This is a genomic window from Curtobacterium sp. MCLR17_034 (genome assembly GCF_003234485.1).
GTDB classification, from domain to species: domain Bacteria; phylum Actinomycetota; class Actinomycetes; order Actinomycetales; family Microbacteriaceae; genus Curtobacterium; species Curtobacterium flaccumfaciens.
The window spans coordinates 55,596-419,448 of record NZ_QKTH01000002.1 but is presented as its reverse complement, the minus strand read 5'-3'; the positions used below and the strand labels follow the sequence as shown (position 1 = coordinate 419,448).

The window sequence follows — 363,853 nt, the reverse complement described above, 5'->3', positions numbered from 1 at the left end:
CCAGCTCGAGGGCGACAACGCCATCCTCACCGGCACCACCGTCCACATCTCCGAAGACGCCGCCGGCCTGCTGAACAAGACCTTCGGCACCGACGCCGTCAAGCGCGGCCTCCTCGTCGGCACCGCCACCATCACCGCACAGATCAAGTAACACCTGCCGCAACACCACACCACGAGCACCACCGCACGACGCGAAGAGTCGCTCCGCCGATCAGGGCGGAGCGGCTCTTCGTCGTTCGCGGTCCCGGCGGCGGTACTGCTTCTCCCAGTGGCCGAGCCTACGATCGAGCGAATGCCCGCTCCTCGCTCGACCCAGACCGACGACCGACCCGGGCCGGACGACTTCATCCGCGTCCGTGGTGCCCGCGAGAACAACCTGCGCGACGTCGACGTGGACATCCCCCGCGACCGGATCGTCGCGTTCACCGGCGTCTCCGGCTCCGGCAAGTCCTCACTCGCCTTCGGCACCGTCTTCGCCGAGGCCCAGCGCCGGTTCCTCGAGTCCGTCGCCCCGTACGCGCGGCGGCTGATCGCGCAGGGTTCCACCCCACACGTCGACTCGATCACCGGACTGCCGCCCGCCGTCGCCCTGCAGCAGCGTCGCGGTGCCCCGAGCTCCCGTTCCACCGTCGGCACCATGACCACGCTGTCGAACTCGATGCGCATGCTCTACTCGCGTGCCGGCACGTACCCGTCCGGCGCCGACCGGCTCGAGTCGGACTCCTTCTCGCCGAACACCGTCGCCGGCGCCTGCCCCCGGTGCCACGGCATCGGGACCGCGCACGAGGTCACCGAGGCATCGGCCGTGCACGATCCGTCGCTGAGCATCCGCGACGGCGCGATCACCGCCTGGCCCGGGGCATGGCAGGGCAAGAACCTGCGGGACGTCACCGCCGTGCTCGGCTACGACATCGACCGCCCGTGGCGCGAGCTGTCGCGCGAGGACCGCGACTGGCTGCTCTTCACCGAGGAACAGCCCGTCGTGCAGGTGCAGCCGAAGCGCGATCGCGTGGCGAAGCCCTACAAGGGTCGGTTCTGGAGCGCCCGCCAGTTCGTGCTGCACACCCTCGCCGACTCGCAGAGCGAGACCCAGCGCAAGAAGGTGCTGCAGTTCGTCGAGTCCGGCCCGTGCGGGCTCTGCGGCGGCACGGGCCTGACCCGAGCCGCCCTCGCCGTGACGATCGGCGGCCACTCGATCGCCGAGCTGAACGCGCTGCCGCTGACCGGCCTGGCTGAAGTCCTGCGCCCGATCGCAGCGATCACCGACGCGGCAGCGGCGACGTCGCGGGCATCGTCCGGCGAACACACCGAGGTCGCCGTGGCGATTTCGCGCGACCTGCTCACCCGTGTCGAGGTCCTGGTCGGCCTGGGTCTCGGGTACCTCGCGCTCGACCGCGCCACCCCGACGCTCTCCCCCGGCGAGAGTCAGCGGCTGCGGATCGCGACGCAGCTGCGCTCCGGCCTGTTCGGCGTCGTCTACGTGCTCGACGAACCGAGCGCCGGGCTGCACCCCGCCGATGCCGAGTCCCTCGTCGACGTCCTCGACGACCTGCGTGCCGGCGGCAACAGCGTCTTCGTCGTCGAACACGACATGAGCATCGTGCGCCGAGCCGACTGGATCGTCGACGTCGGCCCCCGTGCGGGCACCGGTGGCGGCACCGTCCTGTACAGCGGCCCGGTCGCCGGACTGGCCGAGGTCGAGAAGTCGGTCACCCGGCGCTTCCTGGAGCCCCGGCAGCCGACCGCCGACCGTGCCGTCCGGACCCCGATCGGCACCCTCCAACTCCGCGACCTCACCCTGCACAACCTGCGTGGGCTCGACGTCGACCTGCCGCTCGGTGTCCTCACCGCGGTCACCGGGGTCAGCGGGTCCGGCAAGTCGTCACTCGTCGGTGGCGTGCTGCCCGGCGTCGCGACGTCGCACCCGCTCATCGACCGCGTCGTGCAGGTCGACCAGAAGCCGATCGGCCGGACGCCCCGCTCGAACCTCGCCACCTACACCGGCCTGTTCGACGCGGTCCGGGCAGCCTTCGCCCAGACCGACGAGGCCAAGGCCCGCGGTTGGGGCGCCGGGCGGTTCTCGTTCAACGTCGCCGGCGGCCGGTGCGAGGTCTGCCAGGGCGAGGGTTCGGTGTCCGTCGAACTCCTCTTCCTGCCCGGCAGCTGGGCCCCGTGCCCCGAGTGCCACGGCTCCCGCTACACCGCCGAGACGCTCGAGGTCCGGTGGAACGGGGCGTCCATCGCCGACGTCCTCGGCATGACCGTCGACGAAGCGGCGCCGTTCCTGGCGTCCCTGCCGGCAGCCGGACGCGGACTCGAGACCCTGCGCGAGGTCGGTCTCGGCTACCTGCGGCTCGGCCAGCCTGCTCCGGAGCTGTCCGGCGGCGAGGCGCAGCGCATCAAGCTCGCCACGGAACTGCAGCGCGCGCGGACCGGCCACACCCTGTACCTGCTCGACGAGCCCACCACCGGCCTGCACCCGGCCGACGTCGAGCTGCTCACCGCCCAGCTCGCCCGACTGACCGACGCGGGCAACACCGTCGTCGTTGTCGAGCACGCCATGGACGTCGTCGCGAGCGCCGACCACGTCATCGACATGGGCCCGTCCGGCGGTGTCGAGGGTGGCCAGGTGGTCGCCTCCGGCACGCCAGCCGAGGTCGCCGCCTCGACCACCAGCCGGACCGCCCCGTACCTGCGGGACCAGCTCGGTCGCTGACGCAGAAGTGCCCGCCAGGATCGCTCCTGACGGGCACTTCGTGGCTGCCGCTGGTTACCGCTGGACCGCTTCCGGGGCGTCGTCGCGGAAGAAGTCGCTACCACTGTGCGTGTAGCCGACCTCACCCGTCCGACGCCACTGCTTGCGGACGCGCTTGAAGGTGGTGATGCGTGCAGGTTCGACGTTCTCGTCGCTCGTGTAGGCGCTCATGGCTGATCTCCCTGTGTGATTGGCCGTGGTTCCTTGGCCCCCCGAAATGGAGGCTAGCGAGCGGTTTTCACACCGGTTCGTGATCCGTCCCGGAACGTCCGTGGAACGCAATTCCGCCCGTTGAATGGCCGCGGAGCGCAGCGCCCGCGACCAGGCGGGGTCGGACGGGAGGCCCGGATCACCGCCGCGGGACCGGCGGCGGCGAGTCGCGCCTCCAGGCCGGAGCACCGGGCGGGCTCAGGAACGCAGGCCGAGCACCAGGTCGTGGACCACGCGCGCTGCGCGTGCCGCGGCGTCGTCCAGGTGCTCACGGAACTCGGCGCCGTCTGGCGCGCAGAGGTCGCTGATGCACCGGACCGACACGAACGGCATGTCGTGCACGTGGGCGAACTGCGCGATCGCGGCCGACTCCATGTCGACCGCGGCCACCTCGGGGAACGCGACCCGGAGTGCGCGGGCACGACCCTCGGTCACGAAGACCTCGCTCGAGCCGATCGTCGCCGACCGCAGGGGCCACGCGATGTCGGCGCCCATAGCGAGCTCGACGAGCCGGGCGTCCGGCGCGTAGCCGGTCGGCATGCCGGGGACCTGGCCCAGTGCGTAGCCGAACGCGGTGGCGTCGGCGTTGAGGTTGACGTACCGGTCGCCGACCACGACGTCACCGACGGCGACACCGTGCATGAGCCCGCCGGCGGTCCCGACGCTGATCACCGGGATGCCCGGGCCGAAGTCGTGGAAGCCGTGGGCGACCGCGGCCGTGGCGTTCGTGAAACCGATGCCGCTGCGGCGCACGACGACCGTGGCGCCGCCGATGTCGAGCAGCTGGTGCGGGTCGTGGCCACCGACGGGGCCGTCGAGGACCGGGACACCGCCGAACAGGTCGGCGAAGGCCGAGACCTCTTCGCTCATGGCCGCGATGATGATCGCGACGGGTTGCTGCTGCACTGATCGATCCTCCCACGCCGGGCGCGCGCGGACGTGCAGGTCGGATCGTCGAAGGTGCTAGCGGCGGGGGTCCTGGCGGGCCAGCTCGTCGGCGACGAAGGCGGCGAGCGCGTCGGCGCCGAAGTGGTCGTCGGCGGTGATGGTGACGACGGTGCCGGGGTCGTTGCTCGCCTCGGTCTCGTCGAACAGCAGCATCTGACCGTACGCACCGTGCAGCCGCCAGAGTCGGCCGGGACCACCCCATCCGGCCATCGCGTACCGCTCGTAGCCGGGGCCGGTGCCCTCGCGCTCGACCCAGTCGGTGTGCATCGCGTCGCACCACCGCGCGCTGACGACCCGCTGTCCGTCGACGACCCCGCGGTCTCGGATCAGGCGTCCGATGCGGGCGAGCTCCTCGGTGCGGAGCGACAGTCCCTCGCCCGCTGCGACGAACCCGTTCGGGCAGCGTTGCCACTCGACGTCCTGGATGCCGAGCGGCGCGAACAGCCGCTCGGTGACGAACGCACCGACGTCCCCGACCCGGGTCTCGAGCACGCGCATCGCCGTGTAGGTGCTGGCGTTCGCGTACTGGAACACCCGGCCGCGGGACGGTCGCCGCAGGAACTCGGCCGCCAGGTCCGGCCAGTCCGTCAGCTCGGTCGCCGACCACGGCATGTCGATGCCGCTCGTCATGGTGAGCAGGTGCCGGAGGGTGACCCGGTCGACGCCGTCGCCGAGCGCGGGTCCGGTCTCCGTACCGAGGCCGGTGCCGACCAGGGACGTCGCGATCGGTTCGTCGAGGTCGAACAGGCCGTCGTCGGCGGCGATGCCGGCGGCCAGGACGCAGACGCCCTTCGCGGCGGAGTGGACCTCGCGTCGGACGTCGGGGGTCCAGTGGTGCTCGGCGACGTCGCCCGCGGTGCTCTCGGCGCCCGGAGCCGCAGTCCGCGTGCGCACGTGGATGCCGTGTGCGGCGAACCCGGTGGTGTCGATGTGCCGGACGACGGCGTCGAGGATGGTCGCGGCGGTGTGCACAACCCCATCCTCTCGTGGCCGCGCGGCTGCGGGCACGAGCAGGGGCCGTCGCGTACCGTCCGGCTCGTGTCCGACGAACAGCCCCGCCGCCCCGATCCCACCCGCGTCGGCGACCAGCCCGCACTCCGGACGGCGTCGGGCTCGAACTGGCTCCTGTGGGGAGCCGTCACGGCCGTGATCGTCGCCGCGGTGATGGTCCTCATGGCGATCCGAGCGCCGGCGATCGGCTGGCCGGCGCTGGTGCTCGTCATCGTGTTGTTCGTGACGATGGTCGTGGTGCGGGCCGCCGTCCGGCCGCAGCGCACCCGACTCGTCACCCTGGCCCTGCTCGACCTCGGCATCGTGGTCGTCGGACTGGTGGCGACCCTGGCGGTCCTGTACTCGACGCCGGTCGGTTGATGCCGCGATGGCATGTTGATAACGGTTCTCACTAAGATGGTGTGCAGCGACCACACCACGGTGGCCGTTCCATCGACGCAGCCGCAGCTGCTGGGAAGACCGACCCCATGCCAGCACCACACCCCACCGAGACCCTCGACGCCCTCGTGGTCGGAGCCGGACCGGCCGGCGTCGGCACCGGCCTGGCACTCCACGCCGTCGACGGCCTGCTGTTCGGCGTCGTCGAACGCGGCGTCGTCGGAGACACGTTCCGTCGGTGGCCGGAGCACCAGCGGTTCCTGACGCCGTCCTTCACCGGCAACGGGTTCGGGGCCACCGACCTCAACGCGGTCCACCCGCGCACCTCACCCGCCTACAGCCTGGGGACCGACTACCCCTCGGGGCCCGAGTACGCCCGGTACCTGCGGGGCGTCGTCGCGGCCTTCCACCTGCCGACCCTGCTCGACACCGAGGTCGAGCGCATCGAGCCGGACGACGACGGCTTCCGCGTGACCACGAGCCGCGGCCCCGTCATCACCCGGAACGTGGTCTGGGCCGGCGGCGAGTTCTCCGACCCGATCCTGCCCCGTTGCGCGGGCACCTCGCTCGGGGTGCACGCCTCCGCCGAGGCAGCCTGGGTGGCACGGCCCGGCCACGTGGTGGTCGTGGGTGGCTTCGAGTCCGGCATCGACCTGGCGTGCCACCACGTCGAACAGGGGACGACGGTGACGGTCGTCGACCCGTCCCACCCCTGGGACGCCGGCAGCGGCTCGGACCCGTCGTTCCGCCTCGCCCCGCGGACCCGTCAACGGCTCGCGGCCGCGCGGGCCAGCGGACGCCTCACCCTGGTCGACGACGGCCAGGTCACCGGCATCAAACGATCCGGAGACGGGTTCACCGTCGGGGTCGCCGGACGGACCGCCCTGGTCGCGGACGCGCCACCGATCCTCGCCACCGGGTACGGCCCGGGGCTCGGGCCGGCCGCGAGCCTGTTCGACACCCGCGCGGACGGCTGGCCGCTGCTCACCGAGGACGACGAGTCGACCACCACGCCCGGGCTGTTCCTGGCCGGCACCACGCTCCGGCACGGCGCGCTGCAGTTCTGCTTCGTGTACAAGTTCCGGCAGCGGTTCGCCCACGTCGCCCGTGTCATCGGCGAACGGGCCGGACGCGACTGCAGTGCCCTGCAGGAGTGGGACGACGCCGGGATGCTCACCGACGACCTGAGCTGCTGTGGTGTCGAATGCGCGTGCTGATGCCGGCACAGCGGCCTGCCCGCCCCGCCGGTGCACGACTCTGGGCCACCCCCGCGATCGTCGGCGGCGCCATCCTGGTCGGGTCGGTGATCGGCGGCGCCTCACCCTCGGCCGGCGACGCGATGGGCTCGGTGGTGGACGCGTTGGTGATCACCCTGGTCGTCACCCTGTTCGTCGACGTCCCCCTGCACCGCCTGCCACGGACGCCCGGCGCCTGGAAGGTCATCGGCATCGCCTGGAGCATGAACTTCCTGCTCGCCCCGCTCGTCGCGTTCCTGCTCACCCGCGTGGCCCTGCCCGGACACCCGGCCGTCCAGCTCGGCGTGATGCTGTACTTCCTGGCGCCCTGCACCGACTGGTTCCTGGCGTTCACCCGCCTGAGCGACGGGGACACCGCCGTCGGGGCGACCCTGCTGCCGATCAACATGGTCACCCAGCTGCTGCTGTTCCCGGTGTGGATCACGGTCCTGGGCGGCAACGCCGGCATCGATGCCGTGGGCACCATCGGCACCCTGCTGCAGTGGTTCGTCCTGCCCGCCGCGATCGCCGTGGCGATCCGCCTCGGGATCTCGCTCCTGCCGGACGGCGCTCGAGCCCGCGCCGCCGCCCTGCCCGGCCGCGCGGTCCCCTGGATCGTGGGCGCGATGGTCGCCGGGCTCTTCGCCTCGCACATCGCGCTGCTGCTGGCGAACCTGCCGGTGTTCGTCGCCGTGCTGGGGTGCGCGGTGGTCTTCTTCGCCGTGATGTTCATCGCAGCCGAGTGGGCGTCACGCCTCGCCGCCCTGTCGTACCCGCGGTCGGCGCTGCTCGCGATGACGACGGCGGCCCGCAACGCACCCCTGATGATCGGGCTGACGAGCGCCGCACTCCCCCACCAGCCGCTGGTCACCACGGCGATCGTCGTCGGCATGCTCGTCGAGTTCCCGCACCTGCTCGCGGTCCGCCACCTGCTGCTGCGTCGGCGACGTGGTCAGCACGCCGGGCGACGCCTGCGCGGCACCGCCGCGTGGGGGCACCCGTGACGCACCGGGTCCGACTCGTCGTCGTCCCGACCGAGCGACGGGTGATCGAGACCGAGCACGACGACCGGCGGACGGCGCTCCTGCTCGCGCTGGGCCAGGTGCCGCTCGGGTACACGGTCACCGACGTCGACGTGCTGCCGGAGCACGGGGACACCGAGTCCGACCCCGCGGAGCCGGGCCGACGCTGAGCCGGCCGTCAGCGGCGGACGAGCACCCCGGCGACGAGTCGGAGCAGCAGGGCGACCACGCCGACCACGGCGATGCCGACCGACACGACCGTCGCCATCAGCAGTCGAAGGCTGTCCGGCACGGCCGTCTCGTCGGACGTGGGGAGGAACGCCGTCGCGACGAACACGCAGCCCGCGGCGATCAGGAACAACACCCCGATGATCGTCACGGCCCGCAGCGCGGCCGGCGCCGGTTCGTGGTCACCCGGTCGAGCCGGACGAGCCCTGGCCCCCTCGGTCTCCCAGTCCGCCAGTTCCGTCATGGTGGTCCCCCTTCGTCGGGACGATCGTAGGGCCCGGACCGGCCCCGACGGCGCTGGTGCGGCCCGAGACGGTCGCGACGCCGGACGGGAGGCGCGTGACGGGCCCGCACCGCGCCTCCAGTCCGGTGCCGGTCGCGACCAGTGCGCGTGGCCGGCTACGCGCTGTCGGTCACCGTCGGCTGCGCCTGCCGCAGCCCGGTGACCAGGAGGGTCACGATCGTCCGGACGTCGTAGTCGGGGTCCTGGGGGCTCCACGCCACCAGGTCGCCGACGGCCCGGAGCAGCTGGTACGGCGGGGTCGGCGCGGCCACCTCGCCGGACGCCCGCGCGGCGTCGAGCAGCCGGCCGAGCACGGGCACGAGCTCGTCGACGAACATGGTGTGCAGCGCCGTGAAGCCGTCGGCGTCGCCCTCCCAGACGCGCGCCAGACCGTGCTTGGTGCCGAGGAAGTCGACGAACTGGTGCACCCAGCGCAGCAGGGCGGCGAACGGCGTCGGCTCCGAGCCGAGCAGCGCCGGCCCCGCGTCGACCAGGGCCTCGATCTGGTGCCGGTAGACGGCAACGACCAGGTCCGAACGGGTCGGGAAGTGCCGGTAGAGCGTGCCCACCCCGACACCGGCGGCGGCGGCGACCTCGCGCACCGGTGCGCCGACGCCCGAGGCCGTGAAGACCGCGGCAGCGGCGTCGAGGATCGTGCGCTCGTTGCGCTCGACGTCGCGACGGCGACGCGGCGCGGGGTCGGGCGACGGGGTGCTCATGCCTCGATCATCGCACGACACCGACGCGATGCGGAACAGTGCTCCGCTTCCTCTTGCAATCCGGATCGTTGTTCCATATCGTTCCGGAACGTCGCTCCGTTTCGGACGACGATCGCTCCGACACGGGCGACACCGCATCCCGGAAGGGCCCACATGGCACCCACAGCACCTCGACCGCAGGTCATCAGCGTGCGCCCCGTCACGCTTCCCGCACCCTCGCGCGGCCAGGACCTCGAGGTCCGGATCACCGCACCGACGACCGGCACCGACCTGCCCGTCATCGTCTTCGCCCACGGCTTCGGCCAGTCCATGACCGGCGGCGACCCCCTGGTCGACCACTGGACCGCGAACGGCTTCGTCGTCATCCAACCGACCTTCCTCGACGCGAAGGCCTACGGGCTGACGCTCGAGGACCCGCGCTACCCGACCATCTGGCGGACGCGCGTCGACGACCTCGAGCGGGTGCTCGACGACCTCGACCAGCTCATCGACGCGGTCCCCGGTCTGAGCGGGCGCGTCGACACCGCGCGCATCGCCGCGGTCGGACACTCGTGGGGCGGACAGTCCGTGGGCATGCTGCTCGGGGCACGCGTCCTGGACGCCGACGGGCGGCCGGGCGAGGACCGCACCGACCACCGCGTGCGCGCCGGGGTCCTGCTGTCCACCACCGGGATCGCGCGCGGCGACCTCGTACCGTTCGCGCAGGAGCACTTCGCGTTCATGAGCCCCGACTTCAGCCAGCTGCACACCCCGTCACTCGTCGTCGCCGGCGACCACGACCAGTCCCAGCTCTCGACACGTGGCCCGGACTGGTTCACCGACGTCTACCACCTGAGCCCCGGCGCCCGGCACCTGGTGACCGTCCACGGCGGGGAGCACCTGCTCGGCGGGATCCAGGACTACGAGTCGACCGCCACCACGGACGAGAGCCCCGAGCGTGTGGACCTCGTCCGCCACACCACGACGGCGTTCCTCCGGACCGAGCTCGGCCTCGACCCCGACGCGTGGTCGGCGGTCGCCGACGCCGTCGGCCCCGCCACCGCCGACGCGGCCAGCCCTGCTGCCGCCGTCGCGGCCAGCCCTGCTGCCGCCGTCGGCCACATCGAATCGAAGGAGTACCACTCGTGATCACCCACCAGCACCCCCTGCCCACTCCGTTCACCGCCGCGTCCACCGCCGCCGACGTCCTGGACGGCGTCGACCTGACCGGCCGGAACGTCGTCGTGACCGGCGGCCACAGCCGGCTCGGCCGCGAGACCAGCCGCGCCCTCGCGGCGGCCGGCGCCGACGTCACCGTCGCCTCCCGCGACGTCGACCGGGCATCCGCAGCCGTCGCCGGCATCCCCGGCGTCCACGTCGAGGCCCTCGACCTCACCGACCCGTCGTCGGTCGACGCCTTCGCCGCGCGCTGGTCGGCCTCCGGCCGCCCGCTGCACATGCTCGTGAACAGTGCCGCGATGCTCTTCACCCCGGACCGCCGGCTCGACGGCCGCGGCAACGAACTGGCGTTCTCGACGACGCACCTCGGGCACTTCCAGCTCACGCGGGCGCTCCTGCCCGCCCTCCTGGAGGCCCGTGGTGCGCGGGTCCTGACCGTCACCTCCGGTGCGGCGCGGTTCGGGCAGATCTGGTGGGACGACCTGACGTTCGCGCACGGGTACGACCCGGTCACCGCGTACGGGCAGTCGAAGCGGGCGAACGTCCTGTTCACGGTGGAGCTCGACCGCCGGTACGCCGATCAGGGCATCCGCGCCTTCGCCGCGCACCCGGGCGTCATCGTCGGACCCGGCCCGCACGACCCGACGGTGCTCGCGTCGTACCGGGAGCAGGGACTGGTCGACGACCACGGGGTGACCGTCATCGACCCCGAGGTCGGCAAGAAGACCGTCGAGCAGGGCGCAGCGACGCTCGTGTTCGGCGCCGCGAGCCCGCTGCTCGACGGCGTCGGCGGGGTCTACCTGAAGGACAGCGACGTCGCCGTGATCGACGACCGGGTCCTGCCCCTGACCGCGGACCGCATCCCGTCGGACGCGAACTCGGCGATGCTCGACGCCGACGATGCCCGGCGCCTGTGGGAGGTCAGCGAGGGACTCCTGGTTTGATCGCCGTCGGCCGGGGGCCTCGTCTGCCCACTGTTCTCGTCGTCCTCGTTACTGTGGGACGGTGCTGACCGTGCGGATCGAGAGCCCCCGGCAGGACGACGTCCTGCACCTGCTGCAGCAGGGCGACGACTACGGACTGAGCCTCTACCCGGCCGAGAACTACCACGCCCTCGACGTCGACGACCTGGACCAGCCCGACGTCACGTTCCTGGTGGCGCGCGAGGACGGCACCGCCCTCGGCACGGTGGCGCTCGTCGACGCCGGCGACGGCACCGGCGAGGTCAAGCGCATGTTCGTGAGCGACGCCGCGCGTGGGCTCGGCGTGGGGACGCGGTTGCTCGACGCCCTGCACGACCGGGCCCGCGCGGTCGGTATCGGGACCGTCCGGCTCGAGACCGGTCTGCCGCAGGCCGCGGCGATCGCGCTGTACCGGAAGGCCGGGTACGCGGACATCCCCCGGTTCGGCCCGTACGTCGACGACCCGACGAGCGTGTGCATGGAGCAGCAGCTCGTCTGACCGGCGCTCGGTCCCGACGTAGGATCGCGTGTGAGCTCCGAGCACCCCGAACCCAGCGGCATCGACCCCGACGACCTGACCGTCGCGCTCCGGGTGCTCGAGCAGCTGCCGTCGATCGACGAGACGCACCCGGACTTCATCCGGGTCCGCCAGGCCACGGCGAAGATGTTCAAGGCCGTCAAGCGTGCGCACCGTCTCGAGAAGCGCGGCGTCATCGCCGAGGCCGACCGCCGGGTGATCGCCGCCACCGCCACCGGGGCCGCCGACCGGATCGACGACGAGACCCGAGGCGTCCTGATCAGCGCTTCGACCGCCTCGACGACCGCGGGCACGCTGCTGAAGTCACGGCCCTGCTACATGTGCAAGCAGCACTACACGGTCGTCGATGCGTTCTACCACCAGCTCTGCCCGTCGTGCGCTCGTCTGAGCCACGCGAAGCGCGACGCCCGGACGGACCTGACCGGCAAGCGGGCGCTGCTCACCGGCGGCCGCGCGAAGATCGGCATGTACATCGCCCTCCGGCTGCTGCGCGACGGGGCCCACACCACCATCACCACGCGGTTCCCCCGCGATGCGGTGCGCCGGTTCGCGAGCCTGCCCGACTCCGCCGACTGGATGGACCGCCTGAAGGTCGTCGGCATCGACCTGCGTGACCCCGCCCAGGTGATCGGGCTCGCCGAGGACGTCGCCGCGTCCGGCCCCCTCGACATCCTGATCAACAACGCCACGCAGACCGTGCGCCGGTCGACCGGGGCCTACCAGCCGCTGGTCGACGCGGAACTCGCGCCCCTGCCCGACGGACCGCTGCCCGAACTCGTGACCTTCGGGCACACGAACGACCAGCACCCGCTGGCGCTCGCCCGCTCGGTGGCCGCGCACCCGATCCTCGCGGCCGCCGCAGCCCGAGCCGACGAGCTGACCGAACAGGCGATGGCGCCGGGATCGAGCTCGCTCGAGCGGCTCGCCCTGGGCACCGCGATCGACGCCGGTGGCCTGGTCCCCGACCTGCACGACGAGAACTCGTGGACCCAGCAGGTGGACGAGGTCGACCCGCTCGAGATGCTCGAGGTCCAGCTGGCCAACACCACGGCGCCGTTCATCCTGATCTCGAAGCTCCGCCCCGCGATGGCCGCGAGCACGGGACGCCGCACCTACGTGGTGAACGTCAGTGCCATGGAAGGGGTGTTCGGCCGCGCGTACAAGGGGCCGGGGCACCCGCACACGAACATGGCGAAGGCCGCCGTGAACATGCTCACCCGCACGAGCGCGCAGGAGATGTTCGAGACCGACCACATCCTGATGACGAGCGTCGACACCGGCTGGATCACCGACGAACGGCCGCACCCCACGAAGGTCCGGCTCGCCGAAGAGGGCTTCCACGCGCCGCTCGACCTGGTCGACGGGGCAGCCCGCGTCTACGACCCGATCGTCCGTGGCGAAGCCGGCGAGGACGTGTTCGGTGTCTTCCTGAAGGACTACGCGCCGAGTTCGTGGTGAGGAGCCGCTGACCGGCTCGGTTCCGTCAGCGCTTCGACGGAGCGGTGTCGTCCTGCGGCAGGACCGCGGCGAAGCGGAGCAGGAAGTCGCGCACGACCATCAACGTGTCGTCGTCGTACGAACCGATCGCCTCGTCGAGCTCCGCGGCACGTGACCCGAGGAACCCACTGCTGCGTTCCCGGGTGAGATCGGTGACGCGGAGGGTGACGACCCGACGGTCGGTGCTCTCGCGGCTGCGCACGATCAACCCGCGCTCCTCGAGCCGGTTGACCAACGCGTTCGCCGCACCCGAGGTCATCCCGATCCGCCGGGCGAGCCGCGTGCCCGTCATCGGCTCGCCCTCGGTCTCCGCCCAGAGGATCTCCCCCAGCGCGACGCCGTCCGAGGTCGGCAGCTCCATCCCTGCTGCGAAGTGGAGCGCCGACTCCTGGTACCGGACGGCGTAGTGGCGGAGCGCCTCGAGGGTCTGGGAGCGCAAGTCGGTCATGCGATCGATTCTGCCGCCTCCCGGGCCCCCTGCAGTGTCGGGTAGTGCGGCAGGACGGGGACGTGCTTCTCGCTCGTCAGCAGGTACTTCTGGGCGAAGCCGCGGACCGGACCGAGAGACGCCACCCGGAGCGCCGCCCGCACCGCGCGGACGCCCGCCTTCGACGACGGGTGCAGCAGGCGCGCACCGCCGCGCGGAAGCCCCTGGGCGCTGTCGGCGTACCCGCGGAGCATCTCCTCGTAGCGCGCGAATGCGTCCGGGATCGAGTACCCGTGATCAGCGCCGACGGCCGGCTCGATCGTCCGTGCGAGTTCCCCGGCCAGGATGTGCGCGCCGACCAGGGACAGCGTCGTGCCCATGCCGGTCGGCCCGGAGCCCCAGGCCGCGTCACCGAGCAGCGCGATCCGGCCCTTGCTCCATCGCGACACCACGACCTGTTCCATCCGCTGCGTGTAGAACTCGTCAGACCGCTCGCTGAACCCGTCGAGGATCCGCTCCGTCTGCCACCCTGCGCCCCGGAAGCGCTCGCGCAGGATCCGCAGCTGCACGTCGACGGGGAGCTGCTCGAAGCCCATCGGCTCCGACTCGAAGGACACACTGGCCCGGATCGTCCCCTCGTTGTCGGGCCGGATCGACGCGACACGTCCACGCGGCGCCGTGTACCAGTCCCAGTGGTCGGTGTCGCTGCCGATCCGGTCGAGCGTGCCGTAGGCGATGCTGACGCCGTGGTCGCGGTACTCCGTCTCGTCGGCGAACAGGATCCGACGGGTGCGCGAGCTGCGGCCCTCGGCGACGACAACCAGGTCGAACCGCTCCGGAGCGCCACTGTCGTAGCGGACGCTCACCCCGGTGCCGTCCTGCTCCGCCCCGGTGATGAAGTCGCCGTAGCGGCGGTCGATCGAGTCCGGCAGGGCGTCCACGAGGATCCCGGCGAACGTGCCCCGCAGGATCTCGATCTCGGCAGTCGGACCGTCCTGGCCCTCGGTCTTCGGAAACGTGGCGTACGGGGTGCCGTGCTCGTCCACGTACCGTGTGCCCGCTTCGCCGGTGAGGTGCTGCATCACCGTGTCGCGGAGGCCCATGCGCTCGAGGACCTCGCGCCCGAGTCCCCGGACGTCGATGTTCTGGCCGGTGGTCCGCTGCTCCGGCGACCGCTCGAGCAGCGTGACATCGAAGCCCGATCGGTCGAGTCCCCACGCCAGCGCGGGGCCCGCGATGCTCGCGCCGGTGATCAGGACGCGTGGGCGGTGGTGCGGCGTGGTCGCCATGGGTGGTCCTCTGCTCGTGGGGCGGCGAGTTGCCGCCTCACGAAGACTATACCTTCACAGCGATAACACTCCACAGAGAAGACGCTTTCGGGTCCGCGTCGATCGGTGAGCTGTCAGACCAGATCCTCCGCGACGGCAACGAGTGCGCGGGCGGCCGCACCGGCATTGTGGATGTCCGATGCGTCTACCGACCTCGCGCTGTAGGCCGCCTTGTTCTTGACCCGAACGAGCGTCTCGAGGTGCTTCGCAATCGGCCGGTCTGTCGCATCCTGCAGGATCGAGACGCCGTCGTTGTGGCTCGCCCCACTGCTGTACCTTCCGGTCTTGCCGATGCAGATGGCGTCTGCCGCGGCGATCCCTGCGTCGACGCACAGCTCGACGAAGGAGTCGGCATGAGGGGACGTCGGCACGAGGATCCCATCCTCGGCACCGAACTCGAACAGCGTCTCGGCTGACTCGAGGAAGCCCTTGGCCTTCTCGAGCCGACCGCGCATGAAAGCGTTGTCGCCGTCAGTGGTCGACGGCAGTTTCGGTGGAGTCAACGTGCGGCCTTCCTGAGGTGGGCTTGGAGCCATCGGCGGTCTTCCACGAGGGGAATACCCTCACTCGCGATGGAACCGATGAGCGGGTCATCGGGGCCGACCCCCGAGACGTCGTACACGATGGGGTTCACCTGGTTGCCGGTCCACCGGTGAACGGCAATGGTGAGGTCGTAGATGCGGTCCTCAGCATCCGTCCGCGAAACGGCGTCCACGGCGAAGAACAGATCGATGTCGCTGTCCGGTCGCATCGCACCTCGCGCGGCCGAGCCGAACAACGCTGCATAGCGGACCGGCATCGATGCGATCTCCCCGCGGACCCTGTCGAGGAAGCGGGTACGAGCTCCGGCGACCTCGAGGACCGCCGACGCGAGGAGATGGTCTCGGTTGAGCGCGTACGTGCTCACGCCGCCGATGTCGTCGAACACAACGATGCCCTGCTCCGTCAGACGGTCAAGCACCTTCTTCACGCCGTTTCGCGAACGGCCTCCGGGCACGAGCCGCTGGACCGCGGACACCGTGAAGGGTCGGTCCGACAGGCCGCTCAGCACCATCAGAACGTCACCATCGAGGCCGCTCGACAACGCCGCGAACGGGCTCTGCAGCTGCACGACACCCTCCTCACCTCGGTCATCCAACATCACTATAGTGACGCGTACATCACTATAGTGATGGGAAGTAACCAGAAGGAACCACTTCCGGGCAATCCCTGGACAGATGCAGTGCACTCGCCCCTGCGGTCGGGTCGCTCGAATTGAGCAGCGAAGATGCGACCGGTCAGCGCGGAGTTGCGAGGTGTTCGGTCTATTCGCGGATGCCAGCGGTGGCGCGGATCGCGGATCCCAGCAACGACGGGTGTTCCACGGGTTCCGGGATTCTGTTCCACGCCTCTGGGAGGCTGCGCCGTGATACGTCTCCGAGAGCGTTGCGGTCGGACGTGCGACAAGCTACCCCCTGCTCCGACCGTCGCACCAGCCACGACCGCGCTAGTCGCAACAGACAGCGATGCGTTACCACGCGTCGGGAGCCCTTCTACGGTCTTCTAGCTCCGACTAGGGCCCCGGAGCCTAGCCAGTTGGGTGGACGTTGAGAGTGGGACGGGGACGGCGGAACGGGACCCACAGGTCCAGGCTGGTCGGAGTCAGCGGCTCGAAGAGTCTGAGGACCAGTGGCTGCACTCACGTTCGTCCGTCGTCGAAGCCCTGCTGTCCAGGTGGGGATCATCCGATGCTCAGGACAGGAAGCCCCGCAAACTGCAGGAGTGACACCCGCGACCATCCTGCTGGAAAGAACTCTGCCGCGTTCAGCTTCCCTACGTCGAGCGTCTGGTACCTGAAGGACCCGAGTACGCGGGCTGTGAGCTGGTTGACTGCGTCGGGGTCGTCGAGTGCGCTCAGCACTGGCGACGGGTCCCAGCGACGTTCGCCCTCCGTTCGGCGACCTGCTGGCTCCCAGCCCCGAAGCCTGCCCGCGGCACCGTCAAACTGGATTCGGAGGCGAACACCGTCGACGACTGGCAGATGCAACGGGAATACCGTGATGTGCAAGTTCGCCTCTTCGGTGTCGGTTTCCGGAAGCTCGACCTGTGCCTGAAGCGAGTAGCCACCCAGAACACCGATCGCCAGTGGACCGACCGCGAACCGGAGGTAGCTGATGCGCGTCTTCACGACCCGGGCGAATGCAATGCGCCCAGACGGGTTGAGGATAAGCGGATACATCCGGTATCGAGTGAGCGACACCAGAGCGCCGGTGTCCCTACTGCCCTGAACGATCCAATTCGTGAAGTCCGCCTGCGGATCATCTGGTAGGAACGAGCTGTAGCCCATCCAGCCGCCGGTGTGCCGAACGGCTGCCCAGACGGACTGCTGCGCCTGACGCTGCTTAGCAACGGCCTGACCGAGCCGACGCCGAAACGCGTCCCGCGTTGCAGCCACGTCAGCGTGGTTGCCGCGGCTATCCACGTCCTCCGACGCTTGCGGACGTTGAGCGCGTTCCCGCTGCGCGGCCTCCAACTCCTGCTGGCGCTGCGCGCGCAGCCGATCCGCCTCGGCCGCCCCCTCGAGTGCGTGTACGTACACTTTCCAGCGCTCATCGAATGCGTCGACTAGCCGGCCATGGACTGCGGCAGCGGCACCCATCTCTTCATCAAGTTCCGTCAGGAGGCTCTCGATGAACTCCTCACTGACCGGAATTGCCGATTCAAGCCAAGCATCTAGCGTCAAGAGGAAGTCGCTTCTCCCGAGATGCTGCAGGCCGGCAACAGTGGTCTCGTGGCTTTCGGTTGCGTATCTGGTGAAGTTCTGCGAGCCGATTGTCGCTACTCGGTCGTCGGCGACGAGCACCTTCGCGTGTAAGCGGTCGAGCGAACGGACAGTAACGCCAATTCGAAGAAGAGCGCGGGTCGCGAGGAGCTGCGCACGGTACTGCTGGTTACCAGACCGGGGTGACAAGTCCGTGACGACGCAAATGGTGGAGGCCGGAAGATCAGCGCCCATTAAAAGGCGCACGAGGAGAAAATCGAAGTACGGGGTGTACACACGGACGTTCTCCACCGCATCGGCGACCAAGCTCCTCCAAGCCCACGAGGCGTCGGAAGCGAGGAGCTGCGCGTCGGCATCGAACTCCATAGGCCCACCATAGGGGCTTCTATCGGCAAGAGACGTAGCTGCCACACGGGCAGCGCCACCGGCAGGATCGGGTTTCCACGCGGCATCGACGCCCATCCCGTGTCTCAACTGCACTGACGGCTCGCGACATTTCGGGGAGTGGTCGAGCGGATGTGCGAGGGGCGGGATGCCGGTAGGTTGAGGGCCGTGAAGGCCGTCGATGCAAATCTCCTCGATCTGTTGAAAGTCACGAGTCAGTTCGAAGTCCCCATCTATCAGCGAGCGTACGCATGGGGTCGTGCCGAGTGTGAGCAGCTCTGGAAGGACGTCCTTCGGGCCGGCGGCAACGAAGAGCTCGGCGCTCACTTCACGGGATCCGTCGTGTACGTGGAGAAAGCCGCGGGCACGCAGACCAACCAGGCACCGAGCCTCATCATCGACGGTCAACAACGCGTCACAACCGTCAGCCTGATCCTCGCGGCACTAGCCGCCCACCTGGAGGGCCCAGCCGCTGAGGACCGCGAACCACTCGAAGGTTTCTCCGCTGAGGAGATCCGGGACTCCTACCTCACGAATCGGTTCAAGGCCGACGAACGGCGATACAAGCTCCTGCTCTCCCAGGACGATCGAGGCTCACTGAAATCGGTCATCGATGGCACCGAGCCTGCGGCAGGGTCGACTAGCCGCGTGTTCGACAACTTCGAGTTCTTCCGTGCCCAGATCGGGGCGTCGCCCACCGATCTGGCGACGGTGTGCCGCGGGTTGGCGAAGTTGCAGGTGGTCGACGTGCACCTGCAGCTCGGGATCGATCACCCGCAGCTCGTGTTCGAGGCGATGAACTCAACCGGCAAGCGGCTCTCGCAGGCGGATCTCATCCGCAACTTTGTGCTGATGGGGCTGACGACGGACGCGCAGGAACGGCTTTGGACGGGTTACTGGCGGCCAATGGAGCTCGACTTCACCGGCGCCGGTTCCGAGTCGGCGTTCGATGACTTCGTACGGCACTACCTTGCCGCCGTCACCGGCAGCATCCCGCGACTCGGGGACATCTACGACGCGTTCAAGGACTACGCAGCCGCTCGGATGCAGCGCGGCGAAGCGGTCGATGTCCTCGTCCATGAGCTGCGCGAGTACTCCCGCCGGTACAGCGCCATCGCGCTCGGCCGCGAACCCGACAAAGCACTACGGGCAGCGTTCGACGATCTCGTCCAGATCCGCGCGGACGTGGTCTACCCCTTCCTCCTCGAGGCATACACGGACTACGACTTCGAGGTGATCAACAAGGACGAGCTGCTCGAGATTGTCCACATGGTGACCTCGTACGTCGTGCGACGCGCCGTCACTGGCTGGGCCACGAACTCGCTGACCACCACGTTCCAGAGCCTGGCGCGCGCCCTCCGGAAGGACCGTTACGTCGAAAGCGTCAAAGCACACCTCCTGCGCCTGCAGGGATACCGGACGTTCCCGACCGACGCCGAGTTCGAGGAGAAGCTGCAGTCCTTCGACGCGTACCACTTCAAGCGGCGCTCATACTTCTTCCGGTCGTTGGAGAACCACGGCCGGAAGGAACTCGTCGCGACGGACGAGTACACGATCGAGCACATCCTTCCGCAGAACGAGTCACTCCGTCCGGAGTGGCGAGTCGACCTCGGCGAGAAATGGCAGGAGATCCAGTCGGCGTACCTGCACACCCTCGGCAATCTCACACTGACCGGATACAACTCCGAATACTCAGACCGGGCGTTCCGTGAGAAGCGGGACATGGAAGGTGGCTTCAGGGAGAGCCCGCTTCGCCTCAATCAAGGCATCGGGCAGCTCGACATCTGGGACGAGTCCGCCATCCGGACCCGCGCCGCGCGGCTGGCTCAGCAGGCGCTGCGAATCTGGCCTCGGCCCGCGCTTCCGCCCGAGGTGCTCGCGACGTATCAGGAGAGCCGGACAGAGTCGCAGTACACGATCGCTGACCACCCGAATCTGTTCCGGCCGGAGCGCCGTAGGGACTTCGAGCGGCTTCGCAACGAAGTCATGTCGTTCGAGCCCTCCGTCTCCCTTGATTTCCTGAAGGTGCGCGTGGCCTTCCGAACGGAGACGACGTTCCTCGACGTCGTCCCGCAGGCGTCGCGGCTCCTCCTCGTGCTGAACATCCCGATCACGGCGCTCCGCGACGAGCGCCGAGTCGCTCGCGATGTAAGCGGGATCGGCCACTGGGGAGTCGGTAACACACAGGTCGCTTTCGATGACACGACGGACTTCAGCTACGTACTCGGCCTCGTCCGGCAGGCCTACGAGTACCAAGTTCTGGCGTGAAGGATCGTTTGCGCCTGCTTGCTTCTCGGGCTAGGAGGCGGTGGCACCCAGAACGACGTTGACCGGGTCCTCAAGTGATCGGGTCTTTCGGTACAAGGGCATCAGCGAGGTCGGGCCATCGTGGGCTGCGTACAGGGTGGCGTTGTCAGCGAGCACCGCTGACGGCTGATCGCCACGACGGATCATCCAAAAGTGTCGTAACGGCAGGCCAGCTTCGTCCGGGCATGCCCGGACAGCCGATTCGAGGCCCTCGAACTCGCTGACCCACGCCGGCGTCGCCTCAGGAGTCAAGTACGACGCGCCATACCAGTGCGTGCCAACAGTGAGTCTGATTTGGTCGTTGATCGTGCGGCCCAGGATGGCGGCGATGATTCGATAGGTCAGAGATCGAGGTGTAGTGGGGTCGGCAGAGGCCGTCGTCCATCCCACCGCGGTTTCAATGAGCTTCACCACCTCGTGGGGATCCTCAGCCTCGAAGAATGCCTGCCAGCCGATGCCGTCGACGGCTTGTTCGTCCCCACGCATCAGGTGAATGCTGCCGTTCAGGTTCATGAACACCGAGCTACCTGAGCGCGGGTCGAAGGTTTCAAGACCATGGTAGAACCCTTCCATCGGCCACGTTTCAGCGATCTTGAAGTGGCTGTGCCGGCGAGTAAGCTCGCTGGACACCCACCACGCCTGGGCGAGCTTGAATCGTTCCGCGATCTGCATCGAGGCTCCATGGTGGAAGTCATTGTTGGGATTGCTTGACGGTGCCGCTTCAGACGTCCGGACCTCTTTTATAGGGGTTCGATTCACGGATTGCGTTGGAGACCCGACACAAAGGTCATTCTTCGTAGACAGGATCGTCTCCGGACTCGGACGACGTGTCGAGCGAACCCGGCCAGGTGGTGGGTGCCGGCCCGAAAGCGCGTCGAGCTGCGCGGACGGTCAACTCGGCCATGCCCAGGTTTGCGCCGCCCCCGATGACGGCTCCAATTCCGAACGGGACAACGTTGCCGAGGACGATGATGCCCTGCTTCGTTCCCCATTTCGTCACAAAGTTCTGGCCGAGGACCTTGTTGATCTGCTTGAGTTGCGACACGGGGATGGCGTTGACGATGGCTTTCGCCCAGTGCGGTCCGGTCCGTCCCGCGACCTTCTCGATCGTCTGTGAAGCCCCACCGCCAAGGAGGACACCTAAAACGAGGGTGCGACGGCGCTCAAGTTCGTCGACACGGACGCCGTGCACTTCCGCGACGGAGAGCGCAAACAACGCGCTCAGCTCGAGCGAAGATAGAATCTCCCCTCCTGCGAGAGCCAGTCCCGCAGCCGTACCGACTCCGGGGGCAGCCGCGACGGCGCCAACAGCGGCGCCGGTTCCAGCTAGGGCGGTGCGATACATGTTCTCGAGCGTGTGCACGACTTGCTGAGGAGTCGCTTCCGGGTTGCGTTGCCGCGCACGGGCAAGGTTTCCCGCGACCACGGCGCCCTGGACGCTGAGCGCTTTGTCCAGCGCAGTGGTGAGGAGGTTGCGTCGGTGTTCCGGCGTTGAGTCGTTCTCGCCGAGGGGCATGCTGGTCACCTGCACAGAATAGAGCGAGCCTTACTCGCTTCGCGACGGGACACCAACCCGACTGTCCGTTCGCGACAGCGGCAGCTGGCACGAGCGTGGGCAGTGGCCTCCACCCGAGTAACCGCTATCGTGAGACCGTGATAGCCGGGGAACTCAAGAGCAAGATCGATCGAGTCTGGGACGCGTTCTGGTCCGGTGGGATTTCGAATCCGCTCGAGGTGATCGAGCAGATCACCTACCTACTGTTCGTCCGCCGGCTCGACGACCTCCAGACACTCGCAGAGAAGAAGGCGCGCGTTACCGGCGGCAGCGTCGAGCGACAGATCTACGGGCCCGGCCAGGAGAAGTTGCGGTGGAGCCGGTTCAAGAACGATGAGCCCGAAACGATGTGGCGGATCGTTGGAGAGGGCGTGTTCCCGTTCCTCCGTGCTCTCGGCGGTGATGGATCGACGTATGGCGATCACATGCGCGACGCCCGGTTCACCATCCCGACGCCCGCGTTGCTATCGCGGGTCGTCGACATGCTCGACGAGATCCCCATGGCCGAGCGCGACACCAACGGCGATCTGTACGAGTACCTGCTGTCGAAGATCGCCTCCGCTGGAGTGAATGGTCAGTTCCGTACGCCCCGCCACATCATCGACCTCATGGTCGCCATGATGGCCCCGCAACCAGCAGACGAGATCTGTGATCCCGCAGCCGGTACCGCAGGGTTCCTCGTGGCTGCGTCGGAGTACGTGCGACGCGAGCACCCGGCCGTTCTGACCAACGCTGCACAGCGCTCGCACTTCCACACGAGCATGTTCCACGGGTTCGACTTCGATTCGACCATGCTCCGCATCGGCAGCATGAACATGCTCCTGCACGGCATCGAAGCACCCGACATCCGCTACCGCGACTCTCTCTCCGAAGGCGCCAGCGACGATGCCGAGCGGTACACGCTGATCCTTGCCAACCCGCCCTTTGCCGGCTCTCTCGACTACGAGTCGACGTCGAAGGACCTGCAGCGCGTCGTGAAGACCAAGAAGACCGAGCTTCTCTTTCTTGCCCTCTTCCTGAAGCTGCTGAAGCCCGGCGGCCGCGCGGCCGTCATCGTGCCCGACGGCGTGCTGTTCGGCTCGTCAAGCGCGCACAAGACACTGCGGCGCATGCTCGTGGAAGACCAGAAGCTCGACGCGGTCGTCAAGCTACCCTCCGGCGTCTTCCGACCGTACGCAGGAGTATCGACAGCGATCCTGTTCTTCACCAGAACGAACTCCGGCGGCACCGAAGACGTCTGGTTCTACGACGTGCATGCCGACGGCTTCTCCCTCGACGACAAGCGGAACCCGATCGAGGCAAGCGATCTCCCAGACGTCTTGGCCCGCTGGGCGAACCGCGGCACGAGCGAGCGAGCCCGGAGCCGAACCGACCAGTCCTTCACGGTGCCGAAGGCGGACATCGCCGCGCAGGGTTACGACCTCTCTCTGAACCGCTATAAGGAAATCGTCCATGACGAGGTCGAGCACCGATCGCCTCTCGACATCATTGCCGACATCGAGGTACTCGAGGCAGAATTGGCTGACGAGCTCGCGACCTTGAAGGCAATGCTCGCATGAGAATCGTACGTTTGTCTGACGTTGCCACGGTGAATCCGAGAGGAGATCGAGTTCGTCCAGAACAGAGCGTTTCGTTCGTCGGGATGGCTCAGCTCGATCAGGTGACGGCAGAAGCAACTCCGCTCGACTCGCGGAAATTCTCCGCCGTTTCCAAGGGGTACACGGTTTTCCGGAATAGGGATCTGCTCGTGGCGAAGATCACGCCCTGCTTTGAAAATGGGAAGATCGGCCGTGCCATTCTCGATGAAGAAATCGGGGTCGGTTCAACCGAATTTCATATTGTGCGCCCGGGACCCGACGTGGACGATGCATACCTTCTCCATTTCCTCCGTCGCCGAGAAGTTCGTCGATCAGGCGAGTTACGCATGACCGGAAGTGGAGGTCAGCGCCGCGTTCCGGCGGATTTCATGCGGATGCTTGAAGTTCCGCTCCCGCCGCTCGACGAGCAGCAGCGGATCGCCGCGATCCTCGACCAGGCCGACACTCTGCGCGCGAAGCGCCGCCGAATTCTCGACCACCTTGGATCGGTACGAAAGGCTCTATTGGACGAGCTCGTTGCGAGCAGAGAAGATGGGAAGTCCATACGTCTCGGAGACTTGGCGGAGGTGTCATCAGGGATCACGAAGGGGCGTGTCGCGAAAGCTCCCATTGCGGGATCGGTGCCCTACTTGGCGGTCGCCAACGTTCAGGACGGCCGGCTGGAGCTCGCTTCGGTGAAGAGCATTGATGTGACTGATGCTGAGATGCGGCGCTTTCGTGTCCTTAAAGGCGATTTGTTGCTAACAGAAGGCGGCGACCCGGACAAACTCGGACGTGGTGCTCTATGGAATGACGAACTCCCTCTCGCGTTACACCAGAACCACATCTTCCGTGTCCGGCTCGCGAACGAGTCTGTGGTTCTCCGCAAATACTTGAGCGCATACATCTCGTCAAACGCCGCCAGGGCGTACTTCTTACGCTCTGCAAAGCAAACAACCGGCATCGCGTCTATCAATATGACTCAATTACGTGACCTGCAGGTTTGGATTCCCTCCATGGAGCGCCAGCGCCAGTATGTTGCGCGCCTTGACGCACTTTCGAAAGTGGCGCAAGATACGGCGCTACGCTCGATGGATGAGTTGTTCGACTCACTAGTGTCTCGCGCGTTCCGAGGCGAACTGTGAGCTTCAACTTCAATTTCGTGCGGCACGCATGGCCGGATGTGTTCGAAGATGCGTCCCGGGCAGAGTCATACCTCTCAGGTGACCCGCGCTCCGCGTGCTTTTATAGCCGTCGGGCGGTGGAGCAGCTCGTCGGCCACCTCTACGATGTCCTCGCCCTGCCGGTCCCGTATCAGGACGACCTCGCGGCGCGCATCAATGACGTTGGTTTTGCGCGCGTCGCGGGGGTCGGGATCAGGCAGAAGCTGAACTTGATACGGAAGCTTGGCAATCAGGCGGTGCACGCGCAGCAGCCGGTGCGTCCTGATATCGCGTTGGCCGCGCTACGCGAGCTGCATCACGTGCTGGTGTGGGCGATGTTCCGGCATTCGGCGCATCCCGAGGGCGTGCCCACCGGTGCGACATTCGATCCCAAGCTCGCAGCCAGTGCTGCCCCACTCACACGGGAGGACGTGCAGCGGCTCGCGGCGAAGTTCGCCGCGCAGGACGAAGCCCACGCCAAAGCACTCGCGGACCGTGACGAGGTCGCGGCGGCGCAAGCTGCTGAGATCGGGCAGTTGCGCGCGCAGGTAGCTGCGGCTCAAGCTGCGAACCACACCTCCGATGACCACGACTACTCCGAAGCCCAGACACGCGACCTGTTCATCGACGTGCTTCTCGCCGAAGCCGGCTGGCCGCTCGCCGATCCGCGTGATCGCGAGTTCGAGGTCACCGGCATGCCGAACGCCGCTGGCGTCGGCTTCGTCGACTACGTGCTGTGGGGAGCGGACGGACTGCCGCTCGCCGTCGTCGAGGCCAAGCGCACGACGAAGAGTCCCCTCATCGGGCAGCAGCAGGCGAAGCTGTACGCCGACTGTCTCGAGGCGATGTTCGGACGTCGACCGGTCGTGTTCTACACCAACGGATACGAGCACTGGCTTTGGGACGACGCGGCCGGGTACCCGCCGCGGCAAGTCGCGGGGTTCTTCACCCGCAGCGAACTAGACCTCATGATCCAGCGTCGCACCTCCCGACAGCCGCTGGCCGACGCCCCCGTCAGCACAGACGTCGCCGGTCGGCACTACCAGGTACGGGCCATCAGGGCTGTCGGGGACACGTTCGATCGACGGCAACGGCAAGCACTCCTGGTGATGGCGACCGGCTCGGGAAAGACCCGCACCGTCATCGCGTTGGCCGATCAGTTGATGAAGGCGAACTGGGCGAAACGCATCCTGTTCCTCGCCGACCGCACCGCGCTCGTGAAGCAGGCAGCGAACGAGTTCAAGACGCATCTGCCGAGCGTCACCACAGTGAACCTGGTCACCGAACGCTCCGCCGAAGGACGCGTCTACGTCTCGACCTACCCAACGATGATGAACCTCATCAACCAGACCGACGACGGCGGCGACGGGCCGACGCGCCAGTTCGGGCCGGGATACTTCGACCTCATCGTGGTCGACGAAGCGCACCGGTCGATCTACCAAAAGTACGGGGCGATCTTCGACTGGTTCGACGCGATGCTCGTCGGCCTGACTGCCACGCCGAAGGACGAAGTCGACCACAACACCTACCGACGATTCCACCTCGAGGACGGCGTGCCCACCGACGCATACGGCTTGGACGAAGCCGTCGCCGAGGGATTCCTCGTCCCACCGTACGGCGTGTCGGTCGGCACCCGTTTCCTGCGTCAGGGCATCCGCTACGACGACCTCAGCGAGGCCGAGAAGGACGACTGGGACGCTCTCGACTGGGGCGAGGGCGGCACCCCCACCGCCATCGACGCCGAGGAATTGAACCGGTTCCTGTTCAACGAGGACACCGTCGACAAGGTGCTGGCGACCTTGATGACGGATGGGTACAAAGTCGCCGGCGGTGACCGCCTCGGCAAAACGATCGTGTTCGCGAAGAACAAGGACCACGCCGAGTTCATTCAGCGCCGTTTCGACGAGCAGTACCCCGAACACGCAGGACACTTCGCGCGCGTCATCACCCACGGCACCCCGTACGCGCAGAACCTCATCGATGAGTTCTCCATCGCCGACCACGCGCCGCACATCGCGATCTCCGTCGACATGCTCGACACCGGCATCGACGTCCCCGAAGTCGTCAACCTTGTGTTCTTCAAGACCGTTCGGTCGAAGTCGAAGTTCTGGCAGATGATCGGCCGCGGCACCCGCCTCAGCCCCGACCTGTTCGGAGAAGGGCGGTCGAAACAGGACTTCCTCGTCTTCGACTTCTGCGGCAACCTTGAATTCTTCAGCCAAGACCTTCCCGGCTCCGAGGGCTCGACGCAGAAGTCACTCACCCAACGGCTGTTTGAAGCCCGGCTCGGACTGATCACCGCCCTCGACCGAACGCAGATCGATGCTGACCTTCGCGCCTCTGCCGCAGGCACCCTGCACGAGGTCGTCGCAGGTATGAACCTCGACAACTTCCTCGTCCGGCCCCAACGACGCTGGGTCGAGCAATACGCCGACCAGGCAGCGTGGGACGCACTCACACCTCAAGATGCATCGGATGCGCTTGAGCACCTCGCCGGTCTTCCATCGAGCGTGGTGGACGATGACACCGACGCGAAGCGCTTCGACCTACTGATTCTGCGCCGACAGCTCGCGCAACTTGACGGCGACCTCACCGCAGCAGAACGGGTCCGTCAAACGGTGCAGGCCATCGCGACGGCGCTGCTGGCGAAGACCGCGATCCCGTCCGTCGCGGAACAGGTCGTGCTCCTTGAGGAGGTCGCCGGCGACGACTGGTGGATCGACGTGCCCCTGGGCATGCTCGAAGTCGCGCGCGTTCGCATTCGCGCGCTGGCACGGTTCGTACCGAACGTCACCCGCCCTCGCGTGTACACCGACTTCATCGACGAACTCGGCGACGCCACTGAAATTGTGCTGCAGCACACAACGCCGGGGACGGACCTTGAACGGTTCCGCGCGAAGGCGACCGCGTATCTGCGACAGCATGAGGACCACCTCGCGCTGCAGCGACTCCGTCGCAACCGTCAGCTCACGGCAGACGACCTGGAAGCCCTCGAGCAGATGCTGCTGGCGAGCGGGGCAGGGTCACAGGCCGACATTGAGTTGGCGGCCGAGCAGGCGCATGGGCTCGGATCGTTCATCCGGTCGCTCGTCGGCCTCGACCGAGATGCGGCTCTCGAGTCGTTCGCACGCTTCCTCGACGGCTCACGCTTCTCCGTCGACCAGATCCGATTCGTCCATCTCATCGTCGACGAACTCACCGCCAACGGTCTGATGGACGCTGGACGCCTGTACGAATCGCCGTACACAGACCGGGCCCCAAGCGGCGTCGACTACCTTTTCGACGACGACGACGTGGCAGCTATCGTGCAGATCCTTCGCGACGTGCGCGAACATGCCCGACCCGGAACCGTGGCCTGAGAGAGGCGCGCTGACGCGCGGTCGCGGCACGATCGAGCGCCCGGTAGGCAAGTCGAAATCGGCAATTTCTCGCCACGAGGGCACTTTGCCGATAACGCTCATTCTGTCCAAGCACGACTGGCTGGAAGCGGTCCCGGCGACGCTGACCGTTCTTGTCGTGCAACCGTCAAAGCCGCGAACATACGGTCGATGTGCGAGCCCCGGATCAGGACTGCACATCGTGATGAGGGGTTCAACTGGCGACCGCTACTCAGGCCCCATCCTGGTCATCACTCGGGAGCTCCACTCGCTCGGCACCGAAGTCGGCGGACGCAGAGACGCCTTCCCACGCCCTAGCCTCAGCGATCTGTTCCTGCGAGTACGCGATCGCCATGCGAGCCGCCCCGGCGCCGATGACGAGATGGGACGGCAGCCGGTCGCGTCCGACGGTCCGCACGAGGATCTCGGCGGCGCGGTCCGGGTCTCCCGCCGCCGGCGCTCCGCGGAGGTGATCAGCAAGCGCACCGACCGTGGTGCGGTACTCCTCCGGGATTCCGTGGACGTCCATCGACGCGCCCGCCCAGTCGGTGGCGAACCCGCCCGGCTCGACGACGAGGTACCGGATCCCGAACGGCGCCGTCTCGGTGGCGAGCACGCGCGTCAGCCCGTCGATGCCGAACTTCGCCGCCTGGTACGAGCCGAGGCCCGGGGTCCCACCGACTCGTCCTCCGACGGACGAGAACTGGACGATGGTCCCGCCGCCCTGCTGTCGCAGGATCGGGATGGCTGACTTCGAGACGTTGTAGACGCCCCAGAAGTTCGTCTCGAACTGCTGCCGGAAGTCGTTCTCCGACGCGGTCTCGACGGGTGCGAGGTTGGCGTACCCGGCGTTGTTGACGACCACGTCCACCGAGCCGAACGCGTCGCGGGTGGCGTCGAGTGCGTCCACGGCAGCGGCAGCGTCGGTGACGTCGAGTGCGAGTGGGAGCACCTGCGACCCGAACTCCTCGACGACGTCAGACAGCTGCTGCGGCTTCCGGGCTGTGGCTGCCACCCGGTCGCCGGCGCGGAGGGCGGCGAGGGTGAGCGAACGGCCGAAGCCGCGGGACGATCCGGTGATGAACCACGTGCGGGACATGGGTGCTCCTCTGCGAGATCGGATGATCGAACGATCTCCGACGCTACGAGCTACCCGGCAGGACAACCTGGCCCGGTTGGGGACACGCTCGCTCCGGCGGCCTTGCCTGAACCTGGGTGCATCGACCCAGGGAGGCCTCAGTGCCGCGTCACGTTCTCGTTCACCCAGTCCCGCAGGTGCGCCAGTGGTGCTGCTGCCCCCAGGCCGAGCGGCGTCAGCGCGTACTCGACCCGGGGTGGCACCTCGGCGAACACGGTCCGGGTCACGAGCCCGGCGTCCTCCATGCGCTTCAGCGACGCGGAGAGCACCTTCGGGCTCACGCCCTGCAGGTGACGTCGGAGTTCGCCGAACCGCTGCGGGCCGTCCTCGAGCACACCGATCGCGAGCGCCGTCCACTTGTTCGCGAGCAGGTCGAGCATCTCGCGGCACGGGCAGGCCGCGGCGTAGACGTCGTTCCGGTCGCAGGTGTCGAGCACGTGGGCGGCTTCGACGGGACGGCTCATCGACGTGGTCACAGCGGCACTGTAGCTGCGGCCACGTCGAGCCGCAACCGCTTGGTTCCCGTTGGGTACGGCTTCCGAACTGGGCTTTCTCGGTTACCCGACGGTAACCAGGGGGCCTTGCGGGTAACCACGGGAAAGGGTGCACGGTACTGACATGACCACGACGAACGAGGTCCGAGCGATCGGACAGACAGCCGCTCTCCCGGTCACCAGCGCCCGCAGCCTGGTGCCGACGACCATCCCCGAACCGGTCCCCGGCCCGCACGACCTGCTCGTCGAGGTCCGCGCGGTCTCGGTCAACCCCGTCGACGTCAAGCTCCGCGGCGGCTCGGAACCGGACGGCGGTGTGCGGGTGCTCGGCTTTGACGCCTCCGGTACCGTCCGTGCCGTCGGTGACGCCGTCACGCTCTTCGCCCCGGGCGACGAAGTGTTCTACGCCGGCGCCATCGACCGGCCCGGCAGCAACGCGGAACTCCAGCTCGTCGACGAGCGGATCGTCGGACGGAAGCCGTCGACGATGTCCCACACCGAGGCCGCCGCGCTCCCGCTCACCGCGATCACCGCGTGGGAGAGCCTGTTCGACAAGCTCCGGATCGCAACGGACGCGACGGGCACGCTGCTCGTCGTCGGGGGCGCAGGCGGTGTCGGTTCGATCGCGATCCAGCTCGTCCGGACGCTGCTGCCCGGCGTTCGGGTCATCGCCACCGCCTCCCGACCGGAGAGCGAGGCGTGGGTGCGCGACCTCGGCGCCCACGACGTCGTCGACCACCACGGCGACCTCGCCGCACAGGTCCTCACCCTCGCTCCGAACGGCATCGAGTGGATCCTGACCGCCAACTCGACCGGCCAGCTCCCCGTCTACGAGCGGGTGCTGCGCCCCTTCGGCCAGATCGTCGCGATCGACGACCCCGAGCAGGTCGACGTCGTCGCGCTGAAGTCGAAGGCGCTCACCTGGCACTGGGAGTTCATGTTCGCCCGCTCCCTGCACGGAGCCGCGGACCTGGCCGAACAGCACCGGATCCTCGACGAGGTCGCCGAGCTCGTCGACACCGGACGCATCCGCGGAACCGCGACGACGGTCCTCCAGCCGATCACCGCGGAGACCCTCCGAGAGGCCCACCGCCTCGTCGAGAGCGGCCGTGTCATCGGCAAGGTCGTCGTCTCCGACGAACCGGCCGCCTGAGCCGCGGACCCATCGAGACCACCACCACCACAGAAGGAGACAGCCATGTCCATCACCCTCACCCAGGCGCAGCGCATCATCGCCGCGGCCGACGCCAAGGCCGCCGAGCTCGGCGTGCCGTCGTCCATCACCGTCCTCGACGACGGCGCCCGAATGGTCGCCTCGGTCCGCCAGGACGGTGCCCCGCTCGTGTCGATCGACTCCAGCTTCGCGAAGGCACGCACCTCGGTGTACTTCGGGGGCGCGGCCACCGGCGACCTCGCGGCGGCGATCCAGCCCGGCGCTCCGCTGTACACGCTCGGTGCCGCGAGCAACGAGCCGCTCGCGTTCGTCGCCGGCGGCCTCCCGATCACCGACGAGTCCGGTGCTGTGATCGGCGCCGTCGGCTCCGGCGGCGGCACGCCGGACCAGGACGCCGTCATCGCGCAGGCCGGCATCGACGCGGCACGCTGATGAGCACCGGCCTCGCGGGCAGGACCGTCCTGGTCGTGGGCGCGGGATCCGGCATCGGGACGGCGGTCGCATCCGCGGCTGCCGTCGCCGGCGCCCGGGTCGTCGCCGCCAGTCGTCGGCAGGACACTGCCGAGCAGGTCGCCGAGATCGTCGGGCGCGGTACGTCCGCCGTCCGACTCGACCTGGGGGACGAGGACAGCATCCGCGCCGCCCGGGCGACGCTCGGGTCCGTCGACCACGTGGTGACCGTCGCCGCCGACCACGCGAACGGCCCGGTCAGCGCACTCGAACAGAGCGACGTGGAGGACGCCTTCCGTGCGAAGGTCGTCGGCCCGTTGGTGCTGGCGAAGCACCTCGCCCCGATCATGCCGCCCACCGGCGCGTTCGTGCTGTTCTCCGGGTACGTGTCCGCCCGGCCGCAGCCCGGACTCGCGGTGATGGCCACGACCAACGGTGCGGTGGACGCACTCGTCCCGGCACTGGCCGTGGACCTGGCACCGATCCGCGTCGTGGGGATCTCCCCCGGTGTCGTCGACTCCGGATCGTGGGACGGCATGGACGACAAGGCAGCGTTCTTCGCGCAGGTCGCCGGCTCGAACCCCGCCCGTCGCGTGGGGACCCCGGAGGACGTCGCCGACGCGGTCGTCTTCGCCCTCACCAATCCGTTCCTGACCGCGACCACCGTCCACCTCGACGGTGGTCAGCGTTTCGTCTGAGCAAGGGGTCACCATGAGCATCGTCATCATCGCGGAGATCGAACCGTCGCCGCGCGACGCAGCTACCGTCCGGGAGGCGCTCCTCACCGCCGTCACTCGGGTCCGCTCCGAGGACGACGGCTGCGAGCGCTACGAGTTGCACCGCGACCCGCGGACCGGTGGGTTCGTCATGGTCGAGCGTTGGCGCGACCAGGCGGCGCTGGACGCGCACGCCGCCGGGCCGGCCTTCGCTGCGCTGAGCGCAGCGCTCGAGGGCCGGCTGGCCGGCCCGATCGCGCTCCGGCCGTTGGAGCCCGTCGAGGTCTGAGCACGACGAACGCCCCCTGCTGCGGCTCGCGCCGTGGCAGGGGGCGTCTTGCGCGTCCGCACGCTGTCAGCGCCTGTGCGCCTCCTGCAGCGCGTCGTAGCGCTCGTGCACCGGCGCGGAGAGACCGGCTCGGGCAGCGCGTGTGAGCTCGTCGGCGAGGACCTCGTGTGCCCCGGCCTCCAGCCCGTCCAGGACGGCAGCCACCACGTCCGCCGGGTCGTTCTTCGGCATGTCCCCGGGCGTCATCGGGGTGTCGGTGAACGCCAGGTAGGCGCCGAGCACCTGTACGCCGTCCGCCGCGAACTCCAGCCGGAGGGAGTCGGTCGCCGACCACAGGGCGGCCTTCGACGCGCTGTACCCGTTGCCGATCGCGAACCAGCTGAGCGCCGATGCGACGTTGACGACCGCACCGTGCGAGCGGCGGAGCGCCGGTGCGAACGCCCGCGTGACCTGCAGGGGGCCGAAGAAGTTCGTCTCCATCTGCGCACGGACGTCGTCGAGCTCACCGTCCACGAGGGAGCCGCTGCGCAGCACACCCGCGTTGTTGATCACGACCGTCACGTCGTCGGCGCTGGCGGCGGCCTCCCGTACGGATGCGGCGTCGGTCACGTCGAGCCGGATCGGCACGACGCCCCCGTCGTCCCACGTCCGTGGGCTCCTCGCCGCCGCGTACACGCGTGTGGCGCCACGCTCGCGCAGCTGGAGCACGAACTCCTGTCCGAGTCCGCCGTTCGCTCCGGTCACCAGGACCACTGCTCCGTCGATGTTCGTCATGTCCGTCCTTCCCGTTCGTCCTGTTCGTCTGCTCGCGGTGTCACTGTTCCGGCACCATCGCCTGCGCCAACGCCGTGCGGAGCGGCTGGTGCCCGGTCGTGATCTCGAGCTGCAGCCGCCCGGGGTCGGGGCCGACCGCGACGTCCTGCAGCGCGGCAGCGACGTCCGCTCGGGCGATCCCCGTCCGCGTCACGTGCTGCCCCGCTGCGAACGACCGTGATCCGGGTCCGTCGTGGAGTGCGTCCGGTCGGAGGATCACCCAGTCGAGGTCGAGGGTGCGGACGGCGGCGTCCGCGTCGGACTTCGCCCGCAGGTACACCTGGAACGGGTCCGTGGAGCCGCGCTCGTACTCGTCGGCTCCCGCGCCGGAGAGCATCACGAAGCGTCGGACGCCCGCCCGAACCGCGGCCTGCGCGAAGAGGATCGCGCCGTCCCGGTCCATCGAGAGCGACCGTGCAACCGTGCTCGCTTCCCCCGACCCGGCGGCGAACACCGCCGCGTCCGCCCCGCGGAGCACTTCGGCGACGTCGTCGAGCGACGCGGACTCGAGGTCCAGCAGGACGGGGACCACCCCGGGGAGCGCGAGCTCCTTGAGGTGTTCGGCCCGCCGGATCAGTCCGATGACGGTGTGGCCGTCGGAACGAAGCCGCTCGCTGAGGAGACGCGCGACCTTGCCGTGCGCGCCGGCGATGGCGATGCGCATCGTCAGGAGACGAGGATGTCGTCAATGCGGATGGAGACGATGAGCGGCTCCGGCAGCGCGTGCCCGTCGCCGTCGCGGACGAAGATGTTGCGCTCGGTGGCGAGCAGCAGACCGTCCACCCAGGTCTGTCCGGTCATGTACTCGACGCTCGGGGAGGCACCGGCGATGTCGACCTCGTAGTCCCGTCGACGGAGCACACCGTCGGCGTCGGCGTAGAGCGTCTGCGTCGGGGTGTGCGTCGCGATGGAGTTGGGGTAGGTCACACGGAGGCGGTCCCAGGTCTGACCGCCCGGCTCCGTCCACGGGCCGGCTTCCTCGACCTGCACGCCGGGGAACGTGAACGACCAGGGTTCGGTGTTGTAGGTCCACATGGCGTAGCCCGTGAAGTACGCCAGCTGCAGGGACGTCCACGGGGTCTCCAGCACGTGGCCGGCGAACGACGCCCGCGGCTCGACGAGTTCTTCGACGAGCTCGTCGCCGTGGTCGGTCGCGCGGACGACGGCCACACGGTCGGCCGTGAACTCGGTCCGGAGGTCGGCGGCACCGAAGTGCTCGAGCGAAGCGCGCTGCTCGCGGAGGTCGACCGTGAAGCGGCCTTCCTCGGCGATGCCGGGCACCTGCTTGAGGCCCCAGAAGGCGCCACCGAAGTGCCGGTTCGCGGAGATGGTCGAGACGTCCGCCCAGCGTGCGCCACCGTGGGCGTCGATGATGCGGTCGAGCAGGGTCGTGGTGGTGGTCATGATGGCTCCGGGGTTCAGGCGGCGGTCGCCGCGGTCAGGAAGTCGGTGACGAGAGCTGCCGCCTCGGCGGGGTACTGGAAGATCGACGCGTGCGCCGCGTCCGGGAACACGTGCAGGCGCGCATCCGGGATCAGCCCGGCGAGCGTGTGACTACCGGGGGTGCGGATCATCAGGTCGTCGTCGCCCTGCAGGACCAGCGTCGGCTGGCGGATCGCGGTCAGACGTTCGAGCTTCGACATGTCCGGCACACCCCAGGCCAGCACGGCGTCGTACTGCGCGTCGCGGACGGCCGCGGTCGTCGGCTCGTCCCGGTCCTCGGTACGACCACCGAGCCGGCGGAGGAACTCGATGCCGAGCGTCCGGCTCGTCTCCGTGTGCGCGAAGAAGATGTAGAGGAGGTTCTCCGCCGACGGCACGTCCTGGCGCGACTCGCGCTCGATGTCCTCACGCCAACCGTGCATCGTCGGTGCGCCCGCGGGGCCGGTGCCGGCGAGCACCAAGTTGCGCACCGCCCAGGGCCGGAGCAGGGCGAGGTCCTGTGCGACGAACCCCCCGAGCGAGAACCCGAACACGTCGAACCGTCGGATCCCGAGCGCGTCGGTGAACGCCAGCAGGTCGACGGCCATCTGCGCGACCGTCGACGGCACGGTGCCGGTGGATCCACCGACACCGGCATTGTCGACGAGGATCACCTCGCGGTCGGCGGCGATCGGGTCGACGAGGGCCGGATCCCAGTTGTCGAGGTTGCCGCGGAAGTGCATCAGGAACACGAGCGGGACGCCGTCCGCGCTCGAGCCGAAGCGGCGGTAGGCGTAGCTGGTGCCGTTCGCAGCCGTCACGTGGCTCGTCCGGGCGGTGGTGGTCGTGGTGCCGGTGGTCGGGGCCGTGCTGGTCATTGCGGTGCTCCCTCGGGTCAGCCGACCCCGTCGGTCGGCGGCGGTGTCGACGCTAGGAGCGGGGCGGGCTTCGCAGCGTGCTCCCGTCGGGGACATGCTCCTGAGCGGGACACCCTCCCTGCGTCCTCAGTCGGTCCGCCCGGTGACGGTGGCGCGGACGGCGGCTTCCTCGATGTCGAGGACGGTCAGCACGGCACGTACCGCGGCCTCGGGGTAGCGCCCCTCGCGCCGGGCCCGGAGGACGGCTCGGCGTTCCTCGGCGATGGCGAGCATCCGGAGCTCTCCGTACGCGGCCGACCGGTCGGCCCGTACCCCGTCGTCGCCCACGAGCGTCTCGCCGAGCAGTGCGGCGTCGACGCGGACGCGCTCCACGACGCGGTCGTCGTACGCACCGTCCTCGAGCTCCTCGACCAGTCGGAGGCTCTCGGCCCGTGCCTCGGCGAGCAGGAGTTGCGTCTCCATCCGCTCCTGGTCGAGGTCGGGCGGCGGCAGCGCCACCTTCCGGATGACCCAGGGCAGCGTCAGCCCGATGAGGAGCGTCGCCAGGACCACGACGAAGGCGAGGAACTGCAGGAAAGCCCTGTGCGGGGTCTGCTCGGGCAGCAGGAACACGGCGGCCAGCGTGACGACCCCGCGGACGCCGGCGACGGTCACCGGCAGGTCGAGACGCCACTGCCAGCTCCGTCTCCGGAGTCGCCTCGGTCCCCACCGGTAGACGGCCGTCACGGCGAGGCTCCACCCGAGACGCGCGGCCACGAGGACCACGACCACCACCCCGATGACCACGGCCGCGCGGGCGACCCCGATGCCGGACGACAACGCGCCGCGGAGGATCGCCGGGAGGCTGAGCCCGATGAGGAGGAAGACCGCGTTCTCGAGCAGGAACTGGATGGTGCGCCAGTTCAGCGACTCAGCGAGGCGGGCCTCCGCCGACTGCAGCACCGGAGCGCGGAAGCCGAGGAACAGCCCGGCGACCACCACCGCGAGCGGGCCCGATGCACCGATGCCGTGCGCGAGCAGGAAGGCGACGTAGGGCGTGACGAGCGACAGGCTCGTGTCGAGGACGGCGACCGAGATCCGTCGCCGCACGGCTCCCATGACGAACGCGACCAGGAGTCCGACGCCCACGCCGCCGACCACCGCCAGCACGAACTCGCCCGCAGCACGGACGGGGTCGAAGACCGCGACGATCGCGACGACCGCGGTGTTGAGCGCGACGAGCGCGGTGGCGTCGTTGAGCAGGCTCTCCCCGTCCAGGATCGATGCCAGCAGTCGTGGGAGCGGCGCCCGGCGGGTCACCGCGGTCACCGCCACGGCGTCCGTCGGAGCGACGACCGCACCGAAGGCGAACGCGGCGGCGAGGGTGAGGGTCGGCACGACCGCCCAGGTGGCGAGGCCGACGACCACCGTCGTGAAGGCCACCAGGCCGACCGACAGCAGCAGGAGCGGTTCACGCCGCGCGCGGACGTCGGCCAGGGATGTCTGCAGCGCCGCGGCGAACAGCAGCGGTGGGAGGAGGACCGACAGCACGAAGTCCGGTTCGACGTCCACGCGGGGAACGCCGGGCACGTACGAGACGGCCACCCCGATGAGGACGAGCGCGAGGGGTGCCGACCACCCGACGCGTCGTGCCGCCGCGCTCACCGCGACGGTGACCACGAGGAACACGACGACCCACCCCAGGGTCACCTCGACGCTCATCGGGTCCGCCCGTGGGTGTCCGTGCCGCAGGCACGCATCGGGCGCCGACGGCTTCGTAGCCTGCTCGCATGCGTATCCACCGCTCCGGATCCACCGTCCCGGTCAGGTCGTCCACGCCGACCCTGGCCTCGATCGCACTCACGCGGATCCTCACCGACCCGGTGGACGTCGCCCCGTCGCCGACCGAGGAACGCCAGCCGGACGGCGACGCGTCGTTCGTGCGCTGATCCCGGACGGTCGGTACGCCGCGGGTCAGCTCGGTGTTCGACGGTGCACGTCGATTTCTGTGAGGACATGCGGTGACGCTAGGGCGGTCCGCAACCGACGCGCGTGTCCCCGCCCGGGCCAGGCAGCACGGGCGGGAACGGAGGGGGTCAGAGCGCTGCAACCGCCGCATTCGCGATCTCGAGGTCCTGGTCGGGCGATCCACCACTCGATCCGATCCCCCCGATGACGCGCCCGTCGGCGTCCCGCACAGGTACACCGCCGGCAACGAACGTGAGTGGCTCCTGGCTCGCTGCCCCGAGCGAGTACAACGGCGCTCCCGGCTGGACGGCACCGGACAGGTCGCCGGATGCGGCCCCGAACGACACCGCGGTCCGGGCCTTCGCGGCACTGGCGTCGACGGACACCAGCGGCGCACCGTCCTGTCGGGCGACGGCGACGAGCCGCGCGCCCCTGTCGAGCACGGTGATGGTCGAGGGGACGCCGAGTTCCTCGGCCTTCTCCTCGGCTGCGGTGATGGCGGCGTGCGCCTGGGTGATCGTGATGTCGGTCATGTCCGGTTCCTTCCGTTCGGTGGACGGCACCGACGCTAGGGATCGTCCTCGACGGGTTGCGTGCCCCTGCCCGGGTCACCCGCGTGGTGACGGAGCGCGGTGTGGGTGGTCCCCACGGGGACACGCCCCCGCGACGCGGCGCTCGTAGCGTCGCCATCGCCGACGACGATCGTTCGGCTTCAGACCACGACGCAAGGAGACAACCATGCCCACGTTCACCACGCCCGACGGCCTCGAGATGTACTACACCGAGCAGGGCGAGGGGCAGCCCATCGTCTTCGCGCACGGCTGGCCGCTCAGCTCGGACGCGTGGCAGCCGGAGCTGAAGTTCTTCAGCGAGAACGGCTACCGCACGATCGCGCACGACCGCCGCGGACACGGCCGTTCGGAGAAGACGGCCGTTGGCCACACCATCGACCAGTACGCCAAGGACCTCGCCGCCCTCATCGAGCACCTGGACCTCCACGACGTGATCGTCATGGGCCACTCCACCGGCGGCGGCGAGGTCGTTCGTTACGCCGCGCAGTATGCGAACGGCCGGGTCGCGAAGGTCATCACGGCCGGTGCGATCCCGCCGATCATGGTGAAGTCGGACAGCAACCCGGACGGCACCCCGATCGACGTCTTCGACGGCATCCGCTCCGGCGTCCTCGAGGACGCATCGCAGTTCTGGCTCGACCTGTCCGAGTCGTTCTTCGGGGCGAACCACGGCCGCGACGTCTCCTACGGCGCGAAGCTCGACTTCTGGCGGCAGGGCCAGAACGTGAACCTCGCCGCCGCGTACGACTGCGTCAAGGCGTTCTCCGAGACCGACCAGACCGAGGACCTCAAGGCGCTCACGGTCCCGATCCTCATCGCCCACGGCGAGGACGACCAGATCGTCCCGATCGACGACGCTGCACGCAAGTCGATCGAGCTCGTCGCCGACGGCACCCTCAAGACCTACCCCGGCGCTCCGCACGGCATCCACGGCGACTACCGCAAGGTGCTCCAGCAGGACGTCCTCGCCTGGATCAAGGCCTGACGCACCGATCGTCGGACGGGAGGCGCGGTGCGGGACCGCACCGCGCCTCCCGTCCGTCCGCACCCGGAATGCCGACCCACCCATGACGGTTACTTCCGCGCCCGCTCATAGGAGTTCAGAATGACCAACACGCTGCAGCCGCGACCGCGCCTTCCCCTCAACACGTTCGGCATAGCGTTCGGCACGGCCGGCATCGCCGGCACGTGGACCGCCGCCGGGATCGAGCTCGGGGCACCACCCGCCGTCGGCGAGGCGCTCTGGGCGGCCGCAGCGGTCGCCTGGGTGGTCACCATCGTGCGGTACCTGCGCCGCCCCGGCGGTGTCCGAGCGGTCCTGAGCGACCTCCGGCACCCCGTCCTCGGACCGTTCGCCGCGCTTGTACCGGCCGTCGGGTCCCTCCTCGCCGCGCACCTCGCCACGTGGCTCCCCGTCGCGGGTGCGACGGGCGTCTGGGTCATGCTCGTGCTGACGACGGCCTTCGGCGCCTGGTTCGTGACGACGCTCCTCACGGTTCCGCGCGACGCGGTCGCCGTGCACGGCGGCTACCTGCTGCCCACCGTGGCTGCGTCGTTGCTGAGCGCGCAGGCACTCGCCACGATCGGGCACCCGGAGCTGGCGACGGGGTACTTCGCCGCCGGCGTGCTGTTCTGGCTCCTGATCGGGGCCGTCCTCGTCGCGCGCTTCGCGACCGGCCCGGCCGTGCCGGTCGGGCTCCTGCCGACCCTCGCCATCCTGTCCGCACCACCCGCGGTCGCCGGGAACGCCTGGTGGACGATGACAGGAGGCACGGCATCCGTCGTGCACACCGCGCTCGCCGGGACGATGGTCGCCTTCCTGCTTCCGCACGTCTTCCTCCTGCGTCGGTACGTCACGAGCGGGTTCGCGATCGGGTTCTGGGCGATGACGTTCACCACCGCGGCGAGCGCGACGTACGGCATCCGCCTGCTCGCGCTCTCGGACCTCGGCACCACCGGGACCGTGCTCTCCTGGCTCGTCGTCGGCGTCGCCACCCTCGTCGTCGGCAGCATCGCCACCCGGTCGCTCGGCCTGCTACGCCGGTCGGAGCAAGCTGGACCGCGGCGCTCATCCGCGGGCTACCGCCGGGCCGCGCTGATCGGCGTCGTCTTCGCCTCGGTCGCCGTCGCGTTCGGCGCGGGTGCCGGGAGTCCGCTCTTCGTCGTCTACCAGGCGGCGTGGGGCTTCCCCGACTGGCAGCTCACCTCGGCGTTCACGGTCTACGCGGTGACGCTCCTCGGCACGCTCCTGGTCGCCGGGCGCCTGTCCGACCACATCGGCCGACGGCCCGTCCTCATCGCTGCCCTCGCGCTCATGCTGCTCGCGAGCGCGCTGTTCCTCGTCGCCGACGGCATCGCGTGGGTGATCGCCGCCCGCGCCGTCCAGGGTGTCGCGACCGGGGCGGCGACGAGCACGTTCACCGCGGCGATCATCGAACTGTCGAGTGAACGACACCGGCGCACGATGACGGTGCTCACCAGCGCCGCGCCGGTCGGGGGTCTCGCCCTCGGCGCCTTCGGCGGCGGCATCGCCGCGCAGGTCGCGCCCGACCCGACCTCCGCCGTGTTCCTGACACTCGGGGTCGTGCTGCTCGTCGGCATCGCCGCGGTGCTCGCCGCCGACGAGACGGCCGACCGGCACGCCGGAGCACTCGCATCGCTCCGACCGGTGCTCACCGTCCCCACTCGTGCCCGGGCGTGGTTCGTCGTGCTCGCTCCCCTGACGGCGGCCGGCTGGATGTTCTCCGGGCTGTTCCTCGGGCTCGGGCCGCGACTCGACGACGGCGTCTTCGCACTCGGCAGCGGCGCGGCGAGCGCGGTCGTGATCGCCCTGCAACCCGCCGCCGCGGCGATCGCCGGCATGCTGTTCGCCCGCGTCGCAGACCGGCGCGGAACGGCGATCGGTGCCGGCCTGCTGTTCGTCGGCGCGGTCGGCGCGGGCGTCGCCGTCCTCACGGCGGACCTCCCCCTGCTCGTCGTCGCGGCGGTCATCGGCGGCGCCGGTCAGGGAGCCGCATTCGGTTCCTCGTTGCGGATCCTCGGCCCGCTCGCGGACAACGCGACCCGCGGCGGCCTGTTCGCGGCCGTGTACCTGGTCGCGTACGCGGCCTACGGCGCCCCGGTGCTCGTCGCGGGCTTCCTCACGGACGGCCTCGGGCTCGCGCCCGTCGGAGCGGCGTACGCGGCACTCGTCGCCGTCGCCGCAGGGGTCGCCGCCGTGGGCCTGACGGCTCGCGCTCGTCGGGAGCGCACGATCGTGCCCGCCGTCTGAGCAGCTCCTCTCTCTTCACCCTCTCCTCCGCACCAGCTGACGAACAGGATCACCATGACCGACATCGATGCACGACTCCACACCGCCGCTGACGCGGGCACCTTCCTCATCGGCGGCGACCTCCCCGTCGCGCGCCTCGGCTTCGGCTCCATGCAGTTGCCCGGACGGAACGCCTTCGGACCCGCACGCGACCCGGAGGGCGCCAGAGCCGTCCTCCGTCGCGCCGTCGACCTCGGCGTGACCCTCATCGACACGGCGGACGCCTACGGACCTGAGGTCGCCGAGGAGCTGATCGGGCAGGCCCTGGCTCCGTACCGTGACGACGTCGTGATCGCCACGAAGGGCGGCTTCGTCCGCGGGCGGCGGGGCGAGTGGATCGTCGACGGACGGCCCGAGCACCTGCGCGCTGCCGTGCAGGGCAGCCTCCGCCGGCTCCGACTCGAGCGCATCGACCTGTACCAGCTGCACCGCATCGACCAGCGGGTACCGCTCGGCGAACAGCTCGGCGCGCTGGCGTCCCTGCGCGACGAAGGGCTCATCCGGCACGTCGGGCTCAGCGAGGTGAGCGTACCGGAACTCCGTGCGGCACAGCGGATCGTGCCGATCGCGACCGTGCAGAACCTCTACAACCTGGTCGAGCGTTCGTCCGAGGATCTCGTGCGCGTGACGGCGGAGCTCGGCATCGGCTTCATCCCGTGGTTCCCGCTCGCCACCGGAGGGCTGACACGGGGAGCCGGTGCACTCGGGGCGATGGCATCGCGCGCTGGTGTCTCACCGTCACAGATCGCGCTCGGGTGGCTGCTGCAGCATTCGTCGAACCTGCTGCCCATCCCGGGAACGTCGAGCCCGGCACACCTCGAGGAGAACGTCGCCGCCGCCGCGGTCCGGCTCTCCCCGGTGGACGTGGCGGCGCTCGACCGCGCAGCCTGACCCGACCGACGAGACGAACGGCCCGGTCCCCTGAGGGAACCGGGCCGTTCGTCGTCGGCGTCTCACCGCGACGGCACGAAGAAGTCACCGTATGCCGGATCTTCGGGCAGCGAGCGCTCCATCGCCATGACCGCGATCTCCCGAGGCGATCGGAGACCGCGCCGTCGCCACTGGTCCGGGTCCGCCCGGAGTACCTCGAGCACCGTGCGCATCGTTGTCACGAGTGGCCACCGAAGTGGCTCGAAGCCGTGGCGACGACGGGCAGCAGGAGCGTCTGGAGCACTGGCGGGGCGACGTCGACACCGACGTGCGACGTGGCGGGGACGGGCGGGTGCAGGATCCTCATCGGTTCTCCTCGGTCGTGGCCGCCGGACGGCGACGATCCTGACGCTACGGGCCGTTCCCACCCCGGCACGTGTCCCCGCGAGGAGCATCCCCTCCAGGGTCATGCACAACCGAGGATGTCCCCGACGGAGCCACGCTGCCCGGCGGTGCGAGGTCCTACCGTGCGTCGTGGAGGCGATCCGCGCCTCCACGGAGAGCACCTGTCGACCGCGTACCAACGGAGGAACCCATGACCGTCACCGACCCGAGCAACCGGAGTCACCGGACCGCACCGACCACGACCCGCGCGTTCCTCGCGCAGGCGGGCAGGTCCGTCCGCGACGACGATGCGTTCGTCACCCGCGAGGTGCCGCTCGCCCCGCTGCGTCCGCACGACCTCCTCGTCCGCGTCGAGGCCGTGTCCGTCAACCCGGTCGACACGAAGAGCCGCCACGGCCTCCGCTCGGGCACGAAGCAGCTCGGCTGGGACGCCTCCGGTGTCGTAGAGGCGGTCGGCCCCGCGGTGACCCGCTTCGCCGTCGGCGATGCCGTCTGGTACGCCGGAGCACTCGACCGCCCCGGGACCAACGCCGAACTCCACGTCGTCGACGCGCGGATCGTCGGGCGCCGACCCGCTTCGCTCGACCACGCCGAGGCCGCGGCACTTCCGCTCACCGGCATCACGGCATGGGAGACGCTGTTCGAGCGGTTCCGTCTGACGGAGCAGAGCACCGGCACGCTGCTCGTCGTCGGAGCCCCCGGAGGAGTCGGCTCGGTGCTCGTGCAGCTGGCGAAGGCGCGCACCGGACTGACGGTGGTCGGCACGGCCGGACGTCCTGAAAGCCGCGAGTGGGTGACCTCCATGGGCGCGGACCACGTGGTCGACCACCGGGACCTGGTGCGGAACGTCCGGGCGGTGGCGCCCGAGGGTGTGCAGTACGTCTTCACCGCGCACTCGGCCGGGAACGTGCAGGCCTTCGCGGACCTGGTGCAGCCGTTCGGTGAGATCACCGCGATCGACGACCCGCGCGGCCTCGACCTGTACCCGCTCAAGCGGAAGTCCATCGCCTGGCACTGGGAGCTCATGTTCACCCGGTCGTCGTTCGGCACGCCGGACATGGCCGAGCAGGGTCGCCTGCTCGACGCGCTCGCGGACCTCGTCGACGCCGGCCGCGTGCGATCCACCGTGACCTCGCTCGTGCAGGGGTTCGACGCCGCAGGCCTGCGCGAGGCGCACCGCCAGGTCGCCGACGGGACGGCCATCGGCAAGGTCGTGGTCGCGCGCTGACGACGGTCACCTCAGTCGGGCAGCGAGTCGGCGAGGTGCCCGAGACGCCCCGCCGACTCCTCGTCCGCACCGCGCCACAGCAGCAGGGTGTCACCGTCCGGACCGGGCACGGCGAAGCGGTGGTACGCGAGCACGAGGTGACCGACCAGGGGGTTGTCGAAGCCGACGACGCCGTTCGGTCCGGCGTCGCCCGGCTCGGCCCAGAGCCGGGCGAAGTCGGCGCTGCGTGCGGCGAGCTCACCGACCAGCTCGACGAAGCCCTGGTCCTCCTCGTGCTCGTCGAGCAGCCGTCGGAGCTCCGTTGCGAGCCTGGTCCCGACCGGTGTCGCGTCGGCTGGACCCGGCGCGGCCCGGAACAGCGGGGCACCGTCGGGTTGCAGGAAGGCCGCACGTGCCAGGTTGGCGCCGGGGCGGAACGACGGGTGGACGGCGTGCACCAGAGGGTTTGCGACACGGACGGTCAGGTGCCGGTCGTAGACGGCTGCCGGGACGGTCCGCCAGGGCAGGACCAGTCTGCCGAGCAGTGCCCGCCGGAAGTCGACCTCGTCGTCCGTGCTCACCTTCCGGAGCGTACGGGCGAGCCCGCACGGGGAACATGTCCCCGGCGGGGACACCATCCGATGGGGCAGGGATGTGGTCATTCGACGGATGCTGCGGACGTCGTGGGGACGCCATCGTGGAGACACGATCCCGGCACGTTCCCGGGACGGCCTGCTCCGACCCGGGAGGTACCGTGACCGCTCCGTCTGCACACCTCGGCGACTACCTCCGGGCCCGCCGCGCGCTCGTCCGGCCCACCGACGTCGCCATCATCTCCTCCCGGACCCGACGGGTACCGGGGCTCCGTCGCAACGAGGTCGCGCAGCTCGCGGGCATCAGCCAGGAGTACTACCTCCGCCTCGAACAGGGGCGCGACCGCCGACCGTCCCACCAGGTGCTCGCCGCGATCGGACGGGCCCTCCTGCTCGACCCCGTGGCCGTCGAGCACATGCACCGACTCGCGGAGTTCGACGAGCAGGACGCCCCGTACGCCGTGCCCGCGAAGGCCGCGGTGGTCGACGGGCTGACGGATCTGGTCGACGGGCTGACGGACCTGCCGGCGCTCGTCATCAGCGCCGACCAGGACGTCCTCGCAGCGAACCCGCTCGCACGGCTGGTCCGCCCCCGGCTCCAGCCCGGGAGCAACGTCCTGTTGGAGCTCTTCTCGTCGCACGGGCGCGCGGATGCCGTCGCCTGGGCAGACGACGCCCGCCGCGCGGTCGCCAACCTGCGCTTCCACGGCGACCCGAGGAGCACGCGCTACCAGGAGGTCGTCGGCACGCTCGCGATCCGCGACGACACGTTCCGCACCCTGTGGGCCCGCCACGACGTCGAGCGACAGGTCGTCTGGCCCGCGCAGATCCGGGTCGGCACAATCGGTCCCGTCGACTTCGTGTGCCACTCACTCGCCGTGCCGGGTCCCAGCGGGCAGTCGCTCGTCACGCTGACCGCGAAGGCCGGCAGCGCGGGCGCCCGACTCCTGCAGCACGCCCGGAGGCGCTCGGCGGCGGCGCCGAGCCCCGCCGCCGCCGTCGCGTGACCCGGCGGTGACCGGGCACGGGACTCAGTTCGGTGCGTCCGCGGGTGCGAGGACGCCGACGAGCTGGGAGCGGCGGCTGATCCCGAGTTTCGTGAACGCGCGGGACAGATGGGCGGCGACCGTCCGGTGGGACAGGTACACCTCGTCGGCGATCTGCTTGTTGGTCCGGCCGGTCGAGGCCATGCGGGAGACGAGGAGTTCCTGTGGCGTGAGCAGGTCGTCCGCCGTCTCTCGCGCCACATCGCGATCCGCGACCCCACCGGCCGCGCGGAGCTCGGTGCGCGCGCGTGCTGCCCATGAGCGGGCGCCGACACCGTCGAACAGCCGGACTGCCTGCGCGAGCTGCTCACGTGCGTCGACGATCCGCCGGATGCGTCGGAGCCGTTCGCCCAGGTGGAGCCGTGCCACGGCCAGGTCGAACGGCATCGTGCTCGGTGATCCGAGCTCGACCGCTGACGAGAGGTGCTCGAGCGCCTCGGCTTCGTCGACCACCAGCAATCCCCTGGAGCGCGCCACGAGCAGCCGCAGGTGCGAGGAACCGGTGACCTCCGCGACCTGTTCCGCCTCGTCGAGCCACTCGAGCACCGGTGATGCGTCCCCGCTGCGGATCGCTGCCTCGACGAGGTCCGCTCCGGACCACATCGCGACCGGCCGGTTGACGGAGGTCCGGGCGAGGTGCGCGAGTGCGTCGTCGTGGCGCCCCTCGTCCGCAGCGATCAGCGCCGCTGCCCACGCCGCAGTGGCGACGATGCGAGCGAACCCCTGCGCGACGGGGATGCGCGTCAATGCGTCCAGGCGCGCGTGAGCCGCCTTGCGGTCGCCCGCTCGGGCGAGAGCTCGAGCTGCCTCGGCGAGCGCCATCCCGGTGACCACGGGAAGCTCCAACTCCTCGCTCAGCCGTGCCGATCGGTCGGCATCGGCTAATCCGTCCCTCAGGTGTCCCGCTGTGATCCGCGGGCTCGCCCGGCCGCAGAGCGCGGTGGCCTCGTCGCTCGTCCGCTCGGCGTCGTGGAACAGGCGGGCGCCTGCTGTCCAGCACCGGTCCGAGAGCGCCATGTCGCCGGCTTCCTCGGCAGCGAAAGCGAGACAGTTGATGATGACGCCGTCGGTCGCCTGGGCGCGGTCCAGGAAGCGGTCGACGGTCGCGTCGTCCAGGGAACGCCCGGTGCGCACGAGCGCCAGGGTGACGTCGGCGAGGACCGCGGTGTCCCGGTCCTCGTGCTCCTGAGCAGCGCGTTCGACGGTCGAGGCGACCAGCTCCCGGACACCGTCCGGCTCCTGGTGGATGTAGCACTTGGCGGCTGCCCACAACAGGACCTCGGCACGCTCGCTGGCCTCGGACCGGGTGCCGGCGAAGGCCACCAGTTCGGCGGCCCCCCGACCTCGGTGGTCCGCGGTCATGCTCAGCATCCACTCGGCCCGCGCGAAGCGGTGTTGCGTCCGGGCATCTGAGAGCTCCGCGAGCGGCTCCGCGCGGCGCAGGAGCACGGACGCGTCATCGGAGGCGCCCGCACGCCGGGCCGCCTCCGCGGCCTCCACGAGTCGGTTTGCCTGGTGCGTGGGGTCAGGCGAGAGGTCCGCGGCGCGTTGCCACGCGGTCGCGGCTTCTGCCGGCGCACCATGCCGGAGGGCAGTCTCCGCGACGCGGTCGAGGTCCGCGGCGACGGATTCGTCGAGGCCGACGGTCGCTGCGGCGCGGTGGAGAGCGCGACGGTCCGGGGCACGGACCGCGGTGGCGAGGACGTCGTGGGCAGCGCGGCGTCGGAGGGGATCCGCCGCGTCGTAGTGTGCCGAGGCGACCAAGGGGTGTCGCGGGACGATGCGGTCCCCGTCACGCCGGACGAAGCCCTCTCGTTCCAGAGTCGCCAGGTCCGCGGCACCGAGGCCTGCCGCCGCCACGGCTTCCTCGAGTTCCCGGACCGTGGCGCCTTCTCCTGCTGCGACGAGGAGCAGCGCCTCCTGAGCGTCCTGCGGGAGGAGGCGGACGCCGTCGAGGAAGCTCCTCTCGAGACGTGCGGACATCCGGTCGGTGGTCCGTGATCGAGTCGCACCTGCGTCGGCGCCGGAGAACTCGAGCAGGGCCAGGGGGTTGCCGTAGGACTCCCGTCGGACCCGCGAACGTTCCCGGTCCGGCAGGTGCCCGGCCACGTCCGAAAGCAGCTGCGCAGCGGCGACGTCGTCGAGCGGTCCCAGACGGACCACGGTCGGGAACGCGTCTGCCGGATCGGACACCTGCCCACCTGTCCTGGAGGTGGCGACGAGCAGAACGCGGAGAGCCACCAGCCGTGGGGCTGCGAACAGCAGCGCGTGGACCGACGTCCGGTCCATCCAGTGCAGGTCGTCGAGGAGGAGCACCACCGTGCCTTGCGTGCACGCTTCCTCCAGGAGTCCGAGGACGGCGACGCCGAGCACGAGGCGGTCCGGCGTTGGGCCGGTCCGCCGACCGAAGGCGACGTCGAGGGCGGACGCCTGTCGTTCCGGCAGCGCGTCGATGTACGCCGTGAGGGGGTTGAGCAGCTCGTGCAGCGCCCCGAACGCCACGTCGGTCGCGCTCCGGACACCTCGCGCCCGCAGGACGAAGCGTGCATGGTCTCCGGTGACCGCGGCCGTGTCCGCCAGGAGCGCAGTCTTTCCGATGCCGGGCTCCCCCTCGATGAGGACCGCGCTGCCCAGACCGGCACGCGCCTTGTCGAACGCGTTCGCGATCAGCCGCGCCTCGGCGTTGCGGCCGACCAGTCGATGGATGTGTTCCGACACCTGCTGAGTTTACGTCGGGTCCGGCCGGATCGGGCGGGATGGCTCACGCCCGGACAGGAACGCGACGACGACGGGCGGGGAGCGCCGGCAGCACCGAGGAGACGACCACGAGCGCCGTCGAGAACACGCCCACGGCACCGAGCAGCGCCACGGGGAAGACCGGCCGCGCACCGGGGTACTCCCCGACGAGCACCGCCCACTCGGCAGTGACCGCGACGGCGACCACCGCCGCGGCGACCAACGTCCCCGTGACCCCGAGGACGAGTCCCTCGAGCGCCGCGACCCGGACCGGCAGGCCAGGCGAGGCGCCGACGGCCCTGAGTTGGTCGCGTTCCCGGGCACGGTCTCGCGCGGCCATCGCCACGGTGGCCGCCGCCCCGATGGCAGCCAGGAGCACCGGGCCGCTGAGGACGAGCACCGTCGCCCCCGCCCCGCCGTGCGAATCGGCACCGACGGCACTCGCAGCGGTCCGCTGCCCGCCGACCAGTGCAGCGGGCAGTCCGACCGCCATCAACAACGCGGCAAGCGTCGTGTCGCTCCGCGTCGACGACCACCGCACCGCTGAACGCGCCAGCCCGAAGGCCACGGAAGCCCCGGCGGGCACGATGGCGGTCCAGACCCGCACGGCGGGTGTGCCGACGGAGCGGCCCAGCACGGCGACCGCCGCGACCAGCACCGGGCCGATCAGGAGCGCCGGGGCTGCTCCGTCCGGGATCGACGCTGGCATCCCGGCAAGCATGCTCCCTGCGAGCGCCACGAGCAGGACGGCGACCGTGGCTCGGACGACGGCCGAGCGACGGCTCGCCGTCGGAGACCCGAGCCCCGTTGACGGCGAGGTGGCTGCCGCACGCCTGCTGCCCGACGCACCGGCGAGGATCGCGGCTCCAGCCGTGACCACGACGACCACGAACGCTTCACCCCAGGACGGCGCCACCCGGACGTCGGCAAGCCCGTTCGAGTCGAGGAGTGCCGCGGACACCGCTGGCGGAACGACACCCACGGCCGCGGCCGCACCGACGACCGCGCCGGCCGTCGACACCAGGGCCGTCTGCACGAGCATCGTCCATCGGACTCCGCGGGGCGTGACACCGGCGAGCTGCCAGAGCCCGTAGGTCCGGTCGAGGAGCGCCGCCGTGAGCCTGACGATCGCCGAGACGACCACCAGGACGGCGATGAGTGCGAACGCTGCCGTCGTGCCCGCGATGGACAACATCGCCAGCCCCCGAACGTCCGGGGTCTCCAGCCCGCCAACGACGAGCGTGCCGGGGACCGATCCAGCCATCGCGGCGACAGCACAGACCGCGAACAACCCGCACCAGACCCGCCACGACGACCGGAGGTCCGCGACGGCCAGCTGTGCGGTGATCATGCCGGGTCCGCCGCGTGCTCGACGGCGGCGAACAGGCCGTCCACGTCCGGACGGATCAGCTCTGCGTGCACGAGGCCGTCGCGCAGGACCAGGGCACGGTCCGCGCGGGCCGCTGCGGCGAGGTCGTGCGTCACCATCACGACCGACCGCTCGCCCGCTGCGGTCCGGCGGAGCAGGTCGAGCACCCGCGCGCCCGCGACGGTGTCGAGTGCGCCCGTGGGTTCGTCGGCGAAGACGACCTCAGGACGGGCGACGAGCGTGCGGGCGATGGCGACCCGCTGCTGCTGGCCGCCGGACATCGCGTCCGGCCGCTGGTCCGCCGCGTCGAGCAGTCCCACGGCGTCCAGCGCGGCGTCGACCGTCCGCCGGTCCGCCGGACGCTTCGCCAGGCGTGCCGGCAACGCGACGTTCTCCCGCGCGGTCAGGGCGGGGAGCAGGTTGTACGACTGGAAGACGAACCCGACCCGCCCGCGGCGGTACCGGGCCGAGCGTTGCCGCGAGAGACCGCGGAGGTCGACACCGTCGAGCTCGACCACACCCCGCAGCGGCGTCTCGAGCCCGGACAGGCAGGCGAGGAGCGTGCTCTTGCCGGAGCCGCTCGGCCCCACGATGGCGAGCATCTCCCCGCGGTCGACCTGCAGGGACACCCCGCGCAGGACGGGACGTCCCTGGCTGGCGGGCGTCGGGTAGGCGTGCTCGAGGTCGCGAGCGCGCACGATCGGTTGGTGGTCCGGGTGTGGCTGCACCGCGGCAGGCTAGTCGGCGACTGGCGTGCCCAGCCTGCCCCCGGTGGGGGCACCTTCCACGTCGGCGTCGCGCGTCGACGAGTCCGGTTCGGGCGCCATCGTCCGCCGAGCGCGGTCGACCAGCTCGGTGAGTTCGTCCAGCACGGCGAGCGCCTGCGCATCCGCGCGGTCCGGGTCGACGAGTGCGATCGCCCGCTCGGCGTCAGCCAGAGCGTCCTCCACCGCCCCCGTCCCGAGCAGCGCCTCGGCACGCTGCCGCAGGGCCCGGGCAGCACCGGTGTCCCACGACATCCCGGCAGCGATGCCGAGCCCGGTGTCCGCGGCGTCACGGGCCTCGTCCCACCGGCCGAGCGCGTTCGCCGACTTCGCGATCTCCTCGAGTGCCACCGCCCGGGTGAAGGCCACCCCGGCGTCGTCCTGGGGTGCCCGGTCCAGGTCGTCGAGCACCGCGCGGAAGGCGTCGATCGCCTCCTCGTGGCGCCCGAGCAGGTGGAGCGCCGCACCAGCCATCGACCGGCACTGCACGAGCGCGGCGTCGTCCCCGGCGCGCTCGTTCCCGTTGATTGCGGACTGGATGTGGGGCAGGGCGAGCACCGGCTGCCGGAGGGCGAGGTGCGCCCAGGCGACGTGGTACTCGGCGTTGGCGACGACCAGGTCGTCGTCGACGGTCTCCGCCGCGGCGAGCCCTGCGGTCGCCAGTTCGAGGGCTCCGTCCCGGTCACCCACCTCCATGAGCGCGGCCCAGGTCTGCAGCCCGAGGAGGCGGGACTCGGCCGCCCGGTCGCCGATCACACGAGCGGCGTCGACCGCCCGCCCGAAGAGCGCGTACCAGTGCCCCCACGCCGGCCAGAGGTTGGAGAACCACTGCAGCTCGCCGGCCACCCGGACGAGCGCCGCAGGGTCGGGACCGGCGGCGAGCGCGCGGAACGCGGGCCACCAGTGGTCGACCTCCCCGACGATCCAGCGCCTCGCCACCTCCGGCGTCGTGATGTCGGACGCGGGACCGGCGTCGGGGGCGAAGCAGCGTGCCGCGTCGGACAGCCTGCCGAGCACCGCGGCGTGGAGACGAGCCCGCCGCCCCGCACGTGCGTCTCCCCCGTCCTCCGCGTCGAGCTGCCCGCGGCCGAACGCCCGGAGGAGGTCGTGCACGCGGTACCGGTTCCCGCCGCGGGGCTCGACGAGACCGAGGTCGACGAGGTCCTCGAGCGCGTCCTCCGCCGTCGCTGTGTCGAGCCCGAGGGCAGCCCCGCCGGTCCAGGCGTCGAAGGTCGACCCGTCGATGACGGACAGAGACCGGAACACGCGGGCCGTCCGTTCCGGGAGCTGCCGGTAGGAGACGACGAAGGCGGCCTCGACAGAGCGGTCACCGTGGTGGAGGACCCCGAGCCGCGCGTCCTCCTCGGCCATCGCCCGGAGGAACCGGTCGAGGTCCGCTCCGGGAGCGACCACCCGACTGCCGGCGATCCGCAGTGCGAGCGGGACGCCGGCGCACCGGTCGGCCAGGGCGGACAGCGACGGGTTGCCTGCGGCGTCGGGGACGATGCGCTCGAGCAGGGACACGCCGTCCCGGTGTGCGAAGGGCCCGACCGTCACCCGGAGCCCCGCGTCCAGGCCGGCGAGCAACCGTCGCGCGGTGACGAGCACCGGGGCAGACGGGCCGCTCGCCTGCACCACCGGTCGCACCTGCGCCTCGTCCGCCGCGTCGTCGAGGAGCACTGCGTGACCGCGCTCGTCGCGGAGCGCCCGCCACCGTGCGGCGGCCGCGTCGAAGTCGGTCGGTGCGTCCTCCGCTCCGTCCGTGGCGATCGAGATGAGACGGCGCAGCACGTCGAGCGGGGACAGCGGCGACGTGGACTGCCCGCCGAGGTCCACGTGCAGCCAGGTGCCGCCACGCACGCGGAGCGCCTCCGCCGCCAGCGTGCTCTTGCCGACGCCGGGGCCGCCCGACACGACGACCACCGCCTGGTGGTCGTCGTCCAGTCGATCGAGGATCTGCCGGAGTTCGGACTCTCGGCCGGTGAAGTCGTCGACGGGGTCGGGCGCGGCCGTCGTCGTTGTCCGCCGCTGCCGGCCGATGCCGAGCAACGCGTCCCGGTCGGCGCGACCGACGTCGAGCGCCGACGCGATCGCCTCGAGCGTGGCACGCTGCGGGCGACGTGCGACCCCCCGCTCGATGTCCCCGATCGTGCGCACGCCCACCCCGGCCCGGTCGGCGAGGTCGGCGAGGGTCAGGCCTGCCTCTGCGCGCATGCGGCGGAGGACAGCTCCGGCGGTCGGTGCGGTCACGGTCTCCTCGATTCCTGCCTGCGTTCTGCATGGTGCGGACGCCGGCCGACTGGTGGGCTGTTGATCGTCATCTTGCAGCACCCGACACCGGGGCCGCACCGCCGACGAGAGGGAGCACCGCCATGCCGATCACCGCGACACCGCTGGGCGAGTACCTCCGGGCGCGCCGCGCCCTCGTGCAGCCGACGGACGTCGGGATCGTCTCGATGACCCCGCGCCGCGTCGCCGGACTCCGTCGCGACGAGGTGGCGCGGCGCGCCGGGATCAGCCAGGAGTACTACCTGCGCCTCGAACAGGGGCGCGACCGCCAACCGTCGGACCAGGTGCTGCTCGCGCTCGGTCGTGCACTGCGGTTGGACGCCGCTGCCGTCGACCACATGCGCCGCCTGGTGCGTATCCAGACGGGCGAGCTCACGCCGGACGCCCCCGCGCCTCCCGGCTCGGCGACGACGGCGCTGGCCGGCCTGCTCGACCAGTGGACCGGCACCCCCGCGTACGTCATGGACGGTAATCAGGACGTCCTCGTCGTGAACCCGCTCGCTCGGGCAATGACGGGCGGCGCCCTTCGCCCGGGCGTGAACCTGCCGTTCGCCGTCTTCTCCGCGGCCGCCCGGGCCGGGATGGAGGACTGGCCGGAGGCGGCCGAACGCACCGCGGCCACGCTGCGGTACGGGAGTGATCCGCGGGACCGCCGCCTGCAGGAGATCGTGGGCACGCTGTCGATCCGTGACGAGGACTTCCGGAGACTCTGGGCGCGACACGACGCCCGCCCCTACCTGAACGGCTCCATCGAGCAAGAGGTGCACGGGCACGGCCCCGTCACCCTCCGGTGTCAGACGCTCGAGGTCCCAGGCGCCCGACGACACGTGCTCACGGCCTTCCACGCTCCCGCCGGCTCGCACGCGGCCGAGGTGCTCGCCGCGCTGCGGAAGGAACTGACAGCGCAGCGGAGAGTGACCGTGTGAAGCCCCCGTCGGGAAGGGGTCAACCGGCGGAACCGGTGAGGTCGTCGCGCAGTGCGGCGAGCTCGCGCTGCAACGCGTCCAACCGCGCAGGACGCACCCGCGCCGGCAACGCCTCCAGAGCGCGTTCCACGTCACGGAGCGCCTCCTCCCGGCGTCCCAGTGACGTCAGGACGGCGGCCCGTGTGCGGAGCAACAGCCCGAGCGACGTCCCGGTGTCGAGCGGGACGGCGGCGAGACCGGCGTCGAGGACGTCGAGCGCGTCGTCCTCGACGCCGGCGGCGAGGAGCGACGTGGCCAGCTCGGCGCGCGCGAGGGCCTGCGCGTACCGGACGCGCTCGTCCACCGGGTCGAGGCCCGCGACGATGCCCGCGACGGTCGTCCGGAGCTCCGCAACCGACTCGGTGTGCCGCCCCTGCGCACGGAGGACGACCCCGAGCAGACCGCGGGCCTGGTGCAGGAAGACCGGATCGGGATCGGCCTCGAAGCCTGCCACCGCAGCGCGCACGTGCGCCTCGGCGGCCTCGGTCTCACCGAGCTCCAGCGCCGCCCAGGCGACGTGGTAGTTGCCCCACGACACGAGGTGCCCGACGCCCGACCGTTCAGCCGCGTCGAGGGCCTCCGCCGCGTGCCGTGCCGCGAGGAGGTGGTCCGCCCGCTCGATGTGCGCCGCCCAGGCGAGGTGGCCGCCAATGGCGGACGCAGCGGCGTCGTCACCGGTCGCGCTCGCGGCGTCCTGCGCGAGCAGGTCGAGTTCGTACCACCTGCCCCAGTCCGGCCAGAGGTTCGCGACCCACTGCAGCACGCTCGTCAGGGTCAGCACGGTCTCGTGGCGTCCGTCGGCCGCCGCGCGCTGGAACGCCGGCCACCAGTGGTCGACCTCGGCGACGACCCAGTCCCGTGCCGCCTGCTGGTCCGCGTCCGGCCGGGACACCGGGGCCCTGCCGGGGACGACGAACGCCGACCCCGCAGCGAGCAACCGGTCGAGCAGCCACCGGTCCAGGCGCGCGCGGACCGCTGCCTCGGCGGTCGGGTCCTCGCGGAGCCGGTCGGAGGCGAACAACCGGATGAGGTCGTGCACCCGGTAGCGGTCGGCACCCCGCTGTTCGACGAGCCCGAGGTCCACGAGCTGCTCGAGGCGTTCCTCGGTGTCGCGCGGGTCGTCGGCGAGTGCCGCCGCGACGACCTGCGCGTCGAAGGTGACCCCGTCGAGGGCTGCGGTCGTGCGGAACACGGCCGCCGTCGGCGGGTCGAGGTCGTCGTGGGAGACCGCGATCGCCGCCGCGACGGACACGTCCCCCGCGACGAGCAGCGCCAGACGACGATCGGCCGAGCGCAGCCGGACGACGAGGTCGGCGGCGCTGGTCGCCGGTCGGCTCGCGATCCGGTTCGCCGCGACGCGGAGCGCGAGCGGGAAGCCGTCGCACAGGGCGAGAAGCTCCGCGACCGAGCCGTCGTCGCGCTGCCGAGGCGGGATCACGTGTTCGAGGAGCAGTCGCGCGTCCTCCAGGGCGAGCACGTCGAGGACGACCCGTTCGGCGTCGAGTCCGGCGAGCGACCGGCGTGAGGTGGCGACGACCGTCGCCCGGCCCTCGACGAGGACGGGCCGCACCTGGTCCTCACCGGAGACGTTGTCGAGGTGGACGAGGACCCGCTCGCCCGCGGCGACCTCGGCCCACCGGGCACGGGCGGCCGCGAGCGTCCCCGGCGGGTCCCCGGGGTCGCACTGCCGGAGCACCCGCTGCAAGACCTCCAGCGACGTCGAAGCGGGACGGCCGTGCCCCGCGAGGTCGACGAAGACCCGCCGCCCCTGCCCGGCGGCACGCGCCAACGCCTCCGTGACGAACGCGGTCTTGCCGATCCCGGGTGGGCCGGACACGACGACGACGCGGACGGGGTCGGGCGCACCGGGCGCCTGGGGCCGGTCGAGGAGCCCGACGAGTCGGTGCAGCTCGGCACCGCGGCCGGTGAAGTCCGTGACCCGTGCGGGACGGAAGTCGGTGCGGCCGCCGTCGGTTCCGATGGACACCAGCGGAGCGCGGAGCCAGCGTCGTGCCGCGTCGTCGAGCCCCAGCCCGGCCACCAGGGCCTCGACGGTGCGCGGCTGCGGGTGCAGGCTCTTGCCGCGCTCGATGTCGCTGATCCCGCGGACGCTCACACCGGACCGCTCAGCGAGTGCCTCGAGCGTTATGCCGGCCGCCAGTCGCAGCGTGCGGAGCCGCGTTGCGAGTTCCGAACCGCCCACGACGTTCCTCCCGGTCACTGCCAGTTTAATGGGCGCGCCGGCTCAGTCGAGGGTGGTGCGGTGCGACTCCTCGTCCTCCCCGCCCCGGGGCAGCAGGTCGGGGAACTCCGAGGGTGCGTGCGCCCTGCCGGGCGTGCACAGCGCGACGGCCGACGCCTCCAGTGTCGAGCGGTTCCCGTGATTCGGCCACCGAGCGGCCATCTCGGCCACGAACGCGGACGGCTCCGTGCTCGTGGCGAGCACCGCCTCGACGTCCTCGAGGTAGCGCCGGAGGTCGTCGACCTGCGGTCCCGCCGCGTCGGACGCCGCGTCCGGGTGCCGGTGCCCCGCGACGACCCAGGCGGGGCGCAGTGCCTCCACGAGGTCGAGCGACCGCCACCACCGACGCCGGGACGCGCCGTCGGTGCCGATCAGCCACGGGTGCACGCGGTTGTACACCAGGTCACCGCCGACCAGCGCGTCGAGGTGCCGGACGGAGACCACGCTCGTGGGGCGCCCGCCGACCTCGCCGACGTCGAACAGCTGGAGCGTGTGCCCCTCCAGGTCGATCGCTCCGGCGGGGGCCGGGTTCGGGACCGTCACCGTCATCGGCAGACGCCCCGGGAAGAGCGTCTCCCACCGGGAGCGCAGCACGGGTCCGGTGTGCGCCCGCGCCTGCTCCGCCACGTCGGCGACCGCGGTGGCCACGGCGTCAGGGAACGCCCGGAGCACCTGCCCGAGTCCGAAGAAGTGGTCCGCCTGCCCCTGCGTCACCACGACCGCACGGAGCCGCTTCCCCGTGCCGCGGATCCACGCGACGAGGTCGTCGGCCTCGTCCACCGTCATGAGGGCGTCGACGAGGACGGCGTCGCGCTCGCCGGCGATGAGCGTCGCGGTCGTCGGCGACCATGTCGCGTTCCCGGCCCCGTCGAGACCGGTCCGCGCGATCGGCCGGTAGCCGCCCAGCCAGACGTCCATCGTGAGCGGCGGCAGGACGCGTCCACCGGCGGCACGCAAGCGTTCCGCGAGCCAGTTCCCCACTCGCTCCCGGTCGGCCGGGGAGCGACTCGCGAGCCCCTCGGTGCTCCAGGTGACGAGACTGCCCGCGCCGTCCTGCGACACCCGGACGACGGCGTCGAGATCGTCGATCGCCGACCCGCCGGGGACCCGTGCGCGGTACGCGACGATGCCGTCCGGACCACCGCTGGAACGTTCCTCGACGACGCCCAGGTCCGCTGACGACCGGCGGACCCAGCGGCTCTCGCCGGGCACGAGGACCTCGACCGATCCGCCGGCACCGACGTGCGCGTCGGCGAAGTCCACGAACCGGGACCACACCTCGGTCGGCGTCGACGCGAATCTGGCGGCGACCGTGACGTGCGCGCGTCGTACCGGTGTTCCCTGCACGGCTCTCCCTCCGGACTCGCCAGACGGTACGGGGCCGGGGAGCCCCGAGGGTGTCCCTGCCGGGGACAGTCGGCGCGCTCCGGCCCCGCGGATGCGCCAGGATCGACAGGGGCGCCCACGCCGGTGCCGACGAGGACGAGGAGAGGACCGGTCGTGAGCACAACTTCGCCGCTCGGCGACTACCTCCGCGCACGCCGCGCGGCGACCCGCCCCGAGGACGTCGACGTGCGGTCCTTGACGCGGCGCCGGGTCCCCGGCCTTCGCCGTGACGAGGTGGCCCGACTCGCCGGCATCAGCCAGGAGTACTACCTCCGCCTCGAGCAGGGCCGCGATCGCACGCCGTCCGACCAGGTCCTGCAGGCGCTCGCGCGCGCGTTCCGACTCGACGACGCGGCGGCGCAGCACATGGCGCGGATGAGCACGGCGCAGCCCTCCGACATCGCGGCGGCCGAGGCCGCTGTGTCGACCGAGGCGATGGCGGCGATCCTCGACTCGTGGGCGAACACGCCCGCCTACATCATCAACTCGCGGCACGAGGTGGTGCTGTCGAACGCCCTCGCCCGGTGGGTCGTGCCCCTCGGACTCGAGGTCGGGATGAGCATCCCGGAGGTGGTCTTCACCCGCCCCGAGGTACGCGCCCTGCCGACCTGGCCGGCGCTCGCCGACCGCACCGCCCGCCGCATGCGCTTCTACGGGGACCCGTACGACGAGCGTCTCCACGCGACCGCGGCCCGGCTCGCCGCGCTCGACCCGGTGTTCCGCGACCTGTGGGAGCGTCACGAGGTCGACCCCTACTACGACGGCGACGTCCGGCCCTTCGTCGACGGGTACGGCCAGGTCCCGCTGCGCCACCAGACGTTCGTCGTGCCGAACACCCCCGGCTACCTGCTCTGCGCCTACCACGCGGTCCCGGGATCGACGAGCGCCGAGGCGCTCGAGCATCTGTCGAGACGCATCGCCGGCGAGGCCGCGAGGGTCTGAGCGGCCGCACGTCGGACGGGAGGCGCGTGACGGTGCCGCCACGCGCCTCCCGTCCGTTCCTCATCCCTTGCCGAGGAGCCGCTCCAGCCAGCTGGTCCGTGCGGCCGTGGCCGCTCGGGAGACCGCAGCCGCCGGGACGATCTGGTCGAACCCGTGGAAGCCGCCCGACCAGACGTGCAGCTCGGCCGATCCGCCGGCGGCCCAGATGGCCGACGCGAAGGCGACGTCCTCATCGCGGAGGAGTTCCGCAGACCCGACGTCGATGAACGCGGGTGGGAGGTGCGACAGGTCGGTCGCCAGCGACGGGGACGCGTAAGTCGACGCGCTTCCCGTGCGACGGCGATCGCCCAGGTAGGCCTCCCACGCGGTCTCGGTGCTGGTCCGGTCCCAGGTGCCGGCGGAATCGTCCTGGTGGCTGGAGACGGTGTCGTTGCGCTCGTCCAGGAGGGGGTACATGAGGACCTGCCCGAGCACGTCCGGGCCGTTCCGGTCCCGCGCCAGCAGCGCCAGGCCGGCGGTGAGGCCGGCACCCGCGCTCTCGCCCGCGATGACGATCCGAGCGGGGTCGACCCGGAGTTCCGCCGCGTGGTCGGCGGTCCAGACGAGACCGGCGTACACGTCCTCGATCGGAGCCGGATCCGGGTGCTCCGGCGGCCGACGGTACTCGACCGACACGACGACCGCGTCGAACCGCTCGACCCAGTCGAGGTACACCCCGGCGCCGACGAAGCGGTCACCGCCGATCAGGCCACCGCCGTGGGTGTGGAAGATCCCGGGCCCGGGACGGGTGTGGTCCGTACGTTCGAACACCGAGACCGTCAGGTCGGGTGCGCCGACGGGTCCGGGGATCGTCCGTACGGTGTGGAGGATCGGCCGACCGGCGATCGTCTCCTCGATCGGCGGTGAGGTGGTCAGCGCCCGGAACGTGTCGACGTCGTCGAGCGTGACGTTCTTCGGAACGAGTCCGTCGAGCACGGGCAGGACGGCTTCGAGTTCGGGATCGAACGGTGGTCTGGGCTGCGATGTCATGTCCGTGCCGCCGTCAGATGATCCGCTCGAGCGGAGCGGTGCCCGCCGGGACGTTGAGCGTCTGCCAGAGCGGACTGGGCGAGCCGAGCGCGAAGGCCTGGAACTCCTCCCAGTAGTCCTCAATCCCGAGGAGGCGCTTCATGCGCGGGATGGCGAGCGCGTCCGGGCCGGCGTAGTAGTGCACCTTGTCGGTGCGTCCGTCGGTCGCCGCCGTGTACACGACGTCGCCGACGACGGACGGCTCGGAGCCGGACTCCGGGACGTGGTCGAAGAACGCCTGGATCTGAGCGGTGTACGCGTCCACCTCGATGTCGGGCCCGTCGATCTTGCTGAAGATGCGGGTCGCGTGCTGTCCCGGCAGCACCGCCTTCACCTGCACACCGAAGGGATGCATCTCGACGTTGAGGGCCTCGCTGATCGTCAGCACGGCGGCCTTCGACGCGGAGTACACCGAGGTGTAGGGGTACCCGCCCTCCGCACCGATCGACGCGATGTTGACGACGACGCCGGACTGCTGCGTTCGGAACACGGGCAGGAACGCCTGCGTCAGGGCCAGGAGCCCGAACACGTTCGTCTGGAACTGGCGGTGGATCTGCTCCATGCTCGACGCTTCGAGCGGGCCCATCTGGAAGTACCCGGCGTTGTTGACGAGGACGTCCACACCTCCGAACGCCGCCACGGCGTCGGCAGCGAACGTCGGCGCCGCCGCCTCGTCGTCGACGTCCAGCAGGAGCGTCCGCACGTTCTCGAGCTCGGCGTACAGGCCGAGCTGCTCGGGGTCGCGAACGGTGGCGAGCACGTTCCACCCCTCCCGCGCGAACTTCTCGACGGTGGCCTTGCCGAGGCCGGACGACGTGCCGGTGACGACTGCTGTCTTGGTCATGCTGCTGCTCCTAAGTAAGTGTTCACTTGCACTGCGGGACGACCCTACGGGGATGGAGCTGGAAACGCAAGCAACCACTTACTCGCTAGGATTGCCGCATGGTGCGCAGCAGCGAGCAGACGCGGCAGCAGATCCTCGACGCCGCGATCGAGGAGTTCTCGACGCACGGCATCGCCGGAGCGCGGGTGGACCGCATCGCCAAGGCCGCCGGAGCGAACATCTCCTCGCTCTTCCGCTACTACGGCAGCAAGGCGCAGCTGTTCGAGGCCGCCTTCGATGCGCTCGCGCTCGGCTCGATCGACGTCGTCCCCTTCGACGCCGACGACCTCCCCGGCTACACCGGGCGGCTCATGGACCACTACCACGCACACCCGGAGATCGTGCGGCTGTCCGCCTGGTACCAGCTCGAGCGGCCCGCGGAGGGCGTCCCGGCGCAGGTCGTCGTGTCCGAGCGGAGCAAGCTGGAGCAGATCGAACGCGCCCAGGCGGCCGGCACGATCACCCGGGAGCTGAGCGCCGTCGACCTGCTGAACGTCGTCCTCCACGTCAGCCTCGCCGCCACCGGCACCACGCCGATCCTCGCCGCGACGCCGATCGACCACGCCGCAGCGCGACGGGCGGCGATGACGACGGTGGAACGGCTCGTCAGACCGACCGACGGTCGAGCCTGAGGGGCCGCGCCGTCAGCCCAGCGACGACAGGAGCGCGAGCTCGTCGGCGTCGGTGCTCTCCGGATCGGCGTCGTACTCCACGACGACCAGGCCCTCGCTGGCGACAACGGCGAGCTTCTCCCGCCGCAGGGTGAGTCGCCGACGGCGCTGTCGTGCACGACGCAGGTCGGGCTCCCCACCCGGCTCACGTCGTGGCGATTCCACAGCTGACCGGGAGCGGGCCCGGGTCCGTGAAGCGGAAGGTGTGAGCTCGATCGGTCTGCGCTAGGAGTTCCTCGGTCACCGACTGACCGGCGCCTTGGAGGAACACCTCACGCGCTTCTCGGCGTGATGTGCCGCACCCGCTCCACTCCTGGCATCCACGAGATGTCGTCGAAGTTCCCGAGGCGCTTCCACACGGAGTCTGCTGTTTCGGGGGAAGCAGCCCTGCGCTCCACGTGCACCGTGGCGTCGGTCATCGCGTGTACTCGGTGTTGGTCGCCGCCGCAGCGCTGACAGCGCGCCGGCCGGCGATGAAGATCTCCGTCTGTCGAGCAACCTGTCGGCCGAGGTGCTCGGCGGTCTCGATGTCCGACGGGTGCATGGCGTCGGGGGCGAGGTCGTTGTGCGTCTGACCGGCGGCGCCCTGCCAGAACCCGAGGCGGTTCAGGTCGTCCTCGGACTTGTCCGCGAAGTTCCAGCCCGCGGGAAGCGCGAGATTGATCCAGATCATGTGGTGTTGGGCTGCGAGTGCTTGGAAGAACCCAAGCGTGTTCGACTTGTCGCCGCTCTTGGACCCGGAGTTGGTGAAGCCCGCGGCGAGCTTGTCGGCCCACGCGCTCCGGAAGAACCGTCCTCCTGTGAGTTCAGCGAACTTGTGGAATTCGGCCGACGCTCCACCCATGTAGGTGGGCGATCCGAAGACGATGGCGTCTGCCGCGTCGAGAACCTCCCAGTCATCGTCGCTCAGCCTGCTGACGTCGATGCGGGTGACGCTGGCGCTGCGATCTGCCGCGCCTCGGCCAATCGCTTCGGCGAGCACTGCAGTATGGCCGTAACCAGAGTGGTAGGCGACGACGATCGATCCCGAGGTATCGGACATGGCGTTCCATTTCAGAGAGGGAGCAAGGGCGCCCACGAGGCACACGCTGCGTTGATGATTCCGGCTACCTCACCGGTAGCACCCGAGCGAGTAATGATCTGCCCAGGCATCCCGAACGTACGACGAGGCGCGATCGACAGCCTGCTCCTGATGGGAACAGGTCAACCATCCGGACGCTCGTGGAAGTCAGCTGCTGTCGGCCATCTGCGCACCCTGGGCGACGGACGCACTACCGGCCGATGAAGTCGCGCACTTCGGCAATCGCTACGTCCAGTTCCTCGCCGATCCGGTCGAAACGTTCGCTGTGGAACGAGGACACGAGCGCGCGCTCCCAGGCGAGCATCATCACGCTTGCGTGCAGCCGGGCCGCCGTCGCGCGATTGCCCACACGGGCGCGTTCCTCACCGGCGGCGGCAAGCGCATCAACCCACATGTCCTGCTGCTGGAGGTGTCGGCGCCGTAGGGCGGGCTCCGACTGCCCCAGACCGATGACCGTCGCCCATCGGTCCGGAGCAGCGCGGACGGAATCGACCGCCACCTGGAACGCCGCACGGAACGCCTCCAGGTCGCTCTCCTCTGCCGGTCGATCGGCCAGGGCATCCGCCACGGCGGAGCTGAGTGACTCGGTTGCCTGCAGCACGGCATCTTCCTTGGTCGGGAAGTACCGGAAGAAGGTCCGCTCGGACACCCCGACGGCTGCGGCGATGGCACTCACCGTGGTGCCGTCGAAACCAACCTCACGGACGAGGCGAACTGCAGCGTCTGTCAGCTCACCCCTGATCGTCTCGCGCATCCGCTCCCGGACACCTTTGGGTCGGACTTCTCGCTGTTCCATGCCGCCATCGTACGGTACAGTCACTTCCTGCCCACATGACAGCCACTGTCACACAGTCAGTTCGAGCGAAGGAAGAGTGATGAGCGACACGATCACGATCGGCGAGTACACGATCACAGCACTGCGGGACGGCGACTCCCACCTACCTGCGTCCGCCTACCCCGGAGCAGACTTCTCCGAGCACCCAGACACTCTCGACGCGTCAGGCACCCATCGGATCCGGATCGGGGCACACCTCGTGCAAGGGCCCGCCGGAACGCTCCTCATCGACGCAGGCGCCGGCGAACTGTCCCTACCGTTCCCGGCCGAGCTGGCGGAGCTGAACGGCCTGACGGACCCGCCGAGCCACATGGCGGAAGCAGGCTCGCTCCCCGCCGCACTGGCTGCGGCAGGCGTGAGCCCCGACGACATCTCGAAGGTTCTCGTCACGCATCTGCACCTCGACCACGTCGGCTGGATCATGCACGACGGCAAGCCATTCTTCCCCAACGCCGAGGTGCACTACGGCGCGGCAGACTGGGCCCCGCTCGTGGAGGGTGCGCCGGATGGCGACCCGACCCGACCGCTGATGGAATCTGCTGCCGCCGCGGGAATCCTGCGGACCTTCGCGCCTGGGACGGCGGAAATCCTCCCAGGCATCACGGTTGCCCACGTTCCCGGGCACACGCCGGGTCACGTGACGATCGAGATCGAGTCCCAGGGACAGCGGATCCTCTTCGTCGGTGATCTCATCGAGCTTCCGGCCCAGCTCAACGACCGAGGCATCCACTTCATGACGGATCACGATCAGGACCAGGCAGCTGCCGCTCGCGCCGCGCTGTTCGCGCGCGCCAAGGCTGACGGTACCGTCATCGCTCCGGCGCACCTCACCAACCCGACCTTCGGGATCATCACGGCTGACGACACCTGGGCAGACGCATCCACCTCATGACTGAGTGAGGCCTGGGCGCGTCTGCTCGGCGCACCCAGGCCTCGCCGTTCGCCGAAGTGTTCTCAAACGCATGGGTCCTCGATCGTGCAGCCGCGCCCGCGGTCGCCGCAGGCACGAGCGGCGGGTTGCCGATATCACAAGCGATCCACTCGCCGAGGCTCAGCGCGTCAGCCGCATCCGAGTCGTCCTGGACGTCGATGAGGTGATCACCCTGCTCACGACGGTCGGCGGAGCAAGCGCCTTCGGGCCCGACGCCGGGGAACACCGTCACCTCCAGGGAGCGGTCGCCTTCATTCTCGACGCCATCAGCGTGAAGCAAGACACCAGGGCCTACCTCTGGGCAGGTGTCATAAACTGCCAGAAAGACAGTTAATGACTAGGAGGCCACGTCGTGGTGTGTTCGGGTCAGATCAGGATGAGTACGTCGGGCGACACTGGTCGGCTGGCTCGGGATGACCGCTCATGAGCGACGTTAGTCCGGGGGCACCGTCGGCCCGTCGCCGGACATTGCTCCTGCCCATGGTGGTCGGCTCGGTCCTGAATCCGATCAACACGTCGGTGATCGCTGTCGCACTCGTCCCCATCGGGGTCGCGTTCGGAGCGCCCGCCACTGAGACCGCTTGGCTGATCACCGCCCTCTTCTTGGCCACGACCGTTGGTCAGCCACTGGCAGGTCGACTGGTCGACACCTACGGCCCCCGTCGGCTGTTCCTGATCGGGGCTGGACTCACCGCGACGGCAGGCGTCGTCGGGATGACTGCACCGAACATCTGGGTTCTCGTATTCGCTCGCGTGATCCTCGGCCTCGGAACGAGCGCCGCCTATCCTGCGTCGATCGCGGTGCTCGCTGACGAAAGCCGTCGCACGGGCGTTCCGACCGCTGCTTCCGCGCTCACTGCCCTCGCTGTTGCAGGGCAGACTGTGGCGGTGATCGGGCCGACCTTCGGCGGCCTCCTCGTCGACCATGGTGGCTGGCAGGCAACTCTCGCTCTGAACGTTCCCCTCGGACTCGCGTGCCTGGTTCTGGGCTGGGTGTTCCTTCCGCGGGACACAGACTCTTCTGAGCGGCCGGGGCGCAGCCTTGACTTGACGGGCATCGCTCTCTTCGCCGTCACGATGGTCTCGCTGCTGCTGTTCGTGAACGCGATCGAAGCAAGCACGGTGTGGCTGTCGGTGCTCGCGATCGCTGCGGGAGTCGCGTTCGTCATCCGGGAACTCTGCGCCAAGGACGCCTTCATCGACCTGCGGGTGCTCTCGAGCAGCCGCCCGCTGGTACTCGTCTTCATTCGGGCGATCTTGGGCGCAACAGTCACGTACGGCTTCGTCTTCGGGTTTACGCAGTGGTTGGAAAGCGAGCGCGCTCTGAGCGCTTCCGTTGCCGGCCTGGTCCTGCTTCCGTCCTTCGCATCAGGTCTGGTCGCCTCGGTGATCACCGGACGGTCCCCGCAGTACGAGGCAAAGCTGCGAGTTGCGGGCGTGCTGCAGCTCTCGGGTGCGTGATGCTCATGTTCGTTGCTGCGGACACTCCCCTCTGGGTACTCATCGGGATCTCCGCATTCATGGGTGTCCCGCAGGGCCTGTCAAACCTCGGCTTGCAGAGTGCTCTGTACCTTCATGCTCCGCAAGCAGCCGTCGGGGCGTCTGCCGGTCTCCTTCGAGCCTTCTTGTACCTCGGAGCCATCGCGGCATCTACCGTCGGTGGCGCTGCGCTCGCGCCGAGCAACGGAGGCGCTGGTATCCGGATACTCGCGTCGGTGATGCTCGGCTCGGCGGTGCTCTTCGCAGCATCGCTGATGACCGAGCGCCGGTCAGGAGGACGCACCCCGTGAGAGTGAGGACGCAGGATGCTTGAGCAGCAGGGACTTCTCGGCGATCACCTCCGCGCGACTCGCAGGCTCGCTCGGCCGCCGCTCTCCGACGAGCGCGACGGCCGAAGGCTCGCGGGGCTTCGACGAGCCGAAGTTGCCCGTTCTCCCGGCACGACTGAGGCCTACTACGAACCATCTGAGCAAGGACGTGATCGTCATCCGTCCGAATCGGTGCTGCGAAATCTGGCAAACGCGCCACACCTCGATGGATTCGCACTGCAACACATGCGGCGGTTGGTGGGACTCGATGAATCTGTCTCGCCGACGCGATCGAACGTCCGCGAACGAGGTCGGTGGGGCAGCGCAAACAGGATCGGTGAGCGGCGAGGGAAGCTACGGTCGAAGCGAGGGTTGCGTTGATGCTCATGCGTTCCGCCCGGAAGTGACCGTGACGAGGCCACGCGTCGCAGTTTGCTGCGTTCTTGTGCTCTGCACAGGATCAACATCCGACGCAGATCACCCGGCCCGAACCAGCTGCTGAGAACCCGTCTGGCCTCGATCCCGCTCGTGTGGATCCTTGCCGATCCGGTCGCCGCAAGCGTCGAATCGAGCGTGGACGTGCGAGCAGATGACCTTCCCCGACCACATGGAACCTTCGACGGGTATCACAAACCTCCTAGAAGCTCAGGGACCGCAGCACCGGGCGTGATTGGCAGCTCCGCAGTCGTCGCCCGATGACCGCGGAACATCCCGGCCCACCAGCGAGGGAGACCAGCGTTCAGTCGGACAGGGCGTCAGCGAGCCGCCGGAGTGATCTCCTCGTATTCGACCACGCGTGAGGCGGCACCGGGGTCGCCATCTTCTGCGCCTTCGAGCTCCTGCAGCACCGCGCGGAATGGATTGCGTCGTCGTGCCTTCTGAGCAGATGAAGCGCTGCGCTCGCCGTCGATCAACATCACTGAGACGTGTCGCTTGGGTGCCGGGAAGCGCGATCTGCTCAGCCCCGCTATGTGCTGCGCCGCCGTGGGCGGCTCACCGCTGAAGATGTTCCCCCCGGGGACATGTGCCGAGCCGCCTTCTTTCGTAGGTTCGACAACAGCGCGTGGCGGCAGACGTCACTGCTCCTCAGGGAGGAGCAAGCGTCCGCGTCGACGCGTCCTGGTCGTGATCGATCCACGGCCTCAGTACCCGCAATCGTCGGAGACACTCATGCACGCTCTTCCACGTCCGCTCGGAGCTATCGAGCGGATGTACCACCGATTCTCCGAACTGCACCCGATGCAGTTCGTCGTCGCAGCTCACTTCAAGGGTGCTGTCGAATCCCCAACGCTGCGACACGCTCTCAGCGCCCTGCAGTCACATCATCCGGCCTTCGGAGCGCGAGTCGTCGAGACCGAAGCTGGACCTGAGATGCGGTCATCCGAAGACCCCATCCCGTTACGGAGCGCAGCAGCCGGCACTGCGTGGGAAGAAGAGGCAGCGAAGGAACTAGCGGACGCCTTCACGCTCGAACCCGACGACCCAACCGTACGAGCCGTGTTCATCGACGACGGCGTCGATGGTGAGCGAGGAGCCACGGTGTTGCTCACGATGGTGCACTCGCTTGCAGACGGCTTTTCAGGGGCATCACTCTTGATCGACTTGTCGCGCGCCCTTAACGGCGAAGACCTCGGACCCGAAACACCGTCTGAGTCCCGCGAACAGGCGCTCGCGCGAGTCCCCGAACTCGACGAGGTAGTACAGCTCGGCCCGCCTGCGGGTCCCCCGCCGCTCGCCCACGACGAGTTGCGCGCGCTGCCCACGTTCCGTCCGTTCGACGGCGCTGAGGCGAAGGTCTTCGCGCACACCCTCGATCAGGTCTTCACCACCGAGCTGCTGACGGCGGCGCGCAACGAGGGCACCACACTCCATGGCGCGCTGATCGCGGCGGCCGCGCGGGCATCGAAGGCAGCTCGGGGCACTGACTTCGTGCGGACGATGAGCCCGATCAGCCTGCTCCCGTTCATCGGCCCGAAGGATGGGCCCGGCGTGTTCATCGCCGTTGCCCGGACAGGCGGCCGCCCGAATGGGCGGGACACGTTCTGGGAAGAAGCTCGCGAGAGCATCACCGCCCTGGCCCCCGCTCGAAGCACGGTCGGCATCGGTCGCTCTGTAGCCGCCATCGGCGCCGCAATGGACCCGCACGTGACGGCGGAGCGTGCTGAGGCGTTCATGGCGCGCGGAGCACTCGGCCTGGACGTCGTTGTGAGCAACCTCGGCACCACCCGGTTCCCCGCCGGCGGTGCCGTGACGGTTGACGCTTTCTGGGGGCCCCTCGTCCTGACACAGGTTGACGGTGAGCAGATGCTCGGTGCAGCTACCACGAACGGCCGCCTCGCCCTCGTCGGAGTCGGTTACGGCATGACGGAGGAGTTCCTGGCCACCGTGATCGCTTCGCTCCGGGACGCAGTCATCGACGCACAGTGAGGCCTGGAAGGGTTGTTCAAGCCAGTGAGGCGAGCAGCCCGAGTTTCTCCGAGTCGGCGGTGCCGGGCTCCGCGTGGTACATCACCACAACGAGCCCGGGGCTGCCGATCACTGCGAACTTCTCACGACGCAAGAGCAGATCGCCGACCTGACGATTGTGTATGACACCCGTCGGTGATCCCACCAGGCTGACATCGTGTCGCGCCCACAGCTGACGGAATCGCTCGCTCTTCATGGATAGTTCCCCGATGAGCGCTTGGAACTGCGGGTCGTCCTCCTCAGCGCCGGTGTCGGCGCGGAGTTGCGCCACCACGCTCGCAGTGTTCTGATTCCAATCAGGATGCGACGCGCGCGTCTCTTCGTTGGTGAAGAGAGAGATCAGCCGGTTGGCCCCGACGATGAGTGCCGGCTCGAGCAGCGTCGCGAGGCGATTCACCACCAAGACGTCCCGGTACTGGTTCATGACGAATGCTGGCACGTTGACCGTGTCGATCAGCATTCGGACCCCATCAGGAACGCGTTGCGGCCGGCGGCGCTTCGCCGGTCCGCGGCCCGGCCGCGCTCGCGCCAACTCCGTCACGTGCGCACGGCTTTGTTCATCGAGCTGGAGTGCAGATGCGATTGCCTCGATGACCTGGTCCGATGGGTGCTGATCACGACCCTGCTCGAGCCGAAGGTAGTACTCACTGCTGATGCCCGCCAGCAGCGCCACCTCTTCACGGCGAAGGCCAGGCACACGGCGGCGCTCACCTCGTGCCAAACCGACGTCCTCGGGGCGCAGCAGCTCGCGACGGGCACGCAAGAAGTCTGCAAGGGGCTTATGGGTGTCCACGCCCCGAGCGTACGGAGCATCCGAGCGCACTGGGCCACTCAACCTGTCCCTCCGACTACTGGTATGCGCAAGGACTTCCCGCGGTATCGGCACCGACCGACGATGGTCTCCACGCCGGCCGGATCGGTCGGCGACATCCCGAAAGGAAAAAGCCATGCCTCAGCGCACCTGGTTCATCACCGGCTCGAACAGCGGTTTCGGACGGCTCATGACCGAGCAGCTCCTCGAGCGCGGCGACCGCGTTGCCGCTACCGCCCGCAACACCGAGTCACTCGACGACTTGGTTGAGCAGTACGGCGACCGCATCTGGGTCGCGCAGCTCGACGTCACGAACACCCCGCAGATCCGCGACGTCGTGGAGCGGGCCTTCAAAGACCTCGGCACCATCGACGTCATCGTCAACAACGCCGGGTACGGCCTGTTCGGGGCGGCCGAGGAACTCACCGACGAGCTCATCGAGCACCAGCTCGGCACCAACCTCGTCGGCCCGATCCAGATCCTCCGCGCCGCGGTGCCGCACCTGCGCGCGCAGGGCGGCGGCCGCATCATCCAGGTGTCCACCTACGGCGGCCAGGCCACGAACCCGGGCGCCTCGCTCTACCACGCCAGCAAGTGGGGCGTCGAGGGCTTCATGGAGGCCAACGCGAAGGACCTCGCACCGTTCGGCATCGGCGTCACGATCGTCGAGCCGGGCAGTGCCGCGACCGGCTTCCGGGTCGGCAGCTCGCGTCTCCCCGAGCCGATGTCGGCATACGACGGCACGCCCGCGGCGATGACCCGCGGCATCCAGAACCCCGCGCTGCCCTCGGTCAGCGACCCGGTGAAGGTCGCCGCGGCGATCATCGGCACCGTCGACCAGAACCCGGCGCCGCTGCGCCTGGTCACCGGGAGCGACTCCCAGAAGTACATCGCAGACGCGCTCCGCGATCGGCTCGCCGACATCGAGTCGCAGCACGACAGCGCCGCGCGGACCGACCTGCCGAAGGAAGCGTGAGCATGAGCGACGCGACCACCCGCGGCACTGCCGTCGTCACCGGCGGCACGCAGGGCATCGGCTTCGCCATCGCGCAGACCCTCGCCGACCAGGGGTGGCGCGTCGCGATCCTCGGACGGACCGACTCGACGGGCCGGGCTGCCGCCGCGCAGCTCGGCCCGGACCACCGGTTCGTCCGGTGCGACGTCGCCGACGAGGCGCGCATCCCCGAGGCGTTCGCTGAGGTCGAGCGTGAGCTGGGCCCCGTCGAGGTCCTCGTGAACAATGCCGGCGTCGGCCGCGCAGCCGGCCTGGACGACCTGGAGAGCGCCGAATGGGACGCGCTGATGGCCGTCGACCTCAAGGCAGCCTGGCTCTGCACGAAGGCCGCACTGCCCGGGATGCGCGCGAACGGTGGCGGGGCCGTGGTGAACATCGCCTCGATCCACGCGCACCTCACTCGCCGAGGACTCTTCCCGTACGCCGCCGCGAAGTCCGGCGTGCTCGGACTCACCCGCTCCATGGCGCTCGAGCTCGCCGACGACGCGATCCGAGTGAACGCCGTGTGCCCGGGCTACGTCGAGACCCCGCCGATGGTCGCGCAGTACCGCGCCATGGACGACCCGGACGCGGCCTGGGACCACCTGCAGCGCATCCACCCACTGGGCCGGATCGGCACGCCGCAGGAGATCGCGTCCGTCGTCGCATTCCTGGCATCCCCCGCCGCGTCCTACGTCACCGGAGCGTCGTGGGACGTCGACGGAGGTCTCGGTGCTCGGTTCGCCTCCTGAACGCAGGTCCTACCACGTCGTTCGGTACCGGTGGCCTGTCGGGCACGACGCGGCGGTGCGGAGCGCCTACGCGGAGCACCGCGCGGACCTCGACGGTCTCGGCGCCGACGGCGGTCTGTGGTTGATCGGGACCCTGCCGGAGGCTGACGGATTCGTGGACGCCATCGCCGTCTTCCGGTCCGAGCGGGCCGCGAGGGCGTTCAGCGACCGCGACCCCCTGTTCGTGCGAGGCATCGCCGAGGCTGGCCCCGTCGAGGGGTGGGATCCGCTTGCCTACGCCGGGTGAGCCCACCCCTCCTCCGCTGCGGGCTGATGCCGCGCTGAACCGGAGGCGGATCCTGACGGCCGCCCGCCAACAGTTCACCGAGCACGGTGCGGCGATGTCGCTCGACGGGGTCGCACGGGCGGCCGGCGTCGGCGTCGGCACGCTCTACCGACGCTTCGGTGGGCGGGACGCCCTCGTGAGCGCGCTCCGCGACGAGGCACTCGACGGTGTGTGCGCGGTCGCGGACCGGGCGGCGCGGGTCGACGATCCGCGCGACGCGCTCCGAACACTCCTCGTCGGGCTGTTCGAACTGCGGTCGACCGACCGGGCGGTCGACGACGTCCTCGCCGAGGCGGAGCGACCGGTTCGCGACCGACACGCCGCGCACCCGGACCGCAGGACGGACGTCCTGCGGGACACCATCGCCGGTCTGCTCGCGAGCGCTACCGTGTCAGGTGCCGCACGTCCCGGGTTCGTCGCGCGCGACGTCTCGTTGCTCGTCCGGATGGCCGGGGCCGTCGTGGACGTCCCGAGTGCACGGTCCCCGGAGCCGGGAGCTCGTCTGCGAGCGACCGGGTTCCTGCTCGACGGCGCGCTCCGGTGCAGACGATCGGCGGGTCCCTGAGGTCGCCGGACCGCGTGCCAACGCGGCCGGGACGCGGGCGACCTCAGCGCGCCGCGGCGTCCGCTCAACGGTCGTCGTCGGAGATGGTGCCGAACGTCGGATCGGTGAGGTGCGCCGGCGCGAAGACGATCCCCTCCGCCTTCGCCCTCGAGAAAAGGGCGGTACGCGCGCCTGCCGCCTGGTGCCGATGGTGGTCCGTCATGAAGTGCACGGTGCCGTCGCGGAGTTGCGCGGGGAGCTCGACGAGGTCGCCGACGAAGACGATCCGCTGCCCCCGGGACCGGAGCTCGACGGTCCGGTGGCCGGGAGTGTCGACGGGAGTGTGACCGGGCACGTGGGTCGTGGTGACGCCGGGGAGGACTTCCTCGCTGCCCGGCGCGGCCGGTCGAAGGATCCCGGCCGCGGCGGCGGACTTCATGAGCGGCCGCCGGGTCTCCTTCCGGCGCACGGTCGACCAGCGGCGCCCAGTCCTCGCCTCCGTACCGGACCCCGCGCTCGAGAAGAAGGGCGTGCCTTCGTGCATGATCCAGCTGACGTGGTCGAGGTGGAGGTGCGTCAGGAGGACCGTGCTCACGTCCTAGGGAGTGACGCCGGCGGCCGCCATCGCTGCGGGCAGCGCCCCGGACTCGGCCACGTGGCTCGGGGGGGGGCGTCAGTCCGTTGTCGCGCGCCAGTTCCGCCGGGAAGGGCATGGACAAGCGCCCGGCCTCCGCGTCGATGAGGAACGTGTCTGCCAGGCCCCGCACCAGGTGGGCGCCGATCCGGATGGCGTGGGTCCCCAACCGCACTACGAGCGCTCATCTTGCCGTCTCAGCTGGGGTAGCCCCAAACGACCAGGGCCGCCCGTGCCCGTGACGCGTCGCCGGTGTGACGAAGCGCCGCCCACCATTGGTGGGCGGCGCTTTGATGGCCCCGACGCGGCTGTCCGCAAGCGGCCACACGGCCACCGCAAGGGGACGTCGCTGTCGACGAGGTTCAGCCGAGGAGGTCTGGGTGGAGAAGGCTCGGCGCAGGCTCCGAGGCGTTGCGGTCCATGACGGTCAGCTCGATCCCCAGGGCGCGTGTCGGAACGCCGTCGACGGCTGCTTGTCGTACCAGCCGGGCTCGTAGTTCGACTCGCTCGAGTCGGTCGGGATGTCCGCGGCGTGCAGCAGGGTCGCGTCGAGCGCGACCCGCTGGCCGACACCCGGCAGGTACTCCCGCAGGCTCAACGTGGACGCGCCCGTGGCGCACGTGTCGACGTTCCGCTGCTCGGCGAGGCTCCGGTTGGAGTCCGGCTGGTCACCCTCGATGTGGTTGGACTTGCGGCGGGGCGGGAGCGTCGCGGCGGGGATACGGTGTGCGTACCCGAAGCAGTTCGGGTCGCTGGGTGCGGGCGTCGGGGCCGGCTGGTGTGCACGGCCGTTGAGGTCGGTTTCCCCCTCGGTGCGGGGCGTGGCGACGGGCCAGCCGTCGCAGTGCCAGCGGAGCAGGATGTTGCTGACCTGGATGTCGGCCTCCCGCACGCGGCTGCCGTGCGTCTTCGTCTCGTCCGTCTGCGACCCATCGGTCGGGGTGACCGTGGCGTCCACGCCGTAGGTGTCGTCGAACTGGCGGCGCCAGGCACGGATCATCGGGCAGGTGAAGTCCTGGCGACCTGGGATGCCATCCCGCAGGAGGGCGATGCGCAGCTGCTGCAGCTCCTCGATGCCGTGGGTGTGGGGCGCAGTCTGCGTGCAGCTCGCGATCGGGGCGGTGCTGAAGTTCGTGTTGCGGTCCATGATGCTGTCCTTCAAGTCGGTGGCGAGGCTGTTGCTTGCCGATGCCGTGACTATGCGGACCCGTGATGACGAGCTGTGCGGACACACTGCTCACGGACTCGCGTGAGGCCCGTTCGAGCTGATTTGTCCCTCATTCGTGGGTCGGTAGTGCGCCGTTTGAGTCACTTCTGGCCCCCGAAGTGGGGAGCTTCGGCCGAGTGCCCGCAATTGCCGAAGTGCATGGCGGCGGAGTCAGCTTTCCTGTTCGTGGACCCGGCCCCGCCAGATCGGCCCCGCCAGCGGAGCGGGCCTCGTAGCGTGCGCATCATGCACCGCTCCACGAGTTGCACTCCGTGTGCCGCCACCACTTCGATCGGACCTTCCGAGACGGCTGCAGCGGCCAGAATTGGGTCCGGTTCGTGAGTGGCGACCCCGACGAGACGGAGCTGACCGCGAAGCAGCGTCAGCAGCTCGCCGCGATTCGCGGCATGGCGCGCATCCCGTTATCGGACTTGCGCGACCAGAGTCCCCCGAACCTTCAGGCCCTCTACGCCGACGTTCGCGACAACGAGGCCCTCATCCCTGGCCTGAAGATGGGCCTCGGCGCCCTCACCGTGCAGCGGTGGGACCCGACCTACGCTGCCGCCGGCTGGAGGCTCGACGGCGCAGATCTGACTCTCGACATGGGTCACCCCTTCGGGTCGATGTTCTACCGCAACGATGCCGATGGCCGGGTGCTGCGGATCGGGGTGAAGTGGCATCCGCCGGTGCAGCGGCTCGAGTTCCCGGCCCTGCATCCGTCGAAGCCGGAGCTCACTTCCGATTGCACTGCTGAGGAGGTTGATGTGGTGGTGTTGGATGCGCGAAGTCGGATTGGGACTCTTGTCGCGGTGAACGCGCAAATCGGGTCGTTCGTCGCCACCGAGGAGTCCGAGAACGCGATCCTCGACGCGTCCGGCCTCGGGCTCGAGCGGCTCTCCGAACACGACCCGCGGCTGGCTGGCCGTGATGCGGCCCGGCCGTCAAAGCCAGCCGGAAGCGGCGCTGATGAGTGACCGGCAGTGGGTGCAGGACATACGGGACCAGCAGACAATTCTGTCGTTGCCGTTCGGGCTCGGGTGGACGATCGACATCACGCAGACGCTGGTGGCATTGGCGGCGGCGGGGATGCCCGCTCGTGTGGAGGCGTTCGATCGGCTCCGGTTCGAGGACGGCCGGTCCGGGTTTCTGTCCACCCCGAACCCGACCGCGACGATCAACGACGACGGCACACCAGCTGAACGGACCGAGGACCTCATCGTCATCCCCGGCGGGTCGGAAGGCGGCGTGCTCTCGCTCGCCCGCCGCTACCCGGACTTGGTGTTCGTGAACGGGAAACGGCAACGCGTCTGGGCGAACGGTCGGCAGGTGTACGGGTCGTCGATGGAGCGGGACGCGACACCGGGGTGGCGGACCGTGTTCGCGATCGCCCGCACCATCGCCCTGCACGGCGGCGGCACACGCGCTATCGCGGACCGAATCGGCATCCCCTTCGACGATGTCCGCGCAGTCATGCCGGCGCTCGGAACGAACGTCTTCCACACGCCGATCGGGTGGGAGGCAGCCGACCGGCCCACCTTCTGCGATTGGGCGTTGGCGGCGTATCCGGGTTACGGCGGGGTCCGGACCTGTTGGCGCCGTGACACCACCATCGACGAGCAAGCCGATCAGCTCATCAGTCTCGGTGGGGTGATGTCGGATCGGTGGGCGGCGCAGCAGGCCGGCGTCTTCGTCCAGCCGGACCGGCTGACGGCGTTCTTCGCCCAGCACCCTGACATGGCCGCGCTCGGCTACCAGCCCGCCACCGTGAACGAGGCGACGGTGAAGGTGGTCATCCCGCAGGACACCACGATCCTCAGCAGCGCTGAGGGGTGCTGCACGGACGACTTCATCACTGCGCACGTCCTCTATGAAGACAGCTGGGTGACCGCGAACACGGACGCCCTGAATGGGTTGCGGCAGCTGCTGCACTTCCAATCAAACCTCGCCCACGATCTCCGCTGGCACCCCAACAACGGCAGCGGTGAGGGCGGAGTGGGCTGATGCTGCAGCTGCTGTCACTGACGTTGGCGTACGACGACACCCGCTTCTTCGGCTCCGTCATGTTCACCGACCCCGACCAGCCGGACGACAAGCCGGCCACGGTCCTCATCGACCACGCCGACGAACCGCCCTGGTTCCGCCTCACCAACGTCGACCCGACTGCGCAGGACCCGACGGTGCCGGCGATGGTCGAAACGGACCGAATCATGCGGTTCCTCCTCCGCTACACACCCGACCGCATCGGCCGCACCACCGCCGACTTCCCGCAGTCCTGACCCGCCATGCTCACGCCCAACCCCTTGGAGGTAGTTGCAGATGATGCGTCTGGTGTCCATGCACCTGTCGAGCGACCGGATTCTCTGGGGGCATGTGCTCCTCGAGGACACGGAGAACCCGGACGCGCACCTGGCGCAGATCCTCGTCCGCCCCATCGATGTCGAGCCGGGCTACGAGCTCTACGACAGGACCAACACGGTCCTGTCGGACCTTTCGGTGCCGGCGGTGTGGGAGGCGAACCGCATCGTGCAGACCGTCCTCATCCCGGCCTCGGAGATCGCGAAGCGGGAGAAGGCCGTCCGGGCGGTGATCCACTCCGGTTACTTGGAAGGGTTCCCGGACGACATGCCGTGGCAGTCGCAGCTGTGGATGTACGCCCGCGGGGAAGTCACCCGCGAGCAGCTGTCCGCGTACGCCGACGAAGGACGACAGATCCCCCGCGCTCCCGGACACTCCGCCGTCGGCCCGGCGGACGTTCCCGAGGACTGGTGGCAGACCGCCCAAGCCCGCATTCGCCGGAACCTCCTTAACACCACCCTCACTGAGCCGGAAGTCGCCGCCGCGTTGCAGGTCAGCATCGACGAGGTCGGTGAGCTGTTCGAGTCGTGCCGGCTGCTCAGCTTCGACCTCGAGGGTGAGGAACGTATCCCCGACTGGCAGATCCTCCGACCTGCCCTGCCTGAGACCGGCGACCCGTCGTCTCTGCTGCCAGGCCTGGACGTCCTCTACGCGGCGGCACCACGCCCGCTCCTCGACGCAGCAGCGATGACCGAGTTCATGACCACACCCCGCGCCTTCCTCACCGTCGACGACGTGCCGCTGACACCGTTGACCTGGCTCCAGCAGGGCCGGCCGCTTGCGACGATCATCGCCCTTTTCCGCGGACGACGGTGGCGGCCATGACCTGCCGGCCGGACCCGTTCCTCCTCAACGTCGCCTTCGATACCGACGGTGTCCACGGGCACGTGTTCTTCCGCGATCCACCCAGCAGCGAGCTGCGGCAGGTCATCATCCGCAGCACCGACACTAGCAACATCTGCGAACCAGCCCACGGCGACGCCCGCGACGGGTGGGAACCGTTCCTCGAAGAGACCCGCTGGCTGATCGCCATCACCCGGCCCGACACTGCGGAGGAGCGCAGCTGATGGGGCCCGGGCTTGAATGGGTTGCTGCCGCGTACTCCGGCAGGCCGCAGATCACGATGCCGTACGGGCTCGGAGACACCACCGACCTCACCGACACCCTGTCTGTCCTGAAACTCGCCGGGCTTCGTGCGGTCGTGGAGGCGCACGACACGATCCGCCTCGCCGACGGCCGCCGCGCACGCTTCCCGACACTCACCCAACGCCCCGGCGACGACGACACGAACGACGCGGAACTGCTGCTCCTTGCGCCGAAGACCGTCACTGCCACGCAGATCGCGCTCGCGGAACAGACCGCGACAGTGCTGCTGGTCGACGTCGACCGACGCCGCGTCTGGATCGACGGCAGACAAGCCCTCGGAACGAAGGAGCGGTGGAAAGACGCCGCACCGATCTACGTCGCCTTCGCCGTCGCACGCATGCTCGCCGTCAACGGCGCCACCTTCGACGGACTGGTCCAGGCCGGACTGACTGCCGGACAGGTCGATGACGCGCTCGCTCGCCTTGGGAAACGCGTGCACCGCACTGACATCGGGTGGGAGTCACGGCAAGTCGGAGGGCTCGTGGACTTCGCCATCGCCTGCTACCCCGGACCAGGCGGCGTCAGGACCCGGTGGACGTCCGACCTGCCGCTGGTCGAGCAAGCGGAACGGCTCATCAGCGCCGGCTGCCGCATCTCCGGTCGTGCCATCTCCGACCGGCCCGGCTACCCGGCGATCAGCAAGCGCGAGATGCCGTACCGGCTGGTCGCGTTCACCGAGCAGGAGGTCAACATGGCCGCGCTTGGCTTTGAACCCGATACCGTCGGCTTTTCCGGCACCGAACTCATCCGCCCGGCGGACCCCACGATCTTCCTCACCGCAGCCGCCGCCAGCTACACGGACCGCACCGACGACATCATCACCGCGAACACGCTCCTCCGCGCCGACATACGCAAGGACGAGGACGCAGCGTCACTGCAAGAAGTCCGGAACCGGCTGCAGTTCCTCGCCGACACAGGCTACGACCTACGGCACAACTTGCCGAGCTGACGTTCTCAGCCTGAGGACTCGTCGGCGTCCGTTTGGGGCAGCACGGTGAGAATCAAATCGGACGGGGTATCTGCGACGCTACGATCCGCGAGCGACTGACAACGCGCCCGTTGGCCGATCAACGACCGGCTATCGCGACGGCCGGTGAAGTCGGAGTCGCGGCAGTAGGCTGCGCCAGCACTTGGCGGCGCTGAGATGCGTACATTCAGTCGTGGCTCAGCTACTGCGACGCGTGATGGGATGGCGGAGTGGATTGGATATCGAACGGCATCGCGTTTTTAGCGCTGGCCGTGGCAGCGAGCAGTGCCCTCTACACGTGGCGTGAGTCTCGCAGGCAGCGGAGAATGCGAGTCGAAGAGCAAGTGCGCGACATCGCGTTCGCAGCGCTTCGGCCTCTGGAGTATGCCGAGAGCTCGGCGCAGTTGGCGTATGAGTTCGAGAAGCCTCCGTCGATTTTCACGGAGTTCGAGACGAACGGACTGCATGCCCTGGCCCCGCGTCTTCGAGCGGCCGAAGATCGCAAGGCGGTCGGTGAACTAGCCACGTCGATCGACACCGTGGGCGCTCATTGGGTCGACACAATCAACGCATGGGAGTGGTGGGACGAGGCTCGACAAGATCCCGAGAACGAGGGCCTCTGGCGGAGCGGCGAAGACGTCGATGCAGCGTTTGCGCTCTTCGACGAACGTCGAGGAGGCTTGATCACCAGATCGCTGCAGCTCCGTAGGGAGCTGCAGGTGATCATTGACCGGATTGACGCACGCCACCGCTGACGGCGGCGCTTCGCTGGCCCTCAGTTCGTCAGCGGAGCAAGTAGGGCTGAGCGACGAGCCGCGGAGCGTCCGTTGAGCGACCGTCTACCCGAACACCCAAGACAGCGCTAGGCCGACGTACGCAGCCGCACGTGCTCTTTGGAAGCAGCGGCGTGCCGGCGTGTCCGGACAGCAGGTCAGTCGTCGTTTGGCAGATACCAGCCGTGCTCGCGATGCCGTGTCGCAGGTGGGTTCAGGTGCTCGCGGTCATAAGCCTCGTTCCAACGACGGGTCATCTCCGCGTCATAACGACGCAGGTCGTCGTACCGGTCGTTCCCGGCGATGTGGCGCACCCGTAACGCCTCTCGCCGAACCCTCTGACGCTGTCGATCCTCGGTCTGCAACGCGCGATCTGGGCCCACGGCGGCCCCACAGAACCCGCGTGGCCTGCGGAACACCTCGTCAGGCTCGGTATCGCGTTCCTGATCGGATGCGTGCTCCTTATCGCGGCGCAGCGAGTGTTCTCGCGACTGCAGGGCAACTTCGCACAAGAGCTCTGAAGCAGCGTTTGAGGGCTCGAACGTGCCTACGGCGTCCGGATGACCATCCTCTGCCGAAACGCCGAGCGCTCATCTCGGCCAGTTATCCGGTACCGTCCGGGACGTGGGTGTCCTCTTCCTTGCGGTCGGAGCGGTGATCAGTATCGCTTGGGGCTGTGCCCTCGTGCTTTTCCCGAACCCAATCGCCCGCTTTGCGAGGAAGGTCGAAGGCGAGTTTTGGGGACGCCAGATCACTCCGGAGCTGACGCGGTTCATCGGATTCGGATTCTTCCTCGGAGGCCTCGTTGCAGCAGTAACGCGGGTCATCGGACTCATCAGGTGCTGACGAGTCAGGTGCCCGCTCGAGGATCCCCGACCGTGCGCTCCACACGGGCCCGCTGCACCGTGAGAACGGACCGGAGGAGCATGCACTCAACTCCGGCCCGCACGGGAGCTGGTGAAACCCCCTGGCGCCGACGGTACCCCTGCGCTGGTCGGCGCCGGTCAGACCTTCGTGAGCTCGGCGGCCGTGGCGGATGCTGCGGCCCAGTCGATGTTCGCGTCCGGGGCAGCGGCGTGGAACTTCACCCGACCCCGTACCGCTGCTTCCGTCGCGGTGAACAAGGGACTGTTGAACCCGCCGATCAGCGCCGCGACGGCGTCCTGCAATCCGCGGTACGCCTCAACCTCGTGCACGTCGACCCCGGCAACGACCTTGCTTGCCGCGGAAGCCGCGGTCTTCCGCGCGTCGGCACTCGACTCGCCGGCGTGGCCGATCGCCCACGTCTGGAGCGCAGCGAGGAGCATCGCCGCTTCGTCGTGCGCAGGCCCGGAGAGGCTGGACACACGTGTGTACCGGTTCGCGGCCATCTCCACGAGCCCTTCGGACTCGAGGCGGGCGATTGCCTCCCGCACCGGGGTGCGCGAGACACCGAGCCAGCTCGTGAGCTCGTCATCGTTGAGACGCTCTCCCGCCTCGAGCGTGCCGTTCTCGATCGCTTCGAGCATCTGCTCGTAGACAACGTCACGGAGGAGACGGCGGGGACCCTGGCTGGTCGGAGACTTCGGTACAGGCATGCCAGCACTGTATCCCGCATATCAGTCCTTTGTTCGGTTGCCACTCCGCGTCGCGTTCAGACGCTCGAGCGGTCGGCGGCAGAGCGCGAGCCTCTGCAAACTCGAGCAATCACGCTCCGGCCCGAGCGCTAGGAGTTGAGCAGCCCGCTTAGTTTCGTCGTTTTAGCGCGCTCAGCTCGTGCTGTGGCCGGGTGGGGGGGTAGTCGATGGGGCACCGCCGGGGTGCAGAACAACGACCTGAGCGACGTACTCCACGGGTCTCTGCGTTCTAAACGTGACGCCACAGCTTTCAAGAGCTGGTCCGCGCTCAGGCTCAACACCAGGCTTCGACCCCTGTTGAGGAGTCACAGATCGCTAGGCTCGCGATGTGATGGTCGATGAGGTCTCTGTGAGGCAAACGGTCGTTGGTTGCGGCTGTGTCGCGAGCGCGATGGCGGAGCAATGAGGCGTGTACCAGTGCAGAGCGGCGAGCTTGTCTCGGTGGGCTATGACGAGACGGAGAGCGCGCTCGAGGTAGAGCTCATTGGCGGTACCGTGCGCCTCTACTTCGACGTGCCACAATCCGTGTTTGAAGGTCTCATCGTGACGCAGCAGGCTGGAGGGAACGTCGGCATGTACTTCGACGTGCGTGTCAATCAGGGCGGCTTCCGCTACCTCGAGATTTAGGACTGTCACTGCTCTTCACTGGGTTGCCGGTGGAACGACAAGGCAGGCAGTGAGGCCCCTGGGCGGGTCGGGATCGGGGTGGCGTGCTGGAACGTATGCGGTTTGCCGTATCTCCCCGTCTGGGGGGTGCGGTGAGGGTTTGAATGCCGCTAAGTTTCGAACAACCCTCATCTGAGCTGACATCGCTGTCGACGGGTGGTGCGGGCGTTTCACGCCGATCGAGTGGCCTTGGGGTGTCTGGGCCACGTTTCATCACCCGCGTCATCGTGCTCTTCCGCTAGGGGAACCCGTGCTTCCTGCTCCGCGCCGCAAGGCTGTCCATTCATCGTTCGGTTGGAAGATCGCGCTCGTCGGCGCGGTTAGCGTCGCCCTCGTGGGCGGTGTCACCCAAGTCGCCCATGCGGCGATCCCGACGGGTCCGACTACAACCGGATTGACTGGCGCGCGACCGTCGGCGACGACGCTGCCGTTCAGGGTTTCGGACCAGGTCGGGTTGAGCGTCGACGTCGCCACGGGCAACCTCGAGGTCACGACCGCCGGACTGTCGCTCCCGGGTGCGAGCGGGACGAACGCAATCACCCAGACGTATAACTCCCTGGGCTGGCAGGCCGCGAACGCAAACACGCACCAGGCGGTCCGCTGGACGACCGGGATCGCCGGCGCCGGTTCGTTCTCTGCCGGCGCGTCCGGAGCGGTCGTATACACGGCGCCCGACGGTGCGACGTGGAACTTCCCATCCGTGACGTCCACGACGTTCACCGCTCCGGCCGGGTTCCTCCGCAAGCTTGTCGCCTCTGGGACGACGAACCCGACCTACACCATGACGGACCCCGCGACGGGGCAGGTCATCACCTCGAACGTCAACGGGTTCCCGGTGTCGGTTGCTGACCGCAACGGCAACACGACGATGGAGACGAACACGGCGAGCGTGCCGGTGAAGATCATCAGCACCGCAGGCACCGACGCAGCAAAGACCGCGATCGGTGCCTACGACGCGACCACGCGCGCGTACACGGTGACGCAGGGATCCGGGTCTGCTGCACGGTCGGTGAAGTGGGTGAAGGACACCAACGGCAACCTCACCTCCTACGTCGACGGTGCCGGGAAGACGACGACGTTCGCCTACTCCGGCAACGACCTCACCAACATCACGGGCCCGACGGGCGCGACGACGACGATCAGCTACTCCGGGACCACCCACAAGGTGTCCCAGGTCGTGCAGTCCAACAGCACCGCCGGCGCAGCGGGCGCGTCGACCACTCGGCTCAACTACGCGTCGGCGACGTCGACGCTGGTCGCGAGCCCGAACACGGACACCGCGACCGCGGTGGCATCGGTGCCACACACCACGTACGCAATCAACTCGTCGCAGAAGCTCGTGAACCGGGCCACGGATGCAGCCGGACGCGTCCGCTCGACGACATACAACGCGAACGGGGCGCCGACCACGGCCACGGTCGGCGCAGGCACGACGCCCACGAGCACGTCAACGTATGGGGCGAACAGTGGACAGTCGCTGACCAAGGTTGCGTCGGTCGGTGGTGCGTCGCAGTCGATCGGCTACAACGCATCCCCCGCGGCAACGGCGTACTCGGCGGCATCGACCACCGACGACGCCGGTAACATGACGAATCTCACCTACGACGGTGTCGGCAACCAGCTGACCAGCAGCACCGGATCCGGTACCTCCGCCGTGACGGCGACGCTGACGTACACGGCTGGTCAGGTTGCAACGGCAACGGCGCCGGGCAACGGCACGAACAAGACCAACTACACGTACGAGAACAAGCAGCTCAAGACCGTCACGCCCGTCACCGGCACCAGCCTCGCCCCTCGCACGTACACGTACGACGCCCTCGGCCGGATCGCGTCGGCGTCGGATGGCGCTGGTCGGACGACGAACTACACCTATGACGGCGATGACCGGGTGCTCACGACGAGCTTCTCGGACGGCACCCCGACCGTGACGAACACGTACGACAGCGCCGGGCACCTGCTCACCCAGACCTCCGCCGGCGGGACGATCACGAACACGTACGACCAGCTCGGACACCTGCTCTCGACCGGCAACACCGCGACCGGCTCTGTCAGCTACACGTACGACAAGGTCGGCAACCAAACCTCCTACACCGACGCCGACGGCACCGTCACCTCCGCGTATGACAACTCGGGCGTGCTGACCACGACGACGACCCCGTCGACTTCAAGCAGCGGCACGGAAGACATCCACTTCATCACCGACGACAACGGCCGCCGGACCGACACCTACCTCGACGCCAACAGCGACAACAGCGACAACAGCACGTTCGCCAGCCACACTCACACCGACTACGACACCAACGGCCGGGTCCAGGAGACACAGGGCTGGGTTGGCCCGTCCTCGAGCGACAACCAACGCATCTACGACCTGTACTACTGCTACAACGCCAGCAGCACCGCACCCACCTGCGCCACGACTGCCGCGAACGACCGGTCCAAGGTGCAGTGGGTGATCGACAACGTCACCGGGCAGAGCACCGCGTACACGTACGACAGCCGCGGCCGTGTCACGAAGACCGTCACCACCGGCAGCGGCTCCGCAACAGCCGGGACGTGGGAGTTCGGCTACGACGTGCGCGGAAACCGGACCAGTGCGAAGTTCACCACCGCCGGCGGCACCGTCACCACCAACCAAGCCCTGACCTACAACGCGGCGAACCAGATCACTACCACCGGGTACACGTACGACGGCGCCGGGAACCTCACCGCAGCCCCCGAGTACACGTTCACCTACAACGCCGCCGAGCAGATGACGTCCGCGGTGCACAACGGGTCCCAGACCACGACGTACACGTACGCCGGCGCCGACCAGAAGTCGCTGCTCTCCCTCTCCACCACCAGCGGGGACACACGGACGTACACGTACGGGCGTGCGGACCAGACGGGTAACCCGACCCTGGTCACTTCCACCCGCAACGGCAATCGGGCAAACATCGTCAACGACGCCAAGACCGGGCAGCCCATCGCCCTGGCGACACCGTCCTCCGCGCTCGGTCTGTACGCCTACGACGGCATCGGGAACCCCTTCGCCCTCCTGGTCAACGACCCCGCCGCCTTCGTGCGCACCTATGACCCGTACGGCACCGAAACTGTCAGCTACGACGGCGGCGGTGATGGCCTCCCGTCCAACCCGTTCACGTTCAAGGCCGGCATCGACGACACCGCCACCGGGCTCGTGAAGTTCGGGCAGCGCTGGTACAACCCGCACACCGGAGCTTGGACACAGCAAGACACCCTCGATTTGCCGCTGAGCGCGGCCGACGCAAACCGATATGCGTTCGCCGGTGGTGATCCGATCAACAACGCTGATCCGCTCGGACGAAGTGTCTTCTCCGTCATCTCCGAGATCTTGGACGCTGTTGGGGATGGGCAGTCGATTGGTCAAGTAATCAATGGGATGACAAGTGCGGAACGGCTTTCCTTCCTTGCCGGTGGCGTATTCGAAGGGGGTTGCATTGCTGCAGCGATCTTAGCGGGCATTCTCACTGCCGAGGCGGGGGCCGCGGCAGGCATTGCTGTCGGACTCTTCTGCACATTAGTTGGCCAGACAGCTTCGGCGGCGTATGATCGAATTTATGGGTAATCGCATAGTGAGTGTCCTCATCCGTTTCATTGTGCCTCTTTTATTATTAACGATGTCCGTGTATTTCCTCGTTTCCGCCGTCATCAAGCTCCAATCCAATAATCCGGGATCTGGTGTCGATCAAGGGCTGGAAGTGCAGATTGTCGTGTATGCAATTGTCGGCATTTTGCTAGCCCTGGTGATTTTCATCGTGGCAGCAGTGAAGCATCGTCAACATCGGGGAGCTCGCGCTCCCGGATCTGCGAGCGGAGGCCAGGCATCAGGATGACATCGTCGGCGGAGGGCCTGTGGTTCGGTTCGGACCTACAAAGGCTTGTCACCGAACCAGTCCCGATTCACGTCGCGCGTTGGTTTCTCGGTGGAGCACCCCAGGACATGGGTGCGTTCGTCGGCTGGGACCTCGTTCCAACGGGCGAGAGCTTCGTCGGCCGCAACCTGGAGAGCGTCGCTGGCGCTAAGCCAACCTCGTTCGGTGGTCGCGTCTTGGGCTCGACACAGACCCATCCGATGAGCGTGGCTACCAGCGGGTTGTAGATCGGCTTTCGATGTACGACCCCATCGGACCAGCCCCAGGCTCCTGGGAGCGCGCTGTCCGTATGCAGCAGACGCTGCTGCAGGAGCATCCGACGGAACTGGTGCAGGCCCTCGCGGGGTTCCGCGCGCTCGTCGTCGGGACGGAGGCAGCGAAGGACCTCCCCGCCGTGCTCGCCGGTGCAACAGCGGGTCTCCGCGAGAGCGTCTTTCCTGACGCGGCGATGTATCTCGTCGAGTCCACCGAGCGTCTCGGCCGTCGCTACGGCGTTGCCCGAGCGATGCTCCACGTCGGTGAACGGCCACCGGAGCCGACTGCCGAAGGAGACACGTTCTCGTCCTCCCTCAAGCTGATGGAGGACATCAACGTCGGGCTCGGCGCTTACCTCGAGCCACTCGTGACCAGCCTCAGCCCGCACGTTTGGGCCGCTACCGCACCGAGGCTCGGCGGTGTGCTTGTCTTCACCTTCGGCAAGGCGGTCGAACCGCGCCCACTACTCGACCTCGACCCCCTCGCCCTCTCGGAACGGTCCGCACAAGTCGAGCCACTCACGGAAGCGTGGGACATCCGCGCGCCCGCGTTCCGAGCAGCGCTTCGTTGGTGGGTGGAGCGGTTGGACTTGGTCTTCTCTCACCTGACCCAGCCCGCGAACTACGTCGTCGACGGGCAGTACCACCCGCCCTCCGCCGTCGAGCGACTACTCACCTTCGAACAACTCTGCCGCTCCGTCCAAGTGATCGGCTCTTCCCGAGACGGCCACGCCCGCAGGCTCGCGCTGTTCCACGCTCTCGACTCACTCGCTGGCCTCAACCGGAAGCTCACGCGGGAACGAGCCACGACGCTCTCTGCGATGGAAGACGTCGTCACAGATCTCGAGGAGCACATCCCCGAGGAAGCGCAGCCCGTGCTCCTGCCGCGGGCAAGGGCGGCTGTCAGCGCCCTCCTCGGCGTCCAGGATGGCTTCTTCATCCCGTCACGCCTCCGCGACGGCGAGATCCTCTTGCCGGACAAGAACGGCATCGACGTCGCCGTACCACTCGCGACCGCAGCCCGCGAGTGGCTGACCGCCCTGCGCAACAGCCAACACGGCATGGACAAGACGCCAACTCCGCGCACGAGGGCGCTACTCGCCGCCCACACTGGCGCACTCGACCCACGGATCACCGACCTCGCATGGCTGGCGCTCCTCGAAGTGCTGGCCCACCCCGAACTTCTCGTCAGGCGTGCCCGGTGAACAGACAGTAGGAAAGCGCCATCTTCCTCGAACAGCCCGCAGCGCAAATAGTGGCAAAGCGCACGGCACACCTTGCAACAGCGACAACAAGCATGATCGCCGGCCACGGATCCCGTCGAGAAGTTTCCGCTGAGGCTCCCGGTGAGCATGCGCTTGCTCAGTCCCCTGAGGCAGTTTCGGGCGTATCCGTCAGCACGGACTCGAGGTCGTCAACGGGCACGAGGACACCCTTCCGCAGCGACCCCGGGTGACCAACAAGCCATCGTCGACTCTTGCTCGCAATAAGTGGGTTGAGGGCCACAGGTCGTTCGAACGGCTTTCCGATGAGGAGGAGCTGTGTCGGTGACAACGGGAACGCAACCGTGCACACGTCGGCACCTTCTGCTTCGCGAAAGAGCAGCACCGCACCGTCACCGGTCACGAACTCACCAGGGAGGATCTGCCAGTCCCACGATTCGAGGCCGAGTGCCTTCAAACGGACAACGTCTTTCATCGACTGAGAGAGCAGGAGGCGGTCAGCAACGTTGAACTCAACATCCTGGATCGTCCCATCCGTCTTCAACACGACGGCCGGCGTCCGCACTTCCGTCTGGTCGGCGTAGCGACCACGGTCGAGGTGCATGTCGAGAAACGAGATCAAGGCAGCCATGGCGTCATCGTCCAACGTCGGGTCTTCGCCCCGGAGCTTGGCGATGGCCTGCAAGCCTTGGCTCTCGACTACGGAGTAGTCCTGCTCGAGGTTATGGGAGAGCACGTTCGGCTCGTACGCATAGCTACGCACAGTCGCGTTGTTAACCGATGACGGATACCCGCGGTTGCGGCCGATGTCGATGACGTCCACCCGATTGCGCTCATCCGCCCACGCGAGAATGTAGGCCTTGGTCAACATGTGCGCGCGGCGAACAGGTTCTCGAGTCATGCTCGCACCCTATGGTGCCCAGCTGTTCATGGCTACGGGTTGAGAGGCCCCGATCCTGCCCGCCACCCGAGGACCAGGCCCCTTTTGGAGACCTGACCATCGGCGCCGTTAGGGATCAAGCGACCTCTGACGCCGTCCCGCACCGTCTCGATAGCCGATCGGCTACCGGTCGATCCGCGCGAGCCAGTCGCGGACCAGGGCGGCGGTGATCCCGGGCCGCTCGAGGTACACGTTGTGTCCAGCACCGTCGAGGACGACGAGGCTCCCTCGCGGGTAGTGGTCCCGGAGTGCGAGCCCGTCCTCGTACCCGACGACGTCGTCCTGCCGACCGAACAGGTGCAGGGCCGGAGCGGTGAACGGTTCCGGGTGGCGCTCCTCCGGCACGGCGTCCAATGCGTGGTCGGCGGCGATGCGGTCCATCACCGCAGGGTCGGCGCGACGGAGACCGGGCAACACGTACCGCTCGAACGCTGTGAACGCGGCGCCGTCCTGGATGACGCTGACCTCCTCGAACGCTTCTCGCGCGTCGCCGGCGGCTTCGAGGACGGACGGTTCGGTGTGCAGCACGGTGCGCTCGGGGACGACGCGGTCTGCGTGTGCCGGATGCACGACACCCGCCAGGGTCGCCACGCCGAGGACGTGGTCTCGCCGTTCGTGGGCGACATGTCGGGCGATCATGCCGCCGAAGGATTTCCCAATGACGGCGAAAGGCTCGTCGCCGAGGTGGTCGTCGATCTCGGCGAGTACCTCGTCGGCCACGTCAACCGCGCTCTTCGCGGTTGCGGTCACCGCGGCGGCTTCAGCCCACGGCAGGTCAAGGAACACCGTCCGCCAAGGCAGATCCTGCACCGCGTCCGCCAGTGGCAGCATGATGCGGTGGTCCACCCCGAAACCGTGGAGGGCGACAAGCGGACGACCAGAACCAACAACTCGCGCGATCACCCAGCAAGCCTATGAGCAGCCCGTACCGATAGCCGATCGGCTACAGGTACGGTACTTCGACGAACAGACTTTCCGCGGCGACGCAGTCCCATCATGAGGAAGGGACCCACCGGCATGCGCTGGCGGGCCCCTTCCTCATGATGTCGATCTGGCCGCGGAACTTGTCGCTGCTCGCGGGGATCTCAACCAGCAGCGTAGAGCTGAACGGTCAGGCCGTTACGGGCAGCTCCGGCGGCTGCGCTCGCCCGCGCCTTGGAGGGTGCGGTGCCCACAGCAATGGTCTCCGCCTGCTTTGTGGTGCCTACGAAGAACGAGTCGCTTACCTGTTGCAGGCCGGCGTTTCGGAATGCGTCGGTGGCCGTGCCGTCAGGCAGCAGCACTCCTTGAGCGGAGTGATCGGTGTCGTCTAGACGAAGCGTGAGGCCTGCCTGGTTGAAGTCGCTGGCGGTACGGACCGAAATGGTTACGTACTCACCGTCGACGGCGACAAGTGCCACTCCCCCGGTCGTAGTTGCAGCTCGCCAGAACTGTACTGATCCGTCGTCGCCGACATGCTGCAAGGTTGCCGGGTCGATGCCGGCGTCGACCAGCGACTCCTCGTGAATAGCCGTAGGCACCGCATCGGGTGCAACCAAGGCGTTACTTGGCGCGGTCGATGGTGCCGCGACTCGCATGCCCGTTGTCAGTCCGGTGACGGTGACACGCATCCGCAGCGTTCCAGGATCGTGTCCGTCCGCGATCGACAGCGCCCAACTCGCGTGCGTCTGCCGGTTATCCCGAGGGCCGGACAGGCTCCGGAGCGTGTCGCTGCCCTGCGTCACGTGCGTGCCCCACTGCAACCGCGCACTCATCAGCGCGCTCGAGTCCGCATAAACCTGCTGCGTCACGCCCGTGCGCGACAATGCTTGCGAGGTGGCTGGCTCACCGTAGCCCGTGTGCCCGCGCGTCTGCTTGTCCAGCCAGGTGTTCGACGCGGCTTGCGCAGCCCCACCAGTTCCCAGCGTGATGAGCAACGCGCCCGCAGTCACAAGGCCAAGCCCCCAGTACGTACGCTTCATGACATCCCCACTCCCGTCGACGCCTCCGCGCAGACGAACTCAGCGTCCCCAGACGAAGAACGCGATGACCCCGCCGACGACGATCCCGCCGATGGGCACCAGATAAATCCAGTCGTTCCGGATCGGACCCTTACCGGGCTCGTAGTCGCGTTGGAACGGCGCGACAGGATTACCGCTGACGCCCGGCAGGTAATCCACCGAATGCTGCCGGACCGGCTCCGGCCGATCTTGCTTGTCGTACGCCATGCTCAACGCTCCTCCGTGCTCGGTCGCGGCTCAGGCCGCGGGTGCGCCGAAGAGGCGCACGGTGATTCCAGTCGCACGACCAGCGACTCGCTGCTGACCGTTTACCGCAGTGAGGGGCACTGTTTCGTCCTGCGAGCCGGGAGCGCTCTGCACGAAAAACCCGTCGCTGGTGCTCACGAAACCTCGACTCGTCAACTGCGGAGCCGCGGCCGGTTCCGGCAGCAACACTGCCTGGCTCGCGTGCTCGGCTCCATCGGTTCGCAGCGTGATGCCACTCGTGGCGAAGTCAGCAGCAGCCACGTACGTGGACGCAGCGTAGTCGCCATCCACCGACACGAGAACAACATTGCCGTGCTGATCGTGAGTTGACCAGTACTGCACGCCGGCAGCGCCACCGAGAGCGGTTGCCTCGCGGGTCGCTACGCCTCCGTCGCCCAGCGCGCTGAGGTCGACACTGCTCGGGAGATCCTCCGTCGACGCGGCCGCGCGGCGCATTCCGCCCCCCGGGATACCGTGAATCGTCACGCGGAGATTGACCTTGCTCGTGTCGTTCGGATTGTTCAGGTACTTCCAGAACACTTTGGTCGGTTCGTTCGACAGTGGACCGCTGACGGATGCCGTGGTGTAGCCGTGTGCGCTGTACTTCCCAAACCACAACGTCGTGCTCCAGTAGGTGCCCGCAGCAGCGAGGTACGAGCTGACCGAGCTACGCGCGAACGACTTCGACTGCGCGGGCTCGTAGTACGTGTGATTACTCAACGTGGGCTTGTTGATCCACGTATTGTCCAGCGCCGATGCGGCCCCGGCCGGAGCGATCGCCAACCCGACCGCGACCAGCCCCACCGTGATGCCAAAAACCTTCTTGCGCATTTCCCCCCACCATCCCGTTTCGCGATGAATCTGCTAAGGATCAAGTTCCTCTCTCTCGGCAGTTCGCGCAGTCCACCTTTTAGGGGACATCCGCCTGAAAATCCCTTCATTAGTGCGGGAAGCGCGCGTAGCCGCTCTCACCCCGCCAAGCGGATACCGCCCGACGCGCCTGTCAGGAGCACTACTGCCCCGTCCGGTAGGCGATCGGCTATTGGTGCATGGGTCAGCCGACGGCTCGCTTGAACGCCCGAACGTGCCACACCAGAAGGACCGGGAGCGCTAGCAGCTCGATCGCGAGCGCCGCTGTGAACGGACCGGGCCAGCCCTCGACGAGCAACGACACCAGTCGTCCGACACCGCCACCGATCGCGGCGATCAGCACGACTCGCGTGACAGCCACCCGGCTCGCGGGCTGGACGAGCGACCACCAGAGCGCCAGGCCGAGTACCAGCCATACGCCGCTGAGGAACCGGTACTCGCTGCTCGTTGAGACCGCGACGTGCTGCTCTTCGGGCCCCGTGACGGCGCCCAGGACCATCCCGACGCCGCCGACGACGGCGATGGCCCCGACGACGGTCAGCAGGACGACGAGCACTGCCCGATACGGGGCCTCGCGTGCGGCGGGCGCCGGATGTTGCCTGTCAATCACTGCGTTCCTTCGATCCTGGGCAGCCGGCCCCCGCCGACGGTATCGGAGGGGGCCGGGCTGAGCGTCACCTACACGACCGGTGGGCACGCCCCCGTGTCGTTGTGGCCTCCGATTCAGAGGGAGCGGAGGACGCGGTACCGGTTCTCGAGCGAGCGCTGGGTGACTCCCGCGTTCTCGTCCAGCCACTCGTAAGCGTGCGGCGTTCCGGGGTGAACGTGGAGCTCGAGCGGGACATCTGCTGCCGACAACTTCAACGCGTAGGCGATGCTCTCGTTCCGCATGAGGTCGAGATCACCGACTTCGATGTACGCAGCAGCCAGGCCGCGAGCGTCGCTGAGACGCGCCGGCGAGGTCGTCTCCGACACAGGACCGTCAGAGCGGGCGTTCCAGGAGGTCGCGTTCATGGGCGCGGTCCACGCCAGGAACGGCGCGAGTGCTTCGCTGGCCGTGTTGACCGTGTCGTCGAGCATCGCGTAGATCAGGATCTGCTGTGCGATCGGGATGCCGCGATCCCTGCCCAGGACTGCGGCCGCCGCGGCGAGCCCGCCGCCGCCGCTGTCGCCCATCACCGCGATCCGTGCACGGTCGATCCCGAGCCGGTCAGCGTGCTCGTTCAGCCACAGCACTCCGGCGAAGACGTCTTCGCTCAGCTGCTGACCCTTCCCCTCTGGGGCGACACGGTAGCCGACCGACAGGATCGGCACGCTCGTCTCCGTGACGTAGACCCGCATGCGGCGGTCGTAGTGATCGAGAGTGCCCGCGACCTGACCGCCGCCGTGGCCGTAGACGACAGCAGATCCGGGGCGAACGTCTCCCTGGGTGTACCAGCGCGCTTCGAGCGTCACGCCGTCGCCGACCGGGATGGAGACGTCTTCCCGGTGCACGCCGTCCGGGGCGGGCGGTGCCAGCTTGCCCATCTCCGTGTACTGGAAGTTGATCACCTCGCGCAGCGCGTGCACGTCGTTCGCGGGGGGCTCAGCCATGTTCATGAACTCTGGTGGGAGCTGCGCGATCGCCTGCGCGAACTCCTCGTCGAGACGGTATTCGGTCATTGTGGTTTCTCCTCAAAGAGCGCGTTGCGAGCCGCGATGCGCTGGACGTCCTGGGTTGCGATGTCCCATGGGTTCGAACTGTTCAGACTTCGCCCCAGGTGCGTGGGGCGAGGCTGGAGCGGCAAACGAGGCGTCGCGCACCCCGCTTGCCGTCGCTGTGGCCTCAGTGCTTGCGGGCGAGGTTCGCGCGGAGGACTTCTTCGAGGTTGAGCTCGACTTCACGCGTATGTGCTCCAGCGGCGAGGGCTGCCTTGGCGAGCTCCCCGGAAGCGGGGGTGAAGGTCTCTCCGAGATAGCGGTCCTCGGCACGCAGTGCATCCTCGAGGGGGCCGTCGGCTGCGTCGATCGCCTTCGTGGCTGCGACGCGGACGCCGGCGGGCAGGTTGGCGATCGTCAGCGCGACCCAATCGACGTACGCGTCCAGCTCTGCGGCGGGCAGTGCACGGTTCACCCATCCCCAGCGCTCGGCGGTCGCAGCGTCGACGAGACCGCCCGTGAGGACGACCTCGAGCGCTCGAGCGCGTCCGAGCAGACGGGGCAGGTGCGCAGTTGCGCCGGCACCGGGGACGATGCCGGTGAGGGTCTCGAACTGGCCGAAGGCCGCGGTCTCGAGCGCCGCGAAGCGGAGGTCCAAGCCGGCGATCATCTCCGGACCACCACCGCGGGTCAGGCCCGCGACCTTCGCGATGGTGGTCTGGGGCAGGCGCCGCCAGCGCTCGTGGAGCCGCATCATCGGGCCGGCTCCGACGAGAGTGTCCTCCGCGATCGGAAGGGCGGCATACGACGCGGGGTCCTCGACAAACGTCAGGTCGCCGTGCGCCATGAAGAACTCGGGGTTGGCACTCTGGATGACGATGACGTGGAGGTCGGGGTCCTTCTCAGCCGATGCCGCGACAGCGTCGAAGTCGAGGAGCAGCTGAGCCGTCATGAGGTTGATCGGCGGGACGTCGATCGTGACCCATAGCACGCCGTCCTGGCGCTTGAGGTGGAGGGTGGTCAGGGACTGCTCGGTCATGATGTTCCTTTGGTCAAGACTAGGTATCTCTGGTATACCTGGTACATGACAGGTACTTCAACGAAACCTGGTACCCGCGAAGGCCAGACGATCCCGGGCCTCATAGTGGGGCCGCAGCGCGAACTCCTCGATCAGCTCCTCGACAAGTGGGGGCAGCTGATCCTGACGCTGCTGTGCCAGGAGTCGCGTCGGTTCAACGAACTCAAGCGCGACCTCGAAGGGGTCACGCAGAAGTCCCTGACACAGGCGCTCCGGCGTCTCGAGCGCAACGGGCTCGTCGAACGTCACGTACTCGAGCAACGCCCCATCGCCGTCGAGTACCGCATTACACCCCTCGGCCGCACGCTCGACAAACCATTCCTCGCACTGCTCTCCTGGACCGCCGAACACCTCGACGAGGTTGAGGAGCGCAGGCAGGCATACGACCAGAGCACACCTGGCCTGTCTCACTAGGCGATCCAGCACTGCTGTCGACCCAGCCACCTAGGCGGTTGTTTGGTCACCGCGCCGATGACGCCCAGAGTTCTTCTTCGAGCGGGGCAAGGAAGCGACGGGACAGTGCGGTGAGTGCTTCGCGGGCGCGTGGCGGTCGTAGGGCTGCGGCTTGAACCGTCCAGTCCTTTCGATCAGGAGAAGATGGCGAGGGGCATGACTCGCACAGATACTCCGGGCACGCGAGAGTCGAGCTTCAGATCCACGTACTCCGACGGAGCTTTGCCGTCCACTTCCGGGGCTTCATCGATGAGCTCGTAGAGCTTGCTGATGCCCTGATCGAGCGCGCTCGGCGCCAGGTTGCGAAGAAGCTTGTTCCGCGCAAACGTCGGTACGTTCTCCTCAGCTGGCGAGATGACCTTGCCGAGCACGGTGAAGGTGCCATCGAGAAGGCGATCGGGGTCGTCAACGATGAAGTGCACCAGGTCGCAGATTGTGATCGCGGTCAGCGAGGGCTCCTCGGCGATGCGCCCGTAATACTCGCGCGTAGTCTCCTGCCGAGTGTCCGCCTTGAACGCATTGGTGATCGCCCTGGCGAGCTCTCCCTTGGTGTCCGCTTCGAGCTGCATCTTCTCCGCGTGCTGCACACGCGCCTTGTGGCCGCCGTCCGTCGGAAAATTTTCGATGTAGTCGCGTTTGACTGTGAAGCGGGTGATCGCTTCGACCAGGTCCGGCGAGATAACGTCGAGTGCGAGTGTGAGCTCGACCGGATCGAAGATGGTCGTGTACTCGACGAAGGCGCCGGGTCGCAGCTCCGCTGCTTCCTCGCCCGATGTCAGATGTGTCAGTAGCGACCCCTGCTCGAGGAACTGACGTACGAGGTGCAGGTTGTAGGCCTGGGAGTATACGAACTGTTGACGCGATGCGGTTCCGGTGTTCTGCGTCCAGCTCGACGACAGGCTCGCCTGTGCTCCCACGCCCAGCTCGACTCCACCGACCATCGGGAGCTTCGCTTTCCCGCTGCCTTTACCCGTCGCGGATCCGCCAGCTGCGGTCTCGGTACCTCCCGCTGCGGTCGTCTCGCGAGATTCTTCTGTCAGGAGTGGTTGCCGCACGATCTGCTGCAGGATGCCCGCAACCTGGTCGGAGTTCTGGTAGATCGTCGCGATCGGAGCAGCGGCAGAGCCGCTAAAAGATGGTTGAACATCATCGGTCATGACATCATCTTGCCGCCAGCGTCCGACGTGCTGAACGTGTCGGACAGCGACAGCTCGCCTAGCGACGTACCCGCCGGCGCTAGAACTGGTCAGGGAAACGACTCTCAACCGCCTCGGCGAACGCAAGTGACATCGCCGAGATCCTCCAGTGCTCGTCAACACCGTCGGGACCAGCGTGTGGAGGGGCGCCCTCATATGCCTGCGCAAGGTCTCTTGCCTTTGTCGCTGCTTCACGCGGGGTCAAAGCTTCCCGCAGCTTCGCTTCGTCGAAGGGGTGCGGCAGAGAATCACCGCGACGGAGACGGATCTCCTCAAGGACAAGCGTCGTACCGGTGAGATGCACCTGATCACTCAGCGGCAGCTCTCTGATCCAAGGTGCGAGCCGTTCAGCGCGTCCGTCGTCAGCAGTGGTCATGAGACCTCCTCTTCCTGGTTCAACGGTAAGCCGAGCGACCGACAGGTCAGCAAAAACCTCTGCGCGGTAGCAGGTCCTCCAGTCGGCTGACGAGTGCCCGCAGACGACGCCGACTCCTACCGCCCTGCGTCGAGACCAACGCTGTCTCACATGGGTGGTCCGCGAACTTTCGCAAATCACCCCCGCATTACGGACGCCTCGGGACGAACGAAGGCTCAGTCGCCTTGCGGTCGGCTCAACCCGTTCGCGCTGCCAAACAACGTGTCCATCTTCGTATTTCAGACACGTTGAGTGGCAGTCGGACAAGTTAGCTGGCGGACGACACAACACATGCGACTACTGCGGCATGTTGACGAACCGCGAGAACATCCCGTGGAACGCCACCGTGATGGTGTTGAGCTCCACGAGCTCTCCCGTGCTCGCTCGAAGTGGAAGTGGCTCCGGCCGAGAACGGACTACTTCCGCTTCGTCCCCGGTCGGGTTGCCCTTCGGACCAGGCGACGGCAGTCTTTGCAGCCGACCGAGCCCTCCGCCACATGGTTATCGGGGCGTTCCTGGAAGTCCCCGTGGAGCGGGCAGATCACCGTGACGTAAGTCTTCTGGTCGATGAAGACGACCTTCGCGTAGTCGTACTTGTCGGCGTGCCGGTTGGTTGCACAATGGATGAAACGCTGCGTGCGCAACTCCTGGTTGGCGTTGCGGAAGCCCTTGCAGCTTCGGCATCCCTGGCCGCGCTGCGGGCCCCAGGGCGTTTCGCGGACTCGGCGGTGCTCGCGCGGGGTTTGCTCGAAGGGCCCGTGGTCGGGGCAGATGATGGTGACCTTGGTATCGCCGTTGACGTAGCCGCGTTGGACGTGCGCGTAGTCGTATCGGCTGTCGTGCAGCTTCGTCGCGAAGTTGATGAACTCGGCGGCTCGTTCTTCACGGGTAGCGGTGCGGTAGTCCAAGGGGTCCTCCAGGAGTCGTTGTCCTGGAGCTATGCCGGCACGCCCGAACCAGCTGGGAAAGTCGGCTAGGAGCGGTCCTTGAAGGCCGTGTCGGTCTACTTCTCGGCGTTCCTCACGTCAGGGTCCGACCGTCAGGCATAGCCGTGGCATGCCTTCGCTCCCTACCGCCGTTCGAGCGGCGCTCCGCTCACCGAGTTCAACCGAGCACCTCGTCGTGCCGAACCAGGAGACCGTCACGTCCGCGACCGCCCTGGGGCGGCCGATGGGCGCCGCCTTCGGCCGTCCGTTCCCACGTCAAGGTCCCGTCGAGCACTGCTCGCACGTCCAATGTTGGGAACCCGCGCCGCTCATCCTCGGGGACTCAACGCTCGGGGCCCGAAGCTCGAACGCGAACAAGCGGACTCTTGTCGCGCAGCTTCGCCCAGAGCCCCTCCACGCGATGCGGAAGTACCGGAACCAGTCGGTTCCCGCCGACCGGTGGGCCAACATCGAGCCGTTCGTGCTGGACGCTGTCGCGCTCGTCGCGCCCGCGTGTGCCTACCTTGCTGAGCGGCTGATGGTCGCGGTGACGCCGTACGTTGACTGGGTCGTCCACGTCAACGGGATGCAGAAGGTCGCGAACGTGTTCCACCCGGTGCTGATCCGCCGGTACATATCCCGCGACGACCTCCACCTCAAGGACAAGACGCTCCGCGACTACCGGTCCTTCCTGCTCCGGATCTCGGAGGTCGTCCTCCCCGACGAGGGTCCGATCGAGTTTGCGCCGTTGAACGGGCAGTCCGTCACTGCCCCGTACACCGACCTCGAACTGAACCTGCTCGAGTCCTGGGCGCGCGGGCAGTCAACGGCACTGCGACGTCGAGGTGCTGGCGCAGTCCTCGCCCTGGGAGCAGGTGCTGGGCTTGACCCGTGGGAGATGCAGCACCTCCGGCGCAGCGACGTGCGCGTTGACCGTGACGGAGCGCTCGTCGACGTACGGGCTGGGATACCGAGGTTGGTGCCCGTGCTCAAACGATGGGAGCAGCTCCTCATCGACTCCCTCGCGGACGTGCCCGACGACGCATGGGTGCTTGGCGGGGAGGACAGAAAGACGACCTACAACTTCGTCACGCCGTTCATCAACCACACCGACTTCGGCAACGAACCGAAGCCAGTCCCCACGCGAATGCGCGCTACGTGGATCACCACGCACCTCGCTGGCGGCACGCACGCCGGGGAGCTCATGGCTGCCGGCGGACTGCGCAAGCCCGAGCACTTGGTCACGTCCCTGCGGCACATTCCGACGATGGACGCTTCCGAGCACCGTCGACGGATCCTCGGCGAAGCACGCGAAGTTCGGTAACGCCATCAGAGGACACGGAACCGTGCTGCCCGGAGCTGCTGTTCGCGTTCGGGCAGCAGGCGGCCGCGGGCGTGCTGGGCTCGTTGCTGGGCAACCCACCGTCCGATCGTCACCTCGGCAGGGTCGGTCGCGCGACGACGCGGCGGTCGCTGATGATCGGCCCAGAACTGCTGGTGCGCGTCGAGCATCGACGACCACTGCGCGTCACGGGGGTTCCAGGCGAAGCCCGGCACCGCTTCAAGTCGTCGAACCTGGTACGAGCAGTAGCCACCCGCAGCGCCGATCTGCCGGAAGTACGTAAGCGTGTCAACGAGGGTCTGTTCGGCGGTCGCAGGGCGAGGACGGGTCGAGTCGGCGCGGGGCATCCGTCCGTGCTTGTCGACGAAGTCGTCGAGGTCGTGCACTCGGTCGGTCCAGCGTCGTACGAAGGATTCAACCTCGACGGCGTCATCGGTGTCGGCGAGGTAGAACGCGACGCCGCGTCGTTGGTCGAGGGTGAGCGTCAGGGCTGACTGCGTTGCGTGGTCGGAGTACTCGGCGTGGAGCGCTGCGAGCGCCGTGGTCGGGGCGGGCATGTGGTCCTCTCCGAGGCCGGCGGTCGGCCTCGGAGGGGGTATGCGCGGAACGGGCGTGATCTTGGAGGACGCGCGGGTCGCAGACGAGCGGGGTCCGCAAACAGGACCAATCCGGCCGCGAAGATCACTACGTTTTCTGAGTCCCCGAAGCAGAGAGCCGCCCGGATCGCATGCACATCGCGAGCGTCACGCGTACGACGCCGACGTCACCGTCGCGTGCGCAAGCAAGCGGCAACACGCCCGGCATCACGCGTCCGTTCGCATCGGCGGCGGTACCCACCGATCCGTGCGGGCATGCGGATCGGCAGGCAGCGAGATCAGAATCTGGAGCGCTTTCCCACGGCTCATCTCACTGCGCCTGCATAGGCCGGGCATGCCTAGCCAGATCCTCGGCTCGTTGCGTCAGTACATCGCCGCGATGCTGCACGCCCTCTTGTCGTTCCTCGCACGCGGAGAAACACCGGTGAAGTACGTCCCGACGTTCGCGGACGACCGATGGAGCGTTGTCCGGGACTTCGTAGTCAACGCAGTGGCCGACGCGGCAGCATCCATTGCTCAGCCCGCCGACCGGCTCATCGTCGTTGCGGCACCGTTCGTCGACTGGGTCATCAACGTCAACGGATACCCGGCGAAGACCGCCGTCGTGTTCCACCCCGTCATCATCCGGCGGTACATCACCCGGACCGACGTCACCTGGTCGGACACCACGCGTCGCACGTACCGGTCCGCTCTGATGCGCATGTCCGAGGTCCTCGTCGGCGAGGTGCCGCTGGAGTTCGCGCCGACGGCTCCGCAGAACACCGCAGCACCCTACGACGACCTCGACCTGCACCTCCTTGAGAGCTGGGCGACGGGCCAGTCGACCGCGGCACGACGGCGCAGCGCCGGCGTCGTCCTCGCGCTCTGCGCTGGAGCGGGGCTCAAAGCGAACGAGCTCCTCCAGGTCCGCCGCCGCGACATCGTCGCTGACGCCGAGGGTGTCCTCGTCACCGTCACGGCGGGAGCCCGGACCGTTCCGCTCCTGGCCCGATTTGAGAAGCTCCTGCTCAACTCCATTGCCGAGGTCGAGCCGGAGCACTGGGTATTCGGGTCGCCGAAGCGGGTCAAGCACGGCATCAGTACGCTCACCACGTTCCTCTACGACACCGACCGCGGCAACGAACCAGGTCCCGTCACCACCCGCATGCGGAACACCTGGCTCATCACCCACCTCATCGCCCGCACCGACATGCGCGCTCTCATGACCGCCGCCGGCGTCAGGAAGTTCGAACACCTCGACCAACTCGTCGCCCATGTCCCGGCACTGGACACCGACTCCTACCGCAGCCAGCTCCGCGCGGAGGTGGCACGATGACCGCGCCGCTTCCCAAGCACCACGACTACGAAGATGCTGAGCGATTCATGCTCGAAGCCTTCGGTGTGCCTATGGGGAAGTACATGCGCGTCGGCGAAGTGGTTCCACTCGAACTCGCTGTCCACGAGGCGGTTCTCCTGTTCAGCCGCGCACCGATTGAAGAACGAGTGATGGAGTGGCGGCGTGAGGAACGTCGCTCAAATCGAGGACGTCGCGCACTCTTCTCAGAAGCAAGCCTTCTGAAGTTGATGTTCGTGACGATGCGAGCTCGACGAAGCGTCAGCATCAAGAAGATGACCGAAGTCGCGATGTCCTTGACCGTTCGGCAACGCGAAGCCGTTGGCATCCTTCATTTCTCTCCGCACCAGGCTACGCAGTACCGCCGCCTCTGGGAGGCGATCCAGCGCCTGCGAACCCTCACTGACCGACACCCCGGCAAGCGGGGCGAGCGAATGCTGAAGAAGGACTACGACCTCCTCGTCGCGAGTCGAGAGCGTAAGCAGATGGCCAAGCGGCACGCGCGAATGCTCGAGCTCACGAACCTCCTCATTGACGGCTCGGTCAACTTCCTGCCGAGGGACGTCCGCCGACGGTTCAAGGGCGCTGTCGCCATCGACGCCACCTTTGCGGAGGTCTCCGGCAGCCAGAAGGGGGACAAGACAATCGGCCCGAACGATACGGTTTCGGTGAACTTCGACTGCGGGTGGTACACGCGCGATGGCGATCACGACGGGTCCGGAGTCAAGAAGAGCAAGCGCAAGTTTGGCTGGGAAGTCGAGTTCGCGGTCATGACTCGCGACCCTGCTGAAAGCGACTTCACATACCCGCTCCTGTTCCTCGCGACCAGCGGGCACAAGCCGGGCAAGACTCGCGGACACGGGCTGCATCTCTACAACTCGATGCGCTCGCGCGGAATCGACGTCAAGACACTCATCGGCGACCGCGCGTACTTCCCCGGCGCCCGAGTTCAGGACCTCCAAGGGCCGCTCGCGAAAGCTGGCGTCAAGGTCGTTATGGACTACAAGACGACCGAACTCGGCATCCAGGCGTCCTACAGCAGCAAAGACGGCCGTCACAAGCTCATCATGGTGGGCGGCAACTGGTACATGGCATGCATGCCCTCAACCCTCATCTTCCTCGAACAAACTCACCAGGCACGACTTGCCGCCATTGAAGAGTTACCGGAAGAAGCGCAAAGCGCCGCTCGCGCTGAGGCCGAGGCACTCGCGACGAAGCGTCGGAACTCGCGCAGCAAGTACCATCTGAAGCCGCGCAGCAACTTCGACCAGACGGGCGCCCGGCAGTACACCTATCCCACGTTCAAGAGCGATGAGGTCGAGTTCGATCCCGAATCCGGCGAAGTCGTGGAACTCAAAGTGCCTGGGAAGACCGTCAAGGTCCCGGGCAACCTCAGCAATCGCCCGGGTGTGTTGAATCAGCGCCACCTAAAGTACCACCAGGAGTTCGAGTACGGTTCCGACGAGCAGCGTGCCTGGTTCGGCCAGCGCAACAATGTCGAGAACGGCAACTCGCGCCTCAAAGACGCCGATCGCGAAGCCCTCGGAGTGGCTATGAAGCGTCGCGTCCGCGGACCCTGGTTCGTCGAGCTCGCTGCCGCATTCGCAGCTGCAAGCGCAAACCTCGCTCGCATCATCGAGTGGCTGAAGGAGCGACTGAGCCTCGCGCCCATCAACCGCATGAACAACACCAGCCCCGCCCTGTTCGAGGCCGGCCTGAGCACCCTGACCCTCGACGAGCACGACACTCGAAACGGCTTCAACGCAATCGCGCAGCTACCAGAGTTCCAACTACTGGACTGACGAGCCCGCGCCTCCAAACTTCATAGACCCTGAACTCCCCCTCGCCACGTCGGGCAGGGGGTATTCGTCGTTCCTCGAAGCGAACGCAGGCCAAGGCACGCGTCGCGGTACGCTCCCCAGCGGTCGTCGGGACAGGACGAGCGACCCTGGGAGCGGAGCTGAGCGCGGTTTTCCACCTCGGCCTGCTGTCACGCTCGAATATTCCGACTGAGATCGCCGAAAACTCCGAACACCCCGTTGCTCCGCCTCCAGGATTCGAACCCGGACCTAACGGCACCAAAGGCCGTCGTGCTGCCATTACACCAAGGCGGAACACACCCAGAGGTGCTCCTCCATCCTCCCACGACCGACGAGGCTGGCTGTCCGCTCCGGGTTCGGCCAAGATGGAGGGATGCCGCATGAGGACGAGGTCGATCGCATCGTCGCGGCGTGGGGTCGAGAGCGTGCCGACCTCGACTTCGGCCCGCTCGAGGTGCTGTCCCGCGTGGACCGGCTCGCCCGGCACCTGGACCGCGCCAGGCGGACGGCCTTCGACGCGAGCGACATGGAACCGTGGGAGTTCGACGTCCTGTCGGCCCTGCGGCGCGCAGGTGAGCCGTACGAGCTGAGCCCGAAGACCCTGCTGCAGCAGACCCTGGTGTCGAGCGGCACGATGACGAACCGGGTGGACCGTCTTGCGGCCCGCGGCTTCGTGGGGCGACGGACCGACCCGAAGGACGGCCGCGGCATCCTCGTCTCGCTGACGGGCAAGGGCCGGGTGGCGGTGGACGCGGCGATCGCGGACCTGCTGGCCGCCGAGCGCGACATCCTGTCCGGGGTCTCCGCCGACGAGCAGGGCCAGTTGGCCGGGCTGCTCCGCCGACTCATCCTGGGTCTCGGGGACTGACCGAAAGCGTGGCACGGGCCGAGCGGCCCCGGCGTAGCGTGCGGCGCATGCACGCCATCACCCTCGCCGTCGCCGACGTCGCTCGATCGGCCGAGTTCTACCGCGCCCTGCTCGGCATCGAGGGCAGCGGCGTCATCGGCACCGAGTACCCCGCCACCGAGACGCAGGCCGGCGGCACCACGGCGATGTTCACCCTCGACGACGGCCTGATCGTCAGCGTCTACGGCCGTGACGACATGGCGAAGGACTCCGGCGTGCAGTTGGCCGCGGCACCGAGCAGCACGATCGGGCACTTCACGAGCAGTCAGGCCGAGGCCGAGGCGTTCCTCGAGCGAGCGCAGGCAGCGGGCGCCACGATGCCCGAGCCCCCGTACACGCGCCCGTGGGGCATGTGGTCCGGCTTCTTCCAGGACCCGGACGGCCACCTGTGGGAGGTCGTGGCGAACCCCGGCGGTGGGGCCCCCGAGGACGCCACGCCGACGGACAGCGGCCAGGACGCGGTCGACCCCGCGTCCGTCGAGTAGTCCGCTCAGTCCGGCTCAGACCCCGAGCAGCTCCGCGACCTCGAGCCAGCGCTCCTCGAGCTGCTCGACCTCGGCCTCGAGCGCACCGAGCTTCGCCTGCAGTTCGCCGAGCCCGGCGTAGTCGGACTGGTCGTGCGTCGCGAACTGGTCGAGCAGCTTCTTGCGGTCCGCGCCGACCTTCGCGATCTTGCGGTCGAGCGCCGACATCTCCTTCTCGGCCGTGCGTCGGTCCGCACCCGACAAGGCGGACGCACCAGCGGCCGTGGACCCGGCCACGGCACCGGCCGAGCCGGTCCCGCCGACGGTGTCGGGCCTCCCGGCAGACGCGGCGGCAGCCGCAGAGGCGGTCCCGCCACCCGTGCCGGCCTCGCGCAGACGCATGTACTCGTCGACGCCGCCGGGCAGGTGCCGCAGGTGCCCGCCGAGCACGGCGTACTGCTGGTCGGTGACGCGCTCGAGCAGGTACCGGTCGTGGCTGACGACCAGCAGGGTGCCGGGCCAGGTGTCGAGCAGGTCCTCCATGGCGGCGAGCATGTCGGTGTCGAGGTCGTTGGTGGGCTCGTCGAGGATGAGCACGTTCGGCTCGTCGAGCAGGATGAGCATGAGCTGCAGGCGCCGCTTCTGCCCACCGGACAGGTCCTTGACCGGCGTGGAGAGCTGCTCCGAGGTGAAACCGAGCCGCTCGAGCAGCTGCGACGGCGTCATCTCCTTGCCGTCGGCGACGTAGCTCGTCTTCTTGCGGGCCACGACCTCGCGCACGCGGTCGTCTGCGAACTGCTGCAGGTCGGCGAGCTGCTGGTCGAGCACCGCGACCTGCACCGTCTTGCCGGTCTTCACCCGCCCGCTCGTCGGCTGCAGCCGGCCGGAGACCAGGTTGAGCAGCGTGGACTTGCCGGCGCCGTTCGGGCCGAGGATGCCGGTCCGCTCCCCCGGTGCGATGCGCCACTCGATGCGGTCGAGGATCTGCGTGCCGTCGAACGAGACGCTCACGTCGAGCAGGTCGACGACGTCCTTGCCGAGGCGCGCGGTCGCCGTCCGGGACAGCGCGACGGTGTCGCGGATCGGCGGGACGTCGTCGATCAGGGCGTTCGCCGCGTCGATGCGGAACTTCGGCTTGCTCGTGCGGGCCGGGGCACCGCGGCGGAGCCACGCGAGCTCCTTGCGGGCCAGGTTCTGCCGGCGCTGCTCGATCGTGGCGGCCTGCCGGTCACGCTCGACGCGCTGCAGGATGTACGCGGCGTAGCCACCTTCGAAGGGGTCGACGACGCCGTCGTGGACCTCCCACGTGTCGGTCGACACGGCGTCGAGGAACCACCGGTCGTGCGTCACGACGACCATGCCGCCCTGGTTCGACGACCAGCGGCGGTTGATGTGCCCGGCGAGCCACTCGATGCCCTCGACGTCCAGGTGGTTGGTCGGCTCGTCCAGGAACAGGACGTCCCAGTCGCCGACCAGCAGCCGCGCGAGGGCCACACGGCGACGCTGCCCACCGGACAGCTCGTCGACGCTGACGTCCCACGGGATGTCCGAGACCAGACCGCCGATGATGTCGCGGATCTTCGGGTCACCGGCCCACTCGTGCTCCTCGAGGTCGCCGACGACGGTGCTGCCGACGGTCGCGCCCTCGGGCAGGATGTCGCGCTGGTCCAGGTAGCCGATGGTCAGCCCGCGGCGGTGCGTGACGCGGCCGCCGTCCGGCTCGAGGCGCTGGGACAGCAGTGCGAGGAGGGTTGACTTGCCGTCGCCGTTCCGGCCGACGACGCCGATCCGGTCACCCTCGTCGATGCCGAGGGTGACGTTGTCGAAGACGACCTTGGTGGGGAACTCGAGATGCAGGTTCTCGGCGCCGAGGAGATGTGCCACGCGTCAAGGGTAGGTGGCGCGGCGGGGTGGTGGGTGCGGGTGGGTGGTTCGGGTGTTCGGCCGGCCGGCTCTGGTCGCACGGTGCGCGCTTGTTCGAGTGGTGCGAGGTTGCCCGCTCGGTGCGAGCCTGTAGCGGCACACGGAGCGCCCAACCTCGCACCAGCCGACGGACCGCGCACGGTGCGTCGGTTCGTCGGCGCGCTGGCGCTTCGGCCTGGAGGCCCGGGTCAGCTCGTCCGGGTCGGCTCGGCTCCGGCGCGGGGCTCGGTCTCCTGCAGGAACGCCCGCCACTGCTTCCGGTAGCGCAGCGTCAGGGCCAGGACCGTGACGAAGAACACCGCTGCGACGATCTGGAGCAGGGAGAACGGCGCCCACTCGTGGTCGAAGAGGTTCCCGGCCCAGAGCAGCACGAACCCCGGTGCGATCACCACGGTGAACGCCGACTGCCGCAGACGGTTGCTCGCGATCGACCGGAGCTCGTCGACGTGACCAGCCGGGAACGCCGCACGACCTCGGATCATCCTGTCGATCCGCTGCCGCTCGCTTCGCGGCACACCGCTGGTCGGGGTCGACCACGCCCGCGGTGCACCCTGCCGGAGGTACCGCACGAACCCGATGACCCAGGCGAGCAGCGCCCCGGCCAACAAGACCGATCCGACGGTCGACGGCCAGCCGGATCGCATCTCCCCCGTCAGATCGTCGATCTGTGCACCGGCGACGCGACCGAAGACGAAACCGAGCACCATGCAGAGAACGGCCCCGACGACCACGACCACGGCCCAGCGCTGCCGGTTCATCCGTACCTTCGGGCGCGGTCGACCAGCGATGTTGTCGGCGACGAGGGACCAGGTTTCCTCGGAGACCCTGAAGTCGGTCGCGTCCTGCGCAGCCGGAACGGACACGATCAGCTCGCGGGGGCGGTGTCACCCTCGCCCGCGGCCTCCTTGGCACGCTTCAGGCGGGCCTGCGCCTCCCAGTACTCGATCTCGCGCTCGAGCTCGGCGAGCTCCTGCTCGGTACCGGTGACGCGCTTGGCGCCGTGGGCACTGCGGGCGTCGCCGAGGGTCGCGTACCGGTCCTCGTGGCGGGTCGGCTCGATGTAGCGACCGTGGTTCCGTTCGCCCGGAGCCCAGTCGTGGCCGATGGCGAACCAGACGATGCTGCCGACGACGGGGACCAGGATCACGAGGATCACCCACGCGATCTTCGGCAGGCCGCGGATCTGGTCATCCGTCTTCGTCAGGATGTCGATCAGGGCGAAGACCAGCAGGATGACGGTGATCCCGGGCAGCAAGACGCTCATGTTCGCGATTCTATGGATCCGCTTGGAGTCTCACCATGCCCCGAACGAGCGTCCCGGTTGCGAAGGTGCACAGGGTGGGCGTCGAGGTACCGGCGGGCGAGCACCGCGGACCGTGCCGTCCATGCGAACTGCCCCGCCGTGGCGATGCCGCCCGCCACGGCGAAGGGCCAGAACGCACCACCGGCGAACGTGACCGCAGACCACACGATCACGAACCCAGCAAGACTGGGCAGTTCGCCGCCGTCGCCCAGTTCGACTGCCCTCGCCTGCACGACGATCCGACGGTCCTCCGGCGCGGCCCGCCGCCCGGTCGCCGCCGCCGTCACCGCGCGCTGTTCGCGTTGCTGCAGCGGCGCGAGCACCGGCGCACGGCGGGCTTCCTCGCCGTTCCGTCTCCGGCGGATCAGGACCCGAACGGCGTCGCCGAGACCGATGACGAAGCCCAGTGCGGTGACGACGCCGGCAACTGCGAAGCGAGCGTCCGATCCGGCGGGCACGGCGATCGCCGCGATGCACAGCGCCACCAGCACCAGCCCGATGACCACGACGAACCCGAGGACCGGCGGGCCGGGTGTCCGGGTCTGCGCGAGGAGCAGGTGTGCACGTTCGTCGGCTTCGGCCCAGCGTCGCCCCGCCGCCGCGCGCTCGGTGTCAGTCTGGGCGGCGGCGGTCACAGCGCCGCGACCCACTCGTCCGTCCCGTCGGTGAACCGCTGGTGCTTCCAGATCGGCACGCGCTCCTTCACCAGGTCGACCAGGGCACCGCACGCCGCGAACGCCTGCGCCCGGTGCGACGACGACACCGCTGCGGCGAGCGCGACGTCCCCGATGCCGAGCGCCCCGACCCGGTGCAGCACGGCGATCCGGACGTCGGGGTGGTCCTCGGCGATGGCCCGGGCGACCTCGGTGATGACGTCGCCGGCACTGGGGTGCTGCTCGTAGTCGAGCGCGGTGACGCCCTTGCCACCGTCGTGGTCACGGACGATGCCGGCGAAGGTCACCACGGCGCCGTCCTGTTCGGTGGCAACCACGGCCGCGACCTCGTCGACGCTGATGTCGCGGTCGACGACGTCGGCCAGCACGACCCGTGCGGCGGCCTCGGTGCTGCTCACGAGGCGCTCCGCGGGGCGTGGCCCTCGCCGTGCACCTGGGCGACCACGTGGTCGAGTACTCCGTCGAGCACGGCGAGCCCGTCGGACACCCCACCGCGCGATCCGGGCAGGGTGACGAGCAGACAGCCGGCGTTCGTGACCCCGGCGACGCCGCGGGTGAGCAGGGCGGTCGGGCCGGCACCCGCGAGTCCGCGTCGACGGATCTCCTCGGTGATGCCGGGCAGTTCGAGGTCGATCAGCCCCGCCACGGCCTCGGGGGTCCGGTCGGTCGGGGTGACCCCGGTGCCGCCGGTGGTGATGACGACCCGGGCGTCGGCCAGGAGCTCCGCGGTGACGGTCTCGGTGATCGCGCCGCCGTCGGGGACGATGATCGGGTCGCTCGTGGTGAACCCGTGGTCGCGCAGCCAGTCGGCGATGACGGGTCCGGTGCGGTCGAGTGCGGGGTCGGCGGCGGCCTGCGTGGACACCACGACGACGGCGGCCCGGCCCCTGGTCGGCTCGGCGGTCATCGGTTGCTCCAGTCCCCGGAGCGCCCGCCGTGCTTCTCGAGCACGCGCACGTCCGTGATCACGGCCGCCCGGTCGACGGCCTTCACCATGTCGTACACCGTCAGGGCGGCGACGCTCGCCCCGGTCAGGGCTTCCATCTCGACGCCGGTGCGCGAGGTCGTGCGGACCGACACCTCGATCAGCACGCGGTCGTCGGTGCCGGTGATGTCGACCTGCACGCCGGCGATCGGCAGCGGGTGGCACAGCGGGATCAGGTCGGAGGTCTTCTTCACCGCCATGATCGCGGCGATCCGGGCGGTGCCGACGACCTCACCCTTGGGCAGCGAGCCGTCGAGGATGCGTGCGACGACGTCGGGACGGGTGACGACGGTGGCGGTGGCGGTGGCCGACCGGTCGGTGACGTCCTTCGCGGAGACGTCGACCATGTGCGCGGTGCCGTCAGCGCGGACGTGCGACAACTCGTCGGTCGGCGTCGGTTCGGACCGCATCTGGTCAGCGGACGGGTCGGTCATCGGAGGCTCCAGACGGTCAGGGGGTCGCCGACCTCGACGGCGTCGACCCCCACGGGGACGTGCACCAGGTGGGTGGCGGCGGCGTAGTGGACGAGCAGGTGCGAGCTCGGGCCACCGACGAAGTGCACGGCACCGTCCTGCACCCGGCCGCGACGGACCTGGTGCTTGCCGACGGGTGAACCGGCAGCGGACGCCGCCGGCAGGACCTGCGTGGGCCGGTCCGGCACGAGCCCGACGGCGGCAGCGAGCAGCGGGCGCAGGAACACCTCGAACGAGACGAGCGCCGACACCGGGTTGCCGGGGAAGGACACGACCGGCACGGCGCGACCGGCACCGAACACGACGCTGCCGAACGCCTGCGGCCCACCCGGTTGCATCGCGACCGGCGTCACCGCGAGCCCCCGGGGTTCGAGCGCCTGTCGCACGACCTCGTACGCCCCGGCGCTGATGCCCCCGGTGGTCAGCACGAGGTCGGCCCAGTCCCCCACGGCTGCATCGAGCGCCCGGTCGAAGGCATCGACGTCGTCGGGCACCCGGACGGCCCGTGAGTCCGCACCGACCTGGGCGAGGGCTGCCCGCAGCGCGATGCCGTTCGCGTCGCCGATGGTCGCCGCATCCGTGTCGGCACCCTGCAGCTCGGACCCGGTCGACACGACGAGGACCCGCAGTGGTCGGCGCACCGACACGGTCGTCACCCCCGCAGCAGCCAGCGCGCCGAGCAGCGCCGGCGTGACGGCGGAACCGGCCGGAGCGAGCTCGGCACCGGCGGGCAGGTCGCTGCCGGTCACCCGCACGAAGGTGCCGGCGGTCAGGTCGGCGGGCACCGTCACCCGTGGCAGCTCGAGCGCCGCCGGGAACGCACCGGGCTCGGTCGCCTCGACCGGGAACACCGCGTCGGCGCCGGTCGGGATCCGTGCACCGGTCATGATCGGCGCGGCCGTGCCGGGCTCGAGCGGTTCGGGCACCACGCCGGCCGGGATGGGTGCGACGACCCGGACGGCCTGCCCCGCGTCCGCGGCCTGCACGGCGAACCCGTCCATCTGACTGTTGTCGAACGGCGGCAGCGGAACGGGCGACAGGACGGCCGCCGCGAGCACGCGGTGAGCGAACCCGGCACCGGCACCGGCGAGTTCGTCGAGCGGCAGTTCTTCTGCTCCGAGGCCCGCCACCACCGGCGCGAGCAACGCCGCCAGGTCGTCGCGGTGCTGACCGATCGTTCGCAAAGAGGCCTCCGAACAGGGGGTTGGTGGCGCCGCTCCCGGTTCGCCCGGTGGCGCCGTCAGTAGCGTATCCAGCGCGCAGCCCGCGCCGACGACCAACCGGAGGACCTGTGGAGAACGACGAAGCCGTGACGATCGGTGTCATCGGAGGCTCCGGCCTCTACCAGCTGTTCGAGGAGGGCACCGCCGACGAGCTCGACGTCCCGACCCCGTTCGGCCCGACGTCGAGCCCGATCAGCATCGGCACGATGGCCGGACGACGGGTCGCGTTCCTGACCCGCCACGGCCGTGAGCACTCCGTCGCCCCACACCGCATCAACCACCGTGCGAACGTCTGGGCGCTCCGTTCGCTCGGCGTCCGCGCGATCGTGTCCTCGAGCGCCGTCGGCGGCCTGCACCCCGACTACGCCCCGGGCACCTTCGTCGTGACCGACCAGCTCATCGACCGCACCTGGGGCCGCGCCGACACGTTCTTCGAGGACGACGTGCAGCACCTGTCCTTCGCCGACCCGTTCGACCCGACGCTCCGGCGCGCGGCGATCGACGCCGTCGCCGGACTCGACGTGCCGTTCCGTCCGACCGGCACCTGCGTCGTCATCCAGGGCCCCCGGTTCTCCACCCGCGCGGAGTCCGTCTGGCTCCGCCAGGCCGGCGGCCACACCGTCAACATGACGATGACGCCCGAGGTCCCGCTCGCCGCCGAACTCGGCATCGCCACCGTGAACCTGTCGTTCGTGACCGACGCCGACGCCGGCCTGGCCCCGACCGAGGACGAGGCCGCCGCCGCAGCCGCAGCCAGCGGCCCCGACGTCGACGACGCCGGAGCCGTCGTCACCCACGCGCTCGTCATGGAACGCCTCGCCCGCGCCAACGAGGTCATCGTCCGCGCCATCGGCCAGATCGTCGCCGCGATCCCCGCCGACTTCACCCCGCGCGAACTCGTCCCGACCAGCGCGAGCGCAAGCATCATGCAGGCCCAGCCGACCACGGGTGTCACCGCCACGAAGGCCCAGTCCGCCGCCACCGCCACCACGGGCGCCACCGCATGAGCCGCCTCCTCGTCACCGGCGGCGCCGGCTTCATCGGCTCCGCGATCGTCCGCCGCGCCCTGGCCGACGGCCACGAGGTCCGCGTCCTCGACTCCCTGCGCGACGACGTGCACGGCGACCCCGCCGAGGTCATCCGCGCCCACCAGCAGCAGGGCATCGCGTTCGTGCACGGCGACGTCCGCGACCGGGTCGCCCTCGACGCCGCCCTCGACGGCATCGACGTCGTGTGCCACCAGGCGGCCAAGGTCGGCCTCGGCGTGGACTTCCAAGACGCCCCCGACTACGTCTCGTCGAATGACGCCGGCACCGCCCACGTCCTCGCCGGCATGGACCGGCATGACATCGGCCGGCTCGTCGTCGCCAGTTCGATGGTCGTCTACGGCGAGGGCGCGTACACCACCGCCTCCGGCGAACCCACCCGTCCGCCGGCCCGCCGCCGCGAGGACCTCGACGCCGGCCGCTTCGACCCGATCGGCCCCGACGGTCAGCCCCTGCTGCCCGGCCTGATCGACGAGTCCGCCGCGCTCGACCCCCGCAACGTCTACGCGCAGACGAAGGTCGCGCAGGAGCACCTCGCCTCGAGCTGGGCCCGTGCCACGGGCGGCCGCGCGATCGCGCTCCGGTACCACAACGTCTACGGACCGGGCATGCCCGCGAACACCCCCTACGCCGGTGTCGCCTCCCTGTTCCGCTCGGCACTGGCCCGCGGCGAGGCACCCCGCGTCTTCGAGGACGGCGCCCAGCGACGCGACTTCGTGCACGTCGACGACGTCGCCGGCGCGAACGCTGCCTCCATCGCGGCGACCGCCGACCTGCCGTCGGACACGTTCCGCGCGTACAACGTCGGCTCCGGCACCGTGCACACCATCGGAGACATGGCCGCCGCGATCGCCGGACCCGACGGCCCGCAGCCGGTCGTCACCGGCGAGTACCGCCTGGGCGACGTCCGCCACGTCACCGCGAGTTCGGCACGCATCGCCGCCGAGCTCGGCTGGCACGCCGAGGTCGACTTCGAGGCCGGCATGCGCGACTTCGCGACGGCTCCGCTCCGCAGCGCCGTCCGCTAGCCGGAACGCGTGCGCGAGCGGCGCACCGCTGGCCGTGCCTGAGAGCGCGACCAGCCACCGGACGGGAGGCCCGTGACGGCGCCGCCCCGCGCCTCCCGTCCGCAGTCCCCGCCCCCAGGGCCACGCGAGACGCCGTCGTGACTGCACCACGCCTCCTGGTGCGTGAGACGCCGCCGCATCCGGCGGCGTCTCGACGACACGACGGCGTCTTGCGAGACCCGAAAGGCACGACACGCGCGCGCCCTGTCCCCCGTTCTGGGGACCGGCCGCGCGCCGAGCGCGCCGAGCGCGCCGAACGACCAGGACCCGGCAGTTTCCTGTACCCCGCAGCGCGTCGTCGTGTTGTGTCGAGTGCATGCCAGGACAGACCCGTCGATCCGACCGACCGCACCGAATGACGGACATGACTGTCGACGTGATCCTGCCGTGCCTCGACGAGGCGGACGCCCTGCCGAAGGTCATCGCGCGGCTCCCCACGGGCTACCGGGCCATCGTCGTCGACAACGGATCGACCGACGGATCGGCCGACGTCGCCCGCGCCCACGGCGCCCTCGTGGTGACGGAACCGGTCAAGGGATTCGGCTCGGCCTGCGTTGCCGGCGTCGCCGCGGCGACCGCCGACTTCGTCGCGTTCTGCGACGCAGACGCCTCGATGGACCCCGCCGAGCTCCCGCCCCTGGTCGACCGCGTGGCCAGCGGCCGCGTCGACCTCGCACTCGGCCGCCGCGTCCCGACCGGCCGCGGTGCGTGGGCTCCGCACGCACGCTTCGCGAACCGCGTCCTCGCCGTCCTCATGCACCGCGCGACCGGCTACCGCCTGCGCGACCTCGGCCCGATGCGCGTGATGCGCCGCGAGGACCTCGTGTCCCTCGACCTGCGCGACCGCCGCAGCGGCTACCCGCTCGAGATGGTCCTGGCCGCCCACGCCGCCGGCTGGCGCGTCGACGAGTCCGACATCGGGTACGCGCAGCGCATCGGCGACAGCAAGGTGACCGGCACGCTCCGCGGCACGATCAACGCGGTGCGGGACATGTCCCGTCTGCTCCGTGCGTACCGCCGGGAGGCCCGTGTCCGGGTCGTCGCGCCGGGACCGCTCCGCCAGGCGGCCGAGTCCACCCCCGTGGTCGAGGAGGCCCGCTCGTGACCGCCGACCCCACCCACGTCCACGCCGGCGACGCTGCGCGCACCGACGTCACCGTCGCCGTCGTGGCGAAGGAGTGCCTGCCCGGCAAGGTGAAGACCCGCCTGACGCCGGCGCTCTCCCCCGAGGGCGCCGCACGCGTCGCCTCCGCGAGCCTCGCCGACACCCTGGCGACCGTCCGCGCACTGCCCGCGGCCCGCCGGGTCCTGTTCTTCGACGGCAACGTCGTGCCGGCTTCGGCCGAGGGGTTCGACGTGCTGCACCAGCCCGGCGGGGGCCTCGACGAACGCCTCGGGTTCCTGTTCGACGCCGTCGACGGTCCGCTGCTGCTCGTCGGCATGGACACCCCGCAGGTGTCCACCGCGGACCTCGCCCCGGTGTTCGACGACGCCGCCCGCGATGCCTGGTTCGGCCCGGCCGAGGACGGCGGCTTCTGGTCGCTGTACCTGCGGCAGCCCACCGGCGACCTGCTGCGCGGCGTCCCGATGTCGCGTGACGACACCGGAGCCGTGCAGCTCGCACGCCTGACCGACGCCGGACTCGACGTGGGCGTGCTCGGCGAGCTGCTCGACGTCGACACCATGCCGGACGCCGAGCGGGTCGCCGACCTCGCACCCGAATCCGACTTCACCCGGGCACTCCGTGCCGAGACCGTGGGGAGCACCCGATGACCATGCACGCACCCGTCTCGTTCGGTGCCGGCGGCGGCGAGCCGTACGCCCGTGCGCTCCGCACCGACGGTCACCTGCGCCTGACCGACGCCGACCGTCCCGACGCCGTCACCACGATGGACGTCGGCCGCTGGAGCGCCGCCGCCGACCGTGTCGACCGCTCGCTGCTCGACGACGTCGACGGCGGGGTCATCGACATCGGCTGCGGCCCGGGCCGGATGCTCGTCGCCGCACGGTCCCGGGGCATCCCGGCGCTCGGCGTGGACGTCTCCGCCGAGGCCGTCGCCATCGCGCAGCGCTCCGGCGGCACCGCCCTGCAGGGTTCCGTGTTCGACGCCGTGCCCGACGAGGGCCACTGGGACACCGCGCTCGTGATCGACGGCAACATCGGCATCGGCGGCGACCCGACAGCCCTGCTCGCCCGCTGCCGCGAGATCGTACGAGCCGGCGGCCGGGTCATCGTGGAGACGAACCCCGAGGTCACGGCCGACCGCGTGTACACCGCCCGGGTGGTCGATGCCGACGGCAACGAGAGCGCCGGGTTCCCCTGGGCCGAGGTCGGCCTCGACGCCCTGCACCGGCACGCGGCGGAAGCCGGACTGGTCGCGCGGCAGAGCTGGACGGCCGAGGGCCGGAACTTCTGCGAGCTGCTCGCCTGAGCTGGCCGCGGCACGATCGACCATGACATCCGTCACGGTCGATCGTGACACCGGGGCACATCCGCGCGGCGCCCCGCGCCGTTTGACTGATCGGACCCGCCGCGCGCACCCTGCGCGGCCCGATCGAGACGAGCACCGTGCGGAAGTCCCTGCGCATCACCCTGATCACCCTCGGCGCACTGGTGGCGGTCCCGGTCCTCGCCCTGGCGACGACGATGGTCGTCAACGTCGTCGCGACCCACGTCGAAGCGTCCGAGATCGACGACTACGGCGAGCGTGTTCCCGTGGACGGCAAGCGGATGAACGTCGTCGTCCGCGGCACCGGCAACACGTCCGACACCGGCACGATCGTGCTCCTGCCCGGGCTCGGCACCGCCGCCCCCGGACTCGACTTCGGGCCGCTCATCGACCAGCTCGCCCGGACACACCGGGTCGTCGCCGTCGAACCGTTCGGCACCGGGCTGAGCGACCAGACCGACGTCCCGCGGACCGCCGCGAACATCACCCGCGAGGTCCACGAGGCCCTGCAGCACCTGCACGTCGACCGGTACGTGCTGATGGGCCACTCGGTCGCGGGCATCTACGCCCTGCCCTACACGACGGCGTACCGCGACGAGGTGACCGCTTTCGTCGGCATCGACAGCAGTGTGCCGCGGCAGTCGAGCTGGGACGAGCCGATCCCGACCGGCGCGATCGTCGCACTCGACCGGCTCGGTCTGCTGCGCGCGCTCGGCAGAGCGTCCTCGGACACGTACGGCGATGCCTACGACGACGCGACGAAGCGCCAGATGCAGCTGCTCTCGGCGAAGAACGGCGCCGCCCCGACGATCATCGACGAGATGCGACACGCGCCGGAGAACTTCCGGTCCGTCGAGGACTCGCGGTTCCCCGCCGACCTGCCCGTGCTGTTGTTCGTTCGGACGAACGACAACGACGTGCCGAACTGGGTCCGGCTGCACGAGCGCCAGGCTGCGACCGTGGACCACGGCCAGGTGATCGGACTGGTCGGCGACCACTACCTGCACCACACCCTGTCGGAACGGATCGCCAGGGACACCGACGCGACCCTCGCTACCCTGGGCGCGTGACGCATCCCGGGCAGGAGCGGCCCCGCGCCGACGCCGACGTCCGGGTGGTCCGCTGGTCCTCGGTCGCGTCGCTGTGGCTCGTGGTGCTGGTGGGCGGCGGCGCGCAGGTCCTGATCGGGACCGACGGTCCGCCGACAGCGCGCACCCCCGTGCTCGTCGTGCTCACCGTCGCCGCGATGGTGGCGGCGCTCGCATCGATCCCACTGCTGCTCCGTTCCGCCGGTGCGGCGTCGGCACGCCACCCGGCCGTGCTCGCTCTGCTGGTGCTCGCGGTCGCCACTTGGGTGGTCGCGCTGGTTCCGTCGGCGACCGGCTCCGCGTGGTCGTTCACCCTGGCGATCGCGGGCGGCACGGTCGGCTGCATGCTGCGCGGGTGGGCTCGGGTCACCGTGCTCGCCGGCACCGTCGTCCTGCTCGTCGGGGCGGCCGACGCCCGTGCCGAGCCAGCCGAACTGGTCCTGGTCGGGACCCTCGCGCTCTTCGCCCTGATGCCGCTGAGCGTCGTGTGGATCCACCGCGTCGTGCTCCGGCTCGAAGCCGCTCGTCGCACCGCGTCCGACCTCGCAGTCGCCGAGGAACGGCTCCGCTTCGCGACCGACCTGCACGACATCCAGGGCCACCACCTGCAGGTCATCGCCCTGAAGAGCGAGCTCGCCGAACGGCTGCTCGACGCCGACCCCGAGCGTGCCCGGAGTGAGCTGTCCGACATCCGGACCGTGGCACAGGAGGCACTCGAGGACACCCGCGCGCTCGTCGGCGGATACCGCACCGTGACGGTGGCGGTCGAGGCCCGGAACGCCGCAGCCGTCCTGCGGTCGGCGGGGGTCAGCTGCCGGGTGCAGCTCGAGACCGCCGGCATGCCCGACGCGGTCGGCGCACTGTTCGCCGTCGCGATCCGCGAGGCAGCGACGAACACCATCCGGCACAGCCACGCCAGCACCGCGTCGATCGAGCTGCTGCCCGACGGCGACGCCTGGCGACTCACGGTGGCGAACGACGCACCGCGGTCGTCCGGACGACACGGTACCGGCATCGACGGGCTCCGACAGCGGGTCGCGACGCACGGCGGGACGGTCGACGTCGACCGGAGCGAGGACCGGTTCGCCCTCCTCGTGCGCATCCCGGTACCTGCACGAGCGGCGGTGCGCCCGTGATCAGGATCGTCATCGCCGACGACGAGGAACTCATCCGTGGCGCGCTCGTCGCCCTGCTCGGCCTGGAACCCGACCTCGAGGTCGTCGCCGACGTCGCCGACGGTGCAGCAGCGGTCGCCGGGGCCCGGACGCACCGGCCGGACGTCGTCCTGCTCGACCTCGAGATGCCCGTCCTCGACGGCATCGAGGCCGCCCGTGCACTGTCGGACGCGATGCCCACCGTGATCGTCACCCGCCATGCGCGGCCGGGGACCCTCCGGCGTGCCCTGTCCGCCGGGGTCCGCGGCTTCGTCCCGAAGTCCACGCCGGCCGCCCGGCTGGCCGAGATCATCCGTGACGTGGCGGCGGGCGAGCGGTACATCGACGCCGGTCTCGCGGCGGCCGCGCTCACCGAGGACGAGAGCCCGCTCACCCCGCGCGAGGCCGACGTCCTGCGCTGCACCCGTGACGGGCTCGCGACGAAGCAGATCGCCCGGGAGCTCTCGCTCGCGCACGGCACGGTCCGGAACCACCTGTCGTCGGCGATCGCGAAGCTGCACGTCGACAACCGCGTCGCAGCCGCCGCCGTGGCCTGGGACCGAGGGTGGATCTGACCGCAGAACGCATCCTTGTTTTGCACGATGCAAGACAAGCGCGTAGAGTAGTGGTCATCCAGCCGACGGCGTCGCGGTCGCCGGCTCGGCGACCTGCGGACCTCGGCACGACGACGAGGAGCACCCATGCAGAACCGTCAGAACCCCCTGGGCGGCGCCTACGTGACCGGCCTCGAGTCCCGCGCCGAGATCGGCACCTTCACCGGCGACGCGACCCGCAGCCCGATCGGCAGCTACACCGGTACCGGCACCGGCCGTGCACTCGGCCGCTTCGTCGACACGCAGTTCCGCCGTCCCGGCACCGCGACGTCCTCGACGCGCACCGTGACCGGTTCGTTCCGCACGGCGACGGGTTCGTTCCGCACCGCCTGAGGCACCTGCCTCCACAGACCGCGAGCGGTCGTCCACCCCGGGGGTCCCCCCTCAACCCGGGTGGGGCGGCCGCTCGCTCGCGTTCCCGGCCTCTGGTGCACTTCCCCCGAACGCGCCAGGGCGGCCGATGCCAGGATGGACGCATGAACGACCGCGCCGGCACCCCAGCGACCGCAGACGACCTCGTCGACCTCGACGAGCTCCTCGCCGCCTACCACGACCGAGTGCCCGACGTCTCGGTCCCCGAGCAGAAGGTCGTGTTCGGCACGTCCGGACACCGCGGGTCGTCGCTCGACACCGCCTTCAACGACACCCACATCGCCGCCATCACGCAGGCGATCGTGGAGTACCGCCGCGACCAGGGCACCGACGGGCCGCTCTTCATCGGCCGCGACACCCACGCCCTCTCGGCCCCCGCCGAGCAGACCGCGCTGCAGGTCCTCGCCGCCAACGGCGTCCGCGTGCTCGCCGACAGCGAGGACGGCTTCGTGCCGACGCCCGCGCTGAGCCACGCGATCATCCGTTACAACCGCGCCGGCAACCCGGACACGGCCGACGGCATCGTCATCACGCCGAGCCACAACCCGCCCCGCGACGGCGGCTTCAAGTACAACCCGCCGCACGGTGGTCCCGCCGACAGCGACGCCACGAGCTGGATTGCGAACCGGGCGAACGCGATCATCGAGGGTGGCAACGCCGAGGTGCAGCGCACCGAGGACGCCGAACCCGAGCGCTACGACTTCCTGAACACGTACGTCGCCGACCTCGAGAACATCATCGACATCGCCGCGATCAAGCGTGCCGGCGTGAAGATCGGCGCCGACCCGCTCGGTGGCGCCTCGCTGCCGTACTGGAACGCCATCCGCGACCACTACGGCCTCGACCTGACCGTCGTGAACCCCGAGGTCGACCCCACGTGGGCCTTCATGACGCTCGACTGGGACGGCAAGATCCGGATGGACCCGTCGAGCCCCTCGGCGATGGCCTCGGTACTCGCCCGGAAGGACGACTTCGACGTCCTGACCGGCAACGACGCCGACTCCGACCGGCACGGCATCGTCACGCCCGACGGCGGACTGATGAACCCGAACCACTACCTCGCGGTCGCGATCGAGTACCTCTACGCGCACCGGCCCGAGTGGCGCGACGACGCCGCGATCGGCAAGACCCTGGTGTCGTCGAGCATCATCGACCGCGTCGCCGAGTCCCTGGGCCGTCGCCTGTGGGAGGTCCCGGTCGGCTTCAAGTGGTTCGTCCCCGGCCTGATCGACGGTTCCGTGGCCTTCGGCGGCGAAGAGTCCGCGGGTGCGTCGTTCCTGCGCACCGACGGCACCGCGTGGACCACAGACAAGGACGGCATCATCCTGGCGCTCCTGGCGTCCGAGATCGTCGCCGTCACCGGCAAGACCCCCTCGCAGCTCTACGCCGAGCTGACCGAGCGCTTCGGCGCGCCGGTCTACCAGCGCGTCGACGCCGCGGCCTCGAAGGAGCAGAAGGCCCGCCTCGGCAAGCTCGACGGCGACGCCATCACCGCGGACACCCTGGCCGGCGAGCCGATCACCGCGAAGCTGTCGAAGGCCCCGGGCAACGACGCAGCCGTCGGCGGCGTCAAGGTCGTCACCGACAAGGCGTGGTTCGCCGCGCGCCCGTCGGGCACCGAGGACGTCTACAAGATCTACGCGGAGAGCTTCGTCGGGCAGGAGCACCTCGAGCAGGTGCAGCGCGAGGCCAAGGAGATCGTCGACGCAGCACTGGGCGCGTAGCGCCCTCGTCGGACGGGCTGCGGGTCTCGGACACCGCAGCCCGTCCGCCGGAACCGAGCCGGGCCTCCAGGCCGTGTGCCACCGGGGTCCACTGGGCGTACCGTGACTGCCGATCCACTCAGGAAGCCGTCTCGGTGCGACCGAGCACTTGCGGCAGTTGTAACTTTGCAGGCAGCGCAAAAATCGTTCTGCCAGCGCATCGGTACCCGGGAGACCCTGCTCATGACCCAGACGGCGACCGCACCCGCGGCCCCCACCACGGCGTCCAACGTCGTGATGAACCACCGACAGATCCTGTTGGTGATCTACGGCCTGATGGCCGGCATGTTCCTCGGTGCCCTCGACCAGACGATCGTCGGCACCGCGATCCGCACCATCGGTGACGACCTGCACGGGCTCGACCAGCAGGCCTGGGTCACCACCGGGTACCTCATCGCGTCGACGGTCACGACCCCGATCTACGGCAAGCTCTCCGACATCTTCGGTCGCCGGCCGCTCTTCATCACCGCGATCGGCATCTTCATCGTCGGTTCGTTCGCGGCGTCGTTCTCCGACTCGATGCTCATGCTCGCCGGGTTCCGCGCGCTGCAGGGCCTGGGTGCCGGTGGTCTGATGTCCCTGCCGCTGGCGATCATGGGCGACATGCTCGCCCCACGCGAGCGGGCGAAGTACCAGGGCTACTTCCTGGCGGTCTTCGGCATCTCGTCCGTCATCGGGCCGCTCGTCGGTGGCGTCTTCGCCGGCGCGGACCAGCTGCTGTTCATCGCCGGCTGGCGCTGGGTGTTCCTGATCAACGTGCCGATCGGCATCATCGCCCTGTTCATGGTGCTGACGTTCCTGCACCTGCCGAAGTTCGGCGACCGGGGCAAGCCCCGCATCGACTGGTGGGGTGCCACGCTCGTCATCGTCACGCTCGTGCCGCTGCTGCTCATCGCCGAGCAGGGCCGTGAGTGGGGCTGGGACTCCCCCGCCGCCTTCGCCTGCTACGCCATCGGTGCCCTCGGCCTGATCGCGTTCATCATCGTCGAACGGGCCATGGGCGACGACGCGATCCTGCCGATGAAGCTGTTCGGGTCACGGGTGTTCTCGATGTCCGCGATCCTGTCCGTGCTCGTCGGCTTCGGCATGTTCGGCGCGATGCTGACGATCCCGCTCTACCTGCAGATCGTCAAGGGCGTGACCCCGACCGAGTCGGGCTTCGCCATGCTGCCGATGGTGCTCGGCCTGATGATCTCGTCGATCGCTTCCGGCCAGATCATCTCCCGGACCGGCAACTACCAGGTCTTCCCGATCACCGGAACGGCGTTCACGGCGATCGGCTTCACGGTCCTGACGTTCCTGACCGCCGACCGACCCCTGTGGTTCCTGATGCTCGGCATGTTCGGCATCGGGCTCGGACTCGGGCAGCTCATGCAGACGCTGACCCTGGCCGCGCAGAACTCGGTCTCGCCGCGGGACATCGGTGTCGCGACGAGCGCGGCGACGTTCTTCCGTCAGATCGGCGGCACCATGGGTACCGCCGTCCTGCTCTCCGTGCTGTTCACCCTGATGCCGACGAACATCAGCGCCGCGATGCAGAACGAGTCCGACCTGAAGAGCGCGCTCAACGCCGCGATGACGCCCTCGGTCGCGAACGCCTCGAAGAACCAGGGCGTGATGGACGAGATCTGGACGAAGATCGTCGACCCGGTGCAGAAGAACGTGCAGGACGGTCTCGACCAGGGCACCGCGCAGGCGAAGCAGGCCGCCGACGCCGCCGTGACCAAGCAGGTGACCGCAGCCGTGCAGCGGCAGGTCGCCGCGGGCACGGTCCCCGCCGCCGCAGCGGACACGATCATCGCCCAGCAGGTCGACGACGCGAAGCCAGCAGCCGAGCAGCAGGCGCTCGAGACGGCAGCCACGAAGGCGAACGCCTCGGTCGTCGACGGCACGCTGCAGATCGACTACTCGGACAAGGGGCAGCGGGAGAACGTCGTCGACCAGGTCGCCCCGACGCTCATCAAGCAGCTGAAGAGCGGCGACTCGGCCGCGAGCTCGTCCACCGATTCGGCGACGAGCGACACGTCGTTCCTGAACGGCGCGGACCCCCGGCTCAGCCGTCCGTTCCTGGTCGGGTTCAGCGACTCGGCAGTCCGCGTCTACTACGTCGGCCTCGCGGTGATCCTGATCGCGTTCGTGCTGACGTGGTTCTTCCGGGTGCCGCCGCTCCGCAAGACCTCGGCGCTGCAGGAGCAGGCCGATGCCGCACGCACCGCTGCCGGTGCGGGGTCGGACGGCAGCGCCGCCGCAGCCGCTGCCGCCGCCGCACCGGGTGCAGGTCCGGTGCCGACGGGGTCGTCCTCCGCCGAGGTCCCGACCTCGCCCGACGTGCCGACGTCGCCGGACGTGCAGCCGCGGTCCGCCCGGGCCGCCGGAGCGTCGGACGTCTCGGTGCTGCCGCACGGGGTCGACGACACCCGTGCGCCGCTGCCGAACGCCACGACGCACGGTGCGCACTCGGCGGCTGCGCCGGTCGACGAGCCCCCGACGCCGACCGGTGCCATCCGGACCCGGGCTGCCCACGCGGCTGCGGTCGTGGAGCCGGACGCCCCCGGGGCCGGATCCGACGCGGCGGAGGCGAGCCGGGCCTCCCGGCCGGACGCTGACGACGCGCACGCGCACGGGCGGCACTCGGCGGAGTAGTCGGTGCGGGCGCTCGCTTGCTGATGCCGAACGACGAGGTCGCTGTCGTACGACAGCGACCTCGTCGCATCTGCGCGTGTGCAACTGTTGCGGCCGCGCGGGAGCGACACCGCCGATGTTGTACGACGTCGACATCGTCGCTCGGGCGCGTGCGTGTTCCGACGATCCACGCGTCGAACGACTCGTGGATCGTCGCAGACCCCGCCAGCCTCAGACCGCCGGCGCCGCGTCCCCCGCCGCTGCCGCCGGTGCTCCGGCAACCTCGAACGACGCCCCCGGCAACCGCTTCCGCATCACGTCGATCGCCGCCGGGTTGTCGTCCACCAGCACGTACCGCCGCCCCAACGCCTGCGCCACCGCGCCCGTGGTCCCGCTGCCTGCGAAGAAGTCGAGCACCCAGTCCCCCTCGCGTGAGGACGCCTGCACGATCCGCCGCAGCACCCCCTCGGGCTTCTGCGTGGGGTAGCCGGTCTTCTCACGGCCGGTCGGCGACACGATCGTGTGCCACCAGACGTCGGTGGGCAGCTTGCCGCGCTCGCGCTTCTCGGGCGTGACGAGCCCCGGTGCCATGTACGGCTCGCGGTCGACGGCCTCGGAGTCGAACCAGTACCGCGACGGGTCCTTCACGTAGACCAGGATCGTGTCGTGTTTCGTGGGCCAGCGCGTCTTGGACTTGGCACCGAAGTCGTAGGCCCACACGATCTCGTTCAGGAACGACTCGCGGCCGAAGAGCGCGTCGAGCAGCACCTTGGCGTAGTGCGACTCGCGGTAGTCGAGGTGCAGGTACAGCGTGCCGTCGGCGGCGAGCAGCCGCCAGGCCTCGATGAGTCGGGGTTCGAGGAACGACCAGTAGTCCTCGAACCGGTCGTCGAAGCGCATCAGGTCGCCGCGCACCCGCTCGTAGGTCCGGCCGTGGAACCCCATCACGGGACCGTCGGCCTTCGGCACGGCGGACGTCGCGTGCCGCCGCTGGTACCGGCCGGTGTTGAACGGCGGGTCGAGGTACACCAGCGTGAAGGAGCCGTCCGGGTAGGCGGGGACCACGTCGAGGGCGTCGCCGAGGACGACGCGGTCCGGGCCTCGGTCGTCTCCCCTGCGCACGGACCCATTGTCGCGCACCGAGTGGACACGCAGCGCACGGAGCCAGCGCGCAGCCCAGAGCGCACGCCCAGGCCCCGGCGTACGGTCGAGTGCATGGCAGCAGCACCCGAGGTCCGCAACGACACCGACAAGCAGCAGTACTCCCTGATCGAGGACGGCGAGGTCATCGGCCTCGCGGCGTACGAGATCGACGGCGACGAGATCCGCTTCGTGCACACCGAGGTCGATCCCGAGCACCGCGGCGGTGGGCACGCGTCGATCCTGGTGCAGCACGCCCTCGACGACGTGCGTGCGAGTTCGTCACGCCGGGTCGTCGCGCAGTGCAGCTACGTGCACGCTTGGATCGAGCGGCACCCGGACTACCAGGAGCTCACGACGCGCTGAAGCGAGCGACGCACAGACGAGCGCGGCGCCCGTCGGCTCAGTACGACCGGTCGTGCGTCCCCGCGCGGGCCTCGTGCCGCCCGGCGCTCCGCACCGCCGGCACCCGGATGAGCACGCTGCCGCTGAGCAGATCGTGGTCGTGGTCCGCCGGAGACGGGGCCTGTTTCGGCAGGCGCGCCTGCCGTTCGTACTCGGCTTGCGTCTCGTGCCGGGTCGGTGCGAACACCTCGTCCAGCATCCCGCCCATGCCTCCGGATCCGCCGCTGCGCTGGGACTTGTTCGACAGGTCGATCCACCCCATGCGATCGGCGATCCACACCACGACGGCCACGGCGGCCACCGCCCCCAGGAAGATCAACCAGTTCACGGCAGCGACGCTACGTGGGCTGCGCGGCGAGCGGATCAGCCGCGCGGGGGATTCTCATCATCCACACGTCTGGTTCATGAGGTCGAGGCGCAGACTCGACAGCAGCGGCGGCCGGGACGTCCCCCCTCAGCTCCGGCCGTCGCGTCCACCGTCGACCGAGCAGGGCTCACGGCACCCGCTCGAGCCACTCCTTCGTCGCGAACTTCGTCCGCACCAGCTCCTGCGCCCGCTCGCGCTCGGCCTCGGTCACGTGCCCCTCGGTCGCCCCGTACAGGCGGGTGAAGGTGCCGATCAGCCGCTCGATGATCTCGGCGCGGGACAACCCCGTCTGCGAGCGGAGCGGGTCGACGCGCTTCGCGGCGCTCGTGGTGCCCTTGTCGCTCATCTTCTCGCGCCCGATGCGCAGCACCTGGACCATCTTCTCGCCGTCCATGTCGTAGCTCATGGTGGCGTGGTGCAGCAGGGACCCGGTGCCGAGGCGCTTCTGGGCGGCCCCGCCGATCTTGCCCTTGGTCGAGGTGATGTCGTTGAGGGGCTGGTAGTAGGCCTCGATGCCGAGCGACTTGAGCGCCTCGATCACCCACTCGTCGAGGAACGCGTACGAGTCGGCGAACGTCATGCCCTGCACCAGGTCGGACGGCACGTAGAGCGAGTAGGAGATGACGGCGCCGGCGTCCATGAACATCGCGCCACCGCCGGAGATGCGTCGGACCACCTGCACGCCGTACTTCTCGGCGCCGGCGGGGTCGACCTCGTTCTTGAGCGACTGGAACGACCCGATCACGACGGCCGGCTGGTCCCACTCCCAGATGCGCAGCGTGGGACCGCGACGGCCGGCACCGACCTCTTCGGTCAGCACCTGGTCGAGCGCGAGGTGCTCGTTCGGGCTGATCGGCCCCTCGTGCACGATCTGCCAGTCGTGGTCGCGCCAGGTCGAGGCCCGCGACAGCGCGCGGCGCACCGCGACGCCGACGGACTCGGGCGTGAAGCCGAGCAGCACCGCATCGGTCGGCAGGGCCGCCCGCACGGCTGCGGCGACGCCAGCAGCGTCGGTGGTGACGGGAAGCCCGTTCACGGCCGCGTCGATGAGCGGCAGCGCGTCGTCGGGTTCCAGGAAGAAGTCACCCGCCAGGCGGAACTGCTGGATCGTGCCGTCGACGACCTCGAGGTCGACGACGACCAGCTTGCCTCCGGGGACCTTGTACTCACCGTGCATGCCGCAACCCTATTCCGGACGGCCGACGGCCCGGCAGTGAGCCGGCCTGGTGACGGCCTGGAGGCGCGTGGCGGCGCCGCCACGGGCCTCCAGTCCGCCGCCGGTCGCGTCGCAGGACGCGGCGAGCGCCGTCAGCGCGCGGTCACCCGGTCGAGCCACGCGACCAGGTCGCCGATGACCTCGGCGCGGTTGGTCTCGTTGTAGACCTCGTGCCGCGCGCCCTCGTACACCTGCACGGTCACGTCGGACAGCCGGCCGCGTCGGCGGTACGCCTGCGCCAGACGCTCGATCGAGCGCGGACCCCCGAGGCTGTCGTCGGAGCCGACCTGCAGCAGCATCGGGAGGTCGTGCGGGATGCCCCGTCGCGGGACCCCGAGCAGCCGGAGCGTGTCGGCGAGCCCGAACAGCCCGATGACGTCGGCCTCGACCGCCAGGGGGTCGACCGCCATCGCGTCGATGATCTTCCGGTCGCGGGTGAGCCACTCGTACTTGGTGGGCCCCGACCCCGCGTGCCGGGCGTTGAGGTCGCCGCTGTTCATCCAGCCGGGCAGCCGGTAGGCACTCGCGGACAGGACGACGCCGTCGTAGCGGTCCGACGAGGTGTTCACGATCCGCTGCGCCATCAGCGACCCCCACGAGTGCCCGAGCAGCACGAGCGGCAGCCCCGGTTCGTCGGCCCGCGCGACCGCGCTCATCTGCTCCACCGCGGCGATCGCCGCGCGCAGGCCGCCGGGGCCAAGCCTGCCGAGCTTGGCGTGGTCGCCGTCCCACTGGGTCAGGCCGGTGCGTCCGTGCCCGCGGTGGTCGTTGGCGTGCACGGTGTAGCCGGCGCGCACCAGGTCCTGCGCGAGCGGTTCGTACCGGAGCCCGTGCTCCCCGACCCCGTGCGCGATCTGCACGACACCCTTCGGCCGCGCCGCACGCCAGGTCGAGTAGACGATCTCGACGCCGTGGGCGTCGGTGAACGAGGCGTCGCCGCGAGCGGCGGAGAAGGTGGGCACGTGAGCATCCTCGCAGACGCGCTCCATCACGGACCTGTTCACCCGGCGTTCACGCAGGGGGTTCCAGGCGGGCCTAGCGTCCTGCGCATGGACGTCATCGTCATCGTCACGCTGGTGATCGTCGTGGCCCTCGTGTTCGACTTCACGAACGGCTTCCACGACACCGCGAACGCCATGGCCACGTCGGTCGCCACGGGAGCGCTCAAGCCCCGGACCGCCGTGCTCATCTCCGCCGTGCTCAACGTGGTCGGCGCGTTCCTGTCCACCGAGGTCGCCAAGACCGTCTCGCAGGGCATCATCCGCGAGGGGCAGGACGGCATCCACATCTCGCCCACGATGATCTTCGCGGGGCTCGTCGGCGCGGTGCTCTGGAACCTGGCGACCTGGTACCTCGGGCTGCCGTCCTCGTCCACCCATGCGCTGTTCGGCGGGCTCATCGGCGCCTCGATCATCGGCGCGGGGCTGAACTCGATCAGCTGGGCGACGGTGGTGTCGAAAGTCGTGCTGCCGGCGCTGCTCTCCCCGGTCATCGCCGGGGTGATCGCCCTGGTCGCGACGTACCTGGCGTACGTGCTCACGAAGAACGCGACGACGCACGGTGCGGCGACCGGGTTCCGGCACGGGCAGACGATCTCGGCGTCGCTGGTGTCGCTCGCACACGGCACGAACGACGCGCAGAAGACGATGGGCGTCATCACGCTGACCCTCATCGCCGCGAACTACCAGGCCGCCGGCACCGGCCCGGCGCTCTGGGTGATCCTGGCCTGCGGGCTCGCGATCGGCCTCGGCACGTACATGGGCGGCTGGCGGATCATGCAGACCGTCGGCAAGAAGATCTCCGACGTGCAGTCGCCGCAGGGCTTCGCCGCCGAGACGAGCTCCGCCGCGACGATCCTCATCTCGTCGCACCTGGGCTTCGCGCTCTCGACGACCCACGTGACGAGCGGCGCGGTCGTCGGCTCGGGCCTCGGCAAGAAGCTCGCCGACGTGCACTGGTCGGTCGTCGGCCGCATCGTCATCGCATGGGTGATCACGCTGCCCGCCGCTGCGGTGGTCGGGGCGCTCGCGACCTGGCTCGCGTCGACCTCGGCCTTCGGGCTGGTGCTCGTCGCGGTCCTCGCCCTGGCCGGCGGGCTCACCTTCTCCGTCCTCGCGAAGCGCAAGCCGATCTCGCACGAGGACATCACCACCGAGTCCGGGCCGGCCGAGCAGGCCGAGCCGCAGCCGACCGGCGCAGCGAACTGAGGGGAACGACGATGGACATCGACTTCACCGCGATCGGCACGGTCGCCGGCGTCGGCTTCGTGGCCGCCGTGGGCCTGGTGCTCGTGTACACCCTCGGCCTCCGGCTGCTCGGGACGGGGCAGCCGGACGACGCGGGCGGCGAGCGCACGCAGTACTCCGAGGAGACCCCACGCTCCGGGCACACCCCGCCGGCGGCACTGGCGGGAGCCGTGCTGTGCTTCGCGCTGTGCATCGCCGCGGTGCTGGCGGGCATCTGGTTGACGATCCCCCAGTTCCACTGAGGACGTTCCTTCCCAGAACACCCGCGATGCCTGGTGGAATCGGGCGTACCTGGTCAGAACTTCCGACCAGGTACGCCCGTTCCGACCAGGTACGCCCGATCCGACAAGGTACGCCCGGAACCGCCCCGCACCCCACCCGCCTGGGATGATCGAACGGTGACCACCCACCACCTCGACGCCACGGTCGAATCCGCCGTCGACGTCTTCACCGCCGAACGCCAGCCGGTCCTGACCGTCGAACCGGGCGACACGGTGACCGTCCGTACCCTGAGCGCCGCGGGCTACACGGAACGCCAGCCGGGCCCGGGCGTCGACGCCCCGACCCTGATCGACCCGCGCCGGGGCCACTGCCTGGTCGGGCCGATCGCCGTCGCGGGAGCACGTCCGGGGATGGTCCTGGCGGTGCACTTCGACGACCTCGTGCCCGACGACTGGGGCTACACGGCCTCGGGCGGGGTCGACTCCCCGGTGAACCGCGCACTCGGCCTGACCGATCCGGCGTCGCGCGGACCGCTGCTCTGGGACATCGACGTGACTGCCCGGGTGGCTGTCAACCAGCTCGGCCTCGGGGTGCGGACGGCACCGTTCCTCGGCGTCGTCGGCGTCCCACCCGAGCCCACCGGGGAGCACTCCACGATCCCACCCCGCACGGTCGGCGGCGGCAACGTCGACTGCCGTGAGCTCGTCGCCGGCTCCACCCTGTACCTGCCGGTGACGGTGCCGGACGCCCTGCTCCACGTCGGCGACGGGCACGCGGCCCAGGGCGACGGCGAGGTCTCCGGCACGGCGGTCGAGTGCGGCATGACGACGACGATGACCCTGACGCTCCTCGATGCGGCCCCGGTCGAGGGCGTGCACGCCGACACCCCCGCCGGACGCATCACCTTCGGCTTCGACGCCGACCTCAACGTCGCGACGGCCACGGCGCTCGACCGGATGGTCGACTGGATCGCCGGGCTGCACGGGATCGGCCGCGCCGAGGCCCTCGCGATGGCGAGCGTGGCGGTGAGCATGCGCATCACGCAGGTCGCGAACCGCACGTGGGGCGTGCACGCACTGCTCCCGCACGACGCGATCCTGACGGACGCGCGGCTCTGAAGGCCGGGAGGCCCGCCCAGCGCGAGCCGACCGGCGCACGCTGGGCGGGCCTCCCGTCCGACGTTCCTTCCCATCGCACCCGCGCTGGAAAGCGGAAACGGGCGTACCTGGTCGGAAGAACCGACCAGGTACGCCCGTTTCGACCAGGTACGCCCGGAACGACCAGGAACGCCCGACCCGTCAGTGAGCGGAGTAGCCGCCGTCCACCAGGTGGTAGCTGCCCGTGATGAACGACGCCTTGTCGCTCAGCAGGAACAGCACGAGCGCGGCAACCTCGGCGACGGTGCCGAGCCGCTTCGTGGCGTGCTCGTCCTCGAGCGCCGCGACGGCCTCGGGCGAGAGCGACTTCCGGAGCAGCGGGGTGTCGATGAACCCGGGGCCCACGGCGTTCGTGCGGACGCCCTGCGACGAGTACTCGAGCGCCGCGACCTTGGTCAGCCCGGCGAGCGCGTGCTTCGAGGTGACGTACGCGGCGTTCTGCGCCATCCCGACCACGCCGAGCACCGACGCCATGTTCACGATCGCGCCACCGCCGGCGGCCACCATCGCGGGGATCTCGTAGCGCAGCCCGTAGAAGACGCCGTCCAGGTCGACCGCACGGACGCGGTCCCAGGCGGCGATGTCGTACTCGCCGATCGGCTGCGGTGCCGCAGCGATGCCGGCGTTGTTCACGGCGAGGTGCAGCGCGCCGAACGTGTCGACCGCGAACTGCACCATGCGCTCGTTGTCCGCGGCGACCGCGGAGTTCGCCTCGAACGCGCGAGCGGTGCCACCGGCCTCCACGATCGACGCGGCGACGCGCTCGGCGCCCGCCAGGTTGATGTCGGCGACGACCACCGTGGCGCCCGCCGCGGCGAGCTCCTTCGCGACGGACTCGCCGATGCCGCTGCCACCACCGGTGACGACGGCGACCTTGCCCTCGAACTCGGACATGTTCTCCTTCTCTCTCGGCAACACGTGTTGTCTAAGAGCACGGTACACCCGAAATGAAGTTCGTTCGCTGAACTAATGAGATAGGCTAACGACCGATGACCGACGCCACCGACCTCCGCATCGCGGTGAACCGGCTGTCCCGCACCCTGCGTGCGCAGAAGGCCGACTCGAGCGTCACGGACGCGCAGTTCTCCGCTCTCGCCCGACTGCACCGCGACGGCGCCATGACCCTGGCCGACCTGAGCCGACAGGACGGCGTCACCCCGCCCTCGATGACGAAGACCATCGCGGTGCTGGTCGAGCGGGGCCTGGTGTCGAAGTGCGGGCACGGCGACGACCGCCGCAAGGTGCTGCTCGGCGCGACGCCCGCCGGAGCCGCCTTCGTCGAGGAGACCCGACGCCGCCGCGACGGCTGGCTCTCCCCGCGGCTCGCAGCACTCACCGCCGACGAGCGGGGCACCCTCGCCGACGCCACCGAGATCATGAGGAGGCTGGCCCAGCAGTGACCGCCATGTTCCGCTCCCTCGCCGGACGCAACTACCGCATCTGGTTCGCCGGGGCCCTGGTGTCGAACGTCGGCACCTGGATGCAGCGCACCGCCCAGGACTGGATCGTGCTGACCCAGCTCTCCGACAACAACGCCGTCGCGGTGGGCATCACGATGGCCCTGCAGTTCGGCCCCCAGCTGCTGCTCCTGCCACTCACCGGGCTCGCCGCCGACCGGTTCGACCGCCGGAAGATGCTCATGCTCACCCAGGGCCTGATGGCACTGCTCGGGCTGGGGCTCGGCGTCATGGTCCTCACGCACACCGCCACCCTGCTCGCGCTGTACGGCTTCGCCCTGGCACTCGGCATCGTCGCCGCGTTCGACGCCCCGATCCGGCAGGCCTTCGTCTCCGACGTCGTGCAGGGCGAGGACGTCTCGAACGCCGTCGCCCTGAACTCCGCGTCGTTCAACGCCGCACGCCTGATCGGCCCCGCGGTCGCCGGTGTGCTCATCGCGGCGATCGGCTCCGGATGGGTGTTCGTCATCAACGCCGGGTCGTTCCTGGCCGTCCTGCTCGCACTCCGGTTCGTCGACCCCGCGCAGCTCGCCGAACGGGTCCGGGCGGGCCGCGGCAAGGGGCAGATCGTCGCCGGCTTCCGGTACGTCCGCACCCGGCCGGACATCGTCGTCGTGCTCTGCATGATCTTCGTCGTCGGGACGTTCGGCGTGAACTTCCCGATCTTCACCTCGACGATGGCGCGGGTCGAGTTCCACCAGGGCGCCGGCGAGTTCGGGCTGCTCAACTCGGTGATGGCGGTCGGCTCGGTGCTCGGTGCGCTGCTGTCCGCACGCCGGGACAAACCGCGGATGCGCACCCTCGTGCTCGCCGCCGGCGGGTTCGGGCTCGCGTGCACCGCCGCTGCCCTCGCCCCGACGTACTGGACCTTCGCGATCGTGCTGGTGTTCGTCGGGCTCGCGTCCCTGACCTTCATGACCACGGCGAACGCCCTGGTGCAGACCACGACGAAGCCCGCGATGCGCGGCCGCGTGATGGCGCTCTACATGGCGATCTTCGCGGGCGGCACCCCCATCGGCGCCCCGCTCGTCGGTGCCGTCGCCGACGCCTTCGGCCCACGCTGGGCGATCGTCGTCGGCGCGGCCTCGGGCTTCGTCGCACTCGGGATCGCGCTCGTCTGGCTCGTCCGGTACCAGCGGGTCCGGCTGCGCTACGACGCCGACTCGCGGCTGCACCTGGCGATCACGCACGCCGTGCCGGTGGTCGGCTCGCGCGCGGCGCTCCGCCGCGAGCTGGAACGCGACGAGACGCTCGCCGATCGCTCCAGCGCCGTCTGACGGACCGGCGGGTCGCCCTGCCCGTCGGCCGACGGCCCGTGACGCACCGACCGTCGGACGGGAGGCCCGCACCGGCGCCGCCACGGGCCTCCCGTCCGACGCCACCCGGGCCCACGGCGGCGGTCACGACGCGCGGACCAGCGGCGTTCCGCCACACGCGCCCGGTCGGCTCAGAGGACGGGTGCGGACGACGCGAAGACGCGCTCGTCGAGGGCCGCGGCGACGCGGTCGGCAGCCACGGCCAGCCGTTGCCCGACGTCACCCGCCACCGCGAGCGCCGACTCCTCGGGGATGCCGTCGAGCAGGGCGCGGACCTCGTCGAACCCGGCGACCTCGTCCGCGACGCAGGACGGGGCGACGTCGGCCAGGCACTCGGCCGCTCGGTGCACGGTGAACCGCAACGACCGCGGGCTGTGCGCGTCGAGGAGCAGGAAGGCGGCGGCATCGGACGGCACCGGGGCGTGGTCACGGCCGCGCAGGAAGGCCTCGCCCGCGCCGCACGCCCGGAGCGCCGCCGTCCACGAGGTGACCGCGTCCGGCTCGAGCAGCCGCGACGCGAGCAGCCGGGCGGTGGAGGCGCAGCGGGTGAGTGACCGCCCGAGGGTGAAGAACTCCCACACCTCGTCACGGCTGGCGTCACCCTCGACCACCCCGATGGCGAGGGCACTGCGCTCCCGCACCCAGCCGAGGAACTCGTGCGCCCGGTCGGGGGCGATCTTCCGGGGCATCCGCGACCGCGTGACGTCGAGGCAGTCCCAGAGCTCGCTCGAGACGACCTCGCGGGCACGGCGTGCGTGGTCGCGGGCGACGGCGACCGCGGCGGCGATGGACGCGGGTTCGTGCCGGTCGAGCGCGAGGGCGTCGACGGTAGCGGCACGGTCCGGGTCGTTCGCGGGGCCGGTGGTCCCGATGACGCTGCGGAGCTCGGTGGACACGAGCCGGTCGTCATCGAGGGTGCCTGGTTCTCGGCGGGCGACGTAGACGTCGAGCAAGCGTGCGACGACGTCGGTGCGCTCCACCGCGCTCCCCACGTGGAAGACGTTCCCCGCGAGGCGGCTCAGCACGGCTGCTCCTGCATGTCCAGAACCTAACGAGCCGGCGTTGCCGGGGTGTTACAGAACCGCGTCACGGGTGTTGCAGGTGTCCCGTCTCCGCGCTCGCTAGACAATCTAACTAGAGCGTCTAGCATTGGGGCATGACGTCCGAGGTGATGACCAGCACCGCCGGGTACTGGTACGAGGACTCCGCGGTCTCCGCCGTGGACGTCCTCAACGCCCTGCGGCGGTACCGGACGGCCGAGAGCGCCGCCCAGCGCCGAGCGCGCGAGGCACTGGGGATCGGCGAGAACGCCCTGCTGGCGCTCCGGTTCCTGATCGACGCCGAGCACGACGGCCGCACCGTCAACGCGAAGGACCTCGCCGAGCGGCTCGAGATCACCGCGGCGTCGACGTCGGCGCTCGTCGACCGGCTCGTCCGCAGCGGCCACGTCGAACGGCACGCCGACCCGAACGACCGCCGTGGCGTGATCCTCACCGCCACCGGCACCTCGATGCGCCACGCGCTCCGGGTCATCGAGGAACTCGACGCCCGCGCGCTCGAGGTCACCGAGCACCTGCCGAGCAACGAGATGGCCGTCGTCGTGGACTTCCTGGACGAGATGGTCCGTGTCGTGGACGAGCTCGACGCCGGGTCGGACCACCTCCGTCGCGCGTAGCCTGGACCGCATGGACCCTCGCGGCGAACACCACCCCGAGGACGACATGCCGTTCGCCGAGCTCGACTCGCGGGCCCGTGCCGACGCCGCGCTCCGACGGATCCAGGCCGGGTCAGATCCGGCTCGTGAGGCGTTCGACCTCGCCAACACCATGAACGACGAGGCCGTGGGGCGGCTCACGAAGCGCCTGCGGCGGCTGTTCCGTCGGGGCTGATCGGTCGGCCGGTCCGTGCCTGTGCGCGTGCGTCTGCCCGTGCGTCAGAACGTGGTGCCGACCGCGGCGATGTCGTCGCCCCCGTGGCCGGCTGCGCTGGCATCGGCGTAGACGCGACCGAGGGCCTCGAGCAGCGTGGTGGACACCCCGGCGGTCCGGGCGGCATCGGTGATGAGTCCGATGTCCTTCCGCAGCCCGTCGAGTGCGAACTGGGCGGGGAACTCGCGGGCGATCATCGCGGCGCCCTTGGTGTGGGCGTAGGCGGAGTCGCTCGCGCTGCCCTCGATCGCCTGCAGGAACAGCGCGGGGTCGAGCCCGAGTGCCGCCGCGAGGGCCAGGGACTGCCCGGTCGCCGCGGTGATCGAGGCGATCCAGGCGTTCGCGGCGAGCTTGAGAGCGGTGCCGTCGCCGACGTGGTCGCCGGCACGGACGGTCTTCGCGCCGATCGCGTCGAGCACGGGGTCGACACGGTCGAGCAGGTCCGCCGGGCCGGCCGCGAGCATCGTGAGCGTGCCCTGTTCGGCGGGGGCCTTCGTGCCGAGCATCATCGCCTCGACCAGGGTGATGCCGTACTTCTCGGCCAGCTGCACGACCGTCGCGGTGCCGTCGACCCCGATCGTCGAGGCCTGCACCCACACGGCGTCGGTCGGGGCGTCGCCGGCGGCCTGCTCGAGGACGTCGACGACCGCATCGGTGTCGAACAGGGTGAGCAGGACGACCTCGGCGTGCTCGACGGCAGTGCCCGAGTCGCTCGCCACCGTCGCGCCGCGGTCGCCCAGGGGCGAGGCCTTGTCGGCACTGCGGTTCCAGACCGTCACCTCGTGGCCGTCGCGGAGCAGTGATCCCGCCACGCCGGCACCCATCGCACCCGTCCCCAACACCGTCACTCGCACGTGCGTCTCCGTCCTGGCGCGACAGCGTGCCGCGACCGCTCCGACGCTACGCCCGACGCCGTCAGAGGACCCCGCGAGCCCTGAGCCAAGCAACCGGGTCGATCGGGGTGCCGGCCACGATGACCTCGAAGTGCAGGTGGGCGCCGGTCGAGACGCCCGTGTTGCCGACGGCCCCGAGCCGCTCCCCCGTGCCGAGGACCTGGCCGGGGCGGACGCCGATCGCCGACAGGTGCCCGTACCGGGTCGCCGTGCCGTCGGCGTGCTGCAGGAGGACCTGGTTGCCGTAGCCACCGAGCACACCCGCCGAGACGACCCGACCGGGCAGCGCGGCGACGACCGGGGTCCCGATGGCCGCGGCGAAGTCGACCCCCTGGTGGTTCGACGAGCAGGCCGCACAGCCGACGACCCAGCGGGAGCCGAAGCCACCGGCGTCCGGGATCGCACCGGCCGTGGGGCGGGCGGCGCCACCGGTCGGGCCCGAGCCACCGGGCACCCGGAGCGCTGCGGCAGCACGGCCGACCGAGAAGTCGTCGCGGCCGGCGGTCGGACCGGTCGAACCCTCGGCGACGAAGTGCTGCATGCCGGCCGACGCCGACGTGGAGTCCGGAGCGGCCGGAGCGGCGACGGCGGTCTGCGGGGAGCCGACCGCGACGAACAGGCACGTGACGGCGGTGACCGCCGCGGCGGCAAGGGTCCGCCGGGCGGGGATCCGGAAGGACGCGGGGCGGCGGCGTGTGGGAGCGGCCGGCTGCGTGGGAGCGGCCGGCTGCGTCGGCAGGGTGGGCTCTGGCGGCCGGAGGCGTCGTGAGGGTTGGGTGGAAGCCGGGGTGGCGGGAGGGGGCACCGCCACCCCGGCGGCTCGGAGCGGCCCCGGCTGTGCAGCGTGCCGTGCACGGCGCGGCCGGGGCGCGGTCGGTCGGTCGGCGGTGCGGCGCTCGGCACCGCGCGGGCGCCGGGGCAGACCGTCGTCGAGGGTCGTCATCGTGCGGTGACCGGCCCGGTCAGACGCGGACGACGCCGTCACGGGCGATCCGGTCCAGCTCGCACACGACGGCGTCGACGACCGCGCGGGTGATCGCGTCGGCGACGGTCTCGACCAGGACGAGGTGCTCGGGACGGATCGTGACCTCGGTCACCAGGGCCGATGCCACCCGGACCGGGATCTCGTCGATCGCGGCGACGAGGGCGGCCGGCACCAGCGTGGAGTCGCCCGGGCGGACGGGTGCGGACATCGGTGAGGTCGGTACCGGGGTCACGACGGCGATCGCCGGCGACGGGGTGGAGCGCACGGTGGAGTGCGGAGCGCCGGCCTGATCGCGACGCTGGGCGATGGAGTCGAAGAGCGGGGTGGAGGACATGCTGCGGACGGTCCGATCTGGATGTCGTGGCTGGTCGTTCTCGGGCGACCGGCGATGGCGGCGTGCCGAGTGGCACGTCCGCCATTCAACCATCGATATTTCAGATGTGCAATAGTGACCGGACAGTCACGGTGATCAGTCGGGGTCGACGGCGGCAGCGGTCGGGTCGTCCGGCTGCAGCGCACGCCGCACCCGTTCCACGATCGTCGCGGGCGGGTTGTTGTAGGCGTTCGCCGGCTCCTGGCCGCTGAGCTCCTGGATCGCTGCCATCACCGCATCGGTCGCGTGGCGCCGAGCACGACCGGACGACGCCTCGCCGAAGGACGACAGGTCGATCGGCTTCCCGAACTCGATCGTCACGCGGGCGAGCTTCGGCAGCCGGGACCCGACCGGCTGGACGTCCTCGGTGCCGGTGAGCGCGACGGGCACCACGGGGGCGCCACTCGTCAGCGCCAGCCACGCCACACCCGTGCGGCCCTTGTAGATCCGGCCGTCGAGCGAGCGTGTGCCCTCCGGGTAGATCGCGAACGCCTCGCCCTCCTGCAGGCGTGTCAGCCCGAGGTCGAGGGCCTGTTGCGCCGCCGCACCCGCGCCACGCTCGACCCCGATGGCGCCGATGCCCCCGAAGAACGCGCGCGAGACGGCTCCCTTGAGACCCGAACCCGTGAAGTACTCCTGCTTCGCCAGGAACGACACCTTGCGCGGTGCCATGAGCGTGATCGCGGGCGAGTCGATGAACGAGCGGTGGTTGCTCGCGAGGATCACCGCACCACGCTTCGGGACGTTCCGACGACCGATGATCTTCGGGCGCCACAGCAACCGGGCGAGCGGGGTCACAACCGCGCGACTGAGCACGGTGGCGAACTTCGTCGAACCGGACACCGGACCTCCTCGTGGTGACGAGCTACCGAGTGTAATGAGGCGCGCGGAGGGCACATGCCCGGAACGGCATGCAGTGCTGGTCGGGGATCAGTCGGCCGCGGCGACGACGTCGAGGACCGCGCGTCCGTACCGCTCGAGCTTCGCCGCGCCGACGCCGGAGATCTCGCCGAGCTGGTCGACGTCGGCAGGTCGGACGGCGGAGATCCCCCGGAGCGTCGCGTCGTTGAACACCACGTACGCGGGGACGCCCTGCTCGCGGGCTTCGGCGGCACGCCAGGCACGCAGGGCCTCGAACAGGCCGACGGCTTCCTGCGGCATGTCGGTGACGACCGTCCGTCGACTGCTGCGTCCGGCTCGCGGAGCCTTGACCGGGTCGCGACGCATCCGCACCTGCACCTTGCCGGTCAGGACCTCGGCGCTCGTGGGACTGAGGACGACCGTGCCGAAGCCGTCGCCCGACACCGCCGCGTAGCCCTGGGCCAGCACCTGTCGTGCGACCGCGCGCCACTCGCCCTCGGACAGGTCCGCGCCGATGCCGAAGGTCGCCAGGGTGTCGTGTTGGAGTTCCTGCACGCGGGGAGACCGCTTGCCGATCAGGATGTCGACGAGGTGCGAGACGCCGTACCGCTGGCGGCGCTCACGCTCGAGCCGCACGACGGTGGACAGCAGCTTCTGCGCGGGGACCGTGCCGTCCCACGACTCCGGCGGCGCGATGCACGTGTCGCAGTTGCCGCACGCCGTGCTCTCCTGCCCGAAGTACGCGAGCAGCCGCACCCGGCGGCACTCGATCGTCTCGCACAGGCTGAGCATGGCGTCGAGGTGGGCGCTGAGCTGCCGACGGTGTGCGGCGTCGCCCTCGGACTGGTCGATCATCCGCCGCTGCTGCACGACGTCGTTCAGGCCGTACGCGAGCCAGGCGGTGGCCGGCAGCCCGTCACGACCCGCACGGCCGGTCTCCTGGTAGTAGCCCTCGACCGACTTCGGCAGGTCGAGGTGCGCCACGAACCGGACGTCGGGCTTGTCGATGCCCATGCCGAACGCGATCGTCGCCACCATGACGACGCCGTCCTCGCGCAGGAACGTCGACTGGTTGCGGGCACGCACCCGGGCGTCGAGACCCGCGTGGTACGGCAGGGCGTTGATCCCCTGCTCGGCCAGGGCGGACGCGGTGCGCTCGACGGAGTTGCGGGACAAGCAGTACACGATGCCCGCGTCGCCGCTGTGCTCCGTGCGGATGAAGGTGAGCAGCTGCTGCAGCGCGCCGGTCTTCGGTTCGATGCGGTACTGGATGTTCGGCCGGTCGAAGTCGGCGACGAAGTGCGCGGCGTCGTCGAGGCCGAGCCGTGAGGAGATCTCGCGGTGGGTCTGCGGGGTCGCGGTGGCGGTGAGGGCGATGCGCGGCACCGTCGGCCACCGCTCGTGCAGGACGCTCAGCTCGAGGTAGTCCGGCCGGAAGTCGTGCCCCCACTGGGCGACGCAGTGCGCTTCGTCGATGGCGAACAGCGAGACGCGCGCCCGGTCGAGGAGCGCACGGGTGGACTCGAGCCGGAGCCGCTCGGGCGCGAGGTAGAGCATGTCGACCTCGCCCTGCACCACGGCACGCTCGACCCGGAACCGTTCGTCGGGGCCCTGCGTCGAGTTGAGGAACGCGGCGCGCACGCCGTTCGCGGCCAGGGCGTCGACCTGGTCCTGCATGAGGGCGATGAGCGGCGACACCACGACCCCGACGCCGTCGCGGACGAGCGATGGCACCTGGTAGCAGAGGGACTTGCCGCCACCGGTCGGCATGAGCACCAGGGCGTCACCACCGGCCACCACCTGGTCGATGATGGCCGCCTGCTCGCCGCGGAAGTCGTCGTAGCCCCACACGCGGTGCAGCACGTCGAGCGCAGCGGCACGGGGTGCGGACACGGCGGCGGGAGCAGGCACGGCAGCGGACGCGGGCGTGGTGCTCATGCCACGAGCCTACGGGCGACCGGCGACACCCACCGCACTGTCCACAGCACCGTCCGTGTCGGAGCCGGCACGGTGGTCGGAACCGGCCACGTCGCCGGCGCGGCCCGGCGTGGTCGCCCAGCCCGTGCCTCCCGGCCGGGTCCAGCGGACGCCGCCCGCCCAGGCCGGGGTCACACCGCGGAACCGGGGCGCCTCGTGCCCGGCGAACCGGCGGTCCAGCCCCCGCCACCACGCCAGGAACTCGACCATGCCCCAGAACGCGAGAGACGTGACGAGGGTGACGAGCGTCCCCTGCCAGGTGCCGTTCGCGTCCGACGAGGTCAGGTCGATCCCGGACCAGCCGGGCGCCTGCAGCACGAAGATCATGATGTTGTTGAACGCGTGCTGCAGGACCGTGGCCTCGAGCCCGCCGGTCCGGAGGACGATGATCGCCGCGATCAGACCGAACGAGCCGACGTCGAGGATGCCCCAGACGTTGTAGCCGTTCGGGATGTGCAGCACCGCGAAGACGACCGTCGAGACCGCCACGGCGATGATCGTGCCGACGCGACGCGGGATCCACGACGCGACGGTCTGCATGAGGAAACCGCGGAAGATGTACTCCTCGGCAGCGCCCTGGAACGGGACGAGCAGGACGACGAGGACGATCGTCAGGGTGAGGGTGCCGAGGGAGACCGTCGACTGGCCGATGGCGTCGTGGTTCCAGGCGAAGCCGCCGTCGGTCGTGATCATCCCGCCGCCGCTGAACAGACCGGTCTGCCAGACGAACATGAACGCCGCGATGACGAGCGTCGGCAGCAGGCACCAGGCAGTCCAGGCCCACCGGACCCGGAACCGCGTCGACGACAGGATGCCGGCCGGTCCGATCCGCGCGATCTTGACGGCGAGCAGGATGCCCGGCAGCAGGACCACGAGCGACACCAGCGACAGCGACAGGATCAGCGGGTCGGTGGGGTCGAGCGCGCCACCGGCCAGGTCGTTCTGCAGGTCGATCAGGGCTTGCGGCCCCTGCGTTGCGCCGATCGGCACGAAGTACGCGACCGCGATGACGATCTGCGACACGAGGTACCACCCCGCCAGGAACGCGAGGGCGACGAGCGGCCGCCACCACCTCCACCGTCCGTCGATCCGGGGCAGGCGCTGGTAGGGAACACTCACGCACCGCAGGGTACCGGGCCGGGCAGGATGGGAGCCGTGCTCACCGTCCTGTTCGGCCTGTCCGGCGCGATCGTCTACGGGTTCGCCGACTTCCTGGGCGGACTCGCCTCGCGCCGGGTCCGCCCGGTCGTCGTCACGGCGGTGGCCGCCGCGATCGGGATCCTGCCGCTGCTCGTCGGACTGGTGGTCCTCGGCGGCGTGTTCTCGTGGCCGGCCGCGGTCTGGGGTGCGGTCGCCGGCCTCTCCGGCGGTGTCGGGGTCCTGCTGCTCTACGCGGCGCTCGCGATCGGGCCGATGAGCGTGCTCTCCCCCGTCACCGCCGTCTTCGCGGCCGTCGTGCCGGTGCTCGTCGCGGTGTTCCGCGGCACGGTGCTGTCGCCCGTGGCGACCGGCGCGCTCGTCGTCGCGGTCGTCGCGGTGGTCCTGGTCGCGGTGGTCCGGGACGCCTCGGGCGCGCGGCTCACCACCCGGGGCGTGGTCGCCGCCGCCGTCGCCGGGTGCGGCTTCGGCGGGATCGTGCTGGCCTACGACTTGACGCCGTCCGACTCCGGCATCGCGCCCCTCGTGGTCGCGCGGGTGCTGCAGGCAGTGCTGCTGGGTGCGGCGGCGCTCGTCGTCGTGCTCCGGACGGGAGGCCCGGTGTCCGCCCCGACGTCGGCCCGCCCCGACGGGGCTCCCGCCGTCCGCGAGCCTCGGTCGACTCGCGCATGGGGTCCGCGGCTGCTGGCCGTCGTCGCCGTGTGCGGCGTCTTCGACGCGATGGCGAACGTGTTCATCCAGGCGGGGCTGCACAGCAGCGACGACCCGGCGACCCTGCCCGTCGTGAGCGTGCTCAACGCGCTCTACCCGATCGGCACGGTGGTGCTGGCCGGGGTCGTGCTGCGGGAACGCTTGACGGCGCAGCAGTGGGTCGGCATCGTGCTGGCGTTCGTCGCATCGGTGGCGCTGGCGTTGGCGTAGCGGGGCCGGGCGGGGCCGGGCGGGGCCGGCACGGTGCCGAGTCGTTCGAACCGTGCGAGGTTGACCGCTCGGTGCGGACTTGCGGCACCGCACCGAACCGCCAACGCCGCACCGGATGAGCGAACCCGCACGGTGCGACGGGCGGGCGCGGTCAGGCGTCGGGGATGAGGCGCTTGCCGAGCGAGACCGTGCGGTCGTCGGTGTAGCCGAGGGACGAGTAGAACCCGAGCACCTGCTCGTTGCCGGCACGCACCTGCAGGTTGAGCTTCGGGCAGCCGAGGTCGGTCAGGAGCCGCTCGAACTCGGCCATCAGGGTGCGACCGAGGCCGGAGCCCTGCAGGTCGGGGCGCACGGCGAGGTAGTTCACCCAGCCGCGGTGCCCGTCGAAGCCGGCCATGCCCGCGGCGACGACGCCGGTGTCGGTGTCGTCGGTACCGGTACCGGTGCCGGCGGCCTGGGGCTCGGCGACCAGGAAGAGCTCGGGCTGGACGGTCAGCTTGCGGGCGATGTCACGTCGGGGGTCGTTCCAGGGTCGGACGAGGCCGCACGATTCCCACAGGGCGACGACCGCGTCGGTGTCCTCGGTGCGGAAGGGGCGGATCCGGTACTCCATGCCCCCACGTTAACGGGGGTGGGGAGAACGTCGTCACCGGCCTGTCGCCGTGATCTGATAGACCTGTCCGACCACCCAGCCGATCAGGAGCCCCGTGACCGCACACGACACCCTCCCGTCGCGCCGCAGCGCACGGGACGACGAAGCCGGTTCGCGGTCCCGGCGTTCCCCGCGCAGACGGCAGACGGTCGCCGGCGCGATCGTGTCGCTCGTCGCCGAGTTGCTCATCATCGCGGGCGCCGGCACCGGCCTGTACGTCGTGTGGACGGCGTGGTGGACCGACGTGGTCGCCGTGAACGAGCAGACGAAGCTCGTGCAGGGCCTCGACCAGGTCAAGACCCCGAAGGTCGAGGGCACCGAGCACCGCGGCACCGCACCCGTGCTGGACGAACCGCCGGGGTTGTCGGACGTCTTCGGCACGATGCAGATCCCCCGGTTCGGCAAGGACTACAACCGGCCGATCGGCGAGGGCACGGATCGTGAGAAGGTCCTCAACACCATCGGGCTCGGCCACTACCAGGACACCGCGATGCCCGGCGCACCCGGCAACTTCGCCGTCGCCGGACACCGGGTCACCTACGGCAAGCCCCTCAACCAGATCGCGGAGCTCAAGAAGGGCGACTCGGTCGTGGTCCGGGTCACCGACGCGAAGACGAAGTTCGACGTCTGGTACGTCTACAAGGTCACCGACAGCCAGATCGTGACGCCCGACAAGATCGAGACGATCGCGCCGGTGCCGAACAAGCCCGGTGTGGAACCGACCCCCCAGGACCGATGGCTCACGCTGACTGCCTGCCACCCGATGTGGTCGGCGGCGGAGCGGTTCGTGACGCACGCGAAGCTCGACTACTGGATGCCCGCGTCCGAGGGCACCCCGAAGGAACTCTCGGAGACCGCCAAGTGATCTTCCCCCTGGTCTGGCGGCTGCTGCCCGGCCCCACCGCCCTGAAGGTGCTCGAGCTGCTCGTGCTCCTCGTCGCCATCGTGTTCGTGCTGTTCCAGTGGGTGTTCCCGTGGATCGCGGCGGACATCCTGCCGCCGCCGGACGGCACGGTGGAGTCGACGCCGACCCCGTAGGTCAGGTCGGGTCGGGTCAGGTCAGACCGTGGTCGTCACCTGCGACCCACCGGCCGGGGTGCGTCGCACCGCGATCCGCTCCGGGATCCGCTGCTTGAGTTCCTCGACGTGGCTGACGATCCCGACCTGTCGCCCGCCCGCGGTCAGTCGCGACAGCTGCCCGATGACGTCGTCGAGGGTCTCGGGGTCGAGCGTGCCGAACCCCTCGTCGACGAACAGCGTGCCGAGCGAGACCCCGCCGGCCTCGGCCTGCACGACGTCGGCCAGGCCGAGCGCCAGGCACAGCGACACGGTGAACGTCTCGCCGCCGGACAGGCTGCGGGGATCACGGACGGTGTCGGTCGTGTGGTCGTGCACGGCGAGGGCGAGCCCCGTCCGTCGCGCCCGTGACCCGGATTCCCGTTCATCGGAGGTCTCGAGGGTGAACCGCCCGGCGAGCATGCCGCGCAACCGGTCGTTCGCCGCCGCCACGACGTCCTCGAAGCGCCGCATGAGCACGTAGGTGCCGAGCGTGATGCCGGTCGGGTTGACCGATGCCACCCCGTTCGCGACGTCGGCGAGCCGGACGACCGCGCGGCTGCGGGCCGAGGTCTCCTGTCGCGCACGGACGGTGCGGTCGACCTCGGTCGCACACTGCTCGACGGCTTCGGCACGGTGGGCAGCGGTGACCGCGAGCCGGGTGGCCTCGTCGAGTTCGGCCGTTGCGCGGACCCGTTCGGCCTGGGCCGCCGGTACGTCGAGCTGCCCCGGATCGTCGTCGGCGGCCTGCACCACCGCGGGGTCGTCGAGCCCTGCCCGCACGACGGCGCGTTCGGCCTCGGCTCCGCTGATGCTGCTGCGGAACCGTGCGACGGTGTCGGGGTCGAGCAGGCCGGCTCGTGCGGCGTCGACGTCGGGGAACCCCTGCTCGTCGAGGACCCGGGCGACCTCGGCGCTGCGCTCGTCGCGGGCGCGGGCTGCGGCAGCCGCGCGGTCGTCGGCCTCGGCGACGGCGCGGAGCACCGTCAGCCGTCCGTCGAGCCCGTCGACCACGGCGTGGAGCGTCACCGGCGAGCTGTCGCTGTCGCTGTCGAGCAGTGCTGCGAGCCGGTCGATCGCCTCGTGCACGGATCGCAGGTCGGCCTCGAGCCGCTCGGCATCGGAGGCCGCGGTCGACGCGAGCACCGTGCGCCGGGCGTCGAGGTCGTTCCGCTCACGCTCGAGCGCCCGCGTCGCGGTGTCGTGCGCCGTCCGCTCGCGCTCGTGCTCCAGCACCAGCGCCGCGGCGTCGTGCGCCGCTCGGACCCGCTCGTCGGCGGCCACCGCCATGGTGTCGAGGGCGACCGTGTCGACGGCGCCGACGACGTCGGTCAGTCGGAGGTGCTCGGCGCGCTCGACGGCCAGGTCGGCCGCGGCGTCGGCGAGCTGCTGGTCGGCCAGACGCGTGGCGTCGCCCGCGGACTCCACCGCCTGGATCGTCGGGTGGTCGTCCTGTGGCGCGGCCACCGACGGGTGCGCCGTCGATCCGCACACCGGGCAGGGGTCGCCGGGGGTCAGCGCGGCACCGAGCTCTCCGGCGAGTCCGGCGATCCGCCGCTCGCGCAGGGAGCGTTCGGCGTCGAGCGCCTCGGTGGCCCGACGGCGGGCATCGGCCACGATGCGTTCGGCACCGGCGACCCGCTGTTCGGCGCGGTCGCGGGCGGCCAGGTCGGCGCGGAGCGACTGCACCCGGGTGACCTCGTGCGCGGCGGCGTCGGCGCCGGCAGCGGTCGTCGAGGCGGTCCGGGCGGCCTCGACGATCCGGGCTCGTTCCGTCGGCCGGGCCTCGAGCGCGGTGTCGAGGGCGGCGAGGTCGTCGGTGAGGCGCGATGCGGTCGCGGTGGCCTCGGCGATGGCGGTGCGCCTGGTGTCTGCCTCGGCCTCGACCGCGACGAGGTGCCGGACGTCGGACAGGGCGTCGGTCAGCGAGTCGCGGCGCCGGGCGACCTGCTGTGCGTCGACGGCGCCGAGTGCGTGCTGCTCGCGCAACCGGGCGGCTGCCGCGGCGGTGTCGTCCGCCCGGACGGTTGCGGCGTCGAGGCCGTCGGCCACCGCGGCGACCCGGGCGGCGCGCTCGGCCGTCGCGACCGCGGCCCGTGCCTGCTCGATCGCCGGGGCGTCGTCGTCGAGGAGCGCCTGTCGCCGCAGCAGCCCCGCTCGCCGCTCCAGGGCGGCCGCACGGGCCGTCACCGATCGTTCGTGTTCGGTCGCCGCCGTCGCAGCGGCAGCCGCAGCCGTCCGGGCCGCCCCGGCGGCGTCGGCCGTCGCGCGGAGGGACGCCACCGTGCCGGGGACGACGGACTCGTCGGCGTCGGCGAGGTCGGCCGCCTGCGCGAACCGGGCCAGGGCCTCGCGGACGCGGTCGTCGGCCCCCTCGACCTCGGCCTGCACTGCCCGGCGGCGAGCGGCGAGCTCGTCGGCGGTGCGGTCGTAGACCTGGGTGCCGAACAGCGACTGCAGGAGCTTCCGGCGGTCTTCCCCCGGGGAGCGGAGGAACCGTGCGAACTCGCCCTGCGGCAGCACCACGGTCTGCAGGAACTGCGCGCGGTCGAGCCCGACGATCCGGGCGATCTCGACCCCGACCTCGGGGATGCGGGACGACATGGGTTCGCCGGCGACGTCGGTCGGCGCGGCGAGCCGGAACAGCTGCACCGACGCCTGCTGCTTCACCGTGCCGGTCCCCCGCTGCTTCGGGCGGTCGTACTGCGGGGTGCGCCGGACCCGGTACGTGCCAGCACCGGTCTCGAACACGAGCTCGACGAACGGTTCGACCGCGGGGTCGGCGTGCTGGCTGTGCAGCCGGTCGGAGCTGGCGTCGGATCCGGCGAGTCCGCCGTACAGGGCGAACACGACGGCGTCGATGATCGTCGACTTGCCGGAACCGGTCGGCCCCTCGAGCAGGAAGACCCCGGACGCGGCCAGCGCCGCGAAGTCGATGGTCACGAGGTCGGGGTAGGGCCCGATGGCGCGCAGATCGAGTCGGTGCAGGTACATCAGCGGTCCCCCTCACGCTGCAGGGCGAGCACCGCGGCCTCGTACGCCTCGGTCAGCACCGCCCGTTCGTCGTCGTCGGGCAGCCCGCCGGTGGCGAAGGCCACGAAGTCGCCGGCGACCTCGACCGGGTCGGACGTCGCGGTGACGGCCCGCGCGGCGGTGGCGGCCGGCCGGTCCGCCGGTTCGTGCGTGATCGCCAGGGCGTGCGGGAAGTGGTCCTTCACGCGGGCGTACATGCGTTCCGGGTGCACGGTGTCGGTCACCGCGACGCGGACCCAGGCGTCGGCATCGGCCCGGAACTCCCCGGACTCGATGGCGTCGATGCGGCCCCGCACGTCGACGAGCCGCCGCGGCACCGGGGTCGGTACGAGCTCGACGGTGACGGCACCCGCCGCGTCGAGGTCGGCGATGGTCACGGACTTCCGCTGGTGCCGCTCGCCGAACGAGAACGCCAGCGGCGACCCGGCGTACCGGATCCGGCCGTCGTCGCCGACGCGCTGCGGGCCGTGCAGGTGCCCGAGGGCGACGTAGTCGAACCCGTCGAACACCGACTCGGCCACGCGGTCGACCCCGCCGACGCGGATGTCCTGCTCGCTGTCGCTCGGGTCGGCACCGCCGACGAAGGCGTGCGCGACGACGACGCTGCGGGTGTCGGCCCGCGTCGCGAGGTCGGCGCGGATCCGTTCGGTGGCGGCGTGCACGACGGCGTGGTGTGAGCGAGCGAGGGGTTCGTCGGGGACCGCGGCCAGGGCGTACCGCGTGAGGTCGGGGTGCAGGTACGGGATGCCGTACACGGCCACCGGGCCGTCGTCGTCGGGCACGAGCACCGGATCGGCCACGTGGGCGGGCTCGGCGAGGATGCGGACGCGCTGCCCCATCACGCCGGCACCGAAGCCGAGCCGCGCGGCGGAGTCGTGGTTGCCCGGGGTGAGCACCACCGTCGTGGTCTCGGCGAGGCGCTCCAGCACGCGGGAGAGCATGCGGACGGCGTCCACCGGCGGGATCGCACGGTCGTAGACGTCGCCGGCGATGACGACGAGGTCGACCGCGCGCTCGCGGGCGAGGTCGACGAGCCAGTCGGTGAAGGCTGCCTGGTGCTCGAGCAGGTCGGCACCCAGCAGTGTGCGGCCGAGGTGCCAGTCGCCGGTGTGCAGGATGCGCATGCGGCCACGGTAACGCCGGCCGGGGACATCTCCGGACACCTCGCGGTGCCCTGTGGAGGACTCAGGCGGTCGCGCAGCTGGCGGACGCCAGGCCCAGCACCGAGACGACCCGGACCCTGACCGTCGGTGTGCTCGTCGCCGTCCAGTTGTTGCCGAGGTTCGTGCGGAGGCGCAGCGTGTAGGTGGTGCCGAGGTTCAGGAGTCCGGCGCCCCCGTAGACCATCGAACGGGCACCGACGGTGGTCGTGCTGGCCACCTGCGTCGTCCCGTTCATCAGGTCGAACGACACCGGCACGGTCGCGCCGTTGTCGTAGGTCCAGGCGATCGTCACCGTGTTCGACCCGGCCGGGGCGCAGGTCAGGGTGGGGACACCGGTCGCCGTGCCCGCCGTGAAGGTCGCGGTCGGTGCGACGGTGGTCCGTGACCACGGGGCCGCGTCCGCCGCTCCGGGCAGCAGGACGCCGGCGGCCGCCGCGAGCACGAGCACCGCGGCGCCGCCGCCGACGCGGCGGAGCCGCCGCCTGCGACGCGCTCGTCGACGCAGCGCGCGACGGGTGAGGACGCTGGACGCAGCGGTCGGGAGGCCCGTGGCGGCGCCGTCCCGCGCCTCCAGGCCGTCGTCCGTACCGTCCACCGGACCGGTGGCGTCGTCCGGGCCAGCCCCGTCGTCCGGACGACCGGCGGCGGCGCCGGTGTCGTCGGCCTCGACGAGTCGCCGGAGCGACCCGTCGATCGTGCAGAGCGCGAGCACCGCGGTCAGGCCGAGCGCGAGCATCGCGACCAGGCCCCACTCCCCCGCGCTGATCCAGCGGATCGGTGTCCCGATGAACGGGATGCGCAGGAAGGCGATGCCGTGCACGGCCGAGCGCTCGATCGGTGTGGAGTCCTGCTGGGGGTTGGCGTCGCCCTTCGTGACCATGGTGCCGCCGGGGCCGTCCTCGACGTACCGGTGCATGCGCAGGTGGTCCGCCTGGTCCGGGTCGTCGGCCAGCAGGACCTTGCCCGTCGCGATCTCGCCCGAGCCGACCGGGCGCGAGACGACCACGTCGCCGGGGACGATCCGCGGCTCCATCGAACCGGTCATCACGGTGGTCGGCTGCCACCCGATGAGCGCCGGCGCGGCCGCCCAGAGCGCGAGGCCGAGCAGCGTCGCGACCACGCCCCGGGCGAGGGTGGCGACGACGACGCGCCCCCAGTCGACGGCGTCACGGACCGCTGCGTGCGGTGCGGGACCACCGTGCACTGCGATGCTGCTCATGACTGCCTTCGACCGGGGGCGCGTTGCGGGGAGGGAACGGACGGGGCTGGTTCGGCCCCGGTCCCGGCTCAGCTGTTCTGGGCCTCCCAGGTGAAGCCGAGGGCTGCGGTGCCGCCCTGCACGGTGTTCGGCGCGGTGCTCGAGACCGTGTAGGTGACGCGGTAGACGCGCGTCTCGGACGCGGTGCCGGTCGGGGCCCAGGTGCCGACGCCGGTCGCGTAGTTGGTCGAGGCGGCGCCGAAGCCCGCGACGGTGCCGCTGTAGAGCGAGCCGCCGGTGGCGGCCGGGGTGAAGCCGGAGCAGGAGCCGAAGCCGCCGCCGGTGCCCTGCTCGACGGTCAGGTTGACGTTCGCCGCCAGGTCCTTCGTGGTCGAGACGTTCGTGCCGTAGAGCTTCACGGCCGAGGGCAGTGAACCGGTCGAGGTCACCGCGATGCAGTTCGCACCGGTCGAGCCGGGCTTCAGGTTGTTCGCCGTGAACAGCGCGGTGTTGTTGTCGTCGTCGGACAGGGCGACACTGCCGGCCGTCCAGTTGTTCGTCGGGTTGACGGTGGTCGAGGAGAAGGCCGCGTACGAGGCCGTCGAGACGACGACCCCCGAGGCGACGAGGGCAGCGGGGATGGCGATCCAGGCGGCGAGGCGGGCAGCACGAGGCGTGACACGAGACATGGTTGGACTCCGTGAGGAAGAGGTCTGATCGGTGGTTCGGACGGGCCCGCGGTGGTTGGTCGCGCTACGTGCCGAGGTGGTACGACGATCAAGCTACTTGGCCCTCGAGCAGCTCACAAGACCTGAGATGTCCCCACTGATGGGGGTATCTTGACGAGTGAGTTACTTGTTGACTGAAGTTCCCACCCTGTACCCGAGAAGAGCTCCCATGACGGACACCGACCCGGTCGTCCTCCCCCCGCACGCACCCGCCGTCCCCGCGGCACGCGTCGCCCCCACCACGCCGCCGGCACCGATGTCGCCCGACGTCACTGCGCTCGACCCCGTCACCGCCGACACGGACCCCGACGCCGACCTGCCGCGACTGCTCACCGCCTTCCGCGTGCTCCAGATGCAGCACGCGCGCGTCCTGCACCACGAGAGCACGGTCCGCGCACTGAACGCCACGGACACCCGGTTCGTGTTCTTCCTCAGCGCCGCCGGCGGCCACGGCGTCACCCCGAAGCAGGCCGGCGAGTACCTCGAACTCACGACCGGCGCGATGACGTCGCTGATCGACCGGCTCGAGAAGCACGGACACCTGGAGCGTCGCCCGAACCCCGAGGACCGCCGGAGCGTGCTGCTGCACCTCACGCCGTCGGGCACGGCGGTCGCCCGCGAGGTCGGCGCCGTCTACTCCGACGCGTTCCGGCAGGTCGTCGCACCGTCCGACCGCGCCGTGGTCGCCGCCGCGTTCGAGGGGCTCGGTGCCGCCCTGGAGCGCCACCACCGCAGCGCCGCCGTGTGACAGCCGGTGTCACGGCCCGCGCGTAGCGTGAGCGCCATGACCCCCTCTGAACTCCTCACCGAAGCGTTCTCCCGCGTCCCCGAGACGGTCGAGCGGGCCGTCGACGGGCTCTCCGAAGACCAGCTCGCGGCACGACCGGCCGCCGGGGCGAACACCCTCGCGTGGCTCGCGTGGCACATCGCCCGCGGCCAGGACGTGCAGATCGCCGACCTCGCCGGCTCCGAACAGGTCTGGACGGCGGACGGCTGGTACGACCGGTTCGGGCTGCCGTTCCCGGCCGAGGCGCTCGGCTACGGCATGTCCCGCGACGACGTCGGTCGGGTGCGGGCCTCCGCCGAGCTGCTCACCGGGTACCTGCGCGCCGTGCACGAGCGCACCGTCGCGTACCTCGGCACGCTCGGCCCGGACGACCTCGACCCCGTCGTCGACGACGCGTGGGACCCGCCCGTCACGGCCGGCGCGCGACTCGTGAGCATCCTGGACGACTGCACGCAGCACGCCGGACAGGCGGGCTTCGTACGCGGGCTGCTGTTCTTCAACCGCTGAGCGCGGAGACGCGCGCGGTCGCGCGTCCGGTGAGCAGAAGACGACGAGTCTGCCGCGGCGACCCGACGTCTTCTGCTCACTCGACGACGGACGGGAGGCCCGGTACCAGCTGGTACCGGGCCTCCCGTCCGTCGTGTGGTCGCGACTAGCGCGCGGCGAGCTCCGACACGATGCCGTCACCGGGTGCGGCCTGCACCAGGTCCGCCTCGATCTCGGCGCGCTCGAGGATGCCCTCGATCTTGCGGATGCGGCCACGCGGGACGATCGTCACGACCGTGCCCTCCTTGCCGGCACGACCCGTGCGGCCGGAGCGGTGCATGTACGCCTTGTAGTCGTCCGGGGCGTCGGCCTGCACGACGAGCGAGACGTCGTCGACGTGGATGCCGCGGGCGGCGACGTCGGTGGCGACGAGCACGTTCACCCGGCCGCTGGTGAGCAGCTGCAGGTTGCGCGTGCGGCGCGACTGGTTCAGGTCACCGTGGAGCGAGGTCGCGCGGATGCCGGCGTCCTCGAACTGGTCGGCCAGGCGCTCGGCGTAGGCGCGGGTCCGGGCGAAGACGATCGTCTTGCCGTCGCCGGCGACCAGTTCCTCGAGGAGACGGTCCTTCTCGCGCTGCTCGACCACGAGGACACGGTGGTCGATGGTCGAGGACGCCTGGTCCTCACCCGCGACCTCGTGCACGCTCGGCTCGTGCAGGAACTGCTCGACGAGCGCCGCGACCTGGGTGTCGAGCGTCGCGCTGAACAGCAGCTTCTGCGCGCGGTTGCCCTGCGGGGTGACCTCGGCCGTGGCGGAGAGGATCTCCTGCACCGGCTCGAGGAACCCGAGGTCGCACATGTGGTCGGCCTCGTCGAGCACGGAGATGATGACCTCGCTGAGGTCGAGCTTCCCCTTGTTCATGAGGTCCTGCACACGACCGGGGGTGCCGACGATGATGTCGACGCCGCGCTCCAGCGCGCCCTCCTGACGGCCGTAGGGGACGCCGCCGTAGATCTGCGTCGTGAACAGGCCGACCGAGCGGGCGATCGGCTGCACCGTGCGGTCGATCTGCAGGGCGAGCTCACGGGTCGGCGCGAGGATGAGCGCACGCGGGGCGCGGCCCATCTTGCGCTTGGTGCCGCCGCCGTGCTCCATGAGCTTCTCGACCAGGGGCGCGCCGAAGGCGATGGTCTTGCCGGAGCCGGTGCGGCCACGGCCGAGGACGTCCTTGCCGGCGAGCACGTCGGGGATCGTCGCCGCCTGGATCGGGAACGGGCTCGAGGCGCCGAGCTCCTGCAGGGCGCGGGAGATGTTGCCGCCGATGCCCAGGTCGCCGAAGGTCACGCCCTCGACGTCGGCCGCGATGGTGGCCTCGGCCTGCAGCTTCTCGAGCTTGACGTCGTCGGCGGGCACGAACTTGCCGCGCTCGGGCTCGTCGAACGAGCGGCGCGGGGTGCGGTCGCTGCGGTCGTCGCGGTCGAACTTCCGCGGGGCGCGGTCGTCGCGGTCGAACTTGCGCGGGGCGCGGTCGTCACGGTCGAAGCTGCGACGGGGACGGTCGTCGTTGTCACGACGGGGCGCACGGTCGTCGCGGTTGAACGAACGAGGAGCGCGGTCGTCGCGGTCGAACTTGCGCGGAGCGCGGTCATCACGGTCGAAGCTGCGACGGGGACGGTCGTCGTTGTCACGACGGGGCGCACGGTCGTCACGGTCGAACGAGCGACGGGGACGGTCGTCGTTGTCACGACGCGGGGCACGGTCATCACGGTTGAAGCTGCGCGGGGCGCGGTCGTCGCGGTCGAAGCGACGCGGACGGTCGTCGTTGTCGCGACGGGGCGCACGGTCGTCACGGTTGAAGCTGCGCGGTGCACGGTCGTCGCGGTCGAAGCGACGGGGACGGTCGTCGTTGTCGCGACGGGGGGCACGGTCGTCACGGTTGAACGACCGCGGAGCGCGGTCATCGCGGTCGAACGAACGACGGGGACGGTCGTCGTTGTCACGACGGGGCGCACGGTCGTCACGATCGAAGCGACGCGGGGCACGGTCGTCACGGTTGAAGCCGCGACCACCACGGTCGTCGCGGTCGGGTCGACGCTGGCCGCCACTGTCACGCGGCTCCCAGTTCGGACGGGCCGGACGCTCGCCCTGCGACGCGCGACCGCGACGCTCCTCGGCGTCCCAGCGCTGCTTCTGGCGCGGCTGCGACGAGTCGGCGGCGCGGAACCCGCGGTGCTTGCTGCTGCGGGCGGCGGGGGTGCCGTTCGGGTGGCGGACGCGGTCGGAGGCGCGGTTGTCCGCGCCGCCCTTGTTGTACGGGGCCATGGCTGCTTTCTCGGGTGCGCAACGTACCGCAGCGCCCGACAGCGACATCGGCGGGGGCTGCTTGCGGAGAGGGGGTTCATCCCGTCGCGAGTCGACGTGATTCCAGCCCTCGAGCAACACACACCCAGCAGAATTTCCGTGATCACAATGTCACGACGTCGAAGGCCGACCGAGCGAGTCTACGCGAGCCGGTGCCCTGACGCCAGCCCCACGCGGTCCGGTGGCGGCGTGCCGGGCGCGGGACGGGCCTCCATGTCGGGGGTCGCGCGCTCAGGACTCCGCGAGCCGCCGACGCTGCTCGGCGACGTCGAAGTCCGCCTTCGGCCACGACAGGTGCATGTCCTCCAGCGCCCGGAGCAGGAGCTGCTGCACGGCGAGGCGGGCGTACCACTTGCGGTTCGCAGGGACGACGTACCAGGGCGCCTGGGGGGTCGACGTGCGGTCGAGGGCGATCTGGTACGCCTGCTGGTAGCGGTCCCAGAGCAGGCGGTCGTCGATGTCGCCCGGGTTGAACTTCCAGTGCTTGTCGGGGCGGTCGAGCCGGTCGCCGAGACGCTCGCGCTGCTCGTCCTTCGAGATGTGCAGCATCACCTTGACGATGGTCGTGCCGGCGGCGGCGAGGCCGTCCTCGAAGGCGGTGATCGCGCCGTACCGGCGTTCGATCTCGTCCGGCGCGGCGAGCCCGCGGACCCGCTGGGCGAGCACGTCCTCGTAGTGCGAGCGGTCGAACACGCCGAGCTGCCCGGCTGCCGGCAGCTGCTTCTCGATGCGCCAGAGGAAGTCGTGCTCGCGCTCCTCGGCCGTCGGGGCCTTGAAGCCGGCGTAGTGCACGCCGTTCGGGTCGACCGCACCGACGACGTGCGAGACGATGCCGCCCTTGCCCGCGGTGTCCATCGCCTGCAGCACGAGCAGCACCCGGCGCTCGTCACCGGCGGTCGACGCCGCGTACAGGCGCTCCTGCAGGGCGGCGAGACGCGAGGCGCCGGCGGCGAGGGCCTCGAGGCCGTCGATCTTTCGGCCGGGGAAGCCCGGGGTGCCGTCCGGGTCCACCTGGTCGAGGCGGAACCCGGGTTCGACGCGGAGCAGTGGTTCGGGATCGGCGTTCCAGGCCTTGCGATTGCTCACGTGTCCTCCTGCGGTGCTCCGGTCGGCGGCTGCCGTGCTCATCCTCGCACTGCCGTCCTCCGCTCGGGTGACGTGGGCGGTCGCCGGGGCGGCTAGCGTGGACGTGATGAAGTCCGGCCGCCGCTCAGTGCTCGCGCTCGTCGCCGCGGTCGTGGCGCTCGGCGCGATGGCGTCCTGCAGCACGGACCCGGTCGGCGACGAGAACGCCACCGTGACCGCGGACAGCGTCATCTACCCGCTGTCGCTGCGGTACCACGGCATCGACGTGGTGGCCGACGTGCCCTACGGCACCGACCCGCTGCAGCGCCTCGACGTGTGCCTGCCCGCCGACAGCGACCCCGCGACGACGGCGACGCCCACTGCGACGCCGTCAGCCTCGGCCACCGCCGACCCCGATGCCGAAGCGGTCGAGGCCACCACCGGACGCCCGGCGGTCCTGATGATCCACGGCGGCAGCTGGTCGCACGGCGACAAGGCGACGGCCGCGTACCGGTCCGTGTGCAAGTACCTGGCGTCCGAGGGCTTCGTGACGTTCAACGTCGACTACCGCCTGGCCCCGACGGATCCGTTCCCGGCCGGGCTCGACGACGTCCGCCGTGCGCTCGACTACGTGTTCCGTCCCGCGACGCTCGAGACCTACGACGTCGACTCCCAGCGTGTGGGCGTGTTCGGCGGGAGCGCCGGCGGCAACCTCGCCGCGATGCTCGCCGTCACCGACCACGACTCCGCCGCGTACGCCGACGGCGACCGGATCCGTGCCGTGGTCGACCTCAGCGGGCCGACGAACCTGACCACCCGGTCCACCGAGCCCGACGGGGTGTCCGCGGCCTTCCAGCGCAAGCAGCTGCTCTACCTCGGGTGCCGGTCGTACGCCAGGTGTCCGGCGGCCACGCGGGCGTCGCCCGAGTTCCACGTCACTTCGGACACCGCGCCGTTCTTCATCGGGCACTCCACCGACGAGTTCATCCCGATGTGGGAGTCGCAGGAGTTCGCCGCGACGCTCCGGTCCCACGACGTCCCGGTGACGTTCGTGGCGGTCGAGGGCACGGCGCACTCGATCGCCCAGCTCGACGAGGCGATGAGCCGCCGCGTGGTCACGTTCCTGCGGACGCAGCTGGGCTGACCGCGCCGGCCGACCGGCCGACCGCGCAGGGCGTCCGACCGCGTGCCCCGGGTGGGTGCCACCCGGAGTCGGGACTGCCGCTGCCGACCCCCTGGCCGCAGACTTCGGGGGTGACCGACACCTCGACCCGCCCTGCCCGCGCCGCTGCGACCCGCTGGGACCGCCCTGCGCTGCAGACGTTCGGGGAGCTGCTGCTCGGGCTGTCGTTCGTCGCCGCGGTGTCGTTCGGCGGGTACGCCTCGGTCACCGGACAGCTGGCCGTCGTGTCGCAGGTCGCCGCCGTGGTGTTCCTCGTGACGCTGACCCTCGTGCTCGTGTCGTGGTTCCGGGCCGTCGAGCGCGAGGAGCGGACCGAGCGCGTCGTCGTCTCGCCCCTCGCGGCGATCGACGCCGAGTACCGCCGCTAGGCAGCGCTGCCGGAACGCGCCGCTCGTCGCCGCTGTCGTTCCTGCCGGAGTTCCACGCGTTCCTGGCGTCGCTCAGCGCGCGCCTGCTTCCGGGTCTTGCCCGCGGCGATCCGGTCGTCGTTGCGCTCGCGAGCCCGCTCGACCACGAAGTACAGCGCCGGCAGCACCACGAGCGTCAGCAGCGTCGAGGACACCAGGCCACCGATCACGACCAGTGCCAGCGGCTGCGAGATGAAGCCGGACTTGCCGGTCAGCCCGATCGCCATCGGCAGCAGCGCGAAGATCGTCGCCATCGCCGTCATCAGGATCGGACGGAGGCGTCGTGTGGCGCCCTCGATCAACGCCTCGCGCACCCGCAACCCGCGCCGTCGGTACTGGTTGACGAGGTCGATGAGCACGATCGCGTTCGTCACGACGATGCCGACGAGCATGAGCAGACCGATCAGCGACGCGACACCGATCGGGACGCCCGACGCGATCTGCAGCAGGATCGCGCCCGTCGCCGCGAACGGCACCGACACGAGCAGCAGCAGCGGCTGGAGCAGGCTCCGGAACGTCGCGACCATGATCACGTAGACGATCAGCACGGCGACCAGCACCGCGAGCCCGAGCTGCGAGAACGCCGACGACTGGCTGGCGGCGACGCCACCGATCGAGGCGGTCGCACCCTTCGGCAGGTCGAGCTCGTCGACGGCGGTCGTGACGGACTGCACGGCCGCACCGAGGTTCGTGGCGTCCGGCGTCACGGTGATCGTGGCGGTGCGGGCCGCGTTCGTCGTGGTGACGGTGGTGGGGCCCTCGGACTCCTCGACCGTGGCGACGTCGGACAGCGGGACCGTTCCGGTGCTCGTCGGCACGTCGAGGGCACGGAGCGCGGCGATGGTGGTCGGCGGCTCCGGGTCGGCGATGTAGACGTCGAGCGTCGCGTCGTCGATCTCGATGCTGCCGGTGTCCCGCGGCGAGACCGCGGCGGCGACGAGGCCACCCACCTGGGTCTCGGTGAGGCCGAGTGACGCTGCCTCCTGGCGGTCGACCCGGACGGCGAGGAACGGTTCTGCCGCGGACAGGTTGCTCGTGGCGCCCGTGGTGTCCGGGACCGACTGCATGGTCTGCAGCACCTGGCGCGACGCCGTCTCGAGCTGCGACTGGGTCGGCGCGGTCACGTCGACCTCGATGTCGCTGCTGCCGCCGAACCCGCCGCCGGAGGACGCGATGGTGACCTCGCCGACGTCCTTGATCTTCCCGATCGACTTCCGCGCGTCGGCCTGGATCGTGGGCTGGTCGGCCTCGGCGTCGGTCGTGACGGCGTACTGCACCGAGGCGCTGCCGCCCCCGCCGAACGCCGCCTGGATCGACTGGCCGCTCGTGCCGATGGTGGTCTGCACGGTCTCGACGCCGTCGACGTCCTGCAGTGCCCGCTCGACCTTGCGTGCGGACTCGGACTGGACGGCGAGGCTCGAACCGGCCTTCAGGTCCTGCGTGACCGTGAACGTGTTCTGCCCCGAGTCGCCGAGGTAGTTCGTGGTGACGAACGGCAGCGTGGCGACCGTTCCGCCGAGCACGATCACGGCGAGCAGGATGACGACGACCGGCTTGCGGACGACCCACCGGAGCACCGGCAGGTAGACGCGTCGCAGGCGGTCGACCCGGCCGGCGTCGTGCAGGTCCGCGGCGGAGGCGAGCGCACCCTCCGAGCGGTCGCCTTCGTGCCCGCGCTCGGCATCGATCGCCGACGGTGCCGCTTCCGCGTCCGTGGGCGCTTCCGCTGCCGCCGTCGCGTCGCCCGGCTTCGCCTTCGGCGGGCGCAGCCACCAGTACGCCAGCACCGGCACGATGGTGAGCGAGACGAACAGCGACGCGACGAGCGCCAGGGTGACCGTCACGGCGAACGGTCGGAACAGCTCCCCCACGAGTTCTGCGACGAAGGCGACCGGCAGGAACACCGCGACGGTGGTCAGGGTCGAGGCGGTGACCGCTCCGGCGACCTCGCGAACGGCGTCCCGCACGGCCTGGCCGCGGTCGACGCCGGGGAGCATGTGCCGCTTGATGTTCTCGATGACGACGATGGAGTCGTCGACCACGCGGCCGATCGCGATCGTCAGGGCCGCCAGCGTGATGATGTTGAGCGTGTACCCGGCGGCGCGCATGCCGATCGCCGCGAGGAGCACCGACGTCGGGATCGAGATCGCGGTGACGAGCGTGGAGCGCCACGACAGCAGGAACACCAGGATGACGAGCACCGCGAAGGCGAGCCCGAGCAGGCCCTCTTCGGCCAAGGAGTCGATGGACTGCTGGATGTAGGGCGCCTGGTCGAAGACGACGGTGAAGCGGGGGTCGCCCTCGATCTTGTCCTCGATGCCAGGCAGGGCGTCGCGGACGGTGTTCGAGACGTCGACGGTGTTGGCTTCCTGCGTCTTCGTGATCGAGATCGTCAGCGCCTGCTGCCCGTCCACGCGGCTGATCGAGGTGCGCGGCGACTCGGTGATGGCGACCTTCGCGACGTCGCCCAGGGTGGTGTCCGTCGGCGTGGCCGCGGTCGTCGACCCGCCCGTCGCGGCGTCACCCGTGGGAGCGGTGCCGGTCGCACCCGTGCCGGTCGCGCCCGTGCCGGTCCCGGTCGCACCGGCGCCGGTTGCCCCCGTGCCGGTCGCACCCGCAGCCGTGCCGTCACCGGACGAGGCCGTCCCGTCTGCGCCGGCGGCACCCGACCCGGACCCGGACCCGGACCCGTCCGAACTCGACGAGCTCGTCAGCGGCAGCGCGCGGATGTCCTTGAGCGAAGCGATCCGCTCGCCCGTCTGCACCGACAGGGTCGAGCCGTCCTCGGTGATCGTGCCGCCGGGGATCAGGGTGCCGTTGTCGTCGAGCGCGTCCGAGATCGCCGTCTGGCTGAGGCCGCGGGCGGCGAGCTCGTCCTGGTCCGGCGTGATGACGACGCGACGACCCGGGTTGCCGAAGACGTCCGCCTGCCGCACACCGTCGAGCTTCTCGAGGTCGGGGATCGCCGAGGCCTGCAGCCGGTCGACGAGCTGTTCCTGGTTGCCGGACGCCGAGACCGCGACCTGCAGCACCGGCAGGTCGTCGAAGGACCCGGTGACGATCTGCGTCTGCACCGAGTCGGGCAGCGACAGCGCGTTCACCGCGGTCTGGATCTTGTCCTCGGCGCTGGCCAGGTTCGATCCGTACTGGAACGACGCCGACACCACGCTCTGCCCGGTCGACGAGGTCGCACTGGTCGACTCGAGGTCCGGGACGACCTGGATCGCCTGTTCGATCTTGGTCGAGACGTCGTTCGACACGACCTCTGGCGTGGCTCCGGGGTAGGCGCTGACGATCGCGACCTGCGGGAACTCGACGCTGGGGATCAGCTCCTGCTTGAGGCTCGAGAGCGCGATGCCGCCGAAGACCGCGACCACGATCGTGACGAGCGCGATGAGGGCCCGGTTGCGCAGGCTGAAGACCGAGAGGAGGTGCACGTCATCGATCCTCGCAGGACCGACCGACGAACGTTCGGCTGGCAGCCAGAACCCGCCGTCGGATCAGGACGGAGCGGCGAGGACCCGCCGTCGGATCAGGACTGCAGGATCAGAACCCGCCGAGCACCAGGTACGCCCCGAGCACCGCCACCGTGCCGACCACCCCGGTGCCGAGCGCCACCACGCGCCCGACGGGTGAGCGGGTGCCGAGGACCCCGATGCCGAGCAGCACCACGCCGACGATGATCTCGACGGCCCAGGTGACGTGTCCCGTCGTCGCGGCGACCTGCAGCAGCCCGCGGATCCCCTCGCCGACGAGCACCGCGGCCGTCACACCGAACGCCCCCGCGCGCCACCGGGCGTCGCGGGACCGCACCGCCACGGCGACCGCTCCGGCCAGCAGCCCGGCCGGCACCCCGAGCAGCACCCAGGGGTTCGTGATCGACAGCACGTCGGGGAACCCGCGCAGGACCGTCGTGGCCCAGTACCCGACGTGCATGAGCTCGAGGAGCACGACGCCGAGCACCATCGCCAGCGGCAGGGCGACCCGGCCCCCTCGTGCTCCGGCGACCAGGCACAGCAGCGCGGCGACGAGGAACCACGGCCCGGCCGAGTTCGACACGGAGGCGAGTGCGGGCACGGCCTGCCCGAACGAGGTCAGGACGCCCGCCAGGAACGCCCCGCTGAGCGCGATGGTGACCCGCACCACGGCGGGGACCGCCGCGGGCGGCTCGACGGGCGTCGGCACAGCGGAACGGGTTCCGGCGGACAGGGTCGCGTTCATGGCACCAGCCTCGCCGGACCCCGCCGGAGCCGCATCACCCCGAGGAGCGAGAACCCCCGACCCGACCTCACCCCAGAGGATGACGCCGAGCCCCGGCGGACGACCCCGAGCCCCGCAAGACACCGAGCCCCGGACGACGCACCGCTCAGACCACCGCCGCCAACGACCCCCGCACGCCGCTCGTCTCGCCGCCCACCCGCTCCCACGACCGTGACAGCACGTCCACCAACCGCCCCCGGTCCGCCGGGGCCATCGTGAACGGCACCCGCAGGAACCGCTCGAACCCGCCGTCCGGCCCGAACACCCCGCCCGAGGCCAGCACCACACCCTCGGCCCGCGCGGCGAGCACGAGCGCACTCGACACCGGTCGTCCGAGCCCCACCCACGTCGTCAACCCGCCCGCCGGCGCCGGGACGTCCCACTCCGGGAGCCGCGCCCGGAGCGCCCCCACGACCGCGTCGCGACCTTCGCGCAGGGACGCACGTCGCGCCTCCAGGAAGGCCGCCGTGCGCGGGACCAGCTCGCGCACGACCAGCTGGTCGAGCACGGGGGTGCCGAGGTCGCCCGTGGGGCGGGCGAGCAGCAGCCGCTGCAGCAGCGCCGGGTCGGCACGGATCCAGCCGATCCGCAGGCCGCCCCAGAAGACCTTGGCGGCGGAACCGATCATCACGACCGACAACCCCGACGGGTCCGCCGCCGCCAACGGCGGCGACGGCTCCCCGTCGATCCGGAGCTCCCCCATCGTCTCGTCGGCGATCACGACCGTGCCGACCGAGGACGCGACCGACAGCAGGAGCCGGCGGGTCGACGCGGACATGGTCGCACCGGTCGGGTTGTGGAGCTCGGGCATGACGTACGCGACGGAGGGCGCGGTGCGACGCAGCGTCGTCTCGAGCGCGGCGGCGTCCCACCCCGTCCGCGCGTCGACGGGGACGCCGACCAGGCGGCCGCCGGCCTCGCGGAAGGCCTCGTGCGCGTGCGGGTAGGTCGGGGACTCGACGAGCACGGCGTCGCCACGGCGGACGAGCACGCGCGCGAGCAGGGCGATCGCGTGCTGCGCGCCGAGGGTGACGATGACCTGGGCGGGCTCCGTCGGCAGTCCGCGCTCGGTGTATCGCGCGGCGATCGCGGCGCGCAGGCCGGGGTCGCCGACGGTGTCGTAGCCGATCCCGGCGAGCGCCGCGGGCACGTGCCGGACCGCCCGCTCGACCGCCTCGTCGATGCCGGGGGCGGCGTGCAGGGCCGCCTTGCGCAGGTCGAGCAGGTCCCCCTCGACGACTCCGCCCAGGCGTTCGGGGTCGGGCCGCCCGACCAGGTCACGGGGCAGGTGGACCACGCTGCCGGAGCCACGGACGGACACCAGGAACCCGTCGGAGCGCAGGCGGGCGTACGCGTTCGCGACGGTGGTGCGCGAGACGCCGAGGGCTGCGGCCAGTCCGCGCTCGGCCGGCAGCCGGACGCCCTGGGCGACCCGTCCGTCGATGACGAGGACCCGGAGGGCGTCGGCGAGCGCCTCGTAGGCCGGGGCGTCGGTCCCGGCGCGCCAGTCGGTCAGCAGGTGGGAAGCGGCGCGGGCACTGATCAGGACAGGGGGCACGGGTCCACGGTAGCGCGATTGGCTCTCGACGAGCAGGCCAATCTGTCGGGACGATGGCCACATGCCCCGTCGCACCGCTCTCACCCTGCGCTTCGTCCAGCTCTTCGTCGGACTGTTCCTCTACGGCGCCTCGACCGCACTGCAGGTCCGCGCGGTGGTCGGCGTGAGCTCGTGGACCGTGTTGACCCAGGGGCTCGAGAACGTCGTGCCGTGGTCGTTCGGCGTCATCACGGTGGTGTCGAGCGGCGTCATCCTGCTGCTGTGGATCCCGCTCCGCCAGAAGCCGGGCATCGGGACGCTGCTGAACGCCCTGGCGATCGGTCCGAGTGCCGACCTGGTGCTCTGGCTGGTGCCGGAGCCGTCGGGGATCGTCGCCCGGATCGGGCTGTTCGTCGCGGGACTCGTGCTGCTCGCGGTCGCGACGGCGTTCTACATCGGTGCGGGGTTCGGCACGGGCGCGCGAGACGGCCTGATGGTGGGCCTGCACCAGCGGCTCGGCTGGCCGATCTGGCTCGCCCGGACCCTGGTCGAGGTCACCGTGGTGATCGTCGGGTGGATCCTCGGCGGGGACGTCGGTGCCGGCACCGTCATCGCGGCGTTCGCGATCGGCCCGATGGTCCAACCGCTCATGCCGCACTTCCGCCGGTTCCCGTGGAGCCCCGAGCGCACGGCGGCGCCCGCAGCGAACGTCGCCACACCCACACTGGAGGCCCGCCCCACCCCCGCCACGCCCGCTTCGTGAGCAGGAACGGTCGGGTCCACGGCCCCCACCCGACCGTTCCTGCTCACGATCACCCGGCGATCGCGTGCGGCCCCTTGCGGCTCGGTGCAACGCGATATAGCGTGACCTCCACAGACGCGATACATCGCGAGTTCCAGGAGGCAACATGGCGCAGGAGAAGTGGCTCGTCGACGAGCCCAAGGTCATCGACACCGGCATCGTGCGCACCGTGCGTGTCGGCCTCGTCGGCGGGCAGGTGGACGTCGTCGCGCACGACGAACCCACGGCCCGGGTCGAGATCCACAGCGTGTCCGGCAAGCAGATGCTCATCGAGGTCGACGGCGACACCCTCACCGTCGACCACCCCCAGGTCCGGTGGGACGACCCCATCGGGTTCCTGAAGTCCTTCCGCGGCAAGGCCCACGCCGACGTGAGCATCCTGGTCCCCCGCGACGCCGGCATCACGCTCGGTGTCGTCTCGGCCGGTGCGCTGCTGTCCGGTACGAACCGCGGAGCCACCCTCAACACGGTGTCCGGCGACCTGGTCGTCGACGGCGTCGCGGGTGACGTCACGGTCAACGCCGTCTCGGGCGCCACCACGATCCGCGACCTCGACGGCGCGCTCGCGGTGCACACCGTCTCCGGCGACGTCGTGGCCACCGGCGAGATCCCGCGGTTCCAGGCCGACGGCGTCTCGGCCGACGTCGTGCTCGACCTGCACGGGGTCCCCGAGTCCGCCCGCGTCAACACGGTGTCCGGGTCGGTGAGCGTCCGCCTTGCGGACGGCGTCGCCTACAAGTGCACGGTGAACACCGCGACCGGCAAGCTGCAGTTCGACGACGCCGAGATCCGCGGGGTGCGCGGTTCGTACGTCAAGCAGGGCGGCGAACTGTCCGGCCAGTGGCTCGACCTGCGGGTGAACTCCGTCTCCGGCGACATCGCGGTGCTGCACGCCCCGCCGGTCGCCGAGCCGACACCCCCGACGACGACGACCACGCCGCCGACCACACCGACCACCCCGACGAACGAGAGCGAGGTGCCCGAATGAGCCCCGTCTTCGCCCACGGCCACCTGCGCCTCTACCTGCTCGTCCTGCTGGCCGACCACCCCATGCACGGCTACGAGCTCATCCAGGCGCTCGGCGACCGCTTCGGCGGCACCTACGTGCCGAGTGCCGGCACCGTCTACCCCCGGCTCGCCAAGCTCGAGGACGACGGCCTGGTCACGAAGACCGCCGACGGCCGCAAGACCGTCTACGCGATCACGGACGCCGGCCGTGCCGAGCTCGCGGCACGTGCCGACGAGATCGCCACGGTCGAGTCCGGCGTCAGCGACTCGGTGAAGTCGTTGGCCGACGGCGTGCGCGCCTCGGTCGGCGAGGCCATGCGCTCGCTCCGTGCCGACCTGGCCGCAGCCGCCGAGAGCCCGGCGACGGGTTCCGCCGAGGAGCCCGTGTCCGTCCCGTCGGACAGCGCCCGCGCCCTGCGCGAGCTCGAGATGGCCCTGTCGTCGTTCCGGCAGCAGGTGCGTGCGGACCTGCGCCGTCGAGCAACCCGCGGCACGCTCGGTGCGGACACCGTGACGCGTCTGCGTGACGGCCTGGAGGCCCTGCGCAAGTCGCTCTGACGGCCCGCGGCCGACAGGCGGTGGCGACCAGGGCCTCCCGGCCGTCGTCCGCACCGTGTCGCGACCGACGTCACCCCCGGAACCAGGTTCCGGACACAGCACCGTGCAGATGCGCGGTGTGGTGTCCGGAACCTGGTTCCTCAGCGCCCCGCACCCGGCGGATCGGCAGCCGGCAGTCGCGTCGGCGGGAAGCCGGCGAACGCCTCGCCTGCCGTCAGGTCCTCCCCGTGCTCGACGCGCGCCACGGTGGTGCGGACCGCGGCCAGCTGCCGGGCCAGCCGGTCCCGCTCGTGCTCGAGCCACGTCAGGTGTGCCGTAAGCGCCGCGACGTCCTCACCCTCGTCGTCGAGCCGTCGCGCGATCTCCGGCAGCCCGAGTCCGAGCCCGCGCAGCAGCAGGATGCGCTGCAGCCGGACGAGCGCACGGTCGTCGTAGCGCCGCAGCCCACCCGCGCCGACGGCGGTGGCCGGCAGCAGTCCGACGGCCTCGTAGTGCCGAAGGGTCCGACTCGAGACACCGGCGGAACGCGCCACCTCGGTGATGGCGTGGGGAGCTTTCGCAGCTGCGTCACCCGGGCCTGTCGATGCGCTCATGCTGGCGACTGTAATGCTTGACGCTGCGTCAACCGCAAGGGGTGCGCGACACCCAGGGTGGCGCGCCCGCAGCCGACCGGGAATGTGTGGCAGGCGAACCGTGTTGACTCGCGCCCGGAACTGAGTAGGTTTGCCGCTCGTGACGAACGAGATCCGGTCGTTGAAAGCACGACTGATCGGGGATCCCCTCCCCTCTGAGAAGCTCGAAGGACAGCTCCTCCCGAAGCACCTGGCCCTGCCGATCTTCGCGAGTGACCCGCTGTCCTCTGTCGCGTACGCGCCGCAGGAACTCCTGATGATCCTGCTGCTCGGCGGCATGGCCTTCCTGACGTTCGCGCCGTGGGTCGCCGCACTCGTCGTGCTGCTGCTCGTGGTCGTCGTCGCCTCGTACCGGCAGCTCATCAAGGCGTACCCGTCGGGTGGTGGCGACTACGAGGTGGCGCACCGGAACCTCGGTGAGAAGGCCGGGCTGGTCGTCGCGAGTGCACTGCTCGTCGACTACGTGATGACGGTGGCCGTGTCGGTCGCCTCCGGTGTCGACAACATCATCTCGGCGCTCCCGATGCTCGACCACTTCCGCGTCGAGCTCGCCCTGCTGTTCGTCGTGCTGCTCGCCGCCGCGAACCTGCGGGGGGTGCGGGAGTCGAGCAAGGCCTTCGCGATCCCGACCTACCTGTTCGTGGCGAGCGTCTTCGTGATGGTCGTCACCGGGCTCGTCCGGGTCGCCGCCGGCAACGCCCCGGTCGCCGAGTCCGCGGCGTACACCGTGCAGAACGTCGAGCACACCACGCAGGCGGCGTTCATCCTGCTGCTCCTCCGCGCGTTCGCCTCGGGCTGCTCGGCGCTGACCGGCGTGGAGGCCATCGCGAACGGCGTGCAGGCGTTCCGCCGGCCGAAGATCAAGAACGCGCAGGCCACCCTGGTCGCGATGGGCGGCATCGCGATCGTCCTCTTCATCGGGCTCATCACCCTGGCGCTCGTGTCGCACGTGCACTACGCCGAGCGGGCCTGCGACCTGCAGGGCTTCGCGAACTGTGCGACCACGCCGCAGCGCTCGCTCATCGCGCAGATCGCGGCCGCGACGTTCGGCAACAACTCGGTGCTGTTCTTCGTGATCCAGGCGACCACGGCGGCGGTCCTGCTCCTCGCGGCGAACACGGCCTTCAACGGGTTCCCGCTGCTCGGCTCGATCCTGGCGCGCGACTCCTACGCCCCGAAGGCGCTCTCGACCCGCGGCGACCGGCTCATCTACTCGAACGGCGTCATCGTCCTGGCCCTCGTCGCCGCGGCGCTGCTCGTGGTCTACCGGGCGAACGTCACGAGCCTCATCCAGCTCTACATCATCGGTGTCTTCGTGTCGTTCACGCTCGGACAGACGGGCATGGTCGTGCACTGGACACGACTGCTCCGGGCCGATCGAGACCGGGACGGGGCGCCCGCCGCAGACGGCGAGCCACCCGTGAACCGCGGGCAGGTCGTCCGCTCCCGCACGATCAACGCGATCGGCGCCACCTTCACCCTCGTGGTGCTCGTCATCGTCACGATCACGAAGTTCACCCACGGCGCCTGGCTGGTCTTCCTGATCATGCCGGTGCTGTACGTGCTCATGCTCGGCGTGAACCGCTACTACCGCGACGTCTCGCACGAGATCGAGGCCGACGTCGAGACGAAGTTCGGCGCCACCGGCGACCACGCGATCGTCCTGGTGAACAAGCTGCAGAAGCCCGTGCTCAAGGCGCTCGACTACGCGGTCGCCGCCGAGCACGCGAGCATCGAGGCGGTGCACGTCGCGATCGACGACACCGAGTCCCAGCGCCTGCGCGACCAGTGGGCGGAGTACGGCATCCAGGTGCCCCTGACGATCGTGCCGAGCCCGTACCGCGACATCTCGATGCCCCTGATCAAGTACATCAAGGCGCACCGGAACGAGCACGGCTCCGAGGTCGTCACCGTCTACACCCCGATCTTCATCGTCGGGCACTGGTGGGAGGGCCTGCTCCACAACCACCGCGGCCGCCGCATCCGCAAGAAGCTGCTGCTCGTGCACGGCGTCACCGTGGCGCTGGTGCCGTGGCTGCTCGACTCGTCCGAGCTGCTCTACGGCCGCCGTTCCCGCCCGCTGCCCGGCCAGGAGCGCCGCGGCGAGCCCGTGCGACCCCCGCTCCGCCGCCCCGCGCAGCCCGGTTCGTCGGCCGAGGCCGCGGCCTCGGCTTCGGCTTCGGACCGCCTGCTCCGCTCCGCCGAGCGCAACAGCATCCAGCCGCGCCGCGCGACCCGTCCGGCCGGCCCCGCCGAGGGCGTCGACCCCGCGCTCTGCACGGGCGAGATCCACGCACTCGTGCCCTCCCCGCCGCGAGGGGGAGCCGACGAGTCGTAGCATGTGGCCCCATGACCATCAGTGACCTGCGGACGTTCGCCACGTTCGACGGACACGGCGGCAAGGTCTCGAAGCGCGTCGAGGTGCTCGACCACGAACCGCCGGCCGGCAGCCCGCTCGAAGGACTCGTCGCCGTGCGCGGCGAGCACCCCCTCGGCGCGCGCGACGAGCGCGCCGCCGACGAGTCCGCCGCGCTCTCCCGCGGCGTCCCGAGCGTCGGCTGGGTGGACCCGGCCGCGCTCCGCGACTGGTACCGCCCGGACCGCGTCGTCCTCACCCGGCTTGAGGCGCGGCAGTCCGGCATCGAGCCCGGCGTCTACGCCGACTCCCGTGGGCGCGGTCGCGTCCGGATCGACGGCCTGGAGGCCCACCTCGCCCCCGACGGTCGCCCCGCCTTCCGCGCACTGGCCGGCCCCACCGCCGCGCCCGTCGTCGACGGGCCGCTGCCGACCGACCAGGCCGTCCGCCTGGTGGCGGTGACCGCGGTCGACGAGGGACTCGAGGTCGTCACCGCCCCGGTGTCCCCGTTCCTGCAGCCCGGCGAGCACCCGGCGTACGGCGACGACGTGGTGGGGCTGCCCCCACGTCCGGCAAGCGGGCACGTCCGGGTCACGGCGTCGGTGCTGCTCGACGGCGAGCTGCACGAGGTCGACCGGATCGACGAGCGTGCGGCGACCATCTGGATCCGGCGGGACGACCGCGTCGTGCCGATCGCCACGAGTGCCGTCGGGGCCGACCTGGTGCGGTACGCGGCGACCGAGGTCTGAGCCGCTTCGGTGCGGATGCGTGCCGTCGTGCGCGCTGGGCCGCTGAGCCGCTGAGCCGCTTCGGGGGACGCCGCTGCTGCGTGTCGTGACGGGGGTGCGGCGTACCGTCGCGGACATGAGTGACGCAGACCGCGACCAGCAGCAGACCCCGGACGCACCGATCCAGGGCGAGACCCTCGGCGGCCCCCGACCCGACCCCTCCACCGACGCGAGCAAGGACCCCGAGCAGTGGGTCACCGGCGACGAGCCGATGACCGGACCGCAGCGCAGCTACCTCGACACCCTGGCCCGTGAAGCCGGCGAGGAGCTCCCCGCCGACCTCACCAAGGCGCAGGCGTCGGAGCACATCGACCGCCTCCAGCAGCAGACCGGCCGCGGCGCTGATTCCTGAGAAGCAGTCCACCCTTCGGCGGACCGCTGTCTGGGCATGCTCTGGACATGTTCTGGCGAAGCGCGGTCAGTCCCCTGTTCGAGGACGATCGATGACGCGTCACCGGCTACCTTCGTGGCCATGCGAACGACATCGACCTCCATCGGCCTGACCGCGCTCCGCATCGTCCTCGGGGTGGTGTTCATCGCCCACGGCGCCCAGAAGTTCGCCCAGGGCATCCCCAACGTGGTGCAGGGCTTCTCGGGCATGGGCGTCCCCCTCGCCGAGGTCGCAGCACCCCTCGTCGCCGGCCTCGAGCTCGTCGGCGGCATCCTGCTCGTGCTCGGCGTCGCGACCCGCGTCGTCGGCGTGCTGCTGGCCGTCGACATGGTCGTCGCCGGGTTCCTGGCCCACGGCACCGCGGGCTTCTACTCGCAGGACGGCGGCTTCGAGTACGTGCTCGTCCTCGCGGTGGCGTCCCTCGCCGTGGCGCTGACCGGGCCCGGGCGGTTCTCGCTCGACGCCCTGGTGCTCAAGTCGTCGCGCCGTCGTCGTGGCGTCGAGGAGCCCCTGCCCGCCTGAGCGCGCGTCCCGGTTTCGTCTGGTGCGAGGTTCCGTTCCCGGTGAGAGCTCACGAGGCCCGCACCGGGAACGGAACCTCGCACCGTTCGCGCGGCCCCTCGCACGGTGCGAGGGGCCGCGCAGCTGTTCAGGCCGCCAGCGCGTCCATGACCTGGCGGGCGATGCGCCGTCCAGCCCGGTTCGCACCGATGGTCGATGCCTGGGGGCCGTAGCCGGCCAGGAACAAGCGCGGCTCCTCGGCCGACCGGCCGTCCTCGACCACCACGCCGCCCGCCGTGGTCCGCAGGTGCAGTGGCGCGAGGTGCCGCAGGTCGGCGCGGAACCCCGTCGCCCAGATCACCGCGTCGGCGTGCACGTGGGTGCCGTCTGCCCGCACCACCCCGGTCTCGTCCATCCGGGTGAACATCGGCTCGTCGCGCAGCACACCGCGGTCGATGCCGGCGCGGATCCGTCGCGACACCGGGACCCCGGTGCCACTGACGATGCTCGGCAGGACCTCGCCGGCGCGGGCAGCACGGTCCTGTTCGTCGACGGCGGCCACGGCGGACTCGACGTCGAGCGACGCCGTCCCGGCCCAGACCATCGGGCGCCGGGTGAACCACCGCGTCGAACGGGCGACGCCGTCGAGTTCGAGCAGGAACCCGATCGCGCTCGTCCCACCGCCCACCACCACGACGTCCTGGCGGGCGAACTCGGAGGCGCTGCGGTACTCGGTCGTGTCGACCTGGCGTCCGCGGAACACGTCGCGCCCCGGGTACCACGGCACGAAGGGGGTGCCCCACGTGCCGGATGCGTTCACCACGAGGTCGGCACGGATGCGCGTGACGGTGCCGTCGGCGCTCCGGGTCGTGACGCACAGCCCACCGTCCGTCGCGGCATGGCCCGCCACGCCGTCGCCGCCGCCGATGCGCGAGACGGACGTCACCGTGACCGGGCGCCGCACGCGCAGGTCGTAGTGCTGCTCGAACCGCCGGTAGTACTCGCCGACGACGTCCCGTGCGGGCCGCGACCGGTCGGCATCGTCGAACTCCAGGCCCATCGCGCGCATGCCGGGCAGGTCGTGCACCCGGTGTGCTGCTCCGAGCCGCAGGGCCGCCCACCGGAACTGCCACGCCCCACCGGTGCTCGGCGCGCGGTCGAGGATCACCAGGTCGCTGCCGGGGACGAGCCCGAGACGGCGCAGGTGGTATCCCACCGAGAGCCCCGCCTGCCCCGCACCGATCACCACCACTCGGGCGTGCTGGTCGACCGGGGTCTCGAGGGGTTCCGTCATCACTTCGATTCTGCTGTGCGGGCCAGCCGTCGCGCGACGTCCAGATCGAGGTACATGGTAGAGTGATCGGCAGATTTCAAACCACGAACCGTCTGGTTCCCCGAGTGATCTTCCGTCATTCGCCAGGACCGGACCAGAGCCGAACGAGGGGGTCACGCATGGGGCGCGGCCGTCAGAAGGCGAAGCACACCAAGGTCGCCCGTGAGCTGAAGTACTTCAGCCCGCAGACGAACTACGGTGCGCTCGAGCAGGAGCTCTCCGCCGGACAACACTCCGACGAGAACTACGTCGACCGTTGGGCGGACCAGTACGGTCCGGAACCGGCGGAAGACGAAGACGAGTTCGAGACCCAGGCAGACCAGAACAAGTCCGCCTGACCTCCCTCGCAGTCACGCCGCGCAGCCCTCGGGCAGCGCGGCGTTTCCGCGTGCCCGGACACCCGTCGCCGCGCTCGGATCCCGGCCTGGAGTGGTCCTGGCTCACCGCGTGCACGCCGCCGAGCGGCCACAACCCGTCGGCTGCAGACCCGCCAAACGACGGTTCGTGACCACTCACCGCAGGCACCATGGCGAGTCCCCGGCACACGAAGCACCGGCGGTACGGGAAAGGCTGCCCGAGTCCCGCGCCCGGCTCCGCGCCCGAGTGGTCACGACTCCCCGCGGGAGTGATGCCGAGCGGTCACGAAGCGTCGGCTGCAGGCCAGCCGAACGACGGTTCGTGACCACTCACCGCACGCACCACGGCGCGGCGCACCACGGCGCGGCGGAGCCGGAGCCGCCTGCCCGCAGCCGCCCAACGGGTCAGCCCGCGTAGCTCCCGACGAGCCGGACCGCGCCGCCGTCGACACCCTTGGCGCCCTGCTCGAACCCGGTCAGGTCCCGTGCGGACGTGGCGATCGTGCCGACGGGCCACGTGGGCATGCCGGCGGCACCGAGCGAGGCGATGACCTCGGCGGCAGCCCCGGCCGAGACGACGGCGAACATGCCGATGCCCAGGTTCCAGGTGCCCTCGGTGTCCTCGATCGGGGTACCGGCCATGTCGGCCAGGACCCGGAACACCGGGAGCGGCTGCCAGGTGGAACGGTCGACCTCGACCCAGGAGCCGACGGGCAGCACACGCGCCAGGTTCGCGGCGATGCCACCACCGGTCACGTGCGAGAGCGAGTGCACCGCGCCCGGGTGCTGCTCGAGCAGTGCCAGGAGCGGGGCGGTGTACAGCCGGGTCGGCTCGAGCAGGGCTTCGCCGACGGAGACCGCGCCGCCGAACCCGACGCCGCTCAGTTCGGGCAGCTGGTCCGTGAAGCCGACGCCCCGCGACGCCAGGATGTGCCGCACGAGCGAGTATCCGTTGGAGTGCAACCCCGACGACTCGATCGCCAGGACCACGTCGCCGTCCTGCACCAGGTGTGCGCCGAGCTGCGCGTCGGCCTCGACGACACCCGTCGCCGCACCGGCCACGTCGTAGTCGTCCGGGCCGAGCAGCCCCGGGTGCTCGGCGGTCTCGCCGCCGACCAGGGCGGTGCCGGTCTCCGAGCAGCCGCGGGCGATGCCGGCGACGATGTCGGCGATCCGGCCCGGCACCACTCGGCCGCAGGCGATGTAGTCGGTCATGAACAGCGGCTTCGCGCCCACCACGACGATGTCGTCGACGACCATGCCGACCAGGTCCTGCCCGATGGTGTCGTGCTTGTCGATCGCCTGCGCGATGGCGACCTTGGTGCCGACGCCGTCGGTCGAGGTCGCGAGCAACGGGTGTGAGAAGTCCTTCAGGAACGAGACGTCGTAGAGCCCGGCGAACCCACCGACGCCACCGAGGACCGAGGCGTTGTGGGTGGCCGCGACCGCGGACTTCATCAGTTCGACGGCCAGGTCACCGGCAGCGGTGTCCACTCCGGCTTCGGCGTACGGGTTGGGCATGCGGAGTCCTTCGCGGTGACATGGCAGACTTGTTCGGTACCCCCCGATTCTACGGTCTGGAGCACACCCGCGAATGTGCGGCATCGTCGGCCTTGTTGCGCAGGGCCCCGCCAACCAATCCATCTACGACGCACTGCTCCTCCTGCAGCACCGCGGGCAGGACTCGACGGGCATCGCCACGGTCGAGGGTCACGTGCACCACATGCACAAGACCCGCGGGCACGTGCGCGAGGCGTTCCGCACCCGCGACATGCGTGCCCTCCTCGGCACCATGGGGCTCGGACACGTCCGCTACGCCACCAAGGGCGCCGCGACGAACGAAGAAGAAGCCCAGCCGTTCTACGTGAACGCGCCGTACGGCATCGTCCTCGTCCACAACGGCAACCTCACCAACACGCGGGAACTCACGCGTGAACTGTTCGACATCGACCGTCGTCACCTGAACACGACGAGTGACACCGAGCTCCTGGTGAACGTGCTGGCGCACGAGCTGCAGGGCCAGGTCCGCGGCGCGAACCTCGACCCGGGTCAGGTCTTCGACGCCGTCGAGCGCGTGCACGAGCGGGTCGAGGGCTCCTACGCCACGATCGCGACCATCGCCGGGCACGGGCTGCTGGCCTTCCGTGACCCGTTCGGCATCCGCCCGCTGATCCTCGGCCACAAGTTCGACGAGGCCGGGCAGCCGGAGTGGGTCGTCGCGAGCGAGTCGCTCGTGCTCGAGTCCGGCGGCTACGAGATCGTCCGCGACATCGCTCCGGGCGAGGCCGTCTTCATCGAGATGAACGGCCAGATGCACGCCCGCCAGTGCGCGAAGAACCCGCGCCTGGTGCCGTGCTCGTTCGAGTACGTCTACCTGGCGCGTCCCGACTCGGTGATGAACGGCATCTCGGTCTACGACGCGCGTCTGCGCCTCGGCAACCGCCTCGCCGACACCATCGAGCAGTACGCGCCGACCGGTGACATCGACGTGGTCATGCCGATCCCGGACTCGAGCCGTCCGGCGGCCATGCAGGTCGCCCGGAAGCTCGGCATCGAGTACCGCGAGGGCTTCTACAAGAACCGCTACGTCGGCCGCACCTTCATCATGCCGGGGCAGGCGGAGCGCAAGCGTTCGGTGCGCCAGAAGCTCAACGCGATGTCGTCCGAGTTCAAGGGCAAGAACATCCTGATCGTCGACGACTCGATCGTCCGCGGCACCACGAGCCGCGAGATCGTCGAGATGGCCCGGGCCGCCGGCGCGAACGAGGTCACGTTCACGAGCGCCGCTCCCCCTGTCCGGTTCCCGCACGTCTACGGCATCAACATGCCGACGCGTGCGGAGCTCATCGCGCACGACCGGAAGATCCCGGAGATCAACCGCGTGCTCGGCAGCGACCACCTGATCTACCAGGAGGTCGGGGACATGCGCGACGCCATCATCGAGGGCTCGGACGTGACCGACCTCGAGATGAGCTGCTTCACCGGCGAGTACGTCACGGGCACCGTGAGCCCGGAGTACCTGTCCTGGGTCGAGGCCAACCAGCTCAGCTAGGTCGCGTCCGAGACGCGACCAGACGACGGACTGGAGGCCCGGTGCCAGCTGGCACCGGGCCTCCAGTCCGTTGGTCGGGGGCGGCTACGGCCGCTGGTCACCGTGGTCGTCGAGCTCACCGTCGACCGTCTCGGGCGGCAGTTCGACCTCGACGCGCTCCGCCGTCAGGCGGGCCGACCGCCGGGCGTAGACCCGGTCGAACACGACGGCGACGACCGCACCGACGAAGGCGCCGATCGTGACGCCCCACAGGCTGAAGTAGCCGACCAGGCTGCCGAAGCTGGTCTGGTCCCGCTGGCCACCGAGGTTCATGGTGAGGGCGACCACGACGAGGGTCGCGAGGAACCCGAGCACGGCACCGCCGACGATGAACACGCCGAACTTCGGTGCACGGCGGATGGTGACCTCGTCGGGGCTGGCGACCGCGCTGGGAGCCGGTGCCGGCGTGGGGAGCGGCTGCTCGTCGGGTTGATCGGTGTTGCTCACCCGTCCATTGTCCCCCACTGTGGGACGTCCCGCGGCCTGTGCGCGGCGACCGATCCGGGAGAGGATGGTCGCTACTGGTCGGTATCCCAAGCGGAGGAGGTGTGTCGGATGCGTGAACGAACCGCACCCGCCCGCCGCCGCCGACCGGCCGTCCCCGCCCGCGTGGCCTGGCCCGTCGCGCAGCGCGCGGAAGAGGACCGCGCCGTCGCCGTCGTCGCCGAACACCGGTGGAGCGTCGCGCTCGTCGGCGCCCCCGGCCTCGGGAAGAGCACCGCCGCGGCGCGGGTCACCGACCGCGTCGCCGGTCGCGACGGCACCGGCCGCACCGTCGTCGTGCCGATCACGGCGGTCGCCGCGAGCCGGTCGATGCCCTTCGGCGCCGTCGCCGAGCGCTTCGGCGAGTTGCCGGCGTCCATCTCGGAGCTGTCCGACGACACCGGCGCCGAGCAGCGCTTCCGTGCGATCGAGGACCTCGTCGACCGCGACGTCCTGCTCCGCGTGGACGACGCCGACCACCTCGACGCGATCTCCGCGCGGTACGTCGCCTGGCTGGTCCGCCGGCAGGGTGCTCGGCTCGTCCTGACCTGCCGCGACTTCACGGCGCTCCCCGAGCCGCTCCGCGCGCTGTGGCAGGACGACCTGCTCGAGCGCATCGACCTGCAGCCCCTGGCGCTGCACGAGACCGCGGCGCTCGTGGCCGAGGCGCTGGGCTCGCCGCTCGAGAACGCCTCGGCCGAGCGCGTCCACCGCGCCACCGCCGGCAACCCGCTGTACCTGCGCGAGGTGGTCCGTGCGGCGCGGGTCTCCGGCGCCCTCGACCACACCGCGACCGGGTGGTACTGGCGCGGGCGCGTGACCGCGTCGGACAGCCTCGCGGACATGTACCGCACCGAACTCGGGTCGCTGCCGGAGGACCTGCGCGACGTCGTCGACATCGTCGCCCTCGCCGACCCGATCCCGCTCGCCCGCCTGCTCGGCCTGGTGACCGGCGGGGACGTCGACCGGGTCGTCGCGCTCGGCCTGGTCCGCATCGACTCGCTCGACGACGGTGCCGCGGTCGTCCGGCCGTCGCACCCGCTCGTCGGCGAGGTCATCCGCACCCTGGTGCCGGTGGCCCGGCGAACGGCACTCTTCGCGCGCGCCAACGCCTTCCGCACCGATCGGCCCGAGGGCGCACCGCCCGCCGCACGCCTGCGTGCCGCACTGTGGTCGCTCGAGTGCGGGGTCCTGCCGTCGGTCGACCAGCTGCTCGACGCGGCGCAGGTCGCCGTGCGGCTGCAGGAGCACGAGAGCGGGATCGCCCTGGCTTCGGCAGCGCTCCGCACGACACTCACCCCGACCGAGCAGGTCGCGGCGCACTGCCTCCGCTCGCTGGCGTACTCGTACTCGGACGGCCGTGAAGCCGGCCGCGCCGACGCCGAAGCCGCCTGGGGCGTGGCGAAGCGGCACGTCGGCGACGTCACCGACGAGGCCGTCATCGAAGCGTGCGAGACCCTGGCGAACATCCGCCAGTTCCACGACGACGACGTCACGGCGGCGGTCGCCCTGACCGATGCCGCCACGCGCCTGGTCGTGTCCGACGAGGCCGTCGAGCGACTGCGGTTGCTGCGGATGGCGCACCAGGGCTGGGGCGGGGACTTCGCCGAGGTCCGGGCCGAGATCGAGCGCAGCGGCATCGTGGACGCCCCGACGATGCCGATGTCGTTCCTCGCCGTCGCCCCCTGTGCCGTGATGGCGTTGGCGACCGCCGGCCGGCTGGACGACGCGTCCGCGCTCGGCCACCGCGCCCTGGCCACCGCCGTGGCCCACGTCGAGGCAGCGCCCTGGAGCGTCGGCGAGAACTCCTCCGTCCTGCACCAGGTGCAGATGTGGCGCGGCGACCTGGACGACCTGATCATCGAGGTGCCCGCGGGTCGGTCCAGCCCCTACCTGAAGTACGACTTCACGCTCGAGCTCATCGGCCAGGGCAACCTGGCGATCGCACAGCGCCGCTGGGACGACGCCGTCGCCGCGTTCTCGGCGGCGTGCGAGCGGTACGACATCGCCGACCACGGCGGGTTCGCGGCCTACCCCTGGGCGCGGCTGGCCCTGGCGCTCGCGTACGGCGGACGCCCGGAAGCAGCCGCCAGCGCGCTCGACCGTGCCCGGACCACCCCGCAACGGGCGATGCGCATCACCGGCGAGCAGGTCGCCGTGTCGATCGCCTGGACCGAGGCCGTGCTCGGCAACCCGGCCGGACTGCAGCACGCCGACGAGATCATCGAACGCAGCACGGCGAACGGCTCGTGGACGCACGTGATGTACGGGTACGCCCTGCACCACGCGGTCGGCATGGCGCAGGGGCGCGACTCGACCGGCTCGCTCGAGCGGATGCGCGAGGCCGCCACCCGCGTCGACGGACCGCTCGCGGCCGCGGTGATCGAGTACGCCGACGCCGTCCGCGCCAGCGACCGGACGCGGGTGATCGCGGCGCAGGGACTGCTCGCGGCACATGGCATCTCCGTGACCGCGGGACACTCGAAACCGCCGCTGACGAAGCGCGAGTACGAGGTCGCCGAACTCGCCGCGCAGGGGCTGAGCAACCGACGGATCGCGGAGTCCCTCGGGCTCTCGACGCGGACGATCGACGCGCACCTGTCGCGAGTCTTCGCGAAGTGGGACCTGCACGCGCGGTCGGAGCTCAGCGAGCTGCTCTGAGCTGCTCGGTACTCGGCACGGCCGGCTCCGCGTTCCGCGTCGGCTGTCGCGCACGCAAGAACGTTGCGGATTGCAGCACGACGCGCCGCTGCGATTGACACGTTGTGTGGAACATCGCGTACCTTGGTGGCTGTCGCCGGGTTCGGACCCGTTCGGGTCGGGTCCGAATCCCGGCGACTTCAAGCTTAGGAACCCGGTCGATGCGAGCGCATCGGTAGGCACTACCTAATTCCCGCGGGAGTTCTCCGCAGGCGCTTTCGCCGCGGCGGCTCGGTGCCGGCGGATCGGTGCCGGCGGCTCGCAGGGTCAGGCGCCAGGGGCGGGCAGCCGGACCGGCAGGAACGCCGTCAGGTCGGCGCGCGAGCCCGAGGCACTGACGCGCGACTGCGCCACCGCCTCGGCCCAGGTCAGCTCGCCGGACGCGAGTGCCAGCCACGTGGTGGCGTCGGTCTCGACCACGTTCGGCGGCGTGCCACGGGTGTGCCGGGGTCCGGGCACGGCCTGGACGGCGGCGAACGGCGGCACCCGCACCTCGACGCTGTTGCCCGGGACCTCGTCCGCCAGGCACTGCAACGTCCACCGAACCGCGGTCGCGACGGCCGGTCGGGCCGTCTCCCCACGACGCACGGCGGCCAGTGCCGCGCGCCCGTCGGCGTCCTCGATCCTCCTGGGTGGCATCTCCACAGGCTAGCCCTCGCATCGCGGGCGGCGAGTCGGGCTGGGTAGGGTGATCGGGTGCGAATCCTCGTCCTCGGTTCCGGTGCCCGCGAGCACGCGATCATCACGGCCCTCCTCGCTGAGCATGCGGGTCACGTCATCACGGCAGCGCCCGGCAACGCCGGCATCGCCGCCGACGTCGAGACCGTCTCCCTCGACCCCACCAACGGTGCGCTCGTCGCCGAGTACGCCATCGAGAACGACGTCGAGCTCGTCGTCGTGGGCCCAGAGGCCCCGCTCATCGCCGGCGTGGCCGACCCGGTGCGCACCCGCGGCATCCCGGTGTTCGGGCCGGGCAAGGCCGCCGCGCAGCTCGAGGGCTCGAAGGCGTTCGCCAAGCGGATCATGGGCGAAGCCGGTGTGCCCACGGGGCGTCCGGTCTACGCGGGCACGGCGGACGAAGCCGTCGCCGCGATCGACGAGCTCGGCGCCCCGTACGTGGTCAAGGCCGACGGGCTCGCCGCCGGCAAGGGCGTGCTCGTGACCGACGACCGCCAGGCCGCGATCGACCACGCCACCTACTGGCTCCAGCACGGACACGTCGTGGTCGAGGAGTTCCTCGACGGCGAAGAGGTCTCCTTGTTCTTCCTGAGCGACGGGCACGACGTCCGCGCGCTCAGCCCCGCGCAGGACTACAAGCGCCTGGCCGACGGAGACCTCGGACCGAACACGGGCGGCATGGGCGCGTACTCGCCGCTGCCGTGGCTCGCCGACCGCTGGCCGTCCGAGCAGGCCTTCGTCGACGAGGTCACCGAGCTCGTCGCGCTGCCGACCGTCCGTCGTCTCGAGCACGAGGGCACGCCGTTCGTCGGACTCCTGTACTGCGGCCTCATCGTCACCGAGCAGGGCGTCCGCGTGATCGAGTTCAACGCGCGCTTCGGTGACCCGGAGACGCAGGTCGTGCTCCCCCGCCTGGCCACGCCGCTCAGCGAACTCCTGCTGGCCGCCGCCACCGGGCAGCTCGGTGCCGTGCCCGCGCCCGTGTTCCGCGACGAGGTCGCCGTGACCGTCGTCCTGGCGAGCGAGGGCTACCCGGAGAACCCGCAGACCGGTCGACCGATCACCGGCATCGACGACGCGAACGCCCGCGACGGCGTCTCGGTCGCGCACGCCGCCACCGGCGTCCTCGACGACACGCTCGTCGCCACGGGTGGCCGGGTGCTCAGCGTCGTGGCGACCGGGTCCGACTTCGCCCAGGCCCGTGAACGTGCCTACGCCGGGCTCGGCGACATCACGCTCGAGGGCGCGCAGTTCCGCACCGACATCGCCGCGAAGGTCGCGAAGTGACCGCCCCCGCGCCGATCGCCGGCTGGCGGCACGTCTCGTCCGGCAAGGTCCGCGAGCTCTACGTGCCCGAGGGCACCGCCGGCCTGGCGAGCGCGTCCGAGCTGCTGCTCGTCGCCTCGGACCGGGTCAGCGCGTACGACTTCGCGCTCGAGCCGCCGATCCCGGGCAAGGGCGAGCTGCTGACCCGCCTGTCGCGGTTCTGGTTCACCCAGCTGAGCGACGTCCCGAACCACATCATCGGCCCGTCCTCCGGTGGCACCCCGGTGCCCGCCGAGGTCGAGGCACGGTCGATGCACGTCATGCCGCTCACGATGTTCCCCGTCGAGTGCGTCGTGCGCGGGTACCTGGTCGGCAGCGGCTGGGCCGAGTACCAGGAGACCGGCAGCGTGTGCGGCGTCGCGCTCCCCGCGGGCCTGTCCAACGGTGACCGCCTGCCGGAACCGATCTACACGCCGGCGTACAAGGCGGCCCAGGGCGAGCACGACGAGAACATCTCGTACGAGCAGACCGTCGACCTGGTCGGTGCCGAGACCGCGGCCACCCTGCGCGAGCTCTCGCTGCACGTCTACACCGAGGCCGCGGCCATCGCCCTCGAGCGGGACGTCGTCATCGCCGACACCAAGTTCGAGTTCGGGCAGGACGCCACCGGCCGGATCCGCATCGCCGACGAGGTCCTGACGAGCGACTCCAGCCGCTACTGGGACGCCCGCTCCGCCGACCGCACCGACTCGTTCGACAAGCAGATCGTGCGGGACTGGCTCAGCGCGCACTGGGACCGCCAGGGCACGCCGCCGGTGCTCCCGGACGAGATCGTCGAGCGCACGGCTGCGCGCTACGCCGAGCTGATCGAGCGCCTCGGCGCCTGACGCGGCACCCGGTCCGGCGCGTGGCGTGGCGTGACCCGGACGGTCACGACACCCCGCTCACGTCCGTCGGGCGGTCACGAACCGTCGGCCGAGGCCCCGCCGACCGACAGTTCGCGACCACTCGGCGCCCAACGCTCGACACGTCGCGACCCCTCGCCGCGTGAGGCCCGTCGCCGGTCGAGTGGTCACGACACCCCGCTCAGGTCCGGCGAACGGTCACGAACCGTCGCCCGAGGCCCCGCCAACCGACAGTTCGCGACCACTCGGCGCCCCACGCACGACACGTCGCGACCACTCGCCGCGTGACGCCCGTCGCCGGCCGGACGGTCACGACACCCCGCTCACGTCCGTCGGGCGGTCACGAACCGTCGGTCGAGGCCCCGCCAACCGACAGTTCGCGACCACTCGGCGCCCCACGCACGACACATCGCGACCACTCGGCCGGCGACGACCCGCAGCGCGACCGTCGACGAGCCAGCCGACAGTTCTCGACCGGTCAGGCCTCGAGCGCCTCGACGGCGTCGCGCGCCACCACGACGACGGTCAGGTCGTCGCCCGGGTCGTGCTCGGCGACACGTGCGCGCACCCGCTGCAGGAACGTCTCGACGTCCGGGGACTCCCGGTACAGCGACCCCAGCTCCGACAGCGACGCGAGCGTGGAGTCCCAGAGCTCGAGCGCGCCGTCGGTCACGACGATGAGCACGTCACCGGGCCGGAGCACGAGCGACCCGGCGGCGCGGGGCATCCCGGCGGGGTGCAGCCCGATCGGCAGGTCCGACGACCGCAGGATCCGCTCGGCACCATCGTCGCGGAGCTGCAGCACGAGCCCGTGGCCGGCGTCGGCGAAGTCGAGGCGCCCGGTGGACGGGGTCAGTCGGCCGTGGAACATCGTCGCGAAGGACTCGGCACGGCTGAGCTCCGGGGCGACCTGCACCTCGAGCTCGGCGACGGCGACGCCCGGGTCCTGGTCGCCGCGGGCGAGCAGGCCTCCGCGGATGTTCGCGGCGAGGAGCCCGGCGGACATCCCCTTGCCCATGACGTCCGACACGGTCAGGTGGACCGAGTCCTCGCCGGAGCGGTGCCAGTCGTGGAAGTCACCGGAGACGAGCCCGTGCGGGATCGACATCCCCGTGATCCGGTACCCGGGAACCTGCACCTCGGTCGGCTGCAGGCCGTTGAGCACGGTGCGCAGGCGGTCCTCGTCGGCTCCGGCCAGGAGCTCACGCTCAGCCCAGACGCCGAGTTCCTGCAGCAGTTCGAGCTCGTCGGCGTCGAGGGTGCGCGGCTCGGGGTCGATCAGGCAGAGGGTGCCGATCTTCAGGTCGTCGTCGCCGGCACGGAGCCCGACTCCGGCGTAGAACCGGACGTTCGGGTCGCCGAGCACCATCGGCAGGTCTGCGTACCGGGCATCCACCCGGGCGTCCGGGACGACCACGGGCCCCTGCTCGCCCAGGGTCCGGCCACAGAAGGTGTCCTGCAGCGGGATGACCGGGCCGAAGGCTGCGTCGCTCTGCTGCGACTTGATCGTCAGGGTGGTCTCGCCGGCCAGGTTGAGGAAGGAGCCGGAGACCCCGAGGGCCTCGCGCGCGATGCGGGTGATCCGTTCGAACCGTTCCTCGACGCCACCGTCGACCACGTCGAGCGCCGCGATCAGGGCCGCTCGCCGGACGGCATCGGCCCCGGTCGGCGCGGGCACGGACATCGCGGTTTCCGGCTGCATGCTTCCACGGTAACGCGCTGAACGGACAGGGCCTGGCCCCAGTCCGGAGGGCGCAGATCGTCGGGCGCGTCGGCGTACCCTGGTCGTCGTGCTCCGAGTCGTCCCCGCAACCGTCCTCGGCGTGGCCGCGCTCCTGGCCCTCGCCGGCTGTGGCGCCCACGACTCCACCGGCCAGGTGTCGGTCACGGTGTCGTCGAACGCCGCCGACCACCCCTACGAGGTCAAGGTGTTCGCCTCGACCGGCAAGCTCTCCGAGCACCAGCGGGTGTTCCCGGGTGGAACGGCCGAATTCGCGGGCGTCCCCCTCGGCAAGGTCACGGTCCGCGCCGGTGACCTGTGCCCGCAGACGACCAAGGTGTCCGACGGCACGGTCGCGACGGTGACCCTCACCACGACCGGCTGCTGACAACCACCCGCCACCGCGACCGGCCGCTGACCCCGCCCGTCACCCCGACGACGGGCTGCCGACCCCCTCCGCGACCAGGTGCTCCACCCGAGGCTCGCCCGCGACCTCGCGCACCGACTGCAGGGTCCGCGCGTCGTCCCCGGTCTGCCGGACCTCGTGCTGGTCGACGTGCTCCTGCCACGACCCCACCCGGAACGCCTCCACCCAGGCGTCCGGCCCGGTCGCGGCGTCCCGGTAGAGGTTCCAGTCACGGGCACCGGTCCGCCGACGACTCCGCCCGAGCCGTTCGGCACGCGCACGGAACTCGTCGACCGCCTCCGCCGGGACCGTCCAGTGCAGCAGCACGAGGGTCTCCCCCGTCGCCGCGCCGTGGTCGTCCGCCACGAACACCTCGTCCCCGAACGGCATCGGCGTCACGGCGCGCTGCCGGTCGGTGAGCACCGGGAACCCGGACACGAGCAGCAGTGCGGCACTCAGCGCGGTGAGGACTCCGGCCCCGGCGAGCACCCCCGTCACCCCGACCGGCGTGGCGACCGCGCCGGCGAGCGCCGCACCGATCGCCGTGCAGCCGAAGAGCACGAGCTGGTACGCGGCGAGCCCGCGGGTCCGGACCCAGGCGGGCAGGAACGCCTGCACGGTGCCGTTCAGCGTCGTCACCACTGCGATCCAGGCCACCCCGCCGACCAGCAGCGCGACGAGCACGACCGCCAGCACGGGGACGAGCGCGACGACCGTGGTGCAGACGCCGAACACCACCGAGGCGATGCCGACCGTGCGGCCGATGCCGAGTCGCGCACGGACCGCCGGCATCAGGAACGCCCCGCCGACCGACCCGGTGCCGACGGCGGCGAGCAGCAGTCCGTACCCGCCGGAGGACAGGCCGAGCGGTCCGTCGGCGACGAGCGGCAGGAGCGCCCACAGCGCGTTCGCGGGCACCATGAAGACGGCGAGCTGCACGAGCAGTCGACGGACGACCGCCGCGTGCAGGACGTACCGCAGCCCGGCGCGGGTGGCGTCGATGAACGGTTCGGCCCGCGTTTCGGGGCGCCGGTACCCGCGCCAGGCGACGAGCACCACCAGGAAGAGCGCGAACGACAGCGCGTTGGCGGCGAACACGAACGGCACGCCGAGCTGCGCGATCACCACCCCGGCGAGCGCCGGTCCGATCGCCCGGGCGACGTTGACGCCGACGGAGCTGAGCGCCGCGGCGTCGGTGATCGCGGCGCGCGGCACGATCTCGGGCACGAGCGCCTGGTACGCGGGCAGCTGGAGCGCCGAGGCGGTACCGAGCAGGAACGTGACGGTGAGCAGGAGCGCCGGGGTCATGTCTCCGGTCGCGGTGAGCACGGTCATCACGACGCCGACGACCACCTGGAACGCCTGCACGCCGATGAGCAGCCGCCGCCGGTCGACGAACTCGCCGATCACCCCGGCGGGGATCCCGACGAGCAGCACCGGCAGGCTCGACGCGGTCTGCACGAGGGCGACGACGACGGGTGCGGCGTGCTCGTCGACGAGCAGCCACTGCGCGCCGACGGTCTGCATCCAGCTGCCGATGTTGCTCACCAGCACCGCGATCCACAGGGCGCGGAAGACCGGGATCGCGAGCGGCGCCAGGGCGCCGCCGCGGGGTGCTGGGGTGGTGCGTTCCGTGGTCACGTCGCCTCCTGGGGTGGGACGGGGACATCCTGGAGGCGCGGTGTGCGCCGGGCGCACGCCGCGCCTCCAGGGATGGTCGGGTCAGGCGGCGGCGTCGGTCGCGCTGGTCGCGGCGACGGCGCGCTCGATGACGTCGGCGACGTCCTTCGGGCGGGTCTGCATGACGAGGTGCGGGGCGGCGAGCTCGGTCACGTCGGTGATGCCGGCACGGGAGTAGCCGAAGCGCTCGACGTCGGGGTTGATGGTGTGGTCGTCGGCGGAGACGATCGCCCACGCGGGGGTGGTCTTCCACGCGGCGGCGGACGCCGGCTCGCCGAAGGCAGCGCCGGAGAGCGGGCGCTGCGAGACTGCGAGGACCTCGGCGACGCGCGGGTCGACCCCGGCGGCGAAGACCTGCGGGAACGCGTCGATCGCGACGGAGACGTCGGTGCCGTCCTCGCCGCCGGCGACCGGGTACGGCGTGTACACCAGGTTCGCGGCGAGGTCGGAGTCGGGGAACCCGCCCTGCAGCTGCCCCAGGCTCTCGCCGACCTCGAGCACGTAGCCGGAGACGTAGACGAGTCCGACGACGTTCTCGGCCTCGCCGGCGACGGTGATCACGGCGCCGCCGTACGAGTGCCCGGCGAGGACGACCGGCCCGTCGACGTGCTCGGCGACGGCGCGGATCGAGGCGGCGTCCTCGGCGAGGCTGCGGTTGTAGACCGGCGGGACGAGGACGGTGTGGCCGCGGTCGAGCAGCTCGCGGGTGACGGGTGCCCAGCTGGCGGAGTCGGCGAACGCGCCGTGGACGAGGACGATGGTGGGTGCAGCCATTGCGGGTCTCCTTCGTGACGAACGTCTGGGGTGGTGCGGGGACCGGGGTCCCGGCGTCGTCACGCTAGGGCCGGGGGTGCTGCGCCGTCGTGTCCCTGTCGTTGCCCGTCACCCCCGACGACAGCGCGTGCCGGCGGCTCCGGGTGCGGTGCGCGGTGCTCCCCGACGGTCGGACACACCGTGCCGGGGTCCCCCTGCCGGGCGGCGGCGTCGCGACGGGGTCCCCGGCGGGGCCCCCTTCTCACCCCTGCTCCACGGCCCGGCCGGTTAGCGTGATCGCATGGAACACGAGGACGGCACGACGACGACGTCGGCCCAGGACTTCGTGGACGCGCTCGCCGAACCGGTCGTGGTCTTCGACCGCCACCTGGACGTCGTGGCGGCGAACCGGCTCGCCGGTGCCCTGTCCGCGTCCCTCACCGTCGGCACGAACCTGGCGCGGTTCACCTTCCTGAACCCCTGGGTCGAGGACTCGGTCGACGGCTGGGAGGCCGAGGCGCACCGCACCGCCGCGATGCTCCGGGACTCGCTGGACGAGCACGACGCCGACGACCGGTTCCAGGAACTCCTGGGCGAGCTGATGGCCCGGAGCACGACGTTCGCGACCGAGTGGGCCGGCGGAGCGGTCCGGCCGACTCGCCGCGGGGAGTCGGCGTTCGAGAACCCGCTGGTGGGCCGGATCGACCTGCGGTGGGAGCAACTGCGTCGACTGGAGGACCCCGAGCACGTGCTTGTGGTGTGGACGGCGGCGGACGACGAGTCCGCCGCTCGGCTCACGACGCTCCGGGGGCTGCTCGACGAGGGCGCGACGACCGCCTGACCGGCGAGCGCGACGAGCGCGACGAGCGCGGCCACCGTGACGACCGCTCGGCTACCCCACCGCGGTCTCGCCCGCGACCGGTTCCCGGCGCGCGGTGCCCTGCTGCACCTGCGCAGCGAGGTACGCGACGGCCGCGGCTGCGGGGGTGCCGGGGTCGGCCCAGAAGGTCACGAGCACGTGCGAGCTGCCCGGGATCGCGAGGTTCTGCCAGCGGAACTCGACCCACCCGATCGGGTCGATCCAGTGCCGCGAGACCCCGGTGCGCTGCACGGCGACGTCGTGCCGCGCCCAGATGCGGGCGAAGTCCGGGTCCTGCAGGGTCAGCGTGCCGACGATCTCCTGCAGTCGGGGGTCCTCGGGTTCGGCGTGCAGCCGGAGTGCGGCGACGACCCGGTGCGCGGTGCGGTCCCATTCGGCCGCGTGCTGCCGGGAGGCCTCGGAGAACATCTGCAGGACGAGGTTCGCGCCCGGCTCCATGTAGCCGGGGCCGAGGGCGCTCGCCAGGGCGTTGGACAGGATGATGTCCTGGTTGCGGTCCATCACGAACGCCGGGGTGTGCGACCACTGCGCCAGGAGCGACCGGACCGAGTCGTCGAGCCCCGGCGGCACGACCCCCTCGGGGCGGCGGCGTTCGGCGTGTGCGAGGCGGCGCAGGTAGTCGACCGCCTCGTGGTCGAGCCGCAGGGCCCGGCCGAGCGCCACGAGCACCTGGTCGGACGGCTGGTGGTCGCGGCCGCGTTCGAGCCGCAGGTAGTACTCGGGGCTGATGCCCGCGAGCCGCGCGACCTCTTCACGGCGCAGGCCGTCCACTCGTCGTCCAGGCTCGCGAGTGAGGCCGACGTCCTCGGGCTGGACGAGTGCCCGACGGGCGCGGAGGTACTGCCCCAGTTCGGACCGTCGCGCATCCACGCGAGCAGGATAGCCGGAATCCGCAAAGAACGCGAGAACTACCGTTCTCCGGGTGTGCCGCTCCGCGCGATGGTCTGGTGCGGCGGCTCCCCGAACCGTTCCCGGTAGTACGCCGCGAACCGCCCCAGGTGGGTGAACCGCCACCGCCGCGCGACCTCGCTGACGAGCAGCGCGCGGGAACCCGGCCGCCCCAGCTCCAGGTGCACCCGGTCGAGCCGGACCTCGCGCAGGTACTGCATGGGCGTGACGCCCAGTCGACGGCGGAACAGGTCCTGCAGGCCGCGCTCGCTCAGGTCGCAGGCCGCCGCGACGTCCGCCACGGTCAGTGTCCGGTCGGCGTGGTCGTGCACGAAGCCGATCGCACGCCGCATCCGGTCCGCGACGTCCGATCGCGACCGGGCGAAGGTCGACAGGACGACGGTCGCGATCCGCCGGTTCAGGGCCGCACGGTCGGCGGCGGGCAGGGCCGGGTCGAGGATGCGCCCGGAGGCCTCGCGCAGCAGTGCCCGCAGCGGCTCGAGTGCGGGATCGGCCGCGTCCGGCTGCCCGAACACCGAGGACTCCCCCGTGTCGCCGAGCAGCGACGGCGACAGGTGCAACAGCGTCGTGGCGGTCGCGTCGGTCTCGAAGCCGTACGCGACGGACGCCGAGAGCATCATCGGCCGCTCGGCACCGACCTCCCAGTGCTCGCCGTCGTCCGCGGTCAGGCTGGCCCGGCCGTCGGCGAGCCAGAACACGACGTGGTCGGGGCGTGGACCGATGGTCCCCGACCGCCTGCCCGGTGTCGCGATCCGGTGGATCGACAGGTCGTCGTCCCCGCCGGTCTCGTAGCCGAAGCCCTCGTCGTCCGCGGTCATGGCGCCGGGACCCGGTCCCACTCGTCGCCGTACCGGGACAGCACCGACCACCGCGAGATCGGCCACGTGGTCACGAAGGCCCGCCCCACGACGTCGTCGACCGGCACGGTGCCGTGCACCCGCGAGTCGGCGGAGTCGTACCGGTTGTCGCCCATCACCCAGATGCGCCCCTTCGGCACGGTGATCTCGAAGTCCTTCCCGGCGACACGGTCCGACCCGCGTTCGAGCACGACGTAGGGCTCGTCCACCGCGTGCCCGTTCACCGACAGGCGGCCCTGGGCGTCGCAGCACGACACCGTGTCACCCGGCAGGCCGATGACGCGCTTGATCAGGTCGTCGCCCTGGCCCATGCCGAGCCAGCCGCCCGGGTCCTGGAACACCACGACGTCACCGCGCTGCAGTGGGACGACCCCGGGCACGAGCTCGTTGACGAGCACCCGGTCCCCGACGAGCAGTGTGTTCTGCATCGAGGCCGAGGGGATGTAGAAGGAACGGACCAGGTACGCCTTCACCAGGAAGGACGCCAACAGCGCCACGACGACGATGATGACGAGGTCGCGCAGGAACCGCAGCCCGCCGCGCTTCGGCTCGTCCGCAGCGGTGGGTTCGGAGGCGGGTCCGGTGTGTGCGTGCGGGTCACTCAATGCGTCAGCACCACCTTGACGAGACCGATCACGAACGCCACCGCGGCGAGCACGATCCCGCCCCACAGCCCGAGGAAGGTCGGCTGCTTGCCACTGAACCGCTGCATGAACACGCCCACCAGCCCGATGCGCACGACCAGGATCACGGTCGCCGCGATCTGTGCCCACTCGGCCGGCAGCCACCCGATCCAGGCAGCCGCGTAGAGCACCGCCGGGATCAGGCCGGAGGTCGCGATCGGGTTGGCGTTCCGGACGATCGTCGCGACCGAGTCGCGGCGCGCAGCGCGGTCCGCAGCGGATTCCTCGCCGTCGTCGCCGAGCCCGTGCGCGACCAGGTGCGCGAGCACGTGGGCCAGGTAGGTGAGCACCGCGGTCGCCAGGACGGTCGCCACCGCTGCGCCGTGGTGGATCTGCTCCGGGTTCACCGCGATCGCGACGGCGAGCACCGTGATGTTGCCGTAGATGTACGACGACATCCGGTCACGGACGTGCTCGAGCGGCAGGTCGCGGGGGTCCGGGCGACCGCCGCGGGGTCCGCGCCCCGGTCGGGAGGGCCGTCGTGTGCGTGGCATCCGTCCATCTTGGCCCCCGCGGTCGGCCGTCCGCCGACAGGACACCGGGTGCGATGGTCACACGGGTGGCCGGTTCCGGCAGACTGGGTGCCGATCGGTGCGACGGAGCGCCGGACAGGAGGCACGCATGACGTCCGCACGACCCCTCGCCCTGGTGACCGGGGTGGGCCGCAGAGCCGGCATCGGCGCAGCGCTCGCCACCCGCCTGGCGACCGACGGCTGGGACCTCGCCATCTCGTGGTGGGGACCCTACGACGACCGCGTGAGCGGCGGGGCGGACCCGGACGGGGTCGAGTCGGTGGTGCAGGAGTGCGAGGCGGCGGGAGCACGCGTGACGCGCCTCCCGGTCGACCTGGAGGACCCGGAGCAGGCGGCCGCGCTCGTCGGCCGCGCCGAGACGGAAGCCGGCGCGCCGGTCACCGCCCTCGTCATGTCGCACTGCGAGTCCGTCGACTCCGACTTCCGCACCACGACCGTCGAGTCGTGGGACCGCCACTTCGCCGTGAACGCCCGCGCACCGTTCCTGCTCGTGCAGGCCTACGCGGCCGGGCTCGAGCGCGCCGGGAACGCCGCACCGCGCGACCGACGCCGGATCGTCGCCCTGACGAGCGACCACATCGCGTACAACCTGCCGTACGGGGCGTCGAAGGGCGCGCTCGACCGGATCGTGTTCGGCGCCGCGAAGGAGCTCGGCAGCCTCGGCGTCAGCGCCAACGTGGTGAACCCGGGCCCGAACGACACCGGCTGGATGTCCGACGAGGTCAAGGGGTGGGCCGTCGAGGGCACCCCGCTCGGCCGACTCGGACGCCCGTCGGACACCGCCGCGCTCGTCGGGTTCCTCTGCTCGGAGCAGGGCGCGTGGGTGAACGGACAGCTGCTGACGTCGGACGGCGGGATCTCGAACAGCGCCTGACCTGTCGGCCCCTCGCGACCCGATCGTCAGCCTCGACCGGGCGCGGTCACCTCGATGCGGTTCGCCCACGGGTCCTCGAACGCGACCGTTCGGCCGTCGTCCGCGGTCTGTACCCCGGTGTCGTGCATGCGCGACACGAGGGCGCCGAGGTCGTCGGCCCCAGGCACCTCGATCCGCACGAGTCCGAGCCCGAGGGCGAGCTGGCGGCGCCCGGCCCCACGTGAGTTCCAGGTGTTCATCGCCATGTGGTGGTGGTACCCGCCGGCGCTGACGAACAGGGCGTCGCCGAAGCCGGCGGTGGTCTCGAAACCGAGGGTGTCCACGTAGAAGGAGCGCGCGGCGTCGACGTCGCCGACGGACAGGTGCACATGGCCGACCTTGCCCGGGCGTGCTGCGGCGGTGTCCAGGGCGTCCTGCGTCAGGTGCTCCTGCAGGAACGCGTTCGGGTCGACGTACTTCGTGTCCATGTCGACCATGCCGTGCGTCCACGACCACTCGGTGCGGTCGCGGTCCCAGTACAGCTCGACGCCGTTGCCCTCGGGGTCGGTGAAGTAGAACGCGTTGCTCACCAGGTGGTCGGCGCTGCCGGTGAAGGTCTGCGGGAACTTCGTCGCGACCGAGTACAGCGCCGCGGCGAGGTCTGCCCGGGTGTCGAACAGGATCGCGGTGTGGAACAGGCCGGCGTCGTGGGGGGCCGCGTGCTGCATCGACGGCGCGTGCTCGAGGATCACGATCGGGATCGCCAGACCACCGGCGCCCGGTCGCCCCAGCACGGCGACGCCGCCCTCGTTCGAGAGCAGCGCGAGCTGGACGCCGTCGCGGTAGTAGCCGATCATCCGGTCGAGGTTCGCGACGCGGAGGGTGACGGCACCCATCCCGGTGTCGGCGGCGAGGAGGTCCTGCGTGTGCATGGCACCAGTGTGAACCCATTTGGTTGACGCGTCAACCAAATAGGCGTCGGTCGCCTGCGCCAGAGCGACAGATCCACGCCATCCCGGTGCGAGGTACCCGCCAACGCGACAGATCGCTGCGAACAGTTCGCGGCGATCTGTCGCTTCGGCGAACGGGGGCGCGCAGGCGACGGGAGGCCCGGCGCGCGTCCGCCCCGCCGGCCGCGGTCAGCGGGAGCGGAAGTAGCGGTGCAGCGCGCGCTCGCGGATCGCGGCTGCGGCGAGCGCTCCACCGAGCAGCGCGCCCACGAGCCCGAGGGACGCGATCGCGATCGCCTCGCGCGCGATCGGCAGCGCATCGTCGACGTCGAGGCCACGCACCGACACCACCGCGACGCTCGTCGCGACCACCGCCCCGACCGATGCCCAGACCAGGTGCTGCAGGACGACGCCGAGGACCTGCGCGCTCCGCGGTACCCCGACGTGCCGATCGGAGGCCAGGGCGAGCCGACGCCGTGCGACCGCTGCCCCGCCGATCGTCAGCCCCACGAGGGCCGCTGCACCGAACGGGACGAGCACTGGCTGCCGCGCCACGGGGGTGAAGACCGCGCCAAGCGTCGGGTTGAGCTGCCCGGCGGTCGGTCGGTCCTCGCCCTCGGCCCCGCTCGCCGGCAGGACGGTGCGCCGGAGCATCGAGACCGTGTCGTCGCGCTGCGGCCACACCGTCGCCCAGCAGGCGTCGAACGGCGACCCGTCGTCCACCGTCGGCGCGAGGACCGCGTACTCCAGGTCGGGGTCCCGGCCGTCGTCGGGGTAGTCGTACACACCGGCGACTCCGGTGCCCGCACCGCCCGCCGTCACGAGGCGATCGCCGGCAGCAAGACCCAGGGTCTCGCGCACCGTGGGCGAGACGATCACTCCCGCGGTGCCGTCGGCATCGGAGCCGCCGAGCAGACCACGCACCCCGGCGGTCACCTCGTAGGTCGGGATCGCCGAGCCCGGCAGCGCGGCGGGGACGACCCCGGCGTCGAGGCGCCGGAACGCACCGGACGCGATGACCCCTTCGGTATCCACGAGCGCATTGCACACGCGGCCGTCGATCCGGCCCTCGGCCCGCTGGACGGTCGTCGCCGCACCGCTCGCGACGAACACCGCAGCCGCTCGGACGTCATCGGCGACCGCAGCTGCGCGCAGGCCCACGACACCGCCGAGCAGCACCGCGAGGACGACAGCGGACGTCGCTGCCCACGAGGCTCCGGAAGCGATGTCGCGCCACGCCTCACGCCAGACCTCGGTCACCTGCATCCGGCGAAGGCTCATCGGTACCGCCCGAGATCGAGCACTCCCTCGCAGGCGTCACGGGTCGCGTCGTCGTGCGTGGCGACGACGACGACCGTCCCCGACGCGGCGAGCGCACCGATCCCACGGTTCACCTCGATCGCGGTCGCCCGGTCGAGTTGCGCCGTCGGCTCGTCGACCAGCATCAGACCCGGGGCGCTGGCGATGGCGCGCGCGAGCATCAGGCGTTGCGCCTCACCACCGGACAGTTCGGCGAACCGCGCGTGCGCCCGCGAACCGAGCCCGAAACGCTCGAGGACCCCGAGCGCCCGGACGTCTGCGGTCCGACGATCCGCGCCCTGGGCGACGAACGGCAGCGCGACGTGATCGAGCACTCGGCGGCGGGCCACCCCGTACGGGTTCTGGAAGACCCAGAGCGGCCGACAGCCCGGCGGACGGACGGCGGCACCGCGCGTCGGACGGAGCATCCCGGCGAGGATCGCGAGCAGCGTCGACTTGCCGGAACCGCTCGGCCCGACGACCGCGGTCACGGTCCCCTCGGCGAAGGTGCGGTCGACGCCGTCGAACAGCACGGTGCCGTTCGGCCAGACGTGCCCGACGCCCTCGAGCGTCACCGACACGAGCTGGACCGGTCCGGCGCAGCCCGGATCCGGTCGAGCGTTCGTCCGCCGGGCACCCGGACGAACGACTGCCCGAGTTCCGATCCGAGCACCTCGACACGGAGTGACCGCCCCGTCGTCGGTTGCACACACGCCCGGTCACCTTCGAGGTCCCAGAGGGCCGTCGGTGGCACCACCTGGACGGTTCGTGGCCGGCTGAGCGTCCACGTCGCGGCCACGGTGGGTGCGCCGTCCGCCGAAGCGACCGTCGCCGCGTACTCCGGCAGGGCGGTGATCGCGGCGAGGGCCGTCGGCGACGAGACCACGCCGGCGGCGTCGGTCGGGACGTCGAAGTTCCCGATCCGGAGCACGCGCTCCCCCGGCGCCGGATCGACCGGGAGCGCCTCGATGCGCGCGCCGCGGAGTTCGGCCGGGAGTTCGACGAGGACACCGTCGGCGCCGACCACGGCCCCGACGACGGCCACGCACGCCAGGACGGCGTTCTCGGCGGCTGGCACCCATGCGAAGGGGTCCCGCGGCACGATGTCGTCGGGCAGGTCGTCGCGGTCGACACCTCGGTCGACCAGGAACTGCTGCGCAGCACGGAGTGTGCCCCGACCGAGGATGCCGTCGATGCTCAGTCCGGCACCGAGGCGCGTGAGTTCCCGCTGCAACCCCGTGACGTCGGCCCCGCGGTCGCCGAGCTCGAGGTCGCGCCACAGCGGCTCGTCACTGGCGAGCGCGATCACCGGCCGCCCGTCGACCCGCGCGAGGACGTCCCCACTCCGCACGGGTGCCCCGGTCGAGCACGTCGACGTCGTCACCGTGCCGCTCCGCGACGTCACGACCGCCCGTGGGGCACCGGTGTCGAGTGCGAGCTGCACCTGTCGTGCATCGGCATCGGTCCGCTCGGTCACCCGTACGGTGCTCGCGGGGGCCGCCGTCCGGAGTGCAGCCGGGACCTCGGCCGGCACAGCGACCACGATGGCGGCGGCCGTCGCCGCCGCGACCACCATCGCGCCGAGCGCCAGGAGTGCGGCAGACGGGAAGCGCATCACTGCCGCCAGAGGCCGAGGGGGTCCAGCCGACACTGTACGGCTGCGGGGTCCCACGGCGAGAAGGAGAAGTTCCCGTCGTCGTTCTGGGTGCGCCATTCACGTTCGGTGTACGTGTCGTCGACGAGTCTCGCAGCACGGAGGCACGCGTCGGTGATCGTTGCCTCGTCCTGCTTCTCCGGGTTCCGCCGGACCTCGTTGAACAGGTAGGTCACGTCGCTGTCGAAGTCCTTCGCGCACTTCGACTTCGAATCGTTCATGGCCGTGGCGTCTTCAGCCTTCCGCCCGGGGAGCGGCGAGGCTTCGGACGTGCCGTCCTCCGCTGTCGTGTAGTCGTAGCCGAGATCTCGCATGCATGCGCTCATGCGGGACTGCGCATCTGCGACCTCCCGCGCCGAGATCGTTCCGTCCGAGAGGATCTGCCGCTGGTAGGAACTGGTGTCGGAGGCCGATTCCGCGAACTCACCCGCCCACGGCCCGGCCGCGGAGAAGCCCGACGGATCGACGACCCGGGGGGCAGCATCTGCGGAGGCGCAGCCAGCGAGTGCCGTGGCGGCGATCGCCCCGGCGATCGTTGCTCCCCGAAGCCTGCTGCGAATCACCGCGTCAGGCCCGGGTCATGCCGTACTGGGCGATGTTGGTCCAGCAGGCGGCCTGGTAGGACCACTTGTTGCCACCGACCACGTTCCCCCACTTCATCGTCCCGCTCCGCAGACGGTTGAAGTGCTGAGCGCGACCACACCCCGAATCGTTGAAGCCCGTGCTCTGCGTCACCTTCCGCCAGCACGTCGCCGCACTCGCCTCCGGCGCCGTCACGGTGTCGACCGCGATCCCGCCGCCCACGACACTCCCCAGCACGACCGCACCCAGTACAACGTTCTTGATCGACATCGATCTCCCCTTTGGTGGTGACATCACTCCGATGTCACCGTTAACGTATTACCGGTCGGTACGAGAACGCAACGATCACCACCACATCCGTGCAGGATGGACCCGTGACTGACGACATCCGGTGGGAGGTGGTCGAGGAGAGCACGCTGTCGCTCCCCGACCACGAAGCGATCGCAGCGCTGCTCGGGCAGGCCTTCCCCGACTGGTCGCACTGGTACGTGGGCGGTCGGAGCTGGTCCGGCATGCAGCCGGAACGCCGGGTGCTCGCGCACGACGCCGACGGGGTCGTCCTGGCCCACGTCGGCATCCGCCGCATGTACATCTCCGTCGGCGGGCAGGACGTCCTGGTCGGCGACACCGGCCTGGTCGCCGTGTCGCCACGGCTGCAGGGCACCGGCGTCGGCCGCGAGCTGATGACCCGGACCGCGGCGGTGCTCGAGGGACTCCGCGTCCCCTTCGGGTTCCTCGGCGCGGGCGAGGACCGCATCCCCTTCTACGCGAAGCTCGGCTGGCACGAGTTCCCCGAGGCCGTCGGCACCTTCTCGGCGTTCACCGCCGAGGGCGCGGGCGTCAGCAACACCGAGCAGGGCGGCTGGATGGCGCTGCCGGTGGCAGCGCAGCTCGAGGACTGGCCCGCTGGCCCGATCTGGCTGAACGGCCAGCAGGTGTAGACGCAACGACCAACGGACGGGAGGCCCGGTACCAGCTGGTACCGGGCCTCCCGTCCGTCAGGTGGTCCTGCGGGGCTTACGCCTCGACCGCGACCTTCTCCGGGTCCTCGTTGGAGCCCGGCGCGCTCGGCGCGACCGCGGCGCGCACGCGCGCACCCAGGTCGGCGTCGACGTTCGTCCAGTAGGCGAACACGCGCTCACGCAGGTCGTCGCGCGTCACCTTCGAGACGTGGCCGGCGATGTTGCCGACCAGGCGCTCACGGGCGGCGTCGTCCAGGACCTCACGGACGAGTGTGCCGGCCTGGCCGAAGTCGTCGTCCTCCGGGTGCAGGGTCGCGGCGGAACGCTGCAGTGCACCGTCGGACTCCCAGCCCGGGGCGTCATCGGTCGCGTTCGGGTCGGCGTGCGCACCACCGAGCGAGTTCGGCGCGTACACCGGCACCTCGGACTTCTGGAAGTCGAAGCGCATGCCGCCGTCCTTCGAGTACGAGTGGACCTCGTTCTTCGGGGCGTTCACCGGCAGCTGGGCGTGGTTCGTGCCGACGCGGTACCGGTGTGCGTCCGCGTAGCTGAAGATGCGCGCCAGGAGCATCTTGTCGGGGCTCGCCGCGATGCCGGGCACGAAGTTCGAGGGGGCGAAGGTCGCCTGCTCGATCTGCGCGAAGTAGTTCTCCGGGTTGCGGTTGAGCTCCATCGTGCCGACCTCGATGAGCGGGTAGTCCGCGTGCGGCCACACCTTCGTCAGGTCGAACGGGTTGAAGCGGTAGGTCGCGGCGTCCTCGTAGGGCATGACCTGCACCTTGAGGGTCCAGCGCGGGAAGTCCTGACGCTCGATCGCGGCGTGCAGGTCACGGATGTGGAAGTCCGCGTCCTCACCGGCGATGCGGTCCGCATCCTGCTGCGTCAGGGTCTTGTGGCCCTGCTCGGTGATGAAGTGGTACTTCACCCAGAAACGCTCGCCCTCGGCGTTGATCCACTGGTAGGTGTGCGAGCCGAAGCCGTCCATCTCACGCCAGCTCGCCGGCAGGCCGCGGTCGCCCATCAGCCACGTGACCTGGTGCGCTGACTCGGGCGACAGGGTCCAGAAGTCCCACTGCATGTCGTGGTCGCGCAGGTGCGAACCCGGCAGTCGCTTCTGCGAGCGGATGAAGTCGGGGAACTTGATGCCGTCGCGGATGAAGAACACCGGGGTGTTGTTGCCGACGAGGTCGTAGTTGCCCTCGGACGTGTAGAACTTCAGCGCGAAGCCACGGGGGTCGCGCCAGGTGTCGGGCGAGCCCTGCTCACCGGCGACGCTCGAGAACCGGGCGAGCATCTCGGTGGTCTGCCCGGGCTGCAGGAACGCGGCACGGGTGAAGCGCGAGACGTCCTGCGTGACGGTGAAGGTACCGAAGGCGCCGCCGCCCTTGGCGTGCACGACCCGCTCCGGGACACGCTCGCGGTTGAACTGGGCGAGCTTCTCGACCAGGTAGTGGTCGTGCAGCGCGAGGGGGCCATCGGCCCCGACGCCCATCGAGTGCTCGTCGCTCGAGACGGGTGCGCCGCTGTTGGTCGTGGTGGTCGGGGTGCCGGTCGGCGTGTTCTGGTCGGACACGGTTCCTCCTGGAGGTGGGACGTTGGTTCGGTCAGGGGTGCTCGGGTGGTTCGGGGTCCGGCGCGTCGTGCGGCCGGTGCGGTGGGCGGTCGCCGTCAGGCGGGCGTGGGGGCGACGTCTGGGTCGTCGTGCTCTGCCCCGTCGCGCTCTGCCGCCGCGCAGCGTTCGCAGATGCCCCAGTAGGTGACCTCGGCGGTGGTGACCGCGAAGCCGTGGGTCTCGGACGGTGTCAGGCAGGGCGAGTGGCCGACCGCACAGTCGACGTCCTCGATCGCGCCGCACAGGGTGCAGACGATGTGGTGGTGGTTGTCACCGGTGCGGCGCTCGTACCGGGCAGGGCTGCCTGCCGGCTCGATGCGGCGGACGAGCCCGACGCCGGTCAGGGCGTTCAGCACGCCGTAGACGGCCTGGTGACTGGTGGTCGGCAGCTCCACGGCCAGCGCGGTGACGATGTCGTCCGCGGTGGCGTGCGGCATCGAGTCGGTCGCTCGGAGCACCGCGAGTCGCGGGGTCGTGACCCGGAGCCCCGAGGAACGGAGCAGATCGGCGTCGGCGTCCATGCTGAGCCTTTCTTTTGCAGGAATCAAGACAACGCGTTCACTGTACACGAGCTTCTGCTGCCGACCAGCGAGGTGACGCATGCCACCACCGGAATACGAAGTGTCACGATCCGGTCGCGATCAGCTGGGACGACACTGGACCGACCGTTCCGCACGCTAACGTCCGGACATGTCCACGAGCCAGGGTCTGCCTGAACAGGCGAACAGCACCGCGGACGTCCGGGGGATCATCGCGCAGCGGGACCTGGTCGTCGACCTCATCCGGACGGCCTGCGTCGTCCTCGTCGTCATCGTGCACGTCACGATGGTCGGCGTCGCCGCCGATGACCAGGGGGTGCGGGTCACGAGCCCGCTGCAGGAACTCCCCTGGTACGTCGCCGCCACCTGGGTCGGGCAGGTGATGCCGCTGTTCTTCGTGGTCGGCGGGTTCGCGAGCGCCGTCGGCTGGCGCAGCACCGTCGCCCGTGGTGCGCCGAGCCCCGCCCGCGACTACCTGGCCACCCGCCTGGTGCGGCTGTTCCGGCCCGCGGTGCCGCTGTTCGTGTTCCTCGCGCTCGGGCTCGGGGTCGCCACGGCCGCGGGCACGCCGCCCGAGCTCCTGGCCGAGGTCGCGTTCGGCATCGGTTCGCCGCTCTGGTTCCTCGCCGCCTACGGCATCACCCAGTGCTGCGTCCCCGTGATGATGCGCCTGCACGATCGAGCACCGTGGGCCACCCTCGCCGTGTTGCTCGTGCTCGCCGGGGCGGTCGACGCCGTCCGCCTGGCCACCGGGGTCGCCGAGGTCGGGCTGCTCAACCTCGGCCCGGTGTGGCTCTTCGCGCAGCAGCTCGGGTTCCTCTGGGCCGACGGCTGGTTCGCGCGCCGGTCGAAGGTGCTCCTGCTCGGCGTCGCCGTCGCCGCGTACGCCGTGCTCGTGCCGATGACCTCGGTCGGTCTCTGGGCGCCGGACATGCTGCAGGACCTCAACCCGCCGATGCTCCCCCTGGCGTTCCTGGCGATCGCGCAGGCGTGCCTGGTCCAGCTCGTGCACGCGCCGCTCACCCGGCTGATGCGCACGCGGGCCGCGCTCGGGGCAGTGTTCGTGCTCGGCCGCGACGGCATGACCATCTACCTGTGGCACCTGCCGCTGTTCATCGCGCTGAACGGCATCGCCCTGCTCGTCGGGGTGCCGTTCCCGGCGCCGGGCTCTGGTCCGTGGTGGGCGTCGCGCATCGTCGCACTGGTCGTGGTGCTCGCGGTCGCGCTCGGGGTGGCACGGGCCCTGCGCTGGTTCGACCGGCCGCTCCCCCGCCTGCTGCCGTCGGCGGATCGTCCCGCGTGGCCGGTCGTCGCGGTCGCTGCGCTCTGCACGATCGGCCCGGCGTTCCTCGTGATGCAGCTGCACCTGTCGTTCGGCGTCGCGCTCGTCGGCGCCGTGGCGGTTCCGGTGGGCGTCTGGCTGCTGTCGCGGACCGTCCCGGCACGCGGGGTCGCCCGGATCTGAACCGGTTCTCACCGTCACGGGGGCACGCCGGACCCCCGGTGGACCCCGGGTGGACGGAGGATGGCTCCGGCGGAACGACGGACGAGTCCGCCTGATCCCCAGGAGGCTCCCCACGCCGTCGACACCCGAGTTCTGGAGCACCTGGCGGTTCGACCCCCTGGCGGCGGTGCTCCTCGTCGTCGCCGCGGTCGCCTACGGCCGGTGGGTCGTCGGCGCGGCTCGACGGGGTGCCCGGTGGCCGTGGTGGCGCACGCTCGCCTTCGCCACGGCGCTCGTGCTGTTCGGCGTCCTGCAGTTCGGCATCGTCGGCGTCGACGACGAGCGGTTGCGCTGGGCGTTCGTGCTGCGGGCGGCCCTGCTGTTCTTCGCGGTCCCCACCTTCGCGGCGCTCGGTGCGCCCGTTGCACTGCTCCGGATCGGAGGCCCGGCTCGCCTCGCGCAGGTCGCCGACGCGGTCATGGGGTCACGTCCGGTGCGCCTGCTCGGCAACGCGATCGTCGCCCCGCTGGTCGCGCTCGCGCTGTTCGCCGTCCTGCTCACCCCGTTCTCGGCGGTGATCCGGGAGTCCCCCGCATGGGCCGCCGTCATCACCGTGGCGGTGCCGGCACTCGGGTTCGGCCTGCTCGCACCGCTGTCCGAGGTCGGCGTGCTCGTCTCGTCGACGTTCGCCACGGCCGAGTTCCTGCTCGCGTTCGTCGAGCTCGTCGTCGACGCGGTGCCCGGCATCGTGCTGCGGATCACGAACCACGTACTCGACGGGTCCATCGTGCCGGTGGTCGGGCGACCCTGGTACCCGTCGCCGCTGCAGGACCAGCACCTGGCCGGCGACCTGCTGTGGTTCATCGCCGAGGTGGCGGACATCCCCGTGCTCGTCGCCCTGTTCATCCGGTGGCAGCGGACCGATCGCCGCGAAGCCCGGGCCGTCGACGCCCTGACCGACGAACAGATGGACGAGCTCACCCGAGCGCACCTGCAGCGCCGCAGTTGAGCGCGCGCGAGCGCACGCTCCGCAGCACTTCGTGAGCAGCAATGGCCGGGTACCCGAAGGCGACCCGACCATTCCTGCTCACGAAGTGCGCTCGTGCCCTACTTCGACGGGGCCCCCGCGGGCTCGGCGTCGGGCTGCGTGGTGACCGAGCCGGTCTGCTGCCACGCAACGGTCTGCTTCGGCTTCGCCAGGAACAGCGCCGCGACGATGGCCACGATCAGCACGATCGCCGGCAGGTAGAGCGACTCACCCATGGCCTTGGAGAACGGCTCGAGCAGGAAGCCCGGCAGCGCGCCGACCTGCTGCTCCGCGCCACCGGCCGAGGCCCCACCGGACGACGCCGGGAAGTTCGCGGTGATCCGGGCCTCCATCAGGGCGGCGATGCCGGCGGAACCGAGCACCGCACCGATCTGGCGGGTGGTGTTGTAGACGCCCGAGCCGGCACCGGCCAGCTTCGGCGGCAGGTTGCGCGTCGCCGAGACGGACAGCGGTCCCCACATGCAGGCGTTGGCGAGGCCGAGGAGCGCGCTCGGCAGGAGCACCCAGCCCCACTCGGCACCGCTCGACAGCAGGGCGCCGAACCAGAACAGGCCGACGGAGAAGCAGGCGAGCCCGAACGCGGCGACCCAGCGCGGGTTCCAGCGGTTCAGGTTCTTGCCGACGACCGGCGCGAGGGCGGCGGACAGCACCGCCTGTGGCACGAGGAGCAGTGCGGCCTGGGTCGGCGAGAAGCGCAGGACGTCCTGGGCCCACAGCATGATCGGCAGCGCGAACGAGGCGATCGCGACGCCGACGGCCGTGATGGCGACGTTGGCCAGCGTGAAGTTGCGGTCCTTGAACAGGCCGAGCGGCAGCAGCGGCTCGCCCTTCTGCACGCCCTGCCAGACGACGAAGCCGGCCAGCACCACGAGCCCGACGATGATGAGCGACCACACCGAGATCGGGCCGGCGATGACGCCCCAGTCGTAGGTCTCGCCCTCTTGGATGCCGAAGACGAGCAGGAACAGGCCCGCTGCCGACAGGAAGATGCCGAGGTAGTCGAAGCGGTGTCCGTGCCGCTCGAACGACGGCACGAAGCGCTGCGCGAGCACGAACGCGACGACACCGACGGGGACGTTCACGAAGAAGATCCACTCCCAGCCGAAGCCGTCGACGAGCAGGCCGCCCACGATCGGGCCGACGAGCGACGCGACACCGGCGACGGCGCCCCAGAGGCCCATGGCCGCGCCGCGGTTCTGCGGCGGGAAGATGCGCGTGATGACCGACATGGTCTGGGGGCTCATCATCGCGGCACCGAGGCCCTGCACGACGCGGGCGACGATCAGCACCTCGATCGAGCCGGCCAGGCCGCACCACAGGCTGGCGAGCGTGAAGACCACGAGGCCGATCTGGTACATGACCTTCGGGCCGAACCGGTCACCGAGCCGGCCGGTGATGAGCAGCGGCACGGCGTAGGCGAGCAGGTAGGCGCTCGTCACCCAGATCACGGAGTTGATGTCCGCGTCGAGTTCCTGCGCGATGGTGGGGGTGGCGACCGACACGATGGTCGAGTCGACGAGGATCATGAAGAACCCGACGACGAGTGCCCACAGGGCAGGCCACGGCTTCTTCTCGGTCGTCCGCGGAGGCGTGACGGTGGTCATCGAGTGGTTTCCTTGCTGTTCGTGGTGGTGTCTGCGGACGCGGCGGGGGCGTCCCAGGAGATGTGGCCGGCGGCGATCCGGTCGGCCGTGGCGGCGAGCCACTCGATCTGCGCCGTGAGCATCGCACGCACGTACGACACGTCGAGCCAGTACCGCTCGGGCAGGTCCTTGGCACGGACGATCCCGAGGATCTCGTCCGCCTCGTCGCGCTGGGCCCGGAGTGCCGTGACCCGCGCCCGCAGCGCCGACTCGGCCTCGTCGATCGACAGGTTCTCGATCTCGGCGACGGCCAGGTGGAAGACGGGGTACTCCTCGGCCGGTTCGGCGATCAGCCGGACGAGCCCGTCGTGCAGGGCCGTCCACCCCTCGTCCGTGATGGCGTAGGTGGTGCGTTCCGGACGGTTGCCCGCCCGGTCGGTCCCCACGACCTCGGCGAGGCCGAGCTCCACCAGGCGGCCGACCTGGTGGTACAGGGTGCCGGGCCGGACCTTGACGTTCCGGCCGTCCCGGCGGTGCGTCATCGTCTGGAACATCTCGTAGGGATGCGTCGGCCCCTCGGCCAGGAGCCCGAGCGCGGCGAACGCGAGTGGCGTGAGCGACGGCACACGTGCCTCCAGTCCGCTTGTTCGTTGTTGACTATTCGAAGTGGAATATACGCATTGGAACAGGCATGAGCAACCGCACAGCAAGGGCCGGTCTGGAGGCCCGCGGCCGTCCCGGCGTGTCGCGCGCGCCCCGTAGACTGGTCACGTCCCCCCACCCCTGAAGTGCTGGAGAGAACACGTGCCAACGATCGTCGTCGAGGTCATGCCCAAGGCCGAGATCCTCGACCCCCAGGGGAAGGCCGTGGGCAACGCCCTGGCCCGCCTCGGCAAGGCCGACCTGACCAACGTCCGCATCGGCAAGCGCTTCGAGGTGACCGTCGACGGCCCCGTCGACGACGCCAAGCTCGCCGAGGTCCGCGACATCGCGGCCGACGTGTTCTCGAACGCGGTCATCGAGGACGTCGTGTCCGTGACCGTCGAAGGCCAGTGACCCGGATGCGCATCGGCGTCATCACGTTCCCCGGCTCGCTCGACGACCGCGACGCCCAGCGCGCCGTCCGTCTCGCCGGTGCCGACCCCGTCGCCCTGTGGCACGGCGACCACGACCTGCAGGGCGTCGACGCAATCGTGCTGCCCGGTGGGTTCTCGTACGGCGACTACCTGCGTGCCGGCGCGATCGCCGCGAAGGCCCCGATCATGGCCGAGGTCATCGACGCCGCCGGCAAGGGCATGCCCGTGCTCGGCATCTGCAACGGCTTCCAGATGCTGGCCGAGGCCCGTCTGGTCCCCGGAGCACACACCCGCAACGCGCACCAGCAGTTCATCCGCCGCGACCAGAAGCTCCGCGTCGAGAGCACCGCGACCGCCTGGACCTCCGGCTTCAGCGCCCAGCAGGAGATCACCATCCCGCTGAAGAACGCCGACGGCCGCTTCGTCGCGGACGCCGACACCATCAAGCGCATCGAGGACAACGGGCAGGTCGTGTTCCGCTACGTCGGTGTGAACCCGAACGGCTCCATCGACGACATCGCCGGCGTCTCGAACGAGCGCGGCAACGTCGTCGGCCTGATGCCGCACCCCGAGCACGCGACCGAGGCCGGTTTCGGCCCGGACACCCCCGCTGCGATGGCCTCGGGCACCGACGGCCTGACCTTCTTCACCTCCGTGATCGAGCACGCGCTCGTCAAGTGACAGGGAACAACGACACCGTGACGACACCCGTTCGCCCGAAGCCCGACACCGTGCAGGACGCGGCAGCCACCCCCGACAAGGAGCAGCCGTACGACGCGCTGGGCCTGAAGCCGGACGAGTACGCCCGCATCAAGGAGATCCTCGGCCGCCGCCCCACCTCGGGCGAGCTGGCGATGTACTCGGTGATGTGGAGCGAGCACTGCTCCTACAAGTCCTCGAAGAACTACCTCCGTCAGTTCGGCAAGAAGGTCACGCCGGAGATGACGAAGAACCTGATGGTCGGCATGGGCGAGAACGCCGGTGTCGTCGACGTCGGCAACGGCTGGGCGGTGACCTTCAAGGTCGAGTCGCACAATCACCCGTCCTACGTCGAGCCGTACCAGGGCGCGGCCACCGGTGTCGGCGGCATCGTCCGCGACATCATCTCGATGGGCGCCCGCCCCGTCGCCGTGATGGACCAGCTCCGCTTCGGCGCGATCGACCACGAGGACACCGCACGCGTCGTGCACGGCGTCGTCGGTGGCATCTCGTTCTACGGCAACTGCCTCGGCCTGCCGAACATCGGCGGCGAGACCTACTTCGACCCGGTGTACCAGGGCAACCCGCTGGTCAACGCCCTCGCGGTCGGCGTCCTGCGCCACGAGGACCTGCACCTGGCCAACGCGTCCGGTGCCGGCAACAAGGTCGTCCTGTTCGGTGCCCGCACCGGTGGCGACGGCATCGGCGGCGCGTCGATCCTGGCGTCCGACACCTTCACCGAGGGCGGCCCGACCAAGCGTCCGGCCGTGCAGGTCGGCGACCCCTTCGCCGAGAAGGTGCTGATCGAGTGCTGCCTCGAGCTGTTCCAGAAGGACCTGGTCGAGGGCATCCAGGACCTCGGCGCCGCGGGCATCTCCTGCGCGACCTCCGAGCTCGCCAGCAACGGTGACGGCGGCATGCACATCTCGCTCGACGACGTCCTGCTCCGCGACCCCACGCTCACCGCCGAAGAGATCCTGATGTCGGAGAGCCAGGAGCGCATGATGGCGGTCGTCCGCCCCGACAAGCTCGACGAGTTCATCAGCGTCGTCGGCAAGTGGGAGGTCGAGACCAGCGTGCTCGGCGAGGTCACCGGCACCGGCCGACTCGTCATCGACTGGCAGGGCCAGGAGATCGTGAACGTCGACCCGCGCACCGTCGCCGTCGACGGCCCGGTCTACGACCGCCCGGTCGCCTACCCGACCTGGATCGACGCGCTGCAGGCCGACACCGCTGCCTCGCTCGACCGCCCGGCCGACGGCCCCGCGCTGAAGGCACAGTTCCTCAGCCTGCTCGGTTCGCCGAACCTGGCGTCGAAGAACTGGGTCACGAACCAGTACGACACCTACGTGCTCGGCAACACCGCGCTGTCCTTCCCCGACGACGGCGGCATGATCCGCGTCGACGAGGAAACGGGCCTCGGTGTCGCCATCGCCACCGACGCGAACGGCCGCTACTGCCAGCTCGACCCGAAGCAGGGTGCACGTCTGGCCCTGGCCGAGGCCTACCGCAACGTCGCCGTCACCGGTGCCGTCCCCGCGGCCGTCACCGACTGCCTGAACTTCGGCTCCCCCGAGAACCCCGAGGTCATGTGGCAGTTCTCCGAGGCGGTCGAGGGCCTGGCCGACGGCTGCATGGAGCTCGGCATCCCCGTCACCGGCGGCAACGTGTCGTTCTACAACCAGACCGGCTCGACCCCCATCCACCCGACGCCCGTCGTCGGAGTGCTCGGGATCATCGACGACGTCGCCAAGCGCGTGCCGTCCGGGTGGCAGGACGACGGCCACAACATCTACCTGCTCGGCACCACGAGCCTCGAGCTCGACGGCTCCGCGTGGGCCGGCACCGTGCACGGCCACCTGGGCGGGCGTCCGCCGGCGGTCGATCTCGAGCGCGAGAAGGCCCTCGCCGAGCTGCTGTACGCGGCGTCCGGCGAGCAGCTGCTCACCAGCGCGCACGACCTGGCGGACGGCGGCCTCGGCCAGTCGCTCGCCGAGTCCGTGCTCCGCTTCGGCATCGGCGCCCGCGTCGTCCTCGACGAGCTCGAGACCCGCGACGGCATCGACACCGCGACGGCGCTGTTCTCCGAGTCGACCGGTCGCGTCATCGTGACCGTCCGCCGCGAGGACGACGTGCGGTTCCAGGGCATGTGCGACGGCCGGGGCTTCCCGGTGCTGCGCATCGGCGTGACCGACGCGACGTCGAGCACCCTCGAGGTCCAGGGCGCGTTCGAGGCCACGGTCGACGAGCTGCGCGGCACCCACGCCGCGACGCTGCCGGCCCGCTTCGGCGACGTGATCGTCGAGGACGTCACCGAGGGGTACGTCGGCCGCGGGCCGCTCGACTCCGACGGCGCCTTCTCGCCGCGCACCGACGCCTAGGCCCGGGTCGCGGATGCCGATCGTCACCCTGCCCTTCGCCGAGCTCGTCGACCGGTTCGGCCCCGTGCCGGACGGCATCGAGCTGGACGTGTGGGACGTCGAGTCGCCGTACGGTCGCCCGGACGACGTCGCGATCACGTTCCTGCCGTTCTACTTCGAGGGGCGGCACCGCTGGCAGTTCGTGCACGACCTGCCCGAGCTCCAGCTGCTGCAGCTGCCGAGCGCCGGGTACGAGCACGCCGTCCCGCACGTGCCCGGTCACGCGCAGCTGGCGAACGGTCGCGGCATCCACGACGACGAGACCGCCGAGCTCGCGGTCGGCCTCGCGCTGACGTCGCTCCGTGAGATCTCGGCGTTCCAGGTCGACCGTGCCAACGGCGTCTGGGACTCCCGTGAGACCCGATCGCTCGCCGACCGTCGGGTGACCGTCGTCGGCTACGGGGCGATCGGGTCCGCGATCGCCACCCGCTTCGAGGCATTCCGCACCGAGGTGACCGTGGTCGCCCGGACCGCTCGCGAGCAGGACGGCCGGCAGGTGCACGCGTTCGGTGAGCTGCCCGGTCTGGCTCCGACGACCGACGTCCTCGTGCTCATCGCGCCGCTCACCGCCGAGACCGAACGGCTGGTCGACGCGGAGCTGCTCGCGGCGCTGCCGGACGACGCCCTCGTGGTGAACGTGGCGCGCGGCAAGGTCGTGGACACCGACGCCCTGGTCGCCGAGCTGCGGTCGGAGCGGCTGTTCGCGGCCCTCGACGTCACCGACCCGGAGCCCCTGCCCGCCGGACACCCGCTCTGGACGACGCCGAACACCGTGCTCACCCCGCACGTCGGCGGCAACACCGACCTGAGCGTGCCGCGGTCGATCGAACTGATGCGCAAGCAGGTCGCTGCCCTGGCCGAGGGTCGCCCGTTCGAGAACCTGATCGAGTTCTAGTCGGCTGGTCCCGGCGTCAGAGCGGGACGACGCAGGTCGGCGTGCCGACCGGGATCTGCGCGACGGCTTCGCCGGGCATGCCCTCGGCGTCGAGCGGCAGCACGGCGACGGCGTCGGACATCTGGTTCGCCACCAGGACGAACCCGGGCACGCGAGCGAAGTGTCGCGGCCAGACCCCACCGCAGGGCACCGAACCGACGACGGCGAGCCCGCCGCCACGCGCGTCGAGCACCACGAGCAGGTCACGCCCGCGCACCGCCACGTACACGCGGCCGGCCTCGTCGACCTCGATGTGGCTGAGCAGCGACTCCCCCACGGCACCGTCGAACGTGGGCACGGCAGCGATCGTCACGAACGACCCGGAGTCGTCGCGGCGCAGGCGGTGCACACGCCCGTCGAGCTCACCGGCGACGAGCAGGTCACCGTCGATCCAGGCCATGTGCCTCGGGCCGGCGCCGGGGGTCACGTGGTGCACGCGGAGCGCCTCGATGTCGGGGACCCCGTCGGGCGACACCGTGACGCGGAACTCGTGCAGGGCATCGCCGCCGAGGTCGGCGACGAGCACCGTGCTGTCCGGGGTGGCGATCGACTGGTGGGCGTGCGGGCCGTCCTGGCGATCGTCGTCAGGACCCGTGGCGTCGGGCAGCACGGCGACCGCGACGGCCTCGGCCGGCACCGAACGCTGGTCGGAGTCCCCGTGCAGCACCACACCGTCGCTGGCGGTCACCGAGGCGGCGTGCGACTCGGCCGGGGCGAGGGAGATCGCCGTGACCGTGCCGGAGACGTAGTTCGTGACGACGAGCGCGCCCGAGGGGTCGACCCGCAGGTGGCACGGGGCGTCTCCGCCGGCGGGGGCGTCCCACAGGTGCTCGAGTGCGCCACCCTGCAGCCGGAAGGCCGACACGGCGCCGTCGTTCGTCTCGGAGACCGCGTAGACCCGGTCACCCGAGACGGCGAGGAACGAGGGGTCGTCGAGCACCGCGACGGTCCGGGGTGCCGGAACGGCTCCGACCGGTCCGGCGTCGACCAGCGAGATGCCCGTGGCGTTGCCGCCACCGGTCGCCGTGTACGACCCGATGAGCAGCGACGGCAGCTCGGCGCTCATTCGTCGCGGCCCGCGATGCGCTCGTGGTGGTGGATGACCTCGGCGACGATGAAGTTGAGGAACTTCTCGGCGAAGGCGGGGTCGAGGTGGGAGTCGGCGGCGAGCGACCGGAGCCGTGCGACCTGGATCCGTTCGCGGTCCGGGTCGGCGGCCGGCATGCCCGACTCGGCCTTCAGGTGCCCCACGCGCTGCGTGTACTTGAAACGCTCCGCGAGCATGTGGATGACGGCGGCGTCGATGTTGTCGATGCTCTGCCGGATGCTCCGCAGTTCGGCGACGGCGCTCGCGTCGGCCTCGGTCGGGGTGACGTCGTCGTTCATGGTCCGAGCCTACTGGCGGACGTGCAGCGGAACCCGGCCCGCTGCTGCGAGAATGTGCACATGTCGGTCCTGCTGGTGATCTCGGGTGTCTGTGCGGTCCTCGCGGGCCTCATCCACGTGTACATCTTCTTCCTCGAATCGGTCATCTGGACCAGTCCGCAAGCGCGCCGGATCTTCGGCATCGCTTCCGAGACCGAAGCCGTGGCGACCCGCTCGCTCGCCTTCAACCAGGGCTTCTACAACCTGTTCCTGGCGATCGGGGCGATCCTCGGCGTCGTGCTCGTGCTGGCCGGCAACACCGTGAGCGGCTGGACCCTCGTGGTGTTCTCGACCGCGAGCATGCTCGGTGCCGCGGTGATCCTGGTCGGCTCGGGTCGCAAGTACGTCAACTCCGCCTTCAAGCAGGGCACGCTCCCCCTGATCGCGCTGCTCTTCGCGCTGCTGGGCTCGACCGTCGGGGTGTAGCCCAGAGCCTCCCCCTCCCCCCGAACTGCGAAAGCGACAGGGTGCCACCGAACATCGGCGGCACCCTGTCGCTTTCGCGTGAAGGTCGAGACCAGCTCTAGCCGAGCTTCTCCTCGAACTGCGCCGGCAGCTTGTCGAGCGCCCACTCGATCGCAGCCGTGGTGCCCATCGAGAACGCCGACGAGACGTCCTTGTCGTCGAAGACGATCGAGTGTCCTGCCTCGACCGACGGCACCTTCTGGAACAGCTTGTTCGACGAGGCCTCCGACGCATCGACGTAGATCGGCAGGATCAGCGTCAGGTCGGCGTCGAGCAGGTCGAGGTTCTCGTCGGACAGGTGCACGGAGAACTCCTTGCCGGCCTGCTCGTCGATGGCCTTGGGGATCTCGAAGCCCAGGTTCCGCATGAAGGTCGAACGGCTGTCGGTGGAGGCGTACGCCCCGAAGCCCTCGGAGCTGTAGGCACCGACGACGGCGGTCTTGCCGTCGAAGTCCGGGTGCGCCTTGCGTGCGGCGGCGTAGGCGTCGTCGAGGCCGGAGAGCAGCTTCTTGCCCTCGGACTCCTTGCCGAGCGCCTTCGCGATCATGGTCGTCTGCTGCTCGGTCGAAGCGAGGTAGTTCTCGCCGCCCTTGGGGATCGCGACGGTCGGCGCGATCGCGGACAGCTTGTCGTACCGCTCCTTGTCGCCCGAGGACTTCACGTCGAGGATGACGTCGGGGTTGAGCTTGAGGATGTCCTCGTAGCTCGGCTCGAGCGTCTGGATGATCTTCGGCGACTTGTCGTACGCACCCTTGAGCCACGGACCGACACCGTCGCCGCCGAAGGCGAGCCAGTCGCTCGCACCGACCGGCTGGACACCGAGCTCGAGCGCGGTCTCGGCGTCGCCCCACCCGAGCGCGACGACACGCTTCGGTGCCGACTCGATGGTGGTGGTGCCGAGGCCGGTCGTGATCGAGACCGGGAACGCGGCGTCGGACGACCCCGACGACGCCGAGTCGGTCGAGGAGCCGGAGCCGGACGCGCAGCCGGCGAGGACGAGGGACGCTGCGACGACGGCGCCGGCTGCGGCGAGCACGCGTCGGAGACGCAAGGGAGAACGGTTCACGAAGGGTAGCCTAACCTAACGGGGTGCTCAGGAAAACGGCTGGCTAGGCTGGGTGACCGTGGCGTTCACCGATCCAGGCCGCACGCACCTCGCGGTGCTCGGCTCCCCCATCGCGCACTCGCTCTCGCCCACGCTCCACGCTGCGGCCTACGATGCGCTCGACCTGCCCTTCACCTACGGGAGGCACGAGGTCGCGTCCGGCGAGCTCGCCGCGTTCGTCGCGGGGCTGGGTCCGGAATGGCGTGGGCTGAGTCTCACGATGCCGCTCAAGCGCGAGGTGCTGCCGCTGCTCGACCGCACCACCCCGCTCGTCGACGAGCTCGGGGTCGCCAACACGGTCGCGTTCCGCCACGAGGGCTCCACGATCGTCCGAGCCGGCGCGAACACCGACGTGCAGGGGCTCGTCCGCCCGGTCGAGGCACTCGGACACCTGCCCGGCGAGGCCACGGTCCTGGGCGGCGGAGCCACTGCGGCGAGCGCCCTGACCGCTGCCGTCCGGCTCGGGGCATCGCTCGTCCGGGTGTTCGTCCGCGACACCGCGAAGACCCGCGCGCTGGTCGACCTGGCCGTCCGGCTCGGGGTGACGCTCGAGGTGCACCCCCTGAGCGAACTCGCCGGCACGCACCACGGGTTCGTCCTCTCGACGCTGCCGGGTGGTGCCGCCGACCCGCTGGAGTTCCGTCCGTCGGGGCCGGACGCCGTGCTGTTCGACGTCGCCTACGAACCGTGGCCCACCGTGGTCGCCAGCCGCTGGACCGATGCGGGGGGCCGTGTGCTGAACGGCCTCGACATGCTCACCGAGCAGGCGATCGGGCAGATCCGGTTCTTCCTGACCGGTGACGAGGACGAGCTGCTCCCCGACGAGGCCGGGGTCCGCCGGGCGATGCGCACCGCGGTCGACCTGCCCGCCGTCATCGGCAGCTAGCCCCGGCGTCGACGACAACGACGACGACGTGGGTCAGGCGACCACGCCGTCCACGTAGAACCATCGTCCCTGCTCGCGGACGAAGTCGCTCGTCTCCTCGAGCGTGCCGCGCTCGTCGTCGGAACGCCACCACGCGCGGAACGTGACGGTGCCGTGGGAGTCGAACGGGCCTCCCGAGGTGGTCGCCAGCACGTCCAACCGGGTCCAGCGCTGGGTCGGGTCCAACTCGAGACCCGCCGGGCGGGTGCGCGGGTGCCAGGTGAGCAGCAGGTACTCCGGCAGGCCCAGCGCGAAGGCGCTGAAGCGGGAGCGCATGAGCCGTTCCGCGGTCGGCGCCACGGCCCCGGCGTGCAGGGGGCCGCAGCACTCGCCGTGGGGGTTGCCGCTCAGGCAGGGGCAGCGCGTCGTGTCGGTGACCACCGGCCGAACGCTAGTCGACGATGGACAGCGTGACGGTGATGTTGCCGCGGGTGGCGTTCGAGTACGGGCAGATCTCGTGTGCACGCTCGGCCAGGCGCTGGCGCTGCTCCTGCGGGGCGTTCGGGGCGTAGACGTCGAGCTCCACGGCGAGGCCGAAGGCGCCGTTGCCGGTGCCGCCGATGCCGACCTCGGCGGAGACCTCGGCGCCGGTGGTGTCGACCTCGAGCTCCTTGCCGGCGGCGTGCAGGGCACCGAGGAAGCACGCGGCGTACCCGGCGGCGAAGAGCTGCTCGGGGTTCGTGCCCTCGCCGCTGCCGCCCATCTCCTTGGGCGGGCGGGTGTCGAGGTCGAGCCGGTCGTCCTCGCTGCGGACGTGCCCGTCGCGGCCGCCTCCGGTGGCGTGGGCAGCGGCGGTGTAGACGATGTCGAGACTCATGGTCCGAGGTCACCGTGCTCGCCTGGACGAACCCTGAGCGGGAGCACCACGTCGCGGGTGCGGCGGCTCCGGGCGGGGAGCGCTCGGGCGTGTCCGGAGGGGGCGGCGGGCAGGTGGGCGCGGGTGCGCCGTGCATCGAATGAGCAGAAGATGTCGTGTCCCCCGCCCGCACCCGACGTCTTCTGCTCACTGAACGCGAGCGTGTCCGGGCGCCCCGTACCCCCACCGGGTAGACATGATGAGTGTTCCCGCTCGGCTGCAGGTCTTCCGCCGGCACGTCACGGACGTGCTGGATCCGGCACGCGTCCGTCGTGCTGCTCTGTGGTCCGGTTTCGCAGCGGCCGTCTCGCTGGTCGGCATGGCCGTCCTGGAGGCCCGGGTCGACTGGACGGGGACCACTCCGGTCCGCAGCGTGGTCGCGATGGTGCTGCTGGCGCTCGGCGTCGGACTGCTCACCTTTGCGTGCATCCCGACGTGGCGGCCGCCGGACCCCTCGACGACGATCAACGGGCGGCAGGTGCGGCCCTCGTGGCAGCTCGCCGCGCGGGGCGCCACGCAGCTGTACGTGCAGCGCCGTCCGGTGCCGGTCCTGCCGGAGCACCGCGACATCGTCCGCACCGACACGGTCCTGCTGCGGCGGGGACTGATCGGCACGCTCGCCCGGACGGCACCGTTGCTCGGTTCGGCTCTCGTTGCTGTCCTCGGGGCGTTCGTCCTCGGGCTCGCCACCTGGTTCCACCTGCTCTGGATCGCGGTCTACGCACTCGGGCTGTCGGAGTACGTCGTCCACCTCGGCCGCTCCGAACGAGCCCGCCTGGCCGCCGAGTCCCTCGAGCCCGCACCCGCACCCGAGACCCCCGCACGCCCCACTTCGTGAGCAGGAATGGTCGAGTCACTGTGGGGCGCTCGACCATTCCTGCTCACGAAGCGTGAACGGCGCGCCCCGACGCGCACCACTGTCGGCGGCGACGGGCACACTGGGCGCATGTGTGGAAGGTTCGTCGTCTCCGACACCACGGCTGATCTGTTGCCCGAGCTCATGGGCGAGCTCGCCGCCCGGACCGAGCACGTCGACGAGGACACCGGCGAGGTGCACCCCGGCCTCGCCCCGAGCTGGAACGTCGCCCCGACCGACCCCGTGTACGCCGTCCGCCAGCGGCACGGCGAACGGGAACTGCCGCAGATCAGCTGGGGCTTCGTGCCGAGCTGGGCGAAGGACTTCCAGAAGCAGCGCCCGAAGCCGATCAACGCCCGCATCGAGACGGTCGCGACGAGCGGCATGTTCAAGCGGGCCTTCGCCACGAACCGCTGCATCGTCCCGGCGCAGGGGTACTACGAGTGGGTGGTGCGCGAGGACGGCAAGGAACCCCACTTCGTGCACGAACCCGGCGGCGCCCTGGCGATGGCCGGCGTGGTCAGTGCCTGGCCCGACCCCACGAAGCCCGAGGGCGACCCGGACAAGTGGCGGCTCTCGCTCGCGATCATCACCCGTGACGCCCACGTCGCCCCGGGCGAGGTCCACGACCGCATGCCGGCGTTCCTGACGCCCGACGGCTACGACGACTGGCTCGGCGGCGACCTCCGGTCAGACGACCTGCTTGCCCTGCTCGACCACGAGTCGCTGGCGGTGGCCGCGGGCCTTGCGCAGTACGAGGTCTCCCGCACGGTGAACAGCGTGCGGAACGACGGACCGCAGCTCATCGAACCCGTCGCGTAGGCGGTCGCGCCCCGCGCGCGGACAGGAGGCCCGGATCACCGCAGCGGGTCTGCTGCGGTGATCCGGGCCTCCAGTCCGGTGCCCTGTTACGGACGTGCGCTGCGGCGGATGCCCGGCGTGACGCGGACCGCGATCCGTCGTCGGGTCACCAGGAGCACGCCCGCCAGCATGAGCGCGAGTGCCGCGAGCCCGAGGCCGACCAGCCCGGTCACGCCCGTGAAGGCGAGTTCGGTGCCGTGGACGATCGCGGCGAGCCCGGTCGGGAACCGGACGGTGACGGTCGCGCTGACCGTCTGACCCGCGTTGTCGCTGACCTCGTAACCGACGAAGGTGGTTCCGGTGAAGCCTTCCTGCGGGGTGAAGACGACGCGGCCGTCGCGGATGGTCCACGTGCCCTGGTCAGCGACGACCACGCGGTCGGTCGGTGCGCCGGACTCGGGGTGCAGCAGGTGCAGCGTGCCCGGCTCGAACGTGGCGCCGCCGGTGGCGGAGTCGTTGTCGAGCGGATCCACGACGACCCGGTGTCCGACGATCCCGGTGGCGGAGTCGTCGGTGGCGACCGCCGCGGCGACCACGGTCATGGTCGCGGTGGCGGTGGCCGTCTGCCCCGAGGCGTCCGTCACCGTGTAGGTGAAGGTGTCCTTGCCGGTGAAGCCGGCGGCCGGCGTGTAGACGTACGCGCCGTTCCGCTGGATCGTCACCGTGCCGTGGGCGGGCTTCCAGGCCGGGGCGGCGGTGAGGCCGGTGCCCTGGTCGTCGGCGAGCAGGCCGTGGCGGGCGTCACGGGTGACGGGCGTGCCGGACACGGTGTGCCCGGAGTCGTCCGCCGCGGCGATGCCGACCGTGATCGTGACGGTGGCGTCGACCTGCTGCTCCATCGAGTCCTGCGCACGGTACGTGACGGTGTCGGTGCCCGAGAAGCCCTTCGCCGGGGTGTAGACGAACGTGCCGTCGGCGGCGATGGAGGCCGCGCCGTGACGGGCCTGACCCACCGCGACGACCGTCAGGGCGTCACCGTGGTCGTTGCCGAGCACGCCGTGGCCCGCGACCCGGACCGTCTTGCCGGCCGTGGTCGAGGCCTTGTCGTCCTTCGCGGCCGGGGCGACGTCGATGACGACGCGCGCGAACGCCGCGGTGCCGTCGGCGTCGTTGGCCGAGTAGGTGAACCAGTCACGACCGGACCAGTTCGACGTGGGCGTGTAGACGTACGAGCCGTCCTTCTCGAGCGAGAGTGTGCCGTAGAACGGCTTCGTCTCCATGGCGGCCCAGAGCCCACGACCGGAGTCACCGACCAGCACGCCCTTGTCGGCGGTCATGCGCATGCTGCGGTTGGTCGACATGGTGTGCCAGTGGTCGACCGCGGCGACGCCGACGACGACCGTGACCGTCGCGGTCGAGGTCCGTCCGGCGCCGTCGGTCGCCGTGTACTCGAACGTGTCCGCGCCGGAGAAGCCCTTCGCCGGGGTGTAGACGAGCGAGCCGGGCTCGGTGCCCGAGGTCACGGTGCCGTGCTCGGCGCGGCCGTGCGCGGTGACGGCGAGACCGGTGCCGCGGTCGTTGCCGGTCAGGGTCGCGCCGCTGATCGGCAGCGCGGTGTTCGCCGCGGTGCGCAGGGCGTCGGCGACCGCGGTCGGCGTGACGGTCACGGTGACGGTCGCCGTCGCGGTGCCGCCGGTCGGGTCGGTCACCGTGTAGGTGAACGTGTCCGTGCCGGAGAACCCGTCGGCGGGCGCGTACGTGACCGAGCTGGCTCCGGTCGGGCCGGTTGCGCCGCCGCCGGTGCCGCCGGGCGTCGTGCTGCCCGTGATCGTCGCGGTGCCGTGGCCGGGCTTCGAGACCGCGGTGACGGTGAGCTTCGTGCCCGAGTCGTTGCCGGTGACGGCGACGTCGACCGGGGTCGCGGCGCTCGTCGTCGCGGTGTCCGCGGCGGCCTTCGGGGCGACGACGATCGTCACGGTGCCCGTGGTCGTCCCGCCGGAGCCGTCGGTGACCGTGTAGTCGAACCCGTCCGGGCCGGAGTAACCCGGCTCGGGCTTGTACGTGTACGAGCCGTCCTCGTCGACCGTCACGTCACCGTGCGAGGGCTTGGTGTGGTCGGTGACCGCCAGGTCGGTGCCCTTCGCACCGTCGAGCAGGCCGGTGCCGGCCGGCACGGTGGTGGTGGCGTCGGCCTCGGCCGAGGTCGACCCGCCACCGGCGACCGGGGTGACGGTGACCGTCACGGTGCCGGTGTTCGTGGCGCCCGACGGGTCCGTCACCGTGTAGGTGACGGTGTCCGTGCCGGAGAAGCCGTCCTTCGGCGTGTACGTGATCGTGCCGTCGTCGTTGCGGGTCGCGGTGCCGTTCTTGCCGTCGGTGACGGACACGACGGTCAGGCCGGTGCCGTGGTCGTTGCCCGTCAGGGCGCCGGAGGTGACCGTGGTGCTGCCGCCCGCCGCGACGGTGACGGTGTCGGGCTCCGTGCCGGGGCGGACCGTGACCGTCACGGTGCCGGTGGTCGTGCGGCCGGCGGGGTCCGTCGCCGTGTAGGTGAAGGTGTCCGTGCCCGAGAAGCCGTCCTTCGGCGTGTACGTGTACGAGCCGTTCGCGGCGAGCTCGACCGTGCCGTGTGCGGGCTGCTGGTCGACGGCCGCGGTCAGGCCGGTGCCCCGGTCGTTCGCGAGCACGCCGTCGCCCTTCGCGACGGTCAGCGTCGAGCCGGCGGTGGCGGTGGCGGTGTCGGCCGTGGCGCGGGGGCCGACGACGACCGTGACCGTGCCGGTGGTGGAGCGACCTGCTCCGTCGACCACCGTGTAGGTGAAGGTGTCCGTGCCCGAGAAGCCGTCGGCCGGGGTGTAGACGACGCGGCCGGTGGCACGGTCGAGGGTGGCGGTGCCGCGGGCGGCGCCGGTCTCGCCGGCGCCGCTGCCGGTGCCCGTCTCGCCGGTGCTGTTGCCGGTGCCGCTACCGGCGGCCCCGCCCGGGGTCACATCGGTCACGGTCAGCCCCGTGCCCCGGTCGTTGCCGGTCAGGGTGGCGGCATCGATGGTCAGCGCCTGGTCGGCCCGGGTCGACACCGTGTCGGCGGTCGCGACGGGCCGCACGGTGATCGTGACGGTCGCCGCACCGGTGGTGACGCCGCTGCCGTCGGTCACCGTGTAGGTGAACGAGTCGGTGCCGGACGCTCCGGCGGTCGGCGTGTACTCGACCGAGCCGTCCGCTGCGACGACGGCCGTGCCGTGGGACGGACCGGTGACGATCGTGGTCTCGAGGTCCGAGCCACGGTCGTTGGCCTGCACGTCGATCGTCACCGGGGTGCCGGCGTCCGTCGACGCGGTGTCGGCGCCGATGGTCGGGTTGACCGTGATGGTGACGGTCGCGGTGCTCGGCGAACCGGAGCCGTCGACCGCCGTGTACGTGAACGCGTCGGGGCCGGAGTACCCCTCGGCCGGCGTGTACGTGAACGTACCGGTGGCCTTGTCGAGCGTCAGCGCACCGTGCGAGGGGGACGTGTTCGACGCCACGGTGAGCCCGGTGCCGGAGTCGTTGCCGAGCACGCCGGTCGCACGGGTGCCGGCCGTGGCCGCGCCCCCCGCGGCGACCTTGACGGTGTCGTCCTGCGCGGCCGGGGCGACCTGCACGGTCACGGTGACGGTGTCGGTCCCGCCGCTGCCGTCGGTCACCGTGTACGTGAAGGAGTCGGTGCCGGAGAACCCGGCGGCCGGGGTGTACGAGTACGAGCCGTCCGGACGCACCGTCGCCGAACCGTGCGCGGGGGTGCTGTTGCCCGTGACCGTCAGGCCGGTGCCCAGGTCGTTGTCGAGCACGTTGCCGGTCGTCGTCGACCCGGCCGTCGCGGTGGCGGCGTCGGCCGTCGCGGTCGGCAGGACGGTGAGCCGCACCGTCGCGGTGACGGTCGCGCCGGAGCCGTCCTTCGCGGTGTACGTGAACGAGTCCGGGCCGGAGTACCCCTTGTCGGCGCCGTAGGAGAACGACCCGTCGGCGGCGATCTTCACCAGACCGTGCGACGGCTGACCGTGACCGGTGAGGGTCAGGTCCGACCCGCGGTCGTTCGTCAGGACGCCCTCCGCGGCGTTCACCGTGAGCACGGTGCCCGCGTGCACGCTGTAGGCGTCGTCGGAGCCCTTCGGTGCGACGGTGACGGTCACGGTGCTGGTCGAGGTCTGCCCGGAGGAGTCCTTCGCCGTGTACTGGAACGTGTCCGAGCCGGAGAACCCGCCGGCCGGGGTGTACGTGTACGAGCCGTCGGCGGCGACCGTGGCGGTGCCGTGCGCCGGCGTGGTGTTCGAGACCACGGACAGGCCGGTCCCCTGGTCGTTCGCGAGCACGCCCGAGGCAGCCGGCACCGACAGCGCCGTGCCGGTGGGGGTCGTGGCGGTGTCGCTGCTGGTGCGGACGTGCGTGGCCTTCAACGTGTTCGTGAAGGTGACCAGGACGTCCGTGCCGTCCGCGGTGGTGGCTGCCGGGAACGTGAACGTCCCCGTGGTGCCGGTGCCGCTGGCGACGACCGCGTCGCTGTTCAGGTTCACGGCCTTCCAGGTGGTCGTGTAGTTCGACGGGTCGGTGGTACCCACCGCCGTCTGGCGGGCCGTGTAGGTCTTGTTCGGGGTCGACAGGACCGCGCCCGCCTTCTGGGGCTGGGTGCCGGCGGCCGTCCCGTTGGTGGTGGCCGTGTTGCCGGTCGAGACGCCGCCACCGGTCACCGCCAGACCGAACTGGTCGGACGGACTCCACCGCTGGTCGACGCTCGACTGCGCCGCCAGGGTGTTGGCGTAGTTGCAGGACGCCAGGTCGCTCGGCGAGTAGCCGTTCGCGATCGTGAACGTGCTGACCTGCGCGCCCGAACCCGGATCGATCTTGTACATGGTCGAGCCGACCGAGGCGAACAGGTAGCCGTCGGACGAGAACGCGATGCCGGGGCTGCCGCTCGTGCTCGCGTCGATCGGCAGGGTCGCGACCTTCGAGGTGGTCAGAGCCGTGGTGCCCGCGGTCGTCGGGACCGTCTCGGTGTCGACACGACGGATCTCGTTGCCGGTGACGACGAACAGCAGCCCGCGGGTGCTGAACGCCATGTCACCGTTCTTGTTGGTGAGCAGGTTGCCGATGGTGCCGACCTGGCCGATCTTCGCGCCGGTCTTCGTGTCGTACGCACCGAGGTACGCGGGGTTCGCGCCGCTCGCGTAGTAGTAGATGCCGGTCGCCGGGTTGATCGCACCACGGAGCAGCTGGTGACTGCCGTTCGGGTCCGCGTCGGTCACGTCGGCGATCCGCGCATCGCTCACCGCGTTGTACCCGGTGATCGTGTTGCCGTTGTTGATCGACGCGTACGCCGCGACACCGTTGCGGGCGACCGCGAGGGCGTTGTCGCCCGGCGCCATGCTCGTGACGTTCGTGACGGCACCGGTGGTGGCGTCGATGGCGGCGAGCTGGTTCGCGGCAGTGTTGATGCCGTACAGCGTGTTCTGGTCGCAGGCGAGCGCGCCGGCTGCGGCGGCGGGGTCGGCCACGACGGCCTGGGTCAGACCGACGCCGGCGAGGAGCGCGGCGCCGAGCATGGCGACGGCGCGCAGGCCGGGACGGCTTCTGGGCACAGCGGTGCCCGGGTTTGAACGCTGCATGATCACTTTCGGGTCGAGACGATGCGGGCACCGAGACCGACCGGAGGATCAGGGAGAACGGTCGTTGGCGCCAGGTTGATCCTGGCAGTTCCTCGTGTTCGGATGGGGACAATCTGGGTCCCCAATAGGGGGGACCACTCGTTCAGGGGGTACGCGGCGATCCGGCACGTCTCGGTCCGCCGTCGCGACCCGTTCGCGCCCCGGGCGCACGGAAGAACCCCCGCCGGCAGGCCGGCAGGGGTTCGAGGATCAGCGAGCGATCAGCAATGGATCACGCGGTCGGACGGATCACGTCCGGCAGCAGCACGTGCAGGCGCTCGGACAGGCGCGCCTTCGCCTCGTCGAGCGAGCGGAAGTCCCCGACGTACTCACCGAAGGTGTCGGAGACGAAGAAGTGGGTGCCCTGACGGTCGACGGTGCCGCCGTAGTAGCCGCCGTAGTTCGCGACCCACAGGCCGGTGTCGGCCTGGGCCCACGAGATGCGGACGGGGGCTGCCTGCACGGGAGCCACGACCTGGGCCTCGATCTCGGCGATGACCTCGATCGTCTGGGTGTCCAGGGTCACCTCGGCCTGCTGGCGGTGGGCGACGGTCGTGCTCATGGTGCTGCTCCTTCGTGCTGTGCTGCGTACTGGGTGGTGCCGGTGGTTCCGGGTGGTGCGGGCGTCGCGCTCGACGCCGGTGGGGCTGGTGTCCGTCGTCGTCACTCGACCGGCCGGATGACCGGCGGGAGCATGACGTGCAGCTGGTCCTCGAGCTTGGTCTGGGCCTCTTCGAGGGAGGAGAACTCGCCCACGACGAGCCCGAAGGTGTCGGAGGCCACGTATCGGTCGTCGCGCTTGTCGACGCTGCCGCCGAAGTACCCGCCGTAGCCGGCGATCCACTCGCCCTGGTCTTCCTGCACCCAGGTGACCTTGGCGCGCTTGGGGCGCGAGGAGAGGGCTGCATCGGCCTCGAGGATCGCGATGGTGTCCACGGTGTCGGTGTCGAGGGTGACCTCGGCCTGCGTCGCGTTGTTCACGGTGATGCTCATGTCGCTCTCCTTCACGATCCGGGGTACATCTGCTGACACCAGAACGCTACGAGAAGTGCCGAGGGGATCGCCAGCCAGGCCCGTCGATTCACGGGTTTCGTCAATGCCATCCATCGGGCAGCCCCGGATTTCCGGGCAGGTGCGTCGCACTTCCGGGGTACAGCGCCAGGATCGGGGTACTCGTTTTCCGGATTGCCGGGATCGGGGGACGAGATGGTGCGGACACCTGCCTGGAGGCGCGACTCGCTAGCGTCGGCACGTGACCTCTGACAAGCCCCGCGTCGACGACCGCGCCCCGGCCACCTGGCGCAGCCGTCGGTTCGCGACGGGGCTGGCGATCGCCTACGGCGTCGCCCTGGCGCTCGTCGGGTTCTGGGGCTCCCCCGTCGACGCCGCAGGGGCCCCGTGGCTCACCCGTGTCCTCGCTGCCGCGCACCGGCACGGCCTGCCGGAGCGCATCGACTACGCCACCGTGGAGTCCCTGGCGAACGTGGTCTACTTCGTGCCGCTCGGCCTGCTCGTGGTGCTGCTCGCCGGTGCACGGTGGTGGTGGGCCGCCATCGCCGCGGGGCTCGTCGTCAGCACGTGCATCGAGACCGGCCAGGCGCTGTTCCTCCCCGCCCGCACCGCGACCATCGACGACGTCGTCGCGAACGGCGTGGGGGCGCTCCTGGGGGCCGTGGTGGGTGTGCTGCTGCTCAGCCGGGCGGCCCGGCGTCGCTGACGACGTCCTCCGCACACGAAGAAGCCCCCGGAGCAGATGCTCCGGGGGCTTCGTTCAGTGTGTCGAGACTCAGACGGACTCGCGCTGGCGGCGGACCGAGCCGCGGACCAGCAGGAGGCCACCACCGAGGACGACTGCGCCGCCGGCGACCCAGAGGGCCAGGGCGGAGACGGTCGAACCCGTGAAGGCCAGCGTGCCGTCGGTGCCGTTGCCAGCACCGGCGCCAGCTGCGGGAACCGCAGCAGCGTCAGCCGGGGCGACGGTGAAGGCCGCGAAGCCGACGACGCCCGAGGTGGCGCCGGTGGCGGTCAGGTTGTAGGTGCCCGAGGCGCCCTGGGGGAACGTGACCTTGACGACGAGCGAACCATCCGCAGCGGCCGTGTAGGACTTCGAGACGGTCGTGGTCGGCAGCGCGCCGAGCGTGACCGCACCGGCACCGGTGACCTGGACGTTGACGGTCTCGTTGTCCTGGAAGGCACCCGGCGTGAAGCTCACGGCGGCGGTGCCACCGGCGACGGCGGAGCCGGAGACGGAGACGTCGGAGTCAGGCGTGTAACCGGCGGCGTTGGCGACGGCCGGAGTGGCGAGCAGTGCGGCGCCAGCCAGCACCACCGCTGCGATGAGCTTCTTCATGAATGGTTCCCCTAAAGATCTGATTTTCCAGACCCTGACACCCAGAGCCCGCTTCCTCGCCGGCCCGAACCCAGGCCATGGTTATGGCGGGTGTTATGGCGAAGTTCCCTCAATCTAGCGGGTTTTCACAGTGACGTGCCAGATTGTTCGGATTTTGGTCACTGGTCGTCATGTGTTCACCGCGACCCCCTGAGCCCGGACAACTCTCGTGTCGACCTTTCTGCGGACACGGTCCGGGGAAACCCCTGTTCAACCCGCCAATCGTGGGCGAGCCCGTCGCCCTGAGTGCCGGATCAAGAGTCTTTGCGGTCAGACAGGCGAACGGCACGCCCCCCGGAGTGGGGGCGTGCCGTTCGCGCTGAACGGTTCTTTCGAGGGAGTGGGTGCTCGTCAGCCCGCCGCGAGCGGGTCCTCACACGAGAACGTCAGCGGCTGGGTCTTCGTGGAGCGGACGCCGGGGGTCGAGGTCGCGCTGACGGGCGCCCTGGCGAACTTCGCCTCGCCCAGGAACGCCACGCGGTACGTCAGGCTCTCGCCCGGCGCGAGCAGGGTCTGCAGCTGCGCGACAGGGTGCCCACCGTCGGTCGCGGTTTGCACCGGCGTCGTCTTGCCGTCTTTCGTGGCGCCGAGGAAGATCGCGTTCTCCGGTGCGTAGGCGGCGAGGAGCGTCTTGATCTTGCCCGGCTCCACACCGAAGTTCCCCCCACCGGTGACGTACTCGGGCAGGCTCGTCGCCGCGTCAGCCGGTGCCGTGTTCTTGATGGTGATCTGGACGACGGACGTGGGCCGTCCATCCTTCCGGCACACCGAGCTACCGACCGAGACACGCTTGTCGAGGTAGTAGTCCATCTTCGAGCCGGTGCCGTCATTGAGGTAGACGGCGAACTGGCGAGAGTCTGCAGTTGCGGTGGGGAGCTCCCCGGCCACGGGCGTGCCGCTGATCCGACGTTGCTCGGACTTGTCGGCGCTCCAGACTCGTAGGCGTTCCTCACCCGAGCTCTGCGTCAGCGCCGACACGAAGGTCTTCGCGTCGAACCCGCCGGACGACACCTTCTCGAAGACCGCACTGGCTGCGGAAGCGAAGAACGCGTCCTGCACCACCGGGTCCGGGTGCTTCGCGTAGACGTCGCTCAGCAACAGCTTGACCGCGTTGTCGGCCGTCAGGGTGTCCCCGGTCGGCAGCTGCACCGGCCCGGTCGCCTTGAGGATGTAGCTCAACGTGACCGGGTCCATGGCCAGGACGCCGTCCGTCTGCTGCCCGAACTTCTGCTTCCACATCTCGCGCGCGAGCTTCGCAGACACGTCGAAACGCGGCGTGAGCGTGACGTCCTGCATGTACTCGCCGGTGATCTCGCCGTAGAGACCCCGCGTGTCCGCCGTCAGCGGCAGCACCGGCTGCTCGTACGGTCCGAACGACGATCCCGATGCCTGGTTCCCGAGGCTGATCGCCCCGTCCTTCGCCTGCAGGAGCGCCACGGCCCCTGGGATCCCGCCGCCGGCACGCAGCTCGGCGTTGTTCTGGAACAGCAGGACGTAGTTCCGATCGCCGTCGTGGCCGAGCATGGCCGGCGCGAGCTGCACGATGCGGTTCGCTGCGACCGCCTGCTCGGATGCTGACGACAACGCGTTCCGCAACTGAGCAACGGCGGTCGTCACCGGCGACAACGTGCCGCTGACGTCGATCCCCTCGGCGTCGCGGTGCGCGCGGGCGAGCGTCTTGGTCGCCTTGGCGACCGAAGGCTGCGCGTCCTCGATCGGCTGCAGGTCGATCTTGCCGTTCTTCGGGGCGAACGAGTCCGACCCGAGCTTCCCGACCACCCCTGCGACCGGTGTGACCGCGTTCTGCGCGACGTCGTCGACGATCACGGAGACGTCACGCACCGCGCGAAGGTTGGTCCCGAAGAACGGCACGTGCTGTGCTGCGCCCCACACCGGGTCACCTGTCAGTGAGCGCGCCGACGCAGCTTCGTCCTCGAGACGCGCCGCTGTCTTCTGAACCGCGGCAGGGTCACCACCGGTCAATTGTGACCGCAGCGTGTCCACGTCACCGACCGCGCGTTCCAGATGCCCCTTCGCGAGGTACGCACGGATCCCCACCCAGGCGACAGCGAGGATGAGCAGCAGGACAAGGGCGAGGACGACCCACAGAACGATCCGGGCCCTGGACCCCCGGTGAACTGCAGTGCGTCGCGACTCGGGCGCGTCGGACATGAGGCGATCCTACGGTTCAGTGTGTCCGATACCCGTCACTGACGGACGGAATCCGCGTGTTCCCGGTACCAGTCGATGGTGCTGCGGAGCCCGTCTTCGAGGCCGATCTGTGCCGTCCAGCCCGCATCCGCCAACTTCGACACGTCGAGCAGTTTCTGCGGCGTACCGTCCGGCTTGGTCGTGTCCCAGATCGTCTCGCCTTCGAAGCCGACGATCTTGCCGATCGTCTCCGCGATCTCCTTGATCGTGACGTCCGATCCCGTCCCGACGTTGACCTGGTCAGGACCGTCGTAGTGCTCCATCAGGTGGAACACCGCAGCCGCCATGTCGTCGACGTGCAGGAACTCGCGACGCGGTGAACCGGTCCCCCAGTTCTCCACGCTCGACGCCCCGCTGCGAGCTGCTTCGTCGTACCGGCGGATCAGGGCCGGCAGGACGTGGGAACCGGTCGGCGAGAAGTTGTCGCCCGGGCCGTAGAGGTTGGTCGGCATCGCCGAGATCCACGGACGGCCGAACTGCCGACGGACGGCCTGCACCTGCAGGATGCCGGCGATCTTTGCGATGGCGTAGGCGTCGTTCGTCGGCTCGAGGTGGCCCGTGAGTAGTGCGTCCTCGTGGATGGGCTGCTCGGCCATCTTCGGGTAGATGCAGGACGAGCCGAGGAAGACGAGCCGTTCGACACCGTGCTCCACCGCGGCGTCCATCACGTTGACCTGGATCTGCAGATTCTCGCTGAGGAAGTCGTGCGGGTAGGTGTTGTTCGCCATGATCCCGCCCACCTTGGCGGCGGCGAGTACGACGTGCTTCGGCTGCTGGTCAGCGAAGAAGGCGAAGACCGCGCCGCGGTCCTTCAGGTCGAGCTCGGACGAGGTCCGCCCGACCACGTCGGTGAAGCCCTCCGACTCGAGCTTGCGCCACACCGCCGAACCCACCAGGCCTCGGTGTCCCGCGACGTAGACGCGGTCAGCTCGATCGATCGGACCGGGGGTGAAGTCGGTCGTGGTCATCAGGAACCCCAGCTCTCGAGACGGACGGTGTCGATCCAGGGACGGCCCTCGTGCTCGAGGGCGGAGATGTCGGCGTCGACCATGATCCTTGCCAGCTCGGCGGTGTCGACCGTCGCTTCCCAGCCGAGCTTCTCCTTGGCCTTCGAGGCGTCGCCGACGAGGGCATCCACCTCGCTCGGTCGCAGGTAGCGCTCGTCGAAGCGCACGTGGTCTTCCCAGTTCAGCCCGGCGTGCGAGAACGCGGTGACGAGGAAGTCCTTGACCGTGAAGTCGCCACCGGTTGCCAGGACGAAGTCATCGGGCTCGTCGGCCTGCAGCATCCGCCACATGCCCTCGACGTACTCGGCGGCGTAGCCCCAGTCTCGGACGGAGTCGAGATTGCCCAGGTACACGTGATCCTCGAGGCCAGCCTTGATCCGAGCCACCGCGCGGGTGATCTTGCGGGTGACGAACGTCTCGCCGCGACGCGGCGACTCATGGTTGAACAGGATGCCGTTCACCGCGAACATGCCGTAGGCCTCACGGTAGTTCCGCGTCACCCAGTAGCTGTAGACCTTCGCGGCGCCGTACGGAGAACGCGGCCAGAACGGCGTCTCTTCGTTCTGCGGCGGCGGGGTGGCCCCGAACATCTCAGAGGAGGACGCCTGGTAGAAGCGCGTGTGGATCCCGGATACCCGGACCGCCTCGAGCATGCGCATCGTGCCCACACCCGTGACGTCGCCGGTGTGCTCCGGCTCGTCGAACGACACCCGCACGTGCGATTGGGCCGCGAGGTTGTAGACCTCGTCGGGCTTCAGCTCACTGAGGAGGCTGACGAGCCGCGCGCCGTCGCCGAGGTCTCCGTAGTGCAGGAAGAGCTTGGCATCGGGGTTGTGCGGGTCCACGTACAGGTGGTCGATCCGCGACGTGTTGAACGTGGACGCACGACGGATGAGTCCGTGGACCTCGTACCCCTTACGAAGGAGCAGTTCGGCCAGGTACGAGCCATCCTGTCCAGTGATGCCCGTGATGAGCGCGCGCTTGGTCAATCGTTCCCCGATTCGCTCGATGCGGATGCCTGCTGACCTGCGGCCAGAGCGCTGAGTAGCTGAGCAAATCTATCGAACGAAACTCGTGGATCGAGCTGAGTGGAGCGGAAGCGTCGCCCGTTCTCCCCCATCTTGGCCGCGAGGTCAGGATCCGCCCTCAGCGAATCAGCTGCATCGAGCAGTGCTCGCGGATCATCAGCCTTGACGACAGGCCCGGCCTCTGCCATCCGGAGTTCACTCTCGGTGATGCTGCCGCGATCTGTCGCCGCGATCACTGGCAAACCCGTACTGAAATACGACGTGAGCTTGCTCGGCACGGCCATGCCCTCGACGCCGCCTTTCTCGTTCACCAGGAGCGCGTCGGCGGCCACCAGGGCCTGACGGAATTGATCGTCAGGCAGCGACCCAATGATGGAGAGCGCCGGGACATCCGCTGCGAGTTTCGCGAGATGCTCTCGCTGGTTGCCGTCGCCGAGGAGCACGAAGCGCACCGCACTGCTCCGGGCGCTCGCGAGGCGGGCTGCCTCTACGACGTTCTCAAGGCCTTGCTTCAAACCCATGTTGCCCGCGTGCAACACGACGAAGTGCTCTGGGTCCCAGCCGAGCGCAACACGAGCCTCATGCCGGTCCAGAGGGGCGACGTCGGCGAGATGAGACCAGTTCCGCACAACCGCAACCGCATCCCGCTGGAGGCCAAACTCCTGCATGACCGTGTCGCGGAAGCGTTCGTGGATGACGACGACCCTGTCGGAGGAACGCAGGACCCATCTTTCGACGGCCGCGATGGCCCGCCCGGAAAGGTGTGATCGCTTATCACCGAGCTCCTTCACGCCGAGCGTGTAGAGATCCTGAACCCACACAACCACTGGCCGTCGCGTGATCACTTTGGCTTTCACGAGGGCGAGCGCAGACGAAATCAGCGCCGGAGAGACGAGCACGACTACGTCGGGGCGCCCGGACGCAGCGGTGAGCGATGCGAAGCCGAACGACAGTTCCGACAGGGCGCGGGCGACACCTCCCGGCTTGCGAGGCAGCTCGTGCCGACGACGCACCACTCGCACTTCGTCCTCGACGCTCTCTTCTGCACGACGGGGACGACCTCCGCGGAATGCCCACTGTGGGTAGTGAGGGAAAGAGGTGATCACGCGAACGCGCCAACCGCGAGCAGCGAGCTCCCTTGCCAGGCCGGCCGAGTAGGGGGCGATCCCCGTGCTCTCAGGCGAGTAGTTCAATCCGACCAGGAGGACGGAGGGTGGCGGCTTCACTAGGTGAACATAACAGTTGCCTGATCACCTGGATGAAGTGGGAAAAGGAGTGAACGCGCCGCTGACGTTCTCCGGCTGGTCTGCGGTGACGGGCGAAGTTGACTTCCAGGGCACCCGCTTCACTGGTACGGTCACGCCATGTCGGACCGAGCTGGACAAGCGTTGATCATGTTGACCGTCCGATGAGTCTGCGGTCCTTCGTTGGGTCTCGTCTCGGGAACCTCGAGATGTCGACACTCGCGATCGCAGCACTCCTGCCGCTCCACATCGCAAGAGTTGGTGCCGTCCGCGCTTGGGGTGCGGACATCGATCGCAGCGCAACGCTGTACCACGGCTTCCAGATCAGATCAGCACGTCGCCTGACCATCGGGGCGCGCACCAGCGTCGGCGACGGGGCGATCCTTGACGCTCGCGGAGGCTTGACGCTGGGCAGCGACGTCAACCTGTCGACGCAGGTCCACATCTGGACCGCGCAGCACGCCTGGGATTCACCCGACTTCGCTTACGTTTCTGCTCCTGTCAACATCGGCGACCACGCCTGGCTGAGCACGAGGGTCACAGTCCTCCCGGGCGTATCGATCGGAGAGGGTGCTGTTGTGGCCGCGGGTTCCGTAGTCACGAAGGACCTCGCACCGTACGGCTTGTACGGGGGCGTTCCCGCTCGCAAGCTCCGCCAACGCGCGGAGCCGAAGACCTACCGACTGGCGCCGGCGAAGCGCAAGGCATGGTGGTGGTGACGCGGGCTCATGCTCCGGCCTACGCCGCCGTACACGGCCAAACCGGCAGTTCTGACGTCCGCCGGGTCCAACGCCGGGCGTAGGCGAGGTCCACTCGACGGAGCCTCACTCGAACTATGCTGACGTGGGGCGCCCGAGCCTCGGTTGCCGGGGATTATCCGAGGAGCGGTAGTGGAACGAGCGTCAGAACCTCTGGACGACCAGCCCGTCCCCGTCGTCCCGCTCAGGCTGGCTCCCGGCGAGCGGGCGTCCTGGGACCGACCGCTGCCCTTGGTGGTCCTCTGGTCAGTTGTTGAGCTTCTTCTCGTCACCAATCCTTGGCAAATCAGTTCTCGTTTGCGGGTCTGGGCGCTCCGAAGATTCGGAGCCAAGATCGAGTCTGGTGTCGTGTTTCGGCCACGAACGCGGGTGCGTTTCCCATGGAAGCTCCGCATCGGCGCTGATTCCTGGATCGGCGAGGGCGTGTGGATCCATAATCAAGCCGAAGTCAGCATCGGGCGCGATGTCGTGATCTCCCAGGAGACGTTCATCACGACCGGGAGTCACGCCCATCGGAGAGATATGGCTTTACTCACGAAACCCATAGTCATTGCTGACGGTGCTTGGATCACCGCACGTTCGATGGTGACCGGTGGAGTGACGATCGGAAGATCTGCCCTCGTCCGCCCGATGACTCTCATCAGCTCGACCGTCCCAGAGAACGCCATCTACGGAGGCAATCCGGCCGTCCAAGTGGGCTGGCGCTTCTCCCGTCCGGAGGGAGACCGATGAGCAGCAGCTTGCGAAGCAACAAGGTCGCAGCGTTGACGACCTTGCTTGAAGAGGCGTTTGTGGCTTCAACCTTCGGCTTGGTGCACCACATCATCAGGCAACGCACGTTTCCTCGCCTCCTCCGCTCTCGTGCGTTGGGGGCACTGGGGAATCGAATCAACCGCACCGCGGTGATCAACGCCCATGTCACTATCGCAGGGCGCGCCACTTTGAGTGTTGGCGCACGTACCTTTCTCAACGAGGGAATCTATCTCGACCTCTCCGACCAGATCGTGATCGGAGAGGACTGCGCAATCGGTCATGAGGTCCTCTTCACAACGGCAACACATCGGCTCGGGAAATCGACGAGACGAGCGGGCGAGTCGGTCATTCACCCGATCGTTGTCGGTGATGGCACATGGGTTGGATCTCGTGCCACAATTCTTCCAGGCGTGAGAATCGGCTCGGGCTGTGTTGTCGGGGCCGGCGCAGTCGTCACCAGCGACATCCCCAACGACTCCATCTACGCGGGGGTTCCGGCCCGCCTCATACGGCCACTCGACTCCGCCACGGAATCAGAAACCGAGACCCGAGCATGAGCTCCTCCCGACCGTCAACCGCGCTCCTGCCGATCTCGGTGATCGTTCTCGCGAAGAACGAGGAGGCTCAGATCGGGGAAACACTCTCGAGCCTTCAGAGATTTGCCGAAGTCACCGTCGTCGATTCACGAAGCGTGGACCGAACCGCCGAGATAGCCGAAGCGCACGGCACACGGGTACTTCAGTTCGACTGGGACGGCCAGTATCCGAAAAAGAAGCAGTGGTCGCTCGACCATGTCGACACCGAGCTCCAATGGATCCTTCTCCTCGACGCCGACGAGACACCTACCGAAGATCTTTACGCCGAGCTCGAACAGATACTCAGGACAGATTCCAGCACCTACAGCGCCTACGATCTGCCGCTCCGGTACCGATTTGCTGGAACCGTCCTCCGTCATGGACACAAAGTGACCAAGCGATCGCTTTTGCGCACCGGGAAGTGCCGCTTTCCCGATGTGGGTGACGAGCACGTTCCCGGGATCCGAGAAGTGGAAGGTCATTACCAACCTGTGGTCGATGGCCAGATCGGGCGGCTAACAGGCGCCATTCTGCATGACGATCGCGATCCCGTCAGCAGCTGGTTCGATCGCCACAATCGCTACTCGGATTGGGAAGCACATCTTCGCCTGCAGAGCGACGTTCGCTCGGCTGTCGCGCAACGGAGGTCGCGGCAGGGGCGGCTCTTCGACCGGGTGCCTTTCAAGCCGGCCGCGTTCTTCCTGTACTCGTATTTGTTTCGCGCCGGTTTCCTCGATGGACGCGCAGGGTTCGACTATGCGTTCGCTCTTTCGTCGTACTACTGGCAGATCGGCCTGAAGACTCGGGAGCTCGAGCGTGTAAGTCGGGGAATTGACTGATGCGAGTGCTCCAGATCTGCGACACGCTCGCCACTTCAAACGGCGGCCCGTCCCGAAACGCATTCGAACTGAATCGAGCTCTCAACGCGACCGGCGCAGTGAGGGTCGACCTCTTCTGGATGCACGGCGACCGAGATTCCTCGGTGCTGGACGATCTGTCCGGTTCAGAATCTCGAGACGATCGTGCGAGGCCGCGCCAGCTGAAGTGGCGAAGCCGCGTCAGCGACTCAGAAACCGTCTCGTGGACCACTGTCCTCCGTGTCCTGCGAATGAGCGACGCGGTGATCGTTCATGGCTTCTACCTGGCCTGGATCCCTTTGGTCCTAGCCGCAGCGTTCTTGCTCCGTAAACCCGTGATCCTCATGCCGCACGGCGCGCTGACCTCTTACGAAACATCGAGGAAGAGTGCCAAGAAGTCCTGGTTCCGCAAAGCGTTCCGACCTCTCGTTAAGCGGACCGTGCGTGCTCTAGCGGTCGGGTCAAGCACAGAAGCAGCGGAAGCTGCCACGGTACTGAGCGACGTGCCCGCCACAGTTTGCGGGGTGGGCACATCCATGGTCGGGCCTCCGCGACTCCGCGACGTTTCAGCCCCCTTGCACCTCCTTACGCTGGGTCGACTCGCAGAGAAGAAGCGGATCGATGTCGCGATCCTCGTGGTGGGCGAGCTGAAGTCGATGGGCATTGATGCGCAACTTGTCATCGCAGGTGCCGGAGGTGAGCTGGCGAAGCTGAAGCGATTAACCGAAATCAAGTCACTCGAGAACCAGGTGTCCTTTGTCGGCGAAGTGACCGGGAGCGCGAAACGCAGGGTTTTCGAGAGCGCCGACGTGTTCATCCTGCCCAGCGAAGACGAAAATTTTGGCATCGTCGTTGCCGAGGCCCTGGCCCACGGCGTCCCGGTCGTTGCAAGCGAGCATGTGCAGGCCGCTTCCGTTGCCTCGTACTCGCCTGCCGTGAAGTTAGCTGCATCGCCCGACGCGGTCGAGATCGCTGAACTCGTCCGAGCATTTTCCACCGAGGCACAACCGATGCTTCGGACGGCAGCCTTCGACGTGGCCAGTGCAGAGTTCGGCTGGGAAGCCGTTGCACGACGATGGGTGACTCTTATCGAGAAGACGACGGGTGTTCACGTTGCTTGACCCCACACCGAACGGCAGGATCGACGCGGAATCAACTTGGTCAAAGTTGGCAGCCCGGGCACTCGTCTTCCTGCTTCCGATCCACGTCGGAGTCCCTTTCGCGTCGAGCGTTCTTTCGTGGGGATTCCTTCTCGCGATCCCTCTCCTCCCGGTCACCCTCCGGACCCTCGGCCGACAAAAGGACCTCAAGCTTCTCGGCCTGATCACCTTGCTCACGCTCGTCTCAGGCTTCATCCTGACCGCGTTCGCGCAGCAAGACCACCTGGTCAACGTCAGCTACTTCTGGGTGACAGTGAGTTCGCTTGCTTGCGCGGTTTATGTGCTGATTCCGACCGTGGTCTGGACGCGCGGACTCATCACGGTCTCGGACCTTGCTATCGCCTTCGCGGCCGGATCAATCGTCGAGGTGCTCGCGTCTCCGGGGACGTGGGAGGGGAATATCTGGAAGTTCGGACTCGCCTTCCCGGTATCGGTGATCCTCCTGGCACTCACTTCGCGTTCGAAGTCCTTGGTCCCCACGTTCGCTGCGCTCGCCCTCATCGCCGGCATCGCAATCACAGCCGGGGACAGGAGCTACTTCGGGTTCGTCGCGATCGTCCTGATCGTGGTCATGATGCCAAGAGCCCGGCACCGACGGACGCCGGTCCGTTCGATCATGGCCGTCGCCGGTCTAGTCATCGCAGGCGCCGTCGTGTATTCAGCCGGCGTCGCCCTCGCCCTCGCCGGGTACTTGGGGGAGCGCAACCGTATCGTCACGACAGCCCAGCTGCAGGCTTCAGGATCGGTGCTCACCTCGGGCCGAAGCGAATCTGGCGCAGCAGTCGCGCTGTTCCTCCACCGGCCGGTTGGATACGGTCCGGGGGTTCTCCCCACTGCAGCCGACGTGGCAATTGGGCAACAAGGCCTCACCGGCCGCGGCCTCGACTTGACTGGGCAGTACGTGCGGGAATACCTGTTCGGGACCGGTTTCAAGCTGCACTCGATCACGAGCGACTTGTGGGTCGGCTTCGGGATTCCGGGGATCATCCTCGCACTGGTCTTGGCCTTCTTCGCGGCACGGAGCCTGACGGCGAGTGCGTCCGGTTCGATGTCGAACCCGCTTGTTGTTTTCCTCAGCGTGATTGCGCTGTGGAATCTCGCCTTCTCCCCGATCGGTTCGAACCTCTATCAGACCGTCTTTTGCGTCGCCGTTCTTGCGACCGCTGCTCAGAGTCGCACTCCGCGAACCCTCATCCAGCGTGCCGAGCACGCAGGTGGTGCCGGAACCTCCCGACTCCTACCCTCGCGCCGTTGATAAGACCGATGAGGCGGGAAACGCAACTGTCCGCCGTCCGCATGAGCCGTCCCAGGCGGAAACGGCGGGAACGCGCCTCGTGGAGCCGCTCAGCGATCTCGCCTGCCGACACTTCCGAGACTCCCCCGCCAAGGTAGTCGATGATGACCTCGGGCACTGAGGCCGGCCTACTGTTGACCGAGCCGAATCGCGCGATGAGGTCGTAGTCGGCCACTATACCCATGTCCAACCGATGTCCTCCGAGAGCCTGAAGCCGATCCGTTGAGAACCAACACGCTTGATGACAGTGCGGCTGAAGGCCGAAGAGGTGCCTCCATCGCTTGTAGGGCAGGTTCTCGATGGTTCGAGCAGGGCCCGCTCCACCTTGCAGGTTCTGGGCTCCCGCAATAGCCCACGGGACATCTCTCGGATCGACTTGATCGAGGACGTGAAGAACTTTTTTCAAGCTATCCGCATGCGTGTAGGCGTCGCCGGCATTGAGAAACTGCAACCAGCGGCCAGATGCCCTTTCGGCACCGATGTTCATCGCGTCGTAGATGCCTTCGTCGGGTTCGCTCCGGATGGTGACCGGAAGGCCGGACGCACGAGCGCGTTCAACCGTGTCGTCGGTGGATGCGCCGTCAATCATCAGAATCTCGACCGTGTAGCCTGCAAGGTCCTGCTTCGCCACCGACAGCAACGTTCTGTCGATGAACTCGCTCGCGTTGTAGGTGGCGATGATGATGCTTAAGAGCGGTCGCTCAGCGGTCGCCATCGAAAATCCTCTCCCAGGCTGCCACGGCTCGCTGGAACTGCACCGACAAATTCAGCTGTCCGCTCGGGAGTGTCGGGTCGACCAACCGCTCCTCAACGAGCTTCGAGAGCGAAGCTACGTCATTCGCCAACTGATCACCCGGTAGAATCTCTCGGACACCCTCCGTGTCGTACGCGACCACCGGGACACCGACCGCAGTCGCCAGTCGGATAGATCCGCTTTCGGTTACCGTCTTGTACGGCGCGACGACCACGACAGACTCCAGAAGTGCCGAGACGATGTCTTCATCGCTCACACTTCCCCCTCCTGCCATCTCCGTCACATCGTGACCCCTGGCCCGTATGCGGTCCGCCATACCGCTTGGCAGCCGCTTCGAGCTCAGGATGCACAGGTCGAAGCGAACTCCGACTCTCTCAGCGATCTTCTCGAGATCCCCAACCCCTTTGTCCACCCGTGGGTCACCGATGAAACTGATACGCGGTAGCCCATCGCGAGCGGCGACACGGTTCGCACTCCATTGCGGTGACGACTGAACCACGCTCAGGTAGGGCGGGTGAGGCGTTACGACACGGCGTGGGTAATCGACGGCGGCTAGGTCTGATAAGCGAGCCGAATGAAGGCATATGACCGATCGGCGAAGGACCAGCCGCTCTAGCCGCCACCGTCTTCCTGCACGCGCCCGAACTTGACGAGGATTGTGCAAAACCACGAACACCTTGTCGCTGAAGAGCGATCTTGCCCCCAGTAGCAACGTATCCCAAGAGTCCACGGTCCACGCCGCCACCACAGGTGAATCACGAGGTGCCAACAGCACCGCCCGCACCGGTGAGATGAGACGCCGCATGACCGTGCTGAATCGACGACGAGAGTCTCCGACCGGTCCACCGAGTTCGCTCCGCACTCGGACTCGGCTTGCGCTCGGGTAGTCCCTTGATGCCGGAACCCAATGCTCGACACCCCTCCCCAGTGCATGAAATACGAGCGCCAGCTCGTTACCGTACGGATTCACCCCGTTCGGGTCGTAGATGTTGACGGGACGGCTTGAACGTTGACTCAAGGTCACTCCGTTGATTCGGCGCGTTTGCGCGCGTAATCCGCAGCTCGAAGGCCGATCGGCAGAAGTTGAACTAGCGCCGCCGAAATCACGGACGCCCAAATCGGACCTGGAGCTCCCATGACCGACGCGAGATACACGGAGAGGGGCAGGTTGAGCAGCAACATCAGCACCACACAGATTGCCTGAAAACGGAGGCCTGCAGGTGTGGTCAGCATCATCGCGGACGGCTGGTGAGCCGCCATAATCAGGACGAGTGCACCAAAGGCGACGGCCAGCGGCAGTTCCACGGGCACTTCCGACTTCGTCACCAACGACGCCACGGGTCGGATGAGCAGAACGTACAGCCCACCTGCCACGGCACCGATTCCGACGAGTACAAGGAGCGCACGGCGCCATTGCCGAAGGGCGTTGGTGGTCTCACGCGCAAAGATCGGCCAAAGAGCTACTGCAGCCGTGGAGATGAGAGAGAACGTCGGGGTGTAGAACTGAGCACCGACCGAGTAGCTCGCGAGCTCGTGCCCGTTGGAGACCCACGCGAGCACAAGCCGATCGCTCTGAAGCGCGATGGGAACAGCGATGCTTATCACAAGCATTGGCCCAGCCGAATGCCAGACCTCGAGCACGGTCCTTCTCTGGATGCGCGAGAGGTTGAGTAGCCCTCGAACAGGGCGCTGGTAGTTCCGTGCCGCGACAAAGAAACACAGGGCGGAAACCGTCAGCACGCCGAGCGGGGTCGCGACCGCAAGATAGAGCGATGGTGCGCTCGCGTGTAGGAGCAACCACGTCGCACCGAGCGCGACGAGCGGACCACCGACCGAGATCAGATTCACGTAGTGGTTCTTGCCGAGCCCTAGCAGGATTCGTTGCCCGATCCCGAGGGGGAGGGAGACGGCGAACGGTACGAAAGTGATCAAGAGCGACCACTGCGCTTCTTCGACAAGTTCGGTCGGCAGCTGAAGCAGGTGCCCCCATACCCCGCCCACACTCAGCACTAGCGCCAAAAGAACGACCACGCAGCCGGAAGCAACGAGTAACCAGAACGCAGCTCGGATCGTATTGTCTGCGCGCTCCTGGTCCCGCTCACCCCGACCACTGAGCGCCACGGTCGTGGTGACTGCAGCACCCATCCCGAGGTCCGCGAATGGGATCAGTTGGAAGAGCAAGCCGACCAACATGACGTAGCCGTACGCAGCGGCTCCCCGGGAGTCGACGATCAGGAAGGTAGTCAGTGCGGCCGCCAACGCCGTCACAGGCAGCCCGAGCGCGCGGGCACCGGAGGATAAGAACATTGCGCGGATCAAAGTGCCGACTCCGAATGCCTCAAACGATTGGGCCGGGAGATCTCAATGGATTCAATACGCTCCATCACTCGCGAGCACCACCTTGAGCGTTCGCCACAAGACCACAAAATCGGCCAACAACGACCAGTTCTCCACGTAGTACAGATCGAGCCGCACGGAATCTTCCCACGAAAGGTCGGATCGGCCGCTCACCTGCCACAGGCCGGTCATGCCCGGCTTCACCAGGAACCGACGGTGGACGTGGTTGTCGTAGCGGGCGACCTCGCGTGCGAGCGGCGGTCGGGGTCCGACGAGGGACATGCTGCCGGCCAGGACGTTGAACAGCTGCGGGACCTCGTCCAGGCTGTAGCGGCGCATGAACCCGCCGACCCGGGTGACGCGAGGGTCGTTCCGCATCTTGAACAGGACGTCGTTGCCCTCGGCCCGGTCGAGCGCGCTGAGCTCCTGCAGCCGTTGCTCGGCGTCGACGACCATCGAGCGGAACTTGATCATCCGGAACGTGGTGCCGTTCAGGCCGACGCGCTCCTGTCTGAAGAAGACCGGACCGGTCGAGGTGGTCGTCACCAGCACGGCGAGCACGAGCAGCAGCGGCGACAGGACGACGACGAGCAGCGCCGCGCCGACCAGGTCGAAGGCGCGCTTCGTGTAGAGCTTGCGCCCCGAGTACGTCGGCGTCTCGACGTGGATGAGCGGCAGGCCCTGCACCGGCCGGGTGTGGATGCGGGGACCACCGATGTCGGTCAGGCTCGGCGCGACCACCAGGTGCTGCCTGCCCGGCTCGAGCGACCAGCTGAGCTCGCGGACGCGCTCCGGCGGCAGGTCGTCGGAGCTGGTGATCACGACGGTGTCGGCGCCGGTCTCGCGCAGCGCGGAGCCGACGTCGTCGAAGCCGCCGTGGCTCTGGATGGTCGACCCCGTCAGCAGACCTCGGTGGTTCGTCGACACGACCGCCCCGACCACGCGGTAGCCGGCTTCCGGGGAGCGAGCGAGTTCGCGGCCGATGTGCAGCACGCTGGCCGGGGAGCCGACGAGCAGCACGGTCGCCGAGTACGCGCCCTGCTGACGCTGTGCCACGAGCCACTGGCGCCAGATCCACCGCGACAGCAGGAGGACGAGGATCCCGATCGGGAACGCGATGAGCACGTAGCCGCGGGCCAGGTCGACGTGCAGCAGGAACGCCGCGATCGCGAGCAGGCCGAACACCCGGACGCTGGAGTCCGCGACCAGGCGGTACTCGGTGCTGCCGACGCCGATCACCCGGGCACCCCGGGTGTCGTACAGGGCGAGCGCGCTCATCCACACGACGATCACGACGATGGAGATGGCGAAGTAGCTCAGTCGCAGGTCGGCGGTGTTGGTCGCCAGATTCGACTTGAGTCCGAGCCAGGCGATCTGCACACCGAAGACGACCCAGATCAGGGCCAGCAGATCGGTGAAGAGCACAAGGCGCGAGTACGTGCGGCTCCACTCGTCGGTGGCGCCGACGGCGCGCGGTGCGCGGAGCGCATCCGCCGTCACGAGGACGACCCGGTCACCACGTCGCGCCACCATCCGACGACACCCGCACGGTCGTGCCGTCCCACAGCCACACGTCCTGGCCAGCACGGTCGATGGTGACGGTGTTGTCCGTGTCCGCGCCGTCGGCACAGCCGATCGGCGTGGTGGACGACGAGGGCGTCACGTCCGACGCGGACATGGTCTCGATCTGCACGCCGTCGCACGCTGCCGCGCCGACGCGGGCGAGCGTGTAGTTGCCACCGTCGACGCCGATCGAACGGACGCCGCCCATCGGCACGTCGACCCACGCGGCGTCGCCGGTGCGCCACTCGAGCTGGCCGTCGCAGATGACGACCGCGGTCTTCTCGCCCTGGAACGCGTCGATCGGGTCGCCGCACGGCGCCTGCTCCGTCCCGCTCGCGAGCACGACACCGTCGGTGCTGATGCCGGCGCCAGCGGCGCCGGGCGCCGCGGCTTCCCACGTTACGCCGGCGTCGGTGCTGGTCCGCGCGGTCGCGGTGCAGTCGTCGCCGACGCCCGCCAGGACCGAGAGCTCCGCGCTGGAGGCCCGGATCGCCATGAGCGATCCGACATCCGTCCCGAGTCCCACCGGGACCCACGTCGCCCCGCCGTCCACGGAGTGTTCCAGCACCGGCCGCGGGCCGCCGCACGACCCACCGGACGCGCGCCACGCCTCCTGGCCGTCGACCGCTGCCAACAGGCGGCGACCCTGCTGCTTGGTCGCAGTGGCGTCTGCGTCAGCGGACGCACTCGCCCGCGGCGTCTCGCTCGTGTCGGGTGAGCCGGTGAAGGTGGGGATCGGACCGGCTGGGCCGTTCTCCTCCGGTGCCGTGCGACCGAGGGCGAGCGCGACGAGCACGACGTCGATGACGATCAGCGCCACCACCACGACGGCCACGGTGATCAGCGTGGTCTTCGGCAGTGCACGACCGAGGCTTCGGGTCCCCCGGCGAGTGTCCATGTCCCTCGACTCCGTTCAGCGTCCTGCTCGGCGCAAGACGCCCAGCTTCTTGCCGGTGCGCTTCGGCGGGCGCGTCGACGTGGTCACGGTGTTGTCGTCCTCGTCGTGGCCGTAGCTGTACCCGTAGCCGTAGCGGCCGTAGCCGTACGCACCCGGGCCCTTGACGGGCATCTTCGTGATGACGAAGCCGGAGATCGGGGCGCCGACGTTCTCGAGGGTCGCGACGGCCGCGGCGAGCTGGCCCTTCAGCGTCTGCCCCGAGGCGACCGCGACGATCGCGCCGGAGGCCTTCTTGGCCAGGATCGCCGCGTCGGTGACGGGCAGCAGCGGCGGGGCGTCGAACAGGACGTAGTCGAACTGCTGCTCGAGCAGGTCGATCAGGTCCTGCATGGCCCTCGAGCCGAGCAGCTCGGACGGGTTGGGCGGGATCTGACCGGCGGGCAGGACGACGAGCTTGCCGCGTCCCCACGGGTGGGCCACGTCCTCCAGGTCGGCGCGGCCGATGAGCACGTCGGTCAGGCCGGCGTTGCCTTCGACGTCCATGTACTCGGCGACGCGAGGGCGGCGCAGGTCGGCGTCGATCAGGATGACGCGGAACCCGGCGCTGTCCAGGGCGATCGCCAGGTTCGCGACGGTGGTGCTCTTGCCCTCGGACTGCATCGACGACGTCATGACGAAGGTTCGTGCACCGGTGCCGATGTCCAGGAACTGCAGGTTGGTGCGGAGCGTGCGGAACGACTCGGCGCGGGGGCTCCGCGGGTCGACCTGCACGATCAGCGGGCGTTCGGCGGCCTTCGCGTCGTAGGCGATCCCGCCGACGACGGGCTTGTCGCTGATCTTCTCGACATCGAGTTCGGTGCGGATCCGGTTGTCCAGGGTCTGGCGCAGCACGGCGATCCCGATGCCCAGGGCGAGCCCGACGAGCAACCCGAGCGCGACGTTGACGGGCACGTTCGGGCTGACCGGGACGCTCGGCACGTCGGCCTGCTTGACGCGGGTGAGCTTGACGGTGCTCTTGCCGCTCGCATCGGTGGCCTCGATGTCCTGCACGACGTTGGTCAGGCTCTGCGAGGTCGCATTGGCGATGTTCGCGGCCTGCACCGGGTCGGTGCCCTCGACCGAGATCGCGATGAGGGTCGTGCTCGTCGGCGCCGTCGCCGACACCATCGTCGCGAGCTGGTCCGCGTTCATGTCGAGCTTGAGCGACGAGATGACCGGCAGCAGCACGATCGGCGTCGACACCAGGTTCGAGTACGTCAGCACCCGTTGCTGGGTGAAGGTGTTGCCCTGCGCCAGGTCACTGGCACTGCCGGACGTCTCCGTGGAGACGAAGACCTGCGCCGATGCCGAGTAGACCGGCTTCTTCAGCAGGGAGAACCCTGCGGCTGCGGCCACTCCCACCAGGGCGAGCACGACGATGAGTACCCAACCCTTGCGGAGCACCGTGATGTAGTCGCGGAGTTCCACGCCTTTGCCTTCCCCGATCCGAACCGTCCCTGTGGTCCCGTCACAGGCACGCCGGGGTACTCCCAGCGCACGGCATACAAATAGTGCCACAGGAACGAGTACTACTCGGGGGAAGTCGCCATCCGCCGCGCGGTGTCCTCTACGGTGGCCCCATGCGCTCCGAGCCGGCCCAGACCACCACCGAGCCCAGCGTTCGGCGACAGCGGGACCTCATCGTCATCCTCGTCGCACTCGGCGTCGCCGTGATCCTGACCCGGATCGTCGGACAGGTCACCCGGACTGGGGGCATCCCCTCGCCGGTCCTGCAGGTGCTCGCCGCGGACGCCGCCGTGTGGGTGCCGCTCGTCGTCGCGGCCGCCGTGGTGCTCCGTCGGACCCCGCGTGCGGCGATGGTGTCGCGGCTGCGGCTCGACCTGGGGATCGTGGTCTTCGCGATCGGCATCGTGATCGTGTGCCGCGCGGTGGACGTCGTCATGTCGCTCGCGTTCACGGGGACGACCGGGCTGGTCCCCGCACCGTCCCTCGGCACGCCCGACGTCGGGCTGCTGCTCGTGTCGGCGATCGGCATCGTCGTCGTGAGCCCGGTGCTCGAGGAAGTGGTGTTCCGCGGGCTGTTCCAGCGCCGGCTCGCCGCCGAGCTCACACCCCGCACCCGGTTCCTCGCGGTGCTGGTCACGGCGTTCCTGTTCGCGCTGCTCCACCTGCTGCTCGGTGCGGGTGGCACGTCGCTCGGCGGGTTCCAGGTGTTCGTCACGACGTTCCTGCTCGGCCTGCTCACCGGCACGCTCGTCGCGATGACCGACCGCATCGGCGGCGCGATCCTGGCGCACGTGCTGTTCAACGCGGTCGCGGTCGTCGCCACCTGGCCGCGCTGAGCGGCCAGAGCCGCGTCCCCAGATCGGGTCAGGGGCGGTCGCTCGGCCGCGCGGACCACTAGCCTGCACTGAGCATGACTCGCCCAACCAGCATCGTCGACAACCCTCTCGTCCGTCAGGCTCCGATCAGCGGCCTGTTGGCGCTGTCGGCGTTCCTGAGCGTCGTGATGCCGACGCTGGCGATCACCCAGCACCACCTGTTCGTCGCGAGCGTGGTGGGCGTAGTGGTCGCGACGCTGATGAGCGCGATCCCCACGCTGGTGCGCCGCGCGGCCTGGGTGGTGCCGGTCCTGCTCACCGTCGACTTCCTGACGATCGCACTGCTGCGCACCGGGACGGGCTCCGGCTCCTCGCTGTTCACGGCGATCGTGGTGCTCCCGGTGGTCTGGTGGGCGTCGCTCGAGGGCCGTCGCACCGTGCTCTTCGCGATCGCGGGCATCGTGGTCGTGATCCTCGCCCCGTACGTCCTGACCCCGTCCGACGCGCCCGGCGCGAGTGAACTCGTCCGTCTGGGCATCCTCGTCGTCGTGTTCGGCACCGTCGCCGTCGTCGTGCACGAGCTCTCCCGCCGGGCCCGACGGAGCCTGCGGTCCGCCGAGGCGCGCGAGGGCAAGGTCCGCGCCGAGATCGACCGGGCGGCCGCGGTGCAGCGATCCCTGCTCCCGACGACGACCGGCCGCATCACCGACGACGTCGTCGTCGCCGGTGCCTGCCTGCCGGCCCGGAGTGTCGGTGGGGACTTCTTCGACTGGTACCCGACGCCGACCGGCGTGGCGGTGAGTCTCGGTGACGTCATGGGCAAGGGCGTCGGCGCGGGGCTGATCGCGGCCGCGGTGCGCGCAACCCTGCGCAGCGCCCGGACCGTCGAGGACCCCGGCGAGGCGCTGAAGCGGGCATCCGACGGGCTGACCGCCGAGGGCGTCGGACCCGATCTCGCCTTCACCACGCTGTTCCACGCTCGGATCTCCGACGACGGCACACTCCAGTGGGCCGACGCAGGTCACGGGCTGAGCTTCGTCCTGCGGGCCGACGGACACGTCGACCGGCTGCGCTCCGGCGACATGCCGCTCGGGCTCGGCATCCGCGAGGAGTGGGCGACTTCCGACGGCACCCTCGAACCGGGCGACCTGCTCGTCTCGTTCAGCGACGGCGTCCTCGACCTGTACGACGACCTGGACGACACGATCGACTCCGTCGCCGCGATCGCCCGCGCCGGCCGCGATCCGCACGCGGTCGTCCTCGCGCTGTCGGCCCGCGCCGACGAGGTGCCGCACGACGACGACGTCACGGTGATCGCGATCCGCAGGCAGCCGGTCGAGGTGGACACCGAGCGACCGCTCGCGATGCACGCGGACTGACGGCGCGGAACGCACGTTCGTCGCGCAGAGATTGGTACGCGCCGCCGCTCGAACCCGAATCGTGCGGCGACGCGTGCAGACGGTGAGCGTCTGCCCTCGGACGCCCTAGCGTCCTCGGTCTGTGGGGGCGGCCCGACGAGCCACCCGGAGGGTCATCCGACCCGGGCGAGGTCCCAGACGGGCGGCACGTACGCGCGGGACCAGCCCTCGCGCAGGCGCGTCACGGCGCGGTCGAAGGCCTCGAGCAGGTCCATCTCCGGTCGCACCATGGACTGCAGCTGCAGCCCCTCGTAGGTCGCGAGCAGCTGCTCCGAGCCGCGGGCCGGTTCCATCGTGCTCGGCTCGCGCCCGAGCAGCACGTCGCGCTCCAGGGCGTGCTGCACGAAGGCGTGGAACCGTCGCCACCGGGCGTGCAGCATCGGCGCGAGCGGGTGCTCGGGCGATGCCGCGATGTTCAGCGTCGCCGTCAGGAACCGCATGAGCGACGGGTCGGCCACGTTCGCGGTGACGATCGCGCGCAGGAACCGGATGGTGCCGTGCTGCTCGGCCAGGGGCATGAGCGGCACGGTGCGGTCCTCGTTCCACCGGTCGATGGTCGCCAGCAGCAGGCCGTCCCAGCTCGGGAACGTGCGGCCGACGACGTCGGTGTCCACTCCGGCCGCAGCCGCGACGACCTCGGGGGTCACCTCGTGCAGCGGACGGGAACGCAGCGCCGTGATCATCCCGTGGATGACCTCACCCCGCAGGGCGGGGTCGTCGGGGGTGGTCACCGGCGGCGTTTCGATGTGCATGCATACACTGCACCAGCCAGACGCGTCGGTGCACAGTCCCCCGAACGGGAACGCGCGTTCCCCGGACAGCGACCGGATCGTGTAGCACGGGGAACGATCTGTCTGTCCGCGGAGCGCGAGCCGTGCGGCCCCCCAGACCTGGGGGACGATGACATGTCACGGAACTTCTAGGGTGGTGAAGTTCGCACCCGAAACGAAAGCTCACGTTGCCTCACCACCAGCGCTCCTCCCGCCTGCCCTTCATCGCCGCAGCCGCATCCGTCGCCGTCTTCGCTGGCACCCTGCTCGCCGCAGTCCCGAACACCGCGACCGCCGTGGAGGGAACCGGGACGAGCGCCCCCGCCCCCGCGCCGACCGACGTTCCGGCACCGTCCCCGACCACGGAGCCGACGAGCCAGCCGAGCCAGCCGAGCGAGCCCACGCCCGTTCCGACCAGCGCCCCGGCGCCGAGCACCGCCCCGACGGCCACGCCGAAACCGGTGCCGACCCCGACGCCCGCTCCGACACCGAGCAAGCTGACGTTCACCTACGCCGGCGACTCGCTCACGGCCATGGACGCCTCGTGGATGCGGCAGCTGAAGGACCCGACGATGGCCAACGTCGGGGGCACCTCGATCGGAGGAGCCACCTCGACGCGGATCCTCGAACGGAGCTCGGCGCACGATGCCGACGTCCTCGTCGTGATGGCCGGCACGAACGACCTGCGCTACGGGTACAGCACGAAGTCGATCCTGAACAACATCGACAAGATCACGAAGAAGGTCGGCGCGCGCCACGTCGTGATCGCCGCGATCGCCCCGTCGAACATCACGAACTACAGCAAGAAGCACATCGACCGCCGCAAGCAGGGCGAGATCCTGAACCGCGACCTGCAGAACCACGCACTCACCCGCGGCTGGATGTTCGTCGACCCGTGGGCAGCCGACCGCCGGCTCGACGGCGGCTGGCCGTCCTCGCGCACGTACGACGGCGTCCACCCGACGGTCGCGATGTCGAAGAAGGTCTCGGTCCGGATGCAGCAGGCCATCCACATCGCCGCCGAGGGTGCCAAGGGCGCAGCGGGCTAGCCCCCGGTCGCGTCGTGAGCCATACTCGCCCCATGCAGTGGGGACGGATCGCACCGGTCGTGGCACTCGTCGTGGTGCTCGGCGGCACCCTGGCGGGCTGTGGCAGCGAGACGAGCGGCGACGCCAGCCCCACGGACCCGAGCACCCAGGCCGGGCCGCTGCACTCCGGGTTCTGCGCCGACTACGTCTCCCTGAAGACCCCGGCCGAACGCCGCGACGCAGCTGAACTCGTCGTCGACGCCGACGTCACCAAGACCGACCGCACGGTGGAGCCGCAGGGCATCTACGAGGTGTACGAGGCGACGGTCACCGACGTCACGAAGGGTGACGCCGCCGCCCCCGGCGACACGATCCAGGTCATCAGCACCTCGGACCAGTGCGAGACGAGCGGCGAACCGGTGGAGTACCTCTCGGGCGACCCCCTCGCCGACGAGGGCGCCTTCCGCCTGTACCTCTCCCACGGCGGAGACGACGACGTCTGGCAGCTCGTCGTCCCCGGCGCCGCCGAGCCACGGCCCGCCGACTGACACCACGGCTCGCCGACTGACACCGGGGCCGCTACGGCTGCTCCGGCACCGTCACGATCCGGTTCTGGTACGCCCACACGACGGCCTGCAGCCGCGACCGCACCCCGAGCTTCGGCAGCATCCGCGCCAGGTGCGACTTGACGGTCGAGACCTCGAGCACCAGGGCTACGGCGATCTCCTCGTTCGACATCCCTTGCGCCAGCAGCAGGAGCACCTCGCGCTCACGGGCGGTCAGCACGCCGTCGGCCCGGTCGCCGGAGACCGGCTGCAGGCTCCGCCGCGACACGAACTCCCGCAGCACCCGCCGGGTCAGGGCCTGGTCGAGCGTGCCGTTGCCGGCGGCGACCTGCCGTACGGCGTCGACGATGGTGTCCGGCTCGGCGTCCTTGAGCAGGAACCCGGAGGCACCGGCCTCGAGCGCCCCGAACACGTAGTCGTCCAGGTCGAACGTCGTCAGCATGAGCGCGGGGATCGCCGGATCGGCGTCCGGCGCGCAGAAGATCCGGGCGAGTTCGATGCCGTTCATCACCGGCATCCGGATGTCCAGGCAGGCGACGTCGGGTCGCGTCTCGCGCGCCAGCGCGAGCGCCTCGCCGCCGTCGGCGGCCACGCCGACCACCTCGATGTCCGGCTCCGCGCCGAGGAGCGCGGACACCCCGGCGCGGACCAGGGGCTGGTCGTCCGCGACCAGCACGCGGATCACGCGACCACCCCGGCGCCGTCGGCGGCCTGCGTGGGTGCGGCAGGTGCCTCCCGGCCGAGCGCCAGCTCCACCAGCCATCCGCCGGTCGCGGTCGGGCCGGTCTGGAGGCGCGCCCCGACCAGGTCCGCCCGCTCGCGCATCCCCCGCAGGCCGTTGCCGCCCGAGGGAGAGGTCCCCGCTGCCGGGACGGTGGCCGGTGCGTTCTCCACCCGGATCACCACCCGGGTCGCGTCGCGGTCGTCGATGGTGACGGTGCACGGGGCGGACGGGGCGTGCAGGGCGGCGTTGGCCAGCGCCTCCTGGACGGTGCGGTAGGCGGCGAGCTGCGCGAGCGGGCCGACGCCGTCGGCCAGCGGGCGGTCCCCCGGCAGCACGTCGAGCCGGACGTCGCTGCGGAACCGGGCACGTTCGGCCAGGTCGACGATCCCGGCGACCGTCTCGACGGCGCGCTCGGCAGGGGCGTCGTCGCGGAGCAGGCCGACCAGGCGGCGGAGGTCCTCGAGCACGGCAGTGCTCTGCTCCCGGACCTGGCGGGCACCCTCGTGGGCACGCTCCGGGTCCGCGTCGATCTGCCGGTCGATGACGGCGGCCATCAGTGCGATGCCGGACAGGTGGTGGGCGGCGATGTCGTGGAGCTCACGGGCCATCGCGGCACGTTCGCGGGACACCGCGGCATCGACCAGGGCGTCCTGCTCCCGGTTCACGGCGCTGGCCTCGGCGGTGCGGGCGACGCGGACCTCGCGGCGGGACTGCACGAGCAGGGTGACCAGCAGGGGCAGGCCGACCGCGCCGATCGCCTGCAGCACGCCCTGCCCGAGTGATCCGGCCAGGCCCTCGGCGACGTCGCCACCTGCGACCACTGACAGCACAGCGCTGCCCGCTGCGACCAGGGCGGCGGCGACCAGCAGTGTCGGCCACAGGCGGGCCAGCGGGACGCGGAGTGCAGCGAGGACGACGGCGACGACCACGGGCAGCGCGGTGAGGCCGAACAGGTCGGCCGACTCCGGGGCGAGCGCCGCGACCACCACCGGCAGGGCGGCGACCACGATCAGGACGGTGCGCGGTGCCCGACGGGCGGAGAGCAGGGCTGCCGACTGGGCCAGCAGGCCGAGGGCCAGGATGCTCCACGCCAGGGTGAACACTGCGGGGACCCGCATCGCCAGGGCGGGGCCGTCGAGCTCGAGGGTGTCCAGGGGCGGCAGGCCGAGCAGCAGCCCGAGTGCGACGACGGCCGTGCCGAGGGCGACGACGACGTCGACGCGGCGGGCGCGCTGCTCGGGCTGGGCCGATCGCGCGGGCTGCGCTGCCGGCTCGCGCTGCGCTGCCGGCTCGGCCGGTGCGCGCAGCGCGTCGTGCTCAGCGGGTGCCATCGTTGGATCCTACGAGGCGGGCGCGGGTGGGGACCGGTGCGTCGAGGGGCAGGGCGCGTCGGGCGGGGTCGTAGCCCAGGCGGCCACGGGTCACGACGAGCAGCACCGCGGCGGCGATCGTCGACATGATCGTCAGGCCGATCATCAGCGTGCCGGCGGTCATGCTCGGGTACATCTCCGGGAACAGCGTCGAGATCGTGTTGTTCACGCCGACGTGCAGCAGCAGGGCCAGGGGCAGGCTCTCGCGGGTCTTGTTGAAGACCTGGATCATGACGACGTTGAAGGTGATGGTGAACAGGGCGAACACGACGGGCTCGCTCCAGTGCGCGTTCGGCCAGCCACCCCAGTCGCTGAAGTACAGCGGCATGTGCCAGAGCGCCCAGATCGGGCCGAGGATCGCTGCGGCGCCGAGGCCTCCGAAGCGGTGCTGCAGGCGGGGCAGGGCGAAGTCGCGCCAGCCGGGCTCCTCGCTCAGGCCGGTCGAGAACAGCTGGATGATCAGGCCGGGCACGAGCATGGCGAACGCCAGGGCCGAAGGGGCACGCACGTCACCACCGGCGAACGGCAGCGCGGAGACGACGATCAGGGCCGGCACGACGACGAGCGCCAGCGCGTACCAGTACCAGGCGACCCGCCAGCGGAACAGCCGTCCCACCCAGCGGCGCAGCCCCGCGCGACCGTCGGCGACCGCAGTGACGATGAACGCGCTGCCCAACGGGCCGAGGAGCGCCCCGGGCAGGACGCCCGTGAACTGTCCGCTGCCCAGGACCTCGGGGAAGTGGATGTCCCACACGCCCATGCCGTGCGGCGACAGGATGTACGGCACCCACGCGAGCCAGCTCAGGCCGAGTGCCATGGTGAAGAAGGACACGAGCGGGTGCCGGGCGATGAGGCCGCGGACACCCCCTCGGTCGCGGGCTGCGGTGCCGGCGGTGGGCCGGACTTCGGTGGTGTTCGTCATGCACACGACGCTAGGAAACGGGGCGCTCGGGGACGACCGGCTTCGGGATGCACCTGCGGGAGTTCCATCGAAGGATGCAAGCGCGCTGCGGGTGGGTTCGGCACTCCTGAACACGCCGTCTTCATCGCTCGACGCCGCCTTGCGCTCGAAACGCCGCCGAATCCGGAGGCGTCTCGAGCACTCGGCGGCGTCTGCGCACGACGACGGCGTCTTCCGAACCGATTCGGCCCGCAGGACCCCGACGTCTCGCGAGTCCGTTCAGGCAGCGCGCTGTGCGGCCACGTGCGAGCTTGCTCGCTCCGTGCGCCGCTACAGCCCTGCACCAGGCCGTCATCCTCGCACCGGGCGGACAACCGCGCACCGTGCGCAGCGCAGCGCGGCGGCGGCGGCAGCGTCAGCGCAGCGTCGCCCGGAGTGCGTCGGCGATGAGCGCGAGCGCCACGTCGACCTCGTCGGCCACGCGCTGGTGCGTCGCCGTCGAGCGACGGTAGGGGTCGTCCACGTCGTCGTCGGCCGGGTCGGCGGGCGGCGGGACCGTTCCACGCAGCCGCGCGACGCGCTCCACGAGTTCCTGCGGGGTCGTCACGTCGGCCAGGTCACCGGGCTCGAGGCCGGCGAGCACCCGCGCGAACTGCTTGATCGTGAAGGTCCGCTTGGATGCCCGGGGCGCCAGGGAGACAGCGGCTGCACGGTGCGATCGCTCGGCGGTCAGCACCAGGTCGGCGCACTCGACGATCTCGGCCGTCAGGTACCGCGACCGGTGGGCCGACGGGTCGCCCCCGAGCCGGACGGACTGCTCGGCCGCGGCGGCGTCCATCGCGGCACCGTCGTCGGCGATGGTGCCGGCCGACTCGACCACGAACGCGGAGGCATCCGGGCCGAGCCGTGCCGTCAGGACCTGCGCGCCGAGCGGCGACCGGCAGATGTTGCCGCTGCAGACGAACAGGATCCGCATCGTCACGCCGCGTCGGTGCGTTCGCCGGCGCGCTGGTCGGCACGCTCGTCGTCGCCGAGCAGGTCGTGCCGCACGACGATGGCGTCACGGCCGGGGCCGACACCGATCGCGGAGATCCGTGCGCCGGACATCGCCTCGATCGCCAGGACGTAGTCCTGCGCGTTCTTCGGCAGGTCGTCGAAGGTGCGGGCTCCGGTGATGTCCTCGGTCCAGCCGGGGAACTCCTGGTACACGGGCTTCGCGTGGTGGAAGTCGGACTGGTTGACCGGGACCTCGTCGACCCGGACGCCGTCGACCTCGTACGCGACGCACACCGGGATCGTCTCGAGCCCGGTCAGGACGTCGAGCTTGGTGAGCACGAAGTCGGTCACACCGTTGATGCGTGCCGTGTAGCGGGCGATCGGGGCGTCGTACCAGCCACAGCGGCGCGGGCGGCCGGTGGTGGTGCCGAACTCGAAGCCGTTGGCGCGCAGGAACTCGCCCGACTCGTCGAACAGCTCGGTCGGGAACGGACCGGCGCCGACGCGGGTCGTGTACGCCTTGACGATGCCGATGATCCGTTCGAGCTCGCCCGGGCCGATGCCCGAACCGGTCGCGGCGCCACCGGCGGTCGCGGACGACGAGGTGACGAACGGGTAGGTGCCGTGGTCGACGTCGAGCATGGTGGCCTGGCCGGCTTCGAACAGGACCGTCTCGCCGCGCTCGAGCGCACGGTGGATCTCGAGGGCGGTGTCGGCGACCATCGGGCGCAGGCGCTCGGCGAACGAGAGCAGCGACTCGACGACTTCTTCCGGGTCGATCGCACGGCGGTTGAAGACCTTGACCAGCAGGTGGTTCTTCTGGTCGAGGGCGGCTTCGACCTTCTGCCGCAGGATGTTCTCGTCGAAGATGTCCTGGATCCGGATCCCGACGCGGTTGATCTTGTCGGCGTAGGTCGGGCCGATGCCGCGACCGGTGGTGCCGATCTGGCGCTTGCCCAGGAACCGCTCGGTCACCTTGTCGACGGTGCGGTGGTAGTGCGTGATGACGTGCGCGTTGGCCGACACGAGCAGCTTCGAGACGTCGACGCCGCGGGCGCGCAGGGCGTCGAGCTCCTGGAACAGCACCTCGAGGTCGACGACGACGCCGTTGCCGATGATCGGGGTGACGCCGGGCGTCAGGATGCCGGAGGGCAGCAGGTGCAGGGCGTACTTCTCGCCGCCGACGACGACGGTGTGGCCGGCGTTGTTGCCGCCGTTGAACTTCACGACGTAGTCGATGCGGGAGCCGAGGAGGTCGGTGGCCTTCCCCTTGCCCTCGTCGCCCCACTGGGCGCCGATGATGACTGCTGCGGGCATCTGGTTCTCCTCACGTTGGCGGAGGACCGCACACGGCCGTCCGGGCCGGTGGTCCACCCGAGTCTATCGGCTGGTCACCTGCGCGTCACCCGCTGTGACGTCCTGTGGACGGCGGGTCGCTTGTCCACATGGAGCGCACCTGGATGTCCGTCCGGATCGGTCGGAGCACGGTCGGACGCGTCCAGATCCACGACGCGAAAGGAGCACGACATGAGCGGCATCGGAGACAAGGCGAAGGACTTCGCCGACAGTGACAAGGGCGAGCAGGCAACGGACGCCGGCCTCGACAAGGCGGGCGACGCGGCGGACAAGGCGACCGGCAGCGGGCACGGCGACCAGATCGGCAAGGCCGAGGACGCGGCCGACGGCAAGATCGGCAAGTGACGTCCGAGACGTCACCGGCAGACGGACGGGCGCGTTCCGCTCAGCGGCGACGCGAAGCGTTGCGCGGGGCGCGCCGACCGAGCCTGCGAGGGAGGGGTGCCAGCTGGCACCGCGCCTCCCGTCTGTCCGCCGGTGCGTCCCGAGCCACCCGGACGACCCCGGATCAGCTCCGGAAGAAGTCCTGGTACGACGGGTCGCCGACGGGCTGGGAGTGCCCCGGCTCGGCCAGGCGCTGCTCGATCATGGCCTGGATGACGTCCGGCGGGGTGAGTCCACGACGGCGCCACTCGACCGGGTTGGACCGGAGCTGGTTCAGCGTGTTCTGCATGGGACAAACAGTGGCACCACTTCACTAGTTTGTCTAACTACCTGTCCCGAACACGCGTTCGCGGGGTGGGATGCCCCGCGCTTCGTGAGCAGAAGAGGTCGGATCCCCACTCGGGACCCGACCTCTTCTGCTCACCAGGTGGCGCGTGAACCGCGCGCGCACCCTGTCCTAGCGGCGCGTGACCTTCGCGGTCGCCCCGGACTTGGCCGTGCCGTCCTCGTACCCGGAGGCGTGGGCCGTCACCTGCACGCTGATGCGGTGCCCGACGTCGGACGAGCCGAGCTTGTACTTGGTACCCGTTGCCGACTTGACGACCTTGCCGTCACGCAGCCACTGGTACTTGTAGGTCGCCTTCGTCGTGCTCCACGTACCGTGCTTCGCGGTGAGGGTCGAGCCGACCTTCGCCGTCCCGCTCACCGTGACCTTGCTCCCCTTCGCCAGCGCGAGCTTCGGCGGGACCACGTTGATCGTCGAGGTGTCGGCCTGCTTGCCCGCCGCGTTGTCGAGGTGGAGCAGCAGCACAGTCGCCTTGGTGACACCCGAGGCACGGGTGACCGTGAGCGAGTCGGCGTCGGCGAACAGCACGCCCGAGGTGCCGTCCTGCGAGAACGACAGCTTCGGCTTCGACGGGTCGAACGTGGCCGTCTTCGTCTCGTCCACGACCGAGGAACCGCTGGTGGCGGCGCCCGGGGCGTAGGCCGACTCCGTCAGCACCGTGTAGTCGAACTTCTTCGACGAACCGATGGCCTTCGCAGCGACGGTCAGCACCTTCACCGAGCTGTCGAAGGTGTTCACGTCCTGTCCGGGCGCACCGCCGTTGAGCGGCTGGACGTCGACGACGGGGTCGACGTCCGGGTCGTCCAGGGCGGCCTTCGCCAGGTCGACCGTCGTGGCGAACGTGGCGTCCACGGCAGCCGACTTCGCGTTGTACACCAGGAAGTCGGGCTCGCCGTCACGGTCCGTGTCGATGAGGACCTCGACGTTGGTCACGGCGCCCGGGTTCGCGTCCGGACCGGCGGTCTGCACGCCGAACGCCAGGGTTCCCGACGACTTGTCGTACGACGCACCGTAGGAACGGACGTCGGCCGCCTGCAGCGAGCGCGTCGCCGAACCCTCGGGGAACGCCTCGGCCGGGTCGGTGCCGCCGAGCACGAACGGAGCGACGGCGGCGTGGTAGCCGGTCGTCAGTCCGCCCTGGTCGAGCGTGCGGCCCTTGAGCGTGAGCTCGGCCGACTTGCCCGGTCCCGTGAACGAGACCGTGGTCCGGGCCCGGACCGCGCTGACGGGCTTCGGGGCCACGTAGGCCCCGAGGCGCATCGGGTTGAGCGAGCTGTCGGTCGGCGCGAACGCCACGATGCCGGAAGCGGCGGCCACGAACTCGCGCTGGTAGCCCTGCTGGACGGCCTCCTGGGTCGGGTCGATGACCCGGCGGAGCTTCGTCGCGTCGGCGACCGAGAACGTCAGCGTGACCGATGCGGTGCCGTTGGCGGGCACCGTGACCTGCTTCGAGCTGAGCGCGAAGGTCACACCCGGCTGCGACACCTGCGGCTGGTACGACACGTTGTACGTGTGCGCCGTGCTGTCGGTGTTGTCGATCCGCAGGGTGCGGGTCTCGCTCGTCCCGCTCGCGACCTCGACGACGCCGAACGACGCGGTGACGAGCTGGTCGTTCTCGGCACTGCGGACCGTGGTGCCGGCGGTGACCGCCTGCAGTGCGTCCACGCGACCGGTGCCCTGGCGGAGCAGGGTGGCCGAACGGTTGCCGTCCTTCACGTCGTGCGTCGCCGTGTTCATCAGGGCCGCCTTGACCTGCGGGGCGGACCATGTGGGGTGCGACTGGAACGTCAGCGCCGCGATGCCCGCGACGTCCGGCGTGGCCATGGAGGTACCGCTCATCGACATGCGGCCGTCACCGGTGCCGTTGGCCGCGGAGATCACGTTGACCCCGGGGCCGGCGATGTCCGGCTTGACGATGTCGTCGAACGATCCGTGCACACCACGGCTGGTGAACGACGCGAGCGTGTTCACGGCGTCCGCCTCGATGGCGACCTCGAAGCCCTTGAGCTCGTCCGCGAAGCGCACGTGCAGGGTCCCCGCCTTGGCGGTGGCCTGGAGGCTCGCCACGCTCTTCGCGGTCAGCTCGGCACCCGGGATGGTCGCGTTGCCACCGATGCCGGATTCGAACGTGTCGAGCGTGCCCGCCAGCAGGACGCCGACGCCGCCAGCGGCCTCGACGTTGCCGAAGCGCACGAGGGAACCGCACTCGAGCGCGGCGTCCGTCCACTTCAGCCAGACGACCTTGCCCTTGATCTTCGCGGCGTCGGCGGCGCTGAACGCGGCACAGCCGTCGATGTTCGCGGTCGGGACGACGACGTCGCCCTCGACGGGCAGGGTCCCCTTGAAGTTGGACGAGTACTGCGAGCGGTAGGTCTTCGCGACGTCGGCCGGTGCGGTGACCTGGACGCCGTCGTAGAGCGACTGGCCGGTGGCGCTCGCGGCGACGGTGAGCGCGCCCTCGGCGTTGCCCGGCGACCCACCGATGTCGGTGAAGTCGTCGGCGTTGCCCGAGGCGATCACGGGGAGCACGCCGCGAGCGGTCAGTGCGTCGATCTTGGCGTTGTCGGGGTCGTCCGGCGCGCCGTAGTCGGAGCCGAGCGACAGGTTCAGGACGTTGATGTCCTTGCCCTCGGTGAGCGCCTGGCCCACCCAGTCGAGCGCGGCACCGGTGACGTCGGTCGAACCACCGTTGTCACCGAAGACCTTCAGGGCGTACAGGCCGGCCTCGGGCGCGGTGCCCGGACCGATCCACATGTCCTGCACCTGCTGCGTGGTGAGCTTGGTGTAGTCGCCGTCGAACTGCTGCTTGTCGGCGGTCAGGCCGTAGCCGGCGATCGAGCCGGACACGTGCGTGCCGTGGTCGCCGCCCTTGCCGTCGATCGGGTTGTCGTCGGGAGCCGGCACCGGGTCGTAGGCGTCCGGGTCCGTCGGGTCGGCGTTGTAGGTCGCACCGGCGAAGTCGTACCCGCCGAGGAACTTCGACGCGTCGTACAGGCTGGGGTCCGGGGCGCCGCCGCTCGCGTTCGCCAGGGCCTGCTGGTACGCCTCGGTGGTGCCGGGGCCGCCGAAGTCGGCCTGCGTGTAGTCGAGACCGGTGTCGAGGACGGCGACGTTGACGTCCTTACCGGTGTGGCCGGTCTGCTGCCAGGCGTTGAGCGAGCGCGTGTAGACGTCGCTCGCGGCGTTCTTCGGCGCGACGCCGTCGGCACCGGGCAGGACCAGGCTGGGGTCGACACCCGAGGGAGCGGCGTCGGCGTTCTCGTTGACCGTCGGCTCGACGATCTTCTTCGGCGTGAGCGGGATGATGCTCTCGACGTCGGAGCGCTCCGCGATCTTCCGGAACGCGTCGACGTCGGCGACGACCGCGACGCCCGGGACGGTGTACTCGGTCGAGTAGAGCTCGGTCGCGTGGGCGTCGGCGCGCTTGACGGCCGACCGCACCGCGGCGACGGTCGACTGGATCGCCTCGACGCGGTTCTTGGCCGCGGAGGACTGGGTCCGCGACTTCGTCAGGTCCCCGCCCTTCGCCTTGGCGTCCACTTCGAGGGCACCCTGGCCGGTCGTGCGCACGAACGCGGCGACGGTCTTCGTCGGCTTGGCGTCACGGAGCGGGGCGGAGAGCTTGAGGTCGGCCACCGAGATCCCGGCCGGAGCTGCGGAGGCCGCGCCCCCGACTGCGAGACCGCCACACGCGAGGGCCGCGACGGCGATGCCGGCGGTCAGGACGCGGGTGAAGCGATGGGGGGTTGGGTTCGGGTCGGTGTTCGGTGTTGCACGGTTCAAAGAGGGCGCTCCTGGCTCAGTCCGTGGTTCGCATGAGATTCCTGTGAAGCTATGCGTTCGTTCTCAGGGAAGACAGTCCGCACTTTGGGGGACTCCCCTCGTCCGGGGGACGGAACCTGTTAAGTTGCACACCCGTGTGCACGTTATTACGATGGGGTGCGTGACCACCACCGAGCAGCCCTCCCGCGCGCCCCGCCGCGACGCCACGGAGAACCGGGCAGCCCTCCTCGACGCGGCGAAGACCTGTCTGCAGCAGGACCCGGACGCCTCGATCGAGACGATCGCCGCGGCTGCGGGACTCTCGCGCCGTGCGGTGTACGGACACTTCCCCTCCCGCGACGACCTGGTGCGCGAGGTCGTGACCGCCGGTGCCGCCCGGATCGCCGCAGCCATGCCCACCGCATCGGACCTGCAGGAGCTCCCGCCGGCCGCACGTCTCGCCGCCATCGCGGTGACGCTCTGGACCGAGGTGTCGCACGTCCGCTCGATGGCCCGGGTCGCCGTGCGCAGCCCGTTCGCCGAACCCGTCGCCGAGGTGTTCGCGCCGTTGCGCTCACAGGTACGCCAGGCGTGCGCGCTCGGGATCGCCGACGGCGCCATGCGGGACGACGTCGACCCCGAGACCCTCGGCCGTCTGGTCGAGGGCGCGTGCATCGCCGTCCTCGATGAGGCCACCCGTTCCGGCACGAGCGACGAGGACGGACGGCGCATGGTGGTGGTGTCGGCGCTGGGCATGGCCGGCATCGACTGGCGCACGGCACTGCTCTCCGAACCCGCTGCTCCCGCTCCCGCCTCCGCCCCGAAGGACCACGCATGACGCTGGAACTCGACCACGTCGGCATCGGCGAGGAGCCCGGCGCACCCTTGCCCGTCGTCTCCGCCGTCGCCGCCCCTGGACGCCCCGGGGTCCTCGCCGTCGAGACCGAGCAGGCACCCGTGCTCGCGTCACTCGTCGCCGGTGGCCGCATGCAGCCCGACACCGGCCGCCTGCTGCTCGACGGGCACGAGGACCCGGCAGCCGTCCGCCGCTCGTTCGCGCTCGTGGATACCCCCGGGGTCGCCGAGCCCTTCCCCGTCATGACCCTCAAGCAGATCGTGCGCGAGGAGCTCGCGTTCGCCGGGCAGCGCCCGAACCGCGAGCACGTCGACACCGTGCTCGACGAGCTCGGTCTGCGGGACTACGTCGACACCGCCGTGCAGCGGGTGCCGACCGTCGTGCGCGTCCGGCTGCTGGTCGAACTCGCCCTGCTCCGCGACGGTGTGACCGGCATCGTGATCACCTCGCCCGAGCGGCACGGCGGCGCCGTCGAGGACTGGTTCCAGGTGGTCCGCGACGTCGCACGACGGGGCGTGACCGTGGTCCTCGTGACCTCGAAGGCCGCCGCCACCACCGTCGAGCACCTGCTCGACACGATCAACACGCACGACGGCGTCGAGACGCACGACGACGTCGCGACGCTCGCGACGCCCCAGACCGAGGACCCCGAGGACGTGGCCCGAACCGACGGAACCGAGCCGGGCCTCCCGGCCGCTCCTTCCGTCACCGAAGCATCCGCAACCGTCCCGACGGAGGCACAGAAGTGACCACCACCTCGCTCGTCCGCGCAGAACTCGCGCGGCTCACCGCGACCCCGCTCGCACGCCTGGCGTTCATCGCGCTGATGATCGTGCCGCTGCTCTACGGCGGCGCGTACCTGTGGGCGAACCGCGACCCGTACGCGAAGCTCGACCAGATCCCCGCCGCGATCGTGAACCTCGACGCCGGTGCGACGCTGGACGGCGACCACGTCGACTACGGCAAGGACGTCACGAAGGAGGCCATCGACGGCGCCGACTTCAAGTGGACGAAGACGAGCGCCGCCGACGCCCGCTCCGGCGTCCGCAACGGCACCTACGACTTCGTCGTCACCATCCCGCACGACTTCTCCGAGCACCTGGTGTCCGCGCAGTCCGACGACCCGACGCAGGCGAAGCTCGTCATGACGACGGCCGACACCAACTCGTACCTGGCCTCGACCATCGCCGAACAGGCGGGCAAGACCATGCGCACCGCCGTCGCCGAGCGCGTCGGCAAGCAGGCGGCGAAGACCCTGCTGGTCGGGCTCGCCGACGTGCGGGACAGCCTCGGCGACGCCGTCGACGGGGCAGACGAACTCGCGTCCGGCACCGCCAAGGCGGACAAGGGTGCGCACGAGCTCGCCGACGGCACCGGCAAGCTGTCGTCCGGCGCAGCTGAGCTCGCGTCCGGCACGGCTGACCTGCCGACGCAGACCCAGCAGCTGAACAGCGGAGCGCAGCAGGTGGCGTCGGGGGCGTCGACCCTGGCGTCCGGGCTGGCCAGCGCGCAGCAGCAGACGGCGGCGCTGCCGTCGCAGACGCAGCAGTTGGACAGCGGGGCGCAGCAGCTGCAGTCCGGGCTGCACCAGCTCCGTGACCAGACGGCTTCGCTTCCCTCCGACTCTGCGCGCCTGTCCACTGGTGCGTCGCAGGTCGCCGCCGGGAACGCCACGCTGGCCGACGAGGCCGCACCGTTCATCGCGGGCGTCCAGCAGCTCTCTGCGCAGTCGCCGGAACTCGTCGCGTCGCTGAAGCCCGTCGTCCAAGCCTCCACGGTGCTCTCCGCGGAACAGAAGACCCGGCTGCTCGCCGGGCTCGACAACCTGCAGGCCGGCAGCACCGAGCTCGGTACCGGTGCCGGCGACCTGTCCGGCAACCTGCAGAAGCTCAAGACCGGCAGCGCGCAGGTGTCCGCTGGCGCCTCCCAGCTCGCCGAGCAGGCCCCGGCGCTGACGAGCGGCATCCGGCAGCTCTCCGACGGCTCGGACACGCTCGCCGCCGGCACCGGCAAGCTCGCGGCGAAGGCACCGGAGCTGTCGTCCGGGATCGCGGACGCGGCCACGGGCGCCTCGACGCTCTCGTCGGGGGCTTCGAAGGTGGCCGACGGCACATCGAAGCTGGCCTCGGCCGCTCCGACCCTGTCGTCGGGTGCGTCCCAGCTCGCGACCGGTGCGAAGACCGCTGACCAGGGCGCTTCGTCGCTCGCATCGGGGTTGGACAAGCTCACGACCGGCTCGTCGAAGCTCGCGTCGTCGCTCGACCAGGGCCGCACGAAGATCCCGGCGTCGAACGCCTCGGAGCGGGAGTCGCAGGCCTCCGTCATCTCCGACCCGGTCAAGGTCGGGGACGACAACGTCGCCGCCGCGTCGAACTACGGTGCCGGCCTCGCGCCGTTCTTCATCTCGCTCGCGGCCTGGATCGGCATGTACGCGCTGTTCCTCATCCTCAAGCCGATCTCCAAGCGTGCGATCACGGCGGTGCGGAAGCCCCTCGCCGTGGTGTTCGGCGGCTGGCTGACGCCGGCACTCCTCGGCCTGGTGCAGATGGTGGCGCTGTTCTTCATCGTGCGCTTCGCCCTCGACCTGAACGTGGTGCACGTCGGCGGCACGATCGGGATCATGGTGCTGGCCTCGGCGACCTTCGCGGCGATCATCATGGCGCTCAACGTGCTACTCGGATCGGTGGGGCAGTTCCTCGGCCTGGTGCTCATGCTCGTGCAGCTCGTCACCGCCGGCGGGACGTTCCCGTGGCAGACGTTGCCGGGGCCGTTGGCGGCGCTGCACTTCGCGCTGCCGATGACGTACTCGGTCGACGCGATCCGGCAGACGATGTACGGCGGGAACCTCGGTGCCGCGTGGTCGGACGCGGGCGTGCTGCTCTGCTGGCTGCTCGGGGCGCTCCTGGTGTCCTTCGTGGTCACGGCGCGGCAGACCCGCTCCCGCACGCTGCGCGACCTGCGCCCGAGCCTGATCGGGTAGCGGGGCGCCGGGCGGGCGCGGGCGCTCGCGCGGGCGGGCGGGCGCTCGCGCGCGGGCGCGGGCGCGGGCTTCGTGAGCAGAAGAGGTCGGGTGGCATCAGGTCACCCGACCTCTTCTGCTCACGAAGTGCGTTCGCCGAGCGGCTGGTGCACCATCCCGCCGCCGAGGGTGCTCAGGTCGTCGGTCGGCAGGGCTGCTCGGGCGTCCGCATCGAGCACGGCGGACGCGTCGTCGAGGGGGTGGAACCCGATGCGCTCCCCGGCGGACAGGTCAGCCGGCGACCCGGTGTTCCGCGACAGGGCCCAGACCACGTGGTGCCCGGGGTCGCTGAGTGCCACGGTCGCGAGGACCAGGCGCGTCAGGTCGTCGGGCGAGGTCCACATGAGCAGCCCCCGGGTCGTCGGCGGCAGCGCACCGAACGCACCGATCCGCGCGGACACGATCGACATCTCGTACCGGTCGGCGAACAGGCTGCCGAGCAGTTCCATCGCCGCCTTCGTCACGCCGTAGTACGTGTCCGGACGGGGCAGCCGGTCGCCGGGCACGCTCCCCGGCTGGTCGAGGGGTTCGGGCACCAGCCCCACCGCGTGGATCGAGCTGGCCTGCACGACCCGGAGCACCCCGGCGGCGGCCGCCCGTTCGAGCACGTTCTTCGTGCCGGTCAGGTTCGCCGCGATCAGGTCGTCCCAGGCGGCCTCGGTCGGGATGCCCGCCAGGTGCACCACGGTGTCGACCCCGGCGAGCGCATCGTCCACCGCCGCCGCGTCGTTCACCGAACCGGGCACGAACCGTTCCCCGGCGACGATCGGATCGTGGGGTCGCTGTTCGTCGAGCAGCACGAGGTCGTGTCCCGCGGACCGCAGTCGAGGACGCAGGGCGCTCCCGATCCGGCCCGCGGCTCCGGTGATGAGCAGCGTCGCCATGCCGCGGACGCTACCCCCGACGAGCGAGCAGCGACCTCAGCTGCCGGCGCACCGAACGCGACTTCTGTGCACAACGCACCCCGGGCCTCCCGTGTGGAGGACCAGCCACGCGCGGATCGTGAGCAGAAAAGGTCGGGTCGCCGCCCCGCACCCGACCATTTCTGCTCACGAAGCGGAACCGACCCCACACCCACCCGCCGGCCCATGTCACGTCAACCGCTACGATCGACGCACGAGCCAACGGAGGTCGAAGCGCATCATGGGAGACGGCAAGCCCGCGACCATCTACGACGTCGCCGCACGCGCCGGGGTCTCGAAGTCCCTCGTCTCCCTCGTGCTGCAGCGCTCCCCCCGGGTCAGCGACCAGCGCCGGGCCGCCGTGCTCAAGGCGATCCAGGAGCTCGACTACCGGCCCTCCACCGCGGCCGTCTCCCTCGCCGGTACACGTAGCCGCACCATCGGCGTGGTGCTCGACGACTTCCGCAACCAGTGGTTCGTGGACCTGCTGACCGGTCTGCGCGAGAGCCTGCAGGACCAGGGGCACCGGCTCGTGGTCGCCGACCGGTTCCTCAACACGGGGCTCGATGCCTCTCCGGTGGAGGGCTTCCTCTCCATGCGCGTCGAGGGCATCGTGATCGCCGGCGAACCCACCACCGACCTCGCGATCCCCGCCTCGATGCCGCTCGTCATCGCCGGTGGCCGTGTCGCGATCCCCCGCGCGGACACCGTGGCGAACGACGACCACGCCGGTGGCGGCATCGCGGCGCAGCACCTGCTCGACCTCGGCCACACCCGACTCGGGTTCGTCGGTGCGAGCTCGGCGGCCTCGGCCGAACGCCAGGCCGGGTTCGAGCAGGCCACGGCGACACGTGCGTCCGTCGTCACGACGGTGCTGCCCGGCGAACCCACCGAAGAGGCCGGTTCCCGCGCCCTCGGTCTGCTCCTCGACGAACACCCGGACGTCACGGCCGTCTTCGCCGCGAACGACGTGATGGCCCTCGGGGCCCTGTCCGAACTCGCCGAACGCGGGTTGCGCGTCCCCGAGGACGTCTCCGTCATCGGCTACGACGACACCCCGGTGGCCGCGATGCGGTACGTCGGCCTGACGAGCATCGACGACCGCAGCGTCGAGATCGGCCGCGGCGCCGGCGAGCGCCTGCTGGCCCGCATCGCCGATCCGCGGATCGCCGCCACGGAACTCCTCGTCGAACCCCGCCTGGTCGCGCGCCGCACCACCGCCGCGCGCTGACGCGGCAGCACGGACCCCGGCCGGGAGGCCCGCCTCGCCTCCGTCACGCCCGCTTCGTGAGCAGAAATGGTCGGGTCCAGGGCCCGTACCCGACCATTTCTGCTCACGAAGTCGCGCCGGGCAACTCCGCGTGTTGGACGACCCACGAGTGCATGACGATCGCGGCCGCCGCCGAGGCGTTGATGCTCCGCGTCGACCCGAACTGCGTGATCTCCAGGTGCCCGGACGCCCCGGCCACCGCTTCGTCGGTGAGCCCGGGGCCCTCCTGCCCGAACAGGAACACGCAGCGCTCCGGGATCGTCGCGGTCTCGATGCGCTCGGCCCCGGGGGTGTTGTCGATGGCGACGACGGGTCGCTGTTCCTCCGCCATCGCGGTGAGGAAGGCCTCGACGTCGGGGTGGTAGCGGACGTGCTGGTACCGGTCGGTGACCATCGCTCCGCGCTTGTTCCACCGACGTCGCCCGATGATGTGCACGGTGCCGGCGAGGAACGCGTTGGCGCTCCGCACGATCGACCCGATGTTCAGGTCGTGCTGCCAGTTCTCGATCGCGACGTCGAACGCGTGCCGGCGGGTGTCGAGCTCGGCGACGATCGCGTCCATCGACCAGTACCGGTAGCGGTCGAGCACGTTCCGGGAGTCCCCGGCGGCCAGCAGCTCCGGGTCGAGCCTCGGGTCGTCGGGCCAGGGTTCCGGGTGCGGCCCCACCCCGTTGGTCGTCAGCTCGTGCGACGGTTCGGGCGCAGTGGTCACCCGACCAGCGTACGGCGCACACGGCACCGGCCCGACGACCGCAGCGCCCGGCGGCGCCGCGGGCTCAGGCGGCGCCGGACCCGTGGGCGATGCGCGACTCGATGCCGGCGATCAGGATGTCGAGGCCGAGCGCGAACCGGTCGTCGTAGGAGTGCTCGCCGAGGATCTCGCCCACCAACCGGTGCCGCTCGGGGCGGCCGGCCTCGGAGTCCCCGCGCCCGACCTGCACCCCGGCGTGCCCGACCACGAAGTCGTAGACGACGAAGAAGGTGTACATCGCCTCGGCTGGCGGCAGCCCGGCGTCCTGCAGGGCACCGACGACCTTCGCCACGACGGCGTCGGACTCGGTCGAGGCGAGCGGGGCGCGCTGGCTGTGCGACTCGAGCACGAGCGGGTGGGTGCGCATCAGGTCACGGAACGTCGTGGCGAAGGTGCGGACGACGGCGTGCCACTCGTCCGGCCAGACGAAGGTCGCGGTGAACTCGTCGACGGTGCGGCGGACGAGTTCGGCGTGCAGGTCGTCCAGCCCGCCGATGGTCCGGTGCACGGTCATCGGGGCGACCCCGAGCCGCACGCCCAGGGCTCGGAAGGACAGCCGGTCGAGGCCGTCCTCGTTCGCGATGGTCGTGGCGGCGTCGATCACCTGCTCGCGGGAGAGCACGTTCGGGCGGCCTCGGCGTCGTCGCGGCGTCACCTCGAGCTCCGTCTCCGACACCGGGGTGGGTCGGGGCGCGGCGGACGGGGTTCCGGGTTCGACGAGCACGAGGGGCCTCCTTGATTCGGTACGTGTCCCGAAAAGCGTAGGGCAAAAGCCGACCGCGGTTCGGTGTCTCGACCTTCTCGGGTCTCGGAGCAGCGCGCAAGAGCCGCCCCGGGCCTCCCGGCCCTTTCCGAGCCGGCCACGAGCCGGGCCTGAACCCCTGCGCAGTAGGGTGAGGGCCATGGCGACCCGAGACGACGTCGAGTGCTGGCTGACCGACATGGACGGCGTGCTCGTCCACGAGAACCAGGCGCTCCCGGGCGCGCCGGAACTCATCCAGCAGTGGCTCGACGACGGCACCGAGTTCCTCGTGCTGACGAACAACTCGATCTTCACGCCGCGCGACCTCAGCGCCCGACTGCGGGGCTCGGGCCTGCACGTGCCCGAGGAGCGGATCTGGACGAGTGCGCTCGCGACCGCTGACTTCTGCAAGTCGCAGATGCCCGGTGGCTCGGCGTTCGTGATCGGTGAGGCCGGCATGACCACCGCCCTGCACGAGGCCGGGTTCATCATGACCGAGACCGCGCCCGACTACGTCGTCGTCGGTGAGACCCGCAACTACTCGTTCGAGGCGATCACCAAGGCCGTCCGGCTCATCCGCGCCGGTGCCCGCTTCATCGTGACGAACCCCGACGCCACCGGCCCGAGCGCCGAGGGGGTCCTGCCGGCCACCGGCGCCATCGCGGCGATGATCGAGAAGGCCACCGGCAAGCAGCCCTACGTGGTGGGCAAGCCGAACCCGATGATGTTCCGCTCCGCGATGAACCGGATCGGGGCGCACTCCGAGAACACCGGCATGATCGGCGACCGCATGGACACCGACGTGCAGGCCGGCATCGAGGCGGGGCTGCACACCGTGCTCGTGATGACGGGCATCAGCGACCAGGCCGAGATCGACCGGTACCCGTTCCGCCCGAGCGAGGTCATCTCCGGCGTGCACGAGCTCGTGCGCACCGAGCCGTTCGAGGTCGAGCTCTAGCCGGTCGCACGCGACCGCGCGCGTCGGCGCGGCCGCTACCGCGCGTCGACCCCCGCACCGGACGCGACCGCGGCACCCGCCGCAGCCGGTTCGGGGGACGCGCCACGGACCTCCAGAGCGAAGGCCGCCATCGGCGGTACCGTCCGCCACCGCTTCGCGAGCCGACGGGGCCGGTCGTCGTACCAGGCGATGACCCCGCCGGCCACGATGCCGAACGCGAGCACCCCGAACGAGAACAGCCCGATCAGGCCGAGCAGCGTCAACTTGCCGAAGTCGCCCGTGTCCGCGGTCGCCGAGAACCCGATCGACCCGAAGTCCCAGAAGCCGTGCAGCAGCACCGGGGCGAGCAGCGACCCGGTCAGCCGACGCGCGACGTACAGCGTCGACCCGAACGACGCCGCGAACACCACCTGGATGAGCGTCGGCCCGATCCCGGCTCCGGCGAGCGCGTTGAGCAGGTGCAGCAGCCCGAACAGCGCACACGACAGGGCCCAGACCCCCATCTCCGGCAGGCGCCGCCGCAGCCCGACGAGCAGGGTGCCGCGGGCCATGAGCTCCTCGAAGACCCCGACGAACAGCACCCCGACGGCGAGCAGCAGGAAGTAGTGCGCCGGCAGCGCCGTCCAGTCGATCAGGGGCAGCCGGACGACGCACACCACGAGCACGAGGATCGGCGCGAGCATCGTCCACCGCAGCCGCGTCCGGACCGGGTCGACCGTGGCGATCCGCCACCAACCGAGCGCCGTGACGAACAGGGCGAGTGCCACGACGGCGATGCCCTCGGGGATGACCAGGGCGTGCACGACGCTGTCGACGGTCTGCCCGAGGGTCGCGTAGTCGTCGCTCGGTCGTGACCGCCAGGCGCTGATCGCCGCGAAGACCACGATCGGCGCGAGCCCGAGCAGTAGCGACGGGGGCACCGGCCAGCGACGGCGGCGGGCTCGGACGGGGGCGGTGGTGGTCATCTGCTGGTTGTACCAGGCGGGACGTACGATTGACGGTATGCGCCTGCCCTCCCTGTCCACCATGGCAGAGGACTACGTCAAGCTCATCTGGAAGGCCAGCGAGCGCGGCGGGCCCGGCCTGGCAACGCGGGACATCGCGGCGTCGCTGAAGGTGTCGGCGTCCACGGTGTCGGGCAACCTCAAGAAGCTCGACCGTGACGGCCTGATCGAGCACACCCCGTACTACGGCGTCGTGCTCACCCCGCTCGGGCAGCAGGTCGCGGTGGCGATGGTCCGGCGACACCGACTGATCGAGACGTTCCTGGTGGAGCGGCTCGGCTACTCGTGGGACGAGGTCCACACCGAGGCCGAGGCCCTGGAACACGCCGTGTCGGAGCAGTTCCTCGACCGGGTCGACGCCGACCTCGGCCACCCGACGCACGACCCCCACGGCGACCCGATCCCCGGGGCGGACGGCATCGTGCCGGACTCCCCCGGCACCCTCCTCGGTGCGATCGAGCCGGGAGCGTGCGGCACCGTCGACCGGGTCTCGGACGACGACCCCTCGCTGCTGCGGTACTTCGACGAACTCGGGGTGGGGCTGGGGACGCACCTGCGGGTCGAGCGGGTGCGCGACTACGCCGGCGTCATCGCGGTGTCACGGCGGGCGACCGACGGCTCGGAGTCCCTCGTCGACCTGCCGGCCGCCGCCGCGTCCTCCATCTGGCTCGCACCCGACGGCGACTGACCGCGCGGCGCGCGCGGGCGGGATGGTCGGCTGGCCGGGCGGTCACGACACCCCGCTCACGTCCGCCGAGCGGTCAGGAACCGTCGCCCGGGAGCCCCGCAGCCGACGGTTCGCGACCACCCGGCGCCCAGCGCACGGGGTGTCGTGACCGCACTGCGGCCCGCGAACGCGCGTGGCGACGGACGGGAGGCCCGGCGCGCGGCCGCCACGCGCCTCCCGTCCGGCGCCCCGCCGGTCACAACACCCCACTCACGTCCGCCGAGCGGTCAGGAACCGTCGCCCGGCAGCCCCGCAACCGACGGTTCGCGACCACTCGGCGCCCCGCCCACGGGGTGACGTGACCGCACCACGGCCCGCGAACGCGCGTGGCGACGGACGGGAGGCCCGGTGCCCCGCCGCCACGCGCCTCCCGTCCGGTGTCCCCGCCGGTCACGACACCCCGCTCACCTCCACCGAGCGGTCACGCTCTGTCGCCCGGGAGCCCCGCAGCCGACGGTTCGCGACCACTCGGCACCCCGGCCACGGGGTGTCGTGACCGCGCGACGCGCCCGCCCCACCACCGCGACGGCGACGGTTCGCGACCACCCGGCGCTCCCGGCCGGGCGCGCCCACCGGCCCTAGCCCTTGACGGAGCGCGTCCGGCCGAGGGCGACCTCACGCCGGGCCCGTTCGAGGGCGAGCGCGTATGCCGCATCCGGGTCGTGCAGCAGCCGTTCGGTCTCGTGCACGTGCTCCCGGACGGCGTCGGTCCCCCGGTCGGCGGCCGCGACGAGGACCGGTCCGACGGTGTCTTCGCCGAGTCCCACCAGAGCACGCGACAGGCTGAGCCGACGCTCGCGGTCTCCGATGCCGAGCTGCACGGCGAGGGTCCGCGCGAGCGACGCCCGCTCGTCGTCCGGCACCAGTGCGACGGCCGTGCGCCAGGCGGCGCGGAGCACCTCGTCGTCGTGGTCCTCGAGCAGCGGGCGCACCGCCGGCCACGCCTCCGGGTCGCCGATCTTCGACAGGGTGTGGAGCGCCTGGCTGCGGGCCTGGGGTTCGGGGCGCTCGAGCTCGGGCAGGACGCGGGCGACGACGTCGTCGGCGGGGTGCCGGGTGAGCGCCCACGTCAGCATGTCGCGGACGAAGAAGTCCGGCTCGACGGCGCACTGTGCCACGAGCACCTCGAGGTCCGCGGGGTCCGGGGTGGTCCCCGCGGCCATCACGGCCTGCAGCCGGGCGGAGGATCGCGGATCGGCGAGGGCATCGGTGAGCGTGGTCATCCGTCCATCGAAGCCCCTCGCGCCGGGGCCGTGTCAAGCATCGGGGCATAGCGTCGGGAGACGTGCGGTTCGCTCCCACCGCACCTCCGACCACGAAAGGACCTCCGCATGCCCCGCATCGGTACCAGTGACCTGCACGTGTTCCCCCTCGCCCTCGGCGGCAACGTCTTCGGGTGGACGGCGGACGAGTCGACCTCGCACCAGGTCCTCGACGCCTACACCGCGGCCGGTGGCGACTTCATCGACACCGCGGACGTGTACTCGGCCTGGGCGCCGGGCAACTCGGGCGGCGAGTCCGAGCGGGTCATCGGTTCGTGGCTGCGCGCCTCGGGCAAGCGGGACGACGTCGTCATCGCGACGAAGGGCTCGCAGCACCCGGAGTTCCAGGGCCTCGCCGCGGGCACCGTCGCCGCCGCTGCCCGCGCGAGCCTCGAGCGCCTCGGCACCGACCGGATCGACCTGTACTACGCGCACTTCGACGACCAGTCGACCCCGCTCGAGGAGACCGTCCGCGCATTCGACCAGCTCGTGCAGGACGGCCTGGTCCGCTACACCGCGATCTCGAACTACTCGAAGGACCGCGCCGCGGAGTGGATCCGCATCGCGACGGAGAACGGCCTCGCCCAGCCCGTCGCCATCCAGCCGCACTACAACCTGGTCACCCGCCAGCCGTACGAGGCCGAGATCGCGCCGCTCGCGCACGAGCAGGGACTCGGCGTCGTGCCGTACTTCTCGCTCGCCGCGGGGTTCCTGACCGGCAAGTACCGCTCGAAGGACGACTTCGCGGGCAAGGACCGCGAGGGCCAGGTGTCCGGGTACTTCACCGACGAGGGGCTCGCCGTCGTGGACGCGCTGTCCTCGATCGCCGACGCACACGGCTCCGAGATCGCCACCGTCGCACTCGCCTGGCTGCAGGCGCAGCCCGACGTCGTCGCACCGATCGCGAGCGCCCGGAACACCGAGCAGCTGCCGGCGCTGCTGGCCTCGGCGGAGCTCGAGCTCAGCGCCGACGAGCTGCAGACGCTGTCCGACGTGTCAGCGAAGGTGCCCGCGAGCGCCTGACACCGGCGCATCTCAGCCGATGCGCGTGCATGTTCCGACATCCCACTCGTCGTTCGACGGGTGGGATGTCGTTCCTTGCACACGCATTCGCTGTGTGTGCATGTTGCGACAGAGCACCCGTCGATCACGGGGTGGATCGTCGCAGAACACGTGCGACCCGCGCCGACAGACCGCGCCTACGCCCCCGGCGCCAACGACCCGGTCAGCGGCTGCCCCGACGACCGCGTCACGAAGCACGCGATGAACCGGTCACCCTGGTCCCACGTCGCCTGGTCCGGCGCGTAGGAACCCTGCACCTGCACGTCGCCCACGGCAGCGGCGGCCGAGGCGTTCAGCGCCGTGTCGGACTGACACTGGTCGGCCGCCTGGGTCGCGAGGGCCTCGGCACCGGGGTAGGTGTCGCCCTCGACCGCGAGCCGTGCGGTCAGCTGCCCGATGTGCGGCGTCGCGCAGTCCACCACCGTGAAGGTCTGCGACCACGCGTTCGTGAACGGCGACAGGCACTCCCCGCCGGCCAGGTCGGTCCACGGGTGCTCGCCGGGCAGCGCCGGGGTCGTGGCGAACTGCAGCGTGGCGGCCGGCGCTGCGGCGTCACCCGGCTGCGAGGCCGACGCCGACGGCGCAGCGCTCGGTGTCGCCGGCGCCGACGAGGCAGCCACCGGCGACTTCGTCGGCACGGCCTGGTCGGCGATGTTGTTGCCGAGGATCCACTTCGACAGCAGGAACACCAGCACGATGAGCACGAGGATCAGCGCGATCGACCCGTAGATCAGCAGCTGCTTGCCGCGCTTGCCCTCGTTCCGCAGTCGCGCGAAGCCCTCGTTGATGAAGTTGTCGCGGTCGCCGGACTGCCGGTCCGGACCGCCGGCCGGCCGCCCAGCAGCAGCAGCGGGCGCGGGCGCGGGGGCAGCAGCAGGAGCGGCAGCAGCCGCGGGCACCGCAGCCGCCGGCATCATCCGCGTCCCGGTGTCCTCCGGGTCGTAGCCGGTCCCGCCGAGCTGCCCGACGGCCTCGGTGCCGAACAGGTCCTTGATGGCACTCGTGTCACTGGTCTCGCGGCCGTCCCACTCGGACTGGTCCAGGTCGTCCGGCGCCGCAGCGGGAAGGGACTCCGGCTGCGGACCGGTGTCGTTCCCACGCAGGCCGAGCACGGCGTCGAGGTCCTGCCCCACCGACGGCGGCAGGTGCGCCGGGTACTCCTGGGCACCCGCAGCCGGCTCGACGAGGGGCGGTGCCGCGGTCGGCGGCACGGTCGCGTCGGGCTCGGACCACCAGGGCGTCCCGGCCGCCGGCATCGCGGTGGTCGGGGCATCGGCCTGGAGGCCCTCGGTCGCGTCCGGCACGTCGTCTCCGGCGGGCGCACGGGGCACGTCCACGGCCTCGGTCGCCTCCGACGGAGCACCAGCAGCATCAGCGGCGGGAACGGCAGCCGGAGCAGCCGTGTCCGACACGGGCGCAGCCGGGACCGCCGGGGGAACAACCGGCGGCACGGGGACCGCCGGCGGCACCGGGTAGGTCCGCGGTGCCTGCGGCAGCCCGGAGGCCGGGGTGTCGACCTCGCCGGCGACGACCTCGTCCTCGTCGTCCAACTCGTCGGCGAGCGACCAGGACCCGGCGGACAGCGCGGTGGTGTCGAACGAGTCGGTGGTCAGCGTCGCCGGGACCTCGCCGGGCTCGTCGTCACCGATGGCCCAGTCGAACGGCCGGTCGTGCCCGCCCGTCTGCGTGGGGACCGGCCCGGTGCTGGTGATGCGCAGCAGGTCGGTGAAGGTCGGCGGTTCCTCGGTCGGCGGCAGCACGTTCTCGACGCCGAGGGGCTGCGGCGCAGCGGGAGCAGCAGCAGCGGGCGCCACGGACTCCGGGTGGTTGCCGGTCGCGCGGCCGAGCCAGTCGACGTCGGCGCGGCCCTCGCCGAACGGGTCGACGCGGCGACGCTCGTCCTCGATGGCCTTCGACGCGGCAGCTCGTTCGTCGCGGTGGGTCTGCGCCGTCGGCAGCACGATCGACGACGGGTGCGGTGCAGTGGAGTCCGGCGCGACGTCGGCGGCGGCCGGGATCCGGTCGTGCAGTGTGGAGCGCTCGTGCTCGACGACGGCGTCGGGGTTCTCGGAGGGTGCGAGCAGCTCGGGCGGCATCGAGATGGCCTGGGTCGCGCCGTCGTCGAGCGCCGGAGCGGCCGGCGCAGACGCAGCAGGAGCAGGAGCAGGAGCAGCAGCAGCAGCCTCGGCGCCCTCCGCCTCCCCCTCGGCCACGAACGGCTCCGGCAGCGGCGCGCCCGTCTCGCGGGCGGTGCGCTCGGCCTCGCGGCGCTCCCGCCGCGACGGCCAGTCCTCCTCGCCGCGCGGAGCCCCGAAGATGTCCGCAGCGCTGCGGAGACCGTGGAACGGAGCGTCCGATCCGGACGCACGCCGAGCCTCCAGGCCGTCGTCCCCGTCTGCCGGGCCGGCGGTGCCGTCGGGTTCGCGTGCGTCGTCCGGACGCTCCTCGGTCACGCGGTCAGCCCCAGATCAGCCAACCCGATGGCCGCGAAGTACGGGTAGCCGGCCGCCTCGATCGTCTCCTTGGCACCGGTGTCTCGGTCGACGACGACCGCGACGGCGGCGATGATCGCGCCCTCGCGCTCGAGCGCCTCGGCCGCCTTGAGCGGCGAGCCGCCGGTGGTGGAGGTGTCCTCGAGCACGACGACGCGCTTGCCCTTGAGGTCCGGTCCCTCGACCTGCTTGCCGCGGCCGTGGTCCTTCGGCTCCTTGCGGACGACGAAGGCGTCGTAGGTCAGGCCCTGGGCGGCGCCCTGGTGCAGGACGGCGCTGGCGATGGGGTCGGCGCCCATGGTCAGGCCACCGACTGCGGAGACGTCCGGCACCTGCTGCACGAGCTCGGTCATGACCTGCCCGATCAGCGGCGCGACGCGGTGGTCCAGGCTGACCTTCCGCAGGTCGATGTAGTACGTCGCCTTCTTCCCGCTGGTCAGGGTGAAGTCGCCGTGGAACACCGCTTCGGAGGAGATGTACTGGATCAACTGTTCGCGCGCGTCGGTCACAGCGCACAAGGGTAGTCGGTCGGGCCCGCAACGCGCTCCCCCAGCCTGTGGGTCTGTGCGTACCGGCACCGAGGCGGCCTCGGTACGCTCCGGGGCATGTCCCGAGCACCGCGTCGCCCCGCCGTGGAGCCGGCTCCGTCCGGCGGCCGCCGGACCGGTGGGGTGGCCGTCACGATCGGACGGGAGGCCCTGGGCGGCCTGGTCGCGCTGGCCCTGGCCGTCATCGCCCTGCGTCACGTCGTCGCGACGGAACGGGTGGCGTTGCTCTGGTACGACGGCGACTCGGTGCTGCTGCCGCTCGTCGAGCGCTCGCTGCAGGCCGGCCAGCCGTTCGAGTGGGCGATGTCGCCCGCACTGTTCTTCTTCCCCGAGCTGCCCGTGTACCTGTTCTGCTCGCTGGTGACCGGGACCCCGCAGCAGGCCCTGGCGCTGAACGGGGTGCTCGTGCTCCTCGCGGTCTACGCGCTGGTGCGTGCCGCTGCGAACGAACTGATGCCGTCCGCTGGGCGCCCCGCCCGGATCGCGGTGTCGGCGGGGGCGCTCGGCCTGGTCACGCTGCTCGTGCTGACCGAGTCGTCGGCGACCGCGACCTCGCTCGAGCTGGCGTCCCTGCTGCTGACCACGACCTACTACTACGGGGCCGTGCTGGCGATGCTCGGCACCGCGGTGCTGGTGCTGCGGGCGGTGCGCCTCGGCCGGGCGTCGGTGCCCCTGCTCGTGGTGCTCGGACTCGTCGCCGCGTGCACGACCGCGTCGAACCCGCTGTACGTGCCCTGTTCCGCCGCTCCCGTCGTCGTCACCCTCGGGCTCCTGGTGCTGGCACGGCGGGTGCCGTGGCGCCCCGCTGCGCTGCTCGCCGGTGCCGTCACGGTCGGATCGGTCGTCGGGTACCTGGTGCGGATCCCGCTCCGGCCGTTCGTCTCCCTCGACCCGGCGACGTACGTGCAGCCGTCGCGGGCCGGGGAGACCCTGCGGTTCTTCGCGGCGCTGACCGACGACCGGGCGGGCACGGCACCGGGCGACCTCGGGCTCCTGCTGCTGTTCGCCGGGGTGCTCGTCACCGTCGGCGGCACGGTCTGGGCCTGGCGGGTCCGCACCGCACGCACCGTGCTGGTCGCGACGGTGCTGCCGCTCGTGACCGTCGTCGCCGTGTCCGTCGGGGTCGTCGTCGCCGGGTCCGAGACCCCGCGCTACCTGCAGCCGATCGTGACGGCACCGCTGCTCGCGCTCGTCGCCGTGGCCGAGCTCACCCGCACCGCGGTCCGCCGCACCCGCGTGCACCGCCCGCACAGCGGGGTCCGGGCAGGGGTGGCGGTCGCGATGGCCGCCGTGCTCGCGACCGGGATCGCCGTGGCCCCTGGCACCGCCCACGCCGTGTCGACCGCGCGGTACCCGGCGGCCGCGTGCCTGGACCGCTGGGCCGACGGGCGCCAGGTCACCGGCGTCGGGCAGTTCTGGACGGTCCGGCCCCTCGCCACCTACGCGTCGACGAACGTCGGGCTGCTGCAGGTCCGCGACACCTTCGAGACGTACCCGTGGCTCGTCGACCTCGGGGCCTACCGCGACGCCGACCCGAGCTTCGTGGTGGTCGGGTCGCACGACCTCTGGACCACCGCGGTCGAGGACTCCCTCGGCCCCCCGGCGACGATCACCCACTGCACCGGGTTCGACGTCTACGACTACGCCGGCACCGCCGGGCAGGCGATCCTGCGGCGCGACGTCGTCGGGAGCGCCGACGTCATCCGGCGCGACCGCGGCTTCTGATCCACTGCTGAAGTTGTCCACAGCGGCGCGTTGCCGTCCGATGCTCGCTGTACGGATGTATAGGCTCGTGCTCGATGTCTCGTCCCACCAGCCCCCGCGCCCACCGTGTCCCCGTGCGCCTGCGCCTCGCCGTCACCGGCCTGGCACTCGCGGGCCTCGTCGGCACGGTCATCGCCGACGCTCCGGCCGCCCAGGCGGTGACCTACCCCACGTGGGACGAAGTGAAGTCCGCCCGCGGCAAGGAATCCGCGAAGCAGGGACAGATCACCGAGATCCGGGGCATCATCAGCGAACTCGACGCCAAGGTCGAGGCTGCCGAGGCGAAGGCGCAGAAGCTCGGCGACGTGTTCTACAAGGCACAGCGCAAGGCCCAGACCGCGGCCGAGAAGGAACAGCAGCTCCGCGCCGACGCCAAGGACCACGCGAAGGTCGCCGACCAGAGCGCCGCGCAGGCCGGGCAGTTCGCCGCGCAGATGTCCCGCTCCGGTGGCGCCGACGTCACCACCTCGGTGATCACCCAGGGCGAAGACGCCAGTGACCTGCTGTACAACCTCGGTGCGCTGAGCAAGCTCTCCGAGCAGGCCGAGCGCGTGCAGGCCGCCGCGAGCGCCGACGCCGCCGTCGCCAGCTCGCTCGAGGCACAGGCCGACCGCGCCGCCGAAGCACTGGGCGACCTCGCTGCCGAAGCCGAAGACCGCATGCAGGAAGCCCAGGCGGCGTCCGACGCCGTGCAGGCCGCCTACGACGAGCAGCAGTCGAACAAGGCCCGACTCGACGCCCAGCTCGCGACCCTGACCTCCGGCCGCGTCCGGACCGAAGCCGAGTTCGCCAAGGGTGAGCGCGTCCGCAAGGCGGCGGAAGAGAAGGCCGCACGCGAAGCCGCCGAGCGCGCAGCCGCCGCGCAGCGAGCAGCCGCCGCACAGGCCGCCGCGAACTCCGGCGGGGGCGCTCCGTCAGGCGGCGGCTCGACCGGCAGCAGCGGCTCGGGTGGCGGCGGTTCCGTCGGCGCGGGCTCCGGGACCGGCTGGGTCCGCCCGGCCAGCGGCTACGTCATCAGCCCCTACGGCTACCGCGTGCACCCGATCACCGGCGTCGTCACCATGCACGAGGGCACCGACCTGGCGAGCGGCTGCTACACGCCCATCGTCGCGGCCTCGGCCGGCACCGTCGACTACGTCGGCTGGTACGGCGGTTACGGCAACTACGTCCGCATCAACCACGGCGGCGGTGTGCAGACCGCGTACGGCCACATCGTCGACGGCGGCTTCCGGGTCGCCACCGGGCAGCAGGTCTCCGCGGGGCAGCTCATCGCGCTCGTCGGCTCCACCGGGGCGTCGACCGGCTGCCACAGCCACGTCGAGGTGCACATCAACGGCGCCACCACCGACCCGGTGCCCTTCATGTCCGCGCGCGGAGTCGCCTTCTAACCGACCGGCCCCGACTCTGGGTCGTCGATCTCGTCGTCGCCGGCGTTCCACAGCGCCCGGTACCACGCGGTGCGCTCCGGGTCGTCCGGCAGCCCGTACGCCCGGTGGAACAACGGCTCCCATCCGGGTCCGTAGTTCCAGCCGAGGGCCATCGTCGCCACCGCGATGTCGGCCCAGCGGTCCGCCACCCCCATCGCGTCCAGGTCGACGTGCCCGCTCCACCGCCGGTCCGCACCGATGAGCGTGTTCGGCGTGCACGGGTCGCCGTGACAGACGACGATCCGGTCACTCGTCGGCTCCGGACCGAGACCGCCCGGGCCTCGCTCGGCGTCGGCGGCAACGTCGGCGCTCGTCCCACGCGCGCGATCGAGCCGGTCCGCCGTGGACCACGTGAACGGGCAGTCGTCGACGGGCAACGTGTCGTGCAGCGCGCGCAGGCCCTCGCCCACCGCGACCACCGCGGTCCGGGGTTCGTCGTGCCAGCGCGGGTCGACGGCGCTCCACCCGGGCACGGCACGGGTGTGCAGCCAGACGCCGTGGTCGTCGATGCCGTGGTCGAGCACCTCGGGCACCCGGGCGTACCGGGACGCCCAGGTCAGCCGTTCCGCCTCACCGCTGATCCACGAACCGTAGGCGTGCGGCAGGACCTTCACGAACTCCTCGGCGCGCGCGTCCGGTCCGATCCGGAACGTCGTCCCGCCGATCTGGTTGTGCCAGACGAGCGCGACCTCACGCCCTCGCGCGACCTCGGTGACGATGCGCGGCACCGGGACGGTCTCGCCCGGCCGGGGCAGTCCACCGATCGAGCGCACCACGGCGACGCTCAGTGCACTCGGTCCGGGCGGGAGGACCCCGACCCACCACGGGCGATCTCGAGCAGCACGGGCAGGCGCTCACCGAGCAGGGCGTCCAGGTCGGCGGCCACGGCCTCGACCCGTTCGGTGATCTCCCGGGGCGCGGCACCCCGGCGCGGACGGACCCGCACCCGGATCGCCCGACCACCACGGACCCGGTAGACGTCGACGGCGAGGGAACCGACCTGGGGCATGTCGCCGATGGCCGAGGAGAGCGCGTGCTGCACGGCCGTGGACTCGATGCGCACCGAGCCGGCGACGCCGTCCGCCGAACCGTCGCTGTCCACGACGGTGCTCTCGCGGCCACCGCCGAGCGTCGTCAGCACGACGAGTGCGAGCACGCCGAGCACGACGCCACCGCCGAGCACACAGGTCCACGCGAACACCGAGTCGTCACGCGACGCCCCGGTGCCGAGTCCGGCGAGGGCATCGCCGACCGTGCGCCACCACGATGCGACGAGGGGCAGGCCCTGCGCGGTCTGCACCAGGATCGCGGCGACCCCGGCGACGAGCAGCACGAGCCCGAGCACGACGAGCGCCGTCCGGCCGAGCGCGCGGTTCGTGGCGTTCATCCGTCCACCCGTCCGGTCGGCTGCACCCGGACCCGTGCAGCGAGTGGCGGTTGCGCGTCGATCGCGGCGAACTCCCGCTCGACGGCCTCGGTCGCGGCGACCGCGGGGACGTCCACCCCGGCTGCGGGACGGAGCACGACGTCGACCGTGCGGCGACCGACGGTGCCCACGGCGGCGTCGGCGCCCAGACGGGTCGCGGATCGGGCGGCGCGGGCCGCAGCGGAGGCCAGGACCTCGTCGTCGACGACCACTGCGAGCCGGTCGGACGACATCACGTGCCGCGGACGGCGCTGGGGCAGGATCCCCTGCAGCAGGAGGACGAGGCCGATCAGGGCCACGACGGCGCCGATGCCGATCACGATGGTGGTGTCGAGGCCGTTCGGAGCGGCGAACGCGGCGTCGACCACGGCACGGGGGTCGACGCCCAGGACGTTCTGGTCGAGCAGGACGAGCGCACCGGCGAAGACCGCGGCGGCGGCGAGCACCAGGGCGATGAGCATCGCGACGACGACGGCACCGGAGCGGGAGACGTGGGTCTCGCGGCGCAGCAGGCGGCGGTGGGTGGCAGCGTGGTCCCCGGTGGGCGCGCCGACGAGGGGTGGAGCGGTCACCGGACCCTCCGCGGGGTGTCCACGACCGACGAGGCGAAGGTCACGGTCACGCGGGCGACCTGTCGGCCGGTGATGGCCCGGAAGCGCTCGGCGATCGTGCCGCGAGCCCGGTGCGCCGTGGCGACGACCGGTTCGTCGGGGAGTGCGTGCGAGCCCAGCACCGGCAGGGCGAGCGGGGCGGTGATCTCGACCGCCAGTGCACCGCGGCCGTCGTCGGCGACCCGGGCACGGACCTCCCGGAAGGCCACGCGCAGTGCTTCGGCGGCGACCGCCTGGGCGGTGTGCACCAGCGCCGACGTGCCGATGCGGTCGGAGCCGCGGAGCCGGACGCCGCTGTCGCCGGTCGTGGCGACGGCGGCGTCGCTCACGACGAGCTCCGGCGTCCGCGCAGCACGTCGAGCAGGCGACGGAAGTCGACGTCGCCCGTGACGATGCGCGCGACCAGTGCACCGACCGCCATGCAGACGGCGACGACGACGAACGCCCAGAACCCGAGCGTCACCGCGACGATCGCGAGCAGGGCGCCGGTGCCCATCCCGACGACGGTGGCGTTCACCGGACTCGACCGTCCCGGGTGTCGAACTCGTCGGCGACGCCGTTGAGTGCGGGGATGTTCACGTCGTTGATCGCGATGTTGACCTCGGTGACCTCGAGGCCGACGAGTTCGGTGACGGCGTTCGTGACGGCGGCGCGCACGGCGGAGGCGACCTCCATCATCGGCGTCGGGTAGTCGACGACGATGGTCAGGTCGACGGCCACCTGGGTCTCGCCGACCTCGACGCGGACGCCCTGACCGAGCGCGCTCGAGCCGATGGCGTCGCGGATGGCACCGAACGCCCGCGAGGCGTTGCCGCCGAGTGCGAAGACGCCGGGGACGTCGCGGGCGGCGATGCCCGCGACCTTCGCGACGACCGTGTCGTCGATGATGGTCCTGCCCTTGGCGGTGACCTGCGTCGTGGTGGTGCCGGCGGGCTGGGCGCTCCCGGCCCCGGTGCCGAGCGTGGCTCCGGTCGTGGTCCCGTCGACGCGGTTCGTCGTCGATGCCATTGCTGCCTCCGTGCGATCGATTGCTGGCCTCCAGCGAACACCATCGTGCCGTACGCCGCACAGGCGGCGCACGTCCCGCCCGCCCGTGCCGCTGGTCTCGCCGACCTCGTCGTCAGTCGGCACCGGTAGGTTCTTGTTCCATGCGCGTGGCGACCTGGAACGTGAACTCCGTCCGCACCCGAGTGGGTCGGATCGTCGACTGGCTGGTGCGTGAGGACGTCGACGTCCTCGGCATGCAGGAGATCAAGTGCAAGCCGGAGCAGTTCCCGGTCGAGCAGTTCGAGGCCGCGGGGTACCACGTCGAGGCGCACGGCCTGAACCAGTGGAACGGCGTCGCGTTCGCCAGCCGGCTGCCGATGGAGGACGTCACCCGCGACTTCCCCGGCCAGCCCGGGTTCCTGAAGGGCCACGAGGGGCCGGACCTGCCGGTCGAGGCCCGCGCGATCGGCGTCACGGTCGACGGCGTGCGGCTCTGGAGCCTCTACGTGCCGAACGGCCGCGAGCTCGGCGACCCGCACTACACGTACAAGCTCGACTGGCTCGCCCAGCTGGCCGACCGCACCTCGGAGTGGATCGAGGCGTCGCCGGAGACCCCGCTCGCACTGATGGGCGACTGGAACGTCGCACCGCTCGACCAGGACGTCTGGGACATGCGGGTCTTCGAGGGGTCGACGCACGTCAGCGAGCCCGAGCGGGCAGCGTTCCGCGAGTTCGAGGCGCGGGGCCTGCAGGACGTCGTGCGCCCGATCGTGCCGGACGGCTACACGTACTGGGACTACAAGCAGCTGCGGTTCCCGCGCAACGAGGGCATGCGCATCGACTTCGTGCTCGGCTCGCAGGCCTTCGCGGACGTCGTCACCGACGCGTCGATCCACCGGAACGAGCGGAAGGGCGACGCGCCGAGCGACCACGTGCCCGTGGTGGTCGACCTCGACCTGGACACGTCGCTCGACGACGACCGCCCGATGATCTTCTGATCGAAGTCGGGTCACCGGCCCGGATCGACGGCGCCCGTCCGGCTCTGTTACGCCCGGCGTCCGCCGTGATTGAGCCGTCCGTCACGCCGACGTAGGTTTCCTACACCGAACCCCTTCGAGAGCAGGTGAAGCCATGTCCCGCACGACGATCCTTCCCATCCAGCGCCTCATGGCGACCGCGGCCCCCGGTGCGTGGCGCGACGGCATCGTCGTCGAGACCCGCGCAGCCGACGCCGTGGTGCTGTTCCTCGACGGGAGCATCACCCAGCTGCGGGTGGCGGACGCCGACGGCGTCCTGTCGGTCGGCGAGCCGGTCGCCCACCACCCGGTCGCGGAGATCCTCAGCGCCGGCGGTCGACAGACCACGGCACGGGTCGCGTAGCGCGTACGCGTCGCGGAGCGCGCACGGAGCGGGTCAGGCCGCCATCGAGTCGAGCATCGCCTGGCACTTCGACACCATCTCGTCGCAGGCCATGGCGCAGTACCGGCACGACTCGTCCATGTCCTGGTGCTGGCGGCACTCGGCGGCACACGCGGTGCCCATCGCGACGACGGCCATGAGCATCGCCTGCATCGCGGCGGCGTCCATCCCCATCGGACGCATCATCATCCGCATCCCGGTGTCGGCGAGCATCGCGGTGTTCGAGCACATCGCGGCGCAGGTGGCCATCTCGCCGCCCATCCGCATGTCGGCCGCGGAGCACATCGTCGCCGCCATCGACGCGGCGTTCATCGCCATCATCGTGTCCTGCATCATGTCCATGTCCATCTCCATGGGCATGTCCGTCATCGACATGTTCTGCATCATCGCCATCGTGTCCATCGCCGGTCTCCTCGTCGTGGTCATCGGTCACGAGGCGGTCCGCCCCGCGTGCCCGCCAGGGTACGCGCGTGCCGTCCGCGCTTCGTGAGCAGGAATGGTCGGGTCGGCGGACACGACCCGACCTTTTCTGCTCACCATCCGCGGTGGTCACCACCACAGCCGGACGGGAGGCATGGTGCATCCCCGCCACGGGCCTCCCGTCCGCCCCGCGGCGCGTCCCGGGCGCGGAAGACGCCGGCGTGCGCGCACGACGCCCGCAAGTGCGCGAGACGCCGCCGAATCCGGCGGCGTCTCGGCGACATCGAGGCGTCTCGACAACACGACGGCGTCTTCCGGACGCACCACACGCCGGCGTCTCGGCGCGCTACGGGTGCAGCAGGGCGGCGATCGCGACGAGCACGGGCACCGAACCGAGCGTCGAGATCAGCACGACGTCGCGCGCCACCGGGACCGCTGCCCCGTACCGCTGCGCGTAGTTGAAGACGTTCTGCGCCGCCGGCAGGGCGCCGAGAGTGGTGAGCACGAAGACCTCCTGGTCGCCGAGCCCGAGCACGAACCGGGCGAACACGAACGCCACGGCCGGCATCACCACGAGCTTGATCGACGACGCCACGATGACGTCGGTCCGGATCGCCGGGTCCCGCAGCGGGGTCGCACCGTGCAGGCTCATCCCGAACGACAGCAGCACGACGGGCACCGCGGCCGCGCCCACGAGCGAGAACGGCTCGAGCACCGGGTCGGGCAGCGTGATCCCCGTCGCCGAGCACACGAGCCCGACGAGCGAGGCGATGATGATCGGGTTCCGGAACGGCCCCGCGATCCGTCGTCCCCACCCGCCGCCGCCCGCGGTCGCAGCGTCGAGGATCGTCAGCGCGATCGGGGCCATCACGACGAGCTGCAGCAGGATCACGGGCACGACCGCGGTCGCCTGGCCGAGGACGTACACGGCCACCGGCAGCCCGATGTTGTTCGCGTTCACGTAGCTCGACGCCAGGGCCCCGACGGTGGTCGTGGTGACGGGGCGGCGCAGCACGAAGCGGAACACGGCGGCGGCACCGAGGGCGACCACGGCGGCGCTCAGCAACGAGACCCAGAGCATCGAGGACAGCAGCGACGCGATGTCGGCGGTCGCGATGGTGTGGAACAGCAGGCACGGCATCAGCACGAAGAACGCGAGCCGGCTCATCACGAACTGCGCGTGCGGGCCCAGCAGGCCGATGCGTCCGACGACGTACCCACCGGCGATGATCGCGCCGATGATCGCGAAGCCGGTCAACACGCCACCCATCCCGTCCATCCTGGCACCTGCCGGCGGTGATGTGACGTCACTCAGGTCGGAAATGCGTACGCATCGAATACCGTTGAGCGCATCATGACCTCGACGAACGCCGACACCCTCACCCGGTCCACCGACTCCAGCCAGCCGCTCGTGCCGCTGCTCGAGGAGCGCTGGAGCCCCCGCTCCTACGACGAGACCGCGACGATCTCGGACGACCAGCTCGACGCCGTCCTCGAGGCCGCTCGCTGGGCCCCCTCGGCCATGAACTTCCAGCCCCGCCGCTTCATCGCCGGCCGCCGCGGCACCGAGACGTTCCGGAAGATCAACGAGAACCTGCTCGGCTTCAACGCCGCTTGGGCCTTCCGCGCCAGCGCCCTCGTCGTCGGCGTGCTCGAGACCGTGACCGCCGACGGCGAGGAGCGCCCCTTCGCGCAGTACGACCTCGGCCAGTCGCTCGCCGCGCTGACCGTGCAGGCGCACGCCGAGGGCCTGCACGCGCACCAGATGGCGGGCATCGACGCCGCCGGGCTCCGTGCCGCGTTCGACCTGCCCGAGCGCTTCCTGCCGTACACGGTCACGGCCGTCGGCACCGTCGCGCACCCGTCGCAGCTCGACGACAAGGCCGCCGAGCGCGAGGTCGCCCCGCGCACCCGCATCCCCCTCGACGAGGTCGTCCTCGTCAAGGAGTGATCACCGGCGGCACCGCCGCCCGCGATCGCCACGACGGCCGCGTCCCTGCGGGGGCGCGGCCGTCGGCGTACCATGACGTGACATGGATCAGCACCAGGACGACGCCCCGCCGGAGATGAACTTCTACACCCGGAAGTGGGTGCGACCGGAAGACCTCAACGCCAACGGCACCCTGTTCGGCGGCAGCCTGCTCCGCTGGATCGACGAGGAAGCCGCCGTCTACGCGATCATCCAGCTCGGCAACGGCAAGGTCGTCACGAAGTACATGTCGGAGATCAACTTCCTGTCCTCGGCGAAGGAGGGTGACATCGTCGAGATCGGCCTCGTCGCCACCCGGTTCGGCCGCACGTCGCTGACCATGCGGGCCGAGGCGCGCAACCTCTTCACGCACCGCAGCATCCTGACGATCGACGAGGTCGTGTTCGTGAACCTCGACGAGGACGGCAACCCGGCCCCGCACGGCTACACGGACATCACCTACGCGCGCGACCGGGTCCCCGCCACGCACCGCGCGTGACCCCGCAGACTTCGCGCAGCACCGGGGTGCCCGGATGGTCGCACCCTGCGGCTGGTCGGCGGGCTCTGGCAGGATCGGGGGCATGACCACGCCCCGCCTCGTCGCCTTCGACCTGGACGACACGCTCGCCCCGTCGAAGTCCTCCCTCGACCCCCGCATGCTCGAGACCTTCGCGTCCCTGCTCGAGGTCGTGCCGGTCGCGGTCATCTCCGGCGGCAACTTCACCCAGTTCGAGCAGCAGCTCGTCACCCCGCTCCGGCAGCGCGACGGCCTGACGCTCGACGCCCTGCACCTCCTGCCCACCTGCGGCACCCGGTACTACCGCTGGGAGGACCAGGACTGGGCGCTGCAGTACGCCGAGGACCTCACCGACGAGCAGAAGGACCGCGCCCTCGCCGCGGTCGAGGCCCGTGCGAAGGAAGCCGGGTACTGGGAGTCCGAGACCTGGGGCGCCATCCTCGAGGACCGCGGGTCGCAGATCACGTTCTCCGCCCTCGGCCAGTCCGCCCCGGTGGACGTCAAGAAGCAGTGGGACCCGACCGGCGAGAAGAAGGACCACCTGCGCCGCCTGGTGCAGCAGGACCTGCCCGACCTCGAGGTCCGCTCGGGCGGCTCCACCAGCATCGACATCACCCGCAAGGGCATCGACAAGGCCTACGGCATGCAGCGCCTCGCCGAGATCACCGGCATCGCGCTCGACGACATGCTCTTCGTGGGCGACCGGCTCGACCCCGAGGGCAACGACTACCCGGTGAAGGCGCTCGGCGTCCCCTGCCACGCGGTGCAGGGCTGGGAGGACACGGACGCGTTCCTGACGGAGCTCATCCCCACCCTGCGCTGACCGCGCGGCGGACGGGAGGCCCGTGGCGGGCCCGCACCGCGCCTCCTGTCCGTCCCCGGTCGCGTCGAGAGCCGCGAACGCGACCGACGCGGCGGCCGGGCGCTCAGCCCAGGCTGCGGACGGCCTCGACGAAGGCGCGGATCTTGGCGGGGTCCTTGACGCCACGCTCGGACTCGACACCGCTCGACACGTCGACGCCGTCGGGGTCGAGCGCCTCGACCGCGGCGACCACGTTGGCCGGGGTCAGCCCGCCGGCGAGGATCCAGGCCTCGTCCACGCCCTCGATCGTGGCCGGGTCGACGAGCCGACCGCTGCCGGGCACGGCGGCGTCGAGCAGCAGCAGGTCGTGGTCGAACGCGGCGCGCTGTTCGGGCGTCTCGCGCAGGTAGTCCTCGGCCGCGATGGCCCGGATGGTGAAGAAGCCGGCGTCGCGCGCGCGGGCGAAGTCGGACGCCGACTCGCCACCGTGCAGCTGCAGCGTCGTGAGTCCGACCTCGGAGGCGATGCCCACGATCTCGTCGATCTTCTGGTCACGGAAGACCCCGACGGCGTCGATGCCGTCCGGCACCCGCTCGACGAGTTCCTTCGCCAGGTCGGCGGTGACGGTCCGGGGGCTGCCCGCCGCGAAGACGAACCCGACGGCGTCGGCACCCGCGTCGACGGCGGCGTCCACGGTGTCGGGCGTCGACAGGCCACAGATCTTGATCCAGCGCTGGTCGGTCATGCTGTCCATCCTGCCAGGGTGCTCCGGTGCCCGGAGCACGGAGCCGCCGAGCGGGTCAGTGCAGGGCGCCCGCGACGTAGGCGGCAACGCAGGCCGCGGTGACGCCGAACGCCGCGAAGGACCCGACCAGGACGTTCCGCCGGCGCCAGCGACGCACCGCCGAGAACGTGCCGCGCTTGGCGTGCCGGTGCGCGGCGCGGTGCATGCGGTGGTCACGCTGGTGCTTCACGCGTTCCGGACCGAGCGGCACCGGGCCGGTGATCTGGGTGGAGCCGCCGCGCAGCGCGTTGGCGATGGCGACCGCGGTGGGCCGGCGCTCCGGGTCGCGGGCCGTCATCCGGCTGAGCAGCTCGCGCCACTCATCGGCGACGTCGTCCGGGATCTCCGGGTCGCGGCGGAGCCGGGCGAGTGCGGCCTCGATCAGGGTGCCGGAGTACTCCTGCCTGCCGGTCAGCGCCTCGAGCAGGACGAGCCCGAGCGAGTACACGTCGGTGGCGAAGCTGATCGGTTCGCCGGCGACCTGCTCCGGGCTGAGGTAGGCGGCGGTGCCGATGACCGTGCCGTCGTTCGTCAGGCGGGAACCGTCGACGAAGTGGGCGACGCCGAAGTCGGTGAGCTTGACCGTGCGGGCGAACCCGGACGAACCCTCGTCGCTGATCAGGATGTTGGCGGGCTTGACGTCGCGGTGCACGATGCCGCGGGAGTGCACGTAGGCCAGGGCGTCGGCGAGCTGCGCACCGAGGTCGGCCACCTCGTAGTTGTGCAGGGCACCCTCGGACAGGCGGCGGAGCAGCGTCGTGTCGGCGATGAGCTCCATCACGATGAACCGGTGCGGGCCGTCCTCGAACTCGTGGGTGCCGGCGTCGTACAGCGGGATGAGGCCCGGGTGGGAGAGCATGCTGAGCAGCCGGATCTCGCGCTCCTGGCGGACGCGGTCGGCGGTGGTCATCTTGTCCGGGGTCGCGAAGAGCTTCACGGCCACGGCCCGGTACGTGTGCTCGTCACGGGCTTCGTAGACGGATCCCATGCCGCCGGTGCCGATGAGCTTCACGAGCCGGTACCGCGCAGAGAGGACGGTGTCCGCCCGCGCGCTGTCCAGCAGGGTCATGGTGTCCGTCGTCCCGTCCGGAGCCCGTGGTTCCGCGGCGCCTGCCGGCGTGTGGGCTCAGGGGAAACGGTACGCGTCCGACTCTCGATCCGCATGGCCGTTACGACATCGTGATCGCCGTACTTCCCTGAGTTCCCGGGGATCGACGGGGTACAGTCCGACCTCCACCAGGACGAGGAATCGCGCAAGGAGGACAGCATGGCGTTGTCGAAGGGTGACGAGGTGCGCTGGAACACCTCGCAGGGCAGGACGACCGGCACGCTCGTGCGGAAGCGGACGAGCGACTTCGAGTTCGACGGGCAGCACTTCACGCCGACCGACGACGACCCGTACTGGATCGTCGAGTCGGAGAAGAGCGGCAAGCAGGCCGCCCACAAGGAGTCGGCGCTGACGAAGGCCTGAGGCTCAGTCGCGGGCGGGCTCGGCGCGACGACGACCCCGGGCACCGCCCACGGCAGGGCTGCCGGCCTCGTCGTCGTGGTCATCCCGGCCACCCGCACGCCGCTCGGCGCGGACACGGCGGACCCGGCGCACGACGAAGGTCACCACGACCGCGGCGATCGCGACGTAGAGCACGCGGTCGATCCACTCGGTGTACGCCTCGACCTGGTCGTACTGCGACCCGAACGCGGCACCGAGCAGCACGAGTGCACTGTTCCAGATGCCGCTCGCGATGATCGTGAACACCGAGAACGTGCCGAGGTGCATGCGGTCGGCGCCGGCCGGCAGCGAGATGAGGCTGCGGACGATCGGGACGAACCGGCCGAAGAACACCGCGCTCTTGCCGTGCCGGTGGAACCAGCCGGCCGCCTTGCGGAAGTCGTCCTCGTCGACGAGGGGCAGCTTGCCGAACCACCGTGTGGTGCGTTCGAACCCGATCTTCGCGCCGAGCCAGTACAGCACGAGCGCCCCGAGGTACGAACCGATCGTCGCCAGCACCAGGACCAGCACGAGGTTCATCTGGCCGGCACCCGCGAGGAACCCGGCCAGCGGCAGGATGACCTCGGACGGGATGGGCGGGAACACCGTCTCGACGAAGAGCATCAGCCCGACGCCCCACTCCCCCAGCGCGTCGATCAGCTGCAGCACCAGGCCGGAGAGGCCGCCGAGGTCCGACGGGGCGGTGGAGTCGCCACTGGCGACGGTCATGGCACGGGCGGTCACGGCAGTCGTCATGCCCCCAGCATCCCTGAACGCCCTGTCAGGACCCGGCACGCTCCCTGGGTGTCAGCCGAGTCCCATGTGGGCGGACCGGACGTGCGCGAGCGACCGGGCGAGCGCGCCGCGGGCGACGGCGTCGCGACCGACGGTCGACGGGGCGAACACCACCGGGTGCCGGAGCTGCGGCGTGACGATCTCGTCGAGCGCGGCGCAGAACACCTCGGCAGCCGGCAGGACCTCGCCACCGACGACGACGACCTCGGGGTCGATCGTCGTCACGAGCTGCACGACGCCGGGTGCCACGTCGGCCGCGAACGCACGGACGGTCTCGACGGCCGGCACCGAGCCCTGGGCCGCCGCCGCGAAGACGGACTCGAGGTCCGTGCCGGACGGGATCCGGGCCTCCAGGCGGGCGGGCGCGGCGGGCCAGCCGGTCGAGGCGATGCCGCCCATCTCGCCGGCCGCACCGCGCGCACCGCGTGCCAACGAGCCGTCGACCACCAGGGCGGCACCGATCTGCCGACCCATCACCAGGTACAGGGCATCCCGGACGCCGTGGAACCGCCCCCACCGCGCCTCGGCCGTGGCCGCCAGCTTGGCGTCGTTGTCGAAGAAGGTGGCGACCCCGGGGAAGAGGTCCTGGATCCGGCCGGGCACCCGCCGCTCGACCCACTCCGGCACCGCGACCGTGTAGTCGATCGCGCCGTCGCGGTCGACGACCGCCGGGACCCCGAACGTGGCACCGAGCACCGGCGCACCACCGGCGGAGCCGCCGACCGTACCGCCGACGGGCGCCGTCAGCCGACGAACGACGTCCTGCACGCTCGACCAGGCCTGTTCGGCGTCGGCGAGGTCGGTGTAGCGCTCCTCGACGCGGGCGAGCGTGACGCCGCGCAGGTCCGCGCGCACGCCGACGATCCCGTGCAGGCCGAGGTCCACGCCGAGCACGGAGCCGGCCGACGCGTCCGCGGCGAAGCGCTTGGCGCGACGACCGGCCTTGTTCGGGGTGGCGATCGCCTCGGCCTCGGTCACCCAGCCCTCGTCGACCAGGTCGGCGAGCGCCGCCTCGACCGTGGGGCGGGAGAGTCCGACCGTGCGCCCGAGCTCGGTGACCGTGCGGGAGACGTCATCGCGCAGGAGCTCGTCGAGGATCGCCCGCGAGTTCATCTGCCGCAGGACGCCGGGGGTCGTCCCCACGACACCGGGGGTCGTTGACACGGTCTGCTCCACGGTCATAGCCTCCACATTACGAAAGATCATTGAGGAATGGTGGCTCCGACATGCTCGTCCCACGACCGCGCCGCACCGCTCCCGGTGTCGGGGCCTTCGAGATCACCCCGTCGACCCGGATCGCCGCCGACCCGGCGAGCGAGTCCGTCCGACTGTACCTGCAGCAGACCCTGCGGGGATCGACCGGGTTGCCGGTGCGGGACGCCCTCGACGACACGGCACCGGGGGCCGGCACGATCGCGCTGCGCGTCGCCGACGACCCGTCCCTGCCCGCGGGCCCGACGACGCCGGAGGGCGACCGGGCGGAGTCGTTCCGCCTCACGGTGACGCCGGACGGCATCGACGTCGTCGGCGGCTCGCCCGCCGGGGTCTTCTACGGTGTGCAGGCCCTGCTGCAGCTGCTGCCCCCGGACATCTACCGCCGCGGCCGGGTCGCGACCGGTCCGTGGTCCGTCCCCGCCGTGGTCGTCGAGGACGCCCCGGCCTTCGCCTGGCGCGGCGTGATGCTCGACGTCGCCCGGCACTTCCGCACGAAGCACGAGGTCATGCGGGTCGTCGACCAGCTCGCCGCGCACCGGATCAACCGCCTGCACTTCCACCTCACCGAGGACCAGGGGTGGCGCATCGAGATCCGGAAGCACCCGCGCCTGACCGAGGTCGGGTCCTGGCGTCGGGAGTCCCAGGTCGGCGCGCACGTCGCCGGGCCGGACGGCACACTCGTCGTCGCCGGGTTCGACGGCCGCCCGCACGGCGGGTACTACACGCAGGACGACGTCCGCGAGATCGTGGCGTACGCGGCCGACCGGTTCGTCACCGTCGTCCCCGAGATCGAGACCCCCGGGCACGTCCGCGCGGCACTGGCGGCCTACCCGTCGCTCGGCGTCACGGGCGAACCGGTCGAGGTGTGGACGGAGTGGGGCATCGCCGACGACGTCCTGAACGCCGAGGACGCCACGATCGACTTCTTCAAGGACGTCCTGGACGAGGTCATCGCGCTCTTCCCCTCCGGCTACATCGGCATCGGCGGCGACGAGTGCCCGAAGGTGCAGTGGGAGACCGACCCCCGCACCCAGGAGCGCATCCGCGAGCTCGGGCTGCAGGACGAGGAACAGCTGCAGGCCTGGATCATCGGACAGCTCGCCGCACACGTCGAGTCGCACGGCCGTCGGGCGTTCGGGTGGGACGAGATCCTCGAGGGCGGCACGCTCGACCCCTCCGCCACCGTGGTCTCCTGGCGCGGGCTGACCGGCGCACGGACCGCCGCCCGCCGCGGGCACGACGTCATCTCGTCGCCGGACGACCAGGTGTACCTCGACTACCGCCAGAGCGACCTGTCGACCGAGCCGATCCCGGTGTCGATCGTGCTCACCGTCGACGACGTCTTCGCCTTCGACCCGGTGCCGTCGGGGCTCACCGACGACGAGCGCGCCCACGTCATCGGCGGCCAGGGCAACATGTGGACGGAGCACGTCGACTCCGCCCGTCGGCTCGACTACCAGCTCTTCCCCCGCGTCGCTGCCCTTGCCGAGGCACTGTGGTCGGCCGACGTCACCGGGCCGCGCGACCTCGCCGAGTTCCGCGGACGCCTGGCCGAGCACACCGCCCGGCTCGAGGCCATGGGCATCGAGTACCGGCACGAGGCCGGGCCGTTCCCGTGGGAGCAGCGGCCGGGCGTGCCGGGGCGCCCGCACTCGCGCGAGGAGCGTGCGGCGTACATCGACGCGGTGACGGCGAACATCGCAGACTGACCAATTGACATTTCACATGTGAGAGGTTCACACTGGGGAGGACTTCACGGAGGAGACCCCCATGCCACAGCGCAGCATCCCCGGCCTCGACGGGCTCGACATCGACGCACTGATCGGGGATCGACAGCCCGAGGCCGAGCTCGAGATCACCGTCGACTTCGTCCGGGGCCGGTCGGTGCTGATCACGGGCGCCGGCGGCTCGATCGGCAGCGAACTCTGCCGACAGCTCGTCCGGTTCGAGCCGGCGGAGATCATCATGCTCGACCGCGACGAGACCGCCCTGCAGCAGGTGCAGGTCTCCGTGGACGGTCACGGGCTCCTCGACACGAAGAACGTCGTCCTCGCCGACATCCGCGACGCCGACGCCATCCGCGACATCATGCTGACCCGCCGGCCCGACGTCGTCTTCCACGCCGCGGCGCTGAAGCACTTGCCGATGCTCGAGCAGTACCCGGACGAAGGCTGGAAGACGAACGTCCTCGGCACCCTGAACGTCCTCCGCGCCGCTGCTGCCGCGGGCGTGGGGACACTCGTGAACATCTCGACCGACAAGGCCGCGAACCCGACGAGCGTGCTCGGATCGACCAAGCGCATCGCCGAGCGGTTGACCGCCTGGACCGCCGCCGACACGGGCCACGACTACGTGTCGGTCCGGTTCGGCAACGTCCTCGGCAGCCGCGGCTCGATGCTCCCGCTCTTCGCGGAGCTGATCCGTGCCGGACGGCCCCTCACCGTCACCCACCCCGACGCCACCCGCTACTTCATGTCCATCCCCGAGGCGTGCCACCTCGTGATCCAGTCGGCTGCGATCGCCCACCCCGGCGAGGTCCTCGTGCTCGACATGGGTGCACCGGTCCGGATCCTCGACATCGCACGGCGCATGCTCCAGGCCACCGGCAGCCCGTCCGACATCGTGTTCACGGGCCTGCGGGCGGGCGAGAAGCTCCACGAGGACCTCATCGGACGTGGCGAGACCGAACGCCGCCCGGTACACCCCAAGATCACCCACACCTCGGTCGCCCCGATCGCGCCGTGCGACGTCGACGAGTGCGTCCCCGGTCAGGTCGACCCGTCGGCGCTCGCGATGGCCGCCTGACCGGCGCACGTCCGGCCCGCGACGCGACCGGACGACGGACGGGAGGCCCGGTGCCAGCTGGCACCGGGCCTCCCGTCGTTCCCGGGATCGCGTCGACTACGCGGCGACCGGTGCGCGCTGGCCCACCGTCTCGCCGGCCACGGCAGCCTCACCGGCCGCAGCGGCCTCGTCGACGGGGCGACGACGGACCCACTTCTTCAGGGCGACGAGCACCAGCGCGGACACCACGGTCCCCGCCAGGATCGCGACGACGAACATCAGGACGTCACCGATCGCGAAGAAGACGAAGATCCCGCCGTGCGGCGCTCGCGAGGTCACGCCGGCAGCCATCGAGATCGCACCCGTGATCGCGGCACCGACCATCGACGCCGGGATGACGCGCAGCGGGTCGGCTGCGGCGAACGGGATCGCACCCTCGGAGATGAAGGACGCACCGAGCAGCCACGCGGCCTTGCCGTTCTCGCGCTCCGGCTTCGTGAAGCCCTTGCGGTAGAGCACGGTCGAGGCGAGCGCGAGTGCGAGCGGCGGCACCATGCCGGCCGCCATGACGGCGGCCATGATCTCGAACGGCACCACGTTCGTGGCGGTCCCGGCACCGAGCCCGGCGACGGCGAACGCGTACGCCACCTTGTTCACCGGACCACCGAGGTCGAACGCCATCATCAGGCCGAGGATGATCCCGAGCAGGACGGCCGAGGCACCCGACAGGGAGTTGAGCCAGGCGGTGAGCTCGGTCATGACCCAGGCGATCGGGCCACCGAGCACCAGGAGCATGAGGCCCGAGGCGATGATCGACGCGAACAGCGGGATGATCACGACCGGCATCAGGCCACGCAGCCACCGCCAGGTCGGGATGCGCCCGATCCAGTACGCGGCGGCACCGGCGATGAGGCCACCGACCAGGCCACCGAGGAACCCGGCGTTCATGAACACCGCGATCGACCCGGCCACGAAGCCCGGTGCGATGCCCGGACGGTCGGCGATGGCGTAGGCGATGTACCCGGCGAGTGCTGCGACCAGGAACCCGAGCGACACCTGTCCGATCTGGAACGCGGCGGCGCCGAGGTAGTAGCCGAGGCCCTCCGGCGGCAGGTTCAGCAGCGTCGAGTTCGTCAGCGTGTAGGCGGCGTTGCTCATCCCCGAGTCACCGTGGTTCAGTGCGATGCCGTACCCGGAGAGCAGGAAGCCGAGCGCGATGAGCAGCCCGCCGCCGGCGACGAACGGGATCATGTAGCTGACGCCGGTGAGGAGCCAGCGCTTGAGCGACTGGCCGAAGTGCTCGTTCTTGGCGGTGGACTCGCCCTCGACGGCGGCACCACCCTGCACGCGTGCGGCGTGCGGGTCCTCCGAGGCGCGGATGGCCTCGGCGATCATCTTGTCGGGCTCGTCGACACCGCGCTTGACGGGTCCGGACACGAGCGGCTTGCCGGCGAACCGACCGCGGTCGCGGACGTCGACGTCGACCGCGAACACGACGGCGTCGGCACGGGCGATGAGGGCCGGGTCGAGGGGTTCGACCTGCGAGGACCCCTGCGTCTCGATGTGCATCTCGGCACCGGCACGCTGGGCGGCGGCGACGAGGGCGTCGGCCGCCATGTAGGTGTGCGCGATGCCGGTCGGGCAGGCGGTGACGCCGACGAAGACCTTGCGGCCCGCCTCCGGCGCGGTGGCCGGTTCGGAGGCACCGCTCGCCTTCCCGACGCCTGCCTCGGCCACTTCGCCGCTCACCTCGTTGTCGACCAACCGGACGATCTCGTCGGGGGTGGTCGCGGCACGGAGCGCGGCCGTGAAGTCCTCACGGATGAGCGCGCGGGCCAGGGTCGAGAGGACCGTCAGGTGGTCCTTGTCCGCCCCCTCGGGCACGGCGATCATGAAGACGATGTCGGCGTCGCCGTCCGGGGCGCCGAACGGCACCTTCCGGGCCAGGCGCGAGAACGCCAGCGTCGGCTCGGACACCGACGCCGACCGGGCGTGCGGGATGGCGATGCCACCGGGGACGCCCGTTCCGACGCTCGCCTCGCGCTTGATGGCGTCGTCGGCGAGCGTCGCACCGTCGGCGGCGCGGCCGGTCGCGGCGACGCGGTCGGCGAGCACCCGGATGACGTCGGTCGACGTGGCGCCGAGGTCCTCGTCGAGGCCGACGAGCTGTGCGCTGATGAGGCGCGGACTCGAGTCTGCGGACATGTGCTTGCTCCTTCGCAATGGCGCTGATCGCGCGGTGGTGCAGGTGTTCGTGGGGTGGTCGGGCGGGGTGGGGAGGGGATCAGGCGGGTTCGGGGGCCGGGTGCGTGTGGAGCACCCGGACGGAGACCGCCGTCGGGTCGGTGTGGTCGAGTGCCGGCACGTCGCTGCCGGGCAGGGCTGCGGCCGCGGCACCGGTGGCGACGGCCTGTGCGAGACGCTGCTCGGGTGCGGCTCCGGCGACCTCGGCGAGCAGGTAGCCGGCGAGGGAGGAGTCCCCCGCGCCGACGGTCGACCGGGCGACGATCTTCGGTGCAGCGGCGGCGAACGCGCCCTCGTCAGAGACCAGCACGGCGCCGGCGCTGCCCAGGGTGAGCAGGACCGTGCCGACGTTCTTCCGCCGCAGCCGCTGGGCTCCGGCCACCGCGGCGTCGAGGTCGCGCTCGTACTCCTCGGGGTCGCCGCCGACGACCTCGGCGAGTTCCTCGGCGTTCGGCTTCACCAGGTCGATCCGTTCGCCCGACTGCAGCAGCGCCGTGAACGGCACCCCGGACGAGTCGACGGCGATCCGGACGTCGGCACCGTGGCGGGCACGGACGGCACGGACGAGCACGGCGAGTGCGTCGTCGGGCAGACCGGGCGGCAGCGACCCGGCGACCACGACCCAGCGGGCGGCGGGGCCGGTGGCGGTCGCAGCCGCGGTGTCGGCGACCAGCGCGGCGAGGTCGTCGAGGCGGCCGGCGAGCGAGGGGCCGGGTTCGTTGAGCTTCGTCGTGGTGCCGGTCGGCTCGGTCACGGTGACGTTCGAGCGGAGGGGCGCCCCGATCGGCAGCGCGGCCGTCGGGATGCCGCGGGTGGCCAGGCCGAGCAGGACCGGGTCGAGCTCGTCGCCGGGCAGGACGGCGACGGTGTCCCCACCGCTCGCGACGACCACGCGGGAGACGTTGACGCCCTTGCCACCGGGCTCCGCGGTGGACCGGGTCGCGCGCTGGACAGCGCCGCGCTGCAGTTCACCGGCGAGCTCGATCGTGCGGTCGAGCGAGGGGTTCGGAGTGACCGTGACGATGCGGACGTTCATGCGACGACCACCTCGACGTCGGCGTCGGCGAGCGCGCCGGCGAGGTCGGCCGGGGGCTGTTCGTCGGTGACGAGCGTGTCGATCTCGTCCAGGCGCGCGAACCGCATCAGGGCCTCCACGCCGTGCTTGGCGGCATCGGCGAGCACCACGGCCCGTCGGGCGGCGAGCACGTAGGCGCCCTTCACGGCGGCCTCGTACTCGTCCGGGGTGCTCAGACCGAAGCCGGCGGACAGGCCGTTCGTGCCGATGAACGCCACGTCGGGCCGGAGCGCGCCGATCTGCTCGACGGTGGCCGTGCCGACCGCGGCGCTCGTGACGCCACGCACGCGGCCGCCGAGCAGGTGCAGTTCGAGGTGCTCGCTGTGCTGCAGGGTCGCGGCGATCGGCACCGAGTTCGTGATGACGGTGATCGTCGAGCCGGCGACCTCGGGCTCCCAGCGGGCGAGCTCGGAGGCGACGGCGGCGCAGGTGGTGCCGGCGTCGACGGCGATCGACCCGGTGAAGGTCGGCGGCACCAGGCGCATCGCGGCGCGGGCGATGGCGGACTTCGCGGTGCCGTGCTGCCCCTCGCGCTCGGCGACGCTGAGTTCGACGACGCTCGAGCGGCCGACGGGGACCGCTCCCCCGTGCACCCGGCGCAGGACCCCGGCGGACTCGAGGGCGTCGAGGTCACGGCGAACGGTCTCGGTGGTGACGTCGAAGTGCTCGGCCAGACCGGCGACCGACACGCGACCGGCGGACTGCAGCTCGGCGGCGATGGCGGTGTGCCGCTCGGTTGCGTACATGCCCGAACTCCTTCGTTCCGTTGGGTTTCGAGCACTGTACGTCTGAAACCCACAAGAACGCAACCGTTCCGTCACGCAACCAACACGTCCACAGGTGCCGGTCGTGCGAGCGCTACCCCTTCACGGCACCCGCCGTCATCCCGCTGACCAGCCGGCGCTGCACGATGAGGAAGAACACCACGACCGGGATCGAGAACAGCACGCTCGCCGCCATCAGCCCACCGAAGTCCGTGCCCTTGTTCGTCGAGAACCCGGCGAGCCAGACCGGCAGCGTGTACATCCCCTGGTCCTTGAGCATCACGTACGCGATCAGGTAGTCGTTCCACGCCGCGATGAACGCGAACACGCTCGTGGCGATGACCCCGGGCATGACGAGCGGGAACAGCACGCTCCACAGGATCCGGAAGGTGCCGGCGCCGTCGACCTTCGCGGCCTCTTCGATCTCGACGGGGACGGCCACGAAGAAGCCGCGCATCACCCAGATCGAGAACGGCAGCACGCTCGCCACGTACGCCAGGATCAGCCCGACGTAGCTGTTCAGCAGCCCGAGGGTCTGGAATGACAGGAACAGCGGGATGAGCAGTGCGCCCGACGGGATCATCTGCACGAACAGGATCGCGACCAGGATCGCCCGGCGGCCGCGGAACCGGAACCGCGACAGCGCCGCCGACGCCAGGAACCCGACGACGATCGACAGCAGCACGGCCGCCACCACCACGATGGTGGAGTTCCGCAGGTAGACCAGGAAGCCCTCCTGGGTGAGCGCCCGCGTGAAGTTGTCGAGCGTCGGGTGCAGCGGAGCCCAGATCGGGGTCATCGTGGTGACCTCGTCGGCGGGCTTGAAGGCCGTGTTCACCATCCAGTAGATCGGGAACACCCAGACCAGGCAGAACACCACGGCGATGCTGTTCGCGACGATGCGCGGCTTGCGCTTCCGGACAGGGACGGTCACAGGTCCTCCTCCCCGCTCCGGACGAGCCGGCGGATGTAGTAGCTGGTGAGCACCCCGAGGATCAGGGTCGAGATCACGGCGATCGCCGCGCCCTGCCCGTAGGCATTGGACACGAACGACTGCACGAAGGTCCAGATGCCGAGCGTCAACGTGGCCTCCTCCGGTCCGCCGCGGGTGAGCAGCCAGATCTGGTTGAAGACGTTGAAGTCCCAGATCACCGACAGGATCGACACGAGCAGCAGCGTCGGCGCGAGGGCCGGGAGCGTGATCGCGCGGTACATCGTCCACACCGAGGCCCCGTCGAGCGCACCCGCCTCGTAGTACTCCGGCGCGATCTGAGACTGCGCGGCGTAGAGCGTCAGCGCCACGAACGGCACGGCCTGCCAGATGACGAGCGTCAGCACGATCGTGTACGCCTGCCCCGGGTGCGACGCCCAGTTGTCCTGCGTGTGGTCGCCGAACACCCGCAGCTGCGTGATGAGCCAGTTGAGCACGCCGTAGAACGGCTGGAAGAGCCACTGCCAGACCAGGCTCGAGGCCACGTTCGGCATCGCCCAGGCCAGCACGAGCACGACGCTGACGATCGTGCGCATCGCGACCCCGAGACGGGTGAGCAGCTGCGCCACCCCCATGCCGATGACGATCGTGCCGAGGACCATCGCGCCCGTGACGAGCACGGTGCGCAGGATGACCGGCCAGAACGACGCGTCGGTCAGGACGTCCGTGTAGTTCGTCAGCCCGGTGAAGCCGGCCTGCCCGGTGAAGATCGCCCGCAGTCCGTAGTCCTGGAACGAGATGATGACGAGCCGGACGAGCGGGTAGACGACGAGGGCGAGGAGCAGCAGTGCCGCCGGGGCCAGCAGGACGAGCGGCGCCCGCGACCCGACCGGCGACCGACGACCCGCGCCGCGCCCACCCCGACGGACACCCCGCGACGGCCCCTGCACCGGCCCGTCGATCCGTCGGCCGCCGGTCCCCCGGCCGCCGGTGCCCCGCCCGCCGGTGCCCGGCGCGGACTGCTCCGCGTCGGTCACCGGCTCCGCAGTGGACGTCATCGCCTACGGCTGCGCGTTCAGCGCGGTCGTGAGGTGCTTCGAGAAGCCCTCGGCGGCCTGCTCCGGCGACTTCCGGCCGGTGGCGACGTCGGCGAACATCGACTGGAACGAGGCGTCGCCCTCGATGGTGGCCCAGCCCGGCGTGGCCGGGGTCGGTCGGCTCGTGCCGGCCGCCTCGAAGTACGGCTTGTGCAGCTCGTCGACGTCGCCGGCGACCGCGTCGAGCAGCTCGGTCGAGTTCGGCTCCCAGCCGTCGACCCCGAACACCTGGTCCTGCTGGAACTCCTTCGAGGTCAGGATCTTCAGGTAGTACAGCGCGAGCTCCTGGTTCTTCGCCTTGGCCGGGATCCCCAGGTCGGAGCCGCCGAGGAACACCGGCTGCGTCTTCCCCGCGGTCGAGGACGGCATCGGGAACGTGCCGATGCGATCGGCGAGTTCCGGCTTCGCCGTGGTGATCGAGCCGATCTCCCAGGCGGACCCGAGGAACGCCGAGGTGTTGCCCTGCGCGAAGACGTCGCTCTGCGAGGGCTTGTCGGTGTTGATGTCCTGGGTGGACTTCGCCGAGTACGTGTTCTGGAAGTCCTTCCAGGCGGTCAGCCCCTCGACCGCGTCCGCGGAGTCGAGCGTGCCGGTCCACTTGCCGCCCTTGTCCGTCGCGATCTCGCCGCCGGCGTCCCAGACCCACTGCAGCCCGCCGTACCAGTACTGCCCCGGCATGTAGAAGGCGGAGAAGTCACTGGCCGGGTTGGCGGCCTTGACCTTGTCGAGGTCGGCGGTGAGCTCGTCGTAGGTGGTCGGCACGTCGGTCACGCCAGCGTCCTTCCAGACCTGCTTGTCGTAGACCACGGCCCGGTTGCCGGCGAACAGCGGCGCCCCGTAGAGCTTGCCGTCGACGGTGGCGGGGCCCTCGAGCCCGGTGAGCCAGGTCTGGCCGTCCTTGAGCTCGTCGCGGTACGGCGTCAGGTCGGTCAACCCGCCGGCGGCCGCGTAGACCGGCACCTGCGTGTTGCCGAGGTCGACGACGTCGGGGGCGTCGCTCTGCGCGAGCGCCGTGGTGAGCTTGGTGGTGATCCCGTCCCACTGCTGGGTCTGGATCTTCACCTTCGCCCCGGTGTCGGCGGTGAACTGCTTGCCGGCGGCGTCGAGCACCTTGTCGCTCAGGTCGCCGTTCATCATCCAGACGGTGATGGTCTTGCCCGTGCCATCGGGCGTGCCGATGGACTTCGTGCCGCCGTCGGAAGCGGCGTTGCTCCCGGCGGAGCACCCGGTGAGGGCGAGCGCGCCTGCGAGGGCGAGCGCACCGAGTGCGGCGAAACGCGTTCGTGTCACGATGACTCCCTTGGTCCGACCTTTATGAAAGGACGTTGCGTATTCGCAATAGAAGACCCTGCGGGGCCCCTTGTCAACCGTTGGATCGGTCCCTGTGACCGCTTTCGATCCGCGTGTTTCCGGGGCATCACGGATGTCGAACAGATCGATGCAGGTGCTTGACCAGGTGGTCATGACCAGGCATGATCTGCGACTCGCGTCCGGTGTGGGGAAGCGACCGCCTGGAGGCCCGGAGCCGGTCCGCCGGACCGGCACCGGGCCTCCCGTGCGCGCGTCCACCGCACGCGTCAGACGGCCGCCAGTGCGGACGTCGGCGGGATCCGTGCGGCGCGCGCCGCCGGGTAGAGCCCGGACACCCCGCCGATCACGACGGTGGCGCCGAGGCCCCCGACGACGGCCCACACCGGCAGCGCGACCGGCCAGCCCTGCGCGACGGCGAACACCACCGTCACCCCGACGCCGAGCACGACGCCGGCCACACCACCGAGGAACGACAGCAGCAAGGACTCGACCAGGAACTGGTCGCGGATGCTCCGACGTCGGGCGCCGAGGGCTCGGCGGACACCGACCTCGGCTCGGCGTTCGAGGACGGTGATCACCATCGTGTTCGCCACCCCGATGCCGCCGACCAGCAACGCCACGCCCCCGATCCCGACCAGCAGCCCGGTGAAGGAGTCGTCGGTCGCGTTCTTCGCCGCCAACGCGTCCGACGGTCGCGTCACCCCGACGTCCTGCGCGTCGCCCGGTCGGATCGCGCCGGCGAGCCGGTCCCTCGACCGTTCGACGTGCGCCGGGTCGACGCGCGCGTGGACCGCGGTCGGCGCTCCGTCGAACCCCAGCTGCTCGGCGAACCCGCTCGGCACGAACACCTGCGAGTCGAGGTCCTCGGCGAGCGCGACGGGTCCGAGTACCCCGACCACCTGCACCCACTGCCCGCCGATCCAGACCCGGCTGTCCGGGTGCAGGTCCTCGATGCCGAGGGCAGCGGCGGCCCGGGAGCCCAGCACCACCTGCGGCGGCGCTCCGGTCGTGTCGTCGAGCCACCGGCCCGATGCGAGCTCGCCACCGAGGACTCGTGGGACGTCACCCCACGCGGCCAGCACCCCGATGCCCTTCGTCTGCGGCACCGGGACGAACGCGTTGCGGTAGACGCCGGTGTCCGGCACCGTGCCGACCGCAGCAGCCGACTCGACGTCGTCCTGCCGCAGCACGGAACCGAGCGCGGTGGACGGCAGCGGGACCGGTTCGCCGAAGCCCTGCGCCTGCGTGGCCGTCAGCACGTTCGTCCCGAGCGCGTCGAGGACCTGGTCGACCTTCGCCTTGCTCGACGACGAGATCCCGACAACCGCGATCATCGCCGCGATGCCGATCGCGATGCCGAGGGCCGACAGCACCACGCGCCCCGGCCGGGTCCGCAGCCCGAACACCCCGAGTCGGAGCAGGTCGCCCGCACCGACGGTCCGACGCCGGGTCACCGGTCGCCCTCGTGCTCGATCCGGCCGTCCCGCATCCGGATCCGTCGGGGCAGCGACGCGGCGAGGTCCAGGTCGTGCGTGATGACCACGACCGTGGTGCCCGCCGCGTTGAGCTCACGCAGCAGTCCGACGACCGCCGCGCCGGATGCCGTGTCGAGCGCCCCGGTCGGTTCGTCCGCGAGCAGGATCGTCGGGTCGCCGACGACGGCCCGCGCGATGGCGACCCGTTGGCGCTCACCGCCGGAGAGCTGGTGCGGTCGGTGGTCCGCCCGGTGCGACAGACCGACCCGGCCCAGGGCTTCGACCGCCAGCCGGTGCCGCTCGCGCCGCGGGACCCCGGCGTAGAGCACCCCGTCGGCGACGTTCTCGGCCGCGGTCGCTCCGGCCTGCAGGTGGAAGTGCTGGAACACGAAGCCGACGTGGTCGGCCCGGAGCTCCGAGAGCGCGTCGTCGGACATCACGGCGACGTCGTTGCCCGCGATCGTCACGGTGCCCGACGTCGGCCGGTCGAGCGTGCCGATGATGTTCAGCATGGTCGACTTGCCGGACCCCGACGGCCCGACGACGGCGACGAGTTCCCCGGCGAGCACCTCCATCGACACCCCGCGCAACGCGTGGACGTCCCCGTGGACCTTCGTCACCTCCCGGAGCGCGAGCACGGTGCTCGCTCCGGCCCCGGCGCTCACGTGGGCACCACCACGCGGTCGCCGGCCGTGACCGCACCGGTGATCGCCACCCGCCCGTCGGCCGTGAACCCGGGGTCGACCCGAACCCGCTTCGTCGTGCCGTCGCGCTGCACCACGTCGACCGCGTACGCCCCGCCGGCCCCGGCGACGAGCGCGGCGACCGGGACGGAGAGCACGTCGCGCTCGGTCGTGCCCTGCGCGTCGACCTGCGCCGAGGCGGCACCGGGCAGCTCGCGCCGACCGGGGTCGAACGACACCGACACGTCGACCTTCGACCCGCCGTCCTCGGTGGTGGTCGGCTGCGCGTCGACGACCTCGCCGGGCATCCGCGCTCCGGCCCCGTTGATCCGGACGTCGACCGTCGAGCCGACGGTGAGCCGTTCGGCATCGCGCTGGGACACCGTCACGATGACGATCCGCTCCGTGCTGGTGACCTGCAGCACGTCGCCGGCGGCGCCACCGCCGGTCCCGCGGGACACGCCGTCACCACCGACCCCACCGGCGCCACCCGTCGAGCCGGTGTCAGCACCGAGCCGTCCGTCGACAGCGGCCACCCGCACCGCACCGTCCACGAAGGCGACGTCGTCCGCCGTCAGCACCCCGGTGACCTCGTGCCCCCGGTCGGCCTGCCACTGCCGCACCGCCCGCTCGGACCGTGGACCGAACGCGTCGTCGACCGACACGTCGTACCCCAGCGCCGACAGGTTCTCGTTGAGCTGCCGCACGTCGGTGCCCGTCCGCCCGCGCTCGAGCGAGCGCCACAGCGGCACCGTGCCGTACATGGCCCGGACGCCGCGCTCGTCGACGGCGTAGAGGTACCCGTCGCGCTCGATGACGTCGCCGGGTCGCGGCAACCAGGTGATCGTGCCGGACGCCGCGCCGGGGACACCGACCGCGGCGCCGTACCCGAGCGTCCCTGCGAACACCTTCGAGTCGGTGAGGTCTCCCTCCGTGACGACCGCCGTCGCCCCGGCGCCCGCTCCGCCGGCCTCGGTGCCCGGGGACGTCGACGCCGCCGATCCGCTCGGCAGTCCGGCGAGCGCCCACGTGCCGGTCCCGGCCGCGAGTGCGGCCACGAGACAGACGGCCGCGATCGTCCGGCGGCGCGTGCCGACCATCACCGTGCCACCCCCGCACCGGCGGACTCCGCCGCCTCCGCGTCGCACGCGCGGGCCACCTCGTCGAAGGCCTCCTGGTCGTCCGGCTGGTAGCGGATCTTGCCGTCCTCGTCGTCCGGGTAGTCGGAGAACCCCTGCTCGCGGATGCACTCCGCCGTCCGCAGCGTCCGGTCGTCGTCGCCCGGGATCTGCTCGGCGACCCGGGCGTCGCCGGCTCCCGCGGTGTCGTCGAGGCAGCTCCGGAGGTCCCCCTGGTACTGCTCCTCGTCGACGCCGTCGGGAGCGCTGAGCTGCAGGCCCGAGCCGCTCCCCGGGTCCGGCATGTCGTAGCCCTTGTCCCGCATGCACTCGGCGAGCGAGGACCCCTTCGCTGCGGTGTCAGCCGTCGACGCCGCGTCTCCCCCGGGCGTACTGCCCGAGCAGGCGGCGAGCAGTCCGGGCAGTAGCAGGGTCGCCGCGGCGGCAGCGAGCAGGGATCGGTTCCGACGGGTGGTCGTCCTGGTCGTGTTCATGACCCCAGGACACCCGACCGGCTGTTTCGGCGCGTGTACCGGCCGGGTTACACCGACGAAACGTCGACGCGGACGACGAGCCCGCCCGTCGGCCGCGCCGTGAGCGCCAGGTGCCACCCGTGCGCCTGCACGATCGCGGCGACGATGGACAGGCCGAGCCCGCTGTGCCGGTGCGCACGGGGGCCGGGCGGGCAGCGCCGGAACGGTTCGACCAACCGGACAGCGTCGGACGCGGGCACGACGGGCCCCGAGTTCTCGACGACGATCCCGGCCGCGGACGTCGTGACCCGGACGAACCCGTCGTGTTCGTTGTACTCGACGGCGTTGCCGACGAGGTTGACGAGCAGCTGGTGCAGCAGCGTCGGCTCGCCTGCGACGATCAGGCCGGGAGGCCCGGTGTGGGCTGCGCGGACGAGGGTCACCCCGGCGTCGGCGGCGGTCCCGGACATCGCCACGATCACCGCGTCCGTCACCTCGTCGACGTCGACGGCCTGCGTCGCGCCGGCCAGCCCACGGTCCGCCTCGGCCAGGACGAGGAGCGACTCGACCAGGTGTTCGGTCCGCCGGTTCTGCTCCAGCAGTTCCTCGCGCGTCGCGCGGACCTCGCCGCGGTCGGCCGCGTCGTGCAGCCCGATCTGCACTGCGGCCCGCTGCACCGCCAGCGGCGTCCGCAGTTCGTGCGACGCCTGTGCCACGAAACGGCGCTGGCTCTCGAACGCCGTCTCGAGCCGATCGAGCAGGTCGTCCACGGTGCGGGACAACCGCCGCAGCTCGTCGTCCGGACCGTCGAGGGCGATGCGCTCGTGCAGGTTCGACGCCGTGATCCGGTTCGCGGTCGCCGTGATCCGGTCGATCGGCAGGAGCATCCTGCGGCTGACCAGCCACCCGACCCCGCCGGCCACGACCCCCGCGCCGCCGATGCCGATCGCAGACCACTGCCACTGCTGCACCGCGACGAGGCGGACGACCGACACCGCCTCCCTTGTGTCGCCGCGTGCGGAGCCCTCGCCGAGCGGCACCGGCCTGGACGTCGGGACGGACTGCGCTGGTGCAGCCCGTCGGACCGCCGCAGTGTCGAGTCCCGCACCCACGCCCGCCAAGGACATCACGTTGGAGAACACCACGACCCCGGTGGCCAGCGCCATCGCCGCGAGCGCGAACGTCCACGCGGTGCGTGCCCGGATGCTCCACAGCCCGGGCCGTCGTCTCACAGCGCGTACCCCTGACCCGGTACCGTCCGGATGGGGTCGGGGTCCCCGAGCTTCCGGCGGAGCTTCGACACCGTCACCCGGACCGCGGCGGTGAACGGGTCGATGTTCATGTCCCAGACCTTCTCGAGCAGGTGCTCGGCGGAGACGATCCGGCCATCAGCACGGAGCAGGGTCTCGAGGACGCCGAGTTCCTTCGAGGTCAGGTCGAGCGGCCGGCCGTCGCGCGTCGCGATCCGCCGGTTCGTGTCGACGACGAGCCCGGCGCGCTCGAGCACCGGGGCGACGGGCGCGGCGCTGCGACGCCCCAGTGCCCGGACCCGCGCGACGAGTTCCGGGTACTCGAACGGCTTCGTCAGGTAGTCGTCGGCCCCGAGTTCGAGCCCGTGCACCCGGTCGCCCAGGGTGGCCGCGGCGGTGAGCAGGAGGATCCGCGTGAGCGCCCCTCGTGCGGCCAGACGCCGTGCGACCTCGTCACCGTGCAGCCCGGGGACGTCCCGGTCGAGCACGACGACGTCGTAGTCGTTCACCGCCAGCAGCTCGTCGGCGTCGTCGCCGCGGTAGGCGACGTCCACCGCCATGTCCTGTCGGGTCAGGCCCGTCGCGACCAGGTCGGCGAGGGCTCGTTCGTCGTCCACCACGAGTACGCGCATCGATACATCACACGTGACGTACCTTTGCTGGACCTGGGAAGGGGTCAGGCGTCGAACGGCACCTCGCCGTGTTCACTGACGCCGGCACGCTGCCGGTACGACAGGTGCCCGCCGAGGTACCCGCCGACGCTGACGACGGCGAGACCCGCGAAGCCGAGGAGCTTGCCGGCACCGTGGTTGCCGCGCTTCCGCTGCAGCCACGACAGGCCGTACAGCGACAGACCGGTCCAGTTCACGGCCTGGTGCACCCATCCGGTGCGGAGCTGCTCGCGGTTCAGCTCGGACCAGTCGACGTAGCCGGCGACCGACGCGCTGCTCGCCGAGACGACCCCGACGCCGACCAGGGTCTTGGCCGCCTTCGCGTTGCCCTTCCCGCCGACCAGGTCGAGCACCGCGGCGGAGATCCAGGCACCGAGCGGCACCTGCACCATGAGCGGGTGGATCGGGTGGCCGAACGGCACACCGTGCAACAGCTGGCGCAGCGCCTTCGGCTTGGCGAGGGCGTTCACGACGGCACGGTCGATGTCGACGGCCTTGTCGAGCACACTCGCGTGCTCGACGGCGTCGGTGAGGCGACGGATCGCGCGGATCTCAGGCATGCCGTGGACGGTAGACGAACGGCCCGTCACCGGTCCCAGGAACCGGTGACGGGCCTCCTGTCCGTCGTAGTGGGCTACTCCTCGACGATCTCGGCCAGCTCGAAGGGCTCGACCGTCAGGCCGTCGCCGTCCGCCGCGACGTCCACCCGGACCGTGTCGCCGTCGCGGACGTCACCCGACAGGATGGCGCGCGCCAACCGGTCGTCGATCTGCCGCTGCATCAGGCGACGCAGGGGCCGCGCGCCGTACAGCGGGTCGTACCCGCGCTCCGCGAGCCAGCCGCGCGCCTCCGGGGTGACGGCGAGCTCGAGCCGGCGGTCGGTCAGACGGCGGGCCAGCCGGTCGACGTCGAGCGACACGATCTGCCCGAGGTCGTCGGCCGTCAGGGCCTGGAACACCACGATGTCGTCGAGGCGGTTGATGAACTCCGGCCGGAACGCCTGCTGCACGAGCTCACGGACCGCCTCTTCCCGCTGCGCGTCGCTCAGGGACAGGTCGGTCATGAACTGCGACCCCAGGTTCGACGTCAACACGAGGATCGTGTTCCGGAAGTCGACCGTGCGCCCCTGGCCGTCGGTCAGCCGGCCGTCGTCGAGCACCTGCAGCAGCACGTCGAACACCTCGGGGTGCGCCTTCTCGATCTCGTCGAGCAGGATCACCGAGTACGGACGGCGGCGGACCGCCTCGGTGAGCTGTCCACCGGCCTCGTACCCGACGTACCCGGGCGGGGCACCGATCAGGCGGGCCACGGAGTGCTTCTCGCCGTACTCGCTCATGTCGATGCGGACGAGGGCCTTCTCGTCGTCGAACAGGAACTCGGCGAGCGCCTTGGCCAGCTCGGTCTTGCCGACGCCCGTCGGTCCGAGGAACAGGAACGAACCGGTCGGGCGGTCCGGGTCGGAGATGCCGGCGCGGGTGCGACGGACGGCCTCGGACACGGTGGTCACGGCGGTGCGCTGCCCGATGATCCGGCGGCCGAGCTCGCTCTCGAGGTGCAGGAGCTTCTCGGTCTCGCCCTGCAGCAGCCGGCCGAGCGGGATGCCCGTCCACTGCGCGATGACGGCGGCGATGTCCTCGTCGGTGACGCTGTCGTTCACCATCCGATCGGCGCTCTCGGCCTGTTCGGCGGCGGCGAGCTCGGCCTCGATGCGGGGCTTCTCGCCGTACTCCAGTCGGGAGACGAGTTCGTAGTCGGCCTCGCGCTGGGCGCGCTGCGACCGCATGTTCAGGTCGTCGAGCTGCTGCTTGAGCTCACCGATGCGGTTCAGGCTCGCGCGCTCGGCCTGCCAGCGCTGCTCGAGCTCGGCCAGCCGCTCCTCGCGGGTGCGCAGCTCGTTGCGCAGGGTCTCGAGCCGGGCCTTGGAGGCGTCGTCCTTCTCCTGCTTGAGCGCGAACTCCTCGACACGCAGACGGTCGACGTTCCGCTTCAGCTCGTCGATCTCGACCGGGCTGGAGTCGATCTCCATACGGAGTCGGCTCGCGGCCTCGTCGATCAGGTCGATGGCCTTGTCGGGCAGCTGCCGGCCGGAGATGTACCGGTTCGACAGGCTCGCGGCCGCGACCAGTGCGGAGTCGTTGATCGTCACCTTGTGGTGCGCCTCGTAGCGCTCCTTGAGCCCGCGGAGGATCGCCACGGCGTCCTCGACGCTGGGCTCACCGACGTAGACCTGCTGGAAGCGTCGTTCGAGCGCGGCGTCCTTCTCGATGTACTCGCGGTACTCGTCGAGGGTCGTCGCGCCGATGAGCCGGAGCTCCCCGCGGGCGAGCATCGGCTTGAGCATGTTCGACGCCGCGACGGAGCCCTCGCCGCCGCCGGCACCCATCAGGGTGTGCAGCTCGTCGATGAACGTGATGACCTGCCTGTCGGAGTCGTTGATCTCCTTGAGCACGGCCTTGAGCCGCTCCTCGAACTCGCCGCGGTACTTGGCGCCGGCGATGAGGGCGGAGATGTCGAGCGAGATGAGTCGCTTGTCCTTGAGGGAGTCGGCGACGTCGCCGGCGACGATGCGCTGCGCGAGCCCCTCGACGACGGCGGTCTTGCCGACGCCGGGCTCGCCGATGAGCACCGGGTTGTTCTTGGTGCGGCGCGTCAGCACCTGGGAGACGCGCCGGATCTCGGAGTCGCGGCCGATCACGGGGTCGAGCTTGCCGCTGCGGGCGATCGCCGTGAGGTCGATGCCGTACTGCTCGAGGGCGGTCTTCTGTCGTTCTTGCGAGTCAGGAGCGCCTTGGAGGTTCGCCATGCGTTCCGTCCTTTCGTTGCGGTGGTCCTGGAGTTGAGTCTACTCCACTCAACTTACGTGCGCTCCGGGACATTCCGGATCCCGACGGCACAGACGACAGCACCGGCCGCCAGCAGGAGCGCCATCACCACCATGGCCCGGTGCAGCCCGTCGACGCTCACCTCACCGCCGAGCACCACGCCGGCCAGTGCCACCGTGACGAGTCCGGCGATCCGCGCGACCGCGTTGTTCACGGCCGAACCGGACCCTGCCTCGGACTCCGGCACCGACCCGAGCACCGCACTGGTCAAGGGCGTGACCATCAGGGCTATGCCCACGCCGATCAGCACCAGTCCGGGGAACACCGACCACCAGTAGCCGTTCGGGTCGTCGCCGGCGAGCAGCAGCAGGAGCGCCCCGACCGCGCCGACCGCCGGACCCGCGGCCATGAACCACCGCGGGCCGTACCGACCGGCGAAGGACCCGACGGCGGTGGACAGCGCGAGCAGCATGATCGTCGGCGGCAGCGTCGCGAGGCCGGCGAGCCAGGCCGGGAACCGCCAGACCTCCTGCAGGAACAGGGTGACGACGAAGAACACCATGCCGAGCGCCCCGTAGATGGACAGCGTCGCGAGGTTGCCGACCGTGAAGTTCCGCGCCCGGAACAGCTCGAGCGGCACGAGCGGCGACCCCGTCGTCCGGGTCACCCGCAGTTCCCACGGAACGAACGCCACCAGCGCGGCGGCGCCGAGCACGAGCGCGCCGACCACCACGGGCGCACCCCACCCCAACCGCTCCTGCTCGATGAGCCCGAGCACGACACCGCCGACACCCACCACGGCGAGCACGGCCCCGACGACGTCGATGCGCGGGCGGACAGCGGGGTGCACGTCGCCGGTGATGCGCAGGACCAGCGGGATCGTCACGGCGATCGGCACCGCGGTGAGCACGAAGACCCACCGCCAACCGATGCCGTCCACCACGAGCCCGCCGACCACGGGGCCGAGGATCGTGGCCGCGCTCGACCACGCCGTCCACGTGCCGATGGCCTTCGCCTGCGCCGCCCCGCGGAACGCCGCGACGATGAGGGCGAGCGCGCTCGGCATGACGAGCGCCCCGCCGACGCCCTGCAGCGCCCGGGCGACGATGAGCACCTCGCCGGTCGGGGCGATCGCGCACACCACGGACGCGATGCCGAAGACCACGAGCCCCCACGTGATGATCCGGACGCGGCCGAACAGGTCGGACAGGCTGCCGGCGACCAGGATGAGCGAGCCGAGGGTGACCAGGTACGCGTCGACGACCCACTGCTGCACGACGAGTCCGCCGCCGAGCTCCTGCCGGATCGCGGGGAGTGCGACGTTCACGACGCTCGAGTCGAGCCCGACGACGAACGACGCCAGGATCGCCACCACCAGCACGATCCGCCGGTCGTCCCGGAGCGGCGCGACGCCGTGCGGCACGGGGGCCGGAACGGGAACGGGAGCGGTCATGTGCTCATCCTGCGGCACCGGGTACCCCGCGGTCGATCCCGCACGACGAAGCCCCCGCGACCGATGTGGTCGCGGGGGCTGCCGACGGGACGGGGCTGGGTGTCCTAGCGCCGGGAGTCGGTGTTCGGCTGCGCGGTCGGCCCCGGGTTCAGGACCGGACCGGCGGCGGGCTCGGCGGGGACGTTCTGGACGGTGCTGTTCTGCACGGTGCCGTCCGGAGCCGTGCCGTTGGCCTGGGCCCGCGCCTTCTTCTCGTCATCGGACATCTCCTTCTTGAAGATGTTGATCGACTGGCCGAGGCCCTTTGCGAGGGCCGGGAGCTTGGTCGCGCCGAACAGCAGGATGACGATCCCGAGGATGATCAGCAGGTGAAGGCCGGTCAGGTTTCCGAGCATCATGACTCCTTGGTCTGGAACTGGTCGCCGTCCGCTGATCGTCGTCGATCACCGCGGCGGAAGTCCGTGTTCCCCAATGGTATCTCCCCCGCCCCTGGATGCCCAGGCCGGTCCTCGGAACGGACACCGTTCATCCAGGGAAGCGCTCCGGTCACCGCAGGACGCCGTCGATGCTCCACAGCACGGGCGCCTCGCGGAGCGCCGGGATGTCGGCCTCGGTCACCCCGCCGAGCCGGAACACCACCCGCTCGCCGGGCAGCAGCGTCATGAACCCGCGGTCGACCGTTCCACCGGCGGCCACCCGGTCCGGCTGCACCAGCAGGTCGCGGACGAGCGAGTCGGCCTCGACGGTCAGGTCCAGGCCACCGTCGACCACCGCGAACGAGGTCCGGTAGCGCGCGGGCTCCCAGCGCATCGCGGCATCCGGACCCGGGGTCCAGACCGCGCGGCGCCAGTCCATGTCCGCGATGATGAGCTCGCCCGCCGGGTCGTCCACCACGCCGACCGACTCGGGCAGCGCCACGACCCCGACACCGGCGGCCGACAGCCGGACCGGCAGCGACACCTCGGCCAGGATCGTGCCGGCCGTGGTGATCCGGCGCACCCGCACGACGCTGTCGTGCCCACCGCGCGTCGACCGCACGGCGACCTCGACGGGCGAGGACCCGAACGCACCGGGTGAGACGCCCAGCGAGAGCGTGTCCGCGAGCTCGCCCAAATCGGCCGTCTCGCCGACCGCAGGCGACGCACCCGGGTGATCCGGGCCTCCAGTCCGCTCCGCACCCGGCGTCACCGACACCGACGACACCGGGCGGATCGTCAGCAGCACGTCGTCGTACAGCCGGCGCAGCTCGTGCGCCAGCGGCTTCAGCCGCCCAGCCGAGTCGATCGCCGACCACGACGACACCGGCCACAGGTCGTTCAGCTGCCACACCACGACACCCGTGTTGCGCGGCCAGTGCGTGCGCCAGTGCTCGATGCCGGTCGCGATCGCCCGGGCCTGCTGCAGCTGCGTCAGGTAGTGCCATGCGTCGAACGCGGCCGGGTCGACCGCGCCGAAGCGCGGCTCCAGCCCGCGGGCCAGCTTGGCCATCCCGTCCGCCGCCTTCTGGTGGTGGACCACACCGGGCGAGTCGACCCGCAGCGGCGCGTCCGTGACCGCGTCACGCAGTGTGCGCCAAGCCGGCGGCGCCTGCCAGCCGAACTCGGACACGAACCGCGGCACCGACTCGCGGTAGGCGGTGTCGGGCAGCCGGTTCCAGACGTCCCACGAGTGGTGCGTCTCGTGGTCGACCTCGTTCGCGGGCAGCGACTCCGATCCTGACCACGGCGACGCGACCGTGTAGAAGCGCGACGGGTCGACCGCGTCGACGATGGTCGGCAGCAGGTCGAGGTAGTAGTCCAGTCCCCAGCCCCGATCGCCCAGCTCCGCACCCCAGCCGTCGGCGTCGTGCAGCCAGATGTTCTCGTTGTTGCCGTTCCACACCACCAGCGAGGGGTGGCGGGCGAGCCGGGCGACGTTGTCCCGCGCCTCGGCGATGACCTCACTGCGGATCGGCTCCACCTCGGGGTATGCCGAGCACGCGAACGGGAAGTCCTGCCAGACGAGCAGACCGAGTTCGTCGCAGACCTCGTAGAAGTCGCGCGATTCGTACACTCCGCCGCCCCAGACGCGCACCAGGTTCGTGCCGAGCGAGGCCGCGGCCGCCAGCCGGGACTCGAGCCGGGCACGGTCCACGCGCGAGATGATGACGTCGTCGGGGATCCAGTTGACGCCGCGGACGTCGACGAGCGTGCCGTTGACGTGCACGGCGAAGGGGCGGCCGATGCCGTCGACCTGGGTCTCGATGCGGGTGGACCGGAACCCGGTGCGGAACGTGTCGCGGTCGAGCACCTCGCCGTCGACGGTCTGCAGCTCGACCACGACGTCGTACTGCGGCTGCGAGCCGTAGCCGCGCGGCCACCAGCGCCGCGCCTCGGGGACGCGCACGGTGACGACGGTCTCGTCGTCCTTCGGGGTCAGCTGCGCGCGCGACCGCTGGCGCGTGGTGCCGCCGTCCTCGGTCTCGCCGCTCACGGTGACGACGAGCACGAGGTCGTCGTCCTCGCCGTCCTGGTCCAGGTCGTTCATGCCCGAGCGCTCGACGGTGATGTGCGCGTCGAGCACGCCCTCGCCGGCCTCGACGTCGACGAGCGGGCGGACCTCGCGCAGGCGCGCGGTCGACCAGCGCTCGATCGCGACCGGCCGCCAGGGGCCGCTCGTGACCGCTGTGAGGCCCCAGTCCCAGCCGAAGTTCGACGCCATCTTGCGGATGTACGGGAACGGCTCGTCGTAGGGACCGGGCATGCTGCCGGCCTTCGCGGCGACCCGGCCGGCCTCGCGGTAGGGCGACTCGAACAGGATCTCGAGGTCCTTCGTGGTGCCGCCCGACCCCGTCTGCACCCGTGCGTCGAACCGGTACCGGCGGTGCATGTTGCGGGTCGTGCCCACGACGACGCCGTCCAGGCTGAGCTCCGCGACCGTGTCCAGGCCGTCGCAGACCAGGTCGACGCGCTCGTGGCCCCGCGGGTCGACGTCGACCGTGCGGCGGTAGGCCCAGTCGGCGCGTCCGACCCACTTCGCGGCCTGCTCGTTCAGGTGGAACGTCGGGTCCGGCAGCAGGCCCTCCCGCTCCAGGTCGGTGTGGACCTGGCCGGGCACCGTCGCCGGGATGGTGCGGCCCGCGACGCCGTCCGGCGCACCGGTTCCTCCGGCCATCGTCACGGTCCAGTCGTCGCGGAGTTCCTCGCGTTCGAGGGTCATGCGGGTCCTTCTCTTCGGCGGCAGGGTGTCCGTCAGCCTCGGTCGGGGACGCCGACCGGCGGTCCGACCCGCGGCCGGTTCCCACGGCCTGGAGGCTCGGCACCGGTTGCCCGGGCGTCGTCACGTCGCGCGCACGAACGGGTTGCGCTCGCGCGAGGGGTGCTCGGCGATGCTAGTACGGGATGCTTTCGGCAACCTAGGTGGTGACAGGGGCGGGTCTCGCGGGCAAGGTGGGAACGTGATCACCGTCGAACTCGCCAGGTCCCTCCGTGACGCCGGCCTCCGCTGGCACCCCGAGACCGGGGACCGGTTCGTGATCGACAAGCCCGGCATCGACGACGACGTCTACACGGTGTCCGAGATGACCGTCGAACGGCACGACTCCCCCACCGGCACGATCCTCGGCTTCAACGGCACCACCGAGTGGGCGCTCGACTCGGTCACCGCCACCGAGTCGCTCTGGCTCCCCCGTGAGGACCAGCTGCGCGAACTGCTCGGGCCGTCGTTCATCGGACTGACCCGCGTGCAGGTCGGCGGTCGCGTGGTCTTCACCGTGACGGCGACGATCGGCGGGGCCGACCGCAGCTTCGCGTCCGAGGTGCCGGCGATCGCGTACGGCCAGGCCCTCCAGGCGTACATCACGGCCGCGCTCGCCTGAGCTGCGCAGCCTGAGCGGCGTGCCCCGGGTCGGCGTTCCTGGGTGTTGGCGGAGCGGGCGCTGAGGGGCGTTTGGTTGCATGACACCATGACCGTTCCGAACATCACCCTGAACGACGGCAAGACCATCCCGCAGCTCGGCTTCGGTGTCTTCCAGATCGACCCCTCCGAGACGAAGGCCGCCACACTGGCCGCGCTCGAGGTCGGCTACCGCCACATCGACACCGCCGAGATGTACGGCAACGAGAAGGAGGTCGGCGAGGCGATCGCCGAGTCCGGCATCGACCGTTCCGAGATCTTCGTCACCTCCAAGCTCAACAACGGCTTCCACGCCCCCGAGGCAGCGCTGGAGAACGGCAAGAAGTCGGCCGACCTGCTCGGCGGCTACACCGACCTGTTCCTCATCCACTGGCCGCTGCCCACCGTCTCGGACTTCGTCCCGACGTGGAAGGCCCTCGAGGAGCTGTACCACGCCGGCACCGCCCGCTCGATCGGTGTCTCGAACTTCCAGGCGCACCACCTGCACCGCCTGCGCGCCGAGACCGACGTCCCGCCGTCGGTCAACCAGATCGAGGTGCACCCGTACCTCGCGCAGGACGACCTCCGCGCCGTGAACCGCGAGCTCGGCATCGCGACCGAGGCCTGGTCCCCGATCGCGCAGGGCCTCGTCCTCGATGACGAGACCATCACCCGCGTCGCCACGTCGGTCGGCAAGTCCCCGGCCCAGGTCGTCCTCCGCTGGCACATCCAGCGCGGCGACATCGTGTTCCCGAAGTCGGTCACGCGTGCCCGCGTCGAGGAGAACTTCGCGATCTTCGACTTCGAGCTCTCGGACGAGGACATGACGGACATCACCGCCCTCGACAAGGGCCACCGCACGGGTCCGGACCCCGACACGTTCGACTACGTGCCGGCCTGATCGGTCCCCGCGTCCGACAGGAGCCGTCCGCACCGCGGGCGGCTCCTGTCGCGTCGCGACTGTCGCATCGGTGCCGGATACGCTGCACGACGAGGGGGTGGCAATGTCCACGGAGACGGACGGGGCGCGGCAGTTCGACGACGCCTACCGGACGGTCCTCGGCGCCGCCCGGGACAGCTCGATCGAGCGGGACGTCGACCACGACGAGCTCGTGCTCTCCGGGCGGTTCGGTCTCGACCCGGTGATCCTGCACGCGGTGCTCGAGCGCCTGACCGACGTCGGGCTCGTGACGTTCGTCACCGACGGCACCGTCCGCTTCGGCACGTTGTCGGTGCCGGCGTGGAACGACAACGGCCACCTGCTCATCGGTTTGATGGAGGGCGTACTGCGCTCCGTGCAGACGGCATCGGCATCGGCATCGGCATCGGCATCGGCATCGCCATCGGCATCGGCATCGGCATCGGCATCGGCATCGGCATCGGCATCCTCGGACATTGCCGAGCACGACGTCGTGTTCGAGGCGCTCCGCCGCGCGGCCACGCTGCGCACACCCGACCTCGACCCCGCGTTCTGGGCGTCGCTGCGGTTCTGGATCGACCGTTCGCCCAACGCCGCACTCGCTCGGCTGGGACGCGGCGCCCTCGAACGGGTCCGCTTCGGCACCAGTCCCTCCGTCCCGTTCCGGAACACCGACGTCGACGACTGGGCCGCGGCGTCAGAGCAGGCACTGCGGTACCCGTCGCCCCGGGCAGCGGAACGCGCCGCCCACGTGCTCGCTCGTGTGTGGGAGAACCAGCTCGCTGCCGTCGCGCCGAGCCTCGGGTACAACCCGGCCGGCCTCCTCACCGTGACGTCGGCAGCGGCGGACGTCCCGACCTGGGCCGCCTGGGCGCCGGACGATCTGTGGTGGGACCTGCTCGCCCTGGTCCGCGACGGCACGCTGGAGCGCGGGCGGACCTACCCGCCTCAGGATGTCGCCGCACGCCTCCGACGTTCGGCACGCATCCTCACGCCGTTGTTCCGTCGACTCGAGCTCATGGGCCTGGTCGAGCGGCCACCGGACGCCCTCGACTCCGTCCGGATCACGGACCCCGGCGTGCAGCACTGGGTCGACTCCCTGCAACTCGCCACGACGCTCACCGAGATGTGCGCTCGGTCAGCCGTTCCGGTGCTCTCCGCCGACGGCCGAGCCGAACTCCACCGGGTGATCGCCACCGTGCGGCAGTACGCGCGCACTCGCGACTACGCCTTCGCCGTCGGCATGGTCGAGCTGTCCCGCACCCTGAGCCGGCACACTCCCAACCCCTGGGTCGCCGGCAACATGCGTCTGGCCATCAGTCGGCTCGCGTTCGTGTTCGACGAGGCCCCACCGCTCCGGCAGTGGGGCGTGGACGACGTGCTCTCCCTGCTCGACGAGGCGATCGACACCGGTGACCCCGACCTCGCCAGTGCGGCAGTTCACGCGCTCGCCGTGCACTACGACGCGCACGTGCTCGAGGTCACCGCCCGGTGGCCACCGACGCCGTCACGGTGAACTTGTCCGTCCGCACCACCTGCCGTGTCGGCCCGACGAGACGCTCGAGCACAGGTCGGTAGCGCAGGTGCGAGTTCCAGACGCACCACAGTTCACCGCCGGCCTGGAGGATCGTCGCCGCGTTCCGGAACATTGCCTCGGCCGCGTCCGTGGTCACCGTGGTGTCCGCGTGGAACGGCGGGTTGCAGAGCACCAGCTGCGCTGAGCCGGACGCGAGTTCGTCGCCGGCGTCGGCCCGCACAACTGTCACCCGGTCGCCCACGCCGTTCGCATCGGCGGTGGCGCGAGTCGACTCGACCGCGATCCGCGACACGTCCGTCGCGATCACCTGCACGTCCGGACGCCGGACCGCCACAGCGGCGGCGACGACACCGTTGCCCGACCCGAGGTCCACGATCGTCCGCGCCGTCGGGACCGCGTCGTCGATCGCGCCGAGCAGCACCCGGGTGCCCTGGTCGAGCGACGTCCCAGCGAACACGCCGCCGTGCGCGACGATCGTCATGCCGAGCTCGTCGACGTGCACCGAACGTGGCCACGGGGCTGTCGTGGCGGCACGGTTCGCCTGCGCACGCAGCGGGTCCTGCGCGATGAGCAGGCGTGACTTGCCACGCCCCCGGGATGGGGTGACCTCGCCGAACGACCGCCGCAGCACGTCGTTCTGCGACAGGTGCATGTACTTCACGTTGCCCCCGCACAGCAGCACGACGTCGGGTGCCGCGAAGCGGGCGACGGCACGGGCGACCTCGTCCAGACGATCGTGCGACTTCGACAGCCGGAGCACCACGAGTCGGACGTCCTGGAAGGCGTCCTCGAGCGATGCCGGGTGCCGGAAGCCGCGGATGCCGAAGGTGCCGGCGTTCGCCTCGAGGGCACGCTGCCCGACCAGGGAGTCCTGCACCACGCGGACGTCCTTCGCGCCGTGCTGCGTGATGAGCCCGAGCGTCAGGACGCCGTGGCGGTCGTCGACCACGGCGACCTCACCGGGCTGCCGGAGCGCGTCGCCGTGCACGTGCGGTGCTTCGTCGATCAGGAAGCGGTCCGTGCCGTCGATCGCGATGAGGTCGGGCGCGGAGTCGTCCCGGCGGCGGAAGAGGTCGGCGAAGTCTGGCACCGCGCAAGCGTACCCACCACCTCGGATCAGGTCGTAGCCATCGCGCTCAGCAGATTTTCATCGTGTGAATATGACATGTGAAACACTTCGATCCCACAGTAAGGAGCCCCGATGGCAACCTCCCCCTTCCGCCGTGCAGCAGTCGTGTGCACGATGCTCACCGTCTCCATCGGCCTCGGCGCGATCACCCCCGCGGTCGCCATCGCGGCGACGACGACCCCCTCGACGGCTTCGGCCGCGCAGTCGTCGCCGATCGACGGCATCAGCGTCGACCCCGCACTTGCCGCCCCGCAGGCCCTGAGCATCGTCGACAACCTGTCCGGCGCTCGCGTCCTCATGGGGACCGCCGGGTCCGACGACGTCTGGCTCCTCGACGGCGACACCATCATGGACCGCTCCGTCGGCGACGGTGGCCTGTTCCAGATCTTCGTGCAGGACAAGCACAAGGACAGCAGCCTCGACCTGGTCCGCGTACACACCGCCGCCGACGACACCCAGACCCGGACAGAGCGCATGCCGCTCCCGCGCACTCTCCAGGTGACCGGCCTGCAGGAGCAGAACACCTTCACGCCGGGCACGCGGCACTTCACGGGTACGGCCACGGCCGGTTCGACGATCACCGCGACCGACCGCTCCGGCGCCGAGCTCTTCTCGACGAAGGCCTCCGACGCACGCACCTCCGGAGGCACCTGGTCGGCAGATGCCGACCTGACCGCCGGTTCGGACCACGTCGTGACGTTCACGCAGACCACCACGACGGGCGCGTCGAGCGTCATCAGCAACGTCACGTTCACCCCGGCCGACCAACAGGCTCCGGCGGCACCGGTCCTGGAGACGCCGGACCGCCTGCTGAACGGCGACTTCTCGGTGCGCGGCGCGGTGTCCGATGACACGACGTCGGTCGAGGTCCGCGACGCATCCTCCACCGTGATCGCCGAGGCGGACGTCCGCGACGGTCACTTCGCGGCGACGGTTCCGCAGGACCACCTCGGTTCCACGGTCTCCGTCGTGTCGATCGCGGCCGACGGCTCGGCCTCGGCCCCCGCGCGGGCCACCCTGGCCCCGCTGCCCGTCGACGCCTCGGTCACGTCCCCCGCGGTGCGGCAGGTCAACGTGCTCCCGAGCGGCGCGATCCAGATCATCGGTGAGCGTCAGGACACCCTCGGCGTCCAGGTGCTCGACGGCGACCGCGTCGTCGGCGACTTCGACGGCGGTTCGATCGGGTGGAGCTTCCGGATCGGACACGAGTTCACCGGCAAGCAGCTCGACCTCGTCGCCCTGGGCTTCGACGGACAGCGGCTCCATGCAACGTCCGAACGCGTCGCACTCCCGCGCCTGCTGCAGGTCGACGGCATCGCGGAGTCGAACACCTACCAGCCAGGCGAGCGCACCTTCTCCGGATCGGCCGAGGCCGGCGCGACCATCTCCGCCACGGACCAGGACGGCCGCGAGCTCTTCCGCACCGAGGCGCGCGGCGCCAGGTCCGGCGTCGGGACCTGGAGCGCTTCTGCCGACCTCTCGAGCCGCTCCGGGTACACGGTGACCTTCACGCAGACCACCACCGACGGCCGCACCTCCGTGATGGAGGACATCGCCTTCGACGCCGAGCCGCAGCAGACCGTGCCCGTGAGCGTCACGACGAAGTCCGTCACGGCCGGTGTCTCGAACCACTTCGAGGGCACCGCCACCCCGGGCGCGACCTTCCGCGTCCTCAACCCCAGCGGCACCCAGATCGTCCCCGGTACGCACGACGTCGCCGCCGACGGCACCTGGTCCTTCGACCGCGTCGTCTCCCGAGGCGCCACCAAGCTCGACTTCGTCATCGAGCAGACCGTCGACGGCACCCCGACGAAGAGCGGTGTCTTCAGCATCGCGGCGACCAGCATCGCTCCGGTCATGGTCACGACGACGAGCGTGACGGCAGGCGTCTCGAACCCCTTCGAGGGCACCGCCACCCCGGGCGCGACCTACCAAGTCCTCAACCCCAGCGGCACCCAGATCGTCCCCGGTACCCACGACGTCGCCGCCGACGGCACCTGGTCCTTCGACCGCGTCGTCTCCCGAGGCGCCACCAAGCTCGACTTCGTCATCGAGCAGACCGTCAGCGGCGCCACGATCAAGTCCGGCACGTTCTCACTCACCGCCCGCTGACCCGTCGTCCGGAGCGACACGGCACCCGCGCGACCCGGGTGGTCGCGGGGGTGCCGTGCGTCGTGCTTCTCGGCACGGGCGAGGCGACGGATCACCGGCGGATCGATGCCCCGTGCGCAAACTCCCGTGTCACGGCCGCGGAGAAGTCGTTCCCCCGCACGAGGAACCTATTGTCGCGCGTTCCGAACCGGAGCCCGACACGAACCGATCTCGCCGGTGCGTCGATCCGGTTGCGGACGACCGTGCCGTCGTTCCCACCGCTGCGGACGTCGATCGCGACGGAGTCGCCCGTCACCTTCGTGATGCGGTTGTCGCGCACGGTCACGGCACTGTTCGAGTGCTCCACCCGGATCGCGTCGTCCACGCTCGACGCCACCGTGTTGTCAGCGACGACGAAGCCGCGAGTGAGCTTGACGAGGACGCCGGCCGAGCCGGTGCCCCCTGCTCCCGTCACGGTGTTCCCGGACACCGAGCCGGTCGCCCGCGGAAGACTCGACCCGACCGTCATGCCGGATCCACTCACCAGGATCCCGGAGCCGGCGGCGAGCGAAGCACTCCGCGTGATCCGGTTCCCGGTGATGGACAGCTTCGTCGGTGCGACGTCGGTGGCGGACCGGTCGCCGACGGCCTTGCTCGGCACCGCTGCGATCCCGACGCGGCACCCGGTGACGGTGTTGTCCCGGATCTCGATGGCGTCACCGGCGTGGGTGTCGATGCCCTCCCAGAGCGGGACACCGCTGACGCGGTTGCGGAGGATCCGGACACGGGACGAGCGTCGGGCGACGGCGACCGTCGCGCTGGCGTCGCGCGTCACCGTGATGCCGTAGGAGTTCACCAGCCCGGCCGGCTGCCGCACGTCCGAGACGACGGTGTCCTGCACGACGCTGTCGACCACCCCGAGGAGCAGCACTCCCGCGTAGCCGACGCTCGAGACGACGGTCCGCTCGAGGACGAACCGGTCGCAGTACTCGACGTGGACGCCGTCGCTCGGGAGCCGCTTGAGCGTGCCACCGCTGATGCGGACGTCGTCCAGCGGCGCATCCCGTGTGCCGCGGACCACGATCCCGTGGCCGGAACCACGCTTCGACGCACCGATTCCCTCGATGACCGGAGCGACGACACGGACACCGGAGGCGGTGATGACGATCCCGTGGTCATCGGCCGTCATGCGGAGCGCGCCGCCCGAGGCGAACCGCAGGGTCAGCCGTCGGCGGACCAGCAGCGGACGTGACCGGTTCCACACCCTGTCGATCACCACCGTGCCGCCGTCGCGGGTCGCGTCGACCGCGTCCTGCAGCGAATCGGTGCGGGGTTCCTCGCCTTCAGCTGCCCCCGGTCGGAGCGCGACACCGAGTGCTGCTGCTCCCAACGCCGCCGTCATCAGACCTGCGACCAGTGCGGACCGGCGGTCCAGTCGTCCTCGCTCCAACGAAGTCCCCTCGCTCTCGATCGGCCGACACCGGGTGTCGAACTCCACACAGTGTATGTAACGTTTTGATGCGGGAATCAAGAAGAGAACCCACAAACACCGGAAAAGTGCGCTCGTCGCGCGTTCCCGGAGGCCCCTTCTCCGTGGCCGACGACGGCACCTGGAGCTTCCCCGCGCACGTGCCCCTCGCCACGCTCGAGTACGGCTTCGCGATCCGGCAGTCGGCCTTCGGCCGGACCGAGACCTCCGACCGCTTCACCGTGCCGGCGGACACCTTCCGCGACGTCACCGTCGACCCGACCCCGGTCAGCGCCGGCGCCGTGAACGCCTTCAATGGAACCGCGACACCCGGTGCCGAGTACCGGGTGGTGAACACATCCGGCACCGAGATCGTCACCGGCGGGCCCTTCTCGCTCGACGAGCGCGGCCGATGGACCTTCCGACGGGTGGTGTCGAACGGAGCAACCGAGTTCCGCTTCGTGATCGAGCAGGCGACGATCGGGTCGTCACATCGAGCGGGTTGTTCACGCTCCGGGCTCGGCCGCGACGCATACGGCTACACCCCTTTCGCGATATGTCGTCTATATCTTGCTCACCGGTGACGTTTTGCGTGTCAAAACCAATATGCTGGCGCGATCGATCCACCGGGATCGATCCACGTGAAGAACGAGAGAGACACAAGCATGACGAGACCTCCACGACGGACGACCACCCTCGGTGCCGCTGGCCTCACGATGTTGACCATCGCCGCGAGCGTCGGCGTCAACGCTGCGAACGCCACCTCGCCGATGGACACCGAACGGACACAGGTCGGCCCCCTCATCACGGAGACGTCCGCGTTCGCGGGCGACCCCTCGACGCCGACCTTCAGCGCTCCGGGCGTTGCCGGAGCGGGCTCGGAGATCCCCGCGAACCGCCAGTCGACGATGGCAGCGGCGAGGGCAGCCGCGGTCCGGTGGTCCATCCCCGTCGCCGGTGAGACGACGACGGTGCGGCCGATGTCCGCTCCCGCGCTCTGCGTCACCGCCGGTTCCGCGTCGATCAACAGCTACTCGCCGGTGACCCTGGAGTCCTGTGTCGACGGTGACCCGAAGCAGCAGTTCCGACTGGCTGCCAACACGGGATCGAACAACCCCATCGGCACCGGGCTGCAGTCGACGTACAACCGCGGATTCCTCGGCCTGTTCAACACCGACTCGGTGATGCGGCTGCAAGGCCAGAACGTCGCGGACCGGTTGCCGAACACCGGCGACTTCGTCCCGTCGTTCAGCGCCCGGGTCGACGCCGTGGACGCGCCCACCAGGAGCGCCGACCTGTCCGGTACCGGAACCCCTGGCGCGACCGTCCTGATCGACGGTCGCCGACCGCAGATCGTCGACCAGCAGGGTCGGTGGACCGCGCGCGTGACCGAGCTGCCCTTCGGCACGAGCACGCTGCAGCTCGAGCAGTACGAGGGGAACGACCGCACCGGTCAGCTGGAACTCGAGGTCGACCTGCAGGTCACTGCCCTCACGTTCGAAGCCCGGTTCCCGACCGACCGGACCGCCGAGGTGACGGCCTCCGGCACAGCGCAGGTCGGCTCCGAGGTGAAGCTCTTCGGCCACGACGGCCTCCAGCTGGGCGAGACCGTGCAGACCGCGGCCGACGGTTCCTGGTCGACCACGATCCCGGCGCCGAACGCCGGCGGTGCATTGATGGTGACCGCGTCGCAGTTCATCGACAACGTCCGCGACACCGCACACGACGTCACGCGCAGCGTCGACTACGGCGCGGCCGTTGCGATCTCCACCCCGCAGGACGGCGCCGCACACCGCAGCGGTCCCGTCGCGATGGCGGGCACCGGCGAGCCTGGTTCCGCGGTCGAGATCGTGGAGGTCACCGCCGACGGCGAGCGCGTCGTCGGCCGCAGCCCGAACGGTGTCCTGCCGAACGGACGCTGGGACGTCGAGACAGAGGATCTCGACCGCGCGGAGCACGTGCTCCGCGCCGTGCAGAAGTCGAAGGGCGCGAACACCACCGTCGCCGAGGTCACGATCAACCCCGGCGAGAGCGGCCGACTCACCCCCGTCACGGTGACGGGCCCGTCGACGGTCACGCCGGGCGTCGTCAACACCATCACCGGCACAGGCGAGCCCGGGGCGACCTTCCGCGTGCTCAACGCTTCGGGATCGCAACTCGTCCCGGGAACCGGCGAGGTCGACGCGGACGGGCGTTGGTCCTTCCAACGCGCAGTGTCCCGCGGCGCGACGAAGTTCGAGTTCGTCATCGAGCAGACGAAGGGCGACCAGGGTCCTGAGCCGTCCCAGCTGTTCAGCATCGCGGCGAACCAGGGCTTCGCCCCGGTCGTCGTGAGCACACGATCGGTCGACCCGGGAGTCACGAACACCATCACCGGGACCGGCCCTGCCGGCGCGACGATGCAGGTCCTGAACGCCTCGGGCAACCAGATCGTGCCCGCGGACGTGACGGTCGACCAGAACGGCAACTGGAGCTTCGACCGCGCGCTCTCGCGCGGGGTGACGAAGTTCGACTTCAAGTTCTCCGTGTCCGTCTCCGGATCGGAGTACACCACGTCGCTCTACACGATCTACGCGAACACGCGTTGATCGCTTGACCGACGGGAACACCCCCGGGACCAGACGGCCCCGGGGGTGTTCCCTGTTCCTCCACCGATCGCTCAGCGCGCACTGCCCTCGACGACGATGCGGAGCGATGACGCCCCCGCGGGCGCGTCCGACGCCACCCCGACCACCGGCTGCCAGCGCAGCATCGACCCCGGCGGCATCGAAAACCCTCCACCGGTCTGCAGGGTGAACCGGAGAGTACGACCGTCGTCGCTCACCGTTCCTGCACAGAGGAGCAGGTTCGCACTCTCACGCCACCCCTCTCCCGGCTTCTGGTACATCCCGGGGATCGTCGTCTGGCCCGGCACGAACGTCGTCCCGTCGGGGCTCTGTACGGTGACCGTCGCGGTGATCGCCGAGATCTGCGCGTGGACCGAGACCTGCGCCTCGATCGGAGCATCCGTCCCACGCTCCAGCGCCACGGGCGTGCCCGCCGCTCCACGGATCACCTGCCACCCCGGGACGTCATCGCGATCGGCCGACACCAGGTGGTGCCCCTCGATCCGGTACGCCCGAGGTGCGCCGTTCCCGCTGATCGGAGCGCCGTTGCCGTAGACCCGGAGCAGGTCCGGCTGGGCGTGCGTCACCAGCAGGAACTGTCCGTCGCGGTACGGTCTGCCCCCGAACACCCGGTCGAGCACCGTGCCGGTCTCGTCGCCGTGGACTGAGCCCGCCGTGATGAGGGTGCCGTCCGGGTCGTACTGCTCGATGTGCAGGTAGGCGTGACCCGACCACGATGTGTGCGCGTTCCAGGACGTCGCCGCTCGCCAACCCAGGGTGCCGCGGCCGTCCAGCCACAGCACACCGATCGGACGGTTCGCCTGCCCTCGCGCCACGACGGCGTCACCACCGACGGCAGCGGTCGTGACGATGATGGAGTCCTCGGTGCCGTCGCTGCTCCGGAGTCGGACGGCAAGCCGGCCGGTGTCGGATCCGACGACGTCAGCCGCCGCGGTGGCATCGACCACCGCAGCCGAACCACGACCGCTCGCGGTGCCGAGCGCCGTGACGGCCGGAGCGTCGACCAGGCGACGCCCGACCGGCACCGTCGGGAGCGGACCGTCGATGACACCGACGGGCGGGTCGTAGCCGGGCACGACGTACTCGATGACACGGTGGCGCGAGTCGACGTTGTCCCAGATCCGCTGGTCGAGCGGCGGCAGTTCGCCGATGGCCGACCGCGTCGCGTCGGACATCGGGAACCCGAGGGCGTCGTAGAACGGTGCGAGGTTCCGATCGGCGACCCGAGACGCCGTCGTCACGAAGAGCGCGTGACGGTCATCGGTGGTGAGCACGTGCGGGTTCACGACCGCAGACTCAGCGCGGAGAGCCGCGAAGAACCGGGGCAGGAAGGCATCACCGAACGCACGGCGCAGCTGCTCCCACGCGAGCAGCCGGACGCGGTCGCTCGCCTCGAGCCAGTTCCGGTCCTCCGAGGCGAAGTACCGCTCGAACGACGCGGTCGTCTCGTCCCACCGGCTCCCGAAACCAAGCCCGTCCTGCACCGCGAGCGACGAGATGTTCGTGATGGTCTCGGCCGTCCCCGGGAAGGAGTTGATCGTCGACTCGTAGGTGTGCCCGATCTCGTGCCAGAGCGCCCACTGGTCGTGCAGCGGGTCGCGGAACAGGTCCCCGGCCGCACCGGAACTGACGTGGAACAGGATCCGGCCGTTGCTGGCGTTCGCGTACCCACCCCCGGTGTCCGGGGCAACGATGTGTATGCGGTGCGGATGCTTGCGCGACGCACCGACCGCGTCGTCGTCCAGTCCGTAGGTCGAGTCCGTGAGCTCGACGACCCGGTCCCAGTTCGCAGTCCGCGCAGCGAGGTCGTCCGCCGGGATCAGGGTGCCCGTCTTCGGCTTCTGGAAGTCGCCGAACATGCGGTCCGAGACGACCTCGACGAACGGGGCGGCCGCCCACCGCTCGAGGTCCGCGGCGAAGGACTCAGCGGTGCTCTGCCCACGCACCCAGGTCGGTACGGGTTCGCCCCCGGAGACCGTCGCCGTCGCCGAGCCGTCGTCCGCCGTGCTGACGAGCGACACCATGCCGTCGTGCACCGCGGTGACCTCGTTGACGCCGGGGACGAGCGCGGTCCGCCGGTATCCGACGTCGCGGCCGTCGTTGTGGGCCGCGTACGTGCCGATCAACCCGATCGCGATCTCCATGGTGGGCGCACCCTGCGGGATTGAGACCGTCACGACCTCGCCCGCCTCGACGAAGCGCCCGGCGGGCTGCAGGTCGCTGTGCGCGAACCGACGGCGCTCAGCAGAGGCAGCGGCGGACGCACTGCCGATCCCGTGCACGAGCACCGCAGTCTCCGACCCGTCGGCCGAGTGCTCGATCGCCGTACGACGGTCCTCCTGCCGGACGTCTGCCGCGGCGGGTACAGCACCGGTTCCGCTGGCCACAGCGACGACGATCAGTGATGAACAGAGCGCAGCCCATTTCCGCATGTTGAAATACTACATGCAATGCATACGGGACAAAAGTCAGCGCGGCCCGCGGTACAGCACGATCTGCGTGTTCCGCTGTGGCCTCGACCCAGCCTTGAGCGAGATCGCCGCCCCACTCGCGGTGGCGGCGAAGACCCGTGCGCCGGGCCGGTTGATGAGCTGGTCGGCCAGCGCCGACTCGAGCTCCCGCACCCGGTCACGCAGCGCCTTGTTCTCGTTCTCCAGGTCGAGCACCCGCCGGATCCCCTCCAGCGACACGCCCTCGGAGCCGAGGCGCGCGATCTCGCGCAGCTGCGCGACGTCTCGCATGGAGTAGCGCCGCGAACCGCCGCGGGTGCGGCCCGGCACGACCAGGCCGAGCCGGTCGTACTGCCGCAGCGTCTGCGGGTGCATCTCGGCGAGCTCCGCCGCGACCGCGATCGCGAAGACGGGCGAGTTCTCGTCCATGTCGGTCATGGCGTGTTCCTTTCCGTCGTCCGCGTGGGGTGGATACCAGCCTGGAGGCTCGGGGCGGCTTCCTGACGGAGCCGCGCCGAGCCTCCAGGCTGGGTCCACTGCTGTGGTCGCGCGCGCTAGTCGCGCGCCTTGGCGAGGAGGTCCTCGCGGGGGTTCTCGTCGGGCAGCGCGGCCGCGAGTGCCTCGACGGCCTCGCGTTGCTTCTCCGACAGGTGGGACGGCACCGCGACCTGGACGGTCGCGAGCAGGTCGCCCGTGCCGTTCTTCGTCGTGACGCCGCGACCCTTGACGCGCAGGACCCGACCCGACGGCGTACCGGGAGCGACCTTGAGCTTCACGGGCGAGCCGCCGAGCGTCGGGACCTCGATCGTCGCGCCGAGCGCCGCCTCGGTGAACGTCACGGGGACGTCCACGCGCAGGTTCAGTCCGTCGCGCTCGAAGACCGGGTGCTTCCGCACCGACACGGCGACCACCAGGTCACCCGCCTCACCGCCGTCGGGCGACGGTTCGCCGCGGCCGCGCAGACGGATCTTCTGACCGTCGGCGACACCCGCGGGGATGCGGACGTTCACCGGCCGACCGTTGCCCTGCGAGAGCTTGACCGTGTCGCCGGCGATCGCCGTGGTGAAGTCGAGGGTCGTCGACGCCGTGACGTCCCGGCCCTTCGTCGGACCGCCGAACCCGCGGTAGCCGCCGGAGGTCTGGCCGAAGCCTCCACCCCCGCCGAACATCCCGCCGAGGATGTCCTCGAAACCGCCGGCACCGCCCGGGCTGCCCTGGCCGAAGCGGACGCGCTGTCCGCCACCGCCCTGCTGCCCGAACATCCCGCCGAAGACGTCCTCGAACCCGCCCTGGCCCCCGCCGCCCGCCGTGAAGCGAGCGCCGGAACCCATGGCGCGGACCTGGTCGTACTCCTGGCGCTGCTCCTTGTCGGAGAGCACCGAGTAGGCCTCGCTGATCTCCTTGAAGCGGTTCTCGGCGGCGGTGTCACCCGGGTTGGAGTCCGGGTGGAACTGCCGCGCGAGCTTCCGGTACGTCTTCTTCAGCTCGGCGTCGGAGGCGTCCTTGGACACGCCGAGGACCTTGTAGAAGTCCTTGTCGAACCAATCCTGACTGGCCATGGATCACCTGCCTTCTTCTGTCGTCACCGTGGGGACCCGGCTCAGGCCGGGACCGCCACCGCGACCTTGGCCGCGCGGAGGACCCGCTCACCGAGCTTGTAGCCCGGCTCGACGACGTCCGCGACGGTCTGTCCGGTGGCACCCGGGGTGGGGAGCTGGACGATCGCCTCGTGGATGTTCGGGTCGAACGCCTCGCCCTTCTCGCCGATCTGCACCAGCTTGAACTTCTCGAAGCCCCCGCGGATCTTCTGGCCGATGACCTGCATCGGGCCCTCGGCGAGGTCACCGTGGGCCTCGGCCCGGGTGAGGTCGTCGAGCGCCGGCAGCAGTGCCCGCACCACTTCGGCGATGGCGACCTCGCGGTTGGCCTCACGGTCACGCTCGACGCGCTTTCGGAAGTTCACCAGCTCGGCCTGCGCACGGAGCATGTCCGCACGCATCTCGGCGACGAGGTCGCGGTCCTCGGTGCTCAGCTTGTCCTCGGCGATGCCGCGGGCGGCGTCGGCGAGCAGTGCCTCGTCCTCCGGGGAGAGGTCGTTCGCTGCGTCGGCCGCGGGGCCCCCGGCGGCGGGGCCGTCCATCGGTACTTCGACGTCGGGCCCCTCCGCCTCGATGAGGTCCTCGGGCTCGGCCGCGTTCGTGGCGTCGCCCTCGACCTGGGGCGCCGGGTCTTCAGGCACAGGCTCGTTGGGCGCGTTGTCCTTGGGATCCGTCATCGTTACTTCTTGTCCTTGTCGTCCTCGTCGTCCACGACCTCGGCGTCGACGATGTCCTCGTCGTCGGCCGGCTGCTCACCCGCGGGCTGCTCGCCACCGGCGGTGCCGGATGCTGCGTCCTGCTGGCTGTAGATGGCCTGGCCGAGCTTGCCCTGCGACTCGTTGAGCTTGTCGAAGGCGGACTTCACGGCGTCGTCGTCCTCGCCCGCGAGTGCGGACTTGAGCGCGTCGACGTCGGCCTGCACCTCGGACTTGACGTCCGCGGGGAGCTTCTCGTCGTTCTCCTTGATGAGCTTCTCGATCGAGTAGACGAGCTGCTCGGCCTGGTTGCGACGCTCGTTGGCCTCGCGACGGGCCTTGTCCTCGGCTGCGTGCTCCTCGGCCTCGCGGACCATGCGCTCGATGTCCTCCTTCGGCAGCGACGAGCCGCCGGAGATGACCATCGACTGCTCCTTGCCGGTGCCCTTGTCCTTCGCGGACACGTGCACGATGCCGTTGGCGTCGATGTCGAAGGTGACCTCGACCTGCGGGACGCCACGGGGAGCCGGTGCGATGCCGGTGAGCTCGAAGGTGCCGAGCGGCTTGTTGTCGCGGGTGAACTCGCGCTCGCCCTGGAAGACCTGGATGGCGACCGACGGCTGGTTGTCGTCAGCGGTCGTGAAGGTCTCGCTCCGCTTGGTCGGGATCGCGGTGTTGCGGTCGATGAGCTTCGTCATCAGGCCGCCCTTGGTCTCGATGCCGAGCGACAGCGGCGTGACGTCGATGAGCAGGACGTCCTTGCGCTCGCCCTTCAGGACACCGGCCTGCAGTGCGGCGCCGACGGCGACGACCTCGTCCGGGTTGACGCCCTGGTTCGGGGACTTGCCACCGGTCAGCGACTTGACGACCTCGGCCACGGCGGGCATGCGGGTCGAGCCACCGACGAGCACCACGTGGGCGATGTCGTTGACCGAGACACCGGCTTCCTTGATGACGTCGTTGAACGGCTTCTTGGTGCGGTCGAGCAGGTCGGAGGTCATCTGCTCGAACTGTGCACGCGAGATGGTCTCGTCCAGGTTCAGCGGGCCCTCGGCGGTGAGCGTCAGGTACGGGAGCTGGATGTTCGCCGACATCTGCGACGACAGCTCCTTCTTGGCCTGCTCAGCCGCTTCCTTCAGGCGCTGCTTGGCGATCTTGTCCGTGGACAGGTCGACGCCGTGCTCGTCCTTGAACTTCTTGACCAGGTAGTCGACGATGCGCTGGTCCCAGTCGTCGCCACCGAGGCGGTTGTCACCGGAGGTCGCGCGGACCTGGATCGTCGAGAAGTCGTCGTCCTTGCCCACCTCGAGCAGGGAGACGTCGAACGTACCGCCACCGAGGTCGAAGACCAGGATGAGCTCGTCTTCCTTGCCCTTGTCGAGGCCGTAGGCCAGTGCGGCCGCGGTCGGCTCGTTGATGATGCGGAGGACGTTGAGGCCGGCGATCTCACCGGCGTCCTTCGTGGCCTGGCGCTCGGCGTCGTTGAAGTACGCGGGCACGGTGATGACCGCGTCCGTGACATCTTCGCCGAGGTACTGCTCGGCGTCGCGCTTGAGCTTGCCGAGCGTGCGGGCCGAGATCTCCTGCGGCGTGTACTTCTTGCCGTCGATCTCGGTGGTCCAGTCGGTGCCGACGTGACGCTTGACCGACGCGATGGTGCGGTCGACGTTCGTCACGGCCTGGCGCTTGGCGGTCTCGCCGACCAGGACCTCGCCGTCCTTCGTGAACGCCACGATCGACGGCGTGGTGCGCATGCCCTCGGCGTTGGCGATGACGGTGGGCTCGCCACCTTCGAGAACTGCGACGACGGAGTTGGTGGTTCCGAGGTCGATGCCTACTGCACGTCCCATGTGTTGCTCCTCTTGCTTTGGGGGTAAGTCGTTGGACTTGCGTCCGATGGACTCAACCCTACTCCTGAGTCACCTGGAGTCAACTTCTGAGAAAGCAAACCTGCGCCGGTCTCACTCAACACCCAGGCGCGTCGGCGAGCACTAGCACGTTCGTATGTTGATATTTCACATGATATTCTGGATGTACATGCGCCGTTGGAGTACCTCGACGGGCGTGTCCCTTCCCGCACAGCCGCCGTCGCGCGGCCTGTCCTGAAAGATGCACATGTCTCACAAGAAGAGGGCATCAACTGCCCTCAAGTCCATGGGTGCGGCCGGGCTGGCCGCAGCCACCATCGTGTCTGGCCTCTCCTTCGGCGCGGCCCCGGCCACTGCCGCTGGTCCTGGAGCGGAGCCGTCCGAGCGGGTCGTCGGTTCCCTCGTGCTCCGAGAAGCGCGAACGGACACATATTTTGCGGTCCAGGCAGCCAACCTTGGCTCCGGGGCTCTCAATGGCGCATCAGCAAAGGCGTACACCACGTTTGCTCAAGCAAAGGCATCGGCGGATCGCGTCGAGTTTCCCGCGCCCGGGACTCGTGGTGTCATCAAAAACTCGAAGGGCCAGTGCCTGAGCAGCCTTGGAGGCATGTACGCCCCGTGGTCAAGCAACTGCGGGACAGCGGCAGGCCAGTTCACGATGAGTGAGAACCTTGGACTCGGGGTCTACCGAAACTCGGCCCAGACTGGTTTCTACCTGGGATACTTGTCCGGCTATTCGCTGGCGACCTACGACGAGATCGTCGCGTCGATCAACAAGCCGCTGGTCGCCAGCGTCACGAGCACGAGCAACATCAACAAGTCGGCGGTCATCTCCGGAACGGCGACGCCGAACCAGACCGTCACGATCGGCTCCAAGACTGTCAACGTGAATGCGGACGGCAAGTGGAACATGACGGTCACCGGCCTCGTGAACGGCGCGAACTCGCTCGTGGCCATCCAGAAGCGCGGCGCCACCGAGATCGACCGTCAGAACGTCTCGGTCACGATCGTCGAGGGCGGCGGCCTCTTCGGCGTCGACCAGGGCCCCGTCGAGCTCGAGCGCGGTGAGACCACCCAGGTCCCGTTCGTCGTCGAGAACCGCGTCTCGCGCACGAACACCAAGGGCACCGTGGTGCTGACCGCTCCGGACGGTGCGACCTTCTCCGAGCAGGACACCGTCCAGGGCTCGTGGCGTCGCGTCGGCAACACCGCATGGAACGCTTCCACGTCCATCCCGCTCTCGAACGGCCGTCTGTCCAACGACAACACGACCCTGACGTTCGACGCGGACTGGGCCAGTGAGCGTCCGACCGACCAGCAGTACCGCTTCCTGATCGACGTCACCGCTGCGGCGGATGCGCCCGAGGCTCCGAGTGCCATGGAGTTCGACTTCAGCGGAACGAGCAGCACGAACGACTTCCGCGCCCAGGGCTCGACGTCCACCACGGTCGGCACCTCGGTCGTGGCCCTGACCGCCGAGGTCTCGTCGGTCGACGACGACGCCCGTTCCGCCGTGGTGTCCGGCACCGCCACCCCCGGCGCCGACATCTCGATCGGTGACGAGACGACCAAGGCCGACGCCACGACCGGCGCCTGGTCGATCACGGTCGGCGACCTCGAGGTCGGGGACAACGACCTCGTCGTGATCCAGGAGGTCAACGGCCGTGAGGTCGACCGCAAGACCGTCACCGCGACGGTCGAGGGCCGCGCGGAGCTGGCCCCGATCACGCTGTCCGGGCCGGCCTTGGTCACCCCGGGTCGCTCGAACACCTTCACCGGCACCGCCGAGCCCGGCGCCACCTTCCGCGTGCTCAACGTCTCCGGCACCCAGATCGTCCCCGGCGCCTTCCAGGTCGGCGCCGACGGCCGCTGGACGTTCAACCGCGTCGTCTCCAACGGCGCACCGAACTTCCGCTTCGTGATCGAACAGACCAAGAACGGCCAGACCGTCACGTCCGAGCTCTTCACGATCAACGCGACGGCCCTCGCACCGGTGACCGTCACGGGGCCGGCCGCCGTCCGCCCCGGTGTCTCGAACACGTTCACCGGCACCGCCGAGCCCGGCGCCACCTTCCGCGTGCTCAACGTCTCCGGCACCCAGATCGTCCCCGGCGCCTTCGAGGTCGGCGCCGACGGCCGCTGGACGTTCAACCGCGTCGTCTCCAACGGCGCACCGAACTTCCGCTTCGTGATCGAACAGACCAAGAACGGCCAGACCGTCCGCTCCGACCTGTTCACGATCAACGCCACCGAGCTCACGCCGGTGACGGTCACGACGCCGGACCGCGTCATCCCGGGTCGCTCGAACACCTTCACCGGCACCGGTGAGCCCGGCGCCACCTACCGCGTGCTCAACGTCTCCGGCACCCAGATCGTCCCCGGCACCTTCCAGGTCGGCGCCGACGGCCGCTGGACGTTCAACCGCGTCGTCTCCAACGGCGCACCGAACTTCCGCTTCGTGATCGAACAGACCAAGAACGGCCAGATCGAGAAGTCGAAGCTGTTCACGATCGACGCTGCGGACTTCGCCCCCGTCACGGTCGACAACCGCTCGGTCACGCCGGGAGTGTCGAACCACTTCACCGGCACCGGTGAGCCCGGCGCGACCTACCGTGTCCTGAACGTCTCGGGTACGCAGATCGTCCCCGGCAGCTTCCAGGTCGGCAACGACGGCAAGTGGGCCTTCGACCGCGTCGTGTCCCGCGGTGCAACCGAATTCCGATTCGCCCTCGAGGTCACCAAGAACGGCCGTACCGAGGTCAGCGAGCTCTTCACCCTCGCAGCCGACACCCAGTAGCTCCCCGGCGGCCCTCCTGTCGCACCACGACAGGAGGGCCGCCCCCCTCTGCTCCCGGAAGGAACCCGATGAACACCACGATCCGCCGCGGCCTCGCCGCAGCATCCATCGCCCTCGTCGCCGCGTTCGGCGTCACCGCCTGCAGCACGTCTGACGCGAAGGGCCCCGCGCCCACCGCCTCGAGCACGACGAAGGCTGCTCAGACCACCTACAACGAGTGCATCGACGGAGCCGTGCAGCTCTGGGACGAGGACGAGGACTCGGACAAGACGATCACGACAGAGGACTGCGCAGCGGCGAACCTCATCAGCTCGAACCGCACCTACGACCTCGGCACGATCGGCACCATCACGGTCGAGGCGAGCAACGCCACGATCTCGGTCTCCTCGACGAAGAAGGTCTTCTTCAGCGGATCCAACAACAGCCTGACCTACGAGGGGGAAGCCCCCAAGGTCGACGACCAGGGCAAGGGGAACACCGTCACGGCGGCCGGCTGAGTCCAGCCCGCGCAGCCACAACGAGGAGGGGACGGAAGCCTCACTTCCGTCCCCTTCTGCGTGCAGTATTGTTCTTTCAGATGTGATGTTTTAGACTGATCACCGAACCCGACCGGAGGCCCCCTTGAACTACCTCGTCGTCATCCGCGCCCTCGTCTCGGGCTGGTGGATCATCGCAGGTGCCACGCTCCTCGGAGCAGGCCTCTCCCTCGTCGTGACGAGCATCACGCCGCCCACCTACCAGGCATCGACCTCCTACTACGTGTCCGTCGCCGGGGACACCTCGGCATCCGCCGGCGAGATCGCGCAGGGGTCGAACGCCGCACAGCAGAAGATCAAGTCGTACATGCAACTCGCGACCTCCCCCCGCGTCCTGCAGGGCGTGGTTGACGAGCTCGAACTCGACACCACTCCGGCGGCCCTGGCATCCAGGATCACCACCTCCGTCGACGCCGGCACCGTGATCATCAAGATCGCCGTCCAGGACGGGTCCCCGAAGGTCGCCGCCACGATCGCCGAGCAGGTCGGCAAGCGGCTCGCCGGCGTGGTGCAGCAGATCGAACCCCGCGGCGCCGACCAGACGCCGTCGGTGCGACTCGAAGAGGTCACGCCTGCGAGCGAGCCCACCACCCCGATCTCCCCTCGGAAAGCAGCAGACCTCACGCTCGGTCTGGCCGCTGGCCTCGCCGCCGGTGCTGCCCTCGCCCTGCTCCGGGCTGCGGTCGACACCCGCATCCGCTCGGGAGAGGACCTCGACGTCGACGTCCCCGTGGTCGGGGACATCGCGTTCGACACCGATGCCGCTCGCCGTCCCTTGATCGTCCGGGACGAGGTGAACACCCCGAGATCGGAGGCCTTCCGCAGCCTCCGCACGAACATCCAGTTCCTCCGCACCAGCGGCGCCCCCACCATTGCCGTGACCAGCGCCAGACCGTCCGAGGGCAAGACCACCACCACCGCCAACCTGGGCATCGCGTTGAGCAAGAGCGGCATGCGCACGGTGATCATCGACGCCGACCTCCGTCGACCGAACGTGGCCTCCGTGATGAGCATCGAGGGGGCCGTGGGGCTCACCGACCTGCTCGTCGGACGCGTCGAGCTGGAAGACGTCCTGCAGGACTGGGGCCTCGATGGTCTCGCCGTACTGCCGGCCGGCACGATCCCGCCGAACCCGAGTGAACTGATCGGGTCGGAGGCGATGACCCGCGTCCTCGCCGAGCTCGCGTCGCGGTTCGACGTCGTGCTGGTCGACACACCGCCGGTCCTGGCCGTCACCGACTCGGCACTCGTCAGCACCCTCGTGTCGACGACCCTGCTGGTCACCGCCGCCAACCAGACGAAGCGCTCCGACGTCCGGCTGGCGATCGAGGCACTGGCACGGGTCGGGCAGCAGGTCGCCGGCATCGTCCTCACCAAGACCAAGCACAAGGCTTCCCGCAGTGCGTACTACCGCTCGGACTACACGAGCCCTCGCACCACCTGACCGACGACAAGGACACGATCGATGCAGTCCCCCCGCCGCACACGCACCCTCCGCACGAAGCGCCTCCTCGACATCGTCGGTGCCGCCGTCGCGCTCGTCGCACTGTCACCGGTCCTCGCCGTCGTGGCGGGGCTCGTGGCGATCCGGCTCGGTCGACCAGTGCTCTTCCGGCAGCTGCGTCCCGGACTCAACGGCGTGACGTTCACCATCCTGAAGTTCCGGACGATGCTCGAACCCGACCCCGCCGCCGGCCTCGTCAGCGACCGTGATCGCCTCACGTCGTTCGGCTCGTTCCTCCGGTCGACGAGCCTCGACGAGCTCCCCAGCCTGTGGAACATCCTGCGGGGTGACATGAGCTTCGTCGGTCCCCGCCCGACCCTCTGCCGGTACCTCGACCTCTACACCGCCGAGGAGTCCCGCCGACACGACGTCCTGCCCGGTCTGACCGGTCTCTCCCAGGTCCGTGGCCGCAACGCGCTCCCGTGGCCCGAGCGCCTCCGGTCGGACGTCGAGTACGTCGACACCGTGTCGCTCGGCCTCGACCTCCGCATCCTGCTCCGCACGGTCGTCGTCGTGCTCCGACGCGAGGGCATCGCCGCGCCGGGCCACGTCAGTTCCGACGACTTCGAGGGGACCGCGGCGATGACGGGTGGATCACGGTGAGGACCGTCTGGATCGTCAACCACTACGCGCACCACCGCGAGCGGGACGGCCGCGCGACCCGCCACCAGCACCTCGCCGCGGGTCTGACCGAGCACGGGTGGCGCACGGTGGTCATCGCCGCCGGCACGGACCACCCCTCCGGCCGCTCCCACCTGCACGGGACGACGCTGCGCGAGCGCTGGACCGGCGACGGGTACGAGTTCTGCTGGCTCCGGGGAGTCGACCACCGTGGTGCCGGCGCTCGCCGGGCGATCCGTCGCATCGCCGACATCGGCCTGTTCACCGCGCTGCTGCTCCGGCCGGGTTCGCTCCGAGGGCTCCCCCGACCGGACGTCGTGATCGGTGGGTCCTTCCATCCCCTGGCGGCGTGGGGCGCCTCGGTGCTCGCACGACGGATGGACGTGCCGTTCGTCTTCGAGCCGCGCGACCTCTGGCCGGAATCAGCCCTCGGGCTGGCGGGCATGACCGAACGGCACCCGCTGGTCCGGCTGCTCCGGCGGCTGGAACGGACCGTCGTCCGCCGGGCAGCGCACATCGTCTCCCCGCTCGAGGGCGTCGGCCGGTACTACGCCGACCGCGGTCAGCCCACGCCCTTCACCTGGGTCCCGAACGGTGTCGCGCTCGACGAGCGAGCCGACGAACCCGGCGAACCCGACACACCCGACGCACCCGAAGAGCCTGCGGACGAGCCCGACACCGCACTCGCGCCCGCTGACGACCGCTTCACGGTCACCTACATCGGCTCGATGGGGCCGGCGAACGCGCTCGAAGCCGTCCTCGACGGCTTCGACCTCGCCGCCCGCCGGGCAGCCGCGAGCGGCGGCCGGCGTCTGGTGCTCCGCATGGTCGGGGACGGATCGGACGTCAGCGCGCTCCGGGAACGCGCGTCGCGCCTCCAGGCCGGCGTGGACGTGATCTGGGACGGACGGGTGCCGCAGGACGACGCCCGCCGCATCGGGCGCCGAGCGGACTGCCTGGTCGTCAACATGCACGACCTGCCGCTGTACCAACACGGCGTCTCGATGAACAAGCAGTACGAGTACATGCTGCTCGGCCGCCCGTTGCTCGTCGGAGCACCCGTCCCCCTCGAACCCGTGGTCGCTTCCGCCAGCGGCCTGCACGTCCGGCCGGACGACCCCGAGGCGATCGCCGAGGGCATCCTCACGCTCGCGGCGATGTCCGCCGCCGAACGCGAGGCCATGGGTGCCCGCGGCCGCGACCATGTCGTGCGCGAGCACGACTACCGAGTCCTGGCCGGCGTCCTGGCCGGCGTCCTCGACGACACCGTCGCCGCCTGACCCCTCCCTGTCCCGTCCCGTCCTGTCCGTCCCGTCCGAGGAAACCCGAGCATGCTCCCCGACATCGTCCACGTCTCCAGCGCCCACCCCTGGGTCGACAACCGCGTCCATCTGCGGGAAGCCGCGGCAGCGGCCGACGCCGGCTACCGCGTCCGCCTCATCGCGGTCGAGTCCGACCTCGGCGCCCCACCCACGGCCGTCGAGGTGGTGCGGATCCCACGGCGAGCGCGTGTCCGGCGCATGGTCGTGTCGACGACGCAGGCACTCGCCCTCGCGCTGCGGTCGCGTGCCCGGGTGGTGCACCTGCACGATCCCGAACTCATCTGGACCATCCCGGTGCTCCGGCTGGCCGGTCGCACCGTCGTCTACGACGCGCACGAGGACCTGCCCGACCAGGTCTGGGGCAAGGACTACCTGACCCACCGGCAGCGTGCCGTGTTCGCGTGGCTCTCGCACGGGCTGCTCCGCGTGGCCGGCACGGCGAACCGGGTGGTCACCGCGACCGAGTGGACCGGACGCCGGTTCCCGGCACCGCGCCGGATCGCGATCCACAACTTCCCCTTCGCGCGTCCGGAAGACGACGCCCAGGTCGGCCTGGAGGCGCGGCCCGCCCTGGTCGCGCACGTCGGCGTCCTGAGTCACGACCGTGGCATCGACGTGCTCGCGTCCGTCGTCGAGGAACCGTCGTTCCCGGCGGGATGGCGGGTCGAGATGGTCGGCTCGATCGACCGGGCGACGTCGACGGAGCGGTTGCGTGCCGCCGAGGCCACCGGCCGGGCTGTGCACGGCGGCGTCGTCGGTCCGATGGAAGCGCGCGACCTGCTCCTCCGCGCCCGGATCGGCGTGGTCCCCTTCCGTCGGACGCCCGTCACCGACCAGATCTTCCCGACGAAGCTGTTCGAGTACCTCGCGGCCGGACTCGCCGTCATCGCCACCGACATCCCCCTGTGGCGGCACCTGTTGCGCGGGGTCGAGTGCGTGACCTTCGTCCCCGCTGACGACCCCACGGCCATCGCCGAGGCGATCCGCCGGTACGCGGACGACCCCGCGCTCCTCGAGCGGCACGGTGCCGAGGCCCGGCGGGCGGCCGCGCGGTTCACCTGGGCCCCGGAGGCCGAGCGGTTGGTCGAGATGTACGACGAACTCCTGCCCGGCGTCCGCGCAGCACGATCGACGCCGACGGCCACCCGGTGACGCGGGCGACGATCGACCGGGCCGAGCTCGCACGTCCGGTCGGACGGGTGACGGGCGTGTTCGTCGCGGTCGGGCTCCTCGGCCTCACGATGAACTGGATCTCGGCGAACCTCGTCGCGCCGATCTTCTCGTACCTGGGGTACGGCTACGTCCCCGCGCCCTGGCAGGCACTGCTCGTCGTCATCGTGCTGACGACCGGGGTGGCGCTGACGCTCCCCCGGGTGCTCGTCCGGCCGTCGCACGTCGTGCTCTGGACGATCTTCGTGGTGTGCGTCAGCCCGACGATGATCATGAGCATCTCGACCGGGTACGTGTCCACCGCCACGGCGATCGCGCTCAGTGCCGCGGTGGGGACGGCGTTCGCACTGGTCAGCCTGGCCACGCCGAGCGGCGCGACTGCTCCGGCAGCCCGGGTCGAGCCGGCGGACGACGTGCTGGTCATCGGCGCGCGGCGGATCGACCGTGGCACGCTCACCTGGCTGGTGTGCGGCCTCTACTCCCTCGTCACCTACGGCCTGATGGCGGCCACGGTCGGCATCCACATCCGGTTCCTGGCGCTCGACGACATCTACGAGGTGCGTGCCGACTACTCGGCCGACGTCGGGACCGGTGGTGCCCTCGGGTACCTGCTGACCGGTCAGGCGTACGTGATCAACCCGCTGGTCCTCGCGCGCGGCATCTTCCGTCGCCGCCCGTCCCTGGTGGTCCTCGCCCTGGCCGGGCAGTTCCTGCTGTACTCGAGCACCGGGTTCAAGGCAGTCCTGTTCTCGTTCATCGCCGTCCTCGGGATGGCGGTGCTGTTCCGGGGCGCGAAGCCGGCGCGGTCGCTCGCCTTCCTCGGCGCGCCCCTCGCGATCATGATCGTCTCCGCGGTCGCCGACGAGGTGCAGGGCGGCATCACCTGGACGTCGGTGTTCACCCGTCGCTTCATGCTGACGCCGGGGCTGCTGTCATCGGTCTACGTCGACTACTTCTCCGACAACCCCGTCGCACGCTACGGGTACTCGTTCCTCAGCCCCTGGATCGAGTACCCGTACGATCTGCCGCCGCCGAAACGGATCTCCGACTACCTGGTGCCCGGGTCGGTGGGCTACGCGAACGCCAACCTGTTCGCCGACGGGTTCGCGAACCTGGGGTGGATCGGGATCTTCGTCGCGGCGGCTGCGCTGTTCGTCTGGCTGCGGTTCCTCGACGGCGCGAGCCGGGGGCTCCCGATGCGGGTCGCGGCGATGGCAGTGGTGATGCCGAGCATCATGCTGTCCAACACGTCCATCTTCACGGCGATGCTCTCGCACGGGCTGCTGATGGGGACGCTGATCCTGCTGATCGCCCCGCGCAGCGGCTGGGAGCGGGCCTCGCCCAGACGGCGGCCCACCGCTCCGGGCGACGATCGGCTGCGAGCACGGTCCCGGAGCGGCCGCCGTTCGGCGATCGTGGGCGGAGCACCCGCGCCCGCGCTGACACAGGTGTCGGCACCGGCCCCGATGCTGCTCCGCGCGGTGCCGGTGCAGGGTGCTGGGCGCCGCGATGCTGCAGCACGTGCGCGGATCGCTGGCCGGACCGACCGGCGGAAGGTGCCGGGGCGTCGGGCAGCTCAGCCCTCGCGGACCCGGAGCACCGCGCCGGCACCGGCCACGACCGCTGTCGTCGTCGCAGCCCAGTCGTTGTCCACGAGCACCAGGTCGTTGGCCGTCTGGCGGCACAGCACCCCGTAGACGGCACCGCTCTCGACGCTGCCCTCGTACCGGTTGCCCACCAGGTGCCCGCGGTTCTCGGTGGCGCGGACGTCGATCGCGACGGACGTCGCCGTGCCCTGTCGCCGCAGCCCCGCGATCCGGTTGCCGACGAGCGTGATGCCGTCGTTCGAGTGGTACAGGGAGAGCCCGCGACGGACTCCGCCCGGGCAGTGGTTGTGCGCGACGATCAGGTGCCGCGTCAGGTAGACGAGCACGGCCCCGTCGCGGTCACCGTCCCCGTACCCCGTCACCGTGTTGCGGAGGACGATGCCGTTCGCCCGTTCGGCGGGGTCCCCGACGGTCTCGCCCGCGCCGCGGATGACGATGCCGGACCCGGGGCCGGACGTCGTGCGGCGGACGACGTTGTCGATGACCGAGCAGTCGAGGGGCGCGTACTTCGTGGCGCCGGCGTTCGCCTCGTCCTTCGAGGGGACGACGGCGATCCCCACCCGGCAGTTCTCGACGAGGTTGCGGAGGATCGCGATGGACTGCCCGCCGTGGGTGTCGATGCCTTCCCACGCAGGGACGTCGGAGACGTGGTTGTCCGCGATGACGATCCGGGCCGAACGTGGTGCGCCGAGGAGTCCGGTGGTGGTCGCGCGGACGGCCTCGATGCCGTAGGAGTTCAGGTACGGCGCGGGCTGGGTCACCCGCGCGATGCGGTTGCCGCGCACCGTGCCGTCGATGCACGAGAACATGAGCACCCCGGCGTAGCCGACGTCGGCGATGACGCAGTCCGCGACGGTGAACGCCATGCAGTGGTCGAGCAGGACACCGTCGTGGGAGAAGTCGCGGATGTCGGCGCCGTGGATCCGGACGTCGCGGAACGGCCGGGTGACGGTGCCGACGACGTGGACACCCCGACCGAGTCCGGAGTGGTCCGACCCGGAGCCACGGAGGACCGCGTCGATGATGGTGACGTCCGACGCGGCGACGACGACCAGGTCGATGTCGCGCGTGGTGGAGAGCGATCCGCCGACGAACCGGATCGTCATCGCGCGGTCGATCCGCAGCGGCTCGGACAGCGCCCAGTGCCGGGTCACGACGAGCACGGCACCCGCGTCGGTGGCCGCGACGGCGTCCTGCAACCGGGCGACCCCGGCGTCGGTCACCGTCCGGGCCGTGTCTGCTGGAGCGGGATTCGAGCGCCCGGACGCGGCAGCCGGGCGGGTCCCGGTGGCGAGCAGCGCGGCGGGGATCGCTCCGGCCGCGCCGAACAGCGCACCCCGTCGGCTGACGACCGACCGGGGTGTCCGGAGCGGCGTCACCGCCCGACTGCTTCCGGCATCGGCGAGACGCCGGACAGCGAGCGGTACAGGTCGAGCAGGACGTGCTCTTCGTGGTCCCACCGGAAGCGTTCGAGCACCAGGGCGCGGCCGGCTTCGGCGTGCTGTCGCAGCAGCTCAGGATCGCCGTCGTACCGGCGGAGTGCGGCCACGACGGCCTCCGGGTCACCCGGTGGCACCCACGTCGCGCAGTCGGCGCCGTCGAGCAGCTCGCGCCAGAGCGGGACGTCGGTCGCGACGACCGCCAGTCCGGCCGCCAGGTACTCGAACAGCTTGGTGGGGATCGACGCCGCGTAGGCCGGCGTCGGCAGGAGTGGGAGGAGCCCGACGCGGGCCGTCACCAACAGGTCGCGGGCTGCGTGGGGTGCCAGGACGCCGCGGTGGTCGATGCGCCCGGTGTCGACCAGCGCATCGAACGCACCGCGGTCGACCGCGGAGTCGATCGGACCGGCGGTGACCACGCGCCAGCCGTCCGGGAGCTCGGGCGACGCCGCGACCCCGGTCAGGACGTCGATCCCCCGGTCGCGGCTCATCGACCCGAGGTAGACGGCCACCCGACCACGAGCAGCGGCCGGCGGGGCGTCGGTCTCCTCGGCTCGGAGCCGTGGGACGTTCCGGACCAGGACGGTCCGGTCGGCGCGGAAGCGGCGCGCGATGGTCGGCGTCGCGGCCACCACGGTGCGTGACCGGCGTGCGAGGGCCACTGCCGCGTGCGCCGCCACCGTGCTGCCGCGGCGGGCCACGGGGCCGAGGTACTCCTTGCCCCGCACCTGCTCCGGCAGGTCTTCGTGGGCGTCGTACACCACCGTCCGGTGCAGCACACGCAGGAGCGGGAGCGCCCACAACAGTTCGGGGTCGTGCAGGTGCACGATCGGCGCCCGTGACGAGAGTGCCGCCCCGACGACCTGGACCGAGGACACCAGGACCCGTCGCCCGCGACGCCGAGCCGGGATGCGTCGGACGTACACCCCCGTCTCGGGATCGGGCAGGTGCCAGTCCGGATCAGCGCCGACGCCTGCGGCAGCGACGGCGACCAACGCCGTGCGGTACCCGGCACGCGCCGCGCTCGCCGCAGCACGGAGGTGCACTCGGTTGTCGGTCCACGGGTGGGCGCTCGAGACGTGGACGATGTCGAACGGGCGGGGTCGAGGGGCCATGCAGCGAAACTATGGGGCGGCGCGGCCCCCGAGCGAGTTATCTACATGTTGCATTCCAGCAGGCGGGCCGCTCACGGCATCGCGCCGAGCAGATCGTCGTCGTGGTGGCGGGTCGCCCGCACCACGAGCAGCAGGACCGCCGCGTAGGAGACCGTCATCGCCGAGGCGAGCGCGACGAGCACGACCGGCATCGGGGCCCCGAGCACGGACGGCACGAGCACCGCGGCGGCGCACACCACGAGACGCGATGCGTCCCACGTCAGCTGTGCCCCCTGCCGCTGCAGCATCGACAGCACCTGCGTGACCGGCGATGCGGCGACCTGGACTGCGAACGCCGGGACGAGGACCTGGGAGTAGGTGCCGGAGACCGCCCACTCCACACCGAACACGGTCGAGAACACCGCGGGTCCGAGCAGCACGACGACGAGCACCGCGACCGCACCCGCGGTGGCGAGACGCACGACGAGCCGCAGGACGAGCCGGCGCACGGGATCGCCGGATCGGATGCGGAGTCCGAACGCCCCGGCGGCGTACTGCGCGGTCGCGTCGGCGACCATGCCGACGGGCGCACCGAGCACCCGCATCGTGAGGGCGACGAAGCCCGCGGCGACGCTGCCGTGCAGCGCCGCGATGAGCAGACCGGGAGCCTGCTGCCCGACGACGTTCAGCATCGAGGACCACGGCGTGACGACGAGGAACCGCCGGTGGTGACGGGCGGCGGCCGAGAGCGACCGAGGGGTGATCCGCTCGCCGTCACCCCGCCGGAACCGGACCATCCCGAGCACGGCTGCGATCCGGCCGACCGCCAAGCCGCCCACCAGCCCGACCGGACCGACCGCGGCCATCGCCAGGTTCCAGACGGACTGGCCGATGCCCTGGCAGGCGTTGCGCACGGCGATGGACCGGTGCTGCTGCCGCCGCGCGAGCACGGCGGAGGCGATCCGTTGCACCCCCACCGCGACGACCGTCACGGGGACGGCCCACCACAGGTCTTCGAGGGCCGGTGCGGTGAACCACCGTGCCGCGTGGCCGCGGAGGACCCAGGCGACCCCGGTGGTGCCGACGCCGACGACCAGCGTCGAGAGCAGACCGAGTGCGACCAGCGCGCTGGTCGTCGCCCGGTCGTGTGCGACGACCAGCGCACGGTCGGTGCCGAGCGTCGCACCGGCTCCGAGGATGCTCGCGACCGCCGTGACGACCGCGAGCGTGCCGAAGTCCGCCGGGGTGTAGAGCCGGGTCAGCAGCGGTGAGATCGCCACGACCAGGCCCTGTCCGAGGACCGTGCCGACGAGGATCGTCGCGATCGCCGGGAGGCGCCGTCGGGGCGAGGACCGCACGGTGTCAGGCCACGGGGACCACGGGCGGAGCACCGATCGCGGTCACCGTGGTGGACGCCCACCGTTCGACGTCGAGGACCCGTCGGCCGTCGACGACCGTGCGGACGCCGGGGAGCCGGGACTCGTCCCACGTCGCGTACTCGGCGTGGTCGGCCTGCACGACCGCCGCGTCCACCGGTTCGCCGTCGACGTGGGGCTCGAAGCCGAGACTGCGGAGTTCGACGTCCGAGTACAGGGGGTCGGACACGGTCACCACTGCGCCGTGGACCCGGAGCGCGTCGACGGTGCCGAAGACCCCGGAGAACGCGGTCTCCTTCACGCCGCCACGGTAGGCGGCACCGAGGACCACGACCCGCTGGCCCCGCAGGTCCCCGTGCAGGCGCTCGAGGAGGTCGACCGCGTGGGCCGGCATCGCGGCGTTCCTGGCACGTGCGGCACGGACGACCGTGGCCTCCGGGTCGTTCCAGAGGTACAGCCGCGGGTACACCGGGATGCAGTGACCGCCGACCGCGATCCCGGGCCGGTGGATGTGGCTGTACGGCTGGGAGTTGCAGGCGTCGATGACCGCGGCGATGTCGATGGACTGCCGTTCGGCGAACCGGGCGAACTCGTTCGCCAGCGCGATGTTGACGTCGCGGTAGGTGGTCTCGGCGAGCTTCGCGAGCTCGGCGGCCTCGGCGGTGCGGAGGTCCCAGACGCCGTTCGGCCGACCGAGGTCGTCGCGCTCGTCGAACTGCAGCACCGCTTCGTAGAAGGCCCGGCCGCGCGCCGAGCCCTGGTCGGAGAGACCACCGACGAGCTTCGGGTAGCGCCGGAGGTCGGCGAACACCCGGCCGGTCAGGACCCGCTCCGGCGAGAAGACGACGTGGAAGTCCTGCCCCTCGACGAGTCCGGAGCGGGCCTCGAGCCGGGGCGCCCAGCGGCCACGGGTCGTCCCGACCGGCAGCGTCGTCTCGTACGCGACCAGGGTGCCGGGTCGCAGGTGGTCGCCGATCGTGTCGGTGGCGGCGTCCATCCAGCCGAAGTCGGGGATGCCGTCGGCATCGACGAAGAGCGGCACGACGACCACGACGACGTCGGCGTCGGGGATCGCTGCCGCGGCGTCCGTGGTCGCGCGGAGCAGCCCCGCGGGGACGACCTCACGCAGGCCGTCGGCGAGCCCGTGCTCGCCGGGGAACGGCTCGGTCGCAGCGTTCACGGCGTCGACCACCCCGCTCGCGACGTCGAGGCCGGTGACGTGTGCACCGGATCGTGCGTACTGGACGGCGAGCGGGAGCCCGATCTTGCCGAGACCGACGACGACGACGTTCATGCTGCTGCTCCTTCGGCGTCCGTGCCGAGCTGCACGGTCTGCTGGATCCGCGAGGACTCGAGGACGGCCTCGGCGACGAGCACCGTCCGGAGGCCGTCGCGGAGGGTGACGATGTCCGACGGCCGCCCGAGCACGGCGTCGCGGAACGCCTCGTGCTCGACCAGGAGCGGCTCGCGCTTGGTGATGGCGAACCGGGTGCTGGCCCCCTCGGACACACCCCGGAACGCGGCGACCTGGTCCCACTCGGTCTGGACGGTGCCGTTCTCGTGGAAGGTCAGGTCGGCGGTGAGGGTGTCGGCGACGAACGTGCCGCGGTCACCGGTGACGATCAACAGACGTTCCTTGTACGGGGTGAGCCAGTTCACGAGGTGCGAGGTCAGGGTGCCGTCGGCCAGGCGTCCGGTGACGGTGACGAGGTCCTCATGGGGACGCCCGCTCTTGGTGCCCGCGAGCGCTCCGACGTGGACGAACGGTGACCGGGCGATCCACGACGTCGAGTCGATGTCGTGCGTGGCGAGGTCCTTCACGACGCCGACGTCCGCGATCCGTGCGGGGAAGGGCCCCTGGCGACGCGTGACGATCTGGTAGACGTCGCCCAGCTCACCGGCGTCGAGCCGCTGTCGCAGCGCCTGCAACGCCGGGTTGTAGCGCTCGATGTGGCCTACCGCGCCGACGAGTCCGGCGCGGTCGAAGGCGGCCACGAGGCGCGCGGCAGCCGGACCGTCGACCGCGACGGGCTTCTCGATCAGGGCGTGCACCCCCGCCGCGGCGAGTTCCAGACCGACGGCTTCGTGGTGCGCCGTGGGGACCGCGACGACCGCAGTGTCGAGCCCGAGTGCGACGAGCTCACCGACGGACCGGACGACCGGCACGCCCTGGGCGACGTCGTGCGGGTCACCGAGGGCATCGGCGACGCCGACGAGCTCGACCCCCTCGAGCGACCGGAGGACCCGGGCGTGGTGCCGCCCCATCATCCCGAGGCCGATGACCCCGGCCCGCAGCACGCCGCTCATCGTCCGGCCCCGGCGAGGGTGTTGACGGCCTCGACGACGCGGTCGAGCTGGGAGAGCGTCAGGGTCGGGTAGACGGGGAGCGCGAGGACCTCGGACGCGGCACGCTCGGTCTCGGGCAGGTCGAGGTCGTGTGCGAACGACGGGAGGCGGTGGACGGGCGTCGGGTAGTAGACCCCGGTCCCGATGCCGAACTCGGAGCGCAGTGCGGCCGCGAAGCCGTCGCGGTCGGACGGCACCCGCACGACGTACTGGTGGAAGACGTGCTCGGCTCGGGGGTCGGTCGTCGGTGTCACCACCCCGTCGAGTTCACGGCTGAAGTAGGCCGCGTTCGCCTGCCGCTGTGCGGTCCACCCGAGCACCTTGCGGAGCTGCACACGCCCGATCGCAGCGTGGATGTCGGTCATCCGCGCGTTGAAGCCGATGACCTCGTTCGCGTAGCGCTGCTCCATGCCCTGGTTCCGCAGCAGCCGGAGCATCCGGTCCACCGCGGCGTCGCGGGTCGAGACCATGCCCCCTTCGCCCGCGGTCATGTTCTTGGTGGGGTAGAGGCTGAACGCCGCGGCGTCGGACGAACTGCCGACGCGCGTGCCGGCCCACCGGGCTCCGTGCGCCTGCGCAGCGTCCTCGACCACGAGCAGGTCGTGCTCCTCGGCGATCCGGGTGATCGCGGTCATGTCGGCCGGGTGCCCGTAGAGGTGCACCGGCATGACCGCACGGGTCGCCGGGGTGACGGCGGCCCGGACAGCCGCCGGGTCCACGCAGTAGGTCAGGGGATCGATGTCGACGAACACCGGCTCGGCGCCGACGAGTCGGACCGCGTTCGCCGTGGCCGCGAAGGTGAACGAGGGGACGATGACCTCGTCACCCGGACCGATGCCGAGCGCGACGAGCGCCAGGTGCAGGGCAGCGGTGCCGCTGTTGACCGCGGTGACCGAGGCTCCGGCGACGAGGACGTCGCCGAACTCGCGCTCGAAGGCGGCGACCTCGGGGCCCTGCGCGAGACCACCCCCCTCGAGGACGGCATCGACGGCGCGGCGTTCTTCGAGGCCGATGAGGGGCTTCGCCGCGGGGATGAGTTCGAGTGTGGTGGTCAACGGATCGCCTCGATCGTGTCGGTGGTCTCGGAGTGGAGGAAGCGGTCGCCGGTCTCGGTGCAGACCAGCGTTCGGTCGTCGACCTGCGCCAGCCGTCGGCCGGTCCGGCTCACCCAGCCGATGCGGCGGGCGGGGACCCCGGCGACGAGCGCGTGGTCCGGGACGTCGTGGACGACGACGGCGCCGGCCGCGACCATCGCCCACCGGCCGATGCGGATGGGGGCGACGCAGAGCGCCCCGGCGCCGATCGACGCGCCGTGCTCGACGACGACGGCCGTGGGCCGCCAGTCGTCGGCGTCCTGCACGGAACCGTCCGGGTTGATCGCCCGCGGCGTGTTGTCGTTGGTGAGGACGGCACCGGGGCCGATGAAGACACCGTCGCCGACGACCGCCGGTCCGTAGACGAGGGCACCGTTCTGGACCTTGCAGCGCGCTCCGATGCCAACGCCGGCGCCGATCGTGACGCCACGACCGACGAGGGTCTCGCTGCCGACGGACGCGTGCGCCTCGACGTGGGAGTCGTCCCAGATGCGGACCCCGGGAGCGATGGCCGCCGAGGGCGACACGACGGCTGCCGGGGCGATGAACGCGGTCGGGAGGGTGGGACTGGGGGTCATGGGTGCGCTTCCGGATCAGGCGCGGCGGGACCTCCGCTGCCGAACCACCATACGATATACCGGTACGACATATCAAGTGTGATAATTGCAAGTGCGATGAGTTCGCACCGCAGCCCCGCCGCCGGACGCCGGTAGTGTCGTCCCGTGCGATGGAGTCGAGTGAACTGGCCCTCCGTTGGCTACGTCTCCCTCGAGGACTTCGACGGCCAGCGCGAACACGTGACCCGGTTGCTCGAGGACGCCCCGCCCACGGTCGCCGCGCTCCTGACCGTCAAGTGGACCGACTCACGGATCGAACGCTGGGTCGTGGAGTCCGCCGACGCCGTCGTCGACCCGGACGCCGACGAGGACGACGTGACGACCCCCGTCGACCTGCCGGGACACGGTGTGCCCGACCCGGTCGTCGTGCGCGCCGACATCGTGGTCCGCAACGACGAGGTCCTCGACACCCCGAGCGGCCTGTGGCGCCGCTGGAACCACGCCAGGGTGTCGCTCCGGCTCCGGGACGCCGTCATCGACCCGCCGGGTGTCGACGCCGCAGCACTGCTCGCCGGTGACGCCCACGTCGCCCGGGGCGAGCTCGAGTACCTGAACGAGCACGACGCCTGGGAACTCCGCCTACTGGTCTCCCCCGTCGGCGAGGTCGCGATCCGGTTCCGGGGCGTCCGGGTGGCGATCCGGAGCGTCGCCGAGAGCGTGTACGCCGACCTCGAGGCACGCCCGGCACGCGGCTGGCACGGCCCGGTGCCGGACGGCTGGGTCGAGTGGACGACCGAGGTGGTGCGGGCAGCGGCCTACGGTGACCTCGGCGGACTGCACCTGGCCGACGACGCGAGCGACGTCGACGACGTCGATCCCCGCTGGGGCTTCGCCCCACTGCACGCCGCCGCGTGGTTCGACCACCCCGAGATGCTCGAGGAACTCCTGCGCCGCGGCGCGACCCTGCAGCTGGAGGACACCGAGGGGCGGACACCGCTGACGCTGGCGATCGACCGCGACGCGCGACGGGCGGTCGACGTGCTGGTCGGAGCGGGTGCCGACCTGGAGGCTCGTGACGGCGACGGCAACACACCGATCGTCCGCGCTGCGTGGGGTGGGCACGCCGCGATCGTGCGTGCGCTCGCCACCGCGGGTGCGGACACCAGGGCGCGCGGGTCACGGGGGGCGACGCTGCTGATCGCGGCCGTCGACTCCGGCGACCTCGACACGGTCCGGGTCGTGCTGTCGCTCGACGTCGACCGGGACGCCGTCGACGACGAGGGCTCGAGCGCCGTGGACCGCGCGGAGCTGCTCCGCGAGACGGCCGTCGCCGACCTGCTCGCCGCGGCCTGATCGCGGCCCGCACCACGGCCCGTGCCCCGGTCAGGTGCGGGGCGCACGGAAGCGCGGCGGACGGGAGCAGGGCCTCCCGTCCGCCGCGCGCCTGCGGGGTCGACCGTCCTAGACGGTGACCTGCTCGATGGCGTTCGCCTGCGCGACCCGCCCGTACCAGCGCGCGGAGTCCTTCGGCGTGCGCTCGAAGGTCTCGCGGTCCCACGCGACCAACCCGAACGTCGGGCGGAAGCCGGAGGCCCACTCGTAGTTGTCCAGGAGCGACCAGTGCTGGTAGCCCAGGACCTCGATACCGTCCTCGATGCAGCGGTGGATGCCCTCGAGGGCGCCCTGGGTGTACGCCTGCCGGCGGGAGTCGTCAGCGGTGGCGATGCCGTTCTCGGTGATCATCAGCGGGACGCCACCGGAGAGCTCCCACGCGCTGCGGAGCCCGTCGGCCGAGGCCTCGGGGTAGAACTCCCAGCCGGTCAGGGTCGTCTCGACGTCGTCGGCGACGGGCAGGGGCCCGTCCGGACCGATGAACGTGCGGGTGTAGGCCTGCACCCCCAGGAAGTCGTCGCCGGCGGCCTGCTCGAGGTACCAGTCGTCGCGCGGGTACCCGTACTCGCGGAGCATGGCGTCCGCCCCGGGCTCGCCGGACGACTTGAAGGCCTGCGTCGCGATGGTCCACCCCGACTGGAGGCCCGACACCTGTGACAGGACCTCGCGCGACCGCTTGTGGCTGGCCAGCAGGGCGTCGGCGACCCCCAGGTCCGGGTTCGGCAGGCCGAACGCCACCAGGTTGGCCGCGTCCTCGCCGCCGGCGAGCATCGCCGCGATGTTCGGCTCGTTGATCGTGCAGACGTAGCGGACGCCGTCCTGCACCACGGGGAGCGCGGCCTCGGTGTAGCGGGCGAAGAGGTCGGCGGCGTCGGGTGCCCGCCAGAAGCCGTCGCGTTCGAACCAGCGCGGCACGGTGAAGTGCATGAGGGTGACGATCGGCTCGATGCCGAACTCGTGGCAGGCATCGACCATGCGGCGGTAGTGGTCGACCTCGGCACGGCTGACGAACCCGCGCTCGGGCTCGATGCGGGCCCACTCGATGCTGAACCGGTAGGAGTTCAGCCCGAGCTCGGCCGCGATGCGGATGTCCTCGCGGTACCGGTGGTAGCTGTCCGCCGCGTCACCCGAGGGCTCGACGATGGTGGTGTCCGGCTCGTGCTCGTGCACCCACCAGTTGCTGTTGACGTTGTTGCCCTCGATCTGGTGGGCGGCGGTGGCGGCACCCCAGAGGAAGCCGTCGGGGAACTGCAGCGTGGAGATGATGGTGCCTTTCAGTGCTGTGACAAGAATGCGTCGAAGACGGCGACCGTCCCGAGCGGGTTCTCGACCTGGGGGCCGTGGTAGCTCGCGGGGATGACGACGTACTCGGCGCCGGTCTGCTCGGCCATCGCCCGCTGCCACGGGATCGGCCAGGCGTTGTCCCACTCGCCGTGGGCGACGAGGACCGGCAGGCCGGTGGCGCGCAGGGCGTCGGAGGCGTCGGTGTGGTCCTCGAGGATGTGACCTCCGGCGACGACGCTGAGCGGGCTCGTCGCGTCGAAGCGGTCGCGCACCATCCGGACGTCGTCGGGCAGCTCGTCGTCGGGCCGGTACGCCCAGAGCGGGTTCGTCGAGTCGAACAGCTGCCGGAGGTTCCCGCCGGTGTCGTGCAGGATCGTCAGCTCGGCGACCTTGCGGTACGGCCACCCGTGCGGACCGGAGCAGAACTGCACGACGTCGCGGAAGGCCGTCGGGTCCTGGAGCGCGGCGGCCCGGACGATCACACCGCCGAGCGAGTGCCCGACCAGGTGCACGGGGGCACCGTCGTCGAGCAGGCGCGCGACCCGGACGACGTCGGCGGCTTCTTCGTCGAGGGAGTAGTCACGGGGTTCGGTCGGCGCGGCCGAGTCGGCCTGACCGCGCCGGCTGATCGCGACCGCGGTCCACCCGGCGTCGCGGAGGACGGGCAGGAAGGTCCGCCAGTCCTCCTTCGAGCCGGTGTACCCGGGGACGATGAGCACGGTGCCCTTCGACACCCCCTCGGGCACGATCCGGTAGGCCGTGAGCCGCCCGACCGGGACGTCGATCCCGACGACGTCGACGCCGTCCGGGGTGGGCAGGTGTCCGAACGGCGGGACCGTCGGGAAGTCGTGCAGGTTCGTCATGCGCGCAGGGTCCTCCGCGGGTTGGGAACGGCGTCGAGGAGGGCGATCGTGTACGGGTCCTGCGGGTCCTGCAGCACCTGGGCCGTGTGACCCCGCTCGACCACGGCGCCCTCGTGGAGCACCATGATGTCGTCCGTGATGAGCCGCGCACTCAGCAGGTCGTGCGTGATGTAGAGGAGCGAGACGCCCCACTGCTCGCGGAGGTCCTCGAGCAGCGCGAGCACACCGGCACGCAGCGTCACGTCGAGCATGGACACCGGCTCGTCGGCGATGATCACCTGCGGGTCGCTCGCGAGCGCCCGGGCGATCACCACGCGCTGCCGCTGCCCGCCGGAGAGCTGGTGCGGGAGCTTCTGCGCGAACTGCTCGACGGGGGTGAGCCCCACCGTCTCGAGCAGCTCGAGCACCCGGCGCCGGGCATCGCGGCCGGTGAGCCCGGTGTAGTTCGCGATCGGCCGGGACAGCGTGTACTCGACCGTGTGCAGCGGGTTGAGCGCCGAGTACGGGTCCTGGAACACCATCTGCACCTCCGAGCGGAGGTCGCGCAGACCGCGCTTGCCGAGGCGGGCGACGTCGAGGTCCCCGAACCGGACGTTGCCGGTGGTCGGCTTCTCGACGCCGGTGAGCAGCTTCGCGATGGTCGACTTGCCCGAACCGGACTGGCCGACCAGGGCGAGCGACTGTCCGGGCTCGAGGGTGAACGACACGTCGCGCACGGCCTGCACCGGCTGCTCACCGCGGCGGGGTGCCGGGTAGGTCTTCACGATGTGGTCGACGACGATCGGGTTGCGGGCGGCACTGCGCTCGCGGGACCCGACGGTGCTGAACGACGAGGTCGTCTCCTGCCGCTTCTCGCCGGCCTCGGCGCGGAGCGAGCGGTCCGGGAAGCCCGGCAGCGACACCACCTCGGCGCGGGGGTCGGCGTAGTGCGACAGGAGCATCTGCGTGTACTCGTCCTGCGGGTCGCGGAGGATCTCGCGGGAGCCGCCGTCCTCGACGATCCGGCCCTCGTGCATCACGAGGACGCGCTCGGTGGCCTCGAGGACGATGCCGAGGTCGTGGCTGATCAGGATCGCCGTGAAGCCCTCGGTGCGCTGGAGCTCGATGATCGTGTCCATCACGGCGTGCTGCACGAGGACGTCGAGCGCCGTCGTCGGCTCGTCGAACACCATGAGCTGCGGCTCGAGCGAGAGTGCCAGGGCGATGGAGACGCGCTGCCGCATGCCGCCGGAGAGCTCCCCGGGGAACCGGGCGAGCATCGACGTCGGCAGCTTCACCTTCTCGATGAGCTCCTTCATCCGGGCGTCCCAGCGGTCGCGCGACACGTGGCCGTGCGCCTTGAAGACGTCGATGAAGTGGTTCCGGATGGTGCGCACCGGGTTGAGCGCGTTCATGCCGGACTGCAGCACCATCGCGAAGCCGCCCTGCCGCTGCTGGCGCAGGGCTTCGTCGTCGAGGTCGCGGATGTCCTTGCCCGCGAAGACGATGCTGCCGCCGTTCGTGCGCGCCGGCGGCTTCTGCAGCCGGGTCAGCGCGTAACCGAGCGTCGACTTGCCGGAACCGGACTCGCCGACCAGGCCGACGAACTCGCCCTTCTTCAGTTGGAACGACACGTGGTCGACGGCCTGGACGGCGCTCTGGCCGGCCGATTCGTAGACGACCGACAGGTCCCGGACGTCGAGCAGGACGTCCTGGACGTCACCGCTGTCGGACTGGAGGCCCGTGGCGGCGCCGGTGGGCGCCTCCAGGCCGTCTGCCGGGTGCGTTTCTGGCAAGCCGCTCATGCGCGCTTCTCCTTACGGGGCCGTGCGCCGTCGCGCAGCCGCGGGTTGGACACGGCGTCGACGCCGAAGTTGATCAGGGTGAGACTCATCGCGAGCAGCGCGATGCAGAGACCCGGCGCGAAGAGCAGGATCCACTGCCCGGTGAGGAGCGCGTTCGAGTTCTGCGCCCAGTACAGGATCGTGCCCCAGCTGACGATCGACGAGTCGCCGAGTCCGAGGAACTCGAGGCCCGCCTCGGCGAGGATGGCGCTGGTGGCGGCCCCGAAGAAACTGCCGACGATCAGGGACGTCATGTTCGGCAGGATCTCGCGGAACACGATGCGGGTCGCGCCCTCACCCGAGAACTGGGCGGCGGTGACGAAGTCCCGGCCGCGCAGCGACTGCGTCTGCGAACGGAGCACGCGAGCGCCCCATGCCCAACCGGTCACGACGATGACCGCGATGATCACCGCGATGCCGCCGTTCTGCAGGTAGGCGGCGATGACGATCATCAGGGGCAGACCCGGGATGACGAGGAACAGGTTCACGATGAACCCGATGACCTCGGCGATCCAGCCGCGGACGTAGCCCCAGCTGAGGCCGATCGCGACGGCGACGAGCGTGGACAGGATGCCCGCGACCGCGCCGACCATGACCGAGATGCGGGCGCCGTAGATGATCTGGGACAGGACGTCCTCGCCGGCGGCGGTGGTGCCCATCCAGTGGTCGGGCGTCGCGTCGGCGGACCGGGCGAAGCCGTTCTGGCTGGCGCCGTACGGGGCCAGGAGCGGGGCGAAGACCGCGACGAACACGAAGACACCGAGGATGATGATGCCGATCCGGGCCTTCTTGTTCGACCAGACGACGCCGAACTGGCGGGCGGCGGCGCGGAGCTTGCTCGGCGCCTGGGCTGCTTCTTCTTGCGTGCGGACTGCGACTGTGGCGTCCGGGGTGGTGGTGTTGGTCATCGACGCGTCCTCGGGTCCAGAACGCCGTACATGACGTCCACGATGAAGTTGGCGATGAGCACCGACACGGTGATCATCAGGAAGAGGGCCTGCATGAGCGGGTAGTCCTGCCCGATGACGGCGTTGAACAGCAGGTAGCCGATGCCCGGGTAGCCGAAGACCTGCTCGACCAGGACGGAACCGCCGACCACGCCACCGAGCGCCAGACCGAAGCCGGTCAGGTTCGGCAGGATCGCGTTGCGGGCCGCGTAGCGGATGGCGACGGTGCGTCCGCGGAGGCCGTTGGCCTCGGCGAAGGTCACGTAGTCGTCACCGAGGGTGTTGATCATCGCGTTGCGCATGCCGATGATCCAGCCGCCGAGGCTCGTCACCAGGATCGTGACCGCCGGCAGCACCGCGTGCTGCAGGGCGTCGCCGAAGAAGGCTCCGTTGAGCCCGGGCGTCGTCGTCGCCGAGTAGGCGCCCGTGGTCGGGAACCAGTGCAGCACGTAGCCGAGGAAGAACAGCAGCAGCAGGGCGGTCCAGAAGTACGGGAACGTCGACATGAAGCTGCCCGACAGGGTGGGCAGCGAGTCGAGCCAGGTGCCGCGCTTCCATGCCGCCGCGACACCGATCAGGGTGCCGAAGACGAACGCCAGGATCGTGACGACCCCGACGAGGATCAGCGTGTAGGGCAGGGCCTTCGACACGAGGTCGCCGACGGGCTGCGGGTAGAACGTGTAGCTCGTGCCGAAGTCGAGGGTGATGACCTGGTGCAGGTAGCTGACGTACTGGTCCCAGAGGTTGCCGGTCGGCACCCCGAGCTGGGCCTCGATGGCCTTCTTGGTGGCGTCGGTGACCGGACCGTTCTGGCTGAGCTTCGCGAGTGCGGCGTCGGCCGGGCTGCCGGGCATCAGGCGCGGGAGCACGAAGTTCAGCGTGACCGCGGCCCAGAGGGTCAGGACGAAGAGGACGAGTTTCTGGAGGATGTACTTCACTTCTGGTCCTCCTGCTGCGCGGCGTTCTGCTCCTGCAGGATCTGCTTGCCGGCGGCGCTGTCGCGGAGCCGGAGCTTGGTGAAGATGAGCAGCGGTGCCGAGTCGTAGTTCTGCGGTGCCATGTAGGGGTCCTTCGCGCTCGGCCAGCCGACGAACTTGCCGGTGTTGAACAGGCCCCAGAGCCCGCCGTAGTACATGCCGATGACGGGGAGCTCGTCGTAGACGGTCTGCTGCAGCTGGTCGAGGATCTCCTGCTGCTTCGCGGTGTCCGTCGTCGCCTTGTACTCGTCGAGGAGCTTCTGGGTGTCGGCGTCCTTGTACCGCTCGTAGTTGTTGACCGTCGACTTGCCGACGGGCTGGTAGAACTCGCTGCTGAGCAGGGAGTTGAACGCCTGGTAGACGTCACCGTTGCCCATGCCGCCCATCGCCATGTCGAACGTGCCGTTGTTGATGTTCTGCTGGTACCCGGCGGGCTGCGGCGCCTGGATCGTCACCTTGATGCCGATGGCCGTCAGCTCGCGGCGGACCTCCTGCGCGGCGCGGAGCCAGTCGGAGTAGCCGTTCGCGGTCATGATCGTGATGGCGAGCTGCTTGCCGTCCTTGACGACCTTGCCGCCCTGCACGGTGTAGCCGGACTTCTCGAGGCTGGCGAGCGCCGCCTTCGTGTCCTGCGTGATCATGCCCTTGTCGGGGATGTCCGGGTTGAGGTAGCGCTCCTGGTTCGGCAGGATCAGGCCGGTCTGGCCCGCCGCCGACAGGTTGCCCTCGGAGGCGGTCTCGGCGATGGCGTCGCGGTCCAGCGCGAGCGAGATGCCCCGGCGGACGTTGACGTCGTTGTACGGCGCCTTCGTGAGGTTCGGGATGAGGCCGATCACACCGCCGGCCGGGAACCACCACTCGTTCGTCTTCGACGCGGCGCCCCAGGTGCCCTTGACGTCGGAGATGAACGAGTACGCCCAGTCGTAGCCGCGGGTGACGGTGTCGAGCTGCGTGTTCGTCGCCGGCAGGATGAGGTGCTTGATGGCGATCTTGTCGGCCTGCCAGTACTTCGGGTTCTTGTTCATCGAGTACTGCTGGTCGGTGTAGTTGCCGAGGACGAACGGCCCGGTGCCGACCGGGTTCGGGTCGCGCCAGGTCGTCGGGTCCTGCACGCCGCCCCAGTGGTCCTCGCCGAGGATGTACGTCTGCCCGATGATCGTCAGGCTCGGGACGTCCTCGCTCTTGAGGTGGAAGACGACGTGGTCGCCGTCCTGCTCGATGCTCTTGATGTGCTGCCAGGCGCCCTTGACGTCCATGGCGGGGAACTTCTTGAGCAGGTCGAAGGTGAAGACGACGTCCTTCGCGCTGAACGGCGACCCGTCGGACCACTCGACACCCGAGCGGATCGTCATGTCGATCGTCTTCGCGTCGGGCTGGCTCCACGCGCTGGCGAGCCACGGGTTGCGCTTGCCGTCGAGGGGGTTCACCTCGATGAGGGGCTCGTACATCCACTTGGAGGCCGTGCGGGCGTTCGCGATGTACGGGTTGAAGTTGCGGTCGAACAGCGGGTTGCCGCGGTCCGCGTTGATGAGCATCGTGTCCTTGCCGATGGTGGGATCGGGTTCGGATCGGACCTGGATGCTGCAGCCGGTGGCCACGAGGGCCACTGCGGCGAGGCCTGCGATGGCCGCGACGAGGCGGCCTCGACGGCGGGGGCCTGGGTCACGCGTGCCGCGCGTGCGCTGTGGGGGAAGCGTCATTGCTCGGTCGACCTCCATGTCGATTCGGTACGTACTCAATGTATGCGCTTACATCGCGACGTGCAACTGCGGGTGTTGTTTCGCGGGGCGGCACGGTGCGAGGTGCGCCGACTGGTGCGAGGATGCGGTCCTGAGGGAGGGCGGCGCACGGTGCGAGGTGCGCCGACTGGTGCGAGGTTGCCCGCTCTGTGCACTGCTACGGACTCGCACGGGGCGCGGAAGGTCGCACGGGATGCGGAAGGCTGCACGGTGCGGCCTCGCGACGGCACGCACGCCTACAGCGCGGGCGGGCAGCTCTCGCGCAGCAGCACCTCGACGGGGAGGCGCACGGCGCGCGGCGGCCCCTCGCGGCGCTCCAGCCGGTCCACGATCGCCAGGACGGCAGCACGGCCGAGCGCCCCCATCGGCTGGTGCACCGTCGTCAGGCGCGGCGACGAGAACCGACCGGCGTCGATGCCGTCGAACCCGGTCACGACGAGGTCCTCGGGCACGCGGAGCCCCCGGGCAGCGGCGGCGTCGAGCACCCCGAGCGCGGACTGGTCGTTCGAGCAGACCACGGCGCGCGGGACGTCGTCGGCCAGCAGCGAGACCGCGAGCTCCCGCGCCCGGGCCCGCCCGAAGTCGCCGTGCACGGTGCGCACCGTCGAGGCCGGCACCCCGTGGTCGGCCAGCGCCGCGCGGAACCCCGCCGAGCGCTCCATGTCGTCGGGCGAGTCGATCGGCCCCGCCACGTACGCGAGGGACCGGATCCCCAGGCGCCCGATCACGTGCGACGCCAGGGTCCGCATGCCCGCGGCGTTGTCCACGCTCACCGAGTCGAACCCGTGCGAGCGCCGGTCGTCGGCGAGCACCACGACGGGGATGCGGCGGGCGACGTGCTCGAGCAGGTCGTCGGGCACGGTCTGTGCCAGCACGGCGAGCCCGTCGACCCGGCCGGCGACGTCGTTCACGATCACGTCGCGCGACGAGCCCCGCCCGGCGGCGACCATGAGCGCGAGCCCCCGCTGCCAGGCCTCGGTCTCGGCACCGCGCAGGACCTCGTCGAAGTACAGGTTGGACGAGAACGGCTGCGTCACGTGGCGCCGGTCGTCGACCACGCGGACGCCGCCGTCGGTGACCAGGTCCGGCCGCTCGTCGGGCACCACGTCGAACCCGGGCAGCAGCAGTCCGACGACGCCGGTGCGCTTGCCGGCGAGGGCCCGGGCGTTGCCGGACGGGACGTACCCGAGGCTCCGGATCGCCGCCTGCACGCGGTCCCGGGTGCCCTCGCGGACGGCGTCGGGCGTGCGGAGCACGCGCGAGACGGTGGCGATGGAGACGCCGGCTGCAGACGCGACGTCGTAGACCGTGGGAGGTGCGGTGCGCTGGTCGGCCAACCCGTGCCTCCCCTTCGACGTCCGCTGGTGCCGCGCCTCGCGCTGTGCGGCCGGACCATCCTAGGCATGCCGTGTCCCGGGAGTTCTCCACACGGTGCCGGAAACGCTTGCGGGACGCCACCGCTCGCGCGACACTGATCCGACCTCAGTACGTCCCGTGAGGAAGCGCACCGGCGGGCCGCGGGCCCGCACCGATCAGGTTGCCCACACACAGGGGAAGGACACGACATGTCACAGTCGACACGTTCCGGGAGCAAGCTCGCACTCCGCGCGAGCCACGACGAGGCCGAGGTGCGCGACGCGCTGCTCGAACGCACGGATTCGATCCGCACGTTCGACGACCTCGACGCACCGCAGGAGACGACGGACCTGCGCTAGCGGCTCGTGCCCGGCCTCCCCCCGGACACGGCCAGGAGGCCCGGGCAGCGCCCGCAGACCGCTCACGTCCGCGGGCACTCAGCCCGCGGTCGCGCCCACGATCGTCATGCCTGCCCCGCGCAGGCGTCGACGCTCCTGCGCGATCCAGCTGAGGAGCCGGTCGTTCGTGCCGGAGACGTGCGCGGCGACGAGTTCCGCTGCGCGGTCCGCGTCCCCGTCGCGCACGGCGTCGATGATGGCGCTGTGCTCGTCCCAGGCAGCGTCGCGTGCCTCGGGCGTGCGGACCTCGATCCAGCGCGTGCGCTCGAGCCGCGTCAGGGCGTCGGCGATGGCGTCGGTGACGAACCGGTTGCCACCGAGCGCGGCGAGGTCGAGGTGGAACGTCGACCCCATGCGGATGCCGGCCTGCTGGTCGGGGGTGGGCTGGAGCGCGTCGAGGTGCCCGCGGACCTCGGCCAGCTGCTCGGGGGTGGCACGCTGGACGGCCAACCGGACGGCAGCGGGCTCGAGGATGCCGCGGAGTTCGGCGAGCGAGGCGATCTCGTCGAGGTCGATCGGGGTGACCGTCCACGAGCGGCCCTCGTGCAGGATGAGCCCCTCGCGCTCGAGCCGCGACAGTGCGGCGCGGACCGGCGTGCGCGAGGCGTGGAACCGTGCCTCGAGCCCCCGCTCCGAGATGCGCTCCCCCGGTGCGATGTCGAGGGTCAGGATGGCTGCGCGCAGGTTGTCGTAGAGCTGGGCCGTCTGCGACACGGGCGCGGCGTCGGTCGTGTCGGTCACGGCGGACAAGCCTAGCGGCGCGACGGCGGGAATGGTATACCGTTCTGGTATACCAATCGGTTCCGCGATGGAACGACGACGAACGGCCGAGACGACCCATGCCCACGACCGACGCCCCGCATCGATCCACCACGACGCCGCCGGTCTCCGCCCGCGCCTGGACGATGCTCGCCCTCGGGGTTGCGGCCCAGGCGGCGGGAACGCTCGTCGTGTCCGCGCCGGCGCTCCTCATCCCCCACCTGCTCAGCCGCGGCACGTCCCTGCCGGCCGCCGGGCTGCTCGCGGCCGCCCCGACCTTCGGCATGGTGCTGACGCTCATCGCCTGGGGCGCGATCACCGACCGGTTCGGCGAGCGCGTCGTCATCGCCGGCGGTCTCGTGCTCACCACGCTGGCCGTGGTGGGCGCCTGGCTCGCTGCGGGCGACCCGGTGCTGCTCGGGTTGGCGTTCCTGGCCGGTGGGATGACGAGTGCCTCGACGAACGCCGCGAGCGGTCGGGTCGTGGTGGGGTGGTTCCCGAAGGAGCGCCGGGGTCTCGCGATGGGCATCCGGCAGATGTCGCAGCCGCTCGGCGTGACGCTCGCGGCGGTCACGGTGCCGCAGCTCGCCGAGGGCTCCGGGATCCGCACGGCCCTGGTCCTGCCGATCGTGCTGTGCGCCGTGCTCGCCGTCTGCTGCGCGATCGGGATCACCGACCCGCCACGCCCTGCCCGGGCCACGGTGGCGACGACGGCGACCGCGAACCCCTACCGCTCGAGCGGCTTCCTGTGGCGGGTGCACGCGGTGTCGGTCCTGCTCGTGGTGCCGCAGTTCACCCTGTCGACGTACGGGCTCGTCTGGCTCGTCGGCCTCGGCTGGTCGACACCGGCGGCCGGGCTGCTCGTCGGCGCCGCGCAGTTCGTCGGGGCGATCGGCCGGATCCTGGTCGGTGGCTGGAGCGACCGTGCCGGATCGCGCGTCGGACCCCTGCGCATCGTCGCGGTGAGCGCCGCGGTGGTGATGGCGGTGCTCGCGGTCGTCGACGCGACGCACCTGGCCGGGGCCGCGGTGTTCCTGGTGCTCGCGACGAGCGTGACGGTCGCCGACAACGGGCTGGCGTACACGTCGGTCGCCGAGGCGGCGGGGCCGTTCTGGTCCGGCCGGGCGCTCGGGGCGCAGAACACCGGGCAGTTCATCGCGGCGAGCGCCGTCGGTCCGGGCATCGGCGCGCTGGTCGGTGCGCTCGGGTTCGCGGCGTCGTTCGGAATCGTGGCGGTGCTCCCGCTGCTCGCGGTCCCGCTGGTGCCCCGACGCGACCGGTCGCACGACTGAGGGTCCGCACGACTGACTGCGAACGGCCCCGTCGGTCCGCTCCGCCCGTCGCGACCGTCACCCCTGTTCGTGGTCGGCGCGCTCGGGGTCGTCCTGGGAGTCCCGGCGGCGGTCCTGCATGAGCTCCTTCGTCCGGAGCAGGCGCAGCGCCGTCACGAGCACCAGCCCACCCAGGACGTTGAACAGCAGCGTGTACCCGAACCAGCCGAGCCACTGCCCGTAGGTGATGTCCGCGCCCGACTGGATCGCCCCGAAGACGAGCAGCGAGTCGAGGATCGAGTGGAAGAGCTGCAGCCCGGCGAGCAGGAAGCCTCCGGCGACGGCGGCGACGAGCTTCGCGGGGTCCGAGTCGGTGCCCTGCTGCATCCGCGTCATCAGGGTGATGGTGCTGCCGCCCAGGACCGCCAGCACGATGCTCTGCAGTCCGAACGGCGCGTCGACGTAGTGGTGCGCCGACTCCGAGAGCGTGGCGTGCCACTGCGGGAACGCCTGGACGACGAGCCACATGAACACCCATCCCCCGGCCAGGTTCGCCACGAGGGTGCCGCCCCACAGTCGCACGAGCTGCAGCACGGTCCCCTCGCGGGCGACCACGGCCGCGACCGGCATCAGGAAGTTCTCGGTGAAGAGTTCGCTGTGCGCCAGGTGCAGTGCGATGAACCCGATGCCGAAGGCCAGCCCGGCGAGCAGGTGGCTGTCGGTCTCGGTGAGCACCGCGAGGTACGCCATCACCCCGAGACCGACCTCGAGGCCGCCGAAGAACCCCGTGACGATGACGGCCCGGGTCGTCCGTTGCAGCCGCTCCGCGCCCTCCTCGATGGTCGCGTCGAAGGACTCCGCGAGTTCGTCCTCCACGGGTGCGTCACTGGTGCCGAGCTCACGTCGGCGGTCGTCGGTCATGGCCGGGACGCTATACGCGGCCGTCGTGGCGGCCCGCAGGATCGCGCCGAGACGGACGGGAGGCCCGGTGCCAGCCGGCACCGGGCCTCCCGTCCGTCGTCCGGTCACCACTCAGGCGGCCGGCACCGCCGGTCCCACCGGCCACCGCAGCAACGCCGCGGCTGGCGCGCCGTTCGGGAGCGACGCGGCGTTCACGAGCAGCAGCTCCGCGTCGGTGAGGGCGACCGCCCGGACGATCGCGCACACGGCCGGGACCGGTCCGATGACCGGTGCACCCGCCGCCTGCTCGGGTGCCGTGGCGATCCACGGCACCGCTCCCAGCGCGAGCAGGGTGCGGTCGCCGATCGCGGCGGCGTCGATCGCGACGACCGAGGCCTGCGCCTGCTGCAGCGCCTCGACGACGGACCCGAGGCCGGTGACCGTCTGGTTGTCCCCGCGGCCGACGTGCGTGCGGAGCAGGTCCTCGAAGTCGTGCCGACGGGTCGCGATGACCCGGGCGAGCGCGATGTCGACGTGCTCGACGAGCGCGGTCTCCGACGCATCCGAAGCCCGGGTGTCGACCGGGACCTCGGAGACGACGGCGCGCGCCTCGGTGGACAGCTGGTCGAGCAGGAGCCCCCGTGCGCGGATGTCCCCCGCGACCACGATGAGCTTCGGCTGCAGCCGCCGGAACGCCTCGTCGACGGCCGTGGCGACCTCGTTCTGGTTGTCGCGCCAGATCTCCTCGGTGTGGTGCTGCCACCGCAGGTGCGACCAGCCGCCGCCCTGGAACTTGTGGAGCGTGTCGGTGCGGCCCTGCACGCGCTGCTCGTCGCGACGGTCCGGCACGTCGGCGTGGCCCAGGCGGTAGGCGCGGTAGCCACCACCTTCGCGACCGACCTCGACGATCAGGAACGGCAGGTCGAGCGGCCGGTGTGCCAGGAGCGGCAGCAGGTCGGGCACGGGGTCGTGGCCGATCGACGTCGGGGCGTGCATCGCCCCGGGCAGGACCTCGCTGAGCACGAGTTCGCCGTCGTGCACGAGCACGTACCGGCTGACCGGCGCCGGCACCCCGGGCGTCTCCTCGAGTTCGGCCATCACGGTGTCGATGACCTCGGCGTCCGCCCCGGCCGACCGCAGCACGTCCTCGGCCTTCCGGCGCTGCAGGGCGGCGAGGTGCTGCGGGTCCTCACGGTCACCGGACGCGTCGACGTAGGCCCACGTCCACGTGCCCCCGCGCTTCAGGCGTTCGGCGATGCCGGACTGCAGGTGCGGCGCGTCATTCTGCGTCAGAGCCATCGGTGCTGCCCTCCCCGGTCTCGGTGCGGTACACGGTCGCGTCGGCTCCGTCGCCCTCGCCGGTCGGCAGCGGGTCGGCACGGTCGGCGTCGTCCTCGGGGAGCACGTCGGTGGTGTCGTCCTGCAGCTCGCCCTCGAGCTCGCCGTCGTAGCCCGACGCGGCGAGGGTCTCCGGGCTGTCGGTGTCGTCGGGGACCGGCTCGGACTGCCGGAACTCCTCGACGTGGGCGTTGCTGCCGTGCCCCTGGACGATGCTCTGCGCCTCGTGCGCGAGCTGCTCGTCGAGTTCGGGGCGATGGGTGGTGTTCCCGCGTTCGGTCATCGCTTCTCCTCCCGGTCGTGCCACCGGCGGCCTTCGCCGTCCGGGGCGTCGGTGTCTGCTCTGTGACCCCACGGTCCGCGCCCGGGCCTGGGGCCGTTCCAAGGTGCGCCGGGAACGCGCAGTGTCGGTACGGTCACGAAACCACAACGGCGTTCGGTTCTGTGATTGGGTGTCGACAACCCCGATCAACGACGAACGGAGTGCGGCAATGGCGCCACGACCACGACCCATCACGAGACGACACCTGTTGGGCTTCGGCCTCGGCACCGCGGCGGCGGGACTCCTCGCCGGCTGTGCGGTCCCGGGCTCGACCAACGTCAACAAGGCGGCCCTCGTGCCCGCCGCGGCCTCGGGTGAGACCGTCCAGCTCACCTACTGGGCCTGGCTCAAGGACCTGCAGAAGGTCTGCGACGTCTGGAACAAGACACATCCGAACATCCAGGTGTCGGCGAACTGGATCCCCGGCGGCAACAGCGGCGGGTACCAGAAGATGTACTCCGCGCTCGCGGCCGGCGGCGGCCCGGACATCGGGCAGGTCGAGCTCCGGCAGATCCCGGAGTTCATGCTCGCGAACGGCCTGGTCGACCTGGCCCGGTACGGCGCGAAGGACTTCCAGTCGAAGTACGACGAGGCCGCCTGGGCGCAGGTGTCGTTCGTCGACGGCATCTACGGCATCCCGCAGGACACCGGCCCGATGGGGTTCTACTACCAGACCGCGATCCTCGAGCAGGCCGGTGGCGAACCCCCGACGACCTGGGACGAGTGGCGTGACCTGGCCGACAAGGTCCGGAGCACCGGGAAGCAGAACTACCTCGAGGTGTTCCCGGTCGCCGACGCCTCACCGTTCGCCGCGTACGCACAGCAGGCCGGCGCGCGCTGGTTCAAGGTCGACGGCGACGAGTGGGTCGTCGACATGACCGACGACAAGACCCTGATGGTCGCGGACTTCTTCGACGGGGTCATCGACGACAAGCTGGTCGACACGAGTGCCGGCGCGTACTCCCCCGGGTGGTACGCGGCGGCCGCGAGCGGCAAGATCGCCGCGGTCACGAGCGCGAGCTGGGGTGACGCCCTGATCGAGTCGGTGCAGGGCGGCGAGGGCAAGTGGAAGGTCGCCCCGATGCAGAAGTGGGGCGCCGACGGCTTCGGCTCGAGCGCCATCGGCGGTTCGACGGCCGCGGTGCTGGCGAACGCGAAGCACCCGAAGGAGGCGCTCGAGTTCATCACGTGGATGACCACCTCGAAGGAGGGCATCGACGCCATGATCAAGCACTGCGGCATCGGCTGGTCGCCCGCCGTCGACTACATCGGGGCGCAGCGCGAGAAGCCGTCGAAGTGGTTCTCCGGCCAGAACTACAACGAGGACGTCTTCGTGCCGGCCTCGAAGGAGCAGAACATCGACTGGTCGTGGTCCCCGGTGACCCAGTCGGCCTTCACCAGCCTGCAGAACCAGTTCCGCCGCAAGCTCACCTCGGGCCTGAAGCTCAGTGACGCCGTGGAGCTCGCACAGCGGGAGATCGTCCAGTCCTTCAAGGACAAGGGCCTCAGCGTCAGGACGGCACGATGACCCAGCAGACCACCACCAGGCAGTCCACCGGCCGATCGGCCGGCGGCACCCCCGCATTCCGCACGAGCACGAAGGCCACGAGCGCGCAGAAGCGTGCCCCGTGGATCCTGCTCGCCCCGTTCCTGGCCCTGTTCCTGCTGACGTTCGTCATCCCGATCATCAGCGCCCTGTTCCAGTCGTTCACCACCGTCGACCGTGAAGGCCTGTTCGGCGAGGACGGCGTCGTCGGTCGGTTCGCCGGGTTCGACAACTACGCGATCGCCCTGCAGGACAGCGGGTTCGTCGCCTCGATCGGTCGCATGCTGCTGTTCGGCATCGTCCAGGTCCCGGTGATGATCATCGCCTGCACGATCCTCGCGCTGCTGCTCGAGTCGGCGAGCGCCCGCTGGCCGGGCTTCTTCCGGGCGATCTACTTCATGCCCTACGGCGTCCCCGGGGTCATCGCCACGATCCTGTGGTCGTTCCTGTACGTGCCCGGCCTGTCGCCGATCGTGTCGCTGCTGCAGTCGATGGGGCTGCAGCCGGACTTCCTCGGCGCCAACAGTGTGCTGTGGTCGATCGCGAACATCGTCACGTGGACGTACACCGGCTACAACATGCTCATCATCGTGGCGCAGCTGAAGTCCATCCCCGGCGAGGTCTACGAGGCCGCCAAGGTCGACGGCGCGAACGCGTTCCAGGTCGCGTGGCGGATCCAGATCCCGCTCATCGCACCGGCCCTGGTGCTCACGACGGTGTTCTCGATCATCGGCACCCTGCAGCTCTTCGCGGAGCCGCAGATCCTGTCGACGGTCGCCCCGGCGATCGACACCGAGTACACGCCGAACTACGCCGCCTACACGAACGCGTTCGCGTTCAACGAGTACGGCGTCGCGAGTGCGCAGGCGGTCATCATCGCGCTGGCCGCGTTCATCCTGTCGTTCACGTTCCTCGCGCTGACGAACCGACCGCCCAAGGACGAACGCGACCGACGCAAGCGCGCACGGCGCGACGGCCGGGAGGCCCGCACCGCGCTCCAGACGCGCGCTGCGGCGGGCAGCACGGTCACCACCCAAGCCGACCCGGGCCTCCAGGCCGGTCGCGTCGCGACCACCGAAGGGACTGACCGATGACCAGCGAAGCCATCGAAGCGCCGGCCACGGCGAAGACCGCCGTCCCCGTGGACACCACGTCGATCTCGGCGCACCAGCGCCGCAAGCTCGACCGGTCGCCGCGCTCGCAGATCGTCGTCACGGGGATCCTCGTCGTCGTCGCGCTGTACTTCATCGTCCCGCTGTACTGGGTCGTCATCGCCGCGACGAAGACCACGGGCGCGCTGTTCTCGACCAACGGGTTCTGGTTCGGCGGCGAGTTCGCGCTCTGGAGCAACCTGCAGCAGGTGTTCACCTACGACGGCGGCATCTTCGTCCGGTGGATCGCGAACAGCATCCTGTACTCCGGCGTCGGTGCCGTCCTGGCGACCTACTTCGCCGCGGCCGGCGGGTACGCGCTGGCGAAGTACGACTTCCGGGGGCGCCAGTTCGTGTTCGGCACGATCCTCGGCGGCGTGCTCGTGCCGGGGACCGCGACGGCGCTGCCGCTGTTCCTGCTGTTCTCGTCGATGGGCCTGACCGACACGTACTGGAGCGTGCTCATCCCGAGCCTGGTGTCACCGTTCGGGCTGTTCCTGTGCCGGGTCTACGCCGCCGCGTCGGTGGACACCACCCTGCTCGAACAGGCACGCATCGACGGTGCCGGTGAGCTGCGGATCTTCCACACCGTGGTGCTCCGGCAGATGACCCCGGCGCTCGTCACCGTGTTCCTGTTCCAGGTGGTCGGGATCTGGAACAACTTCTTCCTGCCGCTCATCATGCTGGCAGACCAGAAGCTGTACCCGATAACACTGGGTCTGAACAACTGGCGCTCGCAGGTCGACCGCCTGCCGGAGTTCTACCAGCTCACCACCGGCGGGGTGCTCGTCTCGGTCATCCCGCTCGTCATCGCCATCATCGTCCTCCAGCGCTTCTGGCGTGGAGGCCTCACGGAAGGATCGGTCAAGGGTTGACCCACTCCGCACTCTCGTCCACCGCACCCGGCTCCGACTCGCGGCTGGCACCCCGTGCCTGGCTGCACACCGACGCCCCGTCCCTGTCGCTGAACGGGGACTGGCGGTTCCGGTGGTCGCCCGTCGCCTCGGTCTCCGAGGACTTCGCGACCGAGGGTGGGGAGGACGACGACCCGGCCTGGGGCGAGCTCGCGGTGCCGTCGCACTGGGTGCTGCACGGCCACGGCGCTCCGAGCTACACGAACCTGCAGTACCCGTTCCCGATCGACCCGCCGCACCCGCCGGAGGAGAACCCGACCGGTGACCACCGCCGCACGTTCGAGCTGCCGTCGTCGTTCGACGGTGCCGGCCGGGTGCTGCTGCGGTTCGACGGGGTCGAGTCGCACTTCCGGGTGTGGCTGAACGGGATGCTCGTGGGGTGGTCGACGGGCTCGCGCCTGGCGACCGAGTTCGACGTCACCGAACTGGTGCGCCCGGGGGCGAACGAGCTCGCGGTCCGGGTGCACCAGTGGTCGGCGGCGTCCTACCTGGAGGACCAGGACCAGTGGTGGCTGCCCGGCATCTTCCGCGACGTCACCCTGCTCGCCCGGCCCACGGCACCGATCGACGACGCGTTCGTGCGCGCCGGTTGGCGGGCGACGCTCGGCACGGCTGCCTCGTCCGGCACCGCGGCGTCGGGACGGCCGGAGACGGGGACCGGCACGATCACGTTCCCGACGCTCGACGCGGTGTTCCCGGTGCGGTTCGCGGTGCCCGGCCTGGGCGTCGACGTGACCTGGGCCACGGCGGACGACGTCGCGCCGATCGAGGTCGAGGGCGTCGAACCGTGGAGCGCCGAGCTGCCGAAGCTGTACGACGCGATGCTGTCGACCGGTTCCGCGGCGGCCGGCGCGGGCGCCTCGGGCGGTGAGACGGTGTCGCTCCGACTCGGGTTCCGCACCGTGTCCATCGTCGGCGACCGGTTCCTGGTGAACGGCGAGCGCGTGGTGTTCCACGGCGTGAACCGGCACGAGACCCACCCCGTGCGCGGCCGGGTGTTCGACGAGGAGCACGCCCGCGCCGACATGGCGCTGATGAAGCGCAACAACGTCAACGCCATCCGCACCTCGCACTACCCGCCGCACCCCCGTGTGCTCGACCTGGCCGACGAGCTCGGGTTCTGGGTGATCCTGGAATGCGACCTGGAGACCCACGGGTTCCTGTTCACCGACTGGGTCGGCAACCCCTCCGACGACCCGGCGTGGGCCGAGGCCTACCTGGACCGCATCGCCCGCACCGTCGAGCGCGACAAGAACCACGCGTCGATCGTGATGTGGTCGCTCGGCAACGAGTCCGGCACCGGCCGGAACCTCGCGGCCATGTCGCAGTGGGTGCACGACCGCGACGCCGAGCGCCCCGTGCACTACGAGGGCGACTACACGGGCGAGTACACCGACGTCTACTCGCGGATGTACCCGACGCTGCAGGAGACCGAGTCGATCGGCGGCGGCACCCCGACGCCCCTGCTCGGCTGCGGCCCGGCCGAGGCCGCACGGCAGCGGTCGAAGCCCTTCATCCACTGCGAGTACGTGCACGCGATGGGCAACGGCCCGGGGCAGATCGCCGAGTACGAGGCCCTGGTCGACCGGTACCCGCGGCTGCACGGCGGGTTCGTGTGGGAGTGGCGGGACCACGGCCTGCTCGCGAAGACGCCCGCCGGCGAGGACTACTACGCCTACGGCGGGGACTTCGGCGAGGTCGTGCACGACGGCAACTTCGTGATGGACGGCCTGGTGCTGCCCGACGACACCCCGACGCCGGGGCTCGCCGAGTTCGCCGCCGTCGTGGCCCCGATCCGGCTCGCGGTCTCGGACACCACGGTGCTGGTCGAGAACCGGTACCACTCGGCCTCGACCGCCGGGCTCCGGCTGTGCTGGACCCTGTCGCGGAACGGCGTCGTCGAGGCCTCGGGGCGCCTGTCCACGGGCATCGTCGCCGCCCGGGAGTCGGCGACGGTCCCGGTGCCCTCCGAGGTGCTCGCCGCGGCCACGTCCGAACTCGCACCCGGCGACGAGCTCTGGTTCGACCTGACCGTGGAACTGGCGGGGCCGACCGCGTGGGCGGACACCGGCCACGTCGTCGCCCGCACCCAGCGGCTCGTCGCAGCGCGCGCGGCGGACGCACCACGGGCCTCCCGGCAGGGGTGGGACGGCGACCACCTGGGTGACGGCACCTTCAGTGCCCGCGGTGACCTGGTGTCCTGGAAGGGCCACGAGGTCGCCGGGCCCCGTCTGGAGCTGTGGCGTGCACCGACGGACAACGACAGCCTGGCGTCACAGGGCGGCTACGAGACCGCGGACCCGGTGCTCACGCACGGGGTCGGCGACCCGACCGCTCCCCCGGCGGCGACGCGCTGGCGCGACCGCGGGCTGGACCGGCTGACGCACCGGCTGGTGTCGGTGTCGCGCACCGACTCCGGTCTGGAGCAGCGTGTCCGCGTCGCGGCGGCGAACAGCGGGTGGGGGCTCGAGGTCACGCACCGCTGGACCCTGACGTCCGACGGGCTCGTGCTGCAGACCGACGCCGTGCCGTTCGGCGCCTGGGACGTCACGTGGCCGCGGATCGGGGTGCGGTTCGACCTGCCGGCGTCGCTGGCGGATGCGGACGCGACCTGGTTCGGGACCGGACCGCTGGAGTCGTACGCCGATTCCTCGCACGCTGCCCGTGTCGGCCGGTTCACCGCGCCGGTGCGGTCGCTCGGGGTGGAGTACTCGCGACCGCAGGAGACCGGGCACCGGCCCTCGCTGCGTTCGTTGTCGGTCGGGCCGTTCACCGTGACGACGGTGGGGTCGCACCGTGCGGGGTTCACCCTGTCGCCGTGGACCGCGCAGCAGATCGACCGCGCCGAGCACCCGTACGAGCTGCCGACGTCAGACCACCTGTACCTGTACCTCGACGCCGCGCAGCACGGGCTCGGTAGCCGGGCGTGCGGGCTCGACGTGCTGCCGGAGCATCAGCTCTGGCCGGAGGCGTTCAGTTGGAGCGTCGCGCTGGCGTAGGTCGGGGCGAGCAGCCCGCGGGTCGGCTCCGCGAGCTGGCCCGCGGGCTGCGCCCCGCTGCGGTCATCGCGCCCCGTCTCTTCGGGGCGCGATGACCGGGGCGGGGCGCGGCGCGGGCCGCGGCGCGCCGTGCACAACCGAAGTGCTCCTGAACCGCGGATCAACGCGGTTCGAGGTGACTTTGGCTGTGCGGAGCGCGCCGCCTACGCGCCGGCGGACAGTTCGCGCAGGGCCTCGGGGTCGCTCGCGTTCAGGAAGTCGGTCAGGCGCTCGGCCTCGCCGGGCTCCTCGATCGCCTCGGCGGCACGGCGCAGGGCGAACAGCGCCCGCAGCACGCCACGGTTGGGCTCGTGCGACCACGGCACCGGCCCCACACCGCGCCAGCCGGCCTTGCGCAGGGCATCGAGCCCACGGTGGTACCCGACACGGGCGTACGCATAGGACTCGAGGGTCGCGCCGCGCGCCCACGCCTCGTCGGCGAGCAGCGCCCACGCCAGGCTCGACGACGGGTAGGACACCACCACGCTGGCGACGGGGGCCTCCGCCTCGATCGCGGCGGTCACCTCCGGCTCGGCGGGCAGCAGGGTCTCGGGGTTCGACGACGGGGTCGGCAACAGGTTCTCCGGCATGCCCCCAGCCTGTCATCCCTTGCGGGTGCCCGTGTCACGGGATTACCGTGGAGGTCACCTCGTCGTCATCGCGGGGCCGCCGGGGCGGGAGACCGACCGGCGGAACGGATGGCGGACACGGGGGTCCCCCGACGGAAGCAGACGGATTGCTGTCGATCACCGGTACCGCTCAGCCCACGCGCTGACACCGTGATCGTGCGCCCCGTCGGGCGCTCCACCGCACCGCGGTGGCCTCGGTGTCGTGCGCCCAGCATCGACACCGGGAGACACCCCCATGCCCACCAGTCCGTCCGTCGTCCTGCACGACGTCACCTTCGCCTGGCCCGACGGCACCGTCGCGCTCGACCACCTCACCGCCGCCTTCGGACGTGGCCGGACCGGGCTGGTCGGGAGGAACGGGGCCGGCAAGTCCACGCTGGTCCGGCTCGCGACCGGCCGGCTCCACCCCACGACGGGCAGCATCGCGACGTCGGGTCCCGTCGACCACCTGCCGCAGCGCCTTGCAACGGGGATCGACGACACCGTCGCCGACCTGCTCGGCGTCCGGCCCACACTCACCGCACTCCGGGCCGTCCTGGCCGGCGACGCCACGGCAGCACAGCTCGAGGCAGTCGGCGACGACTGGGACCTGGAGGAACGGGCCGCCGCGGTGCTCGACCGGGTCGGGCTCGACGGCACCGACCTCGACCGGCCGGTGTCGACGCTGTCCGGCGGGCAGTCGGTGCTCGTCGCCGTCGCCGGGGTGCGGTTGCGCGCCCGGCCGATCGTGTTCCTGGACGAGCCGACGAACAACCTGGACCGCCGGGCCCGCGGGCTGCTCCTCGACCTGGTCGACGACTGGCGCGGCACCCTGGTGCTCGTCAGCCACGACCGGGAACTCCTGGAGCACGTCGGCGAGACCGTGGAGCTCCGCGCCGGGGCGATGACGGTGTTCGGCGGGACGTTCAGCGCGTTCGAGGAGCACCTCGCCGTGCAGCAGGCAGCCGTCGAGCGCGAGGTCCGGGTCGCCGAACAGCGGCACCGCACCGAGAAGCGGCAGCGCATCGAGGCGGAGACGAAGATCGCCCGACGTGCGAAGGCCGGCGAGAAGGCGGGCCGCTCGATGCCGAAGATCCTGGCGAACGAGCAGCGGAAGAAGGCGCAGGAGACCGCCGGTCGACTGCGCGTCGGGTACGCGGACGACGAAGCCGCCGCACTCGCTACCAAGCGCGAGGCCGAGCTCCGCCTGCGCGACGACGAATCGATCCACGTCACCCTGCCCGACCCGGACGTGCCGGCATCGCGTCGGATCGCCACCGTGACCGTCCGCGGACGGGACGTCATCGTGCAGGGGCCGGAACGGATCGCCGTCACCGGGGACAACGGCGTCGGCAAGTCCACCCTGCTCGAGCAGCTCGTCGGCGACTCCGCCGCGCGGGAGCACCCGCTGCCCGAGACCACGGCCGTCGCCCACGTCGACCGGATCGCGTACCTGCCGCAGCGGAAGGACAGCCTGGACGACACCGCCACGGTGCTCGACAACGTGCGCCGGGACGCCCCGCACGTGCCCGTCGCCGAGGTCCGCAACCGGCTGGCGAAGTTCCTGGTGCGCGGGGACACCGTCGACCGCCCGGCCGGGGACCTGTCCGGCGGCGAGCGGTTCCGGGTCGCGCTGGCGGCCCTGGTGCTCGCCGACCCGCCGCCGCAGCTGCTCGTGCTCGACGAGCCGACGAACGACCTCGACCTGACGAGCGTCGACCAGCTCGTGGACGCACTGCGGGCCTACCGGGGAGCACTCGTCGTGGTGAGCCACGACGAGACGTTCCTGGAACGGCTCGAGCTCGACGAACGGATCGAGCTGCGGTAGCCGAGGGTCGGCGTCAGCGCCGTCCGAACATCAGCGCCGTCGGGTCGGCCGGATCGCGAGCGACTCGACGGTGCCGCGCTCGGGCATGTCGACGACGGTGCGGACCGCGGCGGCCACGTCCTCCGGCGCCAGGTAGTAGTCGGTGTCGTAGGACTCCCCGAGCTTCGCCACGAGCTGCCGCTGCATGTCCGAGTCGGTCCGGCCCGGGTGCACGCTCGACACCCGCACGCCGTTCGCCCGCTCCTCT

General features: G+C 70.5%; 346 protein-coding genes and 1 tRNA gene (1 of these 347 running past the window's edge). 152 read left to right on the top strand and 195 right to left on the bottom strand.

All coding sequences use genetic code 11. From position 1 onward, the window contains the following. Nucleotides 1–292: 292 nt before the first annotated feature. Nucleotides 293–2,716, top strand: coding sequence for an excinuclease ABC subunit UvrA (locus DEI98_RS04505; protein ID WP_111100053.1), 2,424 nt, complete (start codon nt 293–295; stop codon nt 2,714–2,716). Nucleotides 2,717–2,770: 54 nt separating this feature from the next. Here DEI98_RS04505 and DEI98_RS18530 read toward each other — a convergent pair whose 3' ends face one another. The 3 genes from DEI98_RS18530 to DEI98_RS04495 all read right to left on the bottom strand — a co-directional run bounded on the left by DEI98_RS18530 (nt 2,771) and on the right by DEI98_RS04495 (nt 4,885). Further along, the gene (locus DEI98_RS18530) at nt 2,771–2,926 is read right to left on the bottom strand and encodes a hypothetical protein (RefSeq protein ID WP_155896774.1); all 156 of its coding nucleotides are present in this window, start codon (nt 2,924–2,926) and stop codon (nt 2,771–2,773) included. 237 nt (nt 2,927–3,163) lie between these two features. Beyond that, complete coding sequence (mtnN, locus tag DEI98_RS04500) at nt 3,164–3,871, bottom strand: 5'-methylthioadenosine/S-adenosylhomocysteine nucleosidase (protein ID WP_111100052.1); 708 nt, start codon at nt 3,869–3,871, stop codon at nt 3,164–3,166. Between the two features lie 57 nt (nt 3,872–3,928). Continuing rightward, nucleotides 3,929–4,885 (bottom strand): serine hydrolase, encoded by a 957-nt coding sequence (locus tag DEI98_RS04495; RefSeq protein WP_111100051.1) that lies wholly within the window; start codon nt 4,883–4,885, stop codon nt 3,929–3,931. Nucleotides 4,886–4,951: 66 nt separating this feature from the next. Here DEI98_RS04495 and DEI98_RS04490 point away from each other — a divergent pair, with 66 nt between their 5' ends. The 4 genes from DEI98_RS04490 to DEI98_RS04475 all read left to right on the top strand — a co-directional run bounded on the left by DEI98_RS04490 (nt 4,952) and on the right by DEI98_RS04475 (nt 7,729). After that, complete coding sequence (locus tag DEI98_RS04490; RefSeq protein ID WP_146243422.1) at nt 4,952–5,284, top strand: hypothetical protein; 333 nt, start codon at nt 4,952–4,954, stop codon at nt 5,282–5,284. 107 nt (nt 5,285–5,391) lie between these two features. Further along, entirely contained in the window at nt 5,392–6,519 is a 1,128-nt protein-coding gene (locus DEI98_RS04485) for an NAD(P)/FAD-dependent oxidoreductase (RefSeq protein ID WP_181437933.1), read from the top strand. After that, nucleotides 6,519–7,541 (top strand): arsenic resistance protein, encoded by a 1,023-nt coding sequence (locus tag DEI98_RS04480; protein ID WP_181437932.1) that lies wholly within the window; start codon nt 6,519–6,521, stop codon nt 7,539–7,541. The genes DEI98_RS04485 and DEI98_RS04480 overlap by 1 nt, the downstream gene beginning before the upstream one ends. Continuing rightward, nucleotides 7,538–7,729, top strand: coding sequence for a hypothetical protein (locus DEI98_RS04475; RefSeq protein ID WP_146243421.1), 192 nt, complete (start codon nt 7,538–7,540; stop codon nt 7,727–7,729). The genes DEI98_RS04480 and DEI98_RS04475 overlap by 4 nt, the downstream gene beginning before the upstream one ends. A gap of 8 nt (nt 7,730–7,737) precedes the next feature. Here the strand turns inward: DEI98_RS04475 and DEI98_RS04470 are convergent, their stop codons facing one another. Both DEI98_RS04470 and DEI98_RS04465 read right to left on the bottom strand, forming a co-directional pair. Next, nucleotides 7,738–8,031, bottom strand: coding sequence for a hypothetical protein (locus DEI98_RS04470; RefSeq protein ID WP_111033864.1), 294 nt, complete (start codon nt 8,029–8,031; stop codon nt 7,738–7,740). Between the two features lie 155 nt (nt 8,032–8,186). Then, nucleotides 8,187–8,789, bottom strand: a complete 603-nt coding sequence (locus tag DEI98_RS04465) for a TetR/AcrR family transcriptional regulator (protein WP_111100048.1) — start codon at nt 8,787–8,789, stop codon at nt 8,187–8,189. Between the two features lie 153 nt (nt 8,790–8,942). Here DEI98_RS04465 and DEI98_RS04460 point away from each other — a divergent pair, with 153 nt between their 5' ends. The 4 genes from DEI98_RS04460 (at nt 8,943) to DEI98_RS04445 (ending at nt 12,905) form a co-directional block, all read left to right on the top strand. Further along, entirely contained in the window at nt 8,943–9,917 is a 975-nt protein-coding gene (locus tag DEI98_RS04460; RefSeq protein ID WP_111100047.1) for a chlorophyllase, read from the top strand. Beyond that, nucleotides 9,914–10,891 (top strand): SDR family NAD(P)-dependent oxidoreductase, encoded by a 978-nt coding sequence (locus DEI98_RS04455; protein ID WP_111100046.1) that lies wholly within the window; start codon nt 9,914–9,916, stop codon nt 10,889–10,891. The genes DEI98_RS04460 and DEI98_RS04455 overlap by 4 nt, the downstream gene beginning before the upstream one ends. 61 nt (nt 10,892–10,952) lie before the next feature. After that, a complete protein-coding gene (locus DEI98_RS04450) occupies nt 10,953–11,408 on the top strand; it encodes a GNAT family N-acetyltransferase (RefSeq protein ID WP_111100045.1) in 456 nt (151 codons plus the stop codon). Nucleotides 11,409–11,438: 30 nt separating this feature from the next. Continuing rightward, nucleotides 11,439–12,905: an SDR family oxidoreductase gene (locus DEI98_RS04445; RefSeq protein ID WP_111100044.1), complete on the top strand. Its 1,467-nt coding sequence runs from the start codon at nt 11,439–11,441 to the stop codon at nt 12,903–12,905. A gap of 25 nt (nt 12,906–12,930) precedes the next feature. Here the strand turns inward: DEI98_RS04445 and DEI98_RS04440 are convergent, their stop codons facing one another. From DEI98_RS04440 to DEI98_RS04420, 5 genes are all read right to left on the bottom strand, one after another. Continuing rightward, on the bottom strand, nt 12,931–13,392 hold the full coding sequence (locus DEI98_RS04440) for a MarR family winged helix-turn-helix transcriptional regulator (protein ID WP_220037062.1): 462 nt from the start codon (nt 13,390–13,392) through the stop codon (nt 12,931–12,933). After that, nucleotides 13,389–14,660 (bottom strand): FAD-dependent monooxygenase, encoded by a 1,272-nt coding sequence (locus DEI98_RS04435; RefSeq protein WP_111100043.1) that lies wholly within the window; start codon nt 14,658–14,660, stop codon nt 13,389–13,391. The genes DEI98_RS04440 and DEI98_RS04435 overlap by 4 nt, the downstream gene beginning before the upstream one ends. Before the next feature lie 113 nt (nt 14,661–14,773). Then, nucleotides 14,774–15,154, bottom strand: a complete 381-nt coding sequence (locus DEI98_RS04430) for a hypothetical protein (protein WP_111100042.1) — start codon at nt 15,152–15,154, stop codon at nt 14,774–14,776. A gap of 44 nt (nt 15,155–15,198) precedes the next feature. Further along, the gene (locus DEI98_RS04425) at nt 15,199–15,810 is read right to left on the bottom strand and encodes a nucleotidyltransferase family protein (protein WP_181437931.1); all 612 of its coding nucleotides are present in this window, start codon (nt 15,808–15,810) and stop codon (nt 15,199–15,201) included. Nucleotides 15,811–16,419: 609 nt separating this feature from the next. After that, a complete protein-coding gene (locus tag DEI98_RS04420) occupies nt 16,420–17,826 on the bottom strand; it encodes a phospholipase D-like domain-containing protein (RefSeq protein ID WP_181437930.1) in 1,407 nt (468 codons plus the stop codon). Nucleotides 17,827–18,012: 186 nt separating this feature from the next. Here DEI98_RS04420 and DEI98_RS04415 point away from each other — a divergent pair, with 186 nt between their 5' ends. Further along, nucleotides 18,013–20,112 (top strand): DUF262 and DUF1524 domain-containing protein, encoded by a 2,100-nt coding sequence (locus tag DEI98_RS04415; RefSeq protein WP_111100069.1) that lies wholly within the window; start codon nt 18,013–18,015, stop codon nt 20,110–20,112. A gap of 30 nt (nt 20,113–20,142) precedes the next feature. On the opposite strand, the gene DEI98_RS04410 is transcribed toward DEI98_RS04415, so the two are convergent. Both DEI98_RS04410 and DEI98_RS04405 read right to left on the bottom strand, forming a co-directional pair. Beyond that, nucleotides 20,143–20,823, bottom strand: coding sequence for a hypothetical protein (locus tag DEI98_RS04410; RefSeq protein ID WP_111100040.1), 681 nt, complete (start codon nt 20,821–20,823; stop codon nt 20,143–20,145). Nucleotides 20,824–20,938: 115 nt separating this feature from the next. Then, on the bottom strand, nt 20,939–21,676 hold the full coding sequence (locus tag DEI98_RS04405; protein WP_181437929.1) for an EcsC family protein: 738 nt from the start codon (nt 21,674–21,676) through the stop codon (nt 20,939–20,941). 128 nt (nt 21,677–21,804) lie between these two features. Between DEI98_RS04405 and DEI98_RS04400 the strand changes: the two genes are divergently transcribed. The 3 genes from DEI98_RS04400 to DEI98_RS04390 are packed head-to-tail and all read left to right on the top strand — an operon-like array spanning nt 21,805 to nt 27,805. Next, on the top strand, nt 21,805–23,265 hold the full coding sequence (locus tag DEI98_RS04400) for a class I SAM-dependent DNA methyltransferase (protein WP_111100039.1): 1,461 nt from the start codon (nt 21,805–21,807) through the stop codon (nt 23,263–23,265). Next, on the top strand, nt 23,262–24,428 hold the full coding sequence (locus DEI98_RS04395; protein ID WP_111100038.1) for a restriction endonuclease subunit S: 1,167 nt from the start codon (nt 23,262–23,264) through the stop codon (nt 24,426–24,428). Before DEI98_RS04400 ends, DEI98_RS04395 begins: the two co-directional genes overlap by 4 nt. Further along, nucleotides 24,425–27,805 carry a DEAD/DEAH box helicase family protein gene (locus DEI98_RS04390; RefSeq protein ID WP_111100037.1) on the top strand — a complete coding sequence of 1,127 codons (3,381 nt, stop codon included), beginning with the start codon at nt 24,425–24,427 and terminating at the stop codon, nt 27,803–27,805. Before DEI98_RS04395 ends, DEI98_RS04390 begins: the two co-directional genes overlap by 4 nt. 250 nt (nt 27,806–28,055) lie before the next feature. Here the strand turns inward: DEI98_RS04390 and DEI98_RS04385 are convergent, their stop codons facing one another. Both DEI98_RS04385 and DEI98_RS04380 read right to left on the bottom strand, forming a co-directional pair. Then, nucleotides 28,056–28,922 (bottom strand): SDR family NAD(P)-dependent oxidoreductase, encoded by an 867-nt coding sequence (locus DEI98_RS04385; protein ID WP_111100036.1) that lies wholly within the window; start codon nt 28,920–28,922, stop codon nt 28,056–28,058. 137 nt (nt 28,923–29,059) lie between these two features. Next, nucleotides 29,060–29,437 carry a helix-turn-helix domain-containing protein gene (locus tag DEI98_RS04380; RefSeq protein ID WP_258370736.1) on the bottom strand — a complete coding sequence of 126 codons (378 nt, stop codon included), beginning with the start codon at nt 29,435–29,437 and terminating at the stop codon, nt 29,060–29,062. A gap of 142 nt (nt 29,438–29,579) precedes the next feature. On the opposite strand from DEI98_RS04380, the gene DEI98_RS04375 reads away from it, so the two are divergent. The 4 genes from DEI98_RS04375 to DEI98_RS04360 are packed head-to-tail and all read left to right on the top strand — an operon-like array spanning nt 29,580 to nt 32,084. After that, nucleotides 29,580–30,608 (top strand): zinc-binding alcohol dehydrogenase family protein, encoded by a 1,029-nt coding sequence (locus DEI98_RS04375; RefSeq protein WP_111100035.1) that lies wholly within the window; start codon nt 29,580–29,582, stop codon nt 30,606–30,608. Nucleotides 30,609–30,653: 45 nt separating this feature from the next. Continuing rightward, nucleotides 30,654–31,061 (top strand): heme-binding protein, encoded by a 408-nt coding sequence (locus tag DEI98_RS04370; protein WP_111100034.1) that lies wholly within the window; start codon nt 30,654–30,656, stop codon nt 31,059–31,061. Beyond that, nucleotides 31,061–31,777, top strand: a complete 717-nt coding sequence (locus DEI98_RS04365) for an SDR family oxidoreductase (protein ID WP_111100033.1) — start codon at nt 31,061–31,063, stop codon at nt 31,775–31,777. The genes DEI98_RS04370 and DEI98_RS04365 overlap by 1 nt, the downstream gene beginning before the upstream one ends. Nucleotides 31,778–31,790: 13 nt before the next feature. After that, nucleotides 31,791–32,084, top strand: a complete 294-nt coding sequence (locus DEI98_RS04360; protein ID WP_111100032.1) for a putative quinol monooxygenase — start codon at nt 31,791–31,793, stop codon at nt 32,082–32,084. A gap of 66 nt (nt 32,085–32,150) precedes the next feature. Here the strand turns inward: DEI98_RS04360 and DEI98_RS04355 are convergent, their stop codons facing one another. The 5 genes from DEI98_RS04355 to DEI98_RS04335 form a co-directional block, all read right to left on the bottom strand. Next, nucleotides 32,151–32,858: an SDR family oxidoreductase gene (locus DEI98_RS04355; protein WP_111100031.1), complete on the bottom strand. Its 708-nt coding sequence runs from the start codon at nt 32,856–32,858 to the stop codon at nt 32,151–32,153. A 40-nt stretch (nt 32,859–32,898) separates the two neighbouring features. Further along, a complete protein-coding gene (locus DEI98_RS04350; RefSeq protein ID WP_111100030.1) occupies nt 32,899–33,561 on the bottom strand; it encodes an NAD(P)H-binding protein in 663 nt (220 codons plus the stop codon). A gap of 2 nt (nt 33,562–33,563) precedes the next feature. Beyond that, nucleotides 33,564–34,301 carry a hypothetical protein gene (locus DEI98_RS04345; RefSeq protein ID WP_111100029.1) on the bottom strand — a complete coding sequence of 246 codons (738 nt, stop codon included), beginning with the start codon at nt 34,299–34,301 and terminating at the stop codon, nt 33,564–33,566. Nucleotides 34,302–34,315: 14 nt separating this feature from the next. After that, nucleotides 34,316–35,197, bottom strand: coding sequence for an alpha/beta fold hydrolase (locus DEI98_RS04340; RefSeq protein ID WP_111100028.1), 882 nt, complete (start codon nt 35,195–35,197; stop codon nt 34,316–34,318). Between the two features lie 126 nt (nt 35,198–35,323). After that, the gene (locus DEI98_RS04335) at nt 35,324–36,898 is read right to left on the bottom strand and encodes a sodium:proton antiporter (protein ID WP_111100027.1); all 1,575 of its coding nucleotides are present in this window, start codon (nt 36,896–36,898) and stop codon (nt 35,324–35,326) included. Nucleotides 36,899–36,966: 68 nt separating this feature from the next. On the opposite strand from DEI98_RS04335, the gene DEI98_RS18525 reads away from it, so the two are divergent. Continuing rightward, nucleotides 36,967–37,125, top strand: coding sequence for a hypothetical protein (locus DEI98_RS18525; protein WP_181436164.1), 159 nt, complete (start codon nt 36,967–36,969; stop codon nt 37,123–37,125). A gap of 147 nt (nt 37,126–37,272) precedes the next feature. Here the strand turns inward: DEI98_RS18525 and DEI98_RS04330 are convergent, their stop codons facing one another. After that, nucleotides 37,273–37,677, bottom strand: a complete 405-nt coding sequence (locus tag DEI98_RS04330; RefSeq protein ID WP_111100066.1) for a heme-binding protein — start codon at nt 37,675–37,677, stop codon at nt 37,273–37,275. 205 nt (nt 37,678–37,882) lie between these two features. Between DEI98_RS04330 and DEI98_RS04325 the strand changes: the two genes are divergently transcribed. The 3 genes from DEI98_RS04325 (at nt 37,883) to DEI98_RS04315 (ending at nt 41,917) form a co-directional block, all read left to right on the top strand. Continuing rightward, nucleotides 37,883–38,701, top strand: coding sequence for an alpha/beta fold hydrolase (locus DEI98_RS04325; protein WP_111100026.1), 819 nt, complete (start codon nt 37,883–37,885; stop codon nt 38,699–38,701). Between the two features lie 120 nt (nt 38,702–38,821). Continuing rightward, complete coding sequence (locus tag DEI98_RS18830) at nt 38,822–40,987, top strand: MFS transporter (protein ID WP_220037061.1); 2,166 nt, start codon at nt 38,822–38,824, stop codon at nt 40,985–40,987. 54 nt (nt 40,988–41,041) lie between these two features. Continuing rightward, nucleotides 41,042–41,917, top strand: a complete 876-nt coding sequence (locus DEI98_RS04315) for an aldo/keto reductase (RefSeq protein ID WP_111100025.1) — start codon at nt 41,042–41,044, stop codon at nt 41,915–41,917. A gap of 217 nt (nt 41,918–42,134) precedes the next feature. Here the strand turns inward: DEI98_RS04315 and DEI98_RS18875 are convergent, their stop codons facing one another. After that, nucleotides 42,135–42,263, bottom strand: coding sequence for a hypothetical protein (locus tag DEI98_RS18875; protein ID WP_258367405.1), 129 nt, complete (start codon nt 42,261–42,263; stop codon nt 42,135–42,137). A gap of 228 nt (nt 42,264–42,491) precedes the next feature. Between DEI98_RS18875 and DEI98_RS04310 the strand changes: the two genes are divergently transcribed. Further along, nucleotides 42,492–43,529, top strand: a complete 1,038-nt coding sequence (locus tag DEI98_RS04310; RefSeq protein WP_111100024.1) for a zinc-binding alcohol dehydrogenase family protein — start codon at nt 42,492–42,494, stop codon at nt 43,527–43,529. Between the two features lie 11 nt (nt 43,530–43,540). Here DEI98_RS04310 and DEI98_RS04305 read toward each other — a convergent pair whose 3' ends face one another. Beyond that, complete coding sequence (locus DEI98_RS04305; protein ID WP_111100023.1) at nt 43,541–44,089, bottom strand: hypothetical protein; 549 nt, start codon at nt 44,087–44,089, stop codon at nt 43,541–43,543. Nucleotides 44,090–44,262: 173 nt separating this feature from the next. On the opposite strand from DEI98_RS04305, the gene DEI98_RS04300 reads away from it, so the two are divergent. Continuing rightward, nucleotides 44,263–45,108 carry a helix-turn-helix domain-containing protein gene (locus DEI98_RS04300; protein WP_181437927.1) on the top strand — a complete coding sequence of 282 codons (846 nt, stop codon included), beginning with the start codon at nt 44,263–44,265 and terminating at the stop codon, nt 45,106–45,108. 24 nt (nt 45,109–45,132) lie between these two features. Here DEI98_RS04300 and DEI98_RS04295 read toward each other — a convergent pair whose 3' ends face one another. From DEI98_RS04295 to DEI98_RS04280, 4 genes are read right to left on the bottom strand one after another with little or no spacing between them, the layout of a single operon-like run. Then, nucleotides 45,133–47,865: an AAA family ATPase gene (locus DEI98_RS04295; RefSeq protein WP_111100021.1), complete on the bottom strand. Its 2,733-nt coding sequence runs from the start codon at nt 47,863–47,865 to the stop codon at nt 45,133–45,135. Between the two features lie 43 nt (nt 47,866–47,908). Further along, the gene (locus DEI98_RS04290; protein ID WP_111100020.1) at nt 47,909–49,234 is read right to left on the bottom strand and encodes an FtsX-like permease family protein; all 1,326 of its coding nucleotides are present in this window, start codon (nt 49,232–49,234) and stop codon (nt 47,909–47,911) included. Further along, nucleotides 49,231–49,980, bottom strand: coding sequence for an ABC transporter ATP-binding protein (locus DEI98_RS04285; RefSeq protein ID WP_220037059.1), 750 nt, complete (start codon nt 49,978–49,980; stop codon nt 49,231–49,233). The genes DEI98_RS04290 and DEI98_RS04285 overlap by 4 nt, the downstream gene beginning before the upstream one ends. A gap of 9 nt (nt 49,981–49,989) precedes the next feature. Next, nucleotides 49,990–52,266: a helix-turn-helix domain-containing protein gene (locus DEI98_RS04280; protein WP_111100019.1), complete on the bottom strand. Its 2,277-nt coding sequence runs from the start codon at nt 52,264–52,266 to the stop codon at nt 49,990–49,992. A gap of 122 nt (nt 52,267–52,388) precedes the next feature. Here DEI98_RS04280 and DEI98_RS04275 point away from each other — a divergent pair, with 122 nt between their 5' ends. Continuing rightward, entirely contained in the window at nt 52,389–53,231 is an 843-nt protein-coding gene (locus DEI98_RS04275; RefSeq protein WP_111100018.1) for a helix-turn-helix domain-containing protein, read from the top strand. Nucleotides 53,232–53,250: 19 nt separating this feature from the next. Here the strand turns inward: DEI98_RS04275 and DEI98_RS04270 are convergent, their stop codons facing one another. Both DEI98_RS04270 and DEI98_RS04265 read right to left on the bottom strand, forming a co-directional pair. Further along, entirely contained in the window at nt 53,251–55,473 is a 2,223-nt protein-coding gene (locus DEI98_RS04270) for a helix-turn-helix domain-containing protein (protein ID WP_146243419.1), read from the bottom strand. Nucleotides 55,474–55,515: 42 nt separating this feature from the next. Next, nucleotides 55,516–56,859, bottom strand: a complete 1,344-nt coding sequence (locus tag DEI98_RS04265) for an MBL fold metallo-hydrolase (protein ID WP_181437926.1) — start codon at nt 56,857–56,859, stop codon at nt 55,516–55,518. 153 nt (nt 56,860–57,012) lie between these two features. On the opposite strand from DEI98_RS04265, the gene DEI98_RS04260 reads away from it, so the two are divergent. Beyond that, nucleotides 57,013–57,840, top strand: coding sequence for a helix-turn-helix domain-containing protein (locus tag DEI98_RS04260; RefSeq protein WP_181437925.1), 828 nt, complete (start codon nt 57,013–57,015; stop codon nt 57,838–57,840). 60 nt (nt 57,841–57,900) lie between these two features. On the opposite strand, the gene DEI98_RS04255 is transcribed toward DEI98_RS04260, so the two are convergent. Together DEI98_RS04255 and DEI98_RS04250 are read right to left on the bottom strand one after the other, a co-directional pair. Continuing rightward, the gene (locus DEI98_RS04255) at nt 57,901–58,869 is read right to left on the bottom strand and encodes an alpha/beta hydrolase (protein ID WP_111100014.1); all 969 of its coding nucleotides are present in this window, start codon (nt 58,867–58,869) and stop codon (nt 57,901–57,903) included. Nucleotides 58,870–58,882: 13 nt separating this feature from the next. After that, the gene (locus tag DEI98_RS04250) at nt 58,883–59,752 is read right to left on the bottom strand and encodes an SDR family oxidoreductase (RefSeq protein WP_111100013.1); all 870 of its coding nucleotides are present in this window, start codon (nt 59,750–59,752) and stop codon (nt 58,883–58,885) included. 98 nt (nt 59,753–59,850) lie between these two features. Between DEI98_RS04250 and DEI98_RS04245 the strand changes: the two genes are divergently transcribed. Next, nucleotides 59,851–60,423: a TetR family transcriptional regulator gene (locus DEI98_RS04245; RefSeq protein WP_111100012.1), complete on the top strand. Its 573-nt coding sequence runs from the start codon at nt 59,851–59,853 to the stop codon at nt 60,421–60,423. Between the two features lie 12 nt (nt 60,424–60,435). Here DEI98_RS04245 and DEI98_RS04240 read toward each other — a convergent pair whose 3' ends face one another. From DEI98_RS04240 to DEI98_RS04230, 3 genes are all read right to left on the bottom strand, one after another. After that, nucleotides 60,436–60,627: a hypothetical protein gene (locus tag DEI98_RS04240; RefSeq protein ID WP_111100011.1), complete on the bottom strand. Its 192-nt coding sequence runs from the start codon at nt 60,625–60,627 to the stop codon at nt 60,436–60,438. A 250-nt stretch (nt 60,628–60,877) separates the two neighbouring features. Beyond that, nucleotides 60,878–61,504, bottom strand: coding sequence for a flavodoxin family protein (locus tag DEI98_RS04235; RefSeq protein WP_111100010.1), 627 nt, complete (start codon nt 61,502–61,504; stop codon nt 60,878–60,880). Between the two features lie 229 nt (nt 61,505–61,733). Further along, nucleotides 61,734–62,339, bottom strand: coding sequence for a TetR/AcrR family transcriptional regulator (locus DEI98_RS04230; RefSeq protein ID WP_111100009.1), 606 nt, complete (start codon nt 62,337–62,339; stop codon nt 61,734–61,736). Nucleotides 62,340–62,418: 79 nt separating this feature from the next. On the opposite strand from DEI98_RS04230, the gene DEI98_RS04225 reads away from it, so the two are divergent. Next, complete coding sequence (locus DEI98_RS04225; protein WP_181437924.1) at nt 62,419–63,270, top strand: MBL fold metallo-hydrolase; 852 nt, start codon at nt 62,419–62,421, stop codon at nt 63,268–63,270. Nucleotides 63,271–63,789: 519 nt separating this feature from the next. Then, nucleotides 63,790–64,770 (top strand): MFS transporter, encoded by a 981-nt coding sequence (locus DEI98_RS04220; protein ID WP_220037058.1) that lies wholly within the window; start codon nt 63,790–63,792, stop codon nt 64,768–64,770. Nucleotides 64,771–65,872: 1,102 nt separating this feature from the next. Here the strand turns inward: DEI98_RS04220 and DEI98_RS18515 are convergent. Beyond that, nucleotides 65,873–66,037, bottom strand: a complete 165-nt coding sequence (locus DEI98_RS18515; RefSeq protein WP_181437923.1) for a hypothetical protein — start codon at nt 66,035–66,037, stop codon at nt 65,873–65,875. Between the two features lie 577 nt (nt 66,038–66,614). Here DEI98_RS18515 and DEI98_RS04210 point away from each other — a divergent pair. Continuing rightward, nucleotides 66,615–67,544, top strand: coding sequence for a hypothetical protein (locus tag DEI98_RS04210; RefSeq protein WP_146243417.1), 930 nt, complete (start codon nt 66,615–66,617; stop codon nt 67,542–67,544). A gap of 16 nt (nt 67,545–67,560) precedes the next feature. Here DEI98_RS04210 and DEI98_RS04205 read toward each other — a convergent pair whose 3' ends face one another. Next, nucleotides 67,561–68,376, bottom strand: coding sequence for a helix-turn-helix transcriptional regulator (locus DEI98_RS04205; RefSeq protein ID WP_258370734.1), 816 nt, complete (start codon nt 68,374–68,376; stop codon nt 67,561–67,563). Between the two features lie 154 nt (nt 68,377–68,530). Between DEI98_RS04205 and DEI98_RS04200 the strand changes: the two genes are divergently transcribed. From DEI98_RS04200 to DEI98_RS04185, 4 genes are read left to right on the top strand one after another with little or no spacing between them, the layout of a single operon-like run. Beyond that, nucleotides 68,531–69,370, top strand: coding sequence for an SDR family oxidoreductase (locus tag DEI98_RS04200; RefSeq protein WP_111100005.1), 840 nt, complete (start codon nt 68,531–68,533; stop codon nt 69,368–69,370). Between the two features lie 2 nt (nt 69,371–69,372). Beyond that, the gene (locus DEI98_RS04195; protein ID WP_111100004.1) at nt 69,373–70,140 is read left to right on the top strand and encodes an SDR family NAD(P)-dependent oxidoreductase; all 768 of its coding nucleotides are present in this window, start codon (nt 69,373–69,375) and stop codon (nt 70,138–70,140) included. A gap of 55 nt (nt 70,141–70,195) precedes the next feature. After that, nucleotides 70,196–70,426 carry a hypothetical protein gene (locus DEI98_RS04190; protein WP_111100003.1) on the top strand — a complete coding sequence of 77 codons (231 nt, stop codon included), beginning with the start codon at nt 70,196–70,198 and terminating at the stop codon, nt 70,424–70,426. Then, nucleotides 70,410–71,030, top strand: coding sequence for a TetR/AcrR family transcriptional regulator (locus DEI98_RS04185; RefSeq protein ID WP_220037057.1), 621 nt, complete (start codon nt 70,410–70,412; stop codon nt 71,028–71,030). The genes DEI98_RS04190 and DEI98_RS04185 overlap by 17 nt, the downstream gene beginning before the upstream one ends. 64 nt (nt 71,031–71,094) lie before the next feature. Here DEI98_RS04185 and DEI98_RS04180 read toward each other — a convergent pair whose 3' ends face one another. Beyond that, on the bottom strand, nt 71,095–71,604 hold the full coding sequence (locus DEI98_RS04180) for an MBL fold metallo-hydrolase (protein ID WP_111100001.1): 510 nt from the start codon (nt 71,602–71,604) through the stop codon (nt 71,095–71,097). 466 nt (nt 71,605–72,070) lie between these two features. Beyond that, on the bottom strand, nt 72,071–72,790 hold the full coding sequence (locus DEI98_RS18510) for a hypothetical protein (protein ID WP_181437922.1): 720 nt from the start codon (nt 72,788–72,790) through the stop codon (nt 72,071–72,073). 398 nt (nt 72,791–73,188) lie between these two features. Here DEI98_RS18510 and DEI98_RS04170 point away from each other — a divergent pair, with 398 nt between their 5' ends. The 7 genes from DEI98_RS04170 (at nt 73,189) to DEI98_RS04140 (ending at nt 78,073) form a co-directional block, all read left to right on the top strand. Beyond that, a complete protein-coding gene (locus tag DEI98_RS04170; protein ID WP_146243416.1) occupies nt 73,189–73,824 on the top strand; it encodes a hypothetical protein in 636 nt (211 codons plus the stop codon). After that, a complete protein-coding gene (locus DEI98_RS04165; protein WP_181437921.1) occupies nt 73,775–74,851 on the top strand; it encodes a hypothetical protein in 1,077 nt (358 codons plus the stop codon). Before DEI98_RS04170 ends, DEI98_RS04165 begins: the two co-directional genes overlap by 50 nt. Next, complete coding sequence (locus DEI98_RS04160) at nt 74,851–75,126, top strand: hypothetical protein (RefSeq protein ID WP_111099997.1); 276 nt, start codon at nt 74,851–74,853, stop codon at nt 75,124–75,126. Before DEI98_RS04165 ends, DEI98_RS04160 begins: the two co-directional genes overlap by 1 nt. Before the next feature lie 52 nt (nt 75,127–75,178). Continuing rightward, a complete protein-coding gene (locus DEI98_RS04155) occupies nt 75,179–76,030 on the top strand; it encodes an antitoxin VbhA family protein (RefSeq protein WP_146243415.1) in 852 nt (283 codons plus the stop codon). Beyond that, nucleotides 76,018–76,272, top strand: a complete 255-nt coding sequence (locus tag DEI98_RS04150; RefSeq protein ID WP_111099995.1) for a hypothetical protein — start codon at nt 76,018–76,020, stop codon at nt 76,270–76,272. Before DEI98_RS04155 ends, DEI98_RS04150 begins: the two co-directional genes overlap by 13 nt. Continuing rightward, nucleotides 76,272–77,300 (top strand): hypothetical protein, encoded by a 1,029-nt coding sequence (locus tag DEI98_RS04145; RefSeq protein ID WP_146243414.1) that lies wholly within the window; start codon nt 76,272–76,274, stop codon nt 77,298–77,300. Before DEI98_RS04150 ends, DEI98_RS04145 begins: the two co-directional genes overlap by 1 nt. 344 nt (nt 77,301–77,644) lie before the next feature. Further along, nucleotides 77,645–78,073: a hypothetical protein gene (locus DEI98_RS04140; RefSeq protein ID WP_146243413.1), complete on the top strand. Its 429-nt coding sequence runs from the start codon at nt 77,645–77,647 to the stop codon at nt 78,071–78,073. A gap of 176 nt (nt 78,074–78,249) precedes the next feature. Here DEI98_RS04140 and DEI98_RS18230 read toward each other — a convergent pair whose 3' ends face one another. After that, nucleotides 78,250–78,405, bottom strand: a complete 156-nt coding sequence (locus DEI98_RS18230; RefSeq protein ID WP_181437920.1) for a hypothetical protein — start codon at nt 78,403–78,405, stop codon at nt 78,250–78,252. Nucleotides 78,406–78,715: 310 nt separating this feature from the next. Here DEI98_RS18230 and DEI98_RS04130 point away from each other — a divergent pair, with 310 nt between their 5' ends. Continuing rightward, nucleotides 78,716–78,937 (top strand): hypothetical protein, encoded by a 222-nt coding sequence (locus DEI98_RS04130; protein ID WP_111099991.1) that lies wholly within the window; start codon nt 78,716–78,718, stop codon nt 78,935–78,937. 158 nt (nt 78,938–79,095) lie between these two features. On the opposite strand, the gene DEI98_RS18825 is transcribed toward DEI98_RS04130, so the two are convergent. Further along, entirely contained in the window at nt 79,096–79,668 is a 573-nt protein-coding gene (locus DEI98_RS18825) for a GntR family transcriptional regulator (RefSeq protein ID WP_220037056.1), read from the bottom strand. Nucleotides 79,669–80,124: 456 nt separating this feature from the next. On the opposite strand from DEI98_RS18825, the gene DEI98_RS04120 reads away from it, so the two are divergent. The 4 genes from DEI98_RS04120 to DEI98_RS04110 all read left to right on the top strand — a co-directional run bounded on the left by DEI98_RS04120 (nt 80,125) and on the right by DEI98_RS04110 (nt 85,722). Further along, a complete protein-coding gene (locus DEI98_RS04120) occupies nt 80,125–80,334 on the top strand; it encodes a KTSC domain-containing protein (protein ID WP_181437919.1) in 210 nt (69 codons plus the stop codon). A 493-nt stretch (nt 80,335–80,827) separates the two neighbouring features. Then, nucleotides 80,828–83,956 carry an RHS repeat domain-containing protein gene (locus DEI98_RS04115; RefSeq protein ID WP_111099989.1) on the top strand — a complete coding sequence of 1,043 codons (3,129 nt, stop codon included), beginning with the start codon at nt 80,828–80,830 and terminating at the stop codon, nt 83,954–83,956. A gap of 7 nt (nt 83,957–83,963) precedes the next feature. Then, the gene (locus DEI98_RS18225) at nt 83,964–84,224 is read left to right on the top strand and encodes a hypothetical protein (protein ID WP_146243411.1); all 261 of its coding nucleotides are present in this window, start codon (nt 83,964–83,966) and stop codon (nt 84,222–84,224) included. A 328-nt stretch (nt 84,225–84,552) separates the two neighbouring features. After that, on the top strand, nt 84,553–85,722 hold the full coding sequence (locus DEI98_RS04110; RefSeq protein ID WP_111099988.1) for a hypothetical protein: 1,170 nt from the start codon (nt 84,553–84,555) through the stop codon (nt 85,720–85,722). A 157-nt stretch (nt 85,723–85,879) separates the two neighbouring features. Here DEI98_RS04110 and DEI98_RS04105 read toward each other — a convergent pair whose 3' ends face one another. The 8 genes from DEI98_RS04105 to DEI98_RS04070 all read right to left on the bottom strand — a co-directional run bounded on the left by DEI98_RS04105 (nt 85,880) and on the right by DEI98_RS04070 (nt 92,473). Further along, on the bottom strand, nt 85,880–86,641 hold the full coding sequence (locus tag DEI98_RS04105; RefSeq protein WP_111099987.1) for a DUF4238 domain-containing protein: 762 nt from the start codon (nt 86,639–86,641) through the stop codon (nt 85,880–85,882). A gap of 162 nt (nt 86,642–86,803) precedes the next feature. Next, complete coding sequence (locus DEI98_RS04100) at nt 86,804–87,511, bottom strand: alpha/beta fold hydrolase (RefSeq protein ID WP_258370739.1); 708 nt, start codon at nt 87,509–87,511, stop codon at nt 86,804–86,806. Nucleotides 87,512–87,765: 254 nt separating this feature from the next. Continuing rightward, nucleotides 87,766–88,641, bottom strand: a complete 876-nt coding sequence (locus DEI98_RS04095) for a hypothetical protein (protein ID WP_111099985.1) — start codon at nt 88,639–88,641, stop codon at nt 87,766–87,768. Nucleotides 88,642–88,680: 39 nt separating this feature from the next. Further along, a complete protein-coding gene (locus DEI98_RS04090) occupies nt 88,681–88,887 on the bottom strand; it encodes a hypothetical protein (protein ID WP_111099984.1) in 207 nt (68 codons plus the stop codon). 30 nt (nt 88,888–88,917) lie between these two features. Further along, nucleotides 88,918–89,757 (bottom strand): hypothetical protein, encoded by an 840-nt coding sequence (locus DEI98_RS04085; RefSeq protein WP_111099983.1) that lies wholly within the window; start codon nt 89,755–89,757, stop codon nt 88,918–88,920. Between the two features lie 223 nt (nt 89,758–89,980). Beyond that, nucleotides 89,981–90,406, bottom strand: coding sequence for a DUF4345 domain-containing protein (locus DEI98_RS04080; RefSeq protein ID WP_181437918.1), 426 nt, complete (start codon nt 90,404–90,406; stop codon nt 89,981–89,983). A gap of 113 nt (nt 90,407–90,519) precedes the next feature. Then, nucleotides 90,520–91,458, bottom strand: coding sequence for an alpha/beta hydrolase fold domain-containing protein (locus DEI98_RS04075; RefSeq protein ID WP_111099981.1), 939 nt, complete (start codon nt 91,456–91,458; stop codon nt 90,520–90,522). A gap of 163 nt (nt 91,459–91,621) precedes the next feature. Continuing rightward, complete coding sequence (locus DEI98_RS04070; RefSeq protein ID WP_111099980.1) at nt 91,622–92,473, bottom strand: enoyl-CoA hydratase/isomerase family protein; 852 nt, start codon at nt 92,471–92,473, stop codon at nt 91,622–91,624. A gap of 105 nt (nt 92,474–92,578) precedes the next feature. Between DEI98_RS04070 and DEI98_RS04065 the strand changes: the two genes are divergently transcribed. Next, complete coding sequence (locus DEI98_RS04065; RefSeq protein ID WP_220037055.1) at nt 92,579–92,926, top strand: helix-turn-helix domain-containing protein; 348 nt, start codon at nt 92,579–92,581, stop codon at nt 92,924–92,926. 173 nt (nt 92,927–93,099) lie between these two features. Here DEI98_RS04065 and DEI98_RS04060 read toward each other — a convergent pair whose 3' ends face one another. The 3 genes from DEI98_RS04060 to DEI98_RS04055 form a co-directional block, all read right to left on the bottom strand. Next, a complete protein-coding gene (locus DEI98_RS04060) occupies nt 93,100–94,122 on the bottom strand; it encodes a hypothetical protein (protein ID WP_146243410.1) in 1,023 nt (340 codons plus the stop codon). Nucleotides 94,123–94,201: 79 nt separating this feature from the next. After that, nucleotides 94,202–94,537 (bottom strand): hypothetical protein, encoded by a 336-nt coding sequence (locus tag DEI98_RS18220; protein ID WP_146243409.1) that lies wholly within the window; start codon nt 94,535–94,537, stop codon nt 94,202–94,204. Between the two features lie 455 nt (nt 94,538–94,992). Beyond that, the gene (locus tag DEI98_RS04055) at nt 94,993–95,484 is read right to left on the bottom strand and encodes a hypothetical protein (protein ID WP_111099978.1); all 492 of its coding nucleotides are present in this window, start codon (nt 95,482–95,484) and stop codon (nt 94,993–94,995) included. A 439-nt stretch (nt 95,485–95,923) separates the two neighbouring features. Between DEI98_RS04055 and DEI98_RS04050 the strand changes: the two genes are divergently transcribed. Beyond that, nucleotides 95,924–96,826 (top strand): hypothetical protein, encoded by a 903-nt coding sequence (locus DEI98_RS04050; protein ID WP_146243408.1) that lies wholly within the window; start codon nt 95,924–95,926, stop codon nt 96,824–96,826. A gap of 5 nt (nt 96,827–96,831) precedes the next feature. Here the strand turns inward: DEI98_RS04050 and DEI98_RS04045 are convergent, their stop codons facing one another. Continuing rightward, nucleotides 96,832–97,401: a helicase associated domain-containing protein gene (locus DEI98_RS04045; RefSeq protein WP_111099976.1), complete on the bottom strand. Its 570-nt coding sequence runs from the start codon at nt 97,399–97,401 to the stop codon at nt 96,832–96,834. A gap of 373 nt (nt 97,402–97,774) precedes the next feature. Here DEI98_RS04045 and DEI98_RS04040 point away from each other — a divergent pair, with 373 nt between their 5' ends. Next, the gene (locus DEI98_RS04040; RefSeq protein WP_146243407.1) at nt 97,775–98,755 is read left to right on the top strand and encodes a hypothetical protein; all 981 of its coding nucleotides are present in this window, start codon (nt 97,775–97,777) and stop codon (nt 98,753–98,755) included. Continuing rightward, nucleotides 98,752–100,575 carry a hypothetical protein gene (locus tag DEI98_RS04035; protein WP_146243406.1) on the top strand — a complete coding sequence of 608 codons (1,824 nt, stop codon included), beginning with the start codon at nt 98,752–98,754 and terminating at the stop codon, nt 100,573–100,575. The genes DEI98_RS04040 and DEI98_RS04035 overlap by 4 nt, the downstream gene beginning before the upstream one ends. A 240-nt stretch (nt 100,576–100,815) precedes the next feature. On the opposite strand, the gene DEI98_RS04030 is transcribed toward DEI98_RS04035, so the two are convergent. Beyond that, a tRNA-Gln gene (locus tag DEI98_RS04030) sits at nt 100,816–100,887 on the bottom strand. A 79-nt stretch (nt 100,888–100,966) separates the two neighbouring features. Between DEI98_RS04030 and DEI98_RS04025 the strand changes: the two genes are divergently transcribed. Next, complete coding sequence (locus DEI98_RS04025; protein ID WP_027465090.1) at nt 100,967–101,461, top strand: MarR family winged helix-turn-helix transcriptional regulator; 495 nt, start codon at nt 100,967–100,969, stop codon at nt 101,459–101,461. 47 nt (nt 101,462–101,508) lie between these two features. Then, the gene (locus DEI98_RS04020; RefSeq protein WP_146237695.1) at nt 101,509–101,985 is read left to right on the top strand and encodes a VOC family protein; all 477 of its coding nucleotides are present in this window, start codon (nt 101,509–101,511) and stop codon (nt 101,983–101,985) included. Between the two features lie 15 nt (nt 101,986–102,000). Here the strand turns inward: DEI98_RS04020 and DEI98_RS04015 are convergent, their stop codons facing one another. The 8 genes from DEI98_RS04015 to glp all read right to left on the bottom strand — a co-directional run bounded on the left by DEI98_RS04015 (nt 102,001) and on the right by glp (nt 108,506). Then, nucleotides 102,001–103,848 carry an ABC-F family ATP-binding cassette domain-containing protein gene (locus tag DEI98_RS04015; protein WP_027465089.1) on the bottom strand — a complete coding sequence of 616 codons (1,848 nt, stop codon included), beginning with the start codon at nt 103,846–103,848 and terminating at the stop codon, nt 102,001–102,003. Between the two features lie 227 nt (nt 103,849–104,075). Beyond that, entirely contained in the window at nt 104,076–104,645 is a 570-nt protein-coding gene (locus DEI98_RS04010) for a hypothetical protein (protein ID WP_146243405.1), read from the bottom strand. 107 nt (nt 104,646–104,752) lie between these two features. After that, the gene (locus DEI98_RS04005) at nt 104,753–105,151 is read right to left on the bottom strand and encodes a PLDc N-terminal domain-containing protein (RefSeq protein WP_042537802.1); all 399 of its coding nucleotides are present in this window, start codon (nt 105,149–105,151) and stop codon (nt 104,753–104,755) included. Continuing rightward, nucleotides 105,148–105,825: a hypothetical protein gene (locus DEI98_RS04000; protein ID WP_146243404.1), complete on the bottom strand. Its 678-nt coding sequence runs from the start codon at nt 105,823–105,825 to the stop codon at nt 105,148–105,150. Before DEI98_RS04000 ends, DEI98_RS04005 begins: the two co-directional genes overlap by 4 nt. Continuing rightward, nucleotides 105,822–106,262, bottom strand: a complete 441-nt coding sequence (locus DEI98_RS18505) for a molybdenum cofactor biosynthesis protein MoaE (protein WP_181437917.1) — start codon at nt 106,260–106,262, stop codon at nt 105,822–105,824. The genes DEI98_RS04000 and DEI98_RS18505 overlap by 4 nt, the downstream gene beginning before the upstream one ends. Next, nucleotides 106,259–106,771, bottom strand: coding sequence for a molybdenum cofactor biosynthesis protein B (locus DEI98_RS18500; protein WP_071406005.1), 513 nt, complete (start codon nt 106,769–106,771; stop codon nt 106,259–106,261). The genes DEI98_RS18505 and DEI98_RS18500 overlap by 4 nt, the downstream gene beginning before the upstream one ends. Beyond that, nucleotides 106,768–107,283, bottom strand: a complete 516-nt coding sequence (moaC, locus tag DEI98_RS03990) for a cyclic pyranopterin monophosphate synthase MoaC (protein WP_111099971.1) — start codon at nt 107,281–107,283, stop codon at nt 106,768–106,770. Before moaC ends, DEI98_RS18500 begins: the two co-directional genes overlap by 4 nt. After that, nucleotides 107,280–108,506: a gephyrin-like molybdotransferase Glp gene (gene glp, locus DEI98_RS03985; RefSeq protein WP_111099970.1), complete on the bottom strand. Its 1,227-nt coding sequence runs from the start codon at nt 108,504–108,506 to the stop codon at nt 107,280–107,282. Before glp ends, moaC begins: the two co-directional genes overlap by 4 nt. A gap of 107 nt (nt 108,507–108,613) precedes the next feature. On the opposite strand from glp, the gene DEI98_RS03980 reads away from it, so the two are divergent. From DEI98_RS03980 to DEI98_RS03930, 11 genes are all read left to right on the top strand, one after another. Then, on the top strand, nt 108,614–109,552 hold the full coding sequence (locus DEI98_RS03980; protein ID WP_111099969.1) for an MTAP family purine nucleoside phosphorylase: 939 nt from the start codon (nt 108,614–108,616) through the stop codon (nt 109,550–109,552). Next, nucleotides 109,549–110,619: an NAD(P)-dependent oxidoreductase gene (locus DEI98_RS03975; RefSeq protein WP_111030820.1), complete on the top strand. Its 1,071-nt coding sequence runs from the start codon at nt 109,549–109,551 to the stop codon at nt 110,617–110,619. The genes DEI98_RS03980 and DEI98_RS03975 overlap by 4 nt, the downstream gene beginning before the upstream one ends. Before the next feature lie 394 nt (nt 110,620–111,013). Beyond that, nucleotides 111,014–111,763: a glycosyltransferase family 2 protein gene (locus tag DEI98_RS03970; protein ID WP_111099968.1), complete on the top strand. Its 750-nt coding sequence runs from the start codon at nt 111,014–111,016 to the stop codon at nt 111,761–111,763. Further along, the gene (locus tag DEI98_RS03965) at nt 111,760–112,431 is read left to right on the top strand and encodes a DUF2064 domain-containing protein (protein ID WP_111099967.1); all 672 of its coding nucleotides are present in this window, start codon (nt 111,760–111,762) and stop codon (nt 112,429–112,431) included. The genes DEI98_RS03970 and DEI98_RS03965 overlap by 4 nt, the downstream gene beginning before the upstream one ends. Further along, nucleotides 112,428–113,090 (top strand): bifunctional 2-polyprenyl-6-hydroxyphenol methylase/3-demethylubiquinol 3-O-methyltransferase UbiG, encoded by a 663-nt coding sequence (locus DEI98_RS03960; protein WP_071406012.1) that lies wholly within the window; start codon nt 112,428–112,430, stop codon nt 113,088–113,090. The genes DEI98_RS03965 and DEI98_RS03960 overlap by 4 nt, the downstream gene beginning before the upstream one ends. A gap of 137 nt (nt 113,091–113,227) precedes the next feature. After that, on the top strand, nt 113,228–114,178 hold the full coding sequence (locus DEI98_RS03955; RefSeq protein WP_181437916.1) for an alpha/beta fold hydrolase: 951 nt from the start codon (nt 113,228–113,230) through the stop codon (nt 114,176–114,178). Continuing rightward, the gene (locus DEI98_RS03950) at nt 114,175–115,332 is read left to right on the top strand and encodes a sensor histidine kinase (protein ID WP_111099965.1); all 1,158 of its coding nucleotides are present in this window, start codon (nt 114,175–114,177) and stop codon (nt 115,330–115,332) included. Before DEI98_RS03955 ends, DEI98_RS03950 begins: the two co-directional genes overlap by 4 nt. Continuing rightward, nucleotides 115,329–115,925 carry a response regulator transcription factor gene (locus DEI98_RS03945; RefSeq protein ID WP_111099964.1) on the top strand — a complete coding sequence of 199 codons (597 nt, stop codon included), beginning with the start codon at nt 115,329–115,331 and terminating at the stop codon, nt 115,923–115,925. The genes DEI98_RS03950 and DEI98_RS03945 overlap by 4 nt, the downstream gene beginning before the upstream one ends. 126 nt (nt 115,926–116,051) lie before the next feature. Next, entirely contained in the window at nt 116,052–116,297 is a 246-nt protein-coding gene (locus DEI98_RS03940; RefSeq protein ID WP_111099963.1) for a hypothetical protein, read from the top strand. Nucleotides 116,298–116,440: 143 nt separating this feature from the next. Beyond that, a complete protein-coding gene (gene pgm / locus DEI98_RS03935; RefSeq protein WP_111099962.1) occupies nt 116,441–118,060 on the top strand; it encodes a phosphoglucomutase (alpha-D-glucose-1,6-bisphosphate-dependent) in 1,620 nt (539 codons plus the stop codon). A gap of 222 nt (nt 118,061–118,282) precedes the next feature. Continuing rightward, complete coding sequence (locus DEI98_RS03930; RefSeq protein WP_111099961.1) at nt 118,283–120,742, top strand: MDR family MFS transporter; 2,460 nt, start codon at nt 118,283–118,285, stop codon at nt 120,740–120,742. 210 nt (nt 120,743–120,952) lie between these two features. On the opposite strand, the gene DEI98_RS03925 is transcribed toward DEI98_RS03930, so the two are convergent. After that, nucleotides 120,953–121,843 (bottom strand): site-specific DNA-methyltransferase, encoded by an 891-nt coding sequence (locus DEI98_RS03925; RefSeq protein ID WP_110858951.1) that lies wholly within the window; start codon nt 121,841–121,843, stop codon nt 120,953–120,955. 93 nt (nt 121,844–121,936) lie between these two features. Here DEI98_RS03925 and DEI98_RS03920 point away from each other — a divergent pair, with 93 nt between their 5' ends. Continuing rightward, entirely contained in the window at nt 121,937–122,227 is a 291-nt protein-coding gene (locus DEI98_RS03920) for a GNAT family N-acetyltransferase (RefSeq protein WP_027465074.1), read from the top strand. Nucleotides 122,228–122,264: 37 nt separating this feature from the next. On the opposite strand, the gene DEI98_RS03915 is transcribed toward DEI98_RS03920, so the two are convergent. The 3 genes from DEI98_RS03915 to DEI98_RS03905 all read right to left on the bottom strand — a co-directional run bounded on the left by DEI98_RS03915 (nt 122,265) and on the right by DEI98_RS03905 (nt 124,811). Further along, complete coding sequence (locus DEI98_RS03915) at nt 122,265–122,594, bottom strand: hypothetical protein (RefSeq protein ID WP_110864355.1); 330 nt, start codon at nt 122,592–122,594, stop codon at nt 122,265–122,267. Between the two features lie 166 nt (nt 122,595–122,760). Continuing rightward, nucleotides 122,761–123,810 carry a biotin/lipoate A/B protein ligase family protein gene (locus tag DEI98_RS03910; protein WP_110864354.1) on the bottom strand — a complete coding sequence of 350 codons (1,050 nt, stop codon included), beginning with the start codon at nt 123,808–123,810 and terminating at the stop codon, nt 122,761–122,763. Between the two features lie 131 nt (nt 123,811–123,941). Beyond that, nucleotides 123,942–124,811: an alpha/beta hydrolase gene (locus DEI98_RS03905; RefSeq protein WP_111055336.1), complete on the bottom strand. Its 870-nt coding sequence runs from the start codon at nt 124,809–124,811 to the stop codon at nt 123,942–123,944. Nucleotides 124,812–124,898: 87 nt separating this feature from the next. Here DEI98_RS03905 and DEI98_RS03900 point away from each other — a divergent pair, with 87 nt between their 5' ends. From DEI98_RS03900 to DEI98_RS03890, 3 genes are all read left to right on the top strand, one after another. After that, nucleotides 124,899–126,056 carry an inorganic phosphate transporter gene (locus DEI98_RS03900; RefSeq protein WP_110864352.1) on the top strand — a complete coding sequence of 386 codons (1,158 nt, stop codon included), beginning with the start codon at nt 124,899–124,901 and terminating at the stop codon, nt 126,054–126,056. A gap of 11 nt (nt 126,057–126,067) precedes the next feature. Next, nucleotides 126,068–126,337 (top strand): hypothetical protein, encoded by a 270-nt coding sequence (locus DEI98_RS03895; RefSeq protein WP_110864351.1) that lies wholly within the window; start codon nt 126,068–126,070, stop codon nt 126,335–126,337. A 156-nt stretch (nt 126,338–126,493) separates the two neighbouring features. After that, nucleotides 126,494–127,435 carry an acetamidase/formamidase family protein gene (locus DEI98_RS03890; RefSeq protein ID WP_111099960.1) on the top strand — a complete coding sequence of 314 codons (942 nt, stop codon included), beginning with the start codon at nt 126,494–126,496 and terminating at the stop codon, nt 127,433–127,435. A gap of 180 nt (nt 127,436–127,615) precedes the next feature. On the opposite strand, the gene DEI98_RS03885 is transcribed toward DEI98_RS03890, so the two are convergent. Beyond that, a complete protein-coding gene (locus DEI98_RS03885) occupies nt 127,616–128,368 on the bottom strand; it encodes an SDR family NAD(P)-dependent oxidoreductase (RefSeq protein WP_027465068.1) in 753 nt (250 codons plus the stop codon). Nucleotides 128,369–128,463: 95 nt separating this feature from the next. On the opposite strand from DEI98_RS03885, the gene DEI98_RS03880 reads away from it, so the two are divergent. Continuing rightward, a complete protein-coding gene (locus tag DEI98_RS03880; protein ID WP_110864348.1) occupies nt 128,464–128,874 on the top strand; it encodes a MarR family winged helix-turn-helix transcriptional regulator in 411 nt (136 codons plus the stop codon). Continuing rightward, nucleotides 128,871–130,208 carry an MFS transporter gene (locus DEI98_RS03875; RefSeq protein ID WP_375334806.1) on the top strand — a complete coding sequence of 446 codons (1,338 nt, stop codon included), beginning with the start codon at nt 128,871–128,873 and terminating at the stop codon, nt 130,206–130,208. The genes DEI98_RS03880 and DEI98_RS03875 overlap by 4 nt, the downstream gene beginning before the upstream one ends. Before the next feature lie 170 nt (nt 130,209–130,378). Here the strand turns inward: DEI98_RS03875 and DEI98_RS03870 are convergent, their stop codons facing one another. Then, nucleotides 130,379–131,272: an alpha-E domain-containing protein gene (locus tag DEI98_RS03870; protein ID WP_071406023.1), complete on the bottom strand. Its 894-nt coding sequence runs from the start codon at nt 131,270–131,272 to the stop codon at nt 130,379–130,381. A 131-nt stretch (nt 131,273–131,403) separates the two neighbouring features. On the opposite strand from DEI98_RS03870, the gene DEI98_RS03865 reads away from it, so the two are divergent. Both DEI98_RS03865 and DEI98_RS03860 read left to right on the top strand, forming a co-directional pair. Further along, nucleotides 131,404–131,922, top strand: coding sequence for a MarR family winged helix-turn-helix transcriptional regulator (locus DEI98_RS03865; RefSeq protein ID WP_110864346.1), 519 nt, complete (start codon nt 131,404–131,406; stop codon nt 131,920–131,922). Nucleotides 131,923–131,932: 10 nt separating this feature from the next. Continuing rightward, the gene (locus tag DEI98_RS03860; RefSeq protein ID WP_027465064.1) at nt 131,933–132,136 is read left to right on the top strand and encodes a hypothetical protein; all 204 of its coding nucleotides are present in this window, start codon (nt 131,933–131,935) and stop codon (nt 132,134–132,136) included. A gap of 44 nt (nt 132,137–132,180) precedes the next feature. Here the strand turns inward: DEI98_RS03860 and DEI98_RS03855 are convergent, their stop codons facing one another. From DEI98_RS03855 to DEI98_RS03830, 6 genes are all read right to left on the bottom strand, one after another. Beyond that, entirely contained in the window at nt 132,181–133,017 is an 837-nt protein-coding gene (locus DEI98_RS03855) for an NAD(P)-dependent oxidoreductase (RefSeq protein ID WP_258370738.1), read from the bottom strand. Nucleotides 133,018–133,090: 73 nt separating this feature from the next. Further along, the gene (locus tag DEI98_RS03850) at nt 133,091–134,011 is read right to left on the bottom strand and encodes a M23 family metallopeptidase (protein ID WP_146243403.1); all 921 of its coding nucleotides are present in this window, start codon (nt 134,009–134,011) and stop codon (nt 133,091–133,093) included. A gap of 19 nt (nt 134,012–134,030) precedes the next feature. Further along, entirely contained in the window at nt 134,031–134,387 is a 357-nt protein-coding gene (locus DEI98_RS03845; protein WP_111099957.1) for a hypothetical protein, read from the bottom strand. Nucleotides 134,388–134,522: 135 nt separating this feature from the next. After that, on the bottom strand, nt 134,523–135,269 hold the full coding sequence (locus DEI98_RS03840) for a 1-acyl-sn-glycerol-3-phosphate acyltransferase (RefSeq protein ID WP_111099956.1): 747 nt from the start codon (nt 135,267–135,269) through the stop codon (nt 134,523–134,525). Nucleotides 135,270–135,356: 87 nt separating this feature from the next. Further along, nucleotides 135,357–137,225, bottom strand: a complete 1,869-nt coding sequence (gene recQ / locus DEI98_RS03835; RefSeq protein ID WP_111099955.1) for a DNA helicase RecQ — start codon at nt 137,223–137,225, stop codon at nt 135,357–135,359. A gap of 9 nt (nt 137,226–137,234) precedes the next feature. Further along, nucleotides 137,235–138,383, bottom strand: coding sequence for a CPBP family intramembrane glutamic endopeptidase (locus DEI98_RS03830; protein ID WP_111099954.1), 1,149 nt, complete (start codon nt 138,381–138,383; stop codon nt 137,235–137,237). Nucleotides 138,384–138,419: 36 nt separating this feature from the next. On the opposite strand from DEI98_RS03830, the gene DEI98_RS03825 reads away from it, so the two are divergent. After that, on the top strand, nt 138,420–139,343 hold the full coding sequence (locus DEI98_RS03825; RefSeq protein ID WP_146243402.1) for an EamA family transporter: 924 nt from the start codon (nt 138,420–138,422) through the stop codon (nt 139,341–139,343). Between the two features lie 151 nt (nt 139,344–139,494). Here the strand turns inward: DEI98_RS03825 and DEI98_RS03820 are convergent, their stop codons facing one another. After that, entirely contained in the window at nt 139,495–139,956 is a 462-nt protein-coding gene (locus DEI98_RS03820; protein WP_111099952.1) for a GNAT family acetyltransferase, read from the bottom strand. Nucleotides 139,957–140,050: 94 nt separating this feature from the next. Here DEI98_RS03820 and DEI98_RS03815 point away from each other — a divergent pair, with 94 nt between their 5' ends. Continuing rightward, complete coding sequence (locus DEI98_RS03815; protein WP_258370733.1) at nt 140,051–140,860, top strand: class E sortase; 810 nt, start codon at nt 140,051–140,053, stop codon at nt 140,858–140,860. After that, entirely contained in the window at nt 140,857–141,033 is a 177-nt protein-coding gene (locus tag DEI98_RS18495) for a hypothetical protein (protein WP_156463787.1), read from the top strand. The genes DEI98_RS03815 and DEI98_RS18495 overlap by 4 nt, the downstream gene beginning before the upstream one ends. A 21-nt stretch (nt 141,034–141,054) precedes the next feature. On the opposite strand, the gene DEI98_RS03810 is transcribed toward DEI98_RS18495, so the two are convergent. The 4 genes from DEI98_RS03810 to DEI98_RS03795 all read right to left on the bottom strand — a co-directional run bounded on the left by DEI98_RS03810 (nt 141,055) and on the right by DEI98_RS03795 (nt 147,134). Continuing rightward, nucleotides 141,055–144,045, bottom strand: coding sequence for an AAA family ATPase (locus DEI98_RS03810; RefSeq protein ID WP_111099951.1), 2,991 nt, complete (start codon nt 144,043–144,045; stop codon nt 141,055–141,057). Next, nucleotides 144,045–145,208 carry an exonuclease SbcCD subunit D gene (locus DEI98_RS03805; RefSeq protein ID WP_111099950.1) on the bottom strand — a complete coding sequence of 388 codons (1,164 nt, stop codon included), beginning with the start codon at nt 145,206–145,208 and terminating at the stop codon, nt 144,045–144,047. The genes DEI98_RS03810 and DEI98_RS03805 overlap by 1 nt, the downstream gene beginning before the upstream one ends. A 61-nt stretch (nt 145,209–145,269) precedes the next feature. Further along, complete coding sequence (locus DEI98_RS03800) at nt 145,270–146,466, bottom strand: S24/S26 family peptidase (RefSeq protein WP_111099949.1); 1,197 nt, start codon at nt 146,464–146,466, stop codon at nt 145,270–145,272. 68 nt (nt 146,467–146,534) lie between these two features. Beyond that, the gene (locus tag DEI98_RS03795) at nt 146,535–147,134 is read right to left on the bottom strand and encodes a hypothetical protein (protein ID WP_110864334.1); all 600 of its coding nucleotides are present in this window, start codon (nt 147,132–147,134) and stop codon (nt 146,535–146,537) included. A 208-nt stretch (nt 147,135–147,342) separates the two neighbouring features. Here DEI98_RS03795 and DEI98_RS03790 point away from each other — a divergent pair, with 208 nt between their 5' ends. Together DEI98_RS03790 and DEI98_RS03785 are read left to right on the top strand one after the other, a co-directional pair. After that, a complete protein-coding gene (locus tag DEI98_RS03790) occupies nt 147,343–147,921 on the top strand; it encodes a MarR family winged helix-turn-helix transcriptional regulator (RefSeq protein WP_111030860.1) in 579 nt (192 codons plus the stop codon). A gap of 36 nt (nt 147,922–147,957) precedes the next feature. Next, nucleotides 147,958–148,467: a DinB family protein gene (locus DEI98_RS03785; protein WP_071406037.1), complete on the top strand. Its 510-nt coding sequence runs from the start codon at nt 147,958–147,960 to the stop codon at nt 148,465–148,467. A gap of 145 nt (nt 148,468–148,612) precedes the next feature. On the opposite strand, the gene DEI98_RS03780 is transcribed toward DEI98_RS03785, so the two are convergent. Together DEI98_RS03780 and DEI98_RS03775 are read right to left on the bottom strand one after the other, a co-directional pair. Next, nucleotides 148,613–150,769: a DEAD/DEAH box helicase gene (locus DEI98_RS03780; protein WP_111099948.1), complete on the bottom strand. Its 2,157-nt coding sequence runs from the start codon at nt 150,767–150,769 to the stop codon at nt 148,613–148,615. Nucleotides 150,770–151,039: 270 nt separating this feature from the next. After that, on the bottom strand, nt 151,040–151,894 hold the full coding sequence (locus DEI98_RS03775) for a polyphosphate kinase 2 family protein (RefSeq protein ID WP_181433175.1): 855 nt from the start codon (nt 151,892–151,894) through the stop codon (nt 151,040–151,042). 106 nt (nt 151,895–152,000) lie between these two features. Between DEI98_RS03775 and DEI98_RS03770 the strand changes: the two genes are divergently transcribed. Together DEI98_RS03770 and DEI98_RS03765 are read left to right on the top strand one after the other, a co-directional pair. Next, a complete protein-coding gene (locus DEI98_RS03770) occupies nt 152,001–153,017 on the top strand; it encodes an alpha/beta hydrolase (protein WP_111091869.1) in 1,017 nt (338 codons plus the stop codon). Between the two features lie 110 nt (nt 153,018–153,127). Next, a complete protein-coding gene (locus DEI98_RS03765; RefSeq protein WP_111024960.1) occupies nt 153,128–153,424 on the top strand; it encodes a hypothetical protein in 297 nt (98 codons plus the stop codon). On the opposite strand, the gene DEI98_RS03760 is transcribed toward DEI98_RS03765, so the two are convergent. From DEI98_RS03760 to DEI98_RS03750, 3 genes are all read right to left on the bottom strand, one after another. Continuing rightward, entirely contained in the window at nt 153,421–156,900 is a 3,480-nt protein-coding gene (locus DEI98_RS03760) for an efflux RND transporter permease subunit (protein ID WP_111099947.1), read from the bottom strand. The two genes, DEI98_RS03765 and DEI98_RS03760, sit on opposite strands and share 4 nt — an antisense overlap. Before the next feature lie 109 nt (nt 156,901–157,009). Then, nucleotides 157,010–157,684, bottom strand: coding sequence for a DUF6518 family protein (locus DEI98_RS03755; RefSeq protein ID WP_111099946.1), 675 nt, complete (start codon nt 157,682–157,684; stop codon nt 157,010–157,012). Between the two features lie 145 nt (nt 157,685–157,829). Further along, nucleotides 157,830–159,281 (bottom strand): PLP-dependent aminotransferase family protein, encoded by a 1,452-nt coding sequence (locus DEI98_RS03750; protein WP_258370732.1) that lies wholly within the window; start codon nt 159,279–159,281, stop codon nt 157,830–157,832. A 61-nt stretch (nt 159,282–159,342) separates the two neighbouring features. Between DEI98_RS03750 and DEI98_RS03745 the strand changes: the two genes are divergently transcribed. The 3 genes from DEI98_RS03745 to DEI98_RS03735 all read left to right on the top strand — a co-directional run bounded on the left by DEI98_RS03745 (nt 159,343) and on the right by DEI98_RS03735 (nt 161,628). Then, a complete protein-coding gene (locus tag DEI98_RS03745; RefSeq protein ID WP_111099945.1) occupies nt 159,343–160,023 on the top strand; it encodes a YitT family protein in 681 nt (226 codons plus the stop codon). 145 nt (nt 160,024–160,168) lie between these two features. Continuing rightward, on the top strand, nt 160,169–161,050 hold the full coding sequence (locus DEI98_RS03740) for a DUF4097 family beta strand repeat-containing protein (RefSeq protein ID WP_111099944.1): 882 nt from the start codon (nt 160,169–160,171) through the stop codon (nt 161,048–161,050). Continuing rightward, nucleotides 161,047–161,628 (top strand): PadR family transcriptional regulator, encoded by a 582-nt coding sequence (locus tag DEI98_RS03735; RefSeq protein WP_071405831.1) that lies wholly within the window; start codon nt 161,047–161,049, stop codon nt 161,626–161,628. Before DEI98_RS03740 ends, DEI98_RS03735 begins: the two co-directional genes overlap by 4 nt. Before the next feature lie 140 nt (nt 161,629–161,768). Here the strand turns inward: DEI98_RS03735 and DEI98_RS03730 are convergent, their stop codons facing one another. Further along, nucleotides 161,769–162,221 carry a MerR family transcriptional regulator gene (locus tag DEI98_RS03730; RefSeq protein ID WP_111099943.1) on the bottom strand — a complete coding sequence of 151 codons (453 nt, stop codon included), beginning with the start codon at nt 162,219–162,221 and terminating at the stop codon, nt 161,769–161,771. Between the two features lie 130 nt (nt 162,222–162,351). Here DEI98_RS03730 and DEI98_RS03725 point away from each other — a divergent pair, with 130 nt between their 5' ends. The 4 genes from DEI98_RS03725 (at nt 162,352) to DEI98_RS03710 (ending at nt 166,317) form a co-directional block, all read left to right on the top strand. Further along, nucleotides 162,352–164,598: an APC family permease gene (locus DEI98_RS03725; RefSeq protein ID WP_111099942.1), complete on the top strand. Its 2,247-nt coding sequence runs from the start codon at nt 162,352–162,354 to the stop codon at nt 164,596–164,598. Between the two features lie 11 nt (nt 164,599–164,609). Then, entirely contained in the window at nt 164,610–165,365 is a 756-nt protein-coding gene (locus DEI98_RS03720) for a hypothetical protein (RefSeq protein WP_111099941.1), read from the top strand. Between the two features lie 115 nt (nt 165,366–165,480). Beyond that, nucleotides 165,481–165,756 carry a DUF3072 domain-containing protein gene (locus DEI98_RS03715; protein ID WP_017886246.1) on the top strand — a complete coding sequence of 92 codons (276 nt, stop codon included), beginning with the start codon at nt 165,481–165,483 and terminating at the stop codon, nt 165,754–165,756. Between the two features lie 120 nt (nt 165,757–165,876). Further along, nucleotides 165,877–166,317 (top strand): DoxX family protein, encoded by a 441-nt coding sequence (locus DEI98_RS03710; protein WP_027465040.1) that lies wholly within the window; start codon nt 165,877–165,879, stop codon nt 166,315–166,317. A gap of 127 nt (nt 166,318–166,444) precedes the next feature. Here DEI98_RS03710 and DEI98_RS03705 read toward each other — a convergent pair whose 3' ends face one another. Further along, on the bottom strand, nt 166,445–167,590 hold the full coding sequence (locus DEI98_RS03705; protein WP_111099940.1) for an NAD(P)-binding domain-containing protein: 1,146 nt from the start codon (nt 167,588–167,590) through the stop codon (nt 166,445–166,447). A gap of 158 nt (nt 167,591–167,748) precedes the next feature. Between DEI98_RS03705 and DEI98_RS03700 the strand changes: the two genes are divergently transcribed. Next, a complete protein-coding gene (locus DEI98_RS03700) occupies nt 167,749–167,967 on the top strand; it encodes a DUF3073 domain-containing protein (protein WP_017886249.1) in 219 nt (72 codons plus the stop codon). Between the two features lie 423 nt (nt 167,968–168,390). Here DEI98_RS03700 and purM read toward each other — a convergent pair whose 3' ends face one another. Then, complete coding sequence (purM, locus tag DEI98_RS03695; RefSeq protein WP_110858852.1) at nt 168,391–169,506, bottom strand: phosphoribosylformylglycinamidine cyclo-ligase; 1,116 nt, start codon at nt 169,504–169,506, stop codon at nt 168,391–168,393. 73 nt (nt 169,507–169,579) lie between these two features. Here purM and purF point away from each other — a divergent pair, with 73 nt between their 5' ends. Continuing rightward, the gene (purF, locus tag DEI98_RS03690) at nt 169,580–171,037 is read left to right on the top strand and encodes an amidophosphoribosyltransferase (RefSeq protein WP_027465037.1); all 1,458 of its coding nucleotides are present in this window, start codon (nt 169,580–169,582) and stop codon (nt 171,035–171,037) included. A gap of 84 nt (nt 171,038–171,121) precedes the next feature. Here the strand turns inward: purF and DEI98_RS03685 are convergent, their stop codons facing one another. Next, on the bottom strand, nt 171,122–171,523 hold the full coding sequence (locus DEI98_RS03685) for a hypothetical protein (RefSeq protein ID WP_110858851.1): 402 nt from the start codon (nt 171,521–171,523) through the stop codon (nt 171,122–171,124). A gap of 108 nt (nt 171,524–171,631) precedes the next feature. Here DEI98_RS03685 and DEI98_RS03680 point away from each other — a divergent pair, with 108 nt between their 5' ends. Next, nucleotides 171,632–174,220, top strand: a complete 2,589-nt coding sequence (locus tag DEI98_RS03680) for a LuxR C-terminal-related transcriptional regulator (RefSeq protein WP_111099939.1) — start codon at nt 171,632–171,634, stop codon at nt 174,218–174,220. Between the two features lie 306 nt (nt 174,221–174,526). On the opposite strand, the gene DEI98_RS03675 is transcribed toward DEI98_RS03680, so the two are convergent. Next, nucleotides 174,527–174,898, bottom strand: a complete 372-nt coding sequence (locus tag DEI98_RS03675) for a sterol carrier family protein (protein ID WP_071248502.1) — start codon at nt 174,896–174,898, stop codon at nt 174,527–174,529. Nucleotides 174,899–174,955: 57 nt separating this feature from the next. On the opposite strand from DEI98_RS03675, the gene purD reads away from it, so the two are divergent. Together purD and DEI98_RS03665 are read left to right on the top strand one after the other, a co-directional pair. Further along, a complete protein-coding gene (gene purD, locus DEI98_RS03670; protein WP_110864321.1) occupies nt 174,956–176,224 on the top strand; it encodes a phosphoribosylamine--glycine ligase in 1,269 nt (422 codons plus the stop codon). After that, nucleotides 176,221–177,090, top strand: coding sequence for a phosphoribosylaminoimidazolesuccinocarboxamide synthase (locus DEI98_RS03665; protein WP_111099938.1), 870 nt, complete (start codon nt 176,221–176,223; stop codon nt 177,088–177,090). Before purD ends, DEI98_RS03665 begins: the two co-directional genes overlap by 4 nt. A 496-nt stretch (nt 177,091–177,586) precedes the next feature. Here DEI98_RS03665 and DEI98_RS03660 read toward each other — a convergent pair whose 3' ends face one another. Then, nucleotides 177,587–178,810: a PP2C family protein-serine/threonine phosphatase gene (locus DEI98_RS03660; RefSeq protein WP_111099937.1), complete on the bottom strand. Its 1,224-nt coding sequence runs from the start codon at nt 178,808–178,810 to the stop codon at nt 177,587–177,589. A gap of 88 nt (nt 178,811–178,898) precedes the next feature. Here DEI98_RS03660 and DEI98_RS03655 point away from each other — a divergent pair, with 88 nt between their 5' ends. Beyond that, a complete protein-coding gene (locus DEI98_RS03655; RefSeq protein ID WP_110864319.1) occupies nt 178,899–179,216 on the top strand; it encodes a hypothetical protein in 318 nt (105 codons plus the stop codon). Between the two features lie 39 nt (nt 179,217–179,255). On the opposite strand, the gene DEI98_RS03650 is transcribed toward DEI98_RS03655, so the two are convergent. Together DEI98_RS03650 and DEI98_RS03645 are read right to left on the bottom strand one after the other, a co-directional pair. Beyond that, the gene (locus DEI98_RS03650) at nt 179,256–180,875 is read right to left on the bottom strand and encodes an MFS transporter (protein WP_181437915.1); all 1,620 of its coding nucleotides are present in this window, start codon (nt 180,873–180,875) and stop codon (nt 179,256–179,258) included. Nucleotides 180,876–180,956: 81 nt separating this feature from the next. Then, nucleotides 180,957–181,688 carry an alpha/beta fold hydrolase gene (locus tag DEI98_RS03645; RefSeq protein WP_111099935.1) on the bottom strand — a complete coding sequence of 244 codons (732 nt, stop codon included), beginning with the start codon at nt 181,686–181,688 and terminating at the stop codon, nt 180,957–180,959. Nucleotides 181,689–181,968: 280 nt separating this feature from the next. Between DEI98_RS03645 and DEI98_RS03640 the strand changes: the two genes are divergently transcribed. Beyond that, nucleotides 181,969–182,508, top strand: coding sequence for a hypothetical protein (locus tag DEI98_RS03640; protein ID WP_111029819.1), 540 nt, complete (start codon nt 181,969–181,971; stop codon nt 182,506–182,508). A gap of 51 nt (nt 182,509–182,559) precedes the next feature. Here the strand turns inward: DEI98_RS03640 and DEI98_RS03635 are convergent, their stop codons facing one another. From DEI98_RS03635 to DEI98_RS03620, 4 genes are read right to left on the bottom strand one after another with little or no spacing between them, the layout of a single operon-like run. Continuing rightward, nucleotides 182,560–183,417, bottom strand: a complete 858-nt coding sequence (locus DEI98_RS03635) for a helix-turn-helix domain-containing protein (protein ID WP_111024233.1) — start codon at nt 183,415–183,417, stop codon at nt 182,560–182,562. A 38-nt stretch (nt 183,418–183,455) separates the two neighbouring features. Continuing rightward, nucleotides 183,456–184,274, bottom strand: coding sequence for a helix-turn-helix transcriptional regulator (locus DEI98_RS03630; RefSeq protein WP_111099934.1), 819 nt, complete (start codon nt 184,272–184,274; stop codon nt 183,456–183,458). Next, the gene (gene lepB / locus DEI98_RS03625) at nt 184,271–184,918 is read right to left on the bottom strand and encodes a signal peptidase I (RefSeq protein ID WP_111099933.1); all 648 of its coding nucleotides are present in this window, start codon (nt 184,916–184,918) and stop codon (nt 184,271–184,273) included. The genes DEI98_RS03630 and lepB overlap by 4 nt, the downstream gene beginning before the upstream one ends. Next, entirely contained in the window at nt 184,915–185,490 is a 576-nt protein-coding gene (locus DEI98_RS03620) for a hypothetical protein (RefSeq protein WP_128781582.1), read from the bottom strand. Before DEI98_RS03620 ends, lepB begins: the two co-directional genes overlap by 4 nt. Nucleotides 185,491–185,617: 127 nt before the next feature. Between DEI98_RS03620 and DEI98_RS03615 the strand changes: the two genes are divergently transcribed. After that, nucleotides 185,618–186,403: an SDR family oxidoreductase gene (locus DEI98_RS03615; protein WP_111099932.1), complete on the top strand. Its 786-nt coding sequence runs from the start codon at nt 185,618–185,620 to the stop codon at nt 186,401–186,403. 26 nt (nt 186,404–186,429) lie between these two features. Here DEI98_RS03615 and DEI98_RS03610 read toward each other — a convergent pair whose 3' ends face one another. The 6 genes from DEI98_RS03610 to DEI98_RS03585 all read right to left on the bottom strand — a co-directional run bounded on the left by DEI98_RS03610 (nt 186,430) and on the right by DEI98_RS03585 (nt 191,137). Then, entirely contained in the window at nt 186,430–187,314 is an 885-nt protein-coding gene (locus tag DEI98_RS03610; RefSeq protein WP_111024238.1) for a VOC family protein, read from the bottom strand. Between the two features lie 207 nt (nt 187,315–187,521). After that, the gene (locus DEI98_RS03605; RefSeq protein ID WP_110864310.1) at nt 187,522–188,598 is read right to left on the bottom strand and encodes a hypothetical protein; all 1,077 of its coding nucleotides are present in this window, start codon (nt 188,596–188,598) and stop codon (nt 187,522–187,524) included. 11 nt (nt 188,599–188,609) lie between these two features. Continuing rightward, the gene (locus DEI98_RS03600; protein ID WP_111099931.1) at nt 188,610–189,212 is read right to left on the bottom strand and encodes an ATP-binding cassette domain-containing protein; all 603 of its coding nucleotides are present in this window, start codon (nt 189,210–189,212) and stop codon (nt 188,610–188,612) included. Continuing rightward, nucleotides 189,203–190,246, bottom strand: coding sequence for a peptidoglycan-binding protein (locus DEI98_RS03595; protein ID WP_111099930.1), 1,044 nt, complete (start codon nt 190,244–190,246; stop codon nt 189,203–189,205). The genes DEI98_RS03600 and DEI98_RS03595 overlap by 10 nt, the downstream gene beginning before the upstream one ends. Continuing rightward, the gene (locus DEI98_RS18215) at nt 190,246–190,848 is read right to left on the bottom strand and encodes a hypothetical protein (RefSeq protein WP_146243401.1); all 603 of its coding nucleotides are present in this window, start codon (nt 190,846–190,848) and stop codon (nt 190,246–190,248) included. Before DEI98_RS18215 ends, DEI98_RS03595 begins: the two co-directional genes overlap by 1 nt. Before the next feature lie 4 nt (nt 190,849–190,852). After that, complete coding sequence (locus DEI98_RS03585; RefSeq protein ID WP_111029808.1) at nt 190,853–191,137, bottom strand: hypothetical protein; 285 nt, start codon at nt 191,135–191,137, stop codon at nt 190,853–190,855. 104 nt (nt 191,138–191,241) lie between these two features. On the opposite strand from DEI98_RS03585, the gene DEI98_RS03580 reads away from it, so the two are divergent. Beyond that, a complete protein-coding gene (locus DEI98_RS03580; protein WP_181437758.1) occupies nt 191,242–191,808 on the top strand; it encodes a GNAT family N-acetyltransferase in 567 nt (188 codons plus the stop codon). Between the two features lie 76 nt (nt 191,809–191,884). Here DEI98_RS03580 and DEI98_RS03575 read toward each other — a convergent pair whose 3' ends face one another. Together DEI98_RS03575 and DEI98_RS03570 are read right to left on the bottom strand one after the other, a co-directional pair. Then, the gene (locus DEI98_RS03575) at nt 191,885–193,402 is read right to left on the bottom strand and encodes a catalase (RefSeq protein ID WP_111099927.1); all 1,518 of its coding nucleotides are present in this window, start codon (nt 193,400–193,402) and stop codon (nt 191,885–191,887) included. Nucleotides 193,403–193,497: 95 nt separating this feature from the next. Then, entirely contained in the window at nt 193,498–193,962 is a 465-nt protein-coding gene (locus DEI98_RS03570) for a Fur family transcriptional regulator (RefSeq protein ID WP_071404389.1), read from the bottom strand. Nucleotides 193,963–194,131: 169 nt separating this feature from the next. Here DEI98_RS03570 and DEI98_RS03565 point away from each other — a divergent pair, with 169 nt between their 5' ends. Together DEI98_RS03565 and DEI98_RS03560 are read left to right on the top strand one after the other, a co-directional pair. Beyond that, nucleotides 194,132–195,445, top strand: coding sequence for an acyltransferase (locus tag DEI98_RS03565; protein WP_111099926.1), 1,314 nt, complete (start codon nt 194,132–194,134; stop codon nt 195,443–195,445). A 49-nt stretch (nt 195,446–195,494) separates the two neighbouring features. After that, nucleotides 195,495–196,433 carry a cytochrome c oxidase assembly protein gene (locus DEI98_RS03560; RefSeq protein WP_258370731.1) on the top strand — a complete coding sequence of 313 codons (939 nt, stop codon included), beginning with the start codon at nt 195,495–195,497 and terminating at the stop codon, nt 196,431–196,433. 98 nt (nt 196,434–196,531) lie between these two features. Here the strand turns inward: DEI98_RS03560 and DEI98_RS03555 are convergent, their stop codons facing one another. After that, on the bottom strand, nt 196,532–198,076 hold the full coding sequence (locus tag DEI98_RS03555; RefSeq protein WP_111099924.1) for a DHA2 family efflux MFS transporter permease subunit: 1,545 nt from the start codon (nt 198,074–198,076) through the stop codon (nt 196,532–196,534). Further along, nucleotides 198,073–198,681: a PadR family transcriptional regulator gene (locus DEI98_RS03550; RefSeq protein WP_111094966.1), complete on the bottom strand. Its 609-nt coding sequence runs from the start codon at nt 198,679–198,681 to the stop codon at nt 198,073–198,075. The genes DEI98_RS03555 and DEI98_RS03550 overlap by 4 nt, the downstream gene beginning before the upstream one ends. Nucleotides 198,682–198,859: 178 nt before the next feature. Between DEI98_RS03550 and purS the strand changes: the two genes are divergently transcribed. Genes purS through DEI98_RS03530 form a run of 4 tightly spaced genes read left to right on the top strand, consistent with a single transcriptional unit; the run spans nt 198,860 to nt 203,145 of the window. Continuing rightward, nucleotides 198,860–199,111: a phosphoribosylformylglycinamidine synthase subunit PurS gene (gene purS, locus DEI98_RS03545; protein WP_017886272.1), complete on the top strand. Its 252-nt coding sequence runs from the start codon at nt 198,860–198,862 to the stop codon at nt 199,109–199,111. Between the two features lie 5 nt (nt 199,112–199,116). Next, a complete protein-coding gene (gene purQ, locus DEI98_RS03540; RefSeq protein ID WP_111095030.1) occupies nt 199,117–199,812 on the top strand; it encodes a phosphoribosylformylglycinamidine synthase subunit PurQ in 696 nt (231 codons plus the stop codon). A gap of 17 nt (nt 199,813–199,829) precedes the next feature. After that, nucleotides 199,830–202,211: a phosphoribosylformylglycinamidine synthase subunit PurL gene (purL, locus tag DEI98_RS03535; protein ID WP_258370730.1), complete on the top strand. Its 2,382-nt coding sequence runs from the start codon at nt 199,830–199,832 to the stop codon at nt 202,209–202,211. Nucleotides 202,212–202,224: 13 nt separating this feature from the next. Beyond that, nucleotides 202,225–203,145, top strand: coding sequence for a 2-hydroxyacid dehydrogenase (locus DEI98_RS03530; protein WP_110864299.1), 921 nt, complete (start codon nt 202,225–202,227; stop codon nt 203,143–203,145). Nucleotides 203,146–203,161: 16 nt separating this feature from the next. Here DEI98_RS03530 and DEI98_RS03525 read toward each other — a convergent pair whose 3' ends face one another. Then, complete coding sequence (locus tag DEI98_RS03525) at nt 203,162–204,250, bottom strand: beta-propeller fold lactonase family protein (RefSeq protein ID WP_111099922.1); 1,089 nt, start codon at nt 204,248–204,250, stop codon at nt 203,162–203,164. Then, nucleotides 204,247–204,570, bottom strand: coding sequence for a chorismate mutase (locus tag DEI98_RS03520; RefSeq protein ID WP_027465022.1), 324 nt, complete (start codon nt 204,568–204,570; stop codon nt 204,247–204,249). Before DEI98_RS03520 ends, DEI98_RS03525 begins: the two co-directional genes overlap by 4 nt. Before the next feature lie 60 nt (nt 204,571–204,630). Here DEI98_RS03520 and DEI98_RS03515 point away from each other — a divergent pair, with 60 nt between their 5' ends. Further along, nucleotides 204,631–205,035: a DUF1304 domain-containing protein gene (locus DEI98_RS03515; protein ID WP_111099921.1), complete on the top strand. Its 405-nt coding sequence runs from the start codon at nt 204,631–204,633 to the stop codon at nt 205,033–205,035. Between the two features lie 97 nt (nt 205,036–205,132). Here DEI98_RS03515 and DEI98_RS03510 read toward each other — a convergent pair whose 3' ends face one another. Further along, entirely contained in the window at nt 205,133–206,140 is a 1,008-nt protein-coding gene (locus DEI98_RS03510; RefSeq protein ID WP_258370729.1) for an iron-siderophore ABC transporter substrate-binding protein, read from the bottom strand. 58 nt (nt 206,141–206,198) lie between these two features. Here DEI98_RS03510 and DEI98_RS03505 point away from each other — a divergent pair, with 58 nt between their 5' ends. Further along, nucleotides 206,199–207,065, top strand: coding sequence for a shikimate dehydrogenase (locus DEI98_RS03505; protein WP_181437914.1), 867 nt, complete (start codon nt 206,199–206,201; stop codon nt 207,063–207,065). 33 nt (nt 207,066–207,098) lie between these two features. Here DEI98_RS03505 and DEI98_RS03500 read toward each other — a convergent pair whose 3' ends face one another. Next, the gene (locus DEI98_RS03500) at nt 207,099–207,485 is read right to left on the bottom strand and encodes a YchJ family protein (protein ID WP_111099918.1); all 387 of its coding nucleotides are present in this window, start codon (nt 207,483–207,485) and stop codon (nt 207,099–207,101) included. 10 nt (nt 207,486–207,495) lie between these two features. Further along, nucleotides 207,496–207,921, bottom strand: coding sequence for an organic hydroperoxide resistance protein (locus tag DEI98_RS03495; protein WP_027465016.1), 426 nt, complete (start codon nt 207,919–207,921; stop codon nt 207,496–207,498). A gap of 238 nt (nt 207,922–208,159) precedes the next feature. On the opposite strand from DEI98_RS03495, the gene DEI98_RS03490 reads away from it, so the two are divergent. Further along, nucleotides 208,160–208,798 carry a hypothetical protein gene (locus DEI98_RS03490; protein WP_146243400.1) on the top strand — a complete coding sequence of 213 codons (639 nt, stop codon included), beginning with the start codon at nt 208,160–208,162 and terminating at the stop codon, nt 208,796–208,798. Nucleotides 208,799–208,906: 108 nt separating this feature from the next. Beyond that, nucleotides 208,907–209,638, top strand: a complete 732-nt coding sequence (locus DEI98_RS03485; protein WP_111099916.1) for an SOS response-associated peptidase — start codon at nt 208,907–208,909, stop codon at nt 209,636–209,638. 86 nt (nt 209,639–209,724) lie between these two features. Here the strand turns inward: DEI98_RS03485 and DEI98_RS03480 are convergent, their stop codons facing one another. The 3 genes from DEI98_RS03480 to DEI98_RS03470 form a co-directional block, all read right to left on the bottom strand. Then, nucleotides 209,725–215,229, bottom strand: a complete 5,505-nt coding sequence (locus tag DEI98_RS03480; protein WP_146243399.1) for an Ig-like domain-containing protein — start codon at nt 215,227–215,229, stop codon at nt 209,725–209,727. A gap of 298 nt (nt 215,230–215,527) precedes the next feature. Further along, nucleotides 215,528–215,857, bottom strand: coding sequence for a hypothetical protein (locus DEI98_RS03475; protein WP_217499688.1), 330 nt, complete (start codon nt 215,855–215,857; stop codon nt 215,528–215,530). 101 nt (nt 215,858–215,958) lie between these two features. Further along, nucleotides 215,959–216,288: a hypothetical protein gene (locus DEI98_RS03470; protein WP_071248415.1), complete on the bottom strand. Its 330-nt coding sequence runs from the start codon at nt 216,286–216,288 to the stop codon at nt 215,959–215,961. A gap of 259 nt (nt 216,289–216,547) precedes the next feature. Here DEI98_RS03470 and DEI98_RS03465 point away from each other — a divergent pair, with 259 nt between their 5' ends. Then, nucleotides 216,548–217,012 carry a VanZ family protein gene (locus tag DEI98_RS03465; RefSeq protein WP_084740580.1) on the top strand — a complete coding sequence of 155 codons (465 nt, stop codon included), beginning with the start codon at nt 216,548–216,550 and terminating at the stop codon, nt 217,010–217,012. Nucleotides 217,013–217,081: 69 nt separating this feature from the next. On the opposite strand, the gene DEI98_RS03460 is transcribed toward DEI98_RS03465, so the two are convergent. The 5 genes from DEI98_RS03460 to DEI98_RS03440 all read right to left on the bottom strand — a co-directional run bounded on the left by DEI98_RS03460 (nt 217,082) and on the right by DEI98_RS03440 (nt 223,156). Then, on the bottom strand, nt 217,082–217,645 hold the full coding sequence (locus DEI98_RS03460) for a hypothetical protein (RefSeq protein WP_111099914.1): 564 nt from the start codon (nt 217,643–217,645) through the stop codon (nt 217,082–217,084). Between the two features lie 390 nt (nt 217,646–218,035). Beyond that, nucleotides 218,036–219,526, bottom strand: a complete 1,491-nt coding sequence (locus tag DEI98_RS03455; RefSeq protein ID WP_181437913.1) for a DUF4012 domain-containing protein — start codon at nt 219,524–219,526, stop codon at nt 218,036–218,038. Nucleotides 219,527–219,891: 365 nt separating this feature from the next. Then, nucleotides 219,892–220,863, bottom strand: coding sequence for a GDP-L-fucose synthase (locus DEI98_RS03450; protein ID WP_111099912.1), 972 nt, complete (start codon nt 220,861–220,863; stop codon nt 219,892–219,894). Beyond that, nucleotides 220,863–221,891: a GDP-mannose 4,6-dehydratase gene (gene gmd, locus DEI98_RS03445; protein ID WP_111099911.1), complete on the bottom strand. Its 1,029-nt coding sequence runs from the start codon at nt 221,889–221,891 to the stop codon at nt 220,863–220,865. The genes DEI98_RS03450 and gmd overlap by 1 nt, the downstream gene beginning before the upstream one ends. After that, complete coding sequence (locus DEI98_RS03440) at nt 221,888–223,156, bottom strand: glycosyltransferase family 4 protein (RefSeq protein ID WP_111099910.1); 1,269 nt, start codon at nt 223,154–223,156, stop codon at nt 221,888–221,890. Before DEI98_RS03440 ends, gmd begins: the two co-directional genes overlap by 4 nt. Nucleotides 223,157–223,383: 227 nt before the next feature. Between DEI98_RS03440 and DEI98_RS03435 the strand changes: the two genes are divergently transcribed. The 5 genes from DEI98_RS03435 to DEI98_RS03410 all read left to right on the top strand — a co-directional run bounded on the left by DEI98_RS03435 (nt 223,384) and on the right by DEI98_RS03410 (nt 228,532). Beyond that, on the top strand, nt 223,384–223,893 hold the full coding sequence (locus DEI98_RS03435; protein ID WP_181437912.1) for a DapH/DapD/GlmU-related protein: 510 nt from the start codon (nt 223,384–223,386) through the stop codon (nt 223,891–223,893). 767 nt (nt 223,894–224,660) lie between these two features. Continuing rightward, complete coding sequence (locus DEI98_RS18990) at nt 224,661–225,242, top strand: DapH/DapD/GlmU-related protein (protein WP_111099908.1); 582 nt, start codon at nt 224,661–224,663, stop codon at nt 225,240–225,242. Beyond that, nucleotides 225,239–226,099, top strand: coding sequence for a glycosyltransferase family 2 protein (locus tag DEI98_RS03420; protein ID WP_111099907.1), 861 nt, complete (start codon nt 225,239–225,241; stop codon nt 226,097–226,099). Before DEI98_RS18990 ends, DEI98_RS03420 begins: the two co-directional genes overlap by 4 nt. Before the next feature lie 5 nt (nt 226,100–226,104). Further along, nucleotides 226,105–227,238, top strand: a complete 1,134-nt coding sequence (locus DEI98_RS03415; protein WP_181437911.1) for a glycosyltransferase — start codon at nt 226,105–226,107, stop codon at nt 227,236–227,238. Beyond that, complete coding sequence (locus tag DEI98_RS03410) at nt 227,222–228,532, top strand: hypothetical protein (RefSeq protein WP_146243398.1); 1,311 nt, start codon at nt 227,222–227,224, stop codon at nt 228,530–228,532. Before DEI98_RS03415 ends, DEI98_RS03410 begins: the two co-directional genes overlap by 17 nt. Here the strand turns inward: DEI98_RS03410 and DEI98_RS03405 are convergent. The 6 genes from DEI98_RS03405 to DEI98_RS03380 form a co-directional block, all read right to left on the bottom strand. Continuing rightward, nucleotides 228,468–229,286, bottom strand: a complete 819-nt coding sequence (locus DEI98_RS03405; RefSeq protein ID WP_111099904.1) for a glycosyltransferase — start codon at nt 229,284–229,286, stop codon at nt 228,468–228,470. The two genes, DEI98_RS03410 and DEI98_RS03405, sit on opposite strands and share 65 nt — an antisense overlap. After that, nucleotides 229,273–229,581, bottom strand: coding sequence for a glycosyltransferase (locus DEI98_RS03400; protein WP_111099903.1), 309 nt, complete (start codon nt 229,579–229,581; stop codon nt 229,273–229,275). Before DEI98_RS03400 ends, DEI98_RS03405 begins: the two co-directional genes overlap by 14 nt. Before the next feature lie 764 nt (nt 229,582–230,345). After that, nucleotides 230,346–231,632, bottom strand: coding sequence for a lipopolysaccharide biosynthesis protein (locus tag DEI98_RS03395; RefSeq protein ID WP_111099902.1), 1,287 nt, complete (start codon nt 231,630–231,632; stop codon nt 230,346–230,348). Nucleotides 231,633–231,695: 63 nt separating this feature from the next. Next, a complete protein-coding gene (locus DEI98_RS03390; RefSeq protein WP_258370727.1) occupies nt 231,696–233,195 on the bottom strand; it encodes a sugar transferase in 1,500 nt (499 codons plus the stop codon). Then, entirely contained in the window at nt 233,176–234,123 is a 948-nt protein-coding gene (locus tag DEI98_RS03385) for a hypothetical protein (protein WP_111099901.1), read from the bottom strand. Before DEI98_RS03385 ends, DEI98_RS03390 begins: the two co-directional genes overlap by 20 nt. Nucleotides 234,124–234,138: 15 nt before the next feature. After that, a complete protein-coding gene (locus DEI98_RS03380; RefSeq protein ID WP_111099900.1) occupies nt 234,139–235,590 on the bottom strand; it encodes a polysaccharide biosynthesis tyrosine autokinase in 1,452 nt (483 codons plus the stop codon). A gap of 152 nt (nt 235,591–235,742) precedes the next feature. On the opposite strand from DEI98_RS03380, the gene DEI98_RS03375 reads away from it, so the two are divergent. Continuing rightward, entirely contained in the window at nt 235,743–236,465 is a 723-nt protein-coding gene (locus DEI98_RS03375; RefSeq protein ID WP_111099899.1) for a type II CAAX prenyl endopeptidase Rce1 family protein, read from the top strand. A gap of 74 nt (nt 236,466–236,539) precedes the next feature. After that, nucleotides 236,540–237,823, top strand: a complete 1,284-nt coding sequence (locus DEI98_RS03370; RefSeq protein WP_111099898.1) for a PP2C family protein-serine/threonine phosphatase — start codon at nt 236,540–236,542, stop codon at nt 237,821–237,823. Nucleotides 237,824–237,975: 152 nt separating this feature from the next. Here DEI98_RS03370 and DEI98_RS03365 read toward each other — a convergent pair whose 3' ends face one another. Further along, nucleotides 237,976–238,614, bottom strand: a complete 639-nt coding sequence (locus DEI98_RS03365; RefSeq protein ID WP_111099897.1) for a TetR/AcrR family transcriptional regulator — start codon at nt 238,612–238,614, stop codon at nt 237,976–237,978. A gap of 206 nt (nt 238,615–238,820) precedes the next feature. Between DEI98_RS03365 and DEI98_RS03355 the strand changes: the two genes are divergently transcribed. Then, nucleotides 238,821–239,681, top strand: a complete 861-nt coding sequence (locus tag DEI98_RS03355; RefSeq protein ID WP_146243397.1) for an SGNH/GDSL hydrolase family protein — start codon at nt 238,821–238,823, stop codon at nt 239,679–239,681. A 32-nt stretch (nt 239,682–239,713) separates the two neighbouring features. Continuing rightward, nucleotides 239,714–240,208, top strand: coding sequence for a hypothetical protein (locus DEI98_RS03350; RefSeq protein WP_111099895.1), 495 nt, complete (start codon nt 239,714–239,716; stop codon nt 240,206–240,208). 31 nt (nt 240,209–240,239) lie between these two features. On the opposite strand, the gene DEI98_RS03345 is transcribed toward DEI98_RS03350, so the two are convergent. The 5 genes from DEI98_RS03345 to DEI98_RS03325 form a co-directional block, all read right to left on the bottom strand. Continuing rightward, the gene (locus DEI98_RS03345) at nt 240,240–240,911 is read right to left on the bottom strand and encodes a response regulator transcription factor (protein WP_017886312.1); all 672 of its coding nucleotides are present in this window, start codon (nt 240,909–240,911) and stop codon (nt 240,240–240,242) included. Further along, complete coding sequence (locus tag DEI98_RS03340; RefSeq protein WP_111099894.1) at nt 240,908–242,281, bottom strand: sensor histidine kinase; 1,374 nt, start codon at nt 242,279–242,281, stop codon at nt 240,908–240,910. The genes DEI98_RS03345 and DEI98_RS03340 overlap by 4 nt, the downstream gene beginning before the upstream one ends. Further along, nucleotides 242,268–243,242, bottom strand: a complete 975-nt coding sequence (locus tag DEI98_RS03335) for a CPBP family intramembrane glutamic endopeptidase (protein ID WP_111099893.1) — start codon at nt 243,240–243,242, stop codon at nt 242,268–242,270. Before DEI98_RS03335 ends, DEI98_RS03340 begins: the two co-directional genes overlap by 14 nt. 394 nt (nt 243,243–243,636) lie before the next feature. Beyond that, nucleotides 243,637–244,197, bottom strand: coding sequence for a low molecular weight phosphatase family protein (locus DEI98_RS03330; RefSeq protein WP_258370737.1), 561 nt, complete (start codon nt 244,195–244,197; stop codon nt 243,637–243,639). A gap of 2 nt (nt 244,198–244,199) precedes the next feature. Beyond that, on the bottom strand, nt 244,200–245,534 hold the full coding sequence (locus tag DEI98_RS03325; protein WP_111099891.1) for an adenylosuccinate synthase: 1,335 nt from the start codon (nt 245,532–245,534) through the stop codon (nt 244,200–244,202). A gap of 210 nt (nt 245,535–245,744) precedes the next feature. Between DEI98_RS03325 and DEI98_RS03320 the strand changes: the two genes are divergently transcribed. After that, nucleotides 245,745–245,918 (top strand): antitoxin, encoded by a 174-nt coding sequence (locus DEI98_RS03320; protein WP_111099890.1) that lies wholly within the window; start codon nt 245,745–245,747, stop codon nt 245,916–245,918. Between the two features lie 163 nt (nt 245,919–246,081). Here DEI98_RS03320 and DEI98_RS18490 read toward each other — a convergent pair whose 3' ends face one another. Both DEI98_RS18490 and DEI98_RS03315 read right to left on the bottom strand, forming a co-directional pair. Further along, nucleotides 246,082–246,246 (bottom strand): hypothetical protein, encoded by a 165-nt coding sequence (locus DEI98_RS18490; protein WP_155896763.1) that lies wholly within the window; start codon nt 246,244–246,246, stop codon nt 246,082–246,084. Between the two features lie 168 nt (nt 246,247–246,414). Next, complete coding sequence (locus DEI98_RS03315) at nt 246,415–250,086, bottom strand: S8 family serine peptidase (RefSeq protein ID WP_111099889.1); 3,672 nt, start codon at nt 250,084–250,086, stop codon at nt 246,415–246,417. Between the two features lie 160 nt (nt 250,087–250,246). Here DEI98_RS03315 and DEI98_RS03310 point away from each other — a divergent pair, with 160 nt between their 5' ends. From DEI98_RS03310 to DEI98_RS03300, 3 genes are read left to right on the top strand one after another with little or no spacing between them, the layout of a single operon-like run. Next, complete coding sequence (locus tag DEI98_RS03310; RefSeq protein ID WP_084740552.1) at nt 250,247–250,903, top strand: TetR/AcrR family transcriptional regulator; 657 nt, start codon at nt 250,247–250,249, stop codon at nt 250,901–250,903. Beyond that, nucleotides 250,900–251,670 carry a hypothetical protein gene (locus tag DEI98_RS03305; protein WP_111099888.1) on the top strand — a complete coding sequence of 257 codons (771 nt, stop codon included), beginning with the start codon at nt 250,900–250,902 and terminating at the stop codon, nt 251,668–251,670. Before DEI98_RS03310 ends, DEI98_RS03305 begins: the two co-directional genes overlap by 4 nt. After that, the gene (locus DEI98_RS03300; RefSeq protein WP_111099887.1) at nt 251,667–253,901 is read left to right on the top strand and encodes a YhgE/Pip family protein; all 2,235 of its coding nucleotides are present in this window, start codon (nt 251,667–251,669) and stop codon (nt 253,899–253,901) included. Before DEI98_RS03305 ends, DEI98_RS03300 begins: the two co-directional genes overlap by 4 nt. 119 nt (nt 253,902–254,020) lie before the next feature. On the opposite strand, the gene DEI98_RS03295 is transcribed toward DEI98_RS03300, so the two are convergent. After that, nucleotides 254,021–254,824 carry an NAD(P)-dependent oxidoreductase gene (locus DEI98_RS03295; protein WP_111099886.1) on the bottom strand — a complete coding sequence of 268 codons (804 nt, stop codon included), beginning with the start codon at nt 254,822–254,824 and terminating at the stop codon, nt 254,021–254,023. 259 nt (nt 254,825–255,083) lie between these two features. Here DEI98_RS03295 and DEI98_RS03290 point away from each other — a divergent pair, with 259 nt between their 5' ends. Next, entirely contained in the window at nt 255,084–256,073 is a 990-nt protein-coding gene (locus DEI98_RS03290; RefSeq protein ID WP_111099885.1) for a LacI family DNA-binding transcriptional regulator, read from the top strand. Between the two features lie 103 nt (nt 256,074–256,176). Here the strand turns inward: DEI98_RS03290 and DEI98_RS03285 are convergent, their stop codons facing one another. Next, entirely contained in the window at nt 256,177–256,824 is a 648-nt protein-coding gene (locus tag DEI98_RS03285; protein WP_110864259.1) for a TrmH family RNA methyltransferase, read from the bottom strand. 64 nt (nt 256,825–256,888) lie between these two features. Beyond that, nucleotides 256,889–257,587, bottom strand: coding sequence for a TetR/AcrR family transcriptional regulator (locus DEI98_RS03280; protein WP_181433139.1), 699 nt, complete (start codon nt 257,585–257,587; stop codon nt 256,889–256,891). Between the two features lie 178 nt (nt 257,588–257,765). Here DEI98_RS03280 and DEI98_RS03275 point away from each other — a divergent pair, with 178 nt between their 5' ends. Beyond that, nucleotides 257,766–258,563, top strand: coding sequence for an HAD-IIA family hydrolase (locus DEI98_RS03275; protein WP_027464991.1), 798 nt, complete (start codon nt 257,766–257,768; stop codon nt 258,561–258,563). A gap of 35 nt (nt 258,564–258,598) precedes the next feature. On the opposite strand, the gene DEI98_RS03270 is transcribed toward DEI98_RS03275, so the two are convergent. Continuing rightward, nucleotides 258,599–259,528: a CPBP family intramembrane glutamic endopeptidase gene (locus DEI98_RS03270; protein WP_181437910.1), complete on the bottom strand. Its 930-nt coding sequence runs from the start codon at nt 259,526–259,528 to the stop codon at nt 258,599–258,601. A gap of 37 nt (nt 259,529–259,565) precedes the next feature. Between DEI98_RS03270 and DEI98_RS03265 the strand changes: the two genes are divergently transcribed. Then, entirely contained in the window at nt 259,566–260,255 is a 690-nt protein-coding gene (locus tag DEI98_RS03265; RefSeq protein WP_027464846.1) for a metal-dependent transcriptional regulator, read from the top strand. Between the two features lie 617 nt (nt 260,256–260,872). Here the strand turns inward: DEI98_RS03265 and DEI98_RS03260 are convergent. Further along, a complete protein-coding gene (locus DEI98_RS03260) occupies nt 260,873–261,517 on the bottom strand; it encodes a HEAT repeat domain-containing protein (RefSeq protein ID WP_111099882.1) in 645 nt (214 codons plus the stop codon). Nucleotides 261,518–261,625: 108 nt separating this feature from the next. Between DEI98_RS03260 and DEI98_RS03255 the strand changes: the two genes are divergently transcribed. Further along, entirely contained in the window at nt 261,626–262,579 is a 954-nt protein-coding gene (locus DEI98_RS03255; RefSeq protein ID WP_111099881.1) for an aldo/keto reductase, read from the top strand. 176 nt (nt 262,580–262,755) lie between these two features. Here the strand turns inward: DEI98_RS03255 and DEI98_RS03250 are convergent, their stop codons facing one another. Together DEI98_RS03250 and pyrE are read right to left on the bottom strand one after the other, a co-directional pair. Then, complete coding sequence (locus tag DEI98_RS03250) at nt 262,756–265,071, bottom strand: septum formation family protein (RefSeq protein ID WP_111099880.1); 2,316 nt, start codon at nt 265,069–265,071, stop codon at nt 262,756–262,758. After that, nucleotides 265,068–265,619, bottom strand: a complete 552-nt coding sequence (gene pyrE, locus DEI98_RS03245; protein ID WP_111099879.1) for an orotate phosphoribosyltransferase — start codon at nt 265,617–265,619, stop codon at nt 265,068–265,070. Before pyrE ends, DEI98_RS03250 begins: the two co-directional genes overlap by 4 nt. A gap of 96 nt (nt 265,620–265,715) precedes the next feature. Here pyrE and DEI98_RS03240 point away from each other — a divergent pair, with 96 nt between their 5' ends. Next, nucleotides 265,716–267,383 carry a hypothetical protein gene (locus DEI98_RS03240; RefSeq protein WP_146243396.1) on the top strand — a complete coding sequence of 556 codons (1,668 nt, stop codon included), beginning with the start codon at nt 265,716–265,718 and terminating at the stop codon, nt 267,381–267,383. Between the two features lie 74 nt (nt 267,384–267,457). Beyond that, nucleotides 267,458–268,810 (top strand): M23 family metallopeptidase, encoded by a 1,353-nt coding sequence (locus tag DEI98_RS03235; protein ID WP_111099877.1) that lies wholly within the window; start codon nt 267,458–267,460, stop codon nt 268,808–268,810. Here the strand turns inward: DEI98_RS03235 and DEI98_RS03230 are convergent. Genes DEI98_RS03230 through DEI98_RS03205 form a run of 6 tightly spaced genes read right to left on the bottom strand, consistent with a single transcriptional unit; the run spans nt 268,807 to nt 271,894 of the window. After that, entirely contained in the window at nt 268,807–269,625 is an 819-nt protein-coding gene (locus tag DEI98_RS03230) for an aminoglycoside 3'-phosphotransferase (RefSeq protein WP_111099876.1), read from the bottom strand. The two genes, DEI98_RS03235 and DEI98_RS03230, sit on opposite strands and share 4 nt — an antisense overlap. Before the next feature lie 8 nt (nt 269,626–269,633). Next, the gene (locus tag DEI98_RS03225; protein WP_111099875.1) at nt 269,634–270,236 is read right to left on the bottom strand and encodes a hypothetical protein; all 603 of its coding nucleotides are present in this window, start codon (nt 270,234–270,236) and stop codon (nt 269,634–269,636) included. Further along, a complete protein-coding gene (locus DEI98_RS03220) occupies nt 270,233–270,847 on the bottom strand; it encodes a hypothetical protein (RefSeq protein ID WP_111099874.1) in 615 nt (204 codons plus the stop codon). Before DEI98_RS03220 ends, DEI98_RS03225 begins: the two co-directional genes overlap by 4 nt. Then, complete coding sequence (locus tag DEI98_RS03215; protein WP_111099873.1) at nt 270,844–271,215, bottom strand: hypothetical protein; 372 nt, start codon at nt 271,213–271,215, stop codon at nt 270,844–270,846. The genes DEI98_RS03220 and DEI98_RS03215 overlap by 4 nt, the downstream gene beginning before the upstream one ends. After that, nucleotides 271,212–271,403, bottom strand: a complete 192-nt coding sequence (locus tag DEI98_RS03210) for a DUF2273 domain-containing protein (protein ID WP_027464859.1) — start codon at nt 271,401–271,403, stop codon at nt 271,212–271,214. The genes DEI98_RS03215 and DEI98_RS03210 overlap by 4 nt, the downstream gene beginning before the upstream one ends. Beyond that, entirely contained in the window at nt 271,400–271,894 is a 495-nt protein-coding gene (locus DEI98_RS03205) for an Asp23/Gls24 family envelope stress response protein (RefSeq protein ID WP_110864247.1), read from the bottom strand. The genes DEI98_RS03210 and DEI98_RS03205 overlap by 4 nt, the downstream gene beginning before the upstream one ends. A gap of 140 nt (nt 271,895–272,034) precedes the next feature. Here DEI98_RS03205 and DEI98_RS03200 point away from each other — a divergent pair, with 140 nt between their 5' ends. Both DEI98_RS03200 and DEI98_RS03195 read left to right on the top strand, forming a co-directional pair. Beyond that, a complete protein-coding gene (locus DEI98_RS03200) occupies nt 272,035–272,871 on the top strand; it encodes an exodeoxyribonuclease III (RefSeq protein ID WP_110864246.1) in 837 nt (278 codons plus the stop codon). A gap of 133 nt (nt 272,872–273,004) precedes the next feature. Next, nucleotides 273,005–273,253, top strand: a complete 249-nt coding sequence (locus DEI98_RS03195; RefSeq protein ID WP_027464862.1) for a hypothetical protein — start codon at nt 273,005–273,007, stop codon at nt 273,251–273,253. A gap of 33 nt (nt 273,254–273,286) precedes the next feature. On the opposite strand, the gene DEI98_RS03190 is transcribed toward DEI98_RS03195, so the two are convergent. Then, nucleotides 273,287–273,634 carry an aldehyde dehydrogenase gene (locus DEI98_RS03190; protein ID WP_228513518.1) on the bottom strand — a complete coding sequence of 116 codons (348 nt, stop codon included), beginning with the start codon at nt 273,632–273,634 and terminating at the stop codon, nt 273,287–273,289. On the opposite strand from DEI98_RS03190, the gene DEI98_RS18485 reads away from it, so the two are divergent. Further along, complete coding sequence (locus DEI98_RS18485) at nt 273,633–273,782, top strand: hypothetical protein (protein ID WP_171907773.1); 150 nt, start codon at nt 273,633–273,635, stop codon at nt 273,780–273,782. The two genes, DEI98_RS03190 and DEI98_RS18485, sit on opposite strands and share 2 nt — an antisense overlap. Before the next feature lie 276 nt (nt 273,783–274,058). On the opposite strand, the gene DEI98_RS03185 is transcribed toward DEI98_RS18485, so the two are convergent. Beyond that, complete coding sequence (locus DEI98_RS03185; protein ID WP_111099872.1) at nt 274,059–274,982, bottom strand: AEC family transporter; 924 nt, start codon at nt 274,980–274,982, stop codon at nt 274,059–274,061. 84 nt (nt 274,983–275,066) lie between these two features. Between DEI98_RS03185 and DEI98_RS03180 the strand changes: the two genes are divergently transcribed. The 3 genes from DEI98_RS03180 to DEI98_RS03170 all read left to right on the top strand — a co-directional run bounded on the left by DEI98_RS03180 (nt 275,067) and on the right by DEI98_RS03170 (nt 277,021). Next, complete coding sequence (locus DEI98_RS03180) at nt 275,067–275,663, top strand: nitroreductase family protein (protein WP_111099871.1); 597 nt, start codon at nt 275,067–275,069, stop codon at nt 275,661–275,663. Between the two features lie 82 nt (nt 275,664–275,745). Beyond that, nucleotides 275,746–276,180: an acyl-CoA thioesterase gene (locus DEI98_RS03175; RefSeq protein ID WP_017886352.1), complete on the top strand. Its 435-nt coding sequence runs from the start codon at nt 275,746–275,748 to the stop codon at nt 276,178–276,180. A gap of 82 nt (nt 276,181–276,262) precedes the next feature. Continuing rightward, complete coding sequence (locus DEI98_RS03170) at nt 276,263–277,021, top strand: HAD-IIB family hydrolase (RefSeq protein ID WP_071404337.1); 759 nt, start codon at nt 276,263–276,265, stop codon at nt 277,019–277,021. A 103-nt stretch (nt 277,022–277,124) separates the two neighbouring features. On the opposite strand, the gene DEI98_RS03165 is transcribed toward DEI98_RS03170, so the two are convergent. Together DEI98_RS03165 and DEI98_RS03160 are read right to left on the bottom strand one after the other, a co-directional pair. Next, a complete protein-coding gene (locus tag DEI98_RS03165; protein ID WP_111099870.1) occupies nt 277,125–277,745 on the bottom strand; it encodes a phosphoribosylanthranilate isomerase in 621 nt (206 codons plus the stop codon). Between the two features lie 55 nt (nt 277,746–277,800). Beyond that, a complete protein-coding gene (locus tag DEI98_RS03160) occupies nt 277,801–278,853 on the bottom strand; it encodes a serine/threonine-protein kinase (RefSeq protein WP_111099869.1) in 1,053 nt (350 codons plus the stop codon). A 198-nt stretch (nt 278,854–279,051) separates the two neighbouring features. On the opposite strand from DEI98_RS03160, the gene DEI98_RS03155 reads away from it, so the two are divergent. Beyond that, nucleotides 279,052–279,255, top strand: a complete 204-nt coding sequence (locus DEI98_RS03155) for a DUF2945 domain-containing protein (protein ID WP_111099868.1) — start codon at nt 279,052–279,054, stop codon at nt 279,253–279,255. 3 nt (nt 279,256–279,258) lie between these two features. Here the strand turns inward: DEI98_RS03155 and DEI98_RS03150 are convergent, their stop codons facing one another. Next, a complete protein-coding gene (locus tag DEI98_RS03150) occupies nt 279,259–280,029 on the bottom strand; it encodes a DedA family protein (protein ID WP_239001398.1) in 771 nt (256 codons plus the stop codon). Between the two features lie 51 nt (nt 280,030–280,080). Further along, a complete protein-coding gene (locus DEI98_RS03145) occupies nt 280,081–281,232 on the bottom strand; it encodes an ROK family transcriptional regulator (RefSeq protein ID WP_181437909.1) in 1,152 nt (383 codons plus the stop codon). 62 nt (nt 281,233–281,294) lie between these two features. Between DEI98_RS03145 and DEI98_RS03140 the strand changes: the two genes are divergently transcribed. Both DEI98_RS03140 and DEI98_RS03135 read left to right on the top strand, forming a co-directional pair. Next, nucleotides 281,295–282,992 (top strand): beta-N-acetylhexosaminidase, encoded by a 1,698-nt coding sequence (locus DEI98_RS03140; protein ID WP_111099865.1) that lies wholly within the window; start codon nt 281,295–281,297, stop codon nt 282,990–282,992. 61 nt (nt 282,993–283,053) lie between these two features. Continuing rightward, nucleotides 283,054–284,088 (top strand): UDP-N-acetylglucosamine 4,6-dehydratase family protein, encoded by a 1,035-nt coding sequence (locus DEI98_RS03135; RefSeq protein WP_110864239.1) that lies wholly within the window; start codon nt 283,054–283,056, stop codon nt 284,086–284,088. Nucleotides 284,089–284,184: 96 nt separating this feature from the next. Here DEI98_RS03135 and DEI98_RS03130 read toward each other — a convergent pair whose 3' ends face one another. From DEI98_RS03130 to DEI98_RS03050, 17 genes are all read right to left on the bottom strand, one after another. Continuing rightward, nucleotides 284,185–286,272 carry a fructose-specific PTS transporter subunit EIIC gene (locus tag DEI98_RS03130; RefSeq protein WP_111053861.1) on the bottom strand — a complete coding sequence of 696 codons (2,088 nt, stop codon included), beginning with the start codon at nt 286,270–286,272 and terminating at the stop codon, nt 284,185–284,187. Between the two features lie 79 nt (nt 286,273–286,351). After that, nucleotides 286,352–287,347 (bottom strand): 1-phosphofructokinase family hexose kinase, encoded by a 996-nt coding sequence (locus DEI98_RS03125; RefSeq protein ID WP_111099864.1) that lies wholly within the window; start codon nt 287,345–287,347, stop codon nt 286,352–286,354. Continuing rightward, nucleotides 287,344–288,132 (bottom strand): DeoR/GlpR family DNA-binding transcription regulator, encoded by a 789-nt coding sequence (locus tag DEI98_RS03120; RefSeq protein ID WP_111099863.1) that lies wholly within the window; start codon nt 288,130–288,132, stop codon nt 287,344–287,346. The genes DEI98_RS03125 and DEI98_RS03120 overlap by 4 nt, the downstream gene beginning before the upstream one ends. Before the next feature lie 112 nt (nt 288,133–288,244). After that, nucleotides 288,245–289,084 (bottom strand): carbohydrate ABC transporter permease, encoded by an 840-nt coding sequence (locus DEI98_RS03115; RefSeq protein ID WP_258370725.1) that lies wholly within the window; start codon nt 289,082–289,084, stop codon nt 288,245–288,247. Further along, nucleotides 289,081–290,139 (bottom strand): carbohydrate ABC transporter permease, encoded by a 1,059-nt coding sequence (locus DEI98_RS03110; RefSeq protein WP_146243395.1) that lies wholly within the window; start codon nt 290,137–290,139, stop codon nt 289,081–289,083. The genes DEI98_RS03115 and DEI98_RS03110 overlap by 4 nt, the downstream gene beginning before the upstream one ends. A gap of 3 nt (nt 290,140–290,142) precedes the next feature. After that, a complete protein-coding gene (locus DEI98_RS03105; RefSeq protein WP_220034156.1) occupies nt 290,143–291,468 on the bottom strand; it encodes a sugar ABC transporter substrate-binding protein in 1,326 nt (441 codons plus the stop codon). A gap of 287 nt (nt 291,469–291,755) precedes the next feature. Further along, nucleotides 291,756–292,943, bottom strand: a complete 1,188-nt coding sequence (locus DEI98_RS03100; RefSeq protein ID WP_111099862.1) for an ABC transporter permease — start codon at nt 292,941–292,943, stop codon at nt 291,756–291,758. Beyond that, nucleotides 292,940–293,629 (bottom strand): ABC transporter ATP-binding protein, encoded by a 690-nt coding sequence (locus DEI98_RS03095; RefSeq protein ID WP_220034157.1) that lies wholly within the window; start codon nt 293,627–293,629, stop codon nt 292,940–292,942. The genes DEI98_RS03100 and DEI98_RS03095 overlap by 4 nt, the downstream gene beginning before the upstream one ends. Further along, nucleotides 293,626–294,747 (bottom strand): peptidoglycan-binding protein, encoded by a 1,122-nt coding sequence (locus tag DEI98_RS03090; RefSeq protein WP_111094860.1) that lies wholly within the window; start codon nt 294,745–294,747, stop codon nt 293,626–293,628. Before DEI98_RS03090 ends, DEI98_RS03095 begins: the two co-directional genes overlap by 4 nt. After that, nucleotides 294,747–295,259, bottom strand: coding sequence for a hypothetical protein (locus DEI98_RS03085; RefSeq protein WP_110865460.1), 513 nt, complete (start codon nt 295,257–295,259; stop codon nt 294,747–294,749). The genes DEI98_RS03090 and DEI98_RS03085 overlap by 1 nt, the downstream gene beginning before the upstream one ends. Nucleotides 295,260–295,306: 47 nt before the next feature. Beyond that, nucleotides 295,307–296,470, bottom strand: a complete 1,164-nt coding sequence (locus DEI98_RS03080) for a HAMP domain-containing sensor histidine kinase (protein ID WP_111094861.1) — start codon at nt 296,468–296,470, stop codon at nt 295,307–295,309. Further along, nucleotides 296,467–297,120 (bottom strand): response regulator transcription factor, encoded by a 654-nt coding sequence (locus DEI98_RS03075; protein ID WP_110892069.1) that lies wholly within the window; start codon nt 297,118–297,120, stop codon nt 296,467–296,469. Before DEI98_RS03075 ends, DEI98_RS03080 begins: the two co-directional genes overlap by 4 nt. A 44-nt stretch (nt 297,121–297,164) precedes the next feature. After that, complete coding sequence (locus tag DEI98_RS03070; RefSeq protein ID WP_071246123.1) at nt 297,165–297,719, bottom strand: DUF2231 domain-containing protein; 555 nt, start codon at nt 297,717–297,719, stop codon at nt 297,165–297,167. Nucleotides 297,720–297,793: 74 nt separating this feature from the next. Further along, nucleotides 297,794–299,962 carry an ATP-dependent Clp protease ATP-binding subunit gene (locus DEI98_RS03065; protein WP_111099861.1) on the bottom strand — a complete coding sequence of 723 codons (2,169 nt, stop codon included), beginning with the start codon at nt 299,960–299,962 and terminating at the stop codon, nt 297,794–297,796. 53 nt (nt 299,963–300,015) lie between these two features. Further along, nucleotides 300,016–301,434: an MFS transporter gene (locus DEI98_RS03060; RefSeq protein WP_111099860.1), complete on the bottom strand. Its 1,419-nt coding sequence runs from the start codon at nt 301,432–301,434 to the stop codon at nt 300,016–300,018. Nucleotides 301,435–301,538: 104 nt separating this feature from the next. Further along, nucleotides 301,539–301,829: a twin-arginine translocase TatA/TatE family subunit gene (gene tatA, locus DEI98_RS03055; protein ID WP_111100056.1), complete on the bottom strand. Its 291-nt coding sequence runs from the start codon at nt 301,827–301,829 to the stop codon at nt 301,539–301,541. A gap of 151 nt (nt 301,830–301,980) precedes the next feature. Next, the gene (locus DEI98_RS03050; RefSeq protein WP_111099859.1) at nt 301,981–304,632 is read right to left on the bottom strand and encodes a glycoside hydrolase family 2 protein; all 2,652 of its coding nucleotides are present in this window, start codon (nt 304,630–304,632) and stop codon (nt 301,981–301,983) included. A gap of 238 nt (nt 304,633–304,870) precedes the next feature. Here DEI98_RS03050 and DEI98_RS03045 point away from each other — a divergent pair, with 238 nt between their 5' ends. From DEI98_RS03045 to DEI98_RS03030, 3 genes are all read left to right on the top strand, one after another. Beyond that, the gene (locus tag DEI98_RS03045) at nt 304,871–305,290 is read left to right on the top strand and encodes a hypothetical protein (protein ID WP_027464885.1); all 420 of its coding nucleotides are present in this window, start codon (nt 304,871–304,873) and stop codon (nt 305,288–305,290) included. Nucleotides 305,291–305,377: 87 nt separating this feature from the next. After that, a complete protein-coding gene (locus DEI98_RS03040; protein ID WP_111099858.1) occupies nt 305,378–306,208 on the top strand; it encodes an aldo/keto reductase in 831 nt (276 codons plus the stop codon). Nucleotides 306,209–306,311: 103 nt separating this feature from the next. Further along, nucleotides 306,312–307,742 carry an FCD domain-containing protein gene (locus tag DEI98_RS03030; protein ID WP_181437908.1) on the top strand — a complete coding sequence of 477 codons (1,431 nt, stop codon included), beginning with the start codon at nt 306,312–306,314 and terminating at the stop codon, nt 307,740–307,742. On the opposite strand, the gene DEI98_RS03025 is transcribed toward DEI98_RS03030, so the two are convergent. Beyond that, a complete protein-coding gene (locus DEI98_RS03025) occupies nt 307,708–308,853 on the bottom strand; it encodes a class I SAM-dependent methyltransferase (RefSeq protein ID WP_111099856.1) in 1,146 nt (381 codons plus the stop codon). The two genes, DEI98_RS03030 and DEI98_RS03025, sit on opposite strands and share 35 nt — an antisense overlap. A 111-nt stretch (nt 308,854–308,964) precedes the next feature. On the opposite strand from DEI98_RS03025, the gene DEI98_RS03020 reads away from it, so the two are divergent. After that, complete coding sequence (locus DEI98_RS03020) at nt 308,965–311,004, top strand: hypothetical protein (RefSeq protein ID WP_111099855.1); 2,040 nt, start codon at nt 308,965–308,967, stop codon at nt 311,002–311,004. A 91-nt stretch (nt 311,005–311,095) separates the two neighbouring features. On the opposite strand, the gene DEI98_RS03015 is transcribed toward DEI98_RS03020, so the two are convergent. Continuing rightward, the gene (locus tag DEI98_RS03015) at nt 311,096–312,385 is read right to left on the bottom strand and encodes a right-handed parallel beta-helix repeat-containing protein (RefSeq protein ID WP_111099854.1); all 1,290 of its coding nucleotides are present in this window, start codon (nt 312,383–312,385) and stop codon (nt 311,096–311,098) included. A 191-nt stretch (nt 312,386–312,576) separates the two neighbouring features. On the opposite strand from DEI98_RS03015, the gene DEI98_RS03010 reads away from it, so the two are divergent. After that, nucleotides 312,577–313,035 (top strand): hypothetical protein, encoded by a 459-nt coding sequence (locus DEI98_RS03010; protein ID WP_111099853.1) that lies wholly within the window; start codon nt 312,577–312,579, stop codon nt 313,033–313,035. An 11-nt stretch (nt 313,036–313,046) separates the two neighbouring features. Here DEI98_RS03010 and DEI98_RS18210 read toward each other — a convergent pair whose 3' ends face one another. Continuing rightward, the gene (locus tag DEI98_RS18210) at nt 313,047–313,478 is read right to left on the bottom strand and encodes a hypothetical protein (RefSeq protein WP_146243394.1); all 432 of its coding nucleotides are present in this window, start codon (nt 313,476–313,478) and stop codon (nt 313,047–313,049) included. Here DEI98_RS18210 and DEI98_RS03005 point away from each other — a divergent pair. Then, a complete protein-coding gene (locus tag DEI98_RS03005) occupies nt 313,432–315,039 on the top strand; it encodes a hypothetical protein (protein WP_146243393.1) in 1,608 nt (535 codons plus the stop codon). The two genes, DEI98_RS18210 and DEI98_RS03005, sit on opposite strands and share 47 nt — an antisense overlap. Before the next feature lie 71 nt (nt 315,040–315,110). Here the strand turns inward: DEI98_RS03005 and DEI98_RS03000 are convergent, their stop codons facing one another. The 5 genes from DEI98_RS03000 to dnaK form a co-directional block, all read right to left on the bottom strand. Further along, nucleotides 315,111–317,465, bottom strand: a complete 2,355-nt coding sequence (locus DEI98_RS03000) for a M60 family metallopeptidase (RefSeq protein ID WP_181437906.1) — start codon at nt 317,463–317,465, stop codon at nt 315,111–315,113. 81 nt (nt 317,466–317,546) lie between these two features. Continuing rightward, entirely contained in the window at nt 317,547–317,957 is a 411-nt protein-coding gene (locus DEI98_RS02995) for a heat shock protein transcriptional repressor HspR (protein WP_110865490.1), read from the bottom strand. A gap of 125 nt (nt 317,958–318,082) precedes the next feature. Continuing rightward, a complete protein-coding gene (locus tag DEI98_RS02990) occupies nt 318,083–319,087 on the bottom strand; it encodes a DnaJ C-terminal domain-containing protein (protein WP_110865475.1) in 1,005 nt (334 codons plus the stop codon). Between the two features lie 41 nt (nt 319,088–319,128). Further along, a complete protein-coding gene (locus DEI98_RS02985) occupies nt 319,129–319,803 on the bottom strand; it encodes a nucleotide exchange factor GrpE (RefSeq protein ID WP_258370723.1) in 675 nt (224 codons plus the stop codon). 2 nt (nt 319,804–319,805) lie between these two features. Further along, complete coding sequence (dnaK, locus tag DEI98_RS02980) at nt 319,806–321,671, bottom strand: molecular chaperone DnaK (RefSeq protein WP_111099850.1); 1,866 nt, start codon at nt 321,669–321,671, stop codon at nt 319,806–319,808. Nucleotides 321,672–322,413: 742 nt separating this feature from the next. Between dnaK and DEI98_RS02975 the strand changes: the two genes are divergently transcribed. The 6 genes from DEI98_RS02975 to DEI98_RS02950 all read left to right on the top strand — a co-directional run bounded on the left by DEI98_RS02975 (nt 322,414) and on the right by DEI98_RS02950 (nt 329,621). Continuing rightward, on the top strand, nt 322,414–324,486 hold the full coding sequence (locus DEI98_RS02975; RefSeq protein WP_111099849.1) for a hypothetical protein: 2,073 nt from the start codon (nt 322,414–322,416) through the stop codon (nt 324,484–324,486). Nucleotides 324,487–324,554: 68 nt separating this feature from the next. After that, entirely contained in the window at nt 324,555–324,983 is a 429-nt protein-coding gene (locus DEI98_RS02970) for a DUF3060 domain-containing protein (RefSeq protein WP_110865478.1), read from the top strand. A gap of 124 nt (nt 324,984–325,107) precedes the next feature. Next, a complete protein-coding gene (locus DEI98_RS02965; RefSeq protein ID WP_111099848.1) occupies nt 325,108–326,466 on the top strand; it encodes a polysaccharide biosynthesis tyrosine autokinase in 1,359 nt (452 codons plus the stop codon). A gap of 21 nt (nt 326,467–326,487) precedes the next feature. Next, on the top strand, nt 326,488–327,129 hold the full coding sequence (locus DEI98_RS02960) for a sugar transferase (protein WP_111099847.1): 642 nt from the start codon (nt 326,488–326,490) through the stop codon (nt 327,127–327,129). After that, nucleotides 327,126–328,427, top strand: coding sequence for a glycosyltransferase family 4 protein (locus tag DEI98_RS02955; RefSeq protein ID WP_181437905.1), 1,302 nt, complete (start codon nt 327,126–327,128; stop codon nt 328,425–328,427). The genes DEI98_RS02960 and DEI98_RS02955 overlap by 4 nt, the downstream gene beginning before the upstream one ends. A gap of 51 nt (nt 328,428–328,478) precedes the next feature. Further along, the gene (locus DEI98_RS02950; protein ID WP_110865481.1) at nt 328,479–329,621 is read left to right on the top strand and encodes a glycosyltransferase; all 1,143 of its coding nucleotides are present in this window, start codon (nt 328,479–328,481) and stop codon (nt 329,619–329,621) included. 1,594 nt (nt 329,622–331,215) lie between these two features. On the opposite strand, the gene DEI98_RS02945 is transcribed toward DEI98_RS02950, so the two are convergent. The 7 genes from DEI98_RS02945 to DEI98_RS02915 all read right to left on the bottom strand — a co-directional run bounded on the left by DEI98_RS02945 (nt 331,216) and on the right by DEI98_RS02915 (nt 339,173). Beyond that, nucleotides 331,216–332,625, bottom strand: coding sequence for a right-handed parallel beta-helix repeat-containing protein (locus DEI98_RS02945; RefSeq protein WP_110865482.1), 1,410 nt, complete (start codon nt 332,623–332,625; stop codon nt 331,216–331,218). Then, nucleotides 332,622–333,800, bottom strand: coding sequence for a glycosyltransferase (locus DEI98_RS02940; protein ID WP_111099845.1), 1,179 nt, complete (start codon nt 333,798–333,800; stop codon nt 332,622–332,624). Before DEI98_RS02940 ends, DEI98_RS02945 begins: the two co-directional genes overlap by 4 nt. Before the next feature lie 71 nt (nt 333,801–333,871). Further along, entirely contained in the window at nt 333,872–335,137 is a 1,266-nt protein-coding gene (locus DEI98_RS02935; RefSeq protein WP_181422765.1) for a lipopolysaccharide biosynthesis protein, read from the bottom strand. Nucleotides 335,138–335,141: 4 nt separating this feature from the next. After that, nucleotides 335,142–336,449, bottom strand: a complete 1,308-nt coding sequence (locus DEI98_RS02930) for a nucleotide sugar dehydrogenase (RefSeq protein ID WP_111099844.1) — start codon at nt 336,447–336,449, stop codon at nt 335,142–335,144. Then, the gene (locus DEI98_RS02925) at nt 336,446–337,462 is read right to left on the bottom strand and encodes a Gfo/Idh/MocA family protein (RefSeq protein WP_110865486.1); all 1,017 of its coding nucleotides are present in this window, start codon (nt 337,460–337,462) and stop codon (nt 336,446–336,448) included. The genes DEI98_RS02930 and DEI98_RS02925 overlap by 4 nt, the downstream gene beginning before the upstream one ends. Then, entirely contained in the window at nt 337,459–338,556 is a 1,098-nt protein-coding gene (locus tag DEI98_RS02920; RefSeq protein ID WP_110865487.1) for a DegT/DnrJ/EryC1/StrS aminotransferase family protein, read from the bottom strand. The genes DEI98_RS02925 and DEI98_RS02920 overlap by 4 nt, the downstream gene beginning before the upstream one ends. Next, nucleotides 338,553–339,173: an acyltransferase gene (locus DEI98_RS02915; protein WP_111099843.1), complete on the bottom strand. Its 621-nt coding sequence runs from the start codon at nt 339,171–339,173 to the stop codon at nt 338,553–338,555. Before DEI98_RS02915 ends, DEI98_RS02920 begins: the two co-directional genes overlap by 4 nt. 144 nt (nt 339,174–339,317) lie before the next feature. On the opposite strand from DEI98_RS02915, the gene DEI98_RS02910 reads away from it, so the two are divergent. After that, the gene (locus tag DEI98_RS02910; protein WP_146237728.1) at nt 339,318–340,505 is read left to right on the top strand and encodes an ankyrin repeat domain-containing protein; all 1,188 of its coding nucleotides are present in this window, start codon (nt 339,318–339,320) and stop codon (nt 340,503–340,505) included. 108 nt (nt 340,506–340,613) lie between these two features. Here the strand turns inward: DEI98_RS02910 and DEI98_RS02905 are convergent, their stop codons facing one another. The 7 genes from DEI98_RS02905 to DEI98_RS02875 form a co-directional block, all read right to left on the bottom strand. Then, a complete protein-coding gene (locus DEI98_RS02905) occupies nt 340,614–341,810 on the bottom strand; it encodes a glycoside hydrolase family 1 protein (protein WP_111100055.1) in 1,197 nt (398 codons plus the stop codon). A gap of 8 nt (nt 341,811–341,818) precedes the next feature. Further along, a complete protein-coding gene (locus DEI98_RS02900) occupies nt 341,819–342,691 on the bottom strand; it encodes an alpha/beta fold hydrolase (RefSeq protein ID WP_051596585.1) in 873 nt (290 codons plus the stop codon). After that, nucleotides 342,688–344,475: an ABC transporter ATP-binding protein gene (locus DEI98_RS02895; RefSeq protein ID WP_111099842.1), complete on the bottom strand. Its 1,788-nt coding sequence runs from the start codon at nt 344,473–344,475 to the stop codon at nt 342,688–342,690. Before DEI98_RS02895 ends, DEI98_RS02900 begins: the two co-directional genes overlap by 4 nt. Beyond that, nucleotides 344,472–345,422 carry an ABC transporter permease gene (locus DEI98_RS02890; RefSeq protein ID WP_111099841.1) on the bottom strand — a complete coding sequence of 317 codons (951 nt, stop codon included), beginning with the start codon at nt 345,420–345,422 and terminating at the stop codon, nt 344,472–344,474. Before DEI98_RS02890 ends, DEI98_RS02895 begins: the two co-directional genes overlap by 4 nt. Continuing rightward, nucleotides 345,419–346,399 (bottom strand): ABC transporter permease, encoded by a 981-nt coding sequence (locus DEI98_RS02885; protein ID WP_111099840.1) that lies wholly within the window; start codon nt 346,397–346,399, stop codon nt 345,419–345,421. The genes DEI98_RS02890 and DEI98_RS02885 overlap by 4 nt, the downstream gene beginning before the upstream one ends. Then, on the bottom strand, nt 346,396–348,045 hold the full coding sequence (locus tag DEI98_RS02880; protein ID WP_111099839.1) for an ABC transporter substrate-binding protein: 1,650 nt from the start codon (nt 348,043–348,045) through the stop codon (nt 346,396–346,398). Before DEI98_RS02880 ends, DEI98_RS02885 begins: the two co-directional genes overlap by 4 nt. 368 nt (nt 348,046–348,413) lie before the next feature. Further along, a complete protein-coding gene (locus DEI98_RS02875; protein ID WP_071246163.1) occupies nt 348,414–349,514 on the bottom strand; it encodes a LacI family DNA-binding transcriptional regulator in 1,101 nt (366 codons plus the stop codon). Nucleotides 349,515–349,742: 228 nt separating this feature from the next. On the opposite strand from DEI98_RS02875, the gene DEI98_RS18480 reads away from it, so the two are divergent. Further along, nucleotides 349,743–349,892: a hypothetical protein gene (locus DEI98_RS18480; RefSeq protein WP_155896754.1), complete on the top strand. Its 150-nt coding sequence runs from the start codon at nt 349,743–349,745 to the stop codon at nt 349,890–349,892. Between the two features lie 78 nt (nt 349,893–349,970). Here DEI98_RS18480 and DEI98_RS02870 read toward each other — a convergent pair whose 3' ends face one another. Then, complete coding sequence (locus DEI98_RS02870) at nt 349,971–350,672, bottom strand: GntR family transcriptional regulator (protein ID WP_258370722.1); 702 nt, start codon at nt 350,670–350,672, stop codon at nt 349,971–349,973. A 98-nt stretch (nt 350,673–350,770) separates the two neighbouring features. On the opposite strand from DEI98_RS02870, the gene DEI98_RS02865 reads away from it, so the two are divergent. Further along, complete coding sequence (locus DEI98_RS02865) at nt 350,771–351,982, top strand: MFS transporter (RefSeq protein ID WP_111099837.1); 1,212 nt, start codon at nt 350,771–350,773, stop codon at nt 351,980–351,982. Between the two features lie 57 nt (nt 351,983–352,039). On the opposite strand, the gene DEI98_RS02860 is transcribed toward DEI98_RS02865, so the two are convergent. The 3 genes from DEI98_RS02860 to DEI98_RS02850 all read right to left on the bottom strand — a co-directional run bounded on the left by DEI98_RS02860 (nt 352,040) and on the right by DEI98_RS02850 (nt 354,482). Further along, a complete protein-coding gene (locus DEI98_RS02860; RefSeq protein ID WP_110864924.1) occupies nt 352,040–352,882 on the bottom strand; it encodes a formate/nitrite transporter family protein in 843 nt (280 codons plus the stop codon). A gap of 111 nt (nt 352,883–352,993) precedes the next feature. After that, on the bottom strand, nt 352,994–354,160 hold the full coding sequence (locus tag DEI98_RS02855; RefSeq protein WP_110864925.1) for a Vms1/Ankzf1 family peptidyl-tRNA hydrolase: 1,167 nt from the start codon (nt 354,158–354,160) through the stop codon (nt 352,994–352,996). Further along, complete coding sequence (locus DEI98_RS02850) at nt 354,141–354,482, bottom strand: hypothetical protein (RefSeq protein ID WP_111099836.1); 342 nt, start codon at nt 354,480–354,482, stop codon at nt 354,141–354,143. The genes DEI98_RS02855 and DEI98_RS02850 overlap by 20 nt, the downstream gene beginning before the upstream one ends. A 208-nt stretch (nt 354,483–354,690) precedes the next feature. On the opposite strand from DEI98_RS02850, the gene DEI98_RS02845 reads away from it, so the two are divergent. From DEI98_RS02845 to DEI98_RS02830, 4 genes are read left to right on the top strand one after another with little or no spacing between them, the layout of a single operon-like run. After that, entirely contained in the window at nt 354,691–356,049 is a 1,359-nt protein-coding gene (locus DEI98_RS02845; protein WP_111099835.1) for an extracellular solute-binding protein, read from the top strand. Then, the gene (locus DEI98_RS02840) at nt 356,046–357,161 is read left to right on the top strand and encodes a carbohydrate ABC transporter permease (protein WP_111099834.1); all 1,116 of its coding nucleotides are present in this window, start codon (nt 356,046–356,048) and stop codon (nt 357,159–357,161) included. The genes DEI98_RS02845 and DEI98_RS02840 overlap by 4 nt, the downstream gene beginning before the upstream one ends. After that, on the top strand, nt 357,158–358,093 hold the full coding sequence (locus tag DEI98_RS02835) for a carbohydrate ABC transporter permease (protein WP_027464914.1): 936 nt from the start codon (nt 357,158–357,160) through the stop codon (nt 358,091–358,093). The genes DEI98_RS02840 and DEI98_RS02835 overlap by 4 nt, the downstream gene beginning before the upstream one ends. Continuing rightward, on the top strand, nt 358,090–361,131 hold the full coding sequence (locus tag DEI98_RS02830; protein ID WP_111099833.1) for a glycoside hydrolase family 2 TIM barrel-domain containing protein: 3,042 nt from the start codon (nt 358,090–358,092) through the stop codon (nt 361,129–361,131). Before DEI98_RS02835 ends, DEI98_RS02830 begins: the two co-directional genes overlap by 4 nt. A 203-nt stretch (nt 361,132–361,334) precedes the next feature. On the opposite strand, the gene DEI98_RS02825 is transcribed toward DEI98_RS02830, so the two are convergent. After that, complete coding sequence (locus DEI98_RS02825; RefSeq protein ID WP_111099832.1) at nt 361,335–361,760, bottom strand: DUF3151 domain-containing protein; 426 nt, start codon at nt 361,758–361,760, stop codon at nt 361,335–361,337. A gap of 274 nt (nt 361,761–362,034) precedes the next feature. On the opposite strand from DEI98_RS02825, the gene DEI98_RS02820 reads away from it, so the two are divergent. After that, entirely contained in the window at nt 362,035–363,606 is a 1,572-nt protein-coding gene (locus DEI98_RS02820) for an ABC-F family ATP-binding cassette domain-containing protein (RefSeq protein ID WP_111099831.1), read from the top strand. A gap of 30 nt (nt 363,607–363,636) precedes the next feature. Here DEI98_RS02820 and DEI98_RS02815 read toward each other — a convergent pair whose 3' ends face one another. Beyond that, nucleotides 363,637–363,853, bottom strand: partial view of an SDR family oxidoreductase gene (locus DEI98_RS02815; RefSeq protein ID WP_111099830.1) — the final stretch only. The gene runs 479 nt beyond the window's last position; the window shows 217 of its 696 coding nt (coding positions 480–696); the start codon falls outside the window, past its right edge; it ends in the stop codon at nt 363,637–363,639.

What these genes read in the sequence shown, in the direction of transcription:
- DEI98_RS04505 (WP_111100053.1), top strand. Translation starts at nt 293, where the DNA reads ATGCCCGCTCCTCGCTCGACCCAGACCGACGACCGACCCGGGCCGGAC.
- DEI98_RS18530 (WP_155896774.1), bottom strand. Translation starts at nt 2,926, where the DNA reads ATGAGCGCCTACACGAGCGACGAGAACGTCGAACCTGCACGCATCACC.
- DEI98_RS04485 (WP_181437933.1), top strand. Translation starts at nt 5,392, where the DNA reads ATGCCAGCACCACACCCCACCGAGACCCTCGACGCCCTCGTGGTCGGA.
- DEI98_RS04480 (WP_181437932.1), top strand. Translation starts at nt 6,519, where the DNA reads ATGCCGGCACAGCGGCCTGCCCGCCCCGCCGGTGCACGACTCTGGGCC.
- DEI98_RS04470 (WP_111033864.1), bottom strand. Translation starts at nt 8,031, where the DNA reads ATGACGGAACTGGCGGACTGGGAGACCGAGGGGGCCAGGGCTCGTCCG.
- DEI98_RS04465 (WP_111100048.1), bottom strand. Translation starts at nt 8,789, where the DNA reads ATGAGCACCCCGTCGCCCGACCCCGCGCCGCGTCGCCGTCGCGACGTC.
- DEI98_RS04460 (WP_111100047.1), top strand. Translation starts at nt 8,943, where the DNA reads ATGGCACCCACAGCACCTCGACCGCAGGTCATCAGCGTGCGCCCCGTC.
- DEI98_RS04440 (WP_220037062.1), bottom strand. Translation starts at nt 13,392, where the DNA reads ATGACCGACTTGCGCTCCCAGACCCTCGAGGCGCTCCGCCACTACGCC.
- DEI98_RS04435 (WP_111100043.1), bottom strand. Translation starts at nt 14,660, where the DNA reads ATGGCGACCACGCCGCACCACCGCCCACGCGTCCTGATCACCGGCGCG.
- DEI98_RS04430 (WP_111100042.1), bottom strand. Translation starts at nt 15,154, where the DNA reads ATGCGCGGTCGGCTCGAGAAGGCCAAGGGCTTCCTCGAGTCAGCCGAG.
- DEI98_RS04420 (WP_181437930.1), bottom strand. Translation starts at nt 17,826, where the DNA reads ATGGAGTTCGATGCCGACGCGCAGCTCCTCGCTTCCGACGCCTCGTGG.
- DEI98_RS04410 (WP_111100040.1), bottom strand. Translation starts at nt 20,823, where the DNA reads ATGCAGATCGCGGAACGATTCAAGCTCGCCCAGGCGTGGTGGGTGTCC.
- DEI98_RS04395 (WP_111100038.1), top strand. Translation starts at nt 23,262, where the DNA reads ATGAGAATCGTACGTTTGTCTGACGTTGCCACGGTGAATCCGAGAGGA.
- DEI98_RS04385 (WP_111100036.1), bottom strand. Translation starts at nt 28,922, where the DNA reads ATGTCCCGCACGTGGTTCATCACCGGATCGTCCCGCGGCTTCGGCCGT.
- DEI98_RS04375 (WP_111100035.1), top strand. Translation starts at nt 29,580, where the DNA reads ATGACCACGACGAACGAGGTCCGAGCGATCGGACAGACAGCCGCTCTC.
- DEI98_RS04370 (WP_111100034.1), top strand. Translation starts at nt 30,654, where the DNA reads ATGTCCATCACCCTCACCCAGGCGCAGCGCATCATCGCCGCGGCCGAC.
- DEI98_RS04365 (WP_111100033.1), top strand. Translation starts at nt 31,061, where the DNA reads ATGAGCACCGGCCTCGCGGGCAGGACCGTCCTGGTCGTGGGCGCGGGA.
- DEI98_RS04360 (WP_111100032.1), top strand. Translation starts at nt 31,791, where the DNA reads ATGAGCATCGTCATCATCGCGGAGATCGAACCGTCGCCGCGCGACGCA.
- DEI98_RS04355 (WP_111100031.1), bottom strand. Translation starts at nt 32,858, where the DNA reads ATGACGAACATCGACGGAGCAGTGGTCCTGGTGACCGGAGCGAACGGC.
- DEI98_RS04350 (WP_111100030.1), bottom strand. Translation starts at nt 33,561, where the DNA reads ATGCGCATCGCCATCGCCGGCGCGCACGGCAAGGTCGCGCGTCTCCTC.
- DEI98_RS04345 (WP_111100029.1), bottom strand. Translation starts at nt 34,301, where the DNA reads ATGACCACCACCACGACCCTGCTCGACCGCATCATCGACGCCCACGGT.
- DEI98_RS04340 (WP_111100028.1), bottom strand. Translation starts at nt 35,197, where the DNA reads ATGACCAGCACGGCCCCGACCACCGGCACCACGACCACCACCGCCCGG.
- DEI98_RS04335 (WP_111100027.1), bottom strand. Translation starts at nt 36,898, where the DNA reads ATGAGCGTCGAGGTGACCCTGGGGTGGGTCGTCGTGTTCCTCGTGGTC.
- DEI98_RS18525 (WP_181436164.1), top strand. Translation starts at nt 36,967, where the DNA reads ATGCGTATCCACCGCTCCGGATCCACCGTCCCGGTCAGGTCGTCCACG.
- DEI98_RS04330 (WP_111100066.1), bottom strand. Translation starts at nt 37,677, where the DNA reads ATGACCGACATCACGATCACCCAGGCGCACGCCGCCATCACCGCAGCC.
- DEI98_RS04325 (WP_111100026.1), top strand. Translation starts at nt 37,883, where the DNA reads ATGCCCACGTTCACCACGCCCGACGGCCTCGAGATGTACTACACCGAG.
- DEI98_RS18830 (WP_220037061.1), top strand. Translation starts at nt 38,822, where the DNA reads ATGACCAACACGCTGCAGCCGCGACCGCGCCTTCCCCTCAACACGTTC.
- DEI98_RS04315 (WP_111100025.1), top strand. Translation starts at nt 41,042, where the DNA reads ATGACCGACATCGATGCACGACTCCACACCGCCGCTGACGCGGGCACC.
- DEI98_RS18875 (WP_258367405.1), bottom strand. Translation starts at nt 42,263, where the DNA reads ATGAGGATCCTGCACCCGCCCGTCCCCGCCACGTCGCACGTCGGTGTC.
- DEI98_RS04310 (WP_111100024.1), top strand. Translation starts at nt 42,492, where the DNA reads ATGACCGTCACCGACCCGAGCAACCGGAGTCACCGGACCGCACCGACC.
- DEI98_RS04290 (WP_111100020.1), bottom strand. Translation starts at nt 49,234, where the DNA reads ATGATCACCGCACAGCTGGCCGTCGCGGACCTCCGGTCGTCGTGGCGG.
- DEI98_RS04275 (WP_111100018.1), top strand. Translation starts at nt 52,389, where the DNA reads ATGCCGATCACCGCGACACCGCTGGGCGAGTACCTCCGGGCGCGCCGC.
- DEI98_RS04255 (WP_111100014.1), bottom strand. Translation starts at nt 58,869, where the DNA reads ATGACATCGCAGCCCAGACCACCGTTCGATCCCGAACTCGAAGCCGTC.
- DEI98_RS04250 (WP_111100013.1), bottom strand. Translation starts at nt 59,752, where the DNA reads ATGACCAAGACAGCAGTCGTCACCGGCACGTCGTCCGGCCTCGGCAAG.
- DEI98_RS04245 (WP_111100012.1), top strand. Translation starts at nt 59,851, where the DNA reads ATGGTGCGCAGCAGCGAGCAGACGCGGCAGCAGATCCTCGACGCCGCG.
- DEI98_RS04235 (WP_111100010.1), bottom strand. Translation starts at nt 61,504, where the DNA reads ATGTCCGATACCTCGGGATCGATCGTCGTCGCCTACCACTCTGGTTAC.
- DEI98_RS04230 (WP_111100009.1), bottom strand. Translation starts at nt 62,339, where the DNA reads ATGGAACAGCGAGAAGTCCGACCCAAAGGTGTCCGGGAGCGGATGCGC.
- DEI98_RS04225 (WP_181437924.1), top strand. Translation starts at nt 62,419, where the DNA reads ATGAGCGACACGATCACGATCGGCGAGTACACGATCACAGCACTGCGG.
- DEI98_RS04220 (WP_220037058.1), top strand. Translation starts at nt 63,790, where the DNA reads ATGGTGGTCGGCTCGGTCCTGAATCCGATCAACACGTCGGTGATCGCT.
- DEI98_RS04200 (WP_111100005.1), top strand. Translation starts at nt 68,531, where the DNA reads ATGCCTCAGCGCACCTGGTTCATCACCGGCTCGAACAGCGGTTTCGGA.
- DEI98_RS04195 (WP_111100004.1), top strand. Translation starts at nt 69,373, where the DNA reads ATGAGCGACGCGACCACCCGCGGCACTGCCGTCGTCACCGGCGGCACG.
- DEI98_RS18510 (WP_181437922.1), bottom strand. Translation starts at nt 72,790, where the DNA reads ATGGACCGCAACACGAACTTCAGCACCGCCCCGATCGCGAGCTGCACG.
- DEI98_RS04160 (WP_111099997.1), top strand. Translation starts at nt 74,851, where the DNA reads ATGCTGCAGCTGCTGTCACTGACGTTGGCGTACGACGACACCCGCTTC.
- DEI98_RS04145 (WP_146243414.1), top strand. Translation starts at nt 76,272, where the DNA reads ATGGGGCCCGGGCTTGAATGGGTTGCTGCCGCGTACTCCGGCAGGCCG.
- DEI98_RS04140 (WP_146243413.1), top strand. Translation starts at nt 77,645, where the DNA reads ATGCGAGTCGAAGAGCAAGTGCGCGACATCGCGTTCGCAGCGCTTCGG.
- DEI98_RS18825 (WP_220037056.1), bottom strand. Translation starts at nt 79,668, where the DNA reads ATGCCTGTACCGAAGTCTCCGACCAGCCAGGGTCCCCGCCGTCTCCTC.
- DEI98_RS04110 (WP_111099988.1), top strand. Translation starts at nt 84,553, where the DNA reads ATGCAGCAGACGCTGCTGCAGGAGCATCCGACGGAACTGGTGCAGGCC.
- DEI98_RS04105 (WP_111099987.1), bottom strand. Translation starts at nt 86,641, where the DNA reads ATGACTCGAGAACCTGTTCGCCGCGCGCACATGTTGACCAAGGCCTAC.
- DEI98_RS04100 (WP_258370739.1), bottom strand. Translation starts at nt 87,511, where the DNA reads ATGCTGCCACTGGCGGACGCGGTGCAGGATCTGCCTTGGCGGACGGTG.
- DEI98_RS04095 (WP_111099985.1), bottom strand. Translation starts at nt 88,641, where the DNA reads ATGAAGCGTACGTACTGGGGGCTTGGCCTTGTGACTGCGGGCGCGTTG.
- DEI98_RS04090 (WP_111099984.1), bottom strand. Translation starts at nt 88,887, where the DNA reads ATGGCGTACGACAAGCAAGATCGGCCGGAGCCGGTCCGGCAGCATTCG.
- DEI98_RS04085 (WP_111099983.1), bottom strand. Translation starts at nt 89,757, where the DNA reads ATGCGCAAGAAGGTTTTTGGCATCACGGTGGGGCTGGTCGCGGTCGGG.
- DEI98_RS04075 (WP_111099981.1), bottom strand. Translation starts at nt 91,458, where the DNA reads ATGACCGAATACCGTCTCGACGAGGAGTTCGCGCAGGCGATCGCGCAG.
- DEI98_RS04070 (WP_111099980.1), bottom strand. Translation starts at nt 92,473, where the DNA reads ATGACCGAGCAGTCCCTGACCACCCTCCACCTCAAGCGCCAGGACGGC.
- DEI98_RS04060 (WP_146243410.1), bottom strand. Translation starts at nt 94,122, where the DNA reads ATGACCGATGATGTTCAACCATCTTTTAGCGGCTCTGCCGCTGCTCCG.
- DEI98_RS18220 (WP_146243409.1), bottom strand. Translation starts at nt 94,537, where the DNA reads ATGACCACTGCTGACGACGGACGCGCTGAACGGCTCGCACCTTGGATC.
- DEI98_RS04050 (WP_146243408.1), top strand. Translation starts at nt 95,924, where the DNA reads ATGCGGAAGTACCGGAACCAGTCGGTTCCCGCCGACCGGTGGGCCAAC.
- DEI98_RS04045 (WP_111099976.1), bottom strand. Translation starts at nt 97,401, where the DNA reads ATGCCCGCCCCGACCACGGCGCTCGCAGCGCTCCACGCCGAGTACTCC.
- DEI98_RS04040 (WP_146243407.1), top strand. Translation starts at nt 97,775, where the DNA reads ATGCCTAGCCAGATCCTCGGCTCGTTGCGTCAGTACATCGCCGCGATG.
- DEI98_RS04035 (WP_146243406.1), top strand. Translation starts at nt 98,752, where the DNA reads ATGACCGCGCCGCTTCCCAAGCACCACGACTACGAAGATGCTGAGCGA.
- DEI98_RS04025 (WP_027465090.1), top strand. Translation starts at nt 100,967, where the DNA reads ATGCCGCATGAGGACGAGGTCGATCGCATCGTCGCGGCGTGGGGTCGA.
- DEI98_RS04020 (WP_146237695.1), top strand. Translation starts at nt 101,509, where the DNA reads ATGCACGCCATCACCCTCGCCGTCGCCGACGTCGCTCGATCGGCCGAG.
- DEI98_RS04010 (WP_146243405.1), bottom strand. Translation starts at nt 104,645, where the DNA reads ATGAACCGGCAGCGCTGGGCCGTGGTCGTGGTCGTCGGGGCCGTTCTC.
- DEI98_RS04005 (WP_042537802.1), bottom strand. Translation starts at nt 105,151, where the DNA reads ATGAGCGTCTTGCTGCCCGGGATCACCGTCATCCTGCTGGTCTTCGCC.
- DEI98_RS18500 (WP_071406005.1), bottom strand. Translation starts at nt 106,771, where the DNA reads ATGACCGCCGAGCCGACCAGGGGCCGGGCCGCCGTCGTCGTGGTGTCC.
- moaC (WP_111099971.1), bottom strand. Translation starts at nt 107,283, where the DNA reads ATGACCGACCCGTCCGCTGACCAGATGCGGTCCGAACCGACGCCGACC.
- DEI98_RS03975 (WP_111030820.1), top strand. Translation starts at nt 109,549, where the DNA reads ATGAGCCGCCTCCTCGTCACCGGCGGCGCCGGCTTCATCGGCTCCGCG.
- DEI98_RS03970 (WP_111099968.1), top strand. Translation starts at nt 111,014, where the DNA reads ATGACGGACATGACTGTCGACGTGATCCTGCCGTGCCTCGACGAGGCG.
- DEI98_RS03960 (WP_071406012.1), top strand. Translation starts at nt 112,428, where the DNA reads ATGACCATGCACGCACCCGTCTCGTTCGGTGCCGGCGGCGGCGAGCCG.
- DEI98_RS03940 (WP_111099963.1), top strand. Translation starts at nt 116,052, where the DNA reads ATGCAGAACCGTCAGAACCCCCTGGGCGGCGCCTACGTGACCGGCCTC.
- pgm (WP_111099962.1), top strand. Translation starts at nt 116,441, where the DNA reads ATGAACGACCGCGCCGGCACCCCAGCGACCGCAGACGACCTCGTCGAC.
- DEI98_RS03930 (WP_111099961.1), top strand. Translation starts at nt 118,283, where the DNA reads ATGACCCAGACGGCGACCGCACCCGCGGCCCCCACCACGGCGTCCAAC.
- DEI98_RS03920 (WP_027465074.1), top strand. Translation starts at nt 121,937, where the DNA reads ATGGCAGCAGCACCCGAGGTCCGCAACGACACCGACAAGCAGCAGTAC.
- DEI98_RS03910 (WP_110864354.1), bottom strand. Translation starts at nt 123,810, where the DNA reads ATGCACGGTGAGTACAAGGTCCCCGGAGGCAAGCTGGTCGTCGTCGAC.
- DEI98_RS03900 (WP_110864352.1), top strand. Translation starts at nt 124,899, where the DNA reads ATGGACGTCATCGTCATCGTCACGCTGGTGATCGTCGTGGCCCTCGTG.
- DEI98_RS03895 (WP_110864351.1), top strand. Translation starts at nt 126,068, where the DNA reads ATGGACATCGACTTCACCGCGATCGGCACGGTCGCCGGCGTCGGCTTC.
- DEI98_RS03885 (WP_027465068.1), bottom strand. Translation starts at nt 128,368, where the DNA reads ATGTCCGAGTTCGAGGGCAAGGTCGCCGTCGTCACCGGTGGTGGCAGC.
- DEI98_RS03880 (WP_110864348.1), top strand. Translation starts at nt 128,464, where the DNA reads ATGACCGACGCCACCGACCTCCGCATCGCGGTGAACCGGCTGTCCCGC.
- DEI98_RS03865 (WP_110864346.1), top strand. Translation starts at nt 131,404, where the DNA reads ATGACGTCCGAGGTGATGACCAGCACCGCCGGGTACTGGTACGAGGAC.
- DEI98_RS03860 (WP_027465064.1), top strand. Translation starts at nt 131,933, where the DNA reads ATGGACCCTCGCGGCGAACACCACCCCGAGGACGACATGCCGTTCGCC.
- DEI98_RS03850 (WP_146243403.1), bottom strand. Translation starts at nt 134,011, where the DNA reads ATGACGACCCTCGACGACGGTCTGCCCCGGCGCCCGCGCGGTGCCGAG.
- DEI98_RS03845 (WP_111099957.1), bottom strand. Translation starts at nt 134,387, where the DNA reads ATGTCCTCCACCCCGCTCTTCGACTCCATCGCCCAGCGTCGCGATCAG.
- recQ (WP_111099955.1), bottom strand. Translation starts at nt 137,225, where the DNA reads ATGAGCACCACGCCCGCGTCCGCTGCCGTGCCTGCTCCCGCCGCCGTG.
- DEI98_RS03820 (WP_111099952.1), bottom strand. Translation starts at nt 139,956, where the DNA reads ATGGAGTACCGGATCCGCCCCTTCCGCACCGAGGACACCGACGCGGTC.
- DEI98_RS03810 (WP_111099951.1), bottom strand. Translation starts at nt 144,045, where the DNA reads ATGTACCTGCACCGACTCGATCTGCGCGCCATCGGGCCCTACCCCGAC.
- DEI98_RS03805 (WP_111099950.1), bottom strand. Translation starts at nt 145,208, where the DNA reads ATGCGCATCCTGCACACCGGCGACTGGCACCTCGGCCGCACACTGCTG.
- DEI98_RS03800 (WP_111099949.1), bottom strand. Translation starts at nt 146,466, where the DNA reads ATGAGCAGCATCGCAGTGCACGGTGGTCCCGCACCGCACGCAGCGGTC.
- DEI98_RS03795 (WP_110864334.1), bottom strand. Translation starts at nt 147,134, where the DNA reads ATGTCTCGTGTCACGCCTCGTGCTGCCCGCCTCGCCGCCTGGATCGCC.
- DEI98_RS03790 (WP_111030860.1), top strand. Translation starts at nt 147,343, where the DNA reads ATGACGGACACCGACCCGGTCGTCCTCCCCCCGCACGCACCCGCCGTC.
- DEI98_RS03785 (WP_071406037.1), top strand. Translation starts at nt 147,958, where the DNA reads ATGACCCCCTCTGAACTCCTCACCGAAGCGTTCTCCCGCGTCCCCGAG.
- DEI98_RS03780 (WP_111099948.1), bottom strand. Translation starts at nt 150,769, where the DNA reads ATGGCCCCGTACAACAAGGGCGGCGCGGACAACCGCGCCTCCGACCGC.
- DEI98_RS03770 (WP_111091869.1), top strand. Translation starts at nt 152,001, where the DNA reads ATGAAGTCCGGCCGCCGCTCAGTGCTCGCGCTCGTCGCCGCGGTCGTG.
- DEI98_RS03755 (WP_111099946.1), bottom strand. Translation starts at nt 157,684, where the DNA reads ATGAACGCGACCCTGTCCGCCGGAACCCGTTCCGCTGTGCCGACGCCC.
- DEI98_RS03745 (WP_111099945.1), top strand. Translation starts at nt 159,343, where the DNA reads ATGCCCCGTCGCACCGCTCTCACCCTGCGCTTCGTCCAGCTCTTCGTC.
- DEI98_RS03740 (WP_111099944.1), top strand. Translation starts at nt 160,169, where the DNA reads ATGGCGCAGGAGAAGTGGCTCGTCGACGAGCCCAAGGTCATCGACACC.
- DEI98_RS03735 (WP_071405831.1), top strand. Translation starts at nt 161,047, where the DNA reads ATGAGCCCCGTCTTCGCCCACGGCCACCTGCGCCTCTACCTGCTCGTC.
- DEI98_RS03730 (WP_111099943.1), bottom strand. Translation starts at nt 162,221, where the DNA reads ATGAGCGCATCGACAGGCCCGGGTGACGCAGCTGCGAAAGCTCCCCAC.
- DEI98_RS03720 (WP_111099941.1), top strand. Translation starts at nt 164,610, where the DNA reads ATGACCATCAGTGACCTGCGGACGTTCGCCACGTTCGACGGACACGGC.
- DEI98_RS03715 (WP_017886246.1), top strand. Translation starts at nt 165,481, where the DNA reads ATGAGTGACGCAGACCGCGACCAGCAGCAGACCCCGGACGCACCGATC.
- DEI98_RS03710 (WP_027465040.1), top strand. Translation starts at nt 165,877, where the DNA reads ATGCGAACGACATCGACCTCCATCGGCCTGACCGCGCTCCGCATCGTC.
- DEI98_RS03705 (WP_111099940.1), bottom strand. Translation starts at nt 167,590, where the DNA reads ATGACGGAACCCCTCGAGACCCCGGTCGACCAGCACGCCCGAGTGGTG.
- DEI98_RS03700 (WP_017886249.1), top strand. Translation starts at nt 167,749, where the DNA reads ATGGGGCGCGGCCGTCAGAAGGCGAAGCACACCAAGGTCGCCCGTGAG.
- purM (WP_110858852.1), bottom strand. Translation starts at nt 169,506, where the DNA reads ATGCCCAACCCGTACGCCGAAGCCGGAGTGGACACCGCTGCCGGTGAC.
- purF (WP_027465037.1), top strand. Translation starts at nt 169,580, where the DNA reads ATGTGCGGCATCGTCGGCCTTGTTGCGCAGGGCCCCGCCAACCAATCC.
- DEI98_RS03680 (WP_111099939.1), top strand. Translation starts at nt 171,632, where the DNA reads ATGCGTGAACGAACCGCACCCGCCCGCCGCCGCCGACCGGCCGTCCCC.
- DEI98_RS03675 (WP_071248502.1), bottom strand. Translation starts at nt 174,898, where the DNA reads ATGCCACCCAGGAGGATCGAGGACGCCGACGGGCGCGCGGCACTGGCC.
- DEI98_RS03660 (WP_111099937.1), bottom strand. Translation starts at nt 178,810, where the DNA reads ATGCAGCCGGAAACCGCGATGTCCGTGCCCGCGCCGACCGGGGCCGAT.
- DEI98_RS03645 (WP_111099935.1), bottom strand. Translation starts at nt 181,688, where the DNA reads ATGGCTGCACCCACCATCGTCCTCGTCCACGGCGCGTTCGCCGACTCC.
- DEI98_RS03640 (WP_111029819.1), top strand. Translation starts at nt 181,969, where the DNA reads ATGGAACACGAGGACGGCACGACGACGACGTCGGCCCAGGACTTCGTG.
- DEI98_RS03630 (WP_111099934.1), bottom strand. Translation starts at nt 184,274, where the DNA reads ATGACCGCGGACGACGAGGGCTTCGGCTACGAGACCGGCGGGGACGAC.
- DEI98_RS03620 (WP_128781582.1), bottom strand. Translation starts at nt 185,490, where the DNA reads ATGCCACGCACACGACGGCCCTCCCGACCGGGGCGCGGACCCCGCGGC.
- DEI98_RS03615 (WP_111099932.1), top strand. Translation starts at nt 185,618, where the DNA reads ATGACGTCCGCACGACCCCTCGCCCTGGTGACCGGGGTGGGCCGCAGA.
- DEI98_RS03610 (WP_111024238.1), bottom strand. Translation starts at nt 187,314, where the DNA reads ATGCACACGCAGGACCTCCTCGCCGCCGACACCGGGATGGGTGCCGTC.
- DEI98_RS03605 (WP_110864310.1), bottom strand. Translation starts at nt 188,598, where the DNA reads ATGCAGGTGACCGAGGTCTGGCGTGAGGCGTGGCGCGACATCGCTTCC.
- DEI98_RS03595 (WP_111099930.1), bottom strand. Translation starts at nt 190,246, where the DNA reads ATGCGCTTCCCGTCTGCCGCACTCCTGGCGCTCGGCGCGATGGTGGTC.
- DEI98_RS03585 (WP_111029808.1), bottom strand. Translation starts at nt 191,137, where the DNA reads ATGTCGATCAAGAACGTTGTACTGGGTGCGGTCGTGCTGGGGAGTGTC.
- DEI98_RS03570 (WP_071404389.1), bottom strand. Translation starts at nt 193,962, where the DNA reads ATGGACGCCGACGCCGATCTGCTCCGTTCCTCGGGGCTCCGGGTCACG.
- DEI98_RS03565 (WP_111099926.1), top strand. Translation starts at nt 194,132, where the DNA reads ATGTCCACGAGCCAGGGTCTGCCTGAACAGGCGAACAGCACCGCGGAC.
- DEI98_RS03555 (WP_111099924.1), bottom strand. Translation starts at nt 198,076, where the DNA reads ATGACCACCGTCACGCCTCCGCGGACGACCGAGAAGAAGCCGTGGCCT.
- purQ (WP_111095030.1), top strand. Translation starts at nt 199,117, where the DNA reads ATGCGCATCGGCGTCATCACGTTCCCCGGCTCGCTCGACGACCGCGAC.
- DEI98_RS03530 (WP_110864299.1), top strand. Translation starts at nt 202,225, where the DNA reads ATGCCGATCGTCACCCTGCCCTTCGCCGAGCTCGTCGACCGGTTCGGC.
- DEI98_RS03525 (WP_111099922.1), bottom strand. Translation starts at nt 204,250, where the DNA reads ATGAGCGCCGAGCTGCCGTCGCTGCTCATCGGGTCGTACACGGCGACC.
- DEI98_RS03520 (WP_027465022.1), bottom strand. Translation starts at nt 204,570, where the DNA reads ATGAACGACGACGTCACCCCGACCGAGGCCGACGCGAGCGCCGTCGCC.
- DEI98_RS03515 (WP_111099921.1), top strand. Translation starts at nt 204,631, where the DNA reads ATGTCGGTCCTGCTGGTGATCTCGGGTGTCTGTGCGGTCCTCGCGGGC.
- DEI98_RS03495 (WP_027465016.1), bottom strand. Translation starts at nt 207,921, where the DNA reads ATGAGTCTCGACATCGTCTACACCGCCGCTGCCCACGCCACCGGAGGC.
- DEI98_RS03490 (WP_146243400.1), top strand. Translation starts at nt 208,160, where the DNA reads ATGAGTGTTCCCGCTCGGCTGCAGGTCTTCCGCCGGCACGTCACGGAC.
- DEI98_RS03485 (WP_111099916.1), top strand. Translation starts at nt 208,907, where the DNA reads ATGTGTGGAAGGTTCGTCGTCTCCGACACCACGGCTGATCTGTTGCCC.
- DEI98_RS03475 (WP_217499688.1), bottom strand. Translation starts at nt 215,857, where the DNA reads ATGAGCACGACCGTCGCCCACCGCCAGCAGGCCGAGGTGACCCTGGAC.
- DEI98_RS03470 (WP_071248415.1), bottom strand. Translation starts at nt 216,288, where the DNA reads ATGAGCATCACCGTGAACAACGCGACGCAGGCCGAGGTCACCCTCGAC.
- DEI98_RS03460 (WP_111099914.1), bottom strand. Translation starts at nt 217,645, where the DNA reads ATGAAGAAGCTCATCGCAGCGGTGGTGCTGGCTGGCGCCGCACTGCTC.
- DEI98_RS03450 (WP_111099912.1), bottom strand. Translation starts at nt 220,863, where the DNA reads ATGACCACGACCGACTTCACCCCCGGTCCGATCGATCGAGCTGACCGC.
- DEI98_RS03435 (WP_181437912.1), top strand. Translation starts at nt 223,384, where the DNA reads ATGTCGACACTCGCGATCGCAGCACTCCTGCCGCTCCACATCGCAAGA.
- DEI98_RS18990 (WP_111099908.1), top strand. Translation starts at nt 224,661, where the DNA reads ATGAGCAGCAGCTTGCGAAGCAACAAGGTCGCAGCGTTGACGACCTTG.
- DEI98_RS03420 (WP_111099907.1), top strand. Translation starts at nt 225,239, where the DNA reads ATGAGCTCCTCCCGACCGTCAACCGCGCTCCTGCCGATCTCGGTGATC.
- DEI98_RS03405 (WP_111099904.1), bottom strand. Translation starts at nt 229,286, where the DNA reads ATGGCGACCGCTGAGCGACCGCTCTTAAGCATCATCATCGCCACCTAC.
- DEI98_RS03395 (WP_111099902.1), bottom strand. Translation starts at nt 231,632, where the DNA reads ATGTTCTTATCCTCCGGTGCCCGCGCGCTCGGGCTGCCTGTGACGGCG.
- DEI98_RS03390 (WP_258370727.1), bottom strand. Translation starts at nt 233,195, where the DNA reads ATGGTGGCGCGACGTGGTGACCGGGTCGTCCTCGTGACGGCGGATGCG.
- DEI98_RS03385 (WP_111099901.1), bottom strand. Translation starts at nt 234,123, where the DNA reads ATGGACACTCGCCGGGGGACCCGAAGCCTCGGTCGTGCACTGCCGAAG.
- DEI98_RS03375 (WP_111099899.1), top strand. Translation starts at nt 235,743, where the DNA reads ATGCGCTCCGAGCCGGCCCAGACCACCACCGAGCCCAGCGTTCGGCGA.
- DEI98_RS03370 (WP_111099898.1), top strand. Translation starts at nt 236,540, where the DNA reads ATGACTCGCCCAACCAGCATCGTCGACAACCCTCTCGTCCGTCAGGCT.
- DEI98_RS03365 (WP_111099897.1), bottom strand. Translation starts at nt 238,614, where the DNA reads ATGCACATCGAAACGCCGCCGGTGACCACCCCCGACGACCCCGCCCTG.
- DEI98_RS03350 (WP_111099895.1), top strand. Translation starts at nt 239,714, where the DNA reads ATGCAGTGGGGACGGATCGCACCGGTCGTGGCACTCGTCGTGGTGCTC.
- DEI98_RS03340 (WP_111099894.1), bottom strand. Translation starts at nt 242,281, where the DNA reads ATGGCACCCGCTGAGCACGACGCGCTGCGCGCACCGGCCGAGCCGGCA.
- DEI98_RS03335 (WP_111099893.1), bottom strand. Translation starts at nt 243,242, where the DNA reads ATGACGAACACCACCGAAGTCCGGCCCACCGCCGGCACCGCAGCCCGC.
- DEI98_RS03330 (WP_258370737.1), bottom strand. Translation starts at nt 244,197, where the DNA reads ATGCGGATCCTGTTCGTCTGCAGCGGCAACATCTGCCGGTCGCCGCTC.
- DEI98_RS03325 (WP_111099891.1), bottom strand. Translation starts at nt 245,534, where the DNA reads ATGCCCGCAGCAGTCATCATCGGCGCCCAGTGGGGCGACGAGGGCAAG.
- DEI98_RS03320 (WP_111099890.1), top strand. Translation starts at nt 245,745, where the DNA reads ATGAGCGGCATCGGAGACAAGGCGAAGGACTTCGCCGACAGTGACAAG.
- DEI98_RS18490 (WP_155896763.1), bottom strand. Translation starts at nt 246,246, where the DNA reads ATGCAGAACACGCTGAACCAGCTCCGGTCCAACCCGGTCGAGTGGCGC.
- DEI98_RS03305 (WP_111099888.1), top strand. Translation starts at nt 250,900, where the DNA reads ATGACGCTGGAACTCGACCACGTCGGCATCGGCGAGGAGCCCGGCGCA.
- DEI98_RS03295 (WP_111099886.1), bottom strand. Translation starts at nt 254,824, where the DNA reads ATGGCGACGCTGCTCATCACCGGAGCCGCGGGCCGGATCGGGAGCGCC.
- DEI98_RS03290 (WP_111099885.1), top strand. Translation starts at nt 255,084, where the DNA reads ATGGGAGACGGCAAGCCCGCGACCATCTACGACGTCGCCGCACGCGCC.
- DEI98_RS03275 (WP_027464991.1), top strand. Translation starts at nt 257,766, where the DNA reads ATGGCGACCCGAGACGACGTCGAGTGCTGGCTGACCGACATGGACGGC.
- DEI98_RS03270 (WP_181437910.1), bottom strand. Translation starts at nt 259,528, where the DNA reads ATGACCACCACCGCCCCCGTCCGAGCCCGCCGCCGTCGCTGGCCGGTG.
- DEI98_RS03265 (WP_027464846.1), top strand. Translation starts at nt 259,566, where the DNA reads ATGCGCCTGCCCTCCCTGTCCACCATGGCAGAGGACTACGTCAAGCTC.
- DEI98_RS03260 (WP_111099882.1), bottom strand. Translation starts at nt 261,517, where the DNA reads ATGACCACGCTCACCGATGCCCTCGCCGATCCGCGATCCTCCGCCCGG.
- DEI98_RS03255 (WP_111099881.1), top strand. Translation starts at nt 261,626, where the DNA reads ATGCCCCGCATCGGTACCAGTGACCTGCACGTGTTCCCCCTCGCCCTC.
- DEI98_RS03240 (WP_146243396.1), top strand. Translation starts at nt 265,716, where the DNA reads ATGTCCCGAGCACCGCGTCGCCCCGCCGTGGAGCCGGCTCCGTCCGGC.
- DEI98_RS03235 (WP_111099877.1), top strand. Translation starts at nt 267,458, where the DNA reads ATGTCTCGTCCCACCAGCCCCCGCGCCCACCGTGTCCCCGTGCGCCTG.
- DEI98_RS03225 (WP_111099875.1), bottom strand. Translation starts at nt 270,236, where the DNA reads ATGAACGCCACGAACCGCGCGCTCGGCCGGACGGCGCTCGTCGTGCTC.
- DEI98_RS03205 (WP_110864247.1), bottom strand. Translation starts at nt 271,894, where the DNA reads ATGGCATCGACGACGAACCGCGTCGACGGGACCACGACCGGAGCCACG.
- DEI98_RS03200 (WP_110864246.1), top strand. Translation starts at nt 272,035, where the DNA reads ATGCGCGTGGCGACCTGGAACGTGAACTCCGTCCGCACCCGAGTGGGT.
- DEI98_RS03195 (WP_027464862.1), top strand. Translation starts at nt 273,005, where the DNA reads ATGTCCCGCACGACGATCCTTCCCATCCAGCGCCTCATGGCGACCGCG.
- DEI98_RS18485 (WP_171907773.1), top strand. Translation starts at nt 273,633, where the DNA reads ATGTCCATCTCCATGGGCATGTCCGTCATCGACATGTTCTGCATCATC.
- DEI98_RS03190 (WP_228513518.1), bottom strand. Translation starts at nt 273,634, where the DNA reads ATGGACATGATGCAGGACACGATGATGGCGATGAACGCCGCGTCGATG.
- DEI98_RS03185 (WP_111099872.1), bottom strand. Translation starts at nt 274,982, where the DNA reads ATGGGTGGCGTGTTGACCGGCTTCGCGATCATCGGCGCGATCATCGCC.
- DEI98_RS03180 (WP_111099871.1), top strand. Translation starts at nt 275,067, where the DNA reads ATGACCTCGACGAACGCCGACACCCTCACCCGGTCCACCGACTCCAGC.
- DEI98_RS03175 (WP_017886352.1), top strand. Translation starts at nt 275,746, where the DNA reads ATGGATCAGCACCAGGACGACGCCCCGCCGGAGATGAACTTCTACACC.
- DEI98_RS03170 (WP_071404337.1), top strand. Translation starts at nt 276,263, where the DNA reads ATGACCACGCCCCGCCTCGTCGCCTTCGACCTGGACGACACGCTCGCC.
- DEI98_RS03165 (WP_111099870.1), bottom strand. Translation starts at nt 277,745, where the DNA reads ATGACCGACCAGCGCTGGATCAAGATCTGTGGCCTGTCGACGCCCGAC.
- DEI98_RS03160 (WP_111099869.1), bottom strand. Translation starts at nt 278,853, where the DNA reads ATGACCCTGCTGGACAGCGCGCGGGCGGACACCGTCCTCTCTGCGCGG.
- DEI98_RS03155 (WP_111099868.1), top strand. Translation starts at nt 279,052, where the DNA reads ATGGCGTTGTCGAAGGGTGACGAGGTGCGCTGGAACACCTCGCAGGGC.
- DEI98_RS03150 (WP_239001398.1), bottom strand. Translation starts at nt 280,029, where the DNA reads ATGACGACTGCCGTGACCGCCCGTGCCATGACCGTCGCCAGTGGCGAC.
- DEI98_RS03140 (WP_111099865.1), top strand. Translation starts at nt 281,295, where the DNA reads ATGCTCGTCCCACGACCGCGCCGCACCGCTCCCGGTGTCGGGGCCTTC.
- DEI98_RS03135 (WP_110864239.1), top strand. Translation starts at nt 283,054, where the DNA reads ATGCCACAGCGCAGCATCCCCGGCCTCGACGGGCTCGACATCGACGCA.
- DEI98_RS03130 (WP_111053861.1), bottom strand. Translation starts at nt 286,272, where the DNA reads ATGTCCGCAGACTCGAGTCCGCGCCTCATCAGCGCACAGCTCGTCGGC.
- DEI98_RS03125 (WP_111099864.1), bottom strand. Translation starts at nt 287,347, where the DNA reads ATGAACGTCCGCATCGTCACGGTCACTCCGAACCCCTCGCTCGACCGC.
- DEI98_RS03120 (WP_111099863.1), bottom strand. Translation starts at nt 288,132, where the DNA reads ATGTACGCAACCGAGCGGCACACCGCCATCGCCGCCGAGCTGCAGTCC.
- DEI98_RS03110 (WP_146243395.1), bottom strand. Translation starts at nt 290,139, where the DNA reads ATGACGTCCACTGCGGAGCCGGTGACCGACGCGGAGCAGTCCGCGCCG.
- DEI98_RS03090 (WP_111094860.1), bottom strand. Translation starts at nt 294,747, where the DNA reads ATGGTCGGCACGCGCCGCCGGACGATCGCGGCCGTCTGTCTCGTGGCC.
- DEI98_RS03085 (WP_110865460.1), bottom strand. Translation starts at nt 295,259, where the DNA reads ATGAACACGACCAGGACGACCACCCGTCGGAACCGATCCCTGCTCGCT.
- DEI98_RS03075 (WP_110892069.1), bottom strand. Translation starts at nt 297,120, where the DNA reads ATGCGCGTACTCGTGGTGGACGACGAACGAGCCCTCGCCGACCTGGTC.
- DEI98_RS03070 (WP_071246123.1), bottom strand. Translation starts at nt 297,719, where the DNA reads ATGCCTGAGATCCGCGCGATCCGTCGCCTCACCGACGCCGTCGAGCAC.
- DEI98_RS03065 (WP_111099861.1), bottom strand. Translation starts at nt 299,962, where the DNA reads ATGGCGAACCTCCAAGGCGCTCCTGACTCGCAAGAACGACAGAAGACC.
- DEI98_RS03060 (WP_111099860.1), bottom strand. Translation starts at nt 301,434, where the DNA reads ATGACCGCTCCCGTTCCCGTTCCGGCCCCCGTGCCGCACGGCGTCGCG.
- tatA (WP_111100056.1), bottom strand. Translation starts at nt 301,829, where the DNA reads ATGCTCGGAAACCTGACCGGCCTTCACCTGCTGATCATCCTCGGGATC.
- DEI98_RS03050 (WP_111099859.1), bottom strand. Translation starts at nt 304,632, where the DNA reads ATGACCCTCGAACGCGAGGAACTCCGCGACGACTGGACCGTGACGATG.
- DEI98_RS03040 (WP_111099858.1), top strand. Translation starts at nt 305,378, where the DNA reads ATGACCGTTCCGAACATCACCCTGAACGACGGCAAGACCATCCCGCAG.
- DEI98_RS03030 (WP_181437908.1), top strand. Translation starts at nt 306,312, where the DNA reads ATGTCCACGGAGACGGACGGGGCGCGGCAGTTCGACGACGCCTACCGG.
- DEI98_RS03020 (WP_111099855.1), top strand. Translation starts at nt 308,965, where the DNA reads ATGGCAACCTCCCCCTTCCGCCGTGCAGCAGTCGTGTGCACGATGCTC.
- DEI98_RS03015 (WP_111099854.1), bottom strand. Translation starts at nt 312,385, where the DNA reads ATGACGGCGGCGTTGGGAGCAGCAGCACTCGGTGTCGCGCTCCGACCG.
- DEI98_RS03005 (WP_146243393.1), top strand. Translation starts at nt 313,432, where the DNA reads ATGTCCGCTCCCGCGCTCTGCGTCACCGCCGGTTCCGCGTCGATCAAC.
- DEI98_RS02995 (WP_110865490.1), bottom strand. Translation starts at nt 317,957, where the DNA reads ATGGACGAGAACTCGCCCGTCTTCGCGATCGCGGTCGCGGCGGAGCTC.
- DEI98_RS02990 (WP_110865475.1), bottom strand. Translation starts at nt 319,087, where the DNA reads ATGGCCAGTCAGGATTGGTTCGACAAGGACTTCTACAAGGTCCTCGGC.
- DEI98_RS02985 (WP_258370723.1), bottom strand. Translation starts at nt 319,803, where the DNA reads ATGACGGATCCCAAGGACAACGCGCCCAACGAGCCTGTGCCTGAAGAC.
- dnaK (WP_111099850.1), bottom strand. Translation starts at nt 321,671, where the DNA reads ATGGGACGTGCAGTAGGCATCGACCTCGGAACCACCAACTCCGTCGTC.
- DEI98_RS02970 (WP_110865478.1), top strand. Translation starts at nt 324,555, where the DNA reads ATGAACACCACGATCCGCCGCGGCCTCGCCGCAGCATCCATCGCCCTC.
- DEI98_RS02960 (WP_111099847.1), top strand. Translation starts at nt 326,488, where the DNA reads ATGCAGTCCCCCCGCCGCACACGCACCCTCCGCACGAAGCGCCTCCTC.
- DEI98_RS02950 (WP_110865481.1), top strand. Translation starts at nt 328,479, where the DNA reads ATGCTCCCCGACATCGTCCACGTCTCCAGCGCCCACCCCTGGGTCGAC.
- DEI98_RS02940 (WP_111099845.1), bottom strand. Translation starts at nt 333,800, where the DNA reads ATGGCCCCTCGACCCCGCCCGTTCGACATCGTCCACGTCTCGAGCGCC.
- DEI98_RS02930 (WP_111099844.1), bottom strand. Translation starts at nt 336,449, where the DNA reads ATGAACGTCGTCGTCGTCGGTCTCGGCAAGATCGGGCTCCCGCTCGCC.
- DEI98_RS02925 (WP_110865486.1), bottom strand. Translation starts at nt 337,462, where the DNA reads ATGAGCGGCGTGCTGCGGGCCGGGGTCATCGGCCTCGGGATGATGGGG.
- DEI98_RS02915 (WP_111099843.1), bottom strand. Translation starts at nt 339,173, where the DNA reads ATGACCCCCAGTCCCACCCTCCCGACCGCGTTCATCGCCCCGGCAGCC.
- DEI98_RS02900 (WP_051596585.1), bottom strand. Translation starts at nt 342,691, where the DNA reads ATGACGAACCTGCACGACTTCCCGACGGTCCCGCCGTTCGGACACCTG.
- DEI98_RS02895 (WP_111099842.1), bottom strand. Translation starts at nt 344,475, where the DNA reads ATGAGCGGCTTGCCAGAAACGCACCCGGCAGACGGCCTGGAGGCGCCC.
- DEI98_RS02890 (WP_111099841.1), bottom strand. Translation starts at nt 345,422, where the DNA reads ATGACCAACACCACCACCCCGGACGCCACAGTCGCAGTCCGCACGCAA.
- DEI98_RS18480 (WP_155896754.1), top strand. Translation starts at nt 349,743, where the DNA reads ATGTCACAGTCGACACGTTCCGGGAGCAAGCTCGCACTCCGCGCGAGC.
- DEI98_RS02865 (WP_111099837.1), top strand. Translation starts at nt 350,771, where the DNA reads ATGCCCACGACCGACGCCCCGCATCGATCCACCACGACGCCGCCGGTC.
- DEI98_RS02860 (WP_110864924.1), bottom strand. Translation starts at nt 352,882, where the DNA reads ATGACCGACGACCGCCGACGTGAGCTCGGCACCAGTGACGCACCCGTG.
- DEI98_RS02855 (WP_110864925.1), bottom strand. Translation starts at nt 354,160, where the DNA reads ATGGCTCTGACGCAGAATGACGCGCCGCACCTGCAGTCCGGCATCGCC.
- DEI98_RS02850 (WP_111099836.1), bottom strand. Translation starts at nt 354,482, where the DNA reads ATGACCGAACGCGGGAACACCACCCATCGCCCCGAACTCGACGAGCAG.
- DEI98_RS02845 (WP_111099835.1), top strand. Translation starts at nt 354,691, where the DNA reads ATGGCGCCACGACCACGACCCATCACGAGACGACACCTGTTGGGCTTC.
- DEI98_RS02840 (WP_111099834.1), top strand. Translation starts at nt 356,046, where the DNA reads ATGACCCAGCAGACCACCACCAGGCAGTCCACCGGCCGATCGGCCGGC.
- DEI98_RS02835 (WP_027464914.1), top strand. Translation starts at nt 357,158, where the DNA reads ATGACCAGCGAAGCCATCGAAGCGCCGGCCACGGCGAAGACCGCCGTC.
- DEI98_RS02825 (WP_111099832.1), bottom strand. Translation starts at nt 361,760, where the DNA reads ATGCCGGAGAACCTGTTGCCGACCCCGTCGTCGAACCCCGAGACCCTG.
- DEI98_RS02820 (WP_111099831.1), top strand. Translation starts at nt 362,035, where the DNA reads ATGCCCACCAGTCCGTCCGTCGTCCTGCACGACGTCACCTTCGCCTGG.